At 43.7% G+C, this 461,373-nt stretch carries 448 protein-coding genes, 1 tRNA gene, 1 other RNA gene, 13 pseudogenes, 2 riboswitches and 1 other annotated feature (2 of these 466 running past the window's edge); of the genes and pseudogenes, 337 read left to right on the top strand and 126 right to left on the bottom strand.

What is annotated here, in order from left to right:
• A protein-coding gene (locus ACFVP7_RS20575) for a transglycosylase domain-containing protein (protein ID WP_144500474.1) crosses the window boundary here: on the bottom strand, nucleotides 1–324 show its start. 1,752 nt of this gene lie to the left of the window's left edge; only the first 324 of its 2,076 coding nucleotides appear in the window; it begins with the start codon at nucleotides 322–324; the stop codon falls past the left edge of the window.
• Between the two features lie 201 nt (nucleotides 325–525).
• Between ACFVP7_RS20575 and speE the strand changes: the two genes are divergently transcribed.
• A complete protein-coding gene (gene speE / locus ACFVP7_RS20570; RefSeq protein ID WP_003227543.1) occupies nucleotides 526–1,356 on the top strand; it encodes a spermidine synthase in 831 nt (276 codons plus the stop codon).
• A 60-nt stretch (nucleotides 1,357–1,416) separates the two neighbouring features.
• Nucleotides 1,417–2,289, top strand: a complete 873-nt coding sequence (gene speB / locus ACFVP7_RS20565; RefSeq protein WP_003227545.1) for an agmatinase — start codon at nucleotides 1,417–1,419, stop codon at nucleotides 2,287–2,289.
• A 31-nt stretch (nucleotides 2,290–2,320) separates the two neighbouring features.
• Here speB and ACFVP7_RS20560 read toward each other — a convergent pair.
• The 3 genes and pseudogenes from ACFVP7_RS20560 to ACFVP7_RS20550 form a co-directional block, all read right to left on the bottom strand.
• Nucleotides 2,321–2,779 (bottom strand): annotated as a pseudogene (locus ACFVP7_RS20560) (YbaK/EbsC family protein).
• A 98-nt stretch (nucleotides 2,780–2,877) separates the two neighbouring features.
• Nucleotides 2,878–2,997 (bottom strand): PhrC/PhrF family phosphatase-inhibitory pheromone, encoded by a 120-nt coding sequence (locus ACFVP7_RS20555; RefSeq protein ID WP_014665774.1) that lies wholly within the window; start codon nucleotides 2,995–2,997, stop codon nucleotides 2,878–2,880.
• Nucleotides 2,981–4,126: a tetratricopeptide repeat protein gene (locus ACFVP7_RS20550; RefSeq protein WP_017696253.1), complete on the bottom strand. Its 1,146-nt coding sequence runs from the start codon at nucleotides 4,124–4,126 to the stop codon at nucleotides 2,981–2,983. Before ACFVP7_RS20550 ends, ACFVP7_RS20555 begins: the two co-directional genes overlap by 17 nt.
• 2 nt (nucleotides 4,127–4,128) lie before the next feature.
• Here ACFVP7_RS20550 and ACFVP7_RS20545 point away from each other — a divergent pair, with 2 nt between their 5' ends.
• From ACFVP7_RS20545 to ACFVP7_RS20535, 3 genes are read left to right on the top strand one after another with little or no spacing between them, the layout of a single operon-like run.
• Nucleotides 4,129–4,359: a hypothetical protein gene (locus ACFVP7_RS20545; RefSeq protein ID WP_041334639.1), complete on the top strand. Its 231-nt coding sequence runs from the start codon at nucleotides 4,129–4,131 to the stop codon at nucleotides 4,357–4,359.
• Nucleotides 4,356–5,711, top strand: a complete 1,356-nt coding sequence (locus ACFVP7_RS20540; protein ID WP_163117070.1) for a YncE family protein — start codon at nucleotides 4,356–4,358, stop codon at nucleotides 5,709–5,711. Before ACFVP7_RS20545 ends, ACFVP7_RS20540 begins: the two co-directional genes overlap by 4 nt.
• Before the next feature lie 39 nt (nucleotides 5,712–5,750).
• A complete protein-coding gene (locus ACFVP7_RS20535; protein WP_338731382.1) occupies nucleotides 5,751–7,127 on the top strand; it encodes a YncE family protein in 1,377 nt (458 codons plus the stop codon).
• A gap of 5 nt (nucleotides 7,128–7,132) precedes the next feature.
• Here ACFVP7_RS20535 and albG read toward each other — a convergent pair whose 3' ends face one another.
• The 9 genes from albG to sboA are packed head-to-tail and all read right to left on the bottom strand — an operon-like array spanning nucleotide 7,133 to nucleotide 14,070.
• Entirely contained in the window at nucleotides 7,133–7,834 is a 702-nt protein-coding gene (albG, locus tag ACFVP7_RS20530) for an antilisterial bacteriocin subtilosin biosynthesis protein AlbG (protein ID WP_029318695.1), read from the bottom strand.
• Nucleotides 7,831–9,111, bottom strand: a complete 1,281-nt coding sequence (locus tag ACFVP7_RS20525; RefSeq protein ID WP_029318696.1) for a pitrilysin family protein — start codon at nucleotides 9,109–9,111, stop codon at nucleotides 7,831–7,833. Before ACFVP7_RS20525 ends, albG begins: the two co-directional genes overlap by 4 nt.
• A gap of 4 nt (nucleotides 9,112–9,115) precedes the next feature.
• Nucleotides 9,116–10,276, bottom strand: coding sequence for an antilisterial bacteriocin subtilosin biosynthesis protein AlbE (albE, locus tag ACFVP7_RS20520; RefSeq protein WP_338734176.1), 1,161 nt, complete (start codon nucleotides 10,274–10,276; stop codon nucleotides 9,116–9,118).
• Complete coding sequence (gene albD / locus ACFVP7_RS20515) at nucleotides 10,266–11,576, bottom strand: antilisterial bacteriocin subtilosin biosynthesis protein AlbD (protein WP_338731379.1); 1,311 nt, start codon at nucleotides 11,574–11,576, stop codon at nucleotides 10,266–10,268. Before albD ends, albE begins: the two co-directional genes overlap by 11 nt.
• The gene (locus ACFVP7_RS20510; protein WP_003227564.1) at nucleotides 11,569–12,288 is read right to left on the bottom strand and encodes an ABC transporter ATP-binding protein; all 720 of its coding nucleotides are present in this window, start codon (nucleotides 12,286–12,288) and stop codon (nucleotides 11,569–11,571) included. The genes albD and ACFVP7_RS20510 overlap by 8 nt, the downstream gene beginning before the upstream one ends.
• Complete coding sequence (albB, locus tag ACFVP7_RS20505) at nucleotides 12,285–12,446, bottom strand: antilisterial bacteriocin subtilosin biosynthesis protein AlbB (RefSeq protein ID WP_003222006.1); 162 nt, start codon at nucleotides 12,444–12,446, stop codon at nucleotides 12,285–12,287. The genes ACFVP7_RS20510 and albB overlap by 4 nt, the downstream gene beginning before the upstream one ends.
• Nucleotides 12,447–12,458: 12 nt before the next feature.
• Nucleotides 12,459–13,805 carry a subtilosin maturase AlbA gene (gene albA, locus ACFVP7_RS20500; RefSeq protein WP_015714887.1) on the bottom strand — a complete coding sequence of 449 codons (1,347 nt, stop codon included), beginning with the start codon at nucleotides 13,803–13,805 and terminating at the stop codon, nucleotides 12,459–12,461.
• A gap of 24 nt (nucleotides 13,806–13,829) precedes the next feature.
• Nucleotides 13,830–13,982 (bottom strand): bacteriocin-like protein SboX, encoded by a 153-nt coding sequence (sboX, locus tag ACFVP7_RS20495; RefSeq protein WP_010886632.1) that lies wholly within the window; start codon nucleotides 13,980–13,982, stop codon nucleotides 13,830–13,832.
• On the bottom strand, nucleotides 13,939–14,070 hold the full coding sequence (gene sboA, locus ACFVP7_RS20490) for a subtilosin A (RefSeq protein ID WP_003222002.1): 132 nt from the start codon (nucleotides 14,068–14,070) through the stop codon (nucleotides 13,939–13,941). Before sboA ends, sboX begins: the two co-directional genes overlap by 44 nt.
• Before the next feature lie 312 nt (nucleotides 14,071–14,382).
• Between sboA and ACFVP7_RS20485 the strand changes: the two genes are divergently transcribed.
• The 4 genes from ACFVP7_RS20485 to fnr all read left to right on the top strand — a co-directional run bounded on the left by ACFVP7_RS20485 (nucleotide 14,383) and on the right by fnr (nucleotide 18,616).
• The gene (locus ACFVP7_RS20485; protein ID WP_003243604.1) at nucleotides 14,383–14,811 is read left to right on the top strand and encodes a DUF1934 domain-containing protein; all 429 of its coding nucleotides are present in this window, start codon (nucleotides 14,383–14,385) and stop codon (nucleotides 14,809–14,811) included.
• The gene (gene argS / locus ACFVP7_RS20480; protein ID WP_003227570.1) at nucleotides 14,808–16,478 is read left to right on the top strand and encodes an arginine--tRNA ligase; all 1,671 of its coding nucleotides are present in this window, start codon (nucleotides 14,808–14,810) and stop codon (nucleotides 16,476–16,478) included. Before ACFVP7_RS20485 ends, argS begins: the two co-directional genes overlap by 4 nt.
• Before the next feature lie 135 nt (nucleotides 16,479–16,613).
• Complete coding sequence (narK, locus tag ACFVP7_RS20475) at nucleotides 16,614–17,801, top strand: nitrate transporter NarK (RefSeq protein ID WP_338731375.1); 1,188 nt, start codon at nucleotides 16,614–16,616, stop codon at nucleotides 17,799–17,801.
• Nucleotides 17,802–17,899: 98 nt separating this feature from the next.
• Nucleotides 17,900–18,616: a fumarate/nitrate reduction transcriptional regulator Fnr gene (gene fnr, locus ACFVP7_RS20470; protein WP_086344437.1), complete on the top strand. Its 717-nt coding sequence runs from the start codon at nucleotides 17,900–17,902 to the stop codon at nucleotides 18,614–18,616.
• A gap of 31 nt (nucleotides 18,617–18,647) precedes the next feature.
• On the opposite strand, the gene ACFVP7_RS20465 is transcribed toward fnr, so the two are convergent.
• Nucleotides 18,648–19,367, bottom strand: a complete 720-nt coding sequence (locus tag ACFVP7_RS20465) for a YwiC-like family protein (protein ID WP_014481214.1) — start codon at nucleotides 19,365–19,367, stop codon at nucleotides 18,648–18,650.
• A gap of 143 nt (nucleotides 19,368–19,510) precedes the next feature.
• Between ACFVP7_RS20465 and arfM the strand changes: the two genes are divergently transcribed.
• The 9 genes and pseudogenes from arfM to ACFVP7_RS20420 all read left to right on the top strand — a co-directional run bounded on the left by arfM (nucleotide 19,511) and on the right by ACFVP7_RS20420 (nucleotide 30,955).
• A complete protein-coding gene (gene arfM / locus ACFVP7_RS20460) occupies nucleotides 19,511–19,987 on the top strand; it encodes a Crp/Fnr family transcriptional regulator ArfM (RefSeq protein ID WP_003243032.1) in 477 nt (158 codons plus the stop codon).
• A gap of 195 nt (nucleotides 19,988–20,182) precedes the next feature.
• Nucleotides 20,183–23,869, top strand: a complete 3,687-nt coding sequence (locus ACFVP7_RS20455; protein WP_338731369.1) for a nitrate reductase subunit alpha — start codon at nucleotides 20,183–20,185, stop codon at nucleotides 23,867–23,869.
• On the top strand, nucleotides 23,859–25,322 hold the full coding sequence (gene narH / locus ACFVP7_RS20450; protein ID WP_014481212.1) for a nitrate reductase subunit beta: 1,464 nt from the start codon (nucleotides 23,859–23,861) through the stop codon (nucleotides 25,320–25,322). The genes ACFVP7_RS20455 and narH overlap by 11 nt, the downstream gene beginning before the upstream one ends.
• Nucleotides 25,323–25,347: 25 nt before the next feature.
• A complete protein-coding gene (gene narJ / locus ACFVP7_RS20445) occupies nucleotides 25,348–25,902 on the top strand; it encodes a nitrate reductase molybdenum cofactor assembly chaperone (RefSeq protein ID WP_014481211.1) in 555 nt (184 codons plus the stop codon).
• Nucleotides 25,899–26,570, top strand: a complete 672-nt coding sequence (gene narI, locus ACFVP7_RS20440) for a respiratory nitrate reductase subunit gamma (protein WP_396582800.1) — start codon at nucleotides 25,899–25,901, stop codon at nucleotides 26,568–26,570. The genes narJ and narI overlap by 4 nt, the downstream gene beginning before the upstream one ends.
• 193 nt (nucleotides 26,571–26,763) lie before the next feature.
• Nucleotides 26,764–26,909 (top strand): annotated as a pseudogene (locus tag ACFVP7_RS20435) (YitT family protein); the annotation flags it as partial.
• Between the two features lie 193 nt (nucleotides 26,910–27,102).
• The gene (cls, locus tag ACFVP7_RS20430; RefSeq protein WP_072175623.1) at nucleotides 27,103–28,605 is read left to right on the top strand and encodes a cardiolipin synthase; all 1,503 of its coding nucleotides are present in this window, start codon (nucleotides 27,103–27,105) and stop codon (nucleotides 28,603–28,605) included.
• An 88-nt stretch (nucleotides 28,606–28,693) separates the two neighbouring features.
• Entirely contained in the window at nucleotides 28,694–30,421 is a 1,728-nt protein-coding gene (locus ACFVP7_RS20425) for an ABC transporter ATP-binding protein (RefSeq protein ID WP_160221880.1), read from the top strand.
• Nucleotides 30,422–30,430: 9 nt separating this feature from the next.
• Nucleotides 30,431–30,955: a dihydrofolate reductase family protein gene (locus ACFVP7_RS20420; protein ID WP_038429784.1), complete on the top strand. Its 525-nt coding sequence runs from the start codon at nucleotides 30,431–30,433 to the stop codon at nucleotides 30,953–30,955.
• Nucleotides 30,956–30,996: 41 nt separating this feature from the next.
• Here the strand turns inward: ACFVP7_RS20420 and ACFVP7_RS20415 are convergent, their stop codons facing one another.
• The 3 genes from ACFVP7_RS20415 to cls (ACFVP7_RS20405) all read right to left on the bottom strand — a co-directional run bounded on the left by ACFVP7_RS20415 (nucleotide 30,997) and on the right by cls (ACFVP7_RS20405) (nucleotide 33,521).
• A complete protein-coding gene (locus ACFVP7_RS20415) occupies nucleotides 30,997–31,269 on the bottom strand; it encodes a hypothetical protein (protein ID WP_003227597.1) in 273 nt (90 codons plus the stop codon).
• Between the two features lie 80 nt (nucleotides 31,270–31,349).
• Nucleotides 31,350–32,312 carry a UV DNA damage repair endonuclease UvsE gene (gene uvsE / locus ACFVP7_RS20410; protein ID WP_124059346.1) on the bottom strand — a complete coding sequence of 321 codons (963 nt, stop codon included), beginning with the start codon at nucleotides 32,310–32,312 and terminating at the stop codon, nucleotides 31,350–31,352.
• A gap of 12 nt (nucleotides 32,313–32,324) precedes the next feature.
• Nucleotides 32,325–33,521, bottom strand: a complete 1,197-nt coding sequence (gene cls / locus ACFVP7_RS20405; protein WP_024571804.1) for a cardiolipin synthase — start codon at nucleotides 33,519–33,521, stop codon at nucleotides 32,325–32,327.
• Between the two features lie 154 nt (nucleotides 33,522–33,675).
• On the opposite strand from cls (ACFVP7_RS20405), the gene ACFVP7_RS20400 reads away from it, so the two are divergent.
• From ACFVP7_RS20400 to pyrG, 4 genes are all read left to right on the top strand, one after another.
• Entirely contained in the window at nucleotides 33,676–35,793 is a 2,118-nt protein-coding gene (locus ACFVP7_RS20400; RefSeq protein ID WP_338731359.1) for a heterodisulfide reductase-related iron-sulfur binding cluster, read from the top strand.
• Complete coding sequence (gene acdA, locus ACFVP7_RS20395; protein WP_134154679.1) at nucleotides 35,790–36,929, top strand: acyl-CoA dehydrogenase AcdA; 1,140 nt, start codon at nucleotides 35,790–35,792, stop codon at nucleotides 36,927–36,929. Before ACFVP7_RS20400 ends, acdA begins: the two co-directional genes overlap by 4 nt.
• 182 nt (nucleotides 36,930–37,111) lie before the next feature.
• Nucleotides 37,112–37,633 carry a DNA-directed RNA polymerase subunit delta gene (gene rpoE / locus ACFVP7_RS20390; protein WP_014665742.1) on the top strand — a complete coding sequence of 174 codons (522 nt, stop codon included), beginning with the start codon at nucleotides 37,112–37,114 and terminating at the stop codon, nucleotides 37,631–37,633.
• 241 nt (nucleotides 37,634–37,874) lie between these two features.
• Nucleotides 37,875–39,482, top strand: coding sequence for a glutamine hydrolyzing CTP synthase (gene pyrG, locus ACFVP7_RS20385; protein ID WP_003227612.1), 1,608 nt, complete (start codon nucleotides 37,875–37,877; stop codon nucleotides 39,480–39,482).
• An 81-nt stretch (nucleotides 39,483–39,563) separates the two neighbouring features.
• Here pyrG and ACFVP7_RS20380 read toward each other — a convergent pair whose 3' ends face one another.
• Nucleotides 39,564–40,085: a DUF2529 domain-containing protein gene (locus tag ACFVP7_RS20380; protein ID WP_014481199.1), complete on the bottom strand. Its 522-nt coding sequence runs from the start codon at nucleotides 40,083–40,085 to the stop codon at nucleotides 39,564–39,566.
• Between the two features lie 165 nt (nucleotides 40,086–40,250).
• On the opposite strand from ACFVP7_RS20380, the gene spo0F reads away from it, so the two are divergent.
• The 11 genes from spo0F to ACFVP7_RS20325 all read left to right on the top strand — a co-directional run bounded on the left by spo0F (nucleotide 40,251) and on the right by ACFVP7_RS20325 (nucleotide 50,798).
• Entirely contained in the window at nucleotides 40,251–40,625 is a 375-nt protein-coding gene (gene spo0F / locus ACFVP7_RS20375) for a sporulation initiation phosphotransferase Spo0F (protein WP_003227621.1), read from the top strand.
• Nucleotides 40,626–40,805: 180 nt separating this feature from the next.
• On the top strand, nucleotides 40,806–41,663 hold the full coding sequence (locus ACFVP7_RS20370; RefSeq protein WP_003243339.1) for a class II fructose-bisphosphate aldolase: 858 nt from the start codon (nucleotides 40,806–40,808) through the stop codon (nucleotides 41,661–41,663).
• Between the two features lie 119 nt (nucleotides 41,664–41,782).
• A complete protein-coding gene (gene fsa, locus ACFVP7_RS20365; protein WP_003227626.1) occupies nucleotides 41,783–42,421 on the top strand; it encodes a fructose-6-phosphate aldolase in 639 nt (212 codons plus the stop codon).
• Nucleotides 42,422–42,799: 378 nt separating this feature from the next.
• Complete coding sequence (locus tag ACFVP7_RS20360; RefSeq protein ID WP_003227628.1) at nucleotides 42,800–44,089, top strand: UDP-N-acetylglucosamine 1-carboxyvinyltransferase; 1,290 nt, start codon at nucleotides 42,800–42,802, stop codon at nucleotides 44,087–44,089.
• A 30-nt stretch (nucleotides 44,090–44,119) separates the two neighbouring features.
• Nucleotides 44,120–45,085, top strand: a complete 966-nt coding sequence (glpX, locus tag ACFVP7_RS20355) for a class II fructose-bisphosphatase (RefSeq protein WP_338731351.1) — start codon at nucleotides 44,120–44,122, stop codon at nucleotides 45,083–45,085.
• 214 nt (nucleotides 45,086–45,299) lie between these two features.
• Nucleotides 45,300–45,461 carry a hypothetical protein gene (locus ACFVP7_RS20350; protein ID WP_003227632.1) on the top strand — a complete coding sequence of 54 codons (162 nt, stop codon included), beginning with the start codon at nucleotides 45,300–45,302 and terminating at the stop codon, nucleotides 45,459–45,461.
• A 30-nt stretch (nucleotides 45,462–45,491) separates the two neighbouring features.
• Nucleotides 45,492–46,775 carry a transcription termination factor Rho gene (gene rho / locus ACFVP7_RS20345; protein WP_003221939.1) on the top strand — a complete coding sequence of 428 codons (1,284 nt, stop codon included), beginning with the start codon at nucleotides 45,492–45,494 and terminating at the stop codon, nucleotides 46,773–46,775.
• Nucleotides 46,776–46,893: 118 nt separating this feature from the next.
• Entirely contained in the window at nucleotides 46,894–47,094 is a 201-nt protein-coding gene (gene rpmE / locus ACFVP7_RS20340; protein WP_003151132.1) for a 50S ribosomal protein L31, read from the top strand.
• An 88-nt stretch (nucleotides 47,095–47,182) separates the two neighbouring features.
• Nucleotides 47,183–47,770: a thymidine kinase gene (locus ACFVP7_RS20335; protein WP_123373655.1), complete on the top strand. Its 588-nt coding sequence runs from the start codon at nucleotides 47,183–47,185 to the stop codon at nucleotides 47,768–47,770.
• Nucleotides 47,771–48,059: 289 nt separating this feature from the next.
• Entirely contained in the window at nucleotides 48,060–49,757 is a 1,698-nt protein-coding gene (malS, locus tag ACFVP7_RS20330) for an oxaloacetate-decarboxylating malate dehydrogenase (RefSeq protein WP_227058186.1), read from the top strand.
• An 81-nt stretch (nucleotides 49,758–49,838) separates the two neighbouring features.
• Complete coding sequence (locus tag ACFVP7_RS20325; protein WP_003242497.1) at nucleotides 49,839–50,798, top strand: AEC family transporter; 960 nt, start codon at nucleotides 49,839–49,841, stop codon at nucleotides 50,796–50,798.
• A gap of 33 nt (nucleotides 50,799–50,831) precedes the next feature.
• Here ACFVP7_RS20325 and racA read toward each other — a convergent pair whose 3' ends face one another.
• Entirely contained in the window at nucleotides 50,832–51,386 is a 555-nt protein-coding gene (racA, locus tag ACFVP7_RS20320; protein ID WP_021480817.1) for a chromosome-anchoring protein RacA, read from the bottom strand.
• 121 nt (nucleotides 51,387–51,507) lie between these two features.
• Nucleotides 51,508–51,894 (bottom strand): VOC family protein, encoded by a 387-nt coding sequence (locus ACFVP7_RS20315; protein ID WP_015251008.1) that lies wholly within the window; start codon nucleotides 51,892–51,894, stop codon nucleotides 51,508–51,510.
• A 125-nt stretch (nucleotides 51,895–52,019) separates the two neighbouring features.
• Between ACFVP7_RS20315 and prfA the strand changes: the two genes are divergently transcribed.
• Genes prfA through ACFVP7_RS20300 form a run of 3 tightly spaced genes read left to right on the top strand, consistent with a single transcriptional unit; the run spans nucleotide 52,020 to nucleotide 54,305 of the window.
• The gene (prfA, locus tag ACFVP7_RS20310; RefSeq protein WP_003227645.1) at nucleotides 52,020–53,090 is read left to right on the top strand and encodes a peptide chain release factor 1; all 1,071 of its coding nucleotides are present in this window, start codon (nucleotides 52,020–52,022) and stop codon (nucleotides 53,088–53,090) included.
• Nucleotide 53,091: 1 nt separating this feature from the next.
• Nucleotides 53,092–53,958: a peptide chain release factor N(5)-glutamine methyltransferase gene (gene prmC / locus ACFVP7_RS20305; protein WP_021480814.1), complete on the top strand. Its 867-nt coding sequence runs from the start codon at nucleotides 53,092–53,094 to the stop codon at nucleotides 53,956–53,958.
• A 59-nt stretch (nucleotides 53,959–54,017) separates the two neighbouring features.
• Complete coding sequence (locus tag ACFVP7_RS20300) at nucleotides 54,018–54,305, top strand: DUF5316 family protein (protein ID WP_003244050.1); 288 nt, start codon at nucleotides 54,018–54,020, stop codon at nucleotides 54,303–54,305.
• 16 nt (nucleotides 54,306–54,321) lie between these two features.
• Here ACFVP7_RS20300 and ACFVP7_RS20295 read toward each other — a convergent pair whose 3' ends face one another.
• A complete protein-coding gene (locus tag ACFVP7_RS20295; RefSeq protein ID WP_338731343.1) occupies nucleotides 54,322–54,684 on the bottom strand; it encodes a UPF0715 family protein in 363 nt (120 codons plus the stop codon).
• Nucleotides 54,685–54,824: 140 nt separating this feature from the next.
• Here ACFVP7_RS20295 and spoIIR point away from each other — a divergent pair, with 140 nt between their 5' ends.
• From spoIIR to ACFVP7_RS20205, 18 genes and pseudogenes are all read left to right on the top strand, one after another.
• Nucleotides 54,825–55,499, top strand: coding sequence for a stage II sporulation protein R (gene spoIIR / locus ACFVP7_RS20290; protein ID WP_003227654.1), 675 nt, complete (start codon nucleotides 54,825–54,827; stop codon nucleotides 55,497–55,499).
• Between the two features lie 66 nt (nucleotides 55,500–55,565).
• A complete protein-coding gene (locus tag ACFVP7_RS20285) occupies nucleotides 55,566–56,009 on the top strand; it encodes a GNAT family N-acetyltransferase (RefSeq protein WP_003244265.1) in 444 nt (147 codons plus the stop codon).
• 156 nt (nucleotides 56,010–56,165) lie between these two features.
• Nucleotides 56,166–57,206, top strand: coding sequence for an L-threonylcarbamoyladenylate synthase (locus ACFVP7_RS20280; protein WP_019712588.1), 1,041 nt, complete (start codon nucleotides 56,166–56,168; stop codon nucleotides 57,204–57,206).
• Between the two features lie 78 nt (nucleotides 57,207–57,284).
• Nucleotides 57,285–57,842, top strand: a complete 558-nt coding sequence (locus tag ACFVP7_RS20275; RefSeq protein WP_338731342.1) for a manganese efflux pump MntP family protein — start codon at nucleotides 57,285–57,287, stop codon at nucleotides 57,840–57,842.
• Between the two features lie 75 nt (nucleotides 57,843–57,917).
• On the top strand, nucleotides 57,918–58,370 hold the full coding sequence (prpB, locus tag ACFVP7_RS20270) for a protein arginine phosphatase PrpB (protein ID WP_338731341.1): 453 nt from the start codon (nucleotides 57,918–57,920) through the stop codon (nucleotides 58,368–58,370).
• Between the two features lie 156 nt (nucleotides 58,371–58,526).
• Nucleotides 58,527–58,975: pseudogene (rpiB, locus tag ACFVP7_RS20265) on the top strand (ribose 5-phosphate isomerase B).
• Nucleotides 58,976–58,987: 12 nt separating this feature from the next.
• Entirely contained in the window at nucleotides 58,988–59,530 is a 543-nt protein-coding gene (locus tag ACFVP7_RS20260) for a TIGR01440 family protein (protein ID WP_003227667.1), read from the top strand.
• A 206-nt stretch (nucleotides 59,531–59,736) separates the two neighbouring features.
• A complete protein-coding gene (gene glyA, locus ACFVP7_RS20255; protein ID WP_015714869.1) occupies nucleotides 59,737–60,984 on the top strand; it encodes a serine hydroxymethyltransferase in 1,248 nt (415 codons plus the stop codon).
• Nucleotides 60,985–61,118: 134 nt separating this feature from the next.
• Complete coding sequence (gene upp, locus ACFVP7_RS20250; protein WP_003227670.1) at nucleotides 61,119–61,748, top strand: uracil phosphoribosyltransferase; 630 nt, start codon at nucleotides 61,119–61,121, stop codon at nucleotides 61,746–61,748.
• A 422-nt stretch (nucleotides 61,749–62,170) separates the two neighbouring features.
• On the top strand, nucleotides 62,171–62,554 hold the full coding sequence (gene atpI, locus ACFVP7_RS20245) for an ATP synthase subunit I (protein ID WP_003243159.1): 384 nt from the start codon (nucleotides 62,171–62,173) through the stop codon (nucleotides 62,552–62,554).
• Between the two features lie 7 nt (nucleotides 62,555–62,561).
• A complete protein-coding gene (gene atpB / locus ACFVP7_RS20240) occupies nucleotides 62,562–63,296 on the top strand; it encodes a F0F1 ATP synthase subunit A (protein WP_003242621.1) in 735 nt (244 codons plus the stop codon).
• Nucleotides 63,297–63,341: 45 nt separating this feature from the next.
• The gene (gene atpE, locus ACFVP7_RS20235; RefSeq protein ID WP_003151167.1) at nucleotides 63,342–63,554 is read left to right on the top strand and encodes a F0F1 ATP synthase subunit C; all 213 of its coding nucleotides are present in this window, start codon (nucleotides 63,342–63,344) and stop codon (nucleotides 63,552–63,554) included.
• A 162-nt stretch (nucleotides 63,555–63,716) separates the two neighbouring features.
• On the top strand, nucleotides 63,717–64,229 hold the full coding sequence (gene atpF, locus ACFVP7_RS20230; RefSeq protein ID WP_003244051.1) for a F0F1 ATP synthase subunit B: 513 nt from the start codon (nucleotides 63,717–63,719) through the stop codon (nucleotides 64,227–64,229).
• Nucleotides 64,226–64,771, top strand: coding sequence for a F0F1 ATP synthase subunit delta (locus tag ACFVP7_RS20225; RefSeq protein ID WP_003227679.1), 546 nt, complete (start codon nucleotides 64,226–64,228; stop codon nucleotides 64,769–64,771). The genes atpF and ACFVP7_RS20225 overlap by 4 nt, the downstream gene beginning before the upstream one ends.
• Before the next feature lie 16 nt (nucleotides 64,772–64,787).
• Nucleotides 64,788–66,296 (top strand): F0F1 ATP synthase subunit alpha, encoded by a 1,509-nt coding sequence (gene atpA, locus ACFVP7_RS20220; RefSeq protein WP_003227681.1) that lies wholly within the window; start codon nucleotides 64,788–64,790, stop codon nucleotides 66,294–66,296.
• Nucleotides 66,297–66,372: 76 nt separating this feature from the next.
• Nucleotides 66,373–67,236: an ATP synthase F1 subunit gamma gene (gene atpG, locus ACFVP7_RS20215; RefSeq protein ID WP_003244388.1), complete on the top strand. Its 864-nt coding sequence runs from the start codon at nucleotides 66,373–66,375 to the stop codon at nucleotides 67,234–67,236.
• A gap of 25 nt (nucleotides 67,237–67,261) precedes the next feature.
• The gene (gene atpD, locus ACFVP7_RS20210) at nucleotides 67,262–68,683 is read left to right on the top strand and encodes a F0F1 ATP synthase subunit beta (protein ID WP_003227686.1); all 1,422 of its coding nucleotides are present in this window, start codon (nucleotides 67,262–67,264) and stop codon (nucleotides 68,681–68,683) included.
• A gap of 23 nt (nucleotides 68,684–68,706) precedes the next feature.
• A complete protein-coding gene (locus tag ACFVP7_RS20205; protein ID WP_014478254.1) occupies nucleotides 68,707–69,105 on the top strand; it encodes a F0F1 ATP synthase subunit epsilon in 399 nt (132 codons plus the stop codon).
• Between the two features lie 33 nt (nucleotides 69,106–69,138).
• Here the strand turns inward: ACFVP7_RS20205 and ACFVP7_RS20200 are convergent, their stop codons facing one another.
• On the bottom strand, nucleotides 69,139–69,612 hold the full coding sequence (locus ACFVP7_RS20200; protein WP_043940215.1) for a hypothetical protein: 474 nt from the start codon (nucleotides 69,610–69,612) through the stop codon (nucleotides 69,139–69,141).
• Nucleotides 69,613–69,781: 169 nt separating this feature from the next.
• On the opposite strand from ACFVP7_RS20200, the gene ACFVP7_RS20195 reads away from it, so the two are divergent.
• From ACFVP7_RS20195 to ACFVP7_RS20100, 20 genes and pseudogenes are all read left to right on the top strand, one after another.
• A complete protein-coding gene (locus ACFVP7_RS20195) occupies nucleotides 69,782–70,012 on the top strand; it encodes a DUF1146 family protein (protein WP_003227691.1) in 231 nt (76 codons plus the stop codon).
• 134 nt (nucleotides 70,013–70,146) lie between these two features.
• The gene (locus ACFVP7_RS20190) at nucleotides 70,147–70,887 is read left to right on the top strand and encodes a YwmB family TATA-box binding protein (RefSeq protein ID WP_024571494.1); all 741 of its coding nucleotides are present in this window, start codon (nucleotides 70,147–70,149) and stop codon (nucleotides 70,885–70,887) included.
• Between the two features lie 33 nt (nucleotides 70,888–70,920).
• Nucleotides 70,921–72,231, top strand: coding sequence for a UDP-N-acetylglucosamine 1-carboxyvinyltransferase (gene murA, locus ACFVP7_RS20185; protein ID WP_338731333.1), 1,311 nt, complete (start codon nucleotides 70,921–70,923; stop codon nucleotides 72,229–72,231).
• A 195-nt stretch (nucleotides 72,232–72,426) separates the two neighbouring features.
• Nucleotides 72,427–73,458 (top strand): stage II sporulation protein D, encoded by a 1,032-nt coding sequence (gene spoIID / locus ACFVP7_RS20180; RefSeq protein ID WP_029318715.1) that lies wholly within the window; start codon nucleotides 72,427–72,429, stop codon nucleotides 73,456–73,458.
• Nucleotides 73,459–73,843: 385 nt separating this feature from the next.
• The gene (locus tag ACFVP7_RS20175) at nucleotides 73,844–74,527 is read left to right on the top strand and encodes a VWA domain-containing protein (protein ID WP_338731330.1); all 684 of its coding nucleotides are present in this window, start codon (nucleotides 73,844–73,846) and stop codon (nucleotides 74,525–74,527) included.
• Nucleotides 74,528–74,657: 130 nt separating this feature from the next.
• Nucleotides 74,658–74,798, top strand: coding sequence for a hypothetical protein (locus ACFVP7_RS20170; protein WP_014478246.1), 141 nt, complete (start codon nucleotides 74,658–74,660; stop codon nucleotides 74,796–74,798).
• Between the two features lie 52 nt (nucleotides 74,799–74,850).
• Nucleotides 74,851–75,525 carry a VWA domain-containing protein gene (locus ACFVP7_RS20165; protein WP_003243553.1) on the top strand — a complete coding sequence of 225 codons (675 nt, stop codon included), beginning with the start codon at nucleotides 74,851–74,853 and terminating at the stop codon, nucleotides 75,523–75,525.
• A gap of 94 nt (nucleotides 75,526–75,619) precedes the next feature.
• Nucleotides 75,620–75,781: a hypothetical protein gene (locus ACFVP7_RS20160; protein ID WP_003227706.1), complete on the top strand. Its 162-nt coding sequence runs from the start codon at nucleotides 75,620–75,622 to the stop codon at nucleotides 75,779–75,781.
• 245 nt (nucleotides 75,782–76,026) lie between these two features.
• Nucleotides 76,027–76,815, top strand: coding sequence for a formate dehydrogenase accessory sulfurtransferase FdhD (gene fdhD / locus ACFVP7_RS20155; RefSeq protein ID WP_327825978.1), 789 nt, complete (start codon nucleotides 76,027–76,029; stop codon nucleotides 76,813–76,815).
• Nucleotides 76,816–76,830: 15 nt separating this feature from the next.
• The gene (moaA, locus tag ACFVP7_RS20150) at nucleotides 76,831–77,856 is read left to right on the top strand and encodes a GTP 3',8-cyclase MoaA (RefSeq protein ID WP_015483814.1); all 1,026 of its coding nucleotides are present in this window, start codon (nucleotides 76,831–76,833) and stop codon (nucleotides 77,854–77,856) included.
• Between the two features lie 191 nt (nucleotides 77,857–78,047).
• Nucleotides 78,048–79,181 carry a response regulator aspartate phosphatase RapB gene (gene rapB, locus ACFVP7_RS20145; RefSeq protein WP_256683041.1) on the top strand — a complete coding sequence of 378 codons (1,134 nt, stop codon included), beginning with the start codon at nucleotides 78,048–78,050 and terminating at the stop codon, nucleotides 79,179–79,181.
• Between the two features lie 155 nt (nucleotides 79,182–79,336).
• A complete protein-coding gene (locus tag ACFVP7_RS20140) occupies nucleotides 79,337–79,816 on the top strand; it encodes a hypothetical protein (RefSeq protein WP_003244390.1) in 480 nt (159 codons plus the stop codon).
• A gap of 72 nt (nucleotides 79,817–79,888) precedes the next feature.
• A complete protein-coding gene (gene csbD, locus ACFVP7_RS20135; protein WP_003227718.1) occupies nucleotides 79,889–80,077 on the top strand; it encodes a stress response protein CsbD in 189 nt (62 codons plus the stop codon).
• Nucleotides 80,078–80,289: 212 nt separating this feature from the next.
• Nucleotides 80,290–80,502: pseudogene (locus ACFVP7_RS20130) on the top strand (urea ABC transporter substrate-binding protein); the annotation flags it as partial.
• Between the two features lie 265 nt (nucleotides 80,503–80,767).
• Nucleotides 80,768–80,926 carry a hypothetical protein gene (locus ACFVP7_RS20125; protein WP_124059325.1) on the top strand — a complete coding sequence of 53 codons (159 nt, stop codon included), beginning with the start codon at nucleotides 80,768–80,770 and terminating at the stop codon, nucleotides 80,924–80,926.
• A 194-nt stretch (nucleotides 80,927–81,120) separates the two neighbouring features.
• The gene (gene ureA / locus ACFVP7_RS20120; RefSeq protein ID WP_003227724.1) at nucleotides 81,121–81,438 is read left to right on the top strand and encodes an urease subunit gamma; all 318 of its coding nucleotides are present in this window, start codon (nucleotides 81,121–81,123) and stop codon (nucleotides 81,436–81,438) included.
• A complete protein-coding gene (gene ureB / locus ACFVP7_RS20115; RefSeq protein ID WP_015251023.1) occupies nucleotides 81,435–81,809 on the top strand; it encodes an urease subunit beta in 375 nt (124 codons plus the stop codon). Before ureA ends, ureB begins: the two co-directional genes overlap by 4 nt.
• Complete coding sequence (gene ureC, locus ACFVP7_RS20110; protein WP_086344415.1) at nucleotides 81,806–83,515, top strand: urease subunit alpha; 1,710 nt, start codon at nucleotides 81,806–81,808, stop codon at nucleotides 83,513–83,515. Before ureB ends, ureC begins: the two co-directional genes overlap by 4 nt.
• A 134-nt stretch (nucleotides 83,516–83,649) precedes the next feature.
• Nucleotides 83,650–84,051: an Rrf2 family transcriptional regulator gene (locus ACFVP7_RS20105; RefSeq protein WP_003227734.1), complete on the top strand. Its 402-nt coding sequence runs from the start codon at nucleotides 83,650–83,652 to the stop codon at nucleotides 84,049–84,051.
• 67 nt (nucleotides 84,052–84,118) lie between these two features.
• Complete coding sequence (locus ACFVP7_RS20100; protein ID WP_014478232.1) at nucleotides 84,119–84,760, top strand: NAD(P)-dependent oxidoreductase; 642 nt, start codon at nucleotides 84,119–84,121, stop codon at nucleotides 84,758–84,760.
• Between the two features lie 34 nt (nucleotides 84,761–84,794).
• On the opposite strand, the gene ACFVP7_RS20095 is transcribed toward ACFVP7_RS20100, so the two are convergent.
• Nucleotides 84,795–85,178, bottom strand: coding sequence for a DUF5362 family protein (locus tag ACFVP7_RS20095; RefSeq protein WP_014478231.1), 384 nt, complete (start codon nucleotides 85,176–85,178; stop codon nucleotides 84,795–84,797).
• A 144-nt stretch (nucleotides 85,179–85,322) separates the two neighbouring features.
• On the opposite strand from ACFVP7_RS20095, the gene mta reads away from it, so the two are divergent.
• Complete coding sequence (mta, locus tag ACFVP7_RS20090; protein WP_015483809.1) at nucleotides 85,323–86,096, top strand: transcriptional activator Mta; 774 nt, start codon at nucleotides 85,323–85,325, stop codon at nucleotides 86,094–86,096.
• A gap of 20 nt (nucleotides 86,097–86,116) precedes the next feature.
• On the opposite strand, the gene cls (ACFVP7_RS20085) is transcribed toward mta, so the two are convergent.
• Entirely contained in the window at nucleotides 86,117–87,565 is a 1,449-nt protein-coding gene (cls, locus tag ACFVP7_RS20085) for a cardiolipin synthase (protein ID WP_003243311.1), read from the bottom strand.
• A gap of 242 nt (nucleotides 87,566–87,807) precedes the next feature.
• On the opposite strand from cls (ACFVP7_RS20085), the gene ACFVP7_RS20080 reads away from it, so the two are divergent.
• Nucleotides 87,808–88,242, top strand: a complete 435-nt coding sequence (locus ACFVP7_RS20080) for a YwnF family protein (protein WP_015251026.1) — start codon at nucleotides 87,808–87,810, stop codon at nucleotides 88,240–88,242.
• Here ACFVP7_RS20080 and ACFVP7_RS20075 read toward each other — a convergent pair.
• From ACFVP7_RS20075 to ACFVP7_RS20065, 3 genes are all read right to left on the bottom strand, one after another.
• Nucleotides 88,239–88,370, bottom strand: coding sequence for a hypothetical protein (locus tag ACFVP7_RS20075; RefSeq protein WP_396583275.1), 132 nt, complete (start codon nucleotides 88,368–88,370; stop codon nucleotides 88,239–88,241). The two genes, ACFVP7_RS20080 and ACFVP7_RS20075, sit on opposite strands and share 4 nt — an antisense overlap.
• Nucleotides 88,371–88,528: 158 nt before the next feature.
• Nucleotides 88,529–89,047 (bottom strand): DUF5362 family protein, encoded by a 519-nt coding sequence (locus ACFVP7_RS20070; protein ID WP_144500493.1) that lies wholly within the window; start codon nucleotides 89,045–89,047, stop codon nucleotides 88,529–88,531.
• On the bottom strand, nucleotides 89,044–89,535 hold the full coding sequence (locus ACFVP7_RS20065) for a GNAT family N-acetyltransferase (RefSeq protein ID WP_133954625.1): 492 nt from the start codon (nucleotides 89,533–89,535) through the stop codon (nucleotides 89,044–89,046). Before ACFVP7_RS20065 ends, ACFVP7_RS20070 begins: the two co-directional genes overlap by 4 nt.
• A gap of 140 nt (nucleotides 89,536–89,675) precedes the next feature.
• Here ACFVP7_RS20065 and spoIIQ point away from each other — a divergent pair, with 140 nt between their 5' ends.
• A complete protein-coding gene (gene spoIIQ / locus ACFVP7_RS20060) occupies nucleotides 89,676–90,548 on the top strand; it encodes a stage II sporulation protein spoIIQ (RefSeq protein ID WP_021480797.1) in 873 nt (290 codons plus the stop codon).
• Between the two features lie 110 nt (nucleotides 90,549–90,658).
• Complete coding sequence (locus ACFVP7_RS20055; protein ID WP_003227753.1) at nucleotides 90,659–91,081, top strand: VanZ family protein; 423 nt, start codon at nucleotides 90,659–90,661, stop codon at nucleotides 91,079–91,081.
• Between the two features lie 40 nt (nucleotides 91,082–91,121).
• Here ACFVP7_RS20055 and bcrC read toward each other — a convergent pair whose 3' ends face one another.
• From bcrC to amtB, 3 genes are all read right to left on the bottom strand, one after another.
• The gene (bcrC, locus tag ACFVP7_RS20050) at nucleotides 91,122–91,703 is read right to left on the bottom strand and encodes an undecaprenyl-diphosphate phosphatase BcrC (protein WP_015714854.1); all 582 of its coding nucleotides are present in this window, start codon (nucleotides 91,701–91,703) and stop codon (nucleotides 91,122–91,124) included.
• A 179-nt stretch (nucleotides 91,704–91,882) separates the two neighbouring features.
• The gene (locus ACFVP7_RS20045; protein ID WP_161619160.1) at nucleotides 91,883–92,233 is read right to left on the bottom strand and encodes a P-II family nitrogen regulator; all 351 of its coding nucleotides are present in this window, start codon (nucleotides 92,231–92,233) and stop codon (nucleotides 91,883–91,885) included.
• An 11-nt stretch (nucleotides 92,234–92,244) separates the two neighbouring features.
• Nucleotides 92,245–93,459, bottom strand: a complete 1,215-nt coding sequence (gene amtB, locus ACFVP7_RS20040) for an ammonium transporter AmtB (protein WP_003227757.1) — start codon at nucleotides 93,457–93,459, stop codon at nucleotides 92,245–92,247.
• A 281-nt stretch (nucleotides 93,460–93,740) separates the two neighbouring features.
• Between amtB and ACFVP7_RS20035 the strand changes: the two genes are divergently transcribed.
• From ACFVP7_RS20035 to ACFVP7_RS20015, 5 genes are all read left to right on the top strand, one after another.
• The gene (locus ACFVP7_RS20035; RefSeq protein WP_396582783.1) at nucleotides 93,741–94,205 is read left to right on the top strand and encodes a hypothetical protein; all 465 of its coding nucleotides are present in this window, start codon (nucleotides 93,741–93,743) and stop codon (nucleotides 94,203–94,205) included.
• A gap of 183 nt (nucleotides 94,206–94,388) precedes the next feature.
• Nucleotides 94,389–94,958, top strand: a complete 570-nt coding sequence (locus ACFVP7_RS20030) for a hydrolase (RefSeq protein ID WP_003227761.1) — start codon at nucleotides 94,389–94,391, stop codon at nucleotides 94,956–94,958.
• Entirely contained in the window at nucleotides 94,958–96,316 is a 1,359-nt protein-coding gene (locus ACFVP7_RS20025; protein WP_396583274.1) for an MFS transporter, read from the top strand. Before ACFVP7_RS20030 ends, ACFVP7_RS20025 begins: the two co-directional genes overlap by 1 nt.
• A 180-nt stretch (nucleotides 96,317–96,496) precedes the next feature.
• Complete coding sequence (pucI, locus tag ACFVP7_RS20020; protein WP_198878441.1) at nucleotides 96,497–97,969, top strand: allantoin permease; 1,473 nt, start codon at nucleotides 96,497–96,499, stop codon at nucleotides 97,967–97,969.
• Nucleotides 97,970–98,073: 104 nt separating this feature from the next.
• Complete coding sequence (locus ACFVP7_RS20015) at nucleotides 98,074–99,480, top strand: nitrous oxide reductase family maturation protein NosD (protein WP_396582781.1); 1,407 nt, start codon at nucleotides 98,074–98,076, stop codon at nucleotides 99,478–99,480.
• Between the two features lie 92 nt (nucleotides 99,481–99,572).
• Here ACFVP7_RS20015 and ACFVP7_RS20010 read toward each other — a convergent pair whose 3' ends face one another.
• A complete protein-coding gene (locus ACFVP7_RS20010) occupies nucleotides 99,573–100,763 on the bottom strand; it encodes an MFS transporter (RefSeq protein WP_003227769.1) in 1,191 nt (396 codons plus the stop codon).
• Between the two features lie 21 nt (nucleotides 100,764–100,784).
• Nucleotides 100,785–101,198 carry a MarR family winged helix-turn-helix transcriptional regulator gene (locus ACFVP7_RS20005; RefSeq protein ID WP_003227771.1) on the bottom strand — a complete coding sequence of 138 codons (414 nt, stop codon included), beginning with the start codon at nucleotides 101,196–101,198 and terminating at the stop codon, nucleotides 100,785–100,787.
• Nucleotides 101,199–101,422: 224 nt separating this feature from the next.
• Between ACFVP7_RS20005 and ACFVP7_RS20000 the strand changes: the two genes are divergently transcribed.
• The 5 genes from ACFVP7_RS20000 to flhP all read left to right on the top strand — a co-directional run bounded on the left by ACFVP7_RS20000 (nucleotide 101,423) and on the right by flhP (nucleotide 104,814).
• Nucleotides 101,423–101,533, top strand: coding sequence for a protein usd (locus ACFVP7_RS20000; RefSeq protein WP_010886628.1), 111 nt, complete (start codon nucleotides 101,423–101,425; stop codon nucleotides 101,531–101,533).
• A 14-nt stretch (nucleotides 101,534–101,547) separates the two neighbouring features.
• Complete coding sequence (spoIIID, locus tag ACFVP7_RS19995) at nucleotides 101,548–101,829, top strand: sporulation transcriptional regulator SpoIIID (protein WP_003221804.1); 282 nt, start codon at nucleotides 101,548–101,550, stop codon at nucleotides 101,827–101,829.
• A 165-nt stretch (nucleotides 101,830–101,994) separates the two neighbouring features.
• Nucleotides 101,995–102,996, top strand: a complete 1,002-nt coding sequence (gene mbl / locus ACFVP7_RS19990) for a cell shape-determining protein Mbl (protein ID WP_003227776.1) — start codon at nucleotides 101,995–101,997, stop codon at nucleotides 102,994–102,996.
• Between the two features lie 162 nt (nucleotides 102,997–103,158).
• Nucleotides 103,159–103,971 carry a flagellar hook-basal body complex protein FlhO gene (gene flhO, locus ACFVP7_RS19985; RefSeq protein ID WP_003244097.1) on the top strand — a complete coding sequence of 271 codons (813 nt, stop codon included), beginning with the start codon at nucleotides 103,159–103,161 and terminating at the stop codon, nucleotides 103,969–103,971.
• Nucleotides 103,972–104,004: 33 nt separating this feature from the next.
• Nucleotides 104,005–104,814, top strand: a complete 810-nt coding sequence (flhP, locus tag ACFVP7_RS19980; protein WP_396582778.1) for a flagellar hook-basal body complex protein FlhP — start codon at nucleotides 104,005–104,007, stop codon at nucleotides 104,812–104,814.
• 22 nt (nucleotides 104,815–104,836) lie between these two features.
• On the opposite strand, the gene rapD is transcribed toward flhP, so the two are convergent.
• Nucleotides 104,837–105,901 carry an aspartate phosphatase RapD gene (gene rapD / locus ACFVP7_RS19975; protein WP_014478211.1) on the bottom strand — a complete coding sequence of 355 codons (1,065 nt, stop codon included), beginning with the start codon at nucleotides 105,899–105,901 and terminating at the stop codon, nucleotides 104,837–104,839.
• A gap of 191 nt (nucleotides 105,902–106,092) precedes the next feature.
• Between rapD and fabZ the strand changes: the two genes are divergently transcribed.
• Together fabZ and mscL are read left to right on the top strand one after the other, a co-directional pair.
• Entirely contained in the window at nucleotides 106,093–106,518 is a 426-nt protein-coding gene (fabZ, locus tag ACFVP7_RS19970) for a 3-hydroxyacyl-ACP dehydratase FabZ (protein ID WP_003221796.1), read from the top strand.
• A gap of 72 nt (nucleotides 106,519–106,590) precedes the next feature.
• Nucleotides 106,591–106,986: a large conductance mechanosensitive channel protein MscL gene (mscL, locus tag ACFVP7_RS19965; RefSeq protein ID WP_021445844.1), complete on the top strand. Its 396-nt coding sequence runs from the start codon at nucleotides 106,591–106,593 to the stop codon at nucleotides 106,984–106,986.
• A gap of 46 nt (nucleotides 106,987–107,032) precedes the next feature.
• Here mscL and ACFVP7_RS19960 read toward each other — a convergent pair whose 3' ends face one another.
• Complete coding sequence (locus tag ACFVP7_RS19960; protein WP_396583273.1) at nucleotides 107,033–108,004, bottom strand: histidine kinase; 972 nt, start codon at nucleotides 108,002–108,004, stop codon at nucleotides 107,033–107,035.
• Nucleotides 108,005–108,181: 177 nt separating this feature from the next.
• Nucleotides 108,182–109,495, bottom strand: a pseudogene (locus tag ACFVP7_RS19955) (ATP-binding protein); the annotation flags it as partial.
• An 806-nt stretch (nucleotides 109,496–110,301) separates the two neighbouring features.
• Between ACFVP7_RS19955 and ACFVP7_RS19950 the strand changes: the two are divergent.
• From ACFVP7_RS19950 to ACFVP7_RS19940, 3 genes are all read left to right on the top strand, one after another.
• Nucleotides 110,302–111,378 carry a response regulator gene (locus ACFVP7_RS19950; RefSeq protein WP_044052439.1) on the top strand — a complete coding sequence of 359 codons (1,077 nt, stop codon included), beginning with the start codon at nucleotides 110,302–110,304 and terminating at the stop codon, nucleotides 111,376–111,378.
• A 317-nt stretch (nucleotides 111,379–111,695) separates the two neighbouring features.
• Nucleotides 111,696–117,659: a SpaA isopeptide-forming pilin-related protein gene (locus ACFVP7_RS19945; RefSeq protein ID WP_396582776.1), complete on the top strand. Its 5,964-nt coding sequence runs from the start codon at nucleotides 111,696–111,698 to the stop codon at nucleotides 117,657–117,659.
• A gap of 103 nt (nucleotides 117,660–117,762) precedes the next feature.
• On the top strand, nucleotides 117,763–118,401 hold the full coding sequence (locus ACFVP7_RS19940; RefSeq protein WP_174242821.1) for a class A sortase: 639 nt from the start codon (nucleotides 117,763–117,765) through the stop codon (nucleotides 118,399–118,401).
• Nucleotides 118,402–118,525: 124 nt separating this feature from the next.
• Here ACFVP7_RS19940 and ACFVP7_RS19935 read toward each other — a convergent pair whose 3' ends face one another.
• Nucleotides 118,526–118,936, bottom strand: coding sequence for a YwpF-like family protein (locus ACFVP7_RS19935; protein ID WP_003227794.1), 411 nt, complete (start codon nucleotides 118,934–118,936; stop codon nucleotides 118,526–118,528).
• A gap of 174 nt (nucleotides 118,937–119,110) precedes the next feature.
• Between ACFVP7_RS19935 and ywpG the strand changes: the two genes are divergently transcribed.
• The 4 genes from ywpG to ywpJ all read left to right on the top strand — a co-directional run bounded on the left by ywpG (nucleotide 119,111) and on the right by ywpJ (nucleotide 121,776).
• On the top strand, nucleotides 119,111–119,494 hold the full coding sequence (gene ywpG / locus ACFVP7_RS19930; RefSeq protein ID WP_003227796.1) for a DynA interaction protein YwpG: 384 nt from the start codon (nucleotides 119,111–119,113) through the stop codon (nucleotides 119,492–119,494).
• A gap of 76 nt (nucleotides 119,495–119,570) precedes the next feature.
• Nucleotides 119,571–119,912, top strand: a complete 342-nt coding sequence (ssbB, locus tag ACFVP7_RS19925; protein WP_014478203.1) for a single-stranded DNA-binding protein SsbB — start codon at nucleotides 119,571–119,573, stop codon at nucleotides 119,910–119,912.
• Between the two features lie 224 nt (nucleotides 119,913–120,136).
• A complete protein-coding gene (gene glcR / locus ACFVP7_RS19920) occupies nucleotides 120,137–120,913 on the top strand; it encodes a transcriptional regulator GlcR (RefSeq protein WP_038829852.1) in 777 nt (258 codons plus the stop codon).
• A 5-nt stretch (nucleotides 120,914–120,918) separates the two neighbouring features.
• On the top strand, nucleotides 120,919–121,776 hold the full coding sequence (ywpJ, locus tag ACFVP7_RS19915; protein WP_070547927.1) for a phosphatase YwpJ: 858 nt from the start codon (nucleotides 120,919–120,921) through the stop codon (nucleotides 121,774–121,776).
• Nucleotides 121,777–121,901: 125 nt separating this feature from the next.
• Here the strand turns inward: ywpJ and ACFVP7_RS19910 are convergent, their stop codons facing one another.
• On the bottom strand, nucleotides 121,902–124,670 hold the full coding sequence (locus ACFVP7_RS19910) for a DEAD/DEAH box helicase (protein ID WP_021480779.1): 2,769 nt from the start codon (nucleotides 124,668–124,670) through the stop codon (nucleotides 121,902–121,904).
• Nucleotides 124,657–126,267, bottom strand: a complete 1,611-nt coding sequence (locus tag ACFVP7_RS19905; RefSeq protein WP_396582772.1) for an SWIM zinc finger family protein — start codon at nucleotides 126,265–126,267, stop codon at nucleotides 124,657–124,659. Before ACFVP7_RS19905 ends, ACFVP7_RS19910 begins: the two co-directional genes overlap by 14 nt.
• A 203-nt stretch (nucleotides 126,268–126,470) precedes the next feature.
• On the opposite strand from ACFVP7_RS19905, the gene ACFVP7_RS19900 reads away from it, so the two are divergent.
• The 18 genes from ACFVP7_RS19900 to ACFVP7_RS19815 all read left to right on the top strand — a co-directional run bounded on the left by ACFVP7_RS19900 (nucleotide 126,471) and on the right by ACFVP7_RS19815 (nucleotide 139,633).
• Nucleotides 126,471–126,614: a hypothetical protein gene (locus ACFVP7_RS19900; RefSeq protein ID WP_003242876.1), complete on the top strand. Its 144-nt coding sequence runs from the start codon at nucleotides 126,471–126,473 to the stop codon at nucleotides 126,612–126,614.
• 233 nt (nucleotides 126,615–126,847) lie between these two features.
• Nucleotides 126,848–127,594 carry a protein-tyrosine kinase activator TkmA gene (gene tkmA / locus ACFVP7_RS19895; RefSeq protein WP_015251052.1) on the top strand — a complete coding sequence of 249 codons (747 nt, stop codon included), beginning with the start codon at nucleotides 126,848–126,850 and terminating at the stop codon, nucleotides 127,592–127,594.
• Complete coding sequence (gene ptkA, locus ACFVP7_RS19890; protein WP_015714839.1) at nucleotides 127,584–128,300, top strand: tyrosine-protein kinase PtkA; 717 nt, start codon at nucleotides 127,584–127,586, stop codon at nucleotides 128,298–128,300. Before tkmA ends, ptkA begins: the two co-directional genes overlap by 11 nt.
• A 48-nt stretch (nucleotides 128,301–128,348) precedes the next feature.
• The gene (locus tag ACFVP7_RS19885; protein WP_014481136.1) at nucleotides 128,349–129,113 is read left to right on the top strand and encodes a tyrosine-protein phosphatase; all 765 of its coding nucleotides are present in this window, start codon (nucleotides 128,349–128,351) and stop codon (nucleotides 129,111–129,113) included.
• A gap of 194 nt (nucleotides 129,114–129,307) precedes the next feature.
• Entirely contained in the window at nucleotides 129,308–130,630 is a 1,323-nt protein-coding gene (gene uglF, locus ACFVP7_RS19880; RefSeq protein WP_309530034.1) for a UDP-glucose 6-dehydrogenase UglF, read from the top strand.
• Nucleotides 130,631–130,833: 203 nt separating this feature from the next.
• Nucleotides 130,834–131,619, top strand: coding sequence for a YwqG family protein (locus ACFVP7_RS19875; RefSeq protein WP_072173793.1), 786 nt, complete (start codon nucleotides 130,834–130,836; stop codon nucleotides 131,617–131,619).
• Between the two features lie 49 nt (nucleotides 131,620–131,668).
• Nucleotides 131,669–131,794: a hypothetical protein gene (locus ACFVP7_RS19870; RefSeq protein WP_119123079.1), complete on the top strand. Its 126-nt coding sequence runs from the start codon at nucleotides 131,669–131,671 to the stop codon at nucleotides 131,792–131,794.
• A gap of 216 nt (nucleotides 131,795–132,010) precedes the next feature.
• Entirely contained in the window at nucleotides 132,011–132,433 is a 423-nt protein-coding gene (locus tag ACFVP7_RS19865) for a DUF5082 family protein (RefSeq protein WP_003242741.1), read from the top strand.
• A gap of 9 nt (nucleotides 132,434–132,442) precedes the next feature.
• Complete coding sequence (locus tag ACFVP7_RS19860) at nucleotides 132,443–132,703, top strand: YwqI/YxiC family protein (protein WP_003221757.1); 261 nt, start codon at nucleotides 132,443–132,445, stop codon at nucleotides 132,701–132,703.
• Between the two features lie 18 nt (nucleotides 132,704–132,721).
• Nucleotides 132,722–134,686 (top strand): T7SS effector LXG polymorphic toxin, encoded by a 1,965-nt coding sequence (locus tag ACFVP7_RS19855; protein ID WP_326354106.1) that lies wholly within the window; start codon nucleotides 132,722–132,724, stop codon nucleotides 134,684–134,686.
• Nucleotides 134,687–134,699: 13 nt separating this feature from the next.
• The gene (locus tag ACFVP7_RS19850) at nucleotides 134,700–135,212 is read left to right on the top strand and encodes an Imm6 family immunity protein (protein WP_257434331.1); all 513 of its coding nucleotides are present in this window, start codon (nucleotides 134,700–134,702) and stop codon (nucleotides 135,210–135,212) included.
• A gap of 338 nt (nucleotides 135,213–135,550) precedes the next feature.
• Entirely contained in the window at nucleotides 135,551–135,760 is a 210-nt protein-coding gene (locus tag ACFVP7_RS19845) for a hypothetical protein (protein ID WP_257434333.1), read from the top strand.
• 174 nt (nucleotides 135,761–135,934) lie between these two features.
• Complete coding sequence (locus tag ACFVP7_RS19840; RefSeq protein ID WP_338731266.1) at nucleotides 135,935–136,441, top strand: cytoplasmic protein; 507 nt, start codon at nucleotides 135,935–135,937, stop codon at nucleotides 136,439–136,441.
• Nucleotides 136,442–136,549: 108 nt separating this feature from the next.
• On the top strand, nucleotides 136,550–136,915 hold the full coding sequence (locus ACFVP7_RS19835) for a hypothetical protein (RefSeq protein ID WP_326354110.1): 366 nt from the start codon (nucleotides 136,550–136,552) through the stop codon (nucleotides 136,913–136,915).
• Nucleotides 136,916–136,955: 40 nt separating this feature from the next.
• Nucleotides 136,956–137,507, top strand: coding sequence for a hypothetical protein (locus tag ACFVP7_RS19830; protein ID WP_021480768.1), 552 nt, complete (start codon nucleotides 136,956–136,958; stop codon nucleotides 137,505–137,507).
• Nucleotides 137,508–137,583: 76 nt separating this feature from the next.
• Nucleotides 137,584–138,234: a hypothetical protein gene (locus ACFVP7_RS19825; protein WP_338731262.1), complete on the top strand. Its 651-nt coding sequence runs from the start codon at nucleotides 137,584–137,586 to the stop codon at nucleotides 138,232–138,234.
• 121 nt (nucleotides 138,235–138,355) lie between these two features.
• Nucleotides 138,356–138,850 (top strand): hypothetical protein, encoded by a 495-nt coding sequence (locus ACFVP7_RS19820; protein WP_021480766.1) that lies wholly within the window; start codon nucleotides 138,356–138,358, stop codon nucleotides 138,848–138,850.
• Nucleotides 138,851–138,916: 66 nt separating this feature from the next.
• Entirely contained in the window at nucleotides 138,917–139,633 is a 717-nt protein-coding gene (locus ACFVP7_RS19815; RefSeq protein ID WP_064671500.1) for an endonuclease V, read from the top strand.
• An 84-nt stretch (nucleotides 139,634–139,717) separates the two neighbouring features.
• Here the strand turns inward: ACFVP7_RS19815 and ACFVP7_RS19810 are convergent, their stop codons facing one another.
• A complete protein-coding gene (locus ACFVP7_RS19810; RefSeq protein ID WP_338731258.1) occupies nucleotides 139,718–140,599 on the bottom strand; it encodes a LysR family transcriptional regulator in 882 nt (293 codons plus the stop codon).
• Between the two features lie 122 nt (nucleotides 140,600–140,721).
• On the opposite strand from ACFVP7_RS19810, the gene ACFVP7_RS19805 reads away from it, so the two are divergent.
• Complete coding sequence (locus ACFVP7_RS19805) at nucleotides 140,722–141,267, top strand: flavodoxin family protein (protein WP_338731256.1); 546 nt, start codon at nucleotides 140,722–140,724, stop codon at nucleotides 141,265–141,267.
• On the top strand, nucleotides 141,264–141,485 hold the full coding sequence (locus ACFVP7_RS19800) for a hypothetical protein (protein ID WP_160244542.1): 222 nt from the start codon (nucleotides 141,264–141,266) through the stop codon (nucleotides 141,483–141,485). The genes ACFVP7_RS19805 and ACFVP7_RS19800 overlap by 4 nt, the downstream gene beginning before the upstream one ends.
• Before the next feature lie 26 nt (nucleotides 141,486–141,511).
• Here ACFVP7_RS19800 and chrA read toward each other — a convergent pair whose 3' ends face one another.
• From chrA to chrS, 3 genes are read right to left on the bottom strand one after another with little or no spacing between them, the layout of a single operon-like run.
• Entirely contained in the window at nucleotides 141,512–142,048 is a 537-nt protein-coding gene (chrA, locus tag ACFVP7_RS19795) for a chromate resistance efflux protein ChrA (protein ID WP_021480764.1), read from the bottom strand.
• Entirely contained in the window at nucleotides 142,045–142,638 is a 594-nt protein-coding gene (gene chrB, locus ACFVP7_RS19790) for a chromate efflux transporter subunit ChrB (RefSeq protein WP_015251064.1), read from the bottom strand. Before chrB ends, chrA begins: the two co-directional genes overlap by 4 nt.
• Before the next feature lie 13 nt (nucleotides 142,639–142,651).
• Nucleotides 142,652–143,128, bottom strand: a complete 477-nt coding sequence (gene chrS, locus ACFVP7_RS19785) for a chromate efflux transcriptional regulator ChrS (protein ID WP_014478181.1) — start codon at nucleotides 143,126–143,128, stop codon at nucleotides 142,652–142,654.
• 213 nt (nucleotides 143,129–143,341) lie between these two features.
• On the opposite strand from chrS, the gene ggt reads away from it, so the two are divergent.
• The gene (gene ggt, locus ACFVP7_RS19780) at nucleotides 143,342–144,919 is read left to right on the top strand and encodes a gamma-glutamyltransferase (protein ID WP_396582763.1); all 1,578 of its coding nucleotides are present in this window, start codon (nucleotides 143,342–143,344) and stop codon (nucleotides 144,917–144,919) included.
• A 4-nt stretch (nucleotides 144,920–144,923) separates the two neighbouring features.
• Here ggt and ACFVP7_RS19775 read toward each other — a convergent pair whose 3' ends face one another.
• From ACFVP7_RS19775 to cotG, 3 genes are all read right to left on the bottom strand, one after another.
• Nucleotides 144,924–145,259 carry a DUF4181 domain-containing protein gene (locus ACFVP7_RS19775; protein ID WP_128738312.1) on the bottom strand — a complete coding sequence of 112 codons (336 nt, stop codon included), beginning with the start codon at nucleotides 145,257–145,259 and terminating at the stop codon, nucleotides 144,924–144,926.
• Nucleotides 145,260–145,437: 178 nt separating this feature from the next.
• Complete coding sequence (locus ACFVP7_RS19770) at nucleotides 145,438–146,055, bottom strand: flavin reductase family protein (protein ID WP_003227852.1); 618 nt, start codon at nucleotides 146,053–146,055, stop codon at nucleotides 145,438–145,440.
• 172 nt (nucleotides 146,056–146,227) lie between these two features.
• Nucleotides 146,228–146,815: a spore coat protein CotG gene (gene cotG / locus ACFVP7_RS19765; RefSeq protein WP_396582761.1), complete on the bottom strand. Its 588-nt coding sequence runs from the start codon at nucleotides 146,813–146,815 to the stop codon at nucleotides 146,228–146,230.
• A 141-nt stretch (nucleotides 146,816–146,956) separates the two neighbouring features.
• On the opposite strand from cotG, the gene cotH reads away from it, so the two are divergent.
• From cotH to ACFVP7_RS19750, 3 genes are all read left to right on the top strand, one after another.
• Nucleotides 146,957–148,045, top strand: coding sequence for a spore coat protein CotH (gene cotH / locus ACFVP7_RS19760; protein ID WP_021480760.1), 1,089 nt, complete (start codon nucleotides 146,957–146,959; stop codon nucleotides 148,043–148,045).
• 127 nt (nucleotides 148,046–148,172) lie between these two features.
• Nucleotides 148,173–149,351: a spore coat protein CotB gene (gene cotB, locus ACFVP7_RS19755; protein WP_396582759.1), complete on the top strand. Its 1,179-nt coding sequence runs from the start codon at nucleotides 148,173–148,175 to the stop codon at nucleotides 149,349–149,351.
• 59 nt (nucleotides 149,352–149,410) lie between these two features.
• On the top strand, nucleotides 149,411–150,088 hold the full coding sequence (locus ACFVP7_RS19750) for a DUF2642 domain-containing protein (RefSeq protein WP_015714829.1): 678 nt from the start codon (nucleotides 149,411–149,413) through the stop codon (nucleotides 150,086–150,088).
• 56 nt (nucleotides 150,089–150,144) lie between these two features.
• On the opposite strand, the gene ACFVP7_RS19745 is transcribed toward ACFVP7_RS19750, so the two are convergent.
• Entirely contained in the window at nucleotides 150,145–151,473 is a 1,329-nt protein-coding gene (locus tag ACFVP7_RS19745) for an arsenic transporter (RefSeq protein ID WP_074794331.1), read from the bottom strand.
• 210 nt (nucleotides 151,474–151,683) lie between these two features.
• Complete coding sequence (gene alsR / locus ACFVP7_RS19740) at nucleotides 151,684–152,592, bottom strand: acetoin biosynthesis transcriptional regulator AlsR (RefSeq protein WP_003227859.1); 909 nt, start codon at nucleotides 152,590–152,592, stop codon at nucleotides 151,684–151,686.
• Between the two features lie 157 nt (nucleotides 152,593–152,749).
• Between alsR and alsS the strand changes: the two genes are divergently transcribed.
• The 3 genes from alsS (at nucleotide 152,750) to ACFVP7_RS19725 (ending at nucleotide 155,917) form a co-directional block, all read left to right on the top strand.
• Entirely contained in the window at nucleotides 152,750–154,462 is a 1,713-nt protein-coding gene (gene alsS / locus ACFVP7_RS19735; RefSeq protein WP_014478171.1) for an acetolactate synthase AlsS, read from the top strand.
• Between the two features lie 61 nt (nucleotides 154,463–154,523).
• A complete protein-coding gene (gene budA / locus ACFVP7_RS19730; protein ID WP_024572687.1) occupies nucleotides 154,524–155,291 on the top strand; it encodes an acetolactate decarboxylase in 768 nt (255 codons plus the stop codon).
• Between the two features lie 98 nt (nucleotides 155,292–155,389).
• Nucleotides 155,390–155,917, top strand: a complete 528-nt coding sequence (locus tag ACFVP7_RS19725; RefSeq protein ID WP_232567462.1) for an NAD(P)H-dependent oxidoreductase — start codon at nucleotides 155,390–155,392, stop codon at nucleotides 155,915–155,917.
• A 39-nt stretch (nucleotides 155,918–155,956) separates the two neighbouring features.
• Here ACFVP7_RS19725 and ACFVP7_RS19720 read toward each other — a convergent pair whose 3' ends face one another.
• From ACFVP7_RS19720 to ACFVP7_RS19685, 8 genes are all read right to left on the bottom strand, one after another.
• Nucleotides 155,957–156,253, bottom strand: coding sequence for a DUF3892 domain-containing protein (locus tag ACFVP7_RS19720; protein ID WP_003227867.1), 297 nt, complete (start codon nucleotides 156,251–156,253; stop codon nucleotides 155,957–155,959).
• A 155-nt stretch (nucleotides 156,254–156,408) separates the two neighbouring features.
• Entirely contained in the window at nucleotides 156,409–156,945 is a 537-nt protein-coding gene (locus ACFVP7_RS19715; RefSeq protein ID WP_021480756.1) for an SH3 domain-containing protein, read from the bottom strand.
• A gap of 81 nt (nucleotides 156,946–157,026) precedes the next feature.
• The gene (gene rbsB, locus ACFVP7_RS19710; RefSeq protein ID WP_163135892.1) at nucleotides 157,027–157,944 is read right to left on the bottom strand and encodes a ribose ABC transporter substrate-binding protein RbsB; all 918 of its coding nucleotides are present in this window, start codon (nucleotides 157,942–157,944) and stop codon (nucleotides 157,027–157,029) included.
• 12 nt (nucleotides 157,945–157,956) lie between these two features.
• Nucleotides 157,957–158,925, bottom strand: a complete 969-nt coding sequence (gene rbsC, locus ACFVP7_RS19705; RefSeq protein WP_029318751.1) for a ribose ABC transporter permease RbsC — start codon at nucleotides 158,923–158,925, stop codon at nucleotides 157,957–157,959.
• A gap of 1 nt (nucleotide 158,926) precedes the next feature.
• Entirely contained in the window at nucleotides 158,927–160,408 is a 1,482-nt protein-coding gene (gene rbsA / locus ACFVP7_RS19700) for a ribose ABC transporter ATP-binding protein RbsA (protein ID WP_032726997.1), read from the bottom strand.
• A gap of 15 nt (nucleotides 160,409–160,423) precedes the next feature.
• Complete coding sequence (rbsD, locus tag ACFVP7_RS19695; protein WP_021480755.1) at nucleotides 160,424–160,819, bottom strand: D-ribose pyranase; 396 nt, start codon at nucleotides 160,817–160,819, stop codon at nucleotides 160,424–160,426.
• The gene (rbsK, locus tag ACFVP7_RS19690) at nucleotides 160,816–161,697 is read right to left on the bottom strand and encodes a ribokinase (RefSeq protein WP_338731225.1); all 882 of its coding nucleotides are present in this window, start codon (nucleotides 161,695–161,697) and stop codon (nucleotides 160,816–160,818) included. The genes rbsD and rbsK overlap by 4 nt, the downstream gene beginning before the upstream one ends.
• A 1-nt stretch (nucleotide 161,698) precedes the next feature.
• Nucleotides 161,699–162,679: a LacI family DNA-binding transcriptional regulator gene (locus tag ACFVP7_RS19685; RefSeq protein ID WP_015714821.1), complete on the bottom strand. Its 981-nt coding sequence runs from the start codon at nucleotides 162,677–162,679 to the stop codon at nucleotides 161,699–161,701.
• Between the two features lie 783 nt (nucleotides 162,680–163,462).
• Here ACFVP7_RS19685 and pgsB point away from each other — a divergent pair.
• The 5 genes from pgsB (at nucleotide 163,463) to pgdS (ending at nucleotide 167,833) form a co-directional block, all read left to right on the top strand.
• Complete coding sequence (pgsB, locus tag ACFVP7_RS19680; protein ID WP_338731223.1) at nucleotides 163,463–164,644, top strand: poly-gamma-glutamate synthase PgsB; 1,182 nt, start codon at nucleotides 163,463–163,465, stop codon at nucleotides 164,642–164,644.
• A gap of 14 nt (nucleotides 164,645–164,658) precedes the next feature.
• On the top strand, nucleotides 164,659–165,108 hold the full coding sequence (pgsC, locus tag ACFVP7_RS19675) for a poly-gamma-glutamate biosynthesis protein PgsC (RefSeq protein WP_003227889.1): 450 nt from the start codon (nucleotides 164,659–164,661) through the stop codon (nucleotides 165,106–165,108).
• Between the two features lie 18 nt (nucleotides 165,109–165,126).
• Nucleotides 165,127–166,269, top strand: coding sequence for a capsular polyglutamate synthetase PgsA (gene pgsA / locus ACFVP7_RS19670; protein ID WP_338731221.1), 1,143 nt, complete (start codon nucleotides 165,127–165,129; stop codon nucleotides 166,267–166,269).
• Between the two features lie 14 nt (nucleotides 166,270–166,283).
• Nucleotides 166,284–166,451, top strand: a complete 168-nt coding sequence (gene edmS, locus ACFVP7_RS19665) for an extrachromosomal elements maintenance protein EdmS (protein WP_003227896.1) — start codon at nucleotides 166,284–166,286, stop codon at nucleotides 166,449–166,451.
• Nucleotides 166,452–166,591: 140 nt separating this feature from the next.
• On the top strand, nucleotides 166,592–167,833 hold the full coding sequence (gene pgdS, locus ACFVP7_RS19660; protein ID WP_134154605.1) for a gamma-DL-glutamyl hydrolase: 1,242 nt from the start codon (nucleotides 166,592–166,594) through the stop codon (nucleotides 167,831–167,833).
• 33 nt (nucleotides 167,834–167,866) lie between these two features.
• Here the strand turns inward: pgdS and ywtE are convergent, their stop codons facing one another.
• Together ywtE and ACFVP7_RS19650 are read right to left on the bottom strand one after the other, a co-directional pair.
• Nucleotides 167,867–168,727 carry a 5-amino-6-(5-phospho-D-ribitylamino)uracil phosphatase YwtE gene (gene ywtE / locus ACFVP7_RS19655; protein ID WP_396582752.1) on the bottom strand — a complete coding sequence of 287 codons (861 nt, stop codon included), beginning with the start codon at nucleotides 168,725–168,727 and terminating at the stop codon, nucleotides 167,867–167,869.
• A gap of 157 nt (nucleotides 168,728–168,884) precedes the next feature.
• Complete coding sequence (locus ACFVP7_RS19650; protein ID WP_116315778.1) at nucleotides 168,885–169,871, bottom strand: LCP family protein; 987 nt, start codon at nucleotides 169,869–169,871, stop codon at nucleotides 168,885–168,887.
• A gap of 327 nt (nucleotides 169,872–170,198) precedes the next feature.
• Here ACFVP7_RS19650 and ACFVP7_RS19645 point away from each other — a divergent pair, with 327 nt between their 5' ends.
• Complete coding sequence (locus ACFVP7_RS19645) at nucleotides 170,199–171,572, top strand: sugar porter family MFS transporter (protein ID WP_024571920.1); 1,374 nt, start codon at nucleotides 170,199–170,201, stop codon at nucleotides 171,570–171,572.
• Between the two features lie 36 nt (nucleotides 171,573–171,608).
• On the opposite strand, the gene gerBC is transcribed toward ACFVP7_RS19645, so the two are convergent.
• The 3 genes from gerBC to gerBA are packed head-to-tail and all read right to left on the bottom strand — an operon-like array spanning nucleotide 171,609 to nucleotide 175,293.
• Nucleotides 171,609–172,733 (bottom strand): spore germination protein GerBC, encoded by a 1,125-nt coding sequence (gene gerBC, locus ACFVP7_RS19640; protein ID WP_024571919.1) that lies wholly within the window; start codon nucleotides 172,731–172,733, stop codon nucleotides 171,609–171,611.
• Nucleotides 172,730–173,836: a spore germination protein GerBB gene (gene gerBB, locus ACFVP7_RS19635; RefSeq protein WP_338731203.1), complete on the bottom strand. Its 1,107-nt coding sequence runs from the start codon at nucleotides 173,834–173,836 to the stop codon at nucleotides 172,730–172,732. Before gerBB ends, gerBC begins: the two co-directional genes overlap by 4 nt.
• 5 nt (nucleotides 173,837–173,841) lie before the next feature.
• Entirely contained in the window at nucleotides 173,842–175,293 is a 1,452-nt protein-coding gene (gerBA, locus tag ACFVP7_RS19630) for a spore germination protein GerBA (RefSeq protein ID WP_338731201.1), read from the bottom strand.
• A gap of 264 nt (nucleotides 175,294–175,557) precedes the next feature.
• Between gerBA and manA the strand changes: the two genes are divergently transcribed.
• Together manA and lytD are read left to right on the top strand one after the other, a co-directional pair.
• Entirely contained in the window at nucleotides 175,558–176,508 is a 951-nt protein-coding gene (manA, locus tag ACFVP7_RS19625; protein WP_046160922.1) for a mannose-6-phosphate isomerase, class I, read from the top strand.
• Nucleotides 176,509–176,637: 129 nt separating this feature from the next.
• Complete coding sequence (lytD, locus tag ACFVP7_RS19620) at nucleotides 176,638–179,280, top strand: beta-N-acetylglucosaminidase LytD (RefSeq protein WP_338731198.1); 2,643 nt, start codon at nucleotides 176,638–176,640, stop codon at nucleotides 179,278–179,280.
• 28 nt (nucleotides 179,281–179,308) lie between these two features.
• Here the strand turns inward: lytD and ACFVP7_RS19615 are convergent, their stop codons facing one another.
• On the bottom strand, nucleotides 179,309–180,472 hold the full coding sequence (locus ACFVP7_RS19615) for a CDP-glycerol glycerophosphotransferase family protein (protein ID WP_116315784.1): 1,164 nt from the start codon (nucleotides 180,470–180,472) through the stop codon (nucleotides 179,309–179,311).
• 19 nt (nucleotides 180,473–180,491) lie between these two features.
• Complete coding sequence (locus ACFVP7_RS19610; RefSeq protein WP_043858968.1) at nucleotides 180,492–181,271, bottom strand: WecB/TagA/CpsF family glycosyltransferase; 780 nt, start codon at nucleotides 181,269–181,271, stop codon at nucleotides 180,492–180,494.
• 364 nt (nucleotides 181,272–181,635) lie between these two features.
• Here ACFVP7_RS19610 and tagD point away from each other — a divergent pair, with 364 nt between their 5' ends.
• From tagD to ACFVP7_RS19580, 6 genes and pseudogenes are all read left to right on the top strand, one after another.
• The gene (gene tagD / locus ACFVP7_RS19605) at nucleotides 181,636–182,025 is read left to right on the top strand and encodes a glycerol-3-phosphate cytidylyltransferase (protein WP_116315785.1); all 390 of its coding nucleotides are present in this window, start codon (nucleotides 181,636–181,638) and stop codon (nucleotides 182,023–182,025) included.
• 143 nt (nucleotides 182,026–182,168) lie between these two features.
• Entirely contained in the window at nucleotides 182,169–184,304 is a 2,136-nt protein-coding gene (locus tag ACFVP7_RS19600; RefSeq protein ID WP_338731192.1) for a CDP-glycerol glycerophosphotransferase family protein, read from the top strand.
• Between the two features lie 554 nt (nucleotides 184,305–184,858).
• Nucleotides 184,859–188,467 (top strand): CDP-glycerol glycerophosphotransferase family protein, encoded by a 3,609-nt coding sequence (locus ACFVP7_RS19595; protein WP_338731190.1) that lies wholly within the window; start codon nucleotides 184,859–184,861, stop codon nucleotides 188,465–188,467.
• A 202-nt stretch (nucleotides 188,468–188,669) separates the two neighbouring features.
• Nucleotides 188,670–189,497: an ABC transporter permease gene (locus tag ACFVP7_RS19590; RefSeq protein WP_251233123.1), complete on the top strand. Its 828-nt coding sequence runs from the start codon at nucleotides 188,670–188,672 to the stop codon at nucleotides 189,495–189,497.
• Nucleotides 189,498–189,517: 20 nt separating this feature from the next.
• Nucleotides 189,518–190,423 (top strand): annotated as a pseudogene (gene tagH, locus ACFVP7_RS19585) (teichoic acids export ABC transporter ATP-binding subunit TagH); the annotation flags it as partial.
• A 107-nt stretch (nucleotides 190,424–190,530) separates the two neighbouring features.
• Nucleotides 190,531–191,565: pseudogene (locus tag ACFVP7_RS19580) on the top strand (IS3 family transposase).
• Nucleotides 191,566–191,674: 109 nt separating this feature from the next.
• Here ACFVP7_RS19580 and galU read toward each other — a convergent pair.
• On the bottom strand, nucleotides 191,675–192,553 hold the full coding sequence (galU, locus tag ACFVP7_RS19575; protein WP_014481080.1) for a UTP--glucose-1-phosphate uridylyltransferase GalU: 879 nt from the start codon (nucleotides 192,551–192,553) through the stop codon (nucleotides 191,675–191,677).
• Between the two features lie 329 nt (nucleotides 192,554–192,882).
• Here galU and wecB point away from each other — a divergent pair, with 329 nt between their 5' ends.
• Complete coding sequence (wecB, locus tag ACFVP7_RS19570) at nucleotides 192,883–194,025, top strand: non-hydrolyzing UDP-N-acetylglucosamine 2-epimerase (RefSeq protein WP_076457510.1); 1,143 nt, start codon at nucleotides 192,883–192,885, stop codon at nucleotides 194,023–194,025.
• 26 nt (nucleotides 194,026–194,051) lie between these two features.
• On the opposite strand, the pseudogene ACFVP7_RS19565 reads toward wecB, so the two are convergent.
• Nucleotides 194,052–194,896: pseudogene (locus tag ACFVP7_RS19565) on the bottom strand (LCP family protein).
• A 242-nt stretch (nucleotides 194,897–195,138) separates the two neighbouring features.
• On the opposite strand from ACFVP7_RS19565, the gene ACFVP7_RS19560 reads away from it, so the two are divergent.
• The 12 genes from ACFVP7_RS19560 (at nucleotide 195,139) to ACFVP7_RS19505 (ending at nucleotide 210,561) form a co-directional block, all read left to right on the top strand.
• Nucleotides 195,139–195,459, top strand: coding sequence for a hypothetical protein (locus ACFVP7_RS19560; protein WP_076457511.1), 321 nt, complete (start codon nucleotides 195,139–195,141; stop codon nucleotides 195,457–195,459).
• 28 nt (nucleotides 195,460–195,487) lie between these two features.
• Complete coding sequence (locus ACFVP7_RS19555; RefSeq protein WP_014481074.1) at nucleotides 195,488–197,632, top strand: SpoIID/LytB domain-containing protein; 2,145 nt, start codon at nucleotides 195,488–195,490, stop codon at nucleotides 197,630–197,632.
• A gap of 84 nt (nucleotides 197,633–197,716) precedes the next feature.
• Nucleotides 197,717–199,204, top strand: a complete 1,488-nt coding sequence (locus ACFVP7_RS19550) for an N-acetylmuramoyl-L-alanine amidase (protein WP_033881223.1) — start codon at nucleotides 197,717–197,719, stop codon at nucleotides 199,202–199,204.
• Between the two features lie 255 nt (nucleotides 199,205–199,459).
• Nucleotides 199,460–200,095 carry a sugar transferase gene (locus ACFVP7_RS19545; protein WP_375060277.1) on the top strand — a complete coding sequence of 212 codons (636 nt, stop codon included), beginning with the start codon at nucleotides 199,460–199,462 and terminating at the stop codon, nucleotides 200,093–200,095.
• A gap of 23 nt (nucleotides 200,096–200,118) precedes the next feature.
• On the top strand, nucleotides 200,119–201,558 hold the full coding sequence (gene tuaB / locus ACFVP7_RS19540) for a teichuronic acid biosynthesis protein TuaB (RefSeq protein ID WP_014481071.1): 1,440 nt from the start codon (nucleotides 200,119–200,121) through the stop codon (nucleotides 201,556–201,558).
• Nucleotides 201,559–201,580: 22 nt separating this feature from the next.
• Nucleotides 201,581–202,756, top strand: a complete 1,176-nt coding sequence (tuaC, locus tag ACFVP7_RS19535) for a teichuronic acid biosynthesis protein TuaC (protein WP_076457513.1) — start codon at nucleotides 201,581–201,583, stop codon at nucleotides 202,754–202,756.
• Nucleotides 202,757–202,949: 193 nt separating this feature from the next.
• On the top strand, nucleotides 202,950–204,284 hold the full coding sequence (tuaD, locus tag ACFVP7_RS19530; protein WP_375060265.1) for a UDP-glucose 6-dehydrogenase TuaD: 1,335 nt from the start codon (nucleotides 202,950–202,952) through the stop codon (nucleotides 204,282–204,284).
• Between the two features lie 875 nt (nucleotides 204,285–205,159).
• Nucleotides 205,160–206,614 carry a teichuronic acid biosynthesis protein TuaE gene (gene tuaE / locus ACFVP7_RS19525; RefSeq protein WP_338731170.1) on the top strand — a complete coding sequence of 485 codons (1,455 nt, stop codon included), beginning with the start codon at nucleotides 205,160–205,162 and terminating at the stop codon, nucleotides 206,612–206,614.
• Between the two features lie 41 nt (nucleotides 206,615–206,655).
• Complete coding sequence (gene tuaF, locus ACFVP7_RS19520) at nucleotides 206,656–207,330, top strand: teichuronic acid biosynthesis protein TuaF (protein WP_046160913.1); 675 nt, start codon at nucleotides 206,656–206,658, stop codon at nucleotides 207,328–207,330.
• A gap of 29 nt (nucleotides 207,331–207,359) precedes the next feature.
• On the top strand, nucleotides 207,360–208,118 hold the full coding sequence (gene tuaG / locus ACFVP7_RS19515; protein ID WP_046160912.1) for a teichuronic acid biosynthesis protein TuaG: 759 nt from the start codon (nucleotides 207,360–207,362) through the stop codon (nucleotides 208,116–208,118).
• A gap of 28 nt (nucleotides 208,119–208,146) precedes the next feature.
• The gene (gene tuaH, locus ACFVP7_RS19510; RefSeq protein WP_251233216.1) at nucleotides 208,147–209,340 is read left to right on the top strand and encodes a teichuronic acid biosynthesis protein TuaH; all 1,194 of its coding nucleotides are present in this window, start codon (nucleotides 208,147–208,149) and stop codon (nucleotides 209,338–209,340) included.
• A 144-nt stretch (nucleotides 209,341–209,484) separates the two neighbouring features.
• Nucleotides 209,485–210,561 (top strand): MraY family glycosyltransferase, encoded by a 1,077-nt coding sequence (locus ACFVP7_RS19505; protein WP_003227975.1) that lies wholly within the window; start codon nucleotides 209,485–209,487, stop codon nucleotides 210,559–210,561.
• 72 nt (nucleotides 210,562–210,633) lie between these two features.
• Here the strand turns inward: ACFVP7_RS19505 and ACFVP7_RS19500 are convergent, their stop codons facing one another.
• The 9 genes from ACFVP7_RS19500 to ACFVP7_RS19460 form a co-directional block, all read right to left on the bottom strand.
• The gene (locus ACFVP7_RS19500) at nucleotides 210,634–211,149 is read right to left on the bottom strand and encodes a hypothetical protein (protein ID WP_046160910.1); all 516 of its coding nucleotides are present in this window, start codon (nucleotides 211,147–211,149) and stop codon (nucleotides 210,634–210,636) included.
• A 27-nt stretch (nucleotides 211,150–211,176) separates the two neighbouring features.
• Nucleotides 211,177–211,836, bottom strand: a complete 660-nt coding sequence (locus tag ACFVP7_RS19495) for an ATP-binding cassette domain-containing protein (protein ID WP_046160909.1) — start codon at nucleotides 211,834–211,836, stop codon at nucleotides 211,177–211,179.
• A gap of 844 nt (nucleotides 211,837–212,680) precedes the next feature.
• Complete coding sequence (locus ACFVP7_RS19490) at nucleotides 212,681–213,472, bottom strand: hypothetical protein (protein WP_085185613.1); 792 nt, start codon at nucleotides 213,470–213,472, stop codon at nucleotides 212,681–212,683.
• Nucleotides 213,459–214,238 carry a membrane-spanning protein gene (locus ACFVP7_RS19485; protein ID WP_076457519.1) on the bottom strand — a complete coding sequence of 260 codons (780 nt, stop codon included), beginning with the start codon at nucleotides 214,236–214,238 and terminating at the stop codon, nucleotides 213,459–213,461. Before ACFVP7_RS19485 ends, ACFVP7_RS19490 begins: the two co-directional genes overlap by 14 nt.
• Before the next feature lie 75 nt (nucleotides 214,239–214,313).
• Nucleotides 214,314–214,766, bottom strand: coding sequence for a hypothetical protein (locus tag ACFVP7_RS19480; protein ID WP_014481058.1), 453 nt, complete (start codon nucleotides 214,764–214,766; stop codon nucleotides 214,314–214,316).
• 50 nt (nucleotides 214,767–214,816) lie between these two features.
• Nucleotides 214,817–215,272, bottom strand: a complete 456-nt coding sequence (locus ACFVP7_RS19475; protein ID WP_014481057.1) for a hypothetical protein — start codon at nucleotides 215,270–215,272, stop codon at nucleotides 214,817–214,819.
• Nucleotides 215,273–215,320: 48 nt separating this feature from the next.
• Complete coding sequence (locus tag ACFVP7_RS19470) at nucleotides 215,321–215,785, bottom strand: hypothetical protein (protein ID WP_338731159.1); 465 nt, start codon at nucleotides 215,783–215,785, stop codon at nucleotides 215,321–215,323.
• Between the two features lie 598 nt (nucleotides 215,786–216,383).
• A complete protein-coding gene (locus ACFVP7_RS19465; protein ID WP_014481056.1) occupies nucleotides 216,384–217,376 on the bottom strand; it encodes an LCP family protein in 993 nt (330 codons plus the stop codon).
• A complete protein-coding gene (locus ACFVP7_RS19460; RefSeq protein WP_014481055.1) occupies nucleotides 217,376–218,029 on the bottom strand; it encodes a YigZ family protein in 654 nt (217 codons plus the stop codon). The genes ACFVP7_RS19465 and ACFVP7_RS19460 overlap by 1 nt, the downstream gene beginning before the upstream one ends.
• Before the next feature lie 216 nt (nucleotides 218,030–218,245).
• On the opposite strand from ACFVP7_RS19460, the gene degS reads away from it, so the two are divergent.
• From degS to minJ, 30 genes are all read left to right on the top strand, one after another.
• On the top strand, nucleotides 218,246–219,403 hold the full coding sequence (gene degS / locus ACFVP7_RS19455; RefSeq protein ID WP_396582740.1) for a two-component sensor histidine kinase DegS: 1,158 nt from the start codon (nucleotides 218,246–218,248) through the stop codon (nucleotides 219,401–219,403).
• 82 nt (nucleotides 219,404–219,485) lie between these two features.
• The gene (gene degU, locus ACFVP7_RS19450; protein ID WP_003219701.1) at nucleotides 219,486–220,175 is read left to right on the top strand and encodes a two-component system response regulator DegU; all 690 of its coding nucleotides are present in this window, start codon (nucleotides 219,486–219,488) and stop codon (nucleotides 220,173–220,175) included.
• 97 nt (nucleotides 220,176–220,272) lie between these two features.
• Nucleotides 220,273–221,118, top strand: a complete 846-nt coding sequence (locus ACFVP7_RS19445) for a DegV family protein (RefSeq protein ID WP_003227986.1) — start codon at nucleotides 220,273–220,275, stop codon at nucleotides 221,116–221,118.
• Between the two features lie 105 nt (nucleotides 221,119–221,223).
• Nucleotides 221,224–222,615 (top strand): ATP-dependent helicase ComFA, encoded by a 1,392-nt coding sequence (comFA, locus tag ACFVP7_RS19440; RefSeq protein ID WP_338731154.1) that lies wholly within the window; start codon nucleotides 221,224–221,226, stop codon nucleotides 222,613–222,615.
• Nucleotides 222,616–222,674: 59 nt separating this feature from the next.
• Nucleotides 222,675–222,971, top strand: a complete 297-nt coding sequence (comFB, locus tag ACFVP7_RS19435) for a late competence protein ComFB (RefSeq protein WP_015483764.1) — start codon at nucleotides 222,675–222,677, stop codon at nucleotides 222,969–222,971.
• Nucleotides 222,935–223,657 carry a comF operon protein ComFC gene (gene comFC, locus ACFVP7_RS19430; protein WP_139345375.1) on the top strand — a complete coding sequence of 241 codons (723 nt, stop codon included), beginning with the start codon at nucleotides 222,935–222,937 and terminating at the stop codon, nucleotides 223,655–223,657. Before comFB ends, comFC begins: the two co-directional genes overlap by 37 nt.
• A gap of 73 nt (nucleotides 223,658–223,730) precedes the next feature.
• Nucleotides 223,731–224,150 carry a TIGR03826 family flagellar region protein gene (locus ACFVP7_RS19425; RefSeq protein ID WP_024572694.1) on the top strand — a complete coding sequence of 140 codons (420 nt, stop codon included), beginning with the start codon at nucleotides 223,731–223,733 and terminating at the stop codon, nucleotides 224,148–224,150.
• Between the two features lie 80 nt (nucleotides 224,151–224,230).
• Nucleotides 224,231–224,497: a flagellar biosynthesis anti-sigma factor FlgM gene (gene flgM, locus ACFVP7_RS19420; RefSeq protein WP_014481049.1), complete on the top strand. Its 267-nt coding sequence runs from the start codon at nucleotides 224,231–224,233 to the stop codon at nucleotides 224,495–224,497.
• Between the two features lie 15 nt (nucleotides 224,498–224,512).
• Nucleotides 224,513–224,995 (top strand): flagellar protein FlgN, encoded by a 483-nt coding sequence (gene flgN / locus ACFVP7_RS19415; RefSeq protein WP_077671017.1) that lies wholly within the window; start codon nucleotides 224,513–224,515, stop codon nucleotides 224,993–224,995.
• 18 nt (nucleotides 224,996–225,013) lie between these two features.
• Nucleotides 225,014–226,537, top strand: a complete 1,524-nt coding sequence (flgK, locus tag ACFVP7_RS19410) for a flagellar hook-associated protein FlgK (RefSeq protein WP_003228001.1) — start codon at nucleotides 225,014–225,016, stop codon at nucleotides 226,535–226,537.
• A 10-nt stretch (nucleotides 226,538–226,547) separates the two neighbouring features.
• On the top strand, nucleotides 226,548–227,444 hold the full coding sequence (flgL, locus tag ACFVP7_RS19405) for a flagellar hook-associated protein FlgL (protein WP_015714797.1): 897 nt from the start codon (nucleotides 226,548–226,550) through the stop codon (nucleotides 227,442–227,444).
• A gap of 46 nt (nucleotides 227,445–227,490) precedes the next feature.
• Nucleotides 227,491–228,066: a DUF6470 family protein gene (locus ACFVP7_RS19400; RefSeq protein WP_396582735.1), complete on the top strand. Its 576-nt coding sequence runs from the start codon at nucleotides 227,491–227,493 to the stop codon at nucleotides 228,064–228,066.
• 20 nt (nucleotides 228,067–228,086) lie between these two features.
• Nucleotides 228,087–228,518: a flagellar assembly protein FliW gene (fliW, locus tag ACFVP7_RS19395; protein ID WP_077671018.1), complete on the top strand. Its 432-nt coding sequence runs from the start codon at nucleotides 228,087–228,089 to the stop codon at nucleotides 228,516–228,518.
• Nucleotides 228,512–228,736 (top strand): carbon storage regulator CsrA, encoded by a 225-nt coding sequence (csrA, locus tag ACFVP7_RS19390; protein WP_015714796.1) that lies wholly within the window; start codon nucleotides 228,512–228,514, stop codon nucleotides 228,734–228,736. Before fliW ends, csrA begins: the two co-directional genes overlap by 7 nt.
• A 144-nt stretch (nucleotides 228,737–228,880) precedes the next feature.
• Nucleotides 228,881–229,798, top strand: a complete 918-nt coding sequence (hag, locus tag ACFVP7_RS19385; protein ID WP_085185617.1) for a flagellin Hag — start codon at nucleotides 228,881–228,883, stop codon at nucleotides 229,796–229,798.
• 233 nt (nucleotides 229,799–230,031) lie between these two features.
• On the top strand, nucleotides 230,032–230,361 hold the full coding sequence (gene flaG / locus ACFVP7_RS19380; RefSeq protein WP_015714794.1) for a flagellar protein FlaG: 330 nt from the start codon (nucleotides 230,032–230,034) through the stop codon (nucleotides 230,359–230,361).
• A 17-nt stretch (nucleotides 230,362–230,378) separates the two neighbouring features.
• A complete protein-coding gene (locus tag ACFVP7_RS19375; protein ID WP_015714793.1) occupies nucleotides 230,379–231,875 on the top strand; it encodes a flagellar hook-associated protein 2 in 1,497 nt (498 codons plus the stop codon).
• A 21-nt stretch (nucleotides 231,876–231,896) separates the two neighbouring features.
• Complete coding sequence (gene fliS, locus ACFVP7_RS19370) at nucleotides 231,897–232,298, top strand: flagellar export chaperone FliS (protein ID WP_014481041.1); 402 nt, start codon at nucleotides 231,897–231,899, stop codon at nucleotides 232,296–232,298.
• Nucleotides 232,295–232,636: a flagella biosynthesis regulatory protein FliT gene (gene fliT, locus ACFVP7_RS19365; RefSeq protein WP_134982979.1), complete on the top strand. Its 342-nt coding sequence runs from the start codon at nucleotides 232,295–232,297 to the stop codon at nucleotides 232,634–232,636. Before fliS ends, fliT begins: the two co-directional genes overlap by 4 nt.
• Nucleotides 232,637–232,645: 9 nt before the next feature.
• Nucleotides 232,646–233,023: a hypothetical protein gene (locus ACFVP7_RS19360; RefSeq protein ID WP_029318318.1), complete on the top strand. Its 378-nt coding sequence runs from the start codon at nucleotides 232,646–232,648 to the stop codon at nucleotides 233,021–233,023.
• A gap of 190 nt (nucleotides 233,024–233,213) precedes the next feature.
• Nucleotides 233,214–233,783 carry a ribosome hibernation promotion factor gene (gene hpf, locus ACFVP7_RS19355; RefSeq protein WP_003228031.1) on the top strand — a complete coding sequence of 190 codons (570 nt, stop codon included), beginning with the start codon at nucleotides 233,214–233,216 and terminating at the stop codon, nucleotides 233,781–233,783.
• A 167-nt stretch (nucleotides 233,784–233,950) separates the two neighbouring features.
• Entirely contained in the window at nucleotides 233,951–236,476 is a 2,526-nt protein-coding gene (gene secA, locus ACFVP7_RS19350) for a preprotein translocase subunit SecA (RefSeq protein WP_003228033.1), read from the top strand.
• 69 nt (nucleotides 236,477–236,545) lie between these two features.
• Nucleotides 236,546–237,647 (top strand): peptide chain release factor 2 gene (gene prfB / locus ACFVP7_RS19345; protein ID WP_010886623.1). Its coding sequence is split into 2 segments (ribosomal slippage): nucleotides 236,546–236,617 and nucleotides 236,619–237,647, totalling 1,101 coding nucleotides; the frame shifts between segments, so codons are not numbered across the junction.
• Between the two features lie 166 nt (nucleotides 237,648–237,813).
• Entirely contained in the window at nucleotides 237,814–238,659 is an 846-nt protein-coding gene (locus ACFVP7_RS19340; RefSeq protein ID WP_015483762.1) for a YitT family protein, read from the top strand.
• Between the two features lie 48 nt (nucleotides 238,660–238,707).
• Complete coding sequence (gene cccB, locus ACFVP7_RS19335) at nucleotides 238,708–239,046, top strand: cytochrome c551 (protein WP_003242725.1); 339 nt, start codon at nucleotides 238,708–238,710, stop codon at nucleotides 239,044–239,046.
• A gap of 234 nt (nucleotides 239,047–239,280) precedes the next feature.
• Complete coding sequence (ftsE, locus tag ACFVP7_RS19330) at nucleotides 239,281–239,967, top strand: cell division ATP-binding protein FtsE (RefSeq protein ID WP_003228039.1); 687 nt, start codon at nucleotides 239,281–239,283, stop codon at nucleotides 239,965–239,967.
• Nucleotides 239,960–240,850 (top strand): permease-like cell division protein FtsX, encoded by an 891-nt coding sequence (gene ftsX / locus ACFVP7_RS19325; protein ID WP_015251119.1) that lies wholly within the window; start codon nucleotides 239,960–239,962, stop codon nucleotides 240,848–240,850. Before ftsE ends, ftsX begins: the two co-directional genes overlap by 8 nt.
• 139 nt (nucleotides 240,851–240,989) lie before the next feature.
• On the top strand, nucleotides 240,990–242,432 hold the full coding sequence (ctpB, locus tag ACFVP7_RS19320) for a carboxy-terminal processing protease CtpB (protein WP_338731139.1): 1,443 nt from the start codon (nucleotides 240,990–240,992) through the stop codon (nucleotides 242,430–242,432).
• Nucleotides 242,433–242,815: 383 nt separating this feature from the next.
• Complete coding sequence (gene swrA / locus ACFVP7_RS19315) at nucleotides 242,816–243,169, top strand: swarming motility protein SwrAA (protein WP_015251121.1); 354 nt, start codon at nucleotides 242,816–242,818, stop codon at nucleotides 243,167–243,169.
• Between the two features lie 78 nt (nucleotides 243,170–243,247).
• Complete coding sequence (gene minJ / locus ACFVP7_RS19310; protein WP_134154562.1) at nucleotides 243,248–244,441, top strand: cell division topological determinant MinJ; 1,194 nt, start codon at nucleotides 243,248–243,250, stop codon at nucleotides 244,439–244,441.
• Nucleotides 244,442–244,488: 47 nt separating this feature from the next.
• On the opposite strand, the gene ACFVP7_RS19305 is transcribed toward minJ, so the two are convergent.
• The 3 genes from ACFVP7_RS19305 to ACFVP7_RS19295 all read right to left on the bottom strand — a co-directional run bounded on the left by ACFVP7_RS19305 (nucleotide 244,489) and on the right by ACFVP7_RS19295 (nucleotide 248,994).
• Entirely contained in the window at nucleotides 244,489–245,823 is a 1,335-nt protein-coding gene (locus tag ACFVP7_RS19305; protein WP_029725985.1) for an MFS transporter, read from the bottom strand.
• Nucleotides 245,824–245,853: 30 nt separating this feature from the next.
• Entirely contained in the window at nucleotides 245,854–246,423 is a 570-nt protein-coding gene (locus ACFVP7_RS19300) for a TetR/AcrR family transcriptional regulator (protein ID WP_017695297.1), read from the bottom strand.
• A 75-nt stretch (nucleotides 246,424–246,498) separates the two neighbouring features.
• On the bottom strand, nucleotides 246,499–248,994 hold the full coding sequence (locus ACFVP7_RS19295) for a PEP/pyruvate-binding domain-containing protein (RefSeq protein WP_375060269.1): 2,496 nt from the start codon (nucleotides 248,992–248,994) through the stop codon (nucleotides 246,499–246,501).
• 445 nt (nucleotides 248,995–249,439) lie between these two features.
• On the opposite strand from ACFVP7_RS19295, the gene ACFVP7_RS19290 reads away from it, so the two are divergent.
• The 4 genes from ACFVP7_RS19290 (at nucleotide 249,440) to hag (ACFVP7_RS19275) (ending at nucleotide 255,975) form a co-directional block, all read left to right on the top strand.
• On the top strand, nucleotides 249,440–249,670 hold the full coding sequence (locus ACFVP7_RS19290) for a CsbA family protein (RefSeq protein ID WP_003228053.1): 231 nt from the start codon (nucleotides 249,440–249,442) through the stop codon (nucleotides 249,668–249,670).
• Nucleotides 249,671–249,855: 185 nt separating this feature from the next.
• A complete protein-coding gene (gene uvrB, locus ACFVP7_RS19285; protein ID WP_041053624.1) occupies nucleotides 249,856–251,841 on the top strand; it encodes an excinuclease ABC subunit UvrB in 1,986 nt (661 codons plus the stop codon).
• 7 nt (nucleotides 251,842–251,848) lie between these two features.
• Nucleotides 251,849–254,722 carry an excinuclease ABC subunit UvrA gene (gene uvrA, locus ACFVP7_RS19280; protein ID WP_130572905.1) on the top strand — a complete coding sequence of 958 codons (2,874 nt, stop codon included), beginning with the start codon at nucleotides 251,849–251,851 and terminating at the stop codon, nucleotides 254,720–254,722.
• A gap of 338 nt (nucleotides 254,723–255,060) precedes the next feature.
• Nucleotides 255,061–255,975 (top strand): flagellin Hag, encoded by a 915-nt coding sequence (hag, locus tag ACFVP7_RS19275; RefSeq protein WP_046160896.1) that lies wholly within the window; start codon nucleotides 255,061–255,063, stop codon nucleotides 255,973–255,975.
• A 198-nt stretch (nucleotides 255,976–256,173) separates the two neighbouring features.
• Here the strand turns inward: hag (ACFVP7_RS19275) and ACFVP7_RS19270 are convergent, their stop codons facing one another.
• A complete protein-coding gene (locus tag ACFVP7_RS19270; RefSeq protein ID WP_003228059.1) occupies nucleotides 256,174–256,404 on the bottom strand; it encodes a hypothetical protein in 231 nt (76 codons plus the stop codon).
• Between the two features lie 217 nt (nucleotides 256,405–256,621).
• Here ACFVP7_RS19270 and yvlA point away from each other — a divergent pair, with 217 nt between their 5' ends.
• The 4 genes from yvlA to ACFVP7_RS19250 are packed head-to-tail and all read left to right on the top strand — an operon-like array spanning nucleotide 256,622 to nucleotide 258,633.
• The gene (gene yvlA, locus ACFVP7_RS19265) at nucleotides 256,622–256,948 is read left to right on the top strand and encodes a protein YvlA (RefSeq protein ID WP_003244375.1); all 327 of its coding nucleotides are present in this window, start codon (nucleotides 256,622–256,624) and stop codon (nucleotides 256,946–256,948) included.
• Nucleotides 256,949–256,972: 24 nt separating this feature from the next.
• Nucleotides 256,973–258,070 carry a DUF4097 domain-containing protein gene (locus tag ACFVP7_RS19260; protein WP_029725982.1) on the top strand — a complete coding sequence of 366 codons (1,098 nt, stop codon included), beginning with the start codon at nucleotides 256,973–256,975 and terminating at the stop codon, nucleotides 258,068–258,070.
• Between the two features lie 4 nt (nucleotides 258,071–258,074).
• Nucleotides 258,075–258,272: a PspC domain-containing protein gene (locus tag ACFVP7_RS19255; RefSeq protein ID WP_003228065.1), complete on the top strand. Its 198-nt coding sequence runs from the start codon at nucleotides 258,075–258,077 to the stop codon at nucleotides 258,270–258,272.
• Nucleotide 258,273: 1 nt separating this feature from the next.
• Nucleotides 258,274–258,633 carry a phage holin family protein gene (locus tag ACFVP7_RS19250; protein WP_003228066.1) on the top strand — a complete coding sequence of 120 codons (360 nt, stop codon included), beginning with the start codon at nucleotides 258,274–258,276 and terminating at the stop codon, nucleotides 258,631–258,633.
• Nucleotides 258,634–258,660: 27 nt separating this feature from the next.
• On the opposite strand, the gene ACFVP7_RS19245 is transcribed toward ACFVP7_RS19250, so the two are convergent.
• Both ACFVP7_RS19245 and pchR read right to left on the bottom strand, forming a co-directional pair.
• Nucleotides 258,661–259,872 (bottom strand): MFS transporter, encoded by a 1,212-nt coding sequence (locus ACFVP7_RS19245; RefSeq protein WP_003228068.1) that lies wholly within the window; start codon nucleotides 259,870–259,872, stop codon nucleotides 258,661–258,663.
• Nucleotides 259,873–259,892: 20 nt separating this feature from the next.
• A complete protein-coding gene (gene pchR, locus ACFVP7_RS19240) occupies nucleotides 259,893–260,402 on the bottom strand; it encodes a pulcherriminic acid biosynthesis transcriptional regulator PchR (protein ID WP_029318331.1) in 510 nt (169 codons plus the stop codon).
• Nucleotides 260,403–260,827: 425 nt separating this feature from the next.
• Here pchR and pchC point away from each other — a divergent pair, with 425 nt between their 5' ends.
• Both pchC and cypX read left to right on the top strand, forming a co-directional pair.
• Entirely contained in the window at nucleotides 260,828–261,574 is a 747-nt protein-coding gene (gene pchC, locus ACFVP7_RS19235) for a cyclo(L-leucyl-L-leucyl) synthase (protein WP_338731124.1), read from the top strand.
• Nucleotides 261,575–261,589: 15 nt separating this feature from the next.
• Entirely contained in the window at nucleotides 261,590–262,807 is a 1,218-nt protein-coding gene (gene cypX, locus ACFVP7_RS19230; protein ID WP_101172222.1) for a pulcherriminic acid synthase, read from the top strand.
• Between the two features lie 38 nt (nucleotides 262,808–262,845).
• On the opposite strand, the gene ACFVP7_RS19225 is transcribed toward cypX, so the two are convergent.
• On the bottom strand, nucleotides 262,846–263,307 hold the full coding sequence (locus tag ACFVP7_RS19225) for a MarR family transcriptional regulator (protein WP_021480697.1): 462 nt from the start codon (nucleotides 263,305–263,307) through the stop codon (nucleotides 262,846–262,848).
• A gap of 164 nt (nucleotides 263,308–263,471) precedes the next feature.
• Here ACFVP7_RS19225 and ACFVP7_RS19220 point away from each other — a divergent pair, with 164 nt between their 5' ends.
• Complete coding sequence (locus ACFVP7_RS19220; RefSeq protein WP_338731119.1) at nucleotides 263,472–267,341, top strand: metallophosphoesterase; 3,870 nt, start codon at nucleotides 263,472–263,474, stop codon at nucleotides 267,339–267,341.
• Nucleotides 267,342–267,359: 18 nt separating this feature from the next.
• Here ACFVP7_RS19220 and nagR read toward each other — a convergent pair whose 3' ends face one another.
• Genes nagR through nagA form a run of 3 tightly spaced genes read right to left on the bottom strand, consistent with a single transcriptional unit; the run spans nucleotide 267,360 to nucleotide 270,024 of the window.
• Nucleotides 267,360–268,091 (bottom strand): N-acetylglucosamine utilization transcriptional regulator NagR, encoded by a 732-nt coding sequence (gene nagR / locus ACFVP7_RS19215; protein WP_396582724.1) that lies wholly within the window; start codon nucleotides 268,089–268,091, stop codon nucleotides 267,360–267,362.
• Nucleotides 268,092–268,108: 17 nt separating this feature from the next.
• Nucleotides 268,109–268,837 (bottom strand): glucosamine-6-phosphate deaminase, encoded by a 729-nt coding sequence (gene nagB / locus ACFVP7_RS19210; protein WP_338731115.1) that lies wholly within the window; start codon nucleotides 268,835–268,837, stop codon nucleotides 268,109–268,111.
• Nucleotides 268,834–270,024, bottom strand: a complete 1,191-nt coding sequence (gene nagA, locus ACFVP7_RS19205) for an N-acetylglucosamine-6-phosphate deacetylase (protein WP_021480694.1) — start codon at nucleotides 270,022–270,024, stop codon at nucleotides 268,834–268,836. Before nagA ends, nagB begins: the two co-directional genes overlap by 4 nt.
• Nucleotides 270,025–270,205: 181 nt before the next feature.
• Between nagA and hprK the strand changes: the two genes are divergently transcribed.
• The 5 genes from hprK to hprF are packed head-to-tail and all read left to right on the top strand — an operon-like array spanning nucleotide 270,206 to nucleotide 274,092.
• Nucleotides 270,206–271,138: an HPr(Ser) kinase/phosphatase gene (hprK, locus tag ACFVP7_RS19200; RefSeq protein WP_003228097.1), complete on the top strand. Its 933-nt coding sequence runs from the start codon at nucleotides 270,206–270,208 to the stop codon at nucleotides 271,136–271,138.
• 13 nt (nucleotides 271,139–271,151) lie between these two features.
• On the top strand, nucleotides 271,152–271,961 hold the full coding sequence (gene lgt / locus ACFVP7_RS19195; RefSeq protein WP_021480693.1) for a prolipoprotein diacylglyceryl transferase: 810 nt from the start codon (nucleotides 271,152–271,154) through the stop codon (nucleotides 271,959–271,961).
• A gap of 23 nt (nucleotides 271,962–271,984) precedes the next feature.
• On the top strand, nucleotides 271,985–272,923 hold the full coding sequence (locus ACFVP7_RS19190; protein ID WP_338731111.1) for a nucleoside recognition domain-containing protein: 939 nt from the start codon (nucleotides 271,985–271,987) through the stop codon (nucleotides 272,921–272,923).
• Nucleotides 272,920–273,570, top strand: coding sequence for a pyrophosphatase PpaX (ppaX, locus tag ACFVP7_RS19185; protein WP_338731109.1), 651 nt, complete (start codon nucleotides 272,920–272,922; stop codon nucleotides 273,568–273,570). The genes ACFVP7_RS19190 and ppaX overlap by 4 nt, the downstream gene beginning before the upstream one ends.
• 3 nt (nucleotides 273,571–273,573) lie before the next feature.
• Nucleotides 273,574–274,092, top strand: a complete 519-nt coding sequence (hprF, locus tag ACFVP7_RS19180; protein WP_338731107.1) for a heptaprenylglyceryl phosphate O-acetyltransferase — start codon at nucleotides 273,574–273,576, stop codon at nucleotides 274,090–274,092.
• Between the two features lie 19 nt (nucleotides 274,093–274,111).
• Here the strand turns inward: hprF and pelC are convergent, their stop codons facing one another.
• The gene (pelC, locus tag ACFVP7_RS19175; protein ID WP_003242578.1) at nucleotides 274,112–274,777 is read right to left on the bottom strand and encodes a pectate/pectin lyase PelC; all 666 of its coding nucleotides are present in this window, start codon (nucleotides 274,775–274,777) and stop codon (nucleotides 274,112–274,114) included.
• Between the two features lie 239 nt (nucleotides 274,778–275,016).
• A complete protein-coding gene (locus tag ACFVP7_RS19170) occupies nucleotides 275,017–275,769 on the bottom strand; it encodes a C39 family peptidase (protein ID WP_338731105.1) in 753 nt (250 codons plus the stop codon).
• 250 nt (nucleotides 275,770–276,019) lie between these two features.
• Between ACFVP7_RS19170 and ACFVP7_RS19165 the strand changes: the two genes are divergently transcribed.
• From ACFVP7_RS19165 to ACFVP7_RS19050, 24 genes and pseudogenes are all read left to right on the top strand, one after another.
• Nucleotides 276,020–277,195 carry an ATP phosphoribosyltransferase regulatory subunit gene (locus tag ACFVP7_RS19165; protein WP_014481016.1) on the top strand — a complete coding sequence of 392 codons (1,176 nt, stop codon included), beginning with the start codon at nucleotides 276,020–276,022 and terminating at the stop codon, nucleotides 277,193–277,195.
• Nucleotides 277,188–277,829 carry an ATP phosphoribosyltransferase gene (hisG, locus tag ACFVP7_RS19160; protein WP_015251138.1) on the top strand — a complete coding sequence of 214 codons (642 nt, stop codon included), beginning with the start codon at nucleotides 277,188–277,190 and terminating at the stop codon, nucleotides 277,827–277,829. Before ACFVP7_RS19165 ends, hisG begins: the two co-directional genes overlap by 8 nt.
• Complete coding sequence (gene hisD, locus ACFVP7_RS19155) at nucleotides 277,826–279,109, top strand: histidinol dehydrogenase (RefSeq protein WP_124072683.1); 1,284 nt, start codon at nucleotides 277,826–277,828, stop codon at nucleotides 279,107–279,109. Before hisG ends, hisD begins: the two co-directional genes overlap by 4 nt.
• Complete coding sequence (hisB, locus tag ACFVP7_RS19150) at nucleotides 279,106–279,690, top strand: imidazoleglycerol-phosphate dehydratase HisB (protein WP_003243389.1); 585 nt, start codon at nucleotides 279,106–279,108, stop codon at nucleotides 279,688–279,690. Before hisD ends, hisB begins: the two co-directional genes overlap by 4 nt.
• Nucleotides 279,691–280,329, top strand: a complete 639-nt coding sequence (gene hisH, locus ACFVP7_RS19145; RefSeq protein ID WP_015251140.1) for an imidazole glycerol phosphate synthase subunit HisH — start codon at nucleotides 279,691–279,693, stop codon at nucleotides 280,327–280,329.
• Nucleotides 280,326–281,063 carry a 1-(5-phosphoribosyl)-5-[(5-phosphoribosylamino)methylideneamino]imidazole-4-carboxamide isomerase gene (gene hisA / locus ACFVP7_RS19140; RefSeq protein ID WP_249847953.1) on the top strand — a complete coding sequence of 246 codons (738 nt, stop codon included), beginning with the start codon at nucleotides 280,326–280,328 and terminating at the stop codon, nucleotides 281,061–281,063. Before hisH ends, hisA begins: the two co-directional genes overlap by 4 nt.
• On the top strand, nucleotides 281,060–281,818 hold the full coding sequence (hisF, locus tag ACFVP7_RS19135; RefSeq protein ID WP_338731099.1) for an imidazole glycerol phosphate synthase subunit HisF: 759 nt from the start codon (nucleotides 281,060–281,062) through the stop codon (nucleotides 281,816–281,818). The genes hisA and hisF overlap by 4 nt, the downstream gene beginning before the upstream one ends.
• Entirely contained in the window at nucleotides 281,815–282,438 is a 624-nt protein-coding gene (gene hisIE / locus ACFVP7_RS19130) for a bifunctional phosphoribosyl-AMP cyclohydrolase/phosphoribosyl-ATP diphosphatase HisIE (protein WP_338731097.1), read from the top strand. The genes hisF and hisIE overlap by 4 nt, the downstream gene beginning before the upstream one ends.
• 263 nt (nucleotides 282,439–282,701) lie before the next feature.
• Nucleotides 282,702–284,360, top strand: a complete 1,659-nt coding sequence (locus ACFVP7_RS19125) for a DUF2339 domain-containing protein (protein WP_338731095.1) — start codon at nucleotides 282,702–282,704, stop codon at nucleotides 284,358–284,360.
• Nucleotides 284,361–284,490: 130 nt separating this feature from the next.
• Nucleotides 284,491–285,195, top strand: a pseudogene (locus tag ACFVP7_RS19120) (lipoprotein YvcA).
• 109 nt (nucleotides 285,196–285,304) lie between these two features.
• Nucleotides 285,305–285,999: pseudogene (locus tag ACFVP7_RS19115) on the top strand (lipoprotein YvcA).
• Nucleotides 286,000–286,383: 384 nt separating this feature from the next.
• Entirely contained in the window at nucleotides 286,384–287,106 is a 723-nt protein-coding gene (locus ACFVP7_RS19110) for a lipoprotein YvcA (protein WP_116315812.1), read from the top strand.
• Nucleotides 287,107–287,111: 5 nt separating this feature from the next.
• Entirely contained in the window at nucleotides 287,112–289,019 is a 1,908-nt protein-coding gene (locus ACFVP7_RS19105) for a DUF6792 domain-containing protein (protein WP_338731090.1), read from the top strand.
• Between the two features lie 14 nt (nucleotides 289,020–289,033).
• Nucleotides 289,034–289,393, top strand: a complete 360-nt coding sequence (locus tag ACFVP7_RS19100) for a hypothetical protein (RefSeq protein WP_338731088.1) — start codon at nucleotides 289,034–289,036, stop codon at nucleotides 289,391–289,393.
• Nucleotides 289,394–289,558: 165 nt separating this feature from the next.
• Nucleotides 289,559–291,328, top strand: coding sequence for a multidrug resistance ABC transporter ATP-binding protein/permease BmrA (gene bmrA / locus ACFVP7_RS19095; RefSeq protein WP_338731086.1), 1,770 nt, complete (start codon nucleotides 289,559–289,561; stop codon nucleotides 291,326–291,328).
• A 125-nt stretch (nucleotides 291,329–291,453) separates the two neighbouring features.
• Nucleotides 291,454–292,908: a tetratricopeptide repeat protein gene (locus tag ACFVP7_RS19090; RefSeq protein WP_064671547.1), complete on the top strand. Its 1,455-nt coding sequence runs from the start codon at nucleotides 291,454–291,456 to the stop codon at nucleotides 292,906–292,908.
• 380 nt (nucleotides 292,909–293,288) lie between these two features.
• Nucleotides 293,289–294,698: a peptidoglycan DL-endopeptidase CwlO gene (gene cwlO / locus ACFVP7_RS19085; RefSeq protein WP_338731081.1), complete on the top strand. Its 1,410-nt coding sequence runs from the start codon at nucleotides 293,289–293,291 to the stop codon at nucleotides 294,696–294,698.
• 204 nt (nucleotides 294,699–294,902) lie between these two features.
• Nucleotides 294,903–295,853, top strand: coding sequence for a thioredoxin-disulfide reductase (gene trxB / locus ACFVP7_RS19080; RefSeq protein ID WP_003228139.1), 951 nt, complete (start codon nucleotides 294,903–294,905; stop codon nucleotides 295,851–295,853).
• 318 nt (nucleotides 295,854–296,171) lie between these two features.
• The gene (locus ACFVP7_RS19075) at nucleotides 296,172–296,648 is read left to right on the top strand and encodes an 8-oxo-dGTP diphosphatase (RefSeq protein ID WP_273796507.1); all 477 of its coding nucleotides are present in this window, start codon (nucleotides 296,172–296,174) and stop codon (nucleotides 296,646–296,648) included.
• A 24-nt stretch (nucleotides 296,649–296,672) separates the two neighbouring features.
• Complete coding sequence (gene rapZ / locus ACFVP7_RS19070; RefSeq protein WP_003243903.1) at nucleotides 296,673–297,560, top strand: RNase adapter RapZ; 888 nt, start codon at nucleotides 296,673–296,675, stop codon at nucleotides 297,558–297,560.
• A gap of 1 nt (nucleotide 297,561) precedes the next feature.
• On the top strand, nucleotides 297,562–298,515 hold the full coding sequence (gene mgfK / locus ACFVP7_RS19065) for a gluconeogenesis morphogenetic factor (RefSeq protein WP_003244450.1): 954 nt from the start codon (nucleotides 297,562–297,564) through the stop codon (nucleotides 298,513–298,515).
• 22 nt (nucleotides 298,516–298,537) lie between these two features.
• Nucleotides 298,538–299,488, top strand: a complete 951-nt coding sequence (whiA, locus tag ACFVP7_RS19060; RefSeq protein ID WP_003228147.1) for a DNA-binding protein WhiA — start codon at nucleotides 298,538–298,540, stop codon at nucleotides 299,486–299,488.
• A 23-nt stretch (nucleotides 299,489–299,511) separates the two neighbouring features.
• A complete protein-coding gene (locus ACFVP7_RS19055; RefSeq protein WP_077671033.1) occupies nucleotides 299,512–299,769 on the top strand; it encodes an HPr family phosphocarrier protein in 258 nt (85 codons plus the stop codon).
• Entirely contained in the window at nucleotides 299,770–300,534 is a 765-nt protein-coding gene (locus tag ACFVP7_RS19050; protein WP_338731072.1) for an arylamine N-acetyltransferase, read from the top strand.
• Nucleotides 300,535–300,572: 38 nt separating this feature from the next.
• On the opposite strand, the gene ACFVP7_RS19045 is transcribed toward ACFVP7_RS19050, so the two are convergent.
• Nucleotides 300,573–300,782 (bottom strand): hypothetical protein, encoded by a 210-nt coding sequence (locus ACFVP7_RS19045; protein ID WP_014665489.1) that lies wholly within the window; start codon nucleotides 300,780–300,782, stop codon nucleotides 300,573–300,575.
• Between the two features lie 146 nt (nucleotides 300,783–300,928).
• On the opposite strand from ACFVP7_RS19045, the gene psdR reads away from it, so the two are divergent.
• The 4 genes from psdR to psdB all read left to right on the top strand — a co-directional run bounded on the left by psdR (nucleotide 300,929) and on the right by psdB (nucleotide 305,483).
• Nucleotides 300,929–301,642 carry a two-component system response regulator PsdR gene (gene psdR, locus ACFVP7_RS19040; RefSeq protein WP_003228163.1) on the top strand — a complete coding sequence of 238 codons (714 nt, stop codon included), beginning with the start codon at nucleotides 300,929–300,931 and terminating at the stop codon, nucleotides 301,640–301,642.
• On the top strand, nucleotides 301,636–302,706 hold the full coding sequence (gene psdS / locus ACFVP7_RS19035) for a two-component sensor histidine kinase PsdS (RefSeq protein ID WP_003242699.1): 1,071 nt from the start codon (nucleotides 301,636–301,638) through the stop codon (nucleotides 302,704–302,706). The genes psdR and psdS overlap by 7 nt, the downstream gene beginning before the upstream one ends.
• Nucleotides 302,707–302,788: 82 nt before the next feature.
• Entirely contained in the window at nucleotides 302,789–303,568 is a 780-nt protein-coding gene (psdA, locus tag ACFVP7_RS19030) for a lantibiotic ABC transporter ATP-binding protein PsdA (RefSeq protein WP_038829455.1), read from the top strand.
• A complete protein-coding gene (gene psdB, locus ACFVP7_RS19025; RefSeq protein WP_338731065.1) occupies nucleotides 303,543–305,483 on the top strand; it encodes a lantibiotic ABC transporter permease PsdB in 1,941 nt (646 codons plus the stop codon). Before psdA ends, psdB begins: the two co-directional genes overlap by 26 nt.
• A 37-nt stretch (nucleotides 305,484–305,520) precedes the next feature.
• Here psdB and ACFVP7_RS19020 read toward each other — a convergent pair whose 3' ends face one another.
• Nucleotides 305,521–306,498, bottom strand: coding sequence for a D-glycerate dehydrogenase (locus tag ACFVP7_RS19020; protein ID WP_072173470.1), 978 nt, complete (start codon nucleotides 306,496–306,498; stop codon nucleotides 305,521–305,523).
• 383 nt (nucleotides 306,499–306,881) lie between these two features.
• On the opposite strand from ACFVP7_RS19020, the gene ACFVP7_RS19015 reads away from it, so the two are divergent.
• Nucleotides 306,882–307,475 (top strand): carbonic anhydrase, encoded by a 594-nt coding sequence (locus ACFVP7_RS19015; protein ID WP_003228173.1) that lies wholly within the window; start codon nucleotides 306,882–306,884, stop codon nucleotides 307,473–307,475.
• An 18-nt stretch (nucleotides 307,476–307,493) separates the two neighbouring features.
• Nucleotides 307,494–309,086, top strand: a complete 1,593-nt coding sequence (locus ACFVP7_RS19010) for a SulP family inorganic anion transporter (protein ID WP_003228175.1) — start codon at nucleotides 307,494–307,496, stop codon at nucleotides 309,084–309,086.
• Nucleotides 309,087–309,112: 26 nt separating this feature from the next.
• Here ACFVP7_RS19010 and ACFVP7_RS19005 read toward each other — a convergent pair whose 3' ends face one another.
• Complete coding sequence (locus tag ACFVP7_RS19005) at nucleotides 309,113–309,433, bottom strand: MazG nucleotide pyrophosphohydrolase domain-containing protein (protein WP_003242570.1); 321 nt, start codon at nucleotides 309,431–309,433, stop codon at nucleotides 309,113–309,115.
• A 116-nt stretch (nucleotides 309,434–309,549) separates the two neighbouring features.
• On the opposite strand from ACFVP7_RS19005, the gene ACFVP7_RS19000 reads away from it, so the two are divergent.
• The 10 genes from ACFVP7_RS19000 (at nucleotide 309,550) to pgmB (ending at nucleotide 322,187) form a co-directional block, all read left to right on the top strand.
• A complete protein-coding gene (locus ACFVP7_RS19000) occupies nucleotides 309,550–310,125 on the top strand; it encodes a TIGR00730 family Rossman fold protein (protein WP_064671551.1) in 576 nt (191 codons plus the stop codon).
• 204 nt (nucleotides 310,126–310,329) lie between these two features.
• On the top strand, nucleotides 310,330–311,280 hold the full coding sequence (locus ACFVP7_RS18995; protein WP_029318349.1) for a LacI family DNA-binding transcriptional regulator: 951 nt from the start codon (nucleotides 310,330–310,332) through the stop codon (nucleotides 311,278–311,280).
• A gap of 112 nt (nucleotides 311,281–311,392) precedes the next feature.
• Nucleotides 311,393–313,162, top strand: coding sequence for a maltogenic alpha-amylase (gene mdxD, locus ACFVP7_RS18990; RefSeq protein WP_396582709.1), 1,770 nt, complete (start codon nucleotides 311,393–311,395; stop codon nucleotides 313,160–313,162).
• Nucleotides 313,163–313,257: 95 nt separating this feature from the next.
• Complete coding sequence (gene mdxE / locus ACFVP7_RS18985) at nucleotides 313,258–314,511, top strand: maltodextrin ABC transporter substrate-binding protein MdxE (protein ID WP_163135864.1); 1,254 nt, start codon at nucleotides 313,258–313,260, stop codon at nucleotides 314,509–314,511.
• A gap of 41 nt (nucleotides 314,512–314,552) precedes the next feature.
• Nucleotides 314,553–315,860, top strand: a complete 1,308-nt coding sequence (gene mdxF, locus ACFVP7_RS18980) for a maltodextrin ABC transporter permease MdxF (protein WP_014478063.1) — start codon at nucleotides 314,553–314,555, stop codon at nucleotides 315,858–315,860.
• Nucleotides 315,861–316,697, top strand: a complete 837-nt coding sequence (gene mdxG, locus ACFVP7_RS18975) for a maltodextrin ABC transporter permease MdxG (RefSeq protein ID WP_021480666.1) — start codon at nucleotides 315,861–315,863, stop codon at nucleotides 316,695–316,697.
• A 5-nt stretch (nucleotides 316,698–316,702) separates the two neighbouring features.
• Nucleotides 316,703–317,587 carry a DUF1189 domain-containing protein gene (locus tag ACFVP7_RS18970; RefSeq protein WP_124072691.1) on the top strand — a complete coding sequence of 295 codons (885 nt, stop codon included), beginning with the start codon at nucleotides 316,703–316,705 and terminating at the stop codon, nucleotides 317,585–317,587.
• Nucleotides 317,565–319,838, top strand: a complete 2,274-nt coding sequence (gene mdxK, locus ACFVP7_RS18965) for a maltose phosphorylase (RefSeq protein WP_396583272.1) — start codon at nucleotides 317,565–317,567, stop codon at nucleotides 319,836–319,838. The genes ACFVP7_RS18970 and mdxK overlap by 23 nt, the downstream gene beginning before the upstream one ends.
• The gene (gene malL, locus ACFVP7_RS18960) at nucleotides 319,831–321,516 is read left to right on the top strand and encodes an oligo-1,6-glucosidase (protein ID WP_396582706.1); all 1,686 of its coding nucleotides are present in this window, start codon (nucleotides 319,831–319,833) and stop codon (nucleotides 321,514–321,516) included. Before mdxK ends, malL begins: the two co-directional genes overlap by 8 nt.
• Nucleotides 321,513–322,187, top strand: coding sequence for a beta-phosphoglucomutase (pgmB, locus tag ACFVP7_RS18955; protein WP_072175093.1), 675 nt, complete (start codon nucleotides 321,513–321,515; stop codon nucleotides 322,185–322,187). Before malL ends, pgmB begins: the two co-directional genes overlap by 4 nt.
• Before the next feature lie 44 nt (nucleotides 322,188–322,231).
• On the opposite strand, the gene clpP is transcribed toward pgmB, so the two are convergent.
• Nucleotides 322,232–322,825, bottom strand: a complete 594-nt coding sequence (gene clpP / locus ACFVP7_RS18950) for an ATP-dependent Clp endopeptidase proteolytic subunit ClpP (RefSeq protein WP_003228214.1) — start codon at nucleotides 322,823–322,825, stop codon at nucleotides 322,232–322,234.
• Nucleotides 322,826–323,095: 270 nt separating this feature from the next.
• Here clpP and ACFVP7_RS18945 point away from each other — a divergent pair.
• Both ACFVP7_RS18945 and ACFVP7_RS18940 read left to right on the top strand, forming a co-directional pair.
• A tRNA-Arg gene (locus ACFVP7_RS18945) sits at nucleotides 323,096–323,171 on the top strand.
• A gap of 155 nt (nucleotides 323,172–323,326) precedes the next feature.
• Nucleotides 323,327–323,839: a DUF3231 family protein gene (locus ACFVP7_RS18940; RefSeq protein ID WP_072175092.1), complete on the top strand. Its 513-nt coding sequence runs from the start codon at nucleotides 323,327–323,329 to the stop codon at nucleotides 323,837–323,839.
• A gap of 35 nt (nucleotides 323,840–323,874) precedes the next feature.
• On the opposite strand, the gene ACFVP7_RS18935 is transcribed toward ACFVP7_RS18940, so the two are convergent.
• From ACFVP7_RS18935 to sacB, 6 genes are all read right to left on the bottom strand, one after another.
• Nucleotides 323,875–324,195, bottom strand: a complete 321-nt coding sequence (locus ACFVP7_RS18935; RefSeq protein ID WP_003228222.1) for a QacE family quaternary ammonium compound efflux SMR transporter — start codon at nucleotides 324,193–324,195, stop codon at nucleotides 323,875–323,877.
• Complete coding sequence (locus tag ACFVP7_RS18930) at nucleotides 324,195–324,530, bottom strand: SMR family transporter (RefSeq protein WP_014480966.1); 336 nt, start codon at nucleotides 324,528–324,530, stop codon at nucleotides 324,195–324,197. The genes ACFVP7_RS18935 and ACFVP7_RS18930 overlap by 1 nt, the downstream gene beginning before the upstream one ends.
• 81 nt (nucleotides 324,531–324,611) lie before the next feature.
• The gene (locus ACFVP7_RS18925; protein ID WP_031315347.1) at nucleotides 324,612–325,196 is read right to left on the bottom strand and encodes a TetR family transcriptional regulator; all 585 of its coding nucleotides are present in this window, start codon (nucleotides 325,194–325,196) and stop codon (nucleotides 324,612–324,614) included.
• A 94-nt stretch (nucleotides 325,197–325,290) separates the two neighbouring features.
• Entirely contained in the window at nucleotides 325,291–326,853 is a 1,563-nt protein-coding gene (gene aspP / locus ACFVP7_RS18920) for an aspartate/proton symporter AspP (protein ID WP_003228228.1), read from the bottom strand.
• A 106-nt stretch (nucleotides 326,854–326,959) separates the two neighbouring features.
• Nucleotides 326,960–328,510 (bottom strand): 2,6-beta-fructan 6-levanbiohydrolase, encoded by a 1,551-nt coding sequence (gene levB / locus ACFVP7_RS18915; RefSeq protein WP_161986347.1) that lies wholly within the window; start codon nucleotides 328,508–328,510, stop codon nucleotides 326,960–326,962.
• Between the two features lie 73 nt (nucleotides 328,511–328,583).
• Nucleotides 328,584–330,005, bottom strand: a complete 1,422-nt coding sequence (sacB, locus tag ACFVP7_RS18910) for a levansucrase (RefSeq protein WP_014480964.1) — start codon at nucleotides 330,003–330,005, stop codon at nucleotides 328,584–328,586.
• A 678-nt stretch (nucleotides 330,006–330,683) separates the two neighbouring features.
• On the opposite strand from sacB, the gene ACFVP7_RS18905 reads away from it, so the two are divergent.
• The 5 genes from ACFVP7_RS18905 (at nucleotide 330,684) to padC (ending at nucleotide 334,533) form a co-directional block, all read left to right on the top strand.
• Nucleotides 330,684–331,235 (top strand): hypothetical protein, encoded by a 552-nt coding sequence (locus ACFVP7_RS18905; RefSeq protein ID WP_029946010.1) that lies wholly within the window; start codon nucleotides 330,684–330,686, stop codon nucleotides 331,233–331,235.
• A gap of 148 nt (nucleotides 331,236–331,383) precedes the next feature.
• Entirely contained in the window at nucleotides 331,384–332,739 is a 1,356-nt protein-coding gene (locus tag ACFVP7_RS18900) for a serine hydrolase (RefSeq protein ID WP_338731021.1), read from the top strand.
• Between the two features lie 15 nt (nucleotides 332,740–332,754).
• Nucleotides 332,755–333,438 carry a broad specificity amino-acid racemase RacX gene (gene racX, locus ACFVP7_RS18895; protein WP_003244427.1) on the top strand — a complete coding sequence of 228 codons (684 nt, stop codon included), beginning with the start codon at nucleotides 332,755–332,757 and terminating at the stop codon, nucleotides 333,436–333,438.
• Between the two features lie 131 nt (nucleotides 333,439–333,569).
• Entirely contained in the window at nucleotides 333,570–334,025 is a 456-nt protein-coding gene (locus tag ACFVP7_RS18890; protein WP_041850507.1) for a DUF3237 domain-containing protein, read from the top strand.
• Between the two features lie 22 nt (nucleotides 334,026–334,047).
• A complete protein-coding gene (gene padC / locus ACFVP7_RS18885) occupies nucleotides 334,048–334,533 on the top strand; it encodes a phenolic acid decarboxylase (protein WP_003243190.1) in 486 nt (161 codons plus the stop codon).
• 26 nt (nucleotides 334,534–334,559) lie between these two features.
• Here the strand turns inward: padC and ACFVP7_RS18880 are convergent, their stop codons facing one another.
• From ACFVP7_RS18880 to slrR, 3 genes are all read right to left on the bottom strand, one after another.
• Nucleotides 334,560–334,751 (bottom strand): hypothetical protein, encoded by a 192-nt coding sequence (locus tag ACFVP7_RS18880; RefSeq protein WP_003228241.1) that lies wholly within the window; start codon nucleotides 334,749–334,751, stop codon nucleotides 334,560–334,562.
• Nucleotides 334,752–334,753: 2 nt separating this feature from the next.
• Entirely contained in the window at nucleotides 334,754–336,223 is a 1,470-nt protein-coding gene (gene pnbA / locus ACFVP7_RS18875; RefSeq protein ID WP_087961276.1) for a para-nitrobenzyl esterase, read from the bottom strand.
• Between the two features lie 74 nt (nucleotides 336,224–336,297).
• Nucleotides 336,298–336,756 (bottom strand): HTH-type transcriptional regulator SlrR, encoded by a 459-nt coding sequence (slrR, locus tag ACFVP7_RS18870; RefSeq protein WP_128441873.1) that lies wholly within the window; start codon nucleotides 336,754–336,756, stop codon nucleotides 336,298–336,300.
• A 245-nt stretch (nucleotides 336,757–337,001) separates the two neighbouring features.
• On the opposite strand from slrR, the gene ACFVP7_RS18865 reads away from it, so the two are divergent.
• The 15 genes from ACFVP7_RS18865 (at nucleotide 337,002) to ACFVP7_RS18795 (ending at nucleotide 352,742) form a co-directional block, all read left to right on the top strand.
• Nucleotides 337,002–337,706 (top strand): YveK family protein, encoded by a 705-nt coding sequence (locus ACFVP7_RS18865; RefSeq protein WP_041338900.1) that lies wholly within the window; start codon nucleotides 337,002–337,004, stop codon nucleotides 337,704–337,706.
• A 5-nt stretch (nucleotides 337,707–337,711) separates the two neighbouring features.
• A complete protein-coding gene (epsB, locus tag ACFVP7_RS18860; protein ID WP_003228249.1) occupies nucleotides 337,712–338,395 on the top strand; it encodes a protein tyrosine kinase EpsB in 684 nt (227 codons plus the stop codon).
• A gap of 234 nt (nucleotides 338,396–338,629) precedes the next feature.
• The gene (locus ACFVP7_RS18855) at nucleotides 338,630–340,450 is read left to right on the top strand and encodes a nucleoside-diphosphate sugar epimerase/dehydratase (RefSeq protein ID WP_171518537.1); all 1,821 of its coding nucleotides are present in this window, start codon (nucleotides 338,630–338,632) and stop codon (nucleotides 340,448–340,450) included.
• 11 nt (nucleotides 340,451–340,461) lie between these two features.
• Nucleotides 340,462–341,607 carry a glycosyltransferase family 4 protein gene (locus ACFVP7_RS18850; protein WP_338731008.1) on the top strand — a complete coding sequence of 382 codons (1,146 nt, stop codon included), beginning with the start codon at nucleotides 340,462–340,464 and terminating at the stop codon, nucleotides 341,605–341,607.
• A complete protein-coding gene (epsE, locus tag ACFVP7_RS18845) occupies nucleotides 341,604–342,440 on the top strand; it encodes a glycosyltransferase EpsE (RefSeq protein WP_003244557.1) in 837 nt (278 codons plus the stop codon). The genes ACFVP7_RS18850 and epsE overlap by 4 nt, the downstream gene beginning before the upstream one ends.
• Nucleotides 342,433–343,587, top strand: coding sequence for a glycosyltransferase family 1 protein (locus tag ACFVP7_RS18840; protein WP_021480649.1), 1,155 nt, complete (start codon nucleotides 342,433–342,435; stop codon nucleotides 343,585–343,587). The genes epsE and ACFVP7_RS18840 overlap by 8 nt, the downstream gene beginning before the upstream one ends.
• The gene (epsG, locus tag ACFVP7_RS18835) at nucleotides 343,584–344,687 is read left to right on the top strand and encodes a biofilm exopolysaccharide biosynthesis protein EpsG (protein WP_003228259.1); all 1,104 of its coding nucleotides are present in this window, start codon (nucleotides 343,584–343,586) and stop codon (nucleotides 344,685–344,687) included. The genes ACFVP7_RS18840 and epsG overlap by 4 nt, the downstream gene beginning before the upstream one ends.
• Before the next feature lie 24 nt (nucleotides 344,688–344,711).
• Complete coding sequence (locus ACFVP7_RS18830; protein WP_338731002.1) at nucleotides 344,712–345,746, top strand: glycosyltransferase family 2 protein; 1,035 nt, start codon at nucleotides 344,712–344,714, stop codon at nucleotides 345,744–345,746.
• Between the two features lie 4 nt (nucleotides 345,747–345,750).
• Nucleotides 345,751–346,827 carry a polysaccharide pyruvyl transferase family protein gene (locus tag ACFVP7_RS18825; protein ID WP_338731000.1) on the top strand — a complete coding sequence of 359 codons (1,077 nt, stop codon included), beginning with the start codon at nucleotides 345,751–345,753 and terminating at the stop codon, nucleotides 346,825–346,827.
• Entirely contained in the window at nucleotides 346,824–347,858 is a 1,035-nt protein-coding gene (locus tag ACFVP7_RS18820) for a glycosyltransferase (RefSeq protein WP_338730998.1), read from the top strand. The genes ACFVP7_RS18825 and ACFVP7_RS18820 overlap by 4 nt, the downstream gene beginning before the upstream one ends.
• A complete protein-coding gene (locus ACFVP7_RS18815; RefSeq protein WP_041850511.1) occupies nucleotides 347,855–349,372 on the top strand; it encodes an MATE family efflux transporter in 1,518 nt (505 codons plus the stop codon). Before ACFVP7_RS18820 ends, ACFVP7_RS18815 begins: the two co-directional genes overlap by 4 nt.
• Nucleotides 349,369–349,977, top strand: coding sequence for a sugar transferase (locus ACFVP7_RS18810; protein WP_015251185.1), 609 nt, complete (start codon nucleotides 349,369–349,371; stop codon nucleotides 349,975–349,977). The genes ACFVP7_RS18815 and ACFVP7_RS18810 overlap by 4 nt, the downstream gene beginning before the upstream one ends.
• Nucleotides 349,974–350,624, top strand: coding sequence for an acetyltransferase (locus ACFVP7_RS18805; protein ID WP_160831757.1), 651 nt, complete (start codon nucleotides 349,974–349,976; stop codon nucleotides 350,622–350,624). The genes ACFVP7_RS18810 and ACFVP7_RS18805 overlap by 4 nt, the downstream gene beginning before the upstream one ends.
• A gap of 4 nt (nucleotides 350,625–350,628) precedes the next feature.
• Nucleotides 350,629–351,795: an aminotransferase class I/II-fold pyridoxal phosphate-dependent enzyme gene (locus ACFVP7_RS18800; protein WP_338730991.1), complete on the top strand. Its 1,167-nt coding sequence runs from the start codon at nucleotides 350,629–350,631 to the stop codon at nucleotides 351,793–351,795.
• A complete protein-coding gene (locus ACFVP7_RS18795; RefSeq protein ID WP_338730989.1) occupies nucleotides 351,774–352,742 on the top strand; it encodes a polysaccharide pyruvyl transferase family protein in 969 nt (322 codons plus the stop codon). The genes ACFVP7_RS18800 and ACFVP7_RS18795 overlap by 22 nt, the downstream gene beginning before the upstream one ends.
• Before the next feature lie 9 nt (nucleotides 352,743–352,751).
• On the opposite strand, the gene yvfG is transcribed toward ACFVP7_RS18795, so the two are convergent.
• Nucleotides 352,752–352,970, bottom strand: a complete 219-nt coding sequence (gene yvfG / locus ACFVP7_RS18790; RefSeq protein ID WP_003219905.1) for a protein YvfG — start codon at nucleotides 352,968–352,970, stop codon at nucleotides 352,752–352,754.
• Nucleotides 352,971–353,048: 78 nt separating this feature from the next.
• Between yvfG and rpoN the strand changes: the two genes are divergently transcribed.
• Nucleotides 353,049–354,359, top strand: coding sequence for an RNA polymerase factor sigma-54 (gene rpoN / locus ACFVP7_RS18785; protein WP_338730987.1), 1,311 nt, complete (start codon nucleotides 353,049–353,051; stop codon nucleotides 354,357–354,359).
• A gap of 26 nt (nucleotides 354,360–354,385) precedes the next feature.
• On the opposite strand, the gene lutP is transcribed toward rpoN, so the two are convergent.
• A complete protein-coding gene (gene lutP, locus ACFVP7_RS18780) occupies nucleotides 354,386–356,077 on the bottom strand; it encodes an L-lactate permease LutP (protein WP_021480641.1) in 1,692 nt (563 codons plus the stop codon).
• A gap of 227 nt (nucleotides 356,078–356,304) precedes the next feature.
• Between lutP and lutR the strand changes: the two genes are divergently transcribed.
• The 7 genes from lutR (at nucleotide 356,305) to ganB (ending at nucleotide 365,208) form a co-directional block, all read left to right on the top strand.
• Nucleotides 356,305–357,027, top strand: coding sequence for an L-lactate utilization/bacilysin biosynthesis transcriptional regulator LutR (gene lutR, locus ACFVP7_RS18775; RefSeq protein WP_021480640.1), 723 nt, complete (start codon nucleotides 356,305–356,307; stop codon nucleotides 357,025–357,027).
• 179 nt (nucleotides 357,028–357,206) lie between these two features.
• Nucleotides 357,207–358,205, top strand: a complete 999-nt coding sequence (gene ganR / locus ACFVP7_RS18770) for a galactan degradation operon transcriptional regulator GanR (RefSeq protein ID WP_021480639.1) — start codon at nucleotides 357,207–357,209, stop codon at nucleotides 358,203–358,205.
• Nucleotides 358,206–358,340: 135 nt separating this feature from the next.
• The gene (gene ganS, locus ACFVP7_RS18765) at nucleotides 358,341–359,606 is read left to right on the top strand and encodes an arabinogalactan oligomer ABC transporter substrate-binding protein GanS (protein WP_041850515.1); all 1,266 of its coding nucleotides are present in this window, start codon (nucleotides 358,341–358,343) and stop codon (nucleotides 359,604–359,606) included.
• 39 nt (nucleotides 359,607–359,645) lie between these two features.
• The gene (gene ganP, locus ACFVP7_RS18760) at nucleotides 359,646–360,902 is read left to right on the top strand and encodes an arabinogalactan oligomer ABC transporter permease GanP (protein ID WP_014480936.1); all 1,257 of its coding nucleotides are present in this window, start codon (nucleotides 359,646–359,648) and stop codon (nucleotides 360,900–360,902) included.
• Between the two features lie 3 nt (nucleotides 360,903–360,905).
• Nucleotides 360,906–361,757 (top strand): arabinogalactan oligomer ABC transporter permease GanQ, encoded by an 852-nt coding sequence (gene ganQ, locus ACFVP7_RS18755; protein WP_014478026.1) that lies wholly within the window; start codon nucleotides 360,906–360,908, stop codon nucleotides 361,755–361,757.
• Between the two features lie 18 nt (nucleotides 361,758–361,775).
• Nucleotides 361,776–363,839, top strand: coding sequence for a beta-galactosidase GanA (ganA, locus tag ACFVP7_RS18750; protein WP_338730978.1), 2,064 nt, complete (start codon nucleotides 361,776–361,778; stop codon nucleotides 363,837–363,839).
• A 79-nt stretch (nucleotides 363,840–363,918) separates the two neighbouring features.
• Nucleotides 363,919–365,208 carry an arabinogalactan endo-beta-1,4-galactanase gene (gene ganB / locus ACFVP7_RS18745; protein ID WP_163136673.1) on the top strand — a complete coding sequence of 430 codons (1,290 nt, stop codon included), beginning with the start codon at nucleotides 363,919–363,921 and terminating at the stop codon, nucleotides 365,206–365,208.
• 53 nt (nucleotides 365,209–365,261) lie between these two features.
• Here the strand turns inward: ganB and rsbP are convergent, their stop codons facing one another.
• Together rsbP and rsbQ are read right to left on the bottom strand one after the other, a co-directional pair.
• A complete protein-coding gene (gene rsbP / locus ACFVP7_RS18740; RefSeq protein WP_161986358.1) occupies nucleotides 365,262–366,473 on the bottom strand; it encodes a phosphoserine phosphatase RsbP in 1,212 nt (403 codons plus the stop codon).
• 35 nt (nucleotides 366,474–366,508) lie between these two features.
• Nucleotides 366,509–367,318 carry a sigma factor SigB/phosphatase RsbP regulator RsbQ gene (gene rsbQ, locus ACFVP7_RS18735; RefSeq protein ID WP_161986359.1) on the bottom strand — a complete coding sequence of 270 codons (810 nt, stop codon included), beginning with the start codon at nucleotides 367,316–367,318 and terminating at the stop codon, nucleotides 366,509–366,511.
• 285 nt (nucleotides 367,319–367,603) lie between these two features.
• On the opposite strand from rsbQ, the gene ACFVP7_RS18730 reads away from it, so the two are divergent.
• From ACFVP7_RS18730 to ACFVP7_RS18680, 11 genes are all read left to right on the top strand, one after another.
• Nucleotides 367,604–368,509: an ABC transporter ATP-binding protein gene (locus tag ACFVP7_RS18730; protein WP_338730972.1), complete on the top strand. Its 906-nt coding sequence runs from the start codon at nucleotides 367,604–367,606 to the stop codon at nucleotides 368,507–368,509.
• Nucleotides 368,510–369,247, top strand: a complete 738-nt coding sequence (locus ACFVP7_RS18725; RefSeq protein WP_338730970.1) for an ABC transporter permease — start codon at nucleotides 368,510–368,512, stop codon at nucleotides 369,245–369,247.
• Nucleotides 369,248–369,250: 3 nt separating this feature from the next.
• A complete protein-coding gene (gene yvfT, locus ACFVP7_RS18720) occupies nucleotides 369,251–370,366 on the top strand; it encodes a two-component system sensor histidine kinase YvfT (RefSeq protein WP_338730969.1) in 1,116 nt (371 codons plus the stop codon).
• 16 nt (nucleotides 370,367–370,382) lie between these two features.
• A complete protein-coding gene (gene yvfU / locus ACFVP7_RS18715) occupies nucleotides 370,383–370,985 on the top strand; it encodes a two-component system response regulator YvfU (RefSeq protein WP_015251201.1) in 603 nt (200 codons plus the stop codon).
• Between the two features lie 123 nt (nucleotides 370,986–371,108).
• Entirely contained in the window at nucleotides 371,109–371,438 is a 330-nt protein-coding gene (locus ACFVP7_RS18710; RefSeq protein ID WP_041333190.1) for a PadR family transcriptional regulator, read from the top strand.
• Nucleotides 371,435–372,052, top strand: a complete 618-nt coding sequence (locus ACFVP7_RS18705) for a DUF2812 domain-containing protein (RefSeq protein ID WP_042975335.1) — start codon at nucleotides 371,435–371,437, stop codon at nucleotides 372,050–372,052. The genes ACFVP7_RS18710 and ACFVP7_RS18705 overlap by 4 nt, the downstream gene beginning before the upstream one ends.
• 174 nt (nucleotides 372,053–372,226) lie before the next feature.
• Nucleotides 372,227–372,943, top strand: coding sequence for a lactate utilization iron-sulfur protein LutA (lutA, locus tag ACFVP7_RS18700; RefSeq protein WP_014480927.1), 717 nt, complete (start codon nucleotides 372,227–372,229; stop codon nucleotides 372,941–372,943).
• 26 nt (nucleotides 372,944–372,969) lie between these two features.
• Complete coding sequence (lutB, locus tag ACFVP7_RS18695; protein WP_014480926.1) at nucleotides 372,970–374,409, top strand: lactate utilization iron-sulfur protein LutB; 1,440 nt, start codon at nucleotides 372,970–372,972, stop codon at nucleotides 374,407–374,409.
• On the top strand, nucleotides 374,409–375,131 hold the full coding sequence (lutC, locus tag ACFVP7_RS18690; protein WP_338730958.1) for a lactate utilization protein LutC: 723 nt from the start codon (nucleotides 374,409–374,411) through the stop codon (nucleotides 375,129–375,131). Before lutB ends, lutC begins: the two co-directional genes overlap by 1 nt.
• A 107-nt stretch (nucleotides 375,132–375,238) precedes the next feature.
• Nucleotides 375,239–376,273 carry a glycoside hydrolase family 18 protein gene (locus ACFVP7_RS18685; protein ID WP_338730956.1) on the top strand — a complete coding sequence of 345 codons (1,035 nt, stop codon included), beginning with the start codon at nucleotides 375,239–375,241 and terminating at the stop codon, nucleotides 376,271–376,273.
• A 97-nt stretch (nucleotides 376,274–376,370) separates the two neighbouring features.
• Nucleotides 376,371–376,606, top strand: a binding site (T-box leader).
• A gap of 68 nt (nucleotides 376,607–376,674) precedes the next feature.
• Entirely contained in the window at nucleotides 376,675–378,018 is a 1,344-nt protein-coding gene (locus tag ACFVP7_RS18680) for an amino acid permease (RefSeq protein ID WP_003228313.1), read from the top strand.
• 40 nt (nucleotides 378,019–378,058) lie between these two features.
• Here the strand turns inward: ACFVP7_RS18680 and ACFVP7_RS18675 are convergent, their stop codons facing one another.
• A complete protein-coding gene (locus ACFVP7_RS18675) occupies nucleotides 378,059–378,976 on the bottom strand; it encodes a DMT family transporter (RefSeq protein ID WP_003228315.1) in 918 nt (305 codons plus the stop codon).
• 99 nt (nucleotides 378,977–379,075) lie between these two features.
• Here ACFVP7_RS18675 and ACFVP7_RS18670 point away from each other — a divergent pair, with 99 nt between their 5' ends.
• Together ACFVP7_RS18670 and ACFVP7_RS18665 are read left to right on the top strand one after the other, a co-directional pair.
• Nucleotides 379,076–379,954: a LysR family transcriptional regulator gene (locus ACFVP7_RS18670; RefSeq protein WP_338730953.1), complete on the top strand. Its 879-nt coding sequence runs from the start codon at nucleotides 379,076–379,078 to the stop codon at nucleotides 379,952–379,954.
• A gap of 156 nt (nucleotides 379,955–380,110) precedes the next feature.
• Nucleotides 380,111–381,121 carry an LLM class flavin-dependent oxidoreductase gene (locus ACFVP7_RS18665; protein WP_003228318.1) on the top strand — a complete coding sequence of 337 codons (1,011 nt, stop codon included), beginning with the start codon at nucleotides 380,111–380,113 and terminating at the stop codon, nucleotides 381,119–381,121.
• A 48-nt stretch (nucleotides 381,122–381,169) separates the two neighbouring features.
• Here ACFVP7_RS18665 and araR read toward each other — a convergent pair whose 3' ends face one another.
• Complete coding sequence (araR, locus tag ACFVP7_RS18660) at nucleotides 381,170–382,258, bottom strand: arabinose utilization transcriptional regulator AraR (RefSeq protein ID WP_338730950.1); 1,089 nt, start codon at nucleotides 382,256–382,258, stop codon at nucleotides 381,170–381,172.
• A 203-nt stretch (nucleotides 382,259–382,461) separates the two neighbouring features.
• Here araR and araE point away from each other — a divergent pair, with 203 nt between their 5' ends.
• The 8 genes and pseudogenes from araE to ACFVP7_RS18620 form a co-directional block, all read left to right on the top strand.
• The gene (gene araE / locus ACFVP7_RS18655) at nucleotides 382,462–383,856 is read left to right on the top strand and encodes an arabinose-proton symporter AraE (RefSeq protein WP_003243899.1); all 1,395 of its coding nucleotides are present in this window, start codon (nucleotides 382,462–382,464) and stop codon (nucleotides 383,854–383,856) included.
• A 297-nt stretch (nucleotides 383,857–384,153) separates the two neighbouring features.
• Complete coding sequence (gene cggR / locus ACFVP7_RS18650) at nucleotides 384,154–385,176, top strand: gapA transcriptional regulator CggR (RefSeq protein WP_009968188.1); 1,023 nt, start codon at nucleotides 384,154–384,156, stop codon at nucleotides 385,174–385,176.
• Between the two features lie 46 nt (nucleotides 385,177–385,222).
• Entirely contained in the window at nucleotides 385,223–386,230 is a 1,008-nt protein-coding gene (gene gap / locus ACFVP7_RS18645; protein WP_041054814.1) for a type I glyceraldehyde-3-phosphate dehydrogenase, read from the top strand.
• A gap of 316 nt (nucleotides 386,231–386,546) precedes the next feature.
• Complete coding sequence (locus ACFVP7_RS18640; protein WP_338730943.1) at nucleotides 386,547–387,731, top strand: phosphoglycerate kinase; 1,185 nt, start codon at nucleotides 386,547–386,549, stop codon at nucleotides 387,729–387,731.
• A gap of 30 nt (nucleotides 387,732–387,761) precedes the next feature.
• Entirely contained in the window at nucleotides 387,762–388,523 is a 762-nt protein-coding gene (tpiA, locus tag ACFVP7_RS18635) for a triose-phosphate isomerase (protein ID WP_338730941.1), read from the top strand.
• Nucleotides 388,516–390,051, top strand: a complete 1,536-nt coding sequence (gpmI, locus tag ACFVP7_RS18630) for a 2,3-bisphosphoglycerate-independent phosphoglycerate mutase (protein WP_003228330.1) — start codon at nucleotides 388,516–388,518, stop codon at nucleotides 390,049–390,051. Before tpiA ends, gpmI begins: the two co-directional genes overlap by 8 nt.
• A gap of 29 nt (nucleotides 390,052–390,080) precedes the next feature.
• The gene (eno, locus tag ACFVP7_RS18625) at nucleotides 390,081–391,373 is read left to right on the top strand and encodes a phosphopyruvate hydratase (protein WP_041850522.1); all 1,293 of its coding nucleotides are present in this window, start codon (nucleotides 390,081–390,083) and stop codon (nucleotides 391,371–391,373) included.
• A gap of 72 nt (nucleotides 391,374–391,445) precedes the next feature.
• Nucleotides 391,446–391,655, top strand: a pseudogene (locus tag ACFVP7_RS18620) (MFS transporter); the annotation flags it as partial.
• Nucleotides 391,656–391,700: 45 nt separating this feature from the next.
• Here the strand turns inward: ACFVP7_RS18620 and ACFVP7_RS18615 are convergent.
• Nucleotides 391,701–392,162, bottom strand: coding sequence for a GNAT family N-acetyltransferase (locus ACFVP7_RS18615; RefSeq protein WP_338730937.1), 462 nt, complete (start codon nucleotides 392,160–392,162; stop codon nucleotides 391,701–391,703).
• Nucleotides 392,163–392,288: 126 nt separating this feature from the next.
• Between ACFVP7_RS18615 and ACFVP7_RS18610 the strand changes: the two genes are divergently transcribed.
• The gene (locus tag ACFVP7_RS18610) at nucleotides 392,289–394,106 is read left to right on the top strand and encodes a zinc ribbon domain-containing protein (protein ID WP_338730935.1); all 1,818 of its coding nucleotides are present in this window, start codon (nucleotides 392,289–392,291) and stop codon (nucleotides 394,104–394,106) included.
• A gap of 35 nt (nucleotides 394,107–394,141) precedes the next feature.
• Here the strand turns inward: ACFVP7_RS18610 and ACFVP7_RS18605 are convergent, their stop codons facing one another.
• Both ACFVP7_RS18605 and ACFVP7_RS18600 read right to left on the bottom strand, forming a co-directional pair.
• Nucleotides 394,142–394,840: a zinc ribbon domain-containing protein gene (locus ACFVP7_RS18605; protein WP_338730933.1), complete on the bottom strand. Its 699-nt coding sequence runs from the start codon at nucleotides 394,838–394,840 to the stop codon at nucleotides 394,142–394,144.
• Nucleotides 394,841–394,971: 131 nt separating this feature from the next.
• The gene (locus tag ACFVP7_RS18600; protein ID WP_003243118.1) at nucleotides 394,972–395,586 is read right to left on the bottom strand and encodes a PH domain-containing protein; all 615 of its coding nucleotides are present in this window, start codon (nucleotides 395,584–395,586) and stop codon (nucleotides 394,972–394,974) included.
• A 149-nt stretch (nucleotides 395,587–395,735) separates the two neighbouring features.
• On the opposite strand from ACFVP7_RS18600, the gene ACFVP7_RS18595 reads away from it, so the two are divergent.
• A complete protein-coding gene (locus tag ACFVP7_RS18595; RefSeq protein ID WP_080262594.1) occupies nucleotides 395,736–396,371 on the top strand; it encodes an NAAT family transporter in 636 nt (211 codons plus the stop codon).
• Nucleotides 396,372–396,388: 17 nt separating this feature from the next.
• On the opposite strand, the gene opcR is transcribed toward ACFVP7_RS18595, so the two are convergent.
• Entirely contained in the window at nucleotides 396,389–396,946 is a 558-nt protein-coding gene (gene opcR / locus ACFVP7_RS18590) for an opuC operon transcriptional regulator OpcR (protein ID WP_338730928.1), read from the bottom strand.
• Between the two features lie 263 nt (nucleotides 396,947–397,209).
• Between opcR and opuCA the strand changes: the two genes are divergently transcribed.
• The 4 genes from opuCA (at nucleotide 397,210) to opuCD (ending at nucleotide 400,648) form a co-directional block, all read left to right on the top strand.
• On the top strand, nucleotides 397,210–398,349 hold the full coding sequence (gene opuCA, locus ACFVP7_RS18585) for an osmoprotectant ABC transporter ATP-binding protein OpuCA (protein WP_338730926.1): 1,140 nt from the start codon (nucleotides 397,210–397,212) through the stop codon (nucleotides 398,347–398,349).
• 22 nt (nucleotides 398,350–398,371) lie between these two features.
• On the top strand, nucleotides 398,372–399,025 hold the full coding sequence (gene opuCB, locus ACFVP7_RS18580) for a glycine betaine/carnitine/choline/choline sulfate ABC transporter permease OpuCB (protein WP_003228349.1): 654 nt from the start codon (nucleotides 398,372–398,374) through the stop codon (nucleotides 399,023–399,025).
• Between the two features lie 64 nt (nucleotides 399,026–399,089).
• Nucleotides 399,090–399,956 carry an osmoprotectant ABC transporter substrate-binding protein gene (opuCC, locus tag ACFVP7_RS18575; RefSeq protein ID WP_217001773.1) on the top strand — a complete coding sequence of 289 codons (867 nt, stop codon included), beginning with the start codon at nucleotides 399,090–399,092 and terminating at the stop codon, nucleotides 399,954–399,956.
• A 17-nt stretch (nucleotides 399,957–399,973) separates the two neighbouring features.
• Complete coding sequence (gene opuCD, locus ACFVP7_RS18570) at nucleotides 399,974–400,648, top strand: glycine betaine/carnitine/choline/choline sulfate ABC transporter permease OpuCD (protein ID WP_015714713.1); 675 nt, start codon at nucleotides 399,974–399,976, stop codon at nucleotides 400,646–400,648.
• Nucleotides 400,649–400,679: 31 nt separating this feature from the next.
• Here opuCD and ACFVP7_RS18565 read toward each other — a convergent pair whose 3' ends face one another.
• Nucleotides 400,680–401,213, bottom strand: coding sequence for a GbsR/MarR family transcriptional regulator (locus ACFVP7_RS18565; RefSeq protein ID WP_014478002.1), 534 nt, complete (start codon nucleotides 401,211–401,213; stop codon nucleotides 400,680–400,682).
• Between the two features lie 283 nt (nucleotides 401,214–401,496).
• Between ACFVP7_RS18565 and opuBA the strand changes: the two genes are divergently transcribed.
• From opuBA to opuBD, 4 genes are read left to right on the top strand one after another with little or no spacing between them, the layout of a single operon-like run.
• Nucleotides 401,497–402,642, top strand: coding sequence for a choline ABC transporter ATP-binding protein OpuBA (opuBA, locus tag ACFVP7_RS18560; protein ID WP_338730923.1), 1,146 nt, complete (start codon nucleotides 401,497–401,499; stop codon nucleotides 402,640–402,642).
• Between the two features lie 16 nt (nucleotides 402,643–402,658).
• On the top strand, nucleotides 402,659–403,312 hold the full coding sequence (gene opuBB / locus ACFVP7_RS18555) for a choline ABC transporter permease OpuBB (RefSeq protein ID WP_003228370.1): 654 nt from the start codon (nucleotides 402,659–402,661) through the stop codon (nucleotides 403,310–403,312).
• Between the two features lie 11 nt (nucleotides 403,313–403,323).
• Entirely contained in the window at nucleotides 403,324–404,244 is a 921-nt protein-coding gene (gene opuBC, locus ACFVP7_RS18550; protein WP_038429639.1) for a choline ABC transporter substrate-binding lipoprotein OpuBC, read from the top strand.
• Between the two features lie 16 nt (nucleotides 404,245–404,260).
• On the top strand, nucleotides 404,261–404,941 hold the full coding sequence (gene opuBD, locus ACFVP7_RS18545; RefSeq protein ID WP_338730919.1) for a choline ABC transporter permease OpuBD: 681 nt from the start codon (nucleotides 404,261–404,263) through the stop codon (nucleotides 404,939–404,941).
• A 40-nt stretch (nucleotides 404,942–404,981) separates the two neighbouring features.
• Here the strand turns inward: opuBD and ACFVP7_RS18540 are convergent, their stop codons facing one another.
• From ACFVP7_RS18540 to rghR, 4 genes are all read right to left on the bottom strand, one after another.
• Nucleotides 404,982–406,682: a methyl-accepting chemotaxis protein gene (locus tag ACFVP7_RS18540; protein ID WP_396582682.1), complete on the bottom strand. Its 1,701-nt coding sequence runs from the start codon at nucleotides 406,680–406,682 to the stop codon at nucleotides 404,982–404,984.
• A gap of 127 nt (nucleotides 406,683–406,809) precedes the next feature.
• The gene (gene catR, locus ACFVP7_RS18535; protein ID WP_003242888.1) at nucleotides 406,810–407,136 is read right to left on the bottom strand and encodes a catDE operon transcriptional regulator CatR; all 327 of its coding nucleotides are present in this window, start codon (nucleotides 407,134–407,136) and stop codon (nucleotides 406,810–406,812) included.
• A 91-nt stretch (nucleotides 407,137–407,227) separates the two neighbouring features.
• On the bottom strand, nucleotides 407,228–407,647 hold the full coding sequence (locus tag ACFVP7_RS18530) for a helix-turn-helix domain-containing protein (RefSeq protein WP_014480905.1): 420 nt from the start codon (nucleotides 407,645–407,647) through the stop codon (nucleotides 407,228–407,230).
• Between the two features lie 29 nt (nucleotides 407,648–407,676).
• Nucleotides 407,677–408,084 carry a transcriptional repressor RghR gene (gene rghR, locus ACFVP7_RS18525; protein ID WP_014665397.1) on the bottom strand — a complete coding sequence of 136 codons (408 nt, stop codon included), beginning with the start codon at nucleotides 408,082–408,084 and terminating at the stop codon, nucleotides 407,677–407,679.
• Between the two features lie 151 nt (nucleotides 408,085–408,235).
• On the opposite strand from rghR, the gene ACFVP7_RS18520 reads away from it, so the two are divergent.
• Nucleotides 408,236–408,469 carry a helix-turn-helix transcriptional regulator gene (locus tag ACFVP7_RS18520; RefSeq protein ID WP_003220031.1) on the top strand — a complete coding sequence of 78 codons (234 nt, stop codon included), beginning with the start codon at nucleotides 408,236–408,238 and terminating at the stop codon, nucleotides 408,467–408,469.
• Between the two features lie 39 nt (nucleotides 408,470–408,508).
• On the opposite strand, the pseudogene ACFVP7_RS18515 reads toward ACFVP7_RS18520, so the two are convergent.
• A pseudogene (locus ACFVP7_RS18515) lies at nucleotides 408,509–409,278 on the bottom strand (alpha/beta fold hydrolase).
• A gap of 148 nt (nucleotides 409,279–409,426) precedes the next feature.
• Here ACFVP7_RS18515 and secG point away from each other — a divergent pair.
• The 11 genes from secG to azoRB all read left to right on the top strand — a co-directional run bounded on the left by secG (nucleotide 409,427) and on the right by azoRB (nucleotide 419,309).
• Nucleotides 409,427–409,657, top strand: coding sequence for a preprotein translocase subunit SecG (gene secG / locus ACFVP7_RS18510; protein ID WP_003220028.1), 231 nt, complete (start codon nucleotides 409,427–409,429; stop codon nucleotides 409,655–409,657).
• Between the two features lie 131 nt (nucleotides 409,658–409,788).
• Nucleotides 409,789–410,529 carry a carboxylesterase gene (locus ACFVP7_RS18505; RefSeq protein WP_003242610.1) on the top strand — a complete coding sequence of 247 codons (741 nt, stop codon included), beginning with the start codon at nucleotides 409,789–409,791 and terminating at the stop codon, nucleotides 410,527–410,529.
• Nucleotides 410,530–410,547: 18 nt separating this feature from the next.
• Nucleotides 410,548–412,887: a ribonuclease R gene (rnr, locus tag ACFVP7_RS18500; protein WP_003228386.1), complete on the top strand. Its 2,340-nt coding sequence runs from the start codon at nucleotides 410,548–410,550 to the stop codon at nucleotides 412,885–412,887.
• Between the two features lie 144 nt (nucleotides 412,888–413,031).
• Complete coding sequence (gene smpB, locus ACFVP7_RS18495) at nucleotides 413,032–413,502, top strand: SsrA-binding protein (protein WP_003220025.1); 471 nt, start codon at nucleotides 413,032–413,034, stop codon at nucleotides 413,500–413,502.
• Nucleotides 413,503–413,677: 175 nt separating this feature from the next.
• Nucleotides 413,678–414,040, top strand: a transfer-messenger RNA (tmRNA) gene (ssrA, locus tag ACFVP7_RS18490).
• 182 nt (nucleotides 414,041–414,222) lie between these two features.
• Nucleotides 414,223–415,017: an SDR family NAD(P)-dependent oxidoreductase gene (locus tag ACFVP7_RS18485; RefSeq protein ID WP_003228388.1), complete on the top strand. Its 795-nt coding sequence runs from the start codon at nucleotides 414,223–414,225 to the stop codon at nucleotides 415,015–415,017.
• Nucleotides 415,018–415,127: 110 nt separating this feature from the next.
• A complete protein-coding gene (locus tag ACFVP7_RS18480) occupies nucleotides 415,128–415,700 on the top strand; it encodes a TetR/AcrR family transcriptional regulator (RefSeq protein ID WP_169037688.1) in 573 nt (190 codons plus the stop codon).
• Nucleotides 415,697–416,056 carry a multidrug efflux SMR transporter gene (locus ACFVP7_RS18475; protein ID WP_003228392.1) on the top strand — a complete coding sequence of 120 codons (360 nt, stop codon included), beginning with the start codon at nucleotides 415,697–415,699 and terminating at the stop codon, nucleotides 416,054–416,056. The genes ACFVP7_RS18480 and ACFVP7_RS18475 overlap by 4 nt, the downstream gene beginning before the upstream one ends.
• Nucleotides 416,053–416,454 carry a YvaD family protein gene (locus ACFVP7_RS18470; protein WP_169037689.1) on the top strand — a complete coding sequence of 134 codons (402 nt, stop codon included), beginning with the start codon at nucleotides 416,053–416,055 and terminating at the stop codon, nucleotides 416,452–416,454. Before ACFVP7_RS18475 ends, ACFVP7_RS18470 begins: the two co-directional genes overlap by 4 nt.
• 165 nt (nucleotides 416,455–416,619) lie before the next feature.
• Nucleotides 416,620–418,536, top strand: coding sequence for an FUSC family protein (locus ACFVP7_RS18465; RefSeq protein WP_169037690.1), 1,917 nt, complete (start codon nucleotides 416,620–416,622; stop codon nucleotides 418,534–418,536).
• Between the two features lie 137 nt (nucleotides 418,537–418,673).
• Nucleotides 418,674–419,309, top strand: coding sequence for an FMN-dependent NADH-azoreductase AzoRB (azoRB, locus tag ACFVP7_RS18460; protein ID WP_003243587.1), 636 nt, complete (start codon nucleotides 418,674–418,676; stop codon nucleotides 419,307–419,309).
• Between the two features lie 36 nt (nucleotides 419,310–419,345).
• On the opposite strand, the gene iolW is transcribed toward azoRB, so the two are convergent.
• The gene (gene iolW / locus ACFVP7_RS18455; protein ID WP_152425607.1) at nucleotides 419,346–420,422 is read right to left on the bottom strand and encodes a scyllo-inositol 2-dehydrogenase; all 1,077 of its coding nucleotides are present in this window, start codon (nucleotides 420,420–420,422) and stop codon (nucleotides 419,346–419,348) included.
• A 127-nt stretch (nucleotides 420,423–420,549) separates the two neighbouring features.
• Here iolW and csoR point away from each other — a divergent pair, with 127 nt between their 5' ends.
• The 7 genes from csoR (at nucleotide 420,550) to ACFVP7_RS18420 (ending at nucleotide 427,910) form a co-directional block, all read left to right on the top strand.
• Complete coding sequence (gene csoR / locus ACFVP7_RS18450; protein ID WP_003228404.1) at nucleotides 420,550–420,855, top strand: copper-sensing transcriptional repressor CsoR; 306 nt, start codon at nucleotides 420,550–420,552, stop codon at nucleotides 420,853–420,855.
• 75 nt (nucleotides 420,856–420,930) lie between these two features.
• Nucleotides 420,931–421,140 (top strand): copper chaperone CopZ, encoded by a 210-nt coding sequence (gene copZ, locus ACFVP7_RS18445; protein WP_003244260.1) that lies wholly within the window; start codon nucleotides 420,931–420,933, stop codon nucleotides 421,138–421,140.
• An 83-nt stretch (nucleotides 421,141–421,223) separates the two neighbouring features.
• Nucleotides 421,224–423,635 (top strand): copper-exporting P-type ATPase CopA, encoded by a 2,412-nt coding sequence (gene copA, locus ACFVP7_RS18440; RefSeq protein ID WP_169037691.1) that lies wholly within the window; start codon nucleotides 421,224–421,226, stop codon nucleotides 423,633–423,635.
• A 160-nt stretch (nucleotides 423,636–423,795) separates the two neighbouring features.
• On the top strand, nucleotides 423,796–425,904 hold the full coding sequence (locus tag ACFVP7_RS18435) for a heavy metal translocating P-type ATPase (RefSeq protein WP_338730906.1): 2,109 nt from the start codon (nucleotides 423,796–423,798) through the stop codon (nucleotides 425,902–425,904).
• A gap of 119 nt (nucleotides 425,905–426,023) precedes the next feature.
• A complete protein-coding gene (bdbD, locus tag ACFVP7_RS18430; RefSeq protein WP_003228414.1) occupies nucleotides 426,024–426,692 on the top strand; it encodes a disulfide bond formation protein BdbD in 669 nt (222 codons plus the stop codon).
• Nucleotides 426,693–426,696: 4 nt separating this feature from the next.
• A complete protein-coding gene (locus tag ACFVP7_RS18425; RefSeq protein ID WP_003228417.1) occupies nucleotides 426,697–427,113 on the top strand; it encodes a disulfide oxidoreductase in 417 nt (138 codons plus the stop codon).
• 185 nt (nucleotides 427,114–427,298) lie between these two features.
• The gene (locus ACFVP7_RS18420) at nucleotides 427,299–427,910 is read left to right on the top strand and encodes a trimeric intracellular cation channel family protein (RefSeq protein WP_003228419.1); all 612 of its coding nucleotides are present in this window, start codon (nucleotides 427,299–427,301) and stop codon (nucleotides 427,908–427,910) included.
• Nucleotides 427,911–428,019: 109 nt separating this feature from the next.
• On the opposite strand, the gene ACFVP7_RS18415 is transcribed toward ACFVP7_RS18420, so the two are convergent.
• Nucleotides 428,020–428,454, bottom strand: coding sequence for a hypothetical protein (locus tag ACFVP7_RS18415; protein WP_014477979.1), 435 nt, complete (start codon nucleotides 428,452–428,454; stop codon nucleotides 428,020–428,022).
• 577 nt (nucleotides 428,455–429,031) lie between these two features.
• Here ACFVP7_RS18415 and helD point away from each other — a divergent pair.
• The 4 genes and pseudogenes from helD to ACFVP7_RS18395 all read left to right on the top strand — a co-directional run bounded on the left by helD (nucleotide 429,032) and on the right by ACFVP7_RS18395 (nucleotide 437,352).
• Nucleotides 429,032–431,356, top strand: a complete 2,325-nt coding sequence (gene helD / locus ACFVP7_RS18410; protein WP_338730901.1) for a DNA helicase IV — start codon at nucleotides 429,032–429,034, stop codon at nucleotides 431,354–431,356.
• Nucleotides 431,357–431,526: 170 nt separating this feature from the next.
• A pseudogene (locus ACFVP7_RS18405) lies at nucleotides 431,527–433,343 on the top strand (assimilatory sulfite reductase (NADPH) flavoprotein subunit).
• Nucleotides 433,344–433,368: 25 nt separating this feature from the next.
• Nucleotides 433,369–435,084 carry an assimilatory sulfite reductase (NADPH) hemoprotein subunit gene (gene cysI, locus ACFVP7_RS18400; protein WP_021480597.1) on the top strand — a complete coding sequence of 572 codons (1,716 nt, stop codon included), beginning with the start codon at nucleotides 433,369–433,371 and terminating at the stop codon, nucleotides 435,082–435,084.
• A 255-nt stretch (nucleotides 435,085–435,339) separates the two neighbouring features.
• A complete protein-coding gene (locus ACFVP7_RS18395; RefSeq protein WP_015714699.1) occupies nucleotides 435,340–437,352 on the top strand; it encodes a Na+/H+ antiporter in 2,013 nt (670 codons plus the stop codon).
• A gap of 42 nt (nucleotides 437,353–437,394) precedes the next feature.
• Here the strand turns inward: ACFVP7_RS18395 and yvgO are convergent, their stop codons facing one another.
• A complete protein-coding gene (yvgO, locus tag ACFVP7_RS18390) occupies nucleotides 437,395–437,880 on the bottom strand; it encodes a stress response protein YvgO (RefSeq protein WP_003243913.1) in 486 nt (161 codons plus the stop codon).
• 222 nt (nucleotides 437,881–438,102) lie between these two features.
• On the opposite strand from yvgO, the gene pgoN reads away from it, so the two are divergent.
• A complete protein-coding gene (gene pgoN / locus ACFVP7_RS18385) occupies nucleotides 438,103–438,933 on the top strand; it encodes a glyoxal/methylglyoxal reductase (protein WP_041850543.1) in 831 nt (276 codons plus the stop codon).
• A 30-nt stretch (nucleotides 438,934–438,963) separates the two neighbouring features.
• On the opposite strand, the gene modB is transcribed toward pgoN, so the two are convergent.
• Nucleotides 438,964–439,656: a molybdate ABC transporter permease subunit gene (modB, locus tag ACFVP7_RS18380; protein ID WP_163117184.1), complete on the bottom strand. Its 693-nt coding sequence runs from the start codon at nucleotides 439,654–439,656 to the stop codon at nucleotides 438,964–438,966.
• Nucleotides 439,628–440,410: a molybdate ABC transporter substrate-binding protein gene (gene modA, locus ACFVP7_RS18375; RefSeq protein ID WP_163117186.1), complete on the bottom strand. Its 783-nt coding sequence runs from the start codon at nucleotides 440,408–440,410 to the stop codon at nucleotides 439,628–439,630. Before modA ends, modB begins: the two co-directional genes overlap by 29 nt.
• A 110-nt stretch (nucleotides 440,411–440,520) precedes the next feature.
• Between modA and ACFVP7_RS18370 the strand changes: the two genes are divergently transcribed.
• Nucleotides 440,521–441,447 (top strand): substrate-binding domain-containing protein, encoded by a 927-nt coding sequence (locus ACFVP7_RS18370; protein ID WP_064671659.1) that lies wholly within the window; start codon nucleotides 440,521–440,523, stop codon nucleotides 441,445–441,447.
• Between the two features lie 27 nt (nucleotides 441,448–441,474).
• Here ACFVP7_RS18370 and ACFVP7_RS18365 read toward each other — a convergent pair whose 3' ends face one another.
• On the bottom strand, nucleotides 441,475–443,328 hold the full coding sequence (locus tag ACFVP7_RS18365; protein WP_338730891.1) for an LTA synthase family protein: 1,854 nt from the start codon (nucleotides 443,326–443,328) through the stop codon (nucleotides 441,475–441,477).
• 99 nt (nucleotides 443,329–443,427) lie between these two features.
• Entirely contained in the window at nucleotides 443,428–443,910 is a 483-nt protein-coding gene (locus ACFVP7_RS18360) for a metal-dependent hydrolase (protein ID WP_003228444.1), read from the bottom strand.
• 166 nt (nucleotides 443,911–444,076) lie between these two features.
• Here ACFVP7_RS18360 and sspJ point away from each other — a divergent pair, with 166 nt between their 5' ends.
• Both sspJ and ACFVP7_RS18350 read left to right on the top strand, forming a co-directional pair.
• Nucleotides 444,077–444,217 (top strand): small acid-soluble spore protein SspJ, encoded by a 141-nt coding sequence (gene sspJ, locus ACFVP7_RS18355; protein ID WP_003221612.1) that lies wholly within the window; start codon nucleotides 444,077–444,079, stop codon nucleotides 444,215–444,217.
• 116 nt (nucleotides 444,218–444,333) lie between these two features.
• Nucleotides 444,334–444,513: riboswitch (Lysine riboswitch) on the top strand.
• A 103-nt stretch (nucleotides 444,514–444,616) separates the two neighbouring features.
• Entirely contained in the window at nucleotides 444,617–446,026 is a 1,410-nt protein-coding gene (locus tag ACFVP7_RS18350) for an amino acid permease (RefSeq protein WP_069837773.1), read from the top strand.
• Nucleotides 446,027–446,260: 234 nt separating this feature from the next.
• On the opposite strand, the gene ACFVP7_RS18345 is transcribed toward ACFVP7_RS18350, so the two are convergent.
• Entirely contained in the window at nucleotides 446,261–447,208 is a 948-nt protein-coding gene (locus ACFVP7_RS18345; RefSeq protein WP_338730888.1) for an iron-hydroxamate ABC transporter substrate-binding protein, read from the bottom strand.
• 206 nt (nucleotides 447,209–447,414) lie between these two features.
• On the opposite strand from ACFVP7_RS18345, the gene ACFVP7_RS18340 reads away from it, so the two are divergent.
• The 6 genes from ACFVP7_RS18340 to ACFVP7_RS18315 all read left to right on the top strand — a co-directional run bounded on the left by ACFVP7_RS18340 (nucleotide 447,415) and on the right by ACFVP7_RS18315 (nucleotide 453,555).
• On the top strand, nucleotides 447,415–448,461 hold the full coding sequence (locus ACFVP7_RS18340; RefSeq protein WP_338730886.1) for an iron ABC transporter permease: 1,047 nt from the start codon (nucleotides 447,415–447,417) through the stop codon (nucleotides 448,459–448,461).
• Entirely contained in the window at nucleotides 448,461–449,471 is a 1,011-nt protein-coding gene (locus ACFVP7_RS18335) for an iron ABC transporter permease (RefSeq protein WP_338730884.1), read from the top strand. Before ACFVP7_RS18340 ends, ACFVP7_RS18335 begins: the two co-directional genes overlap by 1 nt.
• Before the next feature lie 15 nt (nucleotides 449,472–449,486).
• Nucleotides 449,487–450,296, top strand: a complete 810-nt coding sequence (locus ACFVP7_RS18330; RefSeq protein ID WP_338730882.1) for an ABC transporter ATP-binding protein — start codon at nucleotides 449,487–449,489, stop codon at nucleotides 450,294–450,296.
• Between the two features lie 170 nt (nucleotides 450,297–450,466).
• The gene (locus ACFVP7_RS18325) at nucleotides 450,467–451,660 is read left to right on the top strand and encodes an efflux RND transporter periplasmic adaptor subunit (protein ID WP_396582670.1); all 1,194 of its coding nucleotides are present in this window, start codon (nucleotides 450,467–450,469) and stop codon (nucleotides 451,658–451,660) included.
• Nucleotides 451,644–452,333, top strand: coding sequence for an ABC transporter ATP-binding protein (locus ACFVP7_RS18320; RefSeq protein WP_014480848.1), 690 nt, complete (start codon nucleotides 451,644–451,646; stop codon nucleotides 452,331–452,333). Before ACFVP7_RS18325 ends, ACFVP7_RS18320 begins: the two co-directional genes overlap by 17 nt.
• A complete protein-coding gene (locus ACFVP7_RS18315; protein ID WP_396582668.1) occupies nucleotides 452,326–453,555 on the top strand; it encodes an ABC transporter permease in 1,230 nt (409 codons plus the stop codon). Before ACFVP7_RS18320 ends, ACFVP7_RS18315 begins: the two co-directional genes overlap by 8 nt.
• Nucleotides 453,556–453,588: 33 nt before the next feature.
• Here the strand turns inward: ACFVP7_RS18315 and rsiO are convergent, their stop codons facing one another.
• The 3 genes from rsiO to ACFVP7_RS18300 form a co-directional block, all read right to left on the bottom strand.
• Nucleotides 453,589–453,999: an acid stress-sensitive anti sigma factor RsiO gene (gene rsiO / locus ACFVP7_RS18310; RefSeq protein WP_021480585.1), complete on the bottom strand. Its 411-nt coding sequence runs from the start codon at nucleotides 453,997–453,999 to the stop codon at nucleotides 453,589–453,591.
• Between the two features lie 60 nt (nucleotides 454,000–454,059).
• Nucleotides 454,060–455,217, bottom strand: a complete 1,158-nt coding sequence (gene oxdC, locus ACFVP7_RS18305) for an oxalate decarboxylase (RefSeq protein WP_396582666.1) — start codon at nucleotides 455,215–455,217, stop codon at nucleotides 454,060–454,062.
• A 119-nt stretch (nucleotides 455,218–455,336) separates the two neighbouring features.
• A complete protein-coding gene (locus tag ACFVP7_RS18300; protein ID WP_003244090.1) occupies nucleotides 455,337–455,489 on the bottom strand; it encodes a YvrJ family protein in 153 nt (50 codons plus the stop codon).
• Nucleotides 455,490–455,690: 201 nt separating this feature from the next.
• On the opposite strand from ACFVP7_RS18300, the gene sigO reads away from it, so the two are divergent.
• The 5 genes from sigO to ACFVP7_RS18275 all read left to right on the top strand — a co-directional run bounded on the left by sigO (nucleotide 455,691) and on the right by ACFVP7_RS18275 (nucleotide 460,019).
• Nucleotides 455,691–456,221 (top strand): RNA polymerase sigma factor SigO, encoded by a 531-nt coding sequence (gene sigO / locus ACFVP7_RS18295; protein WP_003228469.1) that lies wholly within the window; start codon nucleotides 455,691–455,693, stop codon nucleotides 456,219–456,221.
• A gap of 3 nt (nucleotides 456,222–456,224) precedes the next feature.
• Nucleotides 456,225–456,464, top strand: a complete 240-nt coding sequence (rsoA, locus tag ACFVP7_RS18290) for a sigma-O factor regulator RsoA (protein ID WP_021480583.1) — start codon at nucleotides 456,225–456,227, stop codon at nucleotides 456,462–456,464.
• A gap of 152 nt (nucleotides 456,465–456,616) precedes the next feature.
• The gene (gene yvrH / locus ACFVP7_RS18285) at nucleotides 456,617–457,330 is read left to right on the top strand and encodes a two-component system response regulator YvrH (RefSeq protein ID WP_003243545.1); all 714 of its coding nucleotides are present in this window, start codon (nucleotides 456,617–456,619) and stop codon (nucleotides 457,328–457,330) included.
• The gene (gene yvrG, locus ACFVP7_RS18280) at nucleotides 457,327–459,069 is read left to right on the top strand and encodes a two-component system sensor histidine kinase YvrG (protein WP_003228489.1); all 1,743 of its coding nucleotides are present in this window, start codon (nucleotides 457,327–457,329) and stop codon (nucleotides 459,067–459,069) included. The genes yvrH and yvrG overlap by 4 nt, the downstream gene beginning before the upstream one ends.
• Nucleotides 459,070–459,140: 71 nt before the next feature.
• A complete protein-coding gene (locus ACFVP7_RS18275; RefSeq protein WP_003228493.1) occupies nucleotides 459,141–460,019 on the top strand; it encodes an SMP-30/gluconolactonase/LRE family protein in 879 nt (292 codons plus the stop codon).
• Nucleotides 460,020–460,056: 37 nt separating this feature from the next.
• Here ACFVP7_RS18275 and ACFVP7_RS18270 read toward each other — a convergent pair whose 3' ends face one another.
• Nucleotides 460,057–460,848, bottom strand: a complete 792-nt coding sequence (locus ACFVP7_RS18270) for an SDR family NAD(P)-dependent oxidoreductase (protein ID WP_003228495.1) — start codon at nucleotides 460,846–460,848, stop codon at nucleotides 460,057–460,059.
• A 153-nt stretch (nucleotides 460,849–461,001) separates the two neighbouring features.
• Nucleotides 461,002–461,141: riboswitch (cobalamin riboswitch) on the top strand.
• Nucleotides 461,142–461,245: 104 nt separating this feature from the next.
• Between ACFVP7_RS18270 and ACFVP7_RS18265 the strand changes: the two genes are divergently transcribed.
• Nucleotides 461,246–461,373 carry the 5' portion of an ABC transporter substrate-binding protein gene (locus ACFVP7_RS18265; protein ID WP_041850549.1) on the top strand. Its footprint extends 817 nt past the window's final position, so only the first 128 of its 945 coding nucleotides appear in the window; the start codon lies at nucleotides 461,246–461,248; the stop codon falls past the right edge of the window.

Here is a 461,373-nt window from a genome sequence, read left to right as displayed (position 1 = left end):
GCGTTTATAATCAAAGCCGTGATGATCGTAGAAATTCTGGTCTTCAATCGCCACTGTCGCTTTTACGATCGTCGGATTCATGTCCTTTAAGGGGACCCAATAGCGCTTTTCGCCGTAGTTCGTTTCCCCGAGCTTTGAGCCGTCACTCGCATACAAAATCGTGGATTGCGGCACTTGCACCGAGGGAGCGCCCTGGTATTTGGCTATCAAAATGACAGTCATAAACACGGCAGCTGCCGCCAAGGCCGCAAAAGCCCCTAAAAAGATAAAGGCGCGAACGGTTTTCAGCGTCAGTCTCAGCCGTTTATTTGTCATTGCATCCACAACGGGTTCCCCCTTTTTTTATGTTTCTACTATTATGAGAAAAAAAGATCGTTTTTAAACATCGCAGAACAGGACGCATCTTTACTTTTTCCCCGCCATCCTCTATACTTTTTCCTTAGGTGAAAATGAGATTTCAACCGAGAATAAAAGCTGATAAGACGCTTACAATAAATGAATACAGCCTCGAAAGGGAGATGACAATTGAGCGAACTTTGGTACACAGAGAAGCAGACGAAAAACTTTGGCATTACGATGAAGGTTAACAAAACGTTACATACAGAACAAACGGAGTTTCAGCATTTAGAAATGGTGGAAACAGAAGAGTTCGGCAACATGCTGTTTTTAGACGGCATGGTGATGACATCTGAAAAAGACGAATTCGTTTATCACGAAATGGTGGCGCATGTGCCATTATTTACGCACCCAAATCCGGAGCACGTTCTCGTAGTCGGCGGCGGTGATGGCGGCGTTATCAGAGAAATCCTGAAGCACCCAAGCGTGAAAAAGGCAACACTTGTAGATATTGACGGCAAGGTTATCGAATACTCTAAAAAGTTCCTTCCTTCTATCGCAGGCAAACTGGATGATCCGCGCGTTGACGTGCAGGTAGATGACGGATTTATGCACATTGCAAAATCTGAAAATCAATACGACGTCATCATGGTAGATTCAACTGAACCAGTCGGACCGGCTGTAAACCTGTTTACAAAAGGATTCTACGCAGGAATCGCAAAAGCGCTGAAAGAAGACGGTATTTTCGTTGCGCAGACGGACAACCCATGGTTTACACCGGAATTAATCACAAATGTACAGCGCGACGTGAAGGAAATCTTCCCGATTACGAAGCTGTATACGGCGAACATTCCGACATATCCAAGCGGTTTGTGGACATTTACAATTGGCTCGAAAAAATATGATCCGCTTGCAGTGGAAGACAGCCGTTTCTTCGATATTGAGACGAAATATTACACAAAAGATATTCATAAAGCGGCATTTGTTCTGCCGAAATTTGTGAGTGACCTGATTAAATAATGAAGGTATGGCGCAGGAGCGAATCTTGCGCTTTTTTACAGGAAAGCGAGGGTATTATAGATGAGATTTGATGAAGCTTATTCAGGAAAAGTATTTATCGCGAGCCGTCCCGAGTGGGAAGAAGCGGACGCCATTCTTTACGGCATGCCGATGGACTGGACAGTCAGCTATCGCCCGGGCTCACGCTTTGGTCCAAGCAGAATCCGTGAGGTGTCAATCGGCCTTGAGGAATACAGCCCATATTTAGACCGCGATCTGGCTGACTTGAACTTCTTTGACGCCGGCGACATTCCGCTGCCGTTCGGAAATCCGCAGAGAAGCCTTGATATGATTGAGGAATACGTGGACAGCATTTTAGAAAAAGGGAAGTTCCCGATGGGTATGGGCGGGGAGCACCTCGTGTCATGGCCTGTCATTAAAGCGATGTACAAGAAATACCCAGACCTTGCGATTATCCATTTTGACGCACATACAGATCTTCGTGTTGATTATGAGGGAGAACCGCTTTCTCACTCCACGCCGATCCGTAAGGCGGCAGAATTGATCGGACCGCACAATGTGTATTCATTCGGAATCCGTTCCGGCATGAAAGAAGAGTTTGAATGGGCGAAGGAAAACGGCATGCACATCTCAAAATTTGAAGTGCTTGAACCGCTAAAAGAGGTGCTTCCGAAGCTGGCGGGCCGTCCGGTTTATGTCACAATTGACATTGACGTATTAGACCCTGCACACGCACCGGGTACAGGAACGGTTGACGCCGGCGGCATCACGTCTAAAGAACTGCTTGCATCCGTCCATGAAATTGCGCGTTCAGAGGTAAACGTAAAGGGCGCTGATTTAGTGGAAGTCGCACCGGTGTATGACCACTCAGAGCAAACGGCAAACACAGCCAGCAAAATCATCCGTGAAATGCTGCTTGGTTTTGTGAAATAAGTAAACATCCAGACGATGTCTGGATGTTTTTTTATTCCCAGTCTTTACAATCAATCCATGCTTTTAAGAAAGAAAATTCGGATAATTCTCCTCAATAGCGGAGTTTCTGCTGCCGCAGCGAGGAAAACAGTCTCAAACCGTTTCAGCGATACATCAAGATAAACCTCAGGATCATGAGCCAATCCAAATGGGCAAACTCCTCCAATTTCATGGCCTGTCTGCTCCAGTACCTCATTAGGAGAGAGCATTCTTGCTTTAAAGCCAAATGTTGCCTGGACTTTTTGTTGTCGATCTTGACATCGCCGGCTGCCACAATCAGAATCACCTGATCTCCTTCCCCTCTGAAGGACAGGGACTTGGCGATTCTAGACAGGCTTACGCCGATTGTCTCAGCTGCCTGTTCAACTGTCGCACTCGACGTTTCGAACTCCGTCACATCATTTTCTCCATTCCACTGTGTAAAGTGGGTTTTCACACTTTCCAGAGACATGCTGCATTTCCACTCTCTTCAAGATTATTGAAAAGATCATAGCGTGGATTGGGAGACTTTGGTAAAGAGGGGACAAAAAACCGCCGATGGACGGCGGTTTAGATCATGGCGCGTTGTGCAACATCAAAATGTTCTGTTGATGAATTTGATACTTCGACTGTGATAAATACAGCACTCACAGCTAAACAAGCGAGTAATAATTTATACTTCCATTTCATATAAATTCACCCCCCCTTGAATGTGCTGTCTTGCTTCTTCAACCTTTAAAAAGTAATGAGATGCTTTTTTGTAATTTTCCTGTTGATGATAATATTTAGCAACATCAAGTGCGAAGTCCTCAATATCTGCATACATCATTTTACTTTCAAGAAAAACAAAACATTTTTCTATCCGTTCCTCATCCGGTCCAGACAAGTATAAAGATTCCAAAAATTCAAACTCCGTCAGATACACGGTATCTCCCGCAGCTGCAGAATACTCTTTTCCTTTTTTATGATATTCACAGGCGTTATCAATCTTACCTAATTTAAAATAAATTTGTGTAATTAGGAAAAAAGCTTGTGGCAATGAAGGAAGCATTTTAGATCCTTCAAATACTTGAATAGATTTTTTTACATACTCTATCGCTGATTCAAAACTGTTTTGGTTTTGCTTGCAGAGTGCTATGTTATAAAGTGTTCTTCCCATTAATTGGGGCTGCTGCTCTGTTTTTGCAAGTGTAAAGGCTTTTTGAAAATGGGCAATTGCTTTTTCGTATTGTTTTAAATCCAAAAAGTTGGCTCCGAATAAGGACTGGCATTGAATCATTCTGATATCATATGTAGTCTGTTCACTGTATATTTCGAATGCTTGACGTGCATAGTCCATGGAGACATAAGTTTGTTTCATATAATAATAGACTTCTGACATTTTGAAAAAGAATTCAGCTTTATCGATTTTATCTTTGACAAAAACCAGCTTGCTCTCAGCTTTTTTAAAGAATTGAATGGCTAATACATATTCACGGCGATCCAGTTCATACATGCCTCTGAAGAAATTAAAATAGTACTCAAGCAGACCAGTTAAACGAGCCTGTTTTTTATCAATCTCAAGCAGCAGATCAGACAGTCTCGGCTGTTCCTCAATCCTCATTTTTTCTAACGGTTCAAGGTACTCAAGCATTAGGTTGTGCCGAAACTCCATCAGTGAATAGTACAAATGAAGGTCTTGATCTTCTTCCATTTGATCCAGCTCTTGCTTGATTTCTCGTCGCAAATATTCTGCATCGGGTATGCTGAATCGGCGTATGTACATATACCATTCGTTAATCTTTTCTCCGATGGAAGAAGAAGATATGACACCTGTCACGTTTGCAAATCCCTCCCTTCATAATTCTATATATGTCATATTTTATCATCAACATTCTTGTGAGAAGCGCAAAAAAACCGCAATTTTTTCTTTCGTTACACCGCATGTTTGGAGATATATTTTCAAAAAGAAGCGTTTACCCTCAGCAATTTGTACAAGCAAACACGTTACTCTTCCATATTCTGTTATATCTGCGTGAGCAGTGTATGTCTGAAAAGGAAGTGAAGGAATGAGAAAAAATAAGCTTTCCTTTAAAGAAAAAGCAGGAGCAGAACAAGAAGAGTGCTTATGTTTTTGTGAGGGAGAAGCAAGCCGAGAAGCCATGTTTCAAGCGCCGATTGAATTACCTGAAGGATTTGTCGTTGATCCGGCTGAAGCTGTTGCAAACGTGACGTGGAATGCAGACAGCCTTTCTTGTGTCAGTGACCGTTGCTTAATTCAAACGGGGCCAGAGCCTGATGAGGTCGGTGTTCAATTTGCAGTGCGCCTGCAGGGAACCGTTACGCTACTCGTCAGTGTCTCACCTGTGCGAAATCAATATGGACAAGGGGACGGGGCTGTTTCCGTCATTCACAATGCAGAAATCGATCAAGTCGTCTATTATTCCGATGAACCGGATGATTGCCCGGATATCAGTGACATCACGATTGAGAACCTTGTTGTTGTTCCGCCGTTTTACGGCAGTCCTTTATCGGTGACGGGGACGATTGTGCTTGTACCGGAGCCGGAACCCGTCTACGCGTTTACAGCGAATCCAAATGATCAATCAGTTTCTGTGATTGATACAAACACCCATACTGTTGTGACAACGATTGCTCTTCCGTACAATCCGGCAGGTATTGAAATTACGCCAGATAAAAGCGCTGTGTTTGTCTTACATCCCAACAATAATGTGATTTCTGTCATCGATTATGACACATTAACAGTGACAGCAACTATATTGCTGGATCAGCCGCCTCGATTGATTAGATTTATCCCTAATCATGAGTTTGCTTATGTTTTCACCGGTACTGCCATTTATGTGATTGGAATTGATACGTTGACTGTTGAGAGGTCTATTCCTGTAGAAGGTTTTGATATTGCAATTGACCCCAATGGGTTGTTCGCCTATGTTCTTAATTTTGGGTTAGTGCAAAAAGTGGACTTATCTACCGGTGAAGTCTTAGGAACGATTGAACGAGAGCTTATCGTATCATCCATAGAAACAGATTCTACGGAGCGGTATGCGTATGTATTAGAACAAGAATTCTTATTCAATTATTTGACGGTTATTGATTTAAATACGTTTACGATCAGGGATACCCAAGAGCTGGAGCCTGACGGGCTATATGTAATGTTTACGAGTGGATCAGAGGTGTATTTACATGACAGCTTCACTGGCAATTTATATTCTGTCAGTCCGAATGGAGCAGGCGTTATAGGAAATGTTCCGCAGTCGGCAAGAGACTTTGCGTTTACCCCGAATGGCGAATTTCTGTATGCAACCCATTTTTCAGAGCAGAACATCACTGTTTACAACACGGATGATTATTCTGTGGAAACTGTCATATCTCTTGGGGTTTCACCGGGAGCTATTGCGATCTAATCAACTGAATGCTGTGCATTTTTAAAAGGACGTGAAATCATGAAAAAGAATGATCTTTCTGCTTTACAGGAAAATTGTTTCTGTTTTTGTGATGAGGAAATTAGCCGAGAAGCGCCGTTTCAAGTGCCGATAGATATCCCTGAGGGCTTCAAGGTTGATTCGGCCGAAGCGTCAGCGGCTGTTACATGGAGTACAGACAATTTGTCCTGTATCAGTGAGCCTTGCTTAATCCAGACTGGGCCGGAACCAGAAGATATCGGTGTTCGATATGCTGTGAGAGTACAAGGGACCATTACGCTTCTTGTCAGTGTGTCGCCTGTGCGAAATCAATATGGACAAGGGGACGGGGCTGTTTCTGTGATTCATACTGAAGAGATTGATCAAGTTGTTTATTATGCAGCACAGTCTGGCCGCTGTCCTGATTTCAGTCAAATGACAGTGGAAGATCTTCTCATCGTGCCGCCTTTCTACGGCAGTCCGCTCACGGTGGCCGGGACACTTGTTTTGCCGCCATCGCCAGACCCTCAATCGTATGTGTTTACTGCCAATACTGGAGACAGCACGGTTTCGGTCATTGATGCAGATTTAAACACTGTTGTAAAAACAATCCAGTTTTCTGACGTGCCAACTAATCTAGGCGTTACTTTCGATAAAGCATTCACGTATGTCCTCCATGGAAATACCAACCTTGTCTCAGTGATTGATAATAAAACATTAACCATCATAAATACCATTACTGTTGGAGGAGGGCCGAGAAAGATCGAATTTGATCCAACAGATGAGTTCGCATACGTGATGGCCGCCGGATCTATATATGTGATTAACACGGCCTCTCAATCGGTCATTGATGTCATTCCGATACCCGGCGCTTTAGACTTTGCTCTTGATCCGAATGGACAGTATGTCTATACCGCTAATGGAAGCAGTTGGTCGGTTGATAAATATGATGCAAATACTGGGCAGTTGGTAGAAAGTATCATAGATTCATTTGAATTTCCCAGTTTAATTGCAACTCCTTACGCTGGAAATTTTGCGTACGTGTTGAATGGTGAGCTGTGGCCGAAAGGTGTAACGGAGATTAGTTTGTCTCCATTAAGCAGGGGAGGGGACTTCAGCCGTTTATTTGAAACGCTGAGGACGATTGTATTTTCTCTCGATAGCACTAGAGCTTATTTTCTAGAGCCATATAGTGAACCGTTTCTTATTAATAACTTATATGTAGTTAATACGGCCAGACAGAGGATCATTGCAAACGTGTCTCTCCCCGGCGCTTTTGACCTCGCCGTAACGCCGGACAAACAGTATATTTATGCGGCACAGCCCAACGACAATGCTGTGACCGTGTACCGCACAAGTGATTATACAGCCGTGACGGTGATTCCGGTTGGCGCGGGTCCGTCTGCGATTGTGATGTAGCTATTTTATAGATCAAGAGAAGCGGTGCTGCGATAAGAGAATCGTTTATAAATAAATGATCCGATTTGCTGAATGGTAGCCAGGATAATCAGAAACAGCAGTTCACTTATAGAGAAACTGAGCATCCACCAAATCCCGGCTGCTGCCAGCGCTCCCGCAAACACTTTTCTGAACAGGCTGCCGTGCCGGAAAAGCTGCCGCAAATAAGTTCGCATGCAAAACAATAAATACAGAATCAGTAGCATCGCAAGTCCCATTGAAAGGGCAGGGGGCGTGTGAAGGCGGAAAGGGACGGCTTTAACGATTTCGAACATGCAGCCGAATATGATGACTTGGCACAACACGGCAGCCATCACGTATGTTTGGCGGACGTTTTTATAGCTGTCACGCAGCGATTTGACGTCTTCTGCATATCGGCTGCACAAGTTGTGTTGCTGAAAGTCACAGCAGCTTTGATGAGACTGTGTGAGTTTCTGAAAAGCTGCTGTCATGTTTTTCACGGATTGGGTGACATAATGAAGATATAGAAAAGCAGGCAGCATCAGGAGGGCAGCGGTACAAGCCAGCAGTCCGAGCCGAACAGCATCATTGTTGATCATCTGTACATATTGGGCGGCGGCTTCGGCAACGGCCTGAACCCAGCCGAAGGAATAAGCCGCCATACCTATAAGCAGCAATAAAAGGGTAAAGACAGTGCTTTTTTTCATTGTCTGATCGCCTCTTTCTGAGAAACGTGAATGATCGCTTTGTTAGAAGATGCCATTGCATCAATGAGAGACAAGAAAACCTGCGCATCCATATCTTGAATGATGTGGTACATGTCAAGAAACGAGCAATCGCACCTGTCACACTCGGCTGCCCACTCGAAGCATTTACGCACATAATCGCTGTCATAAATGATCGCGTCTGTCAAAGAGTCCTTGCCGTATTGAAGCCAGGCGGCAACCTGTTCTTTCTTCTGTGTGACATAGTATGAAGCCACATCGATATAAGCTGAAGAATGGGTCCCTTGACTGTGAAGGATCAAGAAACCGCCATCCTCATAGATATAAGTCTCGGCTGACAAGCGATCGATTTCCAGACGGTACGTTTGCTGAATCTCTTGAAAAAACGGTGAATCTAATTGAAATAGAATACGAGCCGCGATATCCCAATAAAGCTTTATCGCCAACAGATCGTTTTGCCCGGGAAGTGCGCCGATCTGTAATCCGGTCCATGTATCTTCCATCCGCTCCTCATCACCCAGCACCATTTTTTGTGAGAGGGCTGGAGGGCATGCCGGGATGATTTTTCTTTCAGCATGATAATCCGGACGTTTTTCCAGCTGGAGGTGAGGAGGCAAAAGCGTTTCTGTATTTTCTGAGCCCCCAATCAAAAACAGCGTCATCCGATGGGCTTGGTAGGCAGCCTTATAGGCTTTTTGTAAATCACTGATGTCCAGCGCCTCAATATCTTCGATTCTGCCTGCGGGGAAAACGGCAGCTGGTGAGGAGGGAGAAAGCATGCTGATCAGCTGATAATGATATGAGAGCTGATGGTTAAGGTGTGCTGTTTGAATTTCGCTTGTAATCACAGCTTTTTCCTGAGCGACAATCTTCTTGTCAAATGAGTGGTTCCATAAAGCATCAAGCAGGATGGGGATCGTTTGTCTGAGCCGATCCGGTAATGAGGTAAACATGAAATTGGTATCGGTGTAGGTAGTGAATGCGTTTAAAAGCGCGCCATGCGCAAAAAAATCACTGTACAGATTGCGGCCGTTATGCCAGAAGAGAAGATGCTCTAAAAAATGCGCTGTGCCATACGGAAGCAGTGTATCACCGGATTCTGCCCGTATACATACATCCCGGCTTCCAAAATCGATTTTTACATTGCACAGCCGCAGGTGGGCGCGGGGGAATTTCAATCTGAATATTTTTAGTCCGCTGTCTGTGTATCTGATATCGGTTCGTTCATCCAGCTGTTGAAAAAAGGCTTTCTTTTCCATCTCTTCATCCCCTTACTACATGAGCTCCGATATAATTGATGGTCGCTATGAATTGCAATACATCGCGGCATGTAACCGCTGAGATGCCATCCAGCAAGGCTTCTTTCGTGCAGGAGAAGCGGCGCAGGACCCCCATATAGGCCAATAGACCTTCGGGAGAATCGAATTGCAGCAGCAATTCATTGCGTAAAAACTGCTTTGCCTGTTCTAGTTCCCGCTCATCTGTATGAAAAGCTGAGACAGCTTCCAAAACGCGCGGGGGAATGTCTTTCTCATGAAGCTGATCTGTACATATTGAAACAAGCAGCAAATTGTTCATGACATCGTAACGGGTGATAACGTGATAGACTGCCAGATCCTTCTCTCTGAAGTGCTTGAATAAAGCGGAATGGCCGTACTTTCCCAGTAATCCGTCTATTAGCTGTATTTTGATATAATCGCTGGCATCTTTCATCTCTCCGCAGTCAAATCCGAGTGTCAAGACGGAAGGACCTGCAGCGCTGCGTGTCTCTGTTTCAAACACATGCCGGTTTACGGGTATTCTTCCGGACGTTACAGCGGACGTTTGCGGGGCATGTCCCCGAACATCACATGCATGTACTTGTCCCAATATGTTCAGCTGTTTTTGCTGGGACACTAAATCAACGATAAAGTCCGTTGCGTCGAGAAACCGTTTAGGATGAATCGCCTTTATCCTGTCTTTCCGGCCAAACATGCCTGTGCCGTACATCGGGTTTCCGAAGACCTCCTCAGCCAAGCGAGCCGCCGAGTAGGAGAAGGGATCAGTGAATTTCTTTTCGATTTTCAGCAGCAGCTCATTCCTGGCCTTTTCAACTGCTTCGAATGAAAGAGAAGAAGGGAAAGACAAGTCTGCAAAAGTTTTCATCAGGGCGTCAACATGAAGATTCCCGTTATATAATGGGTGAATCAAACGGGTCCCGCAGGTTTTCAGCTGCTGATCAAAAAAGAGATTCGCTGAGTACATGAAACGGCTGCCGGCAGCATAACCAAAAGCGTCAATGATTTGCTCCTTCAGGTATGCGGCGGCGCCGTAAAAATAAATTGTTTCTTCCTCAGGTTCCGCCGCGCTTTCGATCGGTTTCAGAAAGCTCGCGGCGATTGAAATAGTTGAAAATTGATGAGTCTTCAGCAGGTTAACTTCCAAGCCGTTCTCTTTTGCTTGTATCAAAGAAACCACCATCCTGTTTTTGCAGGTAATAGACTATGACCAGACCGGCTATCGGAATGACCGCCAAGGATACAGCGGTGCCGGCTAATGTGGCTAAGAATAGGGGAAGACAAAACAGATAAGACCGATATTTTGAGAAACCGCTCCATAGCTGCTGCTCCGTCTGCCAGCTGAAGGAGGGCCTTTTTTCATCCGCAGTTAACCTGATAAAAGCTCCCGCCAGCAGCAACTCAATGCACTGCAAAAAAGTGAGAACTGAAATCGGACGGCCGCTGATGAAACCCACAATCATCACGACAAGGAGAAATCCGCCTGCCAATAGGCCTGAATAAAAGCGATATTTCGCCCAAAACATCGTTTTCCGCTTGATCGGAAGCGTGATAAGCAGCATCCGGTCATTTTTTTCAATCGAATACAAAAGGGCGATCGGCGAGCAGATGAGCAAAAGCGCGGAAATCACGATATAAACCACTTGCTGATTGAAGATGCCGGTATTCATCATCTGGAACGAAAAGAAGCCGCTGAACGCCGCCATTACCGCGTAATTTAACAGCATCGCTTTAGAAGAGATAAATCGGTTCCATTCTCTTTTGTAAAACGAAAATTCAGATCGCCGCATAAATGAATGCATCCTGCTCTGCTGCGGAGGCGCCTGCAGAAAGACAGGAAAGTCAATGACCACCGCCCACAGCATATGCACCGCGCAAAGCGGAAGCGTGGCGGCCGGCATCAAAGCGGCGCTGAGACATACACAGGCGAATATCGCCGCATGCAGCAGAAACATCCAGTTCTTCTTTTTGACAAAGTGGTTGCTTAGCACAACTCCGAAAATAATGGAGTAAACGGTAAAAAACGAAAACCTGCCGAGCCAAAACAATGTTTGCGCCCCTGACAGCGTTCCGTTTCCAAATAAGAACAGCGGTAAAATAAAAAAGAATAAAGTTCTTCTCAAACAGGTATCGACAAACAAAACGACACTCTGGGCGAGCCAAAAGCTCCGTGAAGAAATCGGCAGCAGGCAGCTCAGTTTCATATAAGATTCCTTCCATTGAGATGTCACAGAAAGAAACACCATATATGCGTTCATTAAGAGAAGCGCGAGTATGATATACGTTTTGCGCAACACCGATTCATCAATGCCGGCCTGGCGGATCAGCCCAATTTCAAACACGGCCAGAATGACAAGGCCTGCGGCAATGCGGATGGCATCCTTTTTCCCTTGCCGGCTGTAAAGCTGTTTGAACAGCAAAGACATGATAGGGATTATGTTATTCATGGCCGATCACCTCAAAAAATTCCCGCCGCAGATCGGTCTCCTCTCCAATCGGAATGACCTTTTGAATCTGTTTGTTGTGAAGAATAGCCGCATAATCACAAAATCTTTGCACGACATCGAGCAGATGAGAAGAAAACAAAATGGTCCCGCCTGCTTCACAGTACTCGCGCATTTTCTGATAAAAAACCTCTATCGATTCCACATCCAAACCGACGAGCGGCTCATCCAAAATAAACAGGGGAGCGCGCAGCAATAAGCCTGTCATCAATACAACCTTTTGCCTGTTCCCCAAGGACAGCTCCGAAATTCTCCTATTGATGTATTTCGAAAAATGAAAGGCCTCGGCCAAACTGGCAAACTGCTGCTCTGAAAAATCCTTTTGATAAAGCGAATGGACGAAAGACACATAGTCCTTCGCCGTAATTTCTGTAAATAGCAGCGGATAATCGGCGGCGAAGTAACGGTGAGTCTTCAGCTGATCTGATGTTTTCTGCGGCATGCCGGCCTCCGCTTCAATTCCGCACAGTGTAAAGCGCCCGCTGAAATTGCGGTTCACGCCTGTCAGCGTATTAATCAGTGTCGTTTTTCCGGCGCCGTTTACCCCAAGCAACCCGTAAACGGCGCCTTTTTCTAAATGTAAATCCACTTGTTCTAAGATGACGTTGTCCCGTTCATACCAAACGGATACATCGTGTATATCCAAAATGCTCATCGCGAGTCAGCCTTCCGCGCGCGCATCCCGAACAGAATGGCAATGGCAATGAAAATCAGCGTAAACAGATAATCGCTTTTGACAAAATAGACGACTGCGCCGATGACAAAGATAAATGAAAGGATATACAGTAAAATTCTTCTTTGTGCTGGTGACAAATCGTTTCCCTCCTAAATAAGCTGGACCACGTCTTCTAATTGTTCATTTTTCGCCCAAGAGCAAATGTTTTTTCGGTGATATTTGTTAGAGTTCAGCCCTTTTAAGTAACAGCCTCCGCAATAGCCGCTGAACGGGCATTTGTCTTTCATGCAATGTTCGCTGAACCGCGGTGCTTGCGCTTGCCACAGTTTATGGACGAGAGGGGAGTTAAAGATGCTTTCATAGGAATCATGAAAAATATTTCCCAATGAAAATTCCTTTGGAAAGAGGGCGCAAGGACGTACTTCGCCGAACGGGCTGATCACAATGGACTTCCAGCCAGCGCCGCAATTTGCCGCGCGTTTTCTCTCATAAGGAATAATCGGAATCAAATCTTTAAACTCATCAATTACATTTTGCTCGTATTCCATAAACTTGCGGTGCTGCTCGGCGTCTTTCGTTGGATGGACAATATCCCTGCCTCTTCCGAAATCGTCAACCCAATTGTAAGAGAACGCCTTCGCTCCGAGATCCCGAACCTTTTGGGCCATATCGTGGATTTCCCACATGTTTTTTTCGAAGACAGACATGGCGACTCTGACAAATATACCGTGGTCACTCAACAATTTTATCGTTTTACAAGTTTGGGCAAAAGAGCCTTTTCTCCCTCTAAAGGAGTCATGGACCTCGGAATTGACACTATCAAGAGAAATGCCGACGATGATTTTTTGCTTGTAAGCCTTCAAAAGCTCCAAACTCTCTTTTCGCATGAGTGTTCCGTTTGTTAAGACAGCGACTTTTTTGAACTTTTTACACACATAGTCAAGAATCTCATTGGCGTTTGGATGGACAAAAATTTCTCCGCCTGTGATTTCGCATGTCAATACACCGTTATCAAACAGCATATCAGCCGTTTTTTTGAATTGCTCAATCGACACGGTGCCGAGCGCTTCAGGTGAGCTTTCCAAATAACAGTGGGCGCATTTCAAATTACAGCGGTGCGTCAGTTCAAAGGTGGCGTGGAGCGGCATCGGAAATTCATTGCTTCCGCTCGTGGTGATTGTATGGCGGCTGGCCCGGTTTCCAAGCTGAATAACCTGCTTGTTCTGGAGCATGTTGAGCATGTCGTAATACCAATCTTTATGGTCTTCCGGTGATTCATCATACACTGCACATTGCTCAGCTAAAATCTGCTCAGCTGTTTTTTGGCCATCCATGCGCATGCAGAGCTCGTAAGCCGTTTTGTTGAGATCCAAATACTCGAAGTCAGAAATGGAGACATTATCGCGCAAGTAGTCGATTTCTAACACGCCGCCCTCAGGAAGCTGGTGAACTCTTACACTTTCATTAATAAATGGAAACATCTGCTCTATAAACAAAATACCATCCCCTATACATATGATTCAAATGAAAAACGGTTGTGTATGTATATCCAAGAGGTAGATTTTAGTTAAAAATTGTAATTTACTTAAAAAGGGCATAGTAGAATGACTATGCCCTTTTGGGAGATCCTTACCCCCATAGACCGAATAGACCTGTTGCACCGGCAATTTCAAAATCAGGGATAGGACCGTCCACTAGACAAGCGGCTCCGATCGAGCATGTTGCACAACCTTTGTTTTCTACAATGACAGCTTTTTTCATAATTGAATCCTCCCTTTTTTTGTTTTTCTAGCAGATCTATGTTGTACTTTTATCTTAAAACTATCAAATTACTAATTCAATACATATAATTTGAAAAAAATGTGAAAAGAAAATGATAGATTTCGGAAAAATGTAACATTTCCTAAAGGTAATTAGTGATATGATTTTCTCTTCTATATAAGGAAATGCTTTTTATGAGGTTTATCTTCAAATCTGATGAGCAATGATGGTAAGATAGAAGCAGTTGAAGTTTACAAACCGAATGATTATACTATTCAAGTCAAAGTGGAATGATGAAAAGGACGTGTCAGAATGAAGCAAGAGACACCGATAACACTCCATGTGAAGTCTGTGATCGAGGATGACGGAAACCAAGAAGTCATCGAATTCCGCACCACCGGATTTTACTATGTAAAACAAAATAAAGTGTATCTATCTTATTATGAAGAACACGACTTAGGCAAAGTCAAAACGATTGTGAAAGTAAGCGAAGGCGAAGTCCTGGTCATGAGGTCAGGCGCTGTCAAAATGAATCAGCGTTTCGTAACGGGAGCTTCCACAATTGCTAAATATAAAATGTCATTTGGTGAGCTTGAGCTGAAAACAAGCACAAAATCGATTCAATCTGATCTCGATGAAGAAAAAGGCCGTATCAGCATCGCATATGACATGCATGTCGGAGACGAGCAGGAGCATTTACATAATATGACGATCACGTATGAGGGAGGAACTCACGCATGAACATTGCGGAACAAATGAAGGACGTGCTGAAAGAAGAAATTAAAGCGGCCGTTCTGAAAGCGGGACTGGCTGAAGAAAGCCAGATTCCCAATGTTGTTTTAGAAACACCGAAAGATAAAACACACGGCGACTACTCAACGAATATGGCGATGCAGCTGGCAAGAGTGGCAAAAAAAGCGCCGCGTCAAATCGCTGAAGAGATTGTCGCCCATTTTGATAAAGGGAAGGCTTCGATTGAAAAACTGGATATCGCCGGCCCGGGTTTTATCAATTTCTATATGAACAATCAGTATTTAACAAAGCTGATTCCGTCTGTACTGGAAGCAGGGGAAGCATACGGGGAAACGAACATCGGAAACGGTGAACGAGTTCAGGTAGAATTCGTATCAGCGAATCCGACGGGAGACCTTCACCTCGGGCATGCGCGCGGGGCGGCTGTCGGCGATTCCTTGTGCAACGTGCTTTCAAAAGCGGGTTACGATGTAAGCCGCGAATACTACATTAACGATGCGGGAAACCAAATCAACAATCTGGCGCTTTCTGTTGAAGTCCGTTACTTTGAAGCACTCGGATTGGAAAAACCGATGCCGGAGGATGGCTACCGCGGTGAGGATATCATTGCGATCGGAAAGCGTCTCGCTGAGGAATACGGTGATCGTTTCGTTAACGAAGAGGAAAGTGAACGCCTCGCGTTTTTCCGTGAATACGGCCTGAAATACGAGCTGGAAAAGCTTCGCAAGGACTTGGAAAACTTCCGTGTGCCGTTTGATGTGTGGTATTCAGAAACTTCACTGTACCAAAATGGAAAAATTGACAAGGCGCTTGAAGCGCTCCGCGAAAAAGGCCATGTCTATGAAGAAGACGGCGCGACTTGGTTCCGTTCCACGACGTTCGGCGATGATAAAGACCGCGTATTGATCAAGAAGGACGGCACGTACACGTACCTGCTTCCTGATATCGCGTATCATAAGGACAAGCTTGACCGCGGCTTTGATAAGCTGATCAACGTTTGGGGCGCCGATCACCACGGCTACATCCCGCGTATGAAAGCGGCAATTGAAGCGCTGGGCTATGAAAAAGGAACGCTTGAAGTAGAAATCATTCAGCTCGTTCACCTTTACAAAAACGGCGAGAAAATGAAAATGAGCAAACGGACCGGTAAAGCCGTAACGATGCGTGACCTGATTGAAGAAGTCGGCTTGGATGCCGTTCGTTACTTCTTTGCGATGCGAAGTGCGGACACCCATATGGATTTTGACTTAGATCTTGCTGTATCAACATCTAACGAAAACCCCGTGTATTATGCACAATACGCGCATGCCCGTATTTGCAGCATGCTTCGCCAAGGGGAAGAGCAGGGACTTAAACCGGCGGCAGATCTTGATTTCAGCCATATTCAATCAGAAAAAGAATACGATCTGCTGAAAACGATCGGCGGCTTCCCAGAGGCAGTGGCGGAAGCAGCGGAAAAACGAATTCCACACCGTGTCACTAACTATATTTATGATCTGGCTTCTGCTCTGCACAGCTTCTACAATGCAGAGAAAGTCATCGACCCTGAAAATGAAGAGAAAAGCCGCGCGCGCCTGGCTTTAATGAAGGCAACGCAAATTACGCTGAACAATGCGCTTCAGCTGATCGGCGTATCGGCTCCGGAAAAAATGTAATCACGATCAAAAGGACAAAGTCTTCGGGCTTTGTCCTTTTTTTATGAGAAAAACGTGTGATGTAATTCACAATCCTGTTTGCCGAGTTTTTGTATGATAAGACTGATTATTGAATCATTGAAAGGGGCAAGCCAAATGATCAACCGTCAACACATTCAATTATCGTTACAGTCATTAAGCTTGGTGGCAGGGTTTATGGTTTGGGTGCTGATTTCATCACTCATTTCCCAAATCACATTAGATATTCATTTAAGCAAGGGTGAGATTTCTATGGTGACGGCGATTCCTGTGATCCTCGGGTCGCTTCTTCGCATTCCTCTAGGGTATTTAACGAACAGGTTTGGCGCGCGGCTGATGTTTATGATCAGTTTCATCCTGCTTTTATTTCCTGTATTTTGGATCAGTATCGCGGATTCTCTGTTTGATTTAATCGCCGGCGGCTTTTTCTTAGGGATCGGGGGAGCGGTGTTTTCCATTGGAGTGACCTCCCTCCCGAAATATTATCCGAAAGAAAAGCACGGTGTCGTCAATGGGATTTACGGTGCAGGAAATATCGGGACAGCCGTTACGACATTTGCAGCGCCGGTTATCGCTCAAGCCGTCGGGTGGAAATCAACCGTGCAGATGTATCTGGTTTTGCTGGCTGTCTTTGCCTTACTGCACGTTTTGTTCGGTGACAGGCATGAGAAGAAGGTCAAAGTTTCTGTTAAGACTCAAATCAAAGCCGTTTACCGAAATCATGTGCTATGGTTTCTGAGCCTGTTTTATTTTATTACGTTCGGTGCCTTTGTCGCCTTCACTATCTATCTGCCGAACTTTCTGGTGGAGCATTTTGGGCTGAATCCTGCAGATGCCGGCTTGCGGACGGCTGGCTTTATTGCGGTTTCTACGCTGCTCAGGCCTGCGGGCGGATTCCTGGCTGATAAAATGAGCCCGCTCCGCATCTTGATGTTTGTTTTTGCCGGGCTTACATTATCAGGCATTATCCTATCGTTCTCGCCGACAATCGGCCTTTATACGTTTGGATCATTAACCGTGGCCGTCTGCTCAGGCATAGGAAACGGGACTGTTTTTAAACTGGTGCCTTTCTATTTTTCGAAGCAAGCGGGGATTGCCAATGGGATTGTGTCTGCCATGGGCGGATTAGGCGGCTTTTTTCCTCCGCTCATATTGGCGAGTGTGTTTCAGGCAACAGGCCAGTACGCGATCGGGTTTATGGCGCTTTCAGAGGTGGCGTTAGCCAGCTTTGTCCTTGTCATATGGATGTATTGGCAGGAAAGAATGAAAACACACACGGAGAGAAACAGCCAGAGCATCAACTAACACTGGGGCATTCACAAGATTGTTAGTTTTTTCTCGATGGGTACAAATCAATTCACGTTACAATAAACACACAACGTGACTTTCTTCGAGGTGAGCTCATGAATTTTCTCTCTGTTCGACCATCTGATAGAGATCTTATATCCAGCGATCTGCATGAATTGCTGGAATCGATCAGCACGAAAAGAAAAATGGAAAAACACACGTATTTGTTTCGAGAAGGAATGGATGCAGAAGAGCTTTATCTGATTCAATCAGGACTCATTGAAATCGGCAAGCTGACATCTGACGGAAAAGACCTGACGCTTAGAATCTGCCAAAAGCATGATATCGTCGGAGAATTAACACTTTTCACTGAAGAACCGAGGTATATGCTCAGTGCAAAAGTGCTAGAGGATGGCGAGGTGCTCGTCATTAATAAAAATAAGCTGGAAAAAGAATTAATCCAAAACGGCGCTTTGACATTTGAGTTCATGAAATGGATGAGCACGCACCTCCGGAAGATTCAGTCCAAAATCAGGGATCTGCTTCTTCATGGCAAAAAGGGGGCGCTCTATTCTACCCTTATCCGCTTATCAAACAGCTACGGAGTGGAGCGAAGCGACGGCATTCTGATTAACATTGTCCTGACAAATCAGGATTTGGCAAAGTTTTGCGCGGCTGCACGGGAAAGCGTCAATCGTATGCTCGGAGATCTCCGCAAAAAAGGGGTTATTTCGATAGACGAATCCGGAAAAATTATTTTGCACAAGCGGGACTATTTACGATGTGAGATTGAGTGTGAAAATTGCCCGCTGGAGATTTGCAATATTGACTGAAAAAACAAGGACAGTGGTGTCCTTGTTTTTTTTACCTTGTGATAAACAGGCACATGACGGCAAGAAAGAAGCAGGCATTCACGATTTCCAGAATGCCAATCGTTTTTACGGGCCAATCCCTTCCATGAAAAAACCATGCCCGCAAGCTGCTCGGAATAAAAGCGAGAAACGCCCATCCTGCTCCGAAAAGAGCGGATAAAAAGGGGAGCAGCAGGTGATATCCCCATGACCAGTATGCAAATGCCCTGTTTTTTCTCTCGCGGATCACCGATTTCACATAAAAGGAACTCCCGATAAAAAATAAAGCAGACTGCAAGAAAATAAACCAAGCCCAGCCGTCAAGGGTTCCCATCCCCAGCCAGCAGCTCGCAAACCCGCCCGAACAAAAGAACAAGACACCTGCAACATCATTCAATAGGGCTCGTTCGTTTTTTCTGCGGGCAAAATACATATGTATGAGAAACAGCGGCAGTAAAGAAACGCCCACCCAGATGAGAGGCGGCTTATGAAAGACCGAGATCATCAAAAAGCAGCAGGCGGGAAAACCGTAATAACACATCCACTTTTGATATGGTTTGCTTTGTTTCTTTTTTAAGGCAAGCGTAACGGGATAAACCGCTAAGTATAGGAAAAGCCAGCCTAGGAAGAGCGGAATATGCCAAATAACGGGGCCTCCCTTGACCATGCCGAGTAAAAATGGGATCAGCAGCATCGCCCACGCGCCGTGCTGCTTCGGAATCAGCGCCTTCATCGAAATCCTCCTTTTTTCTTTCATTATAAATGCAGTCACCCTCCTGATAAGTGACATTCATCATACAGGCTGTGAAGTACATCACTGCTGTACAGGCTCGATCGAGCTACACTAAAGCTATCCTTAGCACAGGAGGTTTTCCTATGAATCAGTGTGACTATTTATTATTTCTGAAACAACTTCCTATGTTTAATGAAGTGCCTCTATCCATTGTCGAAACCTTGCTGAAAAACGGCACGTTTATCCGCGGCTCATGTGATCAGTCTCCATCTTTTCTTCATTCTCAATCTGTTTATATTGTATTAAAAGGCAGTGTCCGTTTTATGGACACAAGGCTCCCTGAAGGGTCGAAAACCGTTGCGCTGTGGGAAAAAGGGGATGTGTTTCCGATTGATGAAAAAGGCGGGCTTTATTTATCGCCCTTTATCTCAGTCAATGCCACTTCAGACATTCTGATTCTCAATATCCCATATTACATATTTAAGAAAATGATGTCTTATCATCCGCAGCTGCAAATGAACTTTTTGGCTATGCTTCAGCAAAATGTTTTTTGTTCCTATCAATTATTTTTGCGGTATCTGCATACATCACAGGATGAAAACGCCGAGCCCGGTTCTTAAATAGAGCCGGTTTTTTTTGATCTTTGAATGAAAGGCAGCTAATGACCCAAGCGTCCTGCCTGAACTCAGCCTTCCTTCTCCTTTGTGTGAACATTTTGTGAAAAAAGCAGAGTGTGTGACATAGTTCACAAGGAAACACGCTGTCTCTGTTTATAGTGAACTTAGCATCACCTGACTCGGAAGGAGTGAACTCTCATGAAGAAAAAGAAAATGAGTCCGTTGTTTAGGAGATTGAATTATTTCTCTCCTATCGAACACCATTCAAATAAACATAGCCAAACTACCCGCGAGGATCGCGATTGGGAGAATGTATACAGAAACAGATGGCAGTACGACAAAGTCGTTCGCTCCACCCACGGCGTCAACTGTACAGGGTCTTGCAGCTGGAATATTTATGTGAAAAACGGAATTGTCACGTGGGAAGGGCAAAATTTGAATTATCCATCAACAGGCCCGGATATGCCTGATTTTGAACCGAGAGGCTGCCCGCGGGGGGCCAGTTTTTCATGGTATATCTACAGCCCGCTCCGTGTGAAATATCCATACGTGCGCGGTGTGCTGATCAATTTGTGGCGGGAGGCATTGCAGACGCATCAAAATCCATTGGAAGCCTGGAAATCGATCGTCGAAAACCCTGAAAAAGCGAAGTCCTATAAACAGGCGAGAGGGAAAGGCGGTTTTGTGCGCGCTGAATGGCCGGAGGTGCTGAAGCTGATTTCAGCCTCTCTGCTGTATACAGTGATGAAATACGGGCCTGACCGAAACGTCGGTTTTTCTCCGATTCCGGCCATGTCCATGATCAGCCATGCATCAGGCTCCCGGTTTATGTCGTTAATCGGAGGCCCTATGCTCAGTTTTTATGACTGGTATGCGGATCTTCCTCCGGCATCCCCGCAAATTTGGGGTGACCAGACGGACGTTCCGGAAAGCAGTGATTGGTACAATTCCGGCTATATTATCACATGGGGCTCCAACGTTCCGTTAACGAGAACGCCTGACGCGCATTTTTTGGCGGAGGCCCGCTATAAAGGCGCTAAGGTCATTTCGATCAGTCCGGATTTTGCGGAATCCTCAAAGTTCGCGGATGACTGGCTGAGTATTCGCCAAGGGACTGACGGGGCGCTTGCGATGGCGATGGGTCACGTCATTCTGCAGGAATTTTACGTGAACCAAGAAACTGAACGTTTTATTGAGTACGCGAAGCAATACACTGATTTTCCATTTCTCGTCACCCTGTCAAAAGAAAATGGCGTATACACAGCGGGACGGTTTCTGCATGCGAAGGACATCGGGCGGCAGACAAAGCATGATCAGTGGAAGCCTGCGGTTTGGGATGAACAGACAAGTTCATTTGCCATACCCCAAGGGACAATGGGCTCGCGCTGGGACGGGCAGCAGAAATGGAACCTGCACATGATTGATGAAGAAACCGGGGAACCGATTGAACCCCGTCTCTCTGTGCTGGGAATAGAGGACGAAATCGGCACGGTGCGCATCCCGTATTTTTCAAATGACGGAAACAAAGTGCTCGAGCGGGATCTTCCTATTAAAAAAATGAACCTGAACGGTGAAGAAACGTACATCACGACCGTGTTTGACTTGATACTGGCTAACTACGGCGTGAACCGGGGTATCGGCGAACGATCGGCTGTCTCCTATGATGATCCTGAGCCGTTTACGCCTGCCTGGCAGGAACAAATGACAGGAATCAAAAAAGAAGCTGTCGTTAAGATTGCCAGAGAGTTTGCCCAAAATGCGATCGATACAGATGGCCGGTCCATGATTATCGTAGGGGCCGGCATTAACCACTGGTTCAACTCCGACACGATCTACCGAGCGGTGTTAAATCTTGTTTTACTTGTAGGAGCCCAAGGCGTAAACGGCGGAGGCTGGGCCCATTACGTGGGGCAGGAAAAGCTCCGACCTGCTGAAGGGTGGCAGACGATTGCAACTGCAAAGGACTGGGAGGGCGTGCCTAAGCTGCAAAACGGCACCTCATTTTTCTACTTTGCGACAGATCAGTGGCGTTATGAGGACCAGCCGATCAGTGATTTGGCATCACCGATTGCTGCGTCATCCCGCTACAAGCACCACGCTGATTACAATGTGCTGGCGGCGCGGCTGGGGTGGCTTCCGTCTTACCCGACTTTCAATCAAAATGGCATCGATCTGTATAAAGAAGCTGAAAAAGCAGGGGCAGTAACACCCGAAGACGTAGGTGCGTACGTGGCCTCACAGCTTCAAGAGAAAAAACTGAAATTCGCGATTGAAGATCCTGATAATGAAGTGAATTTCCCAAGAAATCTCTTCGTATGGCGGGCAAATCTGATCTCAAGCTCAGGAAAAGGGCATGAATATTTTCTCAAGCATTTGTTAGGGACGACGAACGGCTTGATGAATGACGACAGCGACAGCATCCGCCCTGAAGAAATCAAATGGCGGGAGCAGGCGCCGGAAGGAAAGCTCGACTTGTTAATCAATCTTGACTTCCGAATGGCCGGTACGGCGCTGTATTCCGATATCGTGCTGCCGGCGGCGACATGGTATGAAAAACACGATCTCAGCAGCACAGATATGCATCCGTTCATTCATCCATTTGCTCCTGCGATCTCGGCTCCGTGGGAATCGAAGTCAGACTGGGATATTTTCAAGGCGTTGTCAAAAGCCGTTTCCGATCTGGCAGAAGAAGTCGATATGGAGCCCGTGAAAGAAGTGGTTGCGACGCCGCTCCTCCACGACACCATGCAGGAATTGGCCCAGCCATTCGGCAAAATCAATGACTGGAGCAAAGGCGAATGTGAAGCCATTCCGGGAAAAACGATGCCGAACATCCAAGTCGTTGAACGGGATTACAAACACATTTTTCATAAAATGACTGCACTTGGTCCGAACGTTGCTTTAAAGCCGAGCGGAACAAAAGGGATGAGCTGGTCAATAGCCGATGAATATGAATCACTCAAACAGAGATTGGGAGAAATCACCTCGGACAGCGTCGCAAAGGGATGTCCAAATATAAGTGAAGCAAAGCAGGCAGCAGAAGCGATTTTAGCCCTATCATCCACTTCGAATGGAAAGGTCGCCGTCAAAGCATGGGAATCACTTGAAAACATCACGAACCTGAAGCTGAAAGACCTGGCGGAAGAACGCGAGGAAGAATGCTTTACGTTCGAACAAATTACAGCCCAGCCGAAAACGGTGATCACGTCTCCAGCGTTTTCCGGCTCTGAAAAAGGAGGGCGCAGGTATTCGCCGTTTACGACGAATGTTGAAAAATTAATCCCGTGGCGGACGCTGACAGGCAGACAATCCTATTATGTCGATCATGAACTGATGATGGAATTCGGTGAAACGATGGCGACATTCAAACCGATCCTCCAGCATCGCCCGTTTCTGAGCAAGCGGCCTGATCAAGAGGGAAAAGAAATCGTCCTCAATTATTTGACGCCGCATAATAAATGGTCTGTCCACAGCATGTATTTTGATTCTCTGCCGATGCTGACGCTGTTCCGCGGTGGGCCGACCGTGTGGATGAATAAAGATGATGCAGAGGACACGGATATCAAAGACAACGATTGGATTGAATGCTTTAACCGAAACGGTGTTGTCGTCGCGAGAGCGGTTTTGTCTCATCGGATTCCTAAAGGAATGGCGTTTATGCACCATGCCCAGGACCGCCACATCAACGTGCCCGGAACAAAGCTGACGAATAACCGCGGAGGCACCCATAACAGCCCGACAAGGATTCACGTCAAGCCGACACAGATGATCGGGGGCTACGCCCAGCTCAGCTACGGCTTTAATTATTACGGTCCAACGGGGAATCAGCGCGACCTGAACGTCGTCATCCGCAAGCTGAAGGAGGTCGATTGGCTTGAAGATTAAAGCGCAAATCGGTATGGTCATGAACTTGGATAAATGCATCGGCTGCCACACGTGCAGCGTCACCTGCAAAAACACGTGGACAAACCGTTCCGGTGCGGAATATATGTACTTCAATAATGTAGAAACAAAGCCGGGCATCGGCTACCCGAAGCAATGGGAGGACCAGGACAAATATAAAGGCGGCTGGACATTGAAAAAAGGAAAGCTCGAGCTGAAATCGGGCTCGAAAACCAATCGGCTTGCAGGCCTTTTCTATAATCCGAATCAGCCGTCAATTGATGATTACTATGAACCTTGGAACTATGATTATGAAACATTAACGAACAGCCCGCAGAAAAAACACCAGCCGGTAGCACGCCCGAAATCGTCCTTGACGGGGGATTTCATGAATATCGAATGGGGACCGAACTGGGAGGATGATCTCGCGGGCGGCCACATAACGGGGCTTGAAGATCCCAACGTACAAAAGATGGAGGAATCGATCAAAACAGAATTCGATGAGGTTTTTATGATGTATTTGCCCCGTATTTGCGAGCACTGCATCAACCCGGCGTGCGTCTCATCCTGTCCATCCGGCGCCATGTACAAACGCGAGGAGGACGGCATTGTGCTTGTGGATCAAAACGCATGCCGTTCATGGAGATATTGCGTCTCATCCTGTCCTTATAAAAAAGTCTATTTTAACTGGCAAACGAACAAAGCGGAAAAATGCACACTCTGCTTTCCGCGTTTGGAGGCGGGACTGCCAACCATCTGCTCTGAGACGTGTGTTGGCAGAATCCGCTACCTCGGCGTCATGCTGTATGACGCGGACAAAGTGGAGGAAGCGGCATCTGTTGAAAATGAAAAGGATCTCTACCATTCCCAATTGGACGTTTTTCTTGATCCAAATGATCCTGAGGTTGCCAAGCTGGCAAAAGAACAAGGCATTCCGGCTGAATGGATAGAGGCTGCGCAGCAATCGCCGATCTATAAAATGATCATTGACTGGAAGATTGCGCTGCCGCTTCATCCAGAGTACCGCACCCTGCCAATGGTGTGGTACATTCCGCCGCTCAGCCCGATTATGAATCTCTTTGAAGGAAAAGGCAGCCGGCAATCCGCGGAAGATATTTTTCCGGCTATCGACCAAATGAGAATCCCGATAGATTATTTGGCGCAGCTGTTAACAGCCGGTGATACGGATCATATTCGGTCAACGTTGAAGAAAATGTCTGTCATGCGCCAGTATATGAGAGCGATCCAGACGAATAAATCAATCGACCCGGAACTGATCTCCAGTGTCGGCTTAACAGAACAGCAAATTGAAGATATGTATCGGCTGCTTGCGATTGCCAAATATGATGACCGCTTTGTGATACCGAGCAGTCATCGAGAAGAAGTTTCAGATTTATATGCTGAACAAGGGAGCTGCGGCTTATCATTTTCAGGCGGCCCCGGCTCCTGTTTCTAACTTTTGATAAACGAGGTGTAACAAGATGAACACCACAGACCGGCAAATTACGTTCTCCGCTCTATCCACTCTTCTCTCTTATCCGGATGAAGAGTGGAGAGCCGAGATTCCCGATTGGAAGGCTCTTATCCATGAAATCAGCAACCGGCAAATCCGGGAGAAGCTGCTGCACTTTTTCGAAGCGTCAGCCAGCTTTTCACCGGAAGCGCTGATTGAACACTATGTCTATACATTCGACTTTGGGAAAAAAACAAATATGTATGTCACCTACTTTAACTCGGGCGAGCAAAGGGAACGCGGCGTTGAATTGCTGCATTTAAAAAACACATACGAGCAATCCGGTTTCCTGCCGACAGAGAAAGAGCTGCCTGATTATCTGCCGCTGATGCTGGAATTTGCTGCGGCTGCAGAAATTGAAGCAGCGAGAAGCGTGTTTGAGAAATATCTGTCCAATGTGAGGGAGCTGGCATCCCGTCTCGAAAAAAATGACAGTATATACGCTGAACTGCTGCACGTGCTGCTGGCCGCGCTTGAAAACATTGGCGTACGTGAAAGCGTTGAAGGGGCTGTTCAGGCATGAGCGGGCAGATCCTCTGGGGTATTATGCCATACATTGTATTGACGATCTTTATCGGCGGCCATATTTACCGCTACCAGCATGACCAATTTGGCTGGACGGCGAAATCAAGCGAGCTGTTAGAAAGGAAAAAACTTGCGGCGGGCAGCACACTTTTTCACTGGGGACTGCTGTGCGTTGTCGGCGGGCATGTCATGGGGATTCTGATCCCGGAAGGCGTGTATGCTTCCCTTGGCATTTCAGAGCATATGTATCACAAAATGGCGATTGGCGCTGGATTGCCGGCGGGCATTGCGGCATGTACCGGACTTGTCATCCTGACGTACAGAAGGCTGTTTGACAAAAGAATCCGCAAAACGAGCTCGCCATCCGATATCCTTACGCTGCTCCTGCTGCTGTTCATGATGCTGTCAGGCGTTGCGGCCACGTTTCTCAACATTGATTCGAAAGGATTTGATTACCGGACAACAGTCGGACCGTGGTTCAGGGAAACCGTTTTGTTCAGGCCTGACGCCTCTTTGATGGAGAGTGTCCCGCTATGGTTTAAGTTTCATATTGTGATAGGATACGTCGTTTTTATCCTGTGGCCGTTTACGAGATTGGTTCATGTGTTCAGTCTGCCGCTCAAGTATCTGACCCGCAGCTACGTTGTATATCGGAAACGTTCGTGAAAATCCCCCTTGCAAGAGGGGGTTTTTTTATCTTGATGAAAACATAAGATATCTTCTGCAAAGGTAATGGCTGGGCGGCCGGGAATCCTGTTGTGTTTGTATTTGGAAAAAACATCAAGAATAAAACGGATTTTACTCATTTTAAACCGGTGGAACAGCAGATTATGACTCAGCCTGACTAGCTCCTTATATCTTTCTGATCAATATCCCGTTTTATATATTTTCTCTCATCAGAATGGGCATCAAATTCACTCTATCCACCGTATTTGCAGTCACAGTGCCGCCTCTTTTTCGGCGCTTGCCGGAGTGCTGAGCGGGTTCGGCCTGCCGTTCATGTTGTAGCATCAGGCTTCACTCGGCGTTGCCAATAGTCTTGCTTTATTTCTGCAGAAACGATGCCGATGAACCCCTTGACAGTTAGTTTTCTCTAAACCTCTCCTCCTTTGGAGGAGAGGTTTTTTACTTACAAGGTTTATCGATTAGAAAAAAGAGGTAATACAGAGGTAATTGAATCAGATTGGAGAGAATCAGGATGCTGAAAAGGAGACTGGAATTTTTCTTTTTATATATGATGCTCATCGGGGCATATGTCATTTGGTTTTTTCCGGTTTCCAGGCTTGAGTTTTACGGAGGATTGCTTTGCTATATAAGCATTATTTTGTTCAGCATCTATTCATTAATTCTTGAAAACCGCACCTCGCAGCACACGCTGCTATGGATCCATATTCTTGTCTTTTTTCCAATCGCCGGCTACGTGTTTTATCTGTTTTCGGGACAGCTTTATGTAAAGGGAAAGCTGTTTAAGACAAAACGAATGTACAACAGGGAAAAGCTCAGGAAGCTGTTTGACAAGGAGGAAACGCCCGAAGTGACAGGGCTGAAGGACAATCAAGAGAGGTTCTTTACATATTCCATCAGGGCTGCCCATATGAATATCAATACGAAAAGCAACATCAAAGTGCTGAAAAACGGCGAAGAAACCTTCCCGGACATTTTCAAAGCAATGAGAAAAGCGGAATCTTACATACATATTGAATACTACATGTTTAAATCAGACATGCTCGGACGCGGCATGATGGATATTATGATGGAGAAAGCGCGCCAGGGTGTCGAGGTGAGGTTTTTATACGATGCGGCAGGAAGCATGAAGCTGGCAAGAAGAGATATTATGAGAATGAAACAAGCGGGGGTGGACATCGTCCCGTTTTCTCCGCTGAAATACGGGTTTTTCAACCAGAAGCTGAATTTCAGAAATCACCGGAAAATCGTGATCATCGATGGGAAAACCGGTTTTGTGGGCGGATTAAATGTTGGGAAGGAATATATCAGCAGAGATCCGCACATCGGATTTTGGAGAGATACACACCTGCGGCTTGAGGGGGAAATTGTGCAAACGCTCCACGCTATCTTTATGCTGGATTGGGAATATGTCTCCAATGAAGTGCTAATTGATCAAGAGGAGTACAATACCCCGGTTCCCGTGGAAGGAGGAGGCATTTATCAAATTGTCGCAACAGGCCCTGACATGAAGGAAAGCATGAGCGACCTTTATTATGAAATGATTTCTTCAGCACAGAAATCAATATGGATCGCCACGCCCTATTTTGTCCCCAATGAATCCATTCGCACGGCGCTAAAAGCAGCGGCGACAAAGGGGGTAGAGGTAAGGGTTATGGTGCCGGAGAAGAACGACAGCTTTTTGACCCAATACGCGTCGAGGTCCTATTTCCCGGAGCTGCTCCTTGAGGGCATTGAAGTGTACTCCTACCAAAAAGGCTTCATGCATCAAAAAGTCATGATCATTGATGGCGATCTCGCCTCCGTCGGTACCGCGAATATGGACATGCGCAGCTTTCAGCTCAACTTTGAAGTGAATGTGTTCTTCACGGATGCCGAAGCGATCCGAACCCTTGAGGCCCATTTTGAGGAGGATATGCAGGAAAGTGAAAAGCTCAGCCCTGTCGGCTTTTATAAAAGAGGTGTGGCTGACCGGACAAAAGAGTCGTTTGCCCGCCTGTTTTCAGGTGTTCTGTAAGAAAAAAGAAATCTGATCTTTCAAAACAGCCCGTGTATAGTATAATTGAGAAATATTATCAGTTATTTATACATTGGGGGAAGATAGGGTGCTGCGGCAATTTTTTTCATATTATAAACCATATAAAACGTTGTTCTTTCTCGACTTTTTCTCAGCGATCGCGGGAGGTTTAATGGAGCTGAGTTTTCCTTTGATCGTCAATTATTTTATTGATACCTTGCTGCCGGGCAGGGATTGGGGACTGATCATCGCGACCTCAATCGGGTTATTTGCGGTGTACGCGCTCAGCTCGGCTCTTCAGTATATCGTGACCTACTGGGGACACATGCTTGGTATCAATATTGAGACTGATATGAGAAAGTCGCTTTTTGACCATTTGCAAAAGCTCTCGTTCAAATTTTACGACAACAACAAGACGGGAACGCTGATGTCGAAGCTCACGAACGATTTAATGTATATCGGTGAAGTCGCCCATCACGGACCGGAAGACTTATTCATTGCGGTCATGACCATTCTCGGGGCGTTCGGAGTGATGCTGTTTATTAACTGGCAGCTTGCTTTATTAACGTTTATCATTATGCCGATCGTCATTTGGCTAGCGCTTTATTTCAACAAAAAAATGACCAAAGCATTTACCACGCTGAACAAGGATATCGGAGACTTCAGCGCGCGTGTAGAAAATAACATCGGCGGCATCCGGCTTGTGCAGGCGTTCGGAAATGAAGCGTTTGAAAAAGAACGTTTCGCCGTCAATAACCAGCGTTTTCGTGTCACAAAGCTTTCTTCCTACAAAATCATGGCGAAAAACGGTTCAATCAGCTATATGCTGACCCGGTTTGTCACGCTGTTTGTCCTTTTGTGCGGGACGTGGTTTGTCATTCGCGGCTCCTTATCGTACGGGGAATTTGTGGCGTTTGTACTCTTGACGAATGTGCTGTTCAGGCCTATTGACAAAATTAATGCCATTATCGAAATGTATCCGAGGGGGATCGCGGGTTTCAAAAGCTATATGGAGCTCATGGAGACAGAGCCGGACATTCAGGATTCACCTGATGCGAGAGATGTTTCCGGCCTGAAGGGCAATATCCGCTATAAACATGTTTCGTTTGGCTATGATGACCATCACAATGTCCTCAATGACATCAACCTATCCATTCAAGCGGGGGAAACGGTGGCGTTCGTCGGTCCGTCAGGTGCGGGGAAATCAACGCTTTGCAGTCTGCTTCCGCGTTTTTATGAAGCATCGGAGGGCGACATTACGATTGACGGCATCAGTATAAAAGACATGACGCTTTCTTCGTTGCGCGGGCAGATTGGCGTCGTGCAACAGGACGTTTTCTTATTCTCGGGCACGCTTAGAGAAAATATCGCCTACGGCCGACTAGGCGCATCAGAAGAAGACATTTGGCAAGCTGTGAAGCAGGCGCATCTGGAAGAGCTCGTCCATAACATGCCTGATGGGTTGGATACTATGATTGGCGAACGCGGCGTGAAGCTTTCCGGCGGGCAAAAACAGCGTCTGTCAATTGCAAGGATGTTCTTGAAAAATCCGTCGATCTTGATTCTCGACGAAGCCACCTCAGCCCTTGATACAGAGACGGAAGCGGCGATCCAAAAGGCGCTTCAAGAGTTGTCTGAGGGGCGCACGACGCTTGTCATCGCCCACAGGCTGGCGACGATCAAAGACGCGGACAGAATTGTGGTCGTCACAAACAACGGTATTGAAGAACAAGGCCGTCATCAAGACCTGATCGAAGCCGGAGGCCTATACAGCAGGCTGCATCAAGCGCAATTCGGGCAAATGGTGCAGCGATAGGAGGAGAACATGGAAAGAAAAACTGTGCTGTACATTGCTGTTTCATTGGACGGGATGATCGCAAAAGAAGATGGAAGCATCGATTGGCTGGATGAATTTGAAGGTGAGGGCGACAACGGTTACAGTGATTTTTATCAGACTGTTGATACAGTCATTTTAGGGCGGAGCACATATGAGCACGTTAAAGTGCTAACACCGGTTTTCCCGTATCAGGATAAAACATGCTATGTTTTTACAGGATCGCCCGACAGTTATCAAGATGAACATGTGACGTTTATCAATGAGGGAGCCAGAGCCTTCACTGCCCGTTTGAAACAGGAAAAAGGCTCAAACATCTGGATAGCTGGCGGGGCGGAGCTGGTGAATGCCTTTATGAAAGAAGATGCCATCGACGAATTCATCATCACTGTTATTCCCGTCGTTTTAGGAAGCGGCATCCCGCTGTTTCACGAACTAACAAATGAAACAAAACTGCGGTTAAAAGGGACAAAACAATTTGGACAAGCGGTTCAGCTCCATTATGTAAGAGCATAAGAAAAAGGATAGACAGATGTCTATCCTTTTTTGTATGTAAGTTAGAGCGCTTCTCTCTCAGCAGGCTCGATGAGATTTTGAAATTTTTCAATGAGCTGCGATGCTTTTGTTCCTTCAACTACGATCAAATATTCCTTTTCATTATGAGCCATGCGGAATGTTTCAAGCTCAATTAAGCTTTTGATTTTGCACATCGTTTTCTTTGAATAAATATAAACCTCGTGGCTTCCGGAATGGCACATTTTATAAAGATGAATCAAATTTCTTAAAGTAAAGGCCTGTGCGGCTACTTTCAGAGACTTGATATTTTTCATGATCTTTCTCCTCCATCGATTGTTGTCTTATATAGCCTAAGTTCCCAAAGCTGACAAGTCGTAAACCTATTTTTGCACATTTATGACTTCCATTGCAGCGCACCGCCCCCGATGCGTTTGACACCGCGGATGGAGCTTAATTCATCCATCAAGCGGAGAAGCGCCTTGTCTTTCTGCTTTGCTTCAATCATGAAATCAATATTTGTTCCCCATTGCCTAAAGCGTTCCAACAGCGGCAGCAAAAAGTTGGCGTCAACATAATCGGCATGGCTGCGTATCGCTTGCTCCGATTTTGGGGAAGACAAGTGAACCTTTGGCTGAAGGCCGATCCGCTCCCACGTTTTGATCATGCGGGGCAGTGCTACATTCAGGTCGGCGTGATCGTCTGGATTGGCGTAAAAATGATGAAAGTCAAAGACAAACGGAACATCCTCCTGCTCACAGACCTGAAGCGTTTCTTCCGTTGTATATGTTTTATCATCATTTTCAAGTGTCATCCGCTCTTTGATCTCCTGCGGCAGCTGTTTTATATTTTGATGAAATTGTGCAGTGGCGGTGTCTTTATTTCCGTAAGCGCCGCCAATATGAATGTTGATAACGGAGCGATCAGCAATGCCCATGGCCTCAAGCATGCGGTAGTGATAGGCCATATCGGTTACCGCATTTTTTGTGACGGATTCCTTCGTGCTCGTAAACAGAGTGAATTGATTTGGATGAAAGCTTGTTCGCAGTTGATGTGTTTTAACAAGCTCTCCAATCTCCCGAAACTCTTTTTGAAACGGTGTTACAAAATCCCACATCACGTCGGGATGCGTAGCCAGCGGCACAATCGAACTGGAAAAACGGTACAAAGGAATGCCGTGTCCGATGATATAGTGAAGGGTTCTCATCGTATTGCGCAAATTGGCTTTTGTCACAGTCAGAAGCGCTTCTTTTCTTTCAGTCTTTGAAAGCTTTGAATAACGCGCGAATGTCAATGTTTTAGCGGGAGACGCATCCCAAAGGCTCATCGCATTTGAAACGAACCCGAATCTGAAAATCATAGGAACTCTCCTTTATAAGAAATAAGATAATGCCCTGCCGAGCCATTCCGCCGGGCGCTGCCTGAATGTGCGCTTGCTGAAATCCTCCATGGTCAGCCGCTCCGACTTTTTCATATCCTCCTCAATCGTGGCATAGACTTCACTTGTAAACGCTTCGTCATCAATTTCGACATTCACCTCTTCATTTAAAAACAGGCTTCGTTTATCGAAGTTGGCTGTTCCGATAATGCTGAGATGGTCGTCTATGATGAGGGCTTTTACATGATAAAACCCTTGATAATAACGATAAATAAGACAGCCGGCATCCAAGAGCTCCGAATAATACGTAAAAGCCGCTTCTCGTACCAGCGGATGGTCTGATTTCATCGGTACAATGATTCTCACGGATACGCCGTTTTTTCTTGCGTTAATAAGGGCCTCTTGAAGCGGTTTTGATGGAATGTAATAAGGCGTGCAAACCGTAAGGCGATTCTTCGCTTGGGCAATGTTGGCCAAGTATATGTTTTCAAGGGAATAACCGTCAGTCGCATATATCTTGTGAGAAATAGTCCCTTGCTGAAGCTTTGGCCAAACATCCGAACCCAGTTCGATTCCGGTATTTCGTTTTAGATCAGAAGCAAAAAGCGTTTGAAGATCATGTACGCCTTCTCCCATCATGCGCAGATGATAATCCTCCCAATTGCCGAACTTCGCCTTCTTTCCAAGATATTCTTCGGCGATGTTAAACCCGCCGATATAACCGATTTTTCCGTCTATCACCGTAATCTTCCGGTGATTCCGTTTTTGCATGTGAAAAAAGAAAAAAGGAAAACGGGGACGATTCATCACATGGACATGGACGCCGGCATTTTTCATCGTCTGCAGCGCCGTTTTTTTAATTGCCCGGCAGCCCGCCCAATCCAGAAGCAAATAAACGGATACGCCAGCTTGGGCTTTTGTTTTCAGCAAGGTATACATATTGTGGCTGACCTCATCATTTTTCATAATAAAAAACATCATGTGAACAGAAGAGGCGGCCTGGCGAATATCATTCATCATCCGCTCAACGAGATCAGCGCCGCAGTGGATCAATTCGATGTCACTCTTCTTTTTTGAAAAAACAGGCTCGTACGCCTTTTTTCTGTATCCGGCACGGCCCATGAAGATATCAAGCAGAATCAAGGCAAAGAAAATAACGACAATGATCATAATCACGATAAATACCTTCATACCGGCACTCCTTTCCGTAGTAAAGGTAGTGTGCCCGAACAGCAGGAATTTAATTATTGACTGAACACTCATTCATTATTTATCATAAAGATAATCTTATACAGATTCGGGGGTAGGGGATCGCGGTCTTTATCAGTAAAAAGGGGGAATTGGAATGAGCGGCTTTCTCATCGCAAATGCATTATTATTTCTGATTGTAACCGCTTACGCTGTCTATTTGTTTGTGTATTTGGTCAAAACGAGACTGGCCTACATCAAGCTCGGCCAGAAAGAACAATTTGATCAACGGTTCAAGGAACGGCTTCACGCCATATGGGTGAATGTATTCGGACAGAAAAAACTGCTCAAGGACAAGAAAAGCGGAATCATTCACGTTATGTTTTTCTACGGATTTATATTGGTTCAGTTCGGAGCAATTGACTTTATCATCAAAGGACTGGCTCCCGGCCGGAATCTGCCGCTTGGCCCGGTCTATCCCGCCTTCACCTTTTTTCAGGAAATTGTTACGTTTCTCATTTTGATTGCTGTTGGGTGGGCATTTTACAGACGTTATATCGAAAAGCTCGTGAGGCTGAAACGCGGTTTCAAAGCCGGACTCGTTCTCATTTTTATCGGAGGGTTAATGCTGACCGTTCTGCTTGGGAACGGGATGAATCTGATTTGGCATGAGCATGGGCTTTCTTGGAGCGAGCCAATTGCCTCAGGTATTGCGTTTATGCTTAGCGGTGTCGGGAAAACAGGCGCGGCGGTGATTTTCTATATCGCATGGTGGATCCATCTCCTATTCTTGCTTAGCTTTTTAGTGTACGTGCCTCAGTCGAAGCATGCCCATTTAATCGCCGGCCCGGCAAACGTCTTTTTCAATAGAATGGAATCTGCCGGAAAACTTGAAAAAATTGATTTTACCGACGAAACGAAAGAAAGTTACGGAGCGGGAAAAATTGAGGATTTCAGACAGTCTCAGCTGCTTGATCTGTACGCGTGTGTCGAGTGCGGCCGATGTACAAATATGTGTCCTGCAACAGGCACCGGAAAAATGCTGTCTCCGATGGACTTGATTTTGCGTCTCAGAGACCATCTCACTGAAAAAGGCGCTGCCGTCACCTCGCGCTCCCCATGGGTGCCCGCAGCAGCGTTTCGGCATACGAGAGGCAATCAGCTGGCTGCGGCGTCAGCGGGCAGCGGATCGCAGGAAGCAGCAGCGGCGCTTGATTACAATCCAAGCTTGATCGGCGACGTCATCACAGAGGAAGAAATTTGGGCATGCACCACTTGCCGAAACTGTGAGGATCAATGCCCGGTCATGAATGAGCACGTGGATAAAATCATCGACCTCCGCCGCTACCTCGTACTGACAGAAGGAAAAATGGACAGTGACGCCCAGCGCGCAATGACAAGTATTGAGCGGCAGGGGAATCCGTGGGGACTCAACCGCAAGGAACGTGAAAATTGGCGTGACGAGGCGCCGGATGCTGAGATTCCGACTGTAAAAGAAATGAAAAAAGAAGGAAAAGAATTTGAGTACCTTTTCTGGGTAGGCTCCATGGGGTCTTACGACAACAGAAGCCAGAAAATCGCAATTTCCTTTGCCAAGCTGCTCAATCACGCGGGCGTGTCCTTCGCGATCCTCGGCAATAAAGAAAAAAATTCAGGAGACACGCCGCGCCGCCTCGGAAATGAATTTTTGTTCCAAGAGCTGGCTGAGAAGAATATTTCTGAATTTGAAAAAAATGATGTCAAAAAAATCGTTACGATCGACCCCCATGCATACAATTTATTTAAAAACGAATATCCGGATTTCGGATTTGAAGGCGAGGTTTATCATCATACAGAAGTGCTGGCCGAGCTTGTGAAAAACGGAAAATTAAAGCCGCAGCACCCGCTTCATGAGACGATTACCTTCCATGATTCGTGCTATTTGGGCCGGTACAATGAAGTCTATGATCCGCCGAGAGAGATTTTGAAAGCCATTCCGGGCGTGCAGCTTGTTGAAATGGAGAGAAACCGGGAAACCGGCATGTGCTGCGGAGCCGGCGGGGGATTAATGTGGATTGAGGAAGAAACAGGCAACAGGATTAACGTCGCCAGGACAGAGCAAGCGCTCGCAGTCAACCCATCGGTGATCAGTTCCGGCTGTCCGTACTGTCTCACAATGCTTGGGGACGGCACAAAGGCGAAGGAAGCTGAAGACCAAGTCAAAACGTACGACATAGTCGAGCTTCTGGCTCAATCCGTTTTAGGCGCTGATCTGAAAATGGGGGAGAAGCAATGAATTTTTCATTATCAGAAGAACACCAGATGATACGAAAATTGGTGCGCGATTTTGCGAAGCATGAGGTGGCCCCGACAGCGGCAGAACGGGACGAACAAGAACGCTTCGATCGCGAGCTGTTTCGGGAAATGGCAAATCTGGGGCTGACGGGAATTCCATGGCCTGAAGATTACGGCGGAATCGGAAGTGACTATTTGGCCTACGTCATCGCGGTGGAGGAGCTGTCAAAAGTGTGCGCATCCACCGGTGTGACGCTTTCCGCCCATATCTCTCTTTGCAGCTGGCCGCTGTTTGCCTTTGGGACGGAGGAGCAGAAGACAGAGTACTTAACACAGCTGGCCCTCGGAGAGAAAATCGGCGCATTCGCATTGACCGAAGCAGGGTCTGGATCTGACGCCGGCAGCATGAAAACAACTGCTGAACGAATCGGCGATGACTATGTGTTAAATGGTTCCAAAGTGTTTATCACAAACGGCGGCGTTGCTGATATTTACATTGTTTTTGCTGTCACCGATCCCGAGAAAAAGAAAAAAGGCATTACCGCTTTTATAGTAGAAAAGGATTTTGAAGGATTTTTTACAGGCAAGAAAGAAAAGAAGCTGGGCATCCGTTCTTCACCGACAACGGAAATCATGTTCGAAGATTGTGTAGTGCCCGCATCAAAGCGTCTCGGAGAAGAAGGAGAAGGCTTCAAAATCGCGATGAAGACGCTTGACGGAGGCAGAAACGGCATAGCTGCACAAGCCGTAGGCATCGCCCAAGGAGCGCTTGATGCGGCGCTTCAATATGCAAAAGAGCGAAAGCAATTCGGAAAATCGATCGGCGAGCAGCAGGGCATCGCTTTTAAACTCGCGGATATGGCGACAATGATAGAAGCTTCAAGGCTATTGACCTATCAGGCTGCGTGGTTAGAATCATCGGGCCTTCCATATGGAAAAGCTTCCGCTATGTCCAAACTGATGGCTGGGGATACGGCGATGAAGGTAACGACCGAAGCCGTGCAGATTTTCGGCGGCTACGGCTATACAAAAGATTATCCGGTAGAACGCTATATGCGTGATGCAAAAATCACGCAAATCTATGAAGGCACTCAAGAAATTCAAAGACTGGTCATCTCCAGAATGCTCGCGGATTAACGGAAAACATCTCTCAGTCGGATCACTCTTGTAAAATTATTTAAATTAACGCTGTTAAGGGTAGCATATTCTGTTTTATTTTGTTTATAATGAGAGGTATGGTTTGTATAAGAACGATACAAAATCGCTTTCATTATTGATAAAACAGATACATATAAGTAATAGAAAGGGAGTGTCCGACCTTGGGTATCAAACAATATTCACAGGAAGAGCTAAAGGAAATGGCTTTAGTTGAAATCGCTCACGAATTATTTGAAGAACATAAAAAACCAGTTCCTTTTCAGGAGCTTTTAAATGAAATCGCATCTTTGCTCGGCGTGAAAAAAGAAGAGCTTGGAGACCGCATCGCTCAATTTTATACAGATTTAAACATTGACGGCCGCTTCCTGGCGCTTTCTGACCAGACGTGGGGGCTTCGCAGCTGGTATCCGTATGATCAGCTTGATGAAGAAACTCAGCCGACAGTCAAGGCGAAAAAGAAAAAAGCGAAGAAAGCAGTCGAAGAAGATCTTGATCTTGACGAGTTTGAAGAGATCGACGAAGACGACCTTGATTTGGATGAAGTTGAGGAAGAACTCGATCTTGAAGCCGACGATTTTGACGATGAAGATCTTGACGAAGACGACGACGATCTTGAGATCGAAGAAGATATTGTTGATGAAGATGATGAAGACTATGATGATGAAGAAGAGGAAATTAAATAGTATCAGATTTCATCTTCAAAACGATCTTGACTTTCATAGTCGAACTATGTAGTATGTATTTTGGGCTCTTCAAAAACGAAGAGAGAACATAGTACGTTATGCTCCCTTTCAAGAAATTGAAAGGGAGCTTTCTTATTTTCACCCCTCATTTTTCTTATAAATCATTTAAAAGGCTAAATGATTTTTTATAAAATAGTACATTTTAAAAATGTAGCTAAGAGCGAAGAGAGGAGCAAACGAAATGACGAAATATATTTTTGTAACCGGGGGAGTTGTATCCTCACTTGGAAAGGGTATTGTAGCAGCTTCATTAGGGCGTTTGCTGAAAAACCGCGGACTGAACGTGACGATTCAAAAATTCGATCCATACATCAACGTTGACCCGGGAACAATGAGCCCGTACCAGCACGGTGAAGTATTCGTAACGGATGACGGCGCTGAAACAGACTTGGACCTTGGTCACTATGAGCGTTTTATCGACATTAACCTGAATAAATTCAGCAACGTGACAACAGGTAAAATCTATTCAACAGTTCTTAAAAAAGAACGACGCGGAGATTACCTTGGGGGAACCGTACAGGTCATTCCGCACATCACAAACGAATTGAAAGACCGTGTTTACCGCGCAGGGAAAGAGACAAACGCAGATGTTGTCATTACAGAAATCGGCGGTACTGTCGGAGACATCGAATCACTGCCATTCCTTGAAGCGATCCGCCAAATGAAGAGCGACATCGGCCGTGAAAACGTAATGTACATCCACTGTACGCTCGTGCCTTACATTAAAGCTGCTGGCGAATTAAAAACAAAACCGACACAGCACAGCGTAAAAGAATTGCGCAGCTTGGGCATTCAGCCAAACATCATCGTCGTTCGTACAGAAATGCCGATTTCTCAAGATATGAAAGATAAAATCGCGCTTTTCTGCGACATCGATACAAAAGCGGTTATTGAATGTGAAGATGCGGACAACCTTTACTCCATTCCGCTGGAGCTTCAAAAACAAGGGCTTGATAAGCTTGTTTGCGAGCACATGAAATTGGCATGCAAAGAAGCGGAAATGTCCGAGTGGAAAGAGCTTGTTAACAAAGTCAGCAACCTGTCTCAAACGATTACAATCGGCCTTGTCGGCAAATACGTTGAGCTTCCTGACGCATACATTTCTGTTGTCGAGTCTCTCCGCCATGCGGGCTATGCGTTTGACACAGATGTAAAAGTGAAGTGGATCAACGCGGAAGAAGTGACAGAAAACAATATCGCAGAACTCACAAGCGGAACAGACGGCATCATTGTGCCGGGCGGATTCGGAGACCGCGGTGTTGAAGGCAAAATCGTCGCGACAAAATACGCGCGCGAAAACAACATTCCGTTCTTGGGCATTTGCTTGGGCATGCAGGTGGCATCTATTGAATACGCACGAAACGTATTGGGCTTAAAAGGCGCTCACTCAGCGGAAATTGATCCGTCAACTCAATACCCGATCATTGATCTTCTTCCTGAACAAAAGGATGTGGAGGATCTCGGAGGAACGCTTCGTCTCGGCCTTTACCCTTGTAAGCTTGAAGAAGGCACGAAAGCCTTTGAAGTGTATCAGGACGAAGTGGTGTACGAGCGCCACCGCCACCGCTATGAGTTTAACAATGAATTCAGACAGCAAATGGAAGAGCAAGGCTTCGTATTCTCAGGCACAAGCCCTGATGGACGCCTTGTTGAAATCATCGAGCTGAAAGACCACCCTTGGTTCGTGGCTTCTCAGTTCCATCCAGAGTTCAAGTCAAGACCGACAAGACCTCAGCCTCTATTCAAAGGCTTTATCGGAGCGTCTGTCGAAGCTGCAAATCAGAAGTAATAAAAAAGACTTGCCGTTTTTCAAAAGCGGGCAAGTCTTTTTTATTTGTTTCCGGCAAGTTCCAGCATGTACAATAAGATATTATGCATACTCTTGCAGAATTTCTTTTAGTGTAAACGATAAAGCGTGATAGACATACAGTGCTGTCATTAAAGAGGGAAACCCGTAACGGGTGCCGTCTTCATCGGGAACAAGCGGCATTTTTAATTTAGAATCAATATGCACATCACAATACTGTTCTATTCCAGCACTGTCTTTGGCTGCGGGCGATACGCATACGACTCCCGCACCTTTTTCATAAAGCTCTTTTGCGAGGGCCTGTTCTTCGGCTGTGCCCGTCCCTGAGCAAAACATCAGCACCCTGTCGCTTTCTGTCACTTCCTCAGCGCTTTCTGGAAAGGCTTTGACAGATGGGAAGGGTTCTTTGCTTTCGGTGGCCTCAAAAAAGACGCCCTGAAGCTCATTCGCTCCGTATAAATAAATGGAATGCCCGCTGATCACCGCTTGAGCAAGCAGCCGCGCCCCATCTTCAATCGCGTCAGATTCCTTATCCTGAATGCGGGAAAAAATACCTGTTAACTGCGTCGTGAATATTTTCAACATAAGTGAATCCTCCTTTATAACGTACAATATCAGTATACAACAAAAGAGAAAATGCTCAGAAAATGTCGTAAAGTAGACTATTATAATTAAAGGAAATAGGAAAATCAAACAGAATACATACAATACTGCTTACTTTTGACGAAAATCATAATATTGGGGTGTAAAATGATGAATGAAAAAATTTTAATCGTTGATGATCAATACGGCATTCGTATTTTGCTAAATGAAGTGTTCAATAAAGAAGGCTACCAGACGTTTCAGGCTGCGAACGGCCTGCAGGCGCTTGACATTGTGACAAAAGAACGGCCCGACCTTGTGCTTTTGGACATGAAAATTCCCGGCATGGACGGAATCGAAATCTTAAAACGGATGAAGGTCATTGACGAAAACATCCGGGTCATTATCATGACGGCATACGGAGAGCTCGACATGATCCAAGAATCGAAGGAATTGGGCGCCCTGACGCACTTTGCCAAGCCGTTTGACATCGACGAAATCAGAGACGCCGTCAAAAAATATCTGCCCCTGAAGTCTAACTGACAAAAAGAAGAAACAAATGAATCATGTCATTATGTTGCCGATTTGTCGAAAAGTTGGTATCCTAGTTATGGAGAAAAAGCGATCTGAGTATTTACATATGACAGCAATATATGGGTCATGCTAGGGTGGAAAGCTTTTTTCGCTAGAAGACAATCAGGCTACATAAGGAGGACATTCGACATGCCTTTAGTTTCTATGACGGAAATGTTGAATACAGCTAAAGAAAAAGGGTACGCTGTAGGACAATTTAACTTAAACAACCTTGAGTTTACTCAAGCGATTTTACAAGCAGCTGAAGAAGAAAAATCTCCAGTGATCCTTGGTGTTTCCGAAGGTGCGGGACGCTACATGGGCGGCTTCAAAACAGTCGTTGCTATGGTAAAAGCACTTATGGAAGAGTACAAAGTGACAGTTCCTGTTGCGATTCACTTAGACCACGGTTCAAGCTTTGAATCTTGTGCGAAAGCGATTCATGCAGGTTTCACATCTGTAATGATCGACGCTTCTCACCATCCATTTGAAGAAAACGTAGCAACAACTGCTAAAGTTGTTGAGCTTGCTCATTTCCACGGAGTATCTGTAGAAGCTGAGCTTGGAACAGTAGGCGGACAAGAAGATGACGTTATCGCTGAAGGCGTAATCTACGCTGATCCTAAAGAGTGCCAAGAGCTTGTTGAGCGCACTGGCATCGACTGCCTTGCACCAGCATTAGGTTCTGTTCACGGCCCTTACAAAGGTGAGCCAAACCTTGGCTTCAAAGAAATGGAAGAGATCGGAAAATCAACTGGTCTTCCGCTAGTTCTTCACGGCGGTACTGGAATTCCGACTGCTGACATCAAAAAATCAATTTCACTTGGTACAGCTAAAATCAACGTGAATACTGAAAACCAAATTTCTTCTGCAAAAGCTGTTCGCGAAACATTGGCAGCTAAGCCTGACGAGTACGATCCACGTAAATACCTTGGACCAGCTCGTGAAGCGATCAAAGAAACAGTTATCGGTAAAATGCGTGAATTTGGTTCTTCAAACCAAGCTTAATTCAATTGGAACTTTTTATAGCCGCCTGACAGCTTGACAGGCGGTTTTCCGTCTATCTTTAGAAAGCGCAATCATATTCGCAGTTCAGAAAATTTCTTAATCAGGGAGGCTTTTTGAAAATGTTATTCTTTGTTGATACAGCCAATATCGATGAAATTAGAGAAGCGAATGAATTAGGAATTCTCGCCGGTGTAACGACGAATCCTAGTTTAGTAGCAAAGGAAGCTAATGTATCATTCCACGACCGTCTTCGCGAGATCACAGACGTCGTGAAAGGCTCTGTAAGTGCAGAGGTTATTTCTTTGAAAGCTGAGGAAATGATCGAGGAAGGAAAAGAACTGGCGAAGATCGCACCGAACATTACGGTGAAAATCCCGATGACGTCTGACGGTTTAAAAGCGGTAAGAGCACTTACTGACTTAGGCATCAAAACAAACGTCACATTGATCTTCAATGCAAACCAGGCGCTTCTTGCTGCCAGAGCGGGGGCAACATATGTATCTCCATTCCTGGGACGTTTAGATGACATCGGCCACAACGGGCTTGACCTGATTTCAGAAGTTAAACAGATTTTTGACATTCACGGCCTTGACACGCAAATCATTGCAGCGTCAATCCGCCACCCGCAGCACGTGACAGAAGCTGCTCTTAGAGGGGCTCATATCGGCACAATGCCGCTGAAAGTCATTCATGCGCTCACTAAACACCCGTTAACAGACAAAGGAATCGAACAATTCCTGGCAGACTGGAACAAATAATGAAAGGGGCGGCAAACAGCTTTATGCCTGTTTGCCGCGGCCTTTGTATTTCACCGACCTGATACAGCGGATCTTCAGATGCTGACGCCGCTTTACAGAGAAGGAATCATTGGGCTGCAGAAGCTGATATCGGAATGAAGGGTATGCGTACTGCTTTTGCCGGATGACGACGATGTCTCTCGAGCCGGCGGGTCTCTGTGCATCTTTTGAAACCTGTACCCCCCAAAGCTTCGCTATTTTCTTCCTGATATTTTACAATGTGTTGTATTCTTTCTCTTCGAATTGGCTAGATTTTGGACATGAGCTTTATTTGCAGAGACAGAATAAAATGACATTTTATTTAGCTCCGCAGCTATCTTCTTATGGAAGGAGACTATCATGGAAAAGTTGAATATTGCCGGCGGTGACTCGTTAAACGGTACAGTACATATCAGCGGCGCTAAAAACAGCGCTGTTGCGTTAATACCTGCAACCATTTTGGCAAATTCCGAGGTGACAATTGAAGGGCTTCCAGAGATTTCAGATATTGAAACGCTGCGTGACCTGTTAAAGGAAATCGGCGGCAACGTGCATTTTGAGAATGGGGAAATGGTTGTTGACCCTACGTCGATGATCAGCATGCCGCTTCCTAACGGGAAAGTAAAAAAGCTTCGCGCGTCATATTATTTAATGGGGGCGATGCTCGGCCGCTTCAAGCAGGCGGTCATTGGATTGCCTGGCGGCTGTCACTTAGGGCCCCGTCCGATTGATCAGCATATCAAAGGCTTTGAAGCACTCGGAGCTGAAGTAACCAATGAACAAGGCGCCATTTATTTGCGAGCTGAAAGGCTGAGAGGCGCACGGATTTATTTAGATGTCGTAAGCGTTGGGGCAACGATTAACATTATGCTCGCCGCTGTTTTGGCAGAAGGGAAAACGATCATCGAAAACGCTGCCAAGGAGCCTGAGATCATTGACGTCGCGACATTGCTTACCAGCATGGGCGCCAAAATCAAAGGTGCGGGCACCAATGTGATTCGAATCGACGGCGTGAAGGAACTGCACGGCTGCAAGCATACGATCATTCCGGACAGAATTGAGGCCGGGACATTTATGATTGCAGGGGCTGCAATGGGCAAGGAAGTCATTATCGATAACGTCATTCCCACTCATCTAGAGTCGTTAACGGCAAAGCTGAGAGAAATGGGCTATCATATCGAAACAAGCGACGACCAGCTCCTCATTGTCGGCGGGCAGAAGAACTTAAAGCCGGTTGACGTTAAAACCCTCGTATACCCGGGGTTTCCGACTGATTTACAGCAGCCGATGACGGCGCTACTGACAAGGGCGAAAGGGACGAGTGTCGTCACAGACACCATCTACTCGGCAAGATTCAAGCACATTGATGAGCTGAGACGAATGGGTGCCAATATGAAAGTAGAAGGCAGATCTGCCATCATCACAGGTCCTGTCGAGCTTCAAGGCGCAAAAGTGAAGGCGAGTGATCTGCGTGCCGGAGCCTGCTTGGTGGTAGCCGGACTGATGGCTGATGGCGTCACGGAAATTACGGGACTGGAGCATATTGACCGCGGATACAGCAGCCTTGAGAAGAAGCTTGAGGGGCTTGGAGCGACAATTTGGCGTGAAAGAATGACTGACGAAGAAATAGAACAGCTTCAAAATTCATAATGGTTTCTTGTGAGAGGAGATCGTGTTGAAATGGAAAGAAGTTTATCAATGGAATTGGTACGTGTGACCGAAGCTGCGGCATTGGCATCAGCAAGATGGATGGGCCGGGGAAAAAAAGATGAGGCTGATGAAGCGGCAACAAGTGCAATGAGAGACGTTTTTGATACAGTGCCGATGAAAGGGACTGTTGTAATCGGTGAAGGGGAAATGGACGAAGCGCCAATGCTGTATATCGGGGAAAAACTCGGAAACGGGTACGGCCCGCGCGTGGATGTCGCAGTTGACCCTCTTGAAGGCACAAACATCTTAGCAAGCGGCGGCTGGAATGCGCTGACGGTGATCGCGGTCGCAGACCATGGCACGCTTCTGAATGCTCCTGACATGTATATGCAAAAAATCGCAGTCGGTCCGGAAGCGGTGGGCTGCATTGACATCGAAGCACCTGTCATTGACAACCTTAAAGCGGTGGCAAAAGCGAAAAACAAGGACGTTGAGGACGTCGTTGCCACAATTTTAAACCGTGAAAGACACGAAAAAATCATTTCCGAGCTTCGTGAGGCCGGCGCCAGAATCAAATTGATCAATGACGGCGATGTCGCAGGCGCCATCAACACGGCTTTCGACCACACGGGCGTTGATATCCTGTTCGGATCAGGCGGCGCTCCTGAGGGTGTGCTTTCCGCTGTTGCGTTAAAAGCACTCGGCGGAGAAATCATTGGTAAACTTCTTCCGCAAAGCGAAGAAGAAATCACTCGCTGTCACAAAATGGGCCTTGATTTAAGCAAAGTCCTTCGCATGGAAGACCTTATGAAGGGTGATGACGCGATTTTTGCAGCTACAGGGGTTACTGACGGCGAGCTGTTAAAAGGAGTTCAATTCAAAGGCTCTGTCGGTACAACTGAAAGCTTAGTTATCCGTGCAAAATCCGGCACTGTTCGTTTCGTTGACGGCAGACACAGCTTGAAAAAGAAACCAAATCTTGTAATCCGTCCATAACAAACAGAAAAAGCGGGTGTGAGCCCGCTTTAACTTTTGCAGAAAAGCGTCAACTCTATCAATTCCGTGTCAAAACCTTATTTCAGTTGAATAATTTTTTGAAATAAGGTAAAAATAAAGAGTGCTGCGAATTTTACTGCGTAATACCTTCTTTTAAGCACTAGGAAAGTTTCAATTTCTACCGCATACAGACGATATAAGTATTGATCTTCTCATGTTTTTGTCCTCGCTTCCTTCAAAACTCATTAAGACAATCCTTTTAACAAAAGCGCCGATCATGGGTGGAAGTGTTACCGATAGAAGTTCCTTTATGTTAAAAAAAGAATGTGCTTTGGCGGATGTTGTGCAAAAGCAGCAGATGACATGTTCAGAGTAAGATATTGACTATGAAAAGCGTGGTGTTTTTATGAAAGACGTATCTATTTCCTCTTTGGAAAATATGAAATTGAAAGAGCTTTATGAACTTGCAAGACATTATAAAATCTCCTATTACAGCAAACTGACAAAAAAAGAACTCATTTTCGCCATTCTGAAAGCGAATGCAGAACAGGAAGATCTGCTGTTTATGGAAGGCGTTCTCGAGATCATCCAGTCTGAAGGTTTCGGATTCCTGAGACCGATCAACTACTCTCCAAGCTCAGAAGACATTTACATCTCAGCTTCACAAATCCGCCGTTTCGATTTGCGGAACGGAGACAAAGTATCTGGCAAGGTTCGCCCGCCAAAAGAAAATGAGCGTTACTATGGACTTTTGCACGTTGAAGCAGTAAATGGGGATGATCCCGAATCTGCAAAAGAGCGTGTGCATTTCCCGGCTCTTACGCCACTTTATCCGGATCGTCAAATGGTGCTTGAAACAAAGCCGAACTTCTTGTCTACAAGAATTATGGACATGATGGCGCCGGTTGGATTTGGGCAGCGCGGATTGATTGTTGCGCCGCCAAAAGCCGGAAAAACGATGTTGCTGAAGGAAATTGCCAACAGCATTACAGCGAACCAGCCTGAAGCAGAGCTGATCGTGCTTTTAATTGACGAAAGACCTGAGGAAGTAACCGATATCGAGCGCTCTGTAGCTGGGGATGTCGTCAGCTCAACGTTTGATGAAGTGCCGGAAAACCATATCAAAGTGGCCGAGCTTGTGCTTGAACGTGCAATGCGTCTCGTGGAACACAAAAAAGACGTCATTATTCTGATGGACAGCATCACACGGCTTGCCCGCGCCTACAACTTAGTGATTCCGCCAAGCGGAAGAACGCTTTCCGGGGGGATTGACCCAGCGGCGTTCCACCGTCCGAAACGCTTCTTCGGGGCTGCGAGAAATATCGAAGAGGGCGGCAGCTTAACCATCCTTGCTACGGCTCTGGTCGATACAGGTTCACGTATGGATGATGTCATTTATGAAGAATTCAAGGGAACAGGCAACATGGAGCTCCATCTTGACCGCTCTCTTGCCGAGCGCCGCATCTTCCCTGCCATCGATATTCGCCGTTCAGGAACGCGCAAAGAAGAGCTGCTTGTGCCTAAAGAGCATCTTGATCGTTTATGGTCTATCCGCAAAACGATGTCTGATTCACCTGATTTCGCAGAAAAGTTCATGAGAAAAATGAAAAAAACCAAAACAAACCAGGAATTTTTCGATATTCTCAATCAAGAATGGAAACAGGCAAATCTATCATCTGCAAGAAGGTAAATTGTATTTGCAAAAGAAGTAAATCACTGATATAATTTTCTCATATGCGTTTCGGACAATGCTCCGAAATAATAACTCTGTTTCCACACGGGATTCAGGGCGGAAGGAGATGGATACAATGAAAGCAGGAATTCATCCTAATTTCAAAAAAGCAACAGTTAAATGCGCTTGCGGAAATGAATTTGAAACAGGCTCAGTAAAAGAAGAGGTACGCGTTGAGATTTGCTCTGAATGCCACCCATTCTACACTGGCCGTCAAAAATTCGCTTCTGCTGATGGTCGTGTTGATCGCTTTAACAAAAAATACGGTCTTAAGTAATAATAGATTTCTCAACAGGCAAGCAGCAGTCTTGCCTGTTTTTTATATTGTCTAAAACACAGCTGGCAGAGAGAGGGGAGCGAAGCCTATGTACATAATGAAACAAAGCGGGTGGCTTGAGCTGATTTGCGGCAGCATGTTCTCAGGGAAATCTGAAGAGCTGATCAGAAGAGTGAAGAGAGCAACTTATGCCAAGCAGGAAGTCAGGGTATTTAAGCCTGTAATTGATAACCGATACAGCGAAGCTGCTGTTGTCTCCCATAATGGAACATCGATGACGAGCTATGCCATTTCGTCTGCTGAGGACATTTGGGATCACATCAGTGAAAGTACAGATGTGATTGCGGTTGATGAAGTGCAGTTTTTTGATCAGGAAATTGTTGAGGTTTTATCATCTCTTGCCGATAAAGGCTACCGTGTGATAGCAGCAGGCCTTGATATGGATTTTAGGGGAGAGCCGTTCGGTGTCGTCCCGAATATCATGGCGATTGCGGAAAGTGTGACAAAGCTGCAAGCCGTCTGTTCTGTTTGCGGATCACCGGCGAGCAGAACACAGCGCCTCATTGACGGCAAACCTGCTTCTTACGATGATCCGGTCATTTTGGTTGGTGCATCTGAATCATATGAAGCAAGATGCAGACATCATCACGAAGTCCCAGGAAAATCTAAAAAATAGTCCAAAACATGGGTATAAAGATAGAATGCACCGGCTAAAAACACCGGTGTTTTTTTTATATTCTGATAATATTCAATTAAAAAATTTAAATAAGTATATTAAAAAATTAAGTAATTTTCTTCCCTTGAATTTTGATTTTGACAGGCATACAATAGCTTACGTAATGTAAATAGTTTTGAGACATTGTTCGAATAATTGTCACAAAGTCGCATAAAGATCATGATCGGTCATATTTTAGATGGGTTATTACTTAACTTGGTTAACTATTTCAAGAAAGAAGGAGATTTGCTTGAATAACATAAAAAAAACGAAAGAAGGCCACTTAGAAACAACTCTTAGAGGAAAAGAAGTTTTATCTATTCCTACTTTAAATAAAGGCGTTGCTTTTTCACTAGAAGAAAGACAAGAACTCGGCTTAGAAGGGCTTCTGCCGCCAACTGTACTTTCTCTTGATCAACAAGCACAACGCGCGTACGAGCAATTCCAAGCGCAGCCTGACCGCCTTCGTCAAAATGTTTACTTAAGTGATCTTGCAAACCGTAACGAAGTTCTTTTCTATAAATTGCTGAAAAACCATCTTCGCGAAATGCTTCCTGTTGTGTACACGCCAACAGTTGGTGAAGCGATTCAGGAATACAGCCATGAATATAGAAGACCTCAAGGAATCTACTTGTCAATCGATAACATTGACGGTATTGAAAAAGCGTTTGAAAACCTTCATGCGACAGCAGGCGATATTGATCTTATCGTTGCTACTGACTCCGAAAGCATTCTCGGTATCGGTGACTGGGGTGTAGGCGGTATTAATATCGCAATCGGTAAATTGGCTGTTTACACTGCTGCAGCTGGTATTGACCCTAGCCGTGTTATCCCGGTTGTGCTTGATGTCGGTACGAACAACGAAAAACTTCTAAACGATCCTTTATATATTGGTAACAAGCATGAACGTGTTCAAGGTGAACGCTACGAAGCTTTCATTGACGCTTATGTAAAAGCTGCATTGAAATTCTTCCCTAAAGCGCTTCTTCACTGGGAAGACCTTGGCAACAAAAATGCACGCAACATCATGAAAAAATACAATCATGAAATCCTGACATTTAATGATGATATTCAAGGTACTGGCGCGATTACACTTGCAGGTGTGCTTGCCGCTATGAAGAAAACCGGCGCTTCTATTAAAGATCAGCGTGTTGTTATCTTCGGTGCTGGTTCTGCTGGTATCGGTATTGCTGACCAAATCCGTGACACAATGGTGCTAGCCGGATTATCTGAAGAAGAAGCTAACAAACGTTTCTACACACTTGATTACAGAGGCTTGCTGACTGAAGAAATCGAAGGCATCCTTGATTTCCAAAAACCTTACCTTCGCAATGCGGATGAAGTGAAAGACTGGAAGCGCGATGAAAAAGGTCAAATTCCATTCGATGAAGTGGTTCGTCAAGCGAAGCCAACGATCTTGATTGGTACTTCAGGGGTTTCAGGTGCATTCACAGAGGAAATTGTAAAAGAAATGGCATCTCACGTAGACCGTCCGGTTATCATGCCGATGTCTAACCCGACTCACCTTGCTGAAGCTGTTCCTGAAGATCTGTTCAAATGGACTGACGGAAAAGTGCTTATTGCAACAGGAAGCCCATTTGACAATGTAGAATACAACGGTGTTTCTTATGAAATCGGACAATCTAACAACGCATTCGCGTTCCCTGGTCTTGGACTTGGTTCAATTGTAGCTGAAGCGCGTATCATTACACCTGCTATGTTTGCTGCAACTGCTGATGCGATTGCTGAAATGGTTGATCTTGAAACACCTGGAGCAGGATTGCTTCCAAGCATTGATAAGCTTCAAGAGGTTTCTATCCAAGTTGCGATTGCCGTTGCTGAAGCAGCAATTAAAGACGGCGTGGCAAATCGTCAGCCTGAAGATGTGAAACAAGCGGTACTTGATGCAATGTGGACACCTGAATACAAAAAAGTCATCGCGAAATAATTAGCGAGTAAATTTTTCTGTCCGAGGGAAAGCTTTTTGTAAAGCTAAAGTATACGGACATAGGATTTGGAGGAGAATATTTTGAGCATCTTAGATATCTTAATCCTCCTGGCGCCGATCTTCTTTGTTATCGTGCTGGGTTGGTTTGCAGGACATTTTGGAAGTTATGATGCCAAGTCGGCAAAAGGGGTAAGTACGTTAGTAACGAAATACGCACTTCCAGCTCACTTTATCGCTGGTATTTTGACAACTTCCAGAAGTGAATTTTTATCACAAGTACCTTTAATGATTTCTTTAATTATTGGGATTGTTGGTTTCTATATCATCATTCTTTTGGTTTGCAGATTTATTTTCAAGTATGATTTAACGAACTCATCTGTATTTTCTTTGAACTCTGCACAGCCGACATTCGCATTTATGGGTATCCCGGTATTGGGAAGCTTATTCGGAGCGAATGAAGTTGCGATTCCGATCGCGGTCACAGGTATCGTGGTTAACGCGATTCTTGATCCGCTCGCGATCATTATCGCTACTGTTGGTGAGTCTTCTAAGAAAAACGAAGAGAGTGGCGACAGCTTCTGGAAGATGACAGGAAAATCAATCCTGCATGGTCTTTGTGAGCCGCTTGCAGCTGCTCCGTTAATCAGTATGATCTTAGTGCTGGTTTTCAATTTCACTCTTCCTGAGCTGGGTGTTAAAATGCTTGATCAGCTTGGAAGCACAACATCTGGTGTTGCTCTCTTTGCTGTCGGTGTTACCGTTGGTATTCGTAAAATTAAACTCAGTATGCCGGCTATCGGTATTGCGTTACTAAAAGTTGCGGTTCAGCCTGCGTTAATGTTCCTGATTGCTCTTGCTATCGGACTTCCAGCTGACCAAACAACAAAAGCAATCCTTCTTGTTGCATTCCCTGGTTCTGCCGTTGCAGCCATGATTGCGACTCGTTTCGAGAAACAAGAAGAAGAAACTGCAACTGCGTTTGTGGTCAGTGCGATTCTGTCATTGATTTCACTTCCAATCATTATCGCGCTTACTGCGTAACAAAAAAAGCTCCCTTTACGGGAGCTTTTTGCTTTAGGTTTGAAATTTGAACAGTGACAGCAGCGGTTTTTTTCTCGTTTTGGTTTTTTCAGAAGCAGCAGCGGTCTCGGGGATCGGCTGAGCGGTGAATTCTTTCATTTGTGAGGTCAGTGATTGCAGATCTGCAAGAATATCATCGATTTCTCTGCGGTGCTGAAGCAGCTGGTAAGATACACCTTCATCGGCTTTTTGTTTCAGCTGGCGTTCCAGCTCCGACATCCTTGCCATCAATTCGCTTTCGTCCTGCCTTTGCTGTAAAAGGGTGTCCAGCTTTTGTTCAAGCTGCTCGATTCTTCGTTCTGTGTCGCTATTTGTTTTTTGGACAAGGAAGCCTGTGCGCTTTTTAGCACTTTTTGGCAGATGAATATCCTGAATCGCCGTGCCTTCAGAGATTTGTTTTTGAACGGATTTTAGAACCTTCACGTCTTCTGCTGTGAACGAATAGTGTCCGAGTTCATTGCGTTCGGCCGGAAGATTCAGCTGCTTCACCCACCGCTGCACCGTTTTTGCGGAGACGCCGAGTTCACTTGCTACCATATTTGTATTCATGATCCCATACCTCCTTTTAAGCTAGGTATTCGACCATAGAATGAGGTTCCCTTCCCGTTAGACAAAACAAGAAAAGATTCGGCAAAGAAAGTGGGTATCTCCTTTTTTTCTTCAAAAACTGTTATTGTTCATACAGTTCTAATGGAAGCTGGTCAGGATCAAAAAAGAAGGTGAAACGCTTGCCGGTCAGCGGATCTGTTCTGATTGGCTCTGTTTCGATTCCTTTTTCATGAAGCTCCTGAACCGCCTTATCCAAGCTGACGACTGTAAAGGCGAGGTGACGCAGGCCTGCGGCTTCAGGCCGGGTTTGTCGTTCGGGCGGATCGGGAAACGAGAACAGCTCAATGACATATGAGCCGTTAAGCGACAAATCAAGCTTATAGGAGCCGCGCTCTTCGCGGTACGTTTCTTGAATCACCTGAAAACCAAGCTTATGTACGTAGAAAGCTTTCGACTTTTCGTAATCTGAACATATGATTGCAATATGATGTATGGATTTCAGCAACATCATCCCTCCTCGAATTCCAGTATAGCAGAGGGAGCTTTTCCAGCTGGGATTGAAATGCTTTTGACTGGGGTTAATCACTATACTATAATGAGAATGTTACGCACAGGAAAACAGAGGTGAAGACCGTGTTAGACCGTTTAAAATCAATTGAAGAACGATACGAGAAATTAAATGAGCTTTTAAGCGATCCAGAAGTAGTCAACGATCCGAAAAAGCTAAGAGAATATTCAAAAGAGCAATCTGATATACAAGAAACAGTTGACGTATATAGACAATACAGAGATGCGTCAGAACAGCTGGCTGATGCAAAAGCGATGCTTGAAGAGAAGCTGGATGCTGAGATGCGCGACATGGTGAAGGAAGAGATTTCTGAACTTCAGAAGGAAACGGAAACACTGTCCGAACGCCTGAAGGTGCTCCTGATCCCGAAAGATCCTAATGACGACAAAAACGTTATCATGGAGATCCGCGGGGCTGCGGGAGGCGAGGAAGCCGCTTTATTCGCGGGCAACCTGTACAGAATGTATTCCCGTTATGCTGAGCTTCAAGGCTGGAAAACAGAGGTCATGGAAGCGAATGTAACCGGAACGGGCGGCTACAAAGAGATCATCTTTATGATTACAGGAAGCGGCGCGTATTCTAAACTCAAATATGAAAACGGCGCCCACCGCGTGCAGCGTGTTCCGGAAACGGAATCCGGCGGCCGTATCCATACATCCACTGCAACAGTGGCATGTCTTCCTGAGGCAGAAGAGGTAGAGGTTGACATCCATGAGAAGGATATCCGTGTCGATACGTTTGCTTCAAGCGGACCGGGCGGACAAAGCGTTAACACAACAATGTCTGCGGTTCGTCTGACTCACTTGCCGACAGGTGTTGTTGTATCATGCCAAGACGAAAAATCTCAAATTAAGAACAAAGAAAAAGCAATGAAGGTTCTCCGTGCCAGAATCTATGATAAATTTCAGCAGGAAGCCCAGGCTGAATATGATCAAACACGGAAATCAGCAGTCGGATCTGGTGACCGCTCTGAACGTATCCGCACATACAACTTCCCGCAAAACCGTGTGACGGATCACAGAATCGGTTTGACGATTCAAAAGCTTGATCAGATTCTTGAAGGAAAACTTGACGAAGTGGTTGAAGCGCTGATTGTTGAAGATCAGGCAAGTAAGCTTCAGCAGTCGGAAGGTTAAGATGAAGACGATATTCGAAGCCCTGAAATGGGCTTCTTCTTATTTAACCGAAGCGGGAAGAGAAGAAAATGCGGCCGAGCTCCTATTGCTTTATGATACCGGAATGGAGAGAAGCAAACTGCTCGCAAGCTTACAGGAACCGATTGGTGAAGACGAACTGTATCGCTTTAAGCGTCACGTTGAGATGCATAAAGAGGGCGTGCCGGTTCAATACATTATAGGAAAAGAGTTTTTTTATGGACGGGAATTTATGGTGAATGATGATGTGCTGATCCCGCGGCCGGAAACTGAAGAAGTTGTCTTTCATTTGCTTGAAAAATATCGGAGTGTCTTTTCTGAAGACGGCAAGCTCGAAGTTGTTGACGTTGGTACAGGGAGCGGCGCAATAGCCGTCACGCTTGCGCTTGAAAACCAAAGCTTTTCTGTGTCGGCGGTCGATATTTCGAAAGAGGCGCTGCAAGTCGCCTCTGCCAATGCAGAAAAACTCGGAGCGAATGTGCGCTTTTATCAGGGCGATCTGCTTGAGCCTTTTATTAAGGCGGGAAAAAAAGCGGATATCATTGTCTCAAACCCGCCATATATTTCAGAGGAAGAAATGGCTGATCTATCGGAAATTGTCCGTTTTCATGAGCCGCTGCACGCTCTCACCGATGGCGGAGACGGGCTGAAATTTTATAAGCGGTTTATGGAAGACATTCCGCTTGTCATGAAGGATAAAGTATTTGTCGTTTTTGAAATCGGATGGAACCAGGGAGCGGCGGTCAAAGACCTGATCCTCAAGGCGTTTAAGGGAGCGGAAGTGGAAGTGCTGAAAGATATTAATGGAAAAGACAGAACCATATGCGCTCTGATTCATAAAAATAAATAAGCAGCTTGCTGGCGAGTGAATGGATCAAGCTGTTTAACACCAGCAAAGGGGATGTAAACATGAAAAAGGCCCTGACAGCAGGAATCCTGCTCATTGCGATTGAGAGCATGATTGGCACCATTTTTCCGCAGGCTCTTTCATATGAAGCGATTTTTGGCGTTGCGTCTCTCGTTTTAGTGGGGCTCGCGATCATTACATCGGGTTTGGCTGTAAGCGGAAGCGATCAGCGGGCAAACTACCATTCAGAAACCAAAGAAGGCCGTACATCTCGCATGAAAATGGCGGCCGCTTTCTTTGTTGCGGCGATACCTTCCATTCTATGTTATTTGCTGACGATATTGTTTTAATAAAAAAGGAAGCCTCTTAGGCTTCCTTTTTTTGCAGTAAAACAGAGTCCCATATCCAATAGATAAGAGCTGTTAATACAGCGAAAAGATAGAAGGCTGTATTTTGAAACAAAGATTGTCCCGAAGGCTGAAGCACGCCGAAAATGATCGCGTTGGCAATAAAAGCAGCGACAAGGTAATACAGCAGATACAAAGGGCTGAACCGTTTCGACTTTTTATTCATCATGATTTGAAGCGGCAGTGCGAAGATCAAATAAGGAAACAGAAAATAAAATGCCATTGTGATGAGAGCGGCAATGATAAATGAATGAATATAAATTACTGAATAAAGAACGGACATCGTGAATGCTGATAACAGCACTGTATAATTGTATTTCATCTTAAACCTCCTAAAACACTATCGTACCATAAATAAGATTAACAGCTTGCTAGATTTTTTTCACCCTGCACGTTTACCCCCGGCTCTCCTTGTCCATAATAGGGCTAGAAACAAAGCACGGAGAGGAACGGTGGGGACCGATGAAAAAAACAGTAATCATTTGTATATATATCTTTCTTTTACTATCTGGAGCGCTCGTAGGGCTGGCAAAAGAAGAGACGGCACAGAAATCGGAAAATCAGCCGGTGGTCATACCGGATCAGGCGATTCGTCTGAGAATATTGGCAAACAGCGATAGTGACCAAGATCAGCAATTAAAACGTCATATAAGAGACGCGGTGAATAAAGAAATCACAACTTGGGTAAAGGATATTACTTCTATTGAAGAAGCGCGTCGCGTGATTCGTTCAAAGCTGCCTGAAATCAAAGCAATTGCAAAGGAAACAATGGAGAAAGAAGGAGCGAATCAGTCGATATCTGTTGATTTTGACAAAATCTCGTTTCCGACAAAGCTTTACGGCAACATGGTATATCCTGCCGGTGAGTATGAAGCGATTTTGATTACGCTTGGAAACGGAGACGGCGCCAACTGGTGGTGTGTGCTGTTCCCGCCCCTCTGCTTTCTCGATTTTTCTAACGGGGAAGCCGTCAAAGAACAAGAAGATAAAGAAGCCTCAAAAAAGCAGACTGAAAAAGTGCTTGAGGACGTAACCGCTAAAGCGGAAAAAGCCAAAAAAGAAGAGAACGAAGAAAAAGAAGACGGCACAGAAGTGAAATTCTTTTTAGTCGAATGGATTTCCGACCTTTTTTCCTAATCATCTGGTCTAAAAATAGATTTGCCTCATAGATTGGAAGAAAGAACGCAAAAACGGGGTGAACGGATGTTTTATCAACTGCGGGTGGCAAGGGAAAAAGACGGAGATGTGCTCGAGGCATTTTTAAAACAGGCGAAAACCAGCTATGAAGGTGTGAAAGAAGGCTTCACTCAATTTCTTATGCTGGAGGACAGTGAGAAAAACATTGCCGGATGCCTCGGTATTGAAAAAATAAGCTGTGACCAGGGGCTGCTGCGATCACTTGTCATATCGGACAAGCTTCACCAAGGACATATCGTCACGCTTTTTCAAAGCATGGAGGTGCTGTGCGAAAAGCATCAGATCAAAACCGTGTACCTAGTAGCAAATCAGCATTCCTCTGCGGACTTTCTGACGGCCATGGGTTTTGAAAGAGCTGAGAGTGTACCGGAGGAGCTGTTTTCTTCTGATCACTTCTGTGAATCGCGGCAAACAGAAGGAGCCGTTTTGATGAAAAAAGCGTCTGGATAAGTGCAGTTTATACACATACTTATCCACTTCTTTATTAGCGTTGTCCACAATTTGTGGATAACGCTTGTTTTATTACAGGACATCTTTTATACTTTCAAAAGGATTACACGCGTAAAACAATCGTTTTATTGTTGTGAATAAGGAGTTTGGTCAGAAATGAAAACGAAAAGATGGTTTGTGGATGTAACTGACGAGTTATCCACAAATGATCCACAAATTGCACAAGCAGCCGCTTTGCTCCGAGAAAATGAGGTCGTTGCCTTTCCGACAGAAACAGTATATGGCCTAGGCGCAAACGCAAAAAATACGGATGCCGTCAAAAAAATATATGAGGCGAAAGGGCGGCCGAGCGATAATCCCCTGATTGTCCACATTGCGGATATCAGCCAGCTTGAGGATTTAACGGGCCCGGCGCCGGAAAAGGCGAAAACATTGATGAAACGGTTTTGGCCGGGAGCACTTACGCTCATTCTGCCTTGCAAACCTGATGCGCTTTCACCTCGTGTAACGGCAGGTCTTGAAACGGTTGCCATTAGAATGCCGGATCATCCGCTTGCCCTTGCATTGATTCGCGAATCGGGACTGCCGATTGCAGCACCGAGCGCCAATCTATCAGGCAAGCCAAGTCCCACAAAAGCAGAGCATGTGGCTCACGACTTGGATGGCCGCATAGCCGGTATTATGGATGGAGGCCCTACCGGAATCGGGGTCGAATCAACCGTGCTTTCATGTGCGGACGACATCCCTGTTCTCTTGCGTCCTGGCGGCATTACGAAGGAACAAATTGAAGCGGTGATCGGGCCGATCCATGTGGATAAAGGGCTCAGCGACCAAAACGAGAAGCCGATTTCTCCAGGGATGAAATATACACATTATGCGCCGACAGCGCCTCTTGCCATTTGCGAAGGCAGCCCAGAGCGCATTCAGCACCTCATTCAAGAATATCAACAGGGCGGAAGACGGGTCGGTGTCCTGACGACAGAAGAAAACGCGGGCGTTTATTCCGCTGATTATGTGAAGAGCTGCGGAAGACGGGCTCAGCTTGAGACTGTTGCGGCAGGGCTGTATGATGCTTTGCGCAGCTTTGATGAGAATAAGGTGGATTTCATTATAGCGGAATCCTTTCCGGATACAGGTGTCGGTCTTGCTATTATGAACAGGCTGATGAAAGCCGCCGGAGGAAGAGTGATTCGCTGAAAGCAGTCAGATGTTCTAACCCTTTTTGGACACGCATAGGCTAAAAAAGCGGGGCGTGTCCAAGGGGGTTATTTATGTATGTCGGATTTGTTTATAGGCGAACTGATTACATTAAGCATCATGGCGTTTGCTTTAGGGATGGATGCTTTTTCTGTCGGCCTTGGAATGGGCATGGTCAAACTTAGAAAGAAGCAGATATTCTATATTGGTTTCATCATCGGCCTCTTTCACGTCATCATGCCTCTCGCAGGGATGGTGGCCGGTAACATGCTGTCAGGGCTCCTCGGCGTGTTAGCGGTTTATATCGGTGGGGCGCTGCTTTTTGTTCTTGGGGTTCAAATGCTTATGGCCTCTTTTAAACAGTCAGAAGAACGATTCATGTCACCGGCAGGGCCGGGCTTATTGCTGTTTGCCATCGGCGTCAGCCTTGACAGCTTTTCCGTCGGCTTGAGCTTGGGGATATACGGCTCGCATCCGCTCCTCACAATTACCCTGTTCGGGCTGTTCAGCATGATGTTGACATGGCTGGGCCTGCTGGTCGGAAAACAAGTGCAGTCATGGCTTGGCACATACAGCGAAGCGCTCGGGGGCATCATATTAATCGCGTTTGGATTAAAGCTGCTTTTGCCAATTTAATATACCAATAAAAGAAACGAAGTCGCCGTTTCTTTTTTCTTCATATATAATAGAGAAAAATAAGGGGTGACTGACATGGATATTATTTTTGTCTGTACTGGAAATACGTGCCGCAGCCCAATGGCTGAGGCGCTTTTTAAATCAATTGCAGAAATGGAAGGGCTGAATGTCAATGTCCGCTCGGCAGGCGTGTTTGCTTCACCTAATGGGAAAGCGACGCCTCATGCAGTCGAAGCGCTGTTTGAAAAACACATTGCCCTTAATCATGTGTCTTCTCCATTAACTGAAGAACATATGGAGTCGGCTGATTTGGTTCTGGCTATGACCCATCAGCACAAACAGATCATTGCCAGCCAATTTGGACGTTATCGTGATAAAGTGTTTACGTTAAAAGAATATGTTACAGGCCGCCATGGTGATGTCATCGATCCGTTCGGCGGCTCAATTGACATCTATAAACAAACGCGAGATGAGCTTGAAGAGCTTCTTCGGCAGCTGGCAAAACAGCTGAAAAAAGACCGTAGATAAGTTGTCAGAAAATCTGCAAACAGGTCATTTGCAAATCCTGCGTGAAGGAGTAGAATATAGTGAAAAGCACATCATATGGTGTGAATCAAAGAGCGGACAGGCTGCGCGGTCAATAAAGCGGGCGGGCCGCATCACACACGCTGGGAGGAAAAGCAGATGAAAGTAGCCATTGCATCGGATCATGGCGGCGTTCACATTCGAAATGAAATCAAAGAGTTAATGGACGAATTGCAAATTGAATATATTGATATGGGCTGTGACTGCGGCAGCGGCTCTGTCGATTATCCGGATTATGCTTTTCCGGTGGCCGAAAAAGTGGTTAGCGGCGAAGTTGACAGAGGCATTTTAATTTGCGGGACAGGTATCGGCATGAGCATTTCCGCTAATAAAGTAAAAGGGATTCGCTGCGCGCTGGCGCACGATACCTTCAGCGCGAAGGCGACGAGGGAGCATAATGACACAAACATCCTTGCGATGGGTGAACGGGTGATCGGACCTGGTTTGGCTCGGGAAATCGCAAAAATCTGGCTGACTACTGAGTTTACCGGGGAAGACACCAAACGCGTATTGGAAAAATCTCAGATTATGAAGAGAAAAACCTGTAGGGGTGCTGTTTAATGAATGAGTTGAAACAAACGTGGAAGACGATGCTGTCTGAGTTTCAGGACCAAGCAGAATTGAAACAAGATCAGCTCTTCGTCCTTGGATGCAGCACGAGCGAAGTGGCCGGCAGCCGGATCGGCACATCGGGCAGTGTAGATATCGCTGAAAGCATCTACAGCGGACTTGCCGAGCTTCGGGAAAAAACGGGAATCCATCTGGCGTTCCAATGCTGCGAGCATTTGAACAGAGCGCTTGTCGTCGAAGCAGAAACAGCCAAGCTGTTCAGGCTTCCAACCGTTTCTGCCGTGCCCGTTCCAAAAGCGGGCGGAGCGATGGCGTCTTATGCGTTTAAGCAGATGAAGTCTCCTGTTCTTGTTGAAACCATTCAGGCTGATGCCGGAATTGATATAGGCGATACGTTTATCGGCATGCATCTGAAGCCGGTGGCTGTCCCTGTGCGTGTCTCTCAAAACAGCCTCGGTTCAGCTCATGTGACATTGGCGCGTACACGGCCGAAACTAATCGGCGGAGTGCGGGCGGTTTATGAGTGCGAATGAAAGGACTGCATAGCCAGTCTTTTCTTTTATTTTAAGACAGTGAAATAAATTCCGAACTTTAAATTAAATTTAAGTTATTAATATTCGTTTTTACCAATAAAAATTTAGATTTTTTAAAAATAATCTTTTACATCGGCCTTAAAAACCATGTACAATAGTGATGGTAAAAACAAAGAACAGGATACGGATAGGAGAGGATCTCGCTGATGAAACATTTACCTGCGCAAGACGAACAAGTGTTTAACGCCATTAAAAATGAGCGTGAACGCCAACAGACTAAGATCGAATTGATTGCTTCTGAGAACTTTGTAAGTGAAGCGGTTATGGAAGCACAAGGATCTGTTTTGACAAATAAGTACGCAGAAGGATATCCGGGCAAACGCTACTACGGCGGATGCGAGCACGTCGATGTCGTTGAAGATATCGCCCGTGACCGCGCGAAGGAAATCTTTGGAGCGGAGCATGTAAACGTTCAGCCTCATTCAGGCGCACAAGCAAACATGGCAGTGTACTTCACGATTTTGGAGCAAGGCGATACTGTACTTGGGATGAACCTCTCCCACGGCGGCCATTTAACACACGGAAGCCCAGTCAACTTCAGCGGTGTTCAATATAACTTTGTTGAGTACGGCGTAGATAAAGAAACTCAATATATTGATTACGATGACGTGCGTGAAAAAGCCCTCGCTCATAAACCGAAGCTTATCGTAGCAGGAGCAAGTGCGTATCCTCGTACAATCGACTTTAAGAAATTCCGTGAAATTGCTGATGAAGTCGGCGCTTACTTCATGGTGGATATGGCACATATCGCAGGACTTGTTGCGGCAGGCCTTCATCCAAACCCGGTTCCTTACGCTGATTTCGTTACAACAACAACACATAAAACACTTCGCGGTCCTCGAGGCGGTATGATCCTTTGCCGTGAAGAGTTTGGCAAGAAAATTGATAAATCGATCTTCCCTGGAATTCAAGGCGGCCCGCTGATGCACGTTATTGCCGCAAAAGCTGTTTCATTCGGTGAAGTATTGCAGGACGATTTCAAAACATATGCAGAAAACGTCATTTCAAACGCGAAACGTCTGGCTGAAGCCTTAACGAAAGAGGGCATCCAGCTCGTTTCAGGCGGAACAGACAACCACCTTATCCTTGTTGACCTTCGTTCGCTCGGACTGACTGGTAAGGTTGCGGAGCATGTACTTGATGAAATCGGTATTACGTCTAACAAAAACGCGATTCCATATGATCCTGAAAAACCTTTCGTAACAAGCGGCATCCGTCTTGGTACAGCTGCTGTAACCAGCCGCGGTTTTGACGGAGACGCATTAGAAGAAGTCGGTGCTATCATTGCGCTTGCATTGAAAAACCACGAAGATGAAGGAAAACTTGAAGAAGCAAGACAGCGTGTAGCTGCTCTGACTGATAAATTTCCTTTATATAAAGAATTAGATTATTAAGATCCTAAAACCCGCTTGGGCTTATGCCCGGCGGGTTTTTTGACGATGTTCTTGAAACTCAATGTCTTTTTTTGTAGAATCAATAGAAGTGTGTAATTGTTGATGGGACAATAAAAAAGGAGCTGAAACACAGTATGGGAAAGGTTTATGTATTTGATCATCCTTTAATTCAGCACAAGCTGACATATATACGGAATGAAAATACAGGTACGAAGGATTTTAGAGAGCTAGTAGATGAAGTGGCTACACTCATGGCATTTGAAATTACCCGCGATCTTCCTCTGGAAGAAGTGGATATCAATACACCGGTTCAGGCTGCGAAATCGAAAGTCATCTCAGGGAAAAAACTCGGAGTGGTTCCTATCCTCAGAGCAGGATTGGGAATGGTTGACGGCATTTTAAAGCTGATTCCTGCGGCAAAAGTGGGACATGTCGGCCTTTACCGTGATCCAGAAACCTTAAAACCCGTGGAATACTATGTCAAGCTTCCTTCTGATGTGGAAGAGCGTGAATTCATCGTGGTTGACCCGATGCTCGCTACAGGCGGTTCCGCAGTTGAAGCCATTCACAGCCTTAAAAAACGCGGTGCGAAAAATATCCGTTTCATGTGTCTTGTAGCAGCGCCGGAGGGTGTGGAAGAATTGCAGAAGCATCATTCGGACGTTGATATTTACATTGCGGCGCTAGATGAAAAATTAAATGAAAAAGGATATATTGTTCCAGGTCTCGGAGATGCGGGTGACCGCATGTTTGGAACAAAATAAAAAATGAAATCCCCAAAAGGGGGTTTCATTTTTTTATCCAGTTTTTTGCTATTCGGTGAATCTGTATACAATTATAGGTGAAAATGTGAACATTCTGTGGAGACGTAAAGTATAAAAAGTTTTTTAACTTTAAACAGATTGACACATGTTAGGGGCTATTGTATGCTAAACGAGGGTATTATGAGAAGGTTTTCATAGCTTTCATTATAGTCCTCATCCTCAATGTAAATCCTCTCAGCAAACCCGTTTTATGAGGATTTATTTAAGCGAATGAAACAGCATCCCTGCAAGGCTTGCGGATGAATGATTTTTTCGAACAGGCCCGTTTTGCCGGTCAAAAAAGGTCTTCTACTAAGGGTTAACCGCTGATTTTTGCCGTATCCAAGCTATACATTATTTTTTCATCAGGAGACAGATAATTGATGGACGATCCCAAGCTTACATTTAGCAGACAACGCAAATATTTATTGTTCATTTTGGCAGTGTATGTACTGGGTTATGGTTTAACAGCGTATAAAACCGTTTTTTTAGGCCTTATTCTGGGAACTGTTTTCAGTTTGTTTAATTTTTTACTGCTCGTCAGAAGAATGAATGCTTTTGACAGAGCTGTTGAGAAAGGAAAGTCCATACGATCTCTCGGGAGCGCAGCGCGGTGGTGCAATGCGATTCTTGCTGTGGCTGTTGCCTATAAAAATCCCGAATACTTTCATATGGCAAGTACAGTTATTGGATTAATGACAATATACCCTGTCATTATGATAGATTCCTTTATCCAGCTTAAACGTTCATCAATGGAAGAGAGGTGAAAACCCTTTGAATCATGGTTACAGAACTATAGAATTTCTAGGTCTTACTTTTAATCTGACAAACATTCTGATGATTACTGTGGCGAGTGTGATTGTTTTATTGATTGCTATATTGACGACAAGAACGCTTTCGATCCGTCCCGGAAAAGCCCAGAACTTTATGGAATGGATTGTTGATTTCGTCCGCAATATTATTGGCAGTACAATGGATTTAAAAACAGGGGCTAACTTCTTGGCACTTGGTGTCACATTGCTGATGTACATATTTGTGTCGAATATGCTGGGGCTGCCGTTCTCTATTACAATCGGACATGAGCTCTGGTGGAAGTCTCCGACAGCCGATCCTGCCATTACATTAACGCTAGCCGTGATGGTTGTTGCTTTAACCCACTACTATGGTGTGAAGATGAAAGGGCTCAAGGAATATTCCAAAGACTATTTAAGACCTGTTCCATTCATGCTCCCGATGAAAATCATCGAAGAGTTTGCGAATACGCTGACTCTAGGTTTGCGGCTGTATGGTAACATCTTCGCCGGTGAGATTCTTCTCGGCCTGCTTGCGGGATTAGCAACAAGCCATTATTCGCAAAGCGTGGCTCTCGGTCTTGTCGGTACAATCGGTGCCATTCTGCCGATGCTGGCATGGCAAGCATTCAGTTTATTTATTGGTGCTATCCAGGCATTTATCTTTACAATGCTGACGATGGTGTACATGTCTCATAAAATCAGTCATGATCATTAAAACATTATATCCAAACGGATAACATTTTAAAGGAGGAACTTTTTCATGAATTTAATAGCAGCTGCGATTGCAATTGGTTTAGGCGCACTTGGTGCAGGTATTGGTAACGGTTTGATTGTTTCACGTACGGTAGAGGGGATTGCCCGTCAGCCGGAAGCAGGTAAAGAACTGAGAACTCTTATGTTCATGGGTATCGCATTAGTTGAAGCCCTTCCTATTATCGCTGTCGTTATCGCATTCTTAGCGTTCTTTGGCTAAGCATAAAAGCCTTATATGAACTAAAAATGGCGAAGATCATTCCAAGAGAACCTTCGCCATTGCTTTATGTCTGATAAGCATCCCGCCTTGCCGGCTGAAAAGAGACAAGTGCGGCTGCTGGATCAGCAAAGAAAAACCTGCAGAAGGGAGTTGCCGTAGTAGATGTCTCAATTACCACTTGAACTAGGATTGTCGTTTAACGGCGGAGATATCCTGTTCCAACTGTTAGCTATGTTAATCTTATTAGCGCTTCTGAAGAAATACGCTTTAGGGCCGCTATTAAACATAATGAAACAGCGTGAAGACCACATCGCTGGAGAAATTACGTCTGCTGAAGAAAAAAATAAAGAAGCGCAGCAGCTGATTGAAGAGCAGCGCGTTCTTTTAAAAGAAGCAAGACAGGAATCCCAAACTCTTATCGAAAACGCAAAGAAACTGGGAGAGAAGCAAAAAGAAGAGATTATTCAGGCTGCACGTGCAGAATCTGAACGTCTGAAAGAAGCAGCAAGAACTGAAATCGTGAAGGAAAAAGAACAGGCGGTTTCTGCTCTCCGTGAGCAAGTAGCGTCTCTTTCTGTCATGATTGCGTCGAAAGTGATCGAAAAAGAACTGGATGAACAAGCGCAAGAGAAATTGATCCAGGACTATCTTAAAGAGGTAGGAGAAAGCCGATGAGTGGATCAGCTGTCTCTAAACGATATGCATCAGCTCTTTTTGATATAGCCAATGAGTCCGCTCAGCTGAATCAAGTAGAAGAAGAGCTAACTGTTGTAAAACAAGTATTTCAAAATGAAAAAGCGCTTAATGATGTGTTGAACCATCCGAAGGTGCCGGCTGCGAAGAAAAAAGAGCTGATCCAAAATGCATTTGGCTCTTTGTCACAGTCCGTGCTTAATACGATTTTTCTTTTGATTGACCGCCATCGTGCCGCGATTGTGCCTGAGCTCACAGATGAGTTTATCAAACTCGCAAATGAGGCCCGTCAAACAGAAGACGCAATCGTATATTCAGTGAAACCGCTGACGGATGCGGAAATTTTACCATTATCACAAGTGTTTGCAAAAAAAGCCGGAGTCGCTTCACTGAGAATCAGAAATGAAGTGCAGACGGATTTAATAGGCGGCATTAAAGTCCGCATTGGAAACCGGATTTATGACGGCAGCGTAAGCGGGAAGCTTCAGCGCATCGAACGTCAATTAGCCGGGGAAAATCGATAGAAGGGGTGAAACCTAAGTGAGCATCAAAGCTGAAGAGATTAGCACGCTGATAAAACAGCAAATACAAAATTATCAATCTGATATTGAAGTTCAAGACGTAGGTACAGTCATCCAAGTCGGTGACGGTATTGCACGTGTGCACGGCCTTGACAACTGTATGGCCGGTGAACTTGTCGAATTTTCAAACGGTGTTTTGGGTATGGCTCAAAACCTTGAAGAATCAAACGTAGGTATCGTCATCTTAGGACCTTTCAGTGAGATCCGTGAGGGAGACGAAGTAAAAAGAACAGGCCGCATCATGGAGGTTCCTGTTGGTGAAGAGTTAATCGGCCGTATTGTAAATCCGTTAGGCCAGCCGGTAGACGGACTTGGCCCGATCCTTACAAGCAAAACTCGTCCGATTGAGAGCCCTGCACCAGGCGTTATGGACCGTAAATCCGTTCATGAACCGCTTCAAACCGGTATCAAAGCGATCGATGCACTGATTCCAATCGGCCGCGGCCAGCGTGAGCTGATCATCGGTGACCGTCAAACAGGTAAAACATCTGTTGCGATCGATGCGATCCTGAACCAAAAAGACCAAGACATGATCTGCGTATATGTTGCGATCGGTCAAAAAGAATCAACAGTCCGCGGCGTAGTAGAAACATTGCGTAAACACGGCGCGCTTGATTATACAATTGTTGTAACGGCGTCTGCGTCACAGCCGGCACCGCTTCTGTACCTGGCACCGTATGCTGGGGTTACAATGGCAGAAGAATTTATGTACAGCGGCAAGCACGTTCTTGTTGTATACGATGATCTTTCTAAACAAGCGGCTGCTTACCGTGAGCTGTCCTTGCTTCTTCGCCGTCCGCCAGGCCGTGAAGCGTTCCCTGGGGATGTATTCTATCTTCATTCCCGTCTGCTTGAGCGTGCAGCAAAGCTTAGCGACGCGAAAGGCGCAGGATCAATTACAGCTCTGCCGTTCGTAGAAACACAAGCCGGAGATATCTCTGCTTATATTCCGACGAACGTCATTTCCATCACCGACGGACAGATCTTCCTGCAATCTGATTTGTTCTTCTCAGGCGTACGTCCAGCGATCAACGCCGGATTGTCTGTATCCCGTGTCGGCGGCTCAGCGCAAATCAAAGCGATGAAAAAAGTATCAGGTACTTTGCGTCTTGACCTTGCGTCATACCGTGAGCTGGAAGCATTCGCTCAATTCGGTTCTGACCTCGACCAAGCGACTCAGGCAAAACTGAACCGCGGTGCACGTACAGTTGAAGTGCTGAAGCAGGATCTGAACAAGCCGCTTCCGGTTGAAAAGCAAGTAGCCATTCTTTATGCGCTGACAAAAGGATATCTCGATGATATTCCTGTGGCGGATATCAGACGTTTTGAAGATGAGTACTACATGTACCTTGACCAAAACCATAAAGACCTGCTTGACGGAATTGCGAAAACAGGAAACCTTCCTGCTGATGAAGACTTCAAAGCTGCAATCGAAGGCTTCAAACGCACATTTGCACCAAGCAACTAACTCGAATGCTGATGAGAGAAAAAGGTTCTCTTTTTCTCTCTTTTTACGCAGATGAAGAGAAAAGGTGGTGAAATCTTTGGCCTCATTACGCGATATTAAGTCAAGGATCACGTCAACGAAAAAAACAAGTCAGATTACAAAAGCCATGCAGATGGTATCTGCGGCTAAGCTGAATCGTGCTGAAAACAATGCAAAATCATTTGTGCCATATATGGATAAAATCCAAGAGGTTGTGTCAAACGTCGGAAGAGTTTCCGGCAACGTAAAGCATCCGATGCTTCTCAGCAGAGAAGTGAAAAAAACGGCATACCTTGTCATTACGTCTGACCGCGGTCTTGCCGGCGCTTTTAACAGTTCGGTTTTACGGAGTGCTTATCAGGCCATGCAAGAACGTCATCAGTCTAAGGATGAGTATGCGGTGATTGCCATCGGAAGAGTGGGCCGTGATTTCTTTAAGAAACGGGAGATTCCGATCATTTCCGAGTTAACAGGACTTGGGGATGAAGTAACGTTTACAGAAATTAAAGATCTTGCCCGTCAAACGATCCAAATGTTTATAGACGGTGCGTTTGATGAATTGCACCTTGTTTATAACCATTTTGTCAGCGCCATTACTCAAGAAGTAACGGAGAAAAAACTTCTGCCGTTATCTGATTTGGGCAGCGGCGGCGGAAAAAGAACGGCGTCTTATGAATTTGAACCATCTGAAGAGGAGGTTCTGGAGGTTTTGCTTCCTCAATATGCAGAAAGCTTAATCTTCGGTGCGCTTCTTGACAGTAAAGCAAGTGAGCACGCTGCAAGAATGACGGCGATGAAAAATGCGACAGACAACGCGAAGGAACTTATCGATTCACTTTCGCTTTCTTACAACCGCGCTCGCCAAGCAGCGATCACACAAGAAATTACGGAAATTGTCGGCGGAGCAGCCGCTTTAGAATAGAAAGATTTTGTCAGGAGGGATAGCGATGAAGAAAGGACGCGTTAGCCAGGTATTAGGACCGGTCGTCGACGTGCGTTTTGAAGACGGTCACTTGCCTGAAATTTATAATGCGATTAAAATTTCACAGCCAGCTGCAAGTGAAAACGAAGTAGGTATTGATTTAACGCTTGAGGTCGCTCTTCATTTAGGTGATGATACAGTCCGTACAATCGCAATGGCATCTACAGATGGTGTTCAGCGCGGTATGGAAGCTGTAGATACAGGAGCGCCAATCTCAGTACCGGTTGGTGATGTAACACTTGGACGTGTATTTAACGTTCTCGGAGAAAATATTGATTTGAATGAGCCGGTTCCTGCGGATGCGAAAAAGGATCCGATTCACAGACAGGCGCCTTCATTCGATCAGCTTTCAACAGAAGTTGAAATTCTTGAAACAGGTATTAAAGTTGTTGATTTGCTTGCTCCTTACATTAAGGGCGGTAAAATCGGATTGTTCGGTGGTGCCGGTGTAGGTAAAACCGTATTAATCCAGGAATTAATCAACAACATCGCGCAAGAGCACGGCGGTATCTCTGTATTCGCCGGCGTAGGAGAGCGTACTCGTGAAGGGAACGACCTTTTCTACGAAATGAGTGACTCTGGCGTAATCAACAAAACAGCCATGGTATTCGGACAAATGAACGAGCCGCCGGGCGCACGTATGCGTGTTGCTTTGACAGGCCTTACAATGGCTGAGCACTTCCGTGATGTACAAGGACAGGACGTACTGTTCTTTATCGATAACATTTTCCGTTTCACACAAGCGGGTTCAGAGGTTTCAGCCCTTCTTGGCCGTATGCCTTCAGCGGTTGGTTATCAGCCGACGCTTGCAACTGAGATGGGTCAGCTCCAAGAGCGTATCACGTCTACGAACGTTGGATCAGTTACATCTATCCAGGCGATCTACGTGCCTGCCGATGACTACACTGACCCGGCGCCGGCGACAACGTTCGCTCACTTGGATGCGACAACAAACCTTGAGCGTAAATTAACTGAAATGGGTATTTACCCTGCGGTTGATCCGTTGGCATCTACATCACGCGCCCTTGCTCCTGAAATTGTCGGAGAAGAGCATTATGCAGTTGCGCGTGAAGTACAGTCAACGCTTCAGCGTTACAAAGAGCTTCAAGATATCATTGCGATTCTCGGTATGGATGAATTAGGCGAGGAAGACAAACTTGTCGTTCACCGCGCACGCCGTATCCAGTTCTTCCTTTCTCAGAACTTCCACGTGGCTGAACAGTTCACTGGACAAAAAGGTTCTTACGTGCCTGTAAAAGAGACGGTACAAGGCTTCAAAGAAATCTTAGCCGGTAAATACGACCATCTTCCAGAAGATGCGTTCCGTCTTGTAGGCCGTATCGAAGAAGTTGTTGAGAAAGCAAAAGAAATGGGTGTAGAAGTTTAATCTGGTCCTAGGAGGGTAAAAGCATGAAGACCGTTAAAGTCAATATCGTTACTCCCGACGGCCCAGTATACGATGCGGATATCGAAATGGTGAGTGTGAGAGCCGAAAGCGGCGATCTCGGTATTTTGCCAGGCCATATTCCAACCGTGGCTCCTCTTAAAATCGGCGCTGTCCGTCTGAAAAAAGATGGGCAGACTGAAATGGTTGCCGTCAGCGGCGGTTTTGTCGAAGTCCGTCCTGATCAGGTCACCATCCTTGCCCAGGCTGCCGAGACAGCGGAAGGCATCGATAAAGAGCGCGCTGAAGCTGCACGCCAGCGGGCGCAGGAGCGTTTGAATTCTCAATCAGATGATACTGACATTCGTCGGGCTGAGCTTGCGTTACAGCGGGCTTTGAACAGATTGGATGTAGCAGGGAAATAAGAAAAAATCCTTCTCTTTATGAGAAGGATTTTTTTATGAACGAACAAGAGAATCAAACAGCGACAGCAGCGGGCGATCCTCTTTTTGGCGCAGGTATAAACCATCACAGGCATTCATTGTATGCCACGATTTGCGATGTCTTCTAAAGCCAAGTGTATAAGCGCCGTCTTTATAGGGATAAGGTTTTACAACCCATTCAGCATCTTCATGGCGGGCAATCACGCAATCTATAAGATAAACACTGATCATTTTCTCGAATTCTTCAATAGGAAGATTCCAATCAGCAAGCAAAAGCTCTTGTATACTTTGAAAATAGAGGTTTTCAAGCTCTTCAAGGCTTTCTCTCGTATAGGTAAGAGAAATGTTAAAAAACTGACACAATTCATTCAGTTCTTCAATCTGTGACTGTCTATAATCATAATAGAATGCAATTGCTTCCCATTCCTGATCAAAAATTGGCAGGTCCTCACCATATTGCTTTTCAGGCTGAAAAAACGAATGATTCACATTTGCCAGCTCCTTTCCAATAAAGTATACCATGTAAAAGAATCGCACTTTAAGCGGGGATTAGCCCTAGATTTGGCTGATTATTCCGTTCTGTATAAAATGTATCATCTTTATCTGTGCTTCTTATATAATAAGAAAGGGTATGAACGCAGAGAAAGGAGTGTAATAGATGAGTGTATTGGGACAGCAGGCTGCAATCGGTATTGTCGTTCACCTGATTTTTATAGCAGTGACTTGGTGGGCGTTGCAAGCCGTCAATATAGATCCGTTAATCAAAAAAGGCAAAGTCGTGCAGGCAAGACTCCTGATGATTTTGCTGACAATCGCCATTGGAACGGCCGTTGCCAATTTCTTTTTAGATTATCTCAATTATTCACAGCAGCTTCCCTATCTATTTTAATAGGTTTTGAACATTATTATCATTAAATGGTTGGGAGAAGCGGGTTGAAGCGAATAGCTCGAGTTTTGACGAAGATTTTTACGTATGGCGCCTCTTGCCTCCGGTAAAACTGGGGATAAGGGGGAGAGATGAACATGAAGAAAAAACAAGTAAGCCACGCTATTATCATTTCCGTCATGTTAAGCTTCGTCATTGCTGTTTTCCATACCATCCATGCGAGTGAATTAACGCCGTTAGCACAAATGGCAGAGGGGATGGAACGCCAAGATGTGTCAATAGATAAGTGGACATTGCATGCAAAACAAAACATGTCACTGACCGAGAAAGAATTTTATCAAAAAGTGCAACGTTTAAAATCAGAGTATCGTCAATATGATTGGGTGATTGCACGGGAAGATAAAGTCGTAAAGGCAATTGGCACATATACTGACAAAAAAAATCGCACTTCTTTTAGACTGCAGCTTGTCACAACCCTCAAAAAACACAATCCAACTTCGTATTTATTATATGAGCAAATGAGTCTAGAGACACCGGATAGCTGGAATGATACATATGAACAGTTTGAACGGGAGACACTTGGGATATTCCAAGAAAAAGTAGTTATTTTTACTTGTCTAAATGGTCACTTAGATGATAATATGAATATTGTTTTGCAAAAAAAAGCAAATCAGTTATTAAATGAATTTCAAGCAAGATCAGTAGAACATGTAGTTGAGCCAAATTTCGTTTCTATTTCTGCGTTTACAGATGAGTGGGAAGAGTACATTATGACCTCGAAACATAAAATGAATTTGCAAATTGCACTTAGAAGTGCAGGAATGGGCGGAAAACATACCGTTACGGTTGGCACACCAATCGTTACGACTGAATATTAATATAGAGAATTTAGGGACGCGGAGGGGAATACCTTGGAAAAAATCATCGTCCGCGGCGGTCAGAAGTTAAACGGCACAGTCAAAGTTGAAGGCGCTAAAAATGCCGTTTTACCTGTTATCGCTGCATCTTTATTAGCAAGTGAAGAAAAAAGCGTAATTTGTGATGTACCTACGCTCTCCGATGTATATACAATTAACGAAGTGTTGCGTCATTTAGGAGCAGATGTGCATTTTGAAAATAATGAAGTGACTGTAAATGCTTCATACGCTTTGCAAACTGAAGCACCTTTTGAATATGTTCGTAAAATGCGTGCGTCTGTGCTTGTCATGGGGCCGCTTCTTGCGCGTACAGGTCATGCAAGAGTTGCACTTCCGGGCGGATGCGCAATTGGTTCCAGACCGATTGATCAGCATTTAAAAGGTTTTGAAGCAATGGGCGCAGAAATCAAAGTCGGTAATGGCTTCATTGAAGCTGAAGTAAAAGGCCGACTGCAAGGCGCAAAAATTTATCTGGACTTCCCAAGTGTAGGAGCTACAGAGAACCTGATTATGGCAGCCGCTCTAGCTGAAGGAACAACAACGCTGGAAAACGTGGCAAAAGAACCCGAAATCGTTGATTTAGCAAACTATATCAACGGCATGGGCGGAAAAATCCGCGGAGCTGGCACCGGCACCATCAAAATTGAAGGAGTCGAAAAGCTTCACGGCGTAAAACACCATATTATTCCTGACCGCATTGAAGCGGGCACATTTATGGTTGCTGCTGCAATCACTGAAGGAAACGTATTAGTAAAAGGAGCGGTTCCTGAGCACCTCACCTCTTTAATTGCAAAAATGGAAGAGATGGGTGTAACAATTAAGGATGAAGGTGAAGGTCTGCGTGTCATCGGCCCGAAAGAGCTTAAACCGATTGACATCAAAACAATGCCTCACCCGGGCTTCCCGACTGATATGCAGTCACAAATGATGGCGCTTCTGCTTCGTGCAAGCGGCACAAGCATGATTACAGAAACCGTTTTTGAAAACCGTTTTATGCATGCGGAAGAATTCCGCCGTATGAATGGTGATATCAAGATTGAAGGACGTTCTGTCATCATTAACGGTCCTGTACAGCTTCAGGGAGCTGAAGTTGCAGCGACTGATTTGCGTGCAGGTGCAGCGCTGATTCTTGCGGGGTTAGTGGCTGAAGGTCACACACGTGTTACTGAATTGAAGCACTTAGACCGCGGTTACGTTGATTTCCATCAGAAGCTTGCCGCTCTGGGCGCAGACATCGAACGTGTAAATGATGAGTCTGCTTCTGAGCAAGATAATAAAGAAGTCGTTTCTGACTTAAATGCATAAACTTACTTGAAAATCAGTATGTCACTCTGGCATACTGGTTTTTTATTTTTTGTGTATTATCATCATTATGCGCAAAATAGCAAAAAAGAATACGTAAATGACAAATAAAGTTTCTGTCCAAAACGAGAGTCATATTAGCTTGTCCCTGCCCATAGACTAGACTAGAGTCGAATCCCGAGCAGGAGGCAGCTGAATATGAAACAATTCGCAATCACACTATCCGTACTATGTGCATTGATTCTCTTGGTTCCCACACTCTTGGTTATACCATTCCAGCATAATAAGGAAGCAGGGGCCAGCGTAGAATCAGAAAAGACAGCAGTCAGCACGAAACCAGCATCGAAAGGAGCAGAAACATTGAAAGCATCACCTGTTTCTATTCCCGTCTATCGAACCGCAAATCAATCCGTAGAAGACATTCCGCTTGAAGAGTATGTGATTGGAGTCGTCGCCTCCGAAATGCCGGCAACCTTTGAATCTGAAGCATTGAAAGCCCAGGCTCTCGCCGCCAGAACATTTATTGTCAGACTGATGGTGTCAAATTCAGCGGTTGAGGCTCCTAAAGGCTCACTGGTGGATGATACACAGATGTTCCAGGTGTATAAAAACAAAGCGGAGCTGAAAAAACAGTGGGGCACAAGCTATGAGACAAAACTGAAGAAAATCACAGCTGCGGTAGCCAGTACGCAAGGCAAAATCTTAACGTACAACAACCAGCCGATTGAAGCATCCTTTTTCTCCACAAGCAACGGCTACACAGAGAATGCAGAAGCTTATTGGACAAGTGCTATCCCATATTTAAAAAGCGTCAAAAGCCCATGGGATAAAAAGTCTCCGAAATATAAGGCAACGAAAACCTTTACAGCGGCAGAATTTCAGCAAAAGCTTGGCGTCAAGCTGGATGGATCTAGCGCAGTAGGGAAGATTACCGGCGAGACACCGGGCCACCAGGTTGCAACTGCCGTCATTAACGGCAAGACGCTGAAAGGAAGAGACATACGTGAAAAGCTGGGTCTCAACTCCGCCGATTTTGAATGGAAGCGAAATGGAGACACAATTACAGTCACGACGAGAGGATTTGGCCACGGTGTGGGGATGAGCCAATACGGAGCGAATTTTATGGCCAAAGAAGGCAAAACGGTTGATGACATTGTAAAGTACTATTACCAAGGCACACAAATTTCTGAGGCAGATTCGTTTTTGAATAAATATATGGCGAAAAAGTAGAAAAAGACGCTCATTGGGCGTCTTTTTCTGTTCCTGAATATCTTTTATCTAAGAGCAGCTGAAACGGTTTAGAGGAGCTTCTGACCGTCTTTAAGGATCAGTCCTTTTTTCCTGATTTCAGGCTTTGAGATTGTGGTAAAGTCATCCACATTTGTCGACAGACTTCGACAGACTCATATAACGAAAGCCGAAAGGCGGACAATCTTCTCTTTTCATAGGGGCGTTAGGTGGAAATCACTAATAAAAACATAGGTTTCTATGCAAAAGTAAACAACAGCAATGGGGAAGCCCGCCCTATTTATTTCTCGGTTTTTGTTGATTACGATAGATTATGTTCAGCGTTGAACATCTGCACGCAGAAACAAATTGGTAAAGGGGTACGAACATGAAGAAAAGATTTTCACTGATCATGATGACAGGATTGCTTTTTGGATTAACTTCACCTGCTTTTGCAGCTGAAAAGACAGAAACGGAGGCTAAAGCGCCGGCGAACGTGGCGGTCTTGCTTGATGCCAGCGGAAGTATGGCGAAAAGAATAGATGGTGTATCTAAATTTAATTCAGCCAAAAAAGAAATTTCAAAGTTTGCGAGCTCATTGCCAGAAGGAACTCAGGTGAAAATGAGCGTGTTTGGCTCTGAAGGAAACAATAAAAATTCCGGAAAAGTTCAGTCATGTGAAACCATTCGCAACGTATACGGCTTCCAAAGCTTTAATGAGCAAAGCTTCCTCAATTCTCTCAATACAATTGGGCCGACTGGCTGGACGCCAATTGCCAAAGCGCTGAACGAGGCGAAATCTTCTTTTGACCAGCTTGATGCAAAAGGGGAAAAAGTGGTGTATCTGCTGACAGACGGTGAGGAAACGTGCGGAGGAAACCCGATTAAAACAGCAAAGGAACTGCAAAAAGACAATATCACTGTTAATGTGATCGGCTTTGATTATAAAGAGGGATACAAAGGCCAGCTGAACGCAATTGCGAAAGTAGGCGGCGGTGAATACTTCCCGGCTTATACCCAAAAAGATGTTGAGAAAATTTTCACTCAGCAATCACTAATGTTATCTAAATAAGAAAAAAGAGGCTGGTGATGGTCAGCCTCTTTTTGTATGTAACAAAAACTTCAAAACTAATTAGCTGTCTGCCTGTAGCATAGTAGCAGATTTCCGTTTTTCTGTCATAATCAAGGCGAAAAAAGAATGAATGATCACACAATCTGTTTATGCTTTCTGGGCGGAAATGGCTAAAAATGAACGGCATTTCAAGCGATTTTGGACAGATCGTGAAAGCAGCACAAAAGGCAGCATGTCCTATATCTTTTTGCATTTTCGTATTCTAGCATAAAGAAGAATCCAACATATAGTTGGAAAATATGAAAAAGAAAGGAAGTAATCATATGAAAAAATTGCTGGCTGCCGGTATCATTGGATTGTTGACTGTTTCCATTGCCTCCCCGTCTTTTGCCGCTGAGAAACAGGCTGATACAAATGTAGCTGTTTTGTTTGACGGAAGCGGAAGCATGGTTCAAAAAACAGGAGGAGAGCGCAAAATAGACATTGCCAAAAAATCAGTAAAATCTTTTGCCGAACTTCTTCCGAAGGATACAAATCTTATGCTTCGCGTTTTCGGGCATGCAGGGAACAATAAACTGTCCGGTAAAGCCCTTTCGTGCAGTACGACGGAAACCATTTACGGCCTTCATCCATATGAAGGGTCTCTGTTTGACAATTCATTGAGTGAGCTCAAGCCGACTGGATGGACACCGATTGCCAAAGCACTTGCAGATACAAGAAAAGAATTTGAAGCATTTGACGCAGACGGGAAAAACGTGGTGTATTTAATCACTGACGGTGAAGAAACGTGCGGCGGAGACCCTGCGGCAGAAATCGAAAAGCTCCGTGCATCAAATGTGGATACGATTGTAAACATCATTGGCTTCAACTTTGATGTCAAGGGTAATGAAGAGATGAAACAAGCAGCTGTCGCTGGCGGCGGAGAATATATTTCAGCGAACAGTGCGGATGAGTTCGAACAGGCTTGGGAAAAAGAAGCACAAAAATTTACTGAGTAAGGAACCTAAAGATCAGGCGCTCCCCCAGGCGCCTTTTTTTATTGGTTTAAAAACAGTTTGGGCGGGAATGATACCCTAAAAAGGGGTTGAACATATGAAATTATTCGGAATGATTTTTCTTATAGCCACCGTTGCATTTATATTGCTTGGTGTTCTTCTAAAACTGGCAGCCTTCTTTTTTGTCAGCATTCTCACCTTGATCGCAGCTATTGTGCTGTTTACGGTTCTGAAAAAGAATCAGCATAATCAAACATAGAGTCCTTTATACAGAAGTGTCTCAGCGTGTCGACAAACCCCGCGTTCGTTGTCAATGCACATTGGTGCTCACGTGTTATAAAAGGAACGGCGGCTAAATGCTTAGGCGTCCTGCCTAAACACCGCCGTCATCACATCCTGTGAAAGCCCTTTATATAGAGGGCTCTTTTTGTGTCTCAGAATTCGACAAAATCCGAGGAGTGTGAAAAAATATAAAGGCAGGAACATTGCGGAGGGGAAGAGACATTGAACGATAAAGTAACTGCGGTCAGGGATGTATGGCGCTATGAACAAGGGGAAATAAGCAAAGTAGAAGACCGGATGGTGACGGAATTCCCTTTGACAGTGATACTGAATGGCAGTGAATTTGTGACGCTCGTTTGTACGCCTGAGCATATCGAAGAGCTTGTCATCGGATTTCTCGCATCAGAGGGTGTTATACGATTTCAAAAAGAAATTAAAAGGCTTACAATAGATGAAGGTCTCGGTTTTGTATATGTCGACCTCGTTCACCCTGAGACATTGGATCAAAAGGATTATACGAAACGGGTGATCGGCTCATGCTGCGGAAAGGGCCGTCATTTTTATTTTCAGCAGGATGTCAAAACAGCCAAGACGGCTGTCAGCCAAATCAAGATATCGCCTGAGGCATGTTTGGCGCTTATGAAAGACATGCAGCAAGGGAGCGGGACGTTTCAGGATACGGGAGGCGTCCATAATGCGGCGCTTTGCGACACAGAGAAGCTTCTGTTGATGCGCACAGATATCGGTCGGCACAACGCACTTGATAAACTATACGGACACTGCCTTCTAAACGGTATGTCCGTACGCGACAAACTGATTGTGTTCAGCGGCAGAATCTCATCAGAGGTCCTGTTAAAAGCGGCCAAAATCGGCGTGTCGATTGTCATTTCCAAATCGGCCCCGACGGAGCTTGCGATTCAAATGGCTGAAGAATTGAATATCACAGCGATTGGATTTGTCAGAAACGGATCATTTAATGTATATACACACCCTGAGAGAATCAGGGGATAGGAAGGGGCTGTAGCTATGATTACAGAGTCGCGTCAGATGTTGGATAAAAGAAACAGACCGCTGAGAGACCTTCGCATTTCTGTTACAGACCGCTGCAACTTCCGATGCACGTACTGTATGCCCGCCGAATTATTCGGCCCGGATTATCCTTTTTTAAAGAAAGAGGAGCTGCTTTCATTTGAGGAGCTGGAACGGCTTGCGACATTGTTTGTCACAAGATTTGGCGTTGAAAAAATCCGCCTGACCGGCGGAGAGCCCCTCATGAGAAAGGATATGCCGGAGTTAATCAAAAAACTGGCCCGCATACCGGGTATTCGTGACATCGCGATGACGACAAACGGATCACTGCTGCCTGTTTATGCAAAGAGGCTCAAGGAGGCTGGGTTGAAAAGGGTTACGATCAGCCTTGATTCTTTAGAAGACGAGCGTTTTAAGAAGATAAACGGGCGTGGCGTTTCTGTCAGCAAGGTGCTGGAAGGCATTGAAGCGGCGAAGCAAGCAGGGCTCGGTGTTAAAATCAATATGGTCGTTCAAAAGGGCGTCAATGAAAAAGATATACTGCCTATGGCCCGTTATTTTAAAGAAAAAGGGCATATCCTGAGATTCATTGAATTTATGGACGTAGGCAACACCAACCAATGGGAAAAGAAAGACGTCATGACAAAGGCGGAAATCATAGATTTGATCAATGAACACATGCCGGTTGAGCCGATAGCGCCTAATTATATAGGCGAAGTGGCTTCCAGATTCCGCTACTTGGACGGCTCCGGAGAAATCGGCGTCATATCATCTGTATCTGATGCGTTCTGCGGATCTTGCAACAGAGCCCGTCTTTCTGCGAGAGGAGAGCTGTTTACCTGCTTATTCGCTTCAAGCGGATTTGACCTCAGAGCTCCGGTTCGCCAGGAATTAAGTGATGACGAACTATCAGAAATGATCGGGACAGTATGGAAAAATCGGATTGATCAGTATTCAGTCGATCGTACGCTATCAAAAGCATCTGGCAAAAAGAAAGTGGAAATGTCTTATATTGGCGGTTAATTTGAAGTCAAAAGCTTATCGGCACTGTCCGGTAAGCTTTTTTATTAGAATCCGAGTGCAAAAAATACGTATAAAAACCGAAATATATAAGGATAGGCATAAAGAAGGAATCATTGTAAGAAAATTTAATTCCAAAGCCATACATTATGATAAAATATAACCAATTAGAAAATAGAAAGGGTTGGAGGGGCATGGCCGCGTACGAGATCCCGTCATCTCAAGTAGGAGTGAAAATCAATAAGTGGTATAAGCACATTTTAGCATTTCAAGTGGCTGATGCCGTAAAGCTGAAGGAAGAAATTGATCTAGATATAGAACAGATGGAAGAGGATCAGCTGCTTCTCCTGTATTATCAGCTGATCAGCTACCGGCACCAAATTATGCTGGATTATGTAAAGCCTGACCTGCACGAGGAATCTCAGCTTCAATATCGTGAATTGATCAAAACGCTGGAAAGCAATCAGGACAGCATCTCCGGATTATCTGAGTATTATTTTCACTTGTTTAGAGGAATGTACGAATTTGAACAGAACAATTACATCTCGGCTATATCCTTTTATCGGAAAGCTGAGAAGATGCTTGCGTTTGTAGAAGATGAAATTGAAAGAGCGGAATTTCATTTTAAAGTGGCGGAAGTCTTTTATATTATGAAGCAGACGCACTTTTCCATGAACCACGCTGTACAGGCGCTGGAGACGTATAAGGCTCACGATTTTTATAGAGTCAGAAGAATTCAATGCCATTTCGTCATATCAGGAAACTACATTGACTACAGAAATTATGAAAAAGCGCTTGAACATTTAGATGACGCGTATCGCCTTGCTTTATTGGAAGGACAGCCCCGTTTGATCGGATCAGCCCTTTATAATATCGGGAATTGCTATGATGACAAGGGGGAGCTGGATCAGGCCGCCGAATACTTTGAAAAAGCGCTTCCTGTCTTCGAGGATTATCAGCTGGAACAGCTTCCAAAAGCGCTCTTCAGCCTGACTCGCGTTCTTTTCAAAAAACAAGATAGCGAAGCCGCGATGCGGTACTATGAAAAAGGGATTGCCATTGCCCAAAAACGAAACGACTTCTTCAGTCTGGCAAAATATAAATTTCTGCAGGCATTATATGTGGAATCTGTCAATTTGAATATGATTCAAGAAGTATTTGATTATATGGAAGAAAAGGGCCTGTATGTATATATTGAAGAATTTGCTTTAGATGCTGCCTCCTATTTCAGTCATCGCGAACAATATAAAGAAGCGGTGTATTTTTATGAAAAAGCGGTCAGCATGAGAGAGATGATTCAAAGGAACGATTGTTTATATGAAGTATGAGACAAAACCATCTGCTGGCAGATGGTTTTTTTTTATGCAAAAAAAGGGGAGCATCGGAACGTTTATTTCCGGGGAGAACAGGAAAAATCGCTACAGCACTGTTTTTTGAACAAAAGCCGTTTTGGGATGCAGATATGCATGTGAGGGGGAATTCAATGTTTGGTTTTAATGATATGGTGAAGTTTCTGTGGTCTTTCCTCATTGTTCTGCCGCTTGTACAGATTATACATGTTTCAGGGCACAGCTTTATGGCTTTTATTTTTGGCGGAAAGGGATCGTTGGATATAGGCATGGGAAAAACGCTGCTTAAAATTGGACCCATACGGTTCAGAACGATTTATTTTATCGATTCTTTTTGCCGGTACGGGGAGTTGAAAATTGACAATCGATTCTCAAATGCACTCGTGTATGCAGGGGGCTGCTTGTTTAACCTCATCACGATTTTTGCAATCAATCTGCTGATTATACACAGTGTATTAAAGCCGAATGTGTTTTTCTATCAGTTTGTCTATTTTTCTACGTATTATGTGTTTTTTGCCCTGCTGCCGGTCCGATATTCGGAGAAAAAGTCATCAGACGGGCTGGCGATATACAAGGTGCTCCGTTACGGAGAGCGCTACGAAATCGATAAATAACATTAGAATGTTTATTGCCTCTCAGATCGGGAAGGTAACAAGTACACACATAATTGAGAGGGGAGAATTAACATGGGTAACGATAGTGTAAAAGACAAAATGAAGGGCGGCTTCAATAAAGCCAAAGGAGAAGTGAAGGATAAAGTCGGAGATATGGCTGACAGAACGGACATGCAGGCTGAAGGCAAAAAAGATAAGGCAAAAGGCGAAATCCAAAAGGATATCGGGAAAGCCAAGGATAAATTTTCAGATAAAGATTAATCGTACGGAAGAGGCAGGAAACGAAATGTTTCTTGTCTTTTTTTGTTCGCTTTTTCTGATGTGAATAAATATAACAAAAAAAGAAGCTGATTTGGTCAAGGTAACTAAATTTTTTAAATATTCTTTGAATTAATAGGCCTCTTCTATATAATAATGACATAAGTTGTAAAGTTTTATAACATCATTTGGAGAAATCAAACAAAGGGGTTTTGATGACGGAATGTACTGCACCGAAGAAAGTGCCGGAAGCCAGCGGGAGTGCGAAAAAACAGTTAATATCGACACAAGCGGGATTCAGTGAAGGTCGGGATTCTTCACTCGTTAAGCCGAACGGTGGCGATCAGCGAAGTGTCCGTCTATGATGCGGAGTTAATGGCAATAATCGGGTTCTCGGTATCGTGGAGGACGGCGCCTCAGACTGGCCTCCATGCCATGCTTCCGGTTGCGGAGCAAAACAACGGGCTGCCATCAGAAATGTAACGTCTGGTTATGATCAATCGATGGTTTAGCACAGCCTCAGCATGGAGGTTCACCCGGGGCAGATTGTCGCTGTATTAGGCCGAAATGGAGTCGGCCAATCCACTTCATAGGCCTGCTTCCGGCTAAACAGGGGGGCTATTTGTTTTAATCAAACGTTTGTTCAAAACGAAAAGGCGGTCTCAGTAGCAGCTTGCAATCGCCAGAGCGCTGATGGTAAATCCGAAAAATATTTTACTTAATGAACAATTGGAAGGAATTCAGATTTTAATTGTCGAACTAGTCAGACAAGTTATTATAGAAATTTCCAGAAAAAAAGACATTTGTTATCTTAGTCGAGCGCAGTCTGGAAAACGCGTTAATCTGTGCTGACTATCTTTCTGTAATCGACAGGGGAACGGTTGTTGACCATGGCAAGGCTGATGAAGAAACGGCATGCCGATTTGAAAGGCACCCTACCGTATGACCCCCATTCTCGAAGAAAGGGAGGTGATGTCCCGCCTGCATGCTCCACAAATTCGTAGTAACCGCATCCGCTTTATATGACAAAAGAAGGAGGATTACAGATGAAACTGACACCGGTTGAACAAGAAAAATTGCTCATTTTTGCAGCGGGGGAATTAGCCAAACAGCGAAAGGCGCGGGGCGTTCTGTTGAACTATCCTGAGGCTGCTGCTTATATCACCTGCTTTATTATGGAAGGCGCACGTGATGGGAAGGGAGTAGCAGAGCTGATGGAAGCCGGCCGCCATGTATTAACGGAAAAAGATGTGATGGAAGGTGTGCCTGAGATGCTGGACAGCATTCAGGTGGAGGCCACATTTCCGGATGGAGTAAAGCTTGTTACGGTACATCAGCCAATTTCTGCGGAGGTGAAGTCATGAAGCCGGGAGCATTTCAAATTGCTGAGGGAACCATTACGATTAATGAAGGCCGTGAGATACGGGAGGTAACGGTAAAAAACACCGGATCACGCTCCATTCAAGTCGGTTCGCATTTTCATTTTGCGGAGGCCAACGGGGCTTTATTATTTGACCGTGAACTGGCGATAGGCATGCGTCTTGATGTTCCATCAGGCACGTCGGTCCGTTTTGAGCCGGGAGAGCAGAAAACGGTCTCACTAGTGGAAATCAGAGGACGCAAGACAATTAAAGGGCTGAACGGAATGGCCGACACGTTTATCGATGAACGCGGCAAAGAAAAAACGTTGGCCAACTTAAAACAAGCCGGCTGGATGGAGGGTGTAATCCGATGAAAATGTCACGGGAGGAATATGCGGAACTGTTTGGCCCGACAACGGGCGATAAAATCAGATTGGGCGACACGGATTTATGGATCGAAGTCGAAAAGGATTTCACAGTATACGGTGAAGAAATGATCTTTGGCGGCGGAAAAACAATCCGCGACGGCATGGGCCAAAACGGCAGAATCACAGGGAAGGACGGCGCTTTGGATTTGGTTATCACCAACGTCGTGCTATTGGATTACACAGGCATTGTCAAAGCGGATGTCGGTGTGAAAGACGGCCGGATTGTCGGTGTCGGAAAAAGCGGAAATCCTGATATCATGGATGGAGTCGATCCGCACATGGTCATCGGAGCGGGGACAGAGGTGATTTCCGGTGAAGGCAAAATTTTAACAGCCGGGGGAGTGGACACGCACATTCATTTTATTTGTCCTCAGCAGATGGAAGTTGCGCTTTCTTCAGGTGTGACAACCCTTTTGGGAGGCGGAACAGGACCCGCAACAGGCAGCAAAGCGACAACATGTACATCCGGCGCGTGGTATATGGCAAGGATGCTGGAAGCGGCCGAGGAGTTTCCGATCAATGTCGGCTTCTTAGGGAAAGGGAATGCATCCGATAAAGCGCCGCTGATCGAGCAGGTGGAAGCAGGCGCCATCGGCCTTAAGCTTCATGAAGACTGGGGCACGACGCCAAGCGCCATTAAAACGTGTATGGAAGTCGTGGACGAGGCTGATATTCAAGTTGCCATCCATACCGATACGATTAACGAAGCGGGCTTTTTGGAAAACACGCTCGACGCGATCGGGGACCGGGTCATTCATACTTATCACATTGAAGGTGCAGGCGGCGGCCATGCCCCGGATATTATGAGGCTCGCTTCTTATGCGAACATTCTGCCGTCATCTACAACGCCAACCATTCCTTATACCGTTAATACGATGGATGAGCATCTTGACATGATGATGGTCTGCCACCATTTAGATGCGAAAGTGCCTGAAGATGTGGCGTTCAGCCATTCCAGAATCAGGGCTGCGACGATTGCCGCGGAGGATATTCTCCATGATATCGGTGCGATCAGCATGACATCATCGGATTCCCAAGCGATGGGGCGGGTCGGTGAAGTGATCATCCGAACATGGCAGGTAGCCGATAAAATGAAAAAACAGCGCGGCGCTCTTGCCGGCGAAAACGGAAATGACAATGTGCGCGCAAAACGGTACATTGCCAAATACACGATTAATCCGGCAATTACGCACGGGCTCAGCCATGAAGTCGGCTCGGTGGAAAAAGGGAAGCTTGCTGATCTCGTTCTGTGGGACCCGGTATTTTTCGGCGTAAAACCGGAACTGGTCTTAAAGGGCGGCATGATTGCACGTGCGCAAATGGGAGATCCGAACGCGTCCATCCCGACTCCTGAACCGGTTTTCATGCGCCAAATGTATGCGTCTTACGGAAAAGCCAACCGCTCAACCTCGATTACATTTATGTCTCAGGCAAGCATAGAGCGTGGTGTGGCGGAAAGCTTAGGGCTGGAAAAAAGGATTTCTCCAGTCAAAAATATCAGAAAGCTGAGCAAGCTGGATATGAAGCTGAATTCGGCTTTGCCGAAGATTGAGATTGATCCAAAAACCTATCAGGTCTTTGCTGACGGGGAGGAATTGTCTTGCCAGCCTGTCGATTATGTCCCCCTTGGACAAAGATATTTCTTATTCTGATAAGACGCGGCCGGAGTGCATCCGGCCGTTCTATTGACTAAAAACGGTGCACAAAACCCATGTATTTAGTGTATATTAGATGTTGACAAACGAATCAAATGTAACTATTATAGTTACAACGGTGGTGAAAAAACATGATTAACAGCCGTCTTGCTGTTGCCATTCATATTTTATCCCTCATCTCGATGGATGAAAAAACATCTTCAGAAATCATTGCTGACAGTGTCAACACGAATCCGGTAGTTGTGCGAAGAATGATCAGCCTGCTGAAAAAAGCTGATATTCTCACATCACGCGCCGGGGTGCCGGGTGCAAGCCTCAAAAAAGATCCTGCTGATATTTCTCTTTTAGAAGTGTACCGGGCTGTCCAAAAGCAGGAAGAACTCTTTGCGGTTCATGAAAACCCGAATCCGAAATGTCCGGTAGGGAAAAAAATTCAGAACGCTCTGGATGAAACGTTTGAAAGTGTGCAAAGAGCGATGGAAAATGAACTGGCGAGCAAGTCATTAAAAGATGTTATGAATCATCTCTTTTAATCAAAAGGGATGACTTCTCACCGCTAACATGTAACTAAAATCGTTACAAATGAGGAGGAAATGAAAAATGAAAATTGGTATTATAGGCGCAAGCGGGAAAGCGGGAAACGAGATTTTGAAAGAAGCGAAAACAAGAGGCCATGAAGTGACAGCCATCGTCAGAAACGCTTCAAAAGTGCAGGAGCAAGACGTAGCGATTTTGGAAAAAGATGTGTTTGAACTGACTGCGGAAGACATCAAGCCTTTCGACGCGGTCGTAAACGCTTTTGGAGCAGCACCCGGCCAAGAACATCTTCATGTTGAAGCAGGAAGAGCACTCATCAGCATTTTAAAGGACGCGAAGCACACAAGATTGCTTGTTGTTGGCGGAGCGGGAAGCCTGTTTGTTGATGAAGCCAAAACAACCCGTTTAATGGATACGCCGGAATTTCCGAAAGAATATTTGCCAACCGCATCAAATCAAGGCGAGAACCTGAAAGATTTGCAGCAGACAGACTCCATTTCCTGGACGTTCCTCAGTCCTGCGGCATTTTTTGATCCAGCAGGAAAACGGACTGGCTCTTACCAAAAAGGAAAAGACAATGTCATCGTAAATGCAAAAGGCGACAGCTATATCAGCTATGCAGATTATGCCATTGCCGTGTTGGACGAGCTTGAACATCCCGAACACAAAAATGAACGCTTCACAGTGGTAAGCGAAGCGGAATAATAAAAAACCCGGAGCCAGCTCCGGGTTTTTCTCATTAATAAGTGCTGTACGTATCGCTGAAAAGGCCATCAGCAATCCCAAGCATTAAAAAGATGAAGAAGGCGATAATCGCAAGAATGGATACAGCAATGCTTACGATCAAATAAATCCCTTGCATCTTTACGAATTTCGCGTAATTCTCCAGCATTAAGTCTTCAGACTGTCCGCTATTGTGTTCAGCCATTTGGCCTGCTTCCCTAGCTGACCTCATCAAAAAGATACCGGAAATAATTTGCAGTACGCCTGGCACGGCACCGATTAGAAAAATGAACGCGCCTGAAAGCGCGGTAATTGCGCCCATAATAATAAATAAAATGCCTGTAGCTTTTCCCCATTTCGAAATGCTGATGAGGGTTTTGTTCATTGTTTCAGGATTCATGTATACTGGCTCCCCTTTACAAAAAAATACTCACTTTTCTTTTATACACTATTTGTGAGAAGTTTTGTATATAGAAAATAACATTTTGGGGATTGACCCTAACGTTGCGTGATTGTTTACGATAAAAAAGAGGAGGTGTTATGTATGAAATATCAAGTTAAACAAGTGGCGGAGATATCAGGTGTTAGCATTCGGACGCTTCATCACTATGACAATATTGAGCTTCTGAATCCTTCAGCGCTTACTGATGCTGGGTATCGTTTGTACAGTGACGCAGACCTGGAAAGACTGCAACAGATTTTATTTTTCAAGGAAATCGGGTTTCGTTTGGATGAAATTAAAGAGATGCTGGATCATCCGAATTTTGACCGGAAAGCGGCACTTCAGTCGCAAAAGGAGATATTGATGAAGAAAAAACAAAGAATGGATGAGATGATTCAAACAATTGACAGGACGCTTTTGTCCGTTGATGGAGGGGAAACGATGAATAAGAGGGATTTATTTGCCGGATTAAGTATGAAAGACATTGAAGAGCACCAGCAGACATACGCTGATGAAGTCAGAAAGCTGTATGGAAAGGAAATCGCAGAAGAAACAGAGAAAAGGACATCTGCATACTCGGCAGATGATTGGCGCACGATCATGGCTGAATTTGATTCGATTTACAGACGAATTGCGGCGCGAATGAAGCATGGGCCCGATGATGCAGAGGTTCAGGCCGCAGTGGGGGCATTTCGCGATCATATTTGCCAATATCATTACGATTGCACACTCGACATTTTCAGAGGACTCGGGGAAGTGTATATCACTGACGAGCGATTTACCGATTCAATCAATCAATATGGAGAAGGTCTTGCCGCTTTTTTGCGGGAGGCGATCATCATTTACTGTGACCATCAGGAAAACCCCCGGCCGTAAAGGCCGGGGGTTTTCGCATCTTATAAGATCGGCGACAACAGCCGCGAGACGGATTCTTTTATTCGAATCCACAACGGGCGCTGCAGATACTCCTCATAGGTGAATTTTCTGGATACTAGCAAATCTTCTTTAAAAGTTGAAACCAGTTTTTTAGCAATGGTGATATCGTATATAAATGCATTAACCTCAAAATTCAGCCTGAAGCTTCGGACATCAATGTTGGCTGTGCCGACTGACGCGATTTCGTCATCCACCACGATGGTTTTCGCGTGAATAAAGCCGTTATCGTAAATATAGACAGTGGCTCCGGCTTTCAGCAGATCGCCGATATACGAAAGTGTCGCCCAGTATACAAAGGCGTGATCGGGCTTGTTCGGAATCATAATGTTAACGTCAATGCCCGAAAGGCAAGCGATCCTTAAAGCATCCAGCAGGCTTGCATCTGGGATAAAATAAGGTGTTTGTATCAAAATGGAACGCTTGGCGTTTGAAATCATTTTGATGTAGCCATTTTTAATTTGTTCCCATTCCGAATCAGGGCCGCTTGTGACAATCTGCATCCCGACGTTGCCTTTTGGGCCGTAATCAGGAAAGTGATTTGGAATATATGTCAGCGTATGGTGATGAGAAGCTTGGTTCCAGTCAAGGATGAACCGTGTTTGGATGGCGTGCACGGCCGTTCCTTGCAGCCGGATATGCGTATCCCGCCAATAACCGAATTTTGGATTAAGCCCTAGATACTCATCTCCGACGTTAAAGCCTCCGACATAACCGGTCATACCGTCTATGATCACAAGCTTTCGATGGTTCCGGTAATTCAGCCGCAGGTTAATCGGCCTGAGCTTTGACGGGAAAAAGACCTCCACATGCCCGCCAGCCTCGCGAAGCTCTTTAAAAAACTTTTTTCTCAGCGTTCTAGACCCGAGTTCATCATAAAGCACTCTGACCTGAACACCTTCTTTTGCCTTTTGGATGAGAGCGTCCCGCAATTTTTTGCCTAATTCATCGCCTTTATAAATATAATACTGTAAATGGATATGATCCTTAGCCTTTGAAATGTCACTCAGCAGCCGCTGAAATTTATCCCGTCCATCTGTAATGACGTCAACTGAATTATCCTCTGTAAACACAGCATGGTTATTCATAATCAGCATATAAATTAAATCTTTGTTATCAAAGGTTGCCCGGTTGTTAAACTGGAATTGCTTGGTTTCTAAATCTTCAAGCTGATGCTTCAGCAGCCTTTCAATTCCAATCTTTTTCCGGTCTTCCCATTGAAACAAATGCTTGCGTCTGAGATTATGGCCGAATAATAAGTATAAAATAAAGCCTAAAACGGGAATAAAGAAAAGAACAAGCAGCCACGCCCAAGATGCACTGGCATCGCGCCGTTCTTTGAAGATGACAATGATGGCCAAAAGAATATTTAAAATGAAAAAAAGTGATAAAAGGATGGAAGAAATACTCACTTTGTAACCCCGCTCATTCATATTTATCAAGAAGATTGCCATTAGTATTCCATGAATAACAGTGATCTGATTCCCATTACAAATTATAACACTCACATTTTAAAAGAATAAAGAGCGGCGATCCAGATTCTTCGTGAAAAATACGGGCAGATTTCTTTAAAACCAGCTTGCACCTGCGTTAAAATAAACACATATGATAACGTTCGTGAAGCTTGAAACATCAAATAAAGGGGGAGGATTATATGAACTTTTACAGAGTCGAACAAATGCCGGGGTTCATCAAAACAGAAATGCAAAAAATTCAAAAGGCCGTACAGCCTTTCATGAAAAAAACCGTCATTTACCGTTTTCTTGCTATTCCGCTTGCTGCATTCTCTCTCTTTAATTTAGCTGCTTTTCTATTTCATGCTTCAGCTGACAGGGAGTCCCTGATCAGCGCAGGCATATTCGCCATTTTGGCGGCGCTCGGGCTCGCATTTTTTAAAGAGGCAGGCTATCAGCATAAACAAATCCAAAAAACGGTTCACATCTATATGCTGAACAGGATCAAAAAGAGCGAAATCCTTTCAGAAGAGCGGAAAAGCTCCTACGCACGACAAATAAAGGAAGAGCCTTTTGCGATGCGGAGTTTTGTTGAATTTTTGACTGAGGAAGACAGACGCAAAAAAATGTATTAAAGAAGAGATGCACCCGGATTTCTGGGATTTTCCAGACGATCCGGGTGTGTTTTTTTGCATGCAGACACCCGAAATAAAAAGCGCGGTTTCGGATTGATTCCGACTTCATCCGTTTTTTTGTTATTTATTTCTGGGTAACAGCGTTGCTTTGTTGATTTCTTCTACTAGAGATGTCTATTGTATGCTTGCTTCAGGATTTGGTGTTTACGCCGGCCTGCTTTGAATAGTCAAATAAAATAGGCATGGTTCCGTTTATATGGAACTCATGCCCTGTCCTGTCTCATCATTATTCAAACACCGGATCATCCTCATAATAATAAGAATCCGGATCATCATACGAAGGCGTGTTCTCAAAAGCAGCAATGCCGATTACCACCAGCACGAAAATGGCTACAATGATCCCGATCAGGACAGTAACGATACTGGATGCTGCATAAAACAGCTGCATTTTTATAAATGTCCCGTAATTTTCAAGCATGCTTTCGCCAGCGCTGCCGGCTAGATTTCCTTCGGCTTCCGCGGCTGCTTTTGCTGAGCGCATCAAAAATACGCCTGATATAATGAGCAGCACGCCCGGGATGGCGCCAATCACTGTCATCAAAACAGACAGAGTGACAAGCGATCCCATAATGATTAACAAGATGCCAGAAATTTTGCCCCACTTGGCAATGTCGGATAGCGACTTGACAGCAGAGGCGCTCAGCTGGCGGGTCTCCTGTTCAACAGGTGCAGTCTCCTCTTCAACGAGGCTATTTTCTTCATTATGATTTTCAATTTCGTTTTCATCTTTATCCAGACTAATCATGAAAGCTCTCTCCCTAAAATTTTTAAATCGTATCTTTTTCCGTCCATTTCGGCGATGCCGGGGAATAGTCCCCATTCTGCAAACCCGTGCTTTTCAAACAGCTTCAGGCTTGGTTTATTATGCCCGAAAATGAAGGCCATAAGTGAGCGAATGCCAAGATCCGGGGCAATGCGGAGCGCTTCTTGAAGCAAATATGATCCAACACCTTTGCCGCGGCATGCTTCGTCAATGTATATGCTGACCTCCGCTGTTTTATTATAGGCTGGCCTTCCATAAAATGTTTCAAAGCTGATCCAGGCAGCGACGTTTCCGTTTTCATCCTCGGCCACATAGAGCGGACGTGCCTCTGTATGTCCCGAAAACCATTCCATCCGGTCTTCAGGAGTTACCGGTTCGGTATCGGCTGTTACCATTCGAGAAGCAATCGTTGAATTATAAATCGCCACAACAGCCTCCAAGTCTTTATGTTCAGCAAGGCGCAATGTCATGTTCATACGTTTTTGGCACTCCTCTCAAAAAAATACATATTTTCGTTCAGTCTGTGCAAACTACATCTAAAAAAGTTTTTTTGGATAGGTTGTATATATTTTCAGAAAAGTGTTCAGAATGTTGCTGAGGTGATGAAACAATGAGAGAGGAAGAAAAGAAAACTTCTCAAGTCAAAAAACTTCAGCAGTTTTTTCGTAAACGCTGGGTGTTCCCTGCAATTTACTTAGTCAGTGCGGCCGTCATTTTAACAGCTGTCCTTTGGTATCAATCAGTATCAAATGATGAGGTAAAGGATCAGTTGGCTGATAACGGCGGAAACTCCGCATATGACAACAACGACGATGCAGTTGAAGTAGGAAAGTCAATGGAAAATGTCGCAATGCCGGTTGTTGATTCTGAAAACGTTTCTGTTGTGAAAAAGTTCTATGAAACCGATGCCGCAAAAGAAGAGAAAGAAGCAGCACTCGTTACCTATAATAACACGTACAGCCTAAGCAAAGGAATTGACTTAGCTGAGAAAGACGGAAAAGATTTCGATGTCTCTGCTTCTCTGAGCGGTACGGTTGTTAAAGCTGAAAAAGATCCAGTGCTGGGATATGTTGTGGAAGTAGAACATGCCGACGGTTTATCGACTGTGTATCAATCTCTTTCCGAAGTAAGCGTTGAGCAAGGTGACAAAATAAAACAAAATCAAGTGATCGGAAAATCTGGCAAGAACCTTTACAGTGAAGACAGCGGAAACCACGTGCACTTTGAAATCCGTAAAGATGGGGTCGCAATGAATCCGTTAAACTTTATGGACAAACCAGTTTCTTCTATTGAAAAAGCAGCAGCTGCTGAAGAAAAAGCTGCCACCCAAGAAACAGAAGAATCCATTCAGCAATCTTCCGAGAAAAAGGACGGATCAACTGAAAAAGGAACAGAAGAAAAATCCGGTGAGAAAAAGGATGATTCAACTGACAAATCTGGTTCTAAAGAAAGCAGCACAACAGAAGACACTGAACAGTCTTAATGAAGAAAACGTCTATCCTTGTGATGGGCGTTTTTTTCTGTTACTTTTTGCTTTGTTTTACCGTCTATGTTGTTACATGTAGGCACGTACGTTATAAAGGAGGTTATGTCATGAACCGCCTATTGCTCGCAGGCTGGATCTTTTTTATCCTGCTTTCTGTCTGTACGGAAAGCTTCAGCGGCATGGTCGTATCGCAAACGGTGGCTTTTCATTTTCAGCCGCACCCTGATCTGTCTCAATTTTTAGTTATGGATTTTACTGAGCTTACTGTACCTGAAGCGTTTATTCAAAAAATCGGACACGCGTTTTCCTTCTTTGTGCTGACATATTTGCTGTGGAAACAGCGGGGCAGCATAAGATCAGCTGCAGCCGGCTCATTTGCGTTTGCTTTTTTCACAGAAGTTCTTCAGCTCTTCTTCAGCAGGAATGGTTGTATCCGGGATGTGCTCATCGATGCTGTTGGAATTGGGTTGTTTTATGGTTTATATGTGTTGGCGAAGCGAAGAAAACAAGAGATGTATGAGAAATATTAAAGCCGGCTGTCTTGATTTCAGACGCCGGCTTTTGTCTTTCTTAGAAATTTTGATCGGTTGGTTTTTTCGTCAGTTTATTGATGATGGCTTCATAGATCCTCACGATCAAATCGACGAACGGGCGAAGCAGATCTGAAAATCTAAAGAAAAGGAACCCGATAATGATGGCGACAACGAGGCTGCCCAATACATCTACCGGATAGTGATGTCCCACCCAAATTCTCGAAAAGCCTGTCAAAAGCCCAAAAATGACAAGCGGCCAGCCGATTTTGCGGTTTCTGAAAAGCATCGCAATAGAAATCGCTAATGCACCTGTCGTATGGTCACTTGGAAATGAAGCATCCGCAGCATGCGGAATCAGTGTATGCACTGTATGCGCAACGAACGGGCGCGGTTCGAAATAAACAAGCGTAATCAAATAGTTGATCACAAGGCCTGCAATTCCTGTGATGCCTGCGTATAGCACATGTTTTCTGCTTTGTGTGTTCCCAAACAGCCAGATTGCCAATAGGATAAGGGCATAGGCGACAATGGCATATTCCGTGATGAAGACCATAATGGAATCGAGAACTGAATTGTGATGAGATAGTCCATGGATTGCTTTAAAAATTTCGTAGTTCAAATAATCACCTTTTACATTTTTATATTTAGTAGACTAATCTTACTCATGAAAAGTTTCAAATAAAAATAGAGATTGTCTGAAATAACGGCGCTTGAAGAGAATTCGAAGAGGAATCGCGGTTTCTGGGGGGATTCTGTGCACAAAAAAGAGATCCGGAGTGTCCGAATCTCGTACCGATATTAAAGTGCTTTAGGTCCTTCTTCGCCTGTGCGGATGTTGATCGTATTGCTGATTTCATAGACAAATATTTTACCGTCACCTGGTGATCCCGTTTTCAGCACCCTTTTAGCGGTCTCTGTCACTTGATCAACAGGAACCTTGCTGACCACAATTTCTATTTTTAAACGCTCGTATACATTGCTTTCTATTTTTACCCCTCGATAGAGCTCCGTATGTGCTTTTTGAAGGCCGCAGCCGTGTACATTGGAGAAAGTCAGAGAGGTCACTCCGATTTTTCCGAGTTCCTGCTTCAGCTTTTCAAAATTTGCCGGACGCGTTACAATTTCTACCTTGAACATTTGACCGCTCATAGCGTCACTCCTCACATAGAATCTTGATATGCTTTTTCCCCGTGCATCGTTAAGTCAAGCCCAAGTGACTCTTCTTCTTCAGTTGCGCGAAGGGGAAGGAAGAGGCTTACAATTTTAATAATAACGAAAGTGACAATAAATACAAAAACATAAGTGGCAGCGATGGCGACGATTTGTTTCCAGATTAAGCTTGCATCACCGTAAAATAACCCATCTGCGCCCGCTGAGTTAACAGAAGTTGTTGCGAATAATCCTGTTGCGATTCCGCCCCATGTGCCGCCGATCCCGTGCAGGCCAAAGGCGTCAAGCGCGTCGTCGTATCCGAATTTCTTTTTAAGCGAGAATACTCCCCAGAAACAAACTGCCCCGCCGATGATGCCGATAATAATAGAAGCGAACGGTGTGACAAATCCGGCAGCCGGCGTAATGGCGACAAGCCCGGCGATTGCGCCAGATACCGCTCCGAGCATTGTCGGTTTTTTGTTAATGATCCATTCTACTAAGATCCAGCCGGCGATCCCGGCTGCAGCCGCGGTGTTTGTGTTGATGAACGCGTACATGGCTACACCATCTAAAGTCAAAGCGCTGCCGACGTTAAAGCCGAACCAGCCGAACCAAATCAAAGCTCCTCCTAAGAAGGTGTAAATGAGGTTATGCGGAGAAGACGCTGTACCGTCTTTCCGTTTGCCGAGCACAATGGCAAGAACAAGTCCTGCCACACCGGAGGAAATATGAACAACATTGCCGCCAGCAAAATCGAGCGCTCCAAGCTGGCCGATCCAGCCGCCGCCCCATACCCAGTGCGCTACGGGTGTGTAAACCAAAGAGGCCCATAAAACCGAGAATAAAAGAAAAGCGCCGAATCGCATCCGCTCTGCGAAGGCCCCGGAAATAATCGCTGTAGTCAGAACGGCGAACGTCATTTGGAACATCATAAATAACGAGTGGGGGATGGTATCGCTGTAATCTCCCGGATCAAATCCGACCCCTTTGAGGCCGGCCCACTCCAGCCCGCCGATGATTGAATTGCCTGGTGCGAAGGCAAGTGTATATCCGAACAGCACCCAAACGATGGAAACGATGGCAATGGAAGAGAAACTGTGCATGGCAGTGCTCAGCACATTTTTGCTCTTTACCATTCCTCCATAAAATAACGCTAATCCCGGGGTCATCAGCCACACGAGTAAAGCGCAAAAGAACATAAAAACTGTATCGCCCATTTGCATGTCTCATTCCTCCGTATCTTTCAGAATAAAAAGCAATTATTATATTTCTTCATTATAGAGAAAAAAGAATGATAAAACATTTTCATGTAAGATTTCCTGACATGGTTTTTAAGGAATGTTATCGAGGGACGGAAAGAAAGGAGAACGACATTTTTTACGATATAAGACTTTGTATCTATAAAAGAAGCTATTCATATGAGCTGAAAAGGGAATTGACATTAATTAGAATACTATATACTGTATTAAGTGTACTATATCAAATAATACACTGAGGGGGATGTATGATGAATAAAGGCGGCAGGCTGAGGAAAGCGGTACGCAAGTCGATTCCCGCGACGTTCCGATTGTTTTTAGCCTTTAATTTTTTCGTGTACGGTCTGGCGAAAGTGGTAATTGGCCAGTTTGGCGAGGTGACGCCTGAAATCGAGGCGGCTGCCGGGAAGGGGTTTACGATCGCGTGGACATTTTTCGGTTATTCTCATGTCTATGAACTGTTTATAGGTTTTGGTGAAATCCTGGCAGCTGTTTTATTACTGATTCCGCGAACGGCTGCATTAGGGGCGGTTATTTTTATGCCCATTATTTTGAACATCGTCTTGATTAACTATTGTTTTGATATTGGCGTGCAGGATCTTAGCACGATATTAATGGTTATGTGTCTTCTCCTGCTTTGGATGGACCGCCGCAAATTCATGGGCATTTTCAGGCAGGAACCGATAGACAGCAGGCAGGTGATGAAGCGATGACGCCCCTTATGATTACTGTGCTTGCCGGTTTGTTCGTATGCACAACCTGTTACTACTACATAAAAGAAAAATCATGAGAAAACGCTCCTTCTGAGAATTTCACAAGCATCATAAAAGAACTTAGGCAGTGTGAAGAGTAAAATATGCAATGTGAGAAACACTAACAGTATCAGGAGGAGACGTATGATGAATACACTCAACATTGATTTTCAAAAAACAGCATTGGTTATCATTGATTTACAAAAGGGGATTGTGCCGATTGATCAAAGCGGCCAGGTTGTCCCGAACGCGAAAAAGCTCGTAGATGAATTTCGGAAACATAACGGGTTCATCAGCTTTGTAAATGTAGCCTTTCATGATGGAGCGGACGCCCTGAAGCCGCAAACGGATGAGCCTGCGCAGGGAGGTTCAGGGGAAATGCCGGCGGACTGGGCCGAATTTGTTCCGGAAATCGGTGTGCAGGATGGCGATTATACTGTGACAAAACGGCAATGGGGTGCTTTTTTTGGCACAGATTTAGACTTGCAGCTGAGACGTCGCGGCATTGATACGATTGTATTGTGCGGCATCGCAACGAATATCGGGGTGGAAAGCACAGCACGGGAGGCATTTCAGCTTGGCTATCAGCAGATTTTTATTACAGATGCCATGTCCACATTTAGCGATGAAGAGCATGAAGCCACACTGCGCTTTATTTTCCCGAGAATCGGTAAATCGCGGACAACGGAAGAGTTTCTGGAACAAGTGAAATGATGTTATCGAAAAAAAGCCGGGCTGTTTTTTTAACAGCGGTGGCTTCGGGAACAATGCTGAATCCGCTGAACTCGTCTATGATCTCTCTTGCGCTCCATAGCATCCAGCATGAGTTTCGCCTCTCGTTTACAACGGTTTCCTGGCTGATTTCCTCGTTTTACTTGGCGAGTGCCGTAGCGCAGCCCGTAACGGGAAAGCTCGGTGATTTGATTGGGCGGAAACGCTTGTTTTTATTCGGGCTTATTCTTGTTGCGGTTTCTGCCATCGGAGCGCCGTTTGCGCCGACGTTTATGACATTATTGGTCATGCGGCTGTTTCAATCGGTGGGGAGCAGTGCGATTTATCCGTCAGGTGTCGGCTTGATTCGGAATCATATTCATGAGCGCCAAGCTTCAGCCTTGGCTGTACTCTCTATTTTTGCGTCCGCCATGACGGCGCTGGGGCCGACAGTCGGCGGGTTTTTGATTGTATGGGGAGGCTGGCCGGCGATCTTTATCGTTAATTTGCCGTTTATTATCCTCAGCTTCTTATTGGGCCTGTATATGTTCCCGAAAGATCAGAAAAAAGGGGCAGGAATCAAAACCATTATTCGGCAGCTCGATATTCTTGGAATTGTTTTATTTGCCGGGGGAATCATTTTCCTTCTATCCTTTTTGCTGTCGTTCAGCACGTCGCCGCATGCGGTTGAAGGTGTGCTTGGCTTGCTTCTGCTCTGTGCGTTTGTCTGGCGCGAGCTGAAAACGGATAAGCCGTTTATTGATGTCCGTCTGTTTAAAACACAGCGAAACCTGTCAGCCGTGTATGTTCAGTTTATTTTATTGAATGTTTTCTTCTATTGTTTATTTTTTGGTTTGCCAAGTTACTTTCAGGATGAAATGCATCTTTCTGTTCAAACGAGCGGCCTGTTTATGCTGTTTATGTCTGGAATGAGCATCGTTGTGTCACCTCTAACCGGCAAATGGATCGACCGATCTGGTGTCGTCAAGCCGATCTTTGCGGGAGCGCTTTTGATGACGGCTGGAGCCGTGCTCTTAACCATCTTTTTTATCAATGTCCAGACCATCGGTAAAGGCCTCATTCTGTCGCTCTTGGGTATAGGCTACGGACTGGGCAATGTCGCGCTTCAGGCAGCGATACTGGAAACGAGTCCTTCCAACATGGTAGGAACGACTTCAGGCCTGTTTCAAACCTGCCGTTACCTAGGATCGATTTTGTCTTCGGTGATCCTTGGCATTCTTTTTGGTAAAGAAATCACGGCAGCCCATTTTGATATGATGGGAATCATTATGATTATAGCGGGCGGAGCAAGCCTGTTAATGGCTGTGAGATTTGCTGCATTAATGAAAACTGCATCTTAAGAAAGAGACGGGCTCTGAGGTCTGTCTCTTTTTCTTGTTTAAGCTGTTCAAATACAAACGGGAAAATTGTATATCATAGCCAGTGTTATTGTCTGACTCTTCAGTTATATTAAGTGACATCTAATGTCAAAAAACATAACGTGTGACGACATATAGACAATATGGAAAGGGGAGCCGGCTATGAAATTAAAAGAGAGTCAGCAGCAATCCAACAGGCTGAGCAATGAAGATCTGGTGCCTTTGGGACAGGAAAAACGGACGTGGAAAGCAATGAACTTTGCCTCCATTTGGATGGGATGTATACATAACATACCGACCTACGCGACCGTGGGAGGATTAATTGCGATCGGCCTTTCGCCTTGGCAGGTGCTGGCGATCATTATTACGGCATCACTTATCCTATTTGGCGCTCTTGCCTTAAACGGCCATGCGGGGACAAAATACGGGCTGCCGTTTCCAGTGATCATTCGGGCTTCTTACGGGATATACGGCGCGAATATCCCCGCGCTTCTAAGGGCGTTTACAGCTATCATGTGGCTTGGCATCCAGACCTTTGCGGGTAGCACGGCACTGAACATTTTGCTTTTGAATATGTGGCCAGGCTGGGGAGAAATTGGCGGCGAGTGGAACATTCTCGGCATTCACTTGTCCGGTTTGCTTTCCTTTGTATTCTTTTGGGCTATTCATTTACTCGTATTGCATCACGGCATGGAGTCGATTAAACGTTTTGAGGTGTGGGCAGGGCCTTTAGTGTATCTGGTATTTGGCGGCATGGTATGGTGGGCCGTTGATATTGCCGGAGGATTGGGCCCGATATACTCTCAACCAGGAAAGTTTCATACGTTTTCAGAAACATTCTGGCCGTTTGCTGCCGGAGTTACTGGCATCATCGGCATCTGGGCGACATTGATCTTAAATATACCTGATTTTACACGCTTTGCTGAAACACAAAAAGAGCAGATCAAAGGACAATTTTACGGTTTACCGGGAACGTTTGCGCTGTTCGCATTCGCAAGTATTACGGTGACCTCCGGCTCGCAGGTCGCGTTCGGAGAGCCGATTTGGGATGTTGTCGATATTTTGGCGCGATTTGATAACCCTTATGTCATCGTCTTGTCCGTGATCACGCTCTGCATCGCCACGATCTCTGTAAATGTCGCGGCGAACATCGTATCGCCCGCTTATGATATAGCGAATGCCCTGCCGAAATATATCAATTTCAAACGTGGCAGCTTTATCACAGCGTTGCTCGCTTTATTTACGGTTCCGTGGAAGCTGATGGAGAGCGCGACAAGCGTGTATGCGTTTCTTGGCTTAATAGGCGGCATGCTTGGACCGGTGGCAGGCGTGATGATGGCCGACTATTTTATCATTCGCAAATGTGAGCTCTCGGTAGATGACCTGTATTCCGAAACAGGACGGTATGTGTATTGGAAGGGCTACAATTACCGTGCGTTTGCAGCCACAATGTTAGGAGCGCTGATTTCGCTGATTGGCATGTATGTTCCTGCATTGAAGAGCTTATACGATATTTCTTGGTTTGTAGGTGTGCTGATTTCCTTTCTTTTCTACATTGTTCTGATGCGTGTTCACCCGCCTGCATCATTGGCAATTGAAACGGTTGAACATGCGCAGGTCAGCCAGGCTGAATAAGATCTATTTAGACGGTATATTTTCATATTTTTGAATGGTTTTCCATAAATAGAACATTTATAATGGTTTTAGAAATCTATTCTAAAACGAAATGGGAATCGAAAATGAGAAAATGGTATTTTATTCTTTTGGCGGGTGTTTTAACGTCTGTCATCCTCGCTTTCGTTTATGATAAGACAAAAGCGAATGAGGAAGGATCTGGGGATTATCTGTATGTTTCGCCAAATGGCAGTGATCAAAATGAAGGAACAAAAGAAAAGCCGTTTCGTACATTGGCACACGCATCTGAGAAGGCTGCTGCCGGCACAACTGTCATGATTCGGGAGGGCACGTATCATGAGACCCTTGATGTAAAGCACAGCGGTACGGACGGAAAGCCTGTCACATTCCGAAACTATGAAAATGAAAACGTCGTGATTAGCGGTGAATCCGTTACGGACGCTGAATATGAAACACCGCTTATTCGTATTCACGATAAACATGACATTGCCATCAGCGGTTTAACAATTCAAGATCTTTCTGTTTCATCTGAGGAAGCAACTGCTATAGGGATTTATGTATCAGGGTCCAGCAGTCATATCGCCATTAAGGATAATCACATCCGGGGTATTAAGACAACTGCGGATGAAGGAAATGCTCACGGAATCGCAGTTTATGGGACTGGCAGCATGAAAGACATCCGAATCGAGGACAATACAGTTGAGAAACTGACGCTTGGAGCGAGTGAAGCAGTTGTGCTGAATGGTAATATCGACGGCTTCACAGTTGCAGGCAATGTGGTCCGCAACAATAACAACATCGGGATTGATCTAATTGGTTATGAGGGAACCGCGGATAAAAACGATTACGTGCGAAACGGAGTCGTAGAAAACAATACAGTTTATCAAAACTCCACTTACGGCAATCCTGCTTATGGAGATGAATACTCAGCGGGCGGGATTTATGTCGATGGAGGACACGATATCGAAATTAAGAACAACACAGTTTACGATAACGATATTGGGATTGAAGCAACGTCTGAACACAAAGGAAAGTATGCAAATGCCATTCAGATCACAGACAACAAAGTGTACAACAATGCTTACACCGGTATTTCAATCGGAGGATATGACAAAAAGCGGGGCGGCACCAGCAATTCTCTGATTGCCCGCAATATTATGTACCGGAATGACACAAAGGGACTGTACGGCGGACAGCTGCTGCTGCAGTACGATACGAAAAACAACACAATTGAAAAGAATATATTGACCGCCGGTGATTCCAGATTATTTATCGGAAACGATTTTACAGAAAATGAAGGAAATACGGTCAATCATAACGTGTACCACAAGGAAGCGGATCAAGACGGCATATGGATGTGGAAAAAGAAAGAATATGATTCATTCTCTTCGTATCGAAAAACAACAAAAAACGATCAGCAATCCATTTATGCCGATCCGATGTTTCGTGATGAAGCGTCCTATGATTTTTCGTTAGATCCTGATTCACCTGCGCGGCCTGTCATTGAATAATTGCTATAAGCGGCGTTCTCTCGTTCAACCGAGAGGGACGCCGTTTTTTATATGCAAAAAAGACTGCCGGGATTTCCCGGCAGTCTGACAAGTTATTCTGCAATAGACACTTTTCCTTCAGCCTCAGCAGGTTTTTTCTGGCTCCACGTGTAGAGAAGCAGAGCAATTAAAACGAACAGCCCCGCTGTTAAATAAATGGCAGAGAAGCCGGCAGATGCTACAAACAATCCGAATACATACGATCCTACAGCAATTCCGCTGTCAAAGAAGGTAAAGAACGTTGCCGTTGCAAAACCGGAGCGGTGAGCCGGAGATTTCTGAATCGCCAATGTTTGCATGCAAGGAACGATTGATCCGTAGCCAAGACCGATAACCGCCCCTGAAAGCAGAAGCATTAAGCCGCTATGTGTGAAGGACAGCATGCAGAGTCCAACAGAGAAAATCAGGATTGATGGATAAATGACAATGCCCGGTCCGACTTTGTCGAACAATTTCCCTGTGAACGGGCGTGCAATCATCATTGTCACCGCAAAGCAAACAAAGAAATATCCGCTGATATCCGAAAGGTCAACTGATTTGGCGAATACAGACAGATATGATGTGACTGTTGAATAACAGAAAGAAATAAACAAACCGACCGTCGCAATTTTGAGTGCGCCCTTTTCAAACATATCCGAGAACGCAAAACGGAATACAGTCGTACCGCTGTCCTTACTTTGCGGCACTTTTATCAAGAACGAAACAAGTAAGCCCGCAACCATAAACAGCGCAAAGGCTGTAAAGAATACAGGAAAGCTTACCACTCTCATCAAATTCAGACCAAGGAAAGGCCCGATCGCCATAGCGAGGTTCATAGACATGGCAAAGTATCCAAGCCCTTCACCGCGCCGTTTGGCTGGAATAATATCAGCGGCAATTGCACCTGTAACAGTCGTTAAAATGCTGAACCAAATTCCTTGGAAGAACCGCAATCCGAGCAGCAGGGAAAAGTTATGAATCGGCATATACAGAAAAGATGATAGGGCGAAGAGCGCCATTGATACAATCGCCATTCTTTTCTTCCCGAAACGCTCAACGATGGCTCCGGAGAAAGGCCGTGTAATGATCGCAGACAGAAGGAACAGGCTGATTAAAAGCCCGCCTTGTGATTCTGTGCCGCCAAGCTCTTGCAGTGTATAGATCGGCAATACAGTTAAAAATGTATAAAAGAACACAAACACAAATAAATTGACAAGCAGGACCATAATAAAATCCTTGGTCCATATCGCATCCGCTTTTTTCAAATGTATGTCACTTCCTTATTTTCATTGTTGTAAAAACATGCGGAATAAATGAGAAAAAGCTTCTTTATCTTCATCCCGGAAATCTGCAAGCAGCTCTTCCTCGAATTTCAGCATTTTCACATTGATTTCTTCGTATTTTTTCTCGGCTTCTTTTGTGAGGACAACAAGTTTTTCCCGTTTGTCTTCACCTTGCCGTCTCTGAACCCAGCCGTTCTCCTCCAGGCGTTTGATCGTCCGAGTCACAGTCGGCGCTTCCACATTTAAATAGGACCAAATCTCTTTTTGAGTCATTGGTCCGATCGTACGCAAACAATATAAAACTGACCATTGAGATGAATAAAGGCCGAATGGCTCTAGCTGTTCATTGGCTTTCTTGGCAATCAGGCGGGCGCTTTGGTTGATTTGATGAATGAGGTGTCTGTTGACGTAGGACATGTCGGTCTCCTTCTAAAAAACTTACCTAAGTAACTAATTGCTTATTTCATTTTACAGGAGCGATCAATAGTTGTAAAGATGAAAATTTAGTGACGCGAAATAGTTTGCTGAATCTGAAAAAGTTCGTTTCACCCCTTGTCCTTATTGAGTTTTTAGCATATTCCCAAAAGAATGCTAATACACTGTTACAAACCTAACAAAGAGAGTGTTTGAGGTGAGGGATCGTGGGCATATTTCACAAACTTACTTTTAAAACCATACAACGAAGAAGCGGCATAATGAACGACTCTTTACAGAATACGGATCTCATTTCACACTTCTCACATCCATTTTAGGGAGGTCGAGTGGTGTGCATGATTACATCAAAGAGCGAACAATCAAGATAGGGAAGTACATCGTGGAGACGAAGAAAACCGTTCGTGTCATTGCGAAGGAATTTGGTGTTTCCAAAAGTACAGTACACAAGGATTTAACAGAGCGTCTGCCTGAAATTAACCCCGACTTGGCAAACGAAGTGAAAGAAATACTCGATTATCATAAATCCATCAGGCATTTAAGAGGAGGAGAAGCGACAAAGCTCAAATATAAAAAAGATGAAATTCTCGAAGGAGAGCCTGTTCAGCAATCGTAATCACCTGGCATTGCCTTCTTGAAATCGTTCATAAAACATCCGCAAAAATTTGTAAAGAACTTATTGTGCTTCCAACTTTTTTTCTATATTTTATGATAATATATATAATTAGGGCACAATGTGGATATTTACTGTGAAACAGATTTTCAAGGAGGATATAAATAGATGTTTGCAAGGGATATTGGTATTGACCTCGGTACTGCAAATGTACTGATCCATGTTAAAGGTAAAGGAATTGTTCTGAATGAACCTTCCGTTGTTGCACTTGATAAAAACAGCGGCAAAGTGCTGGCGGTTGGCGAAGAGGCAAGACGAATGGTTGGACGTACACCTGGGAATATTGTTGCGATTCGCCCGCTGAAAGACGGAGTTATTGCTGACTTTGAAGTAACAGAAGCAATGCTGAAACATTTTATTAACAAGCTGAATGTAAAAGGCCTGTTCTCAAAGCCGCGCATGCTCATTTGCTGCCCGACGAATATTACATCCGTTGAGCAAAAAGCAATTAAAGAAGCTGCAGAAAAAAGCGGCGGGAAACATGTGTACCTTGAAGAAGAACCTAAAGTTGCCGCTATCGGCGCGGGTATGGAAATATTCCAGCCAAGCGGTAACATGGTTGTAGACATCGGAGGCGGGACGACGGATATCGCGGTTATTTCAATGGGCGATATTGTCACCTCCTCTTCTATTAAAATGGCTGGGGACAAGTTTGACATGGAAATCTTAAATTATATCAAACGCGAGTACAAGCTGCTGATCGGCGAACGTACTGCGGAGGATATTAAGATTAAAGTCGCAACTGTTTTCCCAGACGCACGTCACGAGGAAATTTCCATTCGCGGACGGGACATGGTTTCCGGTCTTCCAAGAACAATTACAGTAAACAGTAAAGAAGTTGAAGAAGCCCTTCGTGAATCTGTCGCTGTTATTGTTCAGGCTGCGAAACAAGTGCTCGAAAGAACACCGCCTGAACTTTCTGCTGATATTATTGACCGCGGCGTTATTATTACCGGCGGAGGCGCGCTCTTAAACGGCCTTGACCAGCTGCTTGCTGAAGAGCTGAAGGTACCGGTCCTCGTTGCTGAAAATCCTATGGATTGCGTAGCCATCGGCACAGGTGTCATGCTTGATAATATGGACAAGCTTCCTAAACGCAAACTAAGCTGATTTCACAAACCTCATTCTGAAAAAGAATGAGGTTTTTTTATGAAAAAGCCTTCACGAAAAGATGTTAAATGACGATAATAGGATAAAATACTGAGTTTTTATTATAGAACGAACGTTCCTATATGACAACTGGAAAAAATGCCATTTTTAGAGGTGGGAAATTTGTTAAAAGGATTATATACAGCAACATCCGCAATGATTGCCCAGCAGCGAAGAACGGAAATGCTTTCAAATAATATTGCTAACGCAAATACATCAGGATATAAAGCTGATCAAGGCTCTATGCGCGCGTTCCCTGAGATGCTGCTCAGCAGAATAGAATCAAAATCTCCGGCCGGGACATCAAGGACGGAAATCGGTTCCGTGAATACCGGAGTATATATGCAGGAGCTCAAGCCTCTCTTTACACAGGGAAGCCTGAAGTCCACAGACCAGCCTACAGACATTGCATTGATCGAAAATCAAGTTCCGATGAGTGCGGAAACCAATGAAAAAGCTGCTCTTTTTTATCCGGTTCAAACAGCGGATGGAATCCGTTATTCAAAAAGCAGCACATTTTCACTAAATGAGAACAATCAGCTGACGATCAACGGACGCCCTATTTTATCGACGGATCGCCAGCCAATCACTGTTGATAATGAGAATTTCACTGTGTCTGAAAACGGTACTGTGACAACGAACGGACGCACAGCCGGCCAGATTGATGTCAGAATGGCGGAAGATGTCCGCAATCTCAAACGGGACGGAAATGATTTGTACAGCACGGCGGACGGTAATGATCTGCCAAGCGCAGCCGGAAATAATCAGGTAGCCTATTCATTAAAACAAGGCGTCTCAGAGCTTTCAAACGTGGATGTGACAAGCGCCTATACAGAAATGACTGAAGCGTACAGATCGTTTGAGGCGAATCAGAAGGTTATTCAGGCTTACGATAAAAGTATGGATAAAGCAGCAAATGAAATTGGAAAAATTTAAGATAACGGAAGAAAAAAACGGGGGACATCAACTATGCTCAGGTCAATGCTAACGGCATCAACAACCTTAAACCAGCTGCAGCAGCAGATTGACACAATCAGCAGCAACCTTTCAAACAGCAACACAACCGGCTATAAGGCAAAAGATACGAATTTTTCTGAGCTTGTCAGACAGCAATTCGATCAGGTTGATGAAAAAAACGAGGAAGTGGCAAAAGCCCGAAAAACGCCGCCCGGCTTGCGCCTTGGCGTCGGAGCGATGATGAGTTCACGCCTAGTCTCTGATCAAGGAAGCATTCAGAAGACCGATCGCGATCTGGATATCGCATTTACGTCTCCATACCAGTATCTTCAGGTAAATGTAAATGGAAACCGCCAGTATACGAGGGACGGGGCGCTGTATGTAACGCCGTCCGCTGCGAATGCCAACCAGCTGCAGCTCGTCACTGGAAATGGGTATCCCGTACTTGATGAGAACGGCAATACAGTGAACATCGACAGCTCAATGAAGAATATCACCATTAATAAGAACGGCACCTTAACCGCATCTGACGGAAACGCGGTTCAGCGGTTTAATCTTGGCGTTGTCCAAGTGAATAACCCTCAAGAGCTGAAATCCGAAGGGAATAACCTTTTCTCTATTGATAATGTGGCAGCTTTTGAAGAGCTGAAAGGCGCTAATAGACAAAACATCGGCATGCAGCAGGGCTCACTTGAGATGTCCAATGTCGATATTTCAGAACAAATGACAGATTTGATCACGTCCCAGCGTTCATATCAGCTGAACAGCAGAACGATCACAATGGGAGATCAAATGCTCGGTTTAATCAATTCAGTCAGATAATAAGAAAATGGGCGTTTTTCAATCAGCCGCGCATGATAAAAAAAGCGGCTTTTTCGAAATCGTCCTTTTTTTTGTAGTATTCCGTAATATCTTCTAACAGCACTTCTAAATCCACCCACGCCTCGATTTTTTCTAATTCAAGCACATATTCGAGCAACTGCTCATAAGGGTCTTCGGCTGATGTGTAGAGGGCTTCAAGCGTTTTTAATTTTAAATAAATGGTTTGAATGTCTACCTTTTCAGATAATTCTTTTCCTTTTTGAAGGACGGCTTTAGCTTCTGTGATGTTCCCTGTTTTAAAAAGCGCTCTGACAGACTCGTACACACAATGAAGATATGAGACTGGTGAATTCATTTCAAATTCTTGATTCTTTAATACTTTTCTAAAGTAAAGAAGCGCTTCCTGGTCTTTTTTCTCGGTCGCTTTTAAAAAGCCAAGGTTATAATAAGCGTGGCATAGCAGGTTTTCGTCATGTAGTTGCTGGGTTTTCTTAATGATTTCTTTGAAAAGCTGTTCAGCTTTTTCATAGCGTTCTTGATCAATATAATTCACGGCGAGCAAAAGTTTACAGGTGATTACCTTTTTGATATAGCCGAATTGGTGCAAATAGATGTGTAATGCTTTTTTGACGTATTGGATGGAAAGCGGCGGTGATTTCATCAAGTAATAGGCGCCGGCGGTTTGATAATATAAATCAGCGGCTTCAAACGTATTTTGAATGGCGGCCAGGTACTGTTCAGCTTTTTTAAAATGATGTACTGCATGTTTCGGAGCTGTTTTTACCATCTCGTATAACCCAGAGAAAAAATACAGATAATATTTCAATTCATCATCCATTTTGTCTTCCAGGCCATATAGGTCATCGAACAATGAATCGAGTCCGTTCTGGTTTTCAAAAAGCAGCTGATGGCGGGCCTGAAACAATTGATAACGCATCCAAAGTTTTGTGTTCTTTTTGATCTTCGGAAGGTGCTGGTCAATTTTCTCTTTCAGTGTGCAAACGTGATTCATTTTGCGTTTGCTCATTGCGGAATACCACTCGTCTAACATGTTTAGCATTCTTTTTTCAATAAACTTCGAAATCATTTTCCTACCTCTTTGCTATTGGTAAAATCTATAATTATCATATCATAACTTTTGACGGCTCTCATTGACAGTTGGTTACATTTTAGCGCGGTTGAAAAAGAGATTAATTCATAATATACTTTTCAAATGTACAGATTGGATCTTTGATGATTGCTATACATACTAATGCAGATGAAGGAGATGTCAAGACAATGCTTGATACTCAGCAAATTAAAGAAATTATTCCTCACCGTTATCCGTTTTTGCTTGTGGATCGGATTACGGAAGTTGAAGAGGGCAAACGGGCAAAAGGCTATAAAAATGTAACCGCTAATGAAGAGTTCTTTAACGGACATTTTCCTCAGTACCCAGTTATGCCCGGCGTATTAATCGTAGAAGCACTCGCTCAAGTCGGAGCTGTTGCGATGTTGATTAAAGAAGAAAACCGCGGCAGACTGGCTTTTTTTGCAGGCATTGATAACTGCCGCTTTAAAAAACAAGTCAAGCCTGGTGACCAGCTTCACCTTGAGGTTGAAATCATTCGTGCCCGCGGCACAATCGGGCGCGGAAAAGGCGTTGCCACAGTTGATGGCGAAGTCGTTTGCGAAGTAGAACTGACTTTTGCCCTCGGAGAATAATTGAAAAAAGGCAAATGGCCAGCGGCACATTTGTCTTTTTTTCTTTACAAATATAGAAAAGCAGGTGATTGTATGTGGAATGAATTTAAAGCCTTTGCCATGCGGGGGAATATCGTAGACCTTGCGATTGGTGTTGTGATAGGCGGCGCTTTCGGAAAGATCGTCACATCTCTAGTAAATGATATCATTATGCCTTTGGTCGGTTTGCTGCTGGGAGGGCTTGACTTTTCAGGCCTGTCGTTTACGTTTGGCGATGCTGTAGTGAAATATGGAAGTTTTATACAGACGATTGTGAACTTCTTAATTATATCGTTCTCCATTTTTATCGTCATTCGGACTTTGAATGGGTTAAGGCGCAAAAAAGAAGCAGCAGAAGAAGAGGCTGCGGAGGAAGCAGTGGATGCGCAGGAGGAGCTGCTGAAAGAAATCAGAGACCTGCTGAAGCAGCAAGCAAAGTCGCCGGAATAAAAAAGATGCCGTTAGAAACGGCGTCTTTTTTTATCTCAATTTTCGTTTAGGTTCGTTCTGTGTCCTTCAGTTCTGCAGGGCTTCCTGTTGTTTCAGCGAGATGAATGAGCATTGAGACAGAGGTGCCTGCATCCGGAGTGCTGCTGATCATCAACTCGCTTCCGCAAAAATGTTTCAGCCGCTGATTGATATTTTTCAATCCGACGCTGCGATCAAAATCCGTTGATAAGAGATCTATTTGTTTTTCCGGAGTTATCCCGGGACCGTTATCCTCTACTTTGATGTGATACTCATTTTTGCTTTGTTTTTTAGCTGTCAGTTTGATCCATCCTCCGCCTCTTTTCTTGCTGACACCATGAAGAACGGCATTTTCCACCAAGGGCTGAATCATTAAAGGCGGAAGGATAAAGTCAATGTCTTCATCTATATCGAAAAGAACCTCAAGCCGATTACCGAATCGCGTCTTTTCTATAGAAAGATAGGAATTGATAATTGAAAGCTCATGTCTGAAGGAACTGATGGCTGATGTATTTTGAAAGTCAAAACTCATTCTTAAATAGTTGGTAAATTCCTCTGTTACCTCCCGGGCCTTTTCAATATCCAAATGAGTGAGAGAAATAATCGTGTTTAATACATTATAAAGAAAATGAGGCTTGATTTGCGACTGGAGAAACGCCATTTCCATTCTTGTGGCTTGATTTGCTGTATGTTTCATCATGATCAGGTTTTGAATACGCGCCATAAATTCAGAGTAATGATAAGGTTTTTGCAAAATGTCATTCGCTCCGGCATGAAAAGCCTTGTATTTGTCATGGCCGATAATGGCAGCTGTAATGATCAGAACCGGAAGATCAACCATGCTGAATCGTTCACGAATTTTCATACAGACTTCGAAACCAGTCATATCCGGCATCATCAAGTCCAAAATAACCAAATCAAGGTTTGTGCAAGAGATGATTTCTAATGCTTCCTTTCCGTTCTTCGCAGCAATCACATTGTAGGGCACACCTTCAAGCATATCGCTCAAAATTTTTAAACTGTCAATGTTATCATCGACAATCAGGATGGTTGGAGCGTCAATATGCTCAGAGTAATAAGGCGTGCTAAATGAGATATCTGATAGATCTCTCTCGGATTGTAATTCAGGAAGGCGTTTTTTTGTTTCAGATACAGGTTCATACTGGGCGATCGGCAAGGTGAAATGGAATGCCGAACCTTTTCCTTCTTCCGATTCGACCCAAATGTCTCCGTTATGGAGCTGAACCAGCTGTTTGACAATGCTGAGGCCAAGACCGGCACCATCGTCTTTATTCTTTTCGGCTTGCTGAAAAGACTCAAAGATGGTTTGGCGATCGGCTTCTGAAATGCCGCTTCCTGTATCCGCTACTGTCACTTTGATCATGTTGTCGTTCAGTCTTGAAGCAGAAAGTGTGATTTGGCCCTCTGTTGTATATTTGATTGCATTGTCTACCAAATTGGTTAATATTTGGCGGAAGCGGTTTTCATCTGCGAGCACTAAAGGAAGATCGTCAGGGATATGGTTCATCATATTCAAGTTTTTATGTCTCGATAAAAGATTGTAGAAATTCATTTCCGAACAAACTAAAGTATAAATATCAACAGGAACCGGGTGGATTTGAAGCATGCCCTGCTTTATTTTTTCTAAATCCAGGATGTCATTTACCAGATTGGACAGCCTGTAGCCCATGCGGATGACGAGCTGCATGTTTTCTCTCTCTTCTTCTATCGTTCTTTTTCCTTTGCCGGCCAGCAGGGTCTGGCATATATTAATGATGCTGTTCAGCGGTGTTTTGAATTCATGTGATGTTTTGGCAATAAATTCATCCTTTAGCCGGTCACTTCTGAGCAATTTCCACGACAGCACTTCATTTTCACGGAATGCTCCGGCAAATTGCTGCGCCATCAGCAGAACGATCGCCAGTAAAGCGATAACTGTTGGCAATGAATAAATCGAATTAAAAGAAAAGGCCGTTTTGCCGCTGTAAGCTGAAATGGTGGTTAAAATGACAAAAGCACTCATTGATATAGATGCAATAGTAAGATACAGACTTCCTTCCATTTTGCGGATCGCAGCAATCGTAAAAATATATGTAATATAAACCAGAGTCGAGACGGCTAGCACAGAATGTAAGATGTACGAGGCATGGCCGATAAAACCCACGGTTAAAAAATCTGTGACTAAGACCAGCCCGGAAGAAACAGTGGCAATGCGAATAAAACGCTTTGAAACAATCCCTCTGTAAGCAAAAAAGAGATAGAGAAAAACCGCAATGCTGACGAGCACAGTAGAGATTGCCCTCAATGAATTTAGCAGTGAAAATGAAATTGACGGATAGAGGAGAAATATAATCCGCTCTTTTCCGATCATCAGAATAATGAACGAAAACAGAAGACACATAACAGAAAAAAACAACAAATGTTTATCTTTTTTTCTTTGCAGGAAAAAGCCCAGAAAATATAATCCGGTAATGAAAAAAGCTGTAATCATGATTGTATCATTAAGAAAGGAAATTTTGTTTTCCCGCACTATTTGCTCCTGGGTGCCAAAAGTAATTGGCTTTGCGATTCCCCATCCCGGCGTTTTTCCGAAGTTCGAAAATTGTACGACAAGTTCATTGTCACCCTTGTGAAGCGTAAAAAAGCTCGTATATGGGCGGTTTTGTGCCGCAAAATCAGGTTTATTTGAAGGGTTGCCGCTTTGGCCAATGAATTGTCCATTAAAATAGATGCGATTGGCACTGTAAATAAACGACGTGCTGATCCCAAAAACCTGATTGTCTTGCTTTGATCTGATGGTCAGCTTATACGTTCCGTAATCCACATTGATACCCTGCTTGGCTAGCTTCACATTGCTGGGGACATCAACGAAGAGAGGATCTTTTCCTTTTGCTGAAGCGATCTCTTTTGGTGACAGAATCTGATTTGGATACAATGTCCATTCTCCGTTCAGCTGTACATTCCCATCCTTCTGAAAATTCCACTTCTCCAGGTTCATGACCCCATGCCTTGCCGCAGGAAGCGTTGTTCCGGAAAAATGGTCAATGGCAATGAAAACCATAAAAAATGCAGCGTAACCGAAAATAATTGAAGTAAAGATGAATTTTTCTTTCATATTATAGCTCCTTTATTCAAGCAGGCTCATTCTAAATTCCTACCTTTTTATAAATATTGTAAGTGCAAAATTTCAAAAACTACAATAGAAAGAAAAAGAATCCAGATAAAGGGGTTATTTGTCATGATATAATAGAAGTTATTTACTGATATCTCGATTTTACATATAGGGTGGGATGTTTTGTGAAAGCGTTAATTGTTGATGATGAGCACTTGGCATTGCTTCATTTTAAGAAAATGCTTGAACGAACAAACGCCTTTCAATCTATTATGGCGTATCAAGATCCAGTTGAAGCCTTAGAGCATCCTGAGACTCCTGCTGTAGATGCGGTGTTTCTTGATATTGAAATGCCGGGGGTAAACGGCATTGAGCTTGCTGAGGCGATTCAATCGATGAATGAAAACATCCAAGTCGTTTTCATCACGGCTTATAATGAGTTTGCTATCAAAGCGTTTGAGCTAAATGCCATTGATTATTTGCTGAAGCCTGTCATATACAAGCGGCTTGAGACAACTGTTGAACGAATCAAAACGAATAATATGCTCAGACAAAATGCAGAAAATACTGAGGCGCATTTTTCCATCCAATGCTTTGGGAGCTTGCAGTTTCATCAAACCTTAAAGGATGTCAAAACAAGCATTCCAGTCAAGTGGAGAACGTCGAAAGCACGTGAAATATACTTATTTTTGCTTCACAATCAAGGCCATGTGGTCAGTAAAGAAATGCTAATCGATCTTTTTTGGCCTCATTACGATGTTTCAAAAGCAAGCACCCAACTTTACTCCACCATTTACCAAATACGAAAATTATTCAGCCAGATCCCTTTCAGCCAAACTATCGAGAAGACTGATACTGGATATATTCTTCGGCTTTCAGGCGCAAAAATCGATGTTGTCGAATGGGAAAAATCACTAAAAGGGGCGCCGCCGCTCAATACGGCTACATTACATCTGCACATGGATATTTTCATGTCCTATCAAAATCATTACCTAATGGAGCACGGTTATCTTTGGGCAGAACCGGAAAAGACGCGTCTTTCCCAGCTTTGGCTTGGAAAGGCTTATGAACTGATCGATTATCATATTCATGAAATGAACGATCATCAAGCGATGGACATTTGCCTGCAAGCCGAGAAAATTGAGCCATGCGATCATAAAATTATGCAATACAAGCTGCAGCTATTCAACAAAAACGGGAAGGTAGAAGAGGCGATAAAAGAATATCAGCGTTACAAACAAATGAAGGATCAAATTAATTAAAGAACTCCAAACCAGTATGTGTCGATTGCCTTTCGATGCACACTGGTTTTTTTGTGCACTTAAAGGGAAGGCCCTCGCCATATGTCTCCTGGGTGAAACTTCAACTCTCTCCAATTCACTTCAATCATACATGATTTCTGAGTTGTACAGAAATTGTATAGTTCCATTTCATACAATGTAGTTTGGTTCGGATGGCAAATCTTAGTTTTGAAACTCATTCGGTATTAGCAGTTCTTTTTGGGGGATGAGACATGATGTTATGGTCTCGCGGATCAATCGGCAAGTGAAAGATAGATAAGAAAGGGAGGAATGAAAAGTTGAGAACGAGGAGTTTTCCCTTAGGGCTGAAAAAAAGCGGGCGGATCGTTATGATCATAAGCCTTGCCATCTTTTTCTTCTTCAGCCAGATCGCCAGCTATACTCTTACAGCACAGGCTGTGGACGTAACGTCAAGTGACAGCCAATTCTTCGATTCGGTAACAGTTAAGGACGCCAAGGGCCAGATTGTTGACGGATCAAAAGGAAACAAACCGGCACTAACACCGGGGGACGAAGTGAAACTGACATATGAATGGTCATTGAAAAAAGACAAAAAAGCAGATAGCGAACAGGATATCAATGTGGAGATACCTAAACGCTTTACATTTGATAAAGGTGCAGAAGGTGAGATCAAATCTGCTGATCAGGTCATCGGCAGCTATCAAGTGCCGGCGGGCAGCAGCACCATGACAGTAAAATTAACAACTGCATCCACGGATTCTCCTGATGCCAAGGGGACCATTACACTGCCAGCTAAGTTTACTGCAGATGTAAAAGGCGATGAACATACAGCAGCAGCCCTTTTTCAGCTAGGGGGAGGCAAAACCCAGCAGGTGATCATTCCTGTTAAGAAAGAGGAGACACCAGATGCCGAGGCGGAAGAGCCAAAAAACGACTCTTCTGATACTGCGGGTGATCAGGAAGGGAAAGATGACAAACCTGCACCTTCAGTCAGCAAGGATCAAAAAGAGGAAGAACAGCAGCCGTCAGATGACGCTAAGAGCGGCGAAGCCTCTAAGAGTGATGATTCAAAAAAAGTGTCATCCTCAAGTCAATCAGCTTTCAAAAGCTTGCAAACTGAAGAAAAACAAATCACGCAAAATATTTTAACTGGCGTGACGTTGACGGACGAAAACGGAAAGCCATATGACAAGGGCAATCGCGCCAATACGAATTCTCCGGTGAAAATTTCAATTGATTGGGCCATTCCCGACAATTTAGGAAAAACAATCAATGCCGGCGATAAATATGAATTTGATTTGCCTAAAGAATTTATTATGCATAATGACATTGTGAACCTGCCTTTAAGCGCCGGAGACACCACATACGGGACATTTTCTATTGATACGAACGGACATGTGGTAATGACATTTAACGGCGAGGTAAAAGACAGTTCTAATGTCAAAGGCACATTGGTTATCAATACGCAGTTCAACGAGAAAAAAATAACGGGTTCGACAACACAAAAGATCCCATTTCCTGTGAATGCCGATACTCCTGAAACAACAGTTTATTTTAAACCCAATGTGAGTAAAACCATTGATAAATCAGGTGTGCTGGATAAAGGCATCAACCCTGGTAAAGTAACATGGACGGTCGATGTCAATAAAAAGTTGGATCAAGTCAAAAATGCCAAACTCACGGAAAGCCTTCCAGATGGCGTAATCTACCGTTCAGTTAAAGTGTATGAACTCAATGTGAACATTGATGGTTCTGTCAGCAGAGGAAATGAAGTTTCTTCCGGCTACAGTGTTGATTCAAAAGGAAATGTCACATTTGACGGGACAATTGATTCAGCATACCGCCTTGTATACGAAACCGACATTGACAATAGTGCGAAGCCGAGTGAAGGCGGAAATGTAACGCTGACGAACAAGGCGGCATTCAGCGGAGACAACCTGGAACCCATTTCTGCCGAAGCTACTGTTGCAGCCAAATATGGAAAAATGATCGCGAAATCATCGACCGGCTATGATGGAGAATCTCAAACATTCAGCTGGGCTCTTTCATACAATTACGGTGAGAAACAGATCGACCAATCCAAGGCCAGCATTAAAGATGCTTTTGGAACTGGCGATTTGCATCTTGTGAAAGATTCTTTGAAGGTTATTCCTATTACCTTTGGACAGAACGGCAGCGAGCAAGCGGGAACGCCTTTAAAGGAAGGCGAGGACTATACGCTGATCGATAATGGAAGCGGATTTGAAGTCAAATTTAATAAAACCATTACCAGCGCGTACAAAATCACATATCAAACAAAGGTCAACAGCGGAGTGATCATTGATAAATCGACAACATACACCAACAGCGTTGTGACCGGAACAGGGGATTCAAAAGAGGCTTCCGGAATAGCCATTCAGCAAAACCTCATCAAAGGATATTCAAACGTAGATTATGAGAAGAAGACGGCTGATTGGACGATTACAGTTAATAAAAATAAATACTTGATGAACAATTGGACTTTGGATGATCAATTCGAAAGCGGCGGATTGGTACTGATTGATGAATCGTTCAAGCTTCAAGACACAACGAACAACAAAACATTGCAGAAAGACAAAGACTACACGTTAATAAAAAAACCGGATCATAAAGGCTTTACTTTGGCATTGATCGGGGATTATGCAAAAACAGACAGTCAATTTAAGATCACTTATACGACAACGTTCAATGCCGATTATTCTAACGAAAGCGTTAAGAATACAGCTCAGTCGACATGGACTGATCAAAACGGCAATGAGCGCACGAATAAGGTATCAAGCGGTTTTACGCCGAATCATCAGACTTCAAATAATGGTTTCAAAAACGGCTCATATAACGCGGTTTCAAAGGAAATCACGTGGAAAATCGGCGTCAACTATAACGGCGAGCCGACGAAAAACCCTTATATCAAAGATGCCATAACAGATCCTCAGCGATTTGTGCCGGGTTCCGTTGTCGTTAAGAGTTATACGATCAATAAAAACGGCTCGATCACAGAAGGAGACGCACTTGATCCTTCCAAGTATGATGTCGAAGAGCCTTCTGCAAAAAATGAACGCACGCTGACGGTACACCTTAAAACAGGCGATTCTGTACCATATCTGATTGAGTTTAAGACATCACTCAAAGGACAGGTCATTGATCAGAATCAGTACACAAACAAGGCAACCTACTATAATGACGGTTATGCAGACCGCACACTGACGGGCTCTGTTTCAGTTACGAACGGAGGAAGTCTGGTTTTCAAAGGTGGTAAACAAAATGGAAGCTATATCGATTGGAACATCAATGTCAACTCCAGCCAATCAACGCTGGATGATGTAAAAGTTACTGATACGCCGGATGAAAATCAAATATTAGATGCGGATTCTTTTAAAGTGTATCAAGCAAAATATGATGAAAACGGAGTGGTCAAAGACAGCAGCGGAAATCTGACTGCGGGAGATGTCGAGCTTCAAAAAGACAAAGATTACACGTTAGACATCAAAACTGACAATACAACAGGTGAACAATCGTTTGACCTGAAATTCATAGGCAGCTATAAACAAATTGACCGCGCCTATGTGATCAAATACCGGTCACTGATTAACATAGCCGGCACGAGCGGCCATGTTAAAAATAAGGTGTCCATTTCAGGAACAAATGTGAAGGAGCAGACTCAAGAAAACAGCAGCTCGATCTTTGTTGCCATTTCAAGCGGCGACGGTTCCGGATCCGGAGAAAAAGGAAGCCTGACGATTTTTAAGACTGGAGAGGACGATAAAGCTCTTGAAGGAGCAGAATTCCAGTTATGGTCTGAGGACTCCAAACAGCTCCTCCGCACTGGTACGACGGATGCCGGCGGGAAGCTTACATTCGGAAATATTCGCTACGGTTCCTATGTATTAAAAGAAGTCAAAGCGCCTGACGGATATACCATCAGTGATGCTTATGCAAAAGGAGTCTCTGTTAAGATAGACAGCAACTCCTCCAAGACAGGAGCGCTGCACAAAGTCATAAATCAACAGAACAAGGTGACGCTTATCAAACAAGACGAACAAAACAATCCTTTGGCGGGTGCTGTTTTCAAGCTGGAGAAAAAATCAAATGACGGCACCTATACTCTCATACGAACAGATATAAAATCTGATAAAAACGGAAAAGTAGAAATGAACGGTTTGCCGGCGGGCTACTATCGCTTGACAGAAACACAAGCTCCTGAAGGCTTTATCGTAAATACAAAAGCGATTCACTTCTCAGTCGCAAAGAATGAAAAGAATCAAGTGTCTGACGTTAATTTAGGGAAAATGACCAACTATCAAGGAAAAGTCTCACTGACGAAGGAGAATGCTGAAGGCCAGAAACTTGAAGGCGCAGTATTCAACATTGTCGATCAAGATGGAAAGGTCGTTCAAGAGAAGCTGACTTCAGATAAAGACGGTAAAATCGAGGCTTCGGGTCTTGCGCCGGGACGCTACGCCTTTGTGGAAATAAAAGCGCCAGCCGGCTATATGCTGAATACAAAGAAAAAAGAATTTACCATCTCAGAATCTGCAGCAGGAAAGCCTGAAGCCGCAGATGCCGGAATCGCCGTTAACGATAAAGGCTCTGTTGAGCTGACGAAGGAAGATGCCGATGGCCAGAAGCTTGAAGGAGCCGTCTTTAAGATTATCGACAAGGAAGGTAATACGGTTCAAGAAGGACTGACCTCAGATAAAAATGGGAAAGTCGCAGCTTCAGGCCTTGCACCGGGACACTACGCTTTTGTTGAAACAAAAGCGCCAGCGGGCTATGTGCTGAATACAGAGAAAATTGAGTTTGAGATCTCTGATTCCTCTGAAGGAAAGCCTGAAGCTACAGATGCCGGGATCGCTACTAACCATAAAGGCTCCGTTGAGTTGACGAAGGAAAATGCTGAAGGCAAGAAGCTTGAAGGTGCAGTTTTCAACATTGTCGACGAGGAAGGAAATACGGTTCAAGAAGAGCTGACTTCCGATAAAGATGGAAAAGTAAAGGCTTCGGGCCTTGCGCCGGGACGTTACGCCTTTGTTGAAACGAAAGCGCCAGCCGGTTATGTGCTGAACACGGAGAAAATAGAGTTTACCATCTCAGAATCTGCAGCAGGAAAGCCTGAAGCCGCAGATGCCGGGATCGCCGTGAACTATCAAGGATCGGTTCAGCTGATGAAGGAAGATCAAGATGGAAATGGCTTGGCAGGCGCGGTATTCAAAATCACGGACAGCAATGGGAAAACAGTGAGAGACGATCTAGTCTCAAAAGAAGGCGGCAAAATTGAAGTTGACGGGTTAGCGCCGGGAAGCTATCAATTTATCGAAAAACAGGCGCCAGATGGATATCTTTTATCCGAAAAGCCAGTGTCATTCACCATTAAAGCAGAATATGGCGGCAAACCTGAGCAAGTGAAAGCAACAGCGGTTAATACGAAGAACCTTGTTGTCCTCACCAAAGTGGATCAGCATGATCAGCATAAAGTTCTGCAAGGTGCGGAGTTCAATTTGACAGATGCCAACGGCAAAGTGCTGAAGTCCGGTTTGGTTACCGATGACAAAGGACAAATCACGGTGCACGGCCTTAAAGCTGGCGAATATCAGTTTGTTGAAACAAAAGCGCCTAAAGATTATGAGTTGGACCAAACTCCTATATCGTTCAAGATCACAAACACAGACACGAAAACAGTCGAAATCACCGCGGAAAACATATTGGCACCAGGTGACGTAAATGTGAAAAAAGTGGATCAAGACGATAAAAATACCGTTTTGGAGGGCGCTGAATTCAAGTTATTGGACGAAAGCGGCAAGCCTGTAAAAACTGACGGGTATGGAAAAGAGCTTTCTGAACTCTGGGAAACAGATCAAAATGGGCAGTTCACTGTAAAAGGCCTTGCGCCGGGAAGCTACCAATTGATTGAAACGAAGGCTCCCGAAGGTTATAAACTTGACGAAACACCGATTGAATTCACAATTGAAAAAGGACAGTCAAAAGCTGTTGAGATCGTAGTTTCTAATCAAAAAGTGAGAACACCAGCGCCTGATAAACATGATCATCCTGATAAACCTGCACCGGGTGGAAATGGAAAAGATGATGGAGATCATCCGAATACCAATGGTACAGATGGCAGCTCGGATGGTCAGTCGAACACAGACAAAACCCTTCCAAAAACCGGAGATACAGACAGCATGCTGACAGCAATGATCGGTATCCTGCTGCTTATGGCAGGCGGAGGCTTAGCTGTTGCCTCAAGAAAGAAACAAAGAAAAGGATAAAGTTGAAGGCACCTGATCATCGAAGAATCGATCAGGTGCTTTTTTGAAAAGTGAAAGTGACACGGAGCGTTTTTAGAAGGATGTATAAGAAAGGGTTTTTTGCATGTACAAGAAAATGATCATTACGGTGTTCATCCTTTTCGGACTGCTGCTGATCTCTTCTCCTTATATCAAAGGTGGAATTATAGCTTATCTTAGCAAAAGCCAGAGTGAATCGGCCTTAACTGTGGAGCAGCTGAAAAAAAATAATGAGAGAGAAGCGGAATATGAATTTGATTCAATCGAGCCGCCTGAGTTGATGGATGCTGTAAAGGCCGGCTTTAATCACGATCAAAAAGCGGTTATCGGGCGGATCACAATTAAAAGTGTCGATCTGGAGCTTCCGATCGTAAAAGGCACAACCAATGAAAATCTTTTGATAGGGGCGGCAACAATGCGCCCGGATCAAAAAATGGGTGAGGGAAATTATCCGTTGGCGGGCCATCATTTGAAGCAAAAGAATCTTCTGTTCGGACCTCTGGAAAATATAAAAACAGGTGCCCAAATTGTCATCACGGATTTTAAAAAGGATTATATCTATTCTGTAACATCTAAAGATATCATATCGGAAATGGATGCAGATGTAATTGAGGAGACAAACAAAAAAGAGATTACGCTAATCACATGTGACAAGGCTGTCAAAACTGAAGGGCGCCTTGTTGTGAAAGGGGAATTGGTTGATTCTTTTGGCCATACAAATTAAATATGGAAAAGAAAAGCTGCCGTTTAAAACGGCAGCTTTTTTCATGCAGAACATATCTATTCTAAATGTTTATTGTGATGCTCTTCGGTTCTGTGTCTGTTTTGGGGAACATGCCCCCTCGTATTTATAACTTTTGTTTAAATGCCTCAATGAGTTTTGTTCCTGTATAGCCCTCTTTTACAAGGGACTCGAGAATGGTTTCAGTGCCCTGCTGTTTTCTTGTGACCATTTGTCCGTAGAGTAAAACCTGAATGCTTTCTTCCAGCTTGACGATATTTTTCACTGCTGCTGTCAGCTGGGCGGGGCGATTGCTTTTTTTCGTGATCGTTACAAATACTTTGGCTTCAGATTGACTGTTTTGAAGCTGTTCAAAAAAAGACAGATGTTCTTTCTGTACAAGCGCCTCAATCAGCCAGTGATTTTCACCGTCTTCTTTATTTATAATCAGTCCGTCAATAAGGGGAAACTGTTCAATTGATTGTTCTTCCTTGTCCACTCGTTCCACATTCAGGTCAACCAGTTTAAAGGTTTTCATTTCTTCTCACCCCGATTACTTCCAAAGTTTTCTTGCCTTCCATTATAACATAAACGTTTTCGAGGAAAAAGTTCTGCAATGTTGGGGCTAAAGAATTTTGTATGAGCGAAACATTTAATAATTTCTATTTTTTCATTATACTGTAACTGACTATGGATTACGGAGAGATGTGGTATGAATCAATTTCGTTTAAAAGAAATTTATATTGACGGCGTTCCTTCTGAAAGTCATTTGATTCAAAAGGAAGTAACATATATGTTAAGCCGTAAAGAAGTGTTTGAGGTTCATCTGAACAAAAAAGGAAGAATAAGTTTTTTATACGAAACACAAGATGGCATGGAGCAGTATAAAATCAAGCTGTCAATGCCGGAAAAAAAATTGAGCTTTCAGTGGTTTGCGTGGGATGGCTCTTCCTATGTGCGCATGAATACGCAAAACTGGCTGACAAAGCAAATCTTTTTCCGTTTTTTAAAAAGTACATATTTCTTCAAAGGAAAAAAGCAAAAGATGTTTTTAGCTGAAGGAAAAATGAAAACGAAAGATAAAAACAGAGGCTGAAAGCCATTTTTAAGCGTTTTTCTTTTCTTGTTGCATCATTTACAATACATACAACCGCAAGGAGAGGAGGAATCGCATGTTCAATCAGGTCATGCTTGTCGGACGTCTTACAAAAGATCCTGATCTTCGCTACACTTCCGCCGGTGCGGCAGTTGCACATGTTACGCTCGCGGTGAACCGCAGCTTCAAGAATGCTTCAGGTGAAATCGAAGCGGATTACGTCAATTGCACACTTTGGAGAAAAACAGCTGAAAACACGGCGTTGTATTGCCAAAAAGGTTCTCTCGTCGGCGTAAGCGGACGGATTCAGACAAGAAGCTATGAAAACGCGGAAGGCGTTAACGTGTATGTAACAGAAGTGTTGGCTGACACTGTTCGTTTTATGGACCCTAAACCCCGGGAAAAAGCTGCTGATTGACACCCCCTGCTCCTCCCGTTATCTATCCATTCACTATTATCCGGATCTCCGCATCATCCCCTCAAAATTGACCAGTCGACCAGACTGGTTCTTTCTTTTTGTCCACTTAGGAAAAATTGGTTCTCTCGACGCATTTTTACTTAAAATCACTTATTAATATTGAATAAAATTAAATGAAAACTTATAATTACTTATAAATGATTGCTAAGAAAAGGAATGAGGGCGTGTACCAAGAAGAAAGATTAGTAGCGATTTTGGATTTTTTAAAACAGCATAACCGAATTACAACGGAGCAGATCTGTACGCTCCTGCAAGTGTCAAGGGATACAGCACGACGAGATCTTGTGAAACTTGAGGAACAGAATGCCATCATCCGCACAAGAGGCGGCGCCATTTTGCCGACTGTGCATCAGAAAATTCAAAGCTATTCCGGCCGCCTGAAAACAGTGTCTGAGGAAAAAAATAAGATCGGCAGGCTTGCAGCATCGCTTATTCATGATGGTGACCGGGTGATTTTAGACGCCTCTACAACTGTTCAGGCATGTGCAAAGCATTTGAATGCGGTTGATTGTACGGTAATCACCAATTCGATTAATCTTGCGGATGTGCTGTCCGATAAAGAGGGAATTGAAATTTATCTGCTGGGAGGCAAGCTGGAAAAGGAGCACCGCTTTCTGTACGGGTCCTCTGTGATTGAAAAGCTCTCAAGCTACCATGTTGATAAAGCGCTGATTGGTGTGGTCGGTATTTCCGAACATGGCATTACAATTGCGCATGAAGAGGATGGCATGGTGAAGCAGAAAATGATACAGCAGGCAAAGCAGGTCATCGCGCTTGCAGATCATTCGAAGCTGGGCAGCACCAGTTTTTATCAGTATGCGGAGCTGAATGAAATCGACCTTTTGATTACAGACAGGCTGCCGAATCAGGCATTTTGTGACTTGCTTGACCGAAACGGCGTTGAGCTTCTCGTGACAGAGCAGGATGAAGGAAAGGACTGACAAACGTGAAATTAATTGCGATTGATTTAGATGGAACCTTACTCAACAGCAAGCATCAGGTAAGCTTGGAAAATGAAAACGCACTGCGGCAGGCGCAGCTGGACGGCATTGAAGTGGTGGTGTCAACTGGGCGCGCTCATTTTGACGTCATGTCAATCTTTGAACCGCTGGGGATCAAAACATGGGTCATCAGTGCAAACGGCGCCGTCATTCACGATCCCGACGGCAGGCTTTATCATCACGAAACGATTGATAAGAAACGGGCGTATGACATTCTCTCATGGCTTGAGTCGGAAAACTATTATTATGAGGTATTCACAGGTTCAGCGATTTATACACCGCAAAACGGCAGAGAACTTCTTGATGTTGAGCTCGACAGATTCAGAAGCGCAAATCCGGAAGCGGATCTTTCTGTCCTTAAGCAGGCGGCCGAGGTGCAATACAGCCAATCGGGCTTTGCTTACATTAACTCCTTTCAAGAGCTGTTTGAAGCCGATCAGCCAATCGATTTTTATAATATTCTCGGCTTTTCTTTCTTCAAAGAAAAGCTTGAGGCAGGCTGGAAAAGATATGAGCATGCCGAAGATTTGACGCTTGTCAGTTCGGCTGAGCACAACTTTGAGCTTTCTTCCCGAAAAGCTTCCAAGGGGCAGGCGCTGAAGAGGCTTGCAAAACAGCTGAATATTCCGCTCGAGGAAACCGCGGCTGTAGGTGACAGTTTAAATGACAAATCGATGCTGGAGGCTGCGGGAAAAGGTGTAGCGATGGGCAATGCCCGGGAAGACATCAAATCGATAGCCGATGCTGTCACCTTAACCAATGACGAACATGGTGTCGCACATATGATGAAACATTTGTTGTAAGTATATGTGCTGCCAAAAAAGCGCACCCTGTTGATAACCGGCGTAACGGATTTTTTGGAAATTCGGCGTGACGGCTATGAACGGAAAAAAGCTGGCTCTTTTAGAGCCAGCTTTTTTAGTCATGATTATTGCGCTGTAGCGCTTAATGTAAACAGTTCTTCGAGCTCCTGTGTGGAAAGCTCGGTAATCCAGTTTTCACTTTGGATAATTTGATCGTTCAGGGTTTGCTTGGATTCAAGCATGACATCAATTTTTTCTTCGATTGTTCCCGTCGTAATCATTTTATGAACGTGGACAAAGCGCTCCTGGCCTATGCGGTATGCACGGTCAGTCGCTTGATTTTCAACCGCCGGGTTCCACCATCTGTCATAATGGATGACGTGATTGGCGGCGGTCAAATTAAGTCCGGTGCCTCCAGCTTTGAGTGAAAGAATCAGTGTCGGATATTCTTTCCTTTGAAATTTCTCAACGAGTGTATCCCGCTCTTGCTTGGAGAGACTCCCATTTAAAAATTGCACAGGTTCCCCGAACGTTTTTTCAAGCAGCCGCTTCATCATGTTCCCCATCTGAATGTATTGCGTGAAAATCAGGCAGCTTTCGTTTTGGGCGCGGATCGCTGTCATCAGTTCCAGCAATTTTTCGAGCTTGACTGATCTGCCGGCCAGCAGCTCGGTTTGCTCTTCCTTTAAATAAAGCGCGGGATGATCGCATATTTGCTTGAGCCGTCCAAGCATGCTGAGGATCAGCGCTTTTCGCTGCATGCCGGTCAGGGATGTCATATGGTCAAAAGTGTCTTTGACGAGCTGCTCATAAAGGGATGCCTGCTCGGCTGACAGCGGGATAAATTCTTTTTCTTCCAGCTTCTCAGGAAGATTAAGCGCGACCTCTTCATCCCGTTTCGTCCGGCGGAGAAGGAATGGCCGGATTAATTGCTGAAGCTGTCCGATTCTCTTTTCGTCCCGGTCTTTTTCGATCGGCAGCACATAGCGTTTATGGAAGCCGGTCAAACTGCCGAGGTAGCCTTTATTCATGAAGTCAAAAATAGACCACAGCTCCGTCAGTCGGTTTTCCATCGGCGTGCCGCTCAGCGCGATATGGTGGAGCCCCTTCAGCTTCCTGATTGCGCGTGATTGCTTCGTATGCGCGTTTTTAATATTTTGCGCTTCATCAAGGCAGATCGTGTTCCATGTCACAGAAGAAAGCTCTTCAGTATCGGCATGTGACAGTCCATATGAAGTGAGCACCACGTCTGCGTTTTCATAATGCGCGGCGAAATCATCACCCTTTGGCCGGCGCGGCCCATAATGGAGCGCGACAGACAGATCAGGGGCAAAGGTTTGAAGCTCCCGCTGCCAGTTGCCAAGTACGGATGTCGGCGCAATAATCAAATGAGGCGTTTTTTGCCGGCCTATTTCCTTCACGTGAAGGAAATAGGCAATCATTTGAATCGTTTTCCCAAGCCCCATATCGTCAGCCAGACAGGCGCCAAAACCGCTTTCCCGCAGAAACAGCAGCCAGTTCATGCCGTATTTCTGATAAGGGCGGAGCGTTCCTTTGAAAGAAGGACTGACTTCGTGCTCCGGCAGGTTTTCCGCGGCAGTGAGCTTTCGAATTAGTGACCTGAGCTGTTTAGACAGATCAAACTGAATGCCGGCGAACGCGGATGTATCAATCAGATCCGAATCCTCAAGTCCGCCATCCTGCTGATCCATTAGCTCACGCGCCAGAATATCAGACATGTGGAGTCCCTCTGATTCTGCTTTTTCCATCAGGCGTTTCATCTGTTTGATAAACTGCGGATCGATTTTAACCCATTGCCCGCGGATATTAACAAGGCGCCTGTTGCTGGCGACAAGCTCATTAAATTCAGCCTCAGTCAGTTCAATTCCATTTGTAGCAAACCGCCAGTTGAAATCAAGCAGTGCATTCATGCCGACAAATGACTCGCCTCGCGGGGAGGACGACACTTTTGCTTTCAGCATCATGTTGCTGTCTCTGACAATCTGCCACCAGGACGGCAGGAGGATTTCTACCCCCATATCGACAAGCGTCTCACTTGCTTCTGACAGGAAGATCCAGGCTTCTTCCTCCGAGATCAGCGTTGTCCCGGAATCAAACGACAGCCACGGAACCGTTCTGTGAAAGCGGTCCTGCTCACGCGCGATTTTATCGCTGTACGCCTGCCACGATTTTTTGAGGCTTTTCAGTCCGTCAAAGAATTCTACAGCGCCGCTCTTTTTATCGCGTAAAAACATCTCGATCTTCCATTCGTCTCCGTCAAAGTCCGGTTCATTTAAGCGCAAGCCGACAGTAAATGGAGATTGGTCGTCAATCCAGCCAATGCCTTCCAGAAAATCCTCTTCATCAAGAAAATGGCCGCGGAATGACGTAACCGCAGGCGATTTCTCCTTGATATGTTCCCATTTCTCCCGCAGTTCATCGTCGTATTGGATGTAATCCTGTACGGCAGCGGAAAACCATTCCGCAGTAAAGCCCTCCAGTATATTATCGCGGTCCTTCCAGCGAAAAACACCGTTTGTCCATGCGTCATAGTCAGGCATAAAATCGCCGTCCGCGATAAATTCATAGATGGTCGATGCCGCCTCGATCAGCGGCTCCGTTTCTTCTGTAAGCTGCACGGAGCTGAATGAGTTGAACGAGTTTTTGCCGAGAAGCTCTACAGTCATCCATGGAGATAGCAGGACAGCAGTCGTCCCGATGAAGCTGACATCCTCTAGAAAGGTTCCGTAAAATGAGGATTCATGCCATTGGAACAAATGCTTTTTCATATGGCTGTAGGGAAGAGGCTGCTCATTCTCATCAAAGGCTGAGAGCGTAAATGACCCATCTTCCATTTGTTCGACGTGGATGAGAATTTCTTTAAGACTCGCCATCAATCAACTTTCCTTTCTGCAGTTCTTCTTGAAGCGCACGCAGGCGCTTGTAATGCGAGCTCAGTAGCTGAATATACCGCTCCCACACCTTCTGCTTTTTCGCTTTTTTGTACAGGGTGCGCAATTTTTTCAAATACCGGGCGGCTTCCTTGTACGAGCTGCGGTTCTTCTGATCAATGAAAAAAGCCACTTCTCTATGGTAAGCCGGTATAAGCGCCTCAGGGTCGCTCGCTGCAATTTCCTTGAGTATCATTTTATCCATTTCATTGATGGAAAAGCCGACAAGGCTATGAATTTCAATCCACTCGGCATAGCGTTTTTTCTCATATAAATGATGGCTGTATTCTGTGAACGTATACGGCAGACAGCCCGCGGCAAAGCGCTCAAACAGCGCTTGATCATTGGTTTGCTTCACATAGGCATTCAACAGAAGGAACAGCTCGCCGATCACATCGCGAATCTCTTTAAACGGCTTATCCAGCTTCGTATAACCCATCGCAATTGGTTCAATTTGCTGGTACCATATTTTAAGCCGTTTCCAGTCCTTCTTGGCAGTCATTTCACTCAGCCATTGGAACGTATAAGGGAGCGCTTCCGGCGGGAATTGATCCGCTTCCTCAAAAATAACGTCATCATTTTTTTGCAGGAATTCCAAATGCAGGCGCCCGAATTGCAATTCGGGAGAAAAACGCCGTCCTGCTTCTTTTTTCAATATCTCCTGTTCGCGTGCCACCCATTTTGGCCGCGACAGCAGCGCACTCCAAATTTCACCGAAGACGCGGATGCGTTCATATTGGAAAAATTCTTCTTTCAGCAGCAAAGGTCGGATAACATCCGGTGTTTTATCCAAAAACGGATCAAGCGCAAAAGACAGCGCGTACGTTTTTAATTTATCAATAGAGCTGTAGATTGTATCCATCAGCTGTTCAACGTACGGATTGAGGGAATAAAAATCTTGTTCGGGGTTCAGCTTGCCCGCTTCAATCAATGTGAACATGCGAAGCCAAACCGCAATCGCGGAATGAATCTGGTACAGGCTTTTCAGCTCCGGCTTGTTCGGCGCATGTTTTTTTAATGCGGACAGGTAGCCGTAATAGAGGCCCTGCATGTTTTGGCTGCCTTCTGGCGTACGTGCCTGCCAGAGAGAAAACTCTGAATCAAAAAAAGCAAGCCAGCTTGAAAGCGATTCTTCATTCGGCAGCACCTTTTCCTGAAACTGGCGGCGGACGAGCTCTTTGCTTTCCTCAAGCTTTTCCCTCTCGAGCCAATACTCTGTAAAAGTACCCACTCGCTCGAACATTGCATATACATATAAAAACACAGCCAGCATATGGCGGCAGATTCTTCCGGACGGACATGAACAGCCGCTTTTGACTATGACAAACAAGTTCAATGTGACCCGCACAGGCACAACATCCTGCACGTAAGCCGTAACTTCCGTCGGACTCACTGCTTGTAAACGATAGACTGAATCCTGCCGATATAAAATAAGGGCTTTTTTGATCAGCTGAACATTTTCCTCATTGTAAGGAAGAAGTTCTTTTAACTGTTCAGCAGATGCCAGCACATCGTCTTTGGAAATCATATTCTGAAGCATGATTATCGCTCCTAACCGAGTCACGTAATAAAAAGATCCAATTTCTCTATTATATCGCAACACATCGGCCTTAAAAAGTTTTTCCTAAAAAAGGACATAAAAAATGGGATGTGTCGAATGATGTATTAGAGATTGCAAATTGATAACCAGCATCATATAATAATCGTGTTTTCAACTTAATGGAAGCTGAAAGGAATAAAAAGATGAGTGAAAAGAAATTGAATCAAGAAGAATTTCTGAAAATTTTGATGCATGCACATGAAATTGGTGAGCAGTCATCTGAGATGACGACGAAGGAAATGCTTGAAAATTTGATTTCTCATATTAAAAATGGATATGCAACATAAAAATCCCGCACGCCTTTAGCGGGATTTTTTTATGCGAGATGACGTGACTGCACGAATAAGAGAAAATGAGCCACCACTGTCAACACAGTAAATATAGCGCTTACATAAAAAAGAGTAACATAACGTTTTGTAAAAAAATGTCGAATTATGTCACGTGAAAAGCTGGAGAAATGCGGTTTCAACGTTGTATAATCGTAGATGGAAAAGGATGTTATAAGAGATTTGGAGGTATCATGGGAGAATCTACTAGCTTAAAAGAGATATTATCAACGTTAACAAAACGCATACTTTTGATTATGATTGTAACCGCAGCTGCCACTGCTGCCGGCGGACTCATTAGTTTCTTCGCACTTACACCCATCTATGAAAATTCAACTCAGATTCTGGTCAACCAATCGAAAAATGAACGAAAAGAAGTCCAATTTAACGATGTCCAAACCAATCTTCAGTTAATCAATACGTACAATGTCATCATTAAGAGCCCTGCCATCTTAGATGAAGTCATTAAAGAAATGGGCCTGTCGATGACATCCCAAGAACTGAATGACAAAATTACCGTATCCAGCGAACAGGACTCCCAAGTGGTCAACATATCAGTCAAGGATGAAAACGCGGAAACAGCGGCTCATATTGCCAATACTATAGCATCTGTTTTTCAAGACAAAATCACATCCATTATGAATGTTGACAATGTCAGCATTCTGTCAAAAGCCGAGGTTTCAGAACATCCGTCCCCTGTATCGCCAAAGCCGCTTCTAAACATTGCCATCGCGTTTGCGGCCGGATTGGCGGGAAGCATCGGACTGGCCTTCCTGCTTGAGCATTTGGATAATACGATCAAATCGGAAGAGCAGCTCGAATCCTTGCTGGACATACCTGTTTTAGGGACAGTTTCCACCATTGCGAATGAGCAGAAAACAGCAAAGACCTTACAGGGTTTCCAATCTGAAAAAACGGGGAGTGGACATTTTGGCGCTTAGAAAAAGCAGAGACTCGCGGATGCGGAGAAATGTCATTGCAATGACAGAGCCGAAATCCTTGAACTCTGAACAATATCGGACGATTCGCACGAATATAGAATTTGCTTCAGTGGACCGGCAAATGAAATCAGTCATGATTACATCGGCTTGTCCGGGGGAAGGAAAATCAACAACGGCCGCCAATCTGGCTGTCGTATTCGCCCAGCAGGGAAAAAAAGTGCTCCTGATTGATGCTGATTTGCGAAAACCAACAGTACATACTGCCTTTTTTCTTGAAAATACGGTTGGCTTAACATCTGTTTTATTAAAGAAAAGCTCTATGGAGCAGGCTGTACAAGCATCGAATGAAAAACATCTTGACGTGCTGACGAGCGGCCCGATCCCGCCAAACCCGGCCGAGCTTCTCTCCTCGAAGTGGATGAAGGAGCTTGCATACGAAGCGTGTGCGGCATATGATATGGTCATTTTTGATACGCCGCCTATTCTTGCCGTAGCAGATGCACAGATTTTAGGCAACGTGGCAGACGGTTCTGTTCTGGTTATTTCAAGCGGGAAAACAGAAAAAGAACAAGCCGCAAAAGCGAAAGAGGCGCTTGAAACGTGCAAAAGCAAGCTCCTCGGGGCGATTATGAACGGCAAAAAGCTTTCGAAGCACTCTGAATACGGATATTACGGAAACAAGGACAATTTCATGCAAAATAAATAACGTGCATCGTGCCCGTTATTTATTTTTGCGAAAAAAGGGGGCTAGGACATGATCGATATTCACTGTCACATTCTTCCCGCAATGGATGACGGGGCAGGTGATTCGGCCGACAGCATAGAAATGGCAAGAGCAGCTGTTCGTCAGGGAATCCGGACGATCATTGCGACACCTCATCATAACAACGGTGTGTATAAAAACGAGCCAGCCGCAGTCAGAGAAGCAGCAGATCAGTTAAACAAACGTTTAATCAAAGAAGACATTCCTTTACATGTGCTTCCGGGACAGGAAATCAGAATCTACGGCGAGGTGGAACAAGACCTTGCCAAACAGCAGCTGCTTTCGCTGAATGATACAAAACACATCTTGATTGAGTTTCCGTTTGATCACGTTCCCCGATATGCGGAGCAGCTTTTTTATGATTTGCAGCTGAAAGGATATATTCCGGTTATCGCCCATCCTGAACGCAACAGGGAAATTCGCGAAAACCCGTCTTTGCTGTATCATCTTGTGGAAAAAGGAGCAGCATCTCAGATTACTTCAGGAAGTCTTGCGGGGACCTTCGGCAAGCAGCTGAAAGCATTTTCTCTCCGGCTGGTTGAAGCCAATTTGATCCATTTCGTAGCCTCAGATGCCCATAATGTGAAAACGAGAAATTTTCACACCCAAGAGGCTCTTTATGTTCTAGAGAAAGAATTCGGCTCGGAACTTCCTTATATGCTGACGGAAAATGCAGAGCTTCTCCTGCGGAATCAGACCATCTTCAGACAGCCTCCGCAGCCGGTCAAAAGAAGAAAATTGTTTGGTCTTTTTTAACAGCCGATTCTCATTTCACCACTTTCTTTTTGAGAGCGATATAATAGTGTATTGTATGGTTGAATCACATTTCAGAAATCTGTACAGGCTGTACCCGACAGGCTATGCGGGAGATCATTCGCATTCATGATAGGATGTTCTCATACGATATTACGGAAGCTGCAAAGCAGCAATTTAACTGTTGGAGGGAAACAATGAATATAACAGTCATCGGAACAGGCTATGTCGGTCTTGTGACAGGTGTTTCTCTTTCTGAGATTGGACATCATGTAACCTGCATTGATATTGACGCTCACAAGATTGATGAAATGAGAAAGGGCATTTCCCCCATATTTGAACCAGGTCTTGAAGAGCTGATGAGAAAAAATACAGCTGATGGACGGCTGAACTTTGAAACGAGCTATGAGAAAGGCTTGGCACAGGCAGACATCATTTTTATAGCGGTCGGCACACCGCAGAAAAGCGACGGGCACGCCAATCTGGAGCAAATTACAGATGCGGCCAAACGCATCGCAAAGCATGTCAAACGAGATACAGTCGTGGTAACGAAAAGCACAGTGCCCGTTGGGACAAACGATTTGATTAATGGACTGATCACTGAACATCTAGCGGAGCCTGTCAGTATTTCGGTCGCATCCAATCCAGAATTTTTACGTGAGGGGTCGGCGATCTATGATACCTTTCATGGTGACAGGATCGTGATCGGGACGGCCGATGAGAAAACAGCAAATACGCTGGAGGAGCTTTTCCGTCCGTTTCAAATCCCGATATACCAAACGGATATCAGAAGCGCCGAGATGATCAAATATGCCTCAAATGCTTTTCTGGCCACTAAGATCAGTTTTATAAACGAAATTTCGAATATATGTGAAAAGGTCGGCGCCGATATTGAAGCAGTCGCGTACGGGATGGGACAGGATAAGCGGATCGGGAGCCAGTTTTTAAAAGCGGGCATAGGCTACGGCGGCTCTTGTTTTCCAAAGGACACAAACGCCCTCGTGCAAATTGCCGGCAATGTCGAGCATGATTTTGAACTGCTGAAATCGGTTATCAAAGTCAACAACAATCAGCAGGCGATGCTGGTTGATAAAGCGCTGAACAGGCTCGGCGGGGTGACGGGAAAAACGATTGCCCTTTTAGGCCTGTCATTTAAACCGAATACCGACGATATGAGAGAAGCGCCGTCAATTGTTATTGCAGACCGTCTCGCTGCGCTCGACGCCCGTATTAGAGCCTACGATCCCATTGCAGTCGGCCATGCAAAGCATGTTCTCCCGCAAGCTGTTGAATATAAAGAGACGATCGAGGAAGCTGTCAAAGGTTCTGACGCCGTCATGATTTTAACCGACTGGGCTGACATTAAACAATTCCCGTTAGCGGCTTATCAGGATTTGATGGAAACGCCGCTCATATTTGACGGCAGAAACTGCTACACATTGGATGAGGCTTTGGCTTCAGGAGTGGAGTATTATTCTGTCGGACGGAAGGCGGTTGTTCCGTCAGGTGCAATTCAATAGTTGAAAAAGAAAGGCTGGTTGCGCACCAGTCTTTTTTTCATCTATTGCGGGGTGCTGAATACATTTGCTACTATTTAACTATTGTTTGGAAAATTTTGCAGAAGTAGGGCTTCTTTAAACATTCGTTTGAAAAACATTAGAAGAAAACCAGAAAATAAAACCTTCCAAAAATAATTGGAGATGCCGGAAAAGGAGAGAATCTGATGAATCATCTACCCGAAAAAATGAGACCGTACCGCGACTTGCTGGAGAAATCAGCGAAAGAATACGTGAAACTGAATGTGAGAAAAGGGAAAACAGGACGATATGACAGCAAAATTGCCGGTGATCCCTATTTCCCCAAGCATGAAACATACCCGACTGATGAAAATGGACAGCCAATGAAGCTTCTGGCACAGATTAATTTCTCGCACATTCCCCAGCTTGACGGCTACCCTTCTTCAGGTATCCTGCAGTTCTACATTTCTGTTCATGATGACGTCTATGGATTGAATTTTGACGATCGATGTGAACAAAAGAATTTCAGAGTGATCTATTTTGAAAATATCGTAGAAAACGAAGACGAGCTTGTTTCTGATTTTTCATTTATCGGCACAGGCGAATGTGATTTTCCAATTTTATCAGAAGCGGCAGTCGAGCCTGTGAAATCTTCGGAATGGGTGCTGCCTACAGATTTTCAATTTGAGCAGTATACGGGCATGGAAACAATGGAGTTCTTTGGTCAGTTCGGCGAGGATGAAGAGGACATTTATAATGAACTGGCTGAAAACGGATTTGGCCATAAAATCGGCGGATACGCTTCTTTTACCCAGCATGATCCACGGGAATACGCATATAAAGAACACACCATCATGCTTTTACAAATTGATTCAGACGATGATATCGATTCAATGTGGGGAGACGTCGGCATCGCCAATTTTTTCATCACACCTGAAGATCTAAGGAAAAAAGACTTTTCAAACGTTCTGTACAACTGGGACTGCAGCTAATACAAGCTTTTGATCCAAAGGGTCAGAAGGGGGGAATAATAGAAGCCAAATGACAAAATCAGACATGGCCGACCAGATGAAGAACATAAACATGAACAATAAGCTCAGCGCCGAAAGAGGCAGATCAACAACATCTGCCTCTTTCAAGTGCCTTTATAACTATGACATTAGGTGATTTCATTTTATAAAACGCTTTTATTAGCTGTATAACGAACAAAAACAAGATCAAATACCTACATTTCAAGAGCGTTATATGCCTAAATTAAGCCATTTACCCTATTTAAGCCGCCTTCTGGCTATTTTAAAATATAATATATGGAAATAAAGTATGGAAAAGTCTATCTTCATCAGCCCCTCCATACGACTTTTTGAGTATTAAGAGGTGATTCAGATGGGTTATGAAAGTATGCTAGCGGATATCAAAAGTTCGCTCAACGGAAAAATTTCCGACGTGGAAGACAAGATCGAAAAGCTGAAAAAAGCAAAAAAGGACATAGACACACTGCAAGAAGAGGCAATCACTGAAATCAAAGAAATTGTGAAACCGGAATTGGGCAAGCATTGGACGGGAACAAAAGCCGATGATTTCGACAAGGGAAGAGAAGAGGCGAAATCGGAAGCATCCAAGATTGTGAATGATAAATATAACGAGTATATGGCTTCGATTAACGGGAAAATTTTTGATCTTGAATGGGATAAAGCTAAATATGCATCGGAATTGTTCATAGCAAATGGTGCAGCAGATCTTCTTAAAAAGGGAGAAGAGTTCGCGGAAGAAGTCGGAAATACAATTAGTAAACTAAAATGGTGGTGATCTTTTTTTATGTCAGAAATTAAGCTGAAGTACGACACAGTCATCAAAACATTGGATTCTGTCAAAGATGCGCTTGCTGACGTATCAATCGGCGCCGCAGGATCCAACGGAAAAAACAGCCTCGATTATACGAAAAAATACCATGAGCGTGAGGAGAACATCAAAACCATGCTCGGAGATTACAAAAAAGCGGTACAGAAAAATATCGAGGATACAAAGGATAACGTAGATTCACTCAAAGAGCAGGACGAGGCGATAGCGGTAAAATAGAACAGAAAGGGCAGTGCGATGAGTAAAGTATTTGAATCAAAATCTTTAATCGAAGAAGCGAAGAGCAGAAAAAAGCAATATGAGACGCTTGAAGAGCAGCTGAATACGCTGAAAAAAGCGTTTCAGGGAGTTGCAGATTTAGGCGACAATTTTAAAGGAAAAGGCGCGGACAATATTAAAGATTTTTTTCAGGGGCAGGCTGAAATCGTCGACAGCTGGCTGACGCTTGTCTCTGCTCAAATTGCGTTTTTAAACGGCATTTCAGGAGATATTAAAGATCAAGAACTCAATGATTCATATGTGGAAACTTCATTTTTGGATCATGAGCTGCCCAATGGAGACCTGAAAGCTTCAGAGATTGTCTCCGCTCATAAAGAAGAAATCGATTCTATTTTGTCAGGCATCAGCGATATTATTGATCTCGACATGTACACGCTTGACGAGTATGCAGATAAGATGGGCGATGCCCAAAAAGTCAGACGTGACACGATCACAGCTGTCGATAAGCTTGATGAATCCCTGACCACTGAATATCAAAATTTAGAATCTCTGGACAACGCAGTGCTCACCAAATATTCTGTTCTCATGCAGGCCACCAGCAATGGGAAGAGCGCATCCCCTATGTACTATGACAAAAAAGCCTTCCACAGCAATGAAGTTTACAAAAGCGTGATTGAAGTAGAAAATCAAGGAACAACCTATATTGATGCAAAATCCCAGCAAGCAGAAGCAAGACGTCTCCAGGAAAAAGCCGAGGAAGAAGCAAACAAACCGTGGTACGAAAAAACATGGGATGGAGTTTGCAACTTTACTGGAGAAGTCACTGGCTATTATGATTATAAAAGAGCAACCGAAGGCGTTGATCCGGTTACCGGAGAAAAACTCTCCACCGCAGAGCGTGTGACAGCAGGAGCTATGGCCGCTGCCGGATTCATACCAGTCGTCGGCTGGGCAGGCCGGGCCTTCAAAGGCGGAAAAGCCATCTACAAAACCGGAAAAGCAGCTATCGCTGCTGAACACGCATTAGATGCCTACAAAACAGGCAAATCCTTAGACATTCTCAAAATGACTGAAATGGGTGCATACGGCCTTGTTGCGTCAAACGGATTCTCAGAAGCCGTCACGGGACGGGATATGTTTGGAAACAAAGTGTCTGAGGAGAAGCGGAAAACGGGTGCGCTGGAAGCGGCATTGAGTTTGGTTGGTGCTGGTGCATTGGCGAAACATATTGATAAAGGCATCCCGCTTGCTAAATCGCCACAAGTAGCAAAAGTTGAAAAAGGGAGAAAGATTCTAGATCAAGTAAAAGAATTCAAAGTGCCGACGAATGTAAAAATTCGTGTCCACAAGACTGTCACACCGGATGGGACAACTTTCCCAATTGTTCACGCTGATGTGAAAACGAAAGCTGTGAAAGATCTTGGGGTTGTGAAGATGGCGAGTAATGGTAAGGCTACGGGTAAAAGAAATAACATTGATATTGGTAAAACTGATCTAGATGAACTGAGAAAGAAATGGAATGTTCCAGAAACTGAAACAATTGCAGTTGGAAAGACAGATATAAAAGGGTTAGAAGGTTTGACTTTTAAAGGAGGTTCGCCGAAAGTCCGAAAGGAAGCTGGATTACCTGATTTAGATGAAGTAATGCCTAACAGGAATATTAAAGCTCCAGGGAATAACCCATTGTTCACTAGGCATGCAGAAGAAGGAGTTCTGAATGAATTTGATTCAGCAGTAATAAAGGCAGGTATAAAACCAGAAGATGTAACGGGAACATTAAGACTTCATCAATCGAACCCTTCCGGTGTATGTAGAAAGTGTTATCAGGGGTTGGCAAACGATAAAGTTCCGCCTGGTGTGTTAAAACAATTAAGTTTAAAATACCCCAATCTGAAAATTGAAGTAACATCGGAAGTGGATGAAAGTATTAAAGTAACTGGAAGGCTTAATTTAATGATTAGAAATGGAAAGTATATTGAATAGTTGGAGGTTAATTATGGAAAATGCGAATTTTGGTAGTTTAACAGAAGATGGTAAAGTAATATTTTTTCTTGGACTTTCAGAAAAAGTTTTGACGGTATTTTCTCAAAAGGAAGATCAAGTTTTAGCCCAGGAAGTTATATATAAATGTTGGGATTGGCTAAAAGATAAAGAAAATATAGGGGATATTCTTTATGAGTTACTAGATAATGAGGAAAATGGGATAACATTACTTCAAGAGATGTCAGTTAATGAAACGGATATAACAGCTTGGAACTGTATTATAGATGCAGTTGCTTATACTAGTAGAAAAGCATATGAAAGAGAAGGCGTCAAATATTATCCAGAACCTATTGCTTTAGTTGATGATACATTAGTAGACCATTTTATAGATTGTTTTACAGAATGCGTAGATAATGCAGATAGTTATATTAGAAAAATGAATATTTTATTGGATGAATACAAGAATGGGAACAATGGGAGAGATTTACGGACAGAGGTTTTAAAGGAACTTCAAATACAAAACTAATTATTTATTCAATTGAAAAGGATGTTTGCAGTTAATAGTTGCAGGAATTCCTATGCATAGAAAAAAGCACTTGATTTCCTTTTAGGCAACAAGTGCTTTTGTTTTTTACAGAGTAGCTATGCCTGAAACAATTAAAAATGCTACTTGAAATAGATAATTCTGTTGGCTGTGCCTCACGAAGTACGTAGAGATCCTCAAAATGTGAAATGAGTGCATGCTGCCTTGTTGCTTCAAACGAATTCTCTGAAACTCTGTCACAGGGATAGATATGTTTGGATACTAGATATTATGAAATATAAAGAAGCCTATAAAAGAAAGAGAGTAAAGGAGAAAATAAAATGTCAAAAGATGATAGCTTGGTAATAATAAATGAAAACTTTAAAAAGGAGGGTAGTGAAGAAGATATAGAAGGATTAACAATAATGATTGACGGGGTTATAAAGCAGGTTTTTAATAAAATTAGAAATGAAAGAAATTATAACAGTAATAAGGAAGTAATGAGAGATATTATATTTGAAGGAATTAATAGTATAGTTAAAAAATCTTAAGATATTATTGAATTCTACTAAGAATAAATAAATGTTTTCGATAAGTTTGTTTTCCACCTTGATTAGCTACTGAGGCCTTTCGAGGTTTTTTATTAGATGAAAAATTTAAAAAGGCAAAACAAATAGCTTAGCAAAGGTGGGGGGTAAAGGAATTATGTGAAAGGTGGTAAATAAATGAGTAGTTACGGTGAATATAGCGATTTAGTGGAAGAGGTAATTGACTTTATTAAGCGCGGAGAATTATTTAAGAATAATAATTGGAATTTGTCTGATATTACACTTATAGAAGATTTTGAGATAGCGCAACAATTAGCATGGTCTCAAGACACTGATGAAGTTGAAGTAGTTTGGCAAGATGTAAAATCAAATGAAAGCGGACAGTTGTTGGGTATAATTTTAAATGATGAGCACTTAAAAACATTAGATGAAGAATTGTCGAATATTTTCAATTCTGATGATAACTATTCTGAAGATTTCATTCCTATGGATTTTTGGGATATTGCTGAAGAAGTAGAGTCAGATCTGTATAAATGTGCAATAAATCGTCTAGTAAACGGTAATAAAGACAATCTTTTTGAGAAAATGTTTCAAGTGTATAAATCAGGCGGATGGCCTTGTGGATGGAAAGGTATATATCCTGAAGGTCAATTAGTCGCTTTTATACCCCCTAAAGATGAATAATTAGTGTATTTAATTGGGGTGCACCCAGGAGATTGAACCGGAATTTATAGCATTGAACCTTATAAAAAATAAAGTTTAGGAAATTAATAGTTACTGACAGAGGTTCTCATGGTAAGAAAACATATTAAATTAGATGTTCCAAAAGCTAATATAAATCCCTTAAGAATAACACAAGGTTGGAAAGTAAATTATAATCATTTTGTTGAAATAGATCCAAGAACATTAGAACCGAATGATGATTCCTGGTTTTTGTTCACAGACAGTTTGTTGCAGCTTTATCATGAACAATCCTCAATAACGCTTGATTTAGGCTGGGTTCCTGACATTTCTCCTGAAGGTAATTATCTGGTTTTACTAGTCAAAGATAATGATTGGGAAGATCCTATTAAAGAATTTTCATCAGATGACTATAAAAAAGTGATTTTATATATTGAATATCATTTAAAACAAGTAACAACTACTTGGTGGAATTAAGTTTAATGATTCTTAATTATGGATGGAATGGTTACTATTTATGGAACATGGAATCAGGTTTATTAATGAATATCCTGAAATTGGTGAGTTGCTTCATCGTCTATTTGTGAATAGGGAATTAGACGAATGGTACAAGAACAAATGCGCAGAGAAAATAAAAGTACCTGATGAATTTAATCAAATAAAAGGTTTGAAAAAAATTGAAGTTAGAGATTTAAACAATCCTTCAGGAGAAATCAATATCCTCTTGCAAGATCTTTCTGGGCAAAATGGATTTCATTTAGAACAGCAAATCAATATGAAATTATCTAAATTGGTTCCTGTTTATGTATTAGATTATAGTTATTCCCTAAGACACGATTTAATCGACGGCGCTTATGACATTGTAGGCACCGCTGAATCTTTAGAATTCATTCAGGGAACGAACTATATTAATAAAATAATGCAAGAGAAAGGGTTTATTGAACTCAGTTATTTATATGATTACTACGATACTGTGTATGAGTGGAGTGAATTGCCGCATATACAGCCTTTCAACAGGAGATTAACATTAGGAGATGCCTTGTTTACTGATGTATTAGAATTGCTATAGTTAAAAACTTGCCTTGTTGTCATCGGCATGTTTTTTTATAGATAGTATAACAATATGGAGTGCAAGGAGAAGCGGGATGGAAAGAGACCATATTTCTCAACTGCAGCCATTAAAAATCTGTGATGGCTGGTCTGTAGTACTGAACAATTTATGTTCAGAAAAAAGAATGCAAGAAAAATGTGAATTACTAATACTACAAAATGAAAAACGTAATGCTGTTATGAAGGCAGTATATGAAAATAATCAATACCATATCAAAGTAGCTGGCTTAAAAACAGATAAGATTTATGAAGATGAGTCTTTTAATGAGATAGAACAATTATTAGAAGAGTTAGAATATCAAATCTGGAGTGTGGGAAGCGGGGTTTTAGAGAGTTTGCAGCCACTAAGCCAACAGATTCCCAATTATTTAAGGCTAAAGATACCGGCTGATTGGACTGTTGATTATATTACATTAAAGGATACTGATCCTAAGACGCTAGAGGCAAATAACGATGCTTGGTTATTTGACTTTAATCAAGATCTCCTGCAGATTTCTCATAAGACAAAAAATTTGCTGCTTGACGTAGGGTGGTACCCAGAAGGTGATCCAGCCGGAAGCTATGGGATTGAACTGATAAAAAACGAAGATTGGGAAAATCCTTTAGAGGATATTATGTGTACTGAACTTAAAGAATTAATTAAACAATTGGATTATATTTTTATGAAAGAAATGAAAAATGAATAGTAATAAAAAAGCAGGTAGCACTATCTGCTTTCAATTTAACGTAATAGTAAGAAAGGAAAAAGACACTGGGGAGAAGTGGTAACGCTACAGTTGTTCTTTAGGTAAGGTGGTATAATAAGTAATGAAATACGGACATTATCATAATCAGGTAAAAGAAGTTATTGACTTTTCCAAAACCTTTAAAGTAGTTACATCAGAAGATATTTCTTATTTTACTAAAATTATTAAAGATAAAGAAAAAGCTAAATACTATGCTTATGAAGCTGAATTTGGTGAAGATGAATATACGTGGAATGATTTAAGAGAAAATGAAATGAGTGAAGTGTGGGACAAATATTACCAACTAATCGATGATCAAAAGCCACAAAATTTAGACATATTACTAGATGTTTTTTCTGTAAACGTCAGAAGCGCTATGACTGAATTAAATACTTTTTTTGAAGAGATCGTAGCAGACCTAAATAATTGTGCCATAAATAGAGCAGTAAACGGGATAACAGACAATTTTTTTGAAAAGCTTTTTAAAATTTATAAAGCGGGTTATTTTCCATGTGGTTGGGATGGAGATTATCCTAATGGGAATTTTATCGCCTTGAAAAAAGGTTATAAGCAATAAAGAAATCAGTCTATCGAAATGCAGGAAGATAGTGAGAAGACTATTTTAAGAGGGGAAACAAGTAAAATGGAAATACATCAAATACACGATTTTCATCTAAAAGATGAATCGGATTTTGTTCAAACACAACAATCCCTTAGAAATCGTATCAACCTATCCCACACGATCCATCCCAACTCCATCAACACCTGCGCAGGCGTCGATCTCGCCTATTGGGAGCAGAACGGAGAACCATACGGAGTGTGCAGTATTATCGTGATTGACGCTGATACAAAAGAAGTCATTGAAAAAGTGCATAGTATGGGGAAAATCAGCGTACCGTATGTTTCCGGTTTTCTTGCGTTTCGCGAGCTGCCTTTGATTATCGAGGCGGCGAAAAAGCTGGAGACGGAGCCGGATGTCTTCTTGTTTGATGGCAACGGATATCTGCATTACAATCATATGGGCGTTGCCACCCATGCGGCTTTTTTTCTGGGCAAGCCGACGATTGGGATTGCGAAAACCTATCTCAAAATCAAAGGCTATGATTTCGTGATGCCTGAAAATGAAGTCGGTGCATACACCGATATTCTCATTGACGGCGAGGTATATGGCCGGGCGCTGCGAACGCGGGGGGACGTGAAGCCTATTTTCTTGTCTTGCGGTAATTATATTGATTTAGACAGCAGCTATCAGATCACGATGAGCTTGATCAATCAAGAAAGCAGGCTGCCGATCCCTGTCCGCCTGGCTGACCTTGAGACGCATGTTTTGCGAACGTTTTATCAGAAAAATCACGTGTAACACTTGGGGCTCTAAGTCATCAAGTGTTTTTTTTGTATGTGTGTGCCCTGGTCTCAAAAACCTTGTCGTCCTTGTGGAGAGGTTTTATTTGAATGTTTTCCGTGTCAAATCGATAAAAGCCTTTAATGGCGCAGACATCCACTTGTCCTTATGCCATGCTAATTGAGTGAAAACGGGGCAATCGCTCTGCCAATTGAGTTCTTTCATCCGGCCTGCTGCAATATCATCTTTTACTGTCATTTCAGGCAAGATTCCAATCCCAAGTCCGGCCATCACGCATTGTTTGATGGCTTCTATGCTGACGAATTCCAATTTGTTAGGATAGATACCGGAGTCATGCAAATTGTTCTCAAAGAGCGTGCGGTACGAGCAGCCGTCCTCTGTCAGCAGAAGAGTTTCGTTTTGAAGATCCTTCAATGTTACTGGTAAATCCGCAGGAAAAGGATGGTCATTAGCAGCCACCATTTTGATCTCATCCTGAATCAAAGATTCAACGTGCAGTGCGTCTTCCATCCGGTTTACATCCAAGATGAAGGTGATATCAAGCTGGCCCTGTAAGAGCTGTTCTTTCGCTTGTTCATTGGAGAAATATGGTTTGAATATGAGCTTTACTTGGGGAAAAGCCTGTTTAAATTCTTTTATGATAGGGGGCAGGCGGTATGTGCACTGGCTTTCCGTCGCCCCGATTTTTAAGGTTCCGGTTGTTTCTCTTACTTGATTTGTGGCCATTTTCGCTTCTTCTGTTAACGCAATGATCTTCTGTGCATAAGATTTGAACGTTTTTCCTGCTTCTGTCAAGATAAGCCGCTTGCCGAGCCGTTCAAATAAAGGCGTCCCAATTTCTTCTTCAAGTGATTTGATCTGAGAGGTAACGCTTGATTGTGCATAATTAAGCATTTTGGCGGTTAGGGTGAAGTTTACATGTTCTGCCGCCGTAATAAAGGTGATCAGCTGCTTCAATTCCACTTGTTCTCTTCCTTTCTAAATCGGTTTTAGCGATTGGATTAATCGAAATAATCATCTGTATTGATTGATGAATCCATTATAAGATGAAGAAAATCATTCGTAAACAAAGGAGCAGATGCATCATGAAAATTGCGGTTATTAACGGCGGAACTCGGTCTGGCGGAAATACGGATGTTCTTGCGGAGAAGGCTGTTCAAGGATTCGATGCGGAGCACATTTATTTGCAGAAATATCGAATTCAGCCAATTGAAGATCTGCGTCACGCCCAAGGCGGCTTTCGTCCTGTTCAAGATGACTACGATTCTATCATTGAACGGATATTGCAGTGCCATATTCTTGTATTCGCCACCCCAATTTATTGGTTTGGCATGTCAGGGACATTAAAGCTGTTTATTGATCGCTGGTCACAGACGTTGAGAGATCCAAGATTTCCTGATTTTAAACAGCAAATGTCAGTGAAACAGGCATATGTAATAGCAGTGGGCGGAGACAATCCAAAAATAAAAGGGCTGCCGCTGCTTCAGCAATTCGAACATATTTTTCATTTTATGGGAATGTCCTTTAAAGGCTATGTGCTGGGAGAAGGCAATCGTCCAGGCGATATTCTTCGTGATCATCAGGCGCTGTCCGCTGCGAGCCGCTTACTGAAAAGAAGCGATGCGATATGAAGTTTTTGCTGTCGGTCATTGCTGGCTTGCTGATTCTTGCACTCTATTTATTTTGGAAGGTCCAGCCTCCTGTTTGGATACAAGTTGAAACCAATTCGTCCCAGTTGAAGCAATCTGTGAGAATGGCAGGAACCACGCTGCAAGTCAAGCACATCATCAAGAGTGACGCAGGAGAAGAAACAGCTGTCATATCAAACGGCATTTCTGGGCCAAAATAAAAAAGCACCTGTCCAGGTGCTTTTTTCTATAAATGAGGGATCACAAGGCCCCCATATAAAAACGCCGCAATAATCAAAAATGCCGGATGCATTTTGAATTTTGTCATGGCAAGGAGCGAAATTCCCGCAATCACGATCGATTGGACCCAGCCGATCGCTTTGATGCCGTCTGCGCCGATTTGCCAGGTAAGAATGAGCATCATGACCGCGATGACAGGCTGGACGGACAGCGTCATGCCTTTGATGACAGGTGATTGGCGGAAGCGCTGGATGATGCGCAGCAGGACGATCAATGCGAGCGCCGACGGTACGACGGTTGCGATCAGGGCAATTAGGAAGCCGGGCCACCCGCCTGCGCTGTAACCGACATACGCAGCGATTTTCGTGGCGATCGGGCCCGGCAATGCGTTCGCAAGTGCGAGCATATTTGAGAATTGATCGTTTGAGAGCCAGCTGTATCTGTTTACGACTTCTTCAAACATTAGCGGGATAGACGCAGGTCCGCCGCCATATCCCAATAGGTTTGCGATAAAAAACGCCATAAATAAATAGATCGATATCATGAGGCTGACATTCCTTTATCTTTTGAATGTTTATTTGTGATTTTGTCTTTCAGTTTAAAATGAAACGCCCCGTACGCTAAGAAAATGATAATGACAAGGCCGGGATTAATCTGTAAAGTTTGCAGGCCGATAAAAGCGATGATAAAAAACAGGATGCCGGTGACCCAACCGAAACCTTTTAGCGCTTTTTGGCCAAACTCGTACGCCATGATTCCGAGCATTACTGCAATTACCGGCGTGACGGCACCAATCATGCCGGCAACAATTGCTGAATGGCTTAACACATTTACAGCCGCAAACAAGCCCACCATCGCAAGACATGTAGGCAGAATGTGGGCGAGGGTCGCCACAACTGCACCTAATGTGCCTTTTAGCTTAAAGCCCAGATAAGCAGCCATTTTGGTGGCAATCGGTCCGGGAAGCGCATTAGCGATTGCTAATATTTCTCCGAATTCATCATCGTCAATCCATTTATATTTATTGACCGCTTCATGGCGGATCAGCGGAATCACAGAAGGTCCGCCGCCGAACCCTAATATGCCGGTGCGAACCATTGCGGCTGTCATATCCCGATAAGGATGGTTTTTCATTCGTTTCTCTCCTTTACAGCTTCATTCCCATACGGCTTTTGTATCGTTTGATCAGCATCTGGCAATCAACACTGACGACGCCTCGCAATGGATACAGCCGTTTTGTTAAAAATTCTTCCATTTCTTGATCGTTGGCAAAGATCCCATGCATATGCAGCTTGCTCGGGCCTGTCATGTGATAAAGGCTGGTGACCGCAGGCTCTTCCTCAAGCTTAAGAGCGACCTCTTCTAAAAATTGCGGTTCTACCTCGACATTGAAAAACACGGAAACATGAATGCCGATTTTAGCGGGATTGATGACAGCGGTGAATTTTTCAATCACACCGGCTTCAATTAATTGGTTGATACGGGCCTGGACGGCGACCCGTGATAAATCGACTCTTTTGCCAAGATCCGTATAAGAAATTCTGCCTTCTTCATGCAAAATCGTGAGAATTTGTTTATCAGTCTCATCAAGTACAAGGTTGGGGATTTGATATTCATGACTCAATTGCTCCACCTGCTTCTGTAGCCTTTTAGCAATCATTTTATCATAAAAGTTACGTATCGAAATAATAATTTTTCATTTGTTTTCGAAATGAATGCGAAAATATCTTATTATTTGCGAAAAGAAGAAAATTCGTCAGTTTTTCTGCCGGATCAGTAGATGTGAAAAATCAGGCTCCCTATACTGAAGAAAATTTCTTAAAAAAGGGGACTTGTGATGAACAAATCTGTCATCGGTACAAAGCAAATGGTCGTCAGTCCGCATTACCTCGCTTCTCAAGCCGGAAACCGCATACTGGATAAGGGAGGCAACGCGTTTGACGCTGCTGTTGCGGTGAGTGCTTGTCTTGCGGTTGTGTATCCGCATATGACCGGACTTGGCGGGGATTCCTTTTGGCTGACCTTTCACCAGGAAACAAAGGCAGTAAAAGTCTACAATGGCAGCGGCCGTTCAGGAAAAAACGTAACGAGAGATGTATATAAGGGAAAAAGCGCGATTCCGCTGCGGGGGATTGACAGTGCCATTACCGTGCCGGGAATGGTTGATAGCTGGGATGCGGTCCTGAAGGAGTACGGGCGTCTGTCTCTTGCAGATGTATTGGAGTCCGCACGCGATTATGCCCAAAATGGGTTTCCTGTATCAGCTGATCAGTGTCGTCACACAGAAAAGAATATTGAATTGCTGGCTTCCACGCCTTACACGGCTGACATCTTCACGAGAAGGGGCAAAGCACCTGTCCCGGGAGAGCGGTTTGTGCAAAAAGAGCTTGCAGACAGTCTGAACTTGATTGCTGAAAAAGGAAGAAGCGCATTTTATGAAGGAGATCTCGCTCAGCGGATTGTCTCACATTTACAGAATAACGGCAGTTACATGACAATCGATGATTTTAAAGCGCATCGGGGTGAGTGGGCAGCGCCTGTATCAAGTGATTATCGAGGATACAGTGTGTATCAGGCGCCGCCGAATTCTCAGGGATTTACCGGTTTATTAACACTGAACATTTTGGAAAACTATGATTTCACCCAAATCGAGCACGGTTCATTTGAGTATTATCATGTGCTTGTGGAGGCGTTGAAAAAGAGTTTTGTAGATCGGAATGCCTTTTTGACTGACCCTGCGTTTGCTGACATTCCGCTTGAAAGGCTTTTAGATAAAAATTATGCGAAACGATTGGCGGAAGAAATCGGCTATCTGGCAGAACCGGCAGAAAGCAGGCCGGTGGGAAGTGATACGGCATATGCGGCCGTAATCGATGCGGATGGCAACGCAGTGTCATTCATTCAAAGCCTGTACTTTGAATTTGGCTCGGCAGTCACTGCCGGTGATACAGGCATATTACTGCAAAACCGCGGATCATTTTTCTCACTGGATGAAAATCATGTCAACACGCTTGAACCGAGAAAGCGCACCTTCCATACGCTGATGCCGGCTATGGTCTGTAAAGGCGGAAAGCCAAAAATTCTGTACGGCACACAAGGCGGCGAAGGCCAGCCGCAGACCCAGACGGCCATCATTACCCGAATGCTGGACTACGGAATGCATCCACAGCAGGCAATCAGCGAACCGCGCTGGGTATGGGGCAGAACGTGGGGAGAGGAATACGAAGGTCTCAGAGTCGAGGGCAGATTCACAGACAAAACAATCCAAAAACTGAAAGACAGCGGGCATCTCGTGGAGGTTGTCGGTGACTATGATCCGCTGATGGGACAAGCAGCTGCAATCAAAGTTGATGAAGAAGGCTTTCTCCAAGGCGGAGCCGATCCTCGGGGAGACGGAGCGGCTGTGGGGATTTAAATAACTATAGGGTACAAATATAAATCAAAAGCACAAACATAAGGGAGACCTCTACAATGTGGTACATATACTGTTTATCTTCAGGTCTATAATGCCACTCCATAAAAATTCGTATTGAGTCAATCACAATAAAAAATAAAAGAAGCAAATATTCAACTGGAAAAAAGGAGAGTGAAAACACAAACAAAATAAGTAAAGTGATTTCGATCCATTTGTGTGTATTGCTGACATGCTTATATCGCCAGCCGGATTTATCAATACCGTATTTTTTCTTTATAAAAAATTGAGAGGCGAGACTGATGGTAATAGCGATCAGCATTAAAATCCAAAAGTTTGTCATTCCAATTCCTCCTCATCTACCTTTATACGAAGAAAAAGGAAAACCGTTTCATAAAAGAACACCCCGAGCTTACTCTGGGTGTTCTTTTTTTTGATACTTTTTCAGTTTTTTACAGGCGTTATTTATGTAATCATAAGGTCTTTTTGACTAGTTTCTTCTATTTAAATAGTCCTTCTCTTCAGCTGGGACGAATCAGTGTGAATTCTTCCCCCAGCTTGGCATAGTGATTTCCCGCCAATCGTGAGGCAGGCTTTAATTCATCCGTTAAAATATATCCCTTTTCTGCATCATACACCTTTTCATCTAGGTGGAAGCAGACAACTCTTCCGATGAGCAGATCTGCTGTAGTGATGCCTTGATCATTGTCAAAGGTAATATGCCGCTCTAATTTGCACTCAAAGCGAACGCGGGCTTCCTTAATGCCGGGAACTGAAACAGCTTTGCTTTCAACAGGATGAAGCGAGGTGCGTGTAAGCTCGCTTTCATCCGGCCTTAAGCTTGCAGCTGTTTCATTGATATCTTCAATGATGGCTTCATCACTGACATGAACGACAAATTCTCCGTTCTCCACTGCGTTTCGCGCTGTATCTTTTTGGCGTCCTTCCGTCCTGTTAACAGAAATACTGAGAAGCGGAGGATCTGAGCTGACGACGTTATAAAAACTGAAAGGCGCGGCATTGACCGCTCCTCCTGAAGAAAGTGTTGTCACAAATGCAATGGGGCGGGGAATAACGGTACCTGACAATAGCTTGTATGTGTCTTTGGCACTAAGCTGATCAGCTTGAAATATGTACATAGCAACAACCGCCTTTATCGTTAGGATACCTTGATTATAACGAAATGGTTTAAAGGAAACCAAATGATGCGGGTTGCATATGTTATGTCATGACATATATCTAATACAGGGCAAATAAAAAATAGGCTTCCGTACCTCCGCCGGCAGCCTATTGAAACAATGAAAACTTAGATTATTTGTATTTCTTTTTGACTACCCAGCAATTGCCGTCTTTCCAGTATTCTTTTTTGCTGTCATAATCATCGTGTCTTTTGTAGTCGTCGCAGTGGTGGTGCGGTTTTTTGTAGTATTTCTTATGGGAACGATAAGATTTTTTGTGTGTACGGCATGACTTCTTATAGCTGCGAGATTTTTTCTTGTGAGAACAGTATGACTTTTTGTAGCTGCGAGATTTTTTGTAAGAACGGCAAGATTTTTTGTAGCTGCGAGATTTTTTGTAAGAACGGCAAGATTTTTTATAGCTGCGAGATTTTTTGTGAGAACGGTACGATTTTTTGTGGCTGCGTGATTTCTTGTGAGAGCAGTATGATTTTTTATGGCTGCGAGATTTTTTGTGAGAACAGAATGATTTTTTGTGACTGCGAGATTTTTTGTGAGAGCAGTATGATTTTTTATGGCTGCGAGATCTTTTGTGAGTGCGGTGCGACTTTTTATGACTGCGTTTTTTTCCATGAGGCTCTTGGTATAAATAATCCTTTAAACCTTCTTTTTTTGCGGATTTCACCGCTTCTTTGATGTCAGAATGGGAATAGTGGCCCAATTTGAAATCCTCCTTTTAAAAATGATGTTAAGGATGAAGATCCTTACTACCCTCATAGTACGCGCGGTTTTAAAAAGTGTATAAGTGTTCCGCTGAGATCTTATAAAAATAAAAGCCTAATATTTGTAAGGAGGATTATGGATGAAGAATCAATCCAATTTACCGCTTTATCAGCTGTTTGTTCATCCAAAAGATTTGCGTGAATTAAAAAAGGATATATGGGACGATGATCCGGTGCCAGCTGTGATGAAGGTAAATCAAAAAAGGCTGGATATTGATATCGCTTATCGGGGATCACATATCAGAGACTTCAAAAAGAAGTCATACCATATTTCCTTTTATCAGCCGAAAACATTCCGCGGCGCGAGAGAGATTCACTTAAATGCGGAGTATAAAGACCCTTCCTTGATGAGAAACAAATTGTCTCTGGATTTTTTCTCGGAGCTAGGGACACTGTCTCCAAAGGCAGAGTTTGTGTTTGTAAAGGTGAATGGGAAGAATGAAGGGGTTTATCTTGAACTTGAATCCGTAGATGAATATTATTTGGCGAAAAGGAAGCTGGCTGATGGCGCGATTTTTTACGCGGTGGATGATGATGCTAACTTTTCTCTGATGAGCGATTTGGAAAAGGAAACGAAGACGTCGCTGGAGCTTGGATATGAAAAGAAGACAGGGACTGTGGAAGATGATTTTTATTTACAGGATATGATTTTTAAAATTAATACTGTCCCTAAAGCTCAGTTTAAGTCAGAAGTGACAAAACACGTGGATGTCGATAAGTATTTGCGCTGGCTTGCCGGTATTGTATTCACCTCGAACTATGACGGGTTTGTCCACAACTACGCATTATACAGAAGCGGGGAAACCGGATTATTTGAGGTGATTCCTTGGGATTATGATGCGACCTGGGGCAGGGATATCCATGGAGAGCGGATGGCTGCCGATTATGTAAGAATTCAAGGATTTAATACACTAACTGCCCGGATATTGGATGAATCCGAGTTTCGCAAGTCCTACAAGCGCCTGTTAGAAAAAACGCTCCAATCTCTTTTTACGATAGAATATATGGAACCGAAAATCATGGCGATGTATGAGCGGATTAGGCCTTTTATCTTGATGGACCCATATAAAAAGAATGATGTTGAGCGTTTTGACCGGGAGCCGGATGTGATTTGTGAGTATATTAAAAACCGTTCACAATACCTCAAAGATCATTTAAGTATTTTATGAATGCGTGAAAATGGGTATTCGCGGAAAAAGCGACAATTAGGCTATTGAATTAGTTCAACAAATAAACGTGACACGTATATATGCAATATGTTTATCATCTATGTATAAGTGACTAGGAGGAACTTGAATGAGCAAGAGGAGAATGAAGTATCATTCAAATGATGAAATATCTTATTATAACTTTTTGCATTCAATGAAAGATAAAATTGTTACTGTATATCGTGGAGGTCCGGAATCTAAAAAAGGAAAATTAACTGCTGTAAAATCAGATTATATAGCTTTACAAGCTGAAAAAAAAATAATTTATTATCAGTTGGAGCATGTGAAAAGTATTACTGAGGATACCAATAATAGCACCACAACAATTGAGACTGAGGAAATGCTCGATGCTGACGATTTTCATAGCTTAATCGGACATTTAATAAACCAATCAGTTCAATTTAACCAAGGGGGTCCGGAATCTAAAAAAGGAAGATTGGTCTGGCTGGGAGATGATTACGCTGCGTTAAACACTAATGAGGATGGGGTAGTGTATTTTAATATCCATCACATAAAGAGTATAAGTAAACACGAGCCTGATTTGAAAATAGAAGAGCAGACGCCAGTTGGAGTTTTGGAAGCTGATGATTTAAGCGAGGTTTTTAAGAGTCTGACTCATAAATGGGTTTCAATTAATCGTGGAGGTCCGGAAGCCATTGAGGGTATCCTTGTAGATAATGCCGACGGCCATTATACTATAGTGAAAAATCAAGAGGTGCTTCGCATCTATCCTTTTCACATAAAAAGCATCAGCTTAGGCCCAAAAGGGTCGTACAAAAAAGAGGATCAAAAAAATGAACAAAGCCAGGAAGACAATAATGATAAGGACAGCAATTCGTTCATTTCTTCAAAATCATATAGCTCATCAAAATCATATAGCTCATCAAAATCATATAGCTCATCAAAATCATCTAAACGATCACTAAAATCTTCAGATTATCAATCATCCAAATCTGGCCGTTCGTCACGTTCAAAAAGTTCATCAAAATCATCTAAACGATCACTAAAATCTTCGGATTATCAATCATCCAAATCTGGCCGTTCGTCACGTTCAAAAAGTTCTTCAAAATCATCTAAACGATCATTAAAATCTTCAGATTATCAATCATCAAAATCATCTAAACGATCACCAAGATCATCAGATTATCAATCATCAAGATCACCAGGTTATTCAAGTTCCTTCAAAAGTTCAGAAAAACAAAAGGATGATTATAGCTATGAAACGATTGTCAGAACGATAGACTATCACTGGAAACGTAAATTTTAATAGATAATGGAGGAGCATCAGATTAAGTGATGCCCTTTTTCAGTTAAAGGAGGAGAATCGTGAAAGGTTTGAATCAATTCCTTAACACAGATGTTGAGGTTGTCATTTCAGGAGATACAAGGTTTGTCGGCACCCTCATAGATATCGGACAGGATATTTTTGTTATTTTTGATGGCTGCAATTATCTTTATATTCCCTTGTTGCATCTTCATCAAATAAACAAGGCGAAAATAATGACCAGTACTGAGAAGCCATTTTTGATCAATCCGGAAGATCCATCCATAGAGGCAGAAACTCAAGCTTTTTCATATAGAAATACATTAAACAAGGTCAAAGGCCAGTTTATTGAAGTTTATGTAACTGGGGGTCGATCGATCCATGGGTATGTTACAAATGTTTTAAACGATTATATTGTATTTTTTTCACCCGTATTTAAAATACTTTTTATATCTATGCATCATTTAAAATGGTTTACCCCTTATTCAACTGAACAAACACCGTATACTCTTGACAACTCACAATTGCCGGTCGTGCCTTCCAAAGTTCCTCTTGTGCGTAATTTTGAGGAGCAGATCAAAAAAAATATTGGTGAATTGGTCATATTTGATATGGGAGAGGTGCCAGAAAAAGTTGGTCTATTAAAGGGTGTCTCTAATAATATAATTGAGCTAATCAACGCAAGTGGAGAGCCAGTCATTTGGAAGTTAAATCATCTAAAGACAATGCATCTTCCCTAGTGTATACAAAACTGCCCTCTTGAATAGCAGAAGGCAGTTTTTCGTTTCATACTGAACTAAAGAAATAACCAACTGATCCAAAAATATAAACATGTTAACGTAAAAAGAACAGTCAGCGGAATGATGATAATGGTCGTTTTTATATATTCGCCCCATGAAATACTTTCATCATGCTGTTTTAATATATGCATCCAAATAAGCGTTGCTAAGGTTCCCATAGGTAATAATAATGAACCGATATCACTGCCGATAATATTTGCCAAGTAGATGATTTTTGTTGCTGAAGGATTCAGGGTCATTTCAGTTAAGGTAAAAGTACTGATCATTAACGCTGGATGGTTGTTAAAGAGATTAGAAAAAACTGAAGTAGAGATACCTGATGCGAAAGTTGCATGGGCGAGGCTTCCAGAAACCACAGGTTCAAAATAATTCACAAGTAACTCTGTGAATCCAATATTATGCAGACCATAAATTAAGACATACATAGTAAAAGCGAATATAAAAATGTGCCAAGGCGATTTATATAACAAGTCTCTTGGGGAGGTTTTGAAATAAATCCATCTCCAGCTCAACAGGATAAAAGATCCGATGACAGCGACAAGAGGAACAGAAATACCGGTATATGATGCTGCAAATAGACTCATTCTGACGAGAAAAACAAATGCAAGCACAAACAACATGATTTTTGTTTGATTTCGTTCTGGTAAAGGAGCTGATGGCGAATGAAGAGGATGGTACCTTCTATGCCGCAGAGACTGAAAATGGCCCGGTATATCTGGCAGGCTTTTGGGAAGACGTTTATAAAAAAACATAAACAGTAGACAAGTCATAAAAATGAGTCCCATCATACTAGGGACAAACATCATGGCGGTGTGAAGATATAGATCCATTCCAATGATTTTGAGAGAAATTAAATTAACAATATTACTTACGCCAATCGGTGCGCTAGAGGCTGTGGCTATTAAAACACCGCTTAATAAATATGGGGCTTTTTGATGTTTTTTTAAACCTAAATATTTTAGTACAAGCAAAAGGATTGGAGTTGTGATCAAAATGCTCCCATCATTATTCAGGAAAATGGTCATGAGAAAGCAGAGCAAATTGGTTAGCCAAAAAAGCTTGATGCCTGAACCCTTGGATTGTTGGAGCAGTTTTGCAGCCACCCAATAAAAGAAACCAAAGCTTTCTAGTGCAATGGCCATAATCATAGTGGCAAGGATTGTAACCGATGCACCCGTAACTTTTGTTCCGATTTCCCCTAAGTCTGCCAATGACACACTTCCGCACAATAAAACCATTAAAGCGCCAAATGTGGCGGGGATAGCTTCATTTAGTCCTTTTGGTCTCCAGAAAATAAAAATCATAGTTACGAAAAAAGCGAGCAATGTGAACATGCCGGTGAACTCAATAATTTACTTCACCTCTCTATCTTTCATTTTTAAAATCAAACTAATGTCCTGCGCTTACTAATGTCCTTGCCAACTATTTGTACTGTATGTATACGTATACTGATATAAAGTTGTACTAAGCGATTATATTAAATTAATAAAAATTCCATAAGAATCCCAAAAGAAAAAAGAGATTGCAAGTATTGTTCATGTACCTGCATCACTCTCTTTAGTTCTTGTCTGCTGACAATTTGAAATATGAATAAAATGCTTTATAAGCGGATTATGATTGTCTTTGCGGTAAGCGATAACCCATTCTGCATTAAGCTGTATTTGGTCCATTTTTCGATAAGTAACATCCAAATTAAATAATTTTTTGGCTGAGGAAGGAACAAATGTCATACCAATTCCGGCACTGACTAAACCAATCACCATTTGATATTCTGTGGCTTCCTGGACAATGTTGGGTCTGAAGCCCGCTTGTTCACAGAACTGAATAAAATCCATGTATAGAGTAGGCCATGCTTCTTTAGCAACAGTAATAATTGGTTCATCTCTTAAATCCTCAATCGTAATTGATTCCTTAGAAGTCAATGGGTGTTGCTTAGGCAAAGCTAAAACACAAGGGCTGCTTTGGGCGGTTTCGATATGTAAAGCTGTATGCTGTAAGGGAGGATGAAGTATACCAATATCAATGTTGCCCTTTAGTAGCTCCTCCTGCTGCCTAGACGAGGATATTTCACGCAGTTCTATTTTCACAGATGGGAATTTTTTACGATATTCCCGGACAATCGGCGGCAGAAATTCATATGTAGCTGATCCGACAAAACCGATTACGAGAAGGCCTTGCTCGCCGCGGGCCGTCCGCTGTGCCAGTTCAATTCCTTGTCCGATTTGCATCAAGGCCATGCGGCAATGATTTAAAAAGATTTCTCCTGCTGCGGTAAGCTCGACAAATCGTTTTGTCCTTTTCAGAAGCGTAACTCCGACTTCTTCCTCCAGCTGTTTGATCTGCTGGCTGAGAGGAGGCTGCGTCATGTTCAGCCGCCGGGCAGCCTTTCCGAAATGAAGCTCTTCGGCTACTGCGATAAAGTATTGAAGATGGCGAAGCTCCATTCAATATGCATTCCTTTCCATAGGTTAATAATTCGTATTACATATTAATCATAAGGCGAATCGATATTGGAGGTCAATTTCCAAAGAGTGTATAGTGAAACTTATCACAAGATATTTAAAATTTTACGTTTAAAATGCATAATAAGGAGTGAGGGTGTTGACAAAAGCAACAAAAGAACAAAAATCCCTTGTGAAAAACAGAGGGGCGGAGCTTGTTGTTGATTGCTTGGTGGAGCAAGGTGTCACACATGTATTTGGCATTCCAGGTGCAAAAATTGATGCGGTATTTGACGCTTTACAAGATAAAGGACCTGAAATTATCGTTGCTCGGCACGAACAAAACGCAGCATTCATGGCCCAAGCAGTCGGCCGTTTAACTGGAAAACCGGGAGTCGTGTTAGTCACATCAGGACCGGGTGCCTCTAACTTGGCAACAGGCCTGTTGACAGCGAACACTGAAGGAGACCCTGTCGTTGCGCTTGCTGGAAACGTGATCCGTGCAGATCGTTTAAAACGGACACATCAATCTTTGGATAATGCGGCGCTATTCCAGCCGATTACAAAATACAGTGTAGAAGTTCAAGATGTAAAAAATATACCGGAAGCTGTTACAAATGCGTTTAGGATAGCGTCAGCAGGGCAGGCTGGGGCCGCTTTTGTGAGCTTTCCGCAAGATGTTGTGAATGAAGTCACAAATACGAAAAACGTGCGTGCTGTTGCAGCACCAAAACTCGGTCCTGCAGCAGATGATGCAATCAGTGCGGCCATAGCAAAAATCCAAACAGCAAAACTTCCTGTCGTTTTGGTCGGTATGAAAGGCGGAAGACCGGAAGCAATTAAAGCGGTTCGCAAGCTTTTGAAAAAGGTTCAGCTTCCATTTGTTGAAACATATCAAGCTGCCGGTACCCTTTCTAGAGATTTAGAGGATCAGTATTTTGGCCGTATCGGTTTGTTCCGCAACCAGCCTGGCGATTTACTGCTAGAGCAGGCAGATGTTGTTCTGACGATCGGCTATGACCCAATTGAATATGATCCAAAATTCTGGAATGTCAATGGAGACCGGACAATTATCCATTTAGACGAGATTATCGCTGACATTGATCATGCTTACCAGCCTGATCTTGAATTGATCGGTGACATTCCGTCCACGATTAATCATATCGAACACGATGCTGTGAAAGTGGAATTTGCAGAGCGTGAGCAGAAAATCCTTTCTGATTTAAAACAATATATGCATGAAGGTGAGCAGGTGCCTGCAGATTGGAAATCAGACAGAGCGCACCCTCTTGAAATCGTTAAAGAGTTGCGTAATGCAGTCGATGATCATGTTACAGTAACTTGCGATATCGGTTCGCACGCCATTTGGATGTCACGTTATTTCCGCAGCTACGAGCCGTTAACATTAATGATCAGTAACGGTATGCAAACACTCGGCGTTGCGCTTCCTTGGGCAATCGGCGCTTCATTGGTGAAACCGGGAGAAAAAGTGGTTTCTGTCTCTGGTGACGGCGGTTTCTTATTCTCAGCAATGGAATTAGAGACAGCAGTTCGACTAAAAGCACCAATTGTACACATTGTATGGAACGACAGCACATATGACATGGTTGCATTCCAGCAATTGAAAAAATATAACCGTACATCTGCGGTCGATTTCGGAAATATCGATATCGTAAAATATGCGGAAAGCTTCGGAGCAACTGGCTTGCGCGTAGAATCACCAGACCAGCTGGCAGATGTTCTGCGTCAAGGCATGAACGCTGAAGGTCCTGTCATCATCGATGTCCCGGTTGACTACAGTGATAACATTAATTTAGCAAGTGACAAGCTTCCGAAAGAATTCGGGGAACTCATGAAAACGAAAGCTCTCTAGCACTCTGCGCATCACGACACTGTTTTATGAACAGCACTAAATAAAAGGAGTGAAGGGAAATATGAAACGAGAAAGCAACATTCAAGTGCTCAGCCGTGGTCAAAAAGATCAGCCTGTGAGCCAGATTTATCAAGTATCAACAATGACTTCTCTATTAGACGGAGTATATGACGGAGATTTTGAACTGTCAGAGATTCCGAAATATGGAGACTTCGGTATCGGAACCTTTAACAAGCTTGACGGAGAGCTGATTGGGTTTGACGGCGAATTTTACCGTCTTCGCTCAGACGGAACCGCGACACCGGTCCAAAAAGGAGACCGTTCACCTTTCTGTTCATTTACGTTCTTTACACCGGACATGACGCACAAAATTGATGCGAAAATGACACGCGAAGACTTTGAAAAAGAGATCAACAGCATGCTGCCAAGCAGAAACTTATTTTATGCAATTCGTATTGACGGATTGTTTAAAAAGGTGCAGACAAGAACGGTAGAACTTCAAGAAAAACCTTACGTGCCAATGGTTGAAGCGGTCAAAACACAGCCGATTTTCAACTTCGACAACGTGAGAGGAACAATCGTAGGTTTCTTGACACCAGCTTATGCAAACGGAATCGCCGTTTCAGGCTATCACCTGCACTTCATTGACGAAGGACGCAATTCAGGCGGACACGTTTTTGACTATGTGCTTGAGGATTGCACGGTTACGATTTCTCAAAAAATGAACATGAATCTCAGACTTCCGAACACAGCGGATTTCTTTAATGCGAATCTGGATAACCCTGATTTTGCGAAAGATATCGAAACAACTGAAGGAAGCCCTGAATAAAAGAAAAAAAGAAAGCCCCTTTTACAGGGCTTTCTTTTTATTTGGCTCTTTTCCTGATTTTAGATAAAATAACATCAAAACAGTAAAGGTGTGGTCTGATGAAAATATTGGTTTTGGCAGTTCATCCTCATATGGAGACCTCAGTTGTCAATAAGGCGTGGGCTGAGGAATTGAGTAAACATGACAATATCACAGTACGGGATCTTTATAAGGAATACCCGGATGAAGAAATAGATGTTGCGAAGGAACAGCAGCTGTGCGAGGAATACGATCGGATTGTCTTTCAATTCCCGCTATATTGGTACAGCTCTCCGCCGCTCTTGAAAAAATGGCAGGATCTTGTGCTGACTTACGGCTGGGCTTTTGGTTCAGAAGGAAATGCCTTGCATGGCAAGGAGCTGATGCTGGCTGTATCAACAGGGAGCGAAGCGGAAAAATATCAAGCGGGCGGAGGAAATCATTACTCGATCAGTGAGCTATTGAAACCATTTCAGGCCACGAGTAATCTGATCGGCATGAAGTATCTGCCTCCATATGTGTTCTATGGCGTGAATTATGCAGCTGCAGAGGATATTTCTCACAGTGCAAAACGGTTAGCCGAATACATCCAGCAGCCTTTTGTTTAAAATACAGCCCTGTCCAACATACGGCAGGGCTGTATTTGTTTAAAAATCCGGCAGCTCAGACAGGTTATTTTCCTTGATGCCGTCCGGTTCACTTCGCAAAATGTCACGCCCGTATTTATGGAAGACATCAACATGAGCGAGTTTTCCTGATTTTGCTTCTGACAGCGCAGTAGGGTAGTCGAGCTCTCTTCCTGTATTGGTTTTCACTGCGATAATATTGTCTTCCTCATTTCTTCTAACCGCAATAATTTCTTCTTTTCCAGATGGAACATTTTCTTGATCGACAGTTGTTTGTCGGGCTTTATACGATTCATATGCTGCTTCAAATTGATCCATATTTACACCTCCGCTTTTTAGCGTGAACAAAAATGTCGATGATCATGTAAGGTTTCGACACAGCATACGACAATATTTCCTGAGAAATATCTTGGGAATGTGACAAATCAATTCATAATAAAAGGGATTCCGCATAAATGTGGAATCCCTCTCAGTTATTTTGTCATGTGTAAATCCTTTGTTTTCATATAACCTGTCGCACCGCCGTAATCAACGAATACCCAATCAAAATCAAAACCGCCTTTATTCGTTTTACTCCAGCCTAAAAAAGAAACGCTTGTGTCTGCTGGAAGAGTCTTAATGCTCTTTCCATCAGCGGAAGTATATACTTTTGTTTTTGTTTTGGTTTTTACCGTTGTCGCTGCTTTTACAATGTAATGAGTGGAGACAAAACCTATTTTTCCGTTTTTATACTGAACCTTTGCCCAGTCAGCATTTGAGAAGGAAATCAGCTTTAAGCTATCTCCTAGGTGCAGCGTATCGGCTTTCTGGCTTGATGCGGAAGGCTTCGTTCTGACATTTAGAGCCTCTGCTGATACCAAATAAGAGTCAATCGGATAACTGTATAAATCATCAATGCTTACCGTTGTTTCTGGCTGTTGAGCATGGATCGTTCCAGCGCCTCCAGCCGCCGCCGCAGTCATTCCAGCCGCAAGTGCTAATGTTGAAAATAGTTTTGTTGGTTTGTTCATGCCGTTCCTCTCCTCACGTAAGAGAAATAATTCATTCTATATCTCTATTCACGTTATCGCAGGTTCCTAAACATCAGACAATTATTTTTGTGTTTCTAGTTTGAGAGGCGCGGATATTGTTTTTTGCACTTTTTTTCCGTGCAAAATATTATCTGCTGCTTCTGTAGCCAATTTACCGATTAATTCAGGCTGCTGAGCGACGGTGGCTGACAGCTTTCCGTCTTTAATGGAAGCGAGCGCATCTTTATTGCCGTCAAAACCGATCACCAATATGTCTTTCCCCGAGCTGTTAATTGCCTCGAGAGCACCGAGCGCCATTTCATCGTTGTGAGCAAAAACAGCTTGGATATCAGGATGTCCCTGCAGCAGGTTTTCCATGACAGTCAGGCCTTTCGTGCGGTCAAAGTCAGCTGATTGTTTTGTGACAACTTGGAGTTTTTGGTCTGCGATGTTATGGAATCCTGAGCCGCGTTCCCGTGTGGCAGATGCGCCGGGGACGCCTTCAAGCTCTGCCACCTTTGCTCCTTTTCCAAGTTTGTCGGCAATAAACGCCGCGGCCATTTCACCGCCTTTTACATTATCGGAAGCAACGAGGGTTTCAACTTTTCCTTGTTCGGCAGATCGATCGATTGTTACGACGGGCACACCGACTGCGTTTGCAGATTCTACTGCCGTTGAGATCGCCGAAGAATCAGTCGGGTTGATTAATAATGCATCAACACCTTGCTGAATTAAATCTTCCACGTCACTCGTCTGTTTCGATGAATCATTTTGTGCATCAACAATGATGACTTTCATTCCCCGTTTTTTAGCTTCTTTTTCGATACCCTTTTTTAATGAGACAAAAAAAGGATTATTAAGTGTTGAGACGGACAAGCCAATGGTGAATTCCTTTTTGTTCCCCGAGTTTGACGGCTTTGCCCATTGGGGAGGCTCAAGCGAACAGGCGGTTAACAAAAATAATGATAACGTTAAAATGACGGATACAGCCTTTTTCATGTGAAAACCCTCCTAAGCTGACTTCTTGCGGTCTAATAATACCGCAATCAAGATAACAATCCCTTTGACAACCAGCTGATAAAATGATGAGACGCCAAGCAGATTAAGTCCGTTATTAAGTGTGCCGATGATCAGTACCCCGATTAACGTGCCGACAATGCGTCCTCGGCCGCCAGAAAGACTTGTTCCGCCTAAGACGACTGCCGCGATAGCATCAAGTTCGTACGATTCCCCCGCAGTCGGCTGGGCCGAATGCAGGCGGGAAGTCAATATGGCACCTGCAAGAGCGGATAAAAGCCCGGCTAAAGAATAGATCATCACTTTCACGCGCGTCACTTTGATGCCTGAAATGAGCGCGGCTTTCTCGTTGCCGCCGATTGCGTACGTCCGGCGTCCGAATGGTGTTTTATGAAGAAGCACCCAAAGGATGACAAAGGCAAGAACCATCGTAATCGCCGGTACAGGAATGCCTAAAAAGTAACCGCGTCCGAACATCTGAAAAGCGTAGTTTGTGCCAAGTCCGGTAATCGGATTTCCATCTGTATACACTAGCGTCAGTCCGCGAAACACAGTCATGGTCGCAAGCGTGGCGATAAAGGGCGCAATTTTTCCTTTAGTAATCAATAATCCGTTGATCATGCCTAGTACGGCACCAATGATACAGCCAAGGATGATCGCGAGAACCGGATCGACACCGGACACAATCATCCCCGCAACTAAAGCACTGGACAGGGCAAGAATAGCGCCGACAGAAAGATCAATGCCGCCTGTCAAAATGACAAAGGTCATCCCGAACGCGATTAATCCGTTAATGGCGACCTGGCGAAGCAGGTTTAAAATATTCAGCGGTTCAAGAAAGCTGGGATTTAAAATAGATACAATGATAACGAGAATAAATAAACCAAGAAACGGGCCGAGTTTTTGCATGACTCCGTCGAAGTGAATCCGTTTTTGTTCTGTTTGCAGTTGTTCCGTTTTCATATTACCGCCCTCCCGTGGCAAGTGTCATAATTCGTTCTTGTGTTGCTTCTCGCGCATGGATTTCTCCGCTGATTCTGCCTTCATGGACAACGATAATCCGATCGCTCATTCCCAGAATTTCAGGCAGCTCTGATGACACCATGATGATAGCGACGCCGCGTTCGGTCAGCTCATTCATCAGCGTATAAATCTCTCGTTTGGCGCCAACATCCACACCTCTTGTTGGCTCATCCAAGATAAGCACTTTCGGTCCGATGCCGATCCACTTGGCTATCACCACTTTTTGCTGGTTTCCTCCTGATAAATGGCGTGCGTGCGTTTCCGGTGATGCTGTTTTGATAGTGAGGCGTTTGATTAACAGATCGACAAATTCAGCCTCCCGCTTATGATCAATGAGACCCTTTGGTGAGAAGCTGGACAGATTGGGCAGGGCAATATTTTCGCGGATCGAGGTGTCGAGCAGGAGCCCTTCATCCTTGCGATTCTCTGTAATAAAGCCGAGACCTTTTTTCACGGCTTCCTGCGGGTTCTTAATAGCCGTTTTTTTCCCAGCGATCCATATCTCACCCGTGTCCAGCCTGTCAACGCCGAACAGCGCTCTCATCATTTCTGTCCGGCCGGCTCCCATCAATCCCGAAACACCGACGATTTCACCGGAACGAACATAAAAGCTGACGTCCTCAAAACTCCCTTTTACGGAAGCATTTTTCACCTCGAATACTTTGTCACCGAGAGAAGGAGTGCGTTTTGGATATCGTTCAGTCAGCTCCCGTCCGACCATTTTTTTGACGACTTCATCAAAATCAGTTTCTGAGATGTTTGTTGTATCTACCGTTTTTCCGTCACGCATGATGGTAATTCTGTCGCAAATCGCAAAAATTTCTTCCATGCGATGCGAAATATAGACAATGGAGACGCCGTTCTTTTTTAACGCTGTAATGACCTCAAAGAGCTTGCTGATTTCACGTTCAGTCAACGCTGCGGTCGGTTCATCCATAATGATGACCTCGGCATTTGTCATAAGCGCTTTTGCGATTTCGATCATTTGCTGCTGTCCGACGGAACATTCGCCGGCTTCTTGATCAAGAGAAAGAGAGACGGAGAGTTTGTCAAACTGCTCCTTTGCTAGCGCTTTCATTTTTCTTGTTTGTAAGACGCCCAGCTTGGAGGATATCTCTTTACCGATAAATAGATTCTCAAGAACGGTCATTTCCGGCCAGATATTCAATTCCTGATGGATAAAGGCTATTCCATGCTGTTCCGCTTCTTTTGGATTGGAAAAATACGTTTCGTTTCCGTTTATGCTGATTTGACCATGATCCGATTTGTGCAGGCCTGTCAAAATGTTCATAAGCGTGGACTTGCCGGCGCCGTTTTCTCCCATTAATGCGTGAACCTCGCCAGGCATGAGCTGAAAGGAAACACCTGACAGCACCTGGTTTTTTCCGAATGCTTTATGAATGTCTTTCATTTCAATCTGCATGTTTCATCCTCCTTTCTAGAAAAGCACACCCGCCTGCAGGATGCAGTTGGCATATGGTGTGAATTCTCCTGTTCTTATGACTGCCTTTGCTTCTTTTGTCAGCAGCTTAAACTCCTCGTGAGAAAGGTATTCAATCTCTTGTTCAGAGAAAAGATTCTCTAGAAATTTCGCATTCTCCTGATTGGATGCTTTTATGTCAGCTGCAGCAATGACTTTTTCGATGACCATCTCGTCAGCGAGCACTGCCGCTGTATCTTGGAAAGCCGGAAGGCCCGGCTTCAGTGAAAGATCAATTTTCAAAACGCCGTCAGGAACCGGCAGTCCGGCATCCGCGATGACAATTTTATCAGTGTGGCCAAGGTCTGCTAAAATCTTGGCAAGATGGCTGTTCAGTATACCGTGTTTTTTCATGACAGCAGCTCCTCTACTTCATTTCTTGTCGGCATTCCGCCTTGGGCACCGAAGGAACAGACAGAAAGGGAAGCGGCACGATTGGCAAACCGCAATGCGGCTTCAATATCTTTTCCCTCAGCCAGGGCTACGGCAAAGGCTGCGTTAAACGTATCACCGGCTCCGGTTGTATCAACGGGCTCTACAGGGAAGGACGGGATGAGCACCTCTTTGCTGCCAGCCGAATAGCGGACGCCTTGTTTTCCTTCCGTAATAAAGAGCTTTGCCGGATAAAGCGCCAGAGCTTCAGAAATGGTAAGCTCAGGGAATAAAATCGAAGCCTCGTGTTCATTCGGCGTCAGATAGGTAGCGTGATCAATTGTTTCCTGCTTGAGCGGGCGGGCCGGTGCTGGGTTTAGCATGATCGGGATATCGTGAGAATGGCAGTATTTGCACACCTCATCAACCGTTTCTTCTGGGATTTCCTGCTGAATCAGCACCATATCGACCTTTTCAATCTGTTCGAGTGCGTTTAACGCATACGCTGGGGTGATGTCATCGTTCGCGCCTTTGACAACGACAATGCTGTTGTCGCCTTCAGCAAGCACAATATGAGCGGTTCCGCTTTCCGTCTGTGTAACCGGTTCCATATAGTCAGTGCAAACGCCGTTAGCTTTGAGATTATTCAAAATAGCTGTTCCATAATGATCGTCTCCAACCTTGCCAACCATAAACACTTGCGCCCCAAGTCTGGCTGCGGCAACGGCCTGATTTGCTCCTTTGCCGCCCGGCACAGTCTGAAATGACGTGCCAAGAACCGTTTCACCGGCTTTTGGGCGTTTGTCAGAGGTGACCACTAAATCCATAGAACAGCTACCAATCACACAAATATTACGCATCTTAATCTTCCTTTCTTGTCGTCTTTCTTCCTATATAGGTGACAGGCATTTGAATTGCCGTTTCTGCCAGCGGCTGTTTTTTGATGATACCCAAAAGCAGTTTGGCAGCTTCTCTCCCCATATCATATGCGGGCTGTTTAATTGTAGAAAGTGGCGGGAACAGAAGTCCGCTTTGCGGAATGTCATCATAGCCGATAATTTGAATGTCCTCCGGCACGTTTTTTCCGCGCCGCAATGCTTCATGTAAAACGGCAGCGGCTTGAATATCATTACTCGCGATCACACCATCTGTCGCTGGATAAGCGGCAAACAGCTCCTTCGCCATCGATTGTGCATCTTTAATTGAAAATGAAGCCGTCTCAATGACCTGAAAATCAACTTCAGCCTGCTTTAAGATTTCCAAAGCACCGTTAAATCGATCTTGAGCGGTCGGCAGGTGAGCGGGTCCTCTCAAGAGCGTAATGCGCTGGCTTTTCCCGTGAATGATAGCCTGAGCGGCTAACTTTCCTCCTGTATAGCCGTCACTGGACACAGAAGGAGCCCCTTCAAGTGTTCTGTCCAGAAAAACAACTGGATAATTCATGCCGCTGTATTCCTCGAGATCCGGGTAATTTGTTGCGGCAATAATGCCTGCGACATGATTTTGCTTAAAGGTTTGAAGGTATTCAAGTTCTTTTTTCAATTCCTCGTCACTGTTGCCGAAAATAAGGCGATAGCCTTCCCGGTTCAATTCATCCTCCGCACCGCGGGCAAGCTGGGGGAAGAAAGGGTTTGTGATATCCGGGAGCAAAAGTCCGATCAGTCGGGATTCTCTTTTATATAGAGATCTGGCGACTTCATTCGGGTAATAGTTCAGCTTCGCCATCGCAGCTATGACACGCGTTCGCGTTTCTTCGTGTACATAGCCGTTATCATTCAGGACGCGGGAAACCGTTGCAACTGAAACGCCCGCCGCTCCGGCGACATCTTTAATTGTAGCCAAAACAGCTCCTCCTTGTTTATGTAACCGTTTACACAGATAGATTATCATGAACAATCCGAAGTTAGCAATAAAAATATCAAAAGAAATCTACTTGTAAATTGTATATATAATTGAAAAATTTAAGGTTTTCACTCTTTTTTTGACAAAGTCTTCACAAATATGGATGAAGATTTCTTGAACAAATATTAAGTTTTATTAAAATTGTTTCAAAGTCATGCGTTTAGACCTGTAAATGGTGAGAAACAGAAAAGACTATCATCCCAGAAAATGTTTAATTATGTTAGAGAATTCGGACTCGTATGTTTAGCGTTTTCATGGCTGGTCCCATTAGTCATTTTGGAATGGGCCTAATATTGCCGCTTCCATGCAGAAAGGATGACATTATGACCTTGTCCTTAAGAAACAGGATAAAACTATTTTGTGTTCATAAGAACCGGAAACACGCATGATAGCAGGAGATGCTTGATAACACAGGCTGAAAAAAAGATTGATTTGAAATGCATATTAAATACAAACAGCGGGGTGTGACTATACGTCCAGAAGGATATCAGGAGAAAAATGAAAGCGCATTCTCTTTGATTTTTAAAAAAAGTGATAAGGTGTAAGTCCTGCTGTTTTCCAAAAATAGAAAACAGTTTGTAGGTATAAAATCTCTTTCAAAAGAGAAGTTTGGCTTAGTCGATTAGGGAAGATTATGTTACATAATGCCGATTGAGAATTCATAGTGATTCTATATACTGATGAATGAATTTACAACAATATAGAAGGAGATGTCGAAAAGCAATGTGGTTACTCATTATAGCCTGTGCTGTCATACTGGTCATCGGAATATTAGAAAAACGACGACATCAGAAAAACATTGATGCCCTCCCTGTTCGGGTGAATATTAACGGCATCCGCGGAAAATCGACTGTGACAAGGCTGACAACCGGAATATTAATAGAAGCCGGTTACAAGACTGTTGGAAAAACAACAGGAACAGATGCAAGAATGATTTACTGGGACACACCGGAGGAAAAGCCGATTAAACGGAAACCTCAGGGGCCGAATATCGGAGAGCAAAAAGAAGTCATGAGAGAAACAGTAGAAAGAGGGGCTAACGCGATTGTCAGTGAATGCATGGCTGTTAACCCAGATTATCAAATCATCTTTCAGGAAGAACTTCTGCAGGCCAATATCGGCGTCATTGTGAATGTTTTAGAAGACCATATGGATGTCATGGGGCCGACGCTTGATGAAATTGCAGAAGCGTTTACCGCTACAATTCCTTATAATGGCCATCTTGTCATTACAAATAGTGAATATACCGAGTTCTTTAAACAAAAAGCAAAAGAACGAAACACAAAAGTCATCATTGCTGATAACTCAAAAATTACAGATGAATATTTACGTAAATTTGAATACATGGTATTCCCTGATAACGCTTCTCTGGCGCTGGGTGTGGCTCAAGCACTCGGCATTGACGAAGAAACAGCATTTAAGGGAATGCTGAATGCGCCGCCAGATCCGGGAGCAATGAGAATTCTTCCGCTGATCAGTCCGAGCGAGCCTGGGCACTTTGTTAATGGGTTTGCTGCTAACGACGCTTCTTCTACTTTGAATATATGGAAACGTGTAAAAGAAATCGGTTACCCGACCGATGATCCGATCATCATCATGAACTGCCGCGCAGACCGTGTCGATCGGACACAGCAATTCGCAAATGACGTATTGCCTTATATTGAAGCAAGTGAACTGATCTTAATCGGTGAAACAACAGAACCGATCGTAAAAGCCTACGAAGAAGGCAAAATTCCTGCAGACAAACTGCATGATCTAGAGTATAAGTCAACAGATGAAATTATGGAATTGTTAAAGAAAAGAATGCACAACCGTGTCATATATGGCGTCGGCAATATTCATGGTGCCGCAGAGCCTTTAATAGAAAAAATCCACGAATACAAGGTAAAGCAGCTCGTAAGCTAGGGGGAAATGCAGACATGTTCGGATCAGATTTATACATCGCACTAATTTTAGGTGTACTACTCAGTTTAATTTTTGCGGAAAAAACAGGGATCGTGCCGGCAGGACTTGTTGTACCGGGATATTTAGGACTTGTGTTTAATCAGCCGGTCTTTATTTTACTTGTTTTGCTAGTGAGCTTGCTCACGTATGTTATTGTGAAATACGGTTTATCAAAATTTATGATTTTGTACGGACGCAGAAAATTCGCTGCCATGCTGATAACAGGGATCGTCCTGAAAATCGCGTTTGATTTTCTATACCCGATTGTACCATTTGAAATCGCAGAATTTCGAGGAATCGGCATCATCGTGCCAGGTTTAATTGCCAATACCATTCAGAAACAAGGTTTAACTATTACGTTCGGAAGCACGCTGCTATTGAGCGGAGCGACCTTTGCAATCATGTTTGTTTACTACTTAATTTAATGTAAGGTGTGTCAAACGATGAAAAAAGAACTGAGCTTTCATGAAAAGCTGCTAAAGCTGACAAAACAGCAAAAAAAGAAAACCAATAAGCACGTATTTATTGCCATTCCGATCGTTTTTGTCCTTATGTTCGCTTTCATGTGGGCGGGAAAAGCGGAAACGCCGAAGGTCAAAACGTATTCTGACGACGTACTCTCAGCCTCATTTGTAGGCGATATTATGATGGGACGCTATGTTGAAAAAGTAACGGAGCAAAAAGGGGCAGACAGTATTTTTCAATATGTTGAACCGATCTTTAGAGCTTCGGATTATGTAGCAGGAAACTTTGAAAACCCGGTAACCTATCAAAAGAATTATAAACAAGCAGATAAAAAGATTCATCTGCAGACGAATAAGGAATCAGTAAAAGTCTTGAAGGACATGAATTTCACAGTTCTCAACAGCGCCAACAACCACGCAATGGATTACGGCGTTCAGGGCATGAAAGATACACTTGGAGAATTTGCGAAGCAAAACCTTGATATCGTTGGAGCGGGATACAGCTTAAGTGATGCGAAAAAGAAAATTTCGTACCAGAAAGTCAACGGGGTAACGATTGCAACGCTTGGCTTTACCGATGTGTCCGGGAAAGGTTTCGCGGCTAAAAAGAATACGCCGGGCGTGCTGCCCGCAGATCCTGAAATCTTCATCCCTATGATTTCAGAAGCGGAAAAACATGCTGACATTGTTGTTGTGCAGTCACACTGGGGACAAGAGTATGACAATGATCCAAATGACCGCCAGCGCCAGCTTGCAAGAGCCATGTCTGATGCGGGAGCTGACATCATCGTCGGCCATCACCCGCACGTCTTAGAACCGATTGAAGTATATAACGGAACCGTCATTTTCTACAGCCTCGGCAACTTTGTCTTTGATCAAGGCTGGACGAGAACAAGAGACAGTGCACTGGTTCAGTATCACCTGAAGAAAAATGGAACAGGCCGCTTTGAAGTGACACCGATCGATATCCATGAAGCGACACCTGCACCTGTGAAAAAAGACAGCCTTAAACAGAAAACCATTATTCGCGAACTGACGAAAGACTCTAATTTCGCTTGGAAAGTAGAAGACGGAAAACTGACGTTTGATATTGATCATAGTGACAAACTAAAATCTAAATAAACGGAGTGATAAAGATGAAATTTGTAAAAGCCATCTGGCCGTTTGTTGCCGTAGCCATCGTGTTCATGTTTATGTCAGCTTTTAAATTCAATGATCAGCTGACAGATCAGGAAAAACAGAAGATTGATATGGAAATGAATAAAATCCAACAGCAGGAAGAACCGGTAAACGCCAATAAATAATTCAAAAAAGAGAGTGTCTGAGGAGACACTCTCTTTTTATTTGCCCAGCATATTCATTCTGTAAAAATATTAAAAAGTCTCTTAACATATTCAAAAAAATACCGATGTTAAAACTGCAAAAAGAGGAGGAGATAATAAAAGTGAACACACTGGCAAACTGGAAGAAGTTTTTGCTTGTGGCGGTTATCATTTGTTTTTTGGTTCCAATTATGACAAAAGCGGAGATTGCGGAAGCTGATACATCATCAGAATTGATTGTCAGCGAAGCAAAAAACCTGCTTGGATATCAGTATAAATATGGCGGGGAAACGCCAAAAGAGGGTTTCGATCCATCAGGATTGATACAATATGTGTTCAGTAAGGCTGATATTCATCTGCCGAGATCTGTAAACGACCAGTATAAAATCGGAACAGCTGTAAAGCCGGAAAACCTGAAGCCGGGTGATATTTTGTTTTTCAAGAAAGAGGGAAGCACCGGCACTGTTCCGACACATGACGCCCTTTATATCGGAGACGGCCAAATGGTTCACAGTACACAGTCAAAAGGGGTTATCATCACCAATTACAAAAAAAGCAGCTATTGGAGCGGAACTTATATCGGAGCGAGACGAATCGCTGCCGATCCGGCAACGGCTGATGTTCCTGTCGTTCAGGAGGCCGAAAAATATATCGGTGTCCCATATGTGTTTGGCGGAAGCACGCCGTCAGAGGGCTTTGATTGCTCGGGGCTTGTGCAATATGTGTTTCAACAGGCACTCGGCATTTATCTGCCGCGATCAGCAGAACAGCAGTGGGCAGTGGGCGAGAAGATAGCCCCTCAGAACATAAAGCCTGGTGATGTCGTCTATTTCAGCAATACGTATAAAACGGGAATTTCACATGCAGGCATTTATGCGGGCGCAGGCAGGTTCATCCAGGCGAGCAGATCAGAAAAAGTAACCATTTCCTATTTGTCAGAGGATTACTGGAAATCGAAGATGACGGGTATTCGCCGATTTGACAACCTGACAATCCCGAAAGAAAATCCGATTGTTTCCGAAGCGACGCTTTATGTTGGTGAAGTTCCTTACAAACAGGGCGGAGTAACACCTGAGACAGGATTTGATACAGCTGGATTTGTCCAATATGTATACCAGAAAGCAGCCGGTATTTCCCTGCCTCGATACGCAACAAGCCAGTACAATGCCGGAACTAAGATTGAGAAGGCGGACCTGAAGCCGGGAGACATTGTGTTCTTTCAATCAACAAGCTTAAATCCCTCCATCTATATCGGAAACGGACAAGTTGTTCATGTCACATTATCAAACGGCGTGACCATTACCAATATGAACACGAGCACATATTGGAAGGATAAATACGCAGGAAGTATACGGGTGCAATAAAAGAAAAAGACTCCAATCTCTGGAGTCTTTTCTTTATGCATATTGGCCTGAAAGAAGCTGGTCTATAAAGTAGGCCACACCATTTTCGTCATTGCTTTTTGTGACAAAGGTGCTTTTTTCTTTTAATTCATCAATCGCATTTTCCATGGCGATACGGTGTCCGGCGACTTCAAACATGGACAAATCGTTTGGACTATCGCCGATCGCATAGATATCCTGTGTTTCAATTCCGTATAGGTCAGCCAGCTTTGTTAACGCGCGTCCTTTTCCTGACGAGGCCGGCAGGATTTCGATAATATGTTTTCCTGAAGAGGTTTGCGCCAGTTTTTTATGATGCTTCAGTTCTTCCTTCGCTTGTTTCAGCTTGTCCATATCAAAGGAGAAGCAAAGAAGCTTATAAATGTTTTCACCGCCGTCAAAAACCGATTCGATATGAGGGATTGGTTTAATGCCAAACTGTTTGAATTGAGTCATGGCTCCTTGCCACAAGTCATCCTTCTGCTCGTTTGGGTTTGCGCTCTTTAGAATGTCAAGCTCCGCGTGCAGCTTAGCTTCACCGTCAAAAGGAGAAAGCAGATGGTCATCTGTATATACCTCAAAGTAAATGTTTTTTGAAAGTAAGTAATCAGCAATCGCTTTACCGGCTTCCTGATCCATTAATGTCCGGCTGATCAAACGGTAACCCGTGTCATGGATCGTACCGCCATTAGCTGCAATGATAGGGATGTCCAAGTCATCCAGCAGCGCTTTTACATCAAATGTCGCTCTTCCCGTGCAAATGGTGACGAGGATGCCGGCATCAACGGCCCGCTTGATCGCCTCTCTGTTTTCCGCAGAAATGACGCTTTCTTTATTCAGTAATGTTCCGTCTAGATCAATCGCAATACATTTCATATGTAGGGGAACCTCCTTAAAAATGAAGCTGCTTCGTGTAGTATGTTCAGCTTGCCTGTGAAACATAATCCATATAAATCAAGGCTAAACGTTACTTTGATAATTTTCAACAAATTGAGCGAAAAAAACGGAATGGCAGTAAACCATTCCGGTAAAATTAGTTGTTTATGTCATTTTTCAGTTCGGTTTTTACTTCTTCTAGCTTATCACTATTTAGTTTCAAATAATAAAGTTTTTTTCGCTCACGAGAGCTGTAGAGATACATATCAGATCCGGTAAGTTGTTCAGTATCAACTGATTTTAATGAAGCTATAAAAGGAAATAAACCGATTGCATCATTTAACGATAAATTCATCTTTAAATTTTCCCCTAAACTATCAACGATATCATCATATGCTGGTATAGAGCTCAATGATTTCGATTTTTTTATAATGGCATTTAGAACTTCCATCTGTCTTTGGCCGCGTTGAAAATCTGTATCAGCTTTACGTGTCCTTACATAAGCTAGTGCTTCTTCACCGTTTAGTGTTTGAACGCCAGTTTTTAATATAACTTTTCCTTTTGTATCTTTTTTAATTTGATTAACTATTTTTTCACTTTCCACATTTATACTAACTCCATTTAATTCATCCACAACATCTTTAAAAGCGTCAAAATTACTTTCTATTACATAATCTACTGGAATATCTAGAAGGTTTTCAACTGTTTTCGCCGAGAGTTTTACTCCTCCGTATGCATGGGCATGTGTAAATTTATCATATCCATAGCCAGGGATGTTAACATAAGAATCTCTCGGTATACTTAACATTGTTGCTGATTTATTTTTTCGATTAAAGGTTACTAAGACATTAGCGTCACTTCGAGCATCGTCAACCGTCTCACCTTTGAAATCTCTTGAATCAATTCCTAGAAGTAATACAGTAAATGAGTCTTTTTTTGGATCAAATTCTTTGATACGTTTAACGGATTGACCATTGTCATTTAGATCAATATGTGCTTGTTTTGACGCATTGTTCAACTTTATATAAGCATACGTACTAATTGAACCAGTCACAATAATTAGAATAGCAAATAAACCAATTGTGAATTTCACCCATTTTTTCAGACGTCTCTTTTTCTTCTTGTGTTGTAATCGTTCCTCCATATCAATACCTCACGTTTCCTTAATATTTGAAGCTTACCATTTTCTTTGTTGTAGCAAAACTTAAAAAAAGGCAGTTTTAGAAAAAAATACCTATACCTATATGTTAGTATTAGACAAATAAGATTACGGATGTGTAGAACTACCTTTATTAGACGCCGCAGCAGGTAAAATGTTTCGGCGACATTGAAAAAAATACAAGTAAATGATTGGAAAACTGATGATCAGCAAAATAAAAAGGTTTAATGGCCGGAAAAAGAGGCTAAAAGATTTCTAAAAAAATCCCACAGACAATGTCATTGCAGCTGATGGAGAAAGGGAGTCATTTTTATGAAAAAGCAGTCAAATATATGGCTTTATTTTTTCGGAGCTCTTGGAGGCGCGTTATATGGCTATGATACCGGAGTGATTTCCGGAGCTATTTTATTTATGAAAAAGGAGTTAGGCTTAAACGCGTTTACAGAAGGTCTTGTTGTCAGCTCCTTGCTGGTTGGGGCGATATTAGGCTCAGGAGCGGCCGGCAAGCTGACTGACCGTTTCGGAAGAAAAAAAGCAATTATGGCGGCCGCGCTGCTGTTTTGTATTGGCGGTCTTGGTGTGGCGCTGGCCCCGAATACGGGAGTCATGGTGCTGTTTCGCATCATTTTGGGACTTGCAGTCGGAACATCGACGACGATCGTGCCGCTTTATTTATCTGAACTGGCGCCAAAACATAAACGCGGGGCGCTGTCATCACTGAATCAGCTGATGATCACGGTCGGCATCCTTCTTTCTTACATTGTCAATTACATATTTGCCGATGCCGAAGCGTGGCGCTGGATGCTTGGATTGGCTGCTGTGCCGTCATTGCTCTTGCTCATTGGCATTTTGTTTATGCCGGAGAGCCCGCGCTGGCTGTTCACAAATGGCGAAGAAAGCAAAGCGAAGAACATTCTTGAAAAATTGCGTGGCACAAAAGATATTGATCAGGAAATACATGATATAAAAGAAGCGGAAAAGCAGGATGAAGGCGGCCTGAAGGAGCTGTTCGATCCATGGGTGCGCCCAGCACTTATTGCCGGTTTGGGACTCGCTTTTTTGCAGCAATTTATCGGAACGAATACGATCATCTACTATGCGCCAAAGACCTTTACAAACGTCGGATTCGGAAACTCCGCTTCGATTTTAGGCACGGTCGGAATCGGCACAGTCAATGTTGTCATGACATTAGTAGCGATTAAAATCATCGACAAGATTGGAAGAAAGCCGTTACTGCTATTCGGGAATGCGGGCATGGTGATCAGCTTGATCGTTCTCGCTTTAGTAAATCTCTTTTTCGATAACACTCCGGCTGCCTCATGGACGACCGTCATTTGTTTAGGCGTGTTTATCGTTGTCTTTGCGGTCAGCTGGGGACCGGTTGTATGGGTGATGCTTCCTGAATTGTTCCCGCTTCATGTCAGAGGAATCGGGACCGGTGTTTCGACCTTAATGTTGCACGTTGGGACACTGATTGTTTCACTAACCTATCCAATATTAATGGAAGCGATCGGAATCAGTTATTTATTCCTGATTTATGCCGCGATCGGTATCATGGCGTTCTTATTTGTCCGATTTAAAGTGACAGAGACAAAGGGAAAAAGCCTTGAAGAAATTGAGCAGGATTTACGGGACAAAAACGGACAGGGAGGATCGGCCGGAAAACAGCAGACTGTTGGGACATAAAAAAGGGTGCGCGATCATGCGCACCCTTTTGATTGCTTACTTTCCCACCGTGCCAAAGTTAATGATTTTAAAAGAAATATCGTACTTAAAATCAGCCTCAGAAAATATTTCATCCCAATGCCCTTTTACTTTATTCCAGTAGTCAGGGTGTTGAATCCTTATGTGGTCTGATAAAAAGACCGGATCGGTTTTATACTCGTGCTGCAGTTTATCCATCACCTGCTTTACATCTCGTTCAAGCTTTTTTTCAAAAATGTTTTCCAGCCTGTGCAAATAACTTTTGCTGAACGAGTTTTCATTCGGGTTTTGGTCTTCTGTCAGGATGCCCTTCGTTTTAACAGAAATATGAAAGACAGGTTTTCCGTTTTCAATGACCGGCTTAATTTTCGTTTTCGACTTTTTAATTTCAAACGTAATCGGATGTCCTTTATCTGTCGTTGGCATGACACCGCCTTGGATCGTCCCCATGACCCATGTCAGTGTTTGGGTTTCATCAGCTGAAAGAAACCCAACGAGTTTATTGCTGCCTCTTTTGATAACGCCTGAACCGTCATACTTGGCTTTTCCCTTTTGGTTTTTCACGGCTTGAATAAGATAACTGTACCCGTTCTGAGAGTATATAGATGCTCTGCCGATGCGCAGCGGTATCATAATCTTACCGTTATATCCGCTGTGAGTTGTCAAATCAATCAGTTTTTCTGAGGGCATCGGCTGCTGCTGATTGGGATTTCCTTTTGTGAAAACATCCGCTGCATTCCCTCTGGCTGCCATCAAATAGCTGCTTCGCCGCAGCTCATCATCCCGGATAAAGTGGTTGAAGACTTGGTCTACATTTTGATTCCTCATCAGTTTTTCTCCCAAAAGAATCACTTTTAAATGATCGCTATAAACAGGAGGGTCCTTGATGGATACATCACTGACTGCTTCCAGAATAGTTTTCCCGTAGGACGTCACATTGACAAATTCGGGTTTTCCGGATGCTTGGCTGTCTTCGCTTTGGGGAAGAAGGTTTTGATACGTCAGTTTGTACTGGTGATCATCTGTCTCATCTATCGCCAGCCCTCTGGCGAAAGATAGTTTCTCAATATTTTTGACATCCCAGCACCCGCAGAGAACCTGCAGCATAAGAAACATGACTGCGAGTTTTGTTGCTGTTTTCATTGCAGCTGACCCCTCCCAAGTTTTTTCTGTACCCAGCTTAAAAGCCAGACGAAGAATGGAATTGCAATCACAATTAAGAAAGCATATCCAAGAAGCGTCCCGTAATAAAACACGTCATTCAAGTCCTTGGGATACATCGTTATGAAAAACGTCGCAACCAGCATTGCAGTCAGCAGCCAAGCATTGTTTTTATTTTTTAGATGAAAGATTTCCGTTAACCCGATATGGGCGCCTTTGAAGGATCCGAGCATACAGGTAAATTGCTGAGCTGTCCAGGTCAGCTGTAAAAACAGATCAAATCGTTCAATAAAAATACCCGGAACCTCTAATGCGTGGATGAGGGAAATAGTCGGCCATGTCACCGTTTTTGCCTCAGCCACAGTCATACAGCCAATCACAATGAACAAAGTAATGCTGTAGAACACTGTAGAAGTCCCGATCCCAAAAGCAACAGCCTTTTTCGCTTGCTTCGGATCTCTCATAAATGGGACGAGATAAAAGATGATTTCAAATCCTGAGAAATATAAAAGTGTTTTTGGGAATAAAGAGAAAAAACTTTGATAGCCTCCTTCAAAAACAGGCCGGATAAAATCGAACTGGAACAAGCGAAAGCTGAACATCAGAAGCATCATAAAAATAATAAGGGTTATAGGAAAAATATAAGCGTATACTTTTGCAATTGAATAAACGCCTCCGCCCACATGATAGATGGCAACTGCAAGAAATAAAAACACCACAACTGCCATTGGCGTATTTTTCAACAAAAAGAATCCGACAACCTCTCCCAAAATCCGAGCTTGAAAGCAAACAATCCCAATGAAATATAGACAGATATATAAATTCAATAGAAAGCCGATGAATTTTCCAGCTACAATGCTGTTGAGCTTAAAAAGAGTTTTTTCGCTGTTTTTTTGAAGGAAAGGCAAAAAAAGCAGAACAATGATAATAAAAATAACGCCCTGCAGCAGTATCATAAGCCATCCGCTCGGACTGCCGGTTTCGGCAGCTGAGCGGGGAAGGGTTAGGACCCCGGCACCGATCAGTGTGCTGCTGATCATAATGAGCGTCTGCATAAATGTCAGTTTATGCTCTGATTTCCTCATAGCCATCACCTTTGTCTGATGTTATCTTCAGGATCGTTTCGTGTCGGTCTTCTTTTTAAAAACATCGTGGGAATACGGATGACTGTGTCTTTCAAATCCTGTCCAGGCTGCGCCATGATCGGGATAATGTAATCCTCGCCAAAGCTTTTCAGGCGCATAAGCTGGCCGATCACAAACAGATAAACCATTATAACACCATACATGCCAAGCGCTGTTGCACTTATCATAACCCCGATCCGAATGATCCGCAGCGGAAAGTTATAGGCGTATGAAGGAACGGTAAAGGATGCCAGTGCTGTGACAGAAACGACAATGACCATAAGCGCACTGACAATTTGTGCCTGAACAGCTGCCTGTCCGATGACGACCCCGCCGATAAGGCCAATTGTCTGTCCAATCGGCTTAGGCAGCCTTAATCCGGCTTCTCGAATCAATTCGATCGTAAAGATCATGATAAAGGCCTCTATAAAAGGCGGGAACGGTACGTTAAGCCTGCTGCCTGCAATGGAAATGGCCATTCTAGTCGGCAATAGCCCGGTGTGAAAAGAAACGAGAGAAATATACAGACCGGGCAAATAAATGGTGATCAGGATGCTGGAATAACGAAGAAGGCGTACAAGTGACATTGGGATCCAGCGCTGGCTGTAATCATCGGGCGAATGAATAAATTCGTCAACCGTAGCCGGTACAATCAAAGCAAACGGCGTACCATCCACTAATATGGACACTCGTCCTTCTAATAGAGCAGCCTCTACACGATCTGGCCGTTCTGTACTTAAAATCGTGGGGAAAATTGAAAATGGTTCGTCTTCAATCAGCTGTTCAAGCGTCCCCGATTCCGGCAAATTATCTATATTGACTGATTTCAGCCTTTTAAACACTTCTTTGACCACATAATCTGGGGCGATATCCTGAATATAAGCGACAGCGATTTTCTTTTTCGTCCTTTTTCCGAGTGTCATTTCTTTGATGACGAGATTAGGATCACTCGTCCGTTCACGTAAAAGCGCCGTGTTTGTCCGCAGTTTTTCAATAAATCCTATTTTAGGGCCGCGTTCCACGACTTCGGAGGAGGGTTCATCAAGACTGCGTGTTGTGACTGACTTTGTGTCAAAAGCTAATCCTCCGCGATAGCCATCAGCGAGCAAAATGGCTTGACCTGAAAAAACGAGTTGCTCTATTTCTTTCATTGTAGAAACAACGCTGTGGTGAAAGCCGAAAAAAAAGGCGGATAAGTCTTCAATCGAGCTTTCCTTATGGGCTAACGCCTCTTTTTGTAAAGGAGAAATGACGTATTGCGCCAGCATTTTATTCTCTGTCAGACCGTCAATATACAGTAAACACGCCTTTTGTCTGCTATCTCCGAATGCAAATGTATAAAACATCATATCGTCGTTTTGTCCCAATGTTTTTTTCAGTGTGTCTAAATTGTTCTGGAGATCAGAGTCGATTTGCATAGTTTCTCTCCTTCGTAAACAGATTGACGGTTTTTATTAATTTGTATCAAAAAAGGAGAATTATTCTTATCGAGGAAAAGGCTGAAACAAAGCTTCTTTTCGACGTGATATAATAGATAGGAAGCGTTTTCTTTGAAGGGGTAATGAAAAGATGATGCTTTGTACATATGTTGTCATCGGAAAAAGACAGCTTATACGGGCGTTTGTAAGAGGGGCGCACCGGGAAAATGATGATCAGTTATTTACAGGGGAGGGGTACGGATCATGACGCAATCACCGATTTTTCTAACGCCTGTGTTTAAAGAAAAAATCTGGGGCGGAACCGCTTTACGAGATAGATTTGGATACAGTATTCCTTCAGAATCAACGGGGGAATGCTGGGCCATTTCCGCTCATCCAAAAGGACCGAGCACTGTTGCAAATGGCCCGTATAAAGGAAAGACATTGATCGAGCTTTGGGAAGAGCACCGTGAAGTATTCGGCGGTGTAGAGGGGGATCGGTTCCCGCTTCTGACAAAGCTGCTGGATGTGAAGGAAGATACGTCAATTAAAGTTCACCCTGATGATTACTATGCTGGAGAAAACGAAGAGGGAGAACTCGGCAAGACGGAATGCTGGTACATTATCGACTGTAAGGAAAACGCAGAAATCATTTACGGGCATACGGCCCGCTCAAAAACCGAACTTGTCACAATGATCAACAGCGGTGACTGGGAGGGCCTGCTGCGAAGAATCAAAATTAAACCGGGTGATTTCTATTATGTGCCGAGCGGAACGCTGCATGCATTGTGCAAGGGGGCCCTTGTTTTAGAGACTCAGCAAAATTCAGATGCCACATACCGGGTGTACGATTATGACCGTCTTGATAGCAACGGAAGTCCGAGAGAGCTTCATTTTGCCAAAGCGGTCAATGCGGCCACGGTTCCCCATGTGGACGGGTATATAGATGAATCGACCGAATCAAGAAAAGGCATAACCATTAAAACGTTTGTTCAAGGGGAATATTTTTCGGTGTATAAATGGGACATCAATGGCGAAGCTGAAATGACTCAGGATGAATCCTTTCTGATTTGCAGCGTGATAGAAGGAAGCGGTTTGCTCAAATATGAGGACAAAACATGTCCGCTCAAAAAAGGTGATCACTTTATTTTGCCGGCTCAAATGCCCGATTTTACGATAAAAGGAACTTGTATTCTTATCGTGTCTCATATTTAAACTTAATCTCACTTCGAGGTTAAGTTTTTTTTATTAGAAAATGGAAGTGATTCACCTATAAATGAAGCATGCGCGTGCCGATAAATAAACTAGTTTTATATACTCATAGAATAAGAAAGAGGAGAAGGAATGAAAAAGAGACTAATCGCACCTATGCTTCTATCCGCCGCGTCCCTTGCCTTTTTTGCCATGTCTGGTTCTGCCCAGGCAGCCGCGTATACCGACTACTCACTATATCAAGTAGAGCCGTCGAATACGTTCAGTACAGAAAGCCAAGCCTCACAAGCTGTCGCCAAACTGGAAAAAGATACTGGCTGGGATGCATCCTATCAGGCATCAGGCACAACAACGACCTACCAAATTTCCGCCTCAGGCATTCATAGCGAATCAGAAGCGAAAGCAATACTGAGCGGACTCGCCAAACAGACATCGATTACAGGAACGTCAAGTCCTGTTGGAAGCAAACAGCCATATGTCACCATCTCGTCAGGTGCCATCTCCGGAGAAAAACAGGCCAATAATATCTTAGCAAAGCTGAAACAGGAGACGGGAGTGGCTGGCGCTGTAAAAGCTTACGGAGCAGCTCAGCCCTATATGAACGTCATGACATCAGACATTGCTGATGAGACAAAAGTCAAGGCGCTTATCCAGAGCCTGGCCAAGCAAACGGGGATTAAAAGCTCGTATCAGCCCATCACACACACGGTGTCTGTCACAACCATTCAGTCTGGCACAATCGTGGGAGACAGCAGAGCAGCGCAGATCAAAAACGCCTTCCAAAAGGAATCGGGGCTGCATGCATCATTAAAGGAAACGGTGAAAGGACAAGCCTATTATTCGTTCACAACTGCCGCCATTTCAGGTGAAGCGAATGCCAAGACTCTATTGCAGCAGCTGAAACAGAGCACTGGCATCACAGGCAGCTACAAGTCCATCAATCAAAAAACAACCGTTGAGTCATACAATGTCCAATCAGCTTATTTCAAAGGGCTGAGTACAGTAAAGGACGCCATCAGCCAAATCAAGAAAAACACCGGCGTATCCGGCAGTTATCAACAGGTTGGAAAAAGCACATCATATACCGTGAATATGAAGGGTATAACAAAACAGCAGCTCCAAAAAATAGACACTTTCTTTAAAAAGAAAAAATGGCATTACACGTCATCCAGCGTCAAAAAAACGACAACGTCTGCAGCTTATCAAATCACGACGGCAAAGGTTTTAGGCGAGCAGCAAGCAAACAAAGCAGCAGCCTTCTTTGCTCAGAAAAAAGTAAAAGCTGCAAAAACAGCAGCTGGATCAACAGCAGAAAATCAATATCAGCTCATCTCAGAAGAAACATCAGATCAAGCAAAAGTCACAAAGGGTTTGAACATATTAAAGAAAAATCAGCTGAGTGCTTCTGCGAAATCCGTCAAAAAACAAATAGCTGACACGTTTAAAATCACAACCGAATCTCTGCTTGATCAAACGAAAGTCAATCAGGCACTCACGTTTTTCAAATCGAATCATATATCAGCAGCAAGCCAGAAAACCGGTCAGACAGCTGCGAGCAGCTATCAAATCACAACTGAAGCTATCATCAGCCAAGAAGAGATTGACCGCGTTTTAACATTTTTCAAACAAAATAAAATCGCAGTCACAACATCAAAAACAGGCCAGACTGCATATACACAATACAAAATCGTGACAACACAGCTCAGCAGCAAAACAGCATTGAACAATGGGTTAACCTATCTTAAATCGAAAAGTGTAATCCCCAGCTACACATCGAAAAGCAATACGCTTTATAAAATCAGCGTAAATGAGCAGTTCACAGGCAATGATACAGCTGCTGCGGCATCAACGAAGCTAAAACAATTATACGGATGGACATCATCTATCGTGAAGATCAAAAACGGCCCGCAAATCATGAAAACAAACTACAATCTCTCGCTTCGTGATATGGTCCAAAAACAAATGACAGTAAGTCCGCAAACAGACGGAGCGGCTTACGTATCGCTCACGTACATTAATACAGCAACATCAACCGTTACGGCTGATGTACTAAATATCCGGTCAACGCCGGAAGTCAGCCCGACAAACGTGATCGGCCAGTTTAAAAAAGGCGATAAAGTGAAAGTCATCGGACAGATAAACGGCTGGGCTAAGATCAATTTGGGCTGGCGAAACGCAAGCAGTGATGAAGTAGTTCAATACGTGGATCCGAATAACTTTTCCAGAGACAGCAAATACTACTTCCAATTTCTCAAGCTGTCACAGACAGCGGGTCTCAGCGTTACTGAGGTCAATCAGAAAGTGCTTGCGGGTAAAGGCATCCTGACAGGGAGAGCAAAGGCATTTATCGATGCCGCCAATCAATATAGCATCAACGAACTGTATTTAATCTCACACGCTCTTCTGGAAACAGGAAACGGGACATCCGCTTTAGCCAATGGATTAACCTATAACGGAAAAACCGTATACAACATGTATGGAATTGGAGCATACGACAGCAATCCGAATTACTACGGAGCCAAATATGCGTACGAGCAGGGCTGGTTCACACCTGAAGCGGCCATTATCGGCGGAGCTAAATTCATAGGCTCATCGTATATCCACAACACAGCTTACAATCAAGATACACTGTACAAAATGAGATGGTCAGCTACAGCGACACATCAATACGCAACAGACATCGGCTGGGCGTACAAACAAGTAAACCGCATGTACAGCCTGTATTCATTGCTGGACGGCTATACACTTTACTTTGATGTTCCGGAATATCGATAATCATCATAAAAAGACCGGCCATGTTCCATTAGGAACCGGCCGGTCTTTTTTCATTTTCTGTCATATGCTCGCTCATAAAGTTCAACAGGCGCATGCTGGCATCACCTGTTGAATATTGATGCCACTCTTTCGCAAACCTCTTGAAGTTTTCCTTTGTATCGGACATTTCTTTGATTTCTTTCAACAGCATTTCGGTGTCCATGCAGGCTCTGCCGGGGATGACTGCTTCAAAATCATCGATCAGTCCGCGTTTTTCATTATACTCTGCCATATCATACGTGAAAAACAAAATCGGTTTATTTAACAAAGCGTACTCAAAGGCAACTGACGAGTAGTCGGAAATCAGGATGTCACTTTCCATCAGCAAATTCTTTAACGGAACGTCTGATACGTCTTTGATCAACCCTTCGTGTTCTTCAAAAGTAATCTGTTTCCGCACGGCTGGATGTAGTTTGACCAGTAGCAAAAATTCTCCCTTCAGTTCTCTGGAGAGCTGCTCCTTAGAGAAAGGGAGACGAATGGACGTCAAACAATAGTCCCTGTATGTCGGCGCATACAGAATAAGCTTTTGGTTCGGGCGGTCAGCTGTTTTTCTTTTGACATGAAAGTATTCATCAGTTAACGGAACACCCGTCCGCAAAAAACGGTCATCTTTCACTCCGAATGACCGCTTGAAAATATCCACCATTTTTTCAGAGCCGACAACGATATGATCAAATGAACGATACACCTTTTTAAACCGTTTGATATCTCCGGCGGATCGATAGCGGTTTCCGATATCTTCGAGTCCAAACTTCTTCAAAGCGCCGGACGCATGCCAAATTTGAATGCATGTCGTCTGAGGACGTTTATTCAAAACACTTGTCAGCAGAAAATAATTATCCGTTAACACAAATTTACACCTAAACATCCGGTATACGGCTTTAATGAGATGAATCGGATTTTTCTCGTTGATTATTTGCGATCGAACAGAAGGATATTCATCTGCAAGGGAAACGGCGTGCCTTGTAAAAAGGACTTCCATTTCAAACGGCCAGCTGCTGCTGACATACTCATCAAGCAGCTCGCGCGCATTATCCGGAAAGGAAGCAAGCAATACAGCTCTATCGCGAGCTTTTATCCTTCTGAAAATAAAACCGGTCAAAGCGAGACCGGCCGAGTAAATCATAACCAATAAAGAACGTATATTCATTCGTTACTCAAACTCTTTTCTACACATCGATTTTAGATTGTTCTTTGATCTGCTCCGGATAGTAGTGCCGCTGTTTTTGAACTCTTTCCTCTTTCAGAACGGAAAAGACATATTTCGGGATGTTCAGCATCCGCTTCCACCTTGTCGGATTGGTCAGCAGGCGGTACATCCATTCAAGATTAAGCTTAATGAATATTTTCGGCGCTCTTTTCACTTTTCCGCTGAAAACGTCGAAGCTCCCGCCGATGCCGATCGCAATCGCCTGAGGAAATAGATGCTTATGTTCATAAATAAACTTCTCCTGATGAGGATATCCGAGAGCCACAAAAACCATGTCAGGCTTGGCAGCCGCGATTTGCTTCGCAACTTCGTCTTTGTCTTTGACATAGCCGTGCGAGTATCCGGCTAGCTCAATTCCGGGATATTCGGTTGAAAGCCGATCTGCAACAGCTTGAATAATCTCTTGTTTGGCCCCGTATAAAAATACCCTTTTCTTTTTGCGGTCAGCCAGGCCGAGAAGGTTGATAAATACATCGTACCCCGCGATCCTCGATTTTAATCTGCTGTTGATCAGCCTTGACGTCAGGACGATGCCGATTCCGTCAGGCAGGATAAAGTCAGCAGATGAAACTGTTTTAAAATAATCCTTGTCTTTTGCAGCCGCATACCCGATCTCAGGGTTTACCGTTGCGATAAATGCCCCCTCATTGCGGTCGATAAAGGATTCTTCAAGATGACTCAAAAATCCGGGCAAATCCCCGTTAACATATGCAAGATGATGAACCGTTTCCGTTTGCAGCATAGTTTTTTCCTCCTTCCGGTTTAAGAAGTGTAAGTATATACGAATGTATGATAGTCGAAGATTAAGAGACCAGCCCATAAATTCAGGAGGTCTAACGTATATTTTAGCATAGATCATTCATAAAAGTTTAACAATATCTTTACATTAGTTTTAGATTTTTTACGTCTTATTCAGAAAAGGTTCAAATTTTTTTAGATAAAATTTGGAATTTCATTTACACTAAACAATACTTAACGTTTGATAGGCGATGTGCTATAATGAATGATCAGTAAAGACCTGTGAAATAAATGTAACTTATCGAGTGTTTTTGATATATTAATATAGCTTTTCGCCTTAAGATTAGAAAGGAGAGCGCATGACAATGAAGAAAGTCATCACATACGGAACGTTTGATTTATTACATTGGGGACATATCAAGTTATTGGAACGGGCAAAACAATTGGGGGATTATCTAGTCGTAGCGATTTCGACTGACGAATTCAATCTTCAAAAGCAGAAAAAAGCATATCACAGCTATGAGCACCGCAAGCTGATTCTTGAAACGATCCGCTACGTAGACGAAGTCATCCCGGAAAAAAACTGGGATCAAAAGGTACAAGATGTGATCAATCATGATATCGATGTATTTGTCATGGGGGATGACTGGGAAGGGAAATTCGACTTCCTGAAGGACCACTGCAAGGTTGTTTACCTCCCGAGAACCGAAGGGATTTCCACGACGAAGATCAAAGAGGAAATCGCGAACCTTTAATGTCGGCTCAGCATAATAAAAATTCAAAAAAGTACTTCTTAAAAAAGATAAGAAGTGCTTTTTGTTTCGTATACGAGTCATTTTAATATAATAAGTATGAACAGCTTTGTTTTTGAATAAAAAAAGAGGAGTAGACAGACTTTATGGATAGTGCAATTCCGATAAAATTTCAGCTGCTGGAAATAAAAATTAATGATACTGGCCTCTATTTTGTGTTCGAAAGTTCTGTCTCTCTTGATCATGTCGATGTTTTGGCAGTTAACCGCAATACGAAAAAAGACATGCGTGTAACATGTAACAAAATAAGCGATTCAGAGCAGTTAAAAGCAGCGAAAGTATCTTTAGATGACCTATCTAACCTGATGATAGACGAAGCGGTCATTGATTTTTATGTACTATATAAAAATAATAAAAAATATCAATGTAAAAAGAGGATTTACACAGCATCAAAACCGATCGAGCTGTCTTGGCATAAGGATCGAGCCAATCAGTTCATTTATTTACCGTATAAGACCCTAAAAGGCCACTTCGCTCTCGATGTTTTACGAAGTAAAGCAGTGGCTGAACCAGACAGCATGAAGTTATGCTCCGACGGAAAATTAATGATCGGAGGCTATACTTTTCTGCTAGATGCTGAAGAACGTTCAATAGTAAAAAGCAGAAAGCTGGTTTTAAAGGAAATTAGCCAAAACGATAAGGAGAGGTTTTTTGATTTCCCTTTAAAAGACGTTCAGCGCGGCGATCTATCAGCTGATTCTTCAGATCATACCGTAGGGTTTGAGGTGGAAATTGATCTGAAAAAGCTATATGAAGAAAACAGGATGCCTGCTTTCTTTCAGTTTTATATAGAATACGTAGGTGAAGATGCTGCAACAGGGGAGGAAATCATTATAAAAAGCAGGGCATTCAGGCTGATTGATGATATAGACAGTTTTTCAATTGTTGACACAAAAAAAGGACCGGCTCGTTTTCACATTTATCCGCAGAAGCGAAAACGGAGCATGTGTCTAAGAATGAATGATTACACGATCAGAACCCGTGCGGTTTATTTTGCCAAAGGAAAAGGTAAAAGGCTGATGTCAGTCATCCGCAAAGGCAAGAATGAAGTAAAGAAAAAGATTTCGGGCATGGTGAAGAGGGCATACTATTTTACTTTTGGACTGGCCGGCAAACTGCCTGTTAAAAAGAAAACCGTCATTTTTGAAAGCTTTGCCGGTAAGCAGTACAGCTGCAATCCAAGAGCAATTTATGAATATATGAAGGAACATCACCCGGAATACAACTTAATATGGAGTGTAAATCCGAGTTATACAGAAATTTTTGAAGAAAAAAATGTCCCTTATATTAACCGATTCACGCTGAAGTGGCTGTTCGCCATGGCAAGGGCGGAATATTGGGTTGTAAACAGCCGGCTCCCTTTATGGATACCCAAACCAAAGCACACGACATATGTGCAGACGTGGCACGGGACTCCGCTGAAAAGGCTTGCCGTCGATATGGAAGAAGTGCACATGCCGGGCACCAACACTGAGAAGTACAAGCAAAATTTCACTAAAGAAGCATCGAAGTGGGACTATTTAATATCCCCGAATCGATATTCAACCGAGATTTTTGCCCGCGCTTTTCAATTTAACAAAACAATGATTGAGTCCGGATACCCAAGGAATGACTTTCTGTATACAGACAACCGCCCGGAAACAATGAAGGCCATAAAGAAAAAAATGAATATCCCCGAAGATAAAAAGGTTATCTTATATGCACCAACATGGCGGGACGATCAGTTCTATAAAAAGGGAAAATACAAATTTGACCTTGATTTGAATATGGAAAAGCTGCGAGAGGAGATCGGCGATAATTACGTCATCATTTTAAGAATGCACTATTTAGTCGCGGAAAACTTTGACCTTTCACCGTACAAAGGATTCGCATATGATTTCTCAGCATATGAAGATATTCGCGAACTTTATATGGTATCTGATTTGTTAATTACAGATTACTCTTCAGTATTCTTTGATTTCGCAAATTTGAAACGTCCAATGATTTTCTTCGTTCCAGACATTGAAACCTATCGTGACAAGCTGCGCGGCTTTTATTTTGACTTTGAACAAGAAGCACCAGGTCCGTTAGTCAAAACGACTGAGGGAGTAATTGAGAAAATCAAGGAAACAGAGACATCTGACTATCGCCTGCCTGACATTTTTGAACCTTTTTATGAAAGGTTTTGTTACCTTGAGACGGGCAACTCTTCGGAAAAAGTAGTGAAAATTGTATTTAAATAAATACAAAAAAGCCATTGCTTTCTGTAATGGCTTTTTTGTAAAATATCTTCTGATCATAATAGAGAAAAAAGGCGAAATTTTCAGAAGGGAAAATTCGAGGGCCAATTATGCTGGACTATCCAATATTCCCCATGAGAATAAAAAGTTTTGGGGTAAAATGTTACAAAAGCAGGGTTCTTAATTGCTTATATAGTCTTAACTTTTAAGTAAACTTATGCTATTCTAATATTTATCATAAAAGTAATCAACAGTCAAAGATTTTAGATAGTATCTGGATATGTTGTGAGATCAACAGATGTTGCAGAATAAAAACAGGTTTAATATTTTTTACGAGAGTGTTAAAATTTCAATGGTAATTAGTTTGGGATGGTAACATTTTTTTAGAAGTGATGTATGTTACTTCTTTTTTTCTTGCCATTAATAATCACTGGGAAAATCTGATTTTTCATAATATGAAAATGTATCGGAATCCATATACAAATAAACTAAATTACAAATAAAAACTTCTTATAATAATAGAATACGTATTAATCCTGAAGGAGACAAGAAAAATAATGAACAAAAAAGTTTTGAAAAGAAAAATAAAATTCATTAAAGACCCTATTGAGAACTATCTCAAAAAAGGAAATCATAGAAGAAACAATAAATACGCTAAATTTTATAAAAAGTTGAGTGTTGTTGATAACACGATCTTGTATGAAAGCCGTGACGGGAATAGTATCACTGACAGTCCTTTTGCAATATTTGACTTTTTAATAAAAAATCCAGATTTCAAAAATTATAAGCATATTTGGACTATTGCAGATTTTGAAGCGCTCGAGCCGGTTATCTCCAAGTATAAAGATATGCCGAATGTTGAGTTTGTTAAAAGAAATTCAGATAAATACCTAGAATATTTAGCTACTGCAAAGTATTTAATCAATAACTCAACGTTACAGTCATTTTTTATATGCAAGGAAGAACAAGTATATATAAACACGTGGCATGGAACGCCGCTGAAAAGCATGGGATTTGATATTCCCGGAAATCCAGCACATTCACAAAACGTACTTAGAAACTTTATAAGTGCAGATTACCTGCTGAGTCCCAACAAGCATACTACTAATATGTATGTAAACAGCTATAAGTTAAATGGTCTGTACAGTGGTGAGATTATTGAAGAAGGCTATCCAAGGATCGATTTTACCCTTAATACCAACTCTGAAGAGTTTAAAAGTTATTTAAAAGATTTAAGTTTACAGATCTCAAACAATAAACAAACGATCTTATACGCTCCTACATGGAAAGGTAATAGTGTATCAAAAGTAAAAAACGACGTTTTTCAAATTATTTCTGATATGAATTATTTGGAGGGGGAAATTGGCGGTGAATATAATGTATTAATTAAAGTTCACCCGTTCTTATATAATGAGGCTTCCAAAGTTTCAGAACTAAAAGGAAAACTGATACCTGACTTTATTGACACTAACCAGTTGTTAAGTACTGTTGACATATTAATAACTGACTATTCCAGTATATTTTTTGATTTTCTTGTTACTGATCGGCCAATTTTGTTTTATATGTGGGATGCGGATGACTACAATAAACAACGAGGAAAATATATTAACAATGAAGATCTTCCGGGTCCTGTCCTATACAATGTAAGGGAATTAGTCGAAGCGATTGGCAATATTGATAAAGTGAAAGCAGAGTTTGAAACAAATTATAAAAAGAATAAAGTGAAATTTACAAATCACGATGACGGAAATGTTACTAAAAGAGTAGTTGAGAAAATCTTTAAAAATAAAGGACAATTGAATGTAATAACAGATCTGGATAAAAAGAAAGAAAAGATCTTGATCTATCCCGGAGGAATGAAAAATAACGGCATTACTTCTTCCTTTCTTAATTTAATGAATAATATTGACTTTGATAAATATGATGTAAGCTGTTTTATGAAAACTCCGCACTCAAGAGAGGTTCTTAACAATATCAGCAAAGTGAATAAAAATGTTAGATTTATATTTAAGCCTGGTTTACCAGTTTACACGCTGTTTGATGTATACAAAGATAAGCTGGTTCACAATAGAGGAGCTAACGGGAAACTGGAAAAGAAGTTGTACCCGGAGGATGCATATTTAAGAGAACATAAAAGACTTTTTGGGAAATCTAAATTTGATTATATAATTGACTTCAGTGGTTACAGCTTATACTGGGCCAAATATTTAGTTAGCGCTGATGCAAAAAAGAAGATTTGTTACATGCACAATGACCTCTTGTCAGATAGTGAAAGATTGGTAAATGGACGGCGACCGCACAAAATCAATCTGAGAGGATTATTCTCTATTTATAATAAATTTGATAAGTTGGTAAGTGTTTCAAAGGGAACGATGGAGTTAAACAAAAAGAATCTTTCTATTTATGCGGATGAGGATAAATTTGATTATATAATGAACTCAATTAATCCTGAAAAAATTCTCGGGAGCGAACACTTAAAAGAAAATGACACTGAGAATTCAGCAATCGCTGAACAAAATCATGATGAAATCATAGCCATTAAAAGTTTTAAAGCAAGGGCAAAGATTGTAAATGTCGATGGTTTCTCCATTATCAATTCACTGTATGATGAGATGAATCAAAAGTTAACACCCGCTAAGGATTTTGAAAATAAAGAAGTCGTCATTATACGAGAAGCACATACTAATGATGGAAACGTATTTTATAAATTTACTATAAATGACAGTATTATTGGATGGTTGAACCAAGAGGCTTTTGAATTATTGCCAGACAGTATTTTACTTGAAAAGAAAGTCAATAGGCTGGCGGTCATTCAACACCCAAATAGAAACGACATCTGGAATAAACCTTATAAAACATTAAATGTACAAAAAGTATCTTCCAGCAAACAATATAAAGGAATTATCGTTGAGGTAGATAAAGAAGTCAGAACTCAGCATTCTTTCTACAGCAGAATATATATAAATGATATATTAATAGGATGGATTGATAACTCAGCCTTGAAAATTGTAAAAGAGTATGAGTCGGATACAGAGAAACAATCTGCGATAAACAATGAGAAAGCTAAGATTAAGCGGAAAAATTATGAAAAACACTCAAAGATTATCCAAGGGCTGGAGAACAGAACATTAGAAGAAACAAAGATGAATTTATTTGCGACTATTACAAATGGCGAAAATTATACAATCTGGACCAAAGCCTATCCTAATAACGGATGTAAAGAAATATCATCTGCTGAAGAGTTTAACGATACCATAGTTGTAATCAAGAAAAGCCACAAGACAAAAGAAGGGGAGTACTACCGATTCTTTGCAGATGGAAAAGCGATTGGATGGTTGGACTCTAGAGCCTTTAATATTATAGAAGAGCCTGTCATTGCAAGAAGCGTAGCAGTGGAATACGATGCGATTGTGAACTTAAGTGAAACTGATTTTATTTATAATAAACCTTTTGATTTACCTGGATGTAAACCTATAGAGGACTATCAAAAATTCGACAAAGAAGAAGTGCAAATTGTTGAAGAAGCTCTTACACAAGAAGGCACTTTTTGCAAAGCAGTCTTAAATAATAAAGTGTTGGGATGGGTAGGACGCAAATCTTTAAATGTAATTGAGCCTCCTGGAATAAAAGTGGGTAAGATTCTTATTCCTAATCCATCTGAAAGTAATTACAATTTTGTTAATATGGGAAGACTTTCTCCTGAAAAAGGGCAAGATAATCTAATAAATGCCTTTCATACTCATATTCAGAGTTATCCCGATAGCAGGCTTTATATTTTAGGGGACGGCCCTTTAAGGAAAGATCTCCAAAGAATAGTGGACAGTTTAGAGCTTCAAGATCACGTCTTTCTGGTAGGACAACTTGAAAATCCGTTTGGTTTCATGAAAATGTGCGACTGTTTTGTACTGTCTTCTCATTATGAAGGACAACCAATGGTATTATTAGAGGCAATGACTTTAGGAATGAGAATATTGGCTACTGACATTATTGCCAATAGAACAGTTTTGGAAAACGGCCGATACGGAACCTTAGTAGATGATAGTATAGCTGGACTTGAGATTGGTTTAAAAACAGTACGAACAGAGACTAATACTGTTACGCAAGCCTTTGATTATAATGAGTATAATAAAAAAGCTATGGATAGCTTCTACAAAGTTTTGAACTAACAGAAAATGTTGAGGCATTTGCCTCAACATTTGCTTTTTAGTATCACTGAATCGGTAAAGTGGTTCCGTAGTTTAAAGCTTTTGTGTGATCTGAATTGGTCTCCAAATGTGAAAAAAAACTGATCATCTGTTACAATAAAGAGCAGTGCTTTTAATAGGGTTCTTTTGCAGCCCAAATCTTAATCCCTTAAGGAAGATTAGAATGAATGCATTAGTGAAAATACTGAAAGAACAAGTAATATCGTTTCCTTTAATCTTGCGTTTAGCAGCTTACGAAACAAAATCAAAATATCAAATGAATTATTTGGGCGTATTATGGCAGTTTTTGAATCCGCTCATTCAAATGTTGGCATATTGGTTTGTATTTGGGATCGGGATCAGAAAGAGCAGTGAGATGATTACAGGCGTCGGACAAGTACCTTTTATCATTTGGATGCTAGCTGGTTTGATTCCGTGGTTTTTTATCAGCCCGACGATTCTAGATGGTTCAAACAGTGTATATAAGCGAATCAACATGGTGGCCAAAATGAATTTTCCAATTAGCTCGCTTCCTTCAGTAGCGATTGTGGCAAACCTGTTCAGCTATTTTGTGATGATGGTGATTTATATCGTTGCATTAATAGCGTCTGGTATTTATCCAAGTCTTCATTGGATTGAATACATTTACTATTTTATCTGTATGGTTATATTTATGTTTGCCTTTAGTTTGTTTAATTCAACCATTAGTGTGCTTGTTAGGGACTATCAGTTTTTGCTCCAATCTGTGACAAGGCTGCTGTTTTTTTTGTTGCCTATCTTTTGGGATATAGCACATCAGTTAGGGAAAGAGCATCCCGTTTTACTAACAGCTATTAAACTGAATCCACTTTTTTATATTTTAGATGGATTTAGAAGCAGCTTTTTCGACGGAAGCTGGTTCTTCGAAGATATAACATACACGTTGTATTTCTGGGCTTTCACATTATTGCTCTTGACCGTAGGATCTGTCCTGCATATGAAATTCAGGGATAGGTTTGTTGACTTTCTTTAATACGTAAGGAGATTTTAAAGATGAAACTAAAAGTTTCGTTTCGAAATGTTTCAAAACAGTATCAGCTTTATGAAAAACAATCGGATAAAATTAAAGGGCTGTTTTTTCCGAATAAGGATAAAAGTTTTTTTGCTGTTCGGAATGTCTCCTTTGACGTGTACGAAGGGGAGACGATCGGATTTGTGGGGATTAATGGATCGGGAAAATCGACGATGTCCAACCTGCTGGCAAAAATCATTCCGCCGACAAGCGGTGAAATTGAAATGAACGGGCAACCTTCTCTGATTGCGATTTCCGCAGGATTAAACAATGCGCTGACGGGCAGAGACAACATTCGTCTCAAGTGTTTAATGATGGGTCTCACAAATAAAGAAATTGATGAGATGTATGAAAGCATCGTTGAATTTGCAGAAATCGGTGAGTTTATCAATCAGCCGGTCAAAAGCTATTCCAGCGGAATGAAATCCCGGCTTGGCTTTGCGATCTCAGTGCATATTGATCCCGATATTTTAATTATTGACGAAGCGTTATCAGTAGGTGATCAAACCTTCTATGATAAATGTGTCGACAGAATTACTGAGTTTAAAAATCAAGGGAAAACCATTTTCTTTGTCAGCCATTCAATCGGTCAAATCGAGAAAATTTGCGATCGGGTCGCCTGGATCGATAATGGCGAGCTTCGCATGTTTGATGACACAAAGACGGTCGTAAAGGAATATAAAGAATTTATCAGCTGGTTTAAAAAGCTTTCCAAAAAAGAGAAAGACAAATATAAAAAAGAGCAATTAGCAAGTCGCAAAAAGGTTTTGTCCGAAGAAGATCTAGCTCATCCTGAAAAAGAAAAGAAAAAACAAAAATCTTTGGCAAATATCATTCCGATTGCAGGTTTATCCATCCTGCTCGTATTGGCCGCCGGAGCGATGTTTGTTTAAAAGTTAAAGCTATTGGATATGGGCTGACCCATAAATGAAACACCTTCTAGTTTGGAAACGGATAGTTGTTATCCGATATAAGACTAGGAGGTGTTTTTTCTATGGGAACAAGAGTGAGTGATCCGGTTGAAGTTAAACAGAAGGCTGTAGAAATGAGACTGGCAGGCGTGCCTATGAAAGAAAACATTAAGAAATTGAATATCAAGAATAAGACGCAGGTTTAGACGTGTGTTAGATGGCTCAAGGCTGGGGATAACATCGATTCGAACAACCTGTTGGAAGCAATACACATTTTCGGAAAAGGGCCGGAGTATACTTCCGAATTTAGAGAAGCTGCAGACAGAGAATAGTTACCTGAGAAAACAGAATAAGTGTTAAAACTGTCAAACTTGCAGAGGTATTGCACAGCGGAATGATCGTGCAGGATATCTGTGTTCATTTAGGTATCTCACGAGCGTCTTATTTTCGTTGGAAGAAGAAATCACCTCAAAAACATTTGGGAAAACAAATCGGCACGTTGTGGACAGCACAAGTATCAATATGGATATCGGAAATCACAGCCATATTAAAAAGGGGATGCGAATCAACCATAAAACGGTTCAAGTAATTATGCAGAAAAATCAGTGGCAATGCGGGGCTAATATGTAAAAGCTTAAGAAGAATGGACAGTCATATGCGTGGTCGATAATATATTAGTGGGAACTAACAGTCTGATCAAATTCTTGAAAAACTAGTAACGTATATCTTGTATTTTTGCCTTATGGACAGAACAAATTGGACCTTTCCAGTATATTGGATGTATACAATGGAGAAGTTATTGCTTTTGCGTTTGGAGATAAGCAGGACAGAAACTTTGTTTTATACACATTTGATCAGCTGCCAACATACCTGAGAACTTCGTGTTACATAGTGATCATATACATCTTACTAGTATCAGAAATCTGTTAAAACACCATGAGCATATCCCGCAAAGGGACGTCCGCTGATAATGCTTCCATCGAATCGTTTCATTCCTCACTAAATTATCAAACGTTTTATTTATCTTAACAGCATTGATCAAACCACGATCGCCATTTTAGAACGCACTGTCAAAGAATACATTTATTTATAACAACATTCGTATTCAAACGAAATAAAACAACCAATTACCGATAAACGATCGGCAATTGGCTGTATAAACTGTGTTTTGATCGATCCCTGTCTCAAAAATGGGGGGTAGTCCCCATATCTATCCAATACTTTTTATTAAAATTCTTCTTTTGACAGAAGGTCCTGCATAAATGGAATCAGTGAATCCTTCAGTTCGCTGTCCTGCATGGCAAATTCGAGAGTTGTCTGGATAAAACCGAGTTTTTCTCCAACATCATAGCGTTTGCCTTCAAAGTCATAAGCAAATACGCGCTGGATTTCGTTTAACTGCTGAATAGCATCGGTCAGCTGGATCTCTCCCCCTGCACCGATTTGCTGTTTATCTAAGTACATGAAAATTTCAGGAGTAAAGACATACCGTCCCAAAATCGCAAGGTTAGACGGTGCCGTGCCCGGTTTTGGTTTTTCTACAAAGTTTTTGACCTGATATAGGCGCCCTTCGTTTGTCAGAGGATCAATGATCCCGTAGCGGTGTGTTTGGTCTTCAGGCACTTGCTGAACGCCAATAACGGAAGAGAGAGTCTTTTCGTACTCGTCCATCAGCTGGCGAAGACCAGGTTTTTCTCCTTGGACAATGTCGTCTCCAAGGAGCACTGCGAATGGCTCGTCTCCGATAAAGTTGCGGGCGCACCAAACGGCATGCCCAAGTCCTTTTGGTTCTTTTTGGCGAATATAGTGGATATCAGCGAGGTTTGATGCTTTTTTTACTTTTTCAAGCAGTTCGGTTTTACCCTTTTCCTCAAGGTTTCTTTCGAGTTCCGGCGAGAAATCGAAATGGTCTTCAATCGCTCGTTTGCTTTTACCTGTTACGATGATAATATCTTCAATGCCGGCTTCAACGGCTTCTTCAATAATATATTGAATGGTTGGCTTATCTACGATTGGAAGCATTTCTTTAGGCATCGCTTTCGTTGCAGGGAGGAAACGTGTTCCAAGGCCCGCTGCGGGAATTATCGCTTTACGAACTTTCTTCAATTCAATACACCTTCCTTAAACTATGTTTTCTAGTGAGCCAGAAAAATATGCTTGGCAAGCGGAGAATATATGTATGCTATACCCCGAAAAATTACAATTACAAACACATCATATAAGAAAAACAATTCTTAAACAAGTCTAAACAAGTATAAAGCGTAAAGGTGTTATATAATGAAAGGAAATTTCATTCTTCAACAGGAAGGTTTGCGGTTTGATCACTGGATGTTTTATGATGAGTATATCGTCTTGAGAAATACAAGGGTTCGATATATTTCCAACCAGAAAACTTAGCAAAAAAGCTACTCATATAGAAAACAGGTGATAGAAAAATGAAGAAACTAAAAGTCATGACAGTATTCGGCACGCGCCCTGAAGCCATAAAAATGGCGCCGCTCGTACTTGAATTAAGAAAATATCCTCAAATTGAGTCTTATGTGACGGTTACAGCCCAACATAGGCAAATGCTTGACCAGGTACTTGAAGCTTTTGACTTAAAGCCTGATTTTGATTTGAATATCATGAAAGAAAGGCAAACGCTGGCTGAAATTACGTCTAATGCGCTTATGAAGCTGGACGAGCTGTTTCAGTCCATCAAACCGGACATTGTGCTTGTTCACGGCGATACGACAACGACATTTGCGGGTAGTCTTGCTGCTTATTATCACCAGATTTCCGTCGGCCATGTAGAGGCGGGGCTTAGAACCGGGAACAAATACTCGCCGTTTCCTGAAGAGCTGAACAGGCTGCTGACGGGATCGATTGCCGATTTTCATTTTGCGCCGACAGAGCAGGCCGAAAAGAATTTACTCTACGAAAATAAAGATCCGGAGACGATTTTCGTCACCGGAAATACCGCAATTGATGCACTTCGCACAACAGTAAGGGACGGCTATTCACATCCCGTCCTTGAAAAAATCGGAAGTGACAAGATGATTTTACTTACCGCACATCGGCGTGAAAATTTAGGGAAGCCGATGGAAAACATGTTTAAAGCGATCAGGCGAATCGTCGAAGAATTTGACGGCGTACAGGTCGTTTATCCCGTTCATCTCAATCCCGCTGTCCGTGAAGCGGCTGCAAAGCACTTCGGCGATTTGGATAAAGTCCATCTGTTAGAGCCGCTCGAAGTCATCGATTTTCACAACTTCGCTGCTGAAGCTCACTTCATCCTCACCGACTCGGGAGGGGTGCAGGAAGAAGCGCCGTCGCTTGGAAAGCCGGTCCTCGTGCTTCGCGATACAACGGAACGGCCAGAAGGCGTTCGAGCCGGTACGCTTAAACTGGCAGGAACGGATGAAGATAAGATATATCAACTGACTAAACAGCTGTTGACCGATCAAGAAGAATATCGCAAAATGTCCCAGGCTTCAAATCCATACGGGGACGGATGGGCTTCGCGGCGAATTGCGGAGGCGCTGCTTTATAGTTACGGATACCGAAGAGCACGGCCTGATGTGTTTAAAGATAAATAAAAAAGCTTCCTTTACAGGAAGCTTTTTTATTTATTAAGGCTCTCTTTCAGTTGATCTGTAATGTCGTACAGAGAGCTTTGTCGGCGGCTTACAGTAATAGATTCGTTTATTTTTGTGCCGTCGCATTTCAGCTCATGCTGAATGACTTTTGAGCGTGCTTCTTTAAAACCGGATTGGATATCCCACTGATAGTTAAACGTGAGATTCGTTTTAACGTTGTTTTCGACACTTTGAACATATCTCCGAATTTCGTGAGGGCCACCTTTATTAATGATTCCTTCGATAACTTGACGCTGTCTGTTCTGGCGCCCGAAATCGCAGTTCCGATCCTCTTTTCTCATTCTCGTATAAGCGAGCGCTTCTTCTCCATTCAGCGTAATCTCGCCTTTGCCGAATGAATAACTGTCATAGCGAAAGCGAATGTACTGTTCTCGGTAATGCCCCGCCAAGCATATCTACGACTTCTCTGAAACTTTCCATGTTCACTTTAACAAAATAATCGACCGAAACGTCGAGAAAATTATCAACCGTGTCTGCCGTCATCTGAACACCACCGAATGCGTATAAATAGTTGATTTTATCCATCTTGCCTTTGCTGATAATTTAAGTATACGTATCCCTCGGAATGCTGGCCATTTCAGTCGTTGTCGTTTTTGGATTCACCGTCATATAGATCAGGGAGTCTGCGCGATCCTTATCACCATCCAGTTCACACTCTTGAGAAGCACGGAAAACGTGTCACTCAATATCAACAGCTGAATCGCGTTTTTTGATTTGTTAATATTTTCTTGATGTTCGCTACAGTAGATGCCGCTTTATTCCATAATTAACAGGAGTAACCGCTTGTTATGATAACAAAAATCCAATCAATCGATAATTACAAGTGGGATTTTTCCCCTTTTATTCTCTTTTCAGCTCTCATATAGCTCTAACCTAATAGCTATTTTTGATTAAAGTTTTCTTAAAATTCAAAAATATAAAAATATATGTGTCCTTTTGGATAGACGAAATTCTTAGAAAAATGTTTCAAAAAAACCAACCAATCTGCAAAATTTTTCGCTAAAATTAAAGAATCTGTTGGAATTTGTCGATAAAAAGGGAGAGGTGAAGAAGATGAAAAAACTCATAGTTCTGACATTATCAATGCTGCTTTTGTTGTCAGCCTGCGGCACTTCGGGCCAATCGGAGGACAAGTCAAGCTCAGGCAATAAAAATGCGGCATCTGAAGAAACCATCACTAAAGAAGGTTCATTCGCGGGGTTGGCTGACAGCCACACAATTGCGGTGAACATCGATGGCAAAGAAACAACGCTTCAAATTGATGAAGATCTTCAGGAAAAAGTCAATTCCATTGAAGAGGGCAAAAAAGTCGAAGTCCAATATACAAAAGTCGAGAATGGCGTCTTGGAGCTTAAAAGCATCGAAATCAAATAAAGAGCTGAATCAAGGGAGGCATAACGTTTTGAAAAAGATGAAGCTTCTGGTTCTGTCGTCAGTAACTGCTGCAGCTCTGATGTTTACGCAATCTGCCCAGGCTGCCGACAAAACAATTTCGGTAAAGTTAAGTAATTATTTGGGCAATAAATCAAGTGTTGATATCGACATTACCGGCTTATACGAAATTCCGGGCTCAGGAATCTCCGCGACAGAGCGGTACGGCGGGGCGACCCGCTTTGATGTGGCAAACAATGTCGCATCTGCCGGATGGACGAACCCGAGCACAGTCGTGATTGTCAACCGAGACGCTTTTGCGGACGCGCTCTCTGCAACTCCGCTTGCAAAGAAGTATGATGCGCCGATTCTTTTAACAGATGCGGGAACGCTGACGGCGAAAACCGAAACTCAAATTGCCAAGATGAAGCCAGATAACATCTTAATTATCGGTGGAACAACGAGCGTTTCCAAAAATGTTGAAAACACGCTGAAAAAGTATGGGGCAATTGTCCGTATCGGCGGCGCCAATCGATATGATGTGTCTAAAAATATTGCGAGCCGGATGGGGTCCTACAGCCAGGCGATTGTTGCCACCGGTTTGGTATTCTCCGACGCTCTGTCGATCGCGCCTTATGCGGCAATGAACGGTTATCCGATACTGCTCTCAGGGAATAATACGATCCGAAGCGATTACAATATTCCGAGCAAAGTTACAATCGTCGGCGGTCCGTTGAGTGTCAGCACAAGTGTTGAAAACACATTAAAGAAAAAAGCGGCTGTTACCCGCATCGGCGGTGCGAACAGATATGAAGTGTCTGCGAATATTGTTAACGCGCTTAACATGAACGCATCAAAGGTTTTCATGTCTAACGGAATGACTTTTGCAGATGCACTGGCCGGTTCCGTCCTTGCAGCCAAACAAAAGCATCCTTTGCTACTTGTCCAATCGGGCAGTTTGCCGCCTCCTGTCGCAGATGTAGTCGCCAAAAAAGGAACACAGTCTTTTGCTTTGCTTGGAGGGACCGCCTCGATCACGGATTCGTTGAAAAACAGCCTGGCAGATATGATTACCGGGAACGGATACTCTGTTAATCTATCGGGCGGAAAGCTTGTGCTCAACAAAAATAATAAAGCTGTCAAAACGTTTGAAACTTCATTTACGGCATCACCTAAAAAATATTCGACTTCAAATTCCATCAGCATCAACGGAAGGCCTTATTTAGGCAATATGAAGTTTACGATTGAATCAAGCAAATATATTCGACCGATAAACGAAAACATTCCGTTTGAAGATTATCTAAAAGGTGTTGTGCCGCACGAAATGCCGGCAAGTTGGCAGACTGAAGCTTTAAAAGCCCAAGCGGTGGCAGCGAGAACATATTCGGTCGGTTCCGCAGGAAAAGTAGTGGCTGATACGCAATCGTTTCAGGTTTACGGCGGATATGACTGGAATTCGAAGACATCCAGCGTTGTAAATTCCACAAAAGGACAAGTTTTAAAATATAACGGCAATTTGATTTCGGCCGTTTACTCATCAAGCAACGGGGGATATACGGAAGCAAGCGCAGAGGTATGGGGCGGCAATGTTCCATATTTAATCGCCAAAGCGGATACATATGACCCGAAAACCAGCTGGTCGATATCTTTGAATAAAACGCAGATCAATACCAGCGGCTTAAATCTGAGCAGCCCTAGCACTTGGTGGAATTCGACTAATGAAACGAACTCCGCCTATTTATCGGGACTGAAAAGCTGGTTTATGACCAATAAATATCCTAGTGCGGAATCTATTAAGATCACGAAAATCTCAAGCCTGAGCCTGAGCAGTGCAAAAACTGCCGGTCAGCGGCCGAAAACAGCAGAGGTGAAGTTTTCTTACTTTGTCAAAGAAAAATCAAATGGCTATGTTCTGTCAAACGGAAAACTTTCAGAAAAAACAGCGACGATTTCCGTGACGACGACTCAATTAAGATCGATGTTGGGCGGCATGAATATGAAGAGCACGTATGCTTCTTTATCAAACAATACGAACGCTTTTATTCTCAGCGGTAAAGGATTCGGCCACGGAATCGGCATGAGTCAGTATGGAGCAAATGCCAGAGCTGCTGCCGGGCACGATTACAAGAAGATTTTAAGTTTCTATTATCCAAATACGACTCTATCAAGCTATTAATAGAGTTAGAGCAGGAGGCAGCAGTGCCTCCTCTGTTCATGTTCAGGGGAAAACATAACATTTACATTTTTGGAGGTTATTTTTTTGAGGGTTTTTCTTAAAGCTGTACCTATGTTGTTGTTAGGGTTCTTTTTGTTTATGCCTAATGTATTTGCGGCCAACTCTGTCACAAGATTAGACGGTGTAAACCGTTATGAGGTTGCGGTGAACGTTTCCAAGCAGGGATGGTCAAGTGCAAGCACTGTCATTGTTGCAAATGGAAAGGCATATGCAGACGTCCTTTCAGCAACTCCATTTGCCTATCGAAACAACGCGCCTGTTCTATTAACTGAAGCGTCTAAATTACCAACGGCGACAAAAAACCGAATTAGTCAGTTAAAACCTAGCAAAGTGATCGTAATCGGCGGAACCGTCAGCGTTCAAAACGGCGTCGTAAACGAGATTAAAAAGCTTGGTGTGTCATCTGTCGAACGCATCGGCGGAGCGAATCGCTACGAGGTTGCGGCGAATATTGCGAATAAGTTGCCGAAAAATTCAAAAGCTGTCATCGCAAACGGAACGGCGTATGCTGACAGCCTAGCGATCGGCGCATATGCCGCAAGAAACGGCATTCCGATTCTTTTAACATCGTCAAATTCCATACCGACAGCGACAAAAAATGCAATGAAGAGCAAAGGAACAACATCGACCATCGTCGTAGGCGGTGAAGTCAGCATCTCCAGCAGCGTATACAAACAGCTTGCTTCTCCGACGCGGATCGGCGGCAGCAACCGCTATGAAGTCGCGGCAAATGTCGTCAAGAAATATTATTCTTCTGCGAAGAATGCAATTATCAGCAACGGCTATGCGTATGCCGATGGATTAACAGGATCTGTTCTGGCGGCTAAGCAAAACCGTCCGATGATGTTCACGAATGCATCGTCTTTGCCGACACCGACAAGAGAAGTGATCGGTTCCAAAAACATGACGACGTTTACCGTGCTTGGCGGAACGGTTTCTCTTCAATCCAATGTCGTGTCACAGCTGAAAAATCCGATCGTCGGCAAAAAAATCTTCATTGATGCAGGGCACGGAGGTACAGACAGCGGTGCTATCGGCAACAGTCTATATGAAAAAAGTGTGAACCTTGATGTTGCAAAATTAATTAATACGAAATTATCAAACGGCGGTGCTCTGCCAATAATGGCGAGGACGAACGACACTTACCTGACGCTTGCACAGCGCGTGTCAAAAGCACAGTCAAATAAAGCAGATTTGTTTGTCAGCATCCATGCAAACTCGGCAACGCCTGCTGCTTCCGGAACAGAAACTTACTATTATACGACGTATGAATCAGCCAATAGTAAAAGGTTGGCAACCGAGATTCAAAATCGTCTCTATGTAGCGCTGAATACAACAAACCGTGGTGTTAAAATCGGCAACTTCCATGTCATCAGGGAATCCAAAATGCCAAGCTGCCTTGTTGAACTTGCGTTTATCACCAATATCAACGATGCGGCTAAGCTCAAAAGCTCAATTTACAAAGAAAAAGGCGCTAAAGCGATTTACGACGGAATCGTTGCTTACTATTAAAATATAAACAGAAAGTTCGTTTTTCGGAAAAACTGCCTATGCTGCCTTTGTTTTGTCTTTATAATATAGTATGATATTTTTGGTGAATTTAAAGACAAAACGGAGGCATGCACTTTTAACAAAAAATCAATGAATTTACTAATTTTAATAACTCCTTTACATTATGTTTACGTTCGTATGCTACACTGACGAAAAGATCTAACAGTAACATACTAATCGAGGTGTATGCTAGTGAGTATCGACAAAAGTTTAAGAATGTACAATGAATATTCAAGCCAGCAAACATATTCCTGTGCTCTATCTAAAAAAGCAGTACGATATTTATATATGAAACGGGTAATGGACATCGTCCTTTCCTTGATTGGGCTCGCTCTTACACTACCGTTTATTCTGCTGTTTTGTATATTAATCTGTATCGAAACACCAGGTTCCCCTTTATACCGCCAGGAACGCGTCGGAAAAGACGGGAAGCATTTTAAGGTGATCAAATTGCGTTCTATGAGAATTGACGCAGAAAAATCCGGTGCAAAATGGGCGCAGAAGGATGATCCGCGCATTACTGCAGTCGGGTCTTTTATAAGAAGAACAAGAATCGATGAACTTCCGCAGTTGATCAATGTGCTGGCTGGTGACATGAGCCTTGTGGGGCCAAGGCCTGAAAGACCGATGTTTACCGCTCAGTTTCACAACGAAATTCCGGGATTTAAAAATCGCTTAATTGTTAAACCGGGGTTAACGGGACTTGCTCAGGTAAACGGAGGCTATGATATCAGTCCGAGAGAAAAATTGGTGCACGATCTGTATTACATTCGGAACTTAACGTTTCTTCTCGATTTAAAGGTTATACTAAAAACGATTAAAGTTATATTGACTGGCGAAGGAGCCAGATAATACGAGGAAGTTAGGAATATGCTATGTCTACCATTACGAAACAAATATTAAGCGGTGCAAAATGGACAAGTGTTTCAACCTTGATCGTCACGGTTATTCAAATTATACAGTTTGCACTGCTCGGCAATATCATGACAATTGCTGAATTCGGTTTGGTCGGGATGCTGACCACTGTTACTATTTTCACACAAATTGTACTCGATATGGGATTTGGAGCCGCTTTAATTCAAAAGGAGAATATCAGTGAACGCCAATTATCTACTTTGTATTGGCTGAATATCTTAACAGGCATCCTTTTGTTTATCGGCCTGTTTTGCCTGAGTCCCTTTATCGCAGACTTTTATCAGCGTGACGAACTGGTTTTTCTTGTGCGGATTTTGGCCGGCATGTTTTTAATCGCCCCGGTCGGGCAGCAGTATCAATATATGCTGCAAAAAGAACTGAAGTTCAATGTGTTGAGCAAAATAGAAGCCGGGGTCACCATTTTGTCATTTGTGCTCCTGCTCGTTTTGGTTTTTCTGATGGATCCAATTGTGGCCTATGCATTTTCACAAGTTTTTCTTAATTCGGTTAAAGGCATCTTGTTTTTTGCTGTATATTTTAAAAAATGGCGTCCTTCTTTTGTCTTTGCATTAGGGGAAGTGAAAGAATTTTTCTCTTTCGGCGCATTTCAGCTTGCTTCCAGGCTTGTAAACAGACTTGGCGCCAATATCGACATGATTTTGATCGGACGGTTTCTCGGTGCGGAAGCTTTGGGAATCTATAACCTAGCTTATCAGATTATTACGATTCCCGTGTTAAAAATCAACCCGATCGTGACACGGGTAGCGTTTCCTGTCTTCTCAAAAAATAAGGGAGATAACCGAACGCTGCGCGAAGGTTTTTTAAATATGACAAAGCTTCTCGCACTGATTTCATTCCCGCTTCTGATCGGACTGATGACTGTTTCAGATTTATTTATTGAAGTCGCCTTCGGAGAAAAATGGCTGCAGGCTGTACCAGTTCTGAACATCCTCGCGATTGTTGGACTCCTCAGGGTTCTGATGAATCCGAACGGATCGGTTTTGCTGGCGAAGGGGAGAGCAGACCTGGCATTTTATTGGGACAGCGGGATCATGCTCCTTTATGGGCTGTCACTTTATGCGGCGGTACTAACGAATGATTTGACGACCACCGCCTGGACATATGCAGCGATCAGCCTGATTAATTTCTTTATTGGCAGATGGCTGCTCAAATATGTCATTCAGCTGAAGCTGGGCGTATATTTTCGAACCGTTGGAAAACCGCTCACCTTGACGCTTCTTATGGCATTGCTGGCGCTTGTCTTGAGCGTTGGCAGCAGACATCTGCTTCACGGCGCCATGCTTCAGCTGACAGTTTCAGTCGGGATAAGCGGGATTTTTTACGTTTTTTTGGTCAGCAAATTATATCGGCGGGCTATGAGGGCCCAATTAGGAAGATGACAGCAGAAAGGGCGGTTCATCATTGAAGGTTCTTTGGATTACCAGTGTTTATCCAAGTAGTCAAAAACCGGGAGAAGGTGTTTTTCATGAAACACAGGTTCAGGCGTTATATATGCAGGGCGTTGATGTGACAGTCATATGTCCATTGCCTGTGAACCCTGCTCCTCTGAGGCTGTTGAAAAAAAAGTACCGCCAAACACGAACAGTCCCGGAATATGAAGAAAGAAAAGGTATCCCGATTTACAGACCACCATATACAGCTCTGCCGGGACAGCTAAAATGGGCTCAGCCGCATCGCCGGATCGCAAAGTCAGTATTGAGGACGATCGAGAAGTACAGCCTTGCGCCGAATCTTATCCATGCCCATTTCGCGATGCCATCCGGGGGTGCCGCTGCCGTTATTGCACAGAGGCTGAAGGTTCCTTATGTTCTAACTTTGCACGGAAGCGATGTCAATATTTATCCTCATTACAGCAAAGGCGCTTTTCGAGCATTTGATATGGCTGTGCATGCTGCAGCTAAAGTTTTGGCTGTCAGCGATGCTTTGAAAGCCAAAACAAAAGAAATGACCGGTGCTGATTGCTCGGTGCTTCCTATCGGCGTCAACCTGGACAATTTTCAAAAAAACTCCGCTTCAACACTTGAATTGAGGGAGAAACTTGGCTTGCCGACAGACAAAAAATTGCTGACGTTCGTCGGTCGCTTGGTAAAAGGAAAGGGTGTAGCCGAGCTGGCTGAAGCGGTCAGGTCGCTTGATGACAGCTACAGAGCTGTATTCATCGGCGATGGACCGGAGAAGCAGCATATCCGTCAAATCGCCGGTGAAAAAGCAATATTAACGGGGCAGGTCTCAAACCTTCAAATATCTGAATATCTGGCTGCCTCTGATCTGTTTGTGCTCCCTTCGTATTCAGAAGGGATGCCGACTGTTGTCATTGAAGCGCTCGCCCTCAAGGTTCCGGTGCTTTGTACGGCGGTCGGAGGGGTTCCGTCTTTATTCGGAAAGCATGAACATCTGCTGATCAAGCCCCGCTCGGCTTCAAGCATTACAGAAGCTGTCAAGGGATATTTGGAAGTCGGCACTTGGCAAGAAGTCATTGCTGAAGAACTGTATCAAACGGTGCTCGATGATTATGACGCCTTTCAAAATGCCGGTAAGTTGCTGGATGTGTATAAGGATGTTGTCAAGAACAATTAAGTTAGGATCTGTCGGTTAATATGGTATATGAATGTGGAATATAATACTGTCTAAATCCATCTATTTGCGTCTAAGCTAATAAAATAATGATTGGGAAAACAAAAAACCCAGATTTTTTCAATAGAAAGAGATAAAGTCATTACCTAAATCAAGCTATTGGATTTGAAGGGTCAGCTGAAAGAAGGGAATGATAATGTTGAAAAGAGTTGCTGTCATTGGGACGGGATATGTCGGGCTGGTGTCTGGAACTTGTTTTGCTGAAGTGGGAAACTCAGTTGTCTGCTGTGATATCGACGCTGAAAAAATAAGAGGACTCTTAGCCGGAGTAATGCCAATTTATGAGAACGGCCTAAAAGAGCTTGTGGATAAAAATGTAAACGAAAATCGCTTATTTTTCTCTACTGATATTCCAAAAGCGATTGAAGAAGCTGAGATTATTTATATTGCAGTCGGAACGCCGATGTCGGAAACAGGGGAAGCAGATCTGACATTTGTTAAATCTGTTGCCGAAATGATCGGAAAGCATCTGAACGGCTATAAAGTCATCGTCAACAAAAGCACTGTCCCTGTTGGCACTGGAAAGCTCGTACAAGGTATCATACAACGTATTTCAAAAGGAGAAGTTCCTTTCGACGTCGTTTCGAATCCCGAATTCCTTCGTGAAGGAACAGCTATTTACGATACGATGAATATGGAAAGAGCCGTCATCGGCGCGACAAGCGAAAGGGCTGCTGCGATAATTGAAGAACTTCATAAGCCTTTTCAAACGAAAATTGTCAAGTCTAACCTTGAAAGTGCAGAAATGATTAAATATGCTGCAAATGCATTTTTGGCTACAAAGATCTCGTTCATTAATGATATCGCGAATATTTGCGAAAGAGTCGGAGCTGACGTATCAAAGGTGTCTGAAGGTGTCGGACTCGACAGCAGAATCGGCAATAAATTTTTAAAAGCCGGAATCGGCTTTGGTGGCTCCTGCTTCCCTAAAGATACAATGGCTTTATTGCATATCGCGAAGTCAGTCGGCTACCCTTTTAAAATGATTGAAGCCGTCATCGAGACGAACCAAAAGCAGCGTGCCCACATTGTGCAGAAGCTCCTTGATGTGTTCGGCGATTTAAACGGCAAGACCATTTCAATTCTTGGTTTGGCATTCAAGCCTAATACAAACGATATGCGCTCGGCTCCATCTCTGGATGTCATTCCGACGCTGAGAAGTCTTGGTGCTAAAGTCAAAGCGTTTGATCCGATTGCGGTTCCTGAAGCAGAAAAGATTCTGGGCGATCAAGCTGTTTACAGCGAAGATCTGTATGAGACGATTCAAGATACGGATGCCTGCGTCATATTGACAGAGTGGCATGAGATACAGAACATGGATATTACCAAACTCAAGGCCGCTTTGAAAAATCCCGTCTTAATCGATGGACGTAATATATTTGAAGTTGAAAAAATGAGAAACGAAGGTATGATCTATCATTCAATCGGACGGCCGGAAGTACAGGTAGAAGGAATTCTGACCAACGTATAAATGATGGGAGATAACAATGGGAAAAGTACTAATGACAGTGGGTGCGCTTTATCGGCTCGCATATTGCTGAACACCTTCTGAAAGAGAATTAACGGAGTTTCAATTCTTGTTAAGTTAACTACGGGACACCAAATCAACATTGATGGCCTCCCGATTGACTTTCATGAGCAGGATATTACGAAGCCGAAAGGCATCGATGTATCAAAAGCATTGATCTCGATTATATTATTCATTTAGCTGCACAAATGAGCATAGCAGAATCTGTCAGCGTTTTTTAGATGATGAAAACATCAATATTAGGGACTAGCTCCATATTCTGATAGCAGTGAGTGAATGCAATGTGAAATAGATCGTCTTTGCATAATCAGCGGCTGTTTATGGATATCCGGATATATCCGCCTGTCGACATCTGTCATAAAATAAAAACAAATCCAGACTCACCATACGGGGCGAAACTTATGGTAGATGAGCTAATTAAAGCCAGCCTATGATCTGTATGGAACAGATTCTAGCATTTTACGATATAGCAACGTATATGGGCCACGCCAGGACGGAATAGGAGAAGAGATCTTGTATCAACTTTCTCCAATTTGCTACCCAGCGGTAAGGCTCCGGTGATTTTTGGATACGTGGATTTTATTGCAATGTTGTGGTTTCTGCCAACGTCAAGGCGCTCAAAGCCTAATCAAACGGGAGAATATCCACATCACACTGTACGGAACATAGAATATCTAAAACTGGTAACCAAAATGCCAATCGCTTAAGGACTGGAAAAGAACGTATCAAATCATAATATAGAAAGAATATGTAAAATTACTGGCTGCTGTCCGATATCGGCAGCCCTTTTCCAGAAAGAAGCGGAAGGAGGGGGAAAAATGAGTCTCAAACGTTCCGTGGTCAATGTTCTGGTTTGGCTCGCCGCATTGACCGCAGGGTTAGCATGCATTGTATTGGCCCAATCCAATGCAAAAAAAATCTTGTTAGCATGTCTAATTATGATTGCACTGACTTCGATCGTTGTGCTCAGGAAGTATATGTCATCTGAGCAATTGCTAATGCCCGTATTATATTTGCTGATCGCTGCAACTTTTGCCAACAATGCTTTTTTTACGATTAAATTGGGCTTTTTCAGCCTGTTTCCATATCGAATTCTTCTGATTCTGGCAGGATTCATATTCATAGCAGAAATGTTGAAAGGCAGCCGACACCTTGAAAAGTGGAATCAGGTGCGTGTCAAAGGCATACTAATGTTTTTCGCATTTTGGTTCTGTTATGGAATGATTTCACTGCTTTGGGTCAAATCTGTTACTGATGGCATAAAATATATGTTCCTATTGGCAATGGGAATGTTCTTCGTTTTTCTGATTGTCATGTTTTTTCAAAAATTGGATCGCATTTTCGCATTTTATTACATATGGCTGGTCATGACCGTATTTGTAATGGGTATAGGGTTTTACAATCACTTTACATTCAACCACCTGCCGAGCTCGACCCTTTACAACGGGCCGCACTATAAACAGCACTATCCGACATCCGTTTTTTTCAATCAAAATGACTTTGCGACATTTCTGTCCATCAGCTTTTGCTTTTATTTATCTTTTTTCAAAAACATTAAAAACAGCTATTTAAAAATAGCGGGATTGATCCTTGCGTTCTGTTCGGCCTACTTGATTTTTCTGACTGGATCAAGAGCCAGTATCCTAGGAGTTATAGCCGGACTTGCCGTTTATACGTTCATTTTGCTGCCGAAGATACTTAAAAAATGGGCGCTCATCGCCGCAGCTGCAGGATGTATCGCTTTTGTCACCCTGTTTGCAGGAAAGATTACTGGAGCTTTTTATACATACTTTTTAGCTCCGCAAACAACACACGATTTCAGCGAGCCGCTGCCATCCAATGTAGGGAGGGCAAACTTGTTGAAAAACGCCGGCCATTATGTGCTGGATACTTACGGATTTGGGGTTGGCGCAGGCAATGTACCTTATTATTTGGAACATCATGCACTGTTCGATACGGATCAGGTCGTCGAGGTTCATAACTGGCTCGTTGAGATCATGACGAACTTTGGAGTTGTGATGATGCTCGGTTATTTAACAATGTATATTTATTTAATAACTGTGCTTTACCGGTATTATAAAAGATCACTTGGAAGGCGGCCAAAGCTTCTCATTGAAGGTTTGACAGCCGCGCTTGTCGCTTTCCTTGTGTCAAGTATCAGCCCGAGTTCCGTTTCGAATTTATACTTCCATTGGGTGTTTCTCGCCCTTGTTATAGCGGCAATTAACACTTTTAGAATCAGCGGAACAGATGAAACCGAACAGTATAGATAATTTTTGAAAAGCTAATTTAAAAATAGGGAGAAATTCATGTGATGAATTTAATCAAACGTATTGCTGGTAGAGTGAAAAAGTTTATTGTGGCGATAATTGTGCTTCCTCTTATTCTTGGTCTTGTCGGCTATTTTATACCGAAGGGGAGTGTTGCTCCGTCTGATTACACGGCTACTGTAACGATATCAACCGGAAACTATGGAGAAGCTAAGTACAACAATGCAAAACAAGTACCGCTGCTGTTGAAAAACGGAGCTTTTTTAAAGGATATTTTCCCGGGGATGTCGGAAGAGGATTTGGCGCAGTTGAAAGATGATCTGGTGATTGAAATCAGAACGGATTCGCTTTTTAATTTAAGCTACACAGGGCCTGACAAACAGAAAACATCGGATACTTTAGAAAAAATCAAAGACTCCTATATGAAAGGAGATAAGGCGCTTTTTTCAAAAAGGGAAGAAGTCATTGAAAATAATATCAAGGCACTTGAAGGCGAAACAGTCAGCGCTGATTCAAAAGTTGACAAACAGCGGTTTTTGTATGAACTTGAAACAAGCAAGCTTGATATGAAGGCTGCTGAAGAAATTGAGCCCTTGACCGTACTTGATAACCAGGTTGTCGGCATGTCGCCTAAAAAAAGAGCGGTATTGGGGGTATTGATTGGTTTGGCGCTGTCATTTTTTATTATTGTTGTTCCGGAAGTTTTCAGAGAACGTTAAATTTATAATTGGGGATGTGGATCAGGACCATGACGAGGCAAAAACCTTTAATCTCTGTCATTACGCCTTCCTATAACGCGGAGGAATATATCGAAAAAACCATTCAGTCCGTCTTAAATCAGACGTTTTCCGACTGGGAAATGATTATTGCGGATGATTGCTCAACAGATGGGACAAGAGACATTTTGAAGCGCTATGAAGAAGATGATGACCGGATCCATGCTATTTTTCTGAAAGAAAATCAAGGTGCTGCAGCTGCGCGAAATGCGGCGCTCAGCAAAGCCGAAGGGCACTATGTCGCATTTTTGGACAGCGATGATGTATGGAAAGCAGAAAAGCTGGAAAAGCAGCTTGCCTTCATGAGGAAGCATCAGCATGCTTTCACATTTACGGCATACGAGCTGATCAGCCAAGATGGCAAACCAATTCATAAAACCATTCATGCACCCGTGAGCCTTACATATGATGATGTATTAAAAAATACGATTATTGGTTGCTTGACGGTAATGATTGACAGGGAGCAAACCGGTGATATCCGTATGCCGAATATTAGAACCCGTCAGGATTTGGCGACATGGTTATCCGTATTAAAACGGGGATTCAAGGCATATGGACTGAACGAACCCCTCGCCGAATACCGCATCGTTGAAACATCGATATCCAGAAACAAATGGAAGGCTGCGAAAAAAACGTGGTATGTCTACCGAGAGATCGAACGGCTTCATTTTATGAAAGCAACATGGTGTTTTGTTCAATATGCCAAAAACGCGGTGAAAAAAAGATTATAGCCGCAAACAGAGAGAAAAGGTGATGAAGGTGGAAACAAAAGAAGCAATCATTCATGTCATCGTTGCCACTGCTGAATGGGGAAAAGACCAATTGAGATACAGAAGGCACCGGCTGGCAGAATTTTTAGCTGCTCAGGAGGAAACGAAGGAAGTCATTTGGGTATGTCCGGCTCCGCGTGCCCAAGGGAAAGAGTTTCAGGAAGTCCATTCTGGCATCAGGCAATTCGCTGTCAAAGACCTGCTTCAGAAAAAAATGTTTCGCTTCGGACGATATACAGATGTCTTTTACAGACATAAGCTCTCCCCATTACTCGATGAGCTTGCATTAGCTTCTGCAAATGGTGAACGCTGCTGTTTATGGTACACGTTTCCTGGATTCCCGCTGCTGTCTTCGCTGTACCCTTGGGATCACGTCATTTATGACTGCAGTGACTTATGGACGGCGCCGATCAGCGGACGGTCAAATCTGCTGTCTGAATTCCGGCGAAAAGTCATTAAATCGGCAGAGCTGAGAATTATACAACGAGCAGATTCAATAACCTGTTCATCAGATTATCTTCACAAGGAAGTAGACAAAAAACTGACTGCAGGACAAGAAAAGGTTCATACTGTGGAAAACGGTGTGGAGTATGAACTGTTTTCTGCAAATAAACAAGCTCCCGACCGCAGTATACTGCAGGGGAGAGAAGGAACAGTGTTAGGTTTTATCGGCGGAATTAAACCGAAGCTCGATTTTAAAATGATTGAAGAAGCCGCCCGGCAAAAGCCTGATTGGACATTTTTATGGGTTGGTCCGGATGCCACCAATGGTGACGTTTCGTTTCAAGAGCTGCTGAGGCTTCCAAATGTCATATGGACCGGCCCGGCAGATCCGAAAGAAGTTCCGCATTTTATGGAGCTTATCGACATTGGCATCATGCCTTATAAAAAATCATCGTATAATCAAGCTGTGTTTCCGCTGAAACTATTTGAATTTTTAGCGGCAGGAAAACCTGTCGTCGGCTCTAATCTTCCGTCAACCTCAAAAATGCAAAAGCCGTATGTGTACGAATATGTAGAAGGTGATCATCCAATTGATTTTATAGCAGCTTGTGAAAAAGTTCTCGGACAAAACGGAGATGAAACCTATAAAGAAATGCGTCGAAACATCGCTCGCACAAAAGATTGGAATTGCTTGTTTAGACAAATTATGAAATATACAGGGATTCAAAAACATGCGTAGTCCTATAAATTGGGATGCGCGTTTTTTGATAATACGTGTTTCTTTTTGATGAAGCTTGTTATAATAACTAAGGAGAAGGTATAATGGAAGGAACGGTTCTCTATATAAATAAAGACTTTATTTAATGCCAAAGGAGACTTCTTTATGCTTGACGAACGCATGATTCGCATTGTTGTTGCGTTTATTGTCTCGCTGCTGACAGTTTTAATCATAACCCCTATCGTAAAAAGGATTGCGATTAAAATAGGTGCAGTTGACCAGCCCAGCAATCGAAAAGTACATGACAAAATCATGCCCCGGATGGGCGGGCTGGCCATATTTATCGGGGTGGTTGCAGGCGTGCTTGCATCCGGTATTTACACAGAAACAAGGATGACGGCAATTACAGTCGGAGCATTCATCATTATTGTGTTAGGTATTCTTGACGATAAATATCAATTAAGTGCAAAAGTTAAGTTTTTGATTCAATTAGGTGTAGCCATTATGATTGTAAGCACGGGCTTAAAAATGGACTTTTTCTCAGTACCTTTTTTAACAGAACGATTTGAGTTAGGATGGATGGCTTATCCGCTGACGGTATTATGGATTGTCGGCATCACGAACGCAATTAACCTAATTGATGGATTGGATGGCCTTGCTGCCGGTCTTTCTGTTATTGGCCTGTCAACGATTGCTGTCATGGCGCTATCCGGCGGAAAAGTGCTCATTCTGTCACTCTCATTAGTCGTTATTGCCAGCACGCTTGGGTTTTTGTTTTACAACTTCCATCCGGCTAAAATCTTTATGGGAGATACGGGATCACTATTTTTAGGGTATAGTATTTCGATTCTTTCATTATTAGGCCTGTATAAAAGTGTCACATTGTTCAGTATCGTTATCCCGATTATTATATTAGGCGTACCGATTTTTGATACAACATTTGCTATTATAAGAAGAATATTAAACAAACAGCCGATTTCAGCGCCTGATAAGTCGCATATTCACCATAGACTGATGGCCTTTGGCCTTTCACATCGGATGTCAGTCTTAGTTATTTATTTGATTGGATTTATTTTCAGTATCAGTGCGATTGTGCTTAAAAGTGCCACAATTTGGCTTTCTTTGTTTATTATCTTCATTTTAATCATTTTTATGCAGATCATAGCAGAAGTGACAGGACTCGTAAATGAAAAATTTAAGCCGTTTACGAAGTTTTATAAACGTCTGGTGAAAAGGAATTAAAGAACAAATGAAAAAAGGATTTCTAAGATGATGTAAGTACATTCAACTTAGAAATCCTTTTTTTAATATTGTTTATAGCTTAATTGCTTTAGCATAACGAACCCCTTGATCATATTTATCATGGACTTCATTATTATACATTTTAGTTGGCAGATACAGTTTTAATTTTTCACTTCTATCTTGAAGGGCAAAGTCATCAACTTGATAAACCAATTTTATTTTAGTTGACTGATGTGGCTTCAATTTTTTTAATTTGCTCATATCAAAATTGCCTTCATTCGTTTGACTTGTATAATTGTCTATACCGAGCATTGTTTCCATAAACAATGCTCCATCAGTTGTTACATGATTACTTTTATTTTGAATTTCTGCTTCAATTGATATTGGAATTATATTGTCTTTTTCGTCTCCTATTTCTGAAGATAAAACCTTTATATTTATATTATCACATGTTATCACTTCTTTTTTAGGAAAATACTCAATTGAAAATTCAGCAGGAACATTTTTGTTTATTACGTAGACACGATAAACAAAAAATAATATTAAAAAACTTATTAGTAATAAAATACATGTTTTCTTTTTAAACATTTTAAATTCTCCCTTGAATTTAATGTCTCATGATTTTAGTATTGTATGATTGATAATTTTCCCTTTCTCTACCATGAAAATTTCATCTGAAAGAAACTCTAAACTTTCCGATTCATGGCTAGCAAGAAGGATTAACTTATTTTTCTCTTTTAGTTCTATTAATAAATTTTTCACAAGTGATATTCCATCTTTATCAAGAGCATTGGTAGGTTCATCTAAAATAATTAGTTCTGGATCTTCCATAATTGCCTGGGCAATTCCAAGTCTTTGTTTCATACCTAAAGAATAATCTTTAAATTTTCTTTTATCATCAGGGTTTAAACCGACGGATTCTATTGTGTTTTTTATTTGATCCTCAGTGAGTATTCCTTTTATATCTGCTATCATCTTAAGGTTTTTAAACCCTGTATAGTTAGGTAAAAATCCTGGATATTCTATTATAGCTCCAACGCTCTCTGGGAAAGAGATTTTCCCTCCAAGTTTTTTTCCGTTAATTTCAATAAATCCGCTTGACGGTTTAATAAGACCACATATTGCCTTAAATAGCATTGTTTTTCCTGATCCATTTTTTCCTGTAAATCCATAAATTTTCCCTCGATCTAACTGTAAACTGATATCGTCTATTAGAACTTGCTTTCTTATTTTTTTTGTAAGGTGTTCTACTTTTAAATATGCACTCTTTGACATGTTAATCCTCTGCTTTCATTTAAATTAAATCCCTTTTTTTAAAAGAAATATAAATAGCAAAAAATAAAAAAATGCTTAACAAGACGTTATAGCATATCGAATATTGAAGCGTAAGATGATGACTGGGTTCAAAAATAGTATGTTTAAGAATCATTGAATGTATTGCCGGGAGCAATGGGTTATTTATAAATATAGAAAGACATATTAGGATAGCAACTATTAAAAAACTATAATTGGAATTCATATAAAAAGAGAAAAACACATGAATTAAAGTCAGTGATATAGATGTTAAAGCATATAGTGTGAAAATGATAATTAAAAATTTTCCTTCAGTAACCTGTTTAAAGCTTAAGTCATTTATAATATTGACAGCAGGCATGTTCCAATTCAAAGAGTTTAAATTGTATATCAAACCTACTATATAAGTAACAAGTAATAAAACTAGATAGGTACTTATAATATTTAAAATAATAAACAAGGTTTTAGAAATCCAATATAGATGGATTTTCTGAACTCTTAGTAAAAGGTAAACATTTAATTTGCTATCATAGTACAATGCATCGCCACAAATAAATATCACGAATATATTTATAATCATCCAAATTGTTGGGACACTGTTTAATTCATAGTTATTAATAAAGCCTACATCCTTAAAGTTCAGATAAAAAAGTTCAATTATACTCATAGATGTATCTTCAAACTGATTAGAATTCATTATTGATATGTAACATACTAATATACTAAGTAAAAAATACTTCCACTTATTCCTGTGAAAATTGTTGCGTATATCTCTTATTAGCAGTTTGAATACAATAATTATATCATTCAAGTAGTATTTTTCCTCCTAATTTTTAAAGTCCTTTTTCGAGTATAACTCACGGCCTATGAAATATAGAGCAAATAGTAAGATGATGAAATAAACATTATTAATTAATACATTCCTTAAATTCAACCAGTTATTTACATCAAGGATGGATTTATTTATAAATAAAGAAGGATTTAGATACATAGCATCAATGTAACTGTATATGCATATACACAAAAGAGTCAAACTGCTATTTTTTATAATGGTTTTAATAATGGCCGTACTTAATGCTATTATTGATAAGCACAAAAATTTAGTTAAAAAAATGATTGTTAAAACATTAAATGTTGAAAGCTTATTTAAGTATTGTTCTGGATTCGGTATCTTGTTATTGTTTAAGAGTACAGTGATTTGTCCGTTGGTTCCTATCCATTTATTTTCGTAACCAAAAATTAAACCACCTATTAAATATCCTCCCAAGACTAAAATAAATGTCAATATAAAGGTGTAAACCAAAGAGATCATTACAGTTTTATTCCAAACCGATGTTCTAGATGATAATTTAATTATTCTATTATATGTTTCTTCTCGTTTCATAATTAATAATATTGTTAAACAGATAAAAGGGATAAGTATAAATACCATCACATTCTTATTAGTAAGTCCCATGATACCATTTAAGTCAGACAGAAAATCAAATATCGAAAGTTTATCAAAGTCAATGTTATTTTTTATTTGGTAATACATGAGTAAAGCAGCGAGATAAACTGTTAACAATATAGAATATTTAGTGTGATTGCATACATAAATGAAGAGTCTAAATGTTCTCACTCTTTTTACCTCCAACACAAAAGACAACAAAAAGTATGATTATTGTTACCGTTGCAATGACGTAGATTCCATATGTAAAGGGGACATCTAAAAATAAAAATTTAAGCGGAGAGTAGCTTTGAAAGTTAAATGTATCTAAAATAATGTCTAAAATTGTGTAAATAAAAAAAGGTATACCAATAGCAATATAACGATTTTCTACAAAAAGACTGCAGGTCAAAGCAATTGAAGCAAAAATGCCTCCAAAAATAAAACAGTTTCCAATTCTTAAAATTATATATATTAAAGGATGATTTACATATAGATCAGGTAAAAAACCAAAAACGGGAATATTACCAAAGTATATGTTTGGTTTAATAGCTGGTAACAATGAGAAATAAACGATTAAGTTTAATACAAGTGGAGTAATCGATGCCATCCCACCAATTAAAAAGTTAATGAAAAACTTTGTTGTTAAATACTTGTTTTTGTTTTGCCTTAGTAGAATATTTTTTAAAAATCCACTTTTCTTTTCTTCGATATAAGAATCTGCATATGGTACTGATGCTAGCAATGGAAAAACAGTGATAATGATTGAAAGGTATATTTCTGGATTAAATAAAAACCACCAGTTATATACACCGAGAGGATAATCCCAATAATCAGATGGTTTTAAGTGAATAACATTATTTTCCACAACATCTAAGATAGCTATTAAAGAACCTAAAATCAAAATGAATAGAGTTGTACTTTTAGTGAAGCCTCTAGTTGTTATACTTTTAAACATTACAAATCTCCTTTACATAAATGATAAGATATGAAAGAAACTTTCATATCTTATCATTTGAGATTAAATTATCTTTTAGACGGAGTCAGGACTCCAAACACCAGCAGCACCCCAACTATTAACTGTTCCATAGCCTGTTGCTTCAATTTTTACTTTAATTGTTTTTTTGTAATCCTCGTGAGCATAGTTTTTTAAGTATTGTGTTTTAGGATAAAGTCTGAAGTTGTTTCCAAATACGTAGCGATACCGTTTGGAAAAACTTTTTCCCGAGCTGGTAACAAGTTCTGCAGAATAATGAACAGCACCTGTCATACTAATGCTTTTAAGGCTCATATAAGCGCTTGTATTATCACGCTTTTCTCTTGAACCAGTATATTCATATTTTCCACTTGTACTGTTGGTGAAATGAAAAGAAAAATTGGTATCTTTAGTATTTCCTTTAGCACTTACATTACTTACAGCAAAACCTGTAAATACTAAACTTACGATCGCTATAGCTCCAATAAGTTTTTTGAATTTAGCCTTCATATATGATTCTCCTTATTCATAATTTAAAATTAAAGAACCAGTTAAACTATTTAGATGGAATCAGGGCTCCAAACACCACGGGAGTGCCAATTATAGCTAGCGGCTCCTCTATAACCTTTTGCTTTAATTTTTACACTAACGGGGGAACCTTTACTATCTTCCATAGCATAATTCTTGATATAGTGTTTAGCTAATTTAGGATTTTCAGCATCATATGTGCCGAATGTATATGTCCATGTTTTAGAGAAATTTTTCCCGTTTGACTTTACAAGAGATACTTTATAGTACGGATCGCCGTCACTAATTGTTTTGACATTAATGTATGCACTTGTAGAGTTGTATTTAGTTCTAGCTGGAGTATAAGCTGTACTATTACCATTAAACTTCAAATTGAAACTGGAATCACTCGTATTTGCTTTTGCTTGAGCATTAGTTGCAGCAAAACCAGTTAATACTAAACCCGTAATAGTTACTGCTCCAATAAGTTTTTTAAATTTAGTTTTCATATACGATTCTCCTTATACACAATTTTAAATTTTAAAGAGCTTACTTTTTTAGATGGAATCAGGGCTCCATACACCACGGGAGTGCCAATTATAGCTAGCGGCTCCTCTATAACCTTTTGCTTTAATTTTTACACTAATGGGGGAACCTTTACTATCTTCCATAGCATAATTCTTGATATAGTGTTTAGCTAATTTAGGATTTTCAGCATCATATGTGCCGAATGTATATGTCCATGTTTTAGAGAAATTTTTCCCGTTTGACTTTACAAGAGATACTTTATAGTACGGATCGCCGTCACTAATTGTTTTGACATTAATGTATGCACTTGTAGAGTTGTATTTAGTTCTAGCTGGAGTATAAGCTGTACTATTACCATTAAACTTCAAATTGAAACTGGAATCACTTGTATTTGCTTTTGCTTGAGCGTTAGTTGCAGCAAAACCAGTTAATACTAAACCCGTAATAGTTACTGCTCCAATAAGTTTTTTAAATTGAGTTTTCAATTTTTTCACCTCCTTAACCAACCCTTTAATTAGATTTTCTGTGTAATTATACCATAGTTTATAAGGAATTAAAGGTTCAAATAGAAAATTAATCTAATTTTAAAGGATAATTTGTTTATATTTTAACAGTCTCTGCTTCTTAAAGTACTAATTGACTAAATACTGATGTTTAAGGTGTCTTGAATGCTTGTTTGGATTTAGTGGAGTTGGCTTTTAACATGTAGGGGGAGAGTATCTAAAAGAAAGAATAGTATGGGTATTAAGTCTTTACGTTAAGAGAGTTAATTCCCCTAAAATTGGTGTGGATTTAATGTGGGTATTTGTACCATAGTGGCAGGGTTTGCATTTAATGTTGCACACCTATAAATTTTTCCGGAGGAAATCCTTCAGTTATCCTCAAAATTAAACTGAAGAATATGTGGAGTATCGTGAATTCATACCAAATCAATTAACTTTAACTATTGGTCTTTAAGAGTTTTTTTGCGCATATAAAGATCTGATGCCTAAGGATATAAAAAACAAAAAAGAGGCAAAGAAATTAAATTCTTTGCCTCTTTTTAATCAAAGTCTAAAACCTTGTCAGTAAAAGTACGGATATTGTGAATTATTATTTATCAGGGTACAAAAAGTTATAAAGTTCTTCTTGAACTTTTGTTAATTCTTCATCATCAGGTTGAAAGAAGTACTTATTTCCGATATATAAATCTGAGCCTTTTAGAGTTAATGTTTCAACATCGTTACCTTTAAAACCGCTAAAAATTTGTTGAAGTGCTAGGACTTGGGTAATCCTTAAATTTGTTGTTATGTTATCACTTACTTGATCTGCTAGGGTATCAATTTTTGCAAGATTAGAAGGTTTTGAGACTTGATCTAACATGGCCATCAAAATTTGTTTTTGTCTATCATTACGCCCGAAGTCACCCCGTGGATCTTGTTTTCTCATCCGTGCATAGGCAAGAGCTTCTTCCCCATTTAGATGCATATTCCCTTTTTGAAAATAGAATTTTTTAGATTTTGATGTATCACTTTTCTCATTAAAATCAAAGGGGACCTCAACATCAACTCCACCAACTTCATCAATTGTTTTTTTGAAGCCTTTAAAATCCACAGTAGCATAGTAATCAATTGGTATATTTAAGAGCTTTTCAACCGTTTCAACAGTTGTTTGAGCTCCGCCTTTCCCATATGCAGAATTAATTCTCGTTTTTGTCCCAGAAGTATCACCAGATATTTCAACTCTTGTATCTCGAGGAATGCTTAGTAACTTCATGGTCTTTTGTTTAGGATTGATAGTAGCGACAATAATAGAATCGGTTCTTCCTCCTTTTCCGCCTGTTGCATAGTCTTCGACTCCTAACAAAAGTACAGAAAAAGGTTGTTTTTTCTTAAGATCAACTACTTCTTTGCGTAATTTCGACTTTTCACCACGATCTAATTCTTTATAGGAACTATCAGCTGCTTGAAGCGTTTTATATACTTTATATCCAATTATTCCTGCGAATACTATAGAAAATAGGAAAAAGAGCAATAATATACGCTTTAAAATAATTTTTCGTTTATTTTTTTTTTTCTTTACACGAACCTTAACTCGTTCTGGCATCATTTATTCTCCTTTTGATTTTCAACTTGTTTTTCAAGATATATCAAAATACCCTTTTTAGTATAACATGATCCATTCGTTAAATTTAAAATCCATTGAGAGTATTCTGAAATTCTTTTCTCATTTACGTATACTTCAAATTCAACGTTTTCCGCATAATGGATTTCCTTTAACAGAAATTGTGACTCCCTTAATTCATTTTCAATCTTGCCAAGCCATGTGTAATCTGCAGAAGTATGCATGATTCGCATAAGCTTCCGTTCTACAACACCTATATGATTTAATCCTTCAGACACTGATTTCCCATAAGCGCGAATTAGTCCGCCAGCCCCAAGCTTAATGCCTCCGAAGTAGCGTGTAACGACGGCGCAAGTATCCTTCAGTCTGCGTTTTTTTAAAACCTCGAGCATCGGCACTCCCGCTGTACCGCTTGGTTCTCCGTCATCATTGGCTTTTTGGATATGATCATTCTCGCCAATAACATAAGCCGAGCAATTATGAGTCGCATTCCAGTGCTGTTTCTTTATTTTCTGTATAAATTCCTGTGCCTCTTGTTCGGTAGAAACACGGCTTAAATGACAGATAAAACGCGATTTTTCTATAACAATCTCGTGTTCTCCTGCTTCTTTCACAGTAAAATAGCTGTGCAGCATGCTAGCTGACCCTCCTGCTAAGCATAAAAGACTGCCTATACAAATTCGTACAGTCTTTAGAATTTTTGTGCGTATTTTGGTATCATAAAGAGTAGATAGTATATAAAAATGTTTTTTTCTAGAATATACGCATTCTTTCATTATAATTCGACATAATTTGCAGATCAATTACATTTATAATAAAAATATATGACAACGCCGTGACGGAGGGAAATTATGAATAAAACAAAGATGGATTCCAAAGTGCTGGATTCTATTTTGATGAAGATGCTGAAAACCGTTGACGGGAGCAAGGACGAAGTTTTTCAAATCGGGGAGCAGTCACGCCAGCAGTATGAACAGCTGGTCGAAGAACTGAAACAAATTAAACAGCAGGTGTATGAAGTGATCGAGCTTGGCGATAAACTTGAAGTGCAAACCCGCCATGCGAGAAACCGTTTATCCGAGGTCAGCCGTAATTTTCATAGATTCAGTGAAGAGGAAATCCGCAATGCTTATGAAAAAGCCCATAAGCTGCAGGTAGAATTGACGATGATCCAGCAGCGTGAGAAGCAATTGCGCGAACGGCGGGACGATTTGGAGCGCAGATTGCTAGGGCTTCAGGAAATCATTGAGCGGTCAGAATCATTAGTAAGCCAAATTACAGTTGTGCTCAACTACTTGAATCAGGATTTGCGCGAAGTTGGACTGCTTCTTGCCGATGCTCAGGCAAAACAGGATTTCGGCTTAAGAATTATTGAGGCGCAGGAAGAAGAGCGAAAAAGAGTCTCAAGAGAAATCCATGACGGACCCGCTCAAATGCTGGCGAATGTTATGATGAGATCGGAATTAATCGAGCGGATTTTCCGTGACCGGGGCGCAGAGGACGGGTTCCAAGAAATTAAAAGTCTACGCCAAAATGTTCGGAATGCCCTTTACGAAGTGAGAAGGATTATATATGATTTAAGACCGATGGCCCTTGATGACCTAGGCCTGATTCCAACTTTAAGAAAATATCTATATACAACCGAGGAATATAACGGGAAGGTCAAAATACATTTTCAGTGCATTGGAGAAACAGAGGATCAGAGGCTAGCGCCTCAGTTTGAGGTTGCGCTCTTCAGGCTCGCACAGGAAGCTGTGTCTAATGCGCTAAAGCATTCTGAATCTGAAGAAATTACAGTCAAAGTTGAGATCACAAAGGATTTTGTGATTTTAATGATAAAAGATAACGGTAAAGGGTTCGACCTGAAGGAAGCGAAAGAGAAGAAAAACAAATCATTCGGCTTGCTGGGCATGAAAGAAAGAGTAGATTTATTGGAAGGAACGATGACAATAGATTCGAAAATAGGTCTTGGGACATTTATTATGATTAAGGTTCCGTTATCTCTTTGACTATGATTTGTAAAATAGAGCCAAAAGGCATATTGACCGAATGCTAGAGTATATAGAACAATAATACAAGGAGGCGTGGCTTGTGACTAAAGTAAACATTGTTATTATCGACGACCATCAGTTATTTCGTGAAGGTGTTAAACGGATATTGGATTTTGAACCTACCTTTGAAGTGGTAGCCGAAGGTGATGACGGAGACGAAGCGGCTCGTATTGTTGAGCACTATCATCCTGATGTTGTGATCATGGATATCAATATGCCAAACGTAAATGGTGTGGAAGCTACAAAACAGCTTGTAGAGCTGTATCCTGAATCTAAAGTAATTATTCTATCAATTCACGATGACGAAAATTATGTAACACATGCCCTGAAAACAGGTGCAAGAGGTTATCTGCTGAAAGAGATGGATGCTGATACATTAATTGAAGCGGTTAAAGTAGTGGCTGAGGGCGGATCTTACCTTCATCCGAAGGTTACTCACAACCTCGTTAACGAATTCCGCCGCCTTGCAACAAGCGGAGTTTCTGCACACCCTCAACATGAGGTATACCCTGAAATCCGCAGACCATTACATATTTTAACTAGGCGGGAATGTGAAGTGCTGCAGATGCTTGCAGACGGAAAAAGCAACCGCGGTATTGGTGAATCATTGTTTATCAGTGAGAAAACCGTTAAAAACCATGTCAGCAATATTTTACAAAAAATGAATGTAAACGACCGGACGCAAGCCGTTGTGGTCGCCATTAAAAATGGCTGGGTAGAAATGAGATAGTATAATAGGAGACTTGCCTTTTTCTAGGCAGGTCTTTTTTTAGGCTGCCGTTTCCCTTACAATAGAGTTATAAAGCAATAAGGCAGGTATCGAAGCTATGAATATTGCAGTCGTAACAGACAGCACGGCATATATTCCGAAAGAAATGCGTGAACAACATCAGATACATATGATCCCTCTCCAGGTTGTTTTTGGGGAGGAGACTTACCGTGAAGAAATTGAGTTGGACTGGAAAAGCTTTTACGAAGAAGTGAAAAAACATAATGAGCTCCCGACGACTTCTCAGCCGCCAATCGGCGAGCTGGTTGCGTTGTATGAAGAGCTTGGCAAGTCTTATGATGCGGTTATCAGTATCCATCTTTCCAGCGGGATCAGCGGAACATTCAGCAGTGCAGCAGCGGCTGATTCGATGGTCGACAATATTGATGTGTATCCATTTGACTCAGAGATCAGCTGCTTGGCTCAAGGCTTTTATGCCCTTAAAGCTGCTGAATTAATCAAAAACGGAGCATCCTCGCCGGAAGATATTATAAAAGAACTGGAAGAAATGAAAAAAACAGTTCGAGCTTATTTTATGGTAGATGACTTAGCTCATCTTCAGCGCGGCGGGCGATTAAGCAGCGCCCAAGCCTTCATTGGTAGTCTTCTAAAGGTAAAGCCTATCCTTCATTTTGACAATAAGGTAATTGTGCCTTTTGAGAAGATTCGCACACGTAAAAAAGCAATTTCGCGAATTTATGAGCTTTTAGACGAAGATGCGAGTAAAGGGCTGCCTATGCGAGCTGCTGTTATCCACGCTAATCGAGAGGAAGAAGCAGCGAAAATCATTGAAGAGCTTTCTGCAAAATATCCTCATGTTGAATTTTATAACAGCTATTTTGGCGCGGTAATCGGCACTCATTTGGGTGAAGGTGCGCTAGGAATTTGCTGGTGTTTTAAATAAGGCCAAATCTCCGTTTTTAGAGCGGAGATTTTTTTATATTCTTATTTTAATAGTTGGACAGAAAATATTCATTCAGGCATACTGTCTCGAAAGGAGGCGTGCTATGTGAATGTGCCAGTTGAAAAAAACAGTTCCTTTTCTAGAGAATTGCAGCAGACGCTTCGAAGCCGTCATTTGCTCAGGACTGAGCTCTCATTTTCCGATGAGATGATTGAATGGCATATCAAGAATGGATATATCACTGCTGAAAATTCTATATCCATAAATAAACGGGGATATAGATGTAATAGGTGCGGCCAAACTGATCAGCGGTATTATTCTTTTTATCACTCATCTGGTAAGAATAAGCTGTATTGCCGTTCCTGTGTCATGATGGGCAGAGTGAGTGAGGAGGTTCCTTTATATTCATGGAAAGAGGAAAATGAATCAAACTGGCAGTCAATTAAACTGACATGGGACGGCAAGCTTTCAAGCGGACAACAAAAAGCCGCCAATGTTTTAATTGAAGCAATATCAAAAAAAGAAGAGCTCCTCATCTGGGCGGTTTGCGGCGCTGGCAAAACAGAAATGCTGTTTCCTGGTATAGAATCAGCGTTAAATCAAGGACTGCGTGTATGTATTGCAACACCTCGCACCGATGTTGTATTAGAGCTTGCTCCAAGGCTCAAGGCTGCCTTTCAGGGTGCTGACATTTCAGCGCTTTACGGAGGAAGCGATGACAAAGGGCGGCTATCTCCGCTTATGATTTCCACTACGCATCAGCTTTTGCGATATAAAGATGCAATCGATGTTATGATCATTGATGAAGTTGACGCTTTTCCATATTCTGCTGATCAAACCCTTCAATTCGCTGTTCAAAAAGCAAGAAAGAAAAACAGCACCCTCGTTTATTTAAGTGCAACACCTCCTAAAGAATTAAAAAGAAAAGCACTGAACGGACAGTTATATTCAGTTCGCATCCCCGCAAGACACCACCGGAAACCTTTACCCGAACCGCGCTTTGTATGGTGTGGAAACTGGAAGAAGAAATTAAACCGAAATAAAATTCCGCCAGCGGTGAAAAGATGGATAGAGTTTCATGTAAAAGAAGGGAGGCCTGTTTTTTTATTCGTTCCTTCCGTTTCTATTCTGGAAAAGGCTGCTGCGTGCTTTAGAGGTGTATATTGCCGAACCGCATCTGTGCACGCGGAAGACAAGCATAGAAAGGAGAAAGTGCAGCAATTCAGAGATGGTCAGCTCGATTTATTAATCACAACAACAATACTGGAAAGAGGCGTCACAGTCCCCAAGGTGCAAACGGGTGTACTAGGAGCGGAATCACCTATCTTTACGGAAAGCGCACTTGTTCAAATTGCAGGAAGAACCGGCCGGCATAAAGAATATGCGGACGGCGATGTCATTTACTTTCACTTCGGCAAAACAAAGAGTATGCTCGATGCAAGAAAGCATATAAAAGAAATGAATGAATTGGCAGCAAAAGTTGAATGTACAGACTAGCCATTATTTGAAAACGTGGTACAGTATACTCATATAACCGATGATGAGGAGCTGTAAAAATGCTTGTCAATTCAAAAGAAATCGTAATGAAAGAACTGCTCGACCGATATATGGACCAGCTTCATATGGCCTGTACTTGCCAAGTATGCCAAAACGATGTATTGGCACTTTCTTTAAACAAAGTGAGTCCATCCTACGTTACTGATCTTAAAAAGATCGCATATACGAAAGCTGAGCTGGTAGATAAACAAAAAAACACAGCAATGCTTGTCATTTTGGCTGAATCTGCTGCCGTAGTTTCAGAGAGTCCAAGCGATTTATGTCAAACGAAGCAGGAGGAGGCATTCATAAACTGATCTGTTTATTATGTGATTCGCAATTTTCTCAAGATGTTACATGGAGAGCCCTTTTTTTATTAAAGCCTGATGAAAAGGTTTGTTATTCTTGCAGAAGCAAATTAAAGAAAATCACAGGACATATCTGCCCCCTGTGCGGCAGACCTCAATCTGTTCATGCCGTATGCAGAGATTGCGAGGTGTGGAGAACAAGGAGCAGAGACAGTTTGCTATTGCGTCAAAACCGTTCAGTTTACACATATAATGATATGATGAAAGAAACGCTCTCCCGTTTTAAATTTAGAGGAGATGCAGAAATCATAAATGCATTTAAAAGTGATTTTTCTTCAACCTTTTCTAAGGTTTACCCCGATAAGCATTTTGTTCTTGTACCTATTCCGCTGAGCAAGGAACGGGAAGAAGATCGCGGATTTAACCAGGCACAGCTCTTGGCAGAATGTTTAGACCGGCCTTCCCACCATCCCCTCATTCGCCTGAATAATGAGAAACAGTCAAAGAAAAAGAAAACAGAACGCCTGCTGTCAGAGCGCATTTTTGATACAAAAAATAATTCAGCAGAAGGTATGAATATCATTTTAATAGACGATCTTTATACAACAGGCGCCACCTTGCACTTCGCAGCCCGCTGCTTATTAGAAAAAGGAAAAGCCGCTTCAGTGTCATCTTTTACCTTGATCAGAAGCTAAATGATTCGGTTTTTATGCCGATATAATCACTAGAAATTGACACAGGCATATTATCTAATAAGGAGAAAAAAAGATGGGAGAACTGGCTAATTGTCCGAAATGCAATGCTTTATTTTTAAAAACAAAGCTGCAAACTGTATGTCAGGCGTGTATTAAGGAAGAAGAAAAATCATTTGAGACTGTCTATAAATTTTTAAGAAAACAGGAAAACCGGCAATCAACTTTGAGCCGGATAACTGAGGAAACAGGTGTGGAAGAAGAGCTGATATTGAAATTCATCAGGCAGAAGCGAATTCAGATCACTCATCTTCCTAATTTGGCATACCCTTGTGAAAGGTGCGGGACATCGATTAGAGAAGGCAAGTTCTGCAAGGTTTGCCAGTCCGATATTAAGGATCAAATGGATCATTTGAACCACGAGGATGCTCTGAAAATCGAGAAAGAAAATAGTAAAAAAGACACATACTATGCCTATAATACCAAAAACAGCTGATTCCCTAAACTAACTGAAAACGCAGTCGATAAAAGGGTTAAGATTGTTTAAAGACTGCAACGGAAAGCGAGAGGAATCCTATGAAAATCAATCAATTTGGAACACAATCCGTTAATCCATATCAAAAAAATTATGATAAGCAAGCGGTGCAAAAAACTGCTGCACAGCCTCAAGATAAAATTGAAATTTCATCACAGGCTAAAGAAATGCAACATGCATCCGACGCAGTCACTGGTTCACGACAGGAAAAAATTGCGCAGCTTAAAGCGCAAATTGAAAACGGGTCATACAAAGTAGACGCAAATCATATCGCGAAAAATATAATTAATTTTTATAAAAAGCAATAAAAAAGGAGAAAGCCCATGTCAGCGAAGGCAATTATTGAACAATTGAAGCGACTTTGCGTTCTGCATGAGCACCTGCTCACGCTGTCTGAAGAAAAGACGGAAGCGCTAAAAGCCGGCAAAACAAAAGAGCTTTCTAACATTTTGACAAAAGAGCAAAAATATATTCAAGCGATCACGCAGACAGAAGAAGACCGGATCAAAACAACTTCGGCCTTTCTCGGATATAGCGATAATAATACCATTTCCGCATGTATCGCCAAAACCTCAGGCAGTGAAAAGGAAGAGCTGGAACAACTATACGAATCTCTTTCTCAAGTTCTCGGACGTCTGAAAAAAGTAAATGAGATGAATAGGCAGCTGACAAGAGACGCGCTGCAATTCATCTCTATTTCGTACGATATGCTGGTTCCTAAGGAAAATAACTTCAATTACAGCAAATCAATTAAAGCTGAGCTGCCGAAAAGCAGCCAAATGAAACTGTTTGATTCAAAAGCTTAGCAGAAAGGAATTCAGAAAATGACATCTACCTTTATGGGGCTTGAAACTGCAAGGCGGGCGTTAAGCGCTCAGCAGGCAGCGTTAAGCACTACTGCAAATAACGTGGCAAATGCCAATACTGATGGTTATACAAGACAGCGGGTCTCATTGGAGGCAACTGACTATTTCCCTGCTGTATCCAAAAACGCAGAAAAAACAGCGGGACAAATGGGTACGGGCGTTCAAGGAAAATCAGTTGAGAGAATAAGAGATATCTTTCTTGACTACCAATACCGTCTTCAAAACAACAGTGCCGGATACTATGACACGAAGGCCAAAGCGCTGTCCCAAATGGAAGGCGTTTTAAATGAAACGGATGACAGCGGCTTGAACAGTGTGCTCAATTCGTTTTGGAATTCCCTGCAGGAATTATCGAATAATACAAATGAAGAAAGTGCACGTTCTGTTGTTGCTCGAAAAGGACAAGCTGTAGCTGAAACGTTTAATTATATTTCTGAATCACTTACAAATGTCCAATCGAATTTAAAAGCAGAGCTAAATACAACTGTGTTGGATGTCAATTCTCTGCTTTCTCAATTAAACAGTTTAAATAAGCAAATTGCACAAGTAGAGCCGGTCGGGCTTCTTCCGAATGGTTTATATGACCAGCGAGATTTGCTGATCGATAAATTATCCTCAATGGTTGATATCAAAGTCAGCTACAACAAATCAGGCGGGAATGCGCTTGCTTCTGCTGAAGGAACTGTATCAATTGAAATCCTCGATAAAAATAAACAGTCGCTAGGAACTGTTTTGGACGGTAAAAATTACGAGGTTTCAGAACTTGCAGCCAACTATGATAATGAAACTGGGTTAGTATCAAGTATTTCAATCGGAGATACAGCTGTGCAGGCGGAGTCCTTCAGCAGCAAGGGATCCCTTTTAGGATTTATAGAGTCCTACGGGTATATAACAGCAGACGGCCAAGAAAAGGGCGTATACCCGGAAATGCTTTCTGATCTTGACAATATGGCGCTTGAATTCGCGAAAGCTTTCAATGAAGTGCACAGAAATGGTGTGACCAAGAGCGGTGAACAAGGCGGAGACTTTTTTGATTTTACTGGCGGTGAAACTGAACCTGCCAAGGGCGCGGCGGGCAAGATCAAAGTGGCTGACAGCATAATAGATTCAAAAGGCGCAAACATTGCTTTCTCACTGACTGGTGCAGCCAACGATAACGCAAATGCTACAAAACTAGCAAATGTTTTAACCGGTAAAATTACTATTAACGGTAAAGAAACTAGTGTGTTAGATTATTATGCGGGTCTGATTGGCGAGCTAGGGATCGAAGCTCAAGAGGCTAATCGACTGGCGTCTAATACAGAAACACAGCTAAATGATGCTGACATAAACCGTCAGCAAATGAGCGCAGTTTCTTTAGACGAAGAAATGACGAATATGATTCAATTCCAACACGCATACAATGCAGCTGCAAGAATGGTGACTTTACAAGACGAATTGCTTGATAAAGTGATCAATGGCATGGGTGTTGGAGGAAGGTAGGTAGAGTCACATGAGAGTAACACAAGGCATGATACAGCAAAACTCACTGAGATATATCGGTTCGAGCTACTCGAAACTGGATAAACTCCAGTCGCAGATTTCTTCAGGGAAAAAAATCTCAAAAGCTTCCGACGATCCTGTAGTAGCAATGAAAAGCTTAAAGTATAATACGCAACTGTCTCAAGTGCAGCAGTACAAAAGCAATGCTTCTCAAGCCTTTACCTGGCTCGAAAACACAGAAACAAACATTACAGAAGGAATTGACATCTTGTCAAAGGTCAGAGAATTAGCGGTTGAAGCTCAAAATGATACAAACGGCGAGTCGGAGCGGCAAGCGATTGGCGTAGAGGTAAAGCAGTTAAAGGAACAGCTTTTAAATATTGCGAATACACAAGTGAACGGCAGATATATCTTTAATGGCACAAATTCAGATAAGCCTCCGGTTACAGATAACGGAGACGGAACTTATACAATTTCTGATACAGCTGATGTCGTAGTCAATATATCAAATAATATGTCATTGAAAGTGAATTCAGATCCAAAGTCAGCTTTTGGAGGCACTTCTGAAAGCGGGCAGAATGTATTTGAAATGCTTGATTCTTTTGAGAAAGCACTAAATTCTGGTTCGCTAGATGGCATGGACAGTGTTTTAGATGATATTGATCATTTTTCTGACGGCATGAGTGCTGAACGATCTGATCTTGGAGCGAGATATAATCGTCTTGAATTGGTTAATACAAGACTGTCAGCGCAAGAAGAAACAGCTACCAAAGTGTTATCAGACAATGAAGATGTAGAACTGGAAGAAGTAATAACTGAATTTATTGCGCAGCAAAGTGTGCACAGGGCTACTCTGGCCGTTAATGCGCAAATTGTTCAGCCTACATTAATTGACTTTTTAAAGTAAGCGGCTCTCAGGAGTTCGCTTTTTTTATAGTTCAGGAGGTAGAGTGATGCAGATTCCCAGATTGATTATGCATAGTGTTCAAGGAAAAATTGGTTTAACAACGACGCCTGCCAGCTTAAAAATGGAGCAGCCTCAAGCTGATCTAGAGATCGAACAGCCGAGTGCGGAAATGGAAATATCGGTGACACCTGGAAAACTCACGATTGACCAGACACAAGCATGGGAAGAATTAGACAGAAAGCATGTTTTCAAGAGAATTGAAGAAGCCGCACAACAAGGGCATGAGGATGTAATGGAGGGAATAGCGCGTACTGCAGAAGAAGGCGACGAGCTTATGAGGATTGAAAATAAGGGGAACCCAATCGCTTCACAAGCAAGGAGGAACTCTGAAATGCACCAAATTCAATTAGGCGAAAATTATGTTCCTTCTCTATCTAGGGTGAAAATACAATATACTCCGTCACAGCTTGATGTTCAGATTACGCCGCGAAAGCCTGTTATTCAGGCTGAGCCGCATAAGCCAATTGTTGAATATACGCCAGGAAATGTTAAGGTTGACATGCTCCAATACCCTGATTTAAATATAGATGTAGAATACCCGAAAGAATCACCCGAAAAGTAAAAAGAAAAGGATCGTGAACAATGATCATTCATACGAAGTACCATGGCCAAATGAACATAAAAGAAAAACAAATCATTCTTTTTGAAAGCGGGATTCCAGGCTTTTTAGAAGAAAAACAATTTGTCATACTTCCGCTTTCAGAAGACTCTCCATTCGTGGCACTGCAGTCCGTCACTTCAGAAAATCTTGCGTTTATCGTCGTAAGTCCGTTTATCTTTTTTAAGAATTATGAATTTGATCTTGATGAATCAACTGCTGAACTTTTGGATATCGATAATATTCAAGACGTAGAAGTCATGACAATATTGACTATGGCAGAGCCATTTGAAAAGTCTACTGCGAATTTATTGGCTCCCATTATTGTGAATCGCAAGAACATGATGGCTAAGCAAGTCGTTTTACACGACTCCTCATATACGACAAAGCATCCGATTGGAGGAGAATCATGCTAGTTTTATCGCGGAAAATAAGCGAAGCGATTCAAATAGGTGCTGATATTGAAGTAAAAGTGATTGCGGTTGAGGGGGATCAAGTGAAGCTTGGAATTGACGCCCCAAAGCATATTGATATTCACAGGAAAGAAATTTATTTGACCATTCAGGAAGAAAATAACCGTGCGGCAGCGTTATCCAGCGATGTGATCTCCACATTATCCTCACAAAAAAAGTGAGGATTTTTTTATTTTTGTATTAACAAAATCAGAGACAATCCGATATTAATGATGTAGCCGGGAGGAGGCGCAAAAGACTCCGCCAGTTACAAAATAAGGGCACAAGGACGTGCCTTAACAACAAATTCAAGGAGGAACAAAACAATGAGAATTAACCACAATATCGCAGCGCTTAACACACTGAACCGTTTGTCTTCAAACAACGGTGCGAGCCAAAAGAACATGGAGAAACTGTCTTCAGGTCTTCGTATCAACCGTGCGGGAGATGACGCAGCGGGTCTTGCGATCTCTGAAAAAATGAGAGGGCAAATCAGAGGTCTTGAAATGGCTTCTAAAAACTCTCAAGACGGAATCTCTCTTATCCAAACAGCTGAGGGTGCATTGACTGAAACTCACTCTATTCTTCAACGTGTTCGTGAACTAGTTGTTCAAGCAGGAAACACAGGTACTCAAGATGGTACTGACCTTCAAGCGATCCAAGACGAGATCACTTCACTTGTTGAAGAAATCGGTGGCGGAACAAACGCTAACGGTATCTCTGACCGTACTGAGTTTAACGGTAAAAAACTTCTTAATGGCGATTTCTCGCAAGCTAGCGGTAAATCATTAACATTCCAAATCGGAGCTAACAGCAGTCAACAGCTTTCTGTTAATATCGAAAGTATGGCTGCGAAAGATATCGGTGCAGTAGACACTGCTACAGGTACTCTTATTACTGGACAAGCAGTATCTGACATCGATGTAACAAAATTCAAAGACAATGCAGCTGACACTGCTACTGTAGGATTCAATGCTCAACTTAAAACAGTTGATGACGCAATCAACACAGTTTCTAAACAACGTTCAAAATTAGGTGCGGTACAAAACCGTCTTGAGCACACAATCAACAACTTAAGCGCTTCTGGTGAAAACCTGACTGCTGCTGAGTCTCGTATCCGTGACGTTGACATGGCGAAAGAAATGAGCGAGTTCACAAAGAACAACATTCTTTCTCAGGCTTCTCAAGCGATGCTGGCTCAAGCAAACCAACAGCCGCAAAACGTACTTCAATTATTACGTTAATTTTAAAAAAGACCTTGGCAACGCCAAGGTCTTTTATTTAATATTTCTAGCTCCGAATACTTCCCCCTTGCTGTCACTAACTCATGATATAATAACCGGATTCTCCACTAACTTTTTATAAATGTATTTCCAAACAAGAAATCTAAAACAGAAGATTTTTTTCCAAAAATATGTGTAATCTTATCTCCATTTAGTCGATATAAACGATAGATTGGGGCATAGGGGATGATCAATTGAACATTGAAAGGCTCACTACGTTACAACCTGTTTGGGATCGTTATGATACTCAAATACATAATCAGAAAGATAATGATAACGAGGTTCCTGTTCATCAAGTTTCAGATACCAATCTTGCTGAAATGGTGGGGGAAATGAACAAGCTTTTGGAACCTTCGCAAGTTCATCTGAAGTTCGAGCTTCATGACAAGTTAAATGAATACTATGTAAAGGTAATAGAGGACTCTACAAATGAAGTGATCCGCGAAATTCCACCAAAACGGTGGCTTGATTTTTATGCGGCTATGACTGAATTTCTTGGGTTATTTGTAGATGAAAAAAAGTAGAATAGGAGTGGTTTGAGATGGTCACAAGAATAACAGGTTTGGCGTCAGGAATGGATATAGATGATATTGTATCAAAGCTGATGCAGACAGAAAGAGCCCCGCTTGATAAGCTGAAGCAAAAAAAGCAGACTCTTGAATGGCAGCGTGACAGCTATCGTGAAGTCAATACAAAAATAAAAGAATTGCAAGATTATATGTCTAAAAATACGTTGACATATCCTAGCACGTATCAGAGCAAAACTGTGACAAGCTCTAATGAGTCTGTGTTAACTGCTACAGGAAGCGCAAGTGCACCAAACTCTTCTTCTACTGTTGAAGTGGCGAGCTTGGCAACCGCAGCAACGTATAAGGCAAACAATTATACGGGATACACTCAAGGCGATTACAATTTGGCATTTAACGTTGTTGCGCCTGGCGAAACAACGGCAAAAACAGTGAACATTAGTGTGACGAGCGCCGATACGATTGATAATGTGATTTCTAAACTTAACAGCTCAGATCTTGGAGTATCAGCTTTTAAAGATAAAATTTGGAATGGTACAGAGTACGTAGAAACAATTGCGTTTTCTTCTAAAGCAACAGGTGCAGGGGGCAGTATACAGGCAGCAGACTCTGCTACAGCTGACTTTATGTCCGGTCAGCTTGGTTTTTCTTTGGATGCTGATAATAAGCTCACTGCTTACAAAGAAGGCACAAATGCCAAAGTCACAATCAACGGCTTTGAAATGGAGAAGCTGACAAACAATTTCACGGTGAATGGTGTTACTTACTCGATTAAAAATACAACAGCAGCCACAGGCCCTGTTACCACATCTGTTTCTACTGATGTTGACGGGATTTATAACCAAATCAAAGAGTTTGTAGATAAATACAATGAAATGGTTGACAGCCTGAATGAAAAGCTGAAAGAAGAAAAATACCGAGACTATACTCCGTTGACAAGTGAACAAAAAGAAGCCATGTCCGATAAAGAGGTAGAGCTCTGGGAGGAGAAGGCGAAAAGCGGATTGCTTAGAAATGATTCCAGCATCAGCACCGGCACGAACCAAATGCGGACTGACTTTTATACTCAAGTTAATGCGGATGGGAAAACCTATCAATTGACAGAATTCGGCATAACAACCTCAAGTGCTTACCAAATGCGGGGGCATTTAGAGATTAATGAAGACAAACTGAAAGCCAAAATACAAGAAGATCCGCAAAGCGTTGCCGCTTTATTTACAAGTGGGTCGAACAGCAGCGCCTATAGTGATAAAGGGATTATGAAACGCATCGGTGACACCCTGAAAAGTACGGTGAAGAGCATTGAAGCAAAAGCCGGCAACTCGACAATGGGAACCAATGATTATTCAATCGGTAAAAATTTAAACACGATCAGCACAGATATTACCAAAATGCAGGACCGGTTGACCACAATAGAAAACCGCTATTATACAAAATTCAGTGCAATGGATTCTGCGATTCAAAAAATGAACGAACAAGCGTCCTATTTATCACAGCTTCTTGTACAATAAATGTAATTTGGAGGATGACACATGGCGATCCAAAATCCTTATACAGCCTATCAGCAAAATTCAGTGAATACGGCTACACCCGGTGAACTGACGCTTATGCTGTATAATGGCTGTTTGAAATTTATAAGACTTGCCTCTCAGGCCATCGAGAATGATGATATGGAACGTAAAAATGAGAATCTGATTAAAGCGCAAAATATTATTCAGGAATTAAATTTTACACTTAACCGTAACATAGAGCTTTCCGCTTCCATGGGTGCGATGTACGATTATATGTATCGAAGATTGGTACAGGCAAATATCAAAAATGATACGGGCATGCTGGCTGAGGTTGAAGGCTATGTAACAGATTTTCGCGATGCTTGGAAACAGGCCATTCAAAGTGAGCGGAAGGACCGGCACGGATCAGGCGGGATCGCATGAATAACATAGATCAACTATACACTGAGACGAAGAGTATGTTGTCACACATACAAAATACGCCGGAAAGCGATGAGCTTTTAAAACAAATTGAAGACTTTGTGGCTAAACGGTCTGAACTGATTCAGGAGATATCTCTGCCGCTTTCAGAAGAAGAGCGAAAGCAGATGAATCTTGTGCTGACATGGGATCAGCTTATTGTGAAGGAAATGGAACGACTGAAGCAGTCAATCGCAGCAGAACTTCAGCAGATGAAAAGAAAACGTGTGATGCATACGACGTATTTAAATCCTTATAACAACATTACGATTGACGGCACATATTATGACAAGCGTAAATAGGTGAGTGCCTTGAAGAGCATTGAAGATTATACGCTTTTATCAGCTTATTATCATCTTCTTTTTACCATTGAAGAAGGGTTGTGTTATTTGATAGAGGCTGAAGAGAATTTATCAAAAACAGAAGGGGATCGGATCTACCAAGATCTGATCCAAGCCTTTTTTTATTTGGATTCAACACATTCAACACTTCTCTTCATTATGGATTCACGGTGTGCTGAAATTTGTGTGAAAGCATTTGACCAAATTTTTGCGGAGTTTGATCAATTGGTCTCTTTCTCTTTTCCCTCTCATGAGTTCTGTGAGTATTTAAAGGAATATTTTCTGATTCATTATAGAAAATGGATGCTGTCTATTCATCAATGTATGGAACCCTTTTTAATCAATTAGGCGTGTTTGAGGTATTTGTTTCGTTCAATCAGCATATACATATACCTCCGAACCGCCAATAACAGAGCAAATACAAACAAAATTCGACAAAGTTCACTGAATTTTCACAAAAGATTTATGTTTCAGCAGGAATTGTAAAGGGTAAAAGAGAAATAGATACATATCCTTAATAAAAGGGAGGCGTTCTTTGATGAACTATAACATCAGAGGAGAAAATATTGAAGTGACACCCGCGTTAAAGGATCATGTCGAGAGGAAGATCGGCAAGCTGGAGCGCTATTTTGACCATAGCGTGGATGCCGATGTGAACGTCAACTTGAAGTTTTACAATGACAAGGAGTCTAAGGTTGAGGTTACGATTCCGATGACAGATCTGGCGCTTCGGTCCGAGGTGCATAACGAGGATATGTACAACGCAATTGATCTCGCAACAAACAAACTGGAACGTCAAATCCGTAAGCATAAAACGAAAGTAAACCGTAAATTCCGTGAGCAGGGCTCTCCAAAATATTTATTGGCAAACGGCCTTGGCTCTGATACAGATATTGCGGTTCAGGATGACATAGAAGAGGAGGAGAGCTTGGACATTGTCCGTCAGAAACGCTTTAATTTAAAGCCGATGGATAGTGAAGAAGCGATCTTGCAAATGAATATGCTCGGCCATAATTTCTTTGTTTTCACAAATGCGGAAACAAACCTTACAAATGTCGTGTACCGCAGAAATGACGGGAAATATGGCTTAATTGAACCGACTGAATAATGAAGAGAAGCCTTCCGTGATGTCCGCGGAAGGTTTTTGTTTTTCTTATTTGCAAATTCTTTGGAAATAACAAAAGGTATGATATGATAATGAGAGGTATACATGGACTAGTAAATTATTTATACATGCCTTTAAAATAGGCATGTGATGATAGAGGAGCGTTATAAATGCTTGGAATTTTAAATAAAATGTTTGATCCAACAAAACGTACGCTGAATAGATACGAAAAAATTGCTAACGATATTGATGCGATTCGCGGAGACTATGAAAATCTCTCTGACGACGCGTTGAAACATAAAACAATTGAATTTAAAGAGCGTCTTGAAAAAGGGGCGACAACGGATGATCTTCTTGTTGAAGCTTTCGCTGTTGTTCGAGAAGCTTCACGCCGCGTAACAGGCATGTTTCCGTTTAAAGTCCAGCTCATGGGGGGCGTGGCGCTTCATGACGGAAATATCGCGGAAATGAAAACAGGGGAAGGGAAAACATTAACGTCTACCCTGCCTGTTTATTTAAATGCGTTAACAGGTAAAGGCGTACACGTCGTGACTGTCAACGAATACTTGGCAAGCCGTGACGCTGAGCAAATGGGGAAAATTTTTGAGTTTCTCGGTTTGACTGTCGGCTTGAATTTAAACTCAATGTCAAAAGACGAAAAACGGGAAGCTTATGCCGCTGATATTACTTACTCCACAAATAACGAGCTTGGCTTCGACTATTTGCGTGACAATATGGTTCTTTATAAAGAGCAGATGGTTCAGCGCCCGCTTCATTTTGCGGTAATTGATGAAGTTGACTCTATTTTAATTGATGAAGCGAGAACACCGCTTATCATTTCTGGACAAGCTGCAAAATCCACTAAGCTGTACGTACAGGCAAATGCTTTTGTCCGTACGTTAAAAGCGGAGAAGGATTACACGTACGATATCAAAACAAAAGCTGTACAGCTTACTGAAGAAGGAATGACGAAGGCGGAAAAAGCGTTCGGCATCGATAACCTCTTTGATGTGAAGCATGTCGCGCTCAACCACCATATCAACCAAGCCTTAAAAGCTCACGTTGCGATGCAAAAGGACGTTGACTATGTAGTGGAAGACGGACAGGTTGTTATTGTTGATTCCTTCACGGGACGTCTGATGAAAGGCCGCCGCTACAGTGAGGGGCTTCACCAAGCGATTGAAGCAAAGGAAGGGCTTGAGATTCAAAACGAAAGCATGACCTTGGCGACGATTACGTTCCAAAACTACTTCCGAATGTACGAAAAACTTGCCGGTATGACGGGTACAGCTAAGACAGAGGAAGAAGAATTCCGCAACATCTACAACATGCAGGTTGTCACGATCCCTACCAACAGGCCTGTTGTCCGTGATGACCGTCCGGATTTAATTTACCGCACGATGGAAGGAAAGTTTAAGGCAGTTGCGGAGGATGTCGCACAGCGTTACATGACGGGACAGCCTGTTCTAGTCGGTACGGTTGCCGTTGAAACATCTGAATTGATTTCTAAGCTGCTTAAAAACAAAGGAATTCCGCATCAAGTGTTAAATGCCAAAAACCATGAACGTGAAGCGCAGATCATTGAAGAGGCCGGCCAAAAAGGCGCAGTTACGATTGCGACTAACATGGCGGGGCGCGGAACGGACATTAAGCTTGGCGAAGGTGTAAAAGAGCTTGGCGGACTCGCTGTAGTCGGAACAGAACGACATGAATCACGCCGGATTGACAATCAGCTTCGAGGTCGTTCCGGACGTCAGGGAGACCCGGGGATCACTCAATTTTATCTTTCTATGGAAGATGAATTGATGCGCAGATTCGGAGCTGAGCGGACAATGGCGATGCTGGACCGCTTCGGCATGGACGACTCTACTCCAATCCAAAGCAAAATGGTATCTCGCGCGGTTGAATCGTCTCAAAAACGCGTCGAAGGCAATAACTTCGATTCGCGTAAACAGCTTCTGCAATATGATGATGTTCTCCGCCAGCAGCGTGAGGTCATTTATAAGCAGCGCTTTGAAGTCATTGACTCTGAAAACCTGCGTGAAATCGTTGAAAATATGATCAAGTCTTCTCTCGAACGCGCAATTGCAGCCTATACGCCAAGAGAAGAGCTTCCTGAGGAGTGGAAGCTTGACGGTCTAGTTGATCTTATCAACACAACTTATCTTGATGAAGGTGCGCTTGAGAAGAGCGATATCTTCGGCAAAGAACCGGATGAAATGCTTGAGCTCATTATGGATCGCATCATCACAAAATATAATGAGAAGGAAGAGCAATTCGGCAAAGAGCAAATGCGCGAATTCGAAAAAGTTATCGTTCTTCGTGCCGTTGATTCTAAATGGATGGATCATATTGATGCGATGGATCAGCTCCGCCAAGGGATTCACCTTCGTGCTTACGCGCAGACGAACCCGCTTCGTGAGTATCAAATGGAAGGTTTTGCGATGTTTGAGCATATGATTGAATCAATTGAGGACGAAGTCGCAAAATTTGTGATGAAAGCTGAGATTGAAAACAATCTGGAGCGAGAAGAGGTAGTACAAGGCCAAACAACAGCTCATCAGCCGCAAGAAGGCGACGATAACAAAAAAGCAAAGAAAGCACCGGTTCGCAAAGTGGTTGATATCGGCCGAAATGCCCCATGCCACTGCGGAAGCGGGAAAAAATATAAAAATTGCTGCGGCCGTACTGAATAGTTCGCCCCGGCAAGTTTACTGACCGCGGCGCCTGCAGGCGCCTGCGGATCTTTTAATGAGGTGAATGAAATGGAATTATCAGAAATCAGAGCAGAGCTCGAAAATATGGCTTCTCGTTTAGCGGACTTTAGGGGGTCTCTTTGACCTCGAATCAAAGGAGGCCCGCATTGCTGAGCTAGATGAACAAATGGCTGATCCGGAATTCTGGAATGATCAGCAAAAAGCTCAAACGGTTATAAATGAAGCAAACGGTTTAAAGGATTATGTCAATTCGTATAAAAAATTGAATGAATCCCACGAAGAATTGCAAATGACTCATGATCTTTTGAAAGAAGAGCCGGACACTGATCTCCAGCTTGAGCTTGAAAAAGAACTAAAATCATTAACAAAAGAGTTCAATGAGTTTGAGCTTCAGCTTCTTCTCAGCGAGCCGTATGATAAAAATAACGCGATTTTAGAACTGCACCCTGGTGCTGGCGGTACAGAGTCACAGGACTGGGGCTCTATGCTTCTTAGAATGTATACAAGATGGGGAGAGCGCCGCGGCTTTAAAGTAGAAACTCTCGATTACCTTCCAGGTGATGAGGCGGGAATCAAATCAGTGACATTGCTCATCAAAGGACACAACGCTTACGGGTATCTCAAAGCAGAAAAAGGTGTCCATCGTCTTGTGCGGATCTCACCATTTGATTCATCAGGCCGCCGCCACACATCTTTCGTTTCATGTGAAGTCATGCCTGAATTTAACGATGAAATTGATATTGATATTCGTACGGAGGATATTAAAGTTGACACGTACCGTGCAAGCGGCGCGGGCGGACAGCACGTCAATACGACGGATTCAGCCGTTCGGATTACTCACTTGCCGACGAACGTAGTTGTGACATGCCAAACGGAGCGCTCACAAATTAAAAACCGTGAAAGAGCCATGAAAATGCTGAAGGCCAAGCTGTATCAGCGCAGAATTGAAGAGCAGCAGGCAGAGCTGGATGAAATTCGCGGTGAACAAAAAGAAATCGGCTGGGGCAGCCAAATCCGTTCTTATGTATTCCATCCGTATTCCATGGTAAAAGATCATCGGACTAATACAGAAATGGGGAACGTTCAAGCTGTAATGGATGGTGACATTGATACGTTTATTGATGCATACCTGCGTTCTAAGCTTTCATAAGCTGAAAAACACACCTGATGCATACGGGTGTGTTTTTTTTATTCCTTATATCCTTGATTTCACTGCTGCTTTAGCATATTACCACTGTATTTGGGTGTTATTTACATCTAATCAGGGAAGGATTAAAATGCTATCGGAGAGCATTGGAAGAAACGGAGGATATATGATGGACGTACGGAATAAAACATTGTGGATTTTGCGGGATTATGTATACATATTGTTAGGAGCAGCGATTACGGCCGTGTCCTTTAATGTATTTTTGCTTCCGAACAAGATTGCCGCCGGCGGTGTCAGCGGGATCAGTACGATTTTACAATCATATGGTTTTGAAGCAGCGTATGTACAGTGGATTATTAATATCCCTTTATTTATTGCTGGCGTCATTTTGCTCGGTGGGAAATTTGGGCTAAAGACGCTTGCAGGTTCTGTGTTTTTGCCGCTAGTAGTGTTTCTGACAAGGGATATTCAGCCTGCCACTCATCATGAACTCCTGGCGGCGATTTTTGGCGGTGTCGGGATAGGTATCGGAATTGGTATTGTGTACTTAGGGAAAGGATCGACGGGAGGAACAGCCTTGGCTGCACAGATCATTCATAAGTACTCCGGTCTGTCATTGGGGAAGTGTCTCGCCATCATTGACGGAATGATCGTTGTTACGGCTATGATTGTATTTAATATTGAGCAAGGCTTATATGCCATGCTTGGCGTCTATGTGTCCAGCAAAACCATTGATGTTGTGCAAGTCGGCTTTAATCGTTCAAAAATGGCGCTCATCATTACAAAGCAGGAGCAGGCTGTCAAGGAGGCTGTCTTACAGAAGATTGACAGAGGCGTGACAAAAATTTCTGCAGTCGGCGGATATACTGACGATGACCGTCCGATTTTAATGTGCGTGGTTGGGCAAACTGAATTCACCAAATTGAAACAAATCGTCAAACAGATTGATGAGTCAGCTTTTGTAATTGTAGCAGACGCGAGCGAGGTGCTGGGCGAGGGTTTCAAACGCGCTTAAACGAGGTTATAATATGGAAGAGATCGTAAAGGAGTTGTGCTTCTCAACATGAAATCAAAGTTATCGATACTAATGATTGGATTTGCGCTTTCTGTTCTGTTGGCTGCCTGCGGATCAAACGATGCAAAAGAAGAGAAGACAGACACTGGCAGCAAGACGGAAGCCACTGCATCTGAAGGGGAAGAATTATATCAGCAAAGCTGCGTAGGCTGCCACGGCAAGGATTTAGAAGGTGTGTCAGGGCCTAATCTCCAAGAGGTCGGAGGCAAATACGATGAACACAAAATTGAAAGCATTATTAAAAACGGCCGCGGCAATATGCCAAAGGGGCTTGTAGATGATAACGAAGCCGCTGTTATTGCCAAATGGCTGTCAGAAAAAAAGTAAGATAAAAACATCCTTGCCGAGTGCCGGCAAGGATGTTTTTATGCCTTGACAATATGAATGAAAAGAAACTGTAATAGTATTATGTCTAAATTTGACGTATAATGAAGTGTATTGAAAAAGGGAACTTTCAGATTTTTCATCTTTTTACAAATGAATGGGTCATAAATTGTCGAATGCATTCGAAGAGTATGACCGTGTGATAGATAAAATGATATAAAAAGATTAGGTGATTTCATGATAGAGATGAAGGAAGTATATAAAGCCTATCCGAACGGCGTAAAAGCGCTCAATGGGATTTCTGTTACCATTCATCCCGGCGAGTTTGTGTATGTTGTTGGTCCGAGCGGAGCAGGTAAATCTACTTTTATTAAAATGATTTACAGAGAAGAAAAACCGACAAAAGGACAAATTTTAATCAATCATAAAGATCTCGCGACAATTAAAGAAAAAGAGATTCCTTTCGTGCGCCGAAAAATAGGCGTTGTCTTTCAAGATTTCAAGCTTCTTCCGAAACTTACTGTTTTTGAAAATGTGGCATTTGCCCTTGAAGTGATTGGAGAACAGCCATCTGTCATTAAGAAACGGGTGCTTGAAGTGCTTGATCTTGTGCAGCTGAAGCATAAAGCGCGACAATTTCCTGACCAGCTTTCAGGCGGGGAGCAGCAGCGTGTATCTATTGCAAGATCAATTGTGAACAACCCTGATGTTGTCATTGCTGATGAACCGACAGGAAACCTTGATCCGGATACGTCTTGGGAAGTCATGAAGACGCTGGAGGAAATTAACAACCGCGGGACAACAGTCGTGATGGCGACACATAATAAAGAAATCGTAAACACCATGAAGAAACGTGTCATTGCAATCGAAGATGGTATCATTGTGCGTGATGAGTCAAGAGGGGAGTATGGTTCATATGATTAAAATTCTCGGGCGCCACTTGCGTGAGAGTTTTAAATCTCTCGGGAGAAACACGTGGATGACATTTGCATCCATTAGTGCTGTAACCGTTACGCTGATTTTAGTCGGCGTGTTTTTAGTGATTATGCTGAATTTGAATAACATGGCCACGAATGCAGAAAAACAAGTCGAAATCAAAGTGCTGGTTGATCTGACTGCAGATCAGAAGGCACAGGACAAGCTTCAGAACGATATTAAGGAACTGAAGGGCATTCAGAGTGTCACTTTTTCATCTAAAGAAAAAGAGCTTGACCAGCTGGTTGACAGTTTTGGTGACAGCGGAAAATCCCTGACAATGAAGGATCAGGAAAACCCGCTTAATGATGCGTTTGTCGTCAAAACGACAGATCCGCATGATACGCCGAACGTGGCGAAAAAGATCGAAAAAATGGATCATGTTTATAAAGTCACTTATGGAAAAGAAGAGGTCAGCCGTTTGTTTAAAGTGGTCGGCGTTTCCCGCAACATCGGAATTGCGTTAATTATCGGCCTGGTATTTACGGCGATGTTCTTAATTTCCAACACCATTAAAATTACAATTTTCGCAAGAAGAAAAGAAATTGAAATCATGAAACTTGTCGGTGCGACAAACTGGTTTATCCGCTGGCCGTTTTTCCTTGAAGGATTGCTGCTAGGCGTATTCGGTTCTGTGATTCCGATTGCACTGGTGCTGAGCACTTACCAATACGTCATCGGATGGGTCGTTCCAAAGGTTCAAGGATCATTTGTCTCTCTTCTTCCTTATAATCCATTTGTATTCCAAGTTTCGCTAGTGCTGATTGCAATCGGCGCAGTAATTGGAGTATGGGGAAGTCTGACTTCCATCCGCAAGTTTTTGCGAGTATAAAGTGAAAAAGCCGTTCCGTTTTCGGGACGGCTTTTCATTTGCCTTCTTTTTCTTCTATGATTACATGAAATCTCCATCCTTTACATATACTATCTCTAGGTTTTGGTAAAGACAGTCTGGCATACAGGAGGAGTAAAGGATGAATCAAAAAATAATGGCTGTGATAGCAGCAGGGAGCATGCTGTTCGGAGGCGCCGGTGTATATGCGGGAATCAACCTGCTTGAGATGGATAAGCCCCAGACTGCAGCAGTTCCCGCGACGGCACAAGCTGACTCTGAACGGGATAAAGCTATGGACAAAATCGAAAAAGCGTATGAGTTAATTTCGAATGAGTACGTAGAAAAAGTAGATAGAGAAAAGCTGCTCGAGGGAGCCATCCAGGGAATGCTGTCTACGCTAAATGATCCTTATTCTGTTTACATGGACAAGCAGACAGCTAAGCAATTTTCTGATTCTCTTGATTCCTCATTTGAAGGCATCGGGGCTGAGGTTGGCATGGAAAACGGCAAAATTATTATTGTTTCCCCATTCAAGAAATCGCCAGCAGAAAAAGCCGGGTTGAAGCCTAATGATGAAATTATCAGCATCAATGGAGAATCGATGGCCGGCAAGGATTTAAACCACGCTGTGTTAAAAATAAGAGGAAAAAAAGGGTCCAGCGTTTCAATGAAGATTCAGCGGCCTGGAACGAAGAAGCAGCTGTCTTTCCGGATCAAGAGAGCTGAGATTCCGCTCGAAACGGTTTTTGCATCAGAGAAAAAAGTACAGGGGCATTCTGTCGGATATATTGCCATCTCTACTTTTTCTGAGCACACCGCAGAGGATTTTGCAAAAGCGCTGAGGGAGCTTGAGAAAAAAGAAATAGAAGGACTTGTCATTGATGTACGCGGCAACCCGGGCGGATATCTTCAAAGTGTGGAAGAAATTCTTAAGCATTTCGTTACAAAGGACCAGCCGTATATTCAGATTGCTGAACGCAATGGAGATAAAAAACGTTATTTTTCAACATTGACCCATAAAAAAGCGTACCCTGTCAATGTGATTACGGATAAAGGAAGTGCCTCTGCATCAGAAATTCTTGCCGGCGCATTAAAGGAAGCTGGCCATTATGATGTTGTAGGCGATACGTCTTTTGGAAAGGGAACGGTTCAACAGGCTGTGCCAATGGGGGACGGCAGCAACATCAAATTAACGCTTTACAAGTGGCTGACGCCAAATGGAAACTGGATTCATAAGAAAGGGATTGAACCGACCATTGCGATTAAGCAGCCCGATTATTTTTCCGCCGGGCCCTTACAGCTGAAAGAGCCGCTTAAAGTGGACATGAACAATGAAGACGTCAAGCATGCGCAGGTATTGTTAAAAGGTCTCAGCTTTGATCCGGGACGTGAGGATGGCTATTTCAGCAAAGACATGCAAAAAGCGGTTATGGCTTTTCAGGATCAAAACAAGCTGAATAAAACCGGTGTGATCGACACTCGCACTGCAGAGACATTAAATCAGCAGATAGAAAAGAAAAAATCAGATGAAAAAAATGATTTGCAGCTTCAAACAGCATTGAAATCATTATTTGTCAATTAAAGGAGATGGTATTCCATCTCCTGTTTCTTTGTGCTTAAAGAGATTATGGATCATAAGTCACATAAAAAATGAGTTTTTGACAAGAAATTAAAAAAATTTTCACAAATAAACATTTATAAAGGACTGTTATTACCCGATATCAATATATGAGAGAGACTTTCTAACGAGTTAATATGCATTTAAAATGAAACTTTTGCAAGTTGCCTAGTCTTTGTTTACTTCATACAATATAAGAAGGTTCTAAAAAGAACAGTAATCAGGTTAATGGCAGCTGAACGACAGGTATTTAAAGAGTAACGTTAGCGAGAATGCTTGTTAGCACTCCAGTACTGCTGCTTATACTGGCCCGTGCTTATCTGTATAAAGAAAATGGGGGTTCACAATTGAAGAGGGCAAGTATTGTGCGTGAAAAAAAATATTATGAATTAGTGGAACAATTAAAAGACAGAACACAAGACGTAACATTTTCAGCTACAAAAGCACTAAGTCTTCTTATGCTGTTCAGCAGATATTTGGTCAATTACACCAATGTCGAATCAGTAAATGACATTAATGAGGAATGCGCCAAACATTATTTTAACTACTTAATGAAAAACCATAAGCGATTAGGAATTAATCTGACAGATATAAAAAGGTCGATGCATCTAATCAGCGGGTTATTGGATGTGGATGTAAACCACTATTTAAAGGATTTTTCACTATCGAATGTCACGCTGTGGATGACGCAAGAGAGATAAACTCTCCTGAGGATATCCAAGCCATTTAATATTTGATAGAATATGAGTAACATGTTTGGCTTGAGGCGGTGAGAGATAGTGTCTGTTCAATGGGGAATTGAACTGTTAAAAAGCGCGGGCTTGTTCTTCTTACACCCGCTTTTCTGGTTTTTTATCATCATAACCCTGGCTTTCGGCTATGTAAGAATCAAACGGGAACGAAAAACCTTTCATACAAGAATAGCAGATATTTATGATGATCTGAAATTTACATATACAAAGGGACTGATTCCAGGTCTTCTTTTGTCAGTTATTTTAGGTGGACTCGGAATATCGATTCCTCTCGGTTTACTTGCGATTATTGCCGTTATCACTGCAGCGGCAGCGTTCACTCTTCGCGCAAACTGGATGTCTGCTGCATATATCGTCAGTGTGAGTATGCTGATAGGTTTTGGACTGCAAATATATCAGGCAGAGCCCTTTCTGGAGAGATTTCCGCAAGGATTTGCAGTTGTTTGGCCGGCTGTGGCTGTGTTTCTAGGTTTGCTGATTATCACTGAAGGAGCGGTTGCTTATCGTTCTGCGCATGTGAGAACATCACCGGCACTTGTCGTAAGCAGCCGTGGTTTGCCGATCGGACAGCAGCTGGCAAACCGGGTTTGGCTTTTGCCGCTGTTCCTTCTCGTGCCCGGTAATGGTTTAGAATCGCACCTTAGCTGGTGGCCCGTGTTTACTGTTCCCGGCGGCTCATTCCATTTTCTATGGATTCCTTACTTTGTCGGATTTGGACAAAGGGTACAGGGATCGCTGCCTGAAACGAGTATAAGGATCACAGCGAAACGCGTTTGTATTCTCGGTCTTGCCGTCGCAGTTCTCGGTGCAGCGAGCTTACTGTGGACGCCGCTTGCGGGTGTAGCGGTCTGTACTGCTTTGTTAGGGCGTATTTTTCTGTCCATAAAGCAAAGAGTGAATGATAACGCGGCTCCGTTTTATTTCTCGAAAAGGGATCAGGGCTTAATGGTGCTTGGGATTATCCCCAATACGCCGGCTGAGGATCTGGAATTGAAAATCGGGGAAATCATTACGAAAGTCAATGGCATACCGGTTAAGAACGTTTCTGATTTCTATGAAGCGCTCCAGCATAACCGTGCATATGTGAAGCTTGAGATTATCGGTTTGAATGGAGAAATTCGTTTTGACCAGCGAGCTTCTTATGAAGGAGAACATCATGAATTGGGCATCCTCTTCGTAAAGGATGACCGTGAAGACGAAGCAGCGGCTTCTGGATCATAAAAGGCAGCCCGGCACCGCAGGAAGATGCGATGCCGGGCTGTTTTGTGTTACGCTGAGTTTTTTTCTATCCGTGCGGTTTCATCAGATTTGATGCCCAATGAAACAAAAACGCCGATGATGGATACAGCAAAGAGAATCATAAATAGGATGTGATATCCCGAAATCAGGCCAATTAAGGCTGATGAAATGATGCTTCCGAAATAACGGAAGGTCGAGAAAATCCCAGATGCCACTCCTGACATACCGGGGTCTACTGTGGCAAGGGATGAAACCTGCATGCTGGTCAGACCGACTCCGGAAGCGAGCCCGCCAAGGATAAGAGAGAGCATGAGGAACAAGACAGAATGCGAGCTGCTTAACAGCAAAAATAATAGATTCGCACCAGCCATCATGGCAAATGAAAGAAAAATGATTTTTTTGGCTCCCCATTTGTGATGGAGCTGCGCGCCCACCCAGTTGCTGGCTGACATGAAGATCGAAAATACAGAAAGCGCCATCCCGCTGTTAGATGTATTAAGCCCAAATTGGTTCGTCATAAATAACGGCATAATCAATAAGACGGCATACATCATCAAATTGCTTAACAAGACTGATAGATTCGCATTTGTAAAGGTTGAGCTTTTAAACAGTGCAAAGTCAATGATGGGGTGCTGGGTACGTTTTTCTCTTCTGAAAAAAAGCGGAACAAAAAGAAGTATCAATACACTGTATACCGCATATCCCCACGGAGCCTCATTTTTCGTCAGCAGGATAATTGAAACGATGCTGCCTGCAAGCAAGAGAGAGCCGATGATATCCAGCGGCGCGTCAGATTTATTTTCTTTATATTGAGGAAACATCGTTAATGCCGTAAATAAAGCAATGGCGAGGAACGGGATGTTGACCCAAAAAATCGAATGCCAGCTGAAGCTGTCAATCAGTATAGAGCCGATAAAAGGCCCGAGTGCTGCACCAAGTCCCGCGCCCAGTCCGAAAAATCCAAACACTTTCGGTAGGCGTTTTTCAGAAACAACATGCCGGATAATGGCAATGCTGTTTGGCGTAAGCAATGCCCCGCCGACAGCCTGCAATGCCCGAAAGACAATTAACAGGAGCAGACTCGGTGAAAGGGCGCAGCCTAGAGATGCGATTAGAAAAAGGCCGACTCCCCATAAGTACATTGTTTTATTGCCGTACATGTCACCGAGCTTTCCTGCAATCGGCTGTGTGACTGCCATCACGATTAAATAAACGGTAACCACCCAAGTGATGCTTGCGATGGACTCGTTATACGTATGGGAAATAGATGAGAGCGCGACCGCGATCATCGTTGAGTTAATGGGAACCAGAATGGCCCCCAATAATAGCGAGACGATCAGCGCCCATTCTTTTCTTGAGCTCATTGGGATCCTCCTTTTTATTATGCCAAGGAGTTAATCAGCAGAAATTCCTTTGACAAATAGAGCTGTGCTGTGCTCCAGCATTTTTTCCTGGGGCATTGATATGACCCGGTCTCCTAAGTGGAGACGGTGAATGAAATAACCGAAGATAATCGACATGAACACGTCGGAATTCTCCGCTTCATTTCCTGTCTGAATAACCCCTTTCTCACCCATCGTTTTGAGATAATCAACCAATAGCTGTTTCATAGATTGGGGATATTCAGTGACGTGGTTAATGACATCCTGAAACATGGCCGGTTCACGAAAGCTGATTTTAATGATATCTTTTCTATGTTCGAGCTCCTCCAAGAGACAGGTTCCGATATGAAGCAGGTCTTTGTACAAATCTCCTTCTGTTTGTTCCAAAATGCTGCCTCTGTTTGAAGAATGCTGAGAAAGCAAAGCCTCAACTAGTCCTTGTTTGTTTTTAAAGTTCCTGAAAATCGTCGCTTCACTTACATTTGCTTTTTCTGCAATTTCTTTTGTAGTTGTTGCGCGATATCCTTTTTTGACGAGCAGCTGCATGGCAGCGTCAAGGATTCTCTTGTTTGTCGGTCTCAATACGTTTCACCTCACGAGTATACTGGCAGGACAAGTATACACCCGCCCCGCTTGTATAAGAAAGAGGGGGACGCATCAGGACCGGCTGACAACTGTGATTTTGCCGCTGCTTCCGTCAACAGTGATGATGTCACCGTCTCGCAGTCTTTCGGTTGCCGTGCGTGTGCCGAGAACGGCTGGAATGCCGTATTCACGGGCAATAATCGCAGCGTGAGACAAAATGCCGCCTGTGTCTGTAATAATCGCTTTGGCGTCTTGAAACAGGCTGGTCCATAGCGGTGTGGTCATCTTGCAAACGAGTACGTCCCCAGGCGCGAATTGAGAAAATTCATTGGCGTCCCGAATGATTTTCACCGGACCTGTCGCAATGCCGCTTGATGCCGCAATGCCAAAAATATGATTCTCTGTGTTTTTTTCATCCTCTATCACAGCGCCGACAATTTCTTCAGCTGCTTTGAGCTGTTCTTTTGTCGGGGTGCCGAGGTAGGCAGGGGCTTGGGCCAGCTCATACTCATGAAAAATCTGTCTGCGTTTTTCAGCCTTTTCTTGCAGGGATACAGGGTGAAGAAGCGCTTGTTCCACTTCGTCATCATATAAGAACCAAAGGTCCTCACGATCTTGAATGACACCGTTTTCCGCCAGCAATTCACCTATCTTCAGCAGAAAGATTCTCGCCTTGGCATCCAGCATGGCGTCAATATAAAAGTGGTGATCATCTTTTATATTTGCAGAGTTCAGTGTCCATTGATAATAGCGGTCAAATTCGGTGCGCAAACCGGGATCTTCTATGCTTTCCAAGAATTCATTGTATAATTTCTCTCGTTTTTCTTTCGTTTTCTGAAATTCATTGTCAAAATGATAGCCATTACGGACATAATTTTGAATATTGGCCAGAGCGAAATACGGATTTTCCACCCAGATTTGTTCAATCAGATCATGACTTTTAACAGATCTCCATCCGTATTCTTGCAAGAATTCATGGACGTTCTTCAGGAAGTGTCTTCCCTCATCTGTTTGTTCCAATTTCTCCTGGAGCTGTTCAGGCTTGTTGTTTTCAAAAATGGCCAGAAGGTTCGGGTTCTCCTGAACTTCCACAGAAAATAGCCATAAGCAACGGTCCGTTTCCAGTGATTTGTTCATTTTTCCTGTCAGCATCTCGTAAAAATGGGCGTTTTCGGACTCTCCTTGAATGTCCTGATACATCGCTTGCAGTTTGTTTGTTAAAAGGATTTGCGGGAAAACGATATTGAAGTGCTCTTCATAAGCCGTGAGATAAAAGGCTTTTAGTTTTTGAAAAGCATCCAGTGCGCTTTCTGCGGTATGCTCAGTTTGTGCGAGCTGGTCCAGTGTCCGGTAAAAAGGGAGGTATGTGTGATTAATGATGTCATACATATGCTCCGATAAAATCGGGAAAAGCTCTTTGCCGCAGTCTTCAGAAGGAGGCTGTTGTCCGCCTTGGTTTTTGGAATAAATATGTCCGCGATAAAGTTTTACTTCATCAACAACTACACCAATCGGAAACTTTTGCATGCTCTTCTTCAAGCCATATTCCAACGCCGGCACGATGAAGGATGAAAATAACGGACTCACCGGACCTTCAATATTAGACTCCATGTTAAGCCAGAAATCATTCATATCAGTGTCGGTAATCATGAAGCTGCGTTTTTCTTCTGCCGCTTTTTTGTCCTGATCAATGGTTGTAATCGGACGAGCTTGCAGAAGGTATATTTGATGATCAGCAATTCCAAATTCTATATCGACAGGATATCCGTACAGGTCTTCGGTTTTTTTTGTGATTTCAGCCAATTCAATCACTTGTTCATCTGTAAGGCAAAAACGGCTGCGCATGTCTTCACTCGTTTCTTTTTCAGCAATTCCTTCTGCCGCAGACTCCATGTAGATTTCCTTTGCACCTATTTCTTTCTGAATCTCAAACGAAGATTTATTAACAATGAACGTGTCTGGGGTAACACTTCCTGAAACAACAGCTTCACCCAGCCCGTAGCTGGCGCTTATTAAAAGCTCTCTATCATCATGGGTAACAGGATTGCGGCTGAAGATAACACCTGACATTTCTGAATCGATCAGCCCCTGAACGACTATTCCCATTAACGGCTCTGCGATTTGATTGTTCATTTTTTTCTTATAGCTGCTGACCCTCCCAGAAAAAAATGAGGCCCAGCATTCTTTCACTTTAGCCAGAAACTCTTCCTCTGTTTTGATATTTAAGTAGGTTTCATATTGACCCGCGAATGAGGCGCCTTCTAAATCTTCCGAGGCAGACGAAGAACGCACGGCTACGGATCGATATGATTCTCTAAGCTTATAAAAGGAACTAGTCAGCTCATTTTTCAGCTCATCCGAAAATGTTCCGGAAATGATCCCGCTTTCGACGTTTTCGCTAGTCTCTTGAAGCTGGTTGTCCTCCATAAAACGTGCGAGCGCATTCGTTTGAATAATAAACCCGTCCGGAACAGGAAGACCGTGTTTGGTCAATTTAATCAAATTCATTCCTTTTGCTCCAGCCAGCTGGCTGGACTCTTCTGCATGGCGAAATAAAACAGAATACATATTTGAAACCCCTCTTTTCTTCATTCATTTTGTTTTTCTCTCTAGTCTTTTTATTGCGGAGCCTGTGTTTAAAAAATGATAGTAAACACTATCATTCAATTGTAGGTTTTCAGGAAAATGCTGTCAAACGCAGAAAGTCCTAAATAAAATGAATAGTTAAGTTAGTTAGATTATCATGAAAAATGCGGCCGTACTGGTACTGTATGCCTATTTTCTTTTATTCTCGGAATCTGGCGGCGGACTTGATGATGTAATAAAAAAAGTGCCGCTGATTAGAACAGCGGCACCATGGAATAAGTTTTGACCGGTACCAAAATGCAAATATGGTGATTGATTTTGGCTGAAAAGGGGTATGGTGTAGTAGAGGGAGCGAATGCACGATTGTCCGATTCTTCATTTTTTACTATAATCAGATCAGATGAAGAATCCCTGAGGAGGGTTTTTGTTGATTACAAAAGCCGTTTTTGCATTGTTTTTCCCTTTTATGCTTGTTGTTCTATTTACTAGAGTCACCTTTAATCATTATGTGGCGATCGCTTTAACAGCTGCATTGCTGTTTGCCTCTTATTTAAAAGGCTATACAGAAACGTATTTTATTGTAGGATTGGATGTTGTGTCTCTTGTGGCTGGCGGACTGTATATGGCCAAAAAAGCTGCAGAGAAAAAAGAAGAATAAATCGGACATAATGAATATAAAGACCGAATACCTGCTTTTACGTTTTAAAAGCAGGTTTTTTATACACAAAAACAGCTGGAAATAAAAAACCACCGAACTTTAGTTCGTATTTTTAGTGATTTTGCTTTCCATTGTGTTACTATATCTATAGGAAGATTTCGTTAAAGAAACGGAGGCTTATTTTTGTGAAAGATCGCTTTGAGTTAGTCTCGAAATATCAGCCCCAGGGAGATCAGCCGAAAGCCATTGAAAAGCTTGTGAAAGGAATTCAGGAGGGCAAGAAGCATCAGACTCTGCTGGGTGCAACAGGAACTGGGAAAACATTTACGGTGTCCAATTTGATTAAAGAAGTCAATAAACCGACTCTCGTGATTGCCCATAACAAAACCCTTGCTGGACAGCTTTACAGTGAGTTCAAGGAATTTTTTCCGAACAATGCTGTCGAGTATTTTGTCAGCTACTATGATTATTATCAGCCGGAGGCGTATGTGCCTCAAACGGATACATTTATAGAGAAAGACGCTAGTATTAATGATGAAATTGATAAACTGAGACACTCCGCCACATCAGCTTTGTTTGAGCGCAGAGATGTCATTATTATTGCGAGTGTGTCTTGTATATACGGCCTCGGTTCGCCTGAGGAATACCGGGAAATGGTCGTGTCATTGCGGAGTGAAATGGAAATTGAGCGCAACGAGCTGCTCAGAAAACTTGTAGACATCCAATATGCCCGCAACGATATCGACTTTCAGCGCGGTACATTTCGTGTGCGCGGGGATGTAGTGGAAATCTTTCCGGCATCCCGTGATGAGCATTGTATTAGAGTTGAATTTTTCGGTGACGAAATCGAACGGATTCGGGAAGTGGATGCGCTGACAGGAGAAATTCTCGGCGACCGAGATCATGTTGCGATTTTCCCGGCATCCCACTTCGTAACGCGGGCCGAGAAAATGGAGAAGGCGATTCAAAATATCGAGAAGGAGCTTGAGGAGCAGCTGAAGGTCATGCACGAAAACGGAAAGCTCCTTGAAGCGCAGCGTTTAGAGCAGCGGACAAGATATGATCTTGAAATGATGCGTGAAATGGGTTTCTGCTCCGGCATCGAGAACTATTCAAGACATTTGACTCTGCGGCCTCCAGGTTCAACGCCGTATACGCTTCTTGATTATTTCCCAGACGATTTTATGATCGTGGTGGATGAGTCGCATGTGACAATTCCTCAGGTGCGCGGCATGTTTAACGGAGACCAGGCGCGGAAACAGGTGCTCGTGGATCACGGCTTCCGGCTTCCATCAGCGCTTGATAACCGTCCGCTTCGTTTTGAGGAATTTGAAAAGCATATGCACAATATCGTGTATGTATCAGCAACACCAGGGCCGTACGAGATTGAACATACAGATGAAATGGTCGAACAGATTATTCGTCCGACGGGGCTTCTTGACCCGCTTATTGACGTCCGTCCAATCGAAGGTCAGATTGACGACTTGATCGGCGAAATTCAAGCAAGAATCGAGCGGAATGAACGGGTGCTTGTGACAACTTTGACGAAGAAGATGTCAGAGGATCTGACCGATTATTTAAAGGAAATCGGCATTAAAGTAAACTATCTGCATTCTGAGATCAAGACGCTTGAACGGATTGAAATTATCCGCGACCTGCGCCTTGGCAAGTACGATGTGCTTGTCGGCATCAACCTGCTGAGGGAAGGTTTGGACATTCCCGAAGTATCCCTTGTTGCGATTTTGGATGCGGATAAGGAAGGTTTCCTTCGTTCGGAGCGGTCGCTGATCCAGACCATCGGACGGGCAGCGAGAAATGCGGAAGGCCGCGTCATTATGTACGCCGATAAAATAACGAAGTCTATGGAAATTGCGATTAATGAAACAAAACGCCGCCGCGAGCAGCAGGAGCGGTTTAACGAAGAGCACGGCATTACGCCGAAAACGATAAATAAAGAAATTCGCGATGTCATTCGTGCCACAGTAGCAGCTGAGGATAAAGCGGAATACAAAACAAAAGCCGCGCCGAAGCTGTCGAAAATGACGAAGAAAGAACGCCAGAAAGTCGTTGAACAGATGGAGCATGAAATGAAGGAAGCCGCCAAGGCGCTTGACTTTGAGAGAGCCGCGGAGCTTCGCGATTTACTTTTAGAGCTAAAAGCGGAAGGATGATGAACAAATGGCTATGGATCGGATAGAGGTGAAGGGAGCCAGGGCGCATAACCTGAAAAATATAGATGTAACGATTCCGAGAGATCAGCTTGTCGTTGTCACGGGTTTGTCCGGATCAGGTAAATCCTCCCTTGCCTTTGACACGATATATGCTGAAGGACAGAGACGGTATGTCGAGTCGCTGTCTGCCTATGCCCGCCAGTTTTTAGGGCAAATGGATAAGCCGGATGTGGATGCAATTGAGGGGCTCTCTCCCGCCATCAGCATTGATCAGAAAACAACGAGCCGCAATCCGAGGTCTACTGTCGGTACGGTAACTGAGATTTATGATTATCTGCGTCTTTTATATGCGAGAGTAGGGAAGCCTCATTGTCCGGAACACGGAATTGAGATTACATCCCAGACCATCGAGCAAATGGTGGACAGAATTCTGGAATACCCGGAACGGACGAAGCTTCAGGTGCTGGCGCCGATTGTCTCGGGCCGAAAAGGCGCTCATGTCAAAGTGCTTGAACAGATTAGGAAACAAGGCTATGTCAGAGTCAGAATTGACGGCGAGATGGCTGAGCTTTCCGACGATATCGAATTAGAAAAGAACAAGAAGCATTCCATTGAGGTAGTCATTGACCGGATTGTCGTGAAAGAAGGCGTGGCAGCCCGGCTGTCAGATTCATTGGAAACGGCGCTTCGTTTAGGTGAAGGACGGGTTATGATCGATGTCATCGGTGAGGAAGAGCTGATGTTCAGCGAGCATCATGCCTGTCCGCACTGCGGATTTTCAATTGGTGAACTTGAGCCGCGTCTGTTTTCGTTTAACAGTCCGTTCGGGGCGTGTCCGACGTGTGACGGTCTCGGAATGAAGCTTGAAGTGGATGCCGATCTTGTCATCCCCAATCAAGATTTGTCATTGAAGGAGAATGCGGTCGCCCCTTGGACACCGATCAGCTCACAATATTATCCTCAGCTGCTTGAGGCAGTCTGCACCCACTACGGGATTGATATGGATGTGCCGGTCAAAGATTTGCCGAAGCATCAACTGGATAAAGTGCTGTACGGCAGCGGAGATGACCTGATTTATTTCAGATATGAAAATGATTTTGGACAAATCCGTGAAGGTGAAATTCAATTTGAAGGCGTATTGCGCAACATTGAAAGACGCTATAAGGAGACAGGCTCTGATTTCATCCGTGAGCAGATGGAGCAGTATATGTCTCAGAAGTCTTGTCCGACGTGCAAAGGCTATCGGTTAAAGAAAGAGGCGCTTGCCGTACTGATTGACGGCCGCCACATTGGAAAAATTACCGAGCTGTCTGTCGCCGACGCACTTGCCTTCTTTAAAAACCTTACCCTTTCTGAGAAGGATATGCAGATCGCCAATTTGATTTTGCGCGAAATTGTGGAGCGCTTAAGCTTTCTGGACAAAGTCGGCCTCGATTACCTGACATTGAGCAGGGCAGCGGGTACATTGTCCGGGGGAGAGGCGCAGCGCATCAGGCTGGCGACTCAAATTGGCTCGCGCTTATCCGGTGTGCTTTATATTTTAGATGAGCCGTCTATCGGTCTGCATCAGCGTGATAACGACCGCTTGATCAGCGCTCTGAAAAATATGAGAGACCTCGGGAACACGCTGATTGTTGTCGAACATGATGAGGACACGATGATGGCAGCAGATTATTTAATAGATATTGGACCGGGAGCCGGTATTCACGGCGGACAGGTGATATCTGCGGGTACGCCGGAAGAAGTGATGGAAGATCCAAACTCATTAACGGGCAGCTATTTATCAGGGAAAAAGTTTATCCCATTGCCTCCTGAAAGAAGAAAGCCGGACGGACGTTACATTGAAATTAAAGGTGCTTCAGAAAACAACCTGAAAAAAGTGAATGCCAAGTTCCCGCTTGGGACGTTTACAGCAGTTACAGGTGTTTCCGGTTCAGGAAAGAGTACACTCGTTAATGAAATTTTGCATAAGGCGCTGGCGCAAAAGCTTCATAAAGCGAAAGCGAAGCCCGGCAGCCATAAAGAGATTAAAGGTTTGGATCATTTAGACAAAGTCATTGACATTGACCAGGCGCCAATTGGAAGAACGCCGAGATCCAACCCTGCGACATACACCGGTGTATTTGATGACATTCGTGATGTATTCGCGCAGACAAATGAAGCGAAGGTCCGCGGCTATAAAAAAGGCCGTTTCAGCTTCAACGTGAAGGGCGGACGATGTGAAGCCTGCCGCGGAGACGGGATTATTAAAATTGAAATGCACTTCCTTCCTGACGTATACGTTCCATGTGAGGTGTGTCACGGCAAACGCTATAACCGTGAAACGCTTGAAGTGACGTACAAAGGAAAAAGCATCTCTGATGTGCTTGATATGACGGTTGAAGATGCTCTTTCTTTCTTTGAAAATATCCCGAAAATCAAACGCAAGCTCCAAACCCTTTATGATGTTGGTTTAGGTTATATTACGCTCGGCCAGCCGGCGACGACCTTGTCAGGCGGAGAAGCGCAGCGCGTGAAGCTCGCGTCAGAGCTGCACAAACGCTCGACCGGACGCACGCTCTACATTTTAGATGAGCCAACGACAGGTTTGCATGTCGACGATATCGCCAGGCTTCTTGTCGTGCTGCAACGGTTGGTAGACAACGGAGACACTGTACTTGTTATTGAGCACAACCTTGATATCATTAAGACAGCCGATTACATTGTGGATTTGGGCCCGGAAGGCGGAGCCGGGGGCGGAACCATCGTCGCGTCAGGAACGCCTGAGGAAATCACTGAAGTTGAAGAATCGTATACAGGCCGTTATTTAAAGCCTGTTATCGAACGTGACAAAACACGCATGAAATCGCTCTTGAAAGCAAAAGAAACAGCTACATCTTAAAACCCTCCGTTAAGAGGGGACAGCTTGTCAGCAAGTCCATCCTAGGGCTTAGCAGGCAAGCTTTTTCTTTACGGCATAATAGGTTTAGAATCGTCTTTGGGTAAAATTTCTTTGGGAAAACGCCTAAACATTTACAAATTGCTGTCGATATATGAATTGAAAGGCGGATGATGATTTCCAAATTAAGCAGACAAACCCTATTAAGGGGCTTAAAGGCATCCTTAATCAATAACTGAATCTACATAGGTTAGAAGCTTTATTGGAAACTGATACGCCAGAAATCAAAGAAAAGGAAGTCTTTGATTTCAAAAACATATACACATGGAGGTATTTTTCACATGAGAATCAACCACAATATTGCAGCGCTTAACACATTAAACCGTTTGTCTTCAAACAACAGCGCGAGCTCAAAAAACATGGAGAAACTTTCTTCAGGTCTTCGCATCAACCGTGCGGGAGATGACGCAGCGGGTCTTGCGATTTCTGAAAAAATGAGAGGACAAATCAGAGGTCTTGAAATGGCTTCTAAAAACTCTCAAGACGGAATTTCTCTTATCCAAACAGCTGAGGGTGCATTGACTGAAACTCACTCAATTCTTCAACGTGTCCGTGAGCTAGTTGTTCAAGCAGGAAACACAGGTACTCAAGATGGTACTGACCTTCAAGCCATCCAAGACGAGATATCTTCACTTGTTGAAGAAATCGGGGGTGGCACAAATGCTAACGGTATTTCTGACCGTACTGAATTCAACGGTAAGAAACTCCTTAACGGTGCTTTCTCAGAAGATAGTGGTAAATCACTAACATTCCAAATTGGTGCCAACGGTAGCCAACAGCTTTCTGTCAACATTGAAAGTATGGCCGCAACAGCAATCGGTGCTCTAGATGATGATGGTAATCTTGTTGCTGATCAAACAGTAGCTAAAATCGATGTAACCAAATTTGCTGATAATGCAGCTGACACTGCAACTGTAGGATTCGATGCTCAACTTAAAACAGTTGATGACGCTATCAACACTGTTTCTAAACAACGTTCAAAATTAGGTGCGGTACAAAACCGTCTAGAGCACACAATCAACAACTTAAGCGCTTCTGGTGAAAACCTGACAGCTGCTGAGTCCCGTATCCGTGACGTTGACATGGCGAAAGAAATGAGCGAGTTCACAAAGAACAACATTCTTTCTCAAGCTTCTCAAGCGATGCTTGCTCAAGCAAACCAACAGCCGCAAAACGTGCTTCAATTGTTACGTTAATTTTGAACGGCTATCTCTTTCTGATAGTTACAGCTTGCCGACAGAGTCCATTAACTGGATGTGCCGGCAGGCTTTTTTTGTTACAATCATTTTGTGACAGCCAGGGAATCACTTGTTTTTTCAAAACAAAAAAGGCAAGATATTGTCATCTAACCTTTAGCTTTGTTTCAGTTATAATGAATGATATGTTTTCCGCAATTACAAAGTCTTCTTATACAGCTGCTTACTTACACTCATTAAATCTTGAACAATATGTGTGTTGCTGCTGTCGAGCAGCACTTTTATATATTGGATATCGTGAGAGATCGGGAAGGGTCCGTGAATCTGCTCAAGCTCGGTGATCATTTCACGATTCATTCTTTTTTGTTCCTGAATCAGCTTTAACACTGATTCTTGTGTTACTGTATAGTCACTGGGATCTTTCTCCATTGCTTGTCCAGCCTCCTTGGTTGCCGTAAGCTTTTTACATATTGTAATCGGTATAGCCGGAAGATTCTACTTCTAAAACTTTTTAAAATCCAATTTCCGTAAATCGGAGCATGTCTAAAGAATGAATTTGAAACCTGAAGAGATTTTAAACGTATAAATAAGTAAAACGTCCCTGATCTTTTGTCATGGGCAATTCACAATAGGAGTGTGGAATAAATTGAACCGTAATCAAGCTATTATTGCATCACTTTGTTATTTCAGTGTGTTCATTGCGCCAATCATTGTGCCGATTGTCGCATATTTTGTTGTAAATGAGAAAGAAACAAAACGCCATGCGATACGCTCTCTTATTTCTCACATTGTTCCGTTTGTCGGCTGGCTGTTCCTTTTTATTGCTTTACTTGGCGGAGCCGTTGCGATTGATGGAGACAGCTTGCTTCCTGTATTTGTAATCATCGGGGGAGCGGTTATTTATTTCTTAGTTGTCATTGGCATTATCATTTGGAATGTGATTCAGGGCATTAAGGTCCTGCGTGCAGCATAAGTAGACAATGGGGAGGAGATCGTAATGAAGCAAGAAAAGGAACGAATCCTTAAGCTTGTTGAGGAAGGAAAGCTTACAGCACAAGAAGCTTTGACACTGATTGAAAAGCTTGACAGCGACTACAAGGAAAAAGAAGAGAAAATCACAGCGCTCTCAGTTCACGTTCATGACGAGGAAGAGCCATTTACAACGGCAAAAAAAGAAAGCGGTAAACCGTCTTTAGGAGCCAAGCTGTTTGACTGGATTGATTCTGCTGTGAAAAAGGTCAAGGAAGTTGACCTTGATTTAAACTTTGGCCATGCGTATGATGTTCAGCACATTTTTCAATTTAAAGATACTGACTTTTCCAGTGTTGAGCTGCAAATTGCCAATGGCAGCGTAAATATCGTCCCTTGGGAAGATGACGATATCAGAGCGGAATGCCAGGCGAAGGTATATCGCGCTGACAACCAGGATGCGGCGAGACACGCATTTCTTCAGCATATTGAATGTGAAATCAAAGGTAATAAGTTTTTTATCCGTACTGAGAAAAAGACGATGAAAACGAATGTCACTTTGTATATTCCTCAGAAGGAGTATGATAAGATTCGGGTGAAGCTGTTTAACGGTCCGGTCAGAGGGGAACATTTACATGTAAAAGAGTTCTCAGCGAAAACGACAAACGGCGTGCTGTCGTTCTCGTATTTAACAGCCGAAAAAGCCATAGCTGAAACGGCCAACGGGCAAATTAAGCTCGCAAGCCACAGCTGCGGTACGATAGAAGCGGAAACCATTAACGGATTGATCGATCTCCGAGGGAAAAGCGAATCCATTGACGTTCAAAGCTTTAACGGAAATATTGCGATTAACGTAACAGAATCAGACTGCCGCTCCATTTATGCAAAAACAACGACTGGAAATGTAGAGCTTGCAATTCCGGACGATCTCGCAGTGAAGGCAGAGCTGAAAAGCAATCTTGGTACGCTGTCCCATGAATTAATGGATGTAGAGATGCTGAAGGAAAAAAATGATACGATTCAAAAAGAAATGATGTTCACTTCAAATCAGGCACATGATCAAAACATCACCGTCTTCTCAGAATCACTAACAGGCGCCATCAAACTAAAGTACTCACAGAGGTGATCGAATGAATAAGCTTTATCGCTCAGAAAAAAATAAGAAAATCGCCGGTGTTATCGGAGGTCTCGCGGAATATTTCAATTGGGACGCATCACTCCTCAGAGTCATAACTGTCATCTTAGCCATTATGACAAGTGTCTTGCCGGTTTTGCTCATTTATATCATTTGGATTTTTATCGTCCCGTCAGAAAGGGATATGAAATGACATGGTAAAATGGGCAGTCAGCATTTTAGTCAATGCATTGTTATTAATCGTCATTGATGGATATATTGACTCCATCCATATCAGCAGCATTGGGGCAGCGATTATCGCCAGCCTCATTTTATCGATCTTAAACGTGCTGATTAAACCGCTTTTAATTATATTTACACTGCCGGTCACCATGGTGACGCTTGGACTCTTCTTGTTTGTGATTAACGCCATCACGCTTATGATGACCGCGTCCATTATGGGTGACAGCTTTCAAATCGACGGCTTCGGCACAGCGATATGGGCATCCGTTATCCTGTCGGTCTTCCATTTGCTGATTCAAAAAGGCATTTTAGAGCCGCTTAGAAAAAAATAAAAAAAGCTGCCCGCAAAGGCAGCTTTTTTACATGTGGTGCTTTTTTTGTTTCGTGCGCTTCTGCGGCGAAAACATTGGCGGAAGAAGGCAAAAGCTCAATGCGGCAAATCCAAGGCCTAGGAGGCTAAAGGACATGGCAGACGGCATCATTGTGAGCAAGTAGGCAGATACCATCGGACCTGCTGCCATGCCTGTATATCGGATAAAGTTAAACATTCCGATTGCACTCCCTCTGTTGTGCTCAAATTCATTAGTAATCATTGTAGAGTACAAGGGAGGAATAACCCCCATCGAGATGCCAAACAGTGCCAGCGTCAGAGCCATGAGAACGAGAGAAACGGAATGTGTAACAGCAAATAAAATGATGCTGCAGGCGGCAATCACATTGCTTCCGATAAACAAGGTGTGCAGCCCGATTTTTGCCTGTATTCTTTTAAACAGAAACGTACCTGCAATCGTGCTCAGCGCCAGCGGCAAATATAACAGTCCTGCTATACCCACATCTATATGGTAATGCTCTGTCAGCAATATTGGGAGGTAGACAATTACTGCAAAATAAATGAAAAAGAGAACAAAACTTAAAGTCAAAATGACGTTCCCTGTTCGATTTGTAAATATTGATTTATAATGAGCGAACACATTGCCTTTGGCTTGCTGCATAGATTCAGTTGGAGAATCTTTAGGAAAGGTGATGCTGTTTGTCACCAGCAAAACGATAGAGATGGCCGCAAGTATCCAAAAAATCCCTTCGTATCCGGCTGCTCCGCCTATGAATCCTCCTAGAACTGGAGCAATAGCCGGTGCGACAGACAGGAGCATTTGATACGTTCCCATTGCACTCCCGCGTTCATTTCCTGTAAACAGCTGTCCGATCGTTGTGGCAGCAATAAGAGGCAGTGCTGCGGAACCGGCTGCCTGTATCATTCTGAATATCAGAAACAAGGTAAAGTCAGTAGTCACCGCACAGCCGATGCTGGCTGCTGCCGTTGCCAGAATACCGGTAATCAAGACGATCCGAGCGCCTTTAAAATCAATGATCGCTCCTAATATAATTTGCATTATTGCTGTCACAATCATAAAAACTGAGACTGACAGGTTCACCATAGCTGTGGAAACATGGAATGATTCTTTAATGATCGGAAGAATAGGTGAATAAATGTTCTGGCTTAAAGATGCAAAAAATGCACTGAAGCAAACAGTGTATAAGATCAATACTGCCTTTGATTTTGTATGAGCCAAAGTGTACACCGCCTTTTTGTTTACTTTACAGGTTTGTCCGGAGTCCCATCGGTTTGTTCTGCTTCAAGTGTTGACGTCAACTGCTCTAGAAACTTCAATACAGCCTTTTGTTCTTCTTGTGAAAATGAATCGAGGAATTGGTAAAAAGCCAGCTCCTTTTTTTTATGCAGTTTCTCATGTAAGTCGAAAATCCGTCTGCCTTTACGGGTTAATTTAAAATAAACTTCTTTTTTGTTATCTGTCAGCTGATAGCTGTTAATGAATTCTTCCTTGATCAGTTTTGTGCTGATTTTCGTTACATTTGCTTTCGATAAGTTCATTTTTCTGGCAATTCCGGCATTATTAATGGGTTCATGTTGGCCGATACAGTCAATGACATGTATGCTTGTCATGTTTTTAGGGATATCAATCACATCCTCTTCTGCGGCTTCCTTAAAAAATTGCTGAAGTGAAGTATTCGCTTTTTGTTCATTAAGGTGCAGCAGTCTCACGTATATGTCGTATATCATCTGTTTTGTCAAATCAGACATAGGCTACCTTCTTTCTTAGGAATAATAGTTTACGATGAAACAATAAAACAAATCGTTTACTGGTGAACAATTTCATTTTATCTTTTCTTGTTTTCGTTGTCAATTGTTGATGTTTAGACTATTTGTTGATATGTCATGCTGAATATGCGTGTAAAAAGTGTGTGGAAAATGTGATGTTTACATTTATTTTCAAATATTTGGGCACAGATCATATTGACGTTTGGAAGGAAAAGGGATAAAATGACTAATGTTTACTAGTAAACATTTATCATGATATGTGAAATGGAAATAGTTATTAAAATTTTAAAAAACATTTGGAAACTTTAAGTGCTGCCTGCCATTCGTCTTGTTCAGTTGTTCTAGCTATTCCATCTTGTATTTGAGGGTGATGACTTAAAGCGGGATAAGTTTTAGGGGTGAATGAGATGACCGGAATGGTAACGGAAAGAAGGTCTGTGCATTTTATTGCTGAGGCATTAACAGAAAACTGCAGAGAAATATTTGAACGGCGCAGGCATGTTTTGGTGGGGATCAGCCCATTTAACAGCAGGTTTTCAGAGGATTATATTTACAGATTAATTGGATGGGCGAAAGCTCAATTTAAAAGCGTTTCAGTTTTACTTGCAGGGCATGAGGCGGCTAATCTTCTAGAAGCGCTTGGAACTCCGAGAGGAAAGGCTGAACGAAAAGTAAGGAAAGAGGTATCACGAAACAGGAGATTTGCAGAAAGAGCCCTTGTGGCTCATGGCGGGGATCCGAAGGCGATTCATACATTTTCTGATTTTATGGATAACAAAGCCTACCAGCTGTTGAGACAAGAAGTTGAACATTCATTTTTTGAGCAGCCTCATTTTCGACATGCTTGTTTGGACATGTCTCGTGAAGCGATAATCGGGCGTGCGCGGGGCGTCAGTTTGATGATGGAAGAAGTCAGTGAGGATATGCTGAATTTGGCTGTGGAATATGTCATAGCTGAGCTGCCGTTTTTTATCGGAGCTCCGGATATTTTAGAGGTGGAAGAGACACTCCTTGCTTATCATCGTCCGTGGAAGCTGGGTGAGAAGATCAGTAACCATGAATTTTCTATTTGTATGCGGCCGAATCAAGGGTATCTCATTGTACAGGAAATGGCGCAGATGCTTTCTGAGAAACGGATCACATCTGAAGGATGATAGGGGGAGTAAAACATGAGCCAATCGATTAAATTGTTTAGTGTGCTTTCTGATCAATTTCAAAACAATCCATATGCTTATTTTTCACAACTGCGGGAGGAAGATCCGGTTCATTATGAAGAGTCGATAGACAGTTATTTTATCAGCCGCTATCATGATGTCCGCTATATCCTTCAGCATCCGGATATTTTCACGACGAAATCACTTGTTGAGCGTGCCGAACCAGTAATGCGAGGCCCTGTGCTGGCCCAAATGCATGGAAAAGAACACTCTGCCAAAAGAAGAATTGTAGTGAGAAGCTTCATCGGTGACGCACTGGATCATCTGTCTCCATTGATTAAACAAAATGCAGAAAACTTGTTAGCGCCTTATCTTGAAAGAGGGAAAATTGATCTCGTCAATGATTTTGGAAAGACGTTTGCGGTGTGCGTCACGATGGACATGCTCGGGCTGGATAAAAGAGACCATGAAAAAATCTCTGAGTGGCACAGCGGAGTTGCCGATTTTATCACGAGTATCTCTCAATCTCCTGAAGCGCGGGCACATTCGTTATGGTGCAGCGAACAGCTTTCCCAATACTTGATGCCGGTCATTAAAGAACGTCGCGTCAATCCGGGATCAGATTTAATTTCGATCCTATGTACTTCTGAATATGAAGGCATGGCGCTGTCGGACAAGGATATACTCGCACTGATTCTTAATGTGCTGTTAGCCGCAACGGAACCGGCTGATAAGACGCTGGCACTGATGATCTACCATTTGCTCAACAATCCTGAGCAGATGAATGATGTTTTGGCTGACCGTTCGTTAGTTCCGAGAGCCATTGCGGAGACATTGCGTTATAAACCGCCGGTTCAGCTGATTCCGCGGCAGCTGTCCCAAGATACAGTGGTCGGCGGTATGGAAATCAAAAAAGATACGATTGTTTTTTGTATGATCGGTGCGGCTAACCGGGACCCTGAAGCATTTGAACAGCCTGACGTGTTTAATATTCATCGGGAAGATCTTGGCATCAAGAGCGCTTTTAGCGGCGCCGCCCGGCATCTCGCTTTCGGATCCGGCATTCATAACTGTGTAGGAGCAGCTTTTGCCAAAACCGAAATCGAAATTGTAGCTAATATTGTGCTGGATAAGATGCGGAATATCAGATTAGAGGAAGATTTTTGTTATGCTGAGTCCGGTCTGTATACACGCGGACCCGTCTCACTTCATATTGTATTTGACAGGGCTTAATAATATGGAAAGGTCTCTCCCGTGCGGGTGAGGCTTTTTTACATATGCTTGATCCACAAGTTAATAAACGCAGTCACTGTTTTCAACTCATCAATTGAAAATTCATTGAAGAGCTGTTTGTATTGCTCCTTTGCTTTTTGATGAAGCCGTTCATGTAACCCCGCCAGTTCTTTGCCGCTTTCAGTTAACGTATAAAAAATTTCTTTTTTGTTGCCCGGCTTTTTTGTCACTGTAATGATGTTATGTTTCAACAAAGCTTGAATTGCTTTTGAAACAGCTGCTTTTGAGATATGTAAGCGGGATGCTAAGAAGCTGTTATTCACATTTTTGCTGGTATGTAAACAGGAAACAATGTGAAGCTGGGTCAATGTCCAGTCTTTTTTGAGGTGGTCGAGATGTTGTGAGGACGGAATCTGCACCTTTTGCCAGACGCGTTTATCTCTTTTTAATGCGAATTGTTGTATAGCTTGAAATAATTCATCATGAATGCTGTTGTTCATCAATTTGCCTCTCTGATTTAATTGTTAACTGGTTAACTATCCTTAGTTTACTGGGGAATAGTGGAATTTTCAAGAGGCAGACGTTTTTTTGTTCTTTATGCACAAAAATGAACTCATAAGCTTCCCTGTTCAGACGCAAAATACATGAAAAGGGAGGTGCTTTGATGAGGAAATACACGGTTATTGCTTCTATATTACTGTCTTTTCTTTCCGTTTTGTCTGGCGGCCATCATGAATCGAAAGCTTTTCCTGTTGTACAGCAGGAACTATTTCAAACGCCTCATTACATACCCTTGCTTGAAAATCCTCCTCAAATTGATGTGAAAGCTGAAATGAGAAACAATCTAATGATTGAGGCTCAAGTTCGCGATAATTCGTATCAAGCATTTTCCGCCTTTCTTTTTTATAAACAAAGTAATGAGCTGGGCTACAAAATGGTGCCGATGGACCCGACCCCCGGAGCGGTCCGCAAGTTTTTGGCACAAATTCCGAAACGTTTGATTTGGAACAGCGAGCTTGAGTATTACATTGTGATGTCGAATGGGAAGCAGCGGGTGGAGTCGGAGACGAAGAAACTGAAGCTTGAAGGATACCAGGCTGACCTTGCCCATATTCCGGAGCTTCTGATCACAGAGCTGGCGGTTGATACGAAGAATATAGGACGTGCAGACGGTTATGAATTTATTGAGATTTTTAATACGACTGACAGAACGATTGATTTTAAAGACTACCATATCCGTTACCGCTACCCAAAAGAAGGGCCTGACTCCGATCTGATTTGGAGACCTTATGAAAGGATCTTGATACCATCCGGCGAAACGTTTGTCGTCTGGCTGAAGCCTGCCGGGCATCCAGAATTGACGTCAGAGGATTTCAATCGTTATTATCAGACACAACTAAAAGAAGGAAAAAATCTCGCGGTGATAGACGAGACAGAGGGTATGGCCAATACGAGGCCGCGGGCCGTTGTGATATCAACGAATACAGGAAAGGACATTTCGGTTGCGCATTATCGGAAACATGCGCTGCGCCGGCTGTCATCAGTGCTTTATAAGTATCCGCTGAACGGAACCGCAGAACTTCTGAACATTTCAATCGGGGAAAAGAATCCATCTCCCGGAACCGTATTACAGGCACAGGTGCCCGAGCAGAAACGGAAAATCAAGCTCGATAAAGAAAAGCCGGTCATTGAGGATTTAACTGACCGCAAGCCTGTCCGCCCTGCTGAAAGCATTGAGCTGCGGGCTGACATACGGGACCGAAGTCTAGTGAAAACAGCGGCCTTTTACTACCGGACGGATGAGAACAAACCGTTTAAGCGAATTCTTGCTGAAAAAGACCGCAACGATAATCTCTACCATTATATTGTGTATTCGCCTGAATTGATCGGGAAGGATCAGCTAGAGTATTATGTGGCGGCCGGGGACGGGATCAATGAAGCGAGAACGCCGGTCAAAATGATTGATATTAAACAAACAAGCAAGTCGCACGGTCTGCGGATGAATATTGAAAACAGAGACACGCTGTCGGGAACTCAATTTCTCAAAGCCACGACAGAAGGGCGAGCTGACCGCATTAAGCTATGGATTGACGGGAAAAAACAAGTGACAGAGCCCGCGATGGAAAAAGAAGTATATTTTGCATTCGATACGAGGAAAACGAACCTTTATTTTAAAAACGCGGTAACGATGGAAGGCAAAGTGCTAAAGGTGTTCGATGATACAACAAATAAATACCGCACCTATTCTGTTCCATTGCCAGAGACACTGCTTCGGAAAGGGAAGCAGCTGCAGCGTATTACGATACGATCGGGTTCGAAGGTGTCCCCGTTTGATACGGCTGAAAACCGTGATGACTTCTTAGTCAAAAACGCCCGATTGGTGTTATCGGATGGAACGGTGATCAGGGATCAGAGGGTGTCCCCTGAGAAGGAACTCTTTATTGGCGATAATCAGCGCTCGAATAAAAGCTGGCAATTTCAGTTCAATCTGCCTGACGGACTGTTTACATCACAGCTGCTGGAGTGGGATACATCAAAGCTTTCTGAAGGCGCTCACCATATTCAAGCAAGCGACGGGAAGGAAAATGTCAGCCTGGTTGTACGGGTAGATAATTCAGGACCTCACATTGAGCCGAATATCACCGAGGGGAAAACGTATAAGGGAAACCTTATCCTGCAGGCCGATATGTATGATAAATGGAGCAAAATTGAGGAAGCGGAGGCGTCGTTAGATGGAGAAAGCATTACACTCCCATATCATACGTCATCTTCTGAACTTTTGCCGGGAAAACATTCTCTAAAAGTGACAGCAACGGATCTCGCGGGCAATAAAACAGTGATTGAGAGGATATTTAAAACCGAACGAGAGCATCCGGACCAGCCGGAGGTTATAGACAGCGAAGCCGACACGCATAAGGCCAAGCTTTCTGTACGGGTGAAAGATCCGACGAATGATGCCATGGATGTTGGTTTTTATAGGGGATTTCAATATACAGCGCGCAATCATGTGAAAATATTTAAGCACGCGTCACTGACTGAACCGCCGAAAAGCTTTGTGCCGGAAAGGGAGACCCCATTTACGAATAAAGAATTGGAGCGGGTATCAGCTGCTGATGGAAAAACAGTATCGACAGAAAACAAAGAGCTTTTCCCTTATCATCGCTTTGAAGTGACGGTTGATCCATCAATTGATGAGAATGATCTGGCAGAAGCGGTCTGGAAGGGCAGTTCTTTGCCGGGGAGAAAGGTGACGATGTATGCTTGGAATTATCGGACAAACGAATGGCAGCCTGTTGACAGCTTCGTCGCGAAGGATGACAAACCGTTTACGCTGAAAGCGTCTGTGATTGCCGCCGATTTTGTACGGGAGTCGAAAATGAATGTGATTGTACAGGATGAAATTCCCCCTGCGAAGGATATGTACACATTTGTCTGGATGTCTGATACACAGTATTACGCCGAAAGCTATCCGCATATTTTTGATAAACAGACCGAATGGATAAAAGATAACCAAAAGCAGCTCAATATCAAATATATGTTCCACACGGGTGATATTGTAGATGATTCCGCCGATATCAGACAGTGGAAAAACGCTGATCGGTCAATGTCCGTTCTGGATAAGAGCGGAATACCTTACGGCGTGCTGGCCGGCAATCACGATGTCGGGCATAAGGACGGCTCCTACAGGGCGTTTGGCAAATATTTTGGCAGCGATCGTTTTGATAAAAAATTGCATTATGGCGGTTCCTATAAAAACAACCGCGGACATTATGATCTGATTTCTAGCAACGGCAATGATTATATCATGCTGTACATGGGATGGGGCATTACGGATGAAGACATCGCGTGGATGAATCAGGTGCTGAAGAAGCATCCTGACCGGATGGCCATTTTAGCTTTTCATGAGTATTTGCTGGTCAGCGGAAACAGAAGTCCGATCGGAGAGAAAATATTCAAAGAAATCGTAAAGCCGAACCCGAATGTCGTGATGGTGTTGAGCGGGCATTATCATAGTGCGATGAGAAAAACAGATGAGCTGGATGATGATGGTGATGGGAAGCCGGATCGTCTTGTGCATCAAATGCTGGCCGATTATCAGGGCGGGCCAGAAGGCGGTCAAGGGTATTTGCGTTTGCTTCAATTTGACCAGGCCAATGACATGGTGCACGTATCGACGTATTCTCCGTATGTAAAGGATAAGAATTACTATGATACGGATACCTATGGCAACAAGGATGAATTTTCCCTTTCGCTTGATTTGAAGCCAAGAATCAAAAAGGTGGAAACCGATTATTTTGAATGTAACGTATATACCAATGAAGAGCTCGGAAAACGGGAGCAAGTGAAGAGCGGGGATACAGCTGAATTCCGCTGGGATCATCTTGAACCGCAGTCTGTTTATTATTGGTACATTATAGTGGAAGACAGTTTTAACGGCAAAACGAAATCACCGATCTGGAAGTTCAAGACGAAAAAAGAAACATATCGTCCGGCACCAGACCAGTTTGATTTTCGCCATGTCTCCAATCCTTAAAAAGGGTTGGAGGCTTTTTTATGAAAGACGATCCATATAGTGGACAAATGTATAACGGTCGCCTCTGTATACGGATTTTGCATGCTCAAAAGCAGTTCCGTTCTGCAGATATGTTGTTCGTTTAATTAATAGGACTGGCGCTCCCTTTTGAATACCAAGAATGTTCGCTTCTTCCGTGGTGGCAGCGCTTGGCTCAAGCTCCTGTTTTGCACGGGAAATCGGTATGCTGTTATACCTTTCAATATGATCATAGATCGACGACTGAAAATGCGATTCGTTCAATTCACCCGCAAGCTCAAACGGAATATGTGAGGACTCAATCGCCATCGGAATTTCATTTGCCAGCCGCACCCGAGTGATTTTATGGATAGAGGAGGGGTGCCCGCAGCCTAATATAGCCGCGAGCTCCTCAGTTGAATCAATAAGCTGATAATCAATGAGCCTGCTGCCCGGTGTCATCCCGCGGTTTTTCATATCCTCGGTAAAGCTTGTCAGCCCTTGAAGTGCTTGTTCCATTTTTGGCTTGCTGACAAAGGTGCCCCGCCCCTTCAGGCGATAGAGCAAGCCTTCATTAACTAAATTAGAAAGCGCCTGGCGAACTGTCATCCGGCTGATCCCGAATTGTTCGGCATATTCGCGCTCAGAAGGAAGAGGCATATCCGGCTGCAGCTCTCCGTTCTTAATTTGGGTTTTTAATTGCTCCATAATCTGATAGTAAATCGGAATAGGCGATTGTTTATTGATATTCATAAGTCAGCATGTTCCTTTCAAGGTCTTAATGACGCGGCTTCACGATCAATCAAAACCGTAACATCGGAATGCAGGTGCAAAGCAGATGCGGGAAAATCTTCGCTGATGTTTCCTTCTAACAGCTTACGAACAGCTTCCGCTTTGCTTTTTCCAGAAATAAGCAGCAGAATGCGTTTGCTTGAGAGAATCGTTCGAATTCCCATTGTCAGTGCTTTTTTCGGCACGCTGTCTATGGAAGGAAAATATCTGGCATTCGCTTGGCGGGTTTGCTCATTTAATGTCACAACATGAGTTCGCGACTTGAAAGAGGTTCCCGGTTCGTTAAAGCCGATGTGTCCGTTTCGGCCGATGCCGAGAAGCTGAATGTCAGTGCCGCCGAGGGACTCGACTAGCTGTTCATACCGTCTGCATTCGGCTTCCAAATCGTCTGCATTTCCATTCGGAATAAAATGCCGGCTAGGCTTGCTGTCGATATGCTGAAATAAACGGTCATTCATATAGAAGTGATAGCTGTTCGGGTCATTGCTTGAAAGTCTGGCGTACTCATCCAAATTAAATGTAGTGACGTTTTGAAATGAGAGATTCTCAGTTTGGTGCAGGCGGATCAGCTCGCGATAAGTGCCTTCCGGTGTGCCGCCCGTCGCTAACCCGAGAACGGCATCAGGTTTTTCTTTGATTGTATCTGCCGTTATTCTGGCTGCTTTTTGGCTTAGCTCTTCATACGTTTGACATTCCATTACTTTCATATCTGGTCAGCCTCCTTGGATATAAATGCAATGTTTCCGCGGCAAATGGTGAGAATCACCTCGCAATCACTGCTGACAATCACCAAATCTGCATCTTTTCCCACAGTCACACTGCCTTTTCGGTCAAAGATGCCCAACTGTTTGGCCGCGTTTGCAGAAGTTATATTAGCTATATCCGTCCAAGAGCAATTTGTAAACTCACGCATATGCCGTGCGCCCTCGTTCATTTTGAGGATCGAACCGGCAAGGGTTCCGTCTGAAAGAAGAGCTGTTCGTCCTCTTACCGTCACACTTTGGCCGCCGAACTCATATACGCCGTCTTTCAGTCCTTTTGCCCTCATGGAATCGGTAATTAAAATGAGCTTGCTGCTGCCTTTCGCCAAAAAAGCAAGCTTAGCCGCTAAAGGATGGGAGTGGATGCCATCGGCTATTAGCTCTGTCACAAACCCATCATGGGCCAGCGCCGTTCCGATCACTCCGGGTTCTCGGTGATGAAACGGGCTCATCGCGTTGTACAGATGGGTCATATGGCTCGCCCCTGCTTTTGCGGCATCCGACAGCATTGCGGAATCGGCATCCGTGTGCCCCATGGACGCGATAATCGATTCTTCTTTCAAATGGCGGATCAGTTCAAAATGCTGATCCTCCTCCGGCGCAAGTGTAACAATTTTGATCAGTCCGCCCGCCTCCTGCTGCCACTTTTTGAAAAGCGCAACATCCGAAGGCCTAATCCACTCTTTTGGTTGCGCTCCGGCTCTTTTAGGTGAAACAAAGGGGCCCTCTAAATGAATGCCGAGCAGTTCTGCACCTAATAAAGAGGACTCTTCAGCCGCTTTCCACTCTCTTGCGTTCACCAAAGCTTGAGAAATGTTCCCATGTTCCTGGGTAATCGTTGTGGCTAAAAAGCTCGTCGTGCCTTCTTCGGGAAGTCTTGACGACATGATGTCGAGCGCAGAAAAGCTTGCATCCATCGTATCTGCGCCATAGCCGCCGTGGATATGAATGTCAATCATGCCGGGAAGCAAAACGGAATTCGCAGGTGCTTGAATTTCTTTTGAATATGACTCCTTGGGCCGTTCTGTTGAGACTGTGCTGATTTTTCCGTCATTGATTCCGACATAGCCGTTTTTGATTACTTCATTTTCTGTCACGATCGCAATGTCTTTGATAAGAAGACTCTCTGCCATAGATGATCCGCCTTTCTGGAATTTGAATACCTTTATTTTACTCTTTTTCAGACTAGTGATCTAGACCAGCTGAGGTGTTTTCCCGCCTTTTATAAAATCTGTTTTAGGTTCAAGCCTGAAAGTGATAAAATGAAAGTATTGTGAGCAAGCTCGGGGCAGCCCGGAACAGGAGGAACATATCGTGGCAAAGGTTCGCACAAAAGACGTAATGGAACAGTTCAATTTGGAATTAATCAGCGGAGAAGAAGGAATTAACCGCCCGATTACAATGAGTGACCTATCAAGACCAGGCATTGAAATTGCCGGATATTTTACATATTACCCGAGAGAGCGCGTGCAGCTTCTCGGAAAAACAGAGCTTTCTTTCTTTGAACAGCTTCCTGAAGAGGAGAAAAAACAGCGAATGGATTCTCTGTGCACTGATGTAACACCAGCTATTATTCTTTCTAGAGATATGCCCATCCCGCAGGAGCTGATTGACGCCTCCGAGAAAAATGGGGTGCCTGTCCTCAGATCGCCGCTGAAAACGACAAGACTGTCAAGCCGTTTAACCAACTTCCTTGAGAGCAGGCTGGCGCCTACCACAGCAATTCATGGCGTTCTTGTCGATATATATGGTGTCGGCGTGCTGATCACAGGAAAGAGCGGCGTCGGAAAAAGCGAAACAGCGCTGGAGCTTGTGAAAAGAGGGCATCGCCTTGTCGCCGATGATTGCGTTGAAATTCGGCAGGAGGATCAGGATACTCTTGTGGGAAACGCTCCGGAATTAATTGAGCATCTCCTTGAAATCAGGGGCCTTGGCATTATCAACGTGATGACGCTATTTGGCGCTGGCGCGGTCAGAAGCAATAAACGAATCACGATTGTCATGAATCTTGAACTCTGGGAGCAGGGCAAGCAATACGACCGGCTCGGACTTGAGGAAGAGACCATGAAAATCATTGATACAGAAATTACAAAACTGACGATTCCCGTCCGCCCAGGCCGAAATCTTGCAGTCATCATCGAAGTGGCAGCAATGAACTTCAGATTGAAGCGGATGGGGCTGAATGCCGCTGAACAATTTACCAACAAGCTGGCGGACGTCATTGAAGACGGTGAACAAGAAGAATAGGAGTTGGCGTTAAATGAATGAAGCGATAGAACCACTCAATCCGATAGCATTTCAGCTGGGGCCGTTAGCCGTCCATTGGTACGGAATCATTATCGGTCTCGGCGCTTTGCTCGGGCTGTGGATTGCGATGAGGGAAAGTGAAAAACGGGGGCTGCAGAAAGATACGTTTATTGATCTTGTCCTGTTTGCCATTCCGATTGCGATTATTTGCGCGCGAATTTATTACGTTGCCTTTGAATGGGACTATTATGCGGCACATCCGGGAGAAATCATTAAGATTTGGAAGGGCGGCATTGCCATTCATGGCGGATTAATCGGCGCCATTTTAACGGGTTATGTGTTTTCGAGAGTGAAAAAACTTTCGTTCTGGAAGCTTGCGGACATTGCCGCGCCCAGCATTTTGCTCGGCCAGGCGATCGGCCGCTGGGGGAACTTCATGAATCAGGAAGCGCACGGCGAGGCTGTCAGCAGAGCCTTTTTAGAAAACCTGCACCTGCCTGAATTTATCATCAATCAAATGTATATCAATGGGCAATATTATCATCCTACTTTTTTATATGAATCACTATGGAGTTTTGTCGGCGTCATTGTTTTACTGCTGCTTCGCAGAGCGAATTTGCGTAGAGGCGAGATGTTCTTGATCTATATCATTTGGTATTCAATCGGAAGATACTTTATCGAAGGAATGCGGACTGACAGCTTAATGCTGACAGATTCACTTCGCATCGCTCAGGTGATTTCAATCGTATTGATTGTTTTGGCTGTGGCAGCCATCATCTTCAGACGCGTCAAGGGATACTCGAAGGAGCGGTACGCGGAGTAGACGTCAACAAAGGGGGATGAGGCATGAAGAAAATCTTTCTGGCCGGTCTTGCAGCAGGTTTTCAAACAACATGGACGCTGGGTAAAGTGATTTTCCCGGTAACGCTATTGGTCACTTTGCTTCAGCATACCCCTGTCATGGATTGGCTTGTACGGCTGATCACACCGGTAATGGGTCTCTTCGGGCTTTCTGGTGAAGCGGCCATTCCGCTTGTACTGGGAAATATGCTGAATCTGTATGCGGGAATTGCCGGGATTTTAACATTGGATTTATCTGTGAAAGAAGTCTTTATTTTAGCTGTTATGCTTTCATTCTGTCATAACTTGATTATCGAATCGACAGTTGCCGCAAAGGTTGGCATCAGAATTGGCGTCATATTGGCCGTGCGCATCGGTTTAGCCGCTGTGTCAGCCATCGTCATCAACCTTATTTGGCATGGCGGACAGGAAACGGCGCAGTACGGTTTTATCGCTGCGAAGAGCGTGGCGCCAGACAGCTGGCTGGCAATGCTGACAGATGCCTTAACGAAAGCCGGACTTGGTGTTTTGCAGCTGGCGGCAATTGTCATACCTCTAATGATCATCATCCAGTTTTTAAGAGATTTAGGCTGGCTGCATCGGTTCTCCAGGTGGCTGTCTCCGTTTACGCTGCTGCTTGGCATGAATAAAAATACGTCTATGACAATGGTGGCGGGACTGACGATTGGTCTGGCCTACGGAGCGGGTGTCATGATCAAAGCTGTCGAGGATGACGGCGTGAGCAGGCGGGATATGACATTGGCATTTATATTTCTCGTTGCCTGCCACGCGGTCGTGGAAGATACACTTGTCTTTATTCCCCTCGGCATACCGGTCTGGCCGCTTCTTTTGATTCGTGTCACCACAGCAGTTCTGCTGACAATGGCTATTGCGCATACATGGAAAAAGTGGAAACCCTCAGCGGTTGGAAAGGAAGCAATATGAGTGACAAACAAGTAACGACGATTCTGTTTGATTTAGACGGAACGCTTATTAATACGAATGAATTAATCATCGCGTCCTTTTTGCATACACTGGAGCATTATTATCCGAGCAAGTATAAACGAGAAGATGTCCTTGCGTTTATCGGGCCGTCTCTTTTTGAGACGTTCTCTTCGATGGACCCTGATAAATGCGACGATATGATCGCTATGTACAGAGCGTACAATCATGACATGCATGATTCACTCGTGACTGAATATGAAACGGTATATGAGACCCTGGATGCATTAAAAAAAGCCGGCTTTACATTAGGAATTGTGACAACAAAATTAAGAGATACTGTCAATATGGGCCTCAAGCTCACGGGAATCGGCGAATTCTTTGAAACAGTTGTCACCCTTGATGATGTGACGAATGCAAAGCCTGATCCCGAGCCTGTGCTGTTAGCGCTGAAACAGCTAGGAAGCGAGCCCGAGGAAGCCATTATGGTCGGTGATAATTACCATGATGTGCTGGCAGGGAAAAACGCCTGTACAAAAACGGCAGGAGTCGCATGGACGATTAAAGGGCCGGAAATGCTGGCGAAGTATGAGCCGGATTTTATGCTTGAGAAAATGAGTGATCTATTACAAATCGTTGGAGTGAAGTAATCTGTGAGAAAAACAGATCGTCATCCGGTCTCGGGGGCCAACTCACTGTGGCATGTCTATCAAACGGTATCTTTTTTAAAGGTCGTCAAAAATTTCATTGTCATTCAAATTGCGAGATATACGCCGTTTATAGGGATGAAAAACTGGCTGTACCGCACATTTCTGCGGATGAAGGTTGGAAAACAGACATCCTTTGCCCTCATGGTGATGCCAGATATCATGTTTCCGGAAAAGATCTCAGTCGGAACAAATACAATCATCGGGTACAATACGACCATTCTGGCCCATGAGTATTTGATTCACGAATACCGGATCGGCAAAGTTCTGATCGGAGACGAAGTGATGATTGGTGCCAACACGACCATTCTGCCCGGAGTGAAAATAGGAGATGGCGCAGTTGTGTCCGCCGGAACGCTTGTTCATAAGGATGTGCCTGACGGGGCATTTGTCGGCGGAAATCCGATGAGGATCATCTATACGAAGGAAGAAATGCAAGAAAGATTGAAAAAGTCCGCTGAATAACATCAGCGGACTTTTTTTGTTAAAATTGAGTGTTGTTGTTTTCGTAAATATGCTGAACACCAATCCATTTTTGACCGACATTAGAGTAGCGTGTATTTGTCATTCTGACCGTGCTTGTTTTGCTGTCCGTCCGGAATATCGCTTCCTTCATGTTTGTGATGGTGCACTTGTCGATGATCACATCAACGTGGAAGGTTGAACCACCAAGCTGTCTAATGAACTTCCCGCCATTGTCCGCCGTGAAATTTTTCACTGTGAAGGTACTGGCTTTATTGATTTGGAATATCTTATCTGACGCTTTTTGAGCAGAACCGCCGTCGATCGTCACTTTTCCTTCCTTCTTCACCGTTAACGCATCCTCACCAACATCTTCCCATTTCACATTCTGAATGTTAACGTTTCCATAAGTGTGCACGCCATCAGCTGCAGGTGCACCAAGCACCACATTTTTCAGGGTTGCTCCATCCTCCACACGAAAAACAGGGTCTTGGTTTTCTGACTGGCTTCCGTCACCTAATTCTTTCCCTGCCACAAACCGCTGTCCTTTCCCGTCATATGTTGTATTTTTTGGTACGATAATTGTTTCGTGCACCACTTTGTCAGCTGCAAAAACGGTTGATGGCTGAAACTGGCTGAAACCCATAACCAAACCGAACATAAATAGGATAGACACGATTTTTTTCAATGATAAATCCTCCCCGGATATCTTTCATTTTTTGCAAGAGAAGCGTCAGCGACTTGCACCGGCTTCTCTCGCATAGATCGGGGCAAGGCTGAATCTGCTTTAATCATAAAAACAGACAGCCTGAAAGTAAAGACAATTTTGGGTGAAAAATGGAAAATGAATCGATCTTACCGATTGATACAAAAAGCATGAATATTGTCGTATTTGCTCAGGATAGAGCATAGTGAGGCTTCAGGTGTTTACTTTTGAATAACTACGGCCTGGCTGCCCATTTGTTTCCACGCTTTTTCAAAGCTTGTTCTATCGGTTTTTCTGTTTTTATAGCCATACGGATCATTGAGATACACATATTTATCATCATATCCCGTAACGGCGACGCTGTGTTCGCTGTACGTAATCTCTATCGTTCCGTTTGGTGTTTTCCATGTCTGCATGTTGTCAACTGGCGTAAAGTTGGCTGTCGTAATAACCCAAACTGGATTGCCTTTTTCAAGCTGTTCATAAACAGCAGAAATGCTTTTTCCAGTCAGGTCAAACACTTTGTCTCCCGCATAGGTCTTCGCCAGCTGATAGATCGGTCGATGGTAGACACCGAGACCAGGGCCATTCGCCATATCCCCGACAAATCCGTCATTCGGATCACCCTTTAATCCGCTGCTGTATGTCAAAGGCACTGTGGCAACCTGATTTGCCAGGGTGTTTTTTGTCACGTCGTATCCTGCGTAATTCAGCACCATCGCAAGGCTTGTTACTTCACAGCCGTTATAGAGCCGGGGTGCGTCCATTTGATTGTAAAGGATGACATCCAGCGGTTTTGCGCTTCCCTTCAGCTCCTTTTTGCTATTCGCACCTGTATCTGTATCGCTATCAGAAACCACTTTTTTAAGGCTGTTCAAAAAAGGAATATCTATATCTTTTGCATCTATTTTAAGTCCGAAAAAAATAACGCCTGAAAGAATCATCAGGACACATAGAGTTCGCAGTGTTTTCATCTTTATCTCCTTGTTCTCTATTTGATTTGTATTATAGCATGCCAAACATAAAGAATTTGAGATATTACGTACCTTTAATACATTGTTCATGATTTTTTCATAATGAGGAGAAGGATATTTGAACTAAAAAAATCCTTACTGAAGTTAAGCGTTGATTTTCATTCTTTCATCTGCTAACATATTATCATATTAGCGAACTAAAGGATTCGGAATTTTCCTTCATAAGATAACAGCGGAGGTGCTCGGGTTGATGTTTATGTTTGAAAAACCGCACGGCATGAGAGATACACTGCCCGGTTTATACGAAACGAAAAAAAAGGTGAGACGATCGTTAACCGATTTGATTGATAAATGGGGATATCAATTTATGGAAACGCCGACACTGGAGTTTTACGATACCGTTGGCGTCCAGTCAGCAATTGAAGAGCAACAGCTGTTTAAGCTACTTGATCAGGACGGCAAGACATTGGTGCTTCGCCCGGATATGACGGGGCCGATTGCAAGGGTGGCGGCATCGAAGCTTCTGAAACACGGTCATCCGCTAAGAGTCGGCTATGCGGCAAATGTATTCAGGGCTCAGGAGCGTGAAGGCGGACGTCCGGCTGAGTTTGAGCAGGTCGGAGTGGAGTTAATCGGTGACGGCACGACGAGCGCGGATGCGGAGGTCATTGCTTTAGTCGTCGGGGCATTGAAAAACGCTGGGCTGGCATCCTTTAAAATTGCCATCGGCCATGCCGGCATTGCGGATGCTTTGTTTGTTGAGGTGCTCGGGAACGTTGAACGAGCTGATGTGCTGCGGAGGTTCTTATATGAAAAGAACTACGTCGGCTACAGAGAGCATGTCAAGTCTCTCCCGCTTTCCTCCATTGATAAAAGCAGGCTGCTTGAGCTCCTTGAATTGCGGGGCGGTATAGAAGTATGCGGACGTGCCGAGGAAATCGTCGATTCTGCGCAAGGAAAAAGCGTGGTTGATGAGCTGAAGGCGCTGTGGGACATTCTTGAGGATTACGGATGTACGGAAAATGTCCGCCTGGATCTGAATATGGTCAGCCACATGAGCTATTACACAGGGATTTTATTTGAAGTGTACGCCGAGAATGTCGGTTTTGTCATTGGAAGCGGTGGCCGTTACAACAAGCTGCTGGGCCATTTTGATTCACCTGCACCGGCAACAGGCTTCGGGCTGCGGATCGACCGGCTGATTGAAGCCCTTCATATGAAAGAAGAACCTTGTGATATAGACGCTGTTATTTTCAGCAAAGAGCAGCGGGCGCAAGCCATCGCTTATGCGAATGAAGAACGCATGAAAGGGAACAAAGTGGTTCTTCAAGATTTATCGGGAATAGAAAATATCGACCAGATGACAAAATCTTTTGCAAACGTCACTTATTTTATCGGTGCCAGAAAGGAAGAGCAAAATGGGTAAGTTACTCACAATGGCGATGCCAAAGGGCCGGATATTTGAAGAAGCGGCAGGGTTGCTGAGGCAGGCAGGCTACAGGCTCCCTGAGGAGTTTGAAGATTCGAGAAAACTGATCATCGATGTGCCGGAGGAAAATCTTCGTTTCATATTAGCGAAGCCGATGGACGTAACCACGTATGTGGAGCATGGCGTGGCAGATGTCGGAATTGCGGGCAAGGATGTCATGCTGGAGGAGGAACGCGATGTGTATGAGGTACTGGATTTAAAAATCAGCAAATGCCACTTAGCTGTCGCCGGACTTCCGAATACAGACTGGAGCGGCGTAGCGCCAAGAATCGCGACAAAGTATCCGAATGTGGCTTCCAGTTATTTCAGAGAGCAGGGAGAACAAGTCGAGATTATTAAGCTCAACGGTTCAATTGAACTGGCTCCGCTCATTGGGCTTGCAGATCGGATAGTGGACATTGTTTCCACAGGACAGACGCTGAAGGAAAATGGGCTTGTTGAAACGGAGCACATTTGTGACATTACCTCTCGCTTTATTGTTAACCCGGTAAGCTATCGCATGAAAGACGATGTGATTGACGAAATGGCATCCCGCCTATCTCTCGTTGTGGAAGGAGAGACGGCAAAATGAAGATCAAAACCATCAGCGGAGCGGAACGGCTTTCTCTCAAGCGTTCCATCGATGCCGGAACGGAAGAGCAAAGAAAGACGGTCCGGTCCATTATTGAAGATGTTAAAGCAAACGGTGATCAGGCGGTTCGCAGCTACACGGCGAAATTTGACGGCATCGAAATAGACAGCCCGCTGGTCACAAAAGAAGAATTTGAGGAGGCATACACCTCACTGGATCCACGTCTTCTTCAGGTGATTAGGCAGGCAATCGAAAATATTAGGGAATATCACGAAAGACAGCTTGAATCCTCCTGGTTTTATCACAGAAAGGACGGCACAATGCTGGGGCAGAAAGTGACGGCGCTGGATTCCGCCGGTGTATATGTGCCGGGGGGAACGGCCGCATATCCTTCATCTGTTTTGATGAATGTGATTCCGGCGCTCGTAGCGGGCGTTGAAAGAATCGTTCTCGTCACGCCTCCGGGAAAAGACGGTCTGCTGTCTCCTGGAGTTTTGGTTGCTGCAGCCGAGCTGGGCATAAAAGACATTTACAAAATGGGCGGCGCTCAGGCGATTGCGGCGTTAGCATACGGAACAGAAACCATTGAGCCAGTGGATAAAATCACGGGTCCGGGCAACATTTATGTCGCGCTTGCCAAACGGGAAGTGTTCGGCGATGTCGATATCGATATGATTGCCGGACCTAGTGAAATCGTCGTGCTGGCTGATGAAACAGCGATTCCGAGCGAAATTGCAGCCGATCTGCTGTCACAGGCGGAACACGATAAGCTCAGCTCATGTGTGTTTGTCACAGATTCCATGGCGCTGGCCGAGGCGGTTTCAGCCGAGGTGAGTAAGCAGCTGAAAACCTTGCCGCGTAGAGAAATAGCGGAAGCTTCAGTGAGAGATTACGGTTGTATATATGTGGCGGAAACAATGGTGGAAGCGATTAATACTGTCAATACACTCGCGCCAGAGCATTTAGAAATCATAACACAGTCTCCGGAAGCTTTGCTTGGGAGTATCAAACATGCGGGTGCAATTTTTTTAGGCAGATACAGCCCTGAGCCTGTCGGTGATTATTTTGCCGGACCGAACCATGTGCTTCCGACAAACGGAACAGCCAGATTTTCAAGTCCATTAAACGTAACTGATTTTCAAAAGAAATCGAGCATTATTTCTTACAGTCAATCAGCCTTTGAAGAACATGCTGAAAGCATCGCGGCTTTTGCCAGGCTGGAAGGGTTAGAAGCCCATGCCAGATCAATTGAAGCGAGAGAACGGAGGATTTCTAAATGAGAAAAGCGGAACGCGTCAGGAAAACAAACGAAACAGATATTGAGCTGGCATTTACAATAGACGGCGGGGGACAAGCGGATATCAAAACAGATGTGCCGTTTATGACACATATGTTGGATTTATTCACGAAACACGGCCAATTCGATCTTTCCATTAACGCAAAAGGCGATGTTGATATAGATGATCACCACACGACTGAAGATATCGGCATCTGCTTAGGGCAGGCGCTGCTCGAAGCGTTGGGCGATAAAAAAGGAATCAAACGCTACGGATCGGCGTTTGTGCCGATGGATGAGGCACTTGCTCAAGTTGTGATTGATTTAAGCAACCGGCCGCACTTAGAAATGCGCGCTGACTTCCCGGCTGCTAAAGTCGGAACTTTCGATACGGAGCTTGTACATGAATTTTTGTGGAAGCTGGCGCTCGAAGCTCGAATGAACCTGCACGTCATCGTTCATTATGGCACAAACACCCACCACATGATTGAAGCCGTTTTTAAAGCACTGGGACGTGCGCTTGATGAAGCGACAACGATCGATCCGCGAGTTAAAGGAATACCGTCAACGAAAGGGATGCTGTAAATGATCGGCGTGATAGATTACGGAATGGGGAATTTATACAGTGTCTCAAAGGCGCTTGAACGTGTCGGCGTGCCGTATTTTGTTTCTGAAAAGCCGGAGGAGCTGAAAGAAGCTGATGCCTTCATTTTGCCGGGAGTCGGTTCATTTGGAGACGCGATGGACAATTTGCGCTACACGAAGCTTGATCAATTGATTCACGATATGGTCTCAGAGGGAAGGCTGCTTCTCGGGATCTGCCTCGGCATGCAGCTTTTATTTGAAGAAAGCGAAGAAAACGGCACCGCTTCAGGACTCGGGCTGTTAAAAGGAAAAGCAGTCAGGCTGAAAGCAGAAGATGAAAAAGGAAACAAGCTGAAGGTTCCGCATATGGGCTGGAATCGTCTTTCTTTTCATAATGAATCTCCGCTGCTGACTAAAACAGAACAGGGCTACGCTTATTTCGTTCATTCCTATTACATTGACGGGATGGAGGAGAACGCGCTTCTGGCAAGCGCCGATTATGGTGTACGAGTGCCTGCTGTAGTCGGAAAAAGAAACGTCTTCGGCGCCCAATTTCATCCGGAAAAAAGCAGCACGGTCGGAATGTCTATTTTAACCCAATTTACGAAAATGGCAGCAGAACAGAAGGTGAAAAAATGAGTGCTTTTACATTATATCCGGCAATTGATATGAGAAATGGCAAATGTGTCCGCCTTGTTCAAGGGGATTATAATAAGGAAACGATATATGGCGATTCACCGTACGAGATGGCTGAGTTATTTGCGAGAGAGGGTGCCGAATGGATCCATCTCGTTGATCTCGACGGGGCCAAAGAAGGGAAAAGAGTGAATGACCGCCATGTGATTGAGATTGCGCAAAAGCTGAACCTGAAAGTCGAAATCGGCGGCGGGATCCGTTCCGAAAAAGACGTATACGAATATTTATCAGCAGGAGTCGATCGGGTGATCCTGGGAAGCTCAGCAGTTTCTAACCCTCCGTTTGTCAAAAAAATGCTGAAACAATATGGCGAGAAAATTGCAATCGGACTGGATGCGAGAAACGGTTTTGTTTCAACAGAGGGATGGCTGGAAACATCAACCCTTAAGGCAACCGAACTAGGCAATGAGCTTGCCAATGAAGGTGCGGAAGTCTTTATTTTTACTGACATCGCGACAGACGGAATGCTGTCAGGCCCCAATGTTAAAAGCACAGTCGAGCTTGCTAAGGAAACGGGGAAATCGGTGATCGCTTCAGGCGGAGTCAGCTCCGTCACGGATCTCGAAGCCCTCGCCCGCTATGAGGCGGACGGCGTCTCTGGAGCAATCATCGGAAAAGCGTTGTATACCAATCAGTTTACGCTGTGTGAGGCGCTTGAAAGGGTGAAGCGCAAATGATCACAAAACGGATTATCCCATGCCTTGATGTCAAAGAAGGACGCGTTGTCAAAGGAATTCAATTTCTCGAATTGAAGGATGCCGGTGACCCAGTTGAACTCGCCGAAGTGTACGACCGGGAAGGTGCGGATGAACTTGTTTTTCTTGATATCTCCGCCTCGCACGAAGGACGAAAGACGATGGTTGACGTTGTGGAGCAGGTTGCCGCGAAGCTTGCCATTCCGTTTACAGTCGGCGGCGGCATCAATCAGCTCAGCGATATGAAAACGATACTGCGTGCCGGAGCGGACAAAGTGTCGGTGAACACGGCAGCTGTTCTCCGCCCTGAGCTGATTGCAGAAGGAGCCGAGTTTTTCGGTTCTCAATGCATCGTTCTTGCCATTGATGCCAAGTATGACAAAGAATCTGACACATATAAGGTCTACACGCACGGCGGCAGAAAGAAAACAGATTGGGAGGTCACCGCGTGGGCAAAAGAGGGCGTCAAACGCGGGGCAGGAGAAATATTGCTGACAAGCATGGACTCCGACGGTGAGAAAAAAGGCTTCGACCACACGCTGACAAAGCTTGTTTCCGAAGCTGTCCCCGTCCCTGTTATCGCCTCGGGAGGCGCGGGAAACGCACAGCATATGCTTGAGGCTTTTACAAAAGGAGAAGCCGATGCCGCGCTGGCCGCCTCAATATTTCATTATAAAGAAACATCGATTAAAGAAGTGAAATCATACTTGAAAGATTACGGGGTGAATGTGAGATGAAACAGGCAGATGAACTGCGTTTTAACGAGGACGGATTAATTCCTGCTATCGTGCAGGATGCGGCAAGCAAAGAAGTGCTGACACTTGCGTATATGAACAAGGAATCGTACAAAAAAACGCTGGAAACGAAGGAAACATGGTTTTACAGCCGCTCACGCCAAGCGCTATGGCATAAAGGAGAAACCTCAGGGAACACGCAAGCCGTCAAAGGTATCCGGTATGACTGCGACCAGGACGCATTGATCGTACTTGTAGAGCCATCCGGCCCGGCATGCCACACTGGCAGCTACAGCTGTTTTATGAAGGAACAAACAGAAGAACAGGCCGCAGGCCGATTCGGCATCATGAACGAACTGGAACGCGTGATCGCGGAACGCCAAGCGGAAATGCCTGAGGGAGCTTATACTACTTACCTTTTCCGTGAAGGCGTCGATAAGATTTTGAAAAAAGTCGGTGAAGAAGCATCCGAAGTCATCATCGCCGCGAAAAATCGGGACCACGAGGAACTCAAATGGGAAGCGGCAGACCTGCTGTATCACCTGCTTGTCCTGCTCAGAGAACAAGCCTTGCCGCTGGATGATGTGCTTGACGTATTGAAAAAACGCCATTCTGAGAAATAAAAGGATTGGAGCTGCTCATATGTCAGCTCCTTTTTTATGTATTTGTTTCAGCTGAACCATTTGTCTTGTCCTAATAGAAGAAATAAAAAAACCAATCGAATTTCCTATTTAACAAAAATTTCCCATGATGTAACATGACTTAGAATGAAAATCTCAAATGGATATCAGGTCTTTAGGATTATTTTATACAAACCGGTCAGGATAGTGAGGAAAAGACATAGTATGAAAAAGCGGCTGCTAATTATTCGAAAAATGAGGAGAGAATGGTGAACGAAAAAATTGATGAACTGAACAAAAGAGTTGGACGTTTAGAACAAGAACTGGAAAGTGTCAAAAGGGAGATCGCATATCTCGCTGCTGGCAAGAAAGAACAAACAGTAGTCAAAACGGATGAGCACCCAAAAATCAACAAGGAAACCGAAGTTCCACAAAAGACGCCGGCTCCGCGAAAAGAGAACCGCACTTTAGAAAACATGGCGGGAAATTGGCTTCCGAAGATCTTTATTTTTGTTTTTCTTCTTGGTATGGTTTGGGCATTTGTGGCAGCTGCAGAAAAAGGCTGGATCAACGCATATATGAGGGTAGGGGCAGGACTTATTGTCTCTATTGTGCTATATGTTCTCGGTAGCAGGTCACATAAGAAAAATGCCAGTGTATTGGGCAGTTCATTATTGGCGGGCAGTAATATTGTCTATATTGTTTCTTTGTTTGCGGGTAACATGCTGTACCAGATTATACCGACGCCGCTTACAATGATCCTTCTTGCTGCAGGCGTTGCGGGCGGTGTGTACATATCAAGGAAATACCGATCACAAACACTGATTGCGATTATCGTCGCAGGTGTTTACTTGTATCCTTTTTTATTTGGCGGGAAACAAGGAAATGAATACATCTTTTATGTATATGAGTCATTGGTTTTCGCAGGCTTAATATATGAGACAGTTAAACAAAAGTACAGCGTAGCATGGAATATAGCAAACTATGCTTTCATATTAGCGATTTTTGCTTTCTTATCATTTACAGATGCGCAGGTGACGGGTTGGACACTTGCTGTATTTATCCTACAGCAGGCGATTACGATCCTATCAGCCTTACGATCGAACAGCCAATTTAAAAAAGCTGTCTATCTTACAGCTGTTACAATCGGAGCTTTTGTCGTTTTCATCACAGGGGTTGTCCTGTACATGAAAAACGATACAGCCTTATACGTCTTTTATACTGCTGCATTTGTGTTTTACCTGTTGTTAAGCTTATGGAAAAGTAAAGAATTTGCCGAAATCAAACATACGTTTTTTCTCATTTCTATGATTTATTTTAATGTATTGGCAGCGGATGCATTAGCTGAAAATGTGATCTTGCTGTACATCATATTCACCTTACAAGGAATCATGATGTGTTACGTGTCATACCGCAAAAAAAGCTGGTTGATCGGCATTGCCGGAGTGATTGTATTATTACAGGCAGCCTGCGGCCTCATACAATACCCGGCACGTTCATTACACGTTCTCAGCATTGTCTCTTGGCTGCTGCTGATCAGCTCACTTTTTGGCGGCTATCTGTATTCGAAGAAAATACATTATAAACAAGTCACAACTGTTGTTTCGTCCGCTGTTTCATTGCTGCTGCTTGTATTCTTCAGCAAATTATCCATATGGATGTCGGATAGGATTGACGGCGTATCAGTAAACGTAGGAGTATCCCTGTCATGGTTTATATTTGTTATTGTGATGTATGCTGTTTATTACGCAACCAAAGACAAGACATGGAACCGAATTGGGCTGATCTTTTTATTCATTACACTTGCCAAAATAATTTTAATAGATTCTGCTTCGATTGATATTGTTTGGAGAGCGGTCTTATTCATCTTGTTAGGAGTCATTGGCCTGTTTATATCCAGAGTATTTTATTCGAAAAAAGAGTAACAATCATGTCTGGTCAAGACTGCCGATAGAACGCGGCGGTCTTTTTTCAGTATGATTCTATATTGTAATACGGATAGAACTAAATAATCATGTTGTAACAATCTATCAGTGAAACGCGTGGAGGTTTGTCATGAAAAAAATCATCTTGCTTTGCTTCTGCTTATTACTTACTCTGACAGGCGGATGCAGTATGAACACCAATGAAAAAAACAACACAAAAGACAATAACACAGAAGCCTTAAAACCAAAAGATATGGATCCAAAAGACCTGCCGCAAGTTCCGGCATTTCAAGATGAGAAGACGAGAGAGTACATGGTGTCAACGAAGGAAGAGGAGCCGGGGTATTATTTGCTGGAGTCTAGGCTGAAAGGGTTTAGGATGTTGTTTCCGGAGGATGCAAAATATTCGAAATATTTGTCTAGTCGTGATGAAAATGAAGAAATTATCGCATTTGATAGTTATGATAAAACAAAAAATAAAATGTTAAATGCACAAATAGAGTATTACCAAGGAACATCTTTTATTAATAATCCTGAGACAATGTTAGAGCAAGTAAGGAATGAAAATGGTTAAAATGGCAATTTTGAAAAGCTAGAGCACGCAGACAAAGATATTTATATTGCTCATAAGAAAAATCATTTTCAAAACGATAAAAACAAATACAACTTTTCATACAGATATTTCGGTTATATTAACTCACCCGAGAAAAAACAAGCAGGTATCGTATTTTCGTTTATGTTTAGATGTCCAAATAATAGAAAGTCTTGTACGTTAGATAAAGATCATTTAGGAGACCAGGTTAAAAAACACGTAAAATCGATCACCTTTTTATAACAAACAGGAGAAATAAAATGAATACAAAAATATTAAGGCTAAAAATCACTTTGTAATTAAGGTCAAAAATGATTTAGGCAAATTAGCCGAAAACCCGTGGAGGTTCGTCATGAAAAAAATCATCTTGCTTTGCTTCTGCTTATTACTTACTCTGACAGGCGGATGCAGTATGAACACCAATGAAAAAAACAACACAAAAGACAATAACACAGAAGCCTTAAAACCAAAAGAAATGGATCCAAAAGACCTGCCACAGGTTCCGGCGTTCCAAGATGAGAAAACGAGAGAGTACATGGTGTCAACGAAAGAAGAGGAGCCGGGGTATTATTTGCTGGAGTCTAAGCTGAAAGGGTTTAGGATGTTGTTTCCGGAGGATGCGGAGTATTCCGACTCAGAAACTTCAAAGACAAACAGTCACTATTTTTTGATAGTTTTAATAAAAAAACGAATATAGTAATGAATGCTTCAGTTAAGTTTTATCAAAATGAATCGTTTATAAACGAACCGGAGAATATGTTGGATATTATTAGCGGTAAAAATGAATACAAAGGTGATTTTCAGAAATTAGAAACGAAGGATAAAGATATTTACTTTGCCTCAAGACAAGAAAACTTTGACAAAGAAGAGACACCATCTTATATCTTCCTTGGTTATATAAAATTGAAAAAACAAGATTATTTAGGGATGGAATATTCTTTTATGTTTAGCTGCTCCGCCAATGCAAATACATGTAAACAAAACCCGAAAGACAATGAAGAAAAAGTTAAAAAAATAATAAACTCTACTACCTTTGGCGATATGTAAAGGAAAATACGAAGAAAGAGAGATATCTGCTCAAAGAAAAAGGCTTTTGATGATATAGAGGGAAAGAATAGTTTTTCTTATAGAGAATTAAGGGAAATAGAGTATTCGTTTCGATTCACCTACTATAAAGATGAAGAGGTTAAGTAAGAGCCGTATGATAAACGATTTTATGAAAAAAGAAATAGGTATTTTGATGTGTTTGTGGTGTTTTGCTTGATTTGTTAGTGAAAGGAGATCAAAACCAAGTCGGATTTCCTATTTATCCAAATTCCACCATGATGTAACATAGAAAAGGATAAAATAATCACGTATTAACCAGGTCAATAGGATTATTTTCGGTATGAAAATAGAATTCTATTCTCACAAAACCCGTGGAGGTTCGTAATGAAAAAGATCATATGTATTTGCTTTAGCTTATTACTTGCCCTGACAGGAGGATGCAGTATGCAAGACAATGATAAAAACACCACAAATGACAATAAAACAGAAGCCGTAAAACCAAAAGACATGGATCCAAAAGACCTGCCGCAAGTTCCGGCGTTTCAAGATGAAAAAACGAGAGAGTACATGGTGTCAACGAAAGAAGAGGAGCCAGGGTATTATTTGCTTGAATCTAAGCTGAAAGGGTTTAGGATGTTGTTTCCGGAGGATGGGGAGTATGTACCTGATCTTTCAAGTAAAGGTGAAAATGAGGAAACAATAGTATTTGATAGTTTCAATAAAAAAACTAACATTCAATATGACGGGCAATTAGATTATCATCAAGAAAAAAGTTTTGCGAATGACAAGGATACAATGCTTGACATTGTAAGCGGCAGAAATAGCTATAAAGGAAAATACGAAGAAAGAGAGCTATCTGATAAAATTGTATATTCTGCTCAAAAGAAAAGCAGTTTTGATGATGTGGATGAAAAGAATAATTTTTCTTATAGATTTTTTGGTTATGTTAAATCTAAAAAAGAGGAATATTTAGGAATAGAGTATTCTTTTCGTTTTTCTTGCTATAAGGGTAAAGAGGTTTGTTCATTAAAGAAAGAAGAAGCAGAAAAAAAAGTTCGAAAAATAATTGATTCTATTACCTTTTTAAAAGTTAAAAAGGAGAAATAGAGAAAATGGAAAATAAGAATATATTTGAAAATGAAAATGTAAAGCTGCGTTTAATTGACTTGGAGTACGATTATAAAGAAAAATTTGCTTCTAATATTGAAAGTGAAATAAAGAGAGCTAAAACAGATTTTGAAGTCGAGGTGCGTCGAATATACAAAGAAGAAACACATCGAGATCTTCCAAAAAATCTGGAAATATACACATCTAATGAACTTATTAAAAAAAATTCGAAAATAGATACATCAATAAGAGAGTCCGGATATGATGGTACAGCTATTTATATTAAGGATGATAAACAACACGTTAATCAACTTCATATTATTTCAGAGGGGAGTGCTGATAACGAAGACTGGTCATACAATTTCTTTGGTCTCTTTTTAGGGATAGATGACAGCCAGTACCAAGCGACAAAAGAGTTTGTAAGAAATGCCAAAAGAGAAACAGAGAATTCTCATGATTTAAAGACCTTTGCTATGGGCCACTCACTGGCAAATAATAATCAGGTGATGGTTCAATTAATTGACGGAGAATTTGATGAGGTTTATGGGGTTAACGGAGCTCAAATAAGCGTTGACCACCTGCTAGCAACTGATTTGAATTTGAGAGATAGGCTAATGCATAAATTTCATATTAGACGCTTAAAAGATATAAATGATATCCCACCAGATAAGCTAAAAAAAGAAATCCAAAAATATTATGAAGACAAAGGCGTAACAGCAAACATCACTCAACGCATCTCAAAAGATGACCCGCTGTATGGAGTCAGCGGCAAGGCCGATTTCATTACATTCGGTGATGTGAAGATGGCAGATACAAATACAAGTGTAAAAGGCATCCGAAATATTATGGATGGGGTTCCTGACGAAGATGTGAGGTCAATTCAAAAATTCCTTCAAAAATATAAGGATGACTATGAAAAAGACGGCTTGAACGGTTTTATAAAGGCAGCCAGCGGGATAGACATAGACCTGATTGAAAAAGTGAAAAACACAGACGGCGCTTTAAAGAAAGTAAGTGTCCTATATGAGCATTTTGATGATGTTAAGCAAATGTATGGCCGAATAAAAGAGGAACTGCCTTCGTTTTTAGGTTTTCTTCATACCTTGTTGAGAAACAGCGGACCGGTCGTAGATCAGTTAGCTGAAAATGGGTATATTGATGAAACGCAAAAGAAAGTCATCAAAAAAGAATTAACGAATATTAATGCGAGTATGCGAGGCATAGAATCACGGTACGAACATTTCATTGACCATCTAAAGCATGGCCAATTTATGCAAGCTTTAAAAGACGTTGGTGAAATAGTGGACTACGTAAAATCAATTCTGTCCTCATTGAAAACACTCGACACAGAAACAAAAGACGCACTAAAACTTATCGTCGACGGCCACAGTATCGTTCAAATGCTCAACGCCTTGTCAAAGGAAAAAGGCTTCAGCTATAAAGGCTCCGATATTTATTTTACAGGGAAGAGCGGCTCGGGAGAAACGATTCAAGTCAATCTCTCATCCGCTGTCAGAATCTATCAAAACGGTATGAAAATCGTTGAAGATATGGAAGATGCGATTTCTAAGTACCAGAAGGTTTACAGTCAGGAAATCGATGAAGACTTCATAGATAAAAAACAGGCGATCACCACGGCGATTCATCATATGGAAGAAAACCCTTCGCATTATGCCTTCGATCTTCAATTCTGGCTTGCAGCTGGTTTCAGCCACACATTCGATAAATTGGAGAAAATCTCTGTTCATGAATCATTCCACACAGGTGCGCTTCCTGCTAATGATGGAATTGTTGCTGAATTAAAAAAACAGACAACAGAAAAAAGAGATTTTATCAAAAATATCCGCGAGAGTATTGAAAAGCTGTTTGAAAAAGAAGAAATGATTTCACAGTTATTTGATTTTCAGCCTTAGGAGGAATATGAAGAGTGACTTCCTTATTTTCAGAAAGTGAAACAGAAATTGTATCAACGACCTATATGTTTCTTACCCAAGATGAAATGAAGGGGAAAGCGGCCACCCTCAATCAACCGATCAACGACTTTCTCAGCCTGACAAAGAAATTTGAGTCTTCATTAAAAGAGGAAATCAAAGGGCAAAAAGGATTGATTGTAAAAAAAATAAAAGAAGAACTTGAGTCGAAAAGCGAAAAACGAAAAGCTGCCCTTCAGATGATAAAAGAAGAACATACCGCAAAAGTTGATCGGTACAAAATGATAATTGAAGACCTGCGACAGCAGGATGTAACATTGACTTATAGAAAAAAGAAGCCTGTGAAAGATCTCTAACATAAAAAATCTCCTATTCAAACAATGAGTGGGAGATTTTTATTTTGATCACGGCAAAAATATACTGAAAAAGTCTTTCTCCATTGATATGATTGAGAAAGAGTAAAAATCATCCTTTTGCTATGACTTTTCACCTTTCTGAACGCTGAAACAGGAGGAAAATATATGCCAACCAAGAAACAAAAATCTAAAAGTAAATTGAAACCCTTTTTTGCCTTAGTAAGACGGACCAATCCTTCTTATGGAAAGCTTGCCTTTGCGCTTGCCCTCAGTGTTGTAACCACACTGGTCAGCCTGCTCATTCCATTATTAACAAAGCAGCTTGTCGATGGTTTTTCTATGTCAAATCTGTCAGGCACGCAAATCGGGTTGATCGCGCTGGTGTTTTTCGTTCAGGCGGGTTTAAGCGCTTATGCCACCTATGCCCTTAACTATAATGGACAAAAAATCATCTCTGGGCTGCGGGATTTATTATGGAAGAAATTAATTAAGCTTCCTGTCTCTTATTTTGATACAAATGCTTCCGGAGAAACAGTCAGCCGTGTAACGAACGATACGATGGTGGTCAAAGAATTGATTACAACCCATATCAGCGGATTTATTACAGGCATCATTTCTGTCATTGGATCATTGACAATCTTGTTTATTATGAACTGGAAGCTGACACTGCTTGTGTTAGTGGTTGTTCCGCTGGCCGCTCTTATTTTGGTGCCGATTGGACGGAAAATGTTCTCCATTTCACGGGAAACACAAGATGAAACGGCTCGTTTTACAGGCCTGCTGAATCAAATTCTCCCGGAAATTAGACTTGTTAAGGCTTCAAATGCGGAGGATGTCGAATATGGGCGCGGGAAGATGGGGATTTCCTCATTATTTAAGCTTGGCGTTCGTGAAGCCAAGGTTCACTCGCTTGTCGGCCCGCTTATTTCACTCGTGTTAATGGCAGCGCTTGTCGCAGTGATCGGATATGGCGGCATGCAGGTCTCATCAGGCGAGCTCACAGCCGGTGCGCTCGTGGCTTTTATTTTATATTTGTTTCAAATTATTATGCCGATGGGCCAGATTACAACGTTTTTCACACAACTGCAAAAATCAATCGGTGCAACAGAACGAATGATTGAGATTTTGGCAGAGGAAGAGGAAGATACAGTGACAGGAAAACAAATTGAAAATGCGCATCTGCCTATCCAGCTTGATCGCGTGTCTTTTGGATACAAGCCTGATCAGCTGATCTTAAAAGAGGTCAGCGCTGTTATTGAAGCAGGTAAAGTCACAGCGATTGTCGGTCCGAGCGGCGGGGGGAAAACGACGCTGTTTAAGCTGCTTGAACGTTTTTATTCTCCGACTGCAGGGGCCATTCGGCTGGGGGACGAGCCGATTGATACTTATTCGCTTGAATCGTGGCGGGAGCACATCGGGTATGTATCGCAGGAAAGCCCGTTAATGTCCGGGACAATCAGAGAAAATATTTGCTACGGGTTAGAACGAGATGTGACGGATGCTGAGATCGAAAAAGCCGCGGAGATGGCATATGCGCTCAATTTTATAAAGGAGCTGCCGAATCAGTTTGATACAGAAGTAGGCGAACGCGGCATTATGCTGTCAGGCGGACAAAGGCAGAGAATCGCAATTGCGAGAGCGCTTCTCCGTAACCCAAGCATTCTTATGCTCGATGAAGCGACCTCAAGTCTCGACAGCCAATCTGAAAAATCAGTTCAGCAGGCGCTTGAGGTGCTGATGGAGGGCCGCACAACGATTGTGATCGCTCACCGCCTATCTACCGTTGTAGATGCGGACCAGCTTTTGTTTGTTGAAAAAGGGGAAATTACCGGTCGTGGAACACACCATGAGTTAATGGCTTCCCATGGTCTTTATCGGGATTTTGCTGAACAGCAGCTGAAAATGAATGCGGACTTAGAAAACAAAGCTGGGTAAATTTTGGTCGAATCAGCCAATAAAAAAGAGGAGGGATTTTCCCAATCCTTCCTTTTGAACTATTGAGGGGCTTAAGATTTATGGTATACTACTGACGGTAATATTGTATAAAACGGAGGGTAGTTGTGGGAAAACACACTTCTGAACATAAAAATCACGCACAAATTGTCCAGCTGCTTCAAGATGGACAATATTTTTTTCATAAAGGCTTGAAAGCGTATAAAGAGCGCAATCTAAAACGGGCAAGCAAACTGATTCAGCGCGCGGTTCATTTGGAGCCGGAGGATTCAGAGATGCTTTCACAGCTTGCGGTCATTTATTCGGAAATGGGCCAGTATCAAGAGTCGAACGATCTTCTTGACTATATCATGGCAAATCTGGAGGCCGAAATGCCGGAGTGCCATTACTTTAAAGCGAATAACTTTGCCCATCTGGGGCTCTTCCAGGAAGCTTATAAAGAAGCGGCCGCTTATTCTGATGCGGACCCGGATGGTGAATTCGCCGAAGAAAACGATAGTCTGCTTGATTTGCTCGATTTAGGAGACGACGGCATTGAGGATTCGTTGTATGATCAGGATGAACTGCTGGTGAAACAGGATCGGGCAAAGTCATTGCTGGAAAGCGGCCAGCTTGCTGAAGCGGTTGCGGCGCTTGAGGAAATCACAGCTGAATATCCGGAGCTTTGGTCAGCATACAACAATCTCGCGCTTGCCTATTTCTATTCAGGAAACGTTGTAAAAGCGAAGCAAACCGCTTATGAAGTGCTTTCTCATAATGAAGGAAATCTTCACGCCTTATGCAATCTTCTCGTTTTCTACTATTATGAAAGAGAAGACGAAAAAGTGGCGGAATTGAGTGATCAGCTCTCCAATGTCTATCCGATGCTAATGGAGCAGCGTTATAAATTGGGTGCTACTTTGGCGCTTGTCGGCCGCTACGAGATCGGATATAAATGGCTCAAATCATTATATAAAATCGGCTTTGAAGGTGACGACACCTTCTTTTACTGGCTTTCATGCTCTGCTTATTTTACGGGACATACCGACTTTGCCGAGACGATCTGGAGAAAAGTCGAGTCGCAATATCCCGGCGAAGACCGCCCGGCGCCTTGGATTGAGCGGAGGGAAGCTCTTCCTTCATCTGTGGAACAGCGTCTCGCAGCCTATTATATCAGCAGCACAAAGGGAGAAACAGAGCATCTTGAAGCGGTGATACGCTCAAAGAGAATAACCGCTCCTTTTGAAAATCATTTTGTAAAGCTGCTTCTAAATGGAGATTCTGCGGCTGCTGACGTTTCAGAGGATGCACTTTTCGCCTATCAAACGGTCAAACTATTAGAGCAAGCTGAAAAAGAAGAGATGAAAACAGAAGTCATGAGCTGCTGGGTTTTCCATGTCATCCAGCAAATTCGTGCAGTTGCTCCGTTGAAAAATGAGAAAGGCTGGGCAGCAGCCATCTGTTATATTTGGAAAGAAGCTCATGGCAAGCAAGACACGAAAAAAGACACAGCGGCCCGATTCGGCATCTCTCCGGCAACTTTGACGAAATATATGAAATATATTGATGATATTCTAGAATAGTAAATTTTAAAGAGTCGATTTATTTAATCGACTCTTTTTTTGTTTGATAGATTATATTAAGAAAATAATATCGACAGTTTTTTTACACGCTTAAGAAAAATGACAAATGATGTGTGACTTGACATCTGTTTGAAACATAAATGTAATAAAATTTATCGCTAATTTGTCGAAACTTGATGGTATAATGATTCTCGTACATAAGGAATTAGTGTTTTTTACATATGATGTGAAATAAACGCTATACAACCAGAATAAGAGATGCACAGAATAATTAACCATAAACAACCATCATTCCTCGTAGAGTATGAGGAACGAAACTTGATGTTCAAAATACGATTCCAAATGAGGACAGGTTCACAGTAAAAGGGAGGATATAAAAAGTGAGAAAGAGTTTAATTACACTTGGTTTGGCTTCCGTCATCGGGACAAGCAGTTTTTTGATCCCATTTACAAGTAAAACTGCATCGGCGGAAACATTAGATGAAAAGAAACAAAAAATCGAAAGCAAGCAATCTGAGGTTGCTTCCAGCATTGAAGCGAAGGAAAAAGAATTAACTGAGCTTCAGGAAAATCAATCAAAGATTGAAAAAGAACTGAAAGACATTAACGCTAAGGCGCTTGATACAAGCAACAAGATCGAAGATAAAAAAGAAGAAAATGATAAAACAAAAGAAGAAATCAAAAAACTGAAAAAAGAGATTAAAGAAACAGAAGCACGTATCGAAAAACGCAATGAAATCCTGAAAAAACGCGTTCGTTCTTTACAGGAAAGCGGCGGATCTCAAGGATACATAGATGTTCTTCTAGGATCAACAAGCTTTGGTGACTTTATCTCTCGTGCGACTGCGGTTTCATCTATTGTGGACGCAGACAAAGATTTAATCAAACAGCAAGAGCAGGATAAAGCGAAGCTCGAAGATTCCGAAGCGGATTTGAATGACAAGCTGAAAGAAGTTCAAGCTGCATTGGCTAAATTAGAAACAATGCAAAAAGACCTTGATAAACAGCTTAATGAAAAAGACAAGCTTTTCGACGAAGCAAAAGCAAGCCAGAAGAAAACGGCTAAAGCGATTTCTGAATTAAAATCAGAGGCGTCTGAACTTGCAAATCAAAAAGCAAATACTGAAGCTGAACAAGCACGCATCAAAAAAGAACAAGAAGCAGCGGCTGCTTTGATCAAAAAGCAGGAAGAAGCACAAAAAGCATCTGATGAAACACAAACAGATGACAGCCAAACGGCCACAACTGAATCAGCAAAAGCAAGCTCATCTGATGATTCTTCGGACAATTCTTCTAACGGTTCATCAAACAGTTCGTCTAACGGCTCATCTTCTAAGAAGAGCAGCGGCTCAAACAGCAATTCAGGCGGCACTGTTATCAGCAACTCCGGCGGAATTGAAGGCGCGATCAGCGTTGGTTCAAGCATTGTAGGACAATCTCCATACAAGTTTGGCGGCGGACGCACTCAGTCTGATATCAACAACCGTATTTTTGACTGCTCATCATTCGTACGCTGGGCATACGCTTCTGCAGGTGTTAACCTTGGACCTGTCGGCGGAACAACAACTGATACGTTAGTTGGCAGAGGACAAGCTGTCAGCTCGTCCGAAATGAAACGCGGAGACCTTGTGTTCTTTGACACTTACAAAACGAATGGACACGTAGGAATCTACTTAGGTAACGGTACATTCCTAAACGACAATACATCTCATGGTGTATCTGTTGACTCTATGAGCAATCCTTACTGGAAAAAAGCATTTAAAGGCGTTGTAAGACGTGTTGTTCAATAATAAATATGACAAGGGCCTTCTAAAACAGAAGGCTCTTTCTTTATTAACATATACCCTTTTCGAATACATTTAATCGTGTTGAGCAAAAAAATAGCGTATCACCATGAGATTTTATAGGATATGGGTAAGGAATACGTTTGATGGGGATTCTTATCTTATAAGAAAGAGCCCAAACTTGAAAAGATGGTTTAAGGAGTGAATAGTGTGTCAGAAGAAAAAATTTATGACGTGATTATAATCGGCGCGGGCCCTGCTGGGATGACGGCCGCTGTATACACATCAAGAGCGAATTTATCGACATTAATGATTGAAAGAGGAATTCCTGGCGGACAAATGGCCAATACGGAAGATGTAGAAAACTATCCTGGATTCGAAAGTATCCTTGGGCCTGAGCTTTCTAACAAAATGTTTGAACACGCGAAAAAATTCGGCGCTGAATACGCTTATGGCGATATTAAAGAAGTCGTTGACGGCAAAGAGTACAAAGTAGTCAAAGCTGGTTCAAAAGAATATAAAGCCCGTGCTGTCATCATTGCTGCTGGTGCGGAATATAAAAAAATCGGCGTGCCTGGCGAAAAAGAATTGGGCGGACGCGGTGTATCTTATTGTGCAGTATGTGACGGCGCTTTCTTTAAAGGCAAAGAACTTGTCGTTGTTGGCGGCGGAGATTCCGCGGTTGAAGAAGGCGTATATCTGACTCGTTTCGCTTCAAAAGTAACGATTGTTCACAGACGTGATAAACTCCGTGCTCAAAGTATTCTTCAAGCGAGAGCATTTGATAATGAAAAAGTTGACTTCCTATGGAACAAAACCGTGAAGGAAATTCATGAGGAAAACGGCAAAGTCGGTAACGTAACGCTTGTCGATACGGTAACCGGTGAAGAAAGTGAATTCAAAACAGACGGCGTATTCATTTACATCGGCATGCTTCCTCTGTCTAAACCGTTTGAAAACCTGGGCATTACGAATGAAGAAGGCTATATCGAAACAAACGACCGCATGGAAACTAAGGTTGAAGGGATTTTCGCTGCCGGAGACATCCGCGAAAAATCACTGCGCCAAATCGTAACGGCTACAGGAGACGGAAGTATTGCGGCACAAAGCGTACAGCATTATGTCGAAGAGCTCCAAGAAACGCTGAAAACCTTAAAATAAAAAGGGCTGTCATACGAGTTTCACATTACGTTACTGGGTTTTAATTCCGCTGTAACACATGTGTAATGCTTTTCGGTTATGATTAATAAAGTAATTGACCCCCTTTTTATAATGAATACACTTTTTTGGCACGGATTCTCCAGTTATCCGTGTCCTTTTTTTGTCCATAAATAAAAGATGAATGCCAGTTACAGCAAAATCATCTGAATTAAGGAATGAATATGCTGTAAAATAGAAGAAAAGATTGTCAATGTCTCTTCATTGTGGGAGGCATCTTGAAGCGGTATAATAAAGAGACGATGACAGGACGAAGGTTAGGTGACGTACTTGCAAAGAGTGACAAATTGTGTGCTTAAGACGGATGACAAAGTTCTTCTGCTTCAAAAGCCGAGACGCGGATGGTGGGTCGCGCCGGGAGGCAAGATGGAGAGCGGAGAATCAGTCAGAGACTCCGTCATCAGAGAGTACAGAGAAGAGACTGGTATCTATATCATAAATCCTCAATTAAAAGGCGTTTTTACCTTTATTATTAAAGACGGTGACCACATTGTCTCCGAGTGGATGATGTTTACGTTTGTCGCGGATTCTTATACAGGACAAAATGTATCAGAATCAGAGGAAGGCAAACTGCAGTGGCACGATGTCAATGACATTCAGAACCTGCCTATGGCCCCTGGAGACGGCCATATCCTTGATTTTATGATGAAGGGACAAGGGCTGCTGCACGGCACATTTACGTATACACCGGAATTTGAGCTGCTCAGTTATCGTTTAGACCCGCAGCACATCAAATAGAAAGACAAGTCAGGGGGGAGAAAGATGAGTGTTAGTGAATCACATGATATTCAGCTTGTCATTATAACCGGAATGTCGGGAGCGGGGAAAACTGTCGCGATCCAAAGCTTTGAAGATCTCGGCTATTTCTGCGTCGATAATCTTCCGCCTTCATTGCTTCCGAAGTTTTTAGAGCTGATGAAGGAATCAAATTCGAAAATGAGCAAAGTTGCGCTCGTGATGGATCTGCGCGGCCGCGAATTTTTTGACCGGCTGATTGAAGCGCTGGATGAAATGGCCGAAAATCCGTGGATCACACCGCGAATTTTATTCCTGGACGCGAAGGATTCCATTCTCGTCACAAGATATAAAGAAACGAGACGCTCGCATCCGCTGGCAGCGACTGGCCTGCCGCTTGAAGGCATCGCGCTGGAACGAGAGCTGCTTGAGGAATTAAAAGGCCGCTCTCAAATCATTTACGATACGTCTGACATGAAGCCGCGTGATTTGCGTGAAAAAATCGTGAAGCACTTTGCGACAAACCAAGGAGAGACATTTACCGTGAATGTCATGTCATTTGGTTTTAAATACGGTATTCCAATTGATGCAGATCTCGTTTTTGATGTCAGATTTTTGCCGAATCCGTACTATATCGAAAGCATGCGGCCGCTGACTGGCAAGGATAAAGAGGTTTCCTCTTACGTCATGAAGTGGAATGAAACTCAAAAGTTCAATGAGAAATTAATTGATCTGCTGAGCTTTATGCTTCCATCTTACAAAAGAGAAGGAAAAAGCCAGGTTGTCATTGCGATCGGCTGTACAGGGGGCCAGCACCGCTCTGTGACATTAGCCGAGAATTTAGCTGATTATTTCAAAAAGGATTACTATACTCATGTTACTCACCGGGACATTGAAAAGAGAAGCCGGAAATAAGATGGGACAAAAGCCGAAAATCGCAATCTTTGGCGGCGGTACAGGTCTTTCTGTATTGCTTCGGGGCTTAAAGCATAAACCCGTTGACATCACGGCCATTGTAACAGTTGCCGATGATGGGGGAAGCTCTGGCCGTCTGCGGAATGAACTGAAAATTCCGCCTCCCGGAGACATCAGAAATGTGCTTGCCGCTTTATCCGATGTGGAGCCGCTTGTTGAAGATCTTTTTCAGCACCGCTTCAATAAAGGGAATGACTTAACAGGCCATTCTCTCGGGAATTTGATTTTGGCAGCGATGACAAATATAACCGGTGATTTTTTTCACGCTGTCACAGAAATGAGCAAGGTGCTGAATGTAAGAGGAAAGGTTTTGCCGGCTGCCAATGCCAGTGTCGTTTTGCATGCTGAGATGGAAGACGGCCGCGTGGTCTCAGGCGAGTCAACGATCCCGGAATACGGACAGCGTATTAAGCGTGTTTTTCTCACGCCTGAACAGATTGATCCGCTGCCGGAAACAATAGACGTGATCAGGGAAGCGGATTTGATTATTATCGGCCCGGGAAGCCTCTATACAAGCATTCTTCCCAATTTGCTCGTCCCAAAAATCGGGGAAGAAGTGATAAAGGCGCCGGCGAAAAAAGTATACATTTGCAACGTGATGACTCAGCCCGGCGAAACGCTCCATTACACCGCTGCTGATCATGTGAAAGCGCTCAATCAGCATATGGGCTGTGGTTTTATTGATACGATATTAGTGAACAGTGAAGACATTCCCGACGAAATAAAACGTAAGTACGAAATGGAATCGGCGCGTCCTGTTGATTTTGATATCGAAGAGCTGAAAGCGATGGGGCTTGAAGTCATCAGAGATCAAATTGTAACGTATAAAAATGACGTAATACGTCACGATACACATAAAGTGGCCTCTCTTCTTGTTGATTTACTGAAAGAATGAAGCCTTGAAATGAGGTGGCTATATGTCATTTGCATCAGAAACAAAAAAAGAATTAACGAATCTGGAAGTGAAGGACTGCTGCATTAATGCCGAGCTGTCTGCACTCATTCGGATGAACGGAGCTTTATCATTTACAAACCGCCATCTCGTACTCGATGTTCAAACCGAAAACGCGGCGATTGCCCGCCGCATCTATACATTGCTGAAAAAACAATATGATGTGTCGGTCGAGCTGCTGGTCAGAAAGAAAATGCGGCTGAAAAAGAATAACGTCTATATTGTGCGTTTTTCAGAAAATGCAAAAACGATCTTAGAGGATTTAAAAATACTCGGGGAGAATTTTGTGTTTGAACGAAGTATTTCGAAAGAGCTGGTCAAAAAGAGATGCTGCAAGCGTTCTTATATGAGAGGAGCATTTTTGGCAGGAGGTTCGGTCAATAACCCGGAAACCTCCTCGTATCATTTAGAAATCTTCTCTCTTTATAAGGAGCATAACGATTCATTATGTGACCTGTTAAATGAGTTTCAGTTAAACAGCAAAACGCTTGAACGGAAAAAAGGCTACATTACCTATTTAAAAGAGGCTGAAAAGATTACAGAGTTTCTGAACGTAATCGGTGCTCACAATTCGCTTCTGCGATTTGAGGATGTCAGAATCGTTCGGGACATGAGAAATTCGGTCAACCGCCTCGTCAATTGTGAAACAGCCAACTTAAACAAAACGATCGGCGCATCGCTGAGACAGGTGGAAAATATTAAATACATCGATGAAAGAATCGGCCTGGAGGCGCTGCCTGAAAAACTTCGGGAAATTGCGCAGCTTCGGATTGATTATCAGGAAGTGACGCTGAAAGAGCTGGGGGAAATGGTAGCAAGCGGGAAAATCAGCAAATCAGGGATCAATCACAGGCTGAGAAAACTTGACGAAATCGCAGAACAGCTGCGGACAGGGCAAACCGTCACTTTAAAATAACCGTAAAGAAAAGGGGAGATCTTATGGTTCAACAGAAAGTGGAAGTTCGATTAAAGACAGGACTGCAAGCACGTCCTGCTGCTTTGTTTGTACAAGAAGCAAACCGGTTTACGTCAGATGTGTTTCTTGAGAAGGATGGGAAAAAAGTAAACGCCAAAAGCATCATGGGGCTGATGAGCCTTGCGGTAAGCACAGGCACTGAGGTTATCTTGATTGCCCAGGGAGAAGATGAACAAGAGGCGCTGGAGAAGCTGGCTGCTTACGTTCAAGAAGAAGTTTAGGTGATAAAAATGAGTGACTTTCTAAAAGATTGCTTTCAGAAAATTGGCTGGGAGAAAGATCATGTCAGCTTCGGCGATCTTCCCCTTTTTCTCAAAGCAATGGCATACCGTTTTCCATTCGAAAACCGTGCCGTACTTGCAAAAGAGAATTATAAGATCACAAAAGAAGAGCTATGGCGACGTCTGCTCAAAGATCAGCATGGCGGCCTATGCTACGATCTAAATGGTTTCCTTTATTTTGTCTTGCATGAGGCCGGGTTTCATGTGAAGCTCATTCGAGGAACGGTTTATGCAGGCAATCAAGAGGGATGGGCACTTGAAGGGACGCATGCTGCTGTATGGCTGTCTGCCGAAAACGGCGATTACATCGTTGATATCGGCTTCGGCATCAACCTGGCGCTCCAGCCGATACCGCTTTCCGGAGAAACGGTACAGTCACCAGTTGGGTCATTCCGAATCAAAAAAGAAGAGACAGAAAAGGGCAGCCATGTTCTGCTGATGGACAAAGGAGAAGGCTGGCAAATCGGTTACGCCTTTACTCTTGAAGAGAGTGATCTCGGGGACTTAGATAACATGAAGGATATCATTCACTCTCATGAAAAATCTCCTTTTAACAAATCCCCGCTTGCCTCAAAGCTGACGCCGAGCGGAAGGATGGTCATGTCAGAGCGCTATTTTACGATTCATGAAAACGGCAGTGACATTCAAAAAAGTGACATTGGCCCTTCAGAATTTGAAGAGAAATTAAATACTCATTTTTTGTAACGTGAAAAGCTTGCAGGTTATTATCTGCAAGCTTTTTCTTATGAACAAGTGTAGATTGCTGTATCAAATGCGTCTTCTGGGATATACAGTTTTCCCTTTTCATATTTATAAGGAATTTCATTCTCTTTAAAGCACTCTTTGGTATAGTCAGTTAGTGTATCCCCAATTTCTATGTATTTCCCGGTATAGTTGGGCTGACATGCTGAAAGAATTGACGTAATTGCCAGAAACAGCATGATTTTCTTCATCACGACACCTGCCTATTATGAAATTTTTACCTTTATCATTCTATCATAACGAAAAGAAAAAGACCGATTTACTATTCCGCACATGCTATAATAATTTTGGAATCTTCTAGAAAAATCATCGTGATGTACATATAAGGGGGATCAACGTGTATCGGATTTTGCTTGTGGAAGATGATGAGCGGATTGCTTCTTTGCTGGGCGGTCATCTTCAAAAATACGGATATGAAGTGAAAATTGCTGAACAGCTGAATGATATAAAATTGGAATTTGCAGAAATGAAGCCTGATCTTGTGCTGCTTGATATCAACCTGCCTTTTTTTGACGGGTTTTATTGGTGCAGGCAAATCCGTACCATTTCCAATGCGCCGATTATCTTTATATCGGCACGGACTGATGAGCTGAATCAGGTAATGGCGATTGAAAATGGCGGCGATGATTATATCACAAAGCCGTTCCATCTAGAGGTAGTGATGGCCAAAATCAAAAGCGTCCTGCGCCGCACATATGGAGAATACTCGCCCTCTTTGCCGCAGGAATCAAGAATAGTGGAGCTTGGCGGGCTGACGATTTATCCTGATCAAAATGAAGCGGAGTGGAACAGCGTCCGGATTTTGTTTTCCCAAAAAGAATTCCAGCTTCTCTCGATTTTTGTGAGGGAGCATAAAAAAATTGTTTCTCGTGATGAACTATTGGAGGCGTTATGGGATGACGTTGATTTTGTCGATGACAATACGTTAACGGTCAATGTCAACCGGCTGCGGAGAAAACTGGAGAATGCAGGACTGAAAGATTGCATTTCCACAATCAGAGGACAAGGCTATCAATTTCAAGTCAATCGGAAGGATGAAGCGGAGTGTTAAAGACTTATCTCATCGACCGCTTAGCCATTATTCTATTTTCATTATTAGGGATAGGGTCCGCCATGCTGATTGCGTATTTAAGCATTGTAGAGAGCGGCGCAGAACCTTCCAAAGAAAATATGATGTACATATGGATTTTGCCCGGTACTCTTTTAGCCGCAGGTTTTGCTGCAGATTATGTTCGGCAATTTTCCTTTCTCACATATGTTAAAAAGCTTGCAGAACAAGCCTCTTCTTCGAATGACATCGGACAGTCTTTGAAAGCCAGAAAGCCAAGAACAGGAGAGCAAGCGCTTTGGACGAAGATGATCAACGCACTCGGGCAGCAATACGAAAGCAGGCTCTCACAATATATCAATCAGCAAAAACAGCATTATACCTTCACCAACCAATGGGTCCACCATATGAAAACACCGGTATCCGTCATATCCTTAATGATTCAGGAAGGAAAAAACGGAACTTCATCCTCTTTTCCGACGTTTTTAGAGGAGCTGGAGGATGAGAATGAGAGATTTCGCCACGGTCTTGATATGATGCTGCAAACGGCCCGGCTGGAGGAATTTGCATTTGATGTAAAGCCGCAAACCTTTGATTTGGCAGAAATGGTTCGTTCACTGATCAATCAGGAAAAACGTCAGTTTATTAAACGGCGCCTTTTTCCAACATTACATGTGCCGCCAAATGCCGTTCAGATTTCCAGTGATCAAAAGTGGCTTTCCTTTGTTGTTGAGCAAATCCTTTTCAACGCCTTAAAATATTCAAAGCAAGGTGTGGGAGACCCTATTACAATCCGGATTGAAACACAGGGACATGAGACGCGCTTGTCGGTTGCCGACGAAGGAATCGGCATACCGCCGCAGGATCTGCCGCGGATTTTTGACGCGTTTTTTACCGGAGAAAACGGACGAACCATGAAAGAGGCAACTGGAATGGGCCTTTATTTAGCAAAACAGGTGTGCAGCCGTCTCGGCCATAAGCTGTATGCGGAATCAAAAGAAGGGGCTGGCACTGTGATGACCATCGTGTTTTCAAGTGACACCCTCGTGAATGTGACAGCATTGTAAGGTTGGGGAGCGGAATTGCAAGAAAGTTCGATGGGAGGATGCTGACTTCCTTTTTATAATAAAGAAAAAGGAGGAGCAGAACATGAACGTGTTGCAAACAACGAACCTATCGAAAACGTATTATTCAAATAAAGGAACAATATCATACCAAGCGCTCAGCGCCTTTGATCTCAGTGTGTCAAAAGGAGAATTTGTCGGGATTATGGGGCCGTCGGGAAGCGGAAAAACCACGCTTTTGAATTTGCTGGCTACCATTGATAAGCCGACCCAGGGCGAGATGATGATCAACGGCATTCAGCCGAAAACGTTAAAGGACCAAGAGCTGGCTTTGTTTCGCAGAAGAGAACTCGGCTTCGTCTTTCAGGATTTTAATCTGCTTGATACGCTGACGATTCGTGAAAATATTCTCTTGCCGCTCGCATTGGATAAGGTAAAGCTGAGAGAAATGGAAGCCCGATTGGATGAACTGGCGGATACGCTGCAAATCAAGCATATTCTCGATCACCGCACATATGAGGTGTCGGGCGGACAGCAGCAGCGCGCAGCCTGTGCCAGAGCGATTATTCACAATCCGACGCTCATTCTTGCCGATGAACCGACAGGAAACCTCGACTCAAAATCGGCAAAGCAAGTGATGAACACACTGGCTCAGCTGAATGAGGAAAAGGAAGCGACGATTCTGTTGGTTACGCATGATGCCACAGCAGCAAGTTTCTGTAAACGAATTGTTTTTATTAAAGACGGACGTTTCTTTTCAGAGATTCACAGAGGAACAAACAGGCAGGTGTTTTATCAAAGTATATTGGATACCTTGAGTGTGTTGGGAGGCGATTTTCATGAATTTGAGAACTATCGCCCGTAAAAACATTCTTGGGAATCTGCAACGGTATGTGGCCTACTTTTTAAGCTGTGTGTTTGCCGTTTCGGTGTTTTTTGTCTTCACATCATTTATTTTTCATCCTGATGTCAATGAAGACAATATATATGGCGGAAGCCTTGTCAAAACATGCTTGAGCGCAGCTCTTGTCGTCATCATTGTGTTTTGTATATTTTTCATCACATATTCCAATTCAGCGTTTTTGCAGGCAAGAAAGAAAGAGTTTGGGCTGCTGACCCTGTTTGGCACATCAAAGCAGCAGCTTCGCAAGATGATTTATTATGAGCAGTCACTTATTTCTCTTGCGGCGATTGCGGCCGGCATTGGAGCAGGCCTGTTATTTTCAAAACTGTTTTTTATGATCATGACATGGATGCTCAGCGTGAAGGTGCCGATTTCGTTTGCCATTGTGCCGAAAGCGTTTGTGATGACAATTGCCGGCTTTCTCATCCTGTTTCAGACGCTGCTCATTTTATCACTGGGACGGATTCGGAAGCTGGAAATCATTGAACTGATTAAATCGGCCAAAAAGCCGAAAAGTTTGCCGGTTTATTCGAAATGGCTCACTGTATTGTCTTTGCTATGTCTTGGCAGCGGTTATTATCTATCTGCAACAGCCAATGCCATTGACATGATGTTTCGGGTATTTCCAATTTTGATTTTAGTGTTAGTTGGCACGTATTTCTTTTTTACACAAAGCAGTGTGGCGTTTTTCCGCATGCTGTACCGAAAGAAACACAGCTTCTACAAAGGCACAAATATCATTGTGCGTTCCAACATGATATTCAGGCTGAAGGATCATGCACGCATGCTGTTTTTAACCTCTGTCATTACAGCGGTCATATTAACAGCTACAGGTGTCATCTATATGTTTTATTCCGATTTACAAAGGCAGGAGGAGCAAAGCATTCCTCAGTCTGTTTCCTGGGTGGAAAAGGATGCTTCCCGCTTTCAGGTCATGAAGCCTGAGACGGCTGAGAATACATTGAAAAAAGCTCATGCTGTTATCAAGTATAAGGTGGATGCCACTGGGATTCCTGTCACTTTTCAGTCAGACTTGCCGTATGGAAATAAGAAGATGGAAGCGGAAGCTTTGCTGATTTCAGAAAAGGTCTATAATCAAGTCGCAAAGGAAAAAGGGTTCCCAGTTATTCATTTACAAGAAAATGAAGCATTTATTAATGTTTCTTTTCAAATGATGGTGAAAGATACATTTGGAGAAGGGGAAACAGCAGCATTTCATATGAAGTCAGGAAAAACCCTTTCCTACGTCATGAAAAAGCAGCAAAACAAAGGGATATTGATGTCTGTCGATGGAGTCAGCCGTTTATTGGTTGTCAGCGAAAAGAGCTTTGACAGTCTGTCACAGGATGTGCCGCTGAAGGAACAGATGAGAATGGTAGGTTATGAGCTTGAGCATTGGCAGGAGACGGTGGATGTCTCTGAAAAGCTTGAAAACATGGTGCCGAAAGAACATACATCTGATTTTCAAACACGTGCTCCTAGTTATCAAATTGTGAAGCAGGGAGTTGCATTAATGCTGTTTATTGGTCTGTTTGTCAGCGTGCTGTTTTTTATCGTGCAAGGAAGCATGCTGTATTTGCGGATGTTTACGGAAATAGAAGATACGAGAGTGCAGGTGTTAGCCTTAAAAAGGATAGGGGTTACGGACAAAGAGATTCACTCGATCCTTGGAAAGCAAATAGGATTTTTATTCTTCATCCCATTTATTGCAGGTGCGATTCACGCCGGCTTTGCGTATGCAGCGTTAAGTAATATGCTGAATTCCAATTTATTTCTTGAGGCAGTAATTGTCATCTTCATTTATTTTGTATTCCAGGCTGTTTATTATATCGTCACCCGCCATATTTATAAGCGTGCTGTTCTTCAGCGTATGTAATATGAAATCCGGTCTGTTATCAGACCGGATTTTTGATTTATTGAAATTCTCTTGTGAGATTTTTCGGTGTTTGTCCTTGAATGGCTGCAATCATATTTTCGGCGGCCTGTTTGCACATGTTGAAGCGCACTTTAGCTGTTGCTGAACCGATATGAGGAAGCAGCGTGACATTATCCAGCTGCAGAAGCGGATTATCTCGGGTGACAGGCTCTTTTTCGTATACATCTAAGCCGGCTCCCCTGATCCAGCCTTCCTGAAGAGCGCGAACCAGTGCTTTTTCATCGACTGTCTTTCCCCGGGAAATATTGACGAAAATTGCTGAATCCTTCATTAACTTAAATTCACGTTCTCCTATCATGTGATAGGTTTCATCAGTCAGCGGCGTAATGAGAAGAATAAAATCAGATTGCTCCAGCAATGTATCAAGCTCTGCATACTTAACGCCGATGCTGTCTTCTGTTTCTTGTTTGCGATGTCGGTTATGATAAAGCACTTCCATATCAAAACCAAATTTGGCGCGTCTCGCTGCTTGTTCTCCAATTCTGCCCATGCCGATAATGCCTAACGTTTGATGATGAACATCAATTCCGAAAAGCGCTTCCTCTTCCACGGTTCCCCATTTTCCTGCTCTGACAAAACGGTCCAGTTCGGCAACACGTCTGGCGGAAGACAGAATCAGTGAAAAAGCCAGATCTGCAACTGTGTCATCCAGTGTATAAGGTGTATGAGTCCCGACGACTCCTCTTTCTTTCATTGCTTCTATATCGAAGTTATCGTAGCCTACTGATTGGTTGCTGACCACTTTGAGCTTAGGCGCGTGCTCCAGCAACTCACGATTGATTGACGGCCCGGAAGTCCCTGACGTTAAAAGCCCTTCCGCATCTTTTAATTTTTCAAATAGCACGTCACTCGGAAGCGTATCCTCCTGCCATACTTCATAACGGCAATGTTCACCGATGAATGCTTCAATCTCTTCAGGAATCGGTTTTGTGATAAATACAAATGGTTTCAACAAGGCTCCCCCTTTATGGCTGTTGTCTATTTCATTATATCGGAAATAAATAGATGTTAAAAATATAGCTGCGTTCTTTTTATTTTCTGGTTCTTTTGAACTTAAAATGGAGGTCGAACAGCTAAATCTGCTTAAAAAAGTTTTTTAATTATCAGAATTCACCCATATTTTTTGTCAGACAAATCATCAATATGCGAGCAGCAGCCGGATTATAGGATTCATTAAATATAAATTTTATTATCTTTGAAAGATATAAATGTTTATGTTTTGATTCTACAGTCCAATTATAGTGTCTTTTTTTGAAATCCTTTTCTTGGCTTATTCCTATGCTATAATTCCTTACTGTAAGCTGGGTAAGAAGGCTTGCAAAATCATATGGATGGGAGATGAATCAAATGGTTTCTTTAACATCAATTTTGGAACACAATCAGCGGTTTGTCAGAGAGAAGAAGTATGAACCGTACAAAACGACAAAGTTTCCTTCAAAAAAGCTCGTCATTGTCACCTGTATGGATACAAGGCTTACAGAACTTCTTCCGCAAGCAATGGGGCTTAGAAACGGTGATGCTAAAATTGTAAAAAACGCGGGAGCCATCGTTTCTCACCCATTTGGAAGCGTGATGCGAAGCATACTGGTCGCGATTTATGAATTGCAGGCTGAAGAGGTATGCATTGTCGGCCATCATGAATGCGGAATGTCAGGGCTGAATGCGTCCTCGATTCTTGAGAAAGCAAAGGAACGCGGGGTGGAGGATAGCTGCCTGAATTTGCTGACGAGTGCCGGACTCGATTTGAAAACGTGGCTGACTGGTTTTCACAGCGTGGAAGAAAGCGTTTCCCACAGTGTGAACATGATTAAGAATCATCCGCTGCTGCCGAAAAAGGTGCCGGTTCACGGACTTGTCATTCATCCTGAAACAGGAAAACTTGATGTGGTCATTAACGGTTATGAAACTGAGCTAATAAACAATCACTCATAAGGGAGGTTATAACAAAATATGCGATTCTCAGGGAGATTCAAGGGATACAATTTACAGAAATTTCAGAAAGACTTAATTGCAGGTATCGTAGTAGGTGTCGTGGCAATTCCTTTAGGAATGGCGTTTGCCATTGCCTCGGGAGTCGAGCCCGAATACGGGCTGTACACTGTTGTTATAGCGGGGATTTGTATCTCTTTGTTCGGGGGATCTAAATATCAAATTGGCGGTCCGACAGGCGCCTTTGTCCCGATACTGTTCGGCATTATCATGCAGTACGGCTTGGAAAATCTGCTGATTGCGGGGTTTATGGCAGGAGTGATGCTGGTGCTGTTTGGGCTGTTTAAGCTCGGAAAAATAATGAAATTTGTGCCTAAACCCGTTATCGTCGGTTTTACAGCAGGAATTGCCGTGTTAATCTTTACGGAACAAATCGCTAATTTTCTCGGATTGAGAAATGTTGAAAAACATGAGAACTTTCACCACAACATGTTTGAAATTGTTCAGCAGCTCGGCACCTTTAACGTGTATGCCATTTTGACAGCTGTGATCGGGCTCGTCATTTTGCTTGTATCCGCCAAGGTGATGCCTAAAGTGCCGGGCGCTTTGTTGGCGCTTCTTATTTCCACAGTGGTCGCGGTTGTCTTTTTCCCTGACCGCATGGCAACGATCGGGTCAACTTATGGAGAAATCCCCCGCCATTTGCCTGAATTTCAGTTTCCTGAGCTTACTTTGGATAAAATGGTTATGCTGTTTCCGGCTGCGCTTGTCATCGCGCTTCTTGGAGGACTTGAGTCGATTTTGTCCGCAATGGTCGCCGATAACATGAAGGGCTCAAAGCATGACAGCAACAAGGAGCTTGTCGGCCAGGGAATTGCGAATATGGCAGCGCCCCTGTTTGGCGGAATCCCGGCTACAGGAGCGATTGCGAGAACGGCGACCAATATAAAAAACGGAGCGGTTTCCCCAGTTTCCGGCGTCGTTCACGGCGTAGTCGTTCTCCTTGTCCTGCTTGTATTTGCGCCTTATGCGTCCCATGTGCCGCTCGCCAGTATGGCACCGATTCTCATGGTGGTCGCATGGAATATGAGTGAGCGCAAGGAAGTCGCAAACATGCTGAGACTGAAAAACGCTGATTCCTTTATTTTGGCGGCGACCTTCGCCCTTACGGTTCTGTTTGACTTAATCATCGGTGTGGCAACCGGATTGCTGCTCGCATTTGTGTTCTTTATCAGAAGAATGAGCGAAGCGACCCGCATCCACAATCAGGAATCGCATCCTGTTCTGGCGAAGAGAGAAGATCCATCTGTCAGCATGTATGCCATAGAAGGGCCGCTGTTTTTCGGGTCAATTGATTCCCTTGAATCGTCATTGCTGGAGCATGTACAGAAAAAACCGAAAACCCTCATTCTGCTCATGAATAAGGTGCACTATATGGATACGTCAGCTGAAGCGGTGCTTGGGAACATTATGAATCGAATTAAACGCCACAATGGAAAGCTGATGATTGTAGGATTGCAATCGCAGCCGAAGGAGCTGCTGCATAAAACAGGCCTTTTTCACAAAATAGGAAAGCAGCATTTCTTTGATCACCATGATGAAATCACAGGTTAAAAAAAGCGGCCATCGCAGCCGCTTTTTTATGCATGCTCAAATCGTTTTGTCAGTTTTTCTTGGTGGGCCTTCATGACGTCTTCTAAAGAGACACCATACATATCAGCAAGAATGGCGATATTTCCGATGACATCTCCCATTTCTTCAATCAATTCTTGTTTTTGCTCAGCGCGTGACGATTCTTTCTCATCCGGCCGGTCTCTGCCGATTTCATACGCCCTGACAGCCCGGGCTAATTCTCCGGCTTCCTCCATTAAAAAGCCGACGCGAATAAAAGGTCCGTATTCTGTCCAGCCTCTTTTTTCGTAAAACTCTTTCATCCATTTTTCTGCATCAGCCAGCTGCAACCTCATCACTCCTGCATTCTTTATGTATTTCATATTGATATTATCACATGAAGATGGGACAATATATAGTGTGTTTTTGAATGTTTAACACGATATATAGATGCGGAGATGACAAGATGAAAACCATTTGTGTATTTGCGGGATCAAACCCTGGGGGAAATGAAGCGTATAGAAGAAAAGCGGCAGAGCTTGGCGTGTATATGGCTGAGCAGGGAATCGGCCTTGTCTATGGGGGCTCCCGCGTAGGCTTGATGGGCACGATTGCTGACGCGATTATGGAAAACGGCGGAACTGCAATCGGGGTCATGCCGAGCGGTTTGTTCAGCGGAGAGGTTGTCCATCAGAATTTGACTGAGCTGATTGAAGTAAACGGGATGCATGAACGAAAGGCTAAAATGAGCGAGCTGGCTGACGGCTTTATCTCGATGCCGGGCGGCTTCGGTACATATGAAGAATTATTTGAAGTGCTGTGCTGGGCACAGATCGGCATCCACCAAAAGCCAATCGGACTGTACAATGTAAACGGATATTTTGAACCAATGATGAAAATGGTGAAATACAGCATTCAAGAAGGGTTTTCTAACGAATCGCACCTAAAACTGATTCACAGCTCGTCACGGCCGGATGAGTTAATTGAGCAAATGCAAAATTATTCTTATCCGATTTTAGAAAAAAAGTGGACAGAAATTTAAAAAAGAGACTTTCTCATGGAAGTGGAGAGAATGAGTCTGCCACCTAGCGTATGATCCATGAAATATCGAGTGTTTTTAACAAAGTGAGGTTTCCTTAAGGGAAATCTCTTTTTTATTTCTCTTTTGCCTGCATCGTATATTTAACAGTAATAGAGGACTTTATCACTAGTTTGGATAATAAGCACAGATAAGGAGGGGATGAAAATGGCAACATTGTCAGATGTGGCAAAAAAAGCAAATGTTTCGAAAATGACGGTATCACGAGTGATCAATCACCCTGAGACGGTGACAGATGAATTGAAAAAGCTTGTTCATTCTGCGATGAAAGAGCTGAATTACATCCCTAATTATGCGGCGAGAGCGCTCGTGCAAAACAGAACACAGGTTGTGAAACTATTGATACTTGAGGAAATGGATACGACAGAACCATATTACATGAACCTGCTGACAGGAATCAGCAGGGAGCTGGATCGCAATCACTATGCTCTCCAGCTTGTGACAAGAAATTCTCTTAATATTGGCCAATGTGACGGCATTATTGCCACCGGCTTGAGAAAGAACGATTTTGAAGGTGTAATAAAAGCGTTTGAGAAGCCGCTCGTCGTATTTGGACAAAATGAAATGGGCTATGACTTTATCGATGTGAATAACGAGAAAGGCACTTTTATGGCAACCCGCCATGTTATGGGGCTGGGGGAGCGGGAAGTTGTCTTTTTTGGCATTGATTTAGATGAGCCTTTCGAACGTGCAAGAGAACAGGGGTATATACGGGCGATGAATAAAAGCTTTAAAAAATCGAATATGTTTCGGATCGACAACAGTTCTAAGAAAAGTGAAGGCCTTGCAAGAGAACTGCTGAAATCCATGGACAATCAGGCCGCATTTGTCTGCGCATCTGATCGAATCGCGCTCGGCGTCATTCGTGCGGCGCAATCGCTTGGAAAGCGAATTCCAGAAGACGTTGCGGTTACCGGGAATGACGGTGTGTTTCTTGATCGCATCTCCTCGCCGCGCTTGACTACGGTCAGACAGCCTGTTGTTGAAATGGGGGAAGCCTGTGCGAAAATGTTGCTGAAAAAAATGAATGAAGACGGTGCTGCACAAGGAAGTCTATTTTTTGAACCAGAGTTAATTGTACGAGAATCAACGCTGTAAGCGCCTTATTCTGTTATCGGTAACAGGGTGAAAAGGATTGTTCCCACAATTTCATCATGATACTTTCAAACTATGAGCCGGCTTCAATAAAACGGAAATCAAAGGGGGAAACATGATGGAATATGCAGCGATTCACCACCAGCCATTCAGCACAGATGCTTATTCTTATGATGGGCGGACTGTGCATATCAAGATTCGGACGAAAAAAGGTGATGCAGATCACATTCGATTCATTTGGGGTGATCCCTATGAGTACAACGACGACAAATGGTCGGCAAACGAGCAGCCGATGAGAAAAATTGCTGCAACAGAAATGCATGACTATTGGTTTGCTGAAGTGGTGCCGCCATTTAGGCGTTTACAATATGCGTTTGTTGTAACAGACGATCATGAAGACATCTTTTTCGGAAGTTCGGGTGTATGCCCTTATAACGAAAAAACACTGGAAACGATTCATTATTACTTTAAATTTCCGTTTGTTCACGAGGCTGATACATTTCAAGCGCCTGAATGGGTCAAGTCAACGGTTTGGTATCAAATTTTTCCGGAGCGTTTTGTAAATGGAAGAGAAGACTTGTCACCGAAGAATGCATTGCCGTGGGGGAGCAAGGACCCGGGCGTCAATGATTTTTTTGGAGGAGATTTGCAAGGGATTGTTGACAAGCTTGATTATTTAGAGGATTTAGGGGTGAACGGCATTTATCTGACGCCGATCTTTTCCGCGCCTTCTAATCATAAATACGACACGCTGGATTACTTTTCTATTGATCCGCATTTCGGGGATCCAGAGATTTTTCGTACATTGGTCAGCCAGCTTCATCAGCGGGGGATGAGAATTATGCTAGATGCGGTTTTTAACCATATAGGAAGCGCGTCTCCGCAATGGCAGGATGTCGTCAAAAACGGAGCTCGATCCCGCTATAAAGACTGGTTCCATATTCACTCTTTTCCCGTCACAGACGACAATTATGACAGGTTTGCTTTTACAGCTGATATGCCGAAGCTAAACACGGCTAATCCCGAAGTGCAGAAATATTTGCTTGATATTGCTTTGTACTGGATTCGCGAATTTGACATTGACGGCTGGCGTTTGGATGTCGCAAATGAAGTGGATCACGTGTTTTGGAAGACATTTAGGCAGGCTGTATCTACTGAAAAGCCTGACGTTTATATTTTAGGTGAGATCTGGCATTCTGCCGAACCCTGGCTTAGAGGGGATGAATTTCATGCGACGATGAATTACCCTTTTACAGAGCCTATGATTGAATATTTTGCTGACCGGACGATCCCAGCCTCACGTATGGCCTACCGTGTCAATGCACATTTGATGAATGGAATGAAGCAGGCCAATGAGGTGATGTTTAATTTACTGGATAGCCATGATACAAAGCGCCTTTTGACCAGGTGCCGCAATGATGAGAAGAAAGCACGCGCGTTGCTGGCCTTTATGTTTGCCCAGACAGGCTCACCATGCATTTATTACGGAACGGAAATCGGGCTGGACGGCGAAAATGATCCATTATGCCGGAAATGTATGGTTTGGGAAAAGGAGAAGCAAAACCAAGACATGCTGCAATTTATGAAACGGTTAATTGCTTTACGCAAGCAGGAAAGCACTTTATTGACTGAAGGACATCTTGAGTGGAATCTGCTGGACGACAAAAATGATTTCATTAGCTTTTCGCGGACTCTTGATGAAAAAATACTGATTTATTTCTTTAATCAAGGGAATGTGGTTCAACACGTCAGTTTACGAGAGTTGAACATTGAAAGGAATAAGAAAATCTGTGATGCATGGACAGAGCAGCCGCTACAGCATCACGATGTCATTGCCGTTCAGCCGGGAGAATTTTTGATTTTGAGTGCTGCCGCCCCTGTATAACATTCTGTTATCGGTAACAAATCAAAAGTTGTTGTAACCGCTTTCTATAGGACAATACAATTGTTATAGTTTCGTAAATAGAAGGGGGAAAAGAGATGGTTCTTTTAAAAAAGGGGTTCGCCATATTGGCGGCATCATTCCTGGCAATCGGCCTTGCCGCCTGCTCAAATTCAAAAAATCCAGCAAGCTCTGATGGCAAAAAGGTGCTGACTGTGTCTGTCGAAGAAACGTATAAAGAATACATTGAAAGCATAAAAACAAAGTTCGAAAAAGAAAATGATGTCACAGTAAAAATTGTTGAAAAGCAAATGTTCGAACAGTTAGAAGCGCTTCCTCTTGATGGCCCGGCGGGTAATGCGCCTGATGTTATGCTTGCTGCATATGACCGGATCGGCGGTTTGGGACAACAAGGACATTTACTTGATATTAAGCCATCTAACACAAAAAGCTTTGGTGATAAAGAAATGCAGCAGGTGACAGTTGACGGCAAAGTGTACGGAATGCCGCTAGTCATTGAGACACTTATTTTGTATTACAACAAAGATCTTTTAAAAACAGCGCCAAAAACATTTAAAGACCTTGAAAAGTTAACGGAAGATCCTCGATTCGCGTTTGCTTCGGAAAAAGGAAAATCAACCGGATTTTTAGCAAAATGGACTGACTTTTATATGTCGTACGGCTTATTGGCTGGATACGGCGGATATGTGTTTGGAAAAAACGGCACAGATTCCGGGGACATCGGCCTGAACAATAAAGGAGCTGTAGAAGCGGTGAAATATGCGGAGAAATGGTTTGAAACATATTGGCCGAAAGGAATGCAAGACAATTCAAGCGCAGACGACTTTATTCAGCAGATGTTTTTAGAAGGCAAAGCGGCTGCGATCATTGGCGGTCCTTGGTCAGCTGCCAATTATAAAGAGGCTAAATTGAACTACGGAGCGGCTCCCATTCCGACATTGCCCAATGGAGAAGAATATGCCCCTTTTGCGGGCGGGAAGGGCTGGGTAGCTTCAAAATATACAAAAGAACCCGAGCTGGCTGAAAAATGGCTTGAGTATGCCGCAAATGATGCCAATGCTTACGGTTTTTATGAGGATACAAACGAAGTTCCGGCCAACACGGCTGCAAGGAAGAAAGCCGATGAGCAAAAGAATGAACTGACGTCAGCTGTGATTAAACAATATGAAACAGCAACGCCGACTCCAAATATTCCGGAAATGGCTGAAGTATGGACAGGAGCGGAAAGTTTAATTTTTGATGCAGCTTCAGGAAAAAAATCGACACAAACATCAGCGAATGATGCTGTAAACGTCATAAAGGAAAATATTAAAGAAAAGTATGTGAAATAAAACGGCGGGATAGCGTCCGGAAGAATAGAGGGCGGAAAAAAATGAATAAACATCACACACTTGCAAAGCAAAAACGAAAGGCAGGGCTTTTATCGATCATTCCAGGACTTGGGCAGATTGCGAATCAGCAATTGTCAAAGGGGCTCTTATTTCTTGCCATCACAGGCTTGTTTGCTTTTGAATTATGCGTTTTCGGTATACAGGCGCTAACCGGATTGATGACATTGGGAAGTGTTCCCGGTGAAGATCACTCGCTGTTTATGCTGATTGAAGGCACGCTGCAATTGATCGTGACGGTGATTTTCCTCATGTTCTATATCTTTAATATCCATGATTCGCGTAAGACCGCCGCTATGAAAGCGGCGGGTTTGGAAGTCAATACAACAGCCAAGGATATGATCTGTCATGCGGGCGATAAAGGGTTTCCATATCTATTTACACTTCCGGCATATATCATGATGGTGTTTGTGATTATTTTTCCGGTTTTGGTGACTCTGTTTGTTGCATTAACAAACTATGATTTTTATCATATTCCGCCTAATCGTCTGATTGACTGGGTCGGGTTTAAAAATTTCTTAAATATTTTTTTCCTTGGCTCCTATCGTGAAACATTTGTGAATGTACTGGGCTGGACGGTTATCTGGACAATCTGTGCAACAACGCTGCAAATCATTTTAGGTATTGTGACGGCACTTTTCGTCAATCAGGATTTTATAAAAGGCAAGCGGATATTTCGAATGATTTTCTTATTTCCATGGGCTGTTCCGGCGTTTATTACAATCATGAGTTTTTCCAACATGTTTAACGACAGCATAGGAGCGGTGAATGCACAGGTGATTCCACTATTCAATCACCTGCCGTTTGTTGAGCTGCCTGCGATCGCGTGGAAGACTGATCCTTTCTGGACAAAGACAGCCCTCATTATGATTCAGACGTGGCTCGGCTTTCCATATATTTATGTCATGGTAACGGGAGTGCTTCAGGCGATTCCAGGTGAATTGTATGAAGCGGCAAAGATTGACGGGGCCACTTTTATTCAGCGTTTTCGGCATATTACATTCCCGATGATTTTATTTGCCACAGCACCCGTGATGATTACTCAGTATACGTTTAATTTCAATAATTTCTCGATCATCTATTTATTTAATGAGGGAGGGCCAGGCAGTGCGGGAGCCGGGGCCGGATCGACCGATATCTTAATTTCGTGGATTTATAAACTGACAACAGGCACATCACCCCAATATTCCGTTGCGGCGGCTGTGACACTGTTAATTTCTTTCATTGTCATTGGAATTTCACTGATTGCTTTCAAAAAATCGAATGCTTTTGGCAATGAGGAGGTTATGTAGGTGAACGCGAGCACTGCCAGAATGCTTAATAAAATCTGTACGTATTTATTTTTGACGCTTTTAAGTATTGTCATTATATATCCGTTGCTGATTACGGCATCATCAGCCTTCCGTGTGGGGAATTCGGCGGCTTTTCAGCTCGATTTTTCGGGTCCTTGGACATTGGATCATTTTAAGCGGCTATTTGACGAAACGCTTTATCTCAATTGGTACAGCAATACACTTGTCATCGCGCTATCGGTCATGGTTTTGCAGGTTACGATTGTGACACTTGCCGGGTACTCGTACAGCCGCTATCGGTTTGCAGGCAGAAAAAAGAGCCTGATATTCTTTTTAATCATTCAAATGGTGCCGACAATGGCGGCGCTGACTGCTTTTTATGTCTTGGCGATGCTAATAGGCGCACTCGATCAATACTGGTTTTTAACAGCGATCTATATCGGCGGCGGAATTCCGATGAACACGTGGCTGATGAAAGGTTATTTTGATACTGTGCCGAGAGAAATTGATGAAGCCGCGAGAATTGACGGAGCGGGACATCTGAGGATTTTCGCTTCAATTGTTCTGCCTCTTGTTAAGCCAATGCTCGCGGTACAAGCGCTTTGGGCGTTTATGGCACCGTTTGGCGACTATTTGCTGGCGAAATTTCTGCTTCGCTCACCGGAAAGGCTGACCATCGCTGTAGGATTACAATCCTTTATTTCTAATCCGCAGCAGCAAAAAGTAGCTCTATTCGCAGCCGGTGCCATCCTTGCCGCACTGCCGATATGCGTTCTATTCTTTTTTCTCCAAAAGAACTTTGTGTCCGGTTTGACAGCCGGCGGAACAAAGGGGTAATGCCAATGAAGAATCTGGAGAATAAAAGCTTTATCATCCGCTGCCTGAAGGCGGCTGCATCCCCATCAGGTGTTTGCCGTTACGGGAATACCTTCAGCTGGCTGCAGCTCTCTTTTCTCTTTCTGTTTTTAACGGCCTGCTTAATGGCGCCGTTAGCGGTTTCGTTTGTGAAAATGGATCGCTTCAGCGTTGCATCTTTCATGCCGTCAGCGATTCAAGGGGTTAATGATCAATTTGCTGATCAATTGCAGGGTTTTCAAATCAGGAACGGAAAACTAACAGGCGGGAAGAGCTCTGAGAGAATTGAAGATGGGCAGAATGTGATGGCAGTCGATATGAAGCATGAATATGAGACAAGCGGTGAAAATGGGCGATTGAAAGTAACTGGATTTGAAAACGCCATCATATTTCAACCTGATCAACTGGTGATCACCGATCAAAACGAAACGGGGTTTTCTGTTGGCTATGCGAAAATGGACGTTAAGCTCGAGAAACCAAACGTCCATGATGTAGAGGTCTTGATCGATACATTGTGGTTGGCACAGTATAAGCCGATGATCATGATGCTGGCATATACGGTGGTTTCTATGATCCAGCTTTTGTTAACGTTTGTTCTTGCCGGAGGTCTCTGGATCACAAAAATATCAAACATGGTCTCTATTGCATCATTCAAGGAAGCGGCCTCTATAGCGATTTGCGCATCAGCACTGCCGGCATTTGCGGCAGCTGCTATCGGCATGGTTCATTTTGATTTGATTACTGTATTGATGATCCATTCGTGTGGCGTTACTTTGATGATCTCTTTTGCATTTAGATATTTGACCAAAATCCGCCGTGATAATGGAAACTTACATTCGGGAGGAAATGATGATAAATCAGCGGTTATTTGAGATTGATGAATGGAAAATCAAAACAAATACATTTAATAAGGAGCATACACGGCTGCTGGAAAGCCTGACGTCTCTTGCCAATGGCTATATGGGGGTCAGAGGGAATTTTGAAGAAGGCTATTCAGGCGACAGTCACCAAGGCACATATATTGCAGGCGTGTGGTTCCCCGACAAAACGCGAGTCGGCTGGTGGAAAAACGGGTATCCGGAATATTTCGGAAAAGTGATCAATGCAATGAACTTTATGGGCATAGGCTTATATGTTGACGGTGAAAAAATCGATCTCCATCAAAACCCAATCAAATCATTTGAGGTAGAACTCAATATGAAAGAGGGGATTCTGCGGCGAAGCGCTGTTGTCCGCATTCAAGATAAATCCGTCAGAATCAGGTCAGAGCGGTTTCTTAGCCTTGCTGTAAAAGAACTCTGTGCGATTCATTATGAAGCGGAGTGCTTGACGGGAGATGCTGTCATTACGCTTGTTCCTTACCTGGATGGAAACGTGGCAAATGAAGATTCTAACTACCAAGAACAGTTTTGGCAGGAGGAAGCGAAAGGTGCTGATTCTCACAGCGGCCATTTAGCGGCAAAAACGATCGAAAATCCATTTGGAACACCGCGCTTCACGGTATTAGCCGCAATGGCAAACGAGACGGAGGGTTTTGTCCATGAAAGCTTTAAAACGACTGAAATGTATGTCGAGAATCGCTACAGTTATCAAACGAAGGCATCATTGAAAAAGTTTGTGATTGTCACGACTTCCCGTGATTTTCGGGAGGAAGAGCTTTTATCGAAAGCCAAGGAGCTTTTGGCGGATGTGGTAGAGAACGGCTATGAAGATGCAAAACGGAGGCACACTGATCGATGGAAGGAAAGATGGGCAAAAGCGGACATTGAGATTAAAGGAGATGAGGAGCTTCAACAAGGAATCCGCTACAATATCTTTCAGTTATTCTCGACATATTACGGGGGCGATGCCCGTTTGAATATCGGGCCGAAAGGATTTACTGGCGAGAAATATGGAGGTGCCGCATATTGGGATACTGAGGCGTACGCCGTTCCGATGTATTTGGCGACAGCCGAGCCGGAGGTGACGAAAAACCTGCTTTTGTATCGCTATCATCAGTTGGAGGCTGCCGAACGAAACGCGGCAAAATTGGGGATGAAGGGGGCACTTTATCCGATGGTGACGTTCACCGGTGATGAATGCCACAACGAATGGGAAATCACCTTTGAAGAAATTCACCGCAATGGCGCGATCTGTTATGCGATCTACAATTATATCAATTATACAGGCGACTGTGACTATATGGAAGAATACGGGATAGACGTACTTGTGGCAGTCAGCAGATTTTGGGCCGACCGTGTTCACTTCTCGAAACGAAAAAACAAGTATATGATCCATGGCGTCACAGGGCCGAATGAATACGAAAACAACGTTAACAACAATTGGTATACGAATGTCATTGCGGCTTGGACGTTGGAGTATACTCTACAAAGTCTCGAAAGTATCTCAGCGGAGAAACGCCGCCTTCTGGATGTGCAGGAAGAAGAATTGAAAGTCTGGAGAGAAATCATCCAGCACATGTACTATCCGTATAGTGAAGAACTGCAAATTTTCGTTCAGCATGACACGTTCTTGGATAAAGACCTGCAAGCAGTTAACGAATTAGATCCAGCGGAACGGCCTCTTTACCAGAATTGGTCATGGGACAAGATTCTCCGCTCCAATTTTATTAAGCAGGCAGATGTTCTCCAAGGCATTTATCTTTTTAATGACCGTTTTACAATGGAAGAAAAACGGCGAAACTTTGAATTTTATGAGCCGATGACTGTTCATGAATCAAGCCTATCGCCCTCTGTCCATGCGATTCTCGCAGCCGAACTCAAGCTGGAAAAGAAAGCGCTCGAATTATATAAGCGCACAGCAAGGCTTGATCTTGATAATTACAATCATGATACGGAAGAAGGCTTGCATATTACTTCAATGACGGGTAGCTGGCTGGCAATCGTTCATGGCTTTGCAGGCATGCGCACCGCGAATGAGACGCTGTCATTTGCTCCGTTTTTGCCGAAAGAATGGGACGAATATTCATTCAACATCAATTATCGAAATCGATTAATCAATGTGACGGTTGACGAAAAGCGCGTTATTTTTGAGCTTGTAAAAGGCGAGCCGCTGCACATGAACGTTTATGAGGAACCAGTTGTCCTACAGGGACGATGTGAAAGGAGAACGCCTAATGAGTGAATGGTGGAAAGAAGCTGTCGTTTATCAAATTTACCCGCGCAGTTTTTATGATGCCAATGGAGATGGATTCGGGGATTTGCAAGGTGTGATTCAAAAGCTGGATTACATCAAAAATCTCGGGGCGGATGTCATCTGGCTCTCCCCGGTATTTGATTCCCCGCAGGATGACAACGGATATGATATCAGCGATTACAAAAACATGTATGAAAAGTTTGGGACAAATGAAGATATGTTTCAGTTGATTGATGAAGTCCATAAACGCGGAATGAAAATCGTCATGGATTTGGTCGTGAACCACACATCAGATGAGCATGCTTGGTTTGCTGAAAGCCGCAAGTCGAAGGACAATCCTTACCGGGATTATTATTTTTGGAAAGATCCTAAACCGGACGGCTCAGAGCCGAATAATTGGGGATCGATCTTTTCAGGCTCAGCGTGGACATACGATGAAGGAACAGGGCAGTATTATTTGCACTACTTTTCGAAAAAACAGCCTGATTTAAATTGGGAAAACGAAGCCGTTCGCCGGGAAGTTTATGATGTAATGAGATTCTGGATGGATAGAGGCGTTGACGGCTGGCGGATGGATGTGATCGGCTCTATTTCTAAATACACCGATTTTCCGGACTACGAAACGGATCACAGCCGCAGCTATATTGTCGGCCGTTATCACTCTAACGGCCCACGTCTTCATGAGTTTATTCAAGAGATGAACAGGGAAGTGCTTTCTCATTACGACTGCATGACAGTCGGAGAGGCAAACGGCTCTGATATTGAAGAGGCGAAAAAGTACACAGATGCAAGCAGGCAAGAGCTGAATATGATCTTTACATTTGAACATATGGATATTGATACAGAACAAAACTCGCCAAATGGGAAATGGCAGATCAAGCCGTTTGATTTGATTGCTTTAAAAAAGACGATGACAAGGTGGCAGACCGGGTTAATGAATGTCGGCTGGAATACCCTGTATTTTGGGAACCATGACCAGCCGAGGGTTATTTCCCGCTGGGGCAATGACAGGAAACTGCGTAAGGAATGTGCGAAGGCATTTGCAACGGTTCTGCACGGCATGAAAGGAACGCCGTTTATTTACCAGGGAGAAGAAATCGGCATGGTCAACAGCGAGATGCCGCTGGAGATGTATGATGATCTTGAAATAAAGAATGCATATCGTGAACTAGTCGTCGAAAACAAAACGATGTCAGAAAAAGAGTTTGTCAAAGCCGTGATGATAAAAGGAAGGGATCATGCGAGAACACCTATGCAGTGGGATGCCGGAAAACATGCGGGATTCACAACCGGAGACCCGTGGATACCGGTAAATTCCCGCTATCAAGATATCAATGTGAAAGAGTCCTTGAAAGATCAAGATTCGATTTTCTTTTACTATCAGAAGCTCATTCAATTACGAAAGCAATATAAGATTATGATATATGGCGATTATCAGCTTTTGCAGGAGAATGATCCGCAGGTCTTTTCTTACCTTCGAGAATATCAAGGGGAAAAGCTTCTTGTCGTTGTGAATTTATCGGAAGAAAAGGCTCTGTTCGAAGCGCCTCCAGAACTGATTCATGAGCGTTGGAAAGTGCTGATTTCAAACTATCCGCAGGAGCGGGCTGACTTAAAGAGTATTAGCCTCAAACCTTATGAAGCTGTGATGGGCATTAGTATATGAAAGCGGTCATTTTTGATTTAGACGGAGTGATAACAGATACTGCTGAATATCATTTTCTCGCTTGGAAGCACATCGCAGAACAAATCAATATCCCCTTTGACAGAGACATGAATGAAAGGCTAAAAGGAATCAGCAGAGAAGAGTCACTTGAAAGCATATTGATCTCTGGCGGTGCGGAAACAAAGTATACAAATGCGGAGAAACAAGAACTAATGCATCGGAAAAATCACGATTATCAAACGTTGATCAGCAAATTGACGCCGGAAGATCTTTTACCGGGGATTGGCAGGCTCCTATGTCAATTGAAAAACGAAAATATAAAAATCGGGTTAGCATCTTCAAGTCGCAATGCTCCTAAGATTTTAAGACGTTTGGCAATTATCGATGATTTTGATGCCATTGTTGATCCGACGACTCTTGCGAAGGGGAAGCCTGATCCTGACATCTTTTTAACAGCTGCAGCGATGCTCGATGTTTCCCCTGCTGATTGCGCGGCAATAGAAGACGCAGAAGCAGGCATTTCCGCAATCAAATCTGCAGGGATGTTTGCGGTTGGTGTCGGTCAAGGACAGCCGATGCTTGGTGCTGATCTGGTTGTGAGGCAGACGAATGATCTAACACTTGAGCTGTTACACGAGGAATGGGAGCAGTTTAGAATCAAAAGTGTTTAAATGAAAAAAACCTGCAAGAGACGCAGCTCTTGCAGGTTGTGTTATTACTTTTTGTCTTCTGTGTGAGTCAAAATTTTGTCAATCAGGCCGTATTCAAGCGCTTCTTCAGCAGACTTGAAGTTATCACGGTCTGTGTCACGTTCGATCACTTCAAGCGGCTGGCCAGTACGTTCAGCTAGGACTTTGTTTAATTTGTCGCGAAGCAAGAGAATGCGTTTCGCAGCAATTTCAATTTCTGTCGCTTGACCTTGCGCACCGCCAAGAGGCTGGTGAATCATGACTTCACTGTTTGGAAGCGCATAGCGTTTGCCTTTTTCGCCGGCTGCAAGCAGGAACGCGCCCATTGACGCAGCCATACCGATACAAATTGTAGATACCTTCGGCTTAATAAACTGCATGGTATCATAGATCGCCATACCGGCTGTAATAGAGCCGCCCGGGCTGTTGATGTAAAGAGAAATTTCTTTTTCAGGGTCTTCTGCTGCTAAGAATAAAAGCTGTGACACGATGGAGTTCGCAACGTTGTCATCAATCGCAGATCCAAGCATGATGATACGATCCTTTAATAGACGAGAATAAATGTCATACGCTCTTTCTCCGCGGTTCGTTTGTTCAATGACTGTAGGTATTAAATTCATAATGCTCCTCCTTCACCTTTTAGGTAAGTATGTAGTTACATGATACATTTTTGGTCAATAAAGGTCAAACAAAAAGCTGGCCTAATATGCAAAGTCGTCTCTTTTTCCCATTTTCCCCAAAAATACAGGGGTTCAAACCATCGTATGTCAGATTGCCAATTAAGATGCTTTGTCTATTTAAAAAACGGCCTCTCACAAATAGAGGGTTGTTATTTGAATGGAATTATCGTATAATTAGTAGTGCTGACGTTCTCATAACGCAGTCATTCTGCGCTCGTAGCTCAGTTGGATAGAGCGGTGGTTTCCGGTACCACGTCTGTCGGGGGTTCGAATCCCTCCGAGCGCGTCCAATAGAACAACAGGAAAGACAAGGGTTTGGCGATTTGCCGCTCTTGTCTTTTTTGTTTTGTTTCATAAATCTCTCACGCTGAAACATAAATTTTCCTTCTCTCGGGCACGTTATGGAATGTGTGCGATATTGAATTTGCGAGGAGGATGAACATGGGTATTTTAAGCGGAAATCCGCAGGATGAACCGATGCATTATGGTGAGGTATTCGGCTTATGGAGTTATGTGATGGCGGGCAATAAAATGGTCGGCAATTACCAAATGCTATTGAATCATGTCGGTGATGACGACCTGAAGAAGCTGCTTCGTGAGTCTATTGAGAAATGCCAAGATGAAATCAAGCAGGTCAGCACGATCCTGAAAGAAAACGGGGTGGCGCTGCCGCCGGCTTCTCCTGAACCGCCGACAGCAGATATTAACGATATTCCGCCTGGCGCACGGTTTCTCGATCCGGATGTGGCGGCCTCCGCGGCAGCACAAAATGCTGCAGGTCTTGTGACATGCAGCAAAATGATGGGGCAATCGATTCGTGAGGATATTGCCATGATGTTTGGGCAATTTCATATGTCGAAAGCGGCAACCGGCGCAAAATACTTAAGGCTGCTAAAAAACAAAGGCTGGCTCATCCCGCCGCCGCTTCATCTTCAAAAACATCACGAAGCTTAATGGCAAAGGCATATACAGCTGTATATGCCTTGATTTTATGAAGATGACGTAAGACGCAGGCCGATGACGCCGGCTAGGATAAGGCAAAGTGAAATCACCTGTGATAGCTGAAACCGCTCCTTAAACCAAATGAGCCCGACCGCCGAAACACCAATGCTTCCAATGCCAGTCCAGACGGCATATGCGACTCCGGCAGGCAGGACGATCATCGCTTGGGACAGGCAGTAAAAGGATAAGCCGAATCCAACAGTCATCACAATGATCGGCCATTTTTTTCTTGTTCCGTCTATATATTTCATGGCAATGGCAGCTATAATTTCTTCTATGCCGGCAATCACTAATAAAAACCATGCCATTATTGTTCACCTCCCGGCTGAGATTTGCTTTCTTTCGTAAATAATTTCATTCCTAAAATGCCAGCCAGCAATAAAGCTAAAAAGAACATCTGGGCTGCTGAGAAGGATTCGCCCAGAACAATTCCAGTCAGATATGTTCCGACGGTTCCGATTCCGACAAACACAGTGTACGCGGCGGCCATCGGGATTTTTTGATAAGAGCGGATCAACAGGATAAAGCTGACCGCGATTAAGATAAAAATGATGATCCAATCCAAAAGCGAATCGGCATGTTTGAGGGAAGAGGCCCAAACAACTTCTAAAAGCCCTGCAATAAAAACAAGAACCCAATTCAAATGAAACACCTCTCTATTTTATGAATGAACGTCAGTCATTTTTAGGGCATTAAAAAATGAGCGGTGTTACCCAGTCATTTTTTAAGCAGTGCCTAAGCTCCGTTTTAAGAAAGTAAAAATTTCCTTTTTATACACTTCAACATTTTCATCTTGTTCAAATCCGATATAGAATCGTTCCGCAGTGTTCTCGACCAAGTTGATAATTGTTCTGGCCGTCCATTTTGAATTGATTCCTTCCGTTACCTCAAGGTTTGCAATGGCCTTGTTGATGATTTTTTCAAGCCAGGAATAATAAGGCTGATAGATCGTCTCCCATTTTTCCATGGAGTGGTCGATCGCAAGCCCGGAATAACAGAGGACAATAATATCCTTATGGCGTTCAGTAATGAGAAAAGTCTCATCAATTAATATATCTAAAACGGTCCAAAAATCCTCGTCCCCATGCAGCCTGCCTTTGATTTGATCAAGTGTATGGGTGAGAAGATTTTCTGCAATGGCCGGTATGAGGGCATTTTTAGATGAGAAATACAAATAGAATGTTCCTTGGGCAGTGCCGGCCTTTTTGACAATATCAGAAATAGAAGCTTTGTCGAGGCCTTTTTCAGAAATGACTTCTATGGCAGCCTGCAGAATTTTTTCGTATTTACCCGATGATTGTTTTGGCATGAGGAACACCTCCGATAATGACTGACTATCATTCATTTTATCGCGTGTATGTATGTTTGTAAAGAATAAAGAAGCAAGAAAACCTCTTGCTTCTTTATTTATCGTAATCAATGGCGGCTTTTGGGAGCCCGGTATACTTTGCCCAGTAATAAATAGCAAGTGAGCCGATCGCGACTAAAATGAGGTCGACGGGATTGCTGATAATCCCTAAACCATGTCCGAAAGAACCGATGTAGGAAAAGATCAGCATCATAATATAAAACCCGATAAGCCACCAGGCTGATTTCAGCTGCTGAGCGAGGCTGACATCTTCTTTAGGCGTATATTTGCTGAAACAGAGATAGATCAAAAACATCACGAGCTGTGAACCGAGCAGCCAGGAGACTGTTTTCCATCCTGACCAGTACACGATAAACGCTGTAAATATAAAGGAAAGCGGCCCGATAATGCTCATTCCCTTTAAATAAAACGGCCTGTTTAAGTCCTTCGCGTTGACCCTCAGCGCAGCTGAAGAAATGGGTGCAATCGCATATGAAAGAATGAGCGCGACTGAACAGACATTGACGAGCGCGTTCCACGAAGGAAAGGGAAGTGTCCAGAAAATGGACAGGGCAAACGAAAGCCAAAGCGAAGCGCGGGGTGTCCCCGTATCTTTATTGACCTTTGAGAATATGCCAAATAATGTGCCGTTACGCGCCCAGGCGTAAACAAGGCGGGATGTCGTATTCATAAAGATATTCCCGTTTCCACCGGGAGACAGAATGGCGTCTAAAATGACAAGCGTTGCAAGCCAGCCTAACCCGAGCATGACCGCAATATCCTTAAACGGCAATGAGAACTCCCGGCCAATTGCCGGCCAGCCATGTTTCAGTGTTTCTGTCGGGATTGCACCAATAAAGGTGACCTGCAAAACAGTATAAATGATGGTTGAAACGATGATGCAAATGATTAAAGCGATCGGGATATTGCGTTTTGGATTTTGGACTTCACCTGCTACAGATACAATCGGATGCAGGCCGAGATACGCAAACATGACGCCGCCTGTCGAGATGGCAGCCTGAATACCTGTAAATCCAAACGGTGCAAATCCTTGAACGGATAAATTCTCCGGCTGAAAATGAAAGATCAGCACAATAATGATGGTAATCGGCACAATATATTTAAAAATCGATATGATGAAATTCGCCTTAGCGAAGGTTTTGACGCTCCAATAATTCAGCAGGAAAAACAAGCATAATAGGGCAAATTGCAAGATCCAGCCGGAAATGGTCGGCGAATCAGACCCTTTAATAGTCAGGCCGGGAAACCAATAGGCCACATACTGGCGCACAGCTGTCACTTCAATTGAAATCAAGCTTGTATAAGCGACAATCGTGACAAACGAAATTAAGTAGCCGACAAGGTGGCCATGTGAATAAACGGGGTATCGAATGATGCCTCCGGTACGGGGCAGAGCGGCTCCGAGCTCTGCATATACGAGCCCGATTAACAAAATAATGGCTCCTCCGAGGATCCAGGAAAAAGCGCCGGAGGGCCCTGCTTTTGAAGCGACATTACTGACAGCGAACAGCCACGCTGATCCAAAGATGGCTCCCATCCCAATCAAAATCAGATCAAACAGCGACATTGATTTTTGAAAATTTCCTTGTTTAGACATTCGCTTCCTCCTTTGAAACCAGCCTTATATTTCTTACAATGCCCAATATGTAACAGAGAATACCGCTCCTAATAAAAAAACAGGGAAGCCTGCGCTGCCCCTGTTTTTATTCATGAACCGAATCAAAGTGTTTCACTGTTATATTTTTGAAGGAGGCTGTGCCGCCGTCAGAATAAAGGGTAATTCCTTTATCTTCAGGCTTTGGGAAGACTTCATTTGAAAAAACGGTTTTCCCGTCGCCAACAAATACTTCTATCGTTGTTTTATCGACAAGTATTTTCAAATGCACCTTACGTTTGCTTACATCATAAGGAGCTTTGCTTTCGACATAGGTATTGCTTTTGTCAGGCTGATTTGTGGCTGCTCTATTGACATAAGCATAGCCGCCTTCAGCGAAAATACCGACATCAATATGGCGTATTTGGTCTTCTGATTCTCTGAGCCTGACGCCTGCATTCTTTAGCTCTGACCAAGAAAGATCCGTATCAAGCTGGTACGTATCACCTGTTATCGACAATGTTTTTGATCCGTTCACATCCTGATCCTCTATTTCGTCAGTTGAAACAGTCAGCTGCTCCAAAGCTTCAATCGGCTGTGAGACGAGGCTGTATGTTCCATCCTGCTCCTTCAGCCGGAGTTCGCGTATGACAGAATCTGTGCCGTTAAAGCCGTTCTTCATTGTCGGGGTGTTGTTGGCATAATCCCAATTGTTCATCCAGGCAAGCGCATACCGCTTTTCTAATGGATCTGTGCTTTTGCTGTCTTCGAACGTCACACCGCCATACCAGTCGAAGCCATAGTCAAGCCATTGGGCTTCAGTCTGATCCGCTTTGAATTCTTTTCCGTCGAAGCTTCCGGTCCAGTAGGCGTACGTATTTGGTTTGCCCCACGGTTTGCCATTCGCGCTGGCACCGAGAACCCACTTATTCGTTCCGTCGCTTGCCCGCATCATGTAGAGGTCGGGACATTCCACCATTCCCGCCTGTTCTGGGAAGAATCCGCTTGTGTAATGCCAGTCCTTAAGATTATCGGATTCATAAAAGCCGATTTTTGATCCTTCAGCCATGACCATGACCCATTTGTTATCCTGGTCATCCCATATGACTTTCGGATCTCTGAAATCGTCTGTGCCCGGATTAGGCATAACGGGGTTGCCACTGTAGAATTTGAATGATTTTCCCTTATCTGTGCTGTACCACAAATATTGTTCCTGTTTTTTGTCTTTGGCTGAGGGCTGTGTCACAATCGCGACAAGCGCATTTTTCCCGAAGCCGGCTGTGTTCTCTTTATCAACCACGACGGAACCGGTCCAAATGTCACCGTCCGGGTTTGTATATTTCGGAATCGCCACGCCTTCATCGGTCCAGTGCACCAAATCCTCTGAGACGGCATGGCGCCATTCTGTGCCGTTGCCTTTTGGGTAATCTCGGTTATATAGATAGAAATAATGATACTTGCCATCAAAATAGATCGGTTTTTGAGGGTCATTTTTCCATTTATCCGGCGTCGTAAAATGATATGCCGCCCGGTAGTCCGGCTTCTGTTTTGATTTTGTTTTTTGGTCATGTTCTTCTTTTGGAAATAAGTCGATAAACAGCAATATTCCTAAAAAGGTTAGGAATACGGTTAGCCATTTGCCTGCTTTTATATAGTTCATATGGGATTCACCTTTATGTTGATAAGAAATAAAAGAAAATGCCAATAGGATATCGGCATTTTCTTTTGCGTTTTTATTTGTTAACTGTTAATTGTCCTTGTTCAAGGATGCTGTCTTTGACAACAGATGTTTTCTTGCCTTTGATGTTCAGCAGGAAGCTTGGTGCAAACGTTGATTGTTTGTCTGCGTAGAATCCTCTGTTTGTCATATAGCTTGTAATCACGACATTGTTTCCTTTCGCTTGAGGTACAGCGAAGTGTGAGTAAGTAAAGGTTACATCGTTAGGATCAAGATCCATTTTTAACACAAGGCCAGTTTTGTTCAGCGGCTTGTATGGGCCAGTTAAAGAATTAGAAACATAGCCAAGCATGTAAATATCGTTAGACGTGATGCCGTCAATCGTCATTTTTGACCCGCGGGAGTCAGTGAACAGGTACCATTTGCCGTTCATTTTAAAGACGTTCGCACGTTCAATTTCATCTGTTACTGTGTTAGATGCAATCAGCGGTTTCATCACTTTTTTCAGTGTGTAATCATCGTTTAGCTCAATCATACCGAGAGCGCCGTTTGCTAACTCAGCCGTGCGTTTTTTATCGCTTTGCAGAAGTTTTTGACTTTCTTGACGGAAGAATGATGTGCTTTTGCCATAGTATGCTTTGTTAAATAAAGATTCTTCGCCTTGGTAGCCATCTTCAGTTCCAGTGTTTGCTTCAAATACTAAGTATTTGTGGCCTTTATCTTCTACGTAGTGAGGATCTCTCAGCGTATGGTTGTCGCCTGAGCTGTAGTTGCCTTCATCGATGAACTGCTGTACATTTTGATACGTTTTGCCGTCACCGTCAAAGATTGATTTATAATCCTCTACACCGTTGATGTTCAGTGAGCTGTCTGATGCTGATACGTTTACCTGTGCAGTTGTCAGTGTTTGTTTGCCGTAATGTTTACCGGAGAAATCAGTGTAGAATAAACGGATTTTTCCGTCAGATGTAAATGTGGCTGAACCTGACCATTCTTGCGTTTGGTCTTTTAGGATAGAATCATTTGCATCGAATTTGTCGCTGTCTTTAAAGACGCGGCCAGCGTTTTTCCAGCTATCAATAGAAGTCTCGCCGACTTTTTGATAGAACATGTAAATCGATGTGTCATCCGCATTTTTAGGATCTCCGGCTAATGCAAAGACGATGTGGTAGCCGTGATAGTTTGCGACTGTGCCGTCAGCGTTTTGTAATGGCCAGCTGTCCCAAACGTCTAGGCCTTTTGCAGAAGAGATGTTTTTGATTGTGGACGGATCGAATTCAGGCACTTGATATTTTTCATTTTTTTGCTGTTCAGGGATTTGCAGCATATCATGGCGTGTAATATGGGAAATGCCGTATGTTTCCTTATATGGCTTTTGGTTCGTTTCTTTCGCAAACGCTTGAGTTGCGCCTCCTGCCAGCAGTGCGGTAGTAAAGGTTAATACTGTTGCTTGTTTTGCAAACTTTTTGATGTTCATCGTTCATGTCTCCTTTTTTATGTACTGTGTTAGCGGTCTGCTTCTTCCAGCCCTCCTATTTGAAGATGGCAAGTTAGTTACGCACAATAAAAAAAGACCTAAAATATGTAAGGGGCGACGCCAAAGTATACACTTTGCCCTTTACACATTTTAGGTCTTGCCTGCTTTATCAGTAACAAACCCGCGCGATTTACTTTTCGACCTCATTCTATTAGACTCTCGTTTGGATTGCAACTGGTCTATTTTCCTCTTTTGTTTGATAGAAAATCATAAAAGGATTTACGGACTACGGGCCTAAAGAACTAAAAAATCTATCTGCTTCTTTTCGTTCGCCGATTTTTTATAATTCTGTCGCATGGGCATAAAGTTGCCTTTTTAATCACAATTCAGAAAATATCATAATATCTCATTTCACTAAATAATAGTGAACGGCAGGTATATGTGATGGGTTAAAAAGGATCTCTAACTGAGGTCTTTCATATAAGATCGTCTGATGCCTTGATGAAGCATGCCTCTTGGATCAAAAGCAGTAATCTGTTTTGGGAACATGCTGCTGTGATTTCTATTTTTGAATACAGTCGGGCAGATACCGTTTCAATGTCTGTAACGATTAATATAATAATGTATTAACTAGCAAACAAATGATAGAAGCGTAAGGCTTATAAGGAGGAAAAAGTTATGCAGCCCCGGCCAACTAAATGGATTAAGAGGAACGATCGACCGGAACCTCTTTTATCACCAAGTGTCACAAATGGAAATACCCCATCAGCTCAACAAAACCAGTCCTTCGCACCAATGACGAACCAGCCTATTTCTGCTTTCAGAGCCACCAGCAATATGAATCTGTCAGTTGCTGCAAATGCAGCCAGCGGAGTTCTTTTTCAAAATGTCCAATTTGATTTGGCGAATGAATATAACCCCGGCACATCTACATTTTCCCCGAGAACAGCAGGCGTGTATTCTCTTAATGCATCAGTTGAATTTCAAGCGAATGCGAATGTTGGCTTCAACTTAGAAGTCGTATTTCTCGTGAATCAAGATGTGGTAGGCGGCGGAAATAACCAATTTCAAGCAGGGAATCTCCCCGCTGTCGTAGCCATTACGGAAATTCTTCAGTTAAACGCCGGAGATACGGTGACAGTTGCAATGAGGAGTACTGCCGCAGGAGTCATTCAAGCGACTACGAGAACCCATTTTGCAGCCGCTAGAGTTCCTTCTCCGACTTCATAAAAGAGGATTTTTTGATTCATGCAGATCTAATACCGCTATATTAAAGTTGATTTTTCCTATTTGAGGATTAATCAGCTTTTTTTATTGTTTTCAAAATATTTGAAACGTTAGTAGGTTAGTAACGTACAGAGATATGGGAGGTGGAGGAATGAAGCAGAATAAAAGAAAGAATCTTCAGACGTTATTTGAGACATTAGGCGAAAAACATCAGTTTAACGGGACGGTTCTAGCTGCGGAGGGTGGCGATATTTTATATCACCACTCTTTTGGCTATGCGGAAATGACGGAAAAACGCCCGTTGAAAACCAACTCTTTGTTTGAGTTAGCGTCTTTGTCAAAGCCTTTTACAGCATTGGGAATCATCTTGCTGGAGGAGAAGGGGATTCTTGGCTATGAAGATAAAGTGGATCGCTGGCTGCCCGGTTTTCCGTACCAGGGTGTAACGATTCGGCATTTATTGAACCATACGTCAGGGCTTCCTGATTATATGGGTTGGTTTTTTGCTAATTGGGATCCGCACAAGATTGCGGTGAATCAGGATATTGTCGATATGCTGATGAATGAGGGGCTGCCCGGTTATTTTGAGCCGAATGAAGGCTGGCTGTACAGCAATACGGGGTATGTGCTGCTGGCGGTTATCATTGAAAAAGCATCTGGCATGAGCTATGCGGATTTTATGAAAACAAGTATTATTTTACCGGCAGGCATGAATGAAACAAGAGTGTATAACAGGAGGCTTTCGCCTGAGCGAATTGATCATTATGCATATGGATATGTGTATGATGTACACTCCGAAACATACGTCCTCCCTGATGAGCTGGAGGAAACGAACTATGTTGTGTATCTCGATGGCATACAGGGAGATGGGACGGTGAACTCTGTCACAAGCGATTTGTTTCGATTTGATCAGGCTTTATATCAGGACGATTTCATCAGCAAGGCTTCTAAGGAATCCGCGTTTTCTCCAGTGCGCCTCAACAATGGAGAAACAATTGATTATGGCTTTGGCTGGGTACTGCAAAACAGTCCTGAAAAAGGGCGGGTTGTCAGCCACAGCGGAGGATGGCCCGGCTATTCGACGTTGATGATCCGATATATCGATCATCGTAAAACACTGATCTATTTGAGTAATAAGGAAGAGGATACTGAATATGAACAAGCGATTCTGAAGGCGGCGGAACATATTCTATTTGGCCAGCCATATGAGGTCCCGGAACGTCCTGCTGATAAAAAGAAAAAAGTAATTGATACGGCGATATACAGCCGCTATGTTGGCAGCTACCTGTTGCAGGATGGGACGGCTGCACAGGTGACAGCCGAGAATGAACGGCTTTATTTGGAGATCGCCGGACAGCTGAGACTCGAGTTATTTCCTTCCTCGGAAACCCGTTTCTTTCTGCGAGCATTGTCTGTTGAAGTCGAGTTTACGTTAGGTGAGGATGCTGCGAAAAGCTTTATCCTCTATGAGGATGGCTCAGAGGAAGAAGCGGTCCGTACGAAGTAGAAAGGAATGAATTTGATGATCGGAATATTAGCCGGAATGGGGCCGAAATCGACCTCGCCGTTTATTGATAAGGTGATTGATTACTGTCAGAAGCTGTATGGGGCTTCAAACGATATTGACTACCCGCACATGATGATCTATTCATGCCCGACGCCCTTCTATGCAGATCGTCCAATTGACCATGACGAGATGAAAAAAGCGATTATCGACGGAGCGGTAAAGCTCGAGAAAACAGGCGTGGATTTCATTGCGCTGCCTTGTAATACGGCGCATGTCTACTATGAAGAGATTCAGCAGGCATTGTCGGTTCCTATGTTGCATATTGTTGAGGAAACGATAAAAGAGATTCCGCATCCCGCAAAAAAAGCGGTGGTTTTAGGAACAGAGCCAACCATCCAATCCGCCATCTACCAAAAAGTTCTGAAGGGAAATGGACAAGAAGTTATTCACAAGGACCATTGGCAGCAGGCTGTGAACCAGCTTATCGCCGCAATCAAACAGCCAAATCATATGCAGCATACACAAGCATTGTGGCAGACGCTATATGAAGAAATCAGTCAGCATGCAGACATCATCATTTCAGCCTGCACGGATTTAAATGCGGTGTTAGATCATATTCAAAGTGAGATTCCGATTATAGATTCCTCTGCCTGTCTTGCCAAAAGCACTGTCAGCACATATCTTGCTTATCAAAGCTAGCTTCAAACAAGGACTGTCTTCAAACAGTCCTTGTTTTTTTATGTTCCTATTGTTTGACAGTTAACTGCAATGGTGTTAAAGTAAACATGTAAATAGTTACATGATTTTTTTCTGAAGGTGAGGTGGTTCTCGTGAAGAAGCCGGTTTTAAAACCATTCGCCTCTTTAGAAATCAAGGTTGATCCGCCTATCACGATTGGTGAGACAAGCCTGGGACTGAGACGATTCATTCCGATTCGTTCGGGAACAATAACCGGGGAAGTAAAGGGACGTATTTTGCCGGGCGGTGCCGATTCACAAATGATTCGCGCTAACGGCAGAACAGATTTATCTGCCAGGTATGTGATTGAAACAGCAGATCATGAACTGATTTACATTGAAAACAATGGAATACGGCAAGTCAGCGAGCCGTTTCGAAAACAAGCGGCAGCCGGGGAAATTATTGAACCGGAGCATGTTTATTTTCGTACGGTACCGACGTTTGAAACAGGCAGTGAAGTCTATCAATGGCTCCATGACCGCTTGTTTATCGGTTCCGCAGAAAGAACCCCTGATTACGTTCTACTAGACATTTATGAAGTACAGTAAAAGACTAAGGAGAGTGTGTAAGATGGAAAACTTTATCGGAAGCCACATGATTTATACGTATGAAAACGGATGGGAATACGAGATTTATATTAAAAACGACCATACAATTGATTATAGAATTCATAGCGGAATGGTTGCCGGACGCTGGGTTCGGGATCAGGAAGTGAATATTGTCAAACTGACAGAAGGCGTATATAAAGTGTCTTGGACAGAGCCGACTGGCACGGATGTTTCATTAAACTTTATGCCAAATGAAAAACGCATGCATGGCATTATTTTCTTCCCGAAATGGGTGCATGAACATCCTGAAATTACGGTTTGCTACCAAAATGACCACATTGATTTGATGAAAGAATCCCGCGAAAAATATGAAACGTATCCAAAATACGTTGTACCTGAATTTGCGGAAATTACATTTCTGAAAAATGAAGGAGTCGACAACGAAGAAGTGATTTCGAAGGCTCCTTATGAGGGAATGACAGACGATATTCGCGCGGGAAGATTATAATAAACATAAAAACCCGGAAAAGAGAATTACTTCTCTTTTCCGGGTTTTCTTTTTGCTGAGTATGCGGGAACCATCACAATTCCCGCGAAAAACAGTATGATGCCAGTCCAGCGCATAGGCTGGTAATAGACTGTGTCCCGTAAACATACCACGGCCGACAAAATAATGATACAAGCTGCCACAACAATGGCAGCACCAATGTATCCTGTTTTCCCCATATTTATTCTCCTTTTGAAGGGAATAGCTTCTGCCTTTTTTCAGATTCGGGATCGTTTTCGATCGTAATCTCTGAGTCTAAAATCAGCGTCTCTCTCGTTTCTTCATGATACGCAGGCCAATTCACAGCTTCGGTGCTTGGGTTTCCTGTTTTAGCGAACGTGATCCACGCTGATTGTATCGTGTGAGAAAGCTGTTTCACCTCATCCGTAATCTCCGCTTTTGCCATTCGTTCCAATCCGTCCAGATTTCCAAAGACAAAAGGAAGCTCTAATGCGTGAAACGCTTTATTGTACGGCGGCTTCTTCGGGTGCCAATCGAACCTGTACATCCAGACAGGGGCGTAATGAGACTGTGCGGATGCATAGGCGACGGCAGGGCGCCAAAATAATAAATCAGTCATCATATGAATTTGGCTTTCCAGAGAACGCGGATACAAATCGGCAACTTTCTCTGCCAGCGGCTTCCCTAGTAAATACTCGAGCGCTGCATCAAGCGTTTCCTGAGAATGAACGTCTGAATCCGGGGTGAAAAATAAATATCCTTCATCACGGGTTGTTCCAATTAATAGCGGAATACCGGAAGCAGCCCCTTCTGCGATCGCTTTTTCTGGTTCTTCAGGCAGCGTTTTCGGATCAAGGGCGGGCTGGAAGAACAGCTGAAAGATATTTTCTTTTTCTGCAATCCGAAGCTGATCAGCCGCTTTTAGCAAATCTTCCGCAGAAACCGTATGCAATTTATCCAGTTGGCCCTCGTTAATCCCAAGGACCTGTAAAAAGGCTGCCGAGGTGCTCGCCGCTTGTTCTTTCGTCATCGTTCGAGAAGCGCCGCTTTCCATGATTGCTTTCTGGAACAGGCCTTTTGCCGCAGGCATAGCAAGCAGCGCGGCAATGCTCATGCCGCCGGCGGATTCTCCAAATACTGTTACGTTATCGGGATCACCGCCAAACGCTGAAATATTCTCCCGCACCCATTTCAGTGCGGCGGCTTGGTCTAAAAGCCCAAGGTTATCGGAATACGCCTCATCAAACGAAGACAAGTGCAAAAAGCCAAACGGCCCCAGCCGATAGTTCAATGTAACGACAATAACTTCTCCCTGTGCCGCAAGTTTTGATCCGTCATACAATGGCTCACTGCCCGCTCCTAGATAAAAAGCGCCTCCGTGAATCCACACCATGACAGGAAGATTTTGACTTGGAGTGTCAGGCGCAAATACATTGACATACAAGCAATCCTCGGACTGGCGGGGCAGCTCTGTATACGACAGTGACAGCAAATCAGACGGCTGCGGGCAAATAGGGCCGTACGCTGTGGCATCAAGCACATCTTCCCACACTTCAGGCGGCTCAGGTGCTTTAAAACGCCATTGTCCGACAGGCGGCTTGGCATAGGGGATGCCTTTCCACTTATGTACGCCGTTTTCCGTTGTGCCTTTTACTTTGCCATATTGAGTCGTTACTATTTGATGAGTCATTGTGTTCTCTCCCTTTTTCCCCCATTATAAACAGATTTACCCTATAGATGCGAACGTTAGCCCTTAACCGATCATCATCTTCCCATTGTTTTTAAAAAGGATTTGACTTCATGGACAGTCAAGCCGATTTCTCTTGCTTCCGCCATCAGCGCTTTCCATTCTTCTATATTGGATTCCGTCAGTTTGCGGTTGCGGTAAGAGGCAGTTTCAGGCTGTTCTTTCTTGAGCCTGTTCGTAAAAGTGAACAATTCTTCCTTTTCCATCCCCGCTTGTACGGCTTGCACTAAATGTACGCGCCATTCTTCTTCATCGCCGCTGATTTTTTCATACATCATTGTTTCTGCGTCAAATAATTCTGTTAATTCAACTTCCAGTGTGGCAGAAACTTTTTTTAAAAATTGAACGGACGGATTCTTGTGAACGCCTCTTTCAATCTTGCTTAAATAGGATTTGGATACGCCTGACTCAACAGCCAGCTGATTAATAGAATAGCCTTTTCTTTTACGGTACAAACGGATAATTCTTCCAATCATAATATGAAATTCTCCTCTATTCCTGTCGTTATTTCGTTCATTATAAGGAATATTTCGTTCTTTATAAAATTTAAAATAATAAGGGAAGTGCAGTAAATTAGAGGAAAATCATGATTTTGTTCTCTAAAGAGAACTTATTGGCTTATTTTGCAATTTTTAAATAATAACGTTTTCTTTTATAATCCAATCATTAACAGAAAGGGGCGCGGGAAGCCAGCCGCGGGAAGGCTGAAGGCTATGAATACATGAATGAGAATATGAGTTTCAAAGAATTATATGCGATTGTCAGACACAGATTCGTGCTGATTCTGCTCATCACAATCGGCGTCACCCTTATGATGGGTTTTGTGCAATTTAAGGTCATTTCACCGACCTACCAGGCGTCGACACAGGTGCTGGTTCATGAATCAGACGGTGAAGAAAACTCGAATCTCAGTGACATCCAGCGAAATCTTCAGTATAGCAGCACGTTCCAATCGATTATGAAAAGCACTGCCTTGATGGAAGAAGTTAAGGCGGAATTGCACCTATCTGAATCGGCTTCCTCGCTGAAAGGAAAAGTGGTTACCAGCAGTGAAAATGAATCAGAAATTATTAACGTTGCCGTTCAGGATCACGATCCGGCGAAAGCGGCTGAGATTGCGAACACGTTAGTGAACAAGTTTGAAAAAGAAGTAGATGAAAGAATGAATGTACAAGGCGTACATATATTATCAGAGGCGAAGGCTTCTGAAAGCCCGATGATCAAGCCAGCCAGGCTGCGAAATATGGTCATGGCTTTTGGCGCTGCTGTCATGGGCGGCATTACACTGGCATTTTTTCTGCATTTTCTCGATGATACTTGCAAAAGCGCACGGCAGCTCAGCGAGAGAACCGGATTGCCATGCTTAGGCTCCGTTCCTGATGTCCACAAAGGGCGGAATCGCGGGATAAAACATTTCGGGGAGTGAAGCGAGTGATCTTTAGAAAAAAGAAAGCAAGGCGAGGTTTGGCTCAAATATCTGTTTTACACAATAAATCAGTTGTTGCGGAACAATATCGCACCATTCGGACAAACATTGAGTTCTCATCTGTCCAGACCAACTTGCGATCTATCCTCGTCACCTCCTCTGTGCCTGGTGAAGGTAAATCGTTCAGTGCAGCGAATCTTGCGGCTGTCTTTGCGCAGCAGCAGGAAAAGAAAGTACTGCTGGTGGATGCCGATTTAAGAAAGCCGACCATCAATCAAACGTTTCAGGTTGATAATGTAACCGGGCTGACAAATGTGCTGGTCGGCAATGCTTCACTCAGTGAGACGGTGCAAAAGACGCCGATCGATAACTTATATGTACTGACAAGCGGGCCGACCCCGCCAAACCCGGCAGAACTGCTGTCTTCAAAAGCAATGGGAGACTTAATATCTGAGATCTATGAACAATTCAGCCTCGTCATCTTTGATTCCCCTCCTCTTTTGGCTGTTGCAGATGCTCAGATTCTAGCAAATCAGACAGACGGCAGCGTGCTCGTCGTTTTAAGCGGAAAAACAAAAACCGATACCGTTCTGAAAGCAAAAGATGCACTGGAACAATCCAATGCGAAGCTGTTAGGCGCTCTTTTAAACAAAAAGAAAATGAAAAAATCGGAACACTATTCCTACTAGTTTTTGTAAAGGTGATGTCTCCTGACCTGTATCAATGGAGGCACTCGGCTCTGCTGTGGGCAGCTGAAGTTGCTGCCTTAGATGCTGGTCGTCGCTGGCGGGGCGTGAGGATGGGTTAAATGCCCACTTATCTGATATATACATAGGACGTATTGTCGGTTTAGCTGCTGCCGATTTTTTGGAGAGACGAAAACCGCCGCAGCTAAACCGATAAAAGAATTAGGGGGGAAAAGGTTGAGTTACCGGAGAAGACTGTCAATGATTATTGCGCTGGATACTTACCTCGTTTTAAATTCAGTTATTGCAGGATATCAATTTTTAAAAGATTCCTATCAATTTTATGACTCCGGAGCATTACTGCTTACCGCTGTCAGCTTGCTCCTCAGCTATCATGTGTGTGCTTTCCTGTTCAATCAGTATAAACAGGTGTGGACATACACCGGACTTGGCGAGCTGATTGTCCTGCTTAAGGGCATTACGCTTTCCGCCGCTGTGACCGGTATCATTCAGTATGCTGTGTATCACACGATGTTCTTCCGTCTGTTAACCGCGTGCTGGGTGCTTCAGCTTTTGTCTATTGGAGGGACCCGTATTTTATCCAGAGTATTAAACGAAAGCATCAGGAAAAAACGTTGCGCCTCGTCCCGCGCGCTGATTATCGGGGCGGGCTCAGGTGGGACTCTGATGGTCAGGCAGCTGCTTTCGAAAGATGAACCTGATATCATACCTGTCGCTTTTATTGATGACGACCAAACGAAGCATAAATTAGAAATTATGGGACTGCCCGTAATCGGCGGAAAAGAAAGTATCATGCCTGCGGTGCAAAAGCTCAAAATTAATTATATTATTATTGCCATTCCTTCACTCCGCACCCATGAGCTTCAGGTGTTATATAAAGAATGTGTGCGAACCGGAGTAAGCATTAAAATTATGCCTCATTTTGATGAAATGCTGCTTGGCACACGAACTGCAGGACAAATCAGAGATGTAAAAGCTGAGGACTTGCTCGGCAGAAAGCCGGTAACCCTCGACACTAGCGAAATTTCGAACCGCATCAAAGGAAAAACAGTTCTCGTCACGGGAGCGGGCGGATCAATCGGCTCGGAAATCTGCCGTCAGATCAGCGCGTTTCAGCCTAAGGAAATTATTCTGCTCGGCCATGGGGAAAACAGCATTCATTCGATTTATACAGAGCTGAACGGACGATTCGGCAAACACATTGTATTCCATACGGAAATCGCTGATGTGCAGGACCGCGATAAAATGTTTACCTTGATGAAAAAATACGAGCCGCATGTTGTCTATCATGCAGCTGCCCATAAGCATGTGCCTTTAATGGAACACAATCCTGAAGAGGCGGTCAAAAACAATATTATCGGAACAAAAAATGTCGCGGAAGCAGCCGATATGTCGGGAACAGAGACATTCGTGCTGATTTCATCGGACAAAGCGGTGAACCCAGCCAATGTAATGGGGGCGACAAAACGATTCGCAGAGATGATTATTATGAATCTTGGGAAAGTCAGCAGAACCAAATTTGTCGCTGTTCGCTTCGGCAATGTACTCGGGAGCCGCGGCAGCGTCATTCCGATTTTCAAAAAACAGATTGAAAAAGGCGGCCCGGTGACAGTAACACATCCGGCAATGACCCGCTATTTCATGACGATTCCCGAGGCATCAAGGCTTGTGATTCAGGCTGGGGCACTGGCGAAAGGGCGTCAGATTTTCGTTCTCGATATGGGAGAGCCCGTAAAGATTGTGGATCTTGCCAAAAACCTCATTCATTTGTCCGGCTACACGACTGAGCAGGTTCCGATCGAATTCACAGGCATTCGTCCGGGCGAAAAAATGTATGAAGAATTGCTGAACAAAAATGAAGTCCATGCTGAACAAATCTTTCCAAAAATTCACATCGGTAAAGCGGTGGACGGCGATTGGCCGGTGCTGATGCGCTTTATCGAGGATTTTCATGAGCTGCCGGAAGCCGACCTGAGAGCGAGGCTGTTTGCTGCAATCAATACATCAGAAGAAATGACGGCTGCCAGTGTTCATTAGGGGGAGTGAAAATGACGAAAAAGATATTGTTTTGCGCGACTGTTGATTATCATTTTAAGGCCTTTCACCTCCCTTATTTTAAATGGTTCAAACAAATGGGCTGGGAGGTTCATGTCGCCGCGAACGGACAAACCAAGCTGCCGTATGTGGATGAGAAATTCTCCATCCCGATTCGCAGGTCACCTTTTGACCCTCAGAACCTGGCCGTTTATAGGCAGCTGAAGAATGTGATCGACACCTATGAATACGACATTGTCCATTGCCATACACCGGTCGGCGGCGTTCTCGCCAGACTGGCGGCGAGGCAGGCACGGCGGCACGGAACAAAGGTGCTGTACACAGCCCACGGCTTTCACTTCTGCAAAGGGGCACCGATGAAAAATTGGCTTCTTTACTATCCGGTTGAGAAATGGCTTTCAGCATATACAGACTGCCTGATTACGATTAATGAAGAGGATTACATACGGGCGAAAGGACTTCAAAGGCCGGGCGGAAGGACGCAGAAAATTCACGGCATTGGCGTCAATACCGAGCGTTTCCGGCCTGTCAGTCCGATAGAGCAGCAAAGACTCAGAGAAAAGCACGGGTTCCGTGAAGATGATTTTATATTGGTTTATCCGGCTGAGCTCAATCTGAACAAAAACCAGAAGCAGTTAATTGAAGCCGCAGCCTTGCTAAAAGAAAAAATTCCCTCACTCCGCCTTGTGTTTGCCGGGGAAGGGGCAATGGAACATACGTATCAAACGTTAGCTGAAAAGCTTGGTGCCTCCGTCAATGTCTGTTTTTACGGCTTTTGCAGCGACATACATGAGTTGATTCAGCTTGCGGATGTATCTGTCGCATCCAGCATTAGAGAAGGCCTCGGTATGAATGTGCTTGAGGGAATGGCGGCAGAAAAACCGGCGATCGCCACAGATAATCGCGGGCATCGGGAAATCATTCGCGACGGAGAAAACGGTTTTCTGATCAAAATCGGTGACAGTGCTGCTTTTGCCCGCCGGATTGAACAGCTTTACCATAAGCCGGAGCTCTGCCGAAAGCTGGGACAGGAAGGCCGAAAAACAGCCTTGCGCTTCTCGGAGGCGCGAACGGTGGAAGAAATGGCAGATATTTATTCCGCGTACATGGATATGGATACAAAGGAGAAAAGCGTATGAACTCAGGACCGAAAGTTTCTGTCATTATGGGCATTTATAATTGCGAACGCACTTTGGCAGAAAGCATAGAATCCATACTCAGCCAATCCTATAAAAATTGGGAGCTGATTTTGTGCGATGATGCGTCAACAGACGGCACGCTCCGCATCGCGAAGCAGTATGCCGCTCATTACAGCGACCGCATCAAACTGATTCAAAACAAAACAAATAAGCGGCTTGCCGCATCATTAAATCATTGTCTTTCGCATGCGACAGGCGATTATATCGCACGTCAGGATGGAGATGACCTTTCGTTTCCGCGCCGTCTGGAAAAGCAGGTCGCGTTTTTAGAAAAGCACCGACATTATCAGGTGGTTGGCACCGGCATGCTTGTGTTTGATGAATTTGGCGTAAGAGGCGCCCGCATTCTGCCTTCTGTTCCGGAGCCGGGCATCATGGCAAAAGGGACCCCATTTTGCCATGGCACGATTATGATGAGAGCGAGTGCCTACCGCACGCTGAAAGGCTACCGGTCGGTGCGGCGGACGAGACGAATGGAAGATATTGATTTGTGGCTTCGCTTTTTTGAAGAGGGCTTCAGGGGCTATAATCTTCAGGAAGCCTTGTATAAAGTGAGGGAAGACAGCGATGCATTCAAACGGCGGTCATTTACGTATTCAATCGACAATGCCATCCTTGTCTATCAGGCGTGCAGACGCTTGAAGCTTCCTTTATCTGATTACATATATATCGCAAAACCATTAATCCGCGCGTTTATGCCTGCAGCCGTGATGAATCGCTACCATAAAAAAAGAGTGATGAACCAAAAAGAAGGGCTTGTCAAGCATGAATAGCAGCCAAAAGCGCGTACTCCATGTTCTCAGCGGCATGAACAGGGGCGGCGCGGAAACCATGGTAATGAATTTATATCGGAAGATGGACAAAAGCAAAGTGCAATTTGATTTTTTAACGTATCGAAATGATCCGTGCGCTTACGATGAAGAGATTTTATCTTTAGGCGGGCGGCTTTTTTATGTCCCGAGCATTGGGCAAAGCAATCCCCTTACATTTGTGAGGAATGTGAGAAACGCGATAAAAGAAAACGGGCCGTTCAGCGCCGTTCATGCGCACACGGATTTCCAAACGGGTTTTATCGCCCTTGCGGCAAGGCTCGCCGGAGTACCGGTCAGGGTATGCCATTCCCACAATACGTCTTGGAAGACCGGCTTCAATTGGAAGGATCGCTTGCAGCTGCTCGTGTTCAGGCGGCTCATTTTGGCAAATGCGACAGCGCTGTGTGCTTGCGGAGAGGATGCGGGCAGGTTTTTATTTGGACAGTCCAACATGGAGCGGGAGCGTGTTCACCTTCTTCCTAACGGGATTGACCTTGAGTTGTTCGCCCCAAATGGGCAGGCGGCTGATGAAGAAAAAGCAGCACGCGGCATTGCAGCCGACCGGCTCATCATTGGCCATGTGGCCCGGTTTCATGAAGTGAAAAACCACGCGTTCCTGCTGAAACTTGCCGCACATCTCAAAGAAAGAGGCGTTCGCTTTCAGCTCGTTCTGGCGGGAGACGGGCCGTTGCGCGGGGAGATAGAGGAGGAGGCGCGGCAGCAGAATTTGTTATCAGACGTCCTCTTTTTAGGCACGGAAGAACGGATCCATGAACTGATGCGAACATTCGATGTATTTGTCATGCCGTCTCTGTACGAAGGCTTGCCGGTTGTGCTTGTGGAAGCGCAGGCATCGGGGCTTCCATGCATCATTTCAGACAGCATTACAGAAAAAGTCGACGCCGGTCTCGGGCTTGTCACAAGATTAAGTCTTTCTGAGCCGATCAGCGTCTGGGCTGAAACCATTGCAAGGGCGGCCGCCGCAGGCAGGCCGAAGCGTGAGTTCATCAAAGAAACACTCGCTCAACTTGGCTACGATGCACAGCAAAATGTAGGAGCGCTGCTGAATGTATACAACATCAGCACGGAAAAGGACCATAACCGATGATTGTATATGCCGTCAATATGGGGATTGTATTTATTTGGTCTTGGTTCGCTAAAATGTGCGGCGGCCGTGACGATTCGCTTGCCACGGGGTATCGGCCGAATAAGCTTTTGATCTGGATTCCGCTCGCTTCACTTGTGCTCGTGTCAGGTCTCCGCTATCGAGTCGGCACGGATTTTCAGACGTACACGCTGCTGTACGAATTGGCGGGCGATTATCAAAATGTGTGGCAGATATTCGGTTTCGGCACAGCAAAAACGGCGACCGATCCGGGGTTTACCGCACTCCTTTGGCTGATGAATTTCATCACGGAAGATCCGCAAATCATGTATTTTACGGTTGCGGTCGTGACCTACAGCTTTATTATGAAGACACTCGCCGACTATGGCAGGCCGTTTGAGCTGAGTGTCTTTTTGTTTTTGGGAACCTTTCATTATTACGCGTCTTTTAACGGCATCAGGCAATACATGGTCGCAGCTGTTTTGTTTTGGGCGATCCGTTATATCATCAGCGGGAACTGGAAGCGATATTTTCTGATTGTACTGGTCAGCTCGCTCTTTCATTCGTCCGCGCTGATTATGATTCCAGTGTACTTTATTGTCAGAAGAAAAGCCTGGTCACCGGCGATATTCGGCCTATCCGCTTTATTTCTCGGCATGACATTTTTATATCAAAAATTTATTTCTGTGTTTGTCGTTGTACTTGAAAACAGCTCATACAGCCATTATGAAAAATGGCTCATGACGAACACAAATGGAATGAATGTGATCAAAATCGCTGTTTTGGTTCTGCCGCTGTTCCTTGCATTTTGCTATAAAGAACGATTGCGGAGTCTGTGGCCGCAAATCGATATTGTCGTTAATTTGTGCCTGCTAGGTTTTTTGTTCGGCCTTTTGGCCACAAAGGACGTGATTTTTGCCAGATTCAATATTTATTTCGGTCTGTATCAAATGATCTTAGTCCCTTATTTCGTCAGGATATTTGATGAAAAATCGAACGCCCTTATCTATATCGCTATCGTTGTTTGTTATTTTCTTTACAGTTATTTGCTTATGCCGGTCGATTCATCCGTTCTGCCTTACAGAACGATTTTTTCCCGGTAATTTATGCAAGAGGAGCCGGTCATTATGGAAACACCTGCGGTTAGTCTGTTAGTCGCTGTTTATAACACAGAAACATATATCAGAACGTGTCTCGAATCACTGCGGAACCAGACAGTGGACAATATAGAAATCATCATTGTTAATGACGGTTCAGCAGACGCCAGCCCGGATATCGCAGAAGAATACGCCAATATGGACAACAGGTTCAAGGTGATTCATCAAGAGAACCAGGGTCTCGGTGCGGTACGGAATAAAGGCATTAAGGCAGCACGCGGCGAATTTATCGCGTTTATTGATTCAGACGATTGGATTGAGCCTGATTATTGCGAGCAGATGCTCCGGGCAGCAGGCGATGAAACTGATCTGGTCATTTGCAATTACGCCGCAGAGTTTGAGGACACTGGCAAAACCATGGACTCAGACATTGCCCAAACCTATCAGGATCAGCCGAAGGAGCACTATATCAAGGCGTTATTCGAAGGGAAGGTCAGAGGGTTTTCATGGAACAAACTGTACAGAAGAAGCATGATTGAAGCCCATCGGCTGTCGTTTCCGCTCCGAGGCGAGCTGGAGCATGTCGAGGATCAGTTTTTCAGCTTCAGGGCTCATTTTTTCGCCCGCTCAGTATCCTACGTAAAAACGCCGCTCTATCATTACCGAATTCACCTTTCCTCCATTGTGCAGCGCTATCAGAAAAAATTGTTTGAATCAGGACTTGCGCTGTATGAGGCGAATGCGGCGTTTTTACAGGAGAACAACAAACTGGAGGAGTATCGCAAGGAGCTTGATACCTTTATCGTTCTTCACAGCAGCATCTGTATGCTGAATGAATGGAAAACGAGCGGCAGCCGCCGGCTGTTTGAAAAGCTTCGAAATGTTGGCGTGATATGCGCGGACCCGGTGTTTCAAGAAAGTCTTTCAAAAACGGGTACCGCTCCTTTTGACGCAAAACGGTCATGCCTGCTTCTGATGGCGAAATACAGAATAATTCCGTTCGTCGCTATGGCATCGGCTGTGTATCAGCGGGTGATCGAGTACAAAATGAGAAACAGAGGGTGAGGACATGTCGTTACAATCGTTGAAAATCAATTTTGCAGAATGGCTGCTGCTTAAGGTCAAATACCCGTCCCAATATTGGCTGGGAGCGGCAGATCAACCGGTAAAGGCCGCAGCACATCAGAAAAAAATCATACTGACCCTGCTGCCGTCCCATGACAATTTGGGAGATCACGCAATTGCTTATGCCAGCAAGGCATTTCTTGAGCAAGAATACCCGGACTTTGACATCGTCGAGGTCGATATGAAGGACATTTACAAATCAGCAAAAAACCTGATCCGCTCGCGCCATCCGGAGGATATGGTCTTTATCATCGGCGGCGGAAATATGGGGGATTTATACCGTTATGAGGAGTGGACGCGCCGCTTCATCATTAAAACATTCCATGACTATCGGGTTATCCAGCTTCCGGCAACGGCTCATTTTTCTGACACGAAAAAGGGGCGCAAAGAGCTGAAACGGGCACAGAAAATTTATAATGCGCACCCCGGCCTATTGCTCATGGCACGGGATGAAACAACGTATCAATTTATGAAACAGCATTTTCAAGAAAAAACAATTTTGAAGCAGCCGGACATGGTGCTGTATTTAGATAGAAGCAAGACCCCCGCAGAACGCGAAGGGGTTTATATGTGTTTGCGCGAGGATCAGGAAAGCGTGCTTCAGGAGGACCAGAGGAACCGGGTCAAGGCTGCGCTATTTGAGGAATTCGGCGAGATCAAATCCTTTACGACAACGATCGGCCGCCGGGTCAGCCGGGATACACGCGAACAAGAACTTGAAGCACTGTGGTCTAAGCTGCAAAGCGCAGAAGCCGTCGTCACTGACAGGCTTCATGGCATGATTTTTTGCGCGCTGACAGGAACGCCGTGTGTTGTCATTCGCTCCTTTGACCATAAGGTGATGGAGGGCTATCAATGGCTTAAAGACATCCCGTTCATGAAGCTGATAGAACATCCGGAGCCAGAGCGCGTAATAGCCGCAGTCAATGAGCTTTTAACAAAAGAAACACCCCGTGCAGGCTTTCCGAGAGATGTGTATTTTAAAGGTCTGCGTGACAAAATCAGCGGTGAAGCGCAATGACCCCGCTCGTCAGCATTATTGTCCCGATGTATAATGTTGAACCATTTATAGAAGAGTGCATTGATTCTTTGCTTCGTCAAACGCTTTCTGATATTGAAATCATCCTCGTGAATGACGGAACACCGGATCGTTCAGGCGAGATTGCAGAGGACTATGCAAAACGGGATGCGAGAATCCGGGTCATTCATCAGGCAAACGGCGGGCTTAGTTCAGCGCGAAATACGGGAATAAAGGCCGCGCGGGGCACTTACATCGGCTTTGTAGACGGAGACGATTATGTATCATCCGCCATGTTCCAGAGGCTGACTGAAGAAGCGGAGCAAAATCAGCTTGACATCGTCGGATGCGGTTTTTACAAGCAGTCATCGGACAGGCGGACATATGTGCCGCCGCAGCTTGAGGCAAACCGCGTGCTGACGAAACCAGAAATGACTGAACAGCTTAAACATGCTCACGAAACGAGATTTATCTGGTATGTATGGCGTTATCTTTACCGTCGTGAGCTTTTTGAAAGGGCGAATCTGTTGTTTGATGAAGACATCCGTTTTGCTGAAGACTCTCCCTTCAATTTGTCCGCTTTTTGCGAAGCGGAGCGGGTGAAAATGCTTGATGAAGGATTGTACATTTATCGTGAAAATCCGAACAGCCTGACAGAAATTCCTTATAAGCCGGCGATGGATGAACATCTTCAAAAACAATATCAGGCTAAAATCGCATTCTACAATCACTACGGCTTAGCAGGCGCATGCAAAGAAGATTTGAATGTGTACATTTGCAGGCATCAGCTTCCGATGCTTTTGGCAAATGCCTGTGCTTCTCCGAATTCGCCGAAAGACATCAAAAAGAAGATCAGGCAGATTTTATCCTATGACATGGTGCGGCAGGCTGTCAGACATACACCGTTTCAGCATGAGAAATTATTAAGAGGAGAGCGTTTGGTATTAGCACTGTGTAAATGGCGGCTCACTTTTCTCATCAAGCTGTTTTTCGAGCATCGGGGGACAATGAAAGGCAGTGCGAAGCAGGCATGAAATTCACGATAAACTTCAGCGCTAATCTCACGGCTTTTCTCTTGTCCGTTTTCCTATCGGTTTGGATGACGCCTTTTATTGTCAAAACGCTCGGTGTCGAAGCGTTTGGCTTTGTTCACTTGACACAAAATGTGATTAATTACTTTTCGGTTATTACCGTGGCGCTCAGCTCGGTTGTCGTTCGGTTCTTTTCTGTTGCTGCCCACAGGGGAGAGCGGGAGAAAGCAAATGCGTATATCAGCAATTATTTAGCGGCCTCTGTTTTGATTTCATTGCTGCTCTTGCTGCCGCTTGCGGGTTCGGCTTTTTTTATTGACCGCGTCATGAATGTGCCGCAAGCGCTTTTGGCAGATGTGCGCTTGTCGATTTTAATCGGCAGTGTGCTGTTTATTTTAACGTTTCTGATGGCGGGTTTCGGTGCTGCACCATTTTATGCCAACCGCCTTTATATCACCAGTTCCATTCAGGCGGTGCAAATGCTTATACGGGTGCTGTCTGTGCTGCTCCTGTTTGCATGCTTTGCGCCGAAAATCTGGCAGATCCAGCTTGCAGCTTTAGCTGGTGCTGTCATGGCGTCTGTGCTGTCTTTCTATTTCTTCAAAAAGCTGATTCCGTGGTTTTCGTTTCGTATGAAGGATCTTTCATTCCGCACAAGCAAGGAGCTGTTTCAAGCGGGCGCATGGAGCTCCGTCAATCAAATCGGCGTCCTGCTTTTTTTGCAGATTGATCTGTTAACCGCCAATTTGATGCTTGGGGCGTCCGCATCTGGGAAATACGCGGCAATTATCCAGTTTCCGCTGCTTTTGCGCAGCTTGGCCGGAACGGTCGCATCCCTGTTTGCGCCTATCATGACTTCATATTATTCAAAAGGCGATATGGACGGATTGATGAATTACGCCAATAAGGCAGTGAGGCTCAATGGTCTTTTGCTTGCACTTCCTGCTGCCTTATTGGGCGGATTGGCGGGACCTTTTTTGACAATCTGGCTCGGACCGTCCTTTTCGTCGATAGCACCGCTTTTATTTATTCATGCCGGATACTTGGTTGTCAGCCTCGCCTTTATGCCGCTGTTTTATATATGGACCGCTTTTAATCAACAAAAAACACCGGCGATTGTTACCCTGCTGTTAGGTGCGGTGAATGTGGTGCTGGCGGTCACGCTGAGCGGGCCGGCTCATCTCGGTCTGTACGGCATAACATTGGCAGGAGCCATTTCTCTTATTTTAAAAAATGCCATCTTTACGCCGCTTTACGTATCCCGCATTACAGGCTACAAAAAGCACGTGTTCTTTAAAGGCATCATCGGGCCTCTTTCAGCGGCTGTGTTTGCCTGGACGGTCTGTAAGGCAATTCAGTTCATTGTGAAGATTGACAGCTGGCCGTCATTGATAGCGACGGGAGTGACAGTCAGCTTTTTCTACGCTGTTTTCGCTTTTATGCTCGTTTGTACAAAAGAGGAAAGACAGCTGGTATTAAAACGGTTTCGAAAAACGAAAGGAGCTGTGAATCTTTGATCCTGAAAAGACTTTTTGATCTGACGGCCGCCATTTTTTTGTTGTGCTGTACAAGTGTGATCATTCTGTTCACCATCGCCGTTGTCAGGCTGAAAATAGGATCACCTGTCTTCTTTAAGCAAGTAAGGCCGGGCCTGCACGGCAAACCGTTCACCCTATATAAGTTCCGGACAATGACGGATGAACGGGACGGTGAGGGAAATCTGCTGCCCGATGAAGTCCGGCTGACGAAAACGGGCAGGCTGATCAGAAAGCTGAGCATTGATGAGCTTCCGCAGCTCCTGAATGTCCTGAAGGGCGATCTGAGCCTTGTCGGGCCGCGGCCGCTTTTGATGGACTATCTGCCTCTTTATACAGAAAAACAGGCACGGCGCCATGAGGTGAAGCCGGGTATCACAGGCTGGGCACAAATCAATGGCAGAAACGCGATTTCCTGGGAAAAGAAATTTGAATTAGATGTTTGGTACGTTGACAACCGGTCATTTTTTCTCGATTTGAAAATTTTATGTTTGACGGTGCGAAAGGTCCTTGTTTCAGAAGGGATTCAGCAAACCAATCATGTGACCGCGGAACGGTTTACCGGAAGCGGAGATGTGTCCTCATGAAAAACGTGGCCATTGTGGGTGACGGCGGACACGGAAAGGTGATCAGAGAGCTGATAAACGCCCGCTCAGATACGCGCTTAGCCGCGGTGCTGGATGATAAATTCAAAACGTTCGAAGGCGGAAAAGAATGGTACACAGGACCGCCGGAAGCCGTTACTGAACTGCGTAGGCTCATTCCTGATGTGCTGTTTCTGATTGCTGTTGGGAATAACAGTGTCAGAAAACAGCTGGCGGAGCGACTGGGACTGAGGAAAGACGATTTTATTACATTGATTCACCCGTCAGCCATCGTCAGCAAGTCTGCTGTCATCGGGGAAGGGACAGTGATTATGGCGGGCGCGATCATTCAGGCGGATGCGCGTATCGGCGCTCATTGCATCATCAATACGGGTGCAGTGGCAGAGCACGACAATCAAATCAGCGATTACGTTCATCTGTCCCCGCGTGTCACGCTGTCAGGAGCGGTTTCCGTTCAGGAAGGCGCTCACGTTGGAACAGGTGCGTCCGTCATACCGCAGCTTACAATCGGGGCTTGGAGCATTGTCGGTGCCGGCTCCGCGGTGATCCGTCCCATACCGGACAGGGTAACGGCGGCCGGTGCTCCGGCACGCATCATTTCTTCCATTCAAACATCAAACAAAGGATGATTCTATGCATAAAAAAATCTACTTATCTCCCCCTCATATGAGCGGCAGGGAGCAGCACTATATTTCAGAAGCCTTTTGCTCAAACTGGATCGCGCCGCTTGGGCCGCTCGTGAATTCATTTGAAGAACAGCTGGCAGAACGAGTCGGTGTAAAAGCAGCAGCTGCGGTCAGCTCAGGAACGGCGGCGATTCATCTCGCGCTGCGTTTGCTTGAGGTAAAAGAAGGTGACAGCGTGTTTTGCCAGTCCTTCACATTTGTAGCAACCGCCAATCCAATTCTATATGAAAAAGCGGTGCCCGTCTTTATTGATTCTGAGCCTGATACGTGGAATATGTCGCCGACAGCTCTTGAAAGAGCATTGGAGGAAGCGAAAAGAAATGGAACACTGCCAAAAGCGGTGATTGCCGTCAATCTATATGGGCAGAGCGCGAAAATGGATGAAATCGTAAGCCTGTGTGATGCATACGGAGTTCCTGTCATTGAGGACGCAGCCGAATCTCTCGGAACAGTCTATAAAGGGAAGCAAAGCGGAACTTTCGGGCGCTTCGGCATTTTTTCATTTAACGGGAACAAAATCATCACCACATCAGGGGGAGGGATGCTCGTTTCAAATGATGAAGCCGCAATTGAAAAAGCAAGATTTCTCGCTTCGCAGGCACGAGAGCCGGCTGTTCATTATCAACACAGTCAAATTGGACATAATTACAGGCTGAGCAATATCTTAGCCGGCGTCGGCATTGCCCAGCTTGAGGTGCTGGATGAGCGAGTGGAGAAAAGAAGGACCATTTTCACGAGATACAAAAATGCGCTCGGTCACATAGCCGGCGTCCGCTTTATGCCGGAGTACGCAGCAGGCGTATCCAATCGCTGGCTCACCACGCTCACATTTGATAACGGGCTCAGCCCATATGACGTCGTTCAACGTCTTGCTGAAGAAAACATTGAAGCCCGTCCGCTGTGGAAGCCGCTCCATACCCAGCCGCTATTCGATCCGGCTTTATTTTATTCTCATGAAGATACAGGAAGCGTATGCGAAGATTTGTTCAAGCGAGGAATCTGTCTCCCATCGGGGTCCAATATGACAGAAGATGAGCAAGACCGGGTCATTGAAGTGCTACTGCACGTATTCCAAACTGCCGAGGTGAAGAAATGGACAGCAAGCATTCGATGATCAGCCTGAAACAGAAACTGTCCGGGCTGCTCGACGTCATTCCGAAACAATCCGAAATCATTTACGCCGACTATCCTCTATACGGAAATGTAGGGGATTTATTTATTATGAAAGGAACAGAAGCCTTCTTTAAAGAACACGGGATTCGGGTCAGAAAACGCTGGAATCCTGACAATTTTCCAGTCGGGCGAAAGCTGGATCCTAATCTCATCATCGTCTGCCAGGGAGGCGGAAACTTCGGGGATTTGTATCCGTATTATCAAGGCTTTAGAGAGAAAATCGTCCAAACCTATCCGAACCACAAAATTGTGATCCTGCCGCAATCGATTTATTTTCAAAACAAAGACAACCTCAAACGGACGGCAGAGATATTTTCTAAGCATGCGAACCTTCACATCATGACAAGGGAAAAAGCCTCCTATGCTACGGCACAGTCTTATTTTTCAAGAAATCACATTCAGCTTCTGCCTGATATGGCTCATCAGCTGTTTCCCGTCATTCCCACGCAGCAGCCGTCCAATCAAAAGCTGAGATTTATCCGAACAGATCATGAAGCAAACCAGGCGCTTCAGGAACACACAGAAGCGGAAAGCTACGACTGGCGCACGGTGCTGTCAGCTTCAGACCGCCGGACGATTGCTTTTCTGCAAACGCTGAACGTCCTGAATAAAAAAGCAGGCAACCCTTTGCCCATTGCGTATATATGGGGAAAATACTCGGATTATATCGTCCAAAAAGCCATTCGGTTTTTCAGCCGTTACGAATCGGTGGAAACGTCAAGGCTGCACGGACACATCTTGTCCTCTCTTCTTCAAAAAGAAAACACGGTCATTGATAATTCCTATGGGAAAAACGCCAATTACTTTCATACCTGGATGGAAGGAGTGCCAGGCACCCGGCTCATCCAGCACGCCTCAAAGAAGGAAAACCTTCCTGCTCACATGTGAGCGGAAGGTTTATTTTGATTCTCCACGTTTGACTTTGTTGTATGCTTCATCTAAATGCTGAATCCGTTTCAGGACAACTGCGTTTTTCGTCAGCTGGTCCTGCACTAGTGTTGAAACAACGGAACGGTAGTAGCTGTTCATCGCGTGGATTTTATCCTCAGACTGATTCATTTCAATATGCTGTTTTAAATTCTCAATAAAATAAGGGACGGAAAAAAGTTCAGACATTTCTTTGGCAGCTCCTTTTTCATAAATGTATACGGTGTGATCTCAATCATGTACAATGAAGAAAGGGGAGTGAGCATGATGGATATGAAACTTCAGCAAGTACAAGTATTAAAGCCTCAACTGACACAGGAGCTCAGGCAGGCCATCACACTGCTTGGCTATCATTCGGCAGAACTCGCCGAGTACATTGATGAGCTCTCACTGGAAAACCCTCTTATTGAACGAAAGGAAACAGACACACCGCCACTATCTTACCATAAAACAAACAAAAACAGGATGAATGCACAGGAAGCGGGCCTTCAATTAAGTAATCCGCAAAAAACATTGCAGGATGCGTTAAAACAGCAGTCACTCGATATGAATCTGACAAACACTGAAAAAAAGATTTTTAATTATCTGATTCATTCGCTTGATTCAAACGGGTACTTGGAAGAAGATGTGGAGGAGGCAGCACGGCACCTATCTGTATCGGCTAAGGAAACGGAGGCTGTTTTGGCAAAACTCCAGTCATTAGAACCGGCTGGAATCGGTGCGAGATCTTTGCAGGAATGCATCCTTCTTCAATTACAGCGGCTGCCGAACAGAAATGAACAAGCAGAAATGCTGGTTTCAGCTCATTTTGATGCTTTTGCGCAAAAAAAATGGAAAGCGCTTTCAGTAGAGACAGGAATTCCGCTTCATACCATTCAAGATATCTCAGATGATATCGCGGCTCTTCATCCTAGACCTGGCCTTCTGTTTGCCCGGCCAGAGCAAGATGTGTATATTGAGCCTGACATTTTTATCACCGTAAAAAACGGGCACATCGCAGCGGAACTGAATACCCGCTCGTTTCCCGAGATCGATTTGCATCCGCAGTACAGAACGCTTTTATCATCCGGCTCTTGTCAGGATACTGTCTCCTATTTATCTGCGAAATATCAGGAGTGGCGCTGGCTGAGCCGCGCGCTGCGGCAGCGAAAACAGACAATCACGAGAATTATCAATGAACTGATCACACGCCAAAAGGATTTCTTTCTGAAAGGGCGAAGCGCAATGAAGCCGCTGACTCTCAGAGAGGTGGCGGACTGTCTAAGCCTTCATGAATCAACTGTGAGCCGGGCCATTAAAGGGAAAACAATACAAACGCCTTACGGGCTGTTTGAGATGAAACTCTTTTTCTCAGCAAAAGCCGAGGCTTCAGGAGAGGGAGATGCGTCGAATTATGCAGTCAAAATGCATCTGGAAGACCTGATCAATCAAGAGGACAAAACAAAACCGCTTTCAGATCAAAAGCTTGTCGATTTGCTGTATGAACAACACGGCATCCAAATCTCAAGACGCACCGTGGCAAAATATCGCGATCAAATGAATATTCCGTCATCGGCAGCGAGAAAGCGATATAAATAAAATCCTCCCTAGACGGGAGGATTTTTTTAAGGAATCATCCAGCTGAATACGTGATGCTGCAAAAAGGTGATGATACAAACGAGCAGCAGCAAAAACAGACTGTGTTTAATGGTAAAGCGGAAAAGATCTGACTCCTTTCCGGCGAGTCCTACGGCGGCGCACGCCACCGCTATCGACTGCGGTGAAATCATTTTTCCTGTGACACCGCCTGAAGAATTGGCGGCCACAGACAGAACGGGGTCCATGCCGACTGATAATGCGGTGACTTTCTGCAGGTTGCCGAACAGCAGGTTGGCGGAAGTATCCGAGCCGGTAATGAAGACGCCGAGCCAGCCGAGAACGGGCGAAAAGAAGGTAAACATCGAACCTGTCAGCGCGAGTGTCATCCCGAGTGTCGTGCTCATTCCCGAGGAGTTGGTGACATAGGCAAAACCAACGACAGAAGCGATGGTCAAAATCGGAAGCTTCAATTCCTGGACTGTTTCTTTAAAAACGGCTCCCCAGTCTTTCCACGAAATCGCCGTGATGAACTTTGACAGCACTGCGGCAATCAATATCGCGGTGCCGGCCGAACCAAGCACCTCAAGCTTGTAAACCGCCTCAATCGGCGTACCGTCAGCATTGACAATCTGATTGTTCAAAAAAGGCACACCGGGGGCAAAAGTCAGTTTTTCTCCAACAGCATTCAGCCACTTTAAGAACACCGCAGAGCCTTCATAATGCCCGGTCAGTGCAGATTTGACAGATGGAATGCCCCATACGGAAATCATCGCCGTCAGCAGCAGAAATGGCGACCAAGCCTTAAAAATCTGTCCGCCGCTGTACGCAGGCGCCGCCGGATTTGTGCGCGCCGTTTCAATTGAGGCGGCCGACTCTTGTTCACCGGCAAACCGGAATGTTGTTTTCGGCTTCCACCATTTTAAAAACACAGCAAGTGCAGCCATTGAAACAAGAGCTGACAAAACATCGGGCAGCTCAGGCCCTAAAAAATTGGAACTGAGATATTGAACAACGGCAAAGGAAACACCAGATACGAGAATCGCCGGCCAGACCTCCAAGGCTTTCCTGAAACCGCTCATGATAATGATTAAATAAAGAGGGATAAATACTGATAAAAACGGCAGCTGCCGCCCGACCATTTGCGAAATCTCCATCGCCGGAATCCCTGTCGGCCCTTCTACGGCTGTAATTGGAATCCCAATCGCCCCAAAGGCAACGGGTGCCGTATTGGCGATCAAACAGATCCCCGCAGCATAAAGAGGATTAAAGCCGAGACCGACCAGCAGCGCGGCAGAAATGGCGACCGGCGCTCCGAAGCCTGCTGCCCCTTCTAAAAAAGCCCCGAATGAAAAAGCGATCAAGAGAGCTTGAAGCCGTCGGTCATCAGTAATTGAGAGAACAGAGCTGCGAATGATATCAAACTGTCCCGTTTTCACAGTGATTTTATACAAAAAAACAGACGTCACAATGATCCAGCCGATCGGCAACAATCCGTATACGGCTCCTTGTGTCGCGGACATCAGCGCTTTTTCCGCCGGCATCCGATAAACCAATACAGCAATGATAAGGGCGATCCCCAATGTGGCCAAGCCTGCTGTATACCCCTTCATCCGTTTAATCGCGAGTGCCCAAAAAAAGAAAATAATCGGTACAAGTGCGGCAAGCGCTGATAATAGCAAATTTCCCCCTATAGGCGTATATGCCTGTGTCCATTGCATCCCAAACCCCTCCTTGAAACATAAACTGGCGCCATATGTAAGCGGTTTCTATAGATGATATGATCATCTGATGACTGGGTAATAAGACCAGTTACCTAGCATTATATTTTGAAAAAAATCAAAGTACAAGACTTTTTGACAAAATAGTCAAAATCTTTTGGCGGCCCACAAAACAGAGTATAATAGATCGTAAACAGACAGACCTACAAGTTACGGGGTGAATTGCATTGAAATACAAACAGATTAAAACAAAAAAAATATATGAAGAAGTAGCAGATGCCCTATTAGATATGATCAAAAACGGCGAATTGAAGCCGGGGGATAAACTGGACTCTGTTCAGGCGCTTGCTGAGAGCTTTCAAGTCAGCCGTTCAGCGGTTCGCGAAGCACTTTCTGCGCTAAAAGCGATGGGGCTTGTCGAAATGAAACAGGGAGAAGGCACGTATCTGAAGGAATTTGAGCTCAATCAAATTTCTCAGCCGCTCTCAGCCGCCCTTCTGATGAAAAAAGAGGACGTCAAGCAGCTGCTCGAGGTCAGAAAACTGCTTGAAATCGGAGTGGCTTCACTAGCGGCTGAAAAAAGGACAGAAGCAGATCTCGAAAGAATTCAGGATGCACTAAAGGAAATGGGCAGCATTGAAGCGGACGGGGAGCTGGGAGAGAAAGCAGACTTCGCATTTCATCTTGCGCTTGCGGACGCTTCTCAAAATGAACTTCTTAAACACTTGATGAATCACGTGTCATCATTGCTGCTGGAAACAATGAGGGAAACGAGGAAAATCTGGCTGTTTTCCAAGAAGACCTCCGTTCAGCGGCTGTATGAGGAGCACGAACGGATTTACAATGCTGTGGCTGCAGGGAACGGTGTACAGGCGGAAGCCGCCATGCTGGCGCATTTGACGAATGTGGAAGATGTGCTTTCGGGATATTTCGAGGAAAATGTGCAATAACCAACTCATTTCCCGGGCAATTCCGCCGGTTCCGAATGATACGAACAACTGAGACTGAGCCGCAAATGGTTCAGTCTTTTTACATGGAAGCCAGAGGGCTTTGTGCACTTGACATTTGTGAAAAATAAAGTAAAATATTTTACTAAAACAATCCGAGCTGAATAATGGAGGCAGATACAATGGCGACAATTAAAGATATCGCGCAGGAAGCGGGATTTTCAATCTCAACCGTTTCCCGCGTTTTAAATAACGATGAAAGCCTTTCTGTTCCTGATGAGACACGGGAGAAAATCTATGAAGCGGCGGAAAAGCTCAATTACCGCAAAAAAACAGTAAGGCCGCTGGTGAAACATATTGCGTTTTTATATTGGCTGACAGATAAAGAAGAATTAGAAGATGTCTATTTTAAAACGATGAGATTAGAAGTAGAGAAACTGGCGAAAGCATTCAATGTCGATATGACCACTTATAAAATAGCGGATGGAATCGAGAGCATTCCTGAACATACGGAAGGGTTTATTGCCGTTGGCACATTTTCAGATGAAGAGCTGGCTTTCCTCAGAAATCTCACTGAAAACGGCGTGTTCATCGATTCAACTCCTGATCCCGATCATTTTGACTCGGTAAGGCCCGATTTGGCACAAATGACAAAGAAGACGGTAAACATCCTGACTGAGAAGGGGCATAAGAGCATCGGTTTTATCGGCGGCACATACAAAAATCCGAATACCAATCAGGATGAAATGGACATCCGTGAACAAACCTTCAGATCCTATATGAGGGAAAAAGCCATGCTGGACGAGCGCTATATTTTTTGTCATCGCGGATTCTCTGTAGAAAACGGCTACCGCCTGATGTCAGCAGCGATCGACACATTAGGCGATCAGCTTCCGACTGCTTTTATGATTGCAGCGGACCCGATTGCAGTGGGCTGCCTGCAAGCCCTGAACGAAAAAGGAATTGCCATACCAAACAGGGTAAGCATTGTGAGTATCAACAACATCAGCTTCGCGAAGTATGTCTCGCCTCCTCTGACGACGTTTCATATTGATATACATGAATTATGTAAAAATGCTGTTCAATTACTGCTTGAACAAGTGCAGGACAAGAGAAGAACGGTAAAAACATTATATGTGGGCGCAGAATTAATCGTCAGGAAGAGTATGAATGAAGGATGACTTAGGACACTAAGTCATTTTTTTATTTAGGTAAAAAAATTTACTCTATAAGGTAAAAAGTTTGTTTACACATTTTCTCAGGCGTGCTATATTATCTTTAAAGCGCTTTCATTCCTACCGAAAGGGTGACAATCAATGAAAATGGCAAAAAAGTGTTCCTTATTCATGCTCTGCGCAGCTGTCAGTTTATCCTTGGCGGCTTGCGGCCCAAAGGAAAGCAGCAGCGCCAAATCGAGTTCAAAAGGGTCAGAGCTTGTTGTATGGGAGGATAAAGAAAAGAGCATCGGCATTAAAGACGCCGTTGCTGCGTTTGAAAAAGAGCATGATGTGAAGGTCAAAGTCGTTGAAAAACCGTATGCCAAGCAGATTGAAGATTTGCGAATGGACGGACCGGCCGGCACAGGCCCTGACGTGTTAACAATGCCAGGGGACCAAATCGGAACCGCTGTCACGGAAGGATTACTCAAGGAATTACATGTCAAAAAAGACGTTCAATCACTTTATACTGACGCTTCCATTCAGTCTCAAATGGTAGATCAAAAGCTTTATGGACTGCCAAAAGCGGTCGAAACGACTGTCCTTTTTTACAACAAAGATCTCATCTCCGAAAAGGAATTGCCCAAAACGCTGGAAGAGTGGTACGACTATTCCAAAAAGACTGCTAATGGCAGCAAATTTGGCTTTTTAGCCCTATTCGATCAAATTTATTATGCAGAAAGTGTGATGAGCGGATATGGCGGATACATTTTTGGAAAGGCCAAAGATGGGAGCTATAACCCGTCAGACATTGGAATTAATAATGAAGGAGCTGTCAAAGGTGCGGCGCTGATTCAGAAGTTTTACAAAGATGGCCTGTTCCCGGCTGGCATTATTGGAGAACAAGGGATTAACGTATTGGAATCGCTGTTCACAGAAGGAAAAGCCGCCGCAATTATCTCTGGGCCATGGAATGTAGAAGCTTTTTCGAAAGCAGGAATCAATTATGGCATTACGAAACTGCCGAAGCTGGAAAATGGGAAAAACATGAGCTCCTTTATCGGCGTCAAAAGCTACAACGTTAGTGCATTTTCAAAGAATGAAGAGCTGGCGCAAGAATTAGCCGTTTTCCTGGCAAATGAAAAAAATTCTAAAACACGATATGAAGAAACGAAAGAAGTTCCTGCTGTGAAATCCCTAGCCAATGACCCGGCTATTATGAAAAGCGAGGCGGCACGGGCTGTTACTGAACAATCCCGTTTCTCAGAGCCAACACCAAATATTCCGGAAATGAATGAAATATGGACGCCGGCTGATTCAGCATTACAGACGGTTGCAACAGGGAAGGCAGATCCGAAACAAGCATTGGATCAAGCAGCTGAAACGGCCAAAGGACAAATTAAGGCAAAGCACAGCGGAAAATAAAGAGAAAGCTAGATTTGTATTGTAAGAGAGGTGAAAACGGTGCAGCATCGTCAAGTCGCTTTGTTGCTTTCTATCATTCCGGGACTCGGGCAATTTTATAACAAGCAATGGATAAAAGGTATTGTCTTTCTTTTCTTAGGCGCATCGTTTTTTGCGGTCTTTGGAGATCTGCTCAATATGGGGTTTTGGGGAATCTTTACACTGGGAACAGAAGTGCCGCGGGATAATTCCGTTTTTCTGCTGGCGGAAGGGATTATTGCTGTCATCGTGACCTGCTTTGGCCTTGCGGTGTATTATGTAAATCTTCGCGATGCGTTCCAAAGCGGAAAACAGCGTGATGAAAATAAGCCATTAAGTTCCTTAAAGGAACAATACCAGCATATCATTTCTGAGGGCTATCCTTATGTCGTCAGCGGCCCATCTTTGTTTATTTTAATTTTCGCCGTGATCTTTCCTATCTTATTCAGCTTTGCATTAGCGTTTACAAACTATGATTTGTATCATTCTCCTCCTGCAAAATTAATTGATTGGGTCGGTTTTCAAACGTTCGCAAATATTTTCACAGTTGATATTTGGAGGTCGACTTTTTTTGATGTACTGGCTTGGACGGTGGTTTGGACACTTGCTGCATCCACACTGCAAGTCACCTTGGGGATTTTTCTCGCGATCATTGTTAACCAGAAAGACCTTCGGTTTAAACGTTTTTTTCGGACGATTCTGATTTTGCCATGGGCCGTTCCCGGTTTTGTGACGATTTTAATTTTTGCGGGACTGTTTAATGATAGCTTCGGTGCGATGAATCACGACATCTTGGCTTTCTTTGGGATAGATCCGCTTCCGTGGATGACAGATGCCAATTGGTCGAGGCTTGCATTGATTCTCATGCAGGGCTGGCTCGGATTTCCGTACATCTTTCTCGTCTCAACAGGCGTATTGCAATCCATCCCGGACGATCTGTATGAAGCAGCTACGATTGATGGCGCTTCTGTCTTTTCAAAGCTGAGATACATCACGCTTCCGATGGTGTTCATTGCAATGGCTCCGATTATCATTACCCAGTTTACGTTTAATTTTAATAACTTTAATATTATCTATCTATTCAATGGCGGAGGTCCGGCTGTAACCGGATCAACAGCCGGCGGGACAGATATCCTCGTTTCATGGATTTATAAATTGACAATGCAGTCAAGTCAATATTCTCTTGCTGCGGCTTTAACCATTTTATTATCTGTATTTGTTATCTCCATCGCATTGTGGCAATTCAGACAGACAAAGTCTTTTAAAGAGGGGGCATAAGGTATGCTGGCAGATATGAAAGTCAGGAAATATATCCGTCTCCTTTTCTCTTACTTGTTGCTAGCCTTTATGGCGGTCATCATTGTTTATCCTCTCCTTTGGACGGCAGGCGCAAGCTTTAACCCTGGCAACAGCTTAATCAGTACATCCATCATTCCGAAGCATCCGACATTCGATCATTACAAGGAATTATTTGCGGGCAAGGAAAGCCTTCAATATGTGCAGTGGTATGTCAACTCTATGAAGATCAGCCTGTTTACAATGGCAGGGTCTTTGCTCTGTGTGACGTTTACAGCCTATGCGTTTTCGCGCTTTCGCTTCAAAGGCAGGAAATACGCTTTAACGCTCTTTTTATTGCTGCAGATGATTCCTCAGTTTTCAGCTTTAATTGCCTTGTTTGTGCTGGCGCAAATCTTGGGAATGATCAATAGCCACTGGCTGCTAATCTTGCTTTATATCGGCGGCCTGATCCCGATGAATACGTATTTGATGAAAGGGTACATGGATTCCATTCCGATGGATTTAGACGAAAGCGCCAAGATTGACGGAGCCAGCAGCACCAGAATCTTCTTCCAGATCATTCTGCCATTATCAAAACCGATGGCGGCAGTCGTGGCCATGAACGGCTTTACCGGTCCGCTCGGAGATTTTGTGCTGTCCTCAACCATATTGAGAACGCCTGAATCATATACATTGCCCGTCGGTCTATTCAATTTAGTGAATGATGTCATGGGGGCCAGCTATACGACATTTGCGGCCGGAGCCCTGCTTATCAGCATACCGGTTGCCGTCATCTTTATTATGCTGCAAAAGAATTTTGTGTCCGGATTAACCGCAGGCGGAACGAAGGGCTAAGAGAACAAGGAGGAGAATGTGATGTCAAAGCTTGAAAAAACGCACGTAACAGAAGCGAAATTTATGCTCCATGGGGGAGACTACAACCCCGATCAGTGGCTGGATCGGCCCGATATTTTAGCTGACGATATCAAACTGATGAAGCTTTCTCATACGAATACGTTTTCTGTCGGCATTTTTGCATGGAGCGCACTTGAGCCGGAGGAGGGCGTATATCAATTTGAATGGCTGGATGATATTTTTGAGCGGATTCACAGTATAGGCGGCCGGGTCATATTAGCAACGCCGAGCGGAGCCCGTACGGCCTGGCTGTCGCAAACCTATCCGGAAGTTTTGCGCGTCAATGCTTCCCGCGTCAAACAGCTGCACGGCGGAAGGCACAACCACTGCCTCACATCTAAAGTCTACCGAGAAAAAACACGGCACATCAACCGCTTATTAGCAGAACGATACGGACATCACCCGGCGCTGTTAATGTGGCACATTTCAAACGAATACGGGGGAGATTGCCACTGTGATTTATGCCAGCATGCTTTCCGGGAGTGGCTGAAATCGAAATATGACAACAGCCTCAAGGCATTGAACCATGCGTGGTGGACTCCTTTTTGGAGCCATACGTTCAATGACTGGTCACAAATTGAAAGCCCTTCGCCGATCGGTGAAAATGGCTTGCATGGCCTGAATTTAGATTGGCGCCGGTTCGTCACCGATCAAACGATTTCGTTTTATAAAAATGAAATCATTCCGCTGAAAGAATTGACGCCTGATATCCCTATCACAACGAATTTTATGGCTGACACACCGGATTTGATCCCGTATCAGGGCCTCGACTACAGCAAATTTGCAAAGCATGTCGATGTCATCAGCTGGGACGCTTATCCTGTCTGGCACAATGACTGGGAAAGCACAGCTGATTTGGCGATGAAGGTCGGCTTTATCAATGATCTGTACCGAAGCTTGAAGCAGCAGCCCTTCTTATTAATGGAGTGTACGCCAAGCGCGGTCAATTGGCATAACGTCAACAAGGCAAAGCGCCCGGGCATGAATCTGCTGTCATCCATGCAAATGATTGCCCACGGCTCGGACAGCGTTCTCTATTTTCAATACCGCAAATCACGGGGGTCATCAGAAAAATTACACGGAGCGGTTGTGGATCATGACAATAGCCCGAAGAACCGCGTCTTTCAAGAAGTGGCCAAGGTAGGCGAGACATTGGAACGGCTGTCCGAAGTTGTCGGAACGAAGAGGCCGGCTCAAACCGCGATTTTATATGACTGGGAAAATCATTGGGCGCTCGAGGATGCTCAGGGGTTTGCGAAGGCGACAAAACGTTATCCGCAAACGCTTCAGCAGCATTACCGCACATTCTGGGAACACGATATCCCTGTCGACGTCATCACGAAAGAACAAGACTTTTCACCATATAAACTGCTGATCGTCCCGATGCTGTATTTAATCAGCGAGGACACCATTTCCCGTTTAAAAGCGTTTACGGCTGACGGCGGCACCTTAGTCATGACGTATATCAGCGGGGTTGTGAATGAGCATGACTTAACATACACAGGCGGATGGCATCCGGATCTTCAAGCAATTTTCGGAATTGAGCCTCTTGAAACTGACACTCTGTATCCGAAGGATCGAAACACTGTCAGCTACCGCGGCAAAACATACGAAATGAAGGATTATGCAACCGTAATTGATGTAAAGACTGCTTCAACAGAAGCGGTGTATCAAGAAGATTTTTATGCGCGCACGCCAGCGGTCACAAGCCATGAGTATCAGCAGGGCAAGGCGTATTTTATCGGCGCGCGTTTGGAGGATCAATTTCAGCGTGATTTCTATGAGGGTCTGATCACAGACCTGTCTCTTTCTCCAGTTTTTCCGGTTCGGCACGGAAAAGGCGTCTCCGTACAAGCGAGGCAGGATCAGGACAATGATTATATTTTTATCATGAATTTCACGGAAGAAAAACAGCTGGTCACGTTTGATCAGAGTGTGAAGGACATAATGACAGGAGACATATTGTCAGGCGACCTGACGATGGAAAAGTATGAAGTGAGAATTGTCGTAAACACACATTAGGCTGATGCTCCGCTCGATATGGGCGGATTCTTTTTTCTATAGAGTGAAAACGCTTACTGAGTCTTGGGGGGATGAAATCATGAAAAGCAAAGTGAAAATGTTCTTTGCGGCTGCCATCGTGTGGAGTGCATGTAGTTCAACAGGATATGCCGCTGCCATTGAGAAGGAGAAGCACGTGTCAGAGCTTCGGACAGAGGATCTTTTTGTTAAAAAAGTAGAGGGGATGAACAAGGACTTTATCAAAGGGGCAGATGTATCCAGCGTTATTGCTTTGGAAAACAGCGGTGTCACCTTTTACAATACAAGCGGAAAACGCCAGGATATCTTTACAACTTTAAAACAGGCTGGGGTCAACTATGTTCGCGTCCGCATCTGGAATCACCCGTATGATTCAAATGGCAACGGGTATGGCGGGGGAAACAATGATGTTCAAAAAGCCATCGAAATCGGAAAAAGAGCGACAGCGAACGGAATGAAGGTGCTGGCCGACTTTCACTACTCTGATTTCTGGGCCGATCCAGCGAAACAAAAGGTGCCCAAAGCCTGGGCGAATCTCAGCTTTGAAGCAAAAAAAGCAAAGCTCTATGAGTATACGAAACAAAGCCTGCAAAAGATGATCAAGGAAGGCGTTGACATCGGCATGGTTCAGGTCGGAAATGAAACAACAGGAGGATTTGCCGGTGAGACTGATTGGACGAAGATGTGCCAATTATTTAATGAAGGAAGCCGAGCGGTCAGGGAGACAAATTCAAATATTTTGGTCGCCCTGCATTTTACCAATCCTGAAACGGCTGGAAGGTATTCATTTATTGCGGAAACACTCAGCAAAAACAAAGTGGATTATGATGTGTTTGCGAGCTCCTATTATCCTTTCTGGCATGGCACATTACAAAATTTGACCTCCGTGCTGAAGGCTGTTGCCAATACGTACGGCAAAAAAGTCATGGTGGCGGAGACATCGTACACCTATACCGCTGAGGATGGCGATGGGCATGGAAATACAGCACCAAAAAGCGGGCAGACGCTGCCATATCCAATTTCTGTTCAAGGCCAGGCAACTGCAGTAAGAGATGTAATGGAGGCAGTGGCGAATACGGGCAAAGCAGGACTTGGTGTTTTCTACTGGGAGCCGGCGTGGATTCCAGTCGGGCCGAAGACACAGATAGAGAAAAACAAAGTGTTATGGGAAACATACGGGTCAGGGTGGGCGTCCAGCTATGCTGCTGAATACGACCCTGAAGACGCCGGGAAGTGGTATGGGGGAAGTGCTGTAGATAATCAAGCTTTATTTGATTTTAATGGACACCCGCTGCCTTCCTTGCAGGTGTTTCAATATGCGGAGTCAGGACATATTCCAAAGAAACGCTGAAACAAAAAAATCCATGAGATGTAACAAATCATTGTTATGTCTCATGGATCATTTTATTTTACATCAACTAATATAAAACATTCGTCATCACTCTTATGATGAGCTTCCTTTTGATGCTGCAGTGATGTAAGGATTTTCTCCTTCAGGTCAGCGATTGGCGAATCAGGATGATCCTTTAGTAAATCAAATAAATAACATGAAGCCGTAGGATCCATCACGCCATCCGTATACAGAAGCAATCTTCCATCCTCCGTGTATGAAAGGCTGCTTGACTGAAACTCTAAGTCTTCAAACATCCCGATCGGAGGTGAAGTCGCGTGAAGCAGATGTTGAGTTCCGCTATCGTCCTGCCAAAGTGCCGGCGGATGCCCTGCGTTGACATAATCAATTCTTTGCCGTGCTATATCAATCTCGAGATAAATAGCAGTGCAATAATGTCTTGCTTCCTCATCATTTTGAAACAAGCTGTGAAGGTGCCGGTCCAATTCCTTCATAACTTTAACGGGGCTGAGACCTTGCGTGATCTGGCGCTGGAACAAAGGATGAAGAGACATCGTAATCAATGCAGATGAAATTCCGTGCCCCATCACATCAAGGATAATAATGCCGTAACGGTGTTCATCGATTTGATAATATCCGTAAAGATCACCTGACAATTCACTCGATGCGTTGTAATAAGAGTCAATCTGAACCTGATCGTTTACAATCGGTTCAGTCAACGAGTTTTTCTGGATCTTTCTGGCGAGTTCAAGCTCTCTTTTGGTGTTTAATTTAAATTGTTGATTTTGTTTATTGATCTCAAGAAGTTCTTCTTGTTTTGCTTTCAGCGTTTCCAAGGCAATTTCTAACTCCGCATTGGCTTTCTGTTTGGCAAGCAAAGCTTCCTGAGCCTCATTTCTGGCTATCAGCAGCTCATTTTCATATTCATTTCGTTTTCGCATTGGAATCAGAACACAATCAAAGACAGAAGCCCCGCTACCGTGTCTCGCAATAGCATTGATAAGGACGGGAATTTCTTCTCCATCTCTTGCTTTCAGGGAAATGTATATTTCTTCGATGTGATGCTCCAATTTCAAAAGCGGAAAAAAATAAAGCTGGCAGAAAAGCTGTGCGGGAATGGTCAACATCATATTCATGTGCTGGCCGATAACCTGCTCCGGTTCATAATCCAGAATCTTGATAAGGGTACGGTTGGCAGCTATGATCGACCCCTCTTCTGACAAAGCGAGGAAACCGCATGGTGCATCATTCAATTGTTTGTCCATCTAAGAGGGTCACCTCTATCCCTTTCGTTCCTATATCACACGTATGCTTTTAAATAATCGCCGATCAGCTGTATCGTCTCATCTGGATGGCTCATATGAGGGCAATGTCCGCGAGCCTCCATTTGTTTCAGACTGCTATAGGGCAGATGCTGATGCATATACTTACCTACTGTTGCAGGTGCGATGATATCATCTGCACATTGGAGAATAAGAGAGGGAACCGTTACCTTCGAAAGATCCTCTCGGTGATCAGAAAAAAACGCCGCTTTCGCGAATTGGCGGGCAATGACAGGATCAGTAGAACAAAAACGGCTTTCAAGCTCTTCCTTAATTTCAGGCCGATCTGGCTGATTCAGCACGGTTGCCGCAAATACAGTTGCCCAGCCGATATAATTTTTCTCCATCATCTCCAGCAAGCCAAGGAGCTGCTCCTCTTCAAATCCTCCGTAATACTCAGGCGGATCATTCAAATAGCAAGGAGAAGGCCCCACCATCACCAGATGGGAAAAAAGCTCCGGGCGGCGGATGGATGCAAGCATCCCAATCAAGGCCCCGACGGAGTGACCCACAAACACGGTTTCCTTCAGATCTAAAGCTTCACAAACATCAAGAACATCCTGGGCATAGCCGTCAAGTGTCTGGTAACGATTCAGGTCATATGCGCGCAAATCTGAATGTCCCGAACCGACGTAATCAAATAAAATCACCCGATGATCTTCTTCAAAGGCAGGTGCCACGGCATTCCACACACTTTGATCGCATCCAAAACCAGGTGCGAACATGATAGATGCTTTGCCGCTGCCTTTCACCTTCACATGATTTCTAGACAAAATCGCTTCGTTCATGATTGGCTCCTTTCAGCCGGAAAGTAATATAAAGTTCAATATTTCTATCATAACACTCGGATGGTTTGAAGAGTGTATCTTTCTATGAATGTCACAGCAGTTTAAAAGAAAGAGGACATGGGAGATAGAAAAGATGGATGAATTGGAAGATGCAGGAGGAGGATTGCCTAGACACCGGCGGTGAGAAAGAAAATGACATTTGTCACTTTATCATCATGACACCCCATACTAACATCGTCTTCTCCCTCATTTTACAATCAATGTAAACGATCAGGAGGTGCTCATGTGATGAAAGAAGCAGTAACAGTAAGCAACGTGACAAAACATTTCCAGCGAAAAACCGCTGTAAACCACATCAGCTTCAGGATTGAAAAAGGAGAAATTGCAGCCATTCTCGGGCCAAATGGGGCAGGGAAGACGACCGTCATCTCTATGATATTAGGATTGCTGAAACCGAGTGAGGGAGAAATCAAACTATTTAACCGGGTTCCCGATGATCAACAGGTTCGTGAAAAAATAGGTGTAATGCTTCAGGAAGTAAGTGTCATGCCGGGCCTTAAGGTGGATGAAATCCTTGAACTCTTCCGGAGCTATTATCCGAATCCATTGTCCATGAAAGAACTCGTTTCGTTAACAGCACTCACCAAAGAAGATTTGAAAACAAGAGCAGAAAAATTATCCGGCGGACAAAAACGCCGTTTGAGCTTTGCTTTGGCTCTTGCCGGGAACCCGGAGCTGCTTATACTTGATGAACCGACAGTCGGCATGGACACTTCATCAAGACACCGATTCTGGCAGACCATTCACGGACTGTCGGACCAAGGAAAAACGATTATTTTTTCAACTCATTATTTACAGGAAGCAGACGATGCCGCACAGCGAATCCTAATTTTTTCTGAAGGACAGCTTGTTGCAGACGACTCACCAATGCAAATCCGCTCAAGAATTCAAAAACAGTCTGTTTCCTTTACGCTTCATTCAAGTGAATCATTGGAAAGGCTGTCTTGTCATCCGGAAGTCGAGAGAGTGATCCACGAGCATGAGAGAACCATCATCCAGACATCAAATACAGACAAAGTGTTGGCGCTGATCTTTCAAGAAAACATCCCAGCCCGGGATATTCAAATTGAGCAAGCGACGCTCGATGAGGCATTTCGCCAGCTGGCTGACGGCAACAGGGAGGCGATGTGAGTGAACATGCTGCAAAAGCAAAGCATCGCTGAAATGAAAAGGGTGCTTAGGAACAAGTATTTTGTGCTTTGGTCTCTGATCATGCCGATTGCCTTTTATTATTTCTTTACAAATGTAGTGAATACCAACGTCCCTGATCAACGTGCATGGGAAGCCCATTACCTGGTGTCGATGACAGTCTTCAGCGTGATGGGTTCCTCTATCATGACGCTTGGCATCCGAATGGTACAAGAACGGTCACAAGGCTGGGCCGCCTTTATCCGCCTTACGCCTCTTCAGGATCATATCTATTTATCAGCTCAGATGATCGGCCAAAGTGTCATTCACGTTTTATCGATTACCGTCATATTTCTGTTCGGCGCAATCATCAATGATATTGCCTTGTCACCGTTTGAATGGATGATGAGCGGACTGTGGATTTTGTTTGGCGCATTGCCTTTTTTAGCATTAGGCACACTAATCGGCCTCATGAGAAAAGTAGAAACAGCGGCCGGAATCAGTAATGTGCTTTATATGCTGCTGGCTTTAGGCGGAGGGATGTGGATACCGTTTGAGGTCATGCCTGACATGATGCAGAGCATTGGCCAGTGGCTTCCGTCTTATCATTTCGGGAGCGGAGCGTGGGAACTTGTCCGGGGTGGGAGTCCGACTTGGAAAAATATTCTGATATTAATCGCTTATATGATGCTCTTCATGCTACTATCTAAATATATAAGAAGAAAACAAGAAGCGGTGTAATACATGAAAAAGGCAATATCTATTTTCCCGAAGGAATTCGGGTTTTTCCCTTATATCTTTCTGGTGTATACGATTATGCCGTTCCTCTCTTTATTGAAAGAATCAGGGGTCAAACAGGGGATCGGATATGGTATGCTGCTCCTTTTTGTAGCGGCATATCGCCAGTTATTCTGCAGCGTGGGCAAAGCTTCGTTTACATATTGGCTTATCGTGCAAATGGCGGTTATTTTGATGTATAGTGTGTTTTACAATATCACCTATATATACTTAGGTTTTTTTCCGGCAAACTTTGTTGGTTATTACAAAGAGAAAACGAATTTTAACCGTGCGTTCTGCGCTTTAATCTTTATACTGCTTTTTCCATGCCTATACCAATTTATCGCGAATTCGGTCTCGCTCCGGGAGCTTTTTTCTGTTCTCCCGTTTCTCGTCATTATGCTCATTTCTCCATTCGGCATTCGTTCTATGTTTCGGAGAATTGAGCTTGAAAATAAGCTTGCACAAGCCAACGAACAGATAAAAGAACTCTCTAAAAGAGAGGAGCGTGTTCGAATCGCCCGTGATCTTCACGATACTCTTGGCCACACCCTGTCGCTGCTTACATTAAAAAGCCAGCTCATTCAGCGGCTGGCTGCATCTGATCCAGAACGGACCAAGCTTGAGGCAAAAGAAATGGAAACCAGCTCACGCTCCGCACTCAAGCAAGTTCGAGAGCTGGTTTCTGATATGAGGACGGTCACGATAACAGAGGAGCTCGTAAACATTCAGCACATATTAAGAGCGGGGAACATTACCTTTCAATACGAAGGAGCCGACGACTTTTCAGTGATATCTCCCGTCACTCAAAATATTATCAGTATGTGTATGCGGGAAGCCGTGACTAACATTATCAAGCACAGCAAAGCAACCCACTGTGCCATCACCATTTCTCAGTTTGCTGACAAAATGAGGATCGTGATACGGGATGACGGAAAGGGAGCGCCGAAGGAGAAAATGTTTGGGAATGGCCTGCGGGGAATGGAAGAACGGCTCATACTCATTGAAGGGGGATTAACGGTTTCAGATCATAACGGAACGGTTGTGGCACTGACGATTCCGCTTATTAAAAAAGCAGAATGATTGGAGGACGAAAAGAATGATTCGTCTGTTTATTGCTGAGGACCAGCGAATGCTTTTAGGCGCTTTGGGATCTTTGCTTGATTTAGAAGAGGATATGACAGTCATCGGACAAGCATTAAACGGGGAAGAGGCGCTACATGCTATTTTGAAGCTGGAGCCGGATGTATGCATCATGGACATTGAAATGCCGGTTCGAAGCGGGCTGGATGTGGCAGAGGAATTAATGAAAAAAGGCTGCGTCAGCAAGGTCATTATTTTAACCACCTTTGCTCGCCCCGGATATTTTGAACGCGCCGTAAAGGCCGGTGCACATGGCTATCTGCTGAAAGACGGCGAAATTGACGATCTGGCCGATGCCATTCGAAAATGTGTAAAGGGAAAACGTGTCTTCAGCCCTGAGCTGACGTTTAATATGATGCGAGACGAAAATCCGCTAACCGTTAGAGAGCAAGAAATTCTGAGGCTTGCGGCTTTAGGCAAGACAACAAAAGACATTACGCTGGAGCTCTATTTATCTCAAGGCACAGTTCGAAACTATATCTCAGAAATCATCCAAAAGCTTAATGCGAAAAATCGGACAGAAGCCGCCAGCATCGCTGAGGAAAAGGGCTGGATTTAATGGAAACCTGGTTATTTATAGCCAGGGTTTTTTTTTGTTTAGCTGGTCATTTATGGTTGTAATATTCAGTATAACTGTATATGATGGGATTATACAGTTATACTGAATATTGGAGGCTGTTATATGAATGAAAATAAGCATTTGCCGCTGACTGAGACTGTTTATTATGTTCTTTTATCTTTGTTACATCCTGCTCACGGCTACATCATTATGAAAAATATTGAAGATCTTAGCGGCGGAAGAGTTAAAATGGCGCCTGGAACTCTTTATGGCGCAATCGAAAACTTATTGAAGCATCAATTGATAGAGCCTTATCCAAGTGAAGATCGCCGCAGAAAAACATATATCATCACTGAACTCGGAAGAAATGTGTTGTGGAAGGATATGGAGAGAATGGAGCGGCTGGTTGACATAACGAGGCAGGAAGTAAATAAAAAGGGGGAGACCATATGAATAAATACAGATATTTTATGGACATAGACAGTGAGGAACAATGGCTGAATAAGATGGCAGATAAGGGGTGCGAATTAAAAGGGAAAGTTTTTTTATCCTATTGTTTTTCAGATGAAACATCATCTGACAATTCTACCGTCAAAATAGACTATCGCACCTTTAAACATCCGGGAGATTTTGCTGATTATCGAACTCTCTTTGAAGACAGCGGATGGAAGCATCTTTTCAGTTCGCAAGGCCTGCATTATTTTAGAAAAGAGAAAGCCAGTGCATCAGACGATATTTTTTCGGATACAGAATCCAGAGCGGGAAGATATAAACGCCTATTGCAATCGTACTTTGCACTTTCTTTTATATTCTTATCCTTCATCCTGATCCTCTTTACTACCAATGGTTTGACTACTGATTTATTTATCCGTCCCCAGAGTTTGTATTATACGCCGGGCCTGTGGGATAAGACGGGAGCAGCTTTTATCAGAGCCTTTTTGTTTGAAACACCTTTTGCACTGATGAGAGGGGGAGCGGGCTGGATTGTTCTCCTTAGCGCTCTTAGCTTCTTTTATTCATTTGTAAAAACATTTAAAAGATACAGAAAGTGCCTGTATGGTCATTAAAAAGTGTGTAGTGCTATGAACGTCTGTCCAGTGGAACAGGCGTTTTTTATTGCCGAGATGTTTAGAAAACCCTTCCCTTCCATTGTCAGAATAGTGTACGATATTCATATAGTTATTTTAACTCAGGTCATCAGATGACCTGATCATATATTGGGGATGAGAGAGGGGTTCATCATGAAAGTCTCACTTTTTGTCACTTGTCTTGTTGATATGTTTCAAACAAATGTCGGAAAAGCAACGGTTGAGCTGCTGGAGCGGCTTGGGTGCGAGGTTGATTTTCCGGAAGGGCAGATTTGCTGCGGGCAGCCGGCTTACAACAGCGGCTATGTACATGACGCCAAAAAAGCAATGAAACGGATGATCGAAACGTTTCAGGATTCCGAATATGTTGTCAGTCCTTCCGGTTCCTGCACAACGATGTTCCGGGAGTATCCGCACCTGTTTCAGGATGATCCGAAATGGGCCGATAAAGCGCAAAAGCTGGCGGATAAAACGTATGAACTGACAGATTTTATTGTGAACGTCCTTGGAGTAGAGGATGTCGGCGCGACCCTTCATACAAAAGCGACCTTACATACGTCGTGCCATATGACAAGGCTGCTGGGTGTTCGGGAGGAGCCGATGAAGCTGTTGAGCCATGTGAAGGGCCTGCAGTTTACAGAGCTTCCGGGCAAACATAACTGCTGCGGATTCGGAGGAACGTTCTCCGTCAAGATGGCGCAGATTTCTGAGCAGATGGTCGATGAAAAAGTCGAATGTGTGGAGGAAACGGGAGCAGAGGTGCTGATCGGTGCTGACTGCGGCTGTTTGATGAATATCGGGGGACGGCTTGACCGAAAAGATAAGAATGTCAAAGTGATGCACATCGCCGAAGTGCTCAACAGCAGATAAAACTGGATTCAGAGGGGGAAAGGATCATGGCGATGAAAATCGGTACTGACGCTTTTAAAGAGCGGGTATCACAGGGGATTGATAATGAATTTATGAGAGGCGCTGTTTCGGGTGCGCAGGAGCGTCTGCGGACGCGGCGCCTAGAGGCAGCAGAAGAACTGGGAAACTGGGAGGAGTGGCGCTCATTATCAGAGGAAATCAGGCAGCATGTCCTTGAAAACCTTGATTTCTATCTCGGACAGCTTGCCGAAAATGTGGCGAAAAGAGGCGGACATGTCTATTTCGCGGAAACAGCGGAAGAGGCGTCTTCCTATATTCGTGATGTCATTCAAAAGAAGAACGGGAAGAAAATTGTGAAATCTAAATCAATGGTCACAGAGGAAATCAATCTGAATGAGGTGCTGGAGAAGGAAGGCTGTGAAGTCGTAGAAACCGATCTCGGCGAGTATATTTTGCAGATTGATGATCACGATCCGCCGTCACATATCGTAGCGCCCGCCCTTCATAAAAATAAAGAGCAGATACGCGATGTGTTTAAAGAAAGGCTGGACTATCAACATACAGAAAAACCGGAAGAGCTGGTGATGCATGCGCGCGCCATTCTCCGGAAAAAGTTTCTGGAAGCGGATATCGGCATTACCGGCTGTAACTTCGCCATCGCTGACACGGGTTCCGTCAGCCTTGTGACCAATGAAGGAAATGGACGGCTTGTGAGCACCTTGCCGAAAACACAAATTACCGTCATGGGAATGGAGCGGATTGTCCCGTCATTTTCTGAATTTGAAGTGCTTGTCAGCATGCTGACAAGAAGTGCTGTCGGACAGCGGCTGACAAGTTATATTACAGCTTTGACGGGTCCGAAGCTGGAAGGTGAGGTGGACGGTCCGGAAGAATTCCATCTTGTCATCGTTGATAATGGACGATCCAATATCCTTGGAACGGAATTCCAGTCTGTGCTGCAATGTATCCGCTGTGCCGCCTGTATCAATGTCTGTCCTGTGTACCGCCATGTCGGCGGACATTCATACGGCTCAATCTACTCGGGGCCGATCGGAGCGGTTTTATCGCCGTTGCTCGGCGGTTATGACGATTATAAGGAGCTGCCGTACGCGTCTTCACTGTGCGCTGCTTGTTCAGAAGCCTGCCCGGTCAAAATCCCGCTTCATGAGCTGCTACTCAAGCATCGTCAGAATATCGTCGAAAAAGAAGGCAGAGCGCCGATCAGTGAAAAGCTTGCAATGAAAGCATTCGGACTTGGCGCATCCTCCTTATCGCTTTACAAAATGGGCTCAAAATGGGCGCCGGCCGCCATGACGCCTTTTACAGAGGACGAAAAAATTTCGAAAGGGCCCGGCCCGCTTAAAAATTGGACCCAGATCCGCGACTTCCCGGCACCGCATAAATCGAGATTCAGAGACTGGTTTGCGGACAGAGAAACAAGTGAACGCACGAAGGAGGAGCAGTGATGACGAAGGGAACCATTCAGAATCAAGAGAGCTTTTTAAATCGAATCGCATCCAGCCTGGGCCGTGAAAGAAGAACAGGAGGCGTGGCAGTCCCTGAATGGGCGCATCAGCCGCAATATAAAACACTTGAAGGATATTCAGCGGATGACTTAGTCACAGTGCTCAAAAACCATTGTGTCAAAATCCATACAGAGCTGATTGAAACGGATTCAACCGGCCTTTATGATGCCCTGCGCGAGCAAGTCAGCCGCTTTTCCGGAGGCCCTGTCATCATTCCGAAGGACCCCCGCTTTGAAGAATACGGACTGAAAAGCCTGCTCACCAAGGACTGGCCGAGAGAAGGAACGCCGGTCTGGGAGTGGGATGCTGACAAAGGCGAGGACAATATCAAAAAAGCGGAGCAAGCCAATGTAGGGATTACATTCAGCGAAATGACATTGGCTGAGTCGGGGACGGTTGTCCTCTTCTCCTCAAAAGACATCGGCCGATCTGTCAGCCTTCTGCCGACGACTTATATTGCGATCGTGCCGAAATCAAGCATTGTACCGAGAATGACACAAGCCAGTGATATCATCCGCCAAAACATTGCGGACGGTGTCACTGTTCCTTCATGTATCAACTACATTACCGGACCGAGCAACTCAGCAGACATTGAAATGGATTTAGTTGTGGGAGTGCACGGACCTGTAAAGGCAGCATATATTCTCGTCTCTGACCGCTGAACTCAGGAAGCCCGGCAGGCATATGCCGGGCTTTTTGCTTGAAAAAACTTCAACTTCCAATTTTTTGGCCGATGAGAAGAGTATGACTTGATACAGGAGGAAATGCGATGAAAAAATGGCTGATCATAGCGGTTTCACTGGCGATTGCGATTGTTCTGTTTATGTATACAAAAGGAGAAGCGAAGGCAGCCGGAATGACACTAGGCTACACGACTGGGGATACGGCTTCATACAATTCTCTTACAAAATATCATACATACATGAATGCCATCGCAACCGATACATTTGCGTTTGAAAAAAACGGACATGTGATTGGCGATGCCCCAACTAAGCAGCTGACATATGCGAAAAAGAAAAAAATCAAGACATGGGCTGTCATTTCAAACTATAATGATGCCATTTATGATTTTGACGGAGATTTAGCGAGTCGAGTCATGAGTAATAAAACAGCGAAAAAACGATTCACAGATCAGTTAATAACACTGGCCAAAAAGCACTCATATTACGGAATTAATATCGATTTTGAAGCAGTAAATCCAGAAGACCGCGCTGCGTACTCGAACTTCATTCAATATGTCTCACAGGCTTTGAACAAGAAACATATTAAAACAATGGTATCCGTTCCGGCCAAAAGCGCCGATGATAAAAATGATGACTGGAGCTGGCCGTATGATTATGCGAAAATCGGCAAATATGCCGACTTCGTACAAGTCATGACCTACGACGAACATGGCATTTGGGGTGAGCCAGGGTCAGTGGCAAGCACAAACTGGATCAAAAGCTCTCTGCAGTTTTCAGTCAAAAAGATCAAAGCCAATAAAGTCATCATGGGAATCCCTGCGTACGGCTATGACTGGGATGTAAAAGACGGAAGCGGAAGCGCTATAAGGGAATGGAATGAGCTCAAATCCCTCATCAAAAAACAAAAAGCAAAGCCGGCATTCAACAAAAAATCAGGCTCGATGACGTTTTCTTATGTTGACAAAAAGAAGCATAAACATGTCGTGTGGTATGAAAACGAAAAAACCGTTCAAACGAAAAGCCATCTGGCAAAGCAATATAAAATAGCAGGTGTTTCAGTTTACGCATTAGGAAACGAGTCAGAATCCTTTTGGAAAGCCATTCGAAAAGGGACAAAATAACAGTTTCTTTTTTCTCTGAAGTTATTGACAGTTAAAAGAGAAGCACGTATATTATGTTAATATATTCAGATCATAAAATTTGAGTTTTTCAGAAAACTAAAACACATAGATTGGGAGCAGTAAAAGAAAGTGGTCAGAACAGAGAGCTGCGGGGTGGTGCGACGCAGCCTGATTCTTCTTTGAACTCGCCCGGGAGTGGTAAGACGGAACGGAATAGATTGAATATTCCCTATGTTTTAACGGCTAACCTTCGTTACAGGTCAAAAGCAGGATTCTTCATGAAGAATCAACAAGAGTGGTACCGCGGTCAGCCGAAGGCTCGTCGTCTCTTTATCTATTAGATTAGGTAGGAGACGGCGGGCTTTTTTGTTTTTGAAATCGAGAAGGAGAGGTAGAAGAGGATGAAAAACGACAATCAAACGTTAAAACGCACGATGACGTCCCGCCATATTATGATGATGGCGCTGGGCGGAGCAATCGGCGCAGGTTTATTTAAGGGGAGCAGCTCAGCGATCGATGTGGCAGGGCCATCTGTCATTATCGCATATCTGCTCGGCGGGATTATTTTGCTGTTTATTATGCAGGGGCTGGCGGAAATGGCTGTTCGAAATCGTAACGCCAGAACCTTCCGTGATCTTGTCCAGCAGGTATTGGGAAATTACGCCGCTTACTTTTTGGACTGGATCTACTGGAAAATGTGGGTGCTTAACATTGCGGCTGAAGCTGTTGTAGCTGCGATTTTCATTCAATATTGGCTGCCGGGCTGCCCGATCTGGGTGTTGGCATTAGGAATTTCTCTTATCGTCACGATTGTAAACTTGCTTTCTGTTAAAATCTTCGCCGAAACCGAATATTGGCTGGCAATGATCAAGATTACCGTTATTATTATCTTTATTATTCTGGGATTGCTGCTCTTATTTGTATCATTCGGTGATCATACAGCATCCGGATTTTCGAATCTAACAGACCACGGCGGATTTTTCCCGCACGGCGGCACAGGGCTGATCACGGCGATGCTTGTCGTCATCTACTCTTACGGTGGTACAGAAATTATCGGTGTAACGCTTGCAGAGACAAAAAATCCGGAAAAGGTTGTCCCGAAAGCTGTCCGCAGCACACTGACACGGATTGTCGCGTTTTACCTGCTGCCGTTTTTCATCATCGTCAGCTTGATTCCATGGAACCAAGTCAATTCCGTTCCGGAAAGTCCTTTCGTGATGGTCTTTAAAATGGTAGGCATTCCGGGCGCGGATCATATCATGAATGCAGTCATCCTGCTGGCGATCATTTCTTCTATGAATTCAGGTTTATACGGATCATCACGCATTTTATATACACAGGCAAGTGACGGAAGGCTTCCAAAGGTCTTCTCGAAGCTTTCATCGAAAAACGTACCGATGTTTGCGATTCTGATGTGCACTTCTTCTCTCTATATTGGCGTATTGATTTCTCTGTTCGCAGGAAGCCAAACATTTAATTATTTAATGGGATCATTGGGATATACCGTTTTATTCATTTGGCTGATCATCGGATTCGCTCATTTAAAATCGAGAAAACAGCAAACGGAAACACCGGCCTATTATGTAAAATGGTTCCCGTACACGACATGGTTTGCGATTGTGGCATTACTCGCCATTCTGATCGGGGTCATCATGACAACATCCATTGTCATTACCGGCATTACTGCGGCGATCTACCTTTTGATTACAGTTGCATATTTGGTCAAAGGACGCAAGCATCAGTAAATAAGAAACCCTCTTGCCGCATCCGGCAAGAGGGTTTTTATTATTGTGCAGCTTTCTCGTTTATACCAATCGCCGCAGCTTTCTGCGCTTTTGATTTTGTATTCACGAGACAGATGCTCGTGACAATCAGCAGCAGCCCTGCCAAGAGGCTAAGGGTGAGCGGTTCATGCAGGAAAATGGAGCTGGCCACGATTGATATGAGCGGAATCAAAAAAGTATAAGATGCGACCTTGCTTGCTTCTCCTGAACCGACAAGCGTAAAAAAGACAAGCCAGCCGAGCGCGATAACGAATACGGAGATGAACAGCAGGCTCGTGATAAACGGAGCTGTCCATTGGATCGCCGAAAAGCTTTCTGTCCAAAAGCCGGATATAAGCAGAAACACGCTTCCGATCGTCAGCTGCAGAGCGACCATCCAGATGGAATCGACGCGGCTGCCTGTTTTTTTCATATATACCGTCCCGAGCGCCCAGCTGACTGCGGAGCCGAGAGCCAGCAGAACCCCAATGACAGAAATATGCCCGCCAAAGCCCGCAGCACTAATGACGGCTACTCCCGCAAAACCGAGGATGAGTCCGATCACTTTCATTACAAACATGGATTCGCCGAGCCACAGCCAAGAAAATACACCCATCAGAACAGGCTGGAAGAAGACGATTGCAGAAAACAGGCCGGCCGGAAGATAATTCAGCCCGATCGTTTGCAGGCCGTAGAATAACGTAATATTTAAAAGAGCAGAAACAAGATAAATCGGCCACGTTTCTTTTAAGCGTAATTTATGAATACGCGGCAGTGCGACAATGACTAATAAAAGCCCGCCGATCAGCGTTCGGATGCCCGCGAACAATAATGGCGGAGAATAGGCGAGCGCGGCTTTGGACAGCGGCCAATTGACGCCCCACATGATGACGAGAAATGCGAGCAGGAGAGCTGTCCGCGTTTTTGAGAGCTGCTTCATTGTTTATTCACTCCTTGTAGAACTTTTCCATCATATGATACGGTAGAACATAAGATAAATAAAATGAATCTTTTTTATAAGGAGCATAAGTAAATTGTTATGACCATTACACAATTAAAGGTTTTTGTGAAAATAGCTGAAACGGGAAGCTTTACAAAAGCGGGTCAGGCGCTGAACATGACACAGCCGGCTGTCAGCCATGCGATTTCTGCGATCGAAGCTGAGCTTGATGTAAAGCTGATCATTCGTGACCGCCGCAATGGCCTGATGCTGACAGATACGGGAAAACAGATCTTAGTACACATTAGAGAAGTCTTAAAAGGCATTGAAAAAGTTGAGCAGGTAGCAGCAGCGGAAAAAGGGCTTGAACTGGGAACGATTCATATTGGCACATTCTCAACTGCCTCGGCTTATTTTATGCCAAAGCTGATCAGTGAATTTAAACAAAAATATCCGAAACTTGAGCTCGTGCTGCACGAGGGAACTGTAAATGAAGTCAAGGAGTGGCTTCATACGCGGATGATAGATGTTGGGATTCTTCTGTATCCAACAGAGGAGATGGAGTACATTCATTTGAAAAAAGACAAAATGGCTGTCGTGCTCAGGGACGATCACCCGCTTGCCAGTCATTCAGCCATTACATTGAAAGATCTTGACCATGAACCGATGATCGTCTGTGACGGCGGCTATGAATCACCATTTGTCGATATGTTCAGGCAGGCAGGCGCTACGCTGCACCCAGCTTTTACGGTCTATAACATCAACACCTCGATCAGTATGATCAAAGAAGGACTGGGCCTGGCCATTTTATCAGAAATGTCCATGTCGGGGATGCCGCTGCCGGAGCATGTGGTGACCCGGGAATTGGACCCGCAGGTATACCGTGATGTGCAGCTTGCTGTTCCGTCGCTAAAGGAGGCTTCTCTGGCGGCTAAGCTCTTTATTGAGATGGCGCAGGAGCTGTTTGGAGCAGAATAATGTTCCAAACCGTTCGTTTTACATTGTTCGAATTTCATCGAATCAAATTCTTTTATTCCTGAATGCAGTTGTGTTATGGTGTGATAGAAGTTCTTTCAATCATGACCTGACAGCTTTGGGCTGTTTACTGATAACACATTTGCAAAGGAGAACAATATGTCTAACAACCAACGCAAAGATACCTTGCTTTCTGTCTTGAATTTATCTCCGGTTGTTCAGGGAGGAACGATTGCAGAATCATTCCGAAACAGCATGGACTTGGCGCGCCGGGCAGAGGAATGGGGCTATCACCGTTACTGGCTTGCTGAACATCATAATATAGAAGGTGTTGCAAGCTCCGCCACTGCAGTTTTGATTGGCCATATTGCCGGAGGCACGAAGAAAATCCGCGTCGGTTCCGGCGGCATTATGCTCCCGAACCACTCTTCATTAGTCATTGCTGAACAATTCGGCACACTGGAAACACTGTATCCCGGGCGGATTGATCTGGGGCTTGGACGTGCGCCGGGAACAGACCAATTGACAGCCAGAGCGCTCCGCAGAAACATCAACAGCGGGGAGGATTTTCCAGAACAATTAGAGGAACTGCGCAATTATTTTAAACCGTCAGGAAATGTGCGCAATCAAGTTCGCGCCATTCCCGGAGAGGGCATAGATGTGCCGATTTGGCTGCTGGGCTCAAGCGGCTTCAGCGCCCGTCTGGCAGGTGAACTAGGTCTTCCGTTTGCCTTTGCCGCTCATTTCTCACCGGCGAATACGGTTCCTGCTTTGGAGCTGTACCGCAATTCCTTCACGCCGTCAGACGTGCTCGACGAACCGTATGCGATGGTCGGTGTCACCATTATCGCGGCAGATACAAACGAGAAAGCGCAGCACCTTGCGACTTCGCATTATCAAAGGTTTCTTGATCTTGTCCGCGGTACGCCGAACCAGCTTAAACCGCCAGTTGAGGATATGGATCAAATCTGGAGCCCGTATGAAAAAGCGATGGTCAATGAGCAGCTGAGCTCCACGATTGTCGGAGGTCCGGAAGAAGTGAAGGCGAAGCTTGAAGATTTCGTCAAAACGACACAGGCTGACGAAATTATGGTTAACTCAGAAACCTTTGAACACGCAGACAGAATGCGTTCGTTTGAAATCATCGCTGACGTTTGGAAAAACAGATAACAGCTATAAAAAAAGCAATGTAGCGGGGAGACCCATACATTGCTTTTTTTATTCATTCAGTTTTCGTGCGGACTGGCGAATGATCAACTCAGGCTCATATATGACATCCTCTTGCTTCGGCTTTTTATGCTCTAAGCAGTCAATGACATATTTGGCGGCTGCTTTTCCAAGCACTGATTTCGGATGTTTGACAGAGGTTAGTTTCACTTCTGAGATTTGGGCGAAATGTGAATCATCGTACCCGACAATAGACATATCCTCCGGCACTTTAAGATCCATCTCCCTCAGCATATCAATCACCTTCAGCGCAATTTCATCGTTATAACAAAGAATGGCTGTCGGCATGTGCTTGCTGTTTTTCTCCAGTGTGGCTTTTACTTTCTCCAGAAGTTTTGATTCTTTTTCTTCCGTTGTAAATGTCACGATCATATCCGGAGAAGGAAACAACTCACGCTCCCGGTGCGCCTGTATAAATCCGTTCATCCGTTTCACGCCTTGTGTGTCATCAGCTTTAAAAATACCCATCATATGCGTGTGGCCGAGAGAAAGCAAATGCTCCGCCGCCATCATCCCGCCTTTCACATCATCCAAGGTAAAACTTGGCGCGGCAAGCTCGGCATATGACGCGTTAATCATCGCAAAAGGAATGCCGTTTTTCTCCAAGTTCAGATAATAGCCGATGTTTGGGGTTTGAAGGGCGCTTTTTGTCGGTTCTACGATGAGTCCGTCAATATGCTGGGACAGCAGGTTTTCTAAGCCTCTTCTTTCATTGTCCGGGTTGTTGTTTGTGCTTGTCAAAAGCATAGAATACCCCTGCTCGCTTAAATAGGACTCGATTCCTCTGATGATGCTCGGGAAAATATAGTCTGATATGTAGGTTGTCAAAACACCGATCGTTTTATTGGAATGCAGCGCTGACTTAGCAGAGCGTGAAGCGACAAAGGTGCCTCCGCCTTGCACGCTGTACAGCAGACCTTGTGATACGAGGTCTCCGATCGCTTTGCGGATGGTATGCCGGCTGACGCCGAATTGCTGCATTAATTCGTTTTCGGTAGGGATTTTTTGATCGGGCAGTATTTTGCCTTGATTAATCCATGAACTGATTTCTTCTTTTACTTGCGCGTATTTTGGTAACATATCCATTCCTCCAAAATGTATACGGACAAATTTCAGTATATCACAGCGTTCTTTGTAAGAAAACATTGACAGAAAATGCAAACAAGATTATTCTATATTTGTACGTACTAATTAAATGTAATTTTCGTTAAATTTTAATATAAGTACGTACAATTGAAGGTTTAAATGAAAACGCTTTACTCAACATTCGGGAGGGCAGGGAAATGAAGAATACTCCAACTCAATTAGAACCAAATGTTCCTGTAACAAGAAGCCATTCAATGGGATTTGTCATTTTGATCTCATGTGCGGCGGGGCTTGGCGGCTTATTGTATGGCTATGACACGGCAGTGATTTCTGGAGCCATCGGTTTTCTGAAAGATTTATACAGCCTGAGTCCGTTTATGGAGGGACTTGTCATTTCAAGCATTATGATTGGAGGAGTTGTGGGCGTCGGGATATCCGGATTTTTAAGTGACAGATTCGGCCGGAGAAAAATTTTAATGACAGCCGCTTTGTTATTTGCGATATCAGCAATCGTTTCAGCGCTTTCTCAAGACGTGTCCACCTTAATCATTGCAAGGATTATCGGGGGGCTGGGAATCGGGATGGGCTCATCGCTCTCTGTTACGTATATTACAGAAGCGGCACCGCCCGCCATACGCGGAAGTTTATCTTCCTTATATCAGCTCTTTACGATACTGGGTATTTCCGCAACATACTTTATTAATCTAGCTGTGCAGCGGTCCGGAACATACGAATGGGGCGTGCACACCGGCTGGAGATGGATGCTTGCTTATGGAATGGTGCCGTCCGTCATCTTTTTCCTTGTCCTGCTCGTCGTCCCGGAAAGTCCGAGATGGCTGGCGAAAGCGGGCAAAACAAATGAAGCTTTAAAGATCCTGACACGTATTAATGGAGAAACTGTTGCAAAAGAAGAATTAAAGAACATTGAGAACTCTTTAAAAATAGAACAAATGGGGTCGCTCTCCCAGCTGTTTAAGCCGGGTCTCAGAAAGGCGCTTGTCATTGGAATCCTGCTGGCGCTGTTTAACCAAGTCATCGGCATGAACGCGATTACTTACTACGGGCCGGAAATCTTTAAAATGATGGGATTCGGGCAAAACGCCGGATTTGTGACGACTTGTATCGTCGGGGTTGTAGAAGTCATCTTTACCGTTATTGCGGTGTTGCTGATTGATAAAGTCGGACGAAAAAAACTGATGTCCATCGGTTCTGCTTTTATGGCTATTTTTATGATTTTAATCGGGACGTCGTTTTATTTTGAGTTAACAAGCGGGATCATGATGATCGTCCTTATATTAGGTTTTGTCGCTGCTTTCTGTGTCTCGGTCGGACCGATCACATGGATTATGATTTCTGAAATCTTCCCGAACCATCTGCGTGCGCGGGCTGCAGGCATTGCGACCATCTTTTTATGGGGAGCAAACTGGGCGATCGGACAGTTTGTGCCAATGATGATCGATTCTTTCGGGCTCGCCTATACATTTTGGATATTTGCGGTGATTAACATCCTTTGTTTCCTGTTTGTCGTTACGATCTGTCCAGAAACGAAGAACAAATCGCTCGAGGAAATTGAAAAGCTCTGGATAAAATGAAAACGCTTTAATGAAACAGCCCTTTCTGCGGGAAGGGCTGTTTATATTGGGATGCACCATTTGGCGCTTTCTGTATAAGATAAAGATATATAGGATAAAATATTGCTGGATAAAACGACGCGGCATGAAAACTCTGCGAATATTGTCGATGAATTGGCTCTTAACAGTTGAATAAACAATTCCACCCTGTTAAAATAATTAAAGAAAGCAGAAATGATTTTTTTTGGCTATGACGGGACGTTTTTTGTCATAGCGGGACATATAATGTCCAGCAAAAAAGGAAGGAACGTTTGAGTCATGAACCAGTTAATACAAGCTCAAAAAAAATTATTGCCTGATCTTCTGCTCGTTATGCAAAAGAGGTTTGAAATCTTGCAGTATATCAGGCTGACAGAACCTATCGGGCGAAGAAGCCTGTCTGCCAGTCTCGGAATCAGCGAGCGTGTGCTGAGGGGCGAGGTTCAGTTTTTAAAGGAACAGAACCTGGTCGATATTAAGACAAACGGCATGACATTGACAGAAGAGGGCTATGAACTGCTTTCTGTTTTGGAAGATACGATGAAAGATGTTTTAGGTTTGACTCTTTTGGAAAAGACATTAAAAGAACGTTTAAATCTGAAGGATGCCATTATCGTATCCGGAGACAGCGATCAATCCCCATGGGTCAAAAAAGAAATGGGAAGAGCGGCTGTCGCATGTATGAAAAAAAGATTTTCAGGCAAAAATATCGTCGCTGTAACTGGCGGTACGACAATTGAAGCTGTCGCCGAAATGATGACGCCGGATTCTAAAAACCGCGAGCTTTTGTTTGTGCCTGCAAGAGGCGGTTTAGGCGAAGACGTGAAAAACCAGGCGAACACCATATGCGCGCATATGGCGGAGAAGGCTTCAGGCACTTACCGGCTTTTGTTTGTTCCGGGACAGCTGTCACAGGGCGCCTATTCATCTATTATTGAAGAGCCTTCTGTCAAAGAGGTGCTGAACACCATTAAATCAGCGAGTATGCTGGTTCACGGAATCGGCGAAGCTAAAACTATGGCTCAGCGCAGAAACACGCCTTTAGAAGACTTAAAGAAAATAGATGATAACGACGCGGTGACAGAAGCGTTCGGCTACTATTTTAACGCGGACGGCGAAGTGGTCCACAAAGTGCATTCTGTCGGAATGCAGCTGGATGACATAGACGCCATCCCCGATATTATTGCGGTAGCGGGCGGATCATCAAAAGCCGAAGCGATCGAGGCTTACTTTAAAAAGCCACGCAACACGGTTCTCGTCACAGACGAAGGAGCCGCAAAGAAGTTATTAAGGGATGAATAATCCCTCAATATAAATATCTCTCACTTATTTAAAGGAGGAAACAATCATGGCAGTAAAAGTCGGTATTAACGGTTTTGGTCGTATTGGACGTAACGTATTCCGCGCAGCATTAAACAATCCTGAAGTTGAGGTAGTAGCGGTTAACGATTTAACAGATGCTAACATGCTAGCTCACCTTTTACAATATGATTCTGTACACGGAAAATTAGACGCTGAAGTTTCAGTTGACGGTAACAACCTTGTTGTTAACGGCAAAACAATTGAAGTTTCTGCAGAACGCGATCCTGCTAAACTTAGCTGGGGCAAACAAGGCGTTGAAATCGTAGTTGAATCTACTGGTTTCTTCACAAAACGCGCAGACGCTGCGAAACACTTAGAAGCTGGCGCGAAAAAAGTAATCATCTCTGCTCCTGCTAACGAAGAAGATATCACAATCGTTATGGGTGTTAACGAAGATAAATACGATGCGGCTAACCACGATGTTATCTCTAACGCATCTTGCACAACAAACTGCCTTGCGCCGTTTGCAAAAGTACTTAACGATAAATTCGGCATCAAACGCGGTATGATGACAACTGTTCACTCTTACACAAACGATCAGCAAATCCTTGATCTTCCGCACAAAGACTACCGTCGTGCGCGTGCAGCAGCTGAAAACATCATCCCTACATCAACTGGTGCTGCTAAAGCAGTTTCTCTAGTTCTTCCTGAACTAAAAGGCAAACTGAACGGTGGAGCAATGCGTGTTCCAACTCCAAACGTTTCTCTAGTTGACTTGGTTGCTGAACTGAACCAAGAAGTAACAGTTGAAGAAGTAAACGCAGCTCTTAAAGAAGCGGCTGAAGGCGACCTTAAAGGAATCCTTGGCTACAGCGAAGAGCCATTAGTTTCTGGCGACTACAACGGAAACAAAAACTCTTCTACAATCGATGCTCTTTCTACAATGGTTATGGAAGGCAGCATGGTAAAAGTAATCTCTTGGTACGATAACGAAAGCGGCTACTCTAACCGCGTTGTTGACCTTGCAGCTTACATCGCAAAAAAAGGTCTTTAATTTATAGCTGAAAAAGGACCTGACTTGGTTCTTTTGAATAGAAGCGCTATAATGAAAGCGGACAAGGGAAGGGGACGGACTCCCTTTCCCTTTTTCCATGAAGACCGGCTTTCAGAAAACGCTCTGTGATAGAGAAACGACCGCGTTTTAAGCAGCTTTGCCGGCGCTTTCGCCTAAGGCCGCTGCCCTGGCTTTTAGACGAACTGCCCTGTGCCGAAAAAGACTGCGATCTGCCCTGGCGGAGTTATCGCTTGAACAGACGGTTTCACGTTTTTCGTGCTGTATGCAAACCATTTTGAAGGAGGATCTCCTAGGCATGAATAAAAAAACTCTCAAAGACATCGACGTAAAAGGCAAAGTTGTATTCTGCCGCGTTGACTTTAACGTTCCAATGAAAGACGGGGAAGTAACAGACGATACACGTATCCGTGCTGCGCTTCCAACAATCAAACACCTTGCAGACCAAGGCGCAAAAGTCCTTCTTGCGAGCCACTTAGGCCGCCCGAAAGGCGAAGTGGTTGAGGAGCTTCGTTTAACTCCTGTCGCTGCACGTCTCGGCGAACTGCTTGGCAAAGAAGTGAAAAAAGCGGATGAAGCATACGGCGATGCTGTAAAAGCACAAATTTTCGAGATGAAGGACGGAGACGTTCTTGTATTGGAAAACGTACGTTTCTATCCTGGTGAAGAGAAAAATGACCCTGAGCTTGCAAAAGCATTTGCTGAGCTTGCAGATGTATATGTAAATGACGCATTCGGTGCTGCCCACCGTGCTCACGCATCTACAGCTGGAATTGCCGAGCATCTGCCAGCAGTTGCAGGTTTCTTAATGGAAAAAGAGCTTGATGTACTTGGAAAAGCGGTTTCCAATCCTGACCGCCCATTCACAGCGATCATCGGCGGAGCGAAAGTAAAAGACAAAATTGGTGTAATCGAAAGTCTTCTTGATAAAGTAGACAACCTGATCATCGGCGGAGGTCTTGCTTATACTTTCGTAAAAGCGCTTGGCTATGAAGTCGGTAAATCTCTTCTTGAAGAGGATAAAATCGAGCTTGCGAAATCATTTATGGACCGCGCTAAAGAAAAAGGCGTTAACTTCTACATGCCTGAAGATGTACTCGTTGCAGATGATTTCTCTAACGATGCAAACGTGAAAATTGTGCCGATCTCTGAAATCCCTAGTGATTTAGAAGCAATCGACATTGGTACGAAAACACGCGAAACGTATGCTGACGTCATCAAAAACAGCAAACTTGTCGTGTGGAACGGACCAATGGGCGTATTCGAAATCGACTTGTTCGCTCAAGGAACAAAAGCGGTTGCGGAAGCATTGGCAGAGGCGAAAGATACATACTCTGTCATCGGCGGAGGAGACTCTGCGGCAGCGGTTGAAAAATTCGGCCTTGCTGACAAAATGAGCCACATCTCAACAGGCGGCGGCGCATCCCTTGAGTTTATGGAAGGCAAAGAGCTTCCAGGGGTAGCTGCACTGAACGATAAATAATCTCAAAACTGCTATAAGGAAGTGGAACAGATGAGAAAACCAATTATCGCCGGTAACTGGAAAATGAACAAAACACTCGGCGAAGCTGTCAGCTTCGTTGAAGAAGTAAAATCTTCCATTCCAGCAGCAGACAAAGCTGAAGCTGTTGTTTGCGCGCCAGCGCTTTTCTTAGAAAAGCTTGCTTCTGCTGTTAAAGGCACTGACCTAAAAGTCGGCGCTCAAAACATGCACTTCGAAGAAAGCGGCGCGTTCACAGGCGAAATCAGCCCGGTTGCTCTGAAAGACCTTGGCGTTGACTACTGCGTCATCGGCCACTCTGAGCGCCGTGAAATGTTCGCTGAAACTGATGAAACAGTTAACAAAAAAGCACATGCAGCTTTCAAACACGGCATTGTGCCGATCATCTGTGTAGGTGAAACGCTTGAAGAGCGTGAAGCCGGCAAAACAAATGATCTTGTTGCTGACCAAGTGAAAAAAGGCCTTGCTGATCTTTCTGAAGAACAAGTTGCTGCTTCTGTTATTGCGTATGAGCCAATCTGGGCAATCGGAACAGGCAAATCTTCTACAGCGAAAGATGCGAATGACGTGTGTGCGCATATCCGTAAAACCGTCGCTGAAAGCTTCAGCCAAGAAGCTGCAGACAAGCTTCGCATCCAATATGGCGGAAGCGTAAAGCCTGCAAACATTAAAGAATATATGGCAGAGTCCGATATTGACGGTGCTTTGGTCGGCGGCGCGAGCCTTGAGCCACAGTCATTCGTTCAATTATTGGAGGAAGGTCAATATGAGTAAAAAACCAGCTGCACTCATCATTCTTGATGGGTTCGGATTACGTAACGAAACAGTAGGGAACGCAGTCGCTTTAGCGAAAAAACCGAATTTTGACCGCTATTGGAACCAGTATCCTCATCAAACATTGACTGCTTCAGGCGAGGCTGTAGGTCTTCCTGAAGGGCAAATGGGGAACTCCGAGGTAGGTCACTTAAATATCGGTGCGGGACGTATTGTGTACCAAAGCTTAACACGCGTAAATGTTGCCATTCGTGAAGGAGAGTTCGAACGCAATCAAACATTCCTTGACGCGATCAGCAACGCGAAAGAAAACAACAAAGCCTTGCACCTGTTCGGTCTTTTATCTGACGGAGGCGTGCACAGCCATATCAATCATTTATTCGCACTGTTAAAGCTTGCGAAAAAAGAAGGGCTGACAAAGGTTTATATCCATGGCTTCCTTGACGGCCGTGATGTAGGTCCGCAGACAGCGAAAACGTACATCAACCAGTTGAACGATCAAATCAAGGAAATCGGTGTAGGTGAAATCGCCAGCATTTCCGGACGTTACTACTCTATGGACCGCGACAAACGCTGGGACCGTGTAGAAAAAGCGTACCGCGCAATGGCGTACGGCGAAGGCCCATCTTACCGCAGCGCCCTGGATGTTGTTGATGATTCATATGCAAATGGTATCTACGATGAATTCGTGATTCCATCTGTCATCACAAAAGAAAACGGTGAGCCTGTTGCGAAAATCCAAGACGGCGATTCTGTGATTTTCTATAATTTCAGACCGGACCGCGCCATCCAGATTTCCAACACGTTCACAAACAAAGACTTCCGTGACTTCGACCGCGGCGAGAATTATCCAAAGAACCTGTATTTCGTCTGCCTAACTCACTTCAGTGAAACAGTTGACGGCTATGTAGCGTTTAAACCGATAAATCTTGATAACACAGTCGGAGAAGTATTATCTCAGCACGGGTTAAAACAGCTTCGAATTGCAGAAACTGAAAAGTATCCGCACGTCACGTTCTTTATGAGCGGCGGCCGTGAAGCTGAATTCCCGGGTGAAGAGCGTATTCTCATCAACTCGCCTAAAGTTGCAACGTATGACTTGAAGCCTGAGATGAGTGCGTATGAAGTGAAGGACGCGCTTGTCAAAGAAATTGAAGCTGACAAGCATGACGCGATCATTCTGAACTTCGCAAATCCAGATATGGTCGGCCACTCCGGAATGGTTGAACCAACAATTAAAGCAATTGAAGCAGTGGACGAATGCTTGGGCGAAGTCGTTGACGCGATTCTTGCTAAAGGCGGACATGCCATCATTACCGCTGATCACGGTAATGCTGACATTCTAATTACAGAATCAGGCGAACCGCACACTGCGCATACAACAAACCCAGTCCCTGTGATTGTAACGAAAGAAGGCATTACGCTGCGTGAAGGCGGAATCCTAGGCGACCTTGCCCCAACGTTATTAGACCTTCTTGGTGTTGAAAAACCGAAAGAAATGACAGGAACATCTTTAATTCAAAAATAATTTGAAAATCAAAAGGAGAGACAAAACTCATGCCATACATTGTTGATGTTTATGCACGCGAAGTATTAGACTCCCGCGGCAACCCAACAGTTGAAGTTGAAGTATATACAGAAACAGGAGCTTTCGGCCGCGCATTAGTGCCAAGCGGAGCTTCTACAGGTGAATACGAAGCGGTTGAGCTTCGTGACGGCGACAAAGACCGTTACCTTGGAAAAGGCGTGTTAACAGCTGTTAACAACGTAAACGAAATCATTGCTCCAGAGCTTCTTGGCTTTGATGTAACTGAACAAAACGCAATCGATCAGCTTTTAATCGAGCTTGACGGTACTGAAAACAAAGGCAAACTTGGTGCGAACGCAATCCTTGGCGTATCTATGGCTTGTGCGCGTGCTGCTGCTGATTTCTTACAGATTCCTCTTTACCAATACCTTGGAGGATTCAACTCAAAAACGCTTCCTGTACCGATGATGAACATCGTAAACGGCGGAGAGCATGCTGATAACAACGTGGATATTCAAGAATTCATGATCATGCCTGTAGGTGCTCCTAACTTCCGTGAAGCACTTCGCATGGGCGCTCAAATCTTCCACAGCCTGAAATCAGTATTAAGCGCAAAAGGCTTAAACACTGCTGTAGGTGACGAAGGCGGATTCGCTCCAAACCTTGGTTCTAACGAAGAAGCGCTTCAAACAATCGTTGAAGCAATCGAAAAAGCCGGCTTCAAACCTGGCGAAGAAGTTAAACTTGCTATGGATGCTGCATCTTCTGAGTTCTACAACAAAGAAGACGGCAAATACCATCTGTCTGGCGAAGGCGTTGTGAAAACATCTGCTGAAATGGTTGACTGGTATGAAGAGCTTGTTTCTAAATACCCAATCATCTCTATCGAAGACGGTCTTGACGAAAACGACTGGGAAGGCCACAAGCTTCTTACTGAGCGTCTTGGCAAAAAAGTTCAGCTTGTTGGTGACGACCTCTTCGTTACAAACACGAAAAAACTTGCTGAAGGTATTAAAAACGGCGTAGGCAACTCTATCCTGATCAAAGTAAACCAAATCGGTACATTGACTGAAACATTCGATGCGATCGAAATGGCGAAACGCGCAGGCTACACAGCTGTTATCTCTCACCGTTCTGGTGAAACTGAAGACAGCACAATCGCTGACATCGCTGTGGCAACAAACGCAGGACAAATCAAAACAGGTGCTCCGTCTCGTACGGACCGTGTTGCGAAATACAACCAGCTTCTTCGCATCGAAGATCAGTTGGCTGAAACTGCTCAATACCACGGTATCAACTCTTTCTACAACTTAAACAAGTAATAAAAAGACCGCCGGGATTTTCTCGGCGGCTTTTTTATGTAAACTTTCCTAGCGCCATTCTTATTCTTTAAATACTTCGGAAGAATATTCGCGCTTATTTTTTCTATCGTAAAGATGGAAGAACCTCTTTCAGCAGCTGTTTACACAGTGCTTCTTGTGTTTATGGACGCTGATTATATTTTTCTGGCTGTCGGTCTGACTCTCGTCCTGATTTTTTTTATATTGTCAGTGAGGCAAGGAATGCAGCAGGATACCGGAAAAAAAGCGAATCAGTTTTTTTAATTTCTATATGAAAGAGCTGCCGATGATCATTCGGCAGCTCTTTTATTAAAGATCCAAATAAAGCCTCACCATATCGCGGCATTGAATCCCGTTTTCAAAAATGTCCTCATCATAATGTCTGACAAAGAAATCGTGGTCGATCGCCTGAAGGCGGAATCCGCATTTTTGATAGAGAGAAAGCTGATGAATGCTGGAATTCCCTGTGCCGATTTCAATCGTGTTCGCCCCCAGCTCCTTCGCCTTTTCGATGGCGTCAAGTACAAGCTGTTTGCCAAAGCCCTTCTTCTGAAGAGATTCTTTTACCGCAATATTTACAATTTCAACTGTTTGCGGCCTTGTTTTTAGCAATACATAAACACCTGCAAGCTCATCATCGGCCCAAGCTGTGTAACATTCTCCCCTCTCAAGATATTCATCTACAATGTCTTTGGACGGATCGGCGAGCAGCAGCAGATCATATAATTCGTCATTTGTTTCTTCTCTTAATTCAATCCTGAGCTTTTGCATATTCTTACCACCTTTTTTAGTCTGATAGACATTTAATTTTTTCATTCGTTCCCAATTTCATTCTGTTTTATTATAAAATATGAAAAGCAGTAAATGTTATCAAATTAATAGAATAGGAGGAAAGTCATGTTTTTTTGTAAGAATTGCGGCTCCCAGAATAATGATGGAGCCAAGTTTTGTAAACAATGCGGCACCCCGATCGGAGGGGGCAGCAAACAGGCAAATCAAGAAACAGCTAGCACTGCAGAAACAAGGCAGGCTCCGCGAAAACCGATCCCTAAGAAAACCATCATTTTATGGAGCAGCATTGCCGCGGCGTGCGTTATATTATTCGCCGTATATAAAACCGGAGCGTATTTTACTTCAAAGGATAGGTTAGTCGACAAGTTTGAACAGGCCGTAAATAGTGAGGATAAAGAGCAAATCGCGTCTCTCCTTACACCAGTAAATGACAAGCTTAAGCTCACTAAAAATAATGTAAAACCGTTTCTTACATATTTGAAGGATCATCCTGACAAAAAAGATGAACTTTTTGCATCGCTGCGTGATGAAACAGCCCAGAAGGATATCGTATATGCAAAAAAAGAAGGAAAAAGCCTGCTGGTATTTGACCATTATGACTTAAAGGTAGCACCTGTTTATTTTGAAGTGAGCAGCAATTATAAAAATACCGATCTATATGTCAATAAAGAGGAAGCCGGATCTGTAAAGAAAGCAGATCAAGCACAAACCCTCGGTCCGTACATTCCCGGCGAATATACAGTCTCAGCCAAACTGAAAAACGATGTCGTTGACCTTGTGAAAAAGGAAGACATTCAGGCGGTTGGCGATAGCAGCTTTCGTGTTGATCTATCATTGGAAGCAGACGATGTGACATTCAGCTTAGCGGATGACATTAAGAGCGGGAAGGGAGATTTGCTGATTAACGGCAAGTCGATTCATAAAGATCCATTCAAATCCGTAACATACGGTCCGCTGCTGACAGATGGAACAATGACAGCTTCAGTCGAGGCAGAATTTCCGTGGGGAAAAACAAAAACTGCCGGCGTTCCGATCGATGATAAAGAAATGGAGTTAACGTTAATTCCTGATCAAGATACACAGGAACAGATTATGAACACAATTGTCAAAACAACAAAACAATACTCCAAAGCTCTATCTGATGGGAATACAGCCCAGATGACAGAGGCGAGTGCGAAATGGAAGGCAGAGACGAAGGATACCGTCGATTCCATGAAAAACACGGATTCATACTTAAAAGATAAATATTTAGAAACTGATTTTGACCTGGATACATTCGCGCTCTCTCAAAAAAACGACGGGACGTGGCAGGTATCGGTAACAGGAAAAGAACTTCACCAGTCTTCTTCGTATAACGACTATACAAAATCTGAAATGACTGACGAAAGTCCGAGTTATGAATATCTTCTTTCATATGATAAAAAACAGAAAAAGTGGATTTTCGAGGATGCAGAATTAACATTCGAATCTGCAGGCACAAATATAAAGAAAATCAAAAATGATAAACCAGAGACATACACTTCCGCCTGGGCTGGTTCGAAAAACAAAGGCAGTAAAAGCTCTGCAAGCGGCGATGTTACAGATGAACAAGTGACATTATTTATGGGCAGTTATCTGCAAAGTCAGGCAGATGCCGTGAATCAAAATAATTTCTCACTGATGGAAGACAGCCTTGAAAAAGGCAGTTCCCTTTATTCCGACCAGCAGCATCTCGTGTCGAAATTAAATAAAGAGGGGACAACAGAAGACTTTAATAACTATGAAGTGAAAAGCTGGAGCCAAAATGGGTCGGCTGTCACGATTAAGACGTATGAAGAATTCTATATCACAAAATCAGGCGGCAGTCCAAAGCTCAGAACATATAACTGGACCTACACCGGCGTAGTGAAGAACGGAAGAATTTACTTAACGTCTATTCAATAAAACAACCCCATCACCAGCAGGTGATGGGGTTGTTTTTAAAAGAGCATATAACGGAAAATTTCTTTGACATAGTGTTCGATAATAAGCTGAAATGTAACGCAGATGATCAGATAAATCACAATCGTTGAGTAAATGATATCAATTTTCCCTTTATATGAATGCTGGTAACTGCTCAGCATCGCTGGAGGAGTGGCGAAGAATGCACCGATTAAACCAACGGCTAATATGGTAAAGCAAATGTCTGTATGTAATAAAAAGAAGAAAAGGGCAAGAATCAAAATAGCCGTAAACGGTATGAGAAACGCTCCGAATCTTGAGAATGAATCCTTGAAAGATACTTGGTTTCCCGCGATTTTCAGGGCGAAAAAGATGCATGCATGCAGGCCAAATAGAAATAAAATAAAATAAATGGTTGGCTCTAAGAAGATTGCTGTAAAGCTTACGCTTCCGGGACCGTCTGAAAAAAGAATATAAAACATCAAAGGGGTCAGCAAACTGAAAAGAACCATCGTAATGATTGCGCTGATCAGCTGTTCTCCGCCTGTTGCTTTACATTCCTGATAAGGGCGTTTCAGGACGGATAAGACAAATGAACCGAACTGTTTTGCTGCTTGCTTTGCAGCGGCTCCAGTTTGAGCTGCATGCTGGTGGCCTGATTGACCGGGGAGCGGTGATCCGCATTTCTCACAAAAATTTCCGCCATCTGTTTGATGGCCGCATTGAGGACAATACATAAAATAACTCCTTTATCTGTAATATAGGGAAAATAGACTAATAGTTTTATTATAAAAGAAAAAAGTTGTAAAGTAATCAATATTCATACAAAAAAAGACACGAGCACGATAGCAGCTGTGTCTTTTTTTATCTAGTTATTAATATATTTCTCAAATACATCCCCAAAATCCTTAATATGATACTGCGAGCGAACGGATGTCAGCCAAGTGAATCCGAATTCGGTCAGCTCTTTGTATTGCGTTTCAATATTGACGTGCTCAGGGCGGGTATGGTGAAGAATCGTCACTGCTTTATCTAAGCTTTGCTCCGCTTGATTGATTAAAATGTCATTTTCATAGGTTGTTTCAGCGATGCGAAGCAGTGCTTTATAAAGGTCTTTTAACTTTTCAATCTGGTCTTTGTGGACATCAATGTCGAATTGTTCACCGCCCAGCTTGAACTTAATTTCAACATCCAAATCCACTTTTCCGGCAGTTTCAAGAAAAACGTCAGAGATTTTATATTGCGAATAAGGATAGCGTTTCAACGTTCGTTTCGAGGAAGTGGCGCGTTCGCCGTCTACATGGATCAGGGCCAGGTTCGTAAAGCAATACTCGTCTGCTTTTGTTTTAATCAAGAAATAAATTTTCTCATTATCTTCATGCATGACATAGTCGTCTGCGTCTGTTTTGTCATAGTCCTGAGGTTCGATAATTTTTCCGATATCAGATAAGCCCAAGGCATCTGCCGCAATTTTTTTGAACATCTGTATACGTCCTTCCTATTCAATTTGTCACTTCATTGTAGCATGGCGCGTTTCTGACAGGCTATAAAGGTTTACCGGGAAATCGCCTCCGGGTAAAAGGGTGGAGAATAATTCTATTTCCTGTGCAGAGACTATCAACAAGGAGGTATATGATGTTCTCATTTATCGTTCACGTCTTCATTTCTTTATTCGCAGTATCGAATCCGATCGGAAACGTACCGATATTTCTGACGCTGACAGAAGGCTATACTGCAGCGGAAAGAAAAGCGATTGCCCGGAAGGCAGCTATTTTATCCTTTTTTATTCTCGCAGCTTTTTTGGTTTTCGGTCATCTTATCTTTAAACTGTTTGATATCAACATTCACGCGCTCCGAGTGGCGGGCGGCATATTCATTTTCGGCATTGCCTATAATCTATTGAATGCGAAAGAATCGCACGTGCAATCTCTTCACCATGATGAACATAAGGAAAGCAAGGAAAAAGCGGATATATCAGTCACACCTTTATCCATTCCGATCATTGCTGGGCCCGGAACGATTGCAACAGTGATGAGCCTTTCCGCCGGACATAGCGGCATTGGTCATTATGTGGCTGTCATGATCGGTATAGCCGCCGTTATTGCCCTGACCTTTCTCTTTTTCCACTATTCTGCTTTTATCAGCAGCAAACTCGGAAAAACCGAGATGAATGTGATTACCAGACTGATGGGATTAATCTTAGCCGTGGTTGCGGTCGGGATGATTGGTGCCGGGCTGAAAGGCATGTTTCCGGTCTTAACCTCATGATGCAAAAAGCAGCTCCCTTATTTTAGAGAGCTGCTTTCTTTTGTTTTTGGCACGTACTGAAAGACTTCCTCACTCTCAAAAAATTCAATCAACCTGCTCAGCCAATCATAGTAATGAAGCCATTCTTTTAATTCATTCAGCAGCTGATTGACTTTCTCTTCCGCTTCCGGGGTAAGCCCGTCCCTTTGTAAAAGATCACTCAGCTCCCGGTTTAATTTTTTATACAGCACTTTGTTTTTGCTCACGACCTTTGTCCAATTCGCCGCAAATAAAGAAATGAAGGTTTGATAATAATCCTGCTCGACGTCATAAAGGTCTTTTCGTACGCCTTTTTCAAACACCTTTTCGGCGATATTGGCATCGATCATTTCCCGGACAACCTGGCTCATCCGTGTTTTGCTCATGCCCGTTGCCTCAGAGAGCTCGCTTAAGGTCATTGGTTTTCGATTCATATAAATAATTCCGAGCACACGTCCGACAGTTGAAGGCATTCCAAACGTATGCATATTTTCGGCAATCTTCTCAATGAGATGCTCTTCAGCATGTTCAATGATGTCGAGAGCGGTTTTTTTCACAGCTGATCATCCCTTCAAATGGCAATTGATGGTGTCAATATATCATATTTCTTCCTGGTGTTGAAAATAGCTGAATGCAGAGGAAGTGGGAGGTATCCGGCGTAATTGTAAGAACACCCTTTCCGTCTCGGTCATAACAATAAATAATCTATAAATAACATATAATTTCAACACATTGTAAACTTTTTATTTTATAAAGTTCAAACTATAATAAGGATTATACTTTTCAGAAAATTTAAAGGAAACCTGCGGAGGTGCACGGATTGCTGAAATTGGAACAAGTGTCAAAAGTATATAAAGGCGGCAAAAAAGCTGTGAACAGCATTGATTTAGATATTGCCAAAGGTGAATTTATCTGTTTTATCGGCCCGAGCGGCTGCGGAAAAACGACAACGATGAAGATGATCAACAGACTGATAGAACCATCGTCTGGAAGGATCTTTATCGACGGAGAAAATATTATGGAACAGGACCCGGTTGAGCTGAGGAGAAAAATCGGCTATGTGATACAGCAGATTGGTTTGTTCCCCCATATGACCATCCAGCAGAACATCTCACTCGTACCAAAGCTGCTGAAATGGCCTGAGGAAAAACGGAAAGAACGGGCGCGCGAGCTGTTAAAGCTTGTGGATATGGGCCCAGAGTATTTAGACCGTTATCCGCATGAGCTCAGCGGCGGACAGCAGCAGAGAATCGGCGTGCTGCGCGCCCTGGCAGCGGAACCCCCTCTCATTTTAATGGATGAACCGTTCGGAGCGCTTGATCCGATTACGCGTGATTCCCTTCAGGAAGAATTCAAAAAACTGCAGAGAACCTTAAACAAAACGATTGTGTTTGTAACCCACGATATGGATGAAGCGATTAAGCTTGCTGACAGGATTGTGATATTAAAAGCGGGAGAAATCGTTCAAGTCGGCACACCTGATGAGATTCTTCGAAACCCGGCAAATGAGTTTGTTGAAGAATTTATCGGGAAAGAGCGCCTGATTCAGTCAAGACCGGATATCGAGCGGGTAGAGCAAATGATGAACAGAACGCCGGTGACGGTATCTGCGGACAAAACGCTTTCTCAGGCGATTCAGCTGATGAGAGAAAAACGTGTTGACTCGCTGCTCGTTGTGGACCGGCAAAACGTGCTGAAGGGCTATGTTGATGTGGAAATGATTGATCAAAACCGCAAAAAAGCGAGCGTCGTTGGCGATGTATACCGCTCCGATATATATACCGTGCAAAAAGGGGCGCTTCTTCGCGATACGGTCCGAAAAATCTTGAAGCAGGGCATCAAGTATGTTCCTGTGGTGGATGAGGAGAACCATTTAGCAGGAATTGTGACGAGAGCAAGCCTTGTTGATATCGTATACGATTCCATATGGGGCGAGGAAGACCAGCTTATGACGATCTGACCAGGGGAGGAGCTCTTTTAAGATGAATCAAATGATGACTTTTTTGCAAACGAATGGCGGAGAGCTGTTGTATAAAACAGGAGAGCATTTATATATTTCACTCATAGCCGTTGTATTGGGCATTATCGTTGCAGTGCCGCTCGGCGTTGCTCTTACCAGAATGAAAAAAGGCGCAGGTGCGGTTATCGGTTTCGTAAACATTGTGCAAACCCTGCCGAGTCTGGCGATTTTAGCCTTTTTTATTCCGCTTCTCGGCGTAGGAAAAGTGCCTGCGATTGTCGCTTTATTTTTCTATTCGGTACTGCCGATCTTGCGCAATACGTATACCGGCATTAAAGGTGTAAATAAAAACCTCCTGGAATCGGGGAAAGGGATTGGCATGACAGGCTGGGAGCAGATTCGGCTCGTTGAAATTCCGCTGGCGATTCCCATCATCATGGCGGGGATCCGCACATCAACGATCTACCTAATTGGCTGGGCGACACTTGCGTCGTTTATCGGGGGAGGCGGCCTCGGGGACTATATTTTTATCGGCCTGAACCTATACCAGCCTGAATATATCATTGGCGGTGCCGTGCCTGTCACAATTCTGGCAATTATCATTGATTATGTCCTAGCCGTGACAGAACGAAAGGTGACGCCGAAAGGCTTGCAAGGGATGAAGGAAGTTTCGTAAGGAGTTGGCTCTGTTGAAAACGACAAAAATCAAATGGCTTGGCGCGTTTGCTCTCGTCTTTGTCATGCTGCTAGGCGGCTGCTCTCTGCCGGGTCTCGGCGGCGCTTCTGACGACACGATCAAAATCGGGGCGCAAAGCATGACAGAATCAGAAATTTTAGCGAATATGATCGCGCAGCTTATTGAACATGATACAGATTTGAATACCGCTTTAGTGAAAAACCTCGGCTCAAACTATGTTCAGCACCAAGCGATGCTGGGCGGTGACATTGATATTTCAGCCACGCGCTATTCCGGAACAGATTTAACAAGCACCCTCGGCAAGGAAGCGGAGAAAGATCCGAAAAAAGCGCTGAACATTGTGCAGAACGAGTTTCAAAAGCGCTTTTCTTATAAATGGTTTGATTCCTACGGCTTTGATAACACGTATGCCTTCACAGTAACAAAAAAGTTTGCGGAAAAAGAGCATATTAACACCGTGTCTGACTTGAAGAAAAATGCCTCCCAATATAAATTAGGCGTCGACAATGCTTGGCTGAAACGAAAAGGCGACGGGTATAAAGGCTTTGTCAGCACATATGGCTTTGAATTCGGCACAACTTATCCAATGCAGATCGGGCTAGTCTATGACGCAGTCAAAAATGGGAAAATGGACGCCGTTTTGGCTTATTCAACGGATGGACGGATTAAAGCATATGATCTGAAAATCTTAAAAGACGATAAGCGTTTCTTCCCGCCGTATGACTGTTCACCGGTGATTCCGGAAAAGGTGCTTAAGGCGCATCCGGAGCTTGAGGGTGTGATCAATAAGCTGATTGGGCAAATCGACACGGAAACGATGCAGGAACTTAATTATGAGGTGGATGGCAAGCTGAAGGAGCCGTCTGTCGTAGCAAAGGAATTTTTAGAGAAACATCATTATTTTGACTAAGAAAAGAGGTGGATCATATGGAAGTACTACAGCAGCTTGGCACATACTATTCGCAAAACGGCGGTTATGTGATGCAGGAGTTTTACCGCCATTTTCTGATGTCGGTGTACGGCGTTTTATTTGCCGCCATTGTTGGAATTCCGCTTGGCATCCTGATAGCCAGATACAGAAGATTAAGCGGATGGGTTTTTGCGGTCACGAACGTCATTCAGACCATCCCGGCTCTCGCCATGCTCGCCGTGCTGATGCTTGTCATGGGGCTGGGCGCTAATACGGTGATATTGTCATTATTTCTGTATTCTCTTCTGCCGATTATCAGAAATACGTATACAGGGATTATCAGTATTGAGCACGCCTATCTTGAATCGGGAAAAGCAATGGGGATGACAAAATTTCAAGTGCTGCGGATGGTCGAGCTTCCGCTTGCGCTTTCTGTCATAATGGCCGGCCTGCGCACCGCGCTTGTCATTGCCATCGGCATTACGGCCATCGGGACATTTGTCGGTGCTGGCGGTCTCGGGGACATCATCGTCAGAGGATCAAACGCCACAAACGGAACCGCGATTATATTAGCGGGAGCGATCCCCACAGCTCTGATGGCGGTGATTGCCGATTTGGTCATGGGCTGGCTTGAACGAGCATTAAGCCCGATTAAAAAGAGAAAGAAGAAAAACTTGGCAGGTGCCGCATAAGAAAAAACGCCTTGTAATGACAGGGCGTTTTTTACGGCTTCGGCACATATTTAAAAATTTCTTCGCTCTCAAAAAACTCAATCAAACGGCTGAGCCAATTATAATAATCGAGCCATTCCTTTAATTCCTTCAGCAGCTCATTCACTTTTTCTTCCGCTTCAGGAGTAAGCTCTTCATCCAACACGCTAAGCAGCTCCCGATTGAGTTTTTTATGCATCATTTTGTTTTTGCTGACGACTTTGCTCCAGGTGGCTGAAAACAGCGTGATAAATGTTTGATAGTAGTCCTGCTCAACCTCATATAAATCTTTTCGGACGCCTTTTTCGAACACCTTCTCGGCAATGTTGGCATCAAGCATTTCCCGCACTACCTGGCTCATGCGTGTTTTGCTCATGCCGGTAGCCTCAGATAATTCCGTAAGCGTCATCGGTTTTCGATTCATATAAATAATGCCCAGCACTCGTCCGACGGTAGAGGGCATTCCAAATGCATGCATGTTTTCCGCGATTCTTTCTATAAAATGGTCCTCGGCTTGTTCAATGATCGTTAACGGATCTTTCTCCAACGGTTTCATCCTTTCAGCTAACAATTCCGATGTCAATATACCACATTTTTGATACGGCGAAAATGCTGTCAAAAGAGAATTTGGCAGGAAATTGGAGCAATAAGGAGATCAACACACGTCACTGCGGGTAAATCAGCGTTTACACATACTTTATAAATAATATGAACAAATTGTAAACTTTTTATTTTATAAACTTTATTCTATAATGGGAAGCATTCAATTGTCTGAAAAATTAAATTTAAACTGAACAAATTGAATAAACTTAATTTTGGAGGTGCGATGTTTGCTGACATTAGAAAATGTCTCGAAAACATACAAGGGCGGCAAAAAAGCCGTGAACAACGTAAATCTTAAGATTGCAAAAGGCGAATTTATCTGCTTTATTGGGCCGAGCGGCTGCGGAAAAACGACAACAATGAAAATGATTAACCGATTAATTGAGCCTTCCGCCGGAAAGATTTTCATTGACGGCGAAAACATCATGGACCAGGATCCTGTAGAGCTCAGGCGCAAAATTGGCTATGTGATTCAGCAGATCGGCCTGTTTCCCCATATGACCATTCAGCAGAATATCTCACTCGTCCCAAAACTGCTGAAATGGCCGGAGCAGCAGCGGAAAGAGCGGGCGCGTGAGCTTTTAAAATTGGTCGATATGGGGCCAGAATATTTAGACCGTTACCCTCATGAATTAAGCGGGGGGCAGCAGCAGCGAATTGGTGTATTACGGGCACTTGCCGCGGAGCCGCCGCTTATCTTAATGGATGAACCGTTTGGGGCACTCGACCCGATTACGAGGGATTCCCTCCAGGAAGAATTTAAAAAACTGCAAAAAACCTTACATAAAACCATCGTATTTGTTACCCACGATATGGATGAAGCGATTAAGCTGGCAGACCGGATTGTGATTTTAAAAGCGGGAGAAATCGTTCAAGTTGGAACGCCCGATGACATTTTAAGAAATCCGGCAGACGAATTTGTTGAGGAATTTATCGGCAAGGAGCGGCTGATTCAGTCATCCAGCCCGGATGTTGAACGGGTTGACCAAATTATGAACACACAGCCTGTAACGATCACCGCGGATAAAACGCTTTCTGAGGCCATTCAGCTGATGAGGCAGGAACGGGTCGATTCATTGCTGGTCGTCGATGACAAGCACGTTCTGCAAGGCTATGTCGATGTTGAAATCATTGATCAATGCCGGAAAAAGGCCAATCTCATAGGTGAGGTTTTACATGAAGATATATACACAGTACTGGGCGGCACACTGCTGCGCGACACGGTCCGCAAAATTTTAAAACGGGGTGTCAAATATGTTCCCGTTGTGGATGAAGACCGACGCCTGATCGGAATTGTGACGAGGGCAAGTCTGGTCGACATCGTGTATGACTCCCTCTGGGGAGAAGAAAAGCAGCTCGCAGCATTGTCATAGGGAGGGGCGATAAGTCATGCATCATATTGTTCAATTTTTGCAAACCAATGGGGGCGAGCTTCTTTATAAAACATACGAGCATATTACGATATCGCTCATTGCTGTGATCCTGGGCGTGCTGGTTGCCGTCCCCCTCGGGGTTGTGCTTACCAGAATGAAAAAAGGAGCCGGCACCATTATCGGCATTGTCAATATCATTCAGACGCTGCCGAGTCTGGCCATCCTCGCTTTTTTTATCCCGCTCCTTGGTGTAGGGAAGGTTCCGGCCATTGTGGCTTTGTTTTTCTATTCCGTATTGCCGATTCTTCGCAACACGTATACCGGCATTCGCGGCGTCAACAAAAATCTGCTCGAGTCTGGCAAAGGCATCGGAATGACGCCGGCTGAACAAGTCCGCTTGGTGGAGCTGCCGCTTGCCGCGCCAGTGATCATGGCGGGAATCAGAACATCGACGATTTACTTAATCGGCTGGGCCACGCTTGCTTCCTTTATCGGAGGCGGCGGATTGGGTGATTACATTTTTATCGGACTGAATTTATATCAGCCGGAATATATCATCGGGGGCGCGGTACCTGTCACGATATTGGCAATTGTGATTGATTATGTGCTGGCAGTTGCTGAACGAAAACTGACACCTGCCGGCATGCAGAGATTGAAGGAATTGTCATAAGGAGGCGGCTCATGAAAAGAAAATATCTCAAATTAATGATAGGTTTAGCACTTGCGGCAACGCTGACGCTGAGCGGCTGTTCGCTTCCTGGTCTCAGCGCTGCTGCAGACCAGACCATTAAAATCGGCGCGCAAAGCATGAGCGAATCAGAAATCATCGCCAGTATGCTTGGCCAGTTGATCGAACACCATACTGATCTCAAAACAACAACGATTAAAAATCTTGGCTCCAACGCGGTGCAGCAGCAGGCTTTAATGAACGGGGAAATCGACATTGCCGCCACAAGATATACGGGAGACGCGCTGACAGGCACGCTGAGAATGGAACCTGAAAAAGATCCGGACAAAGCGCTGGCGCTTACTCAGCGGGAGTTTAAAAAAAGATATGATTTAAAGTGGTATGACTCCTACGGGTTTGATAATACATATGCCTTTACAGTCAGCAAGGAGCTGGCCGACCAATACCATTTAGAGACCGTATCAGACGTTAAAAAATGGGCGCCGCAATTAAAGCTGGGCGTTGATAACTATTGGATGAAGCTCAAAGGAAACGGCTATCAGGATTTTACGAAAACCTACGGCATGACATTCGGCGGCACGTATCCGATGCAGATCGGCCTTGTGTACGACGCGGTGAAAAGCGGAAAAATGGACATTGTGCTTGCGTATTCAACCGATGGAAGAATCAAGTCCTATGGTCTCAAAATGCTAAAGGATGATAAACAATTTTTCCCGCCGTACGACTGTTCTCCGGTTGTTCCGGAAAAGGTGCTCAAAGAACATCCTGAGCTTGAAGGCATCATCAAGAAAATGCTCGGAAAAATCGACACAGCCACGATGCAGGAACTTAACTATGAAGTCGACGGCAATCTCAAAGAACCGTCTGTCGTTGCCAAGGAATATTTAGAAAAACATCACTACTTCGAATCGTGAAAGGGGGAAGAGGTCAATGAACGTGCTTGAACAGTTAATGACGTATTACGCGCACAATGGCAGTTACGTCATGGATGAATTCGGCCGCCACTTTCTCATGTCGGCTTACGGCGTTTTATTTGCCGCTGTCGTCGGGGTTCCGGCCGGAATCCTCATCGCGCATTTTCGCCGTTTGTCAGCCTGGGTGTTTGCCGTAACAAACGTTATTCAAACAATCCCGGCGCTCGCTATGCTGGCCGTCTTAATGCTTGTTATGGGGCTCGGCGCAAATACCGTGATTCTATCATTATTTCTGTATTCCCTGCTGCCGATTATTCGAAACACGTACACAGGCATTATCAGTATTGAGCATGCCTACTTAGAATCGGGAAAAGCAATGGGCATGACGAAATTCCAAGTGCTCAGAATGGTTGAGCTCCCGCTCGCACTTTCTGTCATTATGGCGGGCCTTCGCACGGCTCTCGTCATTGCCATTGGAATTACAGCGATCGGCACATTTGTCGGTGCCGGAGGCCTTGGGGACATGATCGTCCGCGGCTCAAACGCGACAAACGGAACTGCGATTATTCTAGCCGGAGCGATACCAACTGCGGTGATGGCGGTAGGGGCGGATTTGCTCATGGCCTGGCTGGAGCGGGCATTAAGTCCGGTGAAGAAAAAAAGAACCGGGGCGAAACACGTTCAATCAGCTGCATAGAATAGAAAAAAGAGGCTGGAGTCCAGCCTCTTTTTTCTATTTAAATCGTAAACTGACCCATCTTCTCATTAAGCTCCTTCGCCAGCTGCTCAAGCTCTTCAGCATTTTGAAGCACTTGATCCATCGAATGGGCGGATTGCTCGGTTATTGAAAATGTTTCTTCAATGCCGGCGGCCGACTCTTCGGATACAGAAGCGATATTTTCAATCGATTGATTGATAGTAATCGATTGGTTTGTTAACTGTTTCAGGCCATCCGTTACTTCCTTAATGCTGTCTGCAACATGAGTGACGGATTGCTTGATATGCCGCATAGCCTGTCCGGTGTCTGTCAGGTTTTCCGTTCCTTTTTCGACTTCTGTAAAGCTGCTTTCCAAGTACGTAATGACAGTGTGGATCTCCTGCTGTGTCCCGCCTACAATCCGGGTAATATCCTGCACGGAATCAGAAACGCCGTCAGCCAGCTTTCTGACCTCCTCTGCCACAACGGCGAAGCCTTTGCCGCTTTCTCCTGCGCGGGCAGCTTCAATCGCGGCGTTAAGGGACAGCAAATTCGTTTGCTCGGCAATTCCGTTGATGACTTGAACGAGCTTGTTGATATCCTGAGAATGCTGTTCCAGTGATCTCACTTTATGCACGGCCTCTTTAACAATATGGTGGATGGTTTTCATTTGCTGTAATGACGTAGCCATATTTTCGTTTCCGCTTACCGCGAGTTCGAGAACGTTTTGAGACGTATCGCTGATGGTGATGCCGTGATTATAGGCTTTATCAATGCTTTCAGTGAACTCATTCATCGATTCGGCAATCGTCACGGCGTCTTGGGCCTGCTGTTCAGAGCCCTCAGCCATTTCGTTCATCGTCTCGGTAATATGTTTGCTACCGGATCTTGTTTCATTCGTTGCGGTAGCAAGCACCTGTGAAGAAGAAAGGACCCGGCTTGATATGTCTTTAGAATATCCGACAATATCTCTCAGATTCCCTACCATTTTTTGCAGCGCTTCATTCAGATCACCCAGCTCGTCTTTTGAGTTGAGCGGCTCCATATCGTTCGACAGATCGCCTTCGGCAATATGATTGGCAGATTCCTTCATGCGAATGATAGGCTTTACAATGTTTCGCGTGATATAAAGCCAGATGAAAATGCTGATGAGGATCGATGCTGCCACAAGCAAAGCAGTGTAAATGAGCCCTTTATGATAGACGGCCTTCGTTTCTTTTACCGCTGTGTTGCTGCCTTCTTGATTTAAGTCAACAAGTTGAGTGATTGTTTTTTTCATATCCTCAAAGCTGGCCTCAGTCTGAACCAATAAACCTCTTGCTTTGTCCATGTCATTCGTGCGGCCGCTTTCGATAATTTGCGCATGAATATCCATATAGGTATTCACTTCAGTTTGAAGCTGCTCGAACAGTTTCTGCTCTTTATCAGTGGAGATCGTTTTTTCGTAGTTATCGAGCTTTTGGTTAATGTCTTCCATGATTTGATTCATTTCTTGATCAAGTGTATCCATTTTGCTTTTGTCTGTATAAATCAGAAAGTCCTTTTCTTTAGAAGACAGGTGCTCGGTTACATAATTAATTGAAGTGATTCCTTTGATGCCGTCAATCCATTTTGTGTTGATTTCATCTGTTTTTTGAATGATATGCTGCATATTAAGAACGCCTATTCCGCCTACAAGTAAATTGATCAGGATCAGTGTCAAAAATACCAGGCTGAATTTGCGGGAAATCGTCAGTCGCATATAGTGGTCTCCTTTAAAAACGTAATGTGTGGATGTACTATATATCGGCTGAGAAATCGTTTTTTCACCTGGAAAAAAATAAAAAACGGCTCTTTTCTCGTCTTTGAGATCAGAACCGTTTTAGCAATTAGTCAAGAAAGGAAGGGTCAATCCACTCAGTCGCCCATTTAGAAATCTCACCTAAAATGGGTGCTAGTGCCTTTCCTTTATCAGTCAATGAATATTCGATGCGAACCGGAGTTTCAGGGATGACATCCCGCTTCACTACTCCTTCAAGCTCAAGTTCTTTCAGCCGTTCTGACAGAACTCTGCCGCTTAGATTTGGAAGTGCTGCTTCAATTTCGCTAAATCGCTGCGACCCGTTCAAGAGCTGAAATACGATTAAAGCGACCCAGCGTTTACTTAAGATGTCGACTGCTTTTTCAAATCTAGGACACATTTCTGATTGGTTCATACTTTTCACCTCGTCTGTCACTATTATAACGCAAATAACGAGGGAGGGTATGCAAGCGTGATTGATAAAATATAGAAAGAGAAACAGGGGATTATGAGGAAGAGGCGCGTTTTTTTGCTTCTGAAGACAAAAAATCGAAGTATTTGCTGAGATTTTCAATATCCTGCTTTGAGAGATGTTCCCATTTTTGACTATTGAAAATCGGGAGGTGCTCCGCTCCGCGAGTGACAGCCGTCTGGTAAATTTCATAAACGGATTGATAGCTTTCAGATGCTTCGCGGATTTCTTCAGGAAAGGCCTGAATATGGCCTGCGGCGGCCATTAGGTTTTCGTACGGCACTTTCAGGACGGCTGCCAGTTTTTTAATCGTGGCGGGTTTTGGCGTCCCGCGTTTGCCGTTTTCAATTTTTGAAATGGTGGCCGAGCTGATGCCTGAGTACACCGCAAGCTGATTCACTGTCAGTTTGCGGGCGCGGCGCAGCTCCCGTAATTGCTGTCCGAACGGTGACATGGTCTATCGCCTCACATTTCTATCAAGAGTCAGTCATCAGCAGACCGTTTTTTGGCTTCGTCTGAAATAAACGAAAAATAATGATCCAGCATGAGCAAATCTTCTTTATTGAGATATTGCCATTTTTCGTTCTCAAGAAGCGCAAGGTTTTTCAGGTCATAGGCCTCCGCTTTTTCGAGCAGCTTGCACTTCGTTTCATAAGGAGCCTTGGCTTCATGCACTTCTTCGATGTAACCAGCCTTGTACATAAGCCCCTCATAAGGAATTTTTAAGGCCTCTGCCAGTTTTTTGATGGTGGCAGGTTTGGGAACGCCCCGTTTTCCGTTTTCGATTCTGGAGATGCCGGCCGCGCTTACGCCTGAATAAGTCGCCAGCTGGTTGACTGTTAACTTTCTCTCTTCACGCAATGCCCGTAATTGTTCGCCAAAGCTTTCCATATATCTCACCCCGTCCCTCACTGTTACTCATATTTTAGTATGTTTATTGACTAAAGGGAATAGGTAGACTGGAAATGTATTGACAAAAGTTAACATAAGCCGTAATGTAAAAGTATAGAAAAAAGTTTTTCAGGAATGGAAGGTGAGGAAAGTGCCAGTAGAAAAGATACAGATTAGACGTGATTATGTCTTGCAGTATATGGTTAATAACGATTATTCCCTTAATCAGCTTGCGCTGGAAATCGGAGTCTCACCCGCCACACTGAGCCGCGTGCTGAATGGAGAAAGACGGCCGGGGCAGCTTGTGATCGGTAAAATGCTTCACTATTTTAATTTGAAATTTGAGGATCTTTTTTACTATGATTTTATTGACAAAAGTCAATAAAGTAACAAAAAACGCAAGGAAGCCAAGCGTTTTCTATTCCTATGAATGATGTGTCAGCACAAACCCTGTCACCAGCTCATTGCACGTTTTCCATTGTTTTGTCGGCAATTGATGTCCCTGATATTCCAATCTGAAAAATTCGGCATGTCTGCACGATCTTCGGTAATAGCCTGCGTTTGTAAAGGTCCAGTCCCGCAGGCCGCCATACATAAACAGCATTGGCATGTCTAGGCGGGGCAGTTGTTCAATGCAATTGTAGCCAAGCGAATCCAGATAATACTGATGCCAATGGGCCTGGTCTGCTTTTTTCATATGGTCTGTTAATATGCTGCGAAGCTGTCTGTCTTTTGTGTGGCTGCCAGCGAGGATTTTCATGAGCAAACCGGGGTTTTTTCAAGCAGATACATTCCCAGTTTATGCAGCTTCTGGCCGATTACGTTATGAACAGCTGGGTAGGCGCCGGACAGAATAAGGTGTGACACTTTGTCCGGGCGGGTAAAGCCGATATGCTGCGCGATTAAGCCTCCGGCAGAATACCCGAATAACACAGCTTTATCAATGTGCAAAGCGTCCATGAATTGCGCGATCTCGTTTGCGTAATAGGAAATAGACGCTGGCTGATCGATGTGATCACTATCACCGTGGCCGCTTAAATCGGGAAAAATCACCCTGAAATGCTTGGATAGAAGGCGCTGATAATAAAAAACCTTGCGTCCCATGCCCGGCGGGTGGATAAAAATGATAGGGATTCCCTGTCCATATTCTTCATAAAAAAGATGTTTCTTGCTGTCTATGCTGATAAGCGGCATCGCTTTTCTCCTTTGACCTTTTCATATGAATAGGGTAACCAAGATAAAACGTCTTATCCAGCCTTTTGGCGTCTGATACAGCGTGACATGCCAACCCTTTTCATGTAAAATAGAAGTAATGTAGCCAGTGAGTCTGGAGGTGTATGGGATGCACGCAGTTTTGATTACCTTGTTGGTTATCGTCAGCATTGCACTTATTATTGTCGTTTTGCTTCAATCCAGTAAAAGCGCCGGATTATCTGGCGCGATTTCAGGCGGAGCGGAGCAGCTCTTCGGGAAACAAAAAGCAAGAGGTCTTGATTTAATTTTGCACCGCATTACGGTAGTGCTGGCAGTCTTGTTTTTCGTGTTAACGATTGCGCTTGCTTATATCCTATAGGGCAATGTTTGTATAAGGTCTGATGTGAAGTCAGGCCTTTTTCACGTTTCTGGCTGATATTCAAAACGTTTTTTTCTGATTAAACTGTGGAAAACTAAAATGATCGTGCAGATAGAAAGGGAGACATGAGCATGAAAGTTGTGACACCAAAACCATTTACATTTAAAGGCGGAGACAAAGCGGTGCTTTTGCTGCATGGCTTTACAGGCAATACAGCGGATGTAAGGATGCTGGGACGATATTTGAATGAACGCGGCTATACGTGCCACGCGCCTCAATATGAAGGACATGGCGTCCCGCCTGAAGAACTTGTACATACGGGGCCCGAAGACTGGTGGAAAAACGTAATGGATGGCTATGAATACTTAAAATCTGAAGGCTATGAGAGCATTGCTGCCTGCGGACTGTCGCTTGGCGGGGTTTTTTCGCTGAAATTGGGTTACACTGTACCCATAAAGGGAATTGTCCCAATGTGCGCACCGATGCATATTAAGAGTGAAGAGGTCATGTATCAAGGCGTTCTTTCATACGCTCGCAATTACAAAAAGTTTGAGGGGAAAAGCCCGGAGCAAATTGAAGAGGAAATGAAGGAATTCGAAAAAACGCCGATGAATACCCTCAAGGCGCTGCAAGACTTAATTGCTGATGTGCGGAATAATGTCGATATGATTTATTCACCGACATTTGTGGTGCAGGCCCGTCATGACCACATGATTAATACCGAAAGCGCCAATATTATTTACAACGAAGTGGAAACTGATGATAAACAGCTGAAATGGTACGAGGAATCAGGGCATGTCATTACACTCGACAAAGAACGTGACCTCGTCCATCAGGATGTGTATGAATTTTTAGAGAAGCTCGATTGGTAATCAACAGGAGGTCGGATAATGGAAAAAGAAGCATTTATGGAAAAGCTTCTCTCGTTTATGAAGGAAGAGGCGTACAAACCTCTGACCGTTCAGGAACTTGAGGAGATGTTAAATATTACGGAAGCCGAGGAGTTTAAAGAGCTCGTCAAAGCGTTAGTCGCTTTGGAAGAAAAAGGGCTTATCGTACGGACGAGAAGCGACCGCTACGGCATTCCGGAGAAGATGAATTTAATAAAAGGAAAGATTTCAGCCCATGCGAAAGGATTCGCTTTTTTGCTGCCTGAGGATACGTCGTTAAGTGATGTGTTTATTCCGCCTAATGAGCTAAATACGGCAATGAACGGCGATATCGTCATGGTGCGTCTGAATTCACAGTCAAGCGGCTCCAGGCAGGAAGGAACCGTCATACGGATTTTAGAAAGAGCGATTCAGCGGGTTGTCGGCACGTATACAGAAACGAGAAACTTCGGCTTTGTCATTCCGGACGACAAAAAAATCACGAGTGACATCTTCATTCCGAAAAATGGGAAAAATGGAGCTGCGGAAGGGCATAAGGTTGTTGTCAAGCTGACGAGCTATCCTGAAGGCCGCATGAACGCAGAGGGTGAGGTTGAAACCATTCTCGGCCACAAAAACGACCCGGGCATTGATATTTTATCGGTCATTCATAAGCACGGCCTGCCGGGAGAATTTCCAGCTGACGCGATGGAACAGGCATCAAGTACGCCTGACACGATTGATGAAAAAGATCTGAAAGACCGCCGTGATCTCCGTGACCAGGTGATTGTCACCATTGATGGTGCGGATGCGAAGGATTTGGATGATGCAGTTACCGTGACGAAGCTTGATGATGGAAGCTACAAGCTTGGCGTTCACATAGCTGATGTCAGTCATTACGTAACCGAAAACTCGCCGATTGACAAAGAAGCGCTTGAAAGAGGGACAAGTGTGTATCTGGTTGACCGTGTCATCCCGATGATTCCGCACAGATTGTCAAACGGCATCTGCTCCTTAAATCCAAAGGTTGACCGCCTGACGCTTTCTTGTGAAATGACAATTAACAGTCAGGGACAGGTGACAGAGCACGAGATCTTCCAAAGTGTCATCAAAACAACGGAAAGAATGACATATTCAGATGTGAATAAAATTCTTGTTGACGATGATGAAGAGCTGAAGCAAAAATACGAGCCTCTTGTTCCGATGTTCAAAGACATGGAGCGCCTGGCTCAAATTCTTCGCGATAAGCGGATGGACCGCGGCGCCGTTGACTTTGATTTCAAAGAAGCAAAGGTGCTTGTTGATGACGAAGGAGCGGTTAAAGACGTTGTGATCAGAGAACGCTCTGTCGCCGAGAAGCTGATTGAAGAATTTATGCTTGTAGCAAACGAAACAGTGGCAGAGCATTTCCATTGGATGAACGTCCCGTTTATATACCGGATTCACGAAGAGCCGAATGCTGAAAAGCTGCAAAAGTTTTTAGAATTTGTGACGACATTTGGCTATGTGGTGAAAGGAACGGCGGGGAATATTCATCCGCGCGCGCTGCAAAGCATTCTGGACGCTGTGCGTGACAGACCAGAGGAAACGGTTATATCTACTGTTATGCTCCGTTCGATGAAACAGGCGAAATACGACCCGCAAAGCTTAGGGCACTTCGGTCTGTCAACGGAATTCTATACGCATTTCACATCGCCGATCCGCCGTTATCCGGACTTAATCGTTCACCGCCTGATCCGAACGTATTTGATCAACGGCAAAGTCGATGAAGCGACACAGGAAAAGTGGGCTGAACGCCTGCCGGATATCGCCGAACATACATCATCTATGGAGCGCCGTGCAGTTGACGCCGAGCGTGAGACGGATGATCTGAAAAAAGCGGAATACATGCTTGATAAAATCGGTGAAGAGTTTGACGGCATGATCAGCTCTGTGACAAACTTCGGAATGTTCGTCGAGCTGCCGAATACAATTGAAGGACTCGTCCATGTCAGCTTTATGACAGATGACTACTACCGCTTTGACGAACAGCATTTCGCAATGATTGGCGAGCGGACAGGCAACGTCTTCCGCATCGGGGATGAAATCACAGTCAAGGTTGTCGATGTCAATAAAGATGAGCGCAATATCGACTTTGAAATCGTCGGCATGAAGGGCACTCCGCGGCGTCCGAGAGAATTGGACAGCAGCCGGAGCAGAAAACGCGGAAAGCCTGCCAGAAAACGTGTTCAAAGCACCAATACACCTGTTTCTCCAGCTCCGTCTGAGGAAAAAGGGGAGTGGTTCACTAAGCCGAAGAAGAAAAAGAAAAAACGCGGCTTCCAGAATGCTCCGAAACAGAAACGGAAAAAGAAGAAATAGCAGCTCAACCAGCAAATAGGGCCGCAGCGCTCTATTTGCTTTCTTTCGGAAACAGCTTTTCATTGTAGCAGTACGTGACATTTGGTAAAATAGAGCGTATCGCAAAAGGTGGACAGTTTTTCCTTAGAGAGAGGAGGTTCTAGCATGCCAAAAGGGTCAGGAAAAGTATTATCTCAAAATAAGAAAGCCAATCACGATTATTTTATAGAAGAAACCTATGAAACAGGCATCGTTCTGCAAGGAACCGAAATCAAATCGATTCGCGCCGGCCGCGTAAACCTTAAGGATTCCTTCGCCAAAATCGAACGGGGAGAAGTGTTTCTCCACAATATGCACGTCAGCCCATATGAGCAGGGAAACCGCTATAACCACGATCCGCTTCGGACAAGAAAGCTGTTAATGCACCGCAAGGAGATTAATAAGCTGATCGGGTTAACAAAGGAAAAAGGCTATTCTCTCGTTCCGCTGAAGCTGTATTTAAAAAACGGCTTTGCCAAAGTGCTTCTCGGCCTTGGAAAAGGGAAGAAGAACTATGACAAACGGGAAGATCTGAAGCGCAAGGACGCGAAGCGGGAAATCGAAAGAGCGTTCAGAGACAGTCAAAAAGGCTTCTAAGGCATAGTGCTTGATTCGAAAATCAGGCCTGTGCTATACTGTGTTCACGATCAGATCACGACGCCATTCATTTGAAGGATTTGACAATTGAAAAGAGCCGTGATCATGTTATAATAAGACTATAGCCAGTTTGAGTGAGAGCTTGATATTTTCTCCCGTATTTCCCTTATACCAAGGGGACGTTACGGATTCGACAGGGATGGATCGAGCTTGAGCTGCGAGCCGAGAGGCGATCTCGTAAACACGCACTTAAATATAACTGGCAAAACTAACAGTTTTAACCAAAACGTAGCATTAGCTGCCTAATAAGCGCAGCGAGCTCTTCCTGACATTGCCTATGTGTCTGTGAAGAGCACATCCAAGTAGGCTACGCTTGCGTTCCTGTCTGAGAACGTAAGAAGAGATGAACAGACTAGCTCTCGGAAGGCCCGCCCGCAGGCAAGAAGATGAGTGAAACCATAAATATGCAGGCTACGCTCGTAGACGCTTAAGTAATCGATGTTTCTGGACGTGGGTTCGACTCCCACCGTCTCCATACATACTGACAATAAAGCAGAACCTCTTAAGAGGTTCTGCTTTATTTTTTCTCCAAACCACAGGCACCAAAAAGTGCGTACTTCCATTTCAATCCCAGCTGTTTCATACTGATTGCAGAGCAGATGTTTCACCAATCAGATTTCTGTCAATAAATAAGAGGAATCAAAAACGGAGGGATGAATAATGAAGCTGAATTTACAAGGAAAAACCGCATTGGTGACCGGTTCGACATCAGGGATCGGAAAAGCTATTGCCTCTTCATTAGCTGAAGAAGGTGCGGCAGTGATCATTAACGGACGCCGGGAAGAGAAAGTGAATCAGACGATAGATGAACTGAAAACACAACATGCTGAAGCGGTTCTTTATCCGGCCGCATTTGATTTGGGAACTGAAGAAGGCTGCAATGAGCTGTTTCAGGCATATCCAGAGGTTGATATTTTGGTCAACAATTTAGGGATTTTTGAACCGGCGGAGTACTTTGATATTCCCGACGATGAATGGTTTCGTTTTTTTGAAGTGAATATTATGAGCGGTGTAAGGCTGACACGCAGGTATTTGCATAACATGATAGAGAAAAAAGAAGGGCGTGTGATTTTCATTGCCAGTGAAGCGGCGATTATGCCGTCACAGGAAATGGCCCATTACAGTGCGACAAAAACGATGCAGCTGTCCATTTCCCGCAGTTTGGCGGAGCTGGCAACCGGCACGAATGTCACAGTCAACACCGTCATGCCGGGCTCTACCTTAACAGAGGGTGTGGAAACCATGCTGAACTCGCTGTATCCTGGTGAAAACCTGACTGTTCAAGAAGCTGAGGCACGTTTTATGAAAGAAAACCGGCCGACATCTATTATTCAAAGACTGATCCGTCCGGAAGAAATCGCCCACTTCGTTACATTTTTAAGCAGCCCGCTTTCCTCTGCGATCAATGGAGCGGCACTTCGGGCCGACGGCGGTTTGGTCCGCAGTGTCTTTTAAACCTCTCCCAATAGGAGAGGTTTTTTTATATATTGTTGATTTCCATAAATTTCTCTCGTATAATATCGGTACCAAAATAGTTTTATCGGTACCGAAAGCGGGGGATTAATGTGGAAAAAAGAATTATGGCGGAAACCATCCGGCTGATCAAGCAGAAAGGATTTTCATTTACGATGAATGATTTGGCGGCAGCGCTGGGAACGAGCAAGCGGACGCTCTATGCATATTATTCATCTAAAGATCAGCTTGTTGAGGCGGTTGTCGAACAATTTATAGCTGAAATGAAGCAAATAGAAAGAGACATCTATGAAAATGAAAGCTTAAATGTGCTCGAAAAGGTGAAACAAATGCTGATCAGCCTTCCGCAGGGGATGGAACTGCTGAACATGGGATTATTAAATGAACTAAAGAAATACCATTACGATGCGTGGCTTACATTAGACACGTTTATTAAGGAAGAATGGGCGATTGTCCTAGCATTATTAAACGAGTGCAAACAGCAAAAGAGAATCAGAAACATCAATCCGGACCTGTTTGTTCACATCTATATAGGGAGCATCAACCAAGTGTATGACCCTGAATATCCGCTGAAACATCAGTTCACGACAGGAGAGGTGCTTGAATCAATTGTAGATGTTTTGTTTAACGGTATAACAGCTGATGAGGAGGCTGATGCCACGTGAATTGGGTGTTTCTATGCTTGGCGATTTTGTTTGAGGTTGCGGGGACGGTCAGCATGAAGCTATCGTCCGGTTTTACAAAGCTTATTCCCAGTTTGCTGTTGATTTTCTTTTATGGAGGGAGTCTTTTCTTTCTGACGCTTACGCTTAAATCCATTGATGTATCTGTTGCTTATGCTGTATGGTCAGGGATGGGAATTGTCCTCATTACAGTCGTTGGTTTTTTGTTTTTTCAAGAACATGTGAGTGTCATGAAAGTCATTTCAATTGGATTGATTATTGCCGGTGTTGTGTCTTTAAACCTGATCGAGCATGCTGCGGTGTCTGAGCCGGTACATAAAAGCGGGCAGTACAAATGAGATATATGAAGCTGTTTTTTCTCGTGACTGATATCGGTTTTATCTTGTACTGGCTGTCAGCCGGATTTTCGCTCATACCGGAAAGCTGGGCTTTTAAACATCATGAACATCCGTTTATGATCGCTTGGAACTGGTCTTTTTTTCCGCTGGATATCCTGATTTCTGTCACAGGGTTGTACAGCTTGTACCTACAGCGGGTGAATCGTGCTGACTGGAAGCTGATGGCGCTGATTTCTCTTGTGCTGACCTGTTGTTCAGGTCTGCAGGCGCTATCATTCTGGACATTCAGCAGTGACTTTGATCTTGTGTGGTGGCTGTTTAATGGGTATCTATTGATTTATCCTTTATTTTTTATTCACCTGCTCTTGAAGGAAGGCAGAAGGACAAAACAGTCCTGACAGGTGCCGCTTTTATGATAATAAACTGATGTAATGAAGCAGAGGCGGTATAAGTCTCTGTTTTTTTATCGGGCGCACCAATTGAGAAGCTAACCGCGTTTTTGGGCATACTAAAGCGAAGAAACGGGAAAAGTTCTACACATTCATTGAAAAGGATTTTGTCAAATGAACAAAACTGCTGCGAACAATCAAAGAATCATGCCTATCGTGAAGGATGCCTTTCGCATTCATGCAAATCCATTTCCTTGGAAAAAGGCTATCGGATCAGGTTTCGCTTCAGGGTTTCCTGTGCTGGTCGGTGCATTGGCAGGTCACACGGATTACGGATTAATTGCAAGTATCGGAGGCTTTGTTTATTTATATGCTGGCGGTGAATCGTACAAAAAGCGCGCCTTGAAGCTGTTCTTGGTTTCTATTGGGATCGCCCTCTCATTTGGTTTGGGGACGCTTTTGTCCGGGATGCTTTGGATGATGGCGGCTGTTTTGGGGCTGATCGGTGCAGCGGCGATGTTTATTTTTAGCGCGCTCGGCATTCAAGGCCCTGCGCCGATGTTTTTTGTCCTTGCCTTTTTAGTCAGTTCCGGGCTGCCGGCCGATCCTTCACAAGCGCTGTTCAGAGCGGGACTGACGTTTCTCGGTGGCATTTTCGCCATGGGTATCGCTTTAATCGGCTGGTTATGGAACAAACATGGACCGGAGGGAGCGGTGCTGCAAAAAACATATCATCAGCTGGCTGCATGTCTTTCAGCCGTCGGAACGCCAGGTTTTCATAACGCACAGCATCAGACGGTGCTCATGCTTAGAACAGCCCGCCAAACGGTTCTTGGGAAAGGGAACAGACGGAAAAAATCGCGGCATGATGAACGATTTTTTCGCCTCCTTGAGAAAGCTGACGACATATTTATTGCCATTATTCATTTTTCAGCTGAAACGCCGGACAGAGAGACCGCGCAGATTGAAAAGGCACTTCGCCAAACCGGAGATATGCTTGCGCATGCACGGGTTTCCGGTACGTTTCAGATTAATGAGAACGAATCTGAGCCTAGGCGGAAGCTGTTTGAAGAAATCAATGAGGTTTTGCATATCGCTTTAGGACGTTTTGATAAGCAGCTTGACGGGGAACCGAGCCGCCTGCCATCCTCTTTTTACTTTTTGAGAAATGCTTTTGACTGGAAGTCTCCGGTTTTGATTAGAGCGTTAAAGTACGGAATTGTTCTGTTTGCCGCCGATATGTTTGCCCTCGCATTCGGCTTTGCACGTTCCTATTGGATTCCGCTTTCGGCAGCAGCGGTCATGCTTGGCACTACTGTGGTTTTTACGCTTCACAGGGCTATTCAGCGTTCTGCCGGAACGGTGATCGGTGTTATGCTGGCAGGCGCAATCTTGTTTTTTAAGCCGGGCGGTGTTTATATTGCGTTATGTATTGCAGCGCTGCAATGTCTTCTTGAGATGCTGATCGTCCGCAATTATGCGCTGGCTGTTCCCTTTTTAACCGCAAATGCGCTTGTTATCACAGAAAGTATGCATGGCGGCGAGGGCGCCGGTTATTTTATAATAGCGAGACTGACTGATGTAGCTGTCGGCAGCGTGATCGGGCTATTGGGAACAATGCTTTTGTGGCGGCGGTTTTCAACGAAGCGACTGCCTGAACTGATGAGGAACGTCATCCGGCTGGAAGGGCAGTTTATGGAGAAACTGTTAACCGGGCAGAATGCCGACGAACACAAGTTAAGGGTGAGTCTTGTCAGGCTTCGGGATGCGTATGACAAGGCCCTTGGAGAGTTTCCTCATGCGAATGCGGAGGCGCTCTGGCCTGCCATTTCCGGTGCTCAGCACTTAGGGTACTATTTGCTTTCGGCCCAAGCTCACCGCCGTCCGCCTGCTCCGTTTTCTGATGAAGAGATCAACCAGCTGCGGGCGTTTTTTGAACAGGCTGAGCAATCCTTTAACATGAAAAGGATGCCTGCGGATATTCAAGTGCCGCATGTCCCTCATTATCCTCGAATCAGTAAAGAACTGTCCGTGCTGTATTCCGGCTTGAGAACAGCTTTTGAAAAGAAAGCTGTTTGGAAAGTTAAATAATCTTTAATTCGAGATGTTTTACTTGAAAGTAAATTTCTTTGTCTCTATAATAAAGTCTAAGAGAGACAGAATAATCATTATGCATCTGTATGATAATAATTGATGTGTGATTTTTAAAAACGAAAGGGCTGGTAAAAATGGCAAAAGTATTATATATCACTGCTCATCCGCATGACGAAGCAACTTCGTACAGTATGGCAACAGGTAAAGCATTTATCGAATCTTACAAAGAAGCGAATCCAAATGATGAAGTTGTACATATCGATTTGTACAAAGAAAACATCCCGCACATTGACGCAGATGTATTCAGCGGATGGGGAAAGCTTCAGTCAGGTACAGGCTTTGAAGAGCTTTCTGAAAGCGAAAAAGCGAAAGTAGGCCGTTTGGGAGAGCTTAGCGATCAATTTGCATCAGCTGATAAGTACGTATTTGTTACACCTTTATGGAACTTCTCATTCCCGCCAGTGATGAAAGCGTATCTCGATTCTGTTGCTGTTGCAGGAAAATCATTCAAATACACAGAACAAGGTCCTGTCGGCTTGTTAACTGATAAAAAAGCAATTCATATCCAAGCCCGCGGCGGCTACTATTCAGAAGGCCCTGCGGCTGAGATGGAAATGGGGCACCGCTACATCGGCATCATGATGAACTTCTTCGGCGTACCATCATTCGATGGCATTTTCGTAGAGGGACATAATGCGGAGCCTGATAAAGCACAGCAAATCAAAGAAGACGCGATTGCGCGTGCGAAAGAAGCAGGAAAAACATTCTAATGAAAAAGCCTCCCCTTATTTGGGGAGGCTTTTGTTTTATTGCTCCAGCATAATGGTTCGTTTCTCTTTACTGCTTTTCATCGCGGCTTCAATGATGCGGATGACATTGATACCTTCCTCAGCAGTGACTGGCAGCGCAGCACCTTCTCGTATGCTTTCCGCTATTTTACGGTAATAAGTAAGGTAGGAGCCATTTACTGATGGAATCGTTTCTGTTTTTTTGTCGGAGCCACGAATGGTTGTAAGCTGTCCGTAAAACTCCGGATCATCTGCACCCCAGCTGTCATCCTCTGGTTTTCTTCCCGCTCTGAGTGCGTCTTCCTGTCCGTCAATTCCGTATTTGATAAAGCTGGAATCTTTTCCATGGATTTGATAACGAGGTCCGTTTGCCGGAACGATTGATCCTCCGTATAGAATGGCTTGAAGCTTGCCATAATCCAGGGTTAAATGAAAATAGTCAACCGTTTCGGCATTTTCCCGCTGGGCCATCACGTTTGCAGTCACGGCTTTAGGCATCCCAAACAAATGCAGGGTTTGGTCTATGATGTGGGAGCCGAGATCATACAGCGTACCAGTGGCAATGCCTTCTTTTTCCCGCCACCGCGCTTGAACTTCAGGTCTGTAGCGGTCATAGGAAACTTGATATGTATTGATATCTTCAAGGGATCCCTCAGAGATCAGCTTTTTAATCGTTAAAAAATCGTTATCCCAGCGTCGGTTATGATATACGCTTAATAATACGCCTTTTTCATCGGCAGCCCTTTTTAATGTTTCCCCCTCTTCGGCCGTTGCTGTCATTGGTTTTTCCATCACAACATGTTTTCCGGCCTGTATGCATGCCATAGCATGCTCGTAATGAAGGCCGCTCGGGGTGGTGACAATGACAAGCTCAATGGCAGGGTCATTTGTGATTTCCTCAAGCTCATGTACAACCTCAGCATCTGGAAAGTCCCGTTTCACTTCTTCTGTCCGTGATGTCATGATTTTGCTGATTTGATATTCATCCAGAACATCCAGCAGCGGCCCGTGAAAAACAGAACCGGACAATCCGTATCCTAATATTCCAACCTTGATCGTATCCACTTTTCTTCTCCCCTTTAAAAGCGTTATCAACAGAAGTATATACCCTCCTGATCAAATGGTAAAACCGAACTGATTCATTTTTTGCGTCGGCATGCTTAGACAACCGTTTGGACAATCAGTATAATGGGAATTAATATCATTAAACAGAGGTGTACGCATGGAAAAGCATAACGAACATAAAACATTAAACCATAAAAGCTCGAAAGAAAAGGATCAGATTACAAACCGGCTTAAGCGGATTGAGGGCCAGGTCAGAGGCATTCAAAACATGGTGGAAAACGACAGATATTGTGTAGATATTCTTGTGCAAATTTCAGCTGTTCAGGCGGCAATGAAAAATGTGGCGCTTCATTTGCTTGAGGATCATGCCCATCATTGTGTAGCAGATGCCATCAAAAGCGGAGACGGGGAACAGGCCATTTCTGAGCTTTTGGACGTATTTAAAAAGTTCACAAAATCATAAAGCGTTTTTTTATTGTAATACCCTACGGGGGTATGGTAGGATGAAAATAGAAAGAATAAACAGGAGGAATTTGATATGGAACAAAAAACATTGCAAGTTGAAGGAATGTCCTGTCAGCACTGCGTCAAAGCAGTAGAAACGAGCGTAGGAGAACTGGACGGCGTCAGTGCCGTTCATGTCAATCTGGAAGCGGGTAAAGTCGATGTTTCGTTTGATGCTGACAAAGTATCAGTCAAAGATATTGCGGATGCGATAGAAGATCAGGGCTATGATGTAGCCAAGTGATTCAAGGTATCGCGCCTTTAGGGAGGCGCGATATTTCTTTCATTTTTATATACCCCCCAGGTGTATATAAAGGAGTGAGTATGTTGAGTGAACAAAAGGAAATTGCGATGCAGGTCTCTGGTATGACCTGTGCGGCATGTGCTGCCAGAATTGAAAAAGGCCTGAAGCGGATGCCCGGTGTCACGGATGCAAATGTTAATCTGGCAACGGAAACATCAAATGTAATCTACGATCCTGCTGAAACAGGGACTGCAGCGATTCAGGAAAAAATAGAGAAGCTGGGCTATCACGTCGTTACAGAAAAAGCTGAATTCGATATTGAGGGCATGACCTGTGCGGCTTGCGCCAATCGGATTGAAAAACGGCTTAACAAAATAGAAGGCGTCGCAAACGCACCAGTAAACTTCGCTTTAGAAACAGTTACGGTTGAATACAATCCAAAAGAAGCGTCTGTCGGCGATTTGAAAGAAGCGGTAGATAAGCTTGGATATAAGCTAAAGTTGAAGGGTGAACAGGACAGTGAGGCTGCTGCTAGTAAAAAGAAAGAAGAACGGAAGCAAACGGCGAGACTGATTTTTTCAGCTGTCCTGTCATTTCCATTGCTTTGGGCGATGGTGAGCCATTTTACATTTACATCATTCATTTGGGTACCGGATATATTTCTCAATCCGTGGATGCAATTTGCGCTGGCGACACCAGTCCAGTTTCTGATCGGCTGGCCGTTTTATGTGGGTGCGTATAAGGCGCTCAGAAATAAAAGCGCCAATATGGATGTATTGGTCGCCCTCGGTACGACGGCTGCTTACGCTTATAGTCTTTATCTTACTTTTCAAAGCCTTGGCTCTCACGGGCATACAGACGGCCTTTACTATGAAACAAGCGCGATTTTGCTGACGCTGATTTTATTAGGCAAGTTGTTTGAAACAAAAGCAAAAGGCCGTTCCTCGGATGCGATTAAAAAGCTGATGAAGCTTCAAGCGAAAACAGCTACTGTTGTAAGAGACGGACAGGAGCAAATCATCCCGATCGACGAAGTGCTTGTTAATGACATTGTTTACGTCAAACCTGGCGAACGAATTCCTGTCGACGGAGAAGTGGTTGTAGGCCGTTCAGCGGTTGACGAATCGATGATTACAGGAGAAAGTCTTCCTGTTGACAAAAATCCTGGTGACAGCGTGACAGGTTCAACCGTTAACGCAAACGGCTTTCTGAAAATTAAAGCTGTCAACGTCGGAAAGGATACTGCGCTTTCTCATATCATCAAAATTGTTGAGGAAGCACAAGGGTCAAAAGCGCCGATCCAGCGTCTCGCTGACCAGATTTCAGGCATTTTTGTGCCCATTGTATTGGGGATTGCCGTTCTCACTTTTCTCATTTGGTACCTTTGGGCGGCTCCTGGCGATTTTGCTGAAGCGATCAGCAAGTTCATTGCGGTTCTTGTCATTGCCTGTCCTTGCGCCCTCGGTCTTGCCACTCCGACAAGCATAATGGCTGGATCTGGACGCGCTGCTGAATTCGGGATTTTATTTAAAGGCGGCGAGCATTTAGAAAAAACACATCGTCTCGATACCATTGTTCTTGATAAAACCGGAACCGTGACAAACGGAAAGCCGCGTCTGACGGATGCCATTCCATTCGGCTGTTTTGAAGAAAAAGATTTGCTTCAATTTGCAGCGGCAGCCGAAACGGGGTCAGAGCATCCGCTTGGCGAAGCAATTGTGGCTGGCGTGAAAGTAAAAGGGCTTGAGATACCGAAGCTTACCCGCTTTGAAGCAAAAGTCGGCGCAGGCATTTTGGCTGAAGCCGGAGGAAAAAGCATTCTCGTCGGCACAAGAAAATTAATGGAGAGCGAACAGGTTGAGCATGGGGCTCTTCTCGCCCAAATGGAAGAGCTAGAGGCCGAAGGGAAAACAGTTATGCTTGTATCCATTGATGGAGAAGCAGCGGGGCTAGTAGCGGTTGCAGATACGATTAAGGATACGTCACGGAAGGCTGTTGCCCGTCTGAAAGAGTTGGGCCTTGATGTCATCATGATGACAGGAGACAATCGCAGAACCGCAGAAGCCATTGCGAAGGAAGCGGGAATTACGAATATCATTGCGGAAGTCCTTCCTGAACAAAAGGCAGCAGAAATTGCCCGCTTGCAAAAAGAAGGCCGCCAGACAGCAATGGTAGGCGACGGAATTAACGATGCGCCGGCGCTTGCCACAGCTGACATCGGCATGGCGATTGGAACTGGCACGGACATTGCCATGGAAACAGCAGACATTACACTGATTCGCGGCGATCTGAACAGTATTGCCGACGCAATCCGCATGAGCAGATTGACAATGAAAAACATTAAACAAAATTTATTCTGGGCGCTTGGCTATAACAGCCTCGGCATCCCAATCGCAGCACTTGGATTTTTAGCACCGTGGATAGCAGGAGCAGCAATGGCATTCAGCTCCGTTTCCGTTGTTCTGAATGCACTTCGTCTGCAAAAAGTAAAATGAAAAACCGGCTATATGCCGGTTTTTGTTTTTCATTGACACTTTCTTGGAAAACAACATATAATAGGTGTAACTTATATATGAGTATATGCTCATATATATTAAAATGAATGCAATACTCATTGATACGCTTTGAAGAGGGAACCCTAAATCGGAAGGTAAGGTGAGACTAGTGAAACAGGAATACGTTCTGGACGGTTTGGATTGCAGCAATTGTGCCCAAAAAATCGAAAATGGAGTCAAAGGCATAAAAGGCATTGACGGATGCGCGGTAAATTTTGCGGCAAGCACCTTAACTGTCTCAGCCGATGGGAAAGAAGAGCAATGGGTCACGAATAAAGTAGAGAAAAAAGTGAAATCAATTGATCCGCATGTAACGGTTCGCCAAAAGCATACAAAGAAATCAGCTGATGATGGTTATCGTAATCGAATGGTCAATATGCTGATCAGAATGGCGGCGGCTGTCATTCTCGGCGCAGCGGCATATTTGGTTCATTCGGGAACCATTGAACTTTTCCTTTTCCTCGCTGCTTATTTGATCATTGGCGGTGACATTATGATCCGCGCAGCCAAAAACATCATCCGCGGTCAGGTGTTTGATGAGCATTTCTTAATGGCTCTTGCTACAATCGGCGCCTTTCTGATTCAGCAATACCCTGAGGGCGTCGCCGTTATGCTGTTTTATCAAATCGGTGAGCTTTTTCAAGGTGCCGCGGTCAGCCGTTCCAGAAAATCAATTAGTGCGTTAATGGACATACGGCCTGATTACGCCAATCTCAAAACAAAGAACGGCATCGAACAGGTTTCCCCGGAGGACGTTCAGACAGGAGACATCATTGTGGTTAATCCGGGAGAAAGCATACCCCTGGACGGTAAGGTCGTGCAAGGGTCAGCGATGGTTGATACATCTGCTTTAACAGGTGAGTCCGTTCCGAGAAAAGCTGCGGAAGGACAAGATGTAATGTCAGGCTTTATCAATCAAAACGGCGTTCTGCATATTGAAGTCACAAAGGGCTATCAGGAATCAGCAGTATCAAAAATATTAGACTTGGTTCAGAATGCGAGCAGCCGTAAAGCCCGGACAGAAAACTTTATCACGAAGTTTGCCAAGTATTATACACCTGCTGTTGTGATCATCGCGGTATTGCTGGCCTTTGTTCCGCCGCTTGTTCTTTCTGGCGCCGCGCTTTCCGATTGGGTGTACCGCGCGCTTATCTTTTTAGTGATTTCTTGTCCTTGTGCGCTTGTTGTCTCCATTCCGCTCGGTTTCTTCGGCGGAATCGGAGCGGCCTCAAAGGCCGGAGTGCTTGTAAAGGGAAGCAATTATTTAGAAGCTTTGAATCAAGTCAAATACGCGGTGTTTGATAAAACGGGAACACTAACAAAAGGAAGCTTTGAAGTGACAGAAATCAAACCCGCGGAAGGTTTTACAAAGGATAGATTACTTGAAGCGGCGGCATACGCTGAGCTTCATTCACAGCATCCGATTGCTGAATCTGTGCGTAAAGCTTACGGGAAAATGCTTTCCTCCGATGAGATTGAGTCATACGAAGAAATCTCCGGTCACGGCATTTTTGCAAAGGTAAATGGAACTGAGATCCTTGCTGGGAATAAAAAGCTCATGGAAAGAGAACAAATTGAGGATGTCCCGGATGAAAATGCTGGAACAATCGTACACGTTGCTGTTGATCAACGCTATGCCGGAGCAATCATCATAGCGGATGAGATAAAGGAAGACGCAGCACAAGCGGTTGCTGATCTGAAGTCGCTTGGGATCAAACAGACAGCTATGCTGACGGGTGATTCGAAACAAACGGGAGAAGCCGTCGGAAAACAGCTTGGGATTGGTGAGGTATATGCAGAGCTGCTGCCGCAAGATAAAGTCGCGCAGGTCGAAGCATTGGAAGCTAAGCTTTCACCTAATGAAAAACTCATTTTTGTCGGTGACGGCATCAATGATACGCCGGTGCTTGCCCGCGCAGATATAGGGATCGCGATGGGAGGCCTTGGCTCAGACGCCGCAGTAGAAGCCGCAGACATCGTGCTGATGACAGATCAGCCGTCAAAAATAGCGGAAGCGATTCGGATTGCGAAACGGACACGGCGAATCGTGTGGCAAAACATCGGCTTTGCTTTAGGTGTGAAAGCGATCTTTCTCATTCTTGGTGCATTTGGAATTGCGACCATGTGGGAAGCGGTTTTCTCAGATGTCGGCGTTACACTGCTTGCTGTGGCGAACGCCATGCGCGTCATGCGTCTCAAAAACAAATAAATTGTCGGAGAGAATTCATTTTTTCGGGGTTTTCTTATCAGCGCTTGTCTTGTTAAAATAAAGAAGTGGGTCAATTGCGATCCGCTTCTTTTTTAATTTTAAAACGATGAGGTGTCGGAGTGAAAAAGAAACAGCAGTCTTCTGCGAAATTCGCGGTCATCCTTACGGTTGTGGTTGTTGTATTGCTAGCAGCCATTGTCATCATTAATAACAAAACGGAACAAGGTAATGATGCGGTGTCCGGGCAGCCGTCTATCAAAGGGCAGCCTGTGCTTGGCAAGGACGATGCACCGGTAACTGTAGTAGAATTCGGAGATTACAAATGTCCGTCTTGCAAGGTGTTTAACAGTGACATCTTTCCAAAAATACAAAAAGACTTTATTGATAAGGGCGATGTGAAATTTTCTTTCGTGAACGTCATGTTCCATGGAAAAGGTTCAAGGTTAGCGGCTCTTGCATCTGAAGAAGTATGGAAGGAAGACCCTGACTCTTTCTGGGATTTCCATGAAAAGCTGTTCGAAAAACAGCCGGATACGGAACAGGAATGGGTAACCCCAGGCCTCCTTGGTGATCTTGCAAAAAGCACCACAAAGATAAAACCTGAGACGCTCAAGGAAAATCTTGATAAGGAAACATTCGCTTCTCAAGTGGAAAAGGATTCTGACCTTAATCAAAAAATGAACATACAGGCAACACCGACGATTTACGTCAATGATAAAGTGATCAAAAATTTTGCGGATTATGATGAAATCAAAGAGACAATAGAAAAAGAGCTGAAAGGGAAGTAACGATATGAAAAATAGAATCGTATTTTTATATGCTTCTTGGGTTGTAGCTCTTATCGCTATGCTGGGCAGCCTGTATTTCAGTGAAATCAGAAAGTTTATTCCATGTGAACTGTGCTGGTACCAGCGTATCCTCATGTATCCGCTCGTCCTGATTTTAGGCATCGCCACCTTTCAAGGGGACACACGAGTGAAAAAATATGTGCTCCCGATGGCGATTATAGGGGCATTCATTTCGATCATGCATTACTTAGAGCAAAAAGTGCCCGGCTTTAGCGGCATTAAGCCATGTGTCAGCGGCGTGCCGTGCTCGGGCCAATATATTAACTGGTTTGGTTTTATTACGATTCCATTCCTGGCCCTGATTGCTTTTATCCTGATTATCATTTTTATGTGCCTGCTGAAAGGCGAAAAATCTGAATAACAAAAAAAGCGCCCGCGTATGCCGGGCGCTTTTTTAATTTCGCAAACTCATGCCATTCATCAATGCGGCATTCCCTCTAAATTTATCTTTTTTTCTCATAAAAATGTTATTGATTTTACGCTTGAGCGATTATAAAATCTAGAGGTCGTCAGAAAATTTAACAAACATAAAAGGGAGTCATCAGAATGGCTTGGGAGCTGCTCAGTGTGATTGGCATCATTGCGTTTGCAGTCAGCGGCGCAATTGTTGCGATGGAAGAGGAATATGATATTTTAGGAGTTTATATATTAGGGATTGTCACCGCTTTTGGAGGAGGAGCGATCCGCAATTTGCTGATCGGTGTTCCGGTGTCAGCGCTATGGGAGCAGGGAGCGTACTTTCAAATCGCGCTTTTATCTATTACAATTGTGTTTCTGTTTCCGAAGCTGCTGCTGAAGCATTGGAATAAGTGGGGCAATTTATCAGATGCGATCGGCCTCGCTGCCTTTGCTATCCAAGGCGCACTGTATGCTGTCAAAATGGGCCATCCGCTTAGTGCCGTGATCGTGGCTGCGGTGCTGACGGGAAGCGGGGGCGGAATCATCCGCGACCTTCTTGCCGGGCGCAAACCGCTTGTGCTGAAGGCAGAAATTTATGCAGTCTGGGCGGCTCTCGGCGGTTTAATCGTCGGCTTGGGCTGGCTGGGAAACTCGTTCGGCTTGTACGTTCTGTTTTTCGTGCTCGTTGTTTGCCGGGTTTGTTCCTATATGTTTAATTGGAAGCTGCCAAACCGTTCTTTTCGCTTAGATAGTCAGTAAAATAAAAGAAACCTCTCCGTCATGGAGAGGTTTCTTTTATGGTAGCCTGCCTGGATCAAATAAAAAGTCCTTTTCGAATGCTGACCGCGCAGAGCAAAGCTATTTGAAATTAATAGGTAGCCCAAAAGGTATAGCTGATGGTTTTTTTAGTTCCTGTGTTAGTGAATTTGAATCTGTATTTTGTTTTGTAGCTTTTAGAAGCTTGTTTGTAACTTAAATTTGTAGAGCCTTTTTTCGTTGCATAAAAAGTTTTAACATTTTTCCAGCCTTTATTTGTCTTTTGTTGCAGAGTTGCTGTAATTTTCCCGCTGCCTGATCCGTTTGCTGTCATGTTGGCCCAAGTTCCTCGTCCTGGATAATAAATCTGAAATGTTGGCGAGTAAGTATAGTTTTTAAATGAGCCCGAATGGTAATGAGTACTCCATATTTGACCTTTTTTAACCCAATCTTTAGCTTCCGCTTTGTTGTTTACTAGGTCAATTGCCGTAAAACTTGTTACGGCTACGACGAATGCCAGCAACATCATAGATAGCTTTTTCTTCACTGAGTATTTCCTCCTAACTAATTCTGGTTCTTTCTTCATGTTTATATCATAAACCGAGAGAAAGAATGTAACATCGTCCTATTCTCCCAAATGAAAAACTTCAATTTGTTGAAATATGTCGAAATTGGATGAAAAATGACTATTTTACTGCGACTATAGATACGATAGCAAGGATGTAGTTGCTTTATGGAAGATGACAATAACAGCCAGTTTAGTCATTCTTCACGTTAGATGAACAGACAAACACGGTAAAGCTCTGCGGTGTTTTTAAAATGAAAAAGAAATATTATATCGAAGATTGAATGGAATAAGGAATCGATACTGATGAAAGAGAAGATTCGCAACCTAAGAAAAGCACCTCCAACAGTGATCAATGTGAAATCATAAGAGAAAAAACCGATTTCGAGTTGAAATCGGTTTTTTCTGCATATAAATAACCCAAACCTTGATTGGTATTAGGTGAATGTGCTAAGATAAATTGTATTTGCCAGTTTCGTCATACATTCGATATATGTATCCAATTATATTTTACAGTATTTCATCTATGTTTGTCAACTATTTTCTGGAGGTGCCGTTCATGAATCAGCAGGATAAGGAATGGAAGGAAGAGCAGTCGAGAATAGATGAGGTGCTGCAGGAGCTCGAAAAAAAAGAGCGGTTTCTGGAAACGTCTGCGGGCGGGTTGAAGCATGATATCATCGGATTAAGAAAAAGCTTTTGGGAGGATGTTAAGGTTAATTTTGATGATGCCCATGAAGCGATTGAAACGATGGCAAGCATTAAGCAGCAGGCAGAGCTGCTGTCTGATCGGGAACACAATCATCGGCGCATGGATCAGCAGCTCAAACGAATTCATCAATTAAAAAAATCGCCTTATTTCGGCCGGATTGATTTTATTGAAAACGGCGAGGAGCAGGCAGAGCGAATTTATATCGGTTTAGCTTCCTGTTTGGATGAGAAGGAGGAACACTTTCTGATTTATGACTGGAGGGCGCCGATATCAAGTTTGTACTACAATTATTCCCCAGGTAAAGCGGAGTACGAGGTGCCCGGTGAAACGATAGAAGGGGAAATGGTGCTGAAACGCCAGTTTATGATCAAAAACGGCACTCTCAAGGCGATGTTTAATACCGATATGACGATTGGTGATGAAATGCTGCAAGAGGTATTAAGCCATCACTCCGATACCCAAATGAAAAACATCGTGTCTACGATTCAGAAAGAACAAAATCAGATTATCCGTAATGAAAAAAGCAAGATCCTGATCGTGCAGGGAGCGGCTGGCAGCGGGAAAACATCGGCTGCGCTTCAGCGTGTCGCTTATTTGTTATACAGGCAACGTGGCGTCATTGATGCCGGACAAATCGTTTTGTTTTCTCCCAACTTCTTATTTAACAGCTATGTCTCCTCTGTTTTGCCGGAGTTAGGAGAAGAGAATATGGAGCAGGCGACGTTTCAGGAATATATCGAGCATCGTCTTGGCCGCAAGTTCAAATGTGAAAGCCCCTTTGATCAGCTCGAATATTGCCTGACCGAAACAAAGGGAGGCGATTTTCCAACAAGGCTTGCGGGAATCACATGGAAGGCGGGTTTATCCTTTCAGCAATTCATTAATGAATACGTCACACGGCTTTCCTCTGAAGGGATGATTTTTAAAAATATTATATTCCGCGGACAAAAGCTGATCACAAAGGAGCAAATTCAATCCTATTTTTACTCATTGGAACAAAATCACTCCATTCCGAATCGGATGGAGCAAACCGCGAAGTGGCTGCTGAGTGAGCTTAACAAGCTTGAGAAAAAGGAACGGCGAAAGGATTGGGTCGTTCATGAAGCTGAGCTGCTTGACAAAGAGGACTACCTGGACGTGTACAAAAAACTGCAAGAAAGGAAACGGTTCAGCGAGAGTACGTTTAACGATTATCAAAGAGAGCAGCAGCTGCTTGCCGCCATCATTGTGAAAAAAGCTTTCAAACCGCTCAAGCAGGCAGTCAGGCTCCTTGCATTTCTTGATGTTTCACAGCTGTATTTGCAATTGTTTTCTGGCTGGGGAGGGAAATTTCAGCATGAGAAGATGGCCGTGATAGGTGAGCTGACCCGTTCGGCATTTACGGATAATAAATTGCTCTATGAGGACGCGGCACCGTTTCTTTATATGCAGGATCTGATTGAGGGCAGAAAGAAAAATACGAAGATCAAACATCTATTTATTGACGAAGCCCAGGACTATTCACCGTTTCAGATGGCTTACATGAGAAGTATTTTTCCGGCTGCCAGCATGACAGTGCTTGGTGATATCAATCAGTCCATCTACGCGCATACCATACATGGGGATCAGCGTATGGATGCGTGCTTTGAGGATGAGCCTGCTGAGTATGTTCGTTTAAAGAGAACATACAGATCAACAAGGCAGATTGTCGAGTTTACCAAAGCGATGCTTCAAGATGGAGCGGATATTGAGCCGTTTAATAGAAGCGGGGAAATGCCGCTCGTTGTCAAAACTGAAGGACATGAGAGCCTTTGCCAAAAGCTCGCGCAAGAAATTGGCCGGCTCAAGAAAAAAGGGCACGAAACAATAGCCGTCATCTGCAAGACAGCGCAGCAATGCATACAGGCACACGCCCACATGAGTGAATATACAGATGTTCGCCTGATTCATAAAGAAAATCAACCATTCCAAAAGGGTGTTTGCGTGATTCCGGTGTATTTAGCGAAGGGAATTGAATTTGACGCAGTGCTTGTCTATGATGCATCTGAAGAACACTATCATACAGAGCACGACCGTAGGCTTTTATATACTGCGTGCACCCGTGCGATGCACATGCTGGCGGTATTTTATACAGGTGAAGCCAGTCCGTTTGTAACCGCTGTGCCGCCTCACTTATATCAGATTGCTGAATGAAGAGAAGGGAGTCCTTCTCTTTTTTCTATTTACATGAAGCATAGCCGTTTTATCATTAGGATTCTTAATAGTTATCATCATGTAAATATATTTTACTTAAGCCTAGTATTCCGGTAAAGTTCAATTAGATGCAATTTTCGATCAGTTTATAACTTTGTGAGGTGGATACGTTGCAACTTCAGGTAATGAACAGTCCGTTTAATCAGGAGCAGGCAGAGCTCCTTAACCGCCTTCTGCCGACCTTGACCGAATCCCAGAAAATCTGGCTGAGCGGATATTTATCCGCTCAATCTGTTTCCGCCCAAGAAGCTGCGGGTACGCCGGCGGCAGCTGTGTCTGCGGAAGCACCGGCACCGGCCGTTTCAAAAGAAGTGACCGTTCTTTATGGTTCACAGACGGGAAACGCACAGGGGCTTGCAGAAAATGCCGGCAAGCAGCTTGAACAGAGCGGTTTTCAAGTGACCGTCTCATCCATGAGCGATTTTAAGCCGAATCAGCTGAAGAAAGTAAACAATCTTTTAATCGTCGTCAGTACGCATGGAGAAGGTGAGCCGCCTGATAACGCGCTGTCGTTTCACGAATTTCTGCACGGAAGACGGGCGCCTAAGCTTGAAGATCTGCGCTTTTCCGTTTTGGCGCTTGGTGACAGTTCGTACGAATTTTTCTGCCAGACAGGGAAAGAATTTGATCAGCGCTTAGAAGAACTCGGCGGAAAACGGATTTCTCCGCGCGTTGATTGCGATCTTGACTATGATGAACCGGCAGCCGAATGGCTTGAGGATGTATTGAAGGGATTAAATGAAGCTGGGGGCGGAAGCGCCGCGCCTGCGCCGGCGGCTGCGTCTCAAACCGGTGAGTCTTCGTATTCCAGAACAAACCCGTTTCGGGCTGAAGTGTTAGAAAATTTAAATTTAAACGGCAGAGGATCAAATAAAGAAACACGCCATGTGGAGCTGTCTCTTGAAGGATCTGGCCTGACTTACGAGCCTGGTGACAGCCTCGGCGTCTATCCGGAAAACGATCCGGAACTTGTCGAGCTGCTCCTTAAGGAAATGAATTGGGACCCGGAAGAAATTGTGACGCTTAATAAGCAAGGTGATGTCCGTCCGCTGAAAGAAGCGCTGATTTCTCACTATGAGATTACCGTTCTCACAAAACCGCTTCTTGAACAGGCAGCCCAGCTGACAGGGAACGATGAGCTTAGAGAGCTTTTAGCCCGGGAAATGAGGAGAATGTAAAAGCCTATATTGAAGGGCGCGATTTGCTTGATCTCGTCCGTGACTATGGCCCATTTAGTGTATCTGCGCAGGAGTTTGTCTCGATATTGCGAAAAATGCCTGCCCGCCTTTATTCGATTGCAAGCAGTTTATCCGCAAATCCGGATGAAGTGCATTTAACAATCGGCGCAGTCCGCTACGATGCGCACGGCCGTGAACGAAAAGGCGTCTGCTCGATTTTGTGCGCGGAACGACTGCAGCCGGGAGACACACTGCCGGTTTATGTACAGCACAATCAAAACTTTAAGCTTCCGAAAGACCCTGAAACACCGATTATCATGGTGGGCCCTGGGACAGGCGTCGCACCTTTCCGTTCCTTTATGCAGGAGCGTGAGGAGACGGGAGCGGAAGGAAAGGCATGGATGTTCTTTGGCGATCAGCACTTTGTCACGGATTTCCTTTACCAGACAGAGTGGCATAATTGGCTCAAAGACGGTGTGCTGACAAAAATGGATGTGGCGTTCTCACGTGATACGGAAGAAAAAGTATATGTGCAGCACCGCATGCTTGAACAGAGCGCAGAATTGTTTGAATGGCTTCAAGAAGGAGCGGCTGTTTACATTTGCGGAGATGAAAAGCACATGGCGCATGACGTCCATAACACATTACTTGAAATTATCGAAAAAGAAGGCAATATGAGCCGCGAAGAAGCGGAGGCTTATCTTGCCGATATGCAGCAGCAAAAACGCTATCAGCGTGATGTATATTGATTTGACTTGAAAGGAGTTTTTCAACATGGTGACCAAAATTTTAAAAGCACCGGACGGCTCTCCAAGTGATGTTGAACGCATTAAAAAAGAAAGTGATTATTTGCGCGGCACACTGAAAGAAGTGATGCTCGATCGAATCAGTGCCGGAATTCCGGATGATGACAACCGCCTGATGAAACACCACGGCAGTTATTTGCAGGATGACCGCGACCTCCGAAATGAACGCCAAAAGCAGAAGCTTGAGCCCGCATATCAGTTCATGCTGCGCGTGCGTATGCCAGGGGGCGTCTCGACGCCTGAACAATGGCTTGTCATGGATGACCTGTCCCAGAAATACGGGAACGGCACTTTAAAATTGACGACACGTGAAACGTTCCAAATGCACGGGATTCTGAAATGGAACATGAAGAAAACCATTCAGACGATCCACTCAGCACTTTTGGATACGATCGCAGCCTGCGGAGACGTAAACCGTAACGTCATGTGCGCATCAAACCCTTATCAATCTGAAATCCACTCAGAGGTATACGAGTGGTCTAAAAAATTAAGTGATGATCTGCTGCCGCGGACGAGAGCATATCATGAAATTTGGCTTGATGAGGAAAGAGTTGCCGGCACGCCGGAGGAAGAAGTCGAGCCAATGTACGGACCGCTCTATCTGCCGCGGAAGTTTAAAATCGGTATTGCCGTTCCGCCGTCTAATGATATTGACGTTTTTTCACAAGATCTCGGATTCATTGCGATTGTCGAGGATGGCAAGCTGATCGGTTTTAACGTGGCAATCGGCGGCGGTATGGGAATGACGCATGGCGATACTGCGACATATCCGCAATTAGCCAAGGTGATCGGATTCTGCCGGCCTGAGCAAATGTATGACGTTGCTGAAAAAACGATTACGATTCAGCGTGATTACGGCAACCGTTCTGTCCGTAAAAATGCGCGGTTCAAATACACAGTTGACCGCCTCGGTTTAGAAAACGTAAAAGAAGAATTGGAAAACCGTCTCGGCTGGAGCCTGGAAGAAGCCAAGCCGTATCATTTCGATCATAACGGCGACCGCTACGGCTGGGTGGAAGGCATCGAGGATAAATGGCATTTCACGCTGTTTGTCGAAGGCGGCCGTGTAACAGATTACGATGACTATAAACTGATGACAGGCTTGCGGGAAATCGCCAAAGTTCATACAGGCGAGTTCCGGCTGACGGCCAATCAGAACTTAATGATTGCGAACGTTTCAAGCGATAAAAAAGAAGAAATCAGTGCTTTAATTGAACAATACGGATTAACTGACGGCAAGCATTATTCAGCGCTTCGCCGCAGCTCGATGGCATGCGTCGCTCTTCCGACCTGCGGATTGGCAATGGCCGAAGCAGAACGTTATTTGCCGACCCTGTTAGATAAGATTGAAGAGATTATTGACGAAAACGGCCTTCGTGATCAGGAAATCACCATTCGTATGACAGGGTGTCCGAACGGCTGTGCACGTCATGCACTCGGTGAGATCGGATTTATCGGAAAGGCGCCGGGCAAATATAATATGTATCTTGGCGCTGCGTTTGACGGAAGCCGTTTAAGCAAAATGTACCGTGAAAACATCGGTGAAGCAGACATTTTAAGCGAGCTGCGTGTCCTTCTTTCCCGCTATGCGAAAGAACGCGAGGAAGGCGAGCATTTCGGTGACTTTGTCATCCGTGCGGGCATTATTAAAGCAACAACTGACGGTACGAATTTTCATGATTGAGAAAACTAAGAAGAGAGACAGGGAATAGCTTCCTGTCTCTTTTTTCTGTAATTTGCTCTGCTGCAAAAAAGTTCACTATGAGCATATCATGAGAAAAAATACCCTAAAAAGGGTACTATAAAAGAAGACAAGTGTGGAGAGAACTCCTGCGAAACCACATAGCGTATGCAAGGCCACCCTAGCTCAAGGGCTTTTAGACAAACAGATTTTTTGGCTCATCATGCCGACACACAACAGACGAAGGAGGTCATGCATTTGGACATATTTTTAGTTGTGCTCGTATTATTAACGATTATTGCGATTTCTAATATCGTGAACCGGTTTATTCCGTTTATTCCGGTGCCGCTGATTCAAGTGGCTCTTGGGATTCTTGCCGCCTCATTTCCACAGGGTCTTCATTTTGAATTAAATACCGAATTGTTTTTTGTTCTGTTTATCGCGCCTCTGCTATTTAATGATGGAAAGAGGACACCGCGGGCAGAGCTTTGGAATTTAAGGGCTCCGATTTTATTGCTTGCACTCGGCCTTGTATTTGCGACTGTGATTGTAGGCGGCTACACGATTCACTGGATGATTCCTGCTATTCCGCTGGCAGCGGCCTTTGGACTTGCGGCCATTCTTTCACCGACTGATGTCGTCGCTGTCAGCGCATTATCAGGAAGAGTGAAAATGCCAAAAGGGATTCTTCGCCTGCTGGAAGGTGAGGGGCTGATGAATGACGCATCAGGTCTGGTGGCCTTTAAGTTTGCGATTGCAGCGGCAGTGACTGGTGCATTTTCATTAGCACAAGCGGCTGTCAGCTTTGTCTTTATTTCTCTCGGAGGCTTGCTGTGCGGAGTTGTCATTTCATTTTTGATTATTCGTTTTCGCCTATTTCTGCGCCGCCTTGGCATGCAGGATGTCACGATGCATATGCTGATTCAAATTCTGACGCCGTTTGTGATTTATTTGGCAGCTGAAGAAATCGGCGTTTCCGGCATTTTAGCTGTTGTGGCTGGCGGTATTACCCATGCGGTTGAACAGGATCGTCTGGAATCAACGATGATCAAGCTGCAAATTGTCTCCTCAAGTACGTGGAACATTATTTTATTTATTTTGAACGGCCTGGTCTTCGTTATTCTCGGCACGCAAATCCCTGATGTTATTTCTGTTATCTTTAACGACACTGCCATCAGCAACATGAAGGTGATCGGCTATATCCTAGTCATCACATTTACGTTAATGCTCCTGAGGTTCCTGTGGGTGCTGTTCTTCTGGAACGGCAAATGGTTCTTTAATAAAGATCAGAACATCTATAAACCGGGTCTTCGTTCGACGCTGTTAATTTCGATTTCTGGTGTGCGTGGAGCAGTAACGCTTGCAGGTTCTTTTTCCATTCCGTATTTCCTGGAGGACGGCACGCCGTTTCCGGAAAGAAATCTGATTCTCTTTTTAGCAGCCGGCGTCATTTTATGCACGCTTGTCATTGCTACCGTTGTGCTGCCGATTCTGACTGAAAAAGAAGAAGAGGACGAGGAACGAAACAAGAAGCTGCTGACGGCGAGACGCAAATTGATCAAAACAGCCCTTCAAACGATTAAAGAGGACATGAATGAGACAAACAAAACGGCCTCTCTTGCGGTGATAGCTGAATACAATGAGAAAATGAAAAATCTTCGTTTTCAGCAATATACATCGTCTAATCGCATCAAAAAGCACGAGCGTAAAGTCCGTGCCCAAGGGGTTAAGGCAGAGCAAGAGGCGCTGATGAAAATGCTGGAGCGGGGAGACATCCCGGAAGAAACAGCAAATGTGCTGCAAGAACGATTTAACGAGTTGGAAATTTTGTATGCGAACCCGTTTAAAGTCGGATTATCAAAAACAAGGCTCAAGAGGCTGATGTATTGGATTTTCTTCGGTGAACATAAAAAGCCGGAGATGTCGATTTTAAATGAAGCGGGATTGATACGGGCAACAAGAGTGAAAACGGCAAAAGCAGCGATAGAATATCTGGAAAAACACAAGACGGAAGAGCATAAAGAAGTGTTTTTATCTGTCATTACATTCTATAAACAGTTAATTTTCAGGCTGGAGCACAGCCATCATGAGCTGAAATCAAGCGCCCATTTTGAAAATCAGAAGCTGGAAGTGAAGCTGAAGGCTGTACAGGCGATCAGAAATGAAATTCAAACACTTTTCGAGGAAAGAGAAATTTCCCGGGACATCTCCCATGAGCTTCGCCAATACATTAATGATGTCGAAGCCGCCATGCTTGAAGGCGGCGAATAAATGCAGCAAAAAAGCTGGCGTTAGAGCGCCAGCTTTTTTTTATTAAGGGCGATGAAATGCGACAGTGCTGCCATCCCGGTCGAACCAGCCTCTGAAGGCCCAGTTGATCCAGCCGCCATCGCCTTTGTTTGTAAAGGTTCCGTCTTCAAATACCCAAATGCCATACGTAATGCCGTCGTAAACGGCTGAGCCGTAAAATTGCACACCGTTCAAATGATCTTCATATTCCTGGCTTAAATTAAAGACCATGACGTTATATTTTTGGCCGGACGCGTAGAAGGAAGACTCCATGAGGTTTTTCACAAAGCCATCCCTATTCTGTGCGGATTTGATGGCATCAGCGATCTGGTTGGCAATTCCAAGTACATCCAGGTTGACGTTTAAACCTACATCAGCGGCAGTTGTTCCAGCAGTAGTTGTCTGCGACATCTTCGGAGCAGGATTTTCTTCAGCGGAAGCAAAGGACAAAGGGGCAATTGTCAAAGCGGCACCAAGAGCAAGTGTCATTGGGATACGAATACGTTTCAAGTTGTTTCCTCCTTTGTTTTCATTTGGTTACACTACACGCATACCCTGCTCAATGTATTTGTAATCTCAATATTGTTAAAATAGGAAAAAAATAGTGTCTGAATTTGCCTGTGCTGTGAAAAAAGAAGCAAAAAGAGGGTCTTAAGCGTATTATTGGTATCGGCTGAGAGGAATGTGAGATAATATAGACGCTTACATTTCAGTGAAAGGGTGGATGTTCAAGTGCCAACAAGTTTAAAAGATACTGTAAAGTTACATAACGGAGTTGAAATGCCTTGGTTCGGTCTGGGTGTTTTTAAAGTAGAAAATGGTAATGAAGCGACTGAATCAGTGAAAGCGGCAATTAAAAATGGTTATCGCAGTATTGATACAGCAGCGATCTACAAAAATGAAGAAGGCGTTGGCATCGGGATTAAAGAATCCGGTGTGTCAAGAGAAGAGCTCTTCATCACATCAAAAGTGTGGAATGAAGATCAAGGCTACGAAACAACGCTTGCTGCCTTTGAAAAAAGCCTGGAAAGATTACAGCTTGATTACTTAGATTTATATTTGATCCATTGGCCTGGCAAAGATAAATATAAAGATACATGGCGCGCGCTTGAAAAGCTGTACAAAGATGGCAAAATTCGCGCGATCGGCGTCAGCAACTTCCAAGTTCATCATTTAGAAGAGCTGTTGAAAGATGCTGAAATCAAACCGATGGTGAACCAAGTTGAATTTCACCCTCGTTTGACGCAAAAAGAATTAAGAGATTACTGCAAAGCGCAAGGCATTCAGCTGGAAGCGTGGTCTCCGCTCATGCAGGGACAGCTTTTGGATAACGAAGTGCTGACACAGATTGCTGAAAAACACAATAAATCTGTGGCTCAAGTGATTTTGCGCTGGGATCTGCAGCATGAAGTTGTAACCATTCCAAAATCCATTAAAGAACACCGTATCATCGAAAACGCTGATATTTTTGATTTCGAATTGTCTCAAGAAGACATGGACAAAATTGACGCATTAAATAAAGATGAGCGTGTCGGCCCAAATCCTGATGAGCTTCTGTTTTAATCAAAAAACTCCCTGTTATGGGGAGTTTTTTTAGTGCGTTTTTTTCTGTTGAATGAAAAACAGCATCAAAAAGGAAATGACAACAATACAGACGACCCACGCCCAAGCAAGGGTATTGTTGCCGGAATCCAATGCGACATATATCGCCGTCGGCAGTGTTTGGGTAACACCGGGGATGTTTCCTGCAAACATGAGTGTTGCGCCAAATTCTCCGAGCGCCCGCGCAAGGCTGAGGATACTTCCGGTCAGTAACGAAGGATAGGCAAGCGGGACGGAGATATGGATAAACACTTTCCATCTGCTAGCGCCGTCTACCATTGCCGCACCTTGTATATCGGGATCAATGTCAGCAAATCCGGTTTTGGCTGATTGATACATAAGCGGAAAGGCTACAACAGCCGAGGCGATCACAGCGGCCCACCAGGTGAAAATGACAGGCTGCTGGAAAATCCACTCGATGGCTTGTCCGATGAAGCTGTGCTTTCCGAAAATGACGATCAAAATAAAACCGACAACAGTAGGCGGAAGAACGAGCGGAAGCATAAAACATGTTTCGAGTGCCGTTTTTCCGAAAAATGATGCCCGTGACATCCATGCTCCAGCAAGTGTTCCGAGAATAATGACAACAATTCCGGCAACTGCCGCCACCTGAAAGGAAAGCACAACGGGTGTGAAAAATTCTGAAACGCTTATGCTACTCGGCAGTAAAGCCATATTTCTCAAATACTTTCATTGCTTCATCAGATTGCAGGTATTCATAAAATTCCTTCGCTTCCTTACGGTGTTTTGTATCTTTTACGATTCCTAACGGATAGACAATTGGGCTGTGTGTATCTGCTTTTGCCTCGTCAATAATGTTGACCTTTTTCGAGACCAGGGCATCTGTTTTATAAACAATACCTGCGTCTACATTGCCGGTTTCAACATAAGAAAGAACTTGGCGAACGTCTTTTCCATACACAATTTTATCCTTCACTTTGTCCCATAAAGACAGCTTTGTCAGTGATTCTTTCCCATAAGCTCCTGCCGGTACGGATTCCGGAGTGCCAAGGGCGATTTTTTCTGATTCAGCCAGATTGCTGAAGCCTGTCACAGGTGAATCTCCGTTTTTCGGTACGACCAGCACAATTTCATTACCGACTAAATCAGTGCTGTCTTTTTTTGCGATATCTCCATCATCCACCAGCTTTTTAAATTTATCCTCAGCAGCTGAGAAGAACAGATCTGCTCCTGCTCCTTGAGAAATCTGTTTTTGCAAGGCGCCGGATGAGCCATAGTTATCTTGGATGGTAATATTTTGATGCTCTTTTTCATAATTTTTTTGGATTTCCTCAAGTGCATCCTGCGCGCTGGCGGCAGCTGAGATGGTTAACGTTACTTTTTTCTCGCTGTCCGTTGAAGACTGGTTTGAAGAACAGCCTGCTGCAAGGAGAAAAGCAGTTAAGGCTGCGATGAAAATAGAATACTTCTTAAACATGATTGCACCCCTTATCATTAGATATAACTAATTATAACTGATTATGTTTGGTTTATGTGGGTTTTTTTACATTCGGCGAAAAGGTATAATAAAATAGGAGAGTGATGATGATGAATGAAACCTCTTCCTATACGATAGAAGAAGTTGCAGGTCTGCTGAAGGTATCAAAGCTGACCGTTTATGATTTGATTAAAAAAGGCGTGCTGCCTGCTTATCGTGTCGGAAGGCAGATGCGTGTGGATGAAGAAGATTTAAAGCAATATAAAACGAATATGAGAATGTCTCAGCCCATCGCTGCAACAGAAGCGCCGAAACAGGTGCAGGAGGCTGAGCCGGACGGCAGACCGAATGTCATGATCAGCGGACAGGACATTTCGATGGATCTTCTCAGCAAGCATTTGGAGAATGCCATTCAGGAGACGCCGCTCCGTAAATACAAAGGAAGCTTAAACAGCCTGATTGATATGTATCAAGGCAAGTGTGACATTGTCAGCCTCCATTTGTACGATGCTGAAACGGGCCAGTATAACGCTCCTTATGTAAAACGGATTTTGACAGGTGAACCGTTTTGTCTCATCAATGTCGTTCTCCGCAAAGCAGGACTGTATGTGAAAAAAGGGAATCCGAAAAACATTCAAGGCTGGAAAGACTTGAAAAGAGCCGATATCCGGATCATCAACAGGGAAAAGGGTTCTGGCGCAAGGGTGCTCCTTGATGAACAGCTTGGCTTGCTTGGTGTGAATCCGGCTGATGTAAAGGGATACGGCGATATCGTGACCGATCATTACGCTGCCGCTTCACAAGTTTCAAGCGGACAGGCTGACGCGGGAATCGGGGCGCAGCACGCGGCACATATGGGCAGTGTTGATTTTATCCCGCTCATCGACGAACAATATGATATCGTTGTTTTGAAAAAACATGAGCAGCTGCTGAAAGCCGTGAAGGAGATTTTGAATTCTGAGGAATACAAGGCGAATTTGTCTCATTTAAACGGCTATGAAACGAAGCTGACTGGCAAGGTGATGTTGGAAACGTAAAAAATCCCTCTTGATAGAGGGATTTTTTCATTCGGAAAACCTGAGCAGGTCACCATTTAAAATTTTATCAGAGAGAGAAAGTTCTTCGTTTGCTTTCTCCTTGTAAGGGAGGCACGCATCCTGATCTTCCAGCACTTCACCTGTTTTTTGGCTATAGCACGTGTTCTTTGTGTATATATAATCGTTCGTAATAAAGCTGCCGTTTCGCAGAACGGCGAATGGGGTGCGGTCGCCCGACAGCAAATCATTGCCGAATTGGATATCGCCTTTTGTCTCAACGCCGAGCAAATGCATCAGCGTCGGCCTGACGTCAACCTGTCCCCCGGCATCAGGGATGGTTTCCGGCTGTTGATCGGTGATTCCCGGGATATGTATGATAAACGGCACCCGCTGGAGCTGAACGTTGTCATACGGTGTGATTTCATCTTTCCCTAAAAACTCAGCCATTGCCTCGTTATGGGCTTCAGAAATGCCGTAATGATCTCCCATAAATACGATCATCGAATTTTCGTATAAGCCTTCGTCTTTCAGTTTTTTGATAAAATGCTTCAATGCCTCATCCTCATAGCGAACCGTGGTCACATAGCGGTTTAACAGATCACTGCTTGAATCGAATTCATCTATCAGCTGATCCCTTTCATCAATCTCAAACGGAAAATGATTCGTTAACGTGATAAAACTGCTGTAGAACGGCTGCGGCAGGCTTTTCAGCTTTTCGGCGGACTGCTCTAAAAATTCTTTGTCTTTTAAGCCCCAGCTTGTCGATGTCCCGGGAGTGACATGAAAATCATCAACATCAAAAAAGCGGTCAATGCCAAATGTATCGTACATGACATCTCTGTTCCAAAATGTTTTATGGTTAGCATGAAAGACGGCTGAATAATAATCGTGCTGCTTCAGCGATTTATACATCGTATGAAATTGATGGTCGCTTTTCGTGAAAAAGACGGCGCCGCTAAGGGAAGGATACAGTGAGTTAGCGACGATAAATTCTGAATCTGATGTTTTGCCTTGTTCTGTTTGCTGATAGAAATGATCAAAGGAATAGCTTTTTTTAATGAGATCATTCATAAATGGGGTAATTTCTTTTCCATTTACTTTTTCATTCAGAACAAAGCTTTGGGTCGATTCAAGTGTTACAAAGATGACATTGCGCCCCTTTGCAAGACCGAATTTGCTTTGATCAGGCTTGCTGTAATCAGCCTCTGTGTAGTTTTTAATGGCAGTTATACTGTCTTCATCGGCAAAAGCTTTCGCGCTGATATTAACAGTCTGAGAAATTGTATCGTAAATATGGAACTGAAACAGACCGATGCTTTTGACTAGCATTTCCCGGTCAAAAGAATGTGCCAAAAGCTTCGGCTGCTGTACTTCTGCAAGTGCCAGTGTGCATAAAAGCATGCCGCAGGAAGCTGCATAGTACCGTTTGACCGTGCGGGGAGCGGCTTTTGTCTGTGGGTGTTTAGTTTTTCTGGCGAACAGCAGCAGAAAAACCAAATCCACAAACAGGGCGATAAACAGAGGATGGAACAATTCTTTTACACTGCTGCCCATATCGCTCATGTTGCTGGCCTGAAATAAAACCGGAATGGTAATAAAATCGATATAAAAGCCGTAAAAAATCGTATTAGAGATCAAGATAACAGTCAGAACCAAATTGGCAATCAGCAAAAAAGCCCGCTGCTTGTTTCCTTTCAGAAGCAGGCCGATCCCGAATAAAGGAAGAATAAAGCTGAGCGGGTTGACCAGCAGCATTAGCTCCTCCAACAGAGTATCGATTTGCAAATCAAAGCCGAGTTTATATATCACATACGTTTTGATCCACATAAATAAGATCGAAAAACATAAAAACCGCTGATTGTGAAAAAAGGTTCCTTTCATCAATATGACTCCTCACGTTTTCTTGATCATCTGCATGAAATGCTTCTTAAGTAAAACCTACTAAAAACAGCCGGTTCAGACAAGTCTCAGCACTCATGTTTAAAACATGCGGCCATGAAACAGCATATAAAAGTAGTAACATGAAGCAAGGGTCAGGCCGGCTAGCACGAGCTGCTCAGAAAAACTGCCTGTCTTCATATATAATGGAAGCCGAACGCGGATCGTGGAAGGGAATAATAATTTGATTCCGTTCACCGTCCAAGCGTCAAGAATCAAGTGGCTCGCCATGCCGATCATCAGGCCGGCTGATATGTTTTTATCTGGAATGTATGTAGAAGTGATAAAAAACATGATGAGCATAAACAGCAAGCTGTGTGTAAATGTACGATGGCCAAAAACGGAGCTGACCACTTTCGATAAAATAGGAAATTTTCTCCCGATTTTGCTTTGTGTGTGGCAGATATCGGGTATTAATGCTCCAACCGCGCCTGACGCAGCCATAAGCACTGGATCAAATCCATAATAATAAGCCGCTGCCGTACAAGAAGCGATGCCTCCCATGATGTGTGTTTTTCCTGTCATTTGCCGCTTCTCCTTTTATCTTTTGCAAAAAATCTCTGAATTACAAATATATCAAGAGAATGTATGTTTGATCAACAGGACTTTGGACGATAAAAAATATCCCGCATAATTTTTCATAAAAGAGGCATCTTAAACATGTACCTATTTTTTAAAAGAGGTGATACGAATGGGTTTCTTTAATAAAGATAAAGGAAAACGTTCCGAAAAAGAAAAAAACGTAATCCAAGGAGCTCTTGAAGATGCTGGTTCAGCTCTAAAAGATGATCCGCTTCAAGAAGCTGTGCAAAAAAAGAAAAATAATCGATAACCACATGCGGATAGAGCTTGGCTCTATCCGTATTTTCCATCTGTTCCCTTTGACAGATCATCCTTTCTTTGATAACCTTCTGGGAGTAACTGAATAATTAAATCCTCACTCTTTCTCAGTGAGGTAGAGGTTGCGCGGATGATAAGTCACACATGCCAGGCTGACAGGAGCTGTTAAACATGTGTAAAAGGCATCAGCGCCGAAGTGTGGAGAAAGCCGATCCTTCTCTATGCTGGGACTGTATCTGAATAAGTGCAGGACTGCCGCGTGCTTTTTCGCGGAGGGCTATCCGGAGATCAAGGGTGTGTGTTTCTTTAAGCATGGACTTTTGTTCAGGCTTTTTTTGCGTTTATATGATCTCGGGGTCTGGTCCGTACAAAGAATCATGGAGGTACTGGAATGGAACAGACAAAAAAATGGGGTTTTTGGTTATTAACGGCGTTTGTCGTTGGAAATATGGTTGGATCAGGAATTTTCTCCTTGCCGAGCTCGCTTGCTTCAATTGCGAGTCCGTTTGGAGCTACGTCCGCCTGGCTTTTGACAGGTGCCGGCGTGCTGATGATTGCACTTGTGTTCGGACACTTGTCCATTCGCAAGCCTGAACTGACAGCGGGACCGCAAAGTTATGCAAGAGCGCTGTTTTCTGACCCGAAAAAAGGCAACGCTGCCGGTTTCACAATGGTGTGGGGCTACTGGGTGGCGAGCTGGATCAGTAACGTGGCGATCATCACAAGTCTCGCCGGTTACTTGACTTCGTTCTTCCCGATCTTGGTTGATAAACGTGAGATGTTTTCGATCGGCGGGCAAGAGGTGACACTCGGCCAATTACTGACGTTTGCCGTATGTACGATCTTGTTATGGGGAACGCACGCGATTCTTGTTGCCAGCATTAACGGCGCAAGTAAACTAAACTTTGTCACAACGCTTTCTAAAGTATTAGGTTTTGTCTTCTTTATCGTTGCCGGTTTGTTTGTGTTTCAAACGGCATTATTCGGTCATTTTTATTTCCCGGTTCAAGGAGAAAACGGCACAAGCATTGGAATTGGTGGCCAGGTTCATAACGCCGCGATTTCTACACTGTGGGCGTTTGTCGGAATTGAATCCGCGGTGATCCTGTCCGGCCGTGCGCGCTCTCAGCGTGATGTGAAACGTGCGACAATTACCGGCTTGCTGATTGCCTTGAGCATATATATTATTGTGACTTTAATTACGATGGGTGTTCTGCCGCATGATAAGCTTGTCGGCTCTGAAAAACCATTTGTTGATGTACTCTATGCGATTGTTGGAAACGCGGGAAGCGTGATTATGGCGCTTTTGGCTATCCTTTGTTTATTCGGAACGATGCTCGGCTGGATTTTGCTTGGCTCTGAGGTGCCATACCAAGCAGCTAAAGCAGGAGATTTCCCGGCATTTTTTGCAAAAACGAATAAAAAGGGAAGTCCGGTTATTGCACTCATTATTACAAACGTCATGTCACAGGTCTTCATTTTCTCGGTTATTTCCCGGACAATAAGTGACGCATTTACATTTTTAACGACAGCGGCTACACTTGCATATTTAATTCCGTATCTTGTATCTGCAATCTACAGCTTGAAGGTAGTCATCAAAGGTGAAACGTATGACCAGCTGAAAGGCTCCCGTGTAAGAGACGGATTGATCGCAATACTGGCGTGTGCATACTCCGTGTTTGTTATCGTAACAGGCACAGCAGATTTAACGACATTTATCCTCGGCATCGGTTTATTCTTTGTCGGCTTAATCGTTTATCCATTTGTGAGTAAAAAGTTCCAGAAAGAAAAACATGCATAATGAAAAGACACCTGATTTGCTCAGGTGTCTTTTTTATAAAATCACAATTTCTCCTGTTACGAATCCGTTCGTTAAATATGCAAAAAACGTTTTTCAGTCTCTCCAGCATAAAAAAACTGATCGTGATGAGGATGCAGCTTAATATGAATGGCTCAAAGAAAATATCCGATATGATTCAAATCGAGCCGTTCCTTATAAATCAGCAAAAGAGCCGCGGGCAGGCGGCTCTTTTGTTTATTTAGTCAAGCTTTCGGTAATAAACTTCAGTTGTCCTTCTAATGAAATCGGGTCAGAGAAATAGAAACCGATCGGATCCATCTTGTAGACATGGCCATTTTTAACGGCATTCAGGTTCTTCCAAATGGAGCTTTCAAAAACGCCGCCATCATCACCGCCTGATTGCCATGGCCCCGCGAAAATGTAATCCCCGGCGAAGTCAGGGAGCTTCTCTAATGAAATACTTGTATAACCTGGCCCCTGGTCAATGGCTTTTTCTTTTGTCAGCTTTGTAGCCTGCAGGCCGAGGTCTTTGTAAATGATGCTTCCGCCTCTTCCAAAGTCTTTACCGAATACGTAAATGTCTTTTCCGTTCGTTTGCATAATGGAAATGGTTTTGTCACCGACCGCTTTTTTGATTTTTGTTTTAGCGGTTGCAACTTTTTTATCCCACTCGGCCAGCCATTTTTCAGCTTTATCTTCAGTTCCCGTCATTTTTGCAAATTCTTTCAGCTGTTCGATGTTGTTGAGCTTATCGTATTTTACTGCGACAGTCGGCGCAATTTTTTCAAGCTTTTTAATATCTGCGCCCTGTGTTGTCCAGACGATAATCAGGTCAGGGTTCAAATCAATGACCTTTTCAACCGAAGTGCCGTCTCCGATGTTTTCGACGCCGTCAGTTTTTCCTTTGTAGTAAGGGTTTTTAAATACATTCTCAGGCGCACCGACAACGTTGATGCCGAGTGTTTTGAAGTAGCCGTAATAGCCGTCTGCCATGACAACCACCCGTTTAGGATGCTTCGGGATTTTTACATTTCCGTTTTCAGCCTTGTATGTAAAGGTTTCTGCGCCTTTTGAATCAGAGGCAGAACCTTTGCTTTCTGAGTTATTCCCGCAGGCTGCCAGCGCTGCAATCAATAACAGGGCAAAAAACGCGGCTCCGAGTTTCTTGTATATATGGGTCATATCTCATACCTTCTTTCTAAAAAAATAAATGAAAAAGAGAATCATTATCATCTGTGATTATACCACTGCAAGTGCCGGTTGACACGATATTTTTGCAAATGCATTTTCATTTTTGTTCAAAACACTCTATTAAATCAGCTGAAAAAAGTGATATACTGAAACAGCAATTGATAATCATTATCAGTAACAGAAAGGAAGTACGGCAGTTGAGTCAACATAAAAATATACAGACTGCATCAGAAGAAATCCAATGGACGTCAAGGACATATGGCGCGGTCATCGTCCTTATTGCAGGTCTATGCCTGCTTTGCCTTGGCGCATTTTTATCCATATCTCTCGGTGCAGCGGATATTCATTTGCGCACTGTATGGGACGCCATTTTTCATTATCAGCCGACAAAGACATCTCACCAAATTATACATGATCTTCGGCTGCCGAGAACGGCGGCTGCCGCGCTTGTAGGCGCATTGTTGGCAGTGTCGGGAGCAATCATGCAGGGGATGACGAGAAACCCTTTGGCAGAGCCTTCGATTATGGGTGTGACTTCAGGCTCTGCGTTTGCGGTTTCGATTGCGTTTGCCTTTTTTCCCGGGCTTTCTGCAATGGGGCTTGTGCTATGGTCCTTTGCGGGAGCGGGGCTGGGGGCATCGACGGTAATGGGCATCGGCATGTTTTCAAGGGGCGGACTTACGCCTGTAAAGCTTGCTCTGGCGGGTACGGCAGTTACTTATTTCTTTACCGGCATTTCAACTGCCATTGCAATCCGCTTTGATGTCGCTCAGGATATCAGCTTTTGGTATGCAGGCGGGGTAGCGGGTGTGAAATGGTCGGGGGTCCAGCTTTTGCTTATTGCAGGGGCTGTCGGTTTAACGCTCGCGTTTTTCATCGCCCGGTCTGTGACAGTGTTAAGTCTCGGTGACGATCTGGCAAAAGGGCTTGGACAATATACATCAGCGGTGAAACTGGTTGGCATGCTTATTGTAGTAATTCTGACCGGAGCTGCGGTTTCCATTGCCGGCACCATTGCATTTATCGGGCTGATCATTCCGCATATTACCCGTTTTTTGGTCGGTGTGGATTATCGGTGGATCATTCCTTGCTCGGCGGTGCTCGGTGCTGTTTTGCTTGTTTTTGCTGACGTAGCGGCCAGACTCGTAAATGCGCCCTTTGAAACGCCTGTCGGCGCGCTGACTTCTCTTATCGGCGTTCCCTTTTTCTTTTATTTGGCACGTCGTGAAAGGAGAGGGCTGTAATGAAAACAAAAACAAACAAACCGCTCGTTGTAATGGCTGTGACCTTTTTGCTTATCGTGGTGGTCTTTTTTATCAGTCTCAATTTGGGCGTTATCAAAATTGCACCGCTTAAAACGCTTCAGGTCTTTTTCGGCCAAGGAACGGCGCGTGATGAACTTGTCTTATTTGAGTTCAGGCTGCCTCGGATCATCCTTTCTTTGCTTGTTGGAGCAGGGATCTCCGTAGCTGGAGCCATTTTGCAAAGCGTGTCTCAAAATGAACTTGCCGAGCCTGGTATTCTCGGAATTAACGCCGGCGGTTCACTTGCTGTAGTGCTTTTTATATACTTTTTTCAAGGGTCAGCTTCAGATATCAGCTTTTTCGGAACATTTATGCTGCCGTTCAGTGCTTTGGCAGGAGCGATCCTCGCTGCGTTTCTCATTTATATTCTGGCATGGAAAAAAGGCGTGACACCGATTCGGCTGATTTTAGTCGGCATAGGGGTGAATGCCGGGTTCAACGCCCTGTTGCTGATTTTTCAGCTCAAGATGGACCCTCATGATTTTATGCAAGCCGCGGTTTGGATATCCGGCTCAATATGGGGGGCGAACTGGAATATGATCTGGGCGATTCTCCCTTGGATTGTGATCTTGCTTCTGTTTACTTTATATAAGGCGCGCTATTTGAACATTATGCAGCTCGGAGACCAATTGGCGACCGGGCTGGGCACCGCTGTTGAAAGGGAAAGACGGATTCTTCTTCTGGCAGCGGTCACTCTTGCCGCTTCATGCGTGGCAGCTGCGGGGGGCATTGCGTTTCTCGGATTGATCGCGCCGCATGTGGCTAGAAGGCTGACCGGTCCACGTCACCAGACGCTGATACCGGTCTCCGCCTTCATCGGCTCATTCCTGTTTTTGCTTGCTGATACGCTGGCGAGAAATGTATTGGCACCATCAGAAATTCCGGTCGGACTTGTCATTTCCGTGCTAGGTGCGCCTTACTTTATTTATTTATTGATGAAAGCGAATTAGAGGAGGGGGCCGAATATGAATTCATTATCAACGGAACAGCTTGGAATCGGTTATGGCGACAGGGTGATTGTAGAGGATTTAAATATATCGATTCCTAAAAGGAAAATTACCACCTTAATTGGCCCGAACGGCTGCGGGAAATCAACGATTTTAAAAACAATGTCCAGAATTATGCGTTCACATGCAGGTGCCGTCTATTTAAATGGCAAAGCGATTCATAAAATGTCTACAAAGGACATTGCAAAAGATATGGCGATTCTTCCACAGACACCTGAAGCGCCGAGCGGCCTAACAGTGCACGAATTGGTGTCGTACGGCAGGTTTCCGCATCAATCAGGATTCGGCAGATTAAATGACGAAGACCGCCGGATTATCAAATGGGCGCTTGAAGAAACAGGCATGGCTGAATATGCTGAACGGCCGATTGAGGCATTGTCAGGCGGACAGCGTCAACGCGTGTGGATTGCCATGGCGCTTGCGCAAGGGACGGAACTGCTTCTGCTGGATGAACCTACAACGTATCTTGATCTTGCACATCAGCTTGAAATTCTGCAGCTGCTTGACAGACTCAACAAAGAGCAAGGGCGGACGATTTTAATGGTCATTCATGATCTTAACCATGCAGCTCGTTTTTCTCATTATATGATCGCGCTCAAAAAAGGCACGGTCATCAAGGAAGGAACTGCACTGGAGGTCATGACACCGGACATTTTGAAGCAGGTATTTCAGATTGATGCCGAAATCGTGACTGATCCCCGCACAAATAAACCTGTATGCTTGACATATGACTTGATTAAAAATGAAAAAGAGCTAGTTACTGTATGAAAAAATCCCGGTTTGAAGCCGGGATTTTTTTTATTCGGCTTTGAAAATACAATTTTTCTATTTGATTCCGTCATTTCAATAAAAGGATTGCAAGTCTTTTTGAATTAATAGATAATATTGGTTAGAATGTTTCGAAAATATTACATAGTTTACAGAAAGAGGAGATCGTTGTGTCCAAGAAGAAAAAATGGCTTATTGGCGGTGCGATATGTGCCGGTGTGCTTGTATTGGCTGGGATCGGCGCTGGCGGTTTTTACTTTTTTACCCACATGAACCAAGTTGCCGTATCATCGGAGCCCTATGCTGAATCGGTCGCGGTATACATGGGAGGAGATTCAGAATCAGGCCAAACGTTTTCTGGAAAGGTTGAACCTGAGAAACAGCAGAAAGTATACATAGATTCAGAAAAAGGCAGCATTAAAAAAACATACGTCAAAGAAGGCGATCAGGTTAAAAAGGGCGATAAGCTTTTTGAGTATGAGGGCGAGGATCATTCTGATGAAGTGGAGCAAGCCAATTTGCAAATTGAAATGACAAATCTGCAAATCAACCGTTTGCAAAAATCAATAACGGAAACGGAAAAGAAGCTGAAAACGGCAGGAAAAGAAGAGAAAACCCAGCTTCAAGATGAACTTGATCAGTCCAATTTCGATTTGAAAACAAGCCAGCTTGAACTGAAGCAGCATCAAAAAGAACTGGCTGGCCTGACGAAAAACAAAGGTTCCAATGTCATTACAAGCAAGCATGACGGAATCGTTCAAAGCGTCAATCAGGATATCGCTGACGGTGCAACAGGTGACCAGGCAACGGGCCCGTATATCCAGATTGTTTCGACGGGCAAATATCTGGTCAAAAGCCAAATCAATGAGCTGTTAATGGACACGATCAAAAAAGGCAGCAAAGTCAGGGTCACGCTGAAAACAGGCGGTGAGGGCGAGTGGAAAGGAAAGGTCACCTCGATCGGCAAGCTTCCAGCGGGAGCAGGCGAGGGTGAAGAATCAGAAAGCTTTGCTGAGGAAGAAATGAACCCCCAGTCCTCTAACTATCCTTTCACCATTTTATTAGACAGCCATAAAGGTCTTGAAGTCGGCTATCATGTCAACATCGAAGTGATGAGTGATAATGCTGATGCGGATACGATCAAGCTGCCGTCCGACATGGTCATTCAGGATGACGGCGAACCGTACGTATGGAAAGCTGATGAGAATCAGAAAGCGGTTAAGCAGCCTGTTGAAATCGGAGGGACTGATGAAAATGACATGGTGGAAATTAAGAGCGGCCTGACGCCGGAAGATTATGTGATCTATCCTGATCCCGCGGTCAAGGAAGGAAAGCAGGTTACAGTCAATGCTGACACTGAATAATATTTCGAAGTCATACAAGCTGGGAAAAGAAGAAGTTCCAATCTTGAAACATATCAATCTGACCGTTCAGGCGGGGGAGTTTTTAGCTATTATGGGGCCTTCCGGTTCTGGAAAGTCAACGTTAATGAATATTATCGGCTGTTTGGACAGGCCAACCTCAGGAACCTATACGCTTGACCAGATCGATATATTGAAAGGGAAAGACGGGGCTTTAGCCGAAATTCGCAATGAATCAATCGGGTTTGTGTTTCAAACTTTCCATTTGCTGCCGCGTCTCACCGCGCTGCAAAATGTCGAGCTGCCGATGATCTACAATAAAGTGAAGAAAAAAGAGAGAAGGCAACGGGCATATGAAGCGCTGGAAAAGGTCGGATTAAAAGACAGGGTCTCTTACAAACCGCCTAAGCTGTCCGGCGGCCAAAAGCAGCGGGTGGCGATAGCGAGGGCCCTTGTCAATCAGCCGAGGTTTATTTTAGCTGATGAACCGACCGGGGCGCTTGATACCAAATCAAGTGAACAAATTTTGTCACTGTTTTCTGAACTGCATCGGGAAGGCAAGACCATTATTATGATAACCCACGACCCGGACGTCGCCAAAAAAGCTGACAGAACCGTTTTTATCAGAGACGGAGAGCTGGTATTAGATGAGAGAGGGGATATCAGCCATGCTTGAACATATTCGAATCTCCTTTCAGTCCATTTTCTCTCATAAATTAAGATCCATTCTGACAATGCTCGGCGTGATTATCGGCATAGCAGCAATCATCGCGATTGTTTCAATGCTGAAGGGCCAAAGTGAGCAATTAAAGCAAAGTATGATCGGCATGGGAAACAACGCCATCAACGTTGTCTACCAGCCGTCTGGCGGAGAAGAGGAGAGCGGCGGCCCTCAGATGTCGTATGCGTCCGCGCCGCCTGTAGCGGAAGAAACTATAAAGGCAATCAAATCAGATCCGATGGTCAAAGGATTATCCTTATATTACTTGTCAGAAGGCGCGAGCGTTTTTCATTTAACAAACGTTTCGTATCCCCAAGTGTATGGAGTGGACGATGATTACTTCGACATGTTTCCAATCCGAATAACCGAAGGGAGAAAGCTGACGGAAAACGATTTAAACAGCACACACCAATTAGTGATGATCAATGAAGCTGTCAGAGATGAACTGTTTCCAGACGGAGAAGCTCTGCATAAAAACATTGAGATGAATGGTGTGCCGTTTAAGGTCGTCGGTGTTTTTAAAGAAAAAAATCAACAGGAAAGCATGTTTGAAGGCGACTATGCGAACCCGGTTTTGTACGTGCCGAAAAAAGTGTGGCCGCTTATTGAAGGGTTTGACGCGCCAACGCAGATTGCCGTGCAGGCTGATTCTTCTGAGCATATCCAAGAAGCGGGTGTAATGGCTGCAGATCTTTTAAATCAGGGACTGTCAGAAGCTGAGCTGGAAAAAGCAGAGTACAGTGTAATGGATCTTCAGGAGATCGCGCAGGAAGTGGAGTCCTTTAATCAGTCATTTGCATTGCTGCTTGGCGGAATCGCCAGTATTTCACTTTTGGTGGGCGGTATCGGCGTCATGAACATTATGCTCGTTTCCGTAACGGAGCGCACGAGGGAAATCGGAATTAAGAAAGCGCTCGGTGCTAAGCGGCGTGTGATTTTATTTCAATTTTTAACCGAGGCTGTCGTGCTGACAAGCATTGGCGGAATACTCGGTGTGCTGGCGGGCTTCGGCATCGCCAAGCTGCTGACGGTCATTTTTCCGATGCCTTTTATCGTCTCCATTCCAGCTGTTGTCGGAGCACTCATCTTTTCAATGGCAGTCGGTATTATCTTCGGCTTGCTTCCGTCCATCAAGGCATCGAAGCTTCAGCCTGTAGACGCGCTTCGCTATGAATAAAAAGAACGCATCCAATTGGAATGCGTTCTTTTTTTAGCTGGGAAGAGCCGAGTTGCATTTGTCTAAAATCAAAAAAACGGCTGCGACAATCATTTCTTCTGTGGTGGACAGCCAGATGTCGCTGATCAATTGGTCTGTTGTATGAGCAGTCATCCACAAAAACAGCAGCTGTACGATGCCGGCAAGGAGAATGAATAGACGTTTTCCTGTCTTGAAAAATGTAAAGCTATGTATCATCAGCCTTTCAAATGGTTCAAAGCATAATCCGAGAACAAGAAATATCACGGCAAAAAGCAGGACATGAGCTGCTGAGCGGTAGCTCGTTCCCGCTAAAGAAAACAATATATAGATGACAGCAAAATAGGTCAACACCACTGCTGCTGCGGCCAGCAAGTACTTTATGGAGAGCCGCAATAAGCGTTTTGAAGGGTTTTGATGTTTCACTGGTTCAGCTCCTTATGAAGGCTTGCAGAGAACGAGTGCTCTCTGCAAGCCGCAAGTCTTTTATTTACTGCATTTCTTTTTCACTACTGGGTGCTTTTCTTTTGAAAGCACATCAGTAAAGTCTTTGCCCAAGTCAAGGTGCGCTTGAACAAATGTTTCAGGAAGCATGGCAAGCCATTGGTTTAAAGATACATCAGCATAATGGTCGTCTTTGAAGATTTCTAAAAAGACAAGCGGTTCATCCCCGATGTTTTCAACGTAATGACCCATTGCAAATGGTACATACCCGACATCACCGGCTTGGTAATTAAACGTTCTGGCATGGCCGTCAGATGCAAAAACGGTCATTCTAGCTTTACCGGAGATGTAGTATTGCCATTCGTGGGTATTCGGATGCCAGTGCAGTTCTCTCATGGCGCCGGGTTCTACTGTTACGAGCGCTGATGCGATGGTTTTAGACACTTTGAAGTTTGTCGAATCTGCAATGTATACTTTTCCTCCCTCAGATTCGATCGGCTCTTGTTCAAGAAGGCGGTAAGTAAATGGATAAGGCACTTCGCCATTCGGCCCTTCCACAATATCATCTTTTAAACTGCCAGGAAGTGGGTTTTCAAATATATATTTTTCTTTGCCAGGTAAATTGGCAATCTCTTCTTTTGTCACGCCGAAGTTCGCAGCAATAACTTCTTTTGGAGTGTGGGCAAGCCAATCTGTCAGCTGGAACGTGCTGTTTTCAGAGAATGATCCATCGTCAAACACGAGCAGGAACTCAGCTCCCTCATCCAGCGCTTGGATGGAGTGCGGCAGGCCTGACGGGAAGTACCAAAGGTCTCCTTCACCTACATCGTCAATAAAGCTGCGCCCTTTTTCATCTACAATTGTGACTCTTGCACTTCCGTAAATCATATAAGCCCATTCAGCTTCTTTATGCCAGTGAAGCTCGCGAATCGCACCTGGCTTCAGCCGCATATTTACGGATGCAAGGTTTTCTGAAATCGGCAATTCACGTACTGTCACTTCACGGGCATATCCGCCTTTTTCTAATCGGTTATGAGTATCAGAGAACGAAAACTTCATATTGCTGACGGTGCCATGATCGGTTTCAGGCGGAACGAGCATATCAGGGTTTTGCCGGTCTCTTTCAATATTGCGCGGGATTTTTACCGTTGCTCCTTTGTCTCCTCTAATTGGCTGCGGAATGTCATTTTGTTTTTTCATGAAATATTTCCTCCTTAAATTTAATGTGATAGCAGAAAGAGAAGGTGAAAGGCCTTTCGTTTTCCCTTCTGTTTTGTTAAGTGAAAAAAACCAGTGAAAAGTCAACTTCGATTGAAAAATTATTTTTTTGCATGATCTTTCAGTTCTGTCATTAGTTCTATTAGTTGATCAAACTTCTTTTCGAATCGGGTCAGCAGATACATTGCAATCAGCGCGGGAAACCCCAAATTGCCGATCTGTTTTACGACTTCCTCTATAAAAACCTGATCCATAGGAAAATACCTCCCTTCTTTTTCTGCAGTCATGTATGTAAGTGAAGGAAAACCGATAAAACGTAAACTGCTGCAAAGTATTTTGGAAGACACTAGTCGGAAAGTAGTAGTTTACTTTTTTTTGCTTTCCTTCATTTAATTTAGTAGGGAGGCGGTTTGATGGACTATCAAAGTCTTTTACGGTCAAAATGTAAGGAGATAATGAAGCATCCCATCGTGAAGCATTTTTTGAGCAATCCTCAGCATTACCGTTTGTTCAAAAACGTAATGGAAAGCCCTAACGAAAAAGATGCAAAATCATTGGACGAGCTATTTAAGCAGTTTTATAAAGAAATCCGCATCGTCAAGTATATGAATTCAATGATTCGCATCTTTTCTATTGATTTTGATAAGCGGGTTCGCAAAAATCAAAAACGGTATCCGCTGACGGTTGATCATCCGGAGGCAGGAGATCGGCTTCCTTCCGAAACAGGAAGCGATGCATTTGAAGAATTTTTAGACAGGCAGGATGATTTGAGCCAGCATGTTCAGGATTATCAGCTCTACCAAGCGATTCAGAATCTGACTGACAAACAAAAAAGTGTGCTGACAAAAGTGTATCTTCACGGTGCCACGATGCAGGAGATTGCAGATTCATTAGGGGAGTCCCGACAAAACATCTCCAACATTCATAAAAAGGGGCTGGAGAATATTAGAAAGCAGCTAGCGGCGCAAAAAAAGGGGGAAAAGTAAGCTGTGAACGGCCAGTTTGAACAAAAAAAGAAACAAAAAGACGAGACTTATGACATTGAGCACCTGATTGCATGCTTTTCACCGATGATCAGAAAAAAACTCAGCAATACGTCCTATCAAGAAAGAGAAGATTTAGAGCAAGAGCTGAAGATCAAAATGTTTGAAAAGGCTGATATGCTTTTATGTCAGGATGTCCCGGGATTTTGGGAGTTTATTTTGTACATGGTAGATGAGAACTCATAATATTTTCATATGAAAAAACATCAAAAGGGAGCGCTTGTTTGCTCCTTTTTTGCTGTTTTGATTTGCCAAGCTCCAATGTATTCAAAAATGTACCATAAATAAACGATATAATGATAAGATGAAAAAAAACAGTGACAGAAAGGAACATAAAAGTGGAAAATGCGTCAATTTTAATCGTAGACGATGAGAAAGCGATTGTGGACATGATCAAACGCGTTCTCGAAAAAGAAGGTTATCGAAATATACTGGATGCGGCAAGCGCAGAAGAAGCGATTCCCGTTGTGAAGGCCAATAAGGTTGACTTGATTGTGCTGGATGTCATGATGGGCGGAATGTCCGGTTTTGAAGCCTGCACATTGATCAGAGAGTATTCAGACGCTCCGATTTTTTTCCTGACGGCAAGATCATCCGACGCGGACAAATTATCGGGCTTTGCGGTTGGAGCTGATGACTATATCACAAAACCATTTAATCCGCTGGAATTAGCGGCGCGGATCAGAGCGCATCTCAAGCGTACATATCAATCGAAAGAAACGAGTTCAAATCAAACCTACACATATGATTACTTTACTTTTTCTCCGCAAAATGCCGAGTTGATCGTAGGCGGGGAAGCCGTTGCCTGTTCAGCCCAGCTTCTGCAGCTTTTGCAGTATTTTTGTGAACACCCTAACGTGGTGCTTTCCAAAGATCAAATATATGAAAAAGTATGGGGCTATCCTTCCTACGGTGACAACAACACCGTCATGGTACATATTCGCAAGCTTAGGGAGAAGATTGAGCGCGATCCGAGCAATCCGGAGTATATTGTAACCGTTCGAGGTCTCGGCTATCGTTTTATCCCAAATCCTGAAGGCAAGCGGTCATGAGGTTAAGATGGAAGTTTTTGTTTCACTTTTTCGGCCAAATGCTGATTGTGATCCTGCTGCTTACGGTTATGCTTGTTGCGTCGTTTTTCTATTTAGACGCTCGTTTTAGCGATGCGGAATCCAATTCAGGGCTGACGAAGGCAACGACCGACACACTTGAGGCATATCTCGATGTAAACGAAGACGGGACATGGGAAGTGGATAATTTCCTGAAGAAATCTGTTGATAAACAGCACGGCTGGATGCAAATCATTGATTCGGAAGGAAACACTGATTATTCTTACGGCGTGCCAAAAGACGTGCCGGGCACCTATACCAAGAAAGAGCTTTTGTCTATTTATAAAACCAAAAAGCTTCATAACTATAAACTGAATTATTGGGCCATCAATATTGAAGATAAGTCGTATCTTCTATTGTCCGGCTGGAAATCAAAAAGTGAACAGCTCCTGACTTCCGTTGAAAAGCGCGAACAAAAGATAGACTCGCTAGCGCACTATAAGTCCAGTACCGTCGACTATATTAAGCGGAAAAAAGGCGCCATTTACCTGTTAGACAGCAATGGAAAGATTCTCGACAGCATCAACAGCACAAAAAGCGAAAGAAAAACGATGAACCAGCTGGAGCTGCTTAAATACAGCTCTAAGCCTTGGAACTATAAGCGGGAAATTTCCGTTAAGATCCTCAATAAAGACAGATGGATGGTCGCTACGGTGCCAAACCCAGTCTATGTAACCGATCAGGAGTTTAACAAATCATTCCTGAAGGTTGTATTAAAAGCGATGTTTCTCGTGATGGCCGTTTTGTTCATGTATATCATTTGGATGACCGTTTGGTATATGTTCCGATTCGGGCTGCCGATTTTTCACACGATTAGATGGCTGGTCAATCTGTCAAAAGGGAAGCTTGAGGAGCCCAGAAACCGGGAAGGCCGTCCTGTCAGCAAAAATAAAAAGGGAAAAATCAAACAGCCGTACCGCTTCTTCGGTGAGATATTTGAATCAATGGATCAGCTGACTGAAACGCTGAGAAGGGATAAAAGAAACAGAGAAAAAATCCAGGCGACAAGGGAAGAATGGATTGCCGGTTTGTCACATGACTTAAAAACACCGCTCAGCAGCATTTACGGCTACAGCATGATGCTCGAGTCGAAGCAGTATGACTGGTCGCCGGAAGAAGTGAAAGAAATGGGGCAGGTTGTCAGAGAAAAATCTGAATACATGTCCAAGCTGATTGAAGACTTAAATTTAACGTATCGGCTGAAAAATGATGCTCTTCCTATTGAGAGAAATCTCACTAGCCTTATCCCGTTTTTTAAAAATGTCATTGAGGACTTTAAGAAAAATCCGTTTTCTGAAGGCTATGATATCTCGTTTGTATCCAAAGAAGAGCATATTGAATTTGCCCTTGATGAAGCGTGGTTCAGGCGCATATTAGAAAACCTCCTTGGGAATGCCGTGAAGCACAACGACAAAGGAACAGAGATTCAAGTCATTCTGGAGCAAACAAAAAATCATATATCTTTAAAGGTGAAGGACAATGGGAAAGGAATGGATGAAGAAACGATTACCCATTTGTTTAACCGTTACTACAGAGGGACGAACACAAAAGATTCAACTGCCGGAACGGGTCTCGGGCTCGCGATTGCCAAGGAGCTTGTCCATCTCCATAACGGAACGATCCATGTGAACAGCAGAATGAACATTGGAACGGTCATTACCATCCTTTTTAAAAAACAATAAACATCAAGTGGTTTGGACACCTCTTTGCCGGGAATAACAATATATAGACTGAAGCTAAAGAGGTGTAACACATGGATGCAGTATTGGAAGCAGACACTCGGGCAGTGATTGGAGAAGGCCCGTTATGGGATGAAGAAAACGGCCGCTTATATTGGGTTGATATCCTGGGGAGCGAGCTCCATATCTTTGACCCTGAAGAAAAAATCAACCGATCAATCAAATTCAAATCCTTTGTGACGGCGCTTGCGAAATATTCAAAGGATGAACTGATTATGACGATGAAGGACGGGTTTTACCTGTATCATCTTCGGGATGACAGCTTGGAAAAAATTAAACAGCCGAAGGACATGCATGAGAGCCTGAGATTTAATGATGCTAAATGTGACCCGTACGGAAGGCTTTGGGCGGGGACAACGAGCATGGAAGGCGAGCAAAAACAGGCGTCGCTGTACCGTTTGAATCTAGACGGCAGTCTTGTCAAAATCAAGGATCAAGTCTCCACCTCAAACGGTTTGGATTGGGACCGCGAGCGGAATTTGATGTATTACATCGACACGCCGACGCAGGAGATTGTGCGTTACAGCTATGATCCTCAAAGCGGAGATGTTTCGAATCCAGAACCTGTCTATCGTTTTGATCAGTCAGACGGATTGCCGGACGGCATGACAATTGACCAAAATGGCATGCTGTGGGTGGCGCTGTTTGGCGGCAGCCGCGTTGTTCACATTGACCCGTTTCAGAAAAAAGAAATCAATTCAATCAGCGTGCCGGCTAAATATGTCACGTGCTGCGCGTTCGGCGGCAGAGACTTAAAAACCCTTTACATTACAACGGCAACAGAACAAATGACAGAAAAAGAGAGATACGAGCAGCCTCACGCTGGAGGGTTGTTTTCAGCACAACTGGAAACAGGCGGATATCAGCCGGTACCATTTGCTGGAGACGTATAAAAAAAACGCATCCGAAACACGGATGCGTTTTTTTATACTACAGAGAACGGATAATGCCGCCTTCCACACGCTGTGCCGTGCCGTTAATGGCGGATGCGGCGTCAGACGCGAGGAATACGATTGTGTTAGCGACTTCTTCTGCTGTCGCGTATCGCTGAATAAGTGAGGTTGGCTCATTGACCTTGAAATAGTCTTTGATAAATGAATCTGTATCCTGGCCGGCTGCTTGTGCGGCACCTTCCATATAGGATGCCACGCCCTCTGTCCAAGTAGGTCCCGGGAGCACTGAGTTAACCGTCACATTTGTGCCTTTTGTCATTTCAGCCATTCCTCTTGAAAGGCTGATCAGCGCCGTTTTTGTCATTGAGTATGGAATCATCGTTGGCAGCGGTTTGACGCCTGCTTCACTTGCAATATTTAAAATGCGGCCGCTGTTTTTGGCAAGCATTTTTGGAAGGAAGTGACGGCTTGTCCGAACGGCGCTCATCACGTTCACTTCGAAATATTGATTCCACTCTTCATCTGTCACATCGGCAAAGTCTTTTACCTCGAAGAAACCAAGGTTGTTGACAAGGATATCAATATCACCGATTTCATTTACTTTCTCGATAAAAGCCGCTGCTTCATCTGTTTTTGACAAATCGGCAGCAGCACCGTGCACTGTTCCATAGCCAGAAAGCTCTTCAATGGTGCGATCGACAGTCTCCTGTTTGCGTCCGTTGACAATGACTGCCGCACCCTCTTGCAGAAAGCTTTTTGCGGCGGCTTTCCCGATACCGGACGTCGAGCCGGTGATTAAGACGAGTTTGTCTTTTAGCTGTAAATCCATAAGAATCATTCCTTTTGATTGATGATGGTATTAAGTATACAAGATCAAATTTAGTGTTTACGAGGATTTTGCTCCCATACACAATATGGGGAAAAGTCATTCAGGACACATATACAAGCCTGTCAGTCATATAGTATAATTACTCCGAAAAAAGGATACGAATGTCAAATAGGTGCCGGTCCGTGAACAACAGCCGGCTTAAAAGGGAAACCGGTAAAAGCCGGTGCGGTCCCGCCACTGTAATTGGCCAAGCGCCAAGAGCCAGGATACCTGCCTGTTTGATCAGCACGAATTCTGCGAGGACAGATGATGTGTAAACAATAGGCTTTTTTGTGTTGTTTACAGCATCTTTACCGTCGTAGAGATGCTTTTTTAGTTCGTTTAGGAGGAAAAAATTATGAAAAAACGAGCCGGGATATGGACTGCGCTCCTGTTGGCTGTTGTTATGCTGGCAGGCTGCGGCAATCCTGCGGATCAGAAGGATTCAAAGGCAAAACAAAAAACAGAAGCGTTTCCTGTCACCAT

It is taken from the genome of Bacillus sp. SG20033 (assembly GCF_044570195.1).
Lineage (GTDB): Bacteria > Bacillota > Bacilli > Bacillales > Bacillaceae > Bacillus > Bacillus subtilis.
The sequence above is the reverse complement of the archived record's forward strand: the minus strand, read 5'-3'. Positions and strand labels throughout refer to the sequence as shown.

What these genes read in the sequence shown, in the direction of transcription:
- speB (WP_003227545.1), top strand. Translation starts at nt 1,417, where the DNA reads ATGAGATTTGATGAAGCTTATTCAGGAAAAGTATTTATCGCGAGCCGT.
- ACFVP7_RS20555 (WP_014665774.1), bottom strand. Translation starts at nt 2,997, where the DNA reads ATGAAATGGAAGTATAAATTATTACTCGCTTGTTTAGCTGTGAGTGCT.
- ACFVP7_RS20540 (WP_163117070.1), top strand. Translation starts at nt 4,356, where the DNA reads ATGAGAAAAAATAAGCTTTCCTTTAAAGAAAAAGCAGGAGCAGAACAA.
- ACFVP7_RS20535 (WP_338731382.1), top strand. Translation starts at nt 5,751, where the DNA reads ATGAAAAAGAATGATCTTTCTGCTTTACAGGAAAATTGTTTCTGTTTT.
- albG (WP_029318695.1), bottom strand. Translation starts at nt 7,834, where the DNA reads ATGAAAAAAAGCACTGTCTTTACCCTTTTATTGCTGCTTATAGGTATG.
- ACFVP7_RS20525 (WP_029318696.1), bottom strand. Translation starts at nt 9,111, where the DNA reads ATGGAAAAGAAAGCCTTTTTTCAACAGCTGGATGAACGAACCGATATC.
- albD (WP_338731379.1), bottom strand. Translation starts at nt 11,576, where the DNA reads ATGAATAACATAATCCCTATCATGTCTTTGCTGTTCAAACAGCTTTAC.
- ACFVP7_RS20510 (WP_003227564.1), bottom strand. Translation starts at nt 12,288, where the DNA reads ATGAGCATTTTGGATATACACGATGTATCCGTTTGGTATGAACGGGAC.
- sboA (WP_003222002.1), bottom strand. Translation starts at nt 14,070, where the DNA reads ATGAAAAAAGCTGTCATTGTAGAAAACAAAGGTTGTGCAACATGCTCG.
- ACFVP7_RS20485 (WP_003243604.1), top strand. Translation starts at nt 14,383, where the DNA reads ATGAAGCAAGAGACACCGATAACACTCCATGTGAAGTCTGTGATCGAG.
- argS (WP_003227570.1), top strand. Translation starts at nt 14,808, where the DNA reads ATGAACATTGCGGAACAAATGAAGGACGTGCTGAAAGAAGAAATTAAA.
- narK (WP_338731375.1), top strand. Translation starts at nt 16,614, where the DNA reads ATGATCAACCGTCAACACATTCAATTATCGTTACAGTCATTAAGCTTG.
- fnr (WP_086344437.1), top strand. Translation starts at nt 17,900, where the DNA reads ATGAATTTTCTCTCTGTTCGACCATCTGATAGAGATCTTATATCCAGC.
- ACFVP7_RS20465 (WP_014481214.1), bottom strand. Translation starts at nt 19,367, where the DNA reads ATGAAGGCGCTGATTCCGAAGCAGCACGGCGCGTGGGCGATGCTGCTG.
- arfM (WP_003243032.1), top strand. Translation starts at nt 19,511, where the DNA reads ATGAATCAGTGTGACTATTTATTATTTCTGAAACAACTTCCTATGTTT.
- ACFVP7_RS20455 (WP_338731369.1), top strand. Translation starts at nt 20,183, where the DNA reads ATGAAGAAAAAGAAAATGAGTCCGTTGTTTAGGAGATTGAATTATTTC.
- narJ (WP_014481211.1), top strand. Translation starts at nt 25,348, where the DNA reads ATGAACACCACAGACCGGCAAATTACGTTCTCCGCTCTATCCACTCTT.
- narI (WP_396582800.1), top strand. Translation starts at nt 25,899, where the DNA reads ATGAGCGGGCAGATCCTCTGGGGTATTATGCCATACATTGTATTGACG.
- cls (WP_072175623.1), top strand. Translation starts at nt 27,103, where the DNA reads ATGCTGAAAAGGAGACTGGAATTTTTCTTTTTATATATGATGCTCATC.
- ACFVP7_RS20420 (WP_038429784.1), top strand. Translation starts at nt 30,431, where the DNA reads ATGGAAAGAAAAACTGTGCTGTACATTGCTGTTTCATTGGACGGGATG.
- ACFVP7_RS20415 (WP_003227597.1), bottom strand. Translation starts at nt 31,269, where the DNA reads ATGAAAAATATCAAGTCTCTGAAAGTAGCCGCACAGGCCTTTACTTTA.
- uvsE (WP_124059346.1), bottom strand. Translation starts at nt 32,312, where the DNA reads ATGATTTTCAGATTCGGGTTCGTTTCAAATGCGATGAGCCTTTGGGAT.
- cls (WP_024571804.1), bottom strand. Translation starts at nt 33,521, where the DNA reads ATGAAGGTATTTATCGTGATTATGATCATTGTCGTTATTTTCTTTGCC.
- ACFVP7_RS20400 (WP_338731359.1), top strand. Translation starts at nt 33,676, where the DNA reads ATGAGCGGCTTTCTCATCGCAAATGCATTATTATTTCTGATTGTAACC.
- acdA (WP_134154679.1), top strand. Translation starts at nt 35,790, where the DNA reads ATGAATTTTTCATTATCAGAAGAACACCAGATGATACGAAAATTGGTG.
- pyrG (WP_003227612.1), top strand. Translation starts at nt 37,875, where the DNA reads ATGACGAAATATATTTTTGTAACCGGGGGAGTTGTATCCTCACTTGGA.
- ACFVP7_RS20380 (WP_014481199.1), bottom strand. Translation starts at nt 40,085, where the DNA reads ATGTTGAAAATATTCACGACGCAGTTAACAGGTATTTTTTCCCGCATT.
- spo0F (WP_003227621.1), top strand. Translation starts at nt 40,251, where the DNA reads ATGATGAATGAAAAAATTTTAATCGTTGATGATCAATACGGCATTCGT.
- ACFVP7_RS20370 (WP_003243339.1), top strand. Translation starts at nt 40,806, where the DNA reads ATGCCTTTAGTTTCTATGACGGAAATGTTGAATACAGCTAAAGAAAAA.
- fsa (WP_003227626.1), top strand. Translation starts at nt 41,783, where the DNA reads ATGTTATTCTTTGTTGATACAGCCAATATCGATGAAATTAGAGAAGCG.
- ACFVP7_RS20360 (WP_003227628.1), top strand. Translation starts at nt 42,800, where the DNA reads ATGGAAAAGTTGAATATTGCCGGCGGTGACTCGTTAAACGGTACAGTA.
- glpX (WP_338731351.1), top strand. Translation starts at nt 44,120, where the DNA reads ATGGAAAGAAGTTTATCAATGGAATTGGTACGTGTGACCGAAGCTGCG.
- ACFVP7_RS20350 (WP_003227632.1), top strand. Translation starts at nt 45,300, where the DNA reads ATGTTTTTGTCCTCGCTTCCTTCAAAACTCATTAAGACAATCCTTTTA.
- rho (WP_003221939.1), top strand. Translation starts at nt 45,492, where the DNA reads ATGAAAGACGTATCTATTTCCTCTTTGGAAAATATGAAATTGAAAGAG.
- rpmE (WP_003151132.1), top strand. Translation starts at nt 46,894, where the DNA reads ATGAAAGCAGGAATTCATCCTAATTTCAAAAAAGCAACAGTTAAATGC.
- ACFVP7_RS20335 (WP_123373655.1), top strand. Translation starts at nt 47,183, where the DNA reads ATGTACATAATGAAACAAAGCGGGTGGCTTGAGCTGATTTGCGGCAGC.
- racA (WP_021480817.1), bottom strand. Translation starts at nt 51,386, where the DNA reads ATGAATACAAATATGGTAGCAAGTGAACTCGGCGTCTCCGCAAAAACG.
- ACFVP7_RS20315 (WP_015251008.1), bottom strand. Translation starts at nt 51,894, where the DNA reads ATGTTGCTGAAATCCATACATCATATTGCAATCATATGTTCAGATTAC.
- prmC (WP_021480814.1), top strand. Translation starts at nt 53,092, where the DNA reads ATGAAGACGATATTCGAAGCCCTGAAATGGGCTTCTTCTTATTTAACC.
- ACFVP7_RS20300 (WP_003244050.1), top strand. Translation starts at nt 54,018, where the DNA reads ATGAAAAAGGCCCTGACAGCAGGAATCCTGCTCATTGCGATTGAGAGC.
- ACFVP7_RS20295 (WP_338731343.1), bottom strand. Translation starts at nt 54,684, where the DNA reads ATGAAATACAATTATACAGTGCTGTTATCAGCATTCACGATGTCCGTT.
- spoIIR (WP_003227654.1), top strand. Translation starts at nt 54,825, where the DNA reads ATGAAAAAAACAGTAATCATTTGTATATATATCTTTCTTTTACTATCT.
- ACFVP7_RS20285 (WP_003244265.1), top strand. Translation starts at nt 55,566, where the DNA reads ATGTTTTATCAACTGCGGGTGGCAAGGGAAAAAGACGGAGATGTGCTC.
- ACFVP7_RS20280 (WP_019712588.1), top strand. Translation starts at nt 56,166, where the DNA reads ATGAAAACGAAAAGATGGTTTGTGGATGTAACTGACGAGTTATCCACA.
- ACFVP7_RS20275 (WP_338731342.1), top strand. Translation starts at nt 57,285, where the DNA reads ATGTCGGATTTGTTTATAGGCGAACTGATTACATTAAGCATCATGGCG.
- prpB (WP_338731341.1), top strand. Translation starts at nt 57,918, where the DNA reads ATGGATATTATTTTTGTCTGTACTGGAAATACGTGCCGCAGCCCAATG.
- ACFVP7_RS20260 (WP_003227667.1), top strand. Translation starts at nt 58,988, where the DNA reads ATGAATGAGTTGAAACAAACGTGGAAGACGATGCTGTCTGAGTTTCAG.
- glyA (WP_015714869.1), top strand. Translation starts at nt 59,737, where the DNA reads ATGAAACATTTACCTGCGCAAGACGAACAAGTGTTTAACGCCATTAAA.
- upp (WP_003227670.1), top strand. Translation starts at nt 61,119, where the DNA reads ATGGGAAAGGTTTATGTATTTGATCATCCTTTAATTCAGCACAAGCTG.
- atpI (WP_003243159.1), top strand. Translation starts at nt 62,171, where the DNA reads ATGGACGATCCCAAGCTTACATTTAGCAGACAACGCAAATATTTATTG.
- atpE (WP_003151167.1), top strand. Translation starts at nt 63,342, where the DNA reads ATGAATTTAATAGCAGCTGCGATTGCAATTGGTTTAGGCGCACTTGGT.
- atpF (WP_003244051.1), top strand. Translation starts at nt 63,717, where the DNA reads ATGTCTCAATTACCACTTGAACTAGGATTGTCGTTTAACGGCGGAGAT.
- ACFVP7_RS20225 (WP_003227679.1), top strand. Translation starts at nt 64,226, where the DNA reads ATGAGTGGATCAGCTGTCTCTAAACGATATGCATCAGCTCTTTTTGAT.
- atpD (WP_003227686.1), top strand. Translation starts at nt 67,262, where the DNA reads ATGAAGAAAGGACGCGTTAGCCAGGTATTAGGACCGGTCGTCGACGTG.
- ACFVP7_RS20205 (WP_014478254.1), top strand. Translation starts at nt 68,707, where the DNA reads ATGAAGACCGTTAAAGTCAATATCGTTACTCCCGACGGCCCAGTATAC.
- ACFVP7_RS20195 (WP_003227691.1), top strand. Translation starts at nt 69,782, where the DNA reads ATGAGTGTATTGGGACAGCAGGCTGCAATCGGTATTGTCGTTCACCTG.
- ACFVP7_RS20190 (WP_024571494.1), top strand. Translation starts at nt 70,147, where the DNA reads ATGAAGAAAAAACAAGTAAGCCACGCTATTATCATTTCCGTCATGTTA.
- spoIID (WP_029318715.1), top strand. Translation starts at nt 72,427, where the DNA reads ATGAAACAATTCGCAATCACACTATCCGTACTATGTGCATTGATTCTC.
- ACFVP7_RS20175 (WP_338731330.1), top strand. Translation starts at nt 73,844, where the DNA reads ATGAAGAAAAGATTTTCACTGATCATGATGACAGGATTGCTTTTTGGA.
- ACFVP7_RS20170 (WP_014478246.1), top strand. Translation starts at nt 74,658, where the DNA reads ATGATCACACAATCTGTTTATGCTTTCTGGGCGGAAATGGCTAAAAAT.
- ACFVP7_RS20165 (WP_003243553.1), top strand. Translation starts at nt 74,851, where the DNA reads ATGAAAAAATTGCTGGCTGCCGGTATCATTGGATTGTTGACTGTTTCC.
- ACFVP7_RS20160 (WP_003227706.1), top strand. Translation starts at nt 75,620, where the DNA reads ATGAAATTATTCGGAATGATTTTTCTTATAGCCACCGTTGCATTTATA.
- moaA (WP_015483814.1), top strand. Translation starts at nt 76,831, where the DNA reads ATGATTACAGAGTCGCGTCAGATGTTGGATAAAAGAAACAGACCGCTG.
- rapB (WP_256683041.1), top strand. Translation starts at nt 78,048, where the DNA reads ATGGCCGCGTACGAGATCCCGTCATCTCAAGTAGGAGTGAAAATCAAT.
- ACFVP7_RS20140 (WP_003244390.1), top strand. Translation starts at nt 79,337, where the DNA reads ATGTTTGGTTTTAATGATATGGTGAAGTTTCTGTGGTCTTTCCTCATT.
- csbD (WP_003227718.1), top strand. Translation starts at nt 79,889, where the DNA reads ATGGGTAACGATAGTGTAAAAGACAAAATGAAGGGCGGCTTCAATAAA.
- ACFVP7_RS20125 (WP_124059325.1), top strand. Translation starts at nt 80,768, where the DNA reads ATGGTAAATCCGAAAAATATTTTACTTAATGAACAATTGGAAGGAATT.
- ureA (WP_003227724.1), top strand. Translation starts at nt 81,121, where the DNA reads ATGAAACTGACACCGGTTGAACAAGAAAAATTGCTCATTTTTGCAGCG.
- ureB (WP_015251023.1), top strand. Translation starts at nt 81,435, where the DNA reads ATGAAGCCGGGAGCATTTCAAATTGCTGAGGGAACCATTACGATTAAT.
- ureC (WP_086344415.1), top strand. Translation starts at nt 81,806, where the DNA reads ATGAAAATGTCACGGGAGGAATATGCGGAACTGTTTGGCCCGACAACG.
- ACFVP7_RS20105 (WP_003227734.1), top strand. Translation starts at nt 83,650, where the DNA reads ATGATTAACAGCCGTCTTGCTGTTGCCATTCATATTTTATCCCTCATC.
- ACFVP7_RS20100 (WP_014478232.1), top strand. Translation starts at nt 84,119, where the DNA reads ATGAAAATTGGTATTATAGGCGCAAGCGGGAAAGCGGGAAACGAGATT.
- ACFVP7_RS20095 (WP_014478231.1), bottom strand. Translation starts at nt 85,178, where the DNA reads ATGAATCCTGAAACAATGAACAAAACCCTCATCAGCATTTCGAAATGG.
- mta (WP_015483809.1), top strand. Translation starts at nt 85,323, where the DNA reads ATGAAATATCAAGTTAAACAAGTGGCGGAGATATCAGGTGTTAGCATT.
- ACFVP7_RS20080 (WP_015251026.1), top strand. Translation starts at nt 87,808, where the DNA reads ATGAACTTTTACAGAGTCGAACAAATGCCGGGGTTCATCAAAACAGAA.
- ACFVP7_RS20070 (WP_144500493.1), bottom strand. Translation starts at nt 89,047, where the DNA reads ATGATTAGTCTGGATAAAGATGAAAACGAAATTGAAAATCATAATGAA.
- ACFVP7_RS20065 (WP_133954625.1), bottom strand. Translation starts at nt 89,535, where the DNA reads ATGACATTGCGCCTTGCTGAACATAAAGACTTGGAGGCTGTTGTGGCG.
- spoIIQ (WP_021480797.1), top strand. Translation starts at nt 89,676, where the DNA reads ATGAGAGAGGAAGAAAAGAAAACTTCTCAAGTCAAAAAACTTCAGCAG.
- ACFVP7_RS20055 (WP_003227753.1), top strand. Translation starts at nt 90,659, where the DNA reads ATGAACCGCCTATTGCTCGCAGGCTGGATCTTTTTTATCCTGCTTTCT.
- ACFVP7_RS20045 (WP_161619160.1), bottom strand. Translation starts at nt 92,233, where the DNA reads ATGAGCGGTCAAATGTTCAAGGTAGAAATTGTAACGCGTCCGGCAAAT.
- amtB (WP_003227757.1), bottom strand. Translation starts at nt 93,459, where the DNA reads ATGCAAATGGGCGATACAGTTTTTATGTTCTTTTGCGCTTTACTCGTG.
- ACFVP7_RS20035 (WP_396582783.1), top strand. Translation starts at nt 93,741, where the DNA reads ATGATGAATAAAGGCGGCAGGCTGAGGAAAGCGGTACGCAAGTCGATT.
- ACFVP7_RS20030 (WP_003227761.1), top strand. Translation starts at nt 94,389, where the DNA reads ATGATGAATACACTCAACATTGATTTTCAAAAAACAGCATTGGTTATC.
- ACFVP7_RS20025 (WP_396583274.1), top strand. Translation starts at nt 94,958, where the DNA reads ATGTTATCGAAAAAAAGCCGGGCTGTTTTTTTAACAGCGGTGGCTTCG.
- pucI (WP_198878441.1), top strand. Translation starts at nt 96,497, where the DNA reads ATGAAATTAAAAGAGAGTCAGCAGCAATCCAACAGGCTGAGCAATGAA.
- ACFVP7_RS20015 (WP_396582781.1), top strand. Translation starts at nt 98,074, where the DNA reads ATGAGAAAATGGTATTTTATTCTTTTGGCGGGTGTTTTAACGTCTGTC.
- ACFVP7_RS20005 (WP_003227771.1), bottom strand. Translation starts at nt 101,198, where the DNA reads ATGTCCTACGTCAACAGACACCTCATTCATCAAATCAACCAAAGCGCC.
- mbl (WP_003227776.1), top strand. Translation starts at nt 101,995, where the DNA reads ATGTTTGCAAGGGATATTGGTATTGACCTCGGTACTGCAAATGTACTG.
- flhP (WP_396582778.1), top strand. Translation starts at nt 104,005, where the DNA reads ATGCTCAGGTCAATGCTAACGGCATCAACAACCTTAAACCAGCTGCAG.
- rapD (WP_014478211.1), bottom strand. Translation starts at nt 105,901, where the DNA reads ATGATTTCGAAGTTTATTGAAAAAAGAATGCTAAACATGTTAGACGAG.
- fabZ (WP_003221796.1), top strand. Translation starts at nt 106,093, where the DNA reads ATGCTTGATACTCAGCAAATTAAAGAAATTATTCCTCACCGTTATCCG.
- mscL (WP_021445844.1), top strand. Translation starts at nt 106,591, where the DNA reads ATGTGGAATGAATTTAAAGCCTTTGCCATGCGGGGGAATATCGTAGAC.
- ACFVP7_RS19960 (WP_396583273.1), bottom strand. Translation starts at nt 108,004, where the DNA reads ATGCTTGAAGGTGTGCCCTACAATGTGATTGCTGCGAAGAACGGAAAG.
- ACFVP7_RS19940 (WP_174242821.1), top strand. Translation starts at nt 117,763, where the DNA reads ATGTACAAGAAAATGATCATTACGGTGTTCATCCTTTTCGGACTGCTG.
- ACFVP7_RS19935 (WP_003227794.1), bottom strand. Translation starts at nt 118,936, where the DNA reads ATGAAAACCTTTAAACTGGTTGACCTGAATGTGGAACGAGTGGACAAG.
- ywpG (WP_003227796.1), top strand. Translation starts at nt 119,111, where the DNA reads ATGAATCAATTTCGTTTAAAAGAAATTTATATTGACGGCGTTCCTTCT.
- ssbB (WP_014478203.1), top strand. Translation starts at nt 119,571, where the DNA reads ATGTTCAATCAGGTCATGCTTGTCGGACGTCTTACAAAAGATCCTGAT.
- ACFVP7_RS19910 (WP_021480779.1), bottom strand. Translation starts at nt 124,670, where the DNA reads ATGGCGAGTCTTAAAGAAATTCTCATCCACGTCGAACAAATGGAAGAT.
- ACFVP7_RS19905 (WP_396582772.1), bottom strand. Translation starts at nt 126,267, where the DNA reads ATGCTTCAGAATATGATTTCCAAAGACGATGTGCTGGCATCTGCTGAA.
- ACFVP7_RS19900 (WP_003242876.1), top strand. Translation starts at nt 126,471, where the DNA reads ATGAGTGAAAAGAAATTGAATCAAGAAGAATTTCTGAAAATTTTGATG.
- tkmA (WP_015251052.1), top strand. Translation starts at nt 126,848, where the DNA reads ATGGGAGAATCTACTAGCTTAAAAGAGATATTATCAACGTTAACAAAA.
- ACFVP7_RS19885 (WP_014481136.1), top strand. Translation starts at nt 128,349, where the DNA reads ATGATCGATATTCACTGTCACATTCTTCCCGCAATGGATGACGGGGCA.
- uglF (WP_309530034.1), top strand. Translation starts at nt 129,308, where the DNA reads ATGAATATAACAGTCATCGGAACAGGCTATGTCGGTCTTGTGACAGGT.
- ACFVP7_RS19875 (WP_072173793.1), top strand. Translation starts at nt 130,834, where the DNA reads ATGAATCATCTACCCGAAAAAATGAGACCGTACCGCGACTTGCTGGAG.
- ACFVP7_RS19870 (WP_119123079.1), top strand. Translation starts at nt 131,669, where the DNA reads ATGACAAAATCAGACATGGCCGACCAGATGAAGAACATAAACATGAAC.
- ACFVP7_RS19865 (WP_003242741.1), top strand. Translation starts at nt 132,011, where the DNA reads ATGGGTTATGAAAGTATGCTAGCGGATATCAAAAGTTCGCTCAACGGA.
- ACFVP7_RS19860 (WP_003221757.1), top strand. Translation starts at nt 132,443, where the DNA reads ATGTCAGAAATTAAGCTGAAGTACGACACAGTCATCAAAACATTGGAT.
- ACFVP7_RS19855 (WP_326354106.1), top strand. Translation starts at nt 132,722, where the DNA reads ATGAGTAAAGTATTTGAATCAAAATCTTTAATCGAAGAAGCGAAGAGC.
- ACFVP7_RS19850 (WP_257434331.1), top strand. Translation starts at nt 134,700, where the DNA reads ATGGAAAATGCGAATTTTGGTAGTTTAACAGAAGATGGTAAAGTAATA.
- ACFVP7_RS19845 (WP_257434333.1), top strand. Translation starts at nt 135,551, where the DNA reads ATGTCAAAAGATGATAGCTTGGTAATAATAAATGAAAACTTTAAAAAG.
- ACFVP7_RS19840 (WP_338731266.1), top strand. Translation starts at nt 135,935, where the DNA reads ATGAGTAGTTACGGTGAATATAGCGATTTAGTGGAAGAGGTAATTGAC.
- ACFVP7_RS19835 (WP_326354110.1), top strand. Translation starts at nt 136,550, where the DNA reads ATGGTAAGAAAACATATTAAATTAGATGTTCCAAAAGCTAATATAAAT.
- ACFVP7_RS19830 (WP_021480768.1), top strand. Translation starts at nt 136,956, where the DNA reads ATGGAACATGGAATCAGGTTTATTAATGAATATCCTGAAATTGGTGAG.
- ACFVP7_RS19825 (WP_338731262.1), top strand. Translation starts at nt 137,584, where the DNA reads ATGGAAAGAGACCATATTTCTCAACTGCAGCCATTAAAAATCTGTGAT.
- ACFVP7_RS19820 (WP_021480766.1), top strand. Translation starts at nt 138,356, where the DNA reads ATGAAATACGGACATTATCATAATCAGGTAAAAGAAGTTATTGACTTT.
- ACFVP7_RS19815 (WP_064671500.1), top strand. Translation starts at nt 138,917, where the DNA reads ATGGAAATACATCAAATACACGATTTTCATCTAAAAGATGAATCGGAT.
- ACFVP7_RS19805 (WP_338731256.1), top strand. Translation starts at nt 140,722, where the DNA reads ATGAAAATTGCGGTTATTAACGGCGGAACTCGGTCTGGCGGAAATACG.
- ACFVP7_RS19800 (WP_160244542.1), top strand. Translation starts at nt 141,264, where the DNA reads ATGAAGTTTTTGCTGTCGGTCATTGCTGGCTTGCTGATTCTTGCACTC.
- chrA (WP_021480764.1), bottom strand. Translation starts at nt 142,048, where the DNA reads ATGATATCGATCTATTTATTTATGGCGTTTTTTATCGCAAACCTATTG.
- chrB (WP_015251064.1), bottom strand. Translation starts at nt 142,638, where the DNA reads ATGAAAAACCATCCTTATCGGGATATGACAGCCGCAATGGTTCGCACC.
- ggt (WP_396582763.1), top strand. Translation starts at nt 143,342, where the DNA reads ATGAACAAATCTGTCATCGGTACAAAGCAAATGGTCGTCAGTCCGCAT.
- ACFVP7_RS19775 (WP_128738312.1), bottom strand. Translation starts at nt 145,259, where the DNA reads ATGACAAACTTTTGGATTTTAATGCTGATCGCTATTACCATCAGTCTC.
- ACFVP7_RS19770 (WP_003227852.1), bottom strand. Translation starts at nt 146,055, where the DNA reads ATGTACATATTTCAAGCTGATCAGCTTAGTGCCAAAGACACATACAAG.
- cotH (WP_021480760.1), top strand. Translation starts at nt 146,957, where the DNA reads ATGAAGAATCAATCCAATTTACCGCTTTATCAGCTGTTTGTTCATCCA.
- cotB (WP_396582759.1), top strand. Translation starts at nt 148,173, where the DNA reads ATGAGCAAGAGGAGAATGAAGTATCATTCAAATGATGAAATATCTTAT.
- alsR (WP_003227859.1), bottom strand. Translation starts at nt 152,592, where the DNA reads ATGGAGCTTCGCCATCTTCAATACTTTATCGCAGTAGCCGAAGAGCTT.
- budA (WP_024572687.1), top strand. Translation starts at nt 154,524, where the DNA reads ATGAAACGAGAAAGCAACATTCAAGTGCTCAGCCGTGGTCAAAAAGAT.
- ACFVP7_RS19725 (WP_232567462.1), top strand. Translation starts at nt 155,390, where the DNA reads ATGAAAATATTGGTTTTGGCAGTTCATCCTCATATGGAGACCTCAGTT.
- ACFVP7_RS19720 (WP_003227867.1), bottom strand. Translation starts at nt 156,253, where the DNA reads ATGGATCAATTTGAAGCAGCATATGAATCGTATAAAGCCCGACAAACA.
- ACFVP7_RS19715 (WP_021480756.1), bottom strand. Translation starts at nt 156,945, where the DNA reads ATGAACAAACCAACAAAACTATTTTCAACATTAGCACTTGCGGCTGGA.
- rbsB (WP_163135892.1), bottom strand. Translation starts at nt 157,944, where the DNA reads ATGAAAAAGGCTGTATCCGTCATTTTAACGTTATCATTATTTTTGTTA.
- rbsC (WP_029318751.1), bottom strand. Translation starts at nt 158,925, where the DNA reads ATGAAAACGGAACAACTGCAAACAGAACAAAAACGGATTCACTTCGAC.
- rbsA (WP_032726997.1), bottom strand. Translation starts at nt 160,408, where the DNA reads ATGCAGATTGAAATGAAAGACATTCATAAAGCATTCGGAAAAAACCAG.
- rbsD (WP_021480755.1), bottom strand. Translation starts at nt 160,819, where the DNA reads ATGAAAAAACACGGTATACTGAACAGCCATCTTGCCAAGATTTTAGCA.
- rbsK (WP_338731225.1), bottom strand. Translation starts at nt 161,697, where the DNA reads ATGCGTAATATTTGTGTGATTGGTAGCTGTTCTATGGATTTAGTGGTC.
- pgsB (WP_338731223.1), top strand. Translation starts at nt 163,463, where the DNA reads ATGTGGTTACTCATTATAGCCTGTGCTGTCATACTGGTCATCGGAATA.
- pgsC (WP_003227889.1), top strand. Translation starts at nt 164,659, where the DNA reads ATGTTCGGATCAGATTTATACATCGCACTAATTTTAGGTGTACTACTC.
- pgsA (WP_338731221.1), top strand. Translation starts at nt 165,127, where the DNA reads ATGAAAAAAGAACTGAGCTTTCATGAAAAGCTGCTAAAGCTGACAAAA.
- edmS (WP_003227896.1), top strand. Translation starts at nt 166,284, where the DNA reads ATGAAATTTGTAAAAGCCATCTGGCCGTTTGTTGCCGTAGCCATCGTG.
- ywtE (WP_396582752.1), bottom strand. Translation starts at nt 168,727, where the DNA reads ATGAAATGTATTGCGATTGATCTAGACGGAACATTACTGAATAAAGAA.
- ACFVP7_RS19650 (WP_116315778.1), bottom strand. Translation starts at nt 169,871, where the DNA reads ATGGAGGAACGATTACAACACAAGAAGAAAAAGAGACGTCTGAAAAAA.
- ACFVP7_RS19645 (WP_024571920.1), top strand. Translation starts at nt 170,199, where the DNA reads ATGAAAAAGCAGTCAAATATATGGCTTTATTTTTTCGGAGCTCTTGGA.
- gerBC (WP_024571919.1), bottom strand. Translation starts at nt 172,733, where the DNA reads ATGAAAACAGCAACAAAACTCGCAGTCATGTTTCTTATGCTGCAGGTT.
- gerBB (WP_338731203.1), bottom strand. Translation starts at nt 173,836, where the DNA reads ATGAGGAAATCAGAGCATAAACTGACATTTATGCAGACGCTCATTATG.
- gerBA (WP_338731201.1), bottom strand. Translation starts at nt 175,293, where the DNA reads ATGCAAATCGACTCTGATCTCCAGAACAATTTAGACACACTGAAAAAA.
- manA (WP_046160922.1), top strand. Translation starts at nt 175,558, where the DNA reads ATGACGCAATCACCGATTTTTCTAACGCCTGTGTTTAAAGAAAAAATC.
- lytD (WP_338731198.1), top strand. Translation starts at nt 176,638, where the DNA reads ATGAAAAAGAGACTAATCGCACCTATGCTTCTATCCGCCGCGTCCCTT.
- ACFVP7_RS19615 (WP_116315784.1), bottom strand. Translation starts at nt 180,472, where the DNA reads ATGAATATACGTTCTTTATTGGTTATGATTTACTCGGCCGGTCTCGCT.
- tagD (WP_116315785.1), top strand. Translation starts at nt 181,636, where the DNA reads ATGAAGAAAGTCATCACATACGGAACGTTTGATTTATTACATTGGGGA.
- ACFVP7_RS19600 (WP_338731192.1), top strand. Translation starts at nt 182,169, where the DNA reads ATGGATAGTGCAATTCCGATAAAATTTCAGCTGCTGGAAATAAAAATT.
- ACFVP7_RS19595 (WP_338731190.1), top strand. Translation starts at nt 184,859, where the DNA reads ATGAACAAAAAAGTTTTGAAAAGAAAAATAAAATTCATTAAAGACCCT.
- ACFVP7_RS19590 (WP_251233123.1), top strand. Translation starts at nt 188,670, where the DNA reads ATGAATGCATTAGTGAAAATACTGAAAGAACAAGTAATATCGTTTCCT.
- wecB (WP_076457510.1), top strand. Translation starts at nt 192,883, where the DNA reads ATGAAGAAACTAAAAGTCATGACAGTATTCGGCACGCGCCCTGAAGCC.
- ACFVP7_RS19560 (WP_076457511.1), top strand. Translation starts at nt 195,139, where the DNA reads ATGAAAAAACTCATAGTTCTGACATTATCAATGCTGCTTTTGTTGTCA.
- ACFVP7_RS19545 (WP_375060277.1), top strand. Translation starts at nt 199,460, where the DNA reads ATGTACAATGAATATTCAAGCCAGCAAACATATTCCTGTGCTCTATCT.
- tuaB (WP_014481071.1), top strand. Translation starts at nt 200,119, where the DNA reads ATGTCTACCATTACGAAACAAATATTAAGCGGTGCAAAATGGACAAGT.
- tuaD (WP_375060265.1), top strand. Translation starts at nt 202,950, where the DNA reads ATGTTGAAAAGAGTTGCTGTCATTGGGACGGGATATGTCGGGCTGGTG.
- tuaE (WP_338731170.1), top strand. Translation starts at nt 205,160, where the DNA reads ATGAGTCTCAAACGTTCCGTGGTCAATGTTCTGGTTTGGCTCGCCGCA.
- tuaF (WP_046160913.1), top strand. Translation starts at nt 206,656, where the DNA reads ATGAATTTAATCAAACGTATTGCTGGTAGAGTGAAAAAGTTTATTGTG.
- tuaG (WP_046160912.1), top strand. Translation starts at nt 207,360, where the DNA reads ATGACGAGGCAAAAACCTTTAATCTCTGTCATTACGCCTTCCTATAAC.
- ACFVP7_RS19505 (WP_003227975.1), top strand. Translation starts at nt 209,485, where the DNA reads ATGCTTGACGAACGCATGATTCGCATTGTTGTTGCGTTTATTGTCTCG.
- ACFVP7_RS19500 (WP_046160910.1), bottom strand. Translation starts at nt 211,149, where the DNA reads ATGTTTAAAAAGAAAACATGTATTTTATTACTAATAAGTTTTTTAATA.
- ACFVP7_RS19495 (WP_046160909.1), bottom strand. Translation starts at nt 211,836, where the DNA reads ATGTCAAAGAGTGCATATTTAAAAGTAGAACACCTTACAAAAAAAATA.
- ACFVP7_RS19485 (WP_076457519.1), bottom strand. Translation starts at nt 214,238, where the DNA reads ATGTTTAAAAGTATAACAACTAGAGGCTTCACTAAAAGTACAACTCTA.
- ACFVP7_RS19480 (WP_014481058.1), bottom strand. Translation starts at nt 214,766, where the DNA reads ATGAAGGCTAAATTCAAAAAACTTATTGGAGCTATAGCGATCGTAAGT.
- ACFVP7_RS19475 (WP_014481057.1), bottom strand. Translation starts at nt 215,272, where the DNA reads ATGAAAACTAAATTTAAAAAACTTATTGGAGCAGTAACTATTACGGGT.
- ACFVP7_RS19465 (WP_014481056.1), bottom strand. Translation starts at nt 217,376, where the DNA reads ATGCCAGAACGAGTTAAGGTTCGTGTAAAGAAAAAAAAAAATAAACGA.
- ACFVP7_RS19460 (WP_014481055.1), bottom strand. Translation starts at nt 218,029, where the DNA reads ATGCTGCACAGCTATTTTACTGTGAAAGAAGCAGGAGAACACGAGATT.
- degS (WP_396582740.1), top strand. Translation starts at nt 218,246, where the DNA reads ATGAATAAAACAAAGATGGATTCCAAAGTGCTGGATTCTATTTTGATG.
- ACFVP7_RS19445 (WP_003227986.1), top strand. Translation starts at nt 220,273, where the DNA reads ATGAATATTGCAGTCGTAACAGACAGCACGGCATATATTCCGAAAGAA.
- comFB (WP_015483764.1), top strand. Translation starts at nt 222,675, where the DNA reads ATGCTTGTCAATTCAAAAGAAATCGTAATGAAAGAACTGCTCGACCGA.
- comFC (WP_139345375.1), top strand. Translation starts at nt 222,935, where the DNA reads ATGTCAAACGAAGCAGGAGGAGGCATTCATAAACTGATCTGTTTATTA.
- ACFVP7_RS19425 (WP_024572694.1), top strand. Translation starts at nt 223,731, where the DNA reads ATGGGAGAACTGGCTAATTGTCCGAAATGCAATGCTTTATTTTTAAAA.
- flgM (WP_014481049.1), top strand. Translation starts at nt 224,231, where the DNA reads ATGAAAATCAATCAATTTGGAACACAATCCGTTAATCCATATCAAAAA.
- flgN (WP_077671017.1), top strand. Translation starts at nt 224,513, where the DNA reads ATGTCAGCGAAGGCAATTATTGAACAATTGAAGCGACTTTGCGTTCTG.
- flgK (WP_003228001.1), top strand. Translation starts at nt 225,014, where the DNA reads ATGACATCTACCTTTATGGGGCTTGAAACTGCAAGGCGGGCGTTAAGC.
- flgL (WP_015714797.1), top strand. Translation starts at nt 226,548, where the DNA reads ATGAGAGTAACACAAGGCATGATACAGCAAAACTCACTGAGATATATC.
- ACFVP7_RS19400 (WP_396582735.1), top strand. Translation starts at nt 227,491, where the DNA reads ATGCAGATTCCCAGATTGATTATGCATAGTGTTCAAGGAAAAATTGGT.
- fliW (WP_077671018.1), top strand. Translation starts at nt 228,087, where the DNA reads ATGATCATTCATACGAAGTACCATGGCCAAATGAACATAAAAGAAAAA.
- csrA (WP_015714796.1), top strand. Translation starts at nt 228,512, where the DNA reads ATGCTAGTTTTATCGCGGAAAATAAGCGAAGCGATTCAAATAGGTGCT.
- hag (WP_085185617.1), top strand. Translation starts at nt 228,881, where the DNA reads ATGAGAATTAACCACAATATCGCAGCGCTTAACACACTGAACCGTTTG.
- ACFVP7_RS19375 (WP_015714793.1), top strand. Translation starts at nt 230,379, where the DNA reads ATGGTCACAAGAATAACAGGTTTGGCGTCAGGAATGGATATAGATGAT.
- fliS (WP_014481041.1), top strand. Translation starts at nt 231,897, where the DNA reads ATGGCGATCCAAAATCCTTATACAGCCTATCAGCAAAATTCAGTGAAT.
- fliT (WP_134982979.1), top strand. Translation starts at nt 232,295, where the DNA reads ATGAATAACATAGATCAACTATACACTGAGACGAAGAGTATGTTGTCA.
- hpf (WP_003228031.1), top strand. Translation starts at nt 233,214, where the DNA reads ATGAACTATAACATCAGAGGAGAAAATATTGAAGTGACACCCGCGTTA.
- secA (WP_003228033.1), top strand. Translation starts at nt 233,951, where the DNA reads ATGCTTGGAATTTTAAATAAAATGTTTGATCCAACAAAACGTACGCTG.
- ACFVP7_RS19340 (WP_015483762.1), top strand. Translation starts at nt 237,814, where the DNA reads ATGGACGTACGGAATAAAACATTGTGGATTTTGCGGGATTATGTATAC.
- cccB (WP_003242725.1), top strand. Translation starts at nt 238,708, where the DNA reads ATGAAATCAAAGTTATCGATACTAATGATTGGATTTGCGCTTTCTGTT.
- ftsE (WP_003228039.1), top strand. Translation starts at nt 239,281, where the DNA reads ATGATAGAGATGAAGGAAGTATATAAAGCCTATCCGAACGGCGTAAAA.
- ftsX (WP_015251119.1), top strand. Translation starts at nt 239,960, where the DNA reads ATGATTAAAATTCTCGGGCGCCACTTGCGTGAGAGTTTTAAATCTCTC.
- ctpB (WP_338731139.1), top strand. Translation starts at nt 240,990, where the DNA reads ATGAATCAAAAAATAATGGCTGTGATAGCAGCAGGGAGCATGCTGTTC.
- ACFVP7_RS19305 (WP_029725985.1), bottom strand. Translation starts at nt 245,823, where the DNA reads ATGAGCTCAAGAAAAGAATGGGCGCTGATCGTCTCGCTATTATTGGGG.
- ACFVP7_RS19295 (WP_375060269.1), bottom strand. Translation starts at nt 248,994, where the DNA reads ATGTATTCTGTTTTATTTCGCCATGCAGAAGAGTCCAGCCAGCTGGCT.
- uvrA (WP_130572905.1), top strand. Translation starts at nt 251,849, where the DNA reads ATGGCTATGGATCGGATAGAGGTGAAGGGAGCCAGGGCGCATAACCTG.
- hag (WP_046160896.1), top strand. Translation starts at nt 255,061, where the DNA reads ATGAGAATCAACCACAATATTGCAGCGCTTAACACATTAAACCGTTTG.
- ACFVP7_RS19270 (WP_003228059.1), bottom strand. Translation starts at nt 256,404, where the DNA reads ATGGAGAAAGATCCCAGTGACTATACAGTAACACAAGAATCAGTGTTA.
- ACFVP7_RS19260 (WP_029725982.1), top strand. Translation starts at nt 256,973, where the DNA reads ATGAAGCAAGAAAAGGAACGAATCCTTAAGCTTGTTGAGGAAGGAAAG.
- ACFVP7_RS19255 (WP_003228065.1), top strand. Translation starts at nt 258,075, where the DNA reads ATGAATAAGCTTTATCGCTCAGAAAAAAATAAGAAAATCGCCGGTGTT.
- ACFVP7_RS19250 (WP_003228066.1), top strand. Translation starts at nt 258,274, where the DNA reads ATGGTAAAATGGGCAGTCAGCATTTTAGTCAATGCATTGTTATTAATC.
- pchR (WP_029318331.1), bottom strand. Translation starts at nt 260,402, where the DNA reads ATGTCTGATTTGACAAAACAGATGATATACGACATATACGTGAGACTG.
- pchC (WP_338731124.1), top strand. Translation starts at nt 260,828, where the DNA reads ATGACCGGAATGGTAACGGAAAGAAGGTCTGTGCATTTTATTGCTGAG.
- cypX (WP_101172222.1), top strand. Translation starts at nt 261,590, where the DNA reads ATGAGCCAATCGATTAAATTGTTTAGTGTGCTTTCTGATCAATTTCAA.
- ACFVP7_RS19225 (WP_021480697.1), bottom strand. Translation starts at nt 263,307, where the DNA reads ATGAACAACAGCATTCATGATGAATTATTTCAAGCTATACAACAATTC.
- ACFVP7_RS19220 (WP_338731119.1), top strand. Translation starts at nt 263,472, where the DNA reads ATGAGGAAATACACGGTTATTGCTTCTATATTACTGTCTTTTCTTTCC.
- nagR (WP_396582724.1), bottom strand. Translation starts at nt 268,091, where the DNA reads ATGAATATCAATAAACAATCGCCTATTCCGATTTACTATCAGATTATG.
- nagB (WP_338731115.1), bottom strand. Translation starts at nt 268,837, where the DNA reads ATGAAAGTAATGGAATGTCAAACGTATGAAGAGCTAAGCCAAAAAGCA.
- nagA (WP_021480694.1), bottom strand. Translation starts at nt 270,024, where the DNA reads ATGGCAGAGAGTCTTCTTATCAAAGACATTGCGATCGTGACAGAAAAT.
- lgt (WP_021480693.1), top strand. Translation starts at nt 271,152, where the DNA reads ATGAATGAAGCGATAGAACCACTCAATCCGATAGCATTTCAGCTGGGG.
- ACFVP7_RS19190 (WP_338731111.1), top strand. Translation starts at nt 271,985, where the DNA reads ATGAAGAAAATCTTTCTGGCCGGTCTTGCAGCAGGTTTTCAAACAACA.
- ppaX (WP_338731109.1), top strand. Translation starts at nt 272,920, where the DNA reads ATGAGTGACAAACAAGTAACGACGATTCTGTTTGATTTAGACGGAACG.
- ACFVP7_RS19170 (WP_338731105.1), bottom strand. Translation starts at nt 275,769, where the DNA reads ATGAAAACACTGCGAACTCTATGTGTCCTGATGATTCTTTCAGGCGTT.
- ACFVP7_RS19165 (WP_014481016.1), top strand. Translation starts at nt 276,020, where the DNA reads ATGTTTATGTTTGAAAAACCGCACGGCATGAGAGATACACTGCCCGGT.
- hisG (WP_015251138.1), top strand. Translation starts at nt 277,188, where the DNA reads ATGGGTAAGTTACTCACAATGGCGATGCCAAAGGGCCGGATATTTGAA.
- hisD (WP_124072683.1), top strand. Translation starts at nt 277,826, where the DNA reads ATGAAGATCAAAACCATCAGCGGAGCGGAACGGCTTTCTCTCAAGCGT.
- hisB (WP_003243389.1), top strand. Translation starts at nt 279,106, where the DNA reads ATGAGAAAAGCGGAACGCGTCAGGAAAACAAACGAAACAGATATTGAG.
- hisH (WP_015251140.1), top strand. Translation starts at nt 279,691, where the DNA reads ATGATCGGCGTGATAGATTACGGAATGGGGAATTTATACAGTGTCTCA.
- hisA (WP_249847953.1), top strand. Translation starts at nt 280,326, where the DNA reads ATGAGTGCTTTTACATTATATCCGGCAATTGATATGAGAAATGGCAAA.
- hisF (WP_338731099.1), top strand. Translation starts at nt 281,060, where the DNA reads ATGATCACAAAACGGATTATCCCATGCCTTGATGTCAAAGAAGGACGC.
- hisIE (WP_338731097.1), top strand. Translation starts at nt 281,815, where the DNA reads ATGAAACAGGCAGATGAACTGCGTTTTAACGAGGACGGATTAATTCCT.
- ACFVP7_RS19125 (WP_338731095.1), top strand. Translation starts at nt 282,702, where the DNA reads ATGGTGAACGAAAAAATTGATGAACTGAACAAAAGAGTTGGACGTTTA.
- ACFVP7_RS19110 (WP_116315812.1), top strand. Translation starts at nt 286,384, where the DNA reads ATGAAAAAGATCATATGTATTTGCTTTAGCTTATTACTTGCCCTGACA.
- ACFVP7_RS19105 (WP_338731090.1), top strand. Translation starts at nt 287,112, where the DNA reads ATGGAAAATAAGAATATATTTGAAAATGAAAATGTAAAGCTGCGTTTA.
- bmrA (WP_338731086.1), top strand. Translation starts at nt 289,559, where the DNA reads ATGCCAACCAAGAAACAAAAATCTAAAAGTAAATTGAAACCCTTTTTT.
- rapZ (WP_003243903.1), top strand. Translation starts at nt 296,673, where the DNA reads ATGAGTGTTAGTGAATCACATGATATTCAGCTTGTCATTATAACCGGA.
- mgfK (WP_003244450.1), top strand. Translation starts at nt 297,562, where the DNA reads ATGGGACAAAAGCCGAAAATCGCAATCTTTGGCGGCGGTACAGGTCTT.
- whiA (WP_003228147.1), top strand. Translation starts at nt 298,538, where the DNA reads ATGTCATTTGCATCAGAAACAAAAAAAGAATTAACGAATCTGGAAGTG.
- ACFVP7_RS19055 (WP_077671033.1), top strand. Translation starts at nt 299,512, where the DNA reads ATGGTTCAACAGAAAGTGGAAGTTCGATTAAAGACAGGACTGCAAGCA.
- ACFVP7_RS19045 (WP_014665489.1), bottom strand. Translation starts at nt 300,782, where the DNA reads ATGAAGAAAATCATGCTGTTTCTGGCAATTACGTCAATTCTTTCAGCA.
- psdA (WP_038829455.1), top strand. Translation starts at nt 302,789, where the DNA reads ATGAACGTGTTGCAAACAACGAACCTATCGAAAACGTATTATTCAAAT.
- psdB (WP_338731065.1), top strand. Translation starts at nt 303,543, where the DNA reads ATGAATTTGAGAACTATCGCCCGTAAAAACATTCTTGGGAATCTGCAA.
- ACFVP7_RS19015 (WP_003228173.1), top strand. Translation starts at nt 306,882, where the DNA reads ATGAATCAAATGGTTTCTTTAACATCAATTTTGGAACACAATCAGCGG.
- ACFVP7_RS19010 (WP_003228175.1), top strand. Translation starts at nt 307,494, where the DNA reads ATGCGATTCTCAGGGAGATTCAAGGGATACAATTTACAGAAATTTCAG.
- ACFVP7_RS19000 (WP_064671551.1), top strand. Translation starts at nt 309,550, where the DNA reads ATGAAAACCATTTGTGTATTTGCGGGATCAAACCCTGGGGGAAATGAA.
- ACFVP7_RS18995 (WP_029318349.1), top strand. Translation starts at nt 310,330, where the DNA reads ATGGCAACATTGTCAGATGTGGCAAAAAAAGCAAATGTTTCGAAAATG.
- mdxD (WP_396582709.1), top strand. Translation starts at nt 311,393, where the DNA reads ATGATGGAATATGCAGCGATTCACCACCAGCCATTCAGCACAGATGCT.
- mdxE (WP_163135864.1), top strand. Translation starts at nt 313,258, where the DNA reads ATGGTTCTTTTAAAAAAGGGGTTCGCCATATTGGCGGCATCATTCCTG.
- mdxF (WP_014478063.1), top strand. Translation starts at nt 314,553, where the DNA reads ATGAATAAACATCACACACTTGCAAAGCAAAAACGAAAGGCAGGGCTT.
- ACFVP7_RS18970 (WP_124072691.1), top strand. Translation starts at nt 316,703, where the DNA reads ATGAAGAATCTGGAGAATAAAAGCTTTATCATCCGCTGCCTGAAGGCG.
- mdxK (WP_396583272.1), top strand. Translation starts at nt 317,565, where the DNA reads ATGATAAATCAGCGGTTATTTGAGATTGATGAATGGAAAATCAAAACA.
- malL (WP_396582706.1), top strand. Translation starts at nt 319,831, where the DNA reads ATGAGTGAATGGTGGAAAGAAGCTGTCGTTTATCAAATTTACCCGCGC.
- pgmB (WP_072175093.1), top strand. Translation starts at nt 321,513, where the DNA reads ATGAAAGCGGTCATTTTTGATTTAGACGGAGTGATAACAGATACTGCT.
- clpP (WP_003228214.1), bottom strand. Translation starts at nt 322,825, where the DNA reads ATGAATTTAATACCTACAGTCATTGAACAAACGAACCGCGGAGAAAGA.
- ACFVP7_RS18940 (WP_072175092.1), top strand. Translation starts at nt 323,327, where the DNA reads ATGGGTATTTTAAGCGGAAATCCGCAGGATGAACCGATGCATTATGGT.
- ACFVP7_RS18935 (WP_003228222.1), bottom strand. Translation starts at nt 324,195, where the DNA reads ATGGCATGGTTTTTATTAGTGATTGCCGGCATAGAAGAAATTATAGCT.
- ACFVP7_RS18925 (WP_031315347.1), bottom strand. Translation starts at nt 325,196, where the DNA reads ATGCCAAAACAATCATCGGGTAAATACGAAAAAATTCTGCAGGCTGCC.
- aspP (WP_003228228.1), bottom strand. Translation starts at nt 326,853, where the DNA reads ATGTCTAAACAAGGAAATTTTCAAAAATCAATGTCGCTGTTTGATCTG.
- levB (WP_161986347.1), bottom strand. Translation starts at nt 328,510, where the DNA reads ATGAACTATATAAAAGCAGGCAAATGGCTAACCGTATTCCTAACCTTT.
- sacB (WP_014480964.1), bottom strand. Translation starts at nt 330,005, where the DNA reads ATGAACATCAAAAAGTTTGCAAAACAAGCAACAGTATTAACCTTTACT.
- ACFVP7_RS18905 (WP_029946010.1), top strand. Translation starts at nt 330,684, where the DNA reads ATGCAGCCCCGGCCAACTAAATGGATTAAGAGGAACGATCGACCGGAA.
- ACFVP7_RS18900 (WP_338731021.1), top strand. Translation starts at nt 331,384, where the DNA reads ATGAAGCAGAATAAAAGAAAGAATCTTCAGACGTTATTTGAGACATTA.
- racX (WP_003244427.1), top strand. Translation starts at nt 332,755, where the DNA reads ATGATCGGAATATTAGCCGGAATGGGGCCGAAATCGACCTCGCCGTTT.
- padC (WP_003243190.1), top strand. Translation starts at nt 334,048, where the DNA reads ATGGAAAACTTTATCGGAAGCCACATGATTTATACGTATGAAAACGGA.
- ACFVP7_RS18880 (WP_003228241.1), bottom strand. Translation starts at nt 334,751, where the DNA reads ATGGGGAAAACAGGATACATTGGTGCTGCCATTGTTGTGGCAGCTTGT.
- pnbA (WP_087961276.1), bottom strand. Translation starts at nt 336,223, where the DNA reads ATGACTCATCAAATAGTAACGACTCAATATGGCAAAGTAAAAGGCACA.
- slrR (WP_128441873.1), bottom strand. Translation starts at nt 336,756, where the DNA reads ATGATTGGAAGAATTATCCGTTTGTACCGTAAAAGAAAAGGCTATTCT.
- ACFVP7_RS18865 (WP_041338900.1), top strand. Translation starts at nt 337,002, where the DNA reads ATGAATGAGAATATGAGTTTCAAAGAATTATATGCGATTGTCAGACAC.
- ACFVP7_RS18850 (WP_338731008.1), top strand. Translation starts at nt 340,462, where the DNA reads ATGACGAAAAAGATATTGTTTTGCGCGACTGTTGATTATCATTTTAAG.
- epsE (WP_003244557.1), top strand. Translation starts at nt 341,604, where the DNA reads ATGAACTCAGGACCGAAAGTTTCTGTCATTATGGGCATTTATAATTGC.
- ACFVP7_RS18840 (WP_021480649.1), top strand. Translation starts at nt 342,433, where the DNA reads ATGAATAGCAGCCAAAAGCGCGTACTCCATGTTCTCAGCGGCATGAAC.
- epsG (WP_003228259.1), top strand. Translation starts at nt 343,584, where the DNA reads ATGATTGTATATGCCGTCAATATGGGGATTGTATTTATTTGGTCTTGG.
- ACFVP7_RS18830 (WP_338731002.1), top strand. Translation starts at nt 344,712, where the DNA reads ATGGAAACACCTGCGGTTAGTCTGTTAGTCGCTGTTTATAACACAGAA.
- ACFVP7_RS18825 (WP_338731000.1), top strand. Translation starts at nt 345,751, where the DNA reads ATGTCGTTACAATCGTTGAAAATCAATTTTGCAGAATGGCTGCTGCTT.
- ACFVP7_RS18820 (WP_338730998.1), top strand. Translation starts at nt 346,824, where the DNA reads ATGACCCCGCTCGTCAGCATTATTGTCCCGATGTATAATGTTGAACCA.
- ACFVP7_RS18815 (WP_041850511.1), top strand. Translation starts at nt 347,855, where the DNA reads ATGAAATTCACGATAAACTTCAGCGCTAATCTCACGGCTTTTCTCTTG.
- ACFVP7_RS18805 (WP_160831757.1), top strand. Translation starts at nt 349,974, where the DNA reads ATGAAAAACGTGGCCATTGTGGGTGACGGCGGACACGGAAAGGTGATC.
- ACFVP7_RS18800 (WP_338730991.1), top strand. Translation starts at nt 350,629, where the DNA reads ATGCATAAAAAAATCTACTTATCTCCCCCTCATATGAGCGGCAGGGAG.
- ACFVP7_RS18795 (WP_338730989.1), top strand. Translation starts at nt 351,774, where the DNA reads ATGGACAGCAAGCATTCGATGATCAGCCTGAAACAGAAACTGTCCGGG.
- yvfG (WP_003219905.1), bottom strand. Translation starts at nt 352,970, where the DNA reads ATGTCTGAACTTTTTTCCGTCCCTTATTTTATTGAGAATTTAAAACAG.
- rpoN (WP_338730987.1), top strand. Translation starts at nt 353,049, where the DNA reads ATGGATATGAAACTTCAGCAAGTACAAGTATTAAAGCCTCAACTGACA.
- lutP (WP_021480641.1), bottom strand. Translation starts at nt 356,077, where the DNA reads ATGCAATGGACACAGGCATATACGCCTATAGGGGGAAATTTGCTATTA.
- ganR (WP_021480639.1), top strand. Translation starts at nt 357,207, where the DNA reads ATGGCGACAATTAAAGATATCGCGCAGGAAGCGGGATTTTCAATCTCA.
- ganS (WP_041850515.1), top strand. Translation starts at nt 358,341, where the DNA reads ATGAAAATGGCAAAAAAGTGTTCCTTATTCATGCTCTGCGCAGCTGTC.
- ganQ (WP_014478026.1), top strand. Translation starts at nt 360,906, where the DNA reads ATGCTGGCAGATATGAAAGTCAGGAAATATATCCGTCTCCTTTTCTCT.
- ganB (WP_163136673.1), top strand. Translation starts at nt 363,919, where the DNA reads ATGAAAAGCAAAGTGAAAATGTTCTTTGCGGCTGCCATCGTGTGGAGT.
- rsbP (WP_161986358.1), bottom strand. Translation starts at nt 366,473, where the DNA reads ATGGACAAACAATTGAATGATGCACCATGCGGTTTCCTCGCTTTGTCA.
- rsbQ (WP_161986359.1), bottom strand. Translation starts at nt 367,318, where the DNA reads ATGAACGAAGCGATTTTGTCTAGAAATCATGTGAAGGTGAAAGGCAGC.
- yvfT (WP_338730969.1), top strand. Translation starts at nt 369,251, where the DNA reads ATGAAAAAGGCAATATCTATTTTCCCGAAGGAATTCGGGTTTTTCCCT.
- yvfU (WP_015251201.1), top strand. Translation starts at nt 370,383, where the DNA reads ATGATTCGTCTGTTTATTGCTGAGGACCAGCGAATGCTTTTAGGCGCT.
- ACFVP7_RS18710 (WP_041333190.1), top strand. Translation starts at nt 371,109, where the DNA reads ATGAATGAAAATAAGCATTTGCCGCTGACTGAGACTGTTTATTATGTT.
- ACFVP7_RS18705 (WP_042975335.1), top strand. Translation starts at nt 371,435, where the DNA reads ATGAATAAATACAGATATTTTATGGACATAGACAGTGAGGAACAATGG.
- lutA (WP_014480927.1), top strand. Translation starts at nt 372,227, where the DNA reads ATGAAAGTCTCACTTTTTGTCACTTGTCTTGTTGATATGTTTCAAACA.
- lutB (WP_014480926.1), top strand. Translation starts at nt 372,970, where the DNA reads ATGGCGATGAAAATCGGTACTGACGCTTTTAAAGAGCGGGTATCACAG.
- lutC (WP_338730958.1), top strand. Translation starts at nt 374,409, where the DNA reads ATGACGAAGGGAACCATTCAGAATCAAGAGAGCTTTTTAAATCGAATC.
- ACFVP7_RS18685 (WP_338730956.1), top strand. Translation starts at nt 375,239, where the DNA reads ATGAAAAAATGGCTGATCATAGCGGTTTCACTGGCGATTGCGATTGTT.
- ACFVP7_RS18680 (WP_003228313.1), top strand. Translation starts at nt 376,675, where the DNA reads ATGAAAAACGACAATCAAACGTTAAAACGCACGATGACGTCCCGCCAT.
- ACFVP7_RS18675 (WP_003228315.1), bottom strand. Translation starts at nt 378,976, where the DNA reads ATGAAGCAGCTCTCAAAAACGCGGACAGCTCTCCTGCTCGCATTTCTC.
- ACFVP7_RS18670 (WP_338730953.1), top strand. Translation starts at nt 379,076, where the DNA reads ATGACCATTACACAATTAAAGGTTTTTGTGAAAATAGCTGAAACGGGA.
- ACFVP7_RS18665 (WP_003228318.1), top strand. Translation starts at nt 380,111, where the DNA reads ATGTCTAACAACCAACGCAAAGATACCTTGCTTTCTGTCTTGAATTTA.
- araR (WP_338730950.1), bottom strand. Translation starts at nt 382,258, where the DNA reads ATGTTACCAAAATACGCGCAAGTAAAAGAAGAAATCAGTTCATGGATT.
- araE (WP_003243899.1), top strand. Translation starts at nt 382,462, where the DNA reads ATGAAGAATACTCCAACTCAATTAGAACCAAATGTTCCTGTAACAAGA.
- cggR (WP_009968188.1), top strand. Translation starts at nt 384,154, where the DNA reads ATGAACCAGTTAATACAAGCTCAAAAAAAATTATTGCCTGATCTTCTG.
- gap (WP_041054814.1), top strand. Translation starts at nt 385,223, where the DNA reads ATGGCAGTAAAAGTCGGTATTAACGGTTTTGGTCGTATTGGACGTAAC.
- ACFVP7_RS18640 (WP_338730943.1), top strand. Translation starts at nt 386,547, where the DNA reads ATGAATAAAAAAACTCTCAAAGACATCGACGTAAAAGGCAAAGTTGTA.
- tpiA (WP_338730941.1), top strand. Translation starts at nt 387,762, where the DNA reads ATGAGAAAACCAATTATCGCCGGTAACTGGAAAATGAACAAAACACTC.
- gpmI (WP_003228330.1), top strand. Translation starts at nt 388,516, where the DNA reads ATGAGTAAAAAACCAGCTGCACTCATCATTCTTGATGGGTTCGGATTA.
- eno (WP_041850522.1), top strand. Translation starts at nt 390,081, where the DNA reads ATGCCATACATTGTTGATGTTTATGCACGCGAAGTATTAGACTCCCGC.
- ACFVP7_RS18615 (WP_338730937.1), bottom strand. Translation starts at nt 392,162, where the DNA reads ATGCAAAAGCTCAGGATTGAATTAAGAGAAGAAACAAATGACGAATTA.
- ACFVP7_RS18610 (WP_338730935.1), top strand. Translation starts at nt 392,289, where the DNA reads ATGTTTTTTTGTAAGAATTGCGGCTCCCAGAATAATGATGGAGCCAAG.
- ACFVP7_RS18605 (WP_338730933.1), bottom strand. Translation starts at nt 394,840, where the DNA reads ATGTATTGTCCTCAATGCGGCCATCAAACAGATGGCGGAAATTTTTGT.
- ACFVP7_RS18600 (WP_003243118.1), bottom strand. Translation starts at nt 395,586, where the DNA reads ATGTTCAAAAAAATTGCGGCAGATGCCTTGGGCTTATCTGATATCGGA.
- ACFVP7_RS18595 (WP_080262594.1), top strand. Translation starts at nt 395,736, where the DNA reads ATGATGTTCTCATTTATCGTTCACGTCTTCATTTCTTTATTCGCAGTA.
- opuCB (WP_003228349.1), top strand. Translation starts at nt 398,372, where the DNA reads ATGAATCAAATGATGACTTTTTTGCAAACGAATGGCGGAGAGCTGTTG.
- opuCC (WP_217001773.1), top strand. Translation starts at nt 399,090, where the DNA reads ATGCTGCTAGGCGGCTGCTCTCTGCCGGGTCTCGGCGGCGCTTCTGAC.
- opuCD (WP_015714713.1), top strand. Translation starts at nt 399,974, where the DNA reads ATGGAAGTACTACAGCAGCTTGGCACATACTATTCGCAAAACGGCGGT.
- opuBB (WP_003228370.1), top strand. Translation starts at nt 402,659, where the DNA reads ATGCATCATATTGTTCAATTTTTGCAAACCAATGGGGGCGAGCTTCTT.
- opuBC (WP_038429639.1), top strand. Translation starts at nt 403,324, where the DNA reads ATGAAAAGAAAATATCTCAAATTAATGATAGGTTTAGCACTTGCGGCA.
- opuBD (WP_338730919.1), top strand. Translation starts at nt 404,261, where the DNA reads ATGAACGTGCTTGAACAGTTAATGACGTATTACGCGCACAATGGCAGT.
- ACFVP7_RS18540 (WP_396582682.1), bottom strand. Translation starts at nt 406,682, where the DNA reads ATGCGACTGACGATTTCCCGCAAATTCAGCCTGGTATTTTTGACACTG.
- catR (WP_003242888.1), bottom strand. Translation starts at nt 407,136, where the DNA reads ATGAACCAATCAGAAATGTGTCCTAGATTTGAAAAAGCAGTCGACATC.
- ACFVP7_RS18530 (WP_014480905.1), bottom strand. Translation starts at nt 407,647, where the DNA reads ATGTCACCGTTCGGACAGCAATTACGGGAGCTGCGCCGCGCCCGCAAA.
- rghR (WP_014665397.1), bottom strand. Translation starts at nt 408,084, where the DNA reads ATGGAAAGCTTTGGCGAACAATTACGGGCATTGCGTGAAGAGAGAAAG.
- secG (WP_003220028.1), top strand. Translation starts at nt 409,427, where the DNA reads ATGCACGCAGTTTTGATTACCTTGTTGGTTATCGTCAGCATTGCACTT.
- ACFVP7_RS18505 (WP_003242610.1), top strand. Translation starts at nt 409,789, where the DNA reads ATGAAAGTTGTGACACCAAAACCATTTACATTTAAAGGCGGAGACAAA.
- rnr (WP_003228386.1), top strand. Translation starts at nt 410,548, where the DNA reads ATGGAAAAAGAAGCATTTATGGAAAAGCTTCTCTCGTTTATGAAGGAA.
- smpB (WP_003220025.1), top strand. Translation starts at nt 413,032, where the DNA reads ATGCCAAAAGGGTCAGGAAAAGTATTATCTCAAAATAAGAAAGCCAAT.
- ACFVP7_RS18485 (WP_003228388.1), top strand. Translation starts at nt 414,223, where the DNA reads ATGAAGCTGAATTTACAAGGAAAAACCGCATTGGTGACCGGTTCGACA.
- ACFVP7_RS18470 (WP_169037689.1), top strand. Translation starts at nt 416,053, where the DNA reads ATGAGATATATGAAGCTGTTTTTTCTCGTGACTGATATCGGTTTTATC.
- ACFVP7_RS18465 (WP_169037690.1), top strand. Translation starts at nt 416,620, where the DNA reads ATGAACAAAACTGCTGCGAACAATCAAAGAATCATGCCTATCGTGAAG.
- azoRB (WP_003243587.1), top strand. Translation starts at nt 418,674, where the DNA reads ATGGCAAAAGTATTATATATCACTGCTCATCCGCATGACGAAGCAACT.
- csoR (WP_003228404.1), top strand. Translation starts at nt 420,550, where the DNA reads ATGGAAAAGCATAACGAACATAAAACATTAAACCATAAAAGCTCGAAA.
- copZ (WP_003244260.1), top strand. Translation starts at nt 420,931, where the DNA reads ATGGAACAAAAAACATTGCAAGTTGAAGGAATGTCCTGTCAGCACTGC.
- ACFVP7_RS18425 (WP_003228417.1), top strand. Translation starts at nt 426,697, where the DNA reads ATGAAAAATAGAATCGTATTTTTATATGCTTCTTGGGTTGTAGCTCTT.
- ACFVP7_RS18420 (WP_003228419.1), top strand. Translation starts at nt 427,299, where the DNA reads ATGGCTTGGGAGCTGCTCAGTGTGATTGGCATCATTGCGTTTGCAGTC.
- helD (WP_338730901.1), top strand. Translation starts at nt 429,032, where the DNA reads ATGAATCAGCAGGATAAGGAATGGAAGGAAGAGCAGTCGAGAATAGAT.
- cysI (WP_021480597.1), top strand. Translation starts at nt 433,369, where the DNA reads ATGGTGACCAAAATTTTAAAAGCACCGGACGGCTCTCCAAGTGATGTT.
- modA (WP_163117186.1), bottom strand. Translation starts at nt 440,410, where the DNA reads ATGTTTAAGAAGTATTCTATTTTCATCGCAGCCTTAACTGCTTTTCTC.
- ACFVP7_RS18370 (WP_064671659.1), top strand. Translation starts at nt 440,521, where the DNA reads ATGAATGAAACCTCTTCCTATACGATAGAAGAAGTTGCAGGTCTGCTG.
- ACFVP7_RS18365 (WP_338730891.1), bottom strand. Translation starts at nt 443,328, where the DNA reads ATGAAAGGAACCTTTTTTCACAATCAGCGGTTTTTATGTTTTTCGATC.
- ACFVP7_RS18360 (WP_003228444.1), bottom strand. Translation starts at nt 443,910, where the DNA reads ATGACAGGAAAAACACACATCATGGGAGGCATCGCTTCTTGTACGGCA.
- sspJ (WP_003221612.1), top strand. Translation starts at nt 444,077, where the DNA reads ATGGGTTTCTTTAATAAAGATAAAGGAAAACGTTCCGAAAAAGAAAAA.
- ACFVP7_RS18350 (WP_069837773.1), top strand. Translation starts at nt 444,617, where the DNA reads ATGGAACAGACAAAAAAATGGGGTTTTTGGTTATTAACGGCGTTTGTC.
- ACFVP7_RS18345 (WP_338730888.1), bottom strand. Translation starts at nt 447,208, where the DNA reads ATGACCCATATATACAAGAAACTCGGAGCCGCGTTTTTTGCCCTGTTA.
- ACFVP7_RS18335 (WP_338730884.1), top strand. Translation starts at nt 448,461, where the DNA reads ATGAAAACAAAAACAAACAAACCGCTCGTTGTAATGGCTGTGACCTTT.
- ACFVP7_RS18330 (WP_338730882.1), top strand. Translation starts at nt 449,487, where the DNA reads ATGAATTCATTATCAACGGAACAGCTTGGAATCGGTTATGGCGACAGG.
- ACFVP7_RS18320 (WP_014480848.1), top strand. Translation starts at nt 451,644, where the DNA reads ATGCTGACACTGAATAATATTTCGAAGTCATACAAGCTGGGAAAAGAA.
- ACFVP7_RS18315 (WP_396582668.1), top strand. Translation starts at nt 452,326, where the DNA reads ATGCTTGAACATATTCGAATCTCCTTTCAGTCCATTTTCTCTCATAAA.
- oxdC (WP_396582666.1), bottom strand. Translation starts at nt 455,217, where the DNA reads ATGAAAAAACAAAATGACATTCCGCAGCCAATTAGAGGAGACAAAGGA.
- ACFVP7_RS18300 (WP_003244090.1), bottom strand. Translation starts at nt 455,489, where the DNA reads ATGGATCAGGTTTTTATAGAGGAAGTCGTAAAACAGATCGGCAATTTG.
- sigO (WP_003228469.1), top strand. Translation starts at nt 455,691, where the DNA reads ATGAAGCATCCCATCGTGAAGCATTTTTTGAGCAATCCTCAGCATTAC.
- yvrG (WP_003228489.1), top strand. Translation starts at nt 457,327, where the DNA reads ATGAGGTTAAGATGGAAGTTTTTGTTTCACTTTTTCGGCCAAATGCTG.
- ACFVP7_RS18275 (WP_003228493.1), top strand. Translation starts at nt 459,141, where the DNA reads ATGGATGCAGTATTGGAAGCAGACACTCGGGCAGTGATTGGAGAAGGC.
- ACFVP7_RS18270 (WP_003228495.1), bottom strand. Translation starts at nt 460,848, where the DNA reads ATGGATTTACAGCTAAAAGACAAACTCGTCTTAATCACCGGCTCGACG.